The organism is Roseovarius carneus, assembly GCF_020141465.1.
In the GTDB taxonomy this organism is placed as follows: domain Bacteria; phylum Pseudomonadota; class Alphaproteobacteria; order Rhodobacterales; family Rhodobacteraceae; genus Roseovarius; species Roseovarius carneus.
Genome location: NZ_JAHSPD010000001.1, coordinates 828,740 through 1,278,711 on the forward strand (window position 1 = coordinate 828,740; position 449,972 = coordinate 1,278,711).

At 61.3% G+C, this 449,972-nt stretch carries 447 protein-coding genes, 2 tRNA genes, 1 pseudogene and 1 riboswitch (2 of these 451 running past the window's edge); of the genes and pseudogenes, 243 read left to right on the forward strand and 207 right to left on the reverse strand.

Going from position 1 to position 449,972, the window contains the following annotated elements:
• On the forward strand, positions 1–4,596 hold the 3' portion of the coding sequence (locus KUD11_RS04105) for an MG2 domain-containing protein (RefSeq protein ID WP_109386364.1). The gene continues 216 nt to the left of window position 1, outside the view; 4,596 of the gene's 4,812 nt are visible here — the last part of the coding sequence; its start codon lies beyond the left edge, outside the window; its stop codon occupies positions 4,594–4,596.
• 16 nt (positions 4,597–4,612) lie between these two features.
• On the opposite strand, the gene rpe is transcribed toward KUD11_RS04105, so the two are convergent.
• Entirely contained in the window at positions 4,613–5,299 is a 687-nt protein-coding gene (rpe, locus tag KUD11_RS04110; RefSeq protein ID WP_109386362.1) for a ribulose-phosphate 3-epimerase, read from the reverse strand.
• A gap of 145 nt (positions 5,300–5,444) precedes the next feature.
• Between rpe and KUD11_RS04115 the strand changes: the two genes are divergently transcribed.
• From KUD11_RS04115 to KUD11_RS04130, 4 genes are read left to right on the forward strand one after another with little or no spacing between them, the layout of a single operon-like run.
• The gene (locus KUD11_RS04115; protein WP_109386361.1) at positions 5,445–5,888 is read left to right on the forward strand and encodes a MaoC family dehydratase; all 444 of its coding nucleotides are present in this window, start codon (positions 5,445–5,447) and stop codon (positions 5,886–5,888) included.
• Positions 5,885–6,292: a PaaI family thioesterase gene (locus tag KUD11_RS04120; RefSeq protein ID WP_109386359.1), complete on the forward strand. Its 408-nt coding sequence runs from the start codon at positions 5,885–5,887 to the stop codon at positions 6,290–6,292. The genes KUD11_RS04115 and KUD11_RS04120 overlap by 4 nt, the downstream gene beginning before the upstream one ends.
• Positions 6,293–6,346: 54 nt before the next feature.
• The gene (locus KUD11_RS04125; protein WP_109386357.1) at positions 6,347–8,776 is read left to right on the forward strand and encodes a heavy metal translocating P-type ATPase; all 2,430 of its coding nucleotides are present in this window, start codon (positions 6,347–6,349) and stop codon (positions 8,774–8,776) included.
• The gene (locus KUD11_RS04130; RefSeq protein WP_109386355.1) at positions 8,773–9,159 is read left to right on the forward strand and encodes a MerR family DNA-binding protein; all 387 of its coding nucleotides are present in this window, start codon (positions 8,773–8,775) and stop codon (positions 9,157–9,159) included. The genes KUD11_RS04125 and KUD11_RS04130 overlap by 4 nt, the downstream gene beginning before the upstream one ends.
• Positions 9,160–9,162: 3 nt before the next feature.
• On the opposite strand, the gene KUD11_RS04135 is transcribed toward KUD11_RS04130, so the two are convergent.
• From KUD11_RS04135 to KUD11_RS04150, 4 genes are read right to left on the reverse strand one after another with little or no spacing between them, the layout of a single operon-like run.
• Positions 9,163–10,494, reverse strand: a complete 1,332-nt coding sequence (locus tag KUD11_RS04135; protein ID WP_109386353.1) for an NAD(P)/FAD-dependent oxidoreductase — start codon at positions 10,492–10,494, stop codon at positions 9,163–9,165.
• A gap of 7 nt (positions 10,495–10,501) precedes the next feature.
• Complete coding sequence (locus KUD11_RS15265; protein ID WP_109386351.1) at positions 10,502–10,861, reverse strand: trimethylamine methyltransferase family protein; 360 nt, start codon at positions 10,859–10,861, stop codon at positions 10,502–10,504.
• A gap of 24 nt (positions 10,862–10,885) precedes the next feature.
• Complete coding sequence (locus KUD11_RS04145) at positions 10,886–11,794, reverse strand: dihydrodipicolinate synthase family protein (RefSeq protein ID WP_109386349.1); 909 nt, start codon at positions 11,792–11,794, stop codon at positions 10,886–10,888.
• Positions 11,784–12,488, reverse strand: coding sequence for a GntR family transcriptional regulator (locus KUD11_RS04150; RefSeq protein ID WP_109386347.1), 705 nt, complete (start codon positions 12,486–12,488; stop codon positions 11,784–11,786). The genes KUD11_RS04145 and KUD11_RS04150 overlap by 11 nt, the downstream gene beginning before the upstream one ends.
• Before the next feature lie 112 nt (positions 12,489–12,600).
• Here KUD11_RS04150 and KUD11_RS04155 point away from each other — a divergent pair, with 112 nt between their 5' ends.
• The gene (locus KUD11_RS04155) at positions 12,601–14,049 is read left to right on the forward strand and encodes a TrkH family potassium uptake protein (RefSeq protein WP_109386345.1); all 1,449 of its coding nucleotides are present in this window, start codon (positions 12,601–12,603) and stop codon (positions 14,047–14,049) included.
• Complete coding sequence (locus KUD11_RS04160) at positions 14,049–15,644, forward strand: thiamine pyrophosphate-binding protein (protein WP_109386343.1); 1,596 nt, start codon at positions 14,049–14,051, stop codon at positions 15,642–15,644. Before KUD11_RS04155 ends, KUD11_RS04160 begins: the two co-directional genes overlap by 1 nt.
• Before the next feature lie 116 nt (positions 15,645–15,760).
• Here the strand turns inward: KUD11_RS04160 and aroC are convergent, their stop codons facing one another.
• Positions 15,761–16,867: a chorismate synthase gene (gene aroC / locus KUD11_RS04165; protein WP_109386341.1), complete on the reverse strand. Its 1,107-nt coding sequence runs from the start codon at positions 16,865–16,867 to the stop codon at positions 15,761–15,763.
• A gap of 138 nt (positions 16,868–17,005) precedes the next feature.
• Between aroC and KUD11_RS04170 the strand changes: the two genes are divergently transcribed.
• From KUD11_RS04170 to KUD11_RS04185, 4 genes are all read left to right on the forward strand, one after another.
• Positions 17,006–17,290 (forward strand): ribbon-helix-helix domain-containing protein, encoded by a 285-nt coding sequence (locus tag KUD11_RS04170; protein WP_109386339.1) that lies wholly within the window; start codon positions 17,006–17,008, stop codon positions 17,288–17,290.
• An 88-nt stretch (positions 17,291–17,378) separates the two neighbouring features.
• On the forward strand, positions 17,379–17,774 hold the full coding sequence (locus KUD11_RS04175; protein ID WP_109386337.1) for a VOC family protein: 396 nt from the start codon (positions 17,379–17,381) through the stop codon (positions 17,772–17,774).
• Between the two features lie 24 nt (positions 17,775–17,798).
• On the forward strand, positions 17,799–18,320 hold the full coding sequence (locus KUD11_RS04180; RefSeq protein WP_109386335.1) for a Twin-arginine translocation pathway signal: 522 nt from the start codon (positions 17,799–17,801) through the stop codon (positions 18,318–18,320).
• Between the two features lie 14 nt (positions 18,321–18,334).
• Positions 18,335–19,903 (forward strand): GMC family oxidoreductase, encoded by a 1,569-nt coding sequence (locus KUD11_RS04185; protein ID WP_109386333.1) that lies wholly within the window; start codon positions 18,335–18,337, stop codon positions 19,901–19,903.
• 211 nt (positions 19,904–20,114) lie between these two features.
• On the opposite strand, the gene KUD11_RS04190 is transcribed toward KUD11_RS04185, so the two are convergent.
• Positions 20,115–21,728: a hypothetical protein gene (locus KUD11_RS04190; RefSeq protein WP_109386331.1), complete on the reverse strand. Its 1,614-nt coding sequence runs from the start codon at positions 21,726–21,728 to the stop codon at positions 20,115–20,117.
• 497 nt (positions 21,729–22,225) lie between these two features.
• Here KUD11_RS04190 and KUD11_RS04195 point away from each other — a divergent pair, with 497 nt between their 5' ends.
• Positions 22,226–22,930: a VIT1/CCC1 transporter family protein gene (locus KUD11_RS04195; RefSeq protein ID WP_109388251.1), complete on the forward strand. Its 705-nt coding sequence runs from the start codon at positions 22,226–22,228 to the stop codon at positions 22,928–22,930.
• Between the two features lie 43 nt (positions 22,931–22,973).
• On the opposite strand, the gene KUD11_RS04200 is transcribed toward KUD11_RS04195, so the two are convergent.
• The gene (locus KUD11_RS04200) at positions 22,974–24,143 is read right to left on the reverse strand and encodes an aminotransferase class V-fold PLP-dependent enzyme (RefSeq protein WP_181375310.1); all 1,170 of its coding nucleotides are present in this window, start codon (positions 24,141–24,143) and stop codon (positions 22,974–22,976) included.
• A gap of 433 nt (positions 24,144–24,576) precedes the next feature.
• Between KUD11_RS04200 and KUD11_RS04205 the strand changes: the two genes are divergently transcribed.
• A complete protein-coding gene (locus tag KUD11_RS04205; protein ID WP_146190854.1) occupies positions 24,577–25,431 on the forward strand; it encodes a hypothetical protein in 855 nt (284 codons plus the stop codon).
• Positions 25,432–25,638: 207 nt separating this feature from the next.
• Here KUD11_RS04205 and ald read toward each other — a convergent pair whose 3' ends face one another.
• Positions 25,639–26,757: an alanine dehydrogenase gene (gene ald, locus KUD11_RS04210; RefSeq protein WP_109386325.1), complete on the reverse strand. Its 1,119-nt coding sequence runs from the start codon at positions 26,755–26,757 to the stop codon at positions 25,639–25,641.
• Positions 26,758–26,893: 136 nt separating this feature from the next.
• Between ald and KUD11_RS04215 the strand changes: the two genes are divergently transcribed.
• The 3 genes from KUD11_RS04215 to KUD11_RS04225 all read left to right on the forward strand — a co-directional run bounded on the left by KUD11_RS04215 (position 26,894) and on the right by KUD11_RS04225 (position 28,837).
• Positions 26,894–27,352, forward strand: coding sequence for an Lrp/AsnC family transcriptional regulator (locus KUD11_RS04215; RefSeq protein ID WP_109386323.1), 459 nt, complete (start codon positions 26,894–26,896; stop codon positions 27,350–27,352).
• Positions 27,353–27,461: 109 nt separating this feature from the next.
• Complete coding sequence (locus KUD11_RS04220; RefSeq protein ID WP_109386321.1) at positions 27,462–27,785, forward strand: DMT family transporter; 324 nt, start codon at positions 27,462–27,464, stop codon at positions 27,783–27,785.
• Between the two features lie 77 nt (positions 27,786–27,862).
• The gene (locus tag KUD11_RS04225) at positions 27,863–28,837 is read left to right on the forward strand and encodes a quinone oxidoreductase family protein (protein ID WP_109386319.1); all 975 of its coding nucleotides are present in this window, start codon (positions 27,863–27,865) and stop codon (positions 28,835–28,837) included.
• 15 nt (positions 28,838–28,852) lie between these two features.
• Here KUD11_RS04225 and KUD11_RS04230 read toward each other — a convergent pair whose 3' ends face one another.
• From KUD11_RS04230 to rbfA, 11 genes are all read right to left on the reverse strand, one after another.
• Positions 28,853–29,029 carry a hypothetical protein gene (locus KUD11_RS04230; protein WP_181375309.1) on the reverse strand — a complete coding sequence of 59 codons (177 nt, stop codon included), beginning with the start codon at positions 29,027–29,029 and terminating at the stop codon, positions 28,853–28,855.
• 40 nt (positions 29,030–29,069) lie between these two features.
• A complete protein-coding gene (locus tag KUD11_RS04235; protein WP_109386317.1) occupies positions 29,070–29,945 on the reverse strand; it encodes a lysophospholipid acyltransferase family protein in 876 nt (291 codons plus the stop codon).
• 101 nt (positions 29,946–30,046) lie between these two features.
• Positions 30,047–31,204, reverse strand: coding sequence for a Fic family protein (locus KUD11_RS04240; protein ID WP_109386315.1), 1,158 nt, complete (start codon positions 31,202–31,204; stop codon positions 30,047–30,049).
• A 192-nt stretch (positions 31,205–31,396) separates the two neighbouring features.
• Positions 31,397–33,538 carry a polyribonucleotide nucleotidyltransferase gene (gene pnp, locus KUD11_RS04245; RefSeq protein WP_109386313.1) on the reverse strand — a complete coding sequence of 714 codons (2,142 nt, stop codon included), beginning with the start codon at positions 33,536–33,538 and terminating at the stop codon, positions 31,397–31,399.
• Positions 33,539–33,729: 191 nt separating this feature from the next.
• Complete coding sequence (locus KUD11_RS04250) at positions 33,730–34,053, reverse strand: P-II family nitrogen regulator (RefSeq protein WP_109386311.1); 324 nt, start codon at positions 34,051–34,053, stop codon at positions 33,730–33,732.
• Between the two features lie 136 nt (positions 34,054–34,189).
• Positions 34,190–34,459, reverse strand: coding sequence for a 30S ribosomal protein S15 (gene rpsO, locus KUD11_RS04255; RefSeq protein ID WP_109386309.1), 270 nt, complete (start codon positions 34,457–34,459; stop codon positions 34,190–34,192).
• Between the two features lie 177 nt (positions 34,460–34,636).
• Positions 34,637–35,890: a calcium-binding protein gene (locus tag KUD11_RS04260; protein WP_109386307.1), complete on the reverse strand. Its 1,254-nt coding sequence runs from the start codon at positions 35,888–35,890 to the stop codon at positions 34,637–34,639.
• 105 nt (positions 35,891–35,995) lie between these two features.
• Positions 35,996–36,517 (reverse strand): DUF1643 domain-containing protein, encoded by a 522-nt coding sequence (locus KUD11_RS04265; protein ID WP_109386305.1) that lies wholly within the window; start codon positions 36,515–36,517, stop codon positions 35,996–35,998.
• On the reverse strand, positions 36,514–37,458 hold the full coding sequence (gene truB, locus KUD11_RS04270) for a tRNA pseudouridine(55) synthase TruB (protein WP_109386303.1): 945 nt from the start codon (positions 37,456–37,458) through the stop codon (positions 36,514–36,516). Before truB ends, KUD11_RS04265 begins: the two co-directional genes overlap by 4 nt.
• Positions 37,459–37,515: 57 nt before the next feature.
• On the reverse strand, positions 37,516–38,265 hold the full coding sequence (locus tag KUD11_RS04275) for a phosphodiester glycosidase family protein (protein ID WP_109388249.1): 750 nt from the start codon (positions 38,263–38,265) through the stop codon (positions 37,516–37,518).
• Positions 38,266–38,269: 4 nt separating this feature from the next.
• Positions 38,270–38,725, reverse strand: coding sequence for a 30S ribosome-binding factor RbfA (gene rbfA / locus KUD11_RS04280; RefSeq protein WP_109386301.1), 456 nt, complete (start codon positions 38,723–38,725; stop codon positions 38,270–38,272).
• Between the two features lie 84 nt (positions 38,726–38,809).
• Here rbfA and dapB point away from each other — a divergent pair, with 84 nt between their 5' ends.
• The gene (dapB, locus tag KUD11_RS04285; protein ID WP_109386299.1) at positions 38,810–39,634 is read left to right on the forward strand and encodes a 4-hydroxy-tetrahydrodipicolinate reductase; all 825 of its coding nucleotides are present in this window, start codon (positions 38,810–38,812) and stop codon (positions 39,632–39,634) included.
• Positions 39,621–40,622 carry a lipoprotein N-acyltransferase Lnb domain-containing protein gene (locus KUD11_RS04290; RefSeq protein WP_224380146.1) on the forward strand — a complete coding sequence of 334 codons (1,002 nt, stop codon included), beginning with the start codon at positions 39,621–39,623 and terminating at the stop codon, positions 40,620–40,622. Before dapB ends, KUD11_RS04290 begins: the two co-directional genes overlap by 14 nt.
• Here the strand turns inward: KUD11_RS04290 and KUD11_RS04295 are convergent, their stop codons facing one another.
• A complete protein-coding gene (locus KUD11_RS04295) occupies positions 40,623–41,756 on the reverse strand; it encodes a pyridoxal phosphate-dependent aminotransferase (protein ID WP_109386297.1) in 1,134 nt (377 codons plus the stop codon). It abuts the gene before it with no gap.
• An 85-nt stretch (positions 41,757–41,841) separates the two neighbouring features.
• Between KUD11_RS04295 and KUD11_RS04300 the strand changes: the two genes are divergently transcribed.
• Complete coding sequence (locus KUD11_RS04300) at positions 41,842–42,213, forward strand: dihydrodipicolinate reductase (protein WP_109386295.1); 372 nt, start codon at positions 41,842–41,844, stop codon at positions 42,211–42,213.
• Between the two features lie 10 nt (positions 42,214–42,223).
• On the opposite strand, the gene KUD11_RS04305 is transcribed toward KUD11_RS04300, so the two are convergent.
• Positions 42,224–42,409, reverse strand: coding sequence for a DUF1674 domain-containing protein (locus KUD11_RS04305; RefSeq protein WP_109386293.1), 186 nt, complete (start codon positions 42,407–42,409; stop codon positions 42,224–42,226).
• A gap of 64 nt (positions 42,410–42,473) precedes the next feature.
• Here KUD11_RS04305 and KUD11_RS04310 point away from each other — a divergent pair, with 64 nt between their 5' ends.
• From KUD11_RS04310 to KUD11_RS04340, 7 genes are all read left to right on the forward strand, one after another.
• A complete protein-coding gene (locus tag KUD11_RS04310) occupies positions 42,474–43,754 on the forward strand; it encodes an RsmB/NOP family class I SAM-dependent RNA methyltransferase (RefSeq protein ID WP_109386291.1) in 1,281 nt (426 codons plus the stop codon).
• Between the two features lie 105 nt (positions 43,755–43,859).
• Positions 43,860–45,599 carry a heparinase II/III family protein gene (locus KUD11_RS04315; RefSeq protein WP_109386289.1) on the forward strand — a complete coding sequence of 580 codons (1,740 nt, stop codon included), beginning with the start codon at positions 43,860–43,862 and terminating at the stop codon, positions 45,597–45,599.
• 32 nt (positions 45,600–45,631) lie between these two features.
• Positions 45,632–47,218 carry a bifunctional phosphoribosylaminoimidazolecarboxamide formyltransferase/IMP cyclohydrolase gene (purH, locus tag KUD11_RS04320; protein WP_109386287.1) on the forward strand — a complete coding sequence of 529 codons (1,587 nt, stop codon included), beginning with the start codon at positions 45,632–45,634 and terminating at the stop codon, positions 47,216–47,218.
• Positions 47,219–47,257: 39 nt separating this feature from the next.
• Positions 47,258–47,728, forward strand: coding sequence for a signal peptidase II (gene lspA, locus KUD11_RS04325; protein WP_109386285.1), 471 nt, complete (start codon positions 47,258–47,260; stop codon positions 47,726–47,728).
• Between the two features lie 52 nt (positions 47,729–47,780).
• Complete coding sequence (locus KUD11_RS04330; protein WP_109386283.1) at positions 47,781–48,305, forward strand: DUF3035 domain-containing protein; 525 nt, start codon at positions 47,781–47,783, stop codon at positions 48,303–48,305.
• A gap of 90 nt (positions 48,306–48,395) precedes the next feature.
• Entirely contained in the window at positions 48,396–49,727 is a 1,332-nt protein-coding gene (locus tag KUD11_RS04335; RefSeq protein ID WP_109386281.1) for a M16 family metallopeptidase, read from the forward strand.
• Complete coding sequence (locus KUD11_RS04340) at positions 49,724–51,037, forward strand: M16 family metallopeptidase (RefSeq protein ID WP_109386279.1); 1,314 nt, start codon at positions 49,724–49,726, stop codon at positions 51,035–51,037. The genes KUD11_RS04335 and KUD11_RS04340 overlap by 4 nt, the downstream gene beginning before the upstream one ends.
• Here KUD11_RS04340 and KUD11_RS04345 read toward each other — a convergent pair.
• Together KUD11_RS04345 and KUD11_RS04350 are read right to left on the reverse strand one after the other, a co-directional pair.
• Positions 51,023–51,679: a 2-dehydro-3-deoxygalactonokinase gene (locus tag KUD11_RS04345; RefSeq protein ID WP_109386277.1), complete on the reverse strand. Its 657-nt coding sequence runs from the start codon at positions 51,677–51,679 to the stop codon at positions 51,023–51,025. The genes KUD11_RS04340 and KUD11_RS04345 overlap by 15 nt on opposite strands.
• A 5-nt stretch (positions 51,680–51,684) precedes the next feature.
• A complete protein-coding gene (locus KUD11_RS04350) occupies positions 51,685–52,101 on the reverse strand; it encodes a TIGR01244 family sulfur transferase (RefSeq protein ID WP_109386275.1) in 417 nt (138 codons plus the stop codon).
• Positions 52,102–52,222: 121 nt separating this feature from the next.
• Here KUD11_RS04350 and KUD11_RS04355 point away from each other — a divergent pair, with 121 nt between their 5' ends.
• Both KUD11_RS04355 and radC read left to right on the forward strand, forming a co-directional pair.
• Positions 52,223–55,798, forward strand: coding sequence for a hydantoinase B/oxoprolinase family protein (locus KUD11_RS04355; protein ID WP_109388245.1), 3,576 nt, complete (start codon positions 52,223–52,225; stop codon positions 55,796–55,798).
• A gap of 215 nt (positions 55,799–56,013) precedes the next feature.
• Positions 56,014–56,781, forward strand: coding sequence for a RadC family protein (radC, locus tag KUD11_RS04360; protein ID WP_109386273.1), 768 nt, complete (start codon positions 56,014–56,016; stop codon positions 56,779–56,781).
• 11 nt (positions 56,782–56,792) lie between these two features.
• Here radC and KUD11_RS04365 read toward each other — a convergent pair whose 3' ends face one another.
• The 3 genes from KUD11_RS04365 to secA all read right to left on the reverse strand — a co-directional run bounded on the left by KUD11_RS04365 (position 56,793) and on the right by secA (position 62,249).
• Positions 56,793–58,349, reverse strand: coding sequence for a phosphate ABC transporter substrate-binding/OmpA family protein (locus KUD11_RS04365; protein ID WP_109386271.1), 1,557 nt, complete (start codon positions 58,347–58,349; stop codon positions 56,793–56,795).
• Between the two features lie 25 nt (positions 58,350–58,374).
• Entirely contained in the window at positions 58,375–59,403 is a 1,029-nt protein-coding gene (locus KUD11_RS04370; protein WP_146190853.1) for a hypothetical protein, read from the reverse strand.
• A 113-nt stretch (positions 59,404–59,516) separates the two neighbouring features.
• Positions 59,517–62,249 carry a preprotein translocase subunit SecA gene (gene secA, locus KUD11_RS04375; RefSeq protein WP_109386267.1) on the reverse strand — a complete coding sequence of 911 codons (2,733 nt, stop codon included), beginning with the start codon at positions 62,247–62,249 and terminating at the stop codon, positions 59,517–59,519.
• 191 nt (positions 62,250–62,440) lie between these two features.
• Between secA and KUD11_RS04380 the strand changes: the two genes are divergently transcribed.
• The 3 genes from KUD11_RS04380 to mutT are packed head-to-tail and all read left to right on the forward strand — an operon-like array spanning position 62,441 to position 64,924.
• Positions 62,441–63,295: a peptidylprolyl isomerase gene (locus tag KUD11_RS04380; RefSeq protein WP_109388243.1), complete on the forward strand. Its 855-nt coding sequence runs from the start codon at positions 62,441–62,443 to the stop codon at positions 63,293–63,295.
• 4 nt (positions 63,296–63,299) lie between these two features.
• Positions 63,300–64,529, forward strand: coding sequence for a bifunctional glutamate N-acetyltransferase/amino-acid acetyltransferase ArgJ (argJ, locus tag KUD11_RS04385; RefSeq protein ID WP_109386265.1), 1,230 nt, complete (start codon positions 63,300–63,302; stop codon positions 64,527–64,529).
• Positions 64,526–64,924, forward strand: a complete 399-nt coding sequence (gene mutT, locus KUD11_RS04390; protein ID WP_109386263.1) for an 8-oxo-dGTP diphosphatase MutT — start codon at positions 64,526–64,528, stop codon at positions 64,922–64,924. Before argJ ends, mutT begins: the two co-directional genes overlap by 4 nt.
• A gap of 418 nt (positions 64,925–65,342) precedes the next feature.
• Here the strand turns inward: mutT and infB are convergent, their stop codons facing one another.
• From infB to rimP, 4 genes are read right to left on the reverse strand one after another with little or no spacing between them, the layout of a single operon-like run.
• Positions 65,343–67,838 (reverse strand): translation initiation factor IF-2, encoded by a 2,496-nt coding sequence (gene infB, locus KUD11_RS04395; protein WP_109386261.1) that lies wholly within the window; start codon positions 67,836–67,838, stop codon positions 65,343–65,345.
• Positions 67,835–68,467, reverse strand: a complete 633-nt coding sequence (locus KUD11_RS04400; protein WP_109386259.1) for an RNA-binding protein — start codon at positions 68,465–68,467, stop codon at positions 67,835–67,837. The genes infB and KUD11_RS04400 overlap by 4 nt, the downstream gene beginning before the upstream one ends.
• A gap of 23 nt (positions 68,468–68,490) precedes the next feature.
• On the reverse strand, positions 68,491–70,113 hold the full coding sequence (gene nusA, locus KUD11_RS04405; protein ID WP_109386257.1) for a transcription termination factor NusA: 1,623 nt from the start codon (positions 70,111–70,113) through the stop codon (positions 68,491–68,493).
• Between the two features lie 3 nt (positions 70,114–70,116).
• Complete coding sequence (rimP, locus tag KUD11_RS04410; protein WP_109386255.1) at positions 70,117–70,692, reverse strand: ribosome maturation factor RimP; 576 nt, start codon at positions 70,690–70,692, stop codon at positions 70,117–70,119.
• Positions 70,693–70,969: 277 nt separating this feature from the next.
• Here rimP and KUD11_RS04415 point away from each other — a divergent pair, with 277 nt between their 5' ends.
• Complete coding sequence (locus KUD11_RS04415; RefSeq protein ID WP_146190852.1) at positions 70,970–71,266, forward strand: hypothetical protein; 297 nt, start codon at positions 70,970–70,972, stop codon at positions 71,264–71,266.
• A 215-nt stretch (positions 71,267–71,481) separates the two neighbouring features.
• Complete coding sequence (locus KUD11_RS04420) at positions 71,482–72,582, forward strand: hypothetical protein (RefSeq protein ID WP_224380147.1); 1,101 nt, start codon at positions 71,482–71,484, stop codon at positions 72,580–72,582.
• Here the strand turns inward: KUD11_RS04420 and pip are convergent.
• Positions 72,579–73,550 carry a prolyl aminopeptidase gene (gene pip / locus KUD11_RS04425; RefSeq protein ID WP_109386251.1) on the reverse strand — a complete coding sequence of 324 codons (972 nt, stop codon included), beginning with the start codon at positions 73,548–73,550 and terminating at the stop codon, positions 72,579–72,581. The genes KUD11_RS04420 and pip overlap by 4 nt on opposite strands.
• Before the next feature lie 49 nt (positions 73,551–73,599).
• Between pip and ubiG the strand changes: the two genes are divergently transcribed.
• Positions 73,600–74,346, forward strand: a complete 747-nt coding sequence (gene ubiG, locus KUD11_RS04430; RefSeq protein ID WP_109386249.1) for a bifunctional 2-polyprenyl-6-hydroxyphenol methylase/3-demethylubiquinol 3-O-methyltransferase UbiG — start codon at positions 73,600–73,602, stop codon at positions 74,344–74,346.
• Between the two features lie 4 nt (positions 74,347–74,350).
• Here the strand turns inward: ubiG and KUD11_RS04435 are convergent, their stop codons facing one another.
• Genes KUD11_RS04435 through KUD11_RS04450 form a run of 4 tightly spaced genes read right to left on the reverse strand, consistent with a single transcriptional unit; the run spans position 74,351 to position 76,641 of the window.
• Positions 74,351–74,797 (reverse strand): MarR family winged helix-turn-helix transcriptional regulator, encoded by a 447-nt coding sequence (locus KUD11_RS04435; RefSeq protein ID WP_109386247.1) that lies wholly within the window; start codon positions 74,795–74,797, stop codon positions 74,351–74,353.
• A complete protein-coding gene (locus KUD11_RS04440; RefSeq protein WP_109386245.1) occupies positions 74,794–75,633 on the reverse strand; it encodes a carbon-nitrogen hydrolase family protein in 840 nt (279 codons plus the stop codon). Before KUD11_RS04440 ends, KUD11_RS04435 begins: the two co-directional genes overlap by 4 nt.
• A 3-nt stretch (positions 75,634–75,636) precedes the next feature.
• Complete coding sequence (gene grxC / locus KUD11_RS04445; RefSeq protein ID WP_109386243.1) at positions 75,637–75,894, reverse strand: glutaredoxin 3; 258 nt, start codon at positions 75,892–75,894, stop codon at positions 75,637–75,639.
• A 39-nt stretch (positions 75,895–75,933) separates the two neighbouring features.
• Complete coding sequence (locus KUD11_RS04450; protein ID WP_109386241.1) at positions 75,934–76,641, reverse strand: ComF family protein; 708 nt, start codon at positions 76,639–76,641, stop codon at positions 75,934–75,936.
• 47 nt (positions 76,642–76,688) lie between these two features.
• On the opposite strand from KUD11_RS04450, the gene KUD11_RS04455 reads away from it, so the two are divergent.
• Together KUD11_RS04455 and hemH are read left to right on the forward strand one after the other, a co-directional pair.
• Positions 76,689–77,510: a methyltransferase domain-containing protein gene (locus KUD11_RS04455; protein WP_109386239.1), complete on the forward strand. Its 822-nt coding sequence runs from the start codon at positions 76,689–76,691 to the stop codon at positions 77,508–77,510.
• Positions 77,511–77,567: 57 nt separating this feature from the next.
• Positions 77,568–78,632 carry a ferrochelatase gene (gene hemH / locus KUD11_RS04460; protein WP_109386237.1) on the forward strand — a complete coding sequence of 355 codons (1,065 nt, stop codon included), beginning with the start codon at positions 77,568–77,570 and terminating at the stop codon, positions 78,630–78,632.
• A 102-nt stretch (positions 78,633–78,734) separates the two neighbouring features.
• Here hemH and KUD11_RS04465 read toward each other — a convergent pair whose 3' ends face one another.
• Entirely contained in the window at positions 78,735–78,923 is a 189-nt protein-coding gene (locus KUD11_RS04465) for a hypothetical protein (protein ID WP_109388241.1), read from the reverse strand.
• Between the two features lie 144 nt (positions 78,924–79,067).
• Positions 79,068–79,670: a L,D-transpeptidase gene (locus KUD11_RS04470; RefSeq protein WP_109386235.1), complete on the reverse strand. Its 603-nt coding sequence runs from the start codon at positions 79,668–79,670 to the stop codon at positions 79,068–79,070.
• Between the two features lie 175 nt (positions 79,671–79,845).
• On the opposite strand from KUD11_RS04470, the gene KUD11_RS04475 reads away from it, so the two are divergent.
• Positions 79,846–80,364, forward strand: a complete 519-nt coding sequence (locus KUD11_RS04475) for a CAP domain-containing protein (RefSeq protein WP_109386233.1) — start codon at positions 79,846–79,848, stop codon at positions 80,362–80,364.
• A 55-nt stretch (positions 80,365–80,419) separates the two neighbouring features.
• Here KUD11_RS04475 and KUD11_RS04480 read toward each other — a convergent pair whose 3' ends face one another.
• From KUD11_RS04480 to hslO, 5 genes are read right to left on the reverse strand one after another with little or no spacing between them, the layout of a single operon-like run.
• A complete protein-coding gene (locus KUD11_RS04480) occupies positions 80,420–80,926 on the reverse strand; it encodes a murein L,D-transpeptidase family protein (protein WP_397545200.1) in 507 nt (168 codons plus the stop codon).
• 60 nt (positions 80,927–80,986) lie between these two features.
• The gene (locus tag KUD11_RS04485) at positions 80,987–82,219 is read right to left on the reverse strand and encodes a class I SAM-dependent RNA methyltransferase (protein WP_109386229.1); all 1,233 of its coding nucleotides are present in this window, start codon (positions 82,217–82,219) and stop codon (positions 80,987–80,989) included.
• Complete coding sequence (locus KUD11_RS04490) at positions 82,216–83,367, reverse strand: CCA tRNA nucleotidyltransferase (protein WP_109386227.1); 1,152 nt, start codon at positions 83,365–83,367, stop codon at positions 82,216–82,218. The genes KUD11_RS04485 and KUD11_RS04490 overlap by 4 nt, the downstream gene beginning before the upstream one ends.
• Positions 83,364–83,915 carry a CoA pyrophosphatase gene (locus KUD11_RS04495; RefSeq protein WP_109388239.1) on the reverse strand — a complete coding sequence of 184 codons (552 nt, stop codon included), beginning with the start codon at positions 83,913–83,915 and terminating at the stop codon, positions 83,364–83,366. Before KUD11_RS04495 ends, KUD11_RS04490 begins: the two co-directional genes overlap by 4 nt.
• 37 nt (positions 83,916–83,952) lie before the next feature.
• The gene (hslO, locus tag KUD11_RS04500) at positions 83,953–84,948 is read right to left on the reverse strand and encodes an Hsp33 family molecular chaperone HslO (protein WP_109386225.1); all 996 of its coding nucleotides are present in this window, start codon (positions 84,946–84,948) and stop codon (positions 83,953–83,955) included.
• Positions 84,949–85,029: 81 nt separating this feature from the next.
• Between hslO and KUD11_RS04505 the strand changes: the two genes are divergently transcribed.
• Positions 85,030–85,473 (forward strand): NUDIX domain-containing protein, encoded by a 444-nt coding sequence (locus tag KUD11_RS04505; protein WP_109386223.1) that lies wholly within the window; start codon positions 85,030–85,032, stop codon positions 85,471–85,473.
• On the opposite strand, the gene KUD11_RS04510 is transcribed toward KUD11_RS04505, so the two are convergent.
• Entirely contained in the window at positions 85,448–86,761 is a 1,314-nt protein-coding gene (locus KUD11_RS04510) for a PP2C family protein-serine/threonine phosphatase (protein WP_109386221.1), read from the reverse strand. The genes KUD11_RS04505 and KUD11_RS04510 overlap by 26 nt on opposite strands.
• Before the next feature lie 127 nt (positions 86,762–86,888).
• Here KUD11_RS04510 and KUD11_RS04515 point away from each other — a divergent pair, with 127 nt between their 5' ends.
• A complete protein-coding gene (locus KUD11_RS04515; RefSeq protein ID WP_109386219.1) occupies positions 86,889–87,221 on the forward strand; it encodes an Hpt domain-containing protein in 333 nt (110 codons plus the stop codon).
• On the opposite strand, the gene ilvA is transcribed toward KUD11_RS04515, so the two are convergent.
• Positions 87,222–88,457 carry a threonine ammonia-lyase IlvA gene (gene ilvA / locus KUD11_RS04520; protein ID WP_109386217.1) on the reverse strand — a complete coding sequence of 412 codons (1,236 nt, stop codon included), beginning with the start codon at positions 88,455–88,457 and terminating at the stop codon, positions 87,222–87,224. It lies immediately after the preceding gene.
• 161 nt (positions 88,458–88,618) lie between these two features.
• On the opposite strand from ilvA, the gene KUD11_RS04525 reads away from it, so the two are divergent.
• Entirely contained in the window at positions 88,619–89,845 is a 1,227-nt protein-coding gene (locus KUD11_RS04525; protein ID WP_109386215.1) for an argininosuccinate synthase, read from the forward strand.
• Positions 89,846–89,849: 4 nt separating this feature from the next.
• Here the strand turns inward: KUD11_RS04525 and KUD11_RS04530 are convergent, their stop codons facing one another.
• Both KUD11_RS04530 and KUD11_RS04535 read right to left on the reverse strand, forming a co-directional pair.
• Complete coding sequence (locus KUD11_RS04530) at positions 89,850–90,557, reverse strand: sulfotransferase-like domain-containing protein (RefSeq protein ID WP_109386213.1); 708 nt, start codon at positions 90,555–90,557, stop codon at positions 89,850–89,852.
• The gene (locus KUD11_RS04535; RefSeq protein ID WP_109386211.1) at positions 90,557–91,462 is read right to left on the reverse strand and encodes a D-amino acid aminotransferase; all 906 of its coding nucleotides are present in this window, start codon (positions 91,460–91,462) and stop codon (positions 90,557–90,559) included. The genes KUD11_RS04530 and KUD11_RS04535 overlap by 1 nt, the downstream gene beginning before the upstream one ends.
• Before the next feature lie 155 nt (positions 91,463–91,617).
• Between KUD11_RS04535 and msrA (KUD11_RS04540) the strand changes: the two genes are divergently transcribed.
• Positions 91,618–92,286 carry a peptide-methionine (S)-S-oxide reductase MsrA gene (gene msrA, locus KUD11_RS04540; protein WP_109386209.1) on the forward strand — a complete coding sequence of 223 codons (669 nt, stop codon included), beginning with the start codon at positions 91,618–91,620 and terminating at the stop codon, positions 92,284–92,286.
• 4 nt (positions 92,287–92,290) lie between these two features.
• On the opposite strand, the gene KUD11_RS04545 is transcribed toward msrA (KUD11_RS04540), so the two are convergent.
• On the reverse strand, positions 92,291–94,546 hold the full coding sequence (locus tag KUD11_RS04545; protein WP_109386207.1) for an NADP-dependent malic enzyme: 2,256 nt from the start codon (positions 94,544–94,546) through the stop codon (positions 92,291–92,293).
• 155 nt (positions 94,547–94,701) lie between these two features.
• Here KUD11_RS04545 and mutS point away from each other — a divergent pair, with 155 nt between their 5' ends.
• On the forward strand, positions 94,702–97,332 hold the full coding sequence (mutS, locus tag KUD11_RS04550; protein WP_109386205.1) for a DNA mismatch repair protein MutS: 2,631 nt from the start codon (positions 94,702–94,704) through the stop codon (positions 97,330–97,332).
• 104 nt (positions 97,333–97,436) lie between these two features.
• On the opposite strand, the gene KUD11_RS04555 is transcribed toward mutS, so the two are convergent.
• On the reverse strand, positions 97,437–97,997 hold the full coding sequence (locus tag KUD11_RS04555) for a nucleotide exchange factor GrpE (protein ID WP_109388237.1): 561 nt from the start codon (positions 97,995–97,997) through the stop codon (positions 97,437–97,439).
• Between the two features lie 11 nt (positions 97,998–98,008).
• Positions 98,009–99,073: a heat-inducible transcriptional repressor HrcA gene (hrcA, locus tag KUD11_RS04560; RefSeq protein WP_109386203.1), complete on the reverse strand. Its 1,065-nt coding sequence runs from the start codon at positions 99,071–99,073 to the stop codon at positions 98,009–98,011.
• Positions 99,074–99,192: 119 nt separating this feature from the next.
• On the opposite strand from hrcA, the gene rph reads away from it, so the two are divergent.
• From rph to hemW, 3 genes are read left to right on the forward strand one after another with little or no spacing between them, the layout of a single operon-like run.
• A complete protein-coding gene (rph, locus tag KUD11_RS04565) occupies positions 99,193–99,909 on the forward strand; it encodes a ribonuclease PH (protein WP_109388233.1) in 717 nt (238 codons plus the stop codon).
• Positions 99,902–100,510 (forward strand): RdgB/HAM1 family non-canonical purine NTP pyrophosphatase, encoded by a 609-nt coding sequence (gene rdgB / locus KUD11_RS04570; protein WP_109388235.1) that lies wholly within the window; start codon positions 99,902–99,904, stop codon positions 100,508–100,510. The genes rph and rdgB overlap by 8 nt, the downstream gene beginning before the upstream one ends.
• The gene (gene hemW / locus KUD11_RS04575; protein ID WP_109386201.1) at positions 100,503–101,660 is read left to right on the forward strand and encodes a radical SAM family heme chaperone HemW; all 1,158 of its coding nucleotides are present in this window, start codon (positions 100,503–100,505) and stop codon (positions 101,658–101,660) included. Before rdgB ends, hemW begins: the two co-directional genes overlap by 8 nt.
• Here the strand turns inward: hemW and KUD11_RS04580 are convergent.
• The 7 genes from KUD11_RS04580 to hemJ form a co-directional block, all read right to left on the reverse strand.
• Complete coding sequence (locus KUD11_RS04580; RefSeq protein ID WP_109386199.1) at positions 101,657–102,568, reverse strand: ParB/RepB/Spo0J family partition protein; 912 nt, start codon at positions 102,566–102,568, stop codon at positions 101,657–101,659. The two genes, hemW and KUD11_RS04580, sit on opposite strands and share 4 nt — an antisense overlap.
• A 16-nt stretch (positions 102,569–102,584) precedes the next feature.
• Positions 102,585–103,394: a ParA family protein gene (locus KUD11_RS04585; protein WP_109386197.1), complete on the reverse strand. Its 810-nt coding sequence runs from the start codon at positions 103,392–103,394 to the stop codon at positions 102,585–102,587.
• Positions 103,387–103,998 (reverse strand): 16S rRNA (guanine(527)-N(7))-methyltransferase RsmG, encoded by a 612-nt coding sequence (rsmG, locus tag KUD11_RS04590; protein ID WP_109386195.1) that lies wholly within the window; start codon positions 103,996–103,998, stop codon positions 103,387–103,389. Before rsmG ends, KUD11_RS04585 begins: the two co-directional genes overlap by 8 nt.
• Positions 103,995–105,863 carry a tRNA uridine-5-carboxymethylaminomethyl(34) synthesis enzyme MnmG gene (gene mnmG / locus KUD11_RS04595; protein WP_109388231.1) on the reverse strand — a complete coding sequence of 623 codons (1,869 nt, stop codon included), beginning with the start codon at positions 105,861–105,863 and terminating at the stop codon, positions 103,995–103,997. Before mnmG ends, rsmG begins: the two co-directional genes overlap by 4 nt.
• A 12-nt stretch (positions 105,864–105,875) precedes the next feature.
• Positions 105,876–107,156, reverse strand: coding sequence for a tRNA uridine-5-carboxymethylaminomethyl(34) synthesis GTPase MnmE (mnmE, locus tag KUD11_RS04600; RefSeq protein WP_109386193.1), 1,281 nt, complete (start codon positions 107,154–107,156; stop codon positions 105,876–105,878).
• A 13-nt stretch (positions 107,157–107,169) separates the two neighbouring features.
• Positions 107,170–108,441: a transcription termination factor Rho gene (gene rho / locus KUD11_RS04605; RefSeq protein ID WP_109388229.1), complete on the reverse strand. Its 1,272-nt coding sequence runs from the start codon at positions 108,439–108,441 to the stop codon at positions 107,170–107,172.
• Positions 108,442–108,570: 129 nt separating this feature from the next.
• A complete protein-coding gene (gene hemJ / locus KUD11_RS04610; protein WP_109386191.1) occupies positions 108,571–109,020 on the reverse strand; it encodes a protoporphyrinogen oxidase HemJ in 450 nt (149 codons plus the stop codon).
• A 408-nt stretch (positions 109,021–109,428) separates the two neighbouring features.
• Here hemJ and KUD11_RS04615 point away from each other — a divergent pair, with 408 nt between their 5' ends.
• Genes KUD11_RS04615 through dnaQ form a run of 4 tightly spaced genes read left to right on the forward strand, consistent with a single transcriptional unit; the run spans position 109,429 to position 112,142 of the window.
• Positions 109,429–110,028 carry a Maf family protein gene (locus KUD11_RS04615; protein ID WP_109386189.1) on the forward strand — a complete coding sequence of 200 codons (600 nt, stop codon included), beginning with the start codon at positions 109,429–109,431 and terminating at the stop codon, positions 110,026–110,028.
• A complete protein-coding gene (locus KUD11_RS04620; RefSeq protein ID WP_109386187.1) occupies positions 110,025–110,858 on the forward strand; it encodes a shikimate dehydrogenase in 834 nt (277 codons plus the stop codon). The genes KUD11_RS04615 and KUD11_RS04620 overlap by 4 nt, the downstream gene beginning before the upstream one ends.
• Positions 110,855–111,445, forward strand: a complete 591-nt coding sequence (coaE, locus tag KUD11_RS04625) for a dephospho-CoA kinase (protein WP_109386185.1) — start codon at positions 110,855–110,857, stop codon at positions 111,443–111,445. The genes KUD11_RS04620 and coaE overlap by 4 nt, the downstream gene beginning before the upstream one ends.
• The gene (dnaQ, locus tag KUD11_RS04630; RefSeq protein WP_109386183.1) at positions 111,438–112,142 is read left to right on the forward strand and encodes a DNA polymerase III subunit epsilon; all 705 of its coding nucleotides are present in this window, start codon (positions 111,438–111,440) and stop codon (positions 112,140–112,142) included. The genes coaE and dnaQ overlap by 8 nt, the downstream gene beginning before the upstream one ends.
• Here the strand turns inward: dnaQ and secB are convergent.
• Together secB and KUD11_RS04640 are read right to left on the reverse strand one after the other, a co-directional pair.
• On the reverse strand, positions 112,127–112,660 hold the full coding sequence (gene secB, locus KUD11_RS04635; protein ID WP_109388227.1) for a protein-export chaperone SecB: 534 nt from the start codon (positions 112,658–112,660) through the stop codon (positions 112,127–112,129). The two genes, dnaQ and secB, sit on opposite strands and share 16 nt — an antisense overlap.
• 67 nt (positions 112,661–112,727) lie before the next feature.
• Positions 112,728–113,222 (reverse strand): FxsA family protein, encoded by a 495-nt coding sequence (locus KUD11_RS04640; protein WP_109386181.1) that lies wholly within the window; start codon positions 113,220–113,222, stop codon positions 112,728–112,730.
• Positions 113,223–113,331: 109 nt separating this feature from the next.
• Here KUD11_RS04640 and KUD11_RS04645 point away from each other — a divergent pair, with 109 nt between their 5' ends.
• The 3 genes from KUD11_RS04645 to KUD11_RS04655 are packed head-to-tail and all read left to right on the forward strand — an operon-like array spanning position 113,332 to position 115,638.
• Complete coding sequence (locus KUD11_RS04645; protein WP_109386179.1) at positions 113,332–113,991, forward strand: Tim44/TimA family putative adaptor protein; 660 nt, start codon at positions 113,332–113,334, stop codon at positions 113,989–113,991.
• The gene (gene mltA / locus KUD11_RS04650) at positions 113,988–115,025 is read left to right on the forward strand and encodes a murein transglycosylase A (protein WP_109386177.1); all 1,038 of its coding nucleotides are present in this window, start codon (positions 113,988–113,990) and stop codon (positions 115,023–115,025) included. The genes KUD11_RS04645 and mltA overlap by 4 nt, the downstream gene beginning before the upstream one ends.
• Before the next feature lie 25 nt (positions 115,026–115,050).
• Positions 115,051–115,638 (forward strand): Smr/MutS family protein, encoded by a 588-nt coding sequence (locus KUD11_RS04655; RefSeq protein WP_109386175.1) that lies wholly within the window; start codon positions 115,051–115,053, stop codon positions 115,636–115,638.
• On the opposite strand, the gene KUD11_RS04660 is transcribed toward KUD11_RS04655, so the two are convergent.
• The 11 genes from KUD11_RS04660 to regB all read right to left on the reverse strand — a co-directional run bounded on the left by KUD11_RS04660 (position 115,621) and on the right by regB (position 130,911).
• On the reverse strand, positions 115,621–116,844 hold the full coding sequence (locus KUD11_RS04660; protein WP_109386173.1) for an MFS transporter: 1,224 nt from the start codon (positions 116,842–116,844) through the stop codon (positions 115,621–115,623). The two genes, KUD11_RS04655 and KUD11_RS04660, sit on opposite strands and share 18 nt — an antisense overlap.
• Positions 116,845–117,025: 181 nt before the next feature.
• Positions 117,026–118,333 carry an ATP-dependent protease ATPase subunit HslU gene (gene hslU / locus KUD11_RS04665; protein WP_109386171.1) on the reverse strand — a complete coding sequence of 436 codons (1,308 nt, stop codon included), beginning with the start codon at positions 118,331–118,333 and terminating at the stop codon, positions 117,026–117,028.
• A gap of 33 nt (positions 118,334–118,366) precedes the next feature.
• Complete coding sequence (hslV, locus tag KUD11_RS04670) at positions 118,367–118,930, reverse strand: ATP-dependent protease subunit HslV (protein WP_109386169.1); 564 nt, start codon at positions 118,928–118,930, stop codon at positions 118,367–118,369.
• 110 nt (positions 118,931–119,040) lie between these two features.
• Positions 119,041–119,361, reverse strand: a complete 321-nt coding sequence (gene trxA, locus KUD11_RS04675; RefSeq protein ID WP_109386167.1) for a thioredoxin — start codon at positions 119,359–119,361, stop codon at positions 119,041–119,043.
• 63 nt (positions 119,362–119,424) lie between these two features.
• Positions 119,425–122,781: a double-strand break repair helicase AddA gene (gene addA / locus KUD11_RS04680; RefSeq protein WP_109386165.1), complete on the reverse strand. Its 3,357-nt coding sequence runs from the start codon at positions 122,779–122,781 to the stop codon at positions 119,425–119,427.
• Complete coding sequence (gene addB / locus KUD11_RS04685) at positions 122,778–125,702, reverse strand: double-strand break repair protein AddB (RefSeq protein WP_109386163.1); 2,925 nt, start codon at positions 125,700–125,702, stop codon at positions 122,778–122,780. Before addB ends, addA begins: the two co-directional genes overlap by 4 nt.
• Positions 125,695–126,369 (reverse strand): nucleotidyltransferase family protein, encoded by a 675-nt coding sequence (locus tag KUD11_RS04690; RefSeq protein ID WP_109386161.1) that lies wholly within the window; start codon positions 126,367–126,369, stop codon positions 125,695–125,697. Before KUD11_RS04690 ends, addB begins: the two co-directional genes overlap by 8 nt.
• Complete coding sequence (locus KUD11_RS04695) at positions 126,354–127,364, reverse strand: aminoglycoside phosphotransferase family protein (RefSeq protein WP_109386159.1); 1,011 nt, start codon at positions 127,362–127,364, stop codon at positions 126,354–126,356. The genes KUD11_RS04690 and KUD11_RS04695 overlap by 16 nt, the downstream gene beginning before the upstream one ends.
• The gene (tsaE, locus tag KUD11_RS04700) at positions 127,361–127,834 is read right to left on the reverse strand and encodes a tRNA (adenosine(37)-N6)-threonylcarbamoyltransferase complex ATPase subunit type 1 TsaE (protein ID WP_109386157.1); all 474 of its coding nucleotides are present in this window, start codon (positions 127,832–127,834) and stop codon (positions 127,361–127,363) included. Before tsaE ends, KUD11_RS04695 begins: the two co-directional genes overlap by 4 nt.
• Before the next feature lie 48 nt (positions 127,835–127,882).
• Positions 127,883–129,418, reverse strand: a complete 1,536-nt coding sequence (locus KUD11_RS04705; RefSeq protein ID WP_109386155.1) for a PAS-domain containing protein — start codon at positions 129,416–129,418, stop codon at positions 127,883–127,885.
• A 104-nt stretch (positions 129,419–129,522) separates the two neighbouring features.
• A complete protein-coding gene (gene regB / locus KUD11_RS04710) occupies positions 129,523–130,911 on the reverse strand; it encodes a sensor histidine kinase RegB (RefSeq protein WP_109386153.1) in 1,389 nt (462 codons plus the stop codon).
• A 92-nt stretch (positions 130,912–131,003) separates the two neighbouring features.
• Here regB and KUD11_RS04715 point away from each other — a divergent pair, with 92 nt between their 5' ends.
• Both KUD11_RS04715 and KUD11_RS04720 read left to right on the forward strand, forming a co-directional pair.
• The gene (locus KUD11_RS04715; protein ID WP_109386151.1) at positions 131,004–131,630 is read left to right on the forward strand and encodes an SCO family protein; all 627 of its coding nucleotides are present in this window, start codon (positions 131,004–131,006) and stop codon (positions 131,628–131,630) included.
• Between the two features lie 78 nt (positions 131,631–131,708).
• On the forward strand, positions 131,709–132,260 hold the full coding sequence (locus tag KUD11_RS04720; RefSeq protein ID WP_109386149.1) for an ActR/PrrA/RegA family redox response regulator transcription factor: 552 nt from the start codon (positions 131,709–131,711) through the stop codon (positions 132,258–132,260).
• A 97-nt stretch (positions 132,261–132,357) separates the two neighbouring features.
• Here the strand turns inward: KUD11_RS04720 and KUD11_RS04725 are convergent, their stop codons facing one another.
• The gene (locus KUD11_RS04725) at positions 132,358–132,843 is read right to left on the reverse strand and encodes a GNAT family N-acetyltransferase (RefSeq protein ID WP_109386147.1); all 486 of its coding nucleotides are present in this window, start codon (positions 132,841–132,843) and stop codon (positions 132,358–132,360) included.
• On the reverse strand, positions 132,840–133,433 hold the full coding sequence (locus tag KUD11_RS04730; RefSeq protein ID WP_109386145.1) for an HD domain-containing protein: 594 nt from the start codon (positions 133,431–133,433) through the stop codon (positions 132,840–132,842). The genes KUD11_RS04725 and KUD11_RS04730 overlap by 4 nt, the downstream gene beginning before the upstream one ends.
• Positions 133,434–133,598: 165 nt before the next feature.
• Here KUD11_RS04730 and ahcY point away from each other — a divergent pair, with 165 nt between their 5' ends.
• A complete protein-coding gene (ahcY, locus tag KUD11_RS04735) occupies positions 133,599–134,987 on the forward strand; it encodes an adenosylhomocysteinase (protein WP_109388225.1) in 1,389 nt (462 codons plus the stop codon).
• Between the two features lie 68 nt (positions 134,988–135,055).
• Here ahcY and KUD11_RS04740 read toward each other — a convergent pair whose 3' ends face one another.
• Complete coding sequence (locus tag KUD11_RS04740; protein WP_109386143.1) at positions 135,056–135,814, reverse strand: GNAT family N-acetyltransferase; 759 nt, start codon at positions 135,812–135,814, stop codon at positions 135,056–135,058.
• Positions 135,815–136,092: 278 nt separating this feature from the next.
• On the opposite strand from KUD11_RS04740, the gene KUD11_RS04745 reads away from it, so the two are divergent.
• Together KUD11_RS04745 and folE2 are read left to right on the forward strand one after the other, a co-directional pair.
• Positions 136,093–136,434: a DUF2853 family protein gene (locus tag KUD11_RS04745; RefSeq protein WP_109386141.1), complete on the forward strand. Its 342-nt coding sequence runs from the start codon at positions 136,093–136,095 to the stop codon at positions 136,432–136,434.
• 190 nt (positions 136,435–136,624) lie between these two features.
• Positions 136,625–137,725, forward strand: coding sequence for a GTP cyclohydrolase FolE2 (gene folE2 / locus KUD11_RS04750; protein ID WP_109386139.1), 1,101 nt, complete (start codon positions 136,625–136,627; stop codon positions 137,723–137,725).
• Positions 137,726–137,788: 63 nt separating this feature from the next.
• Here folE2 and KUD11_RS04755 read toward each other — a convergent pair whose 3' ends face one another.
• The 5 genes from KUD11_RS04755 to metZ all read right to left on the reverse strand — a co-directional run bounded on the left by KUD11_RS04755 (position 137,789) and on the right by metZ (position 141,960).
• Positions 137,789–138,688 carry a dihydrodipicolinate synthase family protein gene (locus tag KUD11_RS04755; RefSeq protein WP_109386137.1) on the reverse strand — a complete coding sequence of 300 codons (900 nt, stop codon included), beginning with the start codon at positions 138,686–138,688 and terminating at the stop codon, positions 137,789–137,791.
• A gap of 96 nt (positions 138,689–138,784) precedes the next feature.
• Positions 138,785–139,759: a D-2-hydroxyacid dehydrogenase gene (locus tag KUD11_RS04760; protein ID WP_109386135.1), complete on the reverse strand. Its 975-nt coding sequence runs from the start codon at positions 139,757–139,759 to the stop codon at positions 138,785–138,787.
• The gene (locus tag KUD11_RS04765) at positions 139,756–140,238 is read right to left on the reverse strand and encodes a hypothetical protein (protein ID WP_224380148.1); all 483 of its coding nucleotides are present in this window, start codon (positions 140,236–140,238) and stop codon (positions 139,756–139,758) included. Before KUD11_RS04765 ends, KUD11_RS04760 begins: the two co-directional genes overlap by 4 nt.
• A gap of 27 nt (positions 140,239–140,265) precedes the next feature.
• A complete protein-coding gene (locus tag KUD11_RS04770; protein ID WP_224380149.1) occupies positions 140,266–140,691 on the reverse strand; it encodes an MmgE/PrpD family protein in 426 nt (141 codons plus the stop codon).
• 90 nt (positions 140,692–140,781) lie between these two features.
• A complete protein-coding gene (metZ, locus tag KUD11_RS04775; protein ID WP_109386133.1) occupies positions 140,782–141,960 on the reverse strand; it encodes an O-succinylhomoserine sulfhydrylase in 1,179 nt (392 codons plus the stop codon).
• A gap of 57 nt (positions 141,961–142,017) precedes the next feature.
• A riboswitch (SAM riboswitch) is annotated at positions 142,018–142,096 on the reverse strand.
• 73 nt (positions 142,097–142,169) lie between these two features.
• Between metZ and KUD11_RS04780 the strand changes: the two genes are divergently transcribed.
• Positions 142,170–142,874 (forward strand): glutathione S-transferase N-terminal domain-containing protein, encoded by a 705-nt coding sequence (locus tag KUD11_RS04780; protein WP_109386131.1) that lies wholly within the window; start codon positions 142,170–142,172, stop codon positions 142,872–142,874.
• A 36-nt stretch (positions 142,875–142,910) separates the two neighbouring features.
• On the opposite strand, the gene KUD11_RS04785 is transcribed toward KUD11_RS04780, so the two are convergent.
• The 3 genes from KUD11_RS04785 to ftsY are packed head-to-tail and all read right to left on the reverse strand — an operon-like array spanning position 142,911 to position 145,995.
• Complete coding sequence (locus KUD11_RS04785; protein ID WP_109386129.1) at positions 142,911–143,513, reverse strand: inner membrane-spanning protein YciB; 603 nt, start codon at positions 143,511–143,513, stop codon at positions 142,911–142,913.
• 24 nt (positions 143,514–143,537) lie between these two features.
• The gene (locus KUD11_RS04790) at positions 143,538–144,440 is read right to left on the reverse strand and encodes an EamA family transporter (protein ID WP_109386127.1); all 903 of its coding nucleotides are present in this window, start codon (positions 144,438–144,440) and stop codon (positions 143,538–143,540) included.
• Between the two features lie 31 nt (positions 144,441–144,471).
• A complete protein-coding gene (ftsY, locus tag KUD11_RS04795) occupies positions 144,472–145,995 on the reverse strand; it encodes a signal recognition particle-docking protein FtsY (RefSeq protein ID WP_224380150.1) in 1,524 nt (507 codons plus the stop codon).
• Between the two features lie 173 nt (positions 145,996–146,168).
• Between ftsY and KUD11_RS04800 the strand changes: the two genes are divergently transcribed.
• Positions 146,169–147,194 carry an alkane 1-monooxygenase gene (locus KUD11_RS04800; RefSeq protein WP_109386123.1) on the forward strand — a complete coding sequence of 342 codons (1,026 nt, stop codon included), beginning with the start codon at positions 146,169–146,171 and terminating at the stop codon, positions 147,192–147,194.
• Between the two features lie 71 nt (positions 147,195–147,265).
• On the forward strand, positions 147,266–147,661 hold the full coding sequence (locus KUD11_RS04805) for a hypothetical protein (RefSeq protein WP_109386121.1): 396 nt from the start codon (positions 147,266–147,268) through the stop codon (positions 147,659–147,661).
• A gap of 53 nt (positions 147,662–147,714) precedes the next feature.
• Here the strand turns inward: KUD11_RS04805 and KUD11_RS04810 are convergent, their stop codons facing one another.
• From KUD11_RS04810 to KUD11_RS04820, 3 genes are all read right to left on the reverse strand, one after another.
• Positions 147,715–149,739 (reverse strand): NADPH-dependent 2,4-dienoyl-CoA reductase, encoded by a 2,025-nt coding sequence (locus KUD11_RS04810; protein WP_109386118.1) that lies wholly within the window; start codon positions 149,737–149,739, stop codon positions 147,715–147,717.
• Positions 149,740–149,811: 72 nt separating this feature from the next.
• The gene (locus KUD11_RS04815) at positions 149,812–150,459 is read right to left on the reverse strand and encodes a ChrR family anti-sigma-E factor (RefSeq protein WP_109388223.1); all 648 of its coding nucleotides are present in this window, start codon (positions 150,457–150,459) and stop codon (positions 149,812–149,814) included.
• Between the two features lie 9 nt (positions 150,460–150,468).
• On the reverse strand, positions 150,469–150,993 hold the full coding sequence (locus KUD11_RS04820) for a sigma-70 family RNA polymerase sigma factor (RefSeq protein WP_318010160.1): 525 nt from the start codon (positions 150,991–150,993) through the stop codon (positions 150,469–150,471).
• Between the two features lie 262 nt (positions 150,994–151,255).
• Between KUD11_RS04820 and KUD11_RS04825 the strand changes: the two genes are divergently transcribed.
• The 6 genes from KUD11_RS04825 (at position 151,256) to KUD11_RS04850 (ending at position 156,199) form a co-directional block, all read left to right on the forward strand.
• Positions 151,256–152,548 carry an NAD(P)/FAD-dependent oxidoreductase gene (locus tag KUD11_RS04825; RefSeq protein WP_109386114.1) on the forward strand — a complete coding sequence of 431 codons (1,293 nt, stop codon included), beginning with the start codon at positions 151,256–151,258 and terminating at the stop codon, positions 152,546–152,548.
• The gene (locus KUD11_RS04830; RefSeq protein WP_109386112.1) at positions 152,545–153,300 is read left to right on the forward strand and encodes a DUF1365 domain-containing protein; all 756 of its coding nucleotides are present in this window, start codon (positions 152,545–152,547) and stop codon (positions 153,298–153,300) included. The genes KUD11_RS04825 and KUD11_RS04830 overlap by 4 nt, the downstream gene beginning before the upstream one ends.
• The gene (locus KUD11_RS04835) at positions 153,297–154,508 is read left to right on the forward strand and encodes an MFS transporter (RefSeq protein ID WP_109386110.1); all 1,212 of its coding nucleotides are present in this window, start codon (positions 153,297–153,299) and stop codon (positions 154,506–154,508) included. The genes KUD11_RS04830 and KUD11_RS04835 overlap by 4 nt, the downstream gene beginning before the upstream one ends.
• Before the next feature lie 4 nt (positions 154,509–154,512).
• The gene (locus KUD11_RS04840) at positions 154,513–155,073 is read left to right on the forward strand and encodes a DUF3833 family protein (RefSeq protein WP_109386108.1); all 561 of its coding nucleotides are present in this window, start codon (positions 154,513–154,515) and stop codon (positions 155,071–155,073) included.
• Positions 155,074–155,808, forward strand: a complete 735-nt coding sequence (locus KUD11_RS04845) for an SDR family NAD(P)-dependent oxidoreductase (RefSeq protein ID WP_109386106.1) — start codon at positions 155,074–155,076, stop codon at positions 155,806–155,808.
• A gap of 64 nt (positions 155,809–155,872) precedes the next feature.
• Complete coding sequence (locus tag KUD11_RS04850; RefSeq protein ID WP_109386104.1) at positions 155,873–156,199, forward strand: DUF3775 domain-containing protein; 327 nt, start codon at positions 155,873–155,875, stop codon at positions 156,197–156,199.
• Here KUD11_RS04850 and KUD11_RS04855 read toward each other — a convergent pair.
• Positions 156,196–156,339 carry a hypothetical protein gene (locus tag KUD11_RS04855; protein WP_181375308.1) on the reverse strand — a complete coding sequence of 48 codons (144 nt, stop codon included), beginning with the start codon at positions 156,337–156,339 and terminating at the stop codon, positions 156,196–156,198. The genes KUD11_RS04850 and KUD11_RS04855 overlap by 4 nt on opposite strands.
• Before the next feature lie 170 nt (positions 156,340–156,509).
• Between KUD11_RS04855 and KUD11_RS04860 the strand changes: the two genes are divergently transcribed.
• The 9 genes from KUD11_RS04860 to KUD11_RS04900 all read left to right on the forward strand — a co-directional run bounded on the left by KUD11_RS04860 (position 156,510) and on the right by KUD11_RS04900 (position 166,957).
• Positions 156,510–157,874, forward strand: a complete 1,365-nt coding sequence (locus tag KUD11_RS04860; protein WP_224380151.1) for a hypothetical protein — start codon at positions 156,510–156,512, stop codon at positions 157,872–157,874.
• A gap of 89 nt (positions 157,875–157,963) precedes the next feature.
• Complete coding sequence (locus tag KUD11_RS04865; protein ID WP_109386102.1) at positions 157,964–159,250, forward strand: ABC transporter substrate-binding protein; 1,287 nt, start codon at positions 157,964–157,966, stop codon at positions 159,248–159,250.
• A 121-nt stretch (positions 159,251–159,371) separates the two neighbouring features.
• The gene (locus tag KUD11_RS04870) at positions 159,372–160,097 is read left to right on the forward strand and encodes a haloacid dehalogenase type II (protein ID WP_109386100.1); all 726 of its coding nucleotides are present in this window, start codon (positions 159,372–159,374) and stop codon (positions 160,095–160,097) included.
• 6 nt (positions 160,098–160,103) lie between these two features.
• Positions 160,104–161,030, forward strand: coding sequence for a branched-chain amino acid ABC transporter permease (locus tag KUD11_RS04875; RefSeq protein ID WP_109386098.1), 927 nt, complete (start codon positions 160,104–160,106; stop codon positions 161,028–161,030).
• Positions 161,027–161,971, forward strand: coding sequence for a branched-chain amino acid ABC transporter permease (locus tag KUD11_RS04880; protein WP_109386096.1), 945 nt, complete (start codon positions 161,027–161,029; stop codon positions 161,969–161,971). The genes KUD11_RS04875 and KUD11_RS04880 overlap by 4 nt, the downstream gene beginning before the upstream one ends.
• Entirely contained in the window at positions 161,968–162,663 is a 696-nt protein-coding gene (locus KUD11_RS04885) for an ABC transporter ATP-binding protein (protein ID WP_109388217.1), read from the forward strand. The genes KUD11_RS04880 and KUD11_RS04885 overlap by 4 nt, the downstream gene beginning before the upstream one ends.
• Positions 162,663–163,358 carry an ABC transporter ATP-binding protein gene (locus KUD11_RS04890; RefSeq protein ID WP_109388219.1) on the forward strand — a complete coding sequence of 232 codons (696 nt, stop codon included), beginning with the start codon at positions 162,663–162,665 and terminating at the stop codon, positions 163,356–163,358. The genes KUD11_RS04885 and KUD11_RS04890 overlap by 1 nt, the downstream gene beginning before the upstream one ends.
• Before the next feature lie 63 nt (positions 163,359–163,421).
• Positions 163,422–164,264, forward strand: a complete 843-nt coding sequence (locus tag KUD11_RS04895) for an FAD binding domain-containing protein (protein ID WP_109386094.1) — start codon at positions 163,422–163,424, stop codon at positions 164,262–164,264.
• On the forward strand, positions 164,261–166,957 hold the full coding sequence (locus tag KUD11_RS04900) for a molybdopterin-dependent oxidoreductase (RefSeq protein WP_109386092.1): 2,697 nt from the start codon (positions 164,261–164,263) through the stop codon (positions 166,955–166,957). Before KUD11_RS04895 ends, KUD11_RS04900 begins: the two co-directional genes overlap by 4 nt.
• 132 nt (positions 166,958–167,089) lie before the next feature.
• On the opposite strand, the gene KUD11_RS04905 is transcribed toward KUD11_RS04900, so the two are convergent.
• The 3 genes from KUD11_RS04905 to KUD11_RS04915 all read right to left on the reverse strand — a co-directional run bounded on the left by KUD11_RS04905 (position 167,090) and on the right by KUD11_RS04915 (position 169,930).
• Entirely contained in the window at positions 167,090–167,956 is an 867-nt protein-coding gene (locus tag KUD11_RS04905) for a DMT family transporter (protein WP_109386090.1), read from the reverse strand.
• 78 nt (positions 167,957–168,034) lie between these two features.
• On the reverse strand, positions 168,035–168,322 hold the full coding sequence (locus tag KUD11_RS04910) for an HU family DNA-binding protein (protein ID WP_109386088.1): 288 nt from the start codon (positions 168,320–168,322) through the stop codon (positions 168,035–168,037).
• Between the two features lie 129 nt (positions 168,323–168,451).
• On the reverse strand, positions 168,452–169,930 hold the full coding sequence (locus KUD11_RS04915; protein ID WP_224380152.1) for an AMP nucleosidase: 1,479 nt from the start codon (positions 169,928–169,930) through the stop codon (positions 168,452–168,454).
• A gap of 89 nt (positions 169,931–170,019) precedes the next feature.
• Here KUD11_RS04915 and KUD11_RS04920 point away from each other — a divergent pair, with 89 nt between their 5' ends.
• Entirely contained in the window at positions 170,020–170,439 is a 420-nt protein-coding gene (locus tag KUD11_RS04920; RefSeq protein WP_109386084.1) for a VOC family protein, read from the forward strand.
• Between the two features lie 39 nt (positions 170,440–170,478).
• Positions 170,479–171,345, forward strand: a complete 867-nt coding sequence (locus tag KUD11_RS04925; protein ID WP_109388215.1) for an SDR family oxidoreductase — start codon at positions 170,479–170,481, stop codon at positions 171,343–171,345.
• On the opposite strand, the gene KUD11_RS04930 is transcribed toward KUD11_RS04925, so the two are convergent.
• Both KUD11_RS04930 and KUD11_RS04935 read right to left on the reverse strand, forming a co-directional pair.
• On the reverse strand, positions 171,272–172,534 hold the full coding sequence (locus KUD11_RS04930) for a glycosyltransferase (protein WP_109386082.1): 1,263 nt from the start codon (positions 172,532–172,534) through the stop codon (positions 171,272–171,274). The genes KUD11_RS04925 and KUD11_RS04930 overlap by 74 nt on opposite strands.
• A complete protein-coding gene (locus KUD11_RS04935) occupies positions 172,531–173,790 on the reverse strand; it encodes a glycosyltransferase (RefSeq protein WP_146190850.1) in 1,260 nt (419 codons plus the stop codon). The genes KUD11_RS04930 and KUD11_RS04935 overlap by 4 nt, the downstream gene beginning before the upstream one ends.
• A gap of 137 nt (positions 173,791–173,927) precedes the next feature.
• On the opposite strand from KUD11_RS04935, the gene KUD11_RS04940 reads away from it, so the two are divergent.
• Together KUD11_RS04940 and KUD11_RS04945 are read left to right on the forward strand one after the other, a co-directional pair.
• A complete protein-coding gene (locus KUD11_RS04940; RefSeq protein ID WP_109386078.1) occupies positions 173,928–174,860 on the forward strand; it encodes a glycosyltransferase in 933 nt (310 codons plus the stop codon).
• On the forward strand, positions 174,847–176,007 hold the full coding sequence (locus KUD11_RS04945) for a glycosyltransferase family 4 protein (protein ID WP_181375307.1): 1,161 nt from the start codon (positions 174,847–174,849) through the stop codon (positions 176,005–176,007). Before KUD11_RS04940 ends, KUD11_RS04945 begins: the two co-directional genes overlap by 14 nt.
• Positions 176,008–176,014: 7 nt before the next feature.
• On the opposite strand, the gene KUD11_RS04950 is transcribed toward KUD11_RS04945, so the two are convergent.
• Positions 176,015–176,686: an ABC transporter ATP-binding protein gene (locus KUD11_RS04950; protein ID WP_109386074.1), complete on the reverse strand. Its 672-nt coding sequence runs from the start codon at positions 176,684–176,686 to the stop codon at positions 176,015–176,017.
• 3 nt (positions 176,687–176,689) lie between these two features.
• Complete coding sequence (locus KUD11_RS04955; RefSeq protein ID WP_224380153.1) at positions 176,690–177,865, reverse strand: capsule biosynthesis protein; 1,176 nt, start codon at positions 177,863–177,865, stop codon at positions 176,690–176,692.
• Positions 177,866–177,966: 101 nt separating this feature from the next.
• Here KUD11_RS04955 and KUD11_RS04960 point away from each other — a divergent pair, with 101 nt between their 5' ends.
• On the forward strand, positions 177,967–178,770 hold the full coding sequence (locus KUD11_RS04960; RefSeq protein ID WP_109386072.1) for an ABC transporter permease: 804 nt from the start codon (positions 177,967–177,969) through the stop codon (positions 178,768–178,770).
• 3 nt (positions 178,771–178,773) lie between these two features.
• Here KUD11_RS04960 and KUD11_RS04965 read toward each other — a convergent pair whose 3' ends face one another.
• Together KUD11_RS04965 and KUD11_RS04970 are read right to left on the reverse strand one after the other, a co-directional pair.
• Positions 178,774–179,637: a sulfotransferase gene (locus KUD11_RS04965; RefSeq protein WP_109386070.1), complete on the reverse strand. Its 864-nt coding sequence runs from the start codon at positions 179,635–179,637 to the stop codon at positions 178,774–178,776.
• Between the two features lie 60 nt (positions 179,638–179,697).
• The gene (locus KUD11_RS04970; protein ID WP_109386068.1) at positions 179,698–182,256 is read right to left on the reverse strand and encodes a calcium-binding protein; all 2,559 of its coding nucleotides are present in this window, start codon (positions 182,254–182,256) and stop codon (positions 179,698–179,700) included.
• Positions 182,257–182,440: 184 nt separating this feature from the next.
• Here KUD11_RS04970 and pncB point away from each other — a divergent pair, with 184 nt between their 5' ends.
• The 3 genes from pncB to KUD11_RS04985 all read left to right on the forward strand — a co-directional run bounded on the left by pncB (position 182,441) and on the right by KUD11_RS04985 (position 184,274).
• A complete protein-coding gene (pncB, locus tag KUD11_RS04975) occupies positions 182,441–183,733 on the forward strand; it encodes a nicotinate phosphoribosyltransferase (protein WP_109386066.1) in 1,293 nt (430 codons plus the stop codon).
• 64 nt (positions 183,734–183,797) lie between these two features.
• A complete protein-coding gene (locus tag KUD11_RS04980; protein ID WP_109386064.1) occupies positions 183,798–184,010 on the forward strand; it encodes a hypervirulence associated TUDOR domain-containing protein in 213 nt (70 codons plus the stop codon).
• 3 nt (positions 184,011–184,013) lie between these two features.
• Positions 184,014–184,274, forward strand: a complete 261-nt coding sequence (locus KUD11_RS04985) for a DUF7218 family protein (protein WP_109386062.1) — start codon at positions 184,014–184,016, stop codon at positions 184,272–184,274.
• Between the two features lie 6 nt (positions 184,275–184,280).
• Here KUD11_RS04985 and KUD11_RS04990 read toward each other — a convergent pair whose 3' ends face one another.
• From KUD11_RS04990 to KUD11_RS05005, 4 genes are read right to left on the reverse strand one after another with little or no spacing between them, the layout of a single operon-like run.
• Positions 184,281–185,414 carry a saccharopine dehydrogenase family protein gene (locus KUD11_RS04990; protein ID WP_109386060.1) on the reverse strand — a complete coding sequence of 378 codons (1,134 nt, stop codon included), beginning with the start codon at positions 185,412–185,414 and terminating at the stop codon, positions 184,281–184,283.
• 1 nt (position 185,415) lies between these two features.
• Positions 185,416–186,465, reverse strand: coding sequence for a saccharopine dehydrogenase (locus KUD11_RS04995; RefSeq protein ID WP_109386058.1), 1,050 nt, complete (start codon positions 186,463–186,465; stop codon positions 185,416–185,418).
• Complete coding sequence (locus KUD11_RS05000) at positions 186,462–187,079, reverse strand: glutathione S-transferase family protein (RefSeq protein WP_109386056.1); 618 nt, start codon at positions 187,077–187,079, stop codon at positions 186,462–186,464. The genes KUD11_RS04995 and KUD11_RS05000 overlap by 4 nt, the downstream gene beginning before the upstream one ends.
• Positions 187,080–187,107: 28 nt before the next feature.
• Positions 187,108–187,758 (reverse strand): histidine phosphatase family protein, encoded by a 651-nt coding sequence (locus KUD11_RS05005; protein WP_109386054.1) that lies wholly within the window; start codon positions 187,756–187,758, stop codon positions 187,108–187,110.
• A gap of 161 nt (positions 187,759–187,919) precedes the next feature.
• On the opposite strand from KUD11_RS05005, the gene mtgA reads away from it, so the two are divergent.
• From mtgA to KUD11_RS05025, 4 genes are all read left to right on the forward strand, one after another.
• Positions 187,920–188,648 carry a monofunctional biosynthetic peptidoglycan transglycosylase gene (mtgA, locus tag KUD11_RS05010; protein ID WP_109386052.1) on the forward strand — a complete coding sequence of 243 codons (729 nt, stop codon included), beginning with the start codon at positions 187,920–187,922 and terminating at the stop codon, positions 188,646–188,648.
• A 58-nt stretch (positions 188,649–188,706) separates the two neighbouring features.
• A complete protein-coding gene (fzlA, locus tag KUD11_RS05015) occupies positions 188,707–189,372 on the forward strand; it encodes an FtsZ-binding protein FzlA (protein ID WP_109386050.1) in 666 nt (221 codons plus the stop codon).
• Between the two features lie 86 nt (positions 189,373–189,458).
• The gene (queG, locus tag KUD11_RS05020) at positions 189,459–190,535 is read left to right on the forward strand and encodes a tRNA epoxyqueuosine(34) reductase QueG (protein ID WP_109386048.1); all 1,077 of its coding nucleotides are present in this window, start codon (positions 189,459–189,461) and stop codon (positions 190,533–190,535) included.
• Between the two features lie 47 nt (positions 190,536–190,582).
• Positions 190,583–192,583, forward strand: coding sequence for a hydantoinase/oxoprolinase N-terminal domain-containing protein (locus KUD11_RS05025; protein ID WP_109386046.1), 2,001 nt, complete (start codon positions 190,583–190,585; stop codon positions 192,581–192,583).
• A gap of 22 nt (positions 192,584–192,605) precedes the next feature.
• Here the strand turns inward: KUD11_RS05025 and KUD11_RS05030 are convergent, their stop codons facing one another.
• Positions 192,606–193,124, reverse strand: coding sequence for a glutathione peroxidase (locus KUD11_RS05030; protein WP_109386044.1), 519 nt, complete (start codon positions 193,122–193,124; stop codon positions 192,606–192,608).
• A 139-nt stretch (positions 193,125–193,263) separates the two neighbouring features.
• On the opposite strand from KUD11_RS05030, the gene msrB reads away from it, so the two are divergent.
• From msrB to KUD11_RS05045, 3 genes are all read left to right on the forward strand, one after another.
• The gene (gene msrB, locus KUD11_RS05035) at positions 193,264–193,713 is read left to right on the forward strand and encodes a peptide-methionine (R)-S-oxide reductase MsrB (RefSeq protein WP_109386042.1); all 450 of its coding nucleotides are present in this window, start codon (positions 193,264–193,266) and stop codon (positions 193,711–193,713) included.
• Positions 193,710–194,216 carry a peptide-methionine (S)-S-oxide reductase MsrA gene (gene msrA / locus KUD11_RS05040; protein WP_109386041.1) on the forward strand — a complete coding sequence of 169 codons (507 nt, stop codon included), beginning with the start codon at positions 193,710–193,712 and terminating at the stop codon, positions 194,214–194,216. The genes msrB and msrA (KUD11_RS05040) overlap by 4 nt, the downstream gene beginning before the upstream one ends.
• 71 nt (positions 194,217–194,287) lie before the next feature.
• A complete protein-coding gene (locus KUD11_RS05045) occupies positions 194,288–195,211 on the forward strand; it encodes a DMT family transporter (protein ID WP_109386039.1) in 924 nt (307 codons plus the stop codon).
• Here the strand turns inward: KUD11_RS05045 and KUD11_RS05050 are convergent.
• The 5 genes from KUD11_RS05050 to KUD11_RS05070 all read right to left on the reverse strand — a co-directional run bounded on the left by KUD11_RS05050 (position 195,208) and on the right by KUD11_RS05070 (position 200,524).
• Positions 195,208–196,533 (reverse strand): NAD(P)/FAD-dependent oxidoreductase, encoded by a 1,326-nt coding sequence (locus tag KUD11_RS05050; RefSeq protein ID WP_109386037.1) that lies wholly within the window; start codon positions 196,531–196,533, stop codon positions 195,208–195,210. The genes KUD11_RS05045 and KUD11_RS05050 overlap by 4 nt on opposite strands.
• Complete coding sequence (locus tag KUD11_RS05055) at positions 196,530–197,345, reverse strand: ABC transporter permease (RefSeq protein ID WP_109386035.1); 816 nt, start codon at positions 197,343–197,345, stop codon at positions 196,530–196,532. The genes KUD11_RS05050 and KUD11_RS05055 overlap by 4 nt, the downstream gene beginning before the upstream one ends.
• On the reverse strand, positions 197,342–198,232 hold the full coding sequence (locus KUD11_RS05060; RefSeq protein WP_109386033.1) for an ABC transporter permease subunit: 891 nt from the start codon (positions 198,230–198,232) through the stop codon (positions 197,342–197,344). The genes KUD11_RS05055 and KUD11_RS05060 overlap by 4 nt, the downstream gene beginning before the upstream one ends.
• Before the next feature lie 5 nt (positions 198,233–198,237).
• Positions 198,238–199,362 (reverse strand): ABC transporter ATP-binding protein, encoded by a 1,125-nt coding sequence (locus KUD11_RS05065; RefSeq protein WP_109386031.1) that lies wholly within the window; start codon positions 199,360–199,362, stop codon positions 198,238–198,240.
• Positions 199,363–199,438: 76 nt separating this feature from the next.
• Positions 199,439–200,524: a polyamine ABC transporter substrate-binding protein gene (locus KUD11_RS05070; protein ID WP_109386029.1), complete on the reverse strand. Its 1,086-nt coding sequence runs from the start codon at positions 200,522–200,524 to the stop codon at positions 199,439–199,441.
• Positions 200,525–200,672: 148 nt separating this feature from the next.
• Here KUD11_RS05070 and KUD11_RS05075 point away from each other — a divergent pair, with 148 nt between their 5' ends.
• The 6 genes and pseudogenes from KUD11_RS05075 to KUD11_RS05100 form a co-directional block, all read left to right on the forward strand.
• Complete coding sequence (locus KUD11_RS05075) at positions 200,673–201,374, forward strand: GntR family transcriptional regulator (RefSeq protein WP_109386027.1); 702 nt, start codon at positions 200,673–200,675, stop codon at positions 201,372–201,374.
• Positions 201,375–201,475: 101 nt separating this feature from the next.
• Positions 201,476–202,870, forward strand: a complete 1,395-nt coding sequence (locus KUD11_RS05080) for an aspartate aminotransferase family protein (protein ID WP_109386025.1) — start codon at positions 201,476–201,478, stop codon at positions 202,868–202,870.
• A gap of 275 nt (positions 202,871–203,145) precedes the next feature.
• Positions 203,146–204,246 carry an ABC transporter ATP-binding protein gene (locus tag KUD11_RS05085; RefSeq protein ID WP_109388211.1) on the forward strand — a complete coding sequence of 367 codons (1,101 nt, stop codon included), beginning with the start codon at positions 203,146–203,148 and terminating at the stop codon, positions 204,244–204,246.
• A gap of 117 nt (positions 204,247–204,363) precedes the next feature.
• Positions 204,364–205,467 (forward strand): extracellular solute-binding protein, encoded by a 1,104-nt coding sequence (locus KUD11_RS05090; RefSeq protein ID WP_109386023.1) that lies wholly within the window; start codon positions 204,364–204,366, stop codon positions 205,465–205,467.
• Between the two features lie 220 nt (positions 205,468–205,687).
• On the forward strand, positions 205,688–207,346 hold the full coding sequence (locus KUD11_RS05095; RefSeq protein WP_109386021.1) for an ABC transporter permease: 1,659 nt from the start codon (positions 205,688–205,690) through the stop codon (positions 207,344–207,346).
• Between the two features lie 12 nt (positions 207,347–207,358).
• Positions 207,359–208,237, forward strand: a pseudogene (locus KUD11_RS05100) (ABC transporter permease); the annotation flags it as partial.
• 686 nt (positions 208,238–208,923) lie between these two features.
• Here the strand turns inward: KUD11_RS05100 and KUD11_RS05105 are convergent.
• Positions 208,924–209,790: a branched-chain amino acid aminotransferase gene (locus tag KUD11_RS05105; protein WP_109388209.1), complete on the reverse strand. Its 867-nt coding sequence runs from the start codon at positions 209,788–209,790 to the stop codon at positions 208,924–208,926.
• Between the two features lie 164 nt (positions 209,791–209,954).
• Here KUD11_RS05105 and KUD11_RS05110 point away from each other — a divergent pair, with 164 nt between their 5' ends.
• The 6 genes from KUD11_RS05110 (at position 209,955) to KUD11_RS05135 (ending at position 215,813) form a co-directional block, all read left to right on the forward strand.
• Positions 209,955–210,452: a MarR family winged helix-turn-helix transcriptional regulator gene (locus tag KUD11_RS05110; RefSeq protein WP_109388207.1), complete on the forward strand. Its 498-nt coding sequence runs from the start codon at positions 209,955–209,957 to the stop codon at positions 210,450–210,452.
• The gene (locus KUD11_RS05115; protein WP_109386017.1) at positions 210,449–211,150 is read left to right on the forward strand and encodes a response regulator; all 702 of its coding nucleotides are present in this window, start codon (positions 210,449–210,451) and stop codon (positions 211,148–211,150) included. Before KUD11_RS05110 ends, KUD11_RS05115 begins: the two co-directional genes overlap by 4 nt.
• A 494-nt stretch (positions 211,151–211,644) precedes the next feature.
• The gene (gene leuC / locus KUD11_RS05120) at positions 211,645–213,048 is read left to right on the forward strand and encodes a 3-isopropylmalate dehydratase large subunit (RefSeq protein ID WP_109386015.1); all 1,404 of its coding nucleotides are present in this window, start codon (positions 211,645–211,647) and stop codon (positions 213,046–213,048) included.
• On the forward strand, positions 213,048–213,653 hold the full coding sequence (gene leuD / locus KUD11_RS05125) for a 3-isopropylmalate dehydratase small subunit (RefSeq protein WP_109386013.1): 606 nt from the start codon (positions 213,048–213,050) through the stop codon (positions 213,651–213,653). The genes leuC and leuD overlap by 1 nt, the downstream gene beginning before the upstream one ends.
• A 361-nt stretch (positions 213,654–214,014) precedes the next feature.
• Positions 214,015–214,791, forward strand: coding sequence for a hypothetical protein (locus tag KUD11_RS05130; RefSeq protein ID WP_224380154.1), 777 nt, complete (start codon positions 214,015–214,017; stop codon positions 214,789–214,791).
• Between the two features lie 101 nt (positions 214,792–214,892).
• Entirely contained in the window at positions 214,893–215,813 is a 921-nt protein-coding gene (locus KUD11_RS05135) for an endonuclease/exonuclease/phosphatase family protein (protein WP_224380155.1), read from the forward strand.
• On the opposite strand, the gene hemF is transcribed toward KUD11_RS05135, so the two are convergent.
• The 4 genes from hemF to clpS are packed head-to-tail and all read right to left on the reverse strand — an operon-like array spanning position 215,810 to position 218,937.
• Positions 215,810–216,700 (reverse strand): oxygen-dependent coproporphyrinogen oxidase, encoded by an 891-nt coding sequence (hemF, locus tag KUD11_RS05140; RefSeq protein WP_109386009.1) that lies wholly within the window; start codon positions 216,698–216,700, stop codon positions 215,810–215,812. The two genes, KUD11_RS05135 and hemF, sit on opposite strands and share 4 nt — an antisense overlap.
• A gap of 52 nt (positions 216,701–216,752) precedes the next feature.
• Positions 216,753–217,556, reverse strand: coding sequence for an SDR family NAD(P)-dependent oxidoreductase (locus KUD11_RS05145; protein ID WP_109386006.1), 804 nt, complete (start codon positions 217,554–217,556; stop codon positions 216,753–216,755).
• Positions 217,557–217,607: 51 nt separating this feature from the next.
• A complete protein-coding gene (locus KUD11_RS05150; protein WP_109386004.1) occupies positions 217,608–218,597 on the reverse strand; it encodes a class I SAM-dependent methyltransferase in 990 nt (329 codons plus the stop codon).
• Positions 218,598–218,604: 7 nt separating this feature from the next.
• Positions 218,605–218,937: an ATP-dependent Clp protease adapter ClpS gene (gene clpS, locus KUD11_RS05155; protein ID WP_109388203.1), complete on the reverse strand. Its 333-nt coding sequence runs from the start codon at positions 218,935–218,937 to the stop codon at positions 218,605–218,607.
• 91 nt (positions 218,938–219,028) lie between these two features.
• Here clpS and KUD11_RS05160 point away from each other — a divergent pair, with 91 nt between their 5' ends.
• Complete coding sequence (locus tag KUD11_RS05160) at positions 219,029–219,733, forward strand: HAD family hydrolase (RefSeq protein ID WP_109386002.1); 705 nt, start codon at positions 219,029–219,031, stop codon at positions 219,731–219,733.
• Here the strand turns inward: KUD11_RS05160 and zapE are convergent.
• A complete protein-coding gene (gene zapE, locus KUD11_RS05165; protein WP_109388201.1) occupies positions 219,730–220,785 on the reverse strand; it encodes a cell division protein ZapE in 1,056 nt (351 codons plus the stop codon). The two genes, KUD11_RS05160 and zapE, sit on opposite strands and share 4 nt — an antisense overlap.
• Before the next feature lie 204 nt (positions 220,786–220,989).
• Here zapE and KUD11_RS05170 point away from each other — a divergent pair, with 204 nt between their 5' ends.
• Genes KUD11_RS05170 through KUD11_RS05180 form a run of 3 tightly spaced genes read left to right on the forward strand, consistent with a single transcriptional unit; the run spans position 220,990 to position 223,255 of the window.
• On the forward strand, positions 220,990–221,592 hold the full coding sequence (locus tag KUD11_RS05170; protein WP_109386000.1) for a LysE family translocator: 603 nt from the start codon (positions 220,990–220,992) through the stop codon (positions 221,590–221,592).
• A 14-nt stretch (positions 221,593–221,606) separates the two neighbouring features.
• Positions 221,607–222,236, forward strand: a complete 630-nt coding sequence (locus tag KUD11_RS05175) for a hypothetical protein (protein ID WP_109385998.1) — start codon at positions 221,607–221,609, stop codon at positions 222,234–222,236.
• 56 nt (positions 222,237–222,292) lie between these two features.
• Positions 222,293–223,255: an acetyl-CoA carboxylase carboxyltransferase subunit alpha gene (locus KUD11_RS05180; RefSeq protein WP_109385996.1), complete on the forward strand. Its 963-nt coding sequence runs from the start codon at positions 222,293–222,295 to the stop codon at positions 223,253–223,255.
• On the opposite strand, the gene KUD11_RS05185 is transcribed toward KUD11_RS05180, so the two are convergent.
• Positions 223,252–223,899, reverse strand: a complete 648-nt coding sequence (locus KUD11_RS05185) for a GntR family transcriptional regulator (RefSeq protein ID WP_109385994.1) — start codon at positions 223,897–223,899, stop codon at positions 223,252–223,254. The genes KUD11_RS05180 and KUD11_RS05185 overlap by 4 nt on opposite strands.
• Before the next feature lie 31 nt (positions 223,900–223,930).
• On the reverse strand, positions 223,931–224,614 hold the full coding sequence (locus tag KUD11_RS05190) for a M48 family metallopeptidase (RefSeq protein ID WP_109388199.1): 684 nt from the start codon (positions 224,612–224,614) through the stop codon (positions 223,931–223,933).
• Positions 224,615–224,730: 116 nt separating this feature from the next.
• On the opposite strand from KUD11_RS05190, the gene KUD11_RS05195 reads away from it, so the two are divergent.
• On the forward strand, positions 224,731–225,060 hold the full coding sequence (locus KUD11_RS05195; protein WP_109385992.1) for a TIGR02300 family protein: 330 nt from the start codon (positions 224,731–224,733) through the stop codon (positions 225,058–225,060).
• 88 nt (positions 225,061–225,148) lie between these two features.
• Positions 225,149–225,224: transfer RNA gene (locus KUD11_RS05200), tRNA-Ala, on the forward strand.
• A 111-nt stretch (positions 225,225–225,335) separates the two neighbouring features.
• Here the strand turns inward: KUD11_RS05200 and KUD11_RS05205 are convergent.
• The 6 genes from KUD11_RS05205 to sucC form a co-directional block, all read right to left on the reverse strand.
• Entirely contained in the window at positions 225,336–225,734 is a 399-nt protein-coding gene (locus KUD11_RS05205; protein WP_109385990.1) for an MAPEG family protein, read from the reverse strand.
• 457 nt (positions 225,735–226,191) lie between these two features.
• Positions 226,192–227,700 (reverse strand): 2-oxoglutarate dehydrogenase complex dihydrolipoyllysine-residue succinyltransferase, encoded by a 1,509-nt coding sequence (gene odhB, locus KUD11_RS05210; RefSeq protein ID WP_109385985.1) that lies wholly within the window; start codon positions 227,698–227,700, stop codon positions 226,192–226,194.
• A gap of 3 nt (positions 227,701–227,703) precedes the next feature.
• The gene (locus KUD11_RS05215; RefSeq protein WP_109385983.1) at positions 227,704–230,661 is read right to left on the reverse strand and encodes a 2-oxoglutarate dehydrogenase E1 component; all 2,958 of its coding nucleotides are present in this window, start codon (positions 230,659–230,661) and stop codon (positions 227,704–227,706) included.
• A 46-nt stretch (positions 230,662–230,707) separates the two neighbouring features.
• The gene (locus KUD11_RS05220; protein ID WP_109385981.1) at positions 230,708–230,887 is read right to left on the reverse strand and encodes a hypothetical protein; all 180 of its coding nucleotides are present in this window, start codon (positions 230,885–230,887) and stop codon (positions 230,708–230,710) included.
• On the reverse strand, positions 230,888–231,769 hold the full coding sequence (gene sucD / locus KUD11_RS05225) for a succinate--CoA ligase subunit alpha (protein ID WP_109385979.1): 882 nt from the start codon (positions 231,767–231,769) through the stop codon (positions 230,888–230,890).
• A 132-nt stretch (positions 231,770–231,901) separates the two neighbouring features.
• Complete coding sequence (gene sucC, locus KUD11_RS05230; protein WP_109385977.1) at positions 231,902–233,095, reverse strand: ADP-forming succinate--CoA ligase subunit beta; 1,194 nt, start codon at positions 233,093–233,095, stop codon at positions 231,902–231,904.
• Positions 233,096–233,374: 279 nt separating this feature from the next.
• On the opposite strand from sucC, the gene KUD11_RS05235 reads away from it, so the two are divergent.
• Positions 233,375–234,367, forward strand: coding sequence for a glycosyltransferase family 2 protein (locus KUD11_RS05235; RefSeq protein WP_109385975.1), 993 nt, complete (start codon positions 233,375–233,377; stop codon positions 234,365–234,367).
• A 54-nt stretch (positions 234,368–234,421) separates the two neighbouring features.
• Here KUD11_RS05235 and KUD11_RS05240 read toward each other — a convergent pair whose 3' ends face one another.
• Positions 234,422–234,577, reverse strand: a complete 156-nt coding sequence (locus KUD11_RS05240) for a hypothetical protein (protein ID WP_224380312.1) — start codon at positions 234,575–234,577, stop codon at positions 234,422–234,424.
• On the opposite strand from KUD11_RS05240, the gene KUD11_RS05245 reads away from it, so the two are divergent.
• Positions 234,510–235,061 carry a LysE family translocator gene (locus KUD11_RS05245; protein ID WP_224380291.1) on the forward strand — a complete coding sequence of 184 codons (552 nt, stop codon included), beginning with the start codon at positions 234,510–234,512 and terminating at the stop codon, positions 235,059–235,061. The two genes, KUD11_RS05240 and KUD11_RS05245, sit on opposite strands and share 68 nt — an antisense overlap.
• A 59-nt stretch (positions 235,062–235,120) precedes the next feature.
• On the opposite strand, the gene mdh is transcribed toward KUD11_RS05245, so the two are convergent.
• Positions 235,121–236,083, reverse strand: a complete 963-nt coding sequence (mdh, locus tag KUD11_RS05250; protein WP_109385973.1) for a malate dehydrogenase — start codon at positions 236,081–236,083, stop codon at positions 235,121–235,123.
• Positions 236,084–236,205: 122 nt separating this feature from the next.
• Positions 236,206–236,511 carry a hypothetical protein gene (locus KUD11_RS05255; RefSeq protein WP_397545201.1) on the reverse strand — a complete coding sequence of 102 codons (306 nt, stop codon included), beginning with the start codon at positions 236,509–236,511 and terminating at the stop codon, positions 236,206–236,208.
• Between the two features lie 203 nt (positions 236,512–236,714).
• On the opposite strand from KUD11_RS05255, the gene KUD11_RS05260 reads away from it, so the two are divergent.
• From KUD11_RS05260 to folD, 13 genes are all read left to right on the forward strand, one after another.
• Positions 236,715–237,575: an HpcH/HpaI aldolase/citrate lyase family protein gene (locus KUD11_RS05260; RefSeq protein ID WP_109385969.1), complete on the forward strand. Its 861-nt coding sequence runs from the start codon at positions 236,715–236,717 to the stop codon at positions 237,573–237,575.
• Positions 237,575–238,126 (forward strand): NnrU family protein, encoded by a 552-nt coding sequence (locus tag KUD11_RS05265; RefSeq protein WP_109385967.1) that lies wholly within the window; start codon positions 237,575–237,577, stop codon positions 238,124–238,126. The genes KUD11_RS05260 and KUD11_RS05265 overlap by 1 nt, the downstream gene beginning before the upstream one ends.
• Positions 238,127–238,129: 3 nt before the next feature.
• Entirely contained in the window at positions 238,130–238,333 is a 204-nt protein-coding gene (locus KUD11_RS05270; protein WP_109385965.1) for a DUF1737 domain-containing protein, read from the forward strand.
• Between the two features lie 2 nt (positions 238,334–238,335).
• Positions 238,336–239,367 (forward strand): MaoC family dehydratase, encoded by a 1,032-nt coding sequence (locus KUD11_RS05275; RefSeq protein ID WP_109385963.1) that lies wholly within the window; start codon positions 238,336–238,338, stop codon positions 239,365–239,367.
• A gap of 353 nt (positions 239,368–239,720) precedes the next feature.
• A complete protein-coding gene (gene sdhC, locus KUD11_RS05280; protein WP_109385961.1) occupies positions 239,721–240,104 on the forward strand; it encodes a succinate dehydrogenase, cytochrome b556 subunit in 384 nt (127 codons plus the stop codon).
• A gap of 14 nt (positions 240,105–240,118) precedes the next feature.
• Complete coding sequence (gene sdhD / locus KUD11_RS05285; protein WP_109385959.1) at positions 240,119–240,490, forward strand: succinate dehydrogenase, hydrophobic membrane anchor protein; 372 nt, start codon at positions 240,119–240,121, stop codon at positions 240,488–240,490.
• 18 nt (positions 240,491–240,508) lie between these two features.
• The gene (gene sdhA, locus KUD11_RS05290; RefSeq protein WP_109385957.1) at positions 240,509–242,314 is read left to right on the forward strand and encodes a succinate dehydrogenase flavoprotein subunit; all 1,806 of its coding nucleotides are present in this window, start codon (positions 240,509–240,511) and stop codon (positions 242,312–242,314) included.
• The gene (locus KUD11_RS05295) at positions 242,314–242,631 is read left to right on the forward strand and encodes a succinate dehydrogenase (RefSeq protein WP_109385955.1); all 318 of its coding nucleotides are present in this window, start codon (positions 242,314–242,316) and stop codon (positions 242,629–242,631) included. Before sdhA ends, KUD11_RS05295 begins: the two co-directional genes overlap by 1 nt.
• A gap of 24 nt (positions 242,632–242,655) precedes the next feature.
• Positions 242,656–243,435 carry a succinate dehydrogenase iron-sulfur subunit gene (locus KUD11_RS05300; RefSeq protein WP_109385953.1) on the forward strand — a complete coding sequence of 260 codons (780 nt, stop codon included), beginning with the start codon at positions 242,656–242,658 and terminating at the stop codon, positions 243,433–243,435.
• A gap of 138 nt (positions 243,436–243,573) precedes the next feature.
• Positions 243,574–245,274: an NAD(P)H-dependent oxidoreductase subunit E gene (locus KUD11_RS05305; protein ID WP_109385951.1), complete on the forward strand. Its 1,701-nt coding sequence runs from the start codon at positions 243,574–243,576 to the stop codon at positions 245,272–245,274.
• Positions 245,271–248,036 (forward strand): formate dehydrogenase subunit alpha, encoded by a 2,766-nt coding sequence (gene fdhF / locus KUD11_RS05310; protein ID WP_109385949.1) that lies wholly within the window; start codon positions 245,271–245,273, stop codon positions 248,034–248,036. The genes KUD11_RS05305 and fdhF overlap by 4 nt, the downstream gene beginning before the upstream one ends.
• A 74-nt stretch (positions 248,037–248,110) precedes the next feature.
• Positions 248,111–249,787 carry a formate--tetrahydrofolate ligase gene (locus KUD11_RS05315; protein WP_109385947.1) on the forward strand — a complete coding sequence of 559 codons (1,677 nt, stop codon included), beginning with the start codon at positions 248,111–248,113 and terminating at the stop codon, positions 249,785–249,787.
• 166 nt (positions 249,788–249,953) lie between these two features.
• Complete coding sequence (gene folD, locus KUD11_RS05320; protein WP_109388197.1) at positions 249,954–250,844, forward strand: bifunctional methylenetetrahydrofolate dehydrogenase/methenyltetrahydrofolate cyclohydrolase FolD; 891 nt, start codon at positions 249,954–249,956, stop codon at positions 250,842–250,844.
• Here folD and KUD11_RS05325 read toward each other — a convergent pair.
• Both KUD11_RS05325 and KUD11_RS05330 read right to left on the reverse strand, forming a co-directional pair.
• The gene (locus tag KUD11_RS05325; protein WP_109385945.1) at positions 250,841–251,686 is read right to left on the reverse strand and encodes a DMT family transporter; all 846 of its coding nucleotides are present in this window, start codon (positions 251,684–251,686) and stop codon (positions 250,841–250,843) included. The two genes, folD and KUD11_RS05325, sit on opposite strands and share 4 nt — an antisense overlap.
• Positions 251,687–251,851 (reverse strand): cytochrome oxidase subunit III, encoded by a 165-nt coding sequence (locus KUD11_RS05330; RefSeq protein WP_109385943.1) that lies wholly within the window; start codon positions 251,849–251,851, stop codon positions 251,687–251,689.
• A 116-nt stretch (positions 251,852–251,967) separates the two neighbouring features.
• Here KUD11_RS05330 and KUD11_RS05335 point away from each other — a divergent pair, with 116 nt between their 5' ends.
• Entirely contained in the window at positions 251,968–254,337 is a 2,370-nt protein-coding gene (locus KUD11_RS05335; RefSeq protein ID WP_109385941.1) for a DUF1989 domain-containing protein, read from the forward strand.
• Positions 254,334–254,735 carry a group II truncated hemoglobin gene (locus KUD11_RS05340; protein ID WP_109385939.1) on the forward strand — a complete coding sequence of 134 codons (402 nt, stop codon included), beginning with the start codon at positions 254,334–254,336 and terminating at the stop codon, positions 254,733–254,735. Before KUD11_RS05335 ends, KUD11_RS05340 begins: the two co-directional genes overlap by 4 nt.
• On the opposite strand, the gene KUD11_RS05345 is transcribed toward KUD11_RS05340, so the two are convergent.
• Both KUD11_RS05345 and KUD11_RS05350 read right to left on the reverse strand, forming a co-directional pair.
• The gene (locus tag KUD11_RS05345; RefSeq protein ID WP_109385937.1) at positions 254,732–255,442 is read right to left on the reverse strand and encodes a type 1 glutamine amidotransferase; all 711 of its coding nucleotides are present in this window, start codon (positions 255,440–255,442) and stop codon (positions 254,732–254,734) included. The two genes, KUD11_RS05340 and KUD11_RS05345, sit on opposite strands and share 4 nt — an antisense overlap.
• A complete protein-coding gene (locus tag KUD11_RS05350) occupies positions 255,442–256,779 on the reverse strand; it encodes an NAD(P)-binding domain-containing protein (protein WP_109385935.1) in 1,338 nt (445 codons plus the stop codon). The genes KUD11_RS05345 and KUD11_RS05350 overlap by 1 nt, the downstream gene beginning before the upstream one ends.
• Positions 256,780–256,951: 172 nt before the next feature.
• On the opposite strand from KUD11_RS05350, the gene KUD11_RS05355 reads away from it, so the two are divergent.
• Positions 256,952–258,229 carry an ABC transporter substrate-binding protein gene (locus KUD11_RS05355; RefSeq protein ID WP_109385933.1) on the forward strand — a complete coding sequence of 426 codons (1,278 nt, stop codon included), beginning with the start codon at positions 256,952–256,954 and terminating at the stop codon, positions 258,227–258,229.
• 59 nt (positions 258,230–258,288) lie between these two features.
• On the opposite strand, the gene KUD11_RS05360 is transcribed toward KUD11_RS05355, so the two are convergent.
• The 5 genes from KUD11_RS05360 to KUD11_RS05380 all read right to left on the reverse strand — a co-directional run bounded on the left by KUD11_RS05360 (position 258,289) and on the right by KUD11_RS05380 (position 263,540).
• Complete coding sequence (locus KUD11_RS05360) at positions 258,289–259,011, reverse strand: FadR/GntR family transcriptional regulator (protein ID WP_109385931.1); 723 nt, start codon at positions 259,009–259,011, stop codon at positions 258,289–258,291.
• A 134-nt stretch (positions 259,012–259,145) separates the two neighbouring features.
• Positions 259,146–260,474, reverse strand: a complete 1,329-nt coding sequence (gene glnT, locus KUD11_RS05365; RefSeq protein WP_109385929.1) for a type III glutamate--ammonia ligase — start codon at positions 260,472–260,474, stop codon at positions 259,146–259,148.
• A gap of 104 nt (positions 260,475–260,578) precedes the next feature.
• Positions 260,579–261,922: an FMN-binding glutamate synthase family protein gene (locus KUD11_RS05370; RefSeq protein ID WP_109385927.1), complete on the reverse strand. Its 1,344-nt coding sequence runs from the start codon at positions 261,920–261,922 to the stop codon at positions 260,579–260,581.
• A 10-nt stretch (positions 261,923–261,932) separates the two neighbouring features.
• The gene (locus tag KUD11_RS05375) at positions 261,933–262,610 is read right to left on the reverse strand and encodes a GltB/FmdC/FwdC-like GXGXG domain-containing protein (protein ID WP_109385925.1); all 678 of its coding nucleotides are present in this window, start codon (positions 262,608–262,610) and stop codon (positions 261,933–261,935) included.
• Positions 262,611–263,540, reverse strand: coding sequence for a class II glutamine amidotransferase (locus KUD11_RS05380; RefSeq protein ID WP_109388195.1), 930 nt, complete (start codon positions 263,538–263,540; stop codon positions 262,611–262,613).
• 201 nt (positions 263,541–263,741) lie between these two features.
• Here KUD11_RS05380 and KUD11_RS05385 point away from each other — a divergent pair, with 201 nt between their 5' ends.
• The 6 genes from KUD11_RS05385 to KUD11_RS05410 all read left to right on the forward strand — a co-directional run bounded on the left by KUD11_RS05385 (position 263,742) and on the right by KUD11_RS05410 (position 269,369).
• Positions 263,742–265,139 (forward strand): ammonium transporter, encoded by a 1,398-nt coding sequence (locus tag KUD11_RS05385; protein WP_109385923.1) that lies wholly within the window; start codon positions 263,742–263,744, stop codon positions 265,137–265,139.
• Positions 265,140–265,160: 21 nt separating this feature from the next.
• Positions 265,161–265,337 (forward strand): hypothetical protein, encoded by a 177-nt coding sequence (locus KUD11_RS05390; RefSeq protein ID WP_181375306.1) that lies wholly within the window; start codon positions 265,161–265,163, stop codon positions 265,335–265,337.
• A gap of 163 nt (positions 265,338–265,500) precedes the next feature.
• A complete protein-coding gene (locus tag KUD11_RS05395; RefSeq protein ID WP_109388193.1) occupies positions 265,501–266,649 on the forward strand; it encodes an aminomethyltransferase family protein in 1,149 nt (382 codons plus the stop codon).
• An 87-nt stretch (positions 266,650–266,736) separates the two neighbouring features.
• Complete coding sequence (locus KUD11_RS05400; protein WP_109385921.1) at positions 266,737–267,333, forward strand: dimethylamine monooxygenase subunit DmmA family protein; 597 nt, start codon at positions 266,737–266,739, stop codon at positions 267,331–267,333.
• Positions 267,330–268,292, forward strand: a complete 963-nt coding sequence (locus tag KUD11_RS05405) for a PDR/VanB family oxidoreductase (RefSeq protein ID WP_109385919.1) — start codon at positions 267,330–267,332, stop codon at positions 268,290–268,292. Before KUD11_RS05400 ends, KUD11_RS05405 begins: the two co-directional genes overlap by 4 nt.
• A 9-nt stretch (positions 268,293–268,301) precedes the next feature.
• Positions 268,302–269,369 (forward strand): heme-dependent oxidative N-demethylase family protein, encoded by a 1,068-nt coding sequence (locus KUD11_RS05410; RefSeq protein ID WP_109385917.1) that lies wholly within the window; start codon positions 268,302–268,304, stop codon positions 269,367–269,369.
• An 18-nt stretch (positions 269,370–269,387) separates the two neighbouring features.
• Here the strand turns inward: KUD11_RS05410 and KUD11_RS05415 are convergent, their stop codons facing one another.
• Positions 269,388–270,023: a helix-turn-helix domain-containing protein gene (locus KUD11_RS05415; RefSeq protein ID WP_109388191.1), complete on the reverse strand. Its 636-nt coding sequence runs from the start codon at positions 270,021–270,023 to the stop codon at positions 269,388–269,390.
• A gap of 432 nt (positions 270,024–270,455) precedes the next feature.
• Between KUD11_RS05415 and KUD11_RS05420 the strand changes: the two genes are divergently transcribed.
• The 4 genes from KUD11_RS05420 to KUD11_RS05435 all read left to right on the forward strand — a co-directional run bounded on the left by KUD11_RS05420 (position 270,456) and on the right by KUD11_RS05435 (position 275,802).
• A complete protein-coding gene (locus tag KUD11_RS05420) occupies positions 270,456–271,412 on the forward strand; it encodes an ABC transporter substrate-binding protein (RefSeq protein ID WP_109388188.1) in 957 nt (318 codons plus the stop codon).
• Positions 271,413–271,821: 409 nt separating this feature from the next.
• On the forward strand, positions 271,822–272,727 hold the full coding sequence (locus KUD11_RS05425) for an ABC transporter substrate-binding protein (protein ID WP_450103331.1): 906 nt from the start codon (positions 271,822–271,824) through the stop codon (positions 272,725–272,727).
• A 79-nt stretch (positions 272,728–272,806) separates the two neighbouring features.
• Entirely contained in the window at positions 272,807–273,823 is a 1,017-nt protein-coding gene (locus tag KUD11_RS05430; RefSeq protein WP_109385915.1) for a quaternary amine ABC transporter ATP-binding protein, read from the forward strand.
• Complete coding sequence (locus KUD11_RS05435) at positions 273,823–275,802, forward strand: ABC transporter permease (RefSeq protein WP_109385913.1); 1,980 nt, start codon at positions 273,823–273,825, stop codon at positions 275,800–275,802. Before KUD11_RS05430 ends, KUD11_RS05435 begins: the two co-directional genes overlap by 1 nt.
• On the opposite strand, the gene KUD11_RS05440 is transcribed toward KUD11_RS05435, so the two are convergent.
• Together KUD11_RS05440 and KUD11_RS05445 are read right to left on the reverse strand one after the other, a co-directional pair.
• Entirely contained in the window at positions 275,799–276,074 is a 276-nt protein-coding gene (locus KUD11_RS05440; RefSeq protein WP_109385911.1) for a hypothetical protein, read from the reverse strand. The genes KUD11_RS05435 and KUD11_RS05440 overlap by 4 nt on opposite strands.
• 245 nt (positions 276,075–276,319) lie before the next feature.
• Positions 276,320–276,394 (reverse strand) — tRNA-Thr (locus KUD11_RS05445).
• A gap of 85 nt (positions 276,395–276,479) precedes the next feature.
• Here KUD11_RS05445 and KUD11_RS05450 point away from each other — a divergent pair.
• The 14 genes from KUD11_RS05450 to KUD11_RS05515 all read left to right on the forward strand — a co-directional run bounded on the left by KUD11_RS05450 (position 276,480) and on the right by KUD11_RS05515 (position 287,916).
• Positions 276,480–276,668, forward strand: coding sequence for a hypothetical protein (locus KUD11_RS05450; protein WP_109385909.1), 189 nt, complete (start codon positions 276,480–276,482; stop codon positions 276,666–276,668).
• A 6-nt stretch (positions 276,669–276,674) separates the two neighbouring features.
• On the forward strand, positions 276,675–277,943 hold the full coding sequence (gene murA, locus KUD11_RS05455; protein WP_109385907.1) for a UDP-N-acetylglucosamine 1-carboxyvinyltransferase: 1,269 nt from the start codon (positions 276,675–276,677) through the stop codon (positions 277,941–277,943).
• On the forward strand, positions 277,940–278,407 hold the full coding sequence (locus tag KUD11_RS05460; protein WP_109385905.1) for a DUF2948 family protein: 468 nt from the start codon (positions 277,940–277,942) through the stop codon (positions 278,405–278,407). The genes murA and KUD11_RS05460 overlap by 4 nt, the downstream gene beginning before the upstream one ends.
• 12 nt (positions 278,408–278,419) lie before the next feature.
• On the forward strand, positions 278,420–279,721 hold the full coding sequence (gene hisD / locus KUD11_RS05465; protein ID WP_109385904.1) for a histidinol dehydrogenase: 1,302 nt from the start codon (positions 278,420–278,422) through the stop codon (positions 279,719–279,721).
• A 65-nt stretch (positions 279,722–279,786) separates the two neighbouring features.
• A complete protein-coding gene (locus KUD11_RS05470) occupies positions 279,787–280,266 on the forward strand; it encodes a UPF0262 family protein (protein ID WP_109385902.1) in 480 nt (159 codons plus the stop codon).
• 3 nt (positions 280,267–280,269) lie between these two features.
• Positions 280,270–280,728, forward strand: a complete 459-nt coding sequence (locus KUD11_RS05475) for an arsenate-mycothiol transferase ArsC (protein WP_109385900.1) — start codon at positions 280,270–280,272, stop codon at positions 280,726–280,728.
• Between the two features lie 32 nt (positions 280,729–280,760).
• Positions 280,761–281,153 (forward strand): ketosteroid isomerase-related protein, encoded by a 393-nt coding sequence (locus tag KUD11_RS05480; protein WP_109385898.1) that lies wholly within the window; start codon positions 280,761–280,763, stop codon positions 281,151–281,153.
• A complete protein-coding gene (locus KUD11_RS05485; protein WP_109385896.1) occupies positions 281,153–281,737 on the forward strand; it encodes a GNAT family N-acetyltransferase in 585 nt (194 codons plus the stop codon). Before KUD11_RS05480 ends, KUD11_RS05485 begins: the two co-directional genes overlap by 1 nt.
• A gap of 145 nt (positions 281,738–281,882) precedes the next feature.
• Positions 281,883–282,800, forward strand: coding sequence for a lipid A-modifier LpxR family protein (locus tag KUD11_RS05490; RefSeq protein WP_109385894.1), 918 nt, complete (start codon positions 281,883–281,885; stop codon positions 282,798–282,800).
• Positions 282,801–282,901: 101 nt separating this feature from the next.
• On the forward strand, positions 282,902–283,966 hold the full coding sequence (locus KUD11_RS05495) for a Hint domain-containing protein (RefSeq protein WP_109385892.1): 1,065 nt from the start codon (positions 282,902–282,904) through the stop codon (positions 283,964–283,966).
• 336 nt (positions 283,967–284,302) lie between these two features.
• A complete protein-coding gene (gene rpsD / locus KUD11_RS05500) occupies positions 284,303–284,923 on the forward strand; it encodes a 30S ribosomal protein S4 (RefSeq protein WP_109385890.1) in 621 nt (206 codons plus the stop codon).
• A gap of 124 nt (positions 284,924–285,047) precedes the next feature.
• On the forward strand, positions 285,048–286,133 hold the full coding sequence (hisC, locus tag KUD11_RS05505) for a histidinol-phosphate transaminase (protein ID WP_109385888.1): 1,086 nt from the start codon (positions 285,048–285,050) through the stop codon (positions 286,131–286,133).
• Positions 286,130–287,047, forward strand: coding sequence for a prephenate/arogenate dehydrogenase family protein (locus KUD11_RS05510; protein ID WP_109385886.1), 918 nt, complete (start codon positions 286,130–286,132; stop codon positions 287,045–287,047). Before hisC ends, KUD11_RS05510 begins: the two co-directional genes overlap by 4 nt.
• Positions 287,044–287,916 (forward strand): extensin-like domain-containing protein, encoded by an 873-nt coding sequence (locus KUD11_RS05515; protein WP_109385884.1) that lies wholly within the window; start codon positions 287,044–287,046, stop codon positions 287,914–287,916. The genes KUD11_RS05510 and KUD11_RS05515 overlap by 4 nt, the downstream gene beginning before the upstream one ends.
• 2 nt (positions 287,917–287,918) lie before the next feature.
• Here KUD11_RS05515 and KUD11_RS05520 read toward each other — a convergent pair whose 3' ends face one another.
• Positions 287,919–288,926: a DUF2125 domain-containing protein gene (locus KUD11_RS05520; protein ID WP_109385882.1), complete on the reverse strand. Its 1,008-nt coding sequence runs from the start codon at positions 288,924–288,926 to the stop codon at positions 287,919–287,921.
• Between the two features lie 67 nt (positions 288,927–288,993).
• Here KUD11_RS05520 and KUD11_RS05525 point away from each other — a divergent pair, with 67 nt between their 5' ends.
• The 3 genes from KUD11_RS05525 (at position 288,994) to KUD11_RS05535 (ending at position 292,389) form a co-directional block, all read left to right on the forward strand.
• Positions 288,994–289,524: a gamma-glutamylcyclotransferase gene (locus KUD11_RS05525; RefSeq protein ID WP_109388184.1), complete on the forward strand. Its 531-nt coding sequence runs from the start codon at positions 288,994–288,996 to the stop codon at positions 289,522–289,524.
• Between the two features lie 66 nt (positions 289,525–289,590).
• Positions 289,591–290,748 (forward strand): biopolymer transporter ExbB, encoded by a 1,158-nt coding sequence (locus KUD11_RS05530; RefSeq protein WP_109385880.1) that lies wholly within the window; start codon positions 289,591–289,593, stop codon positions 290,746–290,748.
• A gap of 3 nt (positions 290,749–290,751) precedes the next feature.
• Complete coding sequence (locus KUD11_RS05535; RefSeq protein WP_109385878.1) at positions 290,752–292,389, forward strand: peptidoglycan -binding protein; 1,638 nt, start codon at positions 290,752–290,754, stop codon at positions 292,387–292,389.
• On the opposite strand, the gene KUD11_RS05540 is transcribed toward KUD11_RS05535, so the two are convergent.
• From KUD11_RS05540 to gloB, 3 genes are all read right to left on the reverse strand, one after another.
• Entirely contained in the window at positions 292,390–293,358 is a 969-nt protein-coding gene (locus KUD11_RS05540) for a M23 family metallopeptidase (protein ID WP_109385876.1), read from the reverse strand. It lies immediately after the preceding gene.
• On the reverse strand, positions 293,358–295,688 hold the full coding sequence (clpA, locus tag KUD11_RS05545) for an ATP-dependent Clp protease ATP-binding subunit ClpA (protein ID WP_109385874.1): 2,331 nt from the start codon (positions 295,686–295,688) through the stop codon (positions 293,358–293,360). The genes KUD11_RS05540 and clpA overlap by 1 nt, the downstream gene beginning before the upstream one ends.
• Positions 295,689–295,834: 146 nt before the next feature.
• Positions 295,835–296,602: a hydroxyacylglutathione hydrolase gene (gloB, locus tag KUD11_RS05550; protein ID WP_181375305.1), complete on the reverse strand. Its 768-nt coding sequence runs from the start codon at positions 296,600–296,602 to the stop codon at positions 295,835–295,837.
• 80 nt (positions 296,603–296,682) lie between these two features.
• On the opposite strand from gloB, the gene KUD11_RS05555 reads away from it, so the two are divergent.
• The 7 genes from KUD11_RS05555 to KUD11_RS05585 all read left to right on the forward strand — a co-directional run bounded on the left by KUD11_RS05555 (position 296,683) and on the right by KUD11_RS05585 (position 303,221).
• Complete coding sequence (locus KUD11_RS05555; RefSeq protein ID WP_109385870.1) at positions 296,683–297,429, forward strand: methyltransferase domain-containing protein; 747 nt, start codon at positions 296,683–296,685, stop codon at positions 297,427–297,429.
• Between the two features lie 377 nt (positions 297,430–297,806).
• Entirely contained in the window at positions 297,807–298,373 is a 567-nt protein-coding gene (locus tag KUD11_RS05560; protein WP_109385868.1) for a F0F1 ATP synthase subunit delta, read from the forward strand.
• Positions 298,374–299,912, forward strand: coding sequence for a F0F1 ATP synthase subunit alpha (gene atpA / locus KUD11_RS05565; protein ID WP_109385866.1), 1,539 nt, complete (start codon positions 298,374–298,376; stop codon positions 299,910–299,912).
• 15 nt (positions 299,913–299,927) lie between these two features.
• Positions 299,928–300,806, forward strand: coding sequence for a F0F1 ATP synthase subunit gamma (locus KUD11_RS05570; protein ID WP_109385864.1), 879 nt, complete (start codon positions 299,928–299,930; stop codon positions 300,804–300,806).
• A 22-nt stretch (positions 300,807–300,828) separates the two neighbouring features.
• Positions 300,829–302,253, forward strand: coding sequence for a F0F1 ATP synthase subunit beta (gene atpD, locus KUD11_RS05575; protein WP_109385862.1), 1,425 nt, complete (start codon positions 300,829–300,831; stop codon positions 302,251–302,253).
• Positions 302,254–302,323: 70 nt separating this feature from the next.
• Positions 302,324–302,749 (forward strand): F0F1 ATP synthase subunit epsilon, encoded by a 426-nt coding sequence (locus tag KUD11_RS05580; RefSeq protein ID WP_109385860.1) that lies wholly within the window; start codon positions 302,324–302,326, stop codon positions 302,747–302,749.
• A gap of 121 nt (positions 302,750–302,870) precedes the next feature.
• Entirely contained in the window at positions 302,871–303,221 is a 351-nt protein-coding gene (locus KUD11_RS05585) for an H-type lectin domain-containing protein (protein ID WP_109388183.1), read from the forward strand.
• A gap of 27 nt (positions 303,222–303,248) precedes the next feature.
• On the opposite strand, the gene KUD11_RS05590 is transcribed toward KUD11_RS05585, so the two are convergent.
• Positions 303,249–304,265, reverse strand: coding sequence for a ribose-phosphate pyrophosphokinase (locus KUD11_RS05590; RefSeq protein WP_109385858.1), 1,017 nt, complete (start codon positions 304,263–304,265; stop codon positions 303,249–303,251).
• Positions 304,266–304,370: 105 nt separating this feature from the next.
• Between KUD11_RS05590 and KUD11_RS05595 the strand changes: the two genes are divergently transcribed.
• Together KUD11_RS05595 and KUD11_RS05600 are read left to right on the forward strand one after the other, a co-directional pair.
• Positions 304,371–304,970 carry a 2-hydroxychromene-2-carboxylate isomerase gene (locus tag KUD11_RS05595; RefSeq protein ID WP_109385856.1) on the forward strand — a complete coding sequence of 200 codons (600 nt, stop codon included), beginning with the start codon at positions 304,371–304,373 and terminating at the stop codon, positions 304,968–304,970.
• Between the two features lie 3 nt (positions 304,971–304,973).
• Positions 304,974–305,780, forward strand: a complete 807-nt coding sequence (locus KUD11_RS05600; protein ID WP_109385854.1) for an alpha/beta fold hydrolase — start codon at positions 304,974–304,976, stop codon at positions 305,778–305,780.
• Positions 305,781–305,806: 26 nt separating this feature from the next.
• On the opposite strand, the gene KUD11_RS05605 is transcribed toward KUD11_RS05600, so the two are convergent.
• The 7 genes from KUD11_RS05605 to KUD11_RS05635 form a co-directional block, all read right to left on the reverse strand.
• Positions 305,807–306,853 carry a threonine aldolase family protein gene (locus tag KUD11_RS05605; RefSeq protein WP_109385852.1) on the reverse strand — a complete coding sequence of 349 codons (1,047 nt, stop codon included), beginning with the start codon at positions 306,851–306,853 and terminating at the stop codon, positions 305,807–305,809.
• On the reverse strand, positions 306,853–307,296 hold the full coding sequence (locus KUD11_RS05610; RefSeq protein WP_109385850.1) for a YcgN family cysteine cluster protein: 444 nt from the start codon (positions 307,294–307,296) through the stop codon (positions 306,853–306,855). The genes KUD11_RS05605 and KUD11_RS05610 overlap by 1 nt, the downstream gene beginning before the upstream one ends.
• On the reverse strand, positions 307,293–308,231 hold the full coding sequence (locus tag KUD11_RS05615; protein ID WP_109385848.1) for a bifunctional riboflavin kinase/FAD synthetase: 939 nt from the start codon (positions 308,229–308,231) through the stop codon (positions 307,293–307,295). Before KUD11_RS05615 ends, KUD11_RS05610 begins: the two co-directional genes overlap by 4 nt.
• Positions 308,232–308,351: 120 nt before the next feature.
• Positions 308,352–308,795, reverse strand: a complete 444-nt coding sequence (locus KUD11_RS05620; protein ID WP_109385846.1) for a MaoC family dehydratase — start codon at positions 308,793–308,795, stop codon at positions 308,352–308,354.
• A 102-nt stretch (positions 308,796–308,897) separates the two neighbouring features.
• A complete protein-coding gene (locus KUD11_RS05625; RefSeq protein WP_181375304.1) occupies positions 308,898–309,773 on the reverse strand; it encodes a TIGR01459 family HAD-type hydrolase in 876 nt (291 codons plus the stop codon).
• A 105-nt stretch (positions 309,774–309,878) separates the two neighbouring features.
• Positions 309,879–310,151, reverse strand: coding sequence for a DUF1294 domain-containing protein (locus tag KUD11_RS05630; RefSeq protein ID WP_219930176.1), 273 nt, complete (start codon positions 310,149–310,151; stop codon positions 309,879–309,881).
• Positions 310,152–310,171: 20 nt separating this feature from the next.
• Positions 310,172–311,092 carry a manganese-dependent inorganic pyrophosphatase gene (locus KUD11_RS05635; RefSeq protein ID WP_109388179.1) on the reverse strand — a complete coding sequence of 307 codons (921 nt, stop codon included), beginning with the start codon at positions 311,090–311,092 and terminating at the stop codon, positions 310,172–310,174.
• 96 nt (positions 311,093–311,188) lie between these two features.
• Between KUD11_RS05635 and KUD11_RS05640 the strand changes: the two genes are divergently transcribed.
• From KUD11_RS05640 to KUD11_RS05675, 8 genes are all read left to right on the forward strand, one after another.
• Positions 311,189–311,884 carry a DUF2161 domain-containing phosphodiesterase gene (locus KUD11_RS05640; protein WP_109385844.1) on the forward strand — a complete coding sequence of 232 codons (696 nt, stop codon included), beginning with the start codon at positions 311,189–311,191 and terminating at the stop codon, positions 311,882–311,884.
• 415 nt (positions 311,885–312,299) lie between these two features.
• Positions 312,300–312,587: a co-chaperone GroES gene (locus KUD11_RS05645; protein WP_109385842.1), complete on the forward strand. Its 288-nt coding sequence runs from the start codon at positions 312,300–312,302 to the stop codon at positions 312,585–312,587.
• 73 nt (positions 312,588–312,660) lie between these two features.
• A complete protein-coding gene (gene groL / locus KUD11_RS05650) occupies positions 312,661–314,310 on the forward strand; it encodes a chaperonin GroEL (RefSeq protein ID WP_109385840.1) in 1,650 nt (549 codons plus the stop codon).
• A gap of 190 nt (positions 314,311–314,500) precedes the next feature.
• Positions 314,501–315,007, forward strand: coding sequence for a GNAT family N-acetyltransferase (locus KUD11_RS05655; RefSeq protein WP_224380156.1), 507 nt, complete (start codon positions 314,501–314,503; stop codon positions 315,005–315,007).
• A complete protein-coding gene (locus tag KUD11_RS05660; RefSeq protein WP_109385838.1) occupies positions 315,008–315,886 on the forward strand; it encodes a DMT family transporter in 879 nt (292 codons plus the stop codon).
• A 110-nt stretch (positions 315,887–315,996) separates the two neighbouring features.
• Positions 315,997–316,719, forward strand: coding sequence for an alpha/beta fold hydrolase (locus KUD11_RS05665; RefSeq protein ID WP_109385836.1), 723 nt, complete (start codon positions 315,997–315,999; stop codon positions 316,717–316,719).
• Entirely contained in the window at positions 316,716–317,861 is a 1,146-nt protein-coding gene (locus KUD11_RS05670; RefSeq protein ID WP_109385834.1) for an alpha-D-ribose 1-methylphosphonate 5-triphosphate diphosphatase, read from the forward strand. Before KUD11_RS05665 ends, KUD11_RS05670 begins: the two co-directional genes overlap by 4 nt.
• Positions 317,862–317,969: 108 nt before the next feature.
• A complete protein-coding gene (locus KUD11_RS05675; RefSeq protein ID WP_109385832.1) occupies positions 317,970–319,337 on the forward strand; it encodes a lytic murein transglycosylase in 1,368 nt (455 codons plus the stop codon).
• Between the two features lie 30 nt (positions 319,338–319,367).
• On the opposite strand, the gene KUD11_RS05680 is transcribed toward KUD11_RS05675, so the two are convergent.
• The 5 genes from KUD11_RS05680 to gpmI form a co-directional block, all read right to left on the reverse strand.
• A complete protein-coding gene (locus tag KUD11_RS05680) occupies positions 319,368–319,856 on the reverse strand; it encodes a hypothetical protein (RefSeq protein WP_109385830.1) in 489 nt (162 codons plus the stop codon).
• A complete protein-coding gene (locus KUD11_RS05685; RefSeq protein ID WP_109385828.1) occupies positions 319,853–320,335 on the reverse strand; it encodes an RNA pyrophosphohydrolase in 483 nt (160 codons plus the stop codon). Before KUD11_RS05685 ends, KUD11_RS05680 begins: the two co-directional genes overlap by 4 nt.
• A 148-nt stretch (positions 320,336–320,483) precedes the next feature.
• Entirely contained in the window at positions 320,484–321,821 is a 1,338-nt protein-coding gene (locus KUD11_RS05690; protein ID WP_109385826.1) for a S41 family peptidase, read from the reverse strand.
• A 2-nt stretch (positions 321,822–321,823) separates the two neighbouring features.
• Positions 321,824–322,972, reverse strand: a complete 1,149-nt coding sequence (locus KUD11_RS05695; RefSeq protein ID WP_109385824.1) for a murein hydrolase activator EnvC family protein — start codon at positions 322,970–322,972, stop codon at positions 321,824–321,826.
• Positions 322,969–324,534 (reverse strand): 2,3-bisphosphoglycerate-independent phosphoglycerate mutase, encoded by a 1,566-nt coding sequence (gene gpmI / locus KUD11_RS05700; RefSeq protein WP_109385822.1) that lies wholly within the window; start codon positions 324,532–324,534, stop codon positions 322,969–322,971. Before gpmI ends, KUD11_RS05695 begins: the two co-directional genes overlap by 4 nt.
• A 187-nt stretch (positions 324,535–324,721) precedes the next feature.
• Here gpmI and KUD11_RS05705 point away from each other — a divergent pair, with 187 nt between their 5' ends.
• The gene (locus KUD11_RS05705; RefSeq protein ID WP_109385820.1) at positions 324,722–324,904 is read left to right on the forward strand and encodes a hypothetical protein; all 183 of its coding nucleotides are present in this window, start codon (positions 324,722–324,724) and stop codon (positions 324,902–324,904) included.
• A 99-nt stretch (positions 324,905–325,003) separates the two neighbouring features.
• Here KUD11_RS05705 and rlmH read toward each other — a convergent pair whose 3' ends face one another.
• The 3 genes from rlmH to KUD11_RS05720 form a co-directional block, all read right to left on the reverse strand.
• A complete protein-coding gene (rlmH, locus tag KUD11_RS05710) occupies positions 325,004–325,474 on the reverse strand; it encodes a 23S rRNA (pseudouridine(1915)-N(3))-methyltransferase RlmH (RefSeq protein WP_109385818.1) in 471 nt (156 codons plus the stop codon).
• Complete coding sequence (gene rsfS / locus KUD11_RS05715) at positions 325,471–325,839, reverse strand: ribosome silencing factor (RefSeq protein WP_109388175.1); 369 nt, start codon at positions 325,837–325,839, stop codon at positions 325,471–325,473. Before rsfS ends, rlmH begins: the two co-directional genes overlap by 4 nt.
• 193 nt (positions 325,840–326,032) lie before the next feature.
• Complete coding sequence (locus KUD11_RS05720) at positions 326,033–327,400, reverse strand: mechanosensitive ion channel family protein (protein ID WP_109385816.1); 1,368 nt, start codon at positions 327,398–327,400, stop codon at positions 326,033–326,035.
• A 103-nt stretch (positions 327,401–327,503) separates the two neighbouring features.
• Here KUD11_RS05720 and KUD11_RS05725 point away from each other — a divergent pair, with 103 nt between their 5' ends.
• From KUD11_RS05725 to KUD11_RS05740, 4 genes are all read left to right on the forward strand, one after another.
• Positions 327,504–328,430 (forward strand): histone deacetylase family protein, encoded by a 927-nt coding sequence (locus KUD11_RS05725; RefSeq protein ID WP_109385814.1) that lies wholly within the window; start codon positions 327,504–327,506, stop codon positions 328,428–328,430.
• Positions 328,431–328,470: 40 nt separating this feature from the next.
• Positions 328,471–329,667: an MFS transporter gene (locus tag KUD11_RS05730; RefSeq protein ID WP_109385812.1), complete on the forward strand. Its 1,197-nt coding sequence runs from the start codon at positions 328,471–328,473 to the stop codon at positions 329,665–329,667.
• Between the two features lie 64 nt (positions 329,668–329,731).
• The gene (locus KUD11_RS05735) at positions 329,732–330,754 is read left to right on the forward strand and encodes an aspartate-semialdehyde dehydrogenase (protein WP_109385810.1); all 1,023 of its coding nucleotides are present in this window, start codon (positions 329,732–329,734) and stop codon (positions 330,752–330,754) included.
• A 111-nt stretch (positions 330,755–330,865) separates the two neighbouring features.
• On the forward strand, positions 330,866–331,396 hold the full coding sequence (locus tag KUD11_RS05740) for a DUF4139 domain-containing protein (RefSeq protein WP_181375303.1): 531 nt from the start codon (positions 330,866–330,868) through the stop codon (positions 331,394–331,396).
• Between the two features lie 27 nt (positions 331,397–331,423).
• Here KUD11_RS05740 and KUD11_RS05745 read toward each other — a convergent pair whose 3' ends face one another.
• A complete protein-coding gene (locus KUD11_RS05745) occupies positions 331,424–332,128 on the reverse strand; it encodes a hypothetical protein (RefSeq protein ID WP_109385806.1) in 705 nt (234 codons plus the stop codon).
• A gap of 10 nt (positions 332,129–332,138) precedes the next feature.
• The gene (locus KUD11_RS05750; RefSeq protein WP_109385804.1) at positions 332,139–332,369 is read right to left on the reverse strand and encodes a hypothetical protein; all 231 of its coding nucleotides are present in this window, start codon (positions 332,367–332,369) and stop codon (positions 332,139–332,141) included.
• A 182-nt stretch (positions 332,370–332,551) separates the two neighbouring features.
• Between KUD11_RS05750 and KUD11_RS05755 the strand changes: the two genes are divergently transcribed.
• From KUD11_RS05755 to KUD11_RS05770, 4 genes are all read left to right on the forward strand, one after another.
• Entirely contained in the window at positions 332,552–332,917 is a 366-nt protein-coding gene (locus tag KUD11_RS05755) for a hypothetical protein (RefSeq protein WP_109385802.1), read from the forward strand.
• An 81-nt stretch (positions 332,918–332,998) separates the two neighbouring features.
• Positions 332,999–333,619 carry a ribonuclease HII gene (locus KUD11_RS05760; RefSeq protein WP_109385800.1) on the forward strand — a complete coding sequence of 207 codons (621 nt, stop codon included), beginning with the start codon at positions 332,999–333,001 and terminating at the stop codon, positions 333,617–333,619.
• A 101-nt stretch (positions 333,620–333,720) separates the two neighbouring features.
• Positions 333,721–334,836, forward strand: a complete 1,116-nt coding sequence (locus KUD11_RS05765) for a site-specific DNA-methyltransferase (RefSeq protein ID WP_181375302.1) — start codon at positions 333,721–333,723, stop codon at positions 334,834–334,836.
• A 155-nt stretch (positions 334,837–334,991) separates the two neighbouring features.
• A complete protein-coding gene (locus tag KUD11_RS05770; protein WP_109385796.1) occupies positions 334,992–335,657 on the forward strand; it encodes a cupin domain-containing protein in 666 nt (221 codons plus the stop codon).
• 2 nt (positions 335,658–335,659) lie between these two features.
• Here KUD11_RS05770 and KUD11_RS05775 read toward each other — a convergent pair whose 3' ends face one another.
• Positions 335,660–336,793 (reverse strand): alkane 1-monooxygenase, encoded by a 1,134-nt coding sequence (locus tag KUD11_RS05775; RefSeq protein WP_109385794.1) that lies wholly within the window; start codon positions 336,791–336,793, stop codon positions 335,660–335,662.
• Between the two features lie 19 nt (positions 336,794–336,812).
• Positions 336,813–337,883 carry an A/G-specific adenine glycosylase gene (gene mutY / locus KUD11_RS05780; RefSeq protein WP_109385792.1) on the reverse strand — a complete coding sequence of 357 codons (1,071 nt, stop codon included), beginning with the start codon at positions 337,881–337,883 and terminating at the stop codon, positions 336,813–336,815.
• Positions 337,884–337,974: 91 nt separating this feature from the next.
• Here mutY and KUD11_RS05785 point away from each other — a divergent pair, with 91 nt between their 5' ends.
• Genes KUD11_RS05785 through KUD11_RS05795 form a run of 3 tightly spaced genes read left to right on the forward strand, consistent with a single transcriptional unit; the run spans position 337,975 to position 340,286 of the window.
• Positions 337,975–338,484 carry a DUF721 domain-containing protein gene (locus KUD11_RS05785; protein WP_109385790.1) on the forward strand — a complete coding sequence of 170 codons (510 nt, stop codon included), beginning with the start codon at positions 337,975–337,977 and terminating at the stop codon, positions 338,482–338,484.
• An 18-nt stretch (positions 338,485–338,502) separates the two neighbouring features.
• Complete coding sequence (locus KUD11_RS05790; protein ID WP_109385788.1) at positions 338,503–339,177, forward strand: DsbA family protein; 675 nt, start codon at positions 338,503–338,505, stop codon at positions 339,175–339,177.
• Between the two features lie 2 nt (positions 339,178–339,179).
• Positions 339,180–340,286, forward strand: coding sequence for a CaiB/BaiF CoA transferase family protein (locus KUD11_RS05795; RefSeq protein WP_109388173.1), 1,107 nt, complete (start codon positions 339,180–339,182; stop codon positions 340,284–340,286).
• Positions 340,287–340,303: 17 nt separating this feature from the next.
• On the opposite strand, the gene lpxK is transcribed toward KUD11_RS05795, so the two are convergent.
• Genes lpxK through KUD11_RS05810 form a run of 3 tightly spaced genes read right to left on the reverse strand, consistent with a single transcriptional unit; the run spans position 340,304 to position 342,739 of the window.
• Positions 340,304–341,284: a tetraacyldisaccharide 4'-kinase gene (gene lpxK, locus KUD11_RS05800; RefSeq protein ID WP_397545236.1), complete on the reverse strand. Its 981-nt coding sequence runs from the start codon at positions 341,282–341,284 to the stop codon at positions 340,304–340,306.
• Positions 341,284–342,489, reverse strand: coding sequence for a 3-deoxy-D-manno-octulosonic acid transferase (locus KUD11_RS05805; RefSeq protein ID WP_109385784.1), 1,206 nt, complete (start codon positions 342,487–342,489; stop codon positions 341,284–341,286). Before KUD11_RS05805 ends, lpxK begins: the two co-directional genes overlap by 1 nt.
• Before the next feature lie 7 nt (positions 342,490–342,496).
• Entirely contained in the window at positions 342,497–342,739 is a 243-nt protein-coding gene (locus tag KUD11_RS05810) for a DUF4170 domain-containing protein (protein WP_109385782.1), read from the reverse strand.
• 169 nt (positions 342,740–342,908) lie between these two features.
• Here KUD11_RS05810 and KUD11_RS05815 point away from each other — a divergent pair, with 169 nt between their 5' ends.
• Positions 342,909–343,673 carry a glutamine amidotransferase gene (locus tag KUD11_RS05815; protein WP_109385780.1) on the forward strand — a complete coding sequence of 255 codons (765 nt, stop codon included), beginning with the start codon at positions 342,909–342,911 and terminating at the stop codon, positions 343,671–343,673.
• Between the two features lie 41 nt (positions 343,674–343,714).
• Positions 343,715–343,909: a 4-oxalocrotonate tautomerase gene (locus KUD11_RS15305; protein ID WP_109385778.1), complete on the forward strand. Its 195-nt coding sequence runs from the start codon at positions 343,715–343,717 to the stop codon at positions 343,907–343,909.
• A 19-nt stretch (positions 343,910–343,928) separates the two neighbouring features.
• Here the strand turns inward: KUD11_RS15305 and ribA are convergent, their stop codons facing one another.
• Positions 343,929–345,059, reverse strand: a complete 1,131-nt coding sequence (ribA, locus tag KUD11_RS05825; protein WP_109385776.1) for a GTP cyclohydrolase II — start codon at positions 345,057–345,059, stop codon at positions 343,929–343,931.
• A gap of 184 nt (positions 345,060–345,243) precedes the next feature.
• Here ribA and KUD11_RS05830 point away from each other — a divergent pair, with 184 nt between their 5' ends.
• From KUD11_RS05830 to KUD11_RS05850, 5 genes are all read left to right on the forward strand, one after another.
• Positions 345,244–345,930, forward strand: coding sequence for a response regulator transcription factor (locus tag KUD11_RS05830; protein WP_109385774.1), 687 nt, complete (start codon positions 345,244–345,246; stop codon positions 345,928–345,930).
• Positions 345,931–346,181: 251 nt separating this feature from the next.
• The gene (locus tag KUD11_RS05835; RefSeq protein ID WP_109385772.1) at positions 346,182–346,970 is read left to right on the forward strand and encodes an exodeoxyribonuclease III; all 789 of its coding nucleotides are present in this window, start codon (positions 346,182–346,184) and stop codon (positions 346,968–346,970) included.
• Between the two features lie 152 nt (positions 346,971–347,122).
• On the forward strand, positions 347,123–348,031 hold the full coding sequence (locus KUD11_RS05840; protein ID WP_109385770.1) for a thioredoxin family protein: 909 nt from the start codon (positions 347,123–347,125) through the stop codon (positions 348,029–348,031).
• Positions 348,032–348,058: 27 nt separating this feature from the next.
• Positions 348,059–348,703 carry an LON peptidase substrate-binding domain-containing protein gene (locus tag KUD11_RS05845; protein ID WP_109385768.1) on the forward strand — a complete coding sequence of 215 codons (645 nt, stop codon included), beginning with the start codon at positions 348,059–348,061 and terminating at the stop codon, positions 348,701–348,703.
• Positions 348,700–348,879, forward strand: coding sequence for a Trm112 family protein (locus KUD11_RS05850; RefSeq protein ID WP_109385766.1), 180 nt, complete (start codon positions 348,700–348,702; stop codon positions 348,877–348,879). The genes KUD11_RS05845 and KUD11_RS05850 overlap by 4 nt, the downstream gene beginning before the upstream one ends.
• Before the next feature lie 109 nt (positions 348,880–348,988).
• On the opposite strand, the gene KUD11_RS05855 is transcribed toward KUD11_RS05850, so the two are convergent.
• On the reverse strand, positions 348,989–349,597 hold the full coding sequence (locus KUD11_RS05855) for an enoyl-CoA hydratase/isomerase family protein (protein ID WP_109385764.1): 609 nt from the start codon (positions 349,595–349,597) through the stop codon (positions 348,989–348,991).
• Positions 349,594–350,343: an SDR family oxidoreductase gene (locus tag KUD11_RS05860; protein WP_109388171.1), complete on the reverse strand. Its 750-nt coding sequence runs from the start codon at positions 350,341–350,343 to the stop codon at positions 349,594–349,596. The genes KUD11_RS05855 and KUD11_RS05860 overlap by 4 nt, the downstream gene beginning before the upstream one ends.
• Positions 350,344–350,491: 148 nt before the next feature.
• Here KUD11_RS05860 and KUD11_RS05865 point away from each other — a divergent pair, with 148 nt between their 5' ends.
• Positions 350,492–352,033, forward strand: coding sequence for a DUF2125 domain-containing protein (locus tag KUD11_RS05865; RefSeq protein WP_181375301.1), 1,542 nt, complete (start codon positions 350,492–350,494; stop codon positions 352,031–352,033).
• Between the two features lie 47 nt (positions 352,034–352,080).
• On the opposite strand, the gene KUD11_RS05870 is transcribed toward KUD11_RS05865, so the two are convergent.
• Positions 352,081–352,464 (reverse strand): GFA family protein, encoded by a 384-nt coding sequence (locus tag KUD11_RS05870; RefSeq protein WP_109385760.1) that lies wholly within the window; start codon positions 352,462–352,464, stop codon positions 352,081–352,083.
• A 114-nt stretch (positions 352,465–352,578) separates the two neighbouring features.
• Here KUD11_RS05870 and KUD11_RS05875 point away from each other — a divergent pair, with 114 nt between their 5' ends.
• Together KUD11_RS05875 and KUD11_RS05880 are read left to right on the forward strand one after the other, a co-directional pair.
• The gene (locus KUD11_RS05875) at positions 352,579–353,925 is read left to right on the forward strand and encodes a TldD/PmbA family protein (RefSeq protein WP_109385758.1); all 1,347 of its coding nucleotides are present in this window, start codon (positions 352,579–352,581) and stop codon (positions 353,923–353,925) included.
• The gene (locus KUD11_RS05880; protein ID WP_109385756.1) at positions 353,912–354,697 is read left to right on the forward strand and encodes an inositol monophosphatase family protein; all 786 of its coding nucleotides are present in this window, start codon (positions 353,912–353,914) and stop codon (positions 354,695–354,697) included. Before KUD11_RS05875 ends, KUD11_RS05880 begins: the two co-directional genes overlap by 14 nt.
• Here the strand turns inward: KUD11_RS05880 and KUD11_RS05885 are convergent.
• The 5 genes from KUD11_RS05885 to KUD11_RS05905 all read right to left on the reverse strand — a co-directional run bounded on the left by KUD11_RS05885 (position 354,694) and on the right by KUD11_RS05905 (position 358,470).
• Complete coding sequence (locus KUD11_RS05885; protein ID WP_109385754.1) at positions 354,694–354,948, reverse strand: hypothetical protein; 255 nt, start codon at positions 354,946–354,948, stop codon at positions 354,694–354,696. The two genes, KUD11_RS05880 and KUD11_RS05885, sit on opposite strands and share 4 nt — an antisense overlap.
• Positions 354,945–355,553: a glycerol-3-phosphate 1-O-acyltransferase PlsY gene (gene plsY / locus KUD11_RS05890; RefSeq protein ID WP_109385752.1), complete on the reverse strand. Its 609-nt coding sequence runs from the start codon at positions 355,551–355,553 to the stop codon at positions 354,945–354,947. Before plsY ends, KUD11_RS05885 begins: the two co-directional genes overlap by 4 nt.
• Positions 355,553–356,842: a dihydroorotase gene (pyrC, locus tag KUD11_RS05895; RefSeq protein ID WP_109385750.1), complete on the reverse strand. Its 1,290-nt coding sequence runs from the start codon at positions 356,840–356,842 to the stop codon at positions 355,553–355,555. Before pyrC ends, plsY begins: the two co-directional genes overlap by 1 nt.
• A 103-nt stretch (positions 356,843–356,945) precedes the next feature.
• Positions 356,946–357,485 (reverse strand): hypothetical protein, encoded by a 540-nt coding sequence (locus KUD11_RS05900; protein WP_109385748.1) that lies wholly within the window; start codon positions 357,483–357,485, stop codon positions 356,946–356,948.
• A gap of 28 nt (positions 357,486–357,513) precedes the next feature.
• Positions 357,514–358,470, reverse strand: a complete 957-nt coding sequence (locus tag KUD11_RS05905; RefSeq protein ID WP_109385746.1) for an aspartate carbamoyltransferase catalytic subunit — start codon at positions 358,468–358,470, stop codon at positions 357,514–357,516.
• 158 nt (positions 358,471–358,628) lie between these two features.
• On the opposite strand from KUD11_RS05905, the gene KUD11_RS05910 reads away from it, so the two are divergent.
• From KUD11_RS05910 to KUD11_RS05925, 4 genes are all read left to right on the forward strand, one after another.
• A complete protein-coding gene (locus KUD11_RS05910; protein WP_109385744.1) occupies positions 358,629–359,402 on the forward strand; it encodes a uracil-DNA glycosylase in 774 nt (257 codons plus the stop codon).
• Positions 359,399–359,941: a molybdenum cofactor biosynthesis protein B gene (moaB, locus tag KUD11_RS05915; protein WP_109385742.1), complete on the forward strand. Its 543-nt coding sequence runs from the start codon at positions 359,399–359,401 to the stop codon at positions 359,939–359,941. The genes KUD11_RS05910 and moaB overlap by 4 nt, the downstream gene beginning before the upstream one ends.
• 104 nt (positions 359,942–360,045) lie before the next feature.
• On the forward strand, positions 360,046–361,524 hold the full coding sequence (locus KUD11_RS05920) for an efflux RND transporter periplasmic adaptor subunit (protein ID WP_109385740.1): 1,479 nt from the start codon (positions 360,046–360,048) through the stop codon (positions 361,522–361,524).
• A gap of 3 nt (positions 361,525–361,527) precedes the next feature.
• On the forward strand, positions 361,528–364,920 hold the full coding sequence (locus KUD11_RS05925) for an efflux RND transporter permease subunit (protein ID WP_109385738.1): 3,393 nt from the start codon (positions 361,528–361,530) through the stop codon (positions 364,918–364,920).
• 16 nt (positions 364,921–364,936) lie between these two features.
• On the opposite strand, the gene KUD11_RS05930 is transcribed toward KUD11_RS05925, so the two are convergent.
• Positions 364,937–365,755 (reverse strand): protein-disulfide reductase DsbD domain-containing protein, encoded by an 819-nt coding sequence (locus KUD11_RS05930; protein ID WP_109385736.1) that lies wholly within the window; start codon positions 365,753–365,755, stop codon positions 364,937–364,939.
• Between the two features lie 209 nt (positions 365,756–365,964).
• Between KUD11_RS05930 and KUD11_RS05935 the strand changes: the two genes are divergently transcribed.
• Complete coding sequence (locus tag KUD11_RS05935) at positions 365,965–366,519, forward strand: YqgE/AlgH family protein (RefSeq protein WP_109388169.1); 555 nt, start codon at positions 365,965–365,967, stop codon at positions 366,517–366,519.
• A gap of 160 nt (positions 366,520–366,679) precedes the next feature.
• On the opposite strand, the gene KUD11_RS05940 is transcribed toward KUD11_RS05935, so the two are convergent.
• Positions 366,680–367,630: an L-threonylcarbamoyladenylate synthase gene (locus tag KUD11_RS05940; RefSeq protein ID WP_109385734.1), complete on the reverse strand. Its 951-nt coding sequence runs from the start codon at positions 367,628–367,630 to the stop codon at positions 366,680–366,682.
• A gap of 141 nt (positions 367,631–367,771) precedes the next feature.
• On the opposite strand from KUD11_RS05940, the gene KUD11_RS05945 reads away from it, so the two are divergent.
• From KUD11_RS05945 to KUD11_RS05965, 5 genes are all read left to right on the forward strand, one after another.
• Positions 367,772–369,475, forward strand: a complete 1,704-nt coding sequence (locus tag KUD11_RS05945; protein WP_109385732.1) for an acyl-CoA dehydrogenase — start codon at positions 367,772–367,774, stop codon at positions 369,473–369,475.
• Between the two features lie 2 nt (positions 369,476–369,477).
• Positions 369,478–370,512, forward strand: coding sequence for an MBL fold metallo-hydrolase (locus tag KUD11_RS05950; protein ID WP_109385730.1), 1,035 nt, complete (start codon positions 369,478–369,480; stop codon positions 370,510–370,512).
• Positions 370,513–370,515: 3 nt separating this feature from the next.
• Positions 370,516–370,968, forward strand: a complete 453-nt coding sequence (locus KUD11_RS05955) for a DUF6173 family protein (RefSeq protein ID WP_109385728.1) — start codon at positions 370,516–370,518, stop codon at positions 370,966–370,968.
• Positions 370,969–371,473: 505 nt separating this feature from the next.
• Positions 371,474–371,608 carry an aa3-type cytochrome c oxidase subunit IV gene (locus tag KUD11_RS05960; protein ID WP_109385726.1) on the forward strand — a complete coding sequence of 45 codons (135 nt, stop codon included), beginning with the start codon at positions 371,474–371,476 and terminating at the stop codon, positions 371,606–371,608.
• A 41-nt stretch (positions 371,609–371,649) separates the two neighbouring features.
• Positions 371,650–372,273, forward strand: coding sequence for a hypothetical protein (locus KUD11_RS05965; RefSeq protein ID WP_224380157.1), 624 nt, complete (start codon positions 371,650–371,652; stop codon positions 372,271–372,273).
• A 119-nt stretch (positions 372,274–372,392) separates the two neighbouring features.
• On the opposite strand, the gene KUD11_RS05970 is transcribed toward KUD11_RS05965, so the two are convergent.
• From KUD11_RS05970 to KUD11_RS05980, 3 genes are all read right to left on the reverse strand, one after another.
• Positions 372,393–373,790: an aminotransferase family protein gene (locus tag KUD11_RS05970; RefSeq protein WP_109385722.1), complete on the reverse strand. Its 1,398-nt coding sequence runs from the start codon at positions 373,788–373,790 to the stop codon at positions 372,393–372,395.
• 284 nt (positions 373,791–374,074) lie between these two features.
• Positions 374,075–375,940 carry an ABC transporter ATP-binding protein gene (locus tag KUD11_RS05975; protein ID WP_109385720.1) on the reverse strand — a complete coding sequence of 622 codons (1,866 nt, stop codon included), beginning with the start codon at positions 375,938–375,940 and terminating at the stop codon, positions 374,075–374,077.
• A gap of 54 nt (positions 375,941–375,994) precedes the next feature.
• Positions 375,995–377,764, reverse strand: coding sequence for a serine protease (locus tag KUD11_RS05980; protein ID WP_224380158.1), 1,770 nt, complete (start codon positions 377,762–377,764; stop codon positions 375,995–375,997).
• 186 nt (positions 377,765–377,950) lie between these two features.
• On the opposite strand from KUD11_RS05980, the gene KUD11_RS05985 reads away from it, so the two are divergent.
• From KUD11_RS05985 to folP, 7 genes are all read left to right on the forward strand, one after another.
• The gene (locus tag KUD11_RS05985) at positions 377,951–378,883 is read left to right on the forward strand and encodes a glycine--tRNA ligase subunit alpha (protein ID WP_109385718.1); all 933 of its coding nucleotides are present in this window, start codon (positions 377,951–377,953) and stop codon (positions 378,881–378,883) included.
• Entirely contained in the window at positions 378,883–379,404 is a 522-nt protein-coding gene (locus KUD11_RS05990; protein WP_109385716.1) for a DUF6446 family protein, read from the forward strand. The genes KUD11_RS05985 and KUD11_RS05990 overlap by 1 nt, the downstream gene beginning before the upstream one ends.
• A 1-nt stretch (position 379,405) precedes the next feature.
• Positions 379,406–381,736 carry a glycine--tRNA ligase subunit beta gene (glyS, locus tag KUD11_RS05995; protein ID WP_109385714.1) on the forward strand — a complete coding sequence of 777 codons (2,331 nt, stop codon included), beginning with the start codon at positions 379,406–379,408 and terminating at the stop codon, positions 381,734–381,736.
• 84 nt (positions 381,737–381,820) lie between these two features.
• Positions 381,821–384,364, forward strand: coding sequence for a putative PEP-binding protein (locus KUD11_RS06000; protein ID WP_109388165.1), 2,544 nt, complete (start codon positions 381,821–381,823; stop codon positions 384,362–384,364).
• A 169-nt stretch (positions 384,365–384,533) separates the two neighbouring features.
• Positions 384,534–385,157 (forward strand): cell wall hydrolase, encoded by a 624-nt coding sequence (locus KUD11_RS06005; RefSeq protein WP_397545202.1) that lies wholly within the window; start codon positions 384,534–384,536, stop codon positions 385,155–385,157.
• A 93-nt stretch (positions 385,158–385,250) separates the two neighbouring features.
• Positions 385,251–386,174, forward strand: a complete 924-nt coding sequence (locus KUD11_RS06010) for a dihydroneopterin aldolase (protein ID WP_109385712.1) — start codon at positions 385,251–385,253, stop codon at positions 386,172–386,174.
• Positions 386,175–387,191 carry a dihydropteroate synthase gene (gene folP / locus KUD11_RS06015; RefSeq protein ID WP_109385711.1) on the forward strand — a complete coding sequence of 339 codons (1,017 nt, stop codon included), beginning with the start codon at positions 386,175–386,177 and terminating at the stop codon, positions 387,189–387,191.
• Here the strand turns inward: folP and KUD11_RS06020 are convergent.
• Positions 387,188–388,114: a DMT family transporter gene (locus tag KUD11_RS06020; RefSeq protein ID WP_109388161.1), complete on the reverse strand. Its 927-nt coding sequence runs from the start codon at positions 388,112–388,114 to the stop codon at positions 387,188–387,190. The two genes, folP and KUD11_RS06020, sit on opposite strands and share 4 nt — an antisense overlap.
• Positions 388,115–388,183: 69 nt before the next feature.
• Here KUD11_RS06020 and KUD11_RS06025 point away from each other — a divergent pair, with 69 nt between their 5' ends.
• Positions 388,184–388,354 carry a hypothetical protein gene (locus tag KUD11_RS06025; protein WP_181375300.1) on the forward strand — a complete coding sequence of 57 codons (171 nt, stop codon included), beginning with the start codon at positions 388,184–388,186 and terminating at the stop codon, positions 388,352–388,354.
• A gap of 44 nt (positions 388,355–388,398) precedes the next feature.
• On the opposite strand, the gene ilvC is transcribed toward KUD11_RS06025, so the two are convergent.
• Entirely contained in the window at positions 388,399–389,421 is a 1,023-nt protein-coding gene (gene ilvC, locus KUD11_RS06030) for a ketol-acid reductoisomerase (RefSeq protein ID WP_109385709.1), read from the reverse strand.
• Positions 389,422–389,550: 129 nt separating this feature from the next.
• Between ilvC and KUD11_RS06035 the strand changes: the two genes are divergently transcribed.
• The 3 genes from KUD11_RS06035 (at position 389,551) to KUD11_RS06045 (ending at position 391,651) form a co-directional block, all read left to right on the forward strand.
• Entirely contained in the window at positions 389,551–390,006 is a 456-nt protein-coding gene (locus KUD11_RS06035) for an Lrp/AsnC family transcriptional regulator (RefSeq protein ID WP_109385707.1), read from the forward strand.
• On the forward strand, positions 390,003–390,461 hold the full coding sequence (locus KUD11_RS06040) for an Lrp/AsnC family transcriptional regulator (RefSeq protein WP_109385705.1): 459 nt from the start codon (positions 390,003–390,005) through the stop codon (positions 390,459–390,461). Before KUD11_RS06035 ends, KUD11_RS06040 begins: the two co-directional genes overlap by 4 nt.
• A gap of 62 nt (positions 390,462–390,523) precedes the next feature.
• Complete coding sequence (locus tag KUD11_RS06045) at positions 390,524–391,651, forward strand: aminotransferase class V-fold PLP-dependent enzyme (protein ID WP_109385703.1); 1,128 nt, start codon at positions 390,524–390,526, stop codon at positions 391,649–391,651.
• A 17-nt stretch (positions 391,652–391,668) separates the two neighbouring features.
• Here KUD11_RS06045 and KUD11_RS06050 read toward each other — a convergent pair whose 3' ends face one another.
• The 3 genes from KUD11_RS06050 to KUD11_RS06060 form a co-directional block, all read right to left on the reverse strand.
• Positions 391,669–392,865 (reverse strand): UbiH/UbiF family hydroxylase, encoded by a 1,197-nt coding sequence (locus tag KUD11_RS06050; protein ID WP_109385701.1) that lies wholly within the window; start codon positions 392,863–392,865, stop codon positions 391,669–391,671.
• Between the two features lie 75 nt (positions 392,866–392,940).
• Complete coding sequence (locus KUD11_RS06055; protein ID WP_109385699.1) at positions 392,941–393,156, reverse strand: hypothetical protein; 216 nt, start codon at positions 393,154–393,156, stop codon at positions 392,941–392,943.
• Positions 393,157–393,242: 86 nt separating this feature from the next.
• Positions 393,243–393,899, reverse strand: coding sequence for a pyrimidine 5'-nucleotidase (locus KUD11_RS06060; RefSeq protein ID WP_109385697.1), 657 nt, complete (start codon positions 393,897–393,899; stop codon positions 393,243–393,245).
• A gap of 122 nt (positions 393,900–394,021) precedes the next feature.
• Between KUD11_RS06060 and KUD11_RS06065 the strand changes: the two genes are divergently transcribed.
• Complete coding sequence (locus tag KUD11_RS06065) at positions 394,022–394,666, forward strand: GntR family transcriptional regulator (protein WP_109388159.1); 645 nt, start codon at positions 394,022–394,024, stop codon at positions 394,664–394,666.
• Here the strand turns inward: KUD11_RS06065 and KUD11_RS06070 are convergent.
• Positions 394,607–396,544, reverse strand: a complete 1,938-nt coding sequence (locus KUD11_RS06070; RefSeq protein WP_109385695.1) for a glycosyltransferase — start codon at positions 396,542–396,544, stop codon at positions 394,607–394,609. The genes KUD11_RS06065 and KUD11_RS06070 overlap by 60 nt on opposite strands.
• 109 nt (positions 396,545–396,653) lie before the next feature.
• A complete protein-coding gene (gene carA / locus KUD11_RS06075) occupies positions 396,654–397,802 on the reverse strand; it encodes a glutamine-hydrolyzing carbamoyl-phosphate synthase small subunit (protein ID WP_109385693.1) in 1,149 nt (382 codons plus the stop codon).
• Between the two features lie 174 nt (positions 397,803–397,976).
• On the opposite strand from carA, the gene KUD11_RS06080 reads away from it, so the two are divergent.
• Complete coding sequence (locus KUD11_RS06080; protein ID WP_109385691.1) at positions 397,977–398,438, forward strand: GatB/YqeY domain-containing protein; 462 nt, start codon at positions 397,977–397,979, stop codon at positions 398,436–398,438.
• A gap of 15 nt (positions 398,439–398,453) precedes the next feature.
• Here KUD11_RS06080 and KUD11_RS06085 read toward each other — a convergent pair whose 3' ends face one another.
• Entirely contained in the window at positions 398,454–398,957 is a 504-nt protein-coding gene (locus KUD11_RS06085) for a DUF2244 domain-containing protein (protein ID WP_109388157.1), read from the reverse strand.
• A gap of 132 nt (positions 398,958–399,089) precedes the next feature.
• On the opposite strand from KUD11_RS06085, the gene KUD11_RS06090 reads away from it, so the two are divergent.
• Entirely contained in the window at positions 399,090–399,680 is a 591-nt protein-coding gene (locus KUD11_RS06090) for a DUF4329 domain-containing protein (RefSeq protein ID WP_181375299.1), read from the forward strand.
• A 21-nt stretch (positions 399,681–399,701) separates the two neighbouring features.
• Here KUD11_RS06090 and KUD11_RS06095 read toward each other — a convergent pair whose 3' ends face one another.
• Both KUD11_RS06095 and KUD11_RS06100 read right to left on the reverse strand, forming a co-directional pair.
• Positions 399,702–400,145, reverse strand: coding sequence for a GNAT family N-acetyltransferase (locus tag KUD11_RS06095; RefSeq protein WP_109385687.1), 444 nt, complete (start codon positions 400,143–400,145; stop codon positions 399,702–399,704).
• Positions 400,146–400,175: 30 nt separating this feature from the next.
• Entirely contained in the window at positions 400,176–402,167 is a 1,992-nt protein-coding gene (locus tag KUD11_RS06100) for a protein meaA (RefSeq protein WP_109388155.1), read from the reverse strand.
• A gap of 217 nt (positions 402,168–402,384) precedes the next feature.
• Between KUD11_RS06100 and KUD11_RS06105 the strand changes: the two genes are divergently transcribed.
• The 3 genes from KUD11_RS06105 to KUD11_RS06115 all read left to right on the forward strand — a co-directional run bounded on the left by KUD11_RS06105 (position 402,385) and on the right by KUD11_RS06115 (position 405,373).
• Positions 402,385–403,779, forward strand: coding sequence for a 1-acyl-sn-glycerol-3-phosphate acyltransferase (locus KUD11_RS06105; protein WP_109385685.1), 1,395 nt, complete (start codon positions 402,385–402,387; stop codon positions 403,777–403,779).
• Positions 403,780–403,889: 110 nt separating this feature from the next.
• The gene (gene ccrA / locus KUD11_RS06110) at positions 403,890–405,173 is read left to right on the forward strand and encodes a crotonyl-CoA carboxylase/reductase (protein WP_109385683.1); all 1,284 of its coding nucleotides are present in this window, start codon (positions 403,890–403,892) and stop codon (positions 405,171–405,173) included.
• 47 nt (positions 405,174–405,220) lie between these two features.
• A complete protein-coding gene (locus KUD11_RS06115) occupies positions 405,221–405,373 on the forward strand; it encodes a hypothetical protein (protein ID WP_181375298.1) in 153 nt (50 codons plus the stop codon).
• A 4-nt stretch (positions 405,374–405,377) separates the two neighbouring features.
• On the opposite strand, the gene trpS is transcribed toward KUD11_RS06115, so the two are convergent.
• On the reverse strand, positions 405,378–406,409 hold the full coding sequence (gene trpS / locus KUD11_RS06120; protein ID WP_109385681.1) for a tryptophan--tRNA ligase: 1,032 nt from the start codon (positions 406,407–406,409) through the stop codon (positions 405,378–405,380).
• Between the two features lie 74 nt (positions 406,410–406,483).
• On the opposite strand from trpS, the gene KUD11_RS06125 reads away from it, so the two are divergent.
• Positions 406,484–407,170 carry a rhomboid family intramembrane serine protease gene (locus tag KUD11_RS06125; RefSeq protein WP_109388153.1) on the forward strand — a complete coding sequence of 229 codons (687 nt, stop codon included), beginning with the start codon at positions 406,484–406,486 and terminating at the stop codon, positions 407,168–407,170.
• A gap of 15 nt (positions 407,171–407,185) precedes the next feature.
• Here KUD11_RS06125 and murJ read toward each other — a convergent pair whose 3' ends face one another.
• The 3 genes from murJ to KUD11_RS06140 form a co-directional block, all read right to left on the reverse strand.
• Positions 407,186–408,721, reverse strand: a complete 1,536-nt coding sequence (gene murJ, locus KUD11_RS06130; protein ID WP_224380159.1) for a murein biosynthesis integral membrane protein MurJ — start codon at positions 408,719–408,721, stop codon at positions 407,186–407,188.
• Complete coding sequence (locus KUD11_RS06135) at positions 408,718–411,417, reverse strand: [protein-PII] uridylyltransferase (RefSeq protein ID WP_318010142.1); 2,700 nt, start codon at positions 411,415–411,417, stop codon at positions 408,718–408,720. The genes murJ and KUD11_RS06135 overlap by 4 nt, the downstream gene beginning before the upstream one ends.
• A 69-nt stretch (positions 411,418–411,486) precedes the next feature.
• On the reverse strand, positions 411,487–412,674 hold the full coding sequence (locus KUD11_RS06140) for a penicillin-binding protein activator (protein WP_109388149.1): 1,188 nt from the start codon (positions 412,672–412,674) through the stop codon (positions 411,487–411,489).
• An 89-nt stretch (positions 412,675–412,763) separates the two neighbouring features.
• On the opposite strand from KUD11_RS06140, the gene rsmI reads away from it, so the two are divergent.
• From rsmI to KUD11_RS06160, 4 genes are all read left to right on the forward strand, one after another.
• Positions 412,764–413,630 (forward strand): 16S rRNA (cytidine(1402)-2'-O)-methyltransferase, encoded by an 867-nt coding sequence (rsmI, locus tag KUD11_RS06145; protein WP_224380160.1) that lies wholly within the window; start codon positions 412,764–412,766, stop codon positions 413,628–413,630.
• Positions 413,627–414,037, forward strand: a complete 411-nt coding sequence (locus KUD11_RS06150; RefSeq protein ID WP_109385677.1) for a YraN family protein — start codon at positions 413,627–413,629, stop codon at positions 414,035–414,037. The genes rsmI and KUD11_RS06150 overlap by 4 nt, the downstream gene beginning before the upstream one ends.
• Before the next feature lie 61 nt (positions 414,038–414,098).
• Entirely contained in the window at positions 414,099–415,034 is a 936-nt protein-coding gene (gshB, locus tag KUD11_RS06155; RefSeq protein ID WP_109385675.1) for a glutathione synthase, read from the forward strand.
• Positions 415,031–415,909 (forward strand): alpha/beta hydrolase, encoded by an 879-nt coding sequence (locus KUD11_RS06160; RefSeq protein ID WP_109385673.1) that lies wholly within the window; start codon positions 415,031–415,033, stop codon positions 415,907–415,909. The genes gshB and KUD11_RS06160 overlap by 4 nt, the downstream gene beginning before the upstream one ends.
• Here the strand turns inward: KUD11_RS06160 and KUD11_RS06165 are convergent.
• The 4 genes from KUD11_RS06165 to cobU all read right to left on the reverse strand — a co-directional run bounded on the left by KUD11_RS06165 (position 415,887) and on the right by cobU (position 419,312).
• Positions 415,887–417,401, reverse strand: coding sequence for a YifB family Mg chelatase-like AAA ATPase (locus KUD11_RS06165; protein ID WP_109385671.1), 1,515 nt, complete (start codon positions 417,399–417,401; stop codon positions 415,887–415,889). The genes KUD11_RS06160 and KUD11_RS06165 overlap by 23 nt on opposite strands.
• A 66-nt stretch (positions 417,402–417,467) precedes the next feature.
• Positions 417,468–418,163, reverse strand: a complete 696-nt coding sequence (locus tag KUD11_RS06170; RefSeq protein WP_109385669.1) for a glutathione S-transferase — start codon at positions 418,161–418,163, stop codon at positions 417,468–417,470.
• Positions 418,164–418,221: 58 nt separating this feature from the next.
• Positions 418,222–418,794, reverse strand: coding sequence for a histidine phosphatase family protein (locus KUD11_RS06175; RefSeq protein ID WP_109385667.1), 573 nt, complete (start codon positions 418,792–418,794; stop codon positions 418,222–418,224).
• Positions 418,791–419,312: a bifunctional adenosylcobinamide kinase/adenosylcobinamide-phosphate guanylyltransferase gene (gene cobU / locus KUD11_RS06180; RefSeq protein ID WP_109385665.1), complete on the reverse strand. Its 522-nt coding sequence runs from the start codon at positions 419,310–419,312 to the stop codon at positions 418,791–418,793. The genes KUD11_RS06175 and cobU overlap by 4 nt, the downstream gene beginning before the upstream one ends.
• Here cobU and KUD11_RS06185 point away from each other — a divergent pair.
• From KUD11_RS06185 to KUD11_RS06250, 14 genes are all read left to right on the forward strand, one after another.
• Positions 419,239–419,412: a hypothetical protein gene (locus KUD11_RS06185; protein ID WP_181375363.1), complete on the forward strand. Its 174-nt coding sequence runs from the start codon at positions 419,239–419,241 to the stop codon at positions 419,410–419,412. The two genes, cobU and KUD11_RS06185, sit on opposite strands and share 74 nt — an antisense overlap.
• 47 nt (positions 419,413–419,459) lie before the next feature.
• Positions 419,460–420,293, forward strand: coding sequence for an RNA polymerase factor sigma-32 (locus KUD11_RS06190; RefSeq protein ID WP_397545237.1), 834 nt, complete (start codon positions 419,460–419,462; stop codon positions 420,291–420,293).
• Entirely contained in the window at positions 420,290–421,090 is an 801-nt protein-coding gene (locus tag KUD11_RS06195) for a ChaN family lipoprotein (RefSeq protein WP_109385661.1), read from the forward strand. Before KUD11_RS06190 ends, KUD11_RS06195 begins: the two co-directional genes overlap by 4 nt.
• A 79-nt stretch (positions 421,091–421,169) precedes the next feature.
• Complete coding sequence (coaBC, locus tag KUD11_RS06200) at positions 421,170–422,363, forward strand: bifunctional phosphopantothenoylcysteine decarboxylase/phosphopantothenate--cysteine ligase CoaBC (RefSeq protein WP_109385659.1); 1,194 nt, start codon at positions 421,170–421,172, stop codon at positions 422,361–422,363.
• Positions 422,364–422,403: 40 nt separating this feature from the next.
• Positions 422,404–422,859: a dUTP diphosphatase gene (dut, locus tag KUD11_RS06205; protein WP_109385657.1), complete on the forward strand. Its 456-nt coding sequence runs from the start codon at positions 422,404–422,406 to the stop codon at positions 422,857–422,859.
• Entirely contained in the window at positions 422,859–423,914 is a 1,056-nt protein-coding gene (locus tag KUD11_RS06210) for a HesA/MoeB/ThiF family protein (protein ID WP_109385655.1), read from the forward strand. Before dut ends, KUD11_RS06210 begins: the two co-directional genes overlap by 1 nt.
• A 12-nt stretch (positions 423,915–423,926) precedes the next feature.
• A complete protein-coding gene (locus tag KUD11_RS06215; protein ID WP_109385653.1) occupies positions 423,927–425,939 on the forward strand; it encodes a M3 family metallopeptidase in 2,013 nt (670 codons plus the stop codon).
• Between the two features lie 64 nt (positions 425,940–426,003).
• On the forward strand, positions 426,004–426,459 hold the full coding sequence (locus KUD11_RS06220; protein WP_109385651.1) for a universal stress protein: 456 nt from the start codon (positions 426,004–426,006) through the stop codon (positions 426,457–426,459).
• A gap of 120 nt (positions 426,460–426,579) precedes the next feature.
• Positions 426,580–427,143 carry a NifU family protein gene (locus KUD11_RS06225; protein ID WP_109385649.1) on the forward strand — a complete coding sequence of 188 codons (564 nt, stop codon included), beginning with the start codon at positions 426,580–426,582 and terminating at the stop codon, positions 427,141–427,143.
• Entirely contained in the window at positions 427,133–427,732 is a 600-nt protein-coding gene (gene tsaB / locus KUD11_RS06230) for a tRNA (adenosine(37)-N6)-threonylcarbamoyltransferase complex dimerization subunit type 1 TsaB (protein ID WP_109385647.1), read from the forward strand. Before KUD11_RS06225 ends, tsaB begins: the two co-directional genes overlap by 11 nt.
• On the forward strand, positions 427,719–428,135 hold the full coding sequence (locus tag KUD11_RS06235; protein WP_109385645.1) for a GNAT family N-acetyltransferase: 417 nt from the start codon (positions 427,719–427,721) through the stop codon (positions 428,133–428,135). The genes tsaB and KUD11_RS06235 overlap by 14 nt, the downstream gene beginning before the upstream one ends.
• Before the next feature lie 45 nt (positions 428,136–428,180).
• Complete coding sequence (locus KUD11_RS06240) at positions 428,181–428,819, forward strand: LysE family translocator (RefSeq protein WP_181375297.1); 639 nt, start codon at positions 428,181–428,183, stop codon at positions 428,817–428,819.
• 127 nt (positions 428,820–428,946) lie between these two features.
• On the forward strand, positions 428,947–429,864 hold the full coding sequence (locus tag KUD11_RS06245; protein ID WP_109385643.1) for a sulfite exporter TauE/SafE family protein: 918 nt from the start codon (positions 428,947–428,949) through the stop codon (positions 429,862–429,864).
• On the forward strand, positions 429,864–430,616 hold the full coding sequence (locus tag KUD11_RS06250; RefSeq protein WP_109385641.1) for a TIGR02186 family protein: 753 nt from the start codon (positions 429,864–429,866) through the stop codon (positions 430,614–430,616). Before KUD11_RS06245 ends, KUD11_RS06250 begins: the two co-directional genes overlap by 1 nt.
• 76 nt (positions 430,617–430,692) lie before the next feature.
• On the opposite strand, the gene KUD11_RS06255 is transcribed toward KUD11_RS06250, so the two are convergent.
• The 8 genes from KUD11_RS06255 to KUD11_RS06290 form a co-directional block, all read right to left on the reverse strand.
• Positions 430,693–431,403, reverse strand: coding sequence for an SDR family oxidoreductase (locus tag KUD11_RS06255; protein ID WP_109385639.1), 711 nt, complete (start codon positions 431,401–431,403; stop codon positions 430,693–430,695).
• The gene (locus KUD11_RS06260) at positions 431,400–432,926 is read right to left on the reverse strand and encodes an ATP-dependent DNA helicase (RefSeq protein WP_109385637.1); all 1,527 of its coding nucleotides are present in this window, start codon (positions 432,924–432,926) and stop codon (positions 431,400–431,402) included. The genes KUD11_RS06255 and KUD11_RS06260 overlap by 4 nt, the downstream gene beginning before the upstream one ends.
• 224 nt (positions 432,927–433,150) lie before the next feature.
• Entirely contained in the window at positions 433,151–434,590 is a 1,440-nt protein-coding gene (locus KUD11_RS06265) for a phosphomannomutase/phosphoglucomutase (protein ID WP_109385635.1), read from the reverse strand.
• A gap of 66 nt (positions 434,591–434,656) precedes the next feature.
• Complete coding sequence (gene kdsA / locus KUD11_RS06270) at positions 434,657–435,496, reverse strand: 3-deoxy-8-phosphooctulonate synthase (RefSeq protein WP_109385633.1); 840 nt, start codon at positions 435,494–435,496, stop codon at positions 434,657–434,659.
• Position 435,497: 1 nt separating this feature from the next.
• Positions 435,498–437,174: a capsule biosynthesis protein gene (locus tag KUD11_RS06275; RefSeq protein WP_109385631.1), complete on the reverse strand. Its 1,677-nt coding sequence runs from the start codon at positions 437,172–437,174 to the stop codon at positions 435,498–435,500.
• Positions 437,152–437,811, reverse strand: a complete 660-nt coding sequence (locus KUD11_RS06280; RefSeq protein WP_109385629.1) for an ABC transporter ATP-binding protein — start codon at positions 437,809–437,811, stop codon at positions 437,152–437,154. Before KUD11_RS06280 ends, KUD11_RS06275 begins: the two co-directional genes overlap by 23 nt.
• 190 nt (positions 437,812–438,001) lie before the next feature.
• Positions 438,002–439,024, reverse strand: coding sequence for a permease (locus KUD11_RS06285; RefSeq protein ID WP_109388143.1), 1,023 nt, complete (start codon positions 439,022–439,024; stop codon positions 438,002–438,004).
• The gene (locus tag KUD11_RS06290) at positions 439,017–439,361 is read right to left on the reverse strand and encodes an ArsR/SmtB family transcription factor (protein WP_109385627.1); all 345 of its coding nucleotides are present in this window, start codon (positions 439,359–439,361) and stop codon (positions 439,017–439,019) included. The genes KUD11_RS06285 and KUD11_RS06290 overlap by 8 nt, the downstream gene beginning before the upstream one ends.
• Positions 439,362–439,483: 122 nt before the next feature.
• Between KUD11_RS06290 and KUD11_RS06295 the strand changes: the two genes are divergently transcribed.
• From KUD11_RS06295 to KUD11_RS06305, 3 genes are read left to right on the forward strand one after another with little or no spacing between them, the layout of a single operon-like run.
• Entirely contained in the window at positions 439,484–439,924 is a 441-nt protein-coding gene (locus tag KUD11_RS06295; RefSeq protein WP_181375296.1) for a GFA family protein, read from the forward strand.
• Position 439,925: 1 nt separating this feature from the next.
• Positions 439,926–440,531, forward strand: coding sequence for a uracil-DNA glycosylase family protein (locus KUD11_RS06300; protein ID WP_109388141.1), 606 nt, complete (start codon positions 439,926–439,928; stop codon positions 440,529–440,531).
• A complete protein-coding gene (locus KUD11_RS06305; RefSeq protein WP_109385623.1) occupies positions 440,524–441,309 on the forward strand; it encodes an SseB family protein in 786 nt (261 codons plus the stop codon). The genes KUD11_RS06300 and KUD11_RS06305 overlap by 8 nt, the downstream gene beginning before the upstream one ends.
• Positions 441,310–441,321: 12 nt before the next feature.
• On the opposite strand, the gene KUD11_RS06310 is transcribed toward KUD11_RS06305, so the two are convergent.
• From KUD11_RS06310 to KUD11_RS06335, 6 genes are all read right to left on the reverse strand, one after another.
• On the reverse strand, positions 441,322–442,251 hold the full coding sequence (locus KUD11_RS06310; protein WP_109385621.1) for a 2-hydroxyacid dehydrogenase: 930 nt from the start codon (positions 442,249–442,251) through the stop codon (positions 441,322–441,324).
• 4 nt (positions 442,252–442,255) lie between these two features.
• Positions 442,256–443,395, reverse strand: a complete 1,140-nt coding sequence (gene rodA / locus KUD11_RS06315; RefSeq protein ID WP_109385619.1) for a rod shape-determining protein RodA — start codon at positions 443,393–443,395, stop codon at positions 442,256–442,258.
• Positions 443,392–445,332 (reverse strand): penicillin-binding protein 2, encoded by a 1,941-nt coding sequence (mrdA, locus tag KUD11_RS06320; RefSeq protein ID WP_109385617.1) that lies wholly within the window; start codon positions 445,330–445,332, stop codon positions 443,392–443,394. Before mrdA ends, rodA begins: the two co-directional genes overlap by 4 nt.
• On the reverse strand, positions 445,329–445,868 hold the full coding sequence (locus tag KUD11_RS06325) for a rod shape-determining protein MreD (RefSeq protein ID WP_109385615.1): 540 nt from the start codon (positions 445,866–445,868) through the stop codon (positions 445,329–445,331). Before KUD11_RS06325 ends, mrdA begins: the two co-directional genes overlap by 4 nt.
• A complete protein-coding gene (gene mreC, locus KUD11_RS06330) occupies positions 445,861–446,793 on the reverse strand; it encodes a rod shape-determining protein MreC (protein WP_109385613.1) in 933 nt (310 codons plus the stop codon). The genes KUD11_RS06325 and mreC overlap by 8 nt, the downstream gene beginning before the upstream one ends.
• Before the next feature lie 91 nt (positions 446,794–446,884).
• Positions 446,885–447,931 (reverse strand): rod shape-determining protein, encoded by a 1,047-nt coding sequence (locus KUD11_RS06335; protein ID WP_109385611.1) that lies wholly within the window; start codon positions 447,929–447,931, stop codon positions 446,885–446,887.
• Positions 447,932–448,292: 361 nt separating this feature from the next.
• On the opposite strand from KUD11_RS06335, the gene KUD11_RS06340 reads away from it, so the two are divergent.
• Together KUD11_RS06340 and KUD11_RS15270 are read left to right on the forward strand one after the other, a co-directional pair.
• On the forward strand, positions 448,293–449,144 hold the full coding sequence (locus KUD11_RS06340; protein ID WP_109385607.1) for an urea carboxylase-associated family protein: 852 nt from the start codon (positions 448,293–448,295) through the stop codon (positions 449,142–449,144).
• Positions 449,141–449,512: a cupin domain-containing protein gene (locus KUD11_RS15270; protein ID WP_109385605.1), complete on the forward strand. Its 372-nt coding sequence runs from the start codon at positions 449,141–449,143 to the stop codon at positions 449,510–449,512. The genes KUD11_RS06340 and KUD11_RS15270 overlap by 4 nt, the downstream gene beginning before the upstream one ends.
• 69 nt (positions 449,513–449,581) lie before the next feature.
• On the opposite strand, the gene ctaD is transcribed toward KUD11_RS15270, so the two are convergent.
• Positions 449,582–449,972: the 3' end of a cytochrome c oxidase subunit I gene (gene ctaD / locus KUD11_RS06350; RefSeq protein ID WP_109385603.1), read on the reverse strand. 1,283 nt of this gene lie beyond the right edge of the window; the window shows 391 of its 1,674 coding nt (coding positions 1,284–1,674); its start codon lies beyond the right edge, outside the window — the gene reads right to left on this strand; the stop codon is at positions 449,582–449,584.

Below are 449,972 nucleotides of genomic sequence, written 5' to 3' on the forward strand. Positions count from 1 at the left end.
AACACCCGCTCCAACGCCTGCTTCCCCAAGAGCAGTGTGAGTGATGAAGTCCCCTATGACGGCGCGCAATCAGCCCGCATCCTGCCCACCGATGCGAGCGTGCTATCCCAAGCGGACGCGCGCGAAAATGACCTGAGCTTTCTGGGCGAGGCCACAATGACCGCCGCGCATGATCTCGCGATCCGCATTGGCGGGTTGCACAATGCGGGCACCTGGCCGGTTGAGCAGATGCTGAACGCGAGCCGCGACCGCATGGGCGAGGGTGATCCCCTGAACGCGATGCGCTGGATGGGCGCGGCTGTGTCGCTCACAGATGCGGCGGATCAATGGGTGGAATATGCGCGGCTCTTGATGCTGCAACCCGACGACACCAATCGCTACACCGCCCGCGCCATATCCGCCGCCACCAACGGCTATCTGCGTGCCCAAGGCAGAGGCGGGCAGGTCTCATCGCTGATGATGCTGGCCGAGACGCTGGAGGCGAACGGACGGGGCCGCGATACTGTGGCCGCCCTGCGCCTCGCCAATGCGCTCTCACCACGCGATGACGTGGTGGCCGCATTGGAGTCCGCCACGGCGAAGTACGGCTTTCGGATCACCGAAAACACCGCCGATAACGATGCCGCGAACCCGCGCCTATGTGCGATCTTCTCCGAGGATCTGATCCAGACGGGCACGGATTACACGCCCTTCGTGCAGCTGCCTGATGCGGGGCTTGTCGTGCAGGTGGAGGGGCGGCAGCTTTGCATCGACGGGCTCAGCCATGGTGCGCGCTACAGCGTGACGTTCCGCTCAGGCCTGCCTGCGGCCAATGGTGAGGCGCTGCTGAAGGATGTGCAGATCACGCAATATATCCGCGACCGCGCGCCGTCGGTGGTGTTTCCGGGCCGCGCCTATGTGCTGCCGCGCGCCGCCGATGCAGCCCTGCCCATCGAGACGGTGAACCTCGCCGAGGTCGATCTGACCCTGCGCCGGGTGAGTGACCGCAACCTCCTGCGCGCCATTCAGGATGACTATTTCGGACGCCCCCTGACCGATTATGAGCTGTCGGAGTTTTCCGAGGAGATCGCGACTGATATCTGGACCGGGGTGGGCGAGGTGCAGAACCAGCTCAACCAGACCATGACGACCCGCCTGCCGATGGGGGAGGTTCTCGCCGATCAGCCGCCGGGCATCTATGCACTGACCGCGCGGATCGAGGGCATGCCGCTTTACGATGATCCGGGGGCAACACAATGGTTCGTGCTGAGCGATCTGGGGCTGACCACGCTCAAGGGCACAGACGGGCTGCATGTGTTTGCGCGCGGGCTTGGGGATGCGCGCAGCATTGAGGGCGCTGAGATCACGCTTTTGTCGCGCGCGAACGAGGTTCTGGGCACCGCGATGACAGACGACATGGGCCATGCGATCTTCGCGCCGGGCCTCACACGCGGCACCGGAGGTGCGGCCCCTGCGATGGTTCTGGTGGAGACTGATGCAGGCGAGGATATGGCCTTCCTGTCGCTCACGGACCCTGCGTTTGATCTGTCGGATCGCGGCGTTGAGGGCCGACCGCCCGCACCACCTGTTGATGTGTTTCTGGCCACTGATCGCGGGGCCTACCGCGCGGGCGAGGTGATCCACGCCACCGCACTTGCGCGCGATACGCTGGCCCGCGCGATCCCCGGCCTGCCGCTTACCGCGATCCTGATGCGGCCCGATGGTGTGGAATATTCCCGCCACCTTTCGGCCGAAGATCGCGCGGGCGGTCACGTCTTTGCCCTGCCCATCACCGAGACCGCGCCGCGCGGGACATGGGCGCTGGAAATCCGCGCCGATATGGATGCGCCCGCATTGGCGAGCACACGGCTTCTGGTCGAGGATTTCCTGCCCGAGCGGATTGATTTTGACCTCACCCTGCCTGATGGAATGCTGCGGCGCGACGCACCCGGCGCAGAGGGGAGCGCAATCGGGATCGACGCGCGCTATCTCTTTGGCGCGCCCGGTGCGGGGCTCAAGGCGGATGGCAGCATGACTCTCACGCCGCAGCGGCGTCTGCCAGACTTCCCCGGATTCGCGTTTGGTCGCCATGATGCGCCGGGCACTGCACGTGTGAGCTATCTTGAGACGGTCACCACAGGGCCGGACGGGGCGGCCTCCCTGCCTCTCACCCTGCCAGACACAGGCGAAAGCACCCTGCCACAAGAGGCCCGCGCGACCATCGCGGTGCGCGAAGGATCAGGCCGCCCGGTGGAGCGCGGTATCACCCGCCTCCTCGCCCCCTCCGGGCCGTTTCTCGGTATCAAACCCGCCCAAAACGGCGTGATCCCCGAAGGCGGCACAGCCACATTCGATGTGATCGCCCTTGGCACAGATTTGGAGCCAATGGCGATGGAGGTGGATTGGTCTCTCTCGCGCGTCACCACGACCTATCAATGGTACCAGCAATGGGGCAACTGGAACTGGGAACCCATCACGCGGCGCGAGCGTGTGGCGAACGGTACGCTCACCTTGGACGGTGCGCAAACCATCTCGGCCCCGGTCGGATGGGGCGAATATGAGCTGAGCGTGGAGCGGACGGACGGCACCTATACCGCCGCCAGCACGACATTCTATGCAGGCTGGTATACCCCCGCAGATGCCACAAGCACGCCCGATACGCTGGAGCTGTCGCTGGACAAACCCGCCTATGCCACGGGCGAGACGGCCCAGCTGCGCCTTGTGCCGCGCTATGCGGGCACCGCGCTGATCACCGTCCTGTCGAACCGGGTGATTGATATGCAGGCGGTGGAGGTCAGCGCGGGCGCGTATGTCACCGCCCAAATCATCCGCCCCATGGATGTGGCCATAGGGCAGAACCCAGCGCGCAGCCTCGGCCTCGCCCATGCCATGATAGACCCCGGCGCACGCACGCTGAGTGTTGAAATCGCAGCGCCCGAAACGTCAGACCCGCGCGGACCGCTAGAGGCAGTCGTGACCGTGGATGGCCTCAACGGGGCCGATGGCTTTGTCACGCTGGCCGCTGTGGATCTGGGTATCCTCAACCTCACAGGATTCGCCACACCCGACCCCGAGGCGCATTACTTCGGCCAGCGCCGCCTTGGCGTGGAAATCCGCGATATCTATGGCCGCCTCACCCAGGCTGAGGCGGCGCTTCTTGTGGCCCTGCCGCAATCGCCCGAAACCCGCCGCCCGGACCGGCACCACGCCGCCGCCACAGCCGCCCGCGCCCGTGTTCTGGGCCGGATGGAGGCCGCGGGCGTGCTGAGCACTGAGGCCGCCACCGCCGCTCTATTCGACCCTGTTCCGGCCCAAAGACGTGCTTTTCCGGCCCTCGCCCCGCATCTCACCGACCGTGCTCTGGCCGAAGCATCCGACAAGCGTCTGCACGCCCTCACCATCGACGCGGTCCTGCAATCGCGGATTGAGACCCTTGCCGCCACCCGATTGCGCGACCTGCCCGAAACGGTCTCTATCGCTATCGTGATTGCCGATCACCAGACGGGCGCGATCCGCGCCTCCCTCGGCTCGGCGGGCTACGCGCCGGGCGCGCGGGCGGGTTTCGTGGACATGACACAGGCCCTCCGGTCGCCCGGCTCCACGCTCAAACCTCTCATCTATGGGATGGGTTTTGATCGCGGCCTCGCCCATCCCCAGACCCTGATCCGCGACGCGCCCGTGCAGTTCGGCAGCTACGCGCCGCAAAACTTCGATGGACGTTTCCGGGGCGACGTCACCGTGCAATCGGCGCTGCGCCAATCGCTCAACATCCCCGTGGTTCTGCTGATGGATGAGATCGGCCCCGCACATCTTATGGATACATTGCGCCGCGCAGGTATCCACGCCGAGGTGCCGGGCGGGCGCGCAGGTCTGGCCGTGGCGCTGGGCGGGGTGGGCATGAGCCTCGAAGGGCTGGTGCAACTTTATGGCGGCATCGCACGCGGCGGAGACGCCCTCGCGCTCCATCACCGCGCGGGCGACACCCCGGCCTCCGCACGCATCCTCAGTCCATCCGCCGCGTGGCATATCAGCGATATCCTCGCAGGGCTCGCCCCGCCACCCGGCGCACCCGCGCGCAGTCTGGCCTACAAGACCGGCACCTCTTACGGCCACCGTGATGCGTGGGCCATCGGCTATGACGGGCGGCATGTGGCAGGCGTCTGGATCGGGCGGCCCGATGGGACACCTCTGCCCGGCGCGTTTGGCGGTGACCTTGCGGCCCCGCTGCTCTTTGAGGCGTTCCAGAGATTGGAGACCGCGCGCACCCCGCTGCCCGCACCACCGGCTGAGACCCTGCTTCTGAGCACACAAGAGCTGCCCCGGCCCCTGCGCCGCTTTGCCGGGCGCGAGACGGTTTTCGCCCCCGCCGCCGATGCGCCCAAGCTGATTTTTCCACCGGACGGGGCGGAATTGATGGCCGACGGACCCCTCACCATAAAACTGCGCGATGGCAAGCCGCCCTTCACGCTGATGGCCAATGGTGCGCCGGTGCTGACCGGGCTTTATCGCCGCGATGCGGAATTGGCCACGCTCGGCACGGGCTTCTCGGACCTTACGGTGATTGATGCTTTGGGGCGCACCGCCCATGTCACGGTGCGGCTGCGCGACACGCCTTAATGCGCAAGGTTAGAGCCTAAACCGCCTCAGCAGCCGCCCGAATGGCGCGGATATTATCACCATAAGGCGCTGGGTTCTCGACACTTCCGCCCTTGAACACGGCAGAGCCCGCCACCAGAACATCCGCCCCCGCCGCCGCCATCAAAGGCGCTGTCTCGGGCGTGATGCCACCGTCGCTCTCGATATGAATGGGCCGGTCGCCGATCATGGCGCGCAGAGAGCGGACCTTCTCAATCTGGCTATGGATGAATTTCTGCCCGCCATAGCCGGGGTTCACCGTCATCACACAGACCAGATCAATCATATCCAGCAAATGCCCCACATCATCCAGCCCCGTGCCCGGATTAAGCGCCAGCCCCGCCTTGCACCCCGCCCCGCGTATCGCCTGAAGCGTGCGGTGAATATGCGGCCCCGCCTCAAGATGCGCGGTCAGGATATCGGCCCCTGCATCGGCAAAGGCGTCGATATAGGGATCAACCGGCGCGATCATCAGATGCACGTCCATCACCGTCTTGATATGTGGGCGGATCGCCTTGACCAATGGCGGCCCGAAGGTGAGGTTCGGCACGAAATGCCCGTCCATCACATCCACATGGACCCAATCACAGCCCTCATCCTCAATGGCGCGGATCTCCGCACCGAAATTGGCGAAATCAGCCGAAAGGATCGACGGGGCGATCTTGATCTGGCGGGAAAAGGACATCTGGCAGCTCCTCTTGGCGTCTCCCACCGCTTTTGCGGCCCGCGCCCCGCCTCGTCAAGCCCTAGGCCCGCCCGATTGCAGCCCAAGCCGGATTGTGCAACCGTTCTGGTGCGCATGCTGCGCGCAAAAACATGAGAGTCCACTTATGACAGATGAGGCCCTTTCGCGTTGGTTTGAGGTGGATCAGACCCGCATCGACGCGTTTGCAGCCGCCACGGGTGATGCGCAATTCATCCATACCGATCCCACTCGCGCGGCCCAAACACCCTTTGGCGGGACAATCGCGCACGGGTTCCTGACACTCTCGCTTCTGTCCGCGATGTATCTGGACGCGCTTCCCACGCCGCCCGGTGTGGCGCATTCGATCAACTATGGCTTTGACAAGCTGCGCTTCATGGCCCCAGTGCCTGCGGGCAGCCATCTGCGCGGCGCCTTCCGGCTGATCCACGCCGAAACCCGCGTGCCGGGCCAGATCAGCAACACATGGGCCGTGCGGGTCGAGATCAAAGGCGGCGAGAAACCGGCCCTCATGGCGCGCTGGCTGACACGGCAATATCTCGGCCAAACCCCGGCGGGAGAGGGCGCATGAGTATAGACCCCGCATTGCTGGAGGAAGCCTATCCGCTTCAAAGCCATCTCGGCTTTCGCCTGACCGGCTGGCGCGCGGATTTCGCACAGGTGGAAATGCCTCTGGCGCCGTTCATGATGAACCGACAGGGCCTGCCCCATGGCGGTATCCACGCCACGCTTCTCGACACAGCGATGGGGTTTGCGGGCTGCTATACCGGCGATCCTGCGGTGCGGCAGATGGCGCTCACACTGTCGCTGACGGTCAATTACCTCGCACAGGCGGAGGGCGACACACTGATCGCAAAGGGCTGGCGCACGGGCGGTGGGCGCAAGACCTATTTCGCCGAAGGACGCATAGAGGATATGCACGGTACCCGCATCGCCACCGCCTCGGGTGTGTTTCGCTATCGTAGCCCCTCTTGACCTTCCCGTCACCGGAACCCTTATGTATTGCGTGAGCCGCGCGAAGGACACGCAATGACCAAGACCCTCACCCTCCCACTCGACAACCTTTCCTGCGCCGGATGCGCGGGCCGGGCGGAGCGTGCCATCGCCGCCGTGCCGGGGGTGCAGACCGCGACGGTGAATTTCGCCAGCCGCATGGCAGAGATCACAACAGGAGACGCCACGCCCGAAGCGATTACCGAGGCCCTGCGCGCCGCTGGCTACCCTGCGCACCCATCAGAGACCCTGCTGCGCGTCGAGGGGATGCATTGCGCGTCCTGCGTCGGGCGGGCGGAGGCTGCGCTGAGCAAACTGCCGGGGGTAAGCGCGGCGCATGTGAACCTCGCAGACCGCAGCGCACGCATCACCCATATCGCAGCACTGAGCGATGTCGAAGCGCTGATCAAGGCCCTGCGCGAAGCGGGCTATCTCGCCACGCCTGAGGGTAGCACAGAGCCTAACTTAGCCATATCAGAGACTGAATCCGCCCGCCGTACCGCGCTGATCGCAGGTGCGCTGACCTTGCCTGTTTTCGTTCTGGAGATGGGCAGTCATGTGATCCCCGGCATGCATCACTGGATCGCAGGCACCATCGGCACCGGGGTCAGCTGGTGGATTCAGGCGGTGCTCACCACCCTCGTCATGGCATGGCCCGGACGGGTGTTCTACCGCATCGGCCTGCCCGCGCTTCTGCGCGGTGCGCCCGAGATGAACAGCCTTGTGGCCCTTGGCACTCTGGCCGCGTGGCTTTATTCCGCCGCAGTCCTTCTTACGCCTGCGCTGCTGCCCGAGGCCGCGCGCGCAGTCTATTTTGAGGCCGCGGCGGTGATCGTAACCCTGATCCTCGTGGGCCGCTGGATGGAGGCACGCGCGCGGGGGCGCACCGGGGCTGCGATTGAGGCGCTGATCGGCCTGCGCCCCGAGACGGTTCTGGTGGAAGAAGCCGGCGAAACGATTGAGCGGCCCACGGCATCGGTCCGCCCCGGCGCGATCCTCCTGGCCCGCCCCGGCGCGCAGATTGCTGTAGACGGCAGAGTGCTCAGCGGTGAAAGCCATGTGGATGAGGCCATGCTGACCGGGGAGCCGATGCCTGTGCTCAAGTCAGCAGGCGATAAGGTGGTCGGCGGTACGGCCAACGGCGCGGGCCTACTGCGCTACGCCGCTGAGGCGGTGGGCGAGGATACGGTGCTTGCGCGCATCACCGACATGGTCCGCCGCGCCCAAGGGGCAAAACTGCCCATTCAGGCGCTGGCCGACCGGGTCGTGCGCATCTTCGTGCCCGCCGTGATCGCCGTGGCGCTGGTAAGCGTGGCCACGTGGCTGATCCTCGCACCTTCGGTGCTGGCGCTGGTGGCCGGGGTGTCGGTGCTGATCATCGCCTGCCCCTGCGCGATGGGTCTGGCCACGCCCACCTCAATCATGGTCGGAACAGGCCGCGCGGCGGAGCTTGGCGTGCTTTTCCGCAAGGGCGACGCGCTGCAACATCTGGCCGAGGCGCGGATCGTGGCATTTGATAAGACCGGGACGCTGACGATGGGGCGGATGACGCTTGCGGATATGAGCGTGGTGGACGGCGCAGAGCGGGAGACCGTTCTGGCCGCCGTGGCCGCCGCCGAAGCAGGCTCCGAACATCCCATTGCCCGCGCGATCGAGGCCGCCGCCGAGGGGCTGAGCCGCCCCGAGGTCACAGCGACCAAGGCCCTGCCCGGGCGTGGCCTCAGCGCCACTGTCGGCGGGGCGGAATTGCTCATCGGCACTGTACGGTTGATGCAGGAGGAAGACATTGAAACGGCGCCCCTAGAAGGTGCTGCTGAGGCCATGGCCGCCAAGGGCCAGACCCTTGTCTATGTGGCACGAAACGGCACTGCTCAGGCCGTTCTCGGCATCACAGACCCGGTGAAACCCGCCGCTCTAGCGGCCATTCGCGCGCTGCATGACGCAGGCCTGCGCACCGCCATGATCACCGGCGATACCGAGGACGCCGCCCGAGCGGTCGCCACTACTTTGGGCATTGATGAGGTGATCGCAGGCGTCCTGCCCGAGGGCAAGGTCGCCGCAGCACAAGGCCTGCGGGACGCGCATGGACCGCTCGCCTTTGTCGGTGACGGGATCAATGATGCGCCCGTTCTGGCCGCCTCGGATGTGGGCATCGCCATGGGTGGCGGCACGGATGTGGCCATCGAGGCGGCGGATGTTGTGCTGATCTCGGGCGACCCATTGGGCGTGGCCACGGCGCGGCATATCTCCACCCGCGTGATGCGCAACATCCGGCAGAACCTCTTTTGGGCGTTTGCCTATAATATCGCGCTTATCCCGGTGGCGGCGGGGCTGCTTTATCCGCTGATGGGCGTGATGCTGTCGCCAATGCTGGCAGCAGGGGCAATGGCGCTGAGCTCGGTCTTTGTGCTCAGTAATGCGTTGCGCCTACGCGCTCTCAGCCGCCCGGTAGGAGATCCCGCATGAACATCTCAGAGGCCAGCGCGCGGGCCGCACTCCCGGCAAAAACCATCCGCTATTACGAGGAGATCGGGCTGATCACACCGGGGCGCGGGCCCAATGGCTACCGCCGATTTTCCGAGGCTGACGTGCACAGGCTCGCCTTTCTGGGCCGCGCCCGCGCGCTTGGCTTCGGGATCGAGGAATGTCGCGCACTTCTGGCGCTTTATAGCGACCAAGACAGGGCCAGCGCGGATGTCAAACGCATCGCGGAAGAGCATCTGGAGGCGATTGAGGCCAAGATCGCCCTTCTGGCCGGGATGCGCGACACGCTGCGCGAATTGACCCGCGCTTGTGCCGGCGATGCGCGGCCCGATTGCCCGATCCTGCGCGATCTTGGGGCGGATTAGAGCCTAAAGCTCCGCCCCCGCACGCCATTCGCCCCAGCGCATCCGTGCAGTGGCCCCAAGCTTGGTGATCCAGCGCGGCGGCAGGCTGCGGGGTGCGTCCTGCGCCATCACCTGGGTCAGAAGGTCCGAGCCATGCGCTGACGCAAGCTCCGCTATCAGCATCCCGTGCAGCGTGCCCTTGGCGGTGCCCAGCCCGTTCTGGCAAACCGCTGAGAAAAGCCCCGGCGCCACCTCGCCCAGCGCGGGCACGTTGTTGAGGCTGAGGCACAAACGCCCACCCCAGAGATGCGCCATCTCCACCCCCACAAGCATCGGAAACCGCGCCGCAAAGGCCCGCGCATGATCGCGCGCCACGGAGGCGAGCCGCCCCTCAGGCACCTCCAGCGTCGGATCGCAGGTAAAGCGGTTGCGGATGATGATCCTGTCCCCGCCCGTGCCGGAGATGCGCCGCACGGTGGTCCCCATCGGATCGGCAGGGGTCAGCCCCCATTGTGCCCGCCCGCCAAGACGCGCGGTCTCCTCCGTGCTCAGCGCGCGGGTCATAGAGGCATAGGTATGGACATGCAGCAGCCGGTTCTCAAACTGTCCAAAGCTTTCGGCATGACCGTTCACCGCCAAAATCACGTGCGGCGCTGTCACCGCCCCCTTGGGAGTGGTCGCCGTCCAGTCACCCGCGCGGCTAAGATCGGTCACGGGGCTACCCTCAAACACCTGCACGCGCTTGGAGCGGAGCCCAGCCGCCACACCCCGCACAAACATCGCAGGCTGAATCATCGCAGATCCCGGTGTGAAAAGCCCGCTTCGATAATAGGGGATGCCGGTCATCTCCTGCATCGCGGCGGCGTCCAGCATTTCATATCGCTCATCCAGCGTGTCGAGATGGCGGGCATAGTCCAGATTGTGCCTGTGGCCGGTTTCGGTGGCGGCGGCGTTGGTCTTGCCGCTCTGCAAAAAGGCCTCTTCGGTCAGACCATGCTGGGCGGCCATGCGAGCTGCAAAATCAATGCCCGCACGGTTGGCCACCGTCTCCGCACGGTCGCGGTCCAGCGCGCCGGAATAGGCGTCCGAGGCCAGATCATGGGGCAGATCAATCATGAACCCCGAATTGCGCCCCGCAGGCCCCGCACCCACGCGGCTGGCCTCCAGCACCACAATTCGCGCACCGGGGTGAAGCTCTGCCAGACGCGCCGCCGCGGCCAGCCCCGCGAAGCCCGCACCGATCACCAACCAATCAGCGGTGATGCGCGCCTCCAATACCTCTGGCGGCGCGGGCGGCGGCAAGAGCCTGTCCCACCCCGCAGGGCCGGGATTAACGGGCAGACGCCGGACTTTCATAGCCCCCTCACAGATCCTGATTAAGCGCATCGGCGACAGGAATTTCCCGCTCGCGCCGCGCGATATAGTCGAGCAGGGCCTCATTGATGCCCGCGTCCAGCTTGGGCTCCTCATACACATTGAGCAAATCGCGTGTGTAATTCAAAGCGCGCTCTGTCACCTCAACCACGCCTGTCATCGGCACAAAGATCGTATTGCGCGCGCCCCGGCCTCGGCGGGCGGGCTTGTCCAGCGTCACGCTCATCCCACGCTGTCCCCCTCCGCTGGGTCGCTGAGAGCGACCCAGATTGCCTTGATCACGCGCGAGGCCATGGGGCGTGTCATTGACCATATGCGCAATCTTCCACGCCATCATCAGCGGCGGCATATTCCACGCGGGTCAAAAGCTCAGTCAATTGGCCTCTCCTGTGATGGCGGCAATAGTGGTGTTCATAGTGCGGATCACCTCCTCTAAGCTGCGCTTTTCGTCTTTATTGAGCGGATGGAGCGGGCGGCGCGGCGGTCCTGCATCAATGCCCCGCGTGCTCAGCCCATGTTTGATGCACTGGACAAACGTGCCGCCCTGCTCCAACACCCGCATCAGGGGCAGCATGGCCGACATGATCGCGCGGCCGCGTGTGAAATCACCCTCCACCGCACAGGCCTGCCAGAGCGCGATATGCGCCTCAGGGGCAAAATTGGACCCCGCGCAGACCCAAGACCGCGCACCCCATGCAAAGAACTCCAGAGCCTGATCATCCATACCGCAGCTGAGCGCAATATGCGGATAATCGCGCGCCAGCATGTGCAGGCGGTTGATATCGCCGCTGCTTTCCTTGATCGCCGCGAAATTAGGCGAGCGTCCCAGACGGTCCAGACATTCCTCATCCATGTTCACCGCCATGCGGCCCGGATAGTTGTAGAGCATCACCGGCAGGTCCGCCGCGCGGTCCACCGCCAGACAATGCAGCGCAATCTCGCGCCCGGTGGGGCAGCTATAAGGAGGCGTGGCCACCAAGATCGCATCCGCGCCCAGCGCCTTGGCCGCTTTGGCATATTCGATGGAATTTTCGGTGCGCATGTCGCCCGTGCCGATGATTGACGGCACCCGGCCTGCGATCATGGCATGCACCCGTCCCATAAGGTCCATCCGCTCCTCCATGCTCTGCGCATAATACTCGCCCGTGGTCCCGGCGATGATGATACCATGCACGCCCGCACCCACCAAAAGCTCCACCGTTTGCGCCAATGCCGCCTCGTTGACCGTGAAATCGGCATGATACGGCGTCACAATGGGGGTATAGATTCCGTCAAAGCGCATCTGCTGTCTCCTTGAGTGTAGCCACATCCAGCGGCAATGGGTCAGGTGTCACAAAGCGCTCTATGCGGTCGCGGCTGAGGTCCCAATGGGCTAGGGTCAGGGCCGTCGCGGCCTCTGCATCACGTGCCTCAATGGCATCGATCATCGCGTCATGCTGATCGGCGGCGATCGCGATCCGGCTAGTATCCTCAGGGCTTGATGGGCGGTAGAACGTTTGGCTGAGCCTCGTGTGATCAATCAGCATCCGGCCAAGGCTCATCCTGAGATATGGGTTGTGCGACATCGCACCGATCTGGGCGTGAAAGCTGTGGTTGAGCAGGGCCGCGGCCCCCGCATCGCGCGCCTCTGTTGCGCGACGAAACTGATCCTGCACGGCGCGCAGGGGGGCGATTTGGTCCGCGCGGCGGTTCTCGGCCGCGAGCCTTGCGATGTTGGCATAGACCAACGGCGCGGTCTGAAAGAACATCCTGAGCGTGGGCAAATCCATCGAGGCCACTTTGGGCGCACGGTTCTGACCCAGCTCCAGATAGCCCTCCCCAGCCAGCCTCTGAAACACCTCGCGCATGGGCGTGCGGGAAACACCGTATTGCGCACAAAGCGCCGCCTCATCCAGATCCGCGCCGGGCGTCACCCAAAGGCTCAGGATCTGCATCCGCAAATCGTCCAGCGCGCGGGTCTTTTTATCCAATACCATATGATTCCACCCTCCTTGAATACGGAGTGTATACATAATATATTCAAATACCAAGCGTTTCAAAGCCAAACCAGCTTGACACCCCAGCGGCCAGCGGCCAACCCTGCCGCTTATGTTGGACATGCGCCCAGTTGGATATGTGATTGGCCTGACGGTCATGGCGCTGGGGTTGGCCATGCTGCTGCCGCTTGCCGTCGATCTGGCCGAAGGGCGCGGACATTGGTTCGTCTTCGCCGAAGGCGCTATCCTGACCACCCTCATCGGAGGGCTTGTGGCGCTGACCTGCAAAAACGGCGTAGGCGAGGGGCTGACCATTCAGCAAACCTTCCTCGTAACCACGGGCGTCTGGGTCGTCCTGCCCCTCTTCGGGGCGCTGCCCTTCATGCTGGGCGCGGGCGAGTTGGATTTCACCGATGCATTTTTTGAGGCCATGTCGGGCCTGACCACCACAGGCTCCACGGTGATGAGCGGGCTGGAGACAATGCCCAAGGGTCTGCTTTTATGGCGGGGCCTCATGCAATGGTTGGGGGGGATCGGGATCATCGTTGTCGCCATGGTTTTCCTGCCTGAGCTGCGCGTGGGCGGCATGCAGATCTTCAAGGCCGAGGCGTTTGACACCATGGGCAAGATTCTGCCCCGCGCCACAGAAATCGCGAGCCGTATCTCGGTCATTTATCTTGCCATGACGCTGATGTGTATCGCGGCCTATCTGGTCGCTGGGCTCAGCGTGTTTGACGCAACGGTCCATGCCTTTACCACCATCGCCACAGGCGGGATGGCCAATTACGATGGGTCTTTCAGTGCGTTGCCGCCAGCGTCCCATTATGTGGCCGCCTTATTCATGATGCTGGCTGCCCTGCCCTTCGTGCGCTTCGTGCAGATGACGGCAGGCACCGCCAAACCCCTGCTGGTTGACCCCCAGGTGCGGGCGTTTTTCATCACCATCGCAGTCATTGTTTTGTTGCTGACGCTGTGGCGTTTTGTGCAACTTAACAATCCTAGCGAGGCCACATTCCGCGCGGCGCTGTTCAATACGATTTCGATCGTCACGGGCACCGGCTATGCGAGTGAAAACTACATGACTTGGGGGGCCTTCCCCGTCACTATCATCTTCTTCGCGGGGCTGATCGGCGGCTGTGCGGGCTCCACCTCATGCTCGATCAAGATCTTCCGATTCCAGCTTCTGTTCGCCTCCATCAAGGTGCAGCTTAAACGCATCCGCTCACCACATGGTGTGTTCACCCCGCGCTATGCCGGGCGGCCCGTGGATGACGATACGCTCAGCTCGGTTATGACGTTTTTCGTCTTTTTCGTGGTCACTCTGGGCATTGTCGCCGTGGCGCTGGCGCTAACGGGCTTGGATTTCATCACGTCGCTCTCGGGAGCGGTGGCGGCATTGGCTAATGTCGGACCCGGCCTTGGGCCTATTATCGGGCCTACTGGCAATTTCGCACCTTTGAGCGATATAGCCAAATGGATACTGATCGTCGCCATGTTGATCGGGCGGCTGGAACTTCTGGCCGTCTATGCAATCTTTACAATCAACTTCTGGAGAGCCTGATGTCTGATCCTGCCCAAACGCGGCCTCTCGGTGCGCAAATCTCGCATATGCTCAAATCACGCGGTGTAGACACGATATTCGGCATCCCCGGCGTGCATAACCAAGAGATGTATCGCGGTATCGAGGAGGCGGGCATCCGCCATATCCTCGCGCGGCACGAACAGGGCGCGGGCTTCATGGCCGATGGCTATGCGCGCGCGTCTGGTCGCCCCGGCGTGGCCTATGTGATCACCGGTCCCGGCCTGTGCAACGTGATGACCCCGATGGGGCAGGCCTATTCCGACAGCGCGCCGGTGCTGGTCCTGTCGTCTTGCCTCAACGAGACGGCGGCCACACGTGGCCAATTGCACCAGATGCTGGACCAAGAAGTGGCCGCCGGCACCGTTTGCGATTGGTCCGAGACGGCACAGACCCCTGATGCGGCTTATGCCCTCATCGACCGCGCCTTGGCAGAGTTTCAGACCAAGCGCCCGCGCTCCAAACATATCCAAGTGCCGATCCCCCTGTTGGAGGGGGAGGCCAAGCCCGCGCCCGCCGCTGCACCTGCGATTTCCATCGCGCACAGCGCGCAGATCCCCGCCCATATCGCGGCGATGATCACAGCCGCCAAGCGCCCGTTTTTCGTCCTTGGCGGTGGCGCGGTACATGCCTCTGAGCCTGCGCGCGCCGCGCTCACCGCGCTGGGTGCCGCGAGCTTTTCCACTTACGCGGGGCGCGGCATCATCTCGCCCGACGATCCGCTGCATTACGGCGCCTATCTTGGCCGCCCAGAAAGCGCCGATGTCGCGGCGTCGGCTGATCTGGTGGTCGTCGTGGGCAGCGAACTGGCCGAGGTGGACCTGTGGCGCACCGATCTGGGCCACACCGCCCCCATGATCCGCGTCGATATCGACCCTGAGGTTCTGGCGCAGATGCACGGCTCTGAGGCATTGCTGATGGACAGCTTTGGCTTTTTCACACAGCTGAATGCGGCCCTGGCGGATCACACCGCCAAAACGTCGTGGAAACCTCAGCCCGTCAAACAGGCCCGCGCCCGCTGGCGCGCCGAGGCAGACGCAGAGCGCCCCGGCATCGTGCCCGTCGTCGATGCCCTGCGCGAGGTGATGCCCGAAGATGCGATGATCTATTCGGACATGACGCAATTTGCCTATACCGGAAAAGAGGTTTGGGACATGGAGCGCCCCGGCCATTGGCATCACCCCTACGGCTTTGGCACGCTGGGCTATGCCCTGCCTGCGGGCATCGGTGGTGCGGCGGCCCGGCCCGGTCTGCCCACCTGCGTGATCGCGGGCGATTACGGGTTCCAATACACGGTGCAGGAACTTGGCACGGCGGTGGAGTTGGGCCAGCCCCTCCCGATCCTGCTTTGGGACAATGGCAAGCTTAAGGAGATCGAGGACAGCATGGTCCGCGCGCAGATCGCGCCCAACTCCGTGATGGCCCACAACCCCGATTTTGTGGCTCTGGCAAAGGCTTACGGTGCCTATGCAGAGGCCCCAAAATCCTTCTCCGAGCTGAAAAAGGCCGTAACAGAGGCCTTCGCGGCGGACGGTCCGACGCTGATCTATATGACAGCGGACATGACGCAGGACTGAGCCTTAAAGCGTTTCGCCTTAAACTTGAGGCACTCAGTCAAGACGAGACGCGCACAACCTTCAAAAGGTGTGGGCATTTCGCGAAAACCTTTGAGTCAGGTTTTTCGCAAAACGCTTTAGCCAATCGTCCCCACGGGGCCGGACGCTCCTGTCTGGCCCCGGTGCAGCATCAGATGGTCCAAGAGAACGCAGGCCATCATCGCCTCACCCACCGGCACGGCGCGGATACCCACGCACGGATCGTGGCGGCCCTTGGTGATCACTTCGGTAGCGCTGCCGTCCATGCGGATCGACGCGCGCGGGCTGAGGATCGACGACGTCGGCTTCACCGCAAACCGCACGACAACATCCTGCCCGGTGGAGATGCCGCCAAGGATACCGCCCGCGTGATTGGAGCTATATTCCGGGCCGTTTTCGCCCATGTGAATCTCATCGGCGTTCTCTGTGCCCATCAATTCGGCGGCGGCCATGCCCTCGCCAATCTCCACACCCTTCACGGCGTTGATCGACATCATCGCGGCGGCCAGATCAGTGTCTAACTTGCCATAAATCGGCGCGCCCAGACCCGCAGGCAGGCCCCGCGCCACAAGCTCGATCACAGCCCCTACCGAGTTGTGATCCTTGCGCAGCTTTTGCAAATACGCTTCCCACTCAGGCGCGGCCTGCGCATCGGGCAGCCAGAAATCATTGCCCTCGATCGCGTCCCAGTCAAAGCGCGCGCGGTCCAGCGCCATCGCGCCCATCCGCACCATGTAACCCTTGATCTCAATGCCTGGCAGCGCCGCTGCAAGGGCCGCGCGCGCTATGCCACCTGCCGCCACGCGCGCCGCCGTCTCGCGCGCGCTGCTCCGCCCGCCACCGCGATAATCGCGCAGCCCATATTTCTGGTGATAGGTGATATCCGCGTGACCGGGCCGGAACGTACTCGCGATATCGCCGTAATCGCGGCTGCGCTGATCGGTGTTCTCAATCATCAGCTGAATGGACGTGCCCGTGGTGCGCCCCTCAAAAACACCCGACAGAATCTGCACCGCATCAGGCTCATTGCGCTGGGTCATGTTTTTGTTCTGGCCGGGGCGGCGCTTGTCAAGCCAGTGCTGGATCATCGCCTCGGAAATCTCCACACCCGGCGGGCAGCCATCGACGGTTGCCCCAAGGGCAGGCCCATGGCTTTCGCCCCATGTGGTGACGCGGAAAAGATGTCCAAATGTGTTCAGGCTCATGGCGCGGCTCCCTTTGTGGGAGTGGTCTAGCGGCGCACAGCCCATGCCTCAAGGGCCTTTGCGCCTTTTGACAATGGCGCGGACGCCGCTACAGTTACCATAACATCGATGCGCAACAAGCGATGAAAGGAAAAAACAATGTGCCAACTCTTCGCGGGGCAAGACCCAAAACACTACACGCCCGTCACCCGCCGCATCCGGCTGAACGGCCAAAGCACGTCCATCCGGCTTGAGGCAAGCTTTTGGTGCATCATCGACGATATCGCCATGAGCCAGGGGATGACGACGCCGAAATTCATCTCCACGCTCCATTCCGAGGTGCTTGAGCTTCATGGCGAGGCGCATAATTTCACGTCGCTCTTGCGCTGCGCGGCCCTTGTTTATATGGGCCAAAACAACCCTTCCTCCCTCGCAGCAGAGTAACGCGAAGCGCCTTGTAGTAGGGGATTACTACCCAAGGCCGCGAATCACGGCCTAACCTGAATGATCGCCAACATTCAGGGAGGGATATGTGGCCAAACTCGTGCATAGCATGATCCGGGTTCTCGACGAGGACCGCTCAACCGCCTTTTACGATCAGGCCTTCGGGCTCAAGGTGGATCACAGGATCGACTTCGAAAGTTTCACCCTCGTTTATCTGCGCAATGGCGAGAACGATATCGAGCTGGAGCTGACAATCAACAAAGGACAGACCGAGCCCTATGATCTGGGCAACGGATACGGGCATATCGCCTTTGTCGTCGAGGATCTCGACGCCGAGCATGCCCGCTTCACCAAGGCGGGATGGGAGCCCCGCAAATTGGTGGATTTCGAGCGCGACGGCGAATTGCTGGCGCGCTTTTTCTTTGTGGCCGATCCGGATGGCTACGAGATCGAAGTGATGCAGCGGCACGGCCGCTACCGATAACAACAATTTTCTGGGAGGAAAGCTATGACCACATCAACCACAGCCATCCTGACACGCCGCCAGCTTTTGGCGCGCGCAGGCAGCGCCACGGCGATCGTCGCCATGGGCTCGGGCTTTATCGCAGCCCCCGACGCCTCGTGGGCCATGACCGTGACCAACGTCACCGAGCATGAAATGGCGACACTTTTGCAAATGGCGCGTGATATCTACCCGCATGACAAGATCGGTGATGAGTATTACGCCGTGGCCGTCAAAGGCTATGACAGCGAAGGCAGCGCCACCATGGTCGCCGAAGGTGTCGCCATGCTGGACGCCCGCGCGCAGGCCGCAGGCCACACCGATTACGTCAGCGCCAAATGGGAGGAAAACCGCGTCGCGATCCTGCGCGAGATCGAGGGCGAGGCCTTCTTCCAGACCGTGCGCGGGGGCCTTGTGACCGGCCTTTACAACCAGAAAGCCGTGTGGCCGATCTTTGGCTATGAGGGCGAAAGCTATTCCAAGGGTGGCTATATCGACCGCGGTTTCAACGACATCAACTGGCTGTAAGGGGAGGATTTCACATGGCACAATTCGACAAGACTGACGACAGCGTCGTCGTGGTTATCGGCACCGGCGCGGGCGGCGGTGTTTTGGCAAATGAGCTGGCGCAGAAGGGCGTCAAAGTGGTGGCCCTTGAGGCCGGCGCGCGGCACCTGCCTCAGGATTATATCAACGATGAGTGGGACAGTTTCGGGCAGCTCGCATGGACCGATGCGCGCACCACATCAGGCGATTGGCGCGTGGCCACGGATTTCTCGGGCTTGCCGACATGGATCGTGAAAGCCGTGGGCGGGGCAACCACCCATTGGGCGGGGGCGTCCTTGCGCTTTCAGGATCACGAATGGAAAGCCAAGACCACTTACGGCGAGGTTGAGGGCGCGAACCTTCTCGACTGGCCCATCGACCCACGCGAGATGGACGACTACTACACACGCGCCGAAAACAAGATGGGCGTCACCAATACCGGCGATCGCCCCCCGCTGCCCGGCAATAACAACTACAAGGTCTTTGAGGCTGGCGCCAAAAAGCTGGGCTACAAGGACGTGCACACCGGCAACATGGCGATCAATGCGACCGAATATGACGGCCGTGCGGCCTGCCAACAGACCGGCTTTTGCTTTCAGGGCTGCAAATTCGGCGCCAAATGGTCCACCGCCTACACCGACATTCCCCAAGGGGAGGCGACGGGCAACTTGGAGGTGCGCGAGAACGCACATGCGGCGCGGATCGTGCACAATGACGAGGGCAAGGTGACGGGCGTCGAATATTACGACGCGGACGGCAACCTGCAAACGCAGATGGCGCGGATTGTGAGCGTCGCCGCCAACTCCATCGAGAGCCCGCGCCTGCTGCTCAACTCCGCGTCCGAGATGTTCCCGGACGGGCTCGCCAACAGCTCGGGCCAGGTGGGGCGCAACTATATGCGGCACATGACGGCCTCGGTCTATGCGCTGTTTGATCAGCCGGTGCGGATGTGGCGTGGCACGACCATGGCAGGCATCATCACCGATGAGGCCAAACACAAGCCCGAGCGCGGCTTTGTCGGCGGATACGAGATGGAAACCCTCGCGCTTGGCATCCCATTCATGGCGGCCTTCCTGAACCCCGGCGCATGGGGGCGCGAGTTCACGACCGCTCTGGATGGCTATGAGAACATGGCCGGCATGTGGATCGTGGGCGAGGATATGCCGCAAGAAAGCAACCGCGTGACGCTGAACCCGGATGTGAAGGATCAGTTCGGCCTGCCCGCACCCAACGTGCATTTCACAGATCACCCCAACGATGTGGCCATGCGCGAGCACGCGTACAGCCAAGGCATCGCGGTCTATGAGGCAGTCGGCGCCACGCGGGTCATGCCCACGCCGCCCTACCCGTCCACGCACAACCTCGGGACCAACCGCATGTCAGAGCGGCCAGAGGACGGTGTGGTCAACAAATGGGGCCAAACCCACGATATCGCGAACCTGTTCATCTCCGACGGCTCGCAGTTCACCACCGGGGCCGCCGAGAACCCAACGCTCACAATCGTGGCACTAGCCATCCGCCAGGCCGAGCATATCGCAGCCGAGATGGAAGCGGGGACGATCTGATTTTGGAGAGTTGTGAAGATTAGAAAAGGGGCGGCTTTCGGGCCGCCCTTTTTTGTGCGTGGGCGATGGGCTAAGCGCGATGATGCTACTTACTTAAAACGTGCAGCACATGGATAGATTTTGAACAGTGTGTTTGTGAAGGTGTTACGAAGGAGGGTTTTTCAGGTGGTCGGTAAGGTCCGGTATGCGGGATGAAATGGTCATTCGAACGTCAACTCATTCCCGTTTTTCGATGCGAAGGCATATGATCAATGATTGTCTGCTCGGTCTCGGCTTCCCAAAAATAATAGATTCGCAAGCAACGCTTGGGATCGCGAGAGTTTCCGTTAGTTTTTATGTGCCAATCGACGTTGTAGCGTCTGCCTTTCCAATCCGCCGGATAAGTGTCACCCCCACAAGATGCATTAATAATCCCATTCTCCACGGTGACATCGCGAAGCGAGCCTCCGCCGTTGACGCGCGTTTCGTGGTGTTCAGTCGCAAGCCAAGCGACAGAGCGGGCCACCAATTCAACGTTCTCGTACTCAGGCGACTTTAGCATGCGGCGCGCAGACGGCGTCAAAAGAACCCTGTCAGGATAGGTTTCATCGAGCCAATCAACAAAATCACCCCACTCCAAAGGCAATGGAGGCTCAGCAGGTGTTGTTTCACCGCCCTTGGCCAAGGCGTCCTGCAGCTGCCGGACCTTGAACAACAGCGCACGATTTTCTTGCTCGGCGGCCTGAGCGCGGGCCTCGGCGGCGTCGCTTAATTCAACGTAGCCGTCAATCTCAGAGTTCTTTTCCGTGACTTCGTTTTCCAAACTGTCGATCAGCGACTGTGCCGCTTCTAGCAACTCTGCGTCAGGCGCAGCTCGGTCGCTTTGGTCTTTGGCCTTAAAACGACGGCTGGTTGTTCGGACGCTGGAAAAATCCAAAACCTCTTTGCCAAGGCGTGTGGTGGAAATGCTGGTTTCAGCGGCAAGGTTCCGTAGCAACGCAGCGCAACTGTCTGCGACCGTTGCATCACGCAGATTTCCACCAAGGAACAAGCGATGACCATAAGGGTCATCTGTTGGGGAAAATCCTGGCATGTAGGCGCGGACACCTGCGCTAAATACAGAACGGTACTTCCCAAATCGTTTCGTCAGGACCCAAGTCTGTTCTTCCGGTATCCTCACAACACGCGCCATCCCCGCGACGGCTTTTGCCACCGACACATCGTCAATCAGTGGTGTGCTGCCTTGGCCCTGCGGCAGAACGACAACGAAAACAGGTAGGCGGCGTTCTGGGTCTTCCAGATGATCGCAAAGGTCTTCAGCATCGTTTTCAGTGTTGATGGTTCGCGGGATTTTCAAGATATCGCGCGATCCACGGATCAGGCCGGGTGCCTCAATCATCTGCAAGATCGTGCCGGGCACGTGAGGTTCAACCGAAAAGTCAGCCTCTGTGGTGCTGACAATCAAACGCAAGCTCAGATGAGGACGCTGTCCGACCCCGCCGCCGACGACCACCTCAGTTGACCAGATACGTCCTGCGACATTCTTGTCGGGGTCCTCGGCGCGCAATGCCCATAGGTCCATCGCGTCTGTGGAGATCCGCACGGCGGCACTGTTGCGCCCGCCAGCCATCAGGTCAAAATCGCAGTGATCCCACGCCTCTTTAGGCAATGCTGCGCCTGCGCGTCTGCTTGCCCATTGCAGAACAGCCACACGGGCGGCGTTAGAAGATGCGACAAAATCTTCGCCGTCCAGCTGGGCAGACACGCGCAGGATTTCGATGTTCCGCGCCGAGCGAGGCATCGTTCTTGCGAGGGGGGAGAGGGCATCGGCGAAGATGGTTGCCATGGGGTCACTTTCTAAGATGTTGTGATTCAATTTCAGATTGCACGAATGGCAACTGTCGGACAACCGCCCGAACTTGCCAAACTCCACTTACTGTGCATTTGCTGCCGTTCGTCTATAACGCAACATCTGGTATTTCGGGCTCGAACCTGCCCTTCGCTGCATCAGCAACAACCCCCCTCAAACCATCCCCTCAAGCGCCCGCACGGCCCGCAAAACCTCATCCTCGGTATTATAATATTCCGCACCATGCGCAGCATCACGGGCAGGTTCCGGCGCTCGGCGTCGATGCGGGTGGTGCCAGGCCCTGAGGTGCCGATCACATAGCCCTCAGCACGGACCCTTTCACTAAATCTGCATGCAGTAAGTCGTCCTTTCCCGCGCCAAGCCTCTATCACTGTTGCCCACGGCACATTGAGCAAGATACCCATTCCAAAGCATTTCGAACTATAGTCGGACCTCAAGTATGATTAGAAATGCTTTGGATTGAGGAACAGACCATGACACATCCCAGCACGCATCCTGGCCAGCCGCACTATATCAATCGGAGCGGTTGGTTGCGCGCCGCCGTCCTTGGGGCAAATGACGGCATTGTCTCGGTGTCCGCGCTGGTTGTTGGCGTCGCGGCCTCTGGCGCTGAGATCGGCGCCATTATGATAGCGGGTGTTGCAGGTCTGACAGCGGGGGCGATGTCCATGGCAGCGGGCGAATATGTGTCCGTCTCCTCCCAATCCGATATCGAACGGGCTGATATAAAGCGCGAAAAAATTGCGTTGGAGGAAATGCCGGAAGCAGAATTTGAGGAATTGGTCGAGATTTACCGCGAGCGCGGATTGAGCGAGGACACCGCGCAGACGGTGGCGCGCGAACTTAGTGAGAAAAACGCGTTGGCGGCCCATGTCAGAGATGAGCTGGGGCTTTCAGAAATGCACTCGGCAAACCCTCTCCAAGCTGCAATCACCTCCGCTCTCACCTTCAGCTTGGCCGCGGCAATCCCTGTATTGGGTGCGGCCTTCGCGCCTGTGTCTTTGACAATACCCGTTGTTTTGTTTGTCACAATTATTGCCCTTGCCGGCCTCGGCGCCCTTGGGGCCAAAGCCGGTGGCGCGCCCCTACTGCGTGCGGCCATCAGGGTCGTCGGCTGGGGTGTCTTGGCCATGAGCGTTACAGCCGGTGTCGGATGGGCCTTCGGGGTAAGCGTCTAACACAGGCCCGTTCTTTGCCAATCTTCACTGGCCGCACTCCCGCTCAAACCATCCCCTCAAGCGCCCGTACGGCCCCTATGACCTCCGCTTCGGTGTTAAAATAATGCGGTGCCATGCGCAGCATCACGGGCAGGTCCCGGCGCTCGGCGTCGATGCGGGTGTTGCCCGGCCCTGAGGTGCCGATCATGTAGCCCGCGTCGGCCATCTGGGCGGTCAATGCCTCTGCGTCGCCGCCCTCCACCGAAAAACTGACGATGCCGCACCGCTCGGCCCCCAGATCGCGCACCTCGACGCCGGGCACGGCGTCCAGCGCCCCTCGCGCGACCCCCGCCAAATCCTTCACACGCGCCTCAATCGCCTCAATCCCAATCGCATCGGCATAGTCAAACGCCGCCCCAAGCCCCGCGCGCAGGGCATAGGCGTTCTCCCAGGTCTCGAACCGCCGGGCGTCCGCGCGAAGCGCGTACCGGTCCCGCGCCACCCAAGGTGCGCCGTAGAAATCAATCATTGCGGGTTCAATCGTCTCCAGCCACTTTTCCGCGACATAGAGAAACCCGGTCCCGCGCGGGCCACGCAGAAACTTGCGCCCCGTGGCCGACAGGAAATCACAGCCAAGTACCGCCACGTCGATCTTGATCTGTCCCGCCGCCTGACAGGCATCCAGAAGATAGGGCACGCCATGCGCCCGAGCGATGCGTCCCACACCCTCAGCGGGGTTCACCAGGCCGCCATTGGTGGGCACCCATGTGATCGCGATCAGCCCCACATCCGGCCCCATCGCCGCCTCCAGCGCCCCAAGGTCCAGCGCGCCTGAGGCGTCCGAGGGGATCACCTCGATCACCAGCCCCTCACGCTTGGCGCGCTGCAACATGGCGACGTAATTGGCGGCATACTCCGCCTCGCAGGTCAGGATGCGCGCACCCGGCTCCAAAGGCAGCGCATAGAAGGCATGACACCACGCCACGGTCGCATTCTCCAGCAAGGCAATCTCATGCCGCTTGGCCCCGATATGACGCGCCGTGCTGTCATAGACCCGCTCCAACAGAGCGTCCTGTGCGGCATGCGCCTCATACCCGCCAATCCGCGCCTCAAGCTGGATATGCTCCACGATGGCATCCACCACGGGCTGCGGCATCAGCGCCGACCCACAGGCCAGCAGATGCACAGGACCCCCAATGCCGGGCGTCTCGCGCCGGATCCGCTCAATATCCATGATGTCTCTCCCTTTGGCCGCGATGCTAGGCGCGCAGGCAAAGGGGCGTCAATCGCTGGGTGGGGAAAAGGGGGAGGGTTTTGGTGGATGCAGTTCAGAGGGGAGCAGAGGGTGGATTGCGGACTTTCGCTGCGGGCCATACCAAGGGCAGCTATGCGCAGATAGCGACCTTTGCAAAGTTGGGCCGAACGATTACAGATCATACAAATTTCACGGGGGACCAATGCCAGAGTTTTGTAGCTTCCTTGTGTTTAGGCCCTGTGAAATTGATTTGATCCATTCAATTTGCGCCACTGCGAAATGGTCCACACGGGACATTCCTGACCCATCAATGCGATATGCCTTCTCCCAAAGAGGAGGTATCAGCGAACTATCCCAAGCTAGTGCGTTGAAGGACATTAGTGTCCGACGCGAAGGACAGCAAGGCGGAAGGTTGCTTCTGCTTGAGACAGGGCAAACCGAGGCTGACAATATTATCCAATTGGTCTGCGCAGCGAATGTCGTTCTTGAGGGGTTCCCGGTTATTAAAAACCCACCTACTTTCGGGTTCGAACTCTCTGACGACGAAGCAGATCGGGAAATAACCTTTGAGAACCTTTTTCGGAGAGATGTCCTCTTTCAATGGTTTACCTACCGTCATACGCTGCCAGTCGCGGTCGCCATCGCTGCTGAAGCTTGGCGGAACAAGAAGCTTGTCTATGCCATTCACAAGTTGGCACAGAGCTACGAAACCGAGTGCGTGACGCCGTGGTCAATGCACCCTCGCAATGGGCAAGTGTTTGAAAAACACACCGACGATTTTGCCTCGCACGTAGGAACGTCTGTGGCGATAAACCTTGCATATTCATCCATTGAGGAACTTGATCTTGGCGTGAAAGCGAGCGGTAAGATACCGCGATCAATTGGAGAAGGGACTTTCGTATGGAACCAGAAAGTTTTGGAGCCATTCAAGGCGCGTCTGCGAAATGCTGGGATTGATCCAGAAAGAACAATTGATTGGGTGACCCGTGGTGACCAATCAGAAGTGAAAGTATATGATATGTTCAACCAGCTTTCAGAATATTCGGATGGGGTTGAGGTACGAGATCGAAAGGTTTCATTACCGGATGCGATCAATTTTAGCGAGTTTTTGCGCAACAAAATGACCGCCCACGCTTTTTCTTCAGATACCCAGCGTCTCGGGCCTTATGAGGTCTACAACGTTCAGCAAGTCGCAAGATTTCTGATTTTGTCCAAGTGCAACCTTTGGAACACTCGGACCGAAGGACTTAGAAAACGCTACAACTAAGCTCTCAGGTAGAAGCCGGACGCTGCCAGACGCGACGATGGGCGTGTCCGCTTTGGGCTGGGAACGGTAGTTAGACCCCTTTAGCACAAAGGTCCGCTAAGGGCCGCAACCCGCACATTATCCCAAAAACCACCCCTCCCCGTCTACCCCGCTATAAAAACGGCAGCGGGTGCCGAGCCCTCGTCCGGCACCCGCTGCCCTAACTTTTCAGCCTTTCACAACCATTTGCGGCGAGATCACGTCGATCCCAAGGGCCTTGCCGACCGCATAATAGGCCAGCTGCCCCGCATGGACGTTCAGCCCTTCCAGAAGGTGCGGATCATCGGCGCAGGCCTGTTTCCAACCCTTATCGGCCAGCGCCAGCATGAAGGGCATCGTCGCGTTGCCCAAAGCGATGGTCGAGGTCCGGGCGACCGCGCCGGGCATGTTGGCCACACAGTAATGGATGATCCCGTCCACATCATAGATCGGGTCCTGATGCGTGGTGGCGCGCGAGGTCTCAAAACACCCGCCCTGATCAATCGCCACATCCACCAGAACCGAGCCGGGCTTCATCGCGCCAAGCTGTGCGCGGCTGATCAATGTGGGGGCCGCCGCACCGGGGATCAGCACCGCGCCAATCACCATATCCATGCGCGGCAAAAGCTCCTCCACAGCGCCCTTGTCCGAAAACTGCGTCGTGAGCCGCCCCATGAACACATCATCGAGATACGAGAGGCGCGGCACGGACCGGTCCAGCACGGTCACATTCGCGCCCATGCCCACGGCCACGCGGGCCGCCGCCGTGCCAACAACACCGCCGCCGATGATCGCCACATTCGCGGGTCGCACACCGGGCACGCCGCCCATCAACACGCCGCTGCCACCATTGGCCTTTTGCAGCGCCCAAGACCCACTTTGCGGCGCGAGCCGCCCGGCCACCTCCGACATAGGCGCCAGAAGGGGCAAGCCGCCATTGCGGTCCGTTACAGTTTCATAGGCAATCGCGGTGCAGCCCGAGGCGATCAGATCGCGGGTCTGCTCAGGGTCGGGGGCGAGGTGCAGATAGGTGAAGAGAAGCTGCCCCTCGCGCAGCATCTTGCGCTCGCCGGGCTGGGGTTCCTTGACCTTGACGATCATATCCGCGGTCGTAAAAATCTCCTCCGCAGTATCCGCAATAGCGGCCCCTGCGGCCTCGTAGTCGGCATCAGTAAATCCCGCGCCATTACCTGCCCCGGCCTGAATAAGAACGCTGTGGCCATGCGCCACTGCCTCCATCGCGGCATTGGGCGTCATACCGACGCGAAATTCCTGTGGCTTGATCTCGGTTGGGCATCCGATCTTCATCTGGGGTCTCCTCCTCCTGATATTTTCCGTTCTGCGCCGTTTGACGCGCAATTGGCTTGAAATATTGCGCGCCGAATGCTGTTCTAGCGCAAGTTTACACCGCTTAGTGGTCCAAATTGTGAAAGGTCTTGCAATAATGTCGCTAGATACGATTGATCGTCGTCTGCTCGCTGTACTGCAAAAGCGCGGACGGATTTCCAACGCCGATTTGGCTGAGGTGGTGAACCTCTCGGCCAGCGCGTGCCACCGCCGCGTGCAGCGGCTTGAGGCGGATGGCTATATCTCGGGCTATGTGGCGCTGCTCAACGCGCATAAACTGGGCGTGCCTGCCACGGTGTTCGTCGAGATCACCCTCGCCACCCAAGCCGACGGCGTGCTGGAGGCGTTTGAGAAGGCCGTAGCCCGCATCCCCGATGTGCTGGAATGTCACCTGACCGCAGGCACCGCTGACTACATCATGAAGATCGTGGCCGAAAATACCGAAGATTTCGCCCGTATCCACCGCCAATACCTGACCCGCCTGCCGGGCGTAGCAAAGATGCAAAGCAGTTTTGCTCTCAGGACCGTGTGCAAGACGACCGCGCTGCCGCTCTAACGCAGAGACGTTGACCTATGGTCACCTCGCGTCTATCTGAAACCAAGAGGGTTGCCCCTCGCGTCATCATCACACCGGGACAGCCCGGTATTGTAGAAAAGGCTGTCTCATGGCTTGGATGTATCTGATTATCGCGGGTCTTCTGGAAATCGTCTGGGCGTTTTTCATGAAGAAATCCATGGGCTTCACCCTCCTGGTGCCCAGCATCATCACAATCGTCACGATGGTGATCAGCTTTGGCCTTCTGTCGCTTGCGATGCGGACCCTGCCGCTTGGCACGGCCTATGCGGTCTGGGTCGGGATTGGCGCGTTCGGCGCATTTGTTCTGGGCGTGGTCCTGCTGGGCGAAGCACTCACCCCGATGCGCGTTGCGGCGGCAGGGCTGATTGTCATGGGCATCATCTTGATGAAAGTCTCAAGCATGACAGAATAGGCGGGGAGGGCTGCGTCTCTTCGCAAATTGAAAAGCCCCAATGTATCCACTGGGCAGACATTCCAAAAGGACCTGACATGGCACTCACCGCAATCATCGAAGCCTATGGCGGACCAGAGCAATTCAAACTGGTGGAGCGCGATGTGGGCGCGCCCGCAGCCGGTGAGGTGCGGATCGCGCACAAAGCGGTCGGCCTGAACTTCATTGACGTCTACCAGCGCACAGGCCTTTACCCACTGAACCTGCCCCATGCGATGGGTATGGAGGCGGCGGGGGTGATCGACGCCGTGGGTGAGGGTGTTACGCATCTGAAGGTCGGGGATCGCGCGGCTTACGCGTCCCAACCGCCCGGTGCCTATTCAGAGGCGCGCGTCATGCCTGCCGCTCAAGTCTGTCCGCTGCCAGATGGGATTTCCTTTGAGGAAGGGGCCGCGATGATGCTTAAGGGCATGACGGTCGAGTATCTCTTCCACCGCACAACGCCCCTGAAACGCGGCGATACGGTCCTGTTTCATGCCGCAGCGGGCGGCGTGGGTCTGCTGGCCTGCCAATGGGCCCGCGCGCAAGGAATCACGCTGATCGGCACCGCCGGAACGGATGCGAAATGTCAGCTCGCCCTCGATCATGGTGCCACACATTGCCTCAATTACCGCGAGGAAGATTGGTCGGCGCAGGCGCGCGACCTGACCGGCGGTGCAGGCGTCGACGCGGTGATGGACGCGGTGGGCAAGGACACGTTTGACGGCTCGCTCAATGCGTTGAAGCCGCTGGGCATGATGATTTCTTTTGGCGCAGCCTCAGGCCCTGTGCCACCCATTGATGTGGGTATTTTGGGCAAAAAAGGCTCGCTCAAGCTCACCCGCCCCACGCTTTTCACCCATATCGGCGATCACGCAACCTGTCAGGCGATGGCGCGGCATCTGGGCGAAAAGGTGTTATCGGGGGATGTGAAAATCAATATCGGCCAAAGATTCGATCTGCGCGATGTGGCCAAGGCGCATGAGGCGCTGGAAGCGCGTCAGACAACGGGCAGCACGATATTGGAAATCTAGCGCACCCCGCGCGGGTCATTTCTTGTCGCGGGCCGCTTTTTCTTCCTTTGTCAGCTTATTTTGCCAGACATTCTTGCTCAGCCCAAGTTCGGGCGCGAGGGGCTTTGTCTTGCCTTTGCTGACTTTGCCGCCCTTGTTCAGGAAGTCCTGAATAAGAGCCTCATCCGTGGTGGGTTTGGGGACTTTTTTCATAGCTCAAAGCCTAACTCCTGCGCGACAGTCAGGCAAGCCATCACGTACCGTCCCACCGTTTGAGCATCCAATACCATTGATCTGGATGCGCGAGGATACGCGCCGAAAGGCTGTCATTGAAAGCGCGGGTCATGGTGATCGCATCCGAGGGCGCAATAGGCGCCTCAAATTCCACATCGAAACTGTGCCCATCGCCGGTGCGAATTCCATAGGCAGGGATCATCGGCAAGTCGTATTTCAACGCAAGCTGGGCCGCCGAGAGAGAGGTGAGCGCATCCACCCCACAAAACGGTATCGGCACGCCTTCGGCATATTTTTCATCCAGCAGGATCGACACGATCCCACCCCCGCGCAGATGCCGCACCAGCGCCTTGGTCCCCACACGCCCCGTGGCCAGAATGGGCATACCCCCCGCCTCAATCCCTGCGCGCAGACGGCGCTCATAGTGGCGGTTCTTGTTGGGGCGATAGACGGCACCGCTCTCCATCCCGTGCATCTTGATCACGGCGCGCACGGCCTCCCATTGCCCGAAATGGCCCGAGACGATGATCGCGCCGCGCCCGGCCATATGCGCCTCTTTCAGCGCATCAAGACCGGGGCCAGACGCGCTGAATTTATGGTGCTGGGTGGCAAACTCCCCGCCATGATAAATCTCAAACAGGGTCTGGCCCATATTGCGGCCCATAGCACGGCCCATCTGCGCCCGCGCACTGCGCTTCATGTCGGGGAACACGCGCCGCGCCTCACGATCAAACTTGCGGCCCGCAGGCGGAAACCACCGCATCACGGCCTCCAATGTCGCGCCAAGCCCGCGCGAGCGTACATCGAACGCATGCCACCGAAACGCCGTCAGCGCCGACCACAAAGGCAGGTATCGGGCATGGCTGAGAACCGATTTGAAAGGGCGGGAGAACATGGCCCCGTATGATCGGGTTTGGCCAAAAGGCCAAATGGAAAACGCGGTAGGATGGGCTTACGATCCCAAAGAACCATTCAGGCAATCATGCCTTCTTGGGGTTAGCGCGGCTCCTGAACAATCTTCAGCAGCGATGGGAAAGCATAAAGACCGGGCGCGCGTCCAGCAGGCGGCTCAAGTACTGTAATCAGCCCTGCCTCCTGCAATTTGCGGGTAAATGTATGTGCCGTTGGCTTTGGAATCCCAGCGTTTCTCGTAAACCGGTTGTTTCTGAATATGGGGTTTGCAAAAATAAAATCCAAAGCGTTTACAGACCATTGAGAGCGCAGCACGTCACGAAACTGCTCACGCATGTGGTCGTAATGTGCCTGTATGCTACCCACCATCGCAAGGTTTTCATTCGCCTGAGAGCCGAGCGCCTCAAGGAAAAAGTGGCACCAGCTCGTCCAATCATTCTCGGACGAAACCGCCCGCATACGAGCGATATATTCGTCCTTGTGACGCTCAAAATAGTCACTGACAAAAAACCGTGGGGCGCTGAGAACATCTTGCTGCCACAACATCAACGTGATCAACATTCGCCCCACCCGCCCATTGCCATCCTCAAACGGATGTAATGCCTCAAATTCTGCGTGGGCAATGGCGGTTTTCAGGAGCGGCATCATATCACTGTCAGTAATGAACCCGACAAGAGAATTCATTGCGTCAGGCAGATCATGCGCGTTGATCGGAATGAACTTGATTTTTCTTTGCGGTCGGTCGCCAACATAGTTCTGGTCCAGTTTATACTGTCCCGGTCGCTTTTCCGCGCCACGGCCATGGCTCAGCAGAACCCGGTGGGCCGATTTAATTAAATGCTCTGATATTTTGTAACCATCAGCGATCTGCTTCTCCGCCTGACGCAGGGCGCGGGCGTAAAGCGCGACTTCCAAAGTATCGTTTCGCTGGATTGGTGCGGGCGTGTCTTCGTCCGCATCAGCCTCAAGGCGCAGGACCTCTTCAATTGTGGAAATCGTGCCTTCCATCCGCGATGAAACAACTGCATCACGGGCCCGCAATGGGGCAAGCAATAGCTCGCTATTCGGAAGCTGTCTGAGCAACGTGTCGTATTTGGTAAGCGACATTAACGCTGCGGCAAATGGCTTTTGCAAGAGGTTGAGGTCAGGGGCAGGGGGTGGAAATACTCCATAGTGGTAGTCCACAGCCTCAGAACTGTCATATGTTGTGTTGTGTATAAGAATTTCAGTTTTACCGACCATAGAGCTTCTTATAGCCTCAAAGATATACACAAACAATATTGATTATAAGATTACCCATTTTAGTATACTCAAAAATAATTGTGTTTAGGATCAACATCTCATCGGGTTTTGTATCTGCAATTCAGCAAACCACCTAACACAAAAGGCCCCGCGCGTCTCCGCCGGGGCCTTTTCCAATCTTAAATCTGACGATCAATCGTCAGCTTTTTCTTTCGCCTCGGGCGCGACTTCTTCGCCCGTTTCCTGATCGACCACTTTCATCGACAGGCGCACTTTGCCGCGATCATCGAAGCCAAGCAGTTTGACCTTCACTTCCTGGCCCTCTTTGAGGACATCGGACGGATGGTTCAAACGGCGGTTCTCGATCTGGCTGACATGCACAAGGCCGTCCCGCTTGCCGAAGAAGTTCACGAAGGCGCCGAAATCGACGATCTTCACAACAGTCCCGGTATAGACCTGACCCTCTTCCGGCTCGGCCACGATCGAATGGATCATGTCGTAAGCCTTCTTGATGGCCTCGCCATTGGGCGATGCGATCTTGATGATACCTTCGTCGTTGATATCGACCTTGGCACCGGAGACCTCAACGATCTCGCGGATCACCTTGCCGCCCGAGCCGATCACTTCGCGGATTTTATCCGTTGGGATCTGCATGGTCTCAATACGCGGTGCGTGGATCGAGAAATCCTGCGCGCCGGTCAGGGCTTTGTTCATCTCGCCAAGGATATGCAGCCGGCCTTCTTTGGCCTGCGCCAACGCCTTTTGCATTATCTCGGGCGTGATGCCAGCGATCTTGATGTCCATCTGGAGCGATGTGATGCCATTCTCGGTCCCGGCCACTTTGAAATCCATGTCGCCGAGGTGATCCTCGTCGCCGAGAATATCCGTCAGAACCGCGTAGGAGCCGTCATCCTCAAGGATCAGACCCATCGCAACACCGGCCACAGCCGTTTTCAGCGGAACACCCGCATCCATCATGGCCAAGGAGCCACCACAAACCGACGCCATTGAGCTGGAGCCGTTCGATTCGGTGATCTCAGAGACAAGACGGATCGTATAAGGGAAGTCCGTCGCAGCAGGCAGCACAGCTTGCAATGCGCGCCATGCCAGCTTGCCGTGACCAATCTCACGACGGCCGGGAGGGCCCACGCGACCCGCTTCGCCCACCGAATAGGGGGGGAAGTTGTAATGCAGCAGGAAGTTCGACTTATACATACCCTGAAGGCTGTCGATCATCTGCTCATCATCGCCGGTGCCCAGCGTAGTGACCACAAGGCTCTGCGTCTCACCGCGCGTAAACAGCGCCGAGCCATGCGTGCGGGGCAAAAGACCCGTCTGGCTGACGATATCGCGCACCTTGTCCAGCGCACGCCCGTCGATCCGTTTGCCGGTTTTCACGACATCGCCGCGCAGAACCGCGCCTTCGAGCTTTTTGAGGGCCGAACCAAGGTTGGCATCCTCAAGCTGCTCCTCAGTCAGAGCGTCCTTGATGGCGGCTTTGGCATCCGAGACGGCTGTGGTCCGCTCTTGCTTGTCGGTGATCGCATAGGCGGCGCGGATCTTATCCTCGCCCGCTGCTTTGACGGCCGCGTAAAGATCGGAATAGTCAGGCGCTTGGAAATCAAACGGCTCTTTCGCGCAATCCTCGGCCAGATCAATGATCAGGTCGATCACCGGCTGGATCTGCTCATGCGCGAAGTTCACAGCACCCAGCATCTCTTCCTCGGTCAGCTCATAGGCTTCCGATTCCACCATCATCACGGCATCTTTGGTGCCCGCCACAACCAGATCAAGGCGCTGATCAGGGTTGTTTTTCAGCTCATGCATGTCGTCAATCGTGGGGTTCAGGATGTAGTCACCATCCTCATAGCCCACGCGGCACGATGCAATCGGCCCGCGGAATGGCGCGCCCGAAATCGTGAGCGCAGCGGAGGCCGCGATCATCGCAACCATGTCCGGGTCATTCACGAGGTCATGCGAAAGCACGGTGCACATCACCAGCGTTTCGTTCTTGAAACCGGGGACAAAGAGGGGCCGGATAGGACGGTCAATCAGACGCGCGGTCAGCGTCTCTTTTTCCGTCGGGCGCGCCTCGCGCTTGAAAAAGCCACCGGGCACTTTGCCGGCCGCATAGTATTTTTCTTGGTAATGGACCGTCAGCGGGAAGAAATCCATTCCCGGTTTTGGCGACTTTGCGAAGGTCACGTTGGCCATGACCGACGTTTCCCCCAATGTAGCGATGACCGAGCCATCCGCCTGGCGGGCAACCTTGCCCGTTTCGAGTGTCAGCGTTTCTTCGCCCCACTCAATTGATTTTTTCACTTCGTTGAACATCTATCGTTTCCTGTATGGGGGCGCTCCCGGCGTTCCGGGTCCCCCGTTTGAATGGCGGCCCCATTGCCGCCGACCCCATTATCATATTCCGTGCGCCGGGGTCGGGGCGCACCGTCTCAGATGGCCGGGCCATACAGCAGATTACGTTGAAAGAAAAGCGAAAGCCGGAAAGGGCCCTTGCGGCCCAGACCTCAGATCAGGCTGAACTTCTCCGGGCGCAGGATCTCGACCGTCTCAACATAGGCGACACCGGCGTAATTGGTAAAATACTTGGCCACGACATCATCGGTGATCGCCTCGGCCACGTCATGATTGGCGACGATGGCCTCGATCTTCACATTCTGCGAAATGCCGCCCGCCACCTGCGCGCGCCCGCTACCGCGCTTGCCACGGCTGCCTTTGCCGCCCGCCTCCACGAAAGTATACCCCGTGCCGCCGCGCGCCTCAATGATGGTAGCGACCCCCTCAAGGATGCTGCGCTCGGTGATGATGACGACTTTGGTCGCTGTGTGCATGATCTGTCCTCCCCCTGTTGCTGCTAAAGATGGATGGCGCCGCATCCATGCGCAAGGGGAGCATGCCGATACCCCGGACAAGAAAACGCCCGCTCGAAACCGAACGGGCGCTCAAATGTCGTGAAAGGCGCGCGCGTTAGCGGCGAATACCCAGACGTGTGATAAGGTCTTTGTAACGGGCCTCATCTTTGGACCGGACGTAATCCAGAAGCTTGCGGCGCAGTGCGACCATTTTCAGAAGGCCACGGCGACCGTGATTGTCCTTCTTGTGGGTCTTGAAGTGCTCTGTCAGCGTGCTGATCCGCGAGGTGAGGATAGCAACCTGAACTTCGGGCGAACCTGTGTCGCCTTCCTTGGTTGCAAACTCTTTCATCACGCGGTCTTTTTCTTCGGCGGTAATCGACATCGGGTTCTCCTTTGGGTCAAGGGTTTGGGGCGCAAGCCGGGATGTCGTCCAGCAAGGTCCGTGGAGGTATCCATCCAAGGCAAGCCCCGGAAGAATGCGGGCAGGTAACCCGTTTTTCTGCCGAAGGAAAGCAAAATCCATGCGCGCCCGCGCCGCCGCCCAAGCCCCCACCCATGATCAGAGCATCGCGCCCTGCGGCAACGCGCTCTGTCCGACAAGCGTCAGATGCCCAACATTCAGCCCCTCCGAGGTGTTCACCTCGGCAATCCTCGTGCCATTGAGCAGGACATGCTGGATCGAGCCATTCTCGGCATCGGGTTCCAGAGCGACCTCAGGCTCTTCCTCAAGGCTGTCGTCAAAGAGAATCAGCAGGCTGTCCTCCGCCGGGTCAAAATCCAACACCTGCGCCTGATGCGCGGCAGAAAGCCAATTGCCAAGGATCACCGTATCGGCCCCATCGCCCAGCGTCACGATATCATGCGCGCCAGCGGTGATCACATCATCACCCGAGCCACCATTGAGGAAATCGCCCTCGTCCATATCGTCCCAGCCATCCGTCTCGTCATCATCCTCAAGACCCGAAAGCGTATCATTGCCCCAGCCGCCAAAAAGCGTATCTGCGCCAAGGCCGCCGCGCAGGCTGTCATCGCCCAGATAGCCGCTGACCGCATCATCGCCATCGCCGCCCAAGACCAGATCATCGCCAATGCTGCCGGTCAGCGTGTCGTCGCCCGCACCGCCCATGACCGTGTCGTCGCCATTTTCGCCATAGGCGAGGTCATCACCGTCACCGCCATTGATCCAGTCGCCATCTCCCCCGCCCCAGAGGCTGTCATCGCCTGCACCGCCCTCAAGCGTGTCGAGGTCCAGCCTGCCGTAAAGCTCATCATCACCCGCTTTGCCGGACAGGCTATCATCCCCCGCGCCGCCATTGATCAGGTCCACACCATCGGTGCCGACAATCTCTTCGCCCGCATTGGTGCCCAGCAGGATGTTTTCCAGCGGGGCGGTCTCATCACTGGCCGTATCTGGCGTCTCTTCGGGATCGGCCGGGGCCTCAGTATCATCGACTTCAAGGGGATCATCTTCAGGGCCGTCCGCCGCGAGCAGTGCATCAATCAGGCTTGCATCTTCTGCCTCGGCCACACCCTTATCCCCAAGCCATAGGTCAAGCGTATCGGCGGGGTCGTTGCCCACAGCCGCATCGTCTTCTTGCTCAGGCCCTTCGGCCTCACCCCCTGCATCAGGTTCGGGATCAGCACCAGGCCCAATGAGGTCCAGAATGGAGCCGGTGCTTTCGCCGTCTTCAACACCCTCTTGTCCGGTTGCCATTTCCTCGGCATCCGTTTCCTCATCATCGTCCGCCCCGATCCCGATGAATGCAGACGCGCCAAGCGCCATCATGCCCATAAGGCCTGCCAGAAGTAACATATCATGAACCCACTCTTACCCGTTCTCAAGGTGCCCGCGCGGCCCAGATCGGTCAACGCAGCACTATGAGCATGGTTAACGTGCTCGGACCGGCAGCGGCGATGATCAGAGGGTGGGAAGGTCCGCCCAAGGCTCGGGCTGCCGCGCATAGGCGATATAGAGCGGATGTTTGGGATGCCCGTCTTTTGAAAGCCCAAGATGGTAAACCGGACGGCCCAAACCCTGAAGCATCCGGGCCACTTCGGGGCCACGCCCACGATGCGCACCATGGGTGCCCCAAGCCGCGATGATTCGATCCGCCCAATCACAGCTTTCGCGGAGCGCCGCATCATTGTCCGGCCCCACGGGATCGGCGGCAGCGCGCATCCCCTTTGGGTCGGTGTCGCGCCACGCAAAGATGTTGGTCACGCGAAAGCCCCCAAAGCCAAGCGTCCGCGCCCGCCGCTCACAGCGCTCCACGGTAGGGTCGTTCTGCACCTCGGTCGCGGTGGAGGGGTTGAGCATGATAAAAAGCGCTTTCTCGCCGCTGGGCTCCCACACGCGGGTCAGCGTATAACGATACCGCTCGCAATCGGAATAGACCGCTGTGGAGGGCGCGTCACCCTTGAGATGAGTGCGCTCGATCATTGCCCTGTGGGGGCGTCCGGCGCAGGCCCGCCTTGCGGCAGCGCAAAGACCCGGCTGGGGTGCAGCGCCCCGGATTTGTAGATCCCCACCGCCACGGCGCGCCCGTCATGTGATGCCCAAGCCTCATCGCCATATTCCGCATCGCCGGGATAGACCATGCCGGGATTGCCGTTGCGCAGCTTCACCGCGCCCTCGGGGGTGCAGCGCAGCTCTGGCAGGTCCGACAGACCCACCTCCAGCGGCAAAAGATGCGCATCAAGCGCGGGGTCCTGCGCCAGCGCCTCCACTTGCGCCAGCGTGATCGCGTCCTCCACATCGAACGGCCCGGACCACATCCGCCGCAGCCATGTCACATGGCCATAACAGCCCAGCTGCGCACCCAGATCCCGCGCAACGCTGCGCACATAGCCACCCTTGCCGCAGGTCATCTCAAGCACGGCGCTGTCGGAATCGGGCCGCTCGTCCAAGAGCAGTTCCTCAACCCAGAGGGGCCGTGCGGCGATCTCCATCTCCTCGCCGTCGCGGGCGCGCTTGTAAGCTCGCTCCCCGTCGATCTTCACGGCGGAAAATTGCGGCGGGACCTGCATGATGTCGCCGACAAAGCCGCTGAGCGCCTCTTTGATGTCGTCATCGCTGGGGCGCGCATCGCTGCGCTGGATCACTTCGCCCTCGGCATCGTCGGTATTTGTGGCCGCGCCAAACTGCACGGCAAAGCGGTAGGCCTTCAGCGCGTCCGTCACGAATGGCACGGTCTTCGTGGCCTCGCCCAGCGCAATGGCCAGAACCCCCGTTGCATCCGGGTCGAGCGTGCCCGCATGGCCCGCCTTCTTGGCCTGCAACGCCCAGCGCACCTTGTTGACCACCGCCGTGGAGGTCAGCCCCGCAGGCTTGTCTACGACGAGCCATCCGGAAATATCGCGCCCCTTGCGTTTGCGTGCCATGCCGCACCCCTTGCTATACAGATAAGAGATGCGGGCTAGCCCAGCCCCGGACCCCTGTCAATCAATCGCGGGTGCGGCCACAGGGCTCACGAGCCCCACAATCGGCCCGAGCGGGAAGCCACGATCATGCCGCCCAAGCCCAGGCGCATAGAGCCGAGAGATATTGCCGTCGAAATAAAGCGCCTGAGGCAAGGCCAGATGATCGCGGAAGAGCCGCCCAAAGGCATGGAAATTCACCGGCTGGTTGGAAATCGCAAAGATGGCGCTGCGTCCATCCGCGCTCGTGCCCACGCCGTTGCGGATATACATGCTGTCGCTGCCTTCCAAGAACCGCGGATGCAGCGCGCCGTCGATCACCAACATTGGTCCCGATTGCGTGGCGTCGCGGCAGTCAGGGGCCTCGGCCACATAACGCCCCGTCTCGATCACATCGGCGCGCCCCGACCGTAGGCAAAACACCCCGTTGGGCAAGAGCCCGAAATTGCCGGGTCCCTCAGAGGTGATGACGCGCTGCGCCTCGGCACTATCCTCAATATAAAGCCCGACAGGCGCGCGGTCCGCATGATACATGCCCGCATTCATCGCAAAGCCAAGCGCGGCACCCGCAGGCTCCAAAAGCCCGTCCACAGCGGCAAAACTACCCAGCAACTCATCCGCATCATCGTTGAGAAAAAGCCTCAGATCGGCCCTGGTCGTATCGACCTCGCAAACGGTGTAACTGGTCCCGTCAAAGCTCAGATCGCGGCACGGCTCCGTCGCCGCCGCCATCCCGGCCAAGGGAATGAGTAAGGCCGCAAACCAACGCATGGCCCTAGCCACCACCTTGGTCAGCATCACTTTGGGCACTACTGTCTTGGTCACCATCATCTTGACCCTCGTCCAGATCGCGTTGCACCGCATCCTGATTGAAGAGACGCCGCGTCTCGTCCATCTGATCAAACGTGGTATCCAAACGGAACCGCAGGTCAGGCGCGTATTTCAGCGCCAGCTTCTTGCCGATCATGCGGCGCAACTCGCCCTTGTTACGCGCCAGAAGGGCCACGATCTCATCGCGCCCCTCACCGCCCAAAGGCAGCACATAGGCTGTCGCGATCTTCAGATCCGGTGAGGTGCGCACCTCACCCACCGTCACCGACATGCGGTTCAGCTCCGGGTCATGCACATCGCCCCTCGCCAGCACCTCGGAAAGCGATCGTCGGATAAGCTCGCCCACGCGCAGCTGACGCTGCGAGGGTCCGGGGCCGTCATGAAACTTGTTCTTTGCCATGCAGGAGCATCTAAGCCCTCGCCCGCCCTTTGCCAAGCGCCGCGTCGCAGGCTAAGACATCCCGGCAACGTGGGAGAGACGGATATGACAGGCACACCCGGTATCACGGTCACAGGCGCGTCGGGGCGTATGGGACAAATGCTCATCCGCACGATCCTTGAGAGCGACAAGGCGCGTCTCGTGGGCGCGGTGGAGCGTGCGGGCCATGATTGGGTGGGCCGGGACGTGGGCGTTGCCATGGGCGGCACGCAGATCGGCGTGATCGTGACCGATGATGCGCTGGAGGCCTTTGCCCCGGCGCAAGCGATCATTGATTTCACCGCACCGGCAGCAACGCTGGAATTCGCGAAGCTCGCCGCGCAAGCCCGCGCCGTGCATGTGATCGGCACCACCGGCATGACGGATGAGGACCTAATGGCTCTCAAACCTGCCGCGCGTCATGCGGTGATCGTGCGGGCTGGCAACATGAGCCTCGGGGTCAACCTGCTGACGCAGCTCACCAAGCGTGTCGCGGCGGCGTTGGACGAGGATTTCGATATCGAGATCATCGAATCGCACCACAATCAGAAGGTCGATGCCCCCTCCGGCACCGCCCTGATGCTGGGCGAGGCGGCCGCAGAGGGGCGCGGCGTGTCCCTGAACGCGGTGTCCGACCGTGCGCGCGACGGGATGACCGGCAAGCGCACGCGCGGCGATATCGGTTTTCACGCCATTCGCGGCGGCGACATCATCGGTGAGCATGATGTGCTCTTTGCCGCTGCGGGCGAGCGGATCACCCTGCGCCATGTGGCCTCTGATCGGTCGGTCTTTGCGCGCGGCGCTTTGAAGGCAGCGCTTTGGGGGCAGGGGCGCGATCCGGGCGAATATGACATGCTCGATGTGCTGGGCCTGTCGGATGGCGCGCAGTGAGCGCCTGATGCTGAGTTGGCTGAACCGCTCAGCCTTTGGCCTTCTGGCCATGGTTGGGGGGCTTTGGGTTGCGACGGCGATCCTTTTTCATGTGGTAGGCACGGCGCAGGCGGGGGCACTTCTTGCGCTCTTTGCGGGGCTTGTGCTCGCGTGGCTCGGGCATCGCCGTGGCGCGCTTCTGGGATGGGCGGCACTGGGCGTGGGAGCGATAGCCGTGGCGCTCTGGTATCAGACATATCAGCCCAGCGCGGACCGCGATTGGGCCCCAGACGTGGCGCGTGGCGTGGGCGCGGACCGCGACGGCGAGATGGTCACTCTCCGCAACATCCGCGACTTTGAGTGGACCAGCGTGGACACCGCGACCGAGCGCTGGATCACACAAACCTACGATCTAGGCCAGCTTCAAAGTGTTGATATGATCACCTCGATCTGGGGCAATCCGAACATCGCGCATCTTCTGGTCAGTTTCGGCTTCAAGGATGCGCCCAACGTGGTCTTTTCCGTCGAAATCCGCCGCGAGCTGGGCGAGGTCTATAGCACTTTCGGCGGCTTTTTCCGCCAGTTTGAGCTGGTTCTGATCGCCGCGACCGAGCGCGACATTGTCCAGCTGCGCACCACCCAGCGCGAGGAGCAAGTCAGTCTCTATCCGACCGACCTCACGCCCGCGCAATTGCGCGATTTCTTCCTCGCCTATGTGGCCCTCGCCCAGAACCTTGAGGCAGAGCCGCGCTTTTACAACACGCTGACCGCCAATTGCACCACCGTGGTCTTCGGCCTCGCCAGAGCGGTCAATCCCGACCTGCCCCTTGATCCGCGCGTGGTCTTGTCAGGCGGTTTGCCCGAATATGTGGACGCGCTTGGCCTACTGCCCGGCGACATGCCGATAGACGAGCGCCGCACCAAAGCCCTCATCACCCCCCGCGCCCAGACCGCAAGGCCTCAGGATGATTTCTCAGCCGTAATCCGGGCGCAATCAGACGCGCAGTAACTAGCCGTTGCGCCCCAGATACGCGTCCATCGCCGCTAGCCCCTCGTCCAGACCCTTGCGGCCAAACCCGATGCGGAACCGGTCGGTGGGGGTCTCTCCAAGCTCCGAGGAATAGATCGTGCTGGGCAGGACCAGAACGCCCGCCGTCTCCACCATATCGCGCGCGAAATCATCAACCCCATCCGCACCCAGATAGCGGGGATAGCCCATGCAGGACCCGTCGGGCCGCGTCCATTCAAAGATATCCGCATGGCGCGCGAAGAACGCATCCCATTTCGGCAGGTTCTCCTCCACGATGGCGCAATTGCGCGCGATGATCCGGTCACGGGCTTTGAGCGCGATCCGCGCCAGACGCTCGCTTGGCCCCGAATTGCAGATCGAGATGTAATGCTTGAGCCGCTCCATCTTCGACAAAACCTCCCGGTCCTGACAGGCGATCCAGCCGACGCGCAGGCCCGGCAGCCCGTAGGACTTGGACATCACGCCAAGCGACAGCCCGCGCTCATATTCGTCCGCCACAAACGGCAGATGTTGCGCCGAAGCAGGCCCCAGCCCGTGAAAAATCTCGTCATGCAGGACCCAGATCCCATGATGGCGGCACAGATCAATCAACGCGCGATACCGCTCCAGCGGCAGGATCGCGCCGGTGGGGTTATGCGGGAAATTGATCGTCACCAGCTTCGTGTTGGGCCGGATCGCGGCCTTGATCCGGTCAATATCCAACGACCAGCCGTCCTCGGGGTCCAACGGCACGCCTGTCGCCTCGCAAATCGCCAATGGCATCGATTCGTGGCTTTGGTAGTTGGGTGTGACGACAATCGCATGATCGCCGCGTTCCAAAAGCACCGTGTTGGCCGCAAAAATCCCCTCACTGGCCCCGGCAAAGCACAGCACGTCCTCGGCGCTGCGTCCTGCATAGGTCCCGGCAATCTCAACCCGCAAATCCGGCGCGCCCCATGTCTCGGTATAGCCAAGCCACATGCGCTCGAACCCCTCACGGTCCTCGGCGCTCGCCATCGCCAGCAACTCATCCAGCCGCATCGCCTCAGCGTCCGAAGCCGTCATATGGTGGCGCGCGGTGAACTCCCACTTGGCGAAATGTGTCTCAAGACGGAAATCTGGCAACGCGCTCATTGAATCCTCCAAGGGCAGTCATAATACTGATCCAGCGGGGCCATCCCGCCGTATATATTGTGATATAGTTAATGGAAACGAGACCATGCGCCATCTTATTTCTCTTTGCATTGCCGCAGTTATCGCCCTGCCGCTTACGTTCTCCACGCCAGCCGCCGCGCAGGATTTCTCGACTGTGCAGCAAGAAGATAGCTTTGTGTCCCTCGTGGACGGGCGCAAACTGACACGGTTCGGCATCAATCTGGATGTGACGCCGGATGGGCGCATCATCGGGCGGGCGTTTGGCCGTGATGTGACCGGCGCTTGGAATTGGGACGCGGGCTATTTCTGCCGTGATCTTTTTTGGGGCGCGCGTGATCTCGGAGCCAATTGCCAGATGGTGAAAATTCAGGGCAACACGATCCGCTTTATCTCAGACAAGGGCACCGGGCAATTCGCCGATCTCCTGCTGAAGTAAGCGGCACCGCTCAAAAATCTATGGCGATGCCCTTTTTCTCCCAATCGCCATAGCGCACAGGCTCAGGCCCCTTGCGCCCGCCCAGTTCCTTGGGCATTTCCATCTCACCAGCCGCCTTGCGCCGCGCTTCGGCCTCGGCCAAGGCGCGTTGCGCAGCAGGCGGAAGATCGGCGCGGGGTGTATCGGGATCACTCATCGGCAGGGTTCCTTTATTCTCACCCTTCATATATCCCGACCCCGCAGTCCGGCAAGGAGCCTTCATGTCCACCCACTCTTCTTCCGCCCCCGCCCCTTCCGCGCGCCGCAGCGCCGTCTATCTTCTGGATCAGATCCTTGGCGAGAACCGCCTGATGTCCGAGCTTTTGGCCTCTGGCGCGCTCGACGCCCTGCCAGCACCCGAGCGGGCACGCGCACAGCGGCTTGCCACACAAACCCTGCGCGGGCTTGGCCGGGCGGATCACCTGCTCAAGCGTCACCTGCGCAAACCACCCCCCTTGCATGTGTACAACATCCTGCGCCTCGGCACGGTGGAGCTTTGCATGGGCGGGGATGCGCACGGCGTGGTCAATGATGCCGTAAACCTTGTGGCCGGGAACAAGCGGTTTGCCTCCCTCAAGGGTCTGATCAACGCCGTTTTGCGCAAAATGGCAGCCGATGGTCCTGCGGATTGGGCCAAGACCCACGTGCCACAAATGCCCAAATGGCTGCGCACGCCACTGGTCGAGGCCTACGGGATGAGCGCCGTCTCCAAGTTTGAGAACGCGCATTTCGCAGGCGCGCCGCTGGATATCACCGCCAAAGGCGACGCGTCCGCCGTGGCTGCCGCAGTGGGCGGCACGCTTTTGCCCACAGGCTCCGTGCGGCTGGTCGATGCGGGGCAAGTCAGCGCCCTTGCCGGTTTTGAGACCGGTGACTGGTGGGTGCAGGACGCCGCCGCCGCCCTGCCTGCCCGGATGCTGAACGTGCAGCCGGGCGAGGCTGTGCTTGATCTTTGCGCCGCACCGGGCGGCAAGACGCTGCAACTGGCTGCGGCCGGGGCCGATGTCACGGCACTTGATATCTCCGACACCCGGATGGAGCGCGTCACCGAAAACCTCGCGCGCACTGGGCTGACGGCACAAACCCTCGTTACCGATGCGCTTACCCATATGGGGCAGTATGACGCCATCTTGCTTGATGCGCCCTGTTCTGCCACCGGCACGATCCGCCGCCATGCGGACCTGCCCCATGCGCGTGATGGGGCCGAAATCAGCAGCCTGATCGCGCTGCAATCGGCGATGATTGACGCGGCCCTCGGGATGCTGAAACCGGGCGGACGGCTTCTCTTTTGCACCTGCTCGCTTTTGCCTGATGAGGGCGAATGTCAGGTTGATGAGGCCCTTTTGCGCCACAAAGGCCTGAGCGTGGATGCCTCTGCCTGCGACCTGCCCGGCGTGGACCCTGCTTGGAAAACCGAAGAAGGCGGCCTGCGCCTACGCCCGGATTATTGGCCCAAGGAGGGCGGGATGGACGGGTTCTACATGGCGCTCCTGCGCGGCTGACCGCTCCAAGCCCGGCTTTTTGACAATCTGCGGTGACTTGCCCGCACAGCCCGCGTATATTGCCCGCAACCGACGCCGACCAAGAGCGTCATGAGGCAGAGGCACATGGCAGATCAGGGCACACTCGCCACACAGTGGTCGCAGTATCTGAACCGGCTTCACGCCCGGCGCGCCGCCCGTGCGCGCCCTGCGACCGCGTTCGTATCCTCCCCCGAACCGCGCACGATCGGCAGCTATGCGCGTGGGCGACAGCTGAGCGCGGGCAATTACATGTTCGCAGGATCGCTGGTGCAGACACCCGGCACCTCGCTCTGGCAGATCACACCGCCCGACGCGATGTTCGAGGCCGAACTGCACGGCTTCGCATGGCTTGATGATCTGGCCGCATCAGGGGACGCCAAAGCGAGAGACTGCGCGCAGGACTGGCTCTGGGAATGGATCGCGCTTTACGGCGGCGGCAGGGGGCCAGGCTGGACACCGGACCTCACAGGTCGGCGCCTGATCCGCTGGATCAATCATGCGCTCTTCATGCTCTCGGGCATGCCGGGCGACGCCTCCGAGACGTTCCTGCGCTCGCTGGGCAGCCAGACGCTTTTTGCCGCCAAACGCTGGCAGGCCGCCGCCCCCGGCCTGCCGAGGTTCGAGGCCGTCACGGGCGTGATCTATGCGGGCCTCGCGCTGAAGGGGATGGACGCCCATATCGCCCCCGCCCTGCGAGGGTTGGAGCAGGCATGCGACGAACAGATCGGCACGGCCGGAATGCTGCCCACGCGCAACCCCGAGGATCTTCTGGAGGTCTTTACCCTGCTCACTTGGACTGCCGAGGCACTCATCGAGGCGGATGTGGAGCCCGGCCCCGCGCACCGCGCCGCGATTGAGCGGATCGCCCCCACATTGCGCACCCTGCGCCACGCTGATGGCGGGCTTGCGCGCTTTCATGGCGGCGGACGCGGGCTTGAAGGGCGGCTCGACACCGCACTCGCGGCGAGCGGTATCAAGACGGCCCAGCCCGATGGGCTGTCAATGGGCTATGTGCGGCTGAGTGCAGGGCGCTCGTCGCTCATCATCGATGCCGCAGCACCGCCCGCCGGGGCCGCAAGCACTGGGGCCCATGCCTCCACATTGGCGTTCGAGCTGACCTCCGGGCGCAGGCCCTTGATCGTGAATTGCGGATCGGGCGCCACGTTCGGGGTCGAGTGGCGGCGCGCGGGCCGCGCCACACCATCCCATTCCACACTGGTGCTTGAAGGCGAATCCTCTGCCCATTTGGGGCCGGACGGGCCGCAATCGGAATGGCTGGTGAACGGCCCAAAATCCGTGCCTATTCAGCTTAGCCAAGCCTCCGACGGGCTTCGCTTCGAGGGCGGGCATGATGGCTACGCCGCGCGCTTTGGCCTTGTTCATGCGCGCACCATCGAGATGACATTCGACGGGCGCGGCATCGCGGGCGAGGACATGTTGCTCTCAATGGAGCAAGCCCACCGCCGTCGCTTTGACGCAGCACTGGATGCCACGCAGCTCAAGGGCCTCAAATTCGCGGTGCATTTCCACCTGCATCCAGATGCGGATGCAGAACTCGACATGAACGGCGCGGCGGTCTCCATCGCCCTGCGCTCGGGCGAGATCTGGGTGTTTCGCACCGATGGGCGCGCTCAAATCAAACTCGAACCAAGCGTTTATCTGGAAAAATCCCGCCTGAAGCCGCGCGCGAGCCAACAGATCATTCTCACCGGCCGCGCGATGGAGTATGCGACACGCGTCAGATGGTCGCTCGCCAAGGCGCAAGATACCCCAATTGCCATTCGCGACCTTGCGCAAGACGGCCCAAACGATCAAGACACATGACCAAAGCCGCTTAAACCCGAAGGACCTGCCCCATGACCGAAACAGCCCCCATCCGCCGCGCCCTTTTGTCGGTCTCCGACAAGACCGGGCTGATTGATCTGGGACGCGCATTGTCAGAGCATGGCGTGGAGCTTCTCAGCACCGGGGGCAGTGCAAGGGCGCTCCGCGAGGCGGGGCTTGAGGTGCGGGACGTGGCCGAGATCACAGGCTTCCCCGAGATGATGGACGGGCGCGTGAAGACGCTGCACCCAATGGTGCATGGCGGGCTTTTGGCGCTGCGCGACAATCAGGGGCACATGGCCGCGATGGAGGAACACGGGATCGGCGCGATCGACCTGCTGGTCGTGAACCTCTATCCGTTTGAGCAGACCGTGGCGGCAGGTGCCGACTATGACACATGCGTGGAGAACATCGATATCGGCGGGCCTGCGATGATCCGAGCCGCAGCAAAGAACCACGGATTTGTCACGGTTGTGGTGGATACAGAGGATTACGCGCCCCTTCTGGCCGAGATGGGCGCGCATGGCGGCACGACATATGCCTTCCGCCAGAAGATGGCGCAGGCAGCCTACGGGCGTACCGCCGCCTATGACGCAGCCGTCAGCACATGGATGGCAGACGCGCTGAGCGATCCCGCCCCGCGCCGCCGCGCCGTGGCAGGTACGCGGGCGCAGGTTCTGCGGTATGGCGAGAACCCGCATCAATCGGCCGCGTTCTACACCGATGGCAGCGCCCGGCCCGGTGTGGCCACGGCGACGCAGCATCAGGGTAAAGAGCTAAGCTATAACAACATCAACGACACCGATGCGGCGTTCGAGCTTGTGAGCGAATTCGCGCCCGAGGATGGCCCAGCAGTGGCGATCATCAAACACGCCAACCCCTGCGGGGCCGCACGCGGTGAGACGCTCTTGGAGGCGTATAAACGCGCCTATGATTGTGACCGGACCTCGGCCTTTGGTGGGATCATCGCGCTCAATCAGCCGCTCGACGGGGCGACGGCGGAAGAGATCTGCCAGATTTTCACAGAAGTGGTGATTGCGCCTGAGGCAGATGCCGAGGCTATGAGTATTTTTGCCAAGAAGAAGAACCTACGTCTGCTTACCACAGGGGCGATGGCGGACCCGGCGGCGGCGGCGCGGACAATCCGGCAGATATCGGGCGGGTATCTGGTGCAAGACAAGGACAGCGGCGTGATTGGCGCCGATGACCTAAGGGTTGTGACCAAGCGGCAGCCGAGTGCTGCAGAGATGGCCGATATGCTTTTTGCGTGGAAAGTGGCGAAACACGTGAAGTCCAACGCTATCGTTTATGTGAAGGACGGCGCGACCGTGGGCGTGGGCGCGGGCCAGATGAGCCGCATCGACAGCTGCCGGATCGCCGCGCGCAAGGCCGAGGATATGGCCGAAGCGCTGGGCCTTGCTGAGACGCCCGCCAAGGGATCGGTCGTGGCGTCGGACGCGTTTTTCCCCTTTGCAGACGGCCTGATGGCAGCGGCGGAAGCGGGGGCCACGGCGGTGATCCATCCCGGCGGGTCGATGCGCGACGATGATGTGATCAAGGCCGCCGACGCGGCGGGCCTTGCGATGGTTTTGACCGGGATGCGCCACTTTCGGCACTAACGCGCCCCTTTGGGGCATAAGGCGCGCAAAGGAGCCCGCATGAGAACGCTAGCTTGGGTCGCCGTGATCATCTTCGTCGTGGATCAGGTCAGCAAATATTACATCATACACATGCTCGACCTGGCCACGGTCCGGGCGATTGATGTGTGGCCGCCCTATCTCAACCTGCGCATGGCGTGGAATTACGGGATCAATTTTGGCCTTTTGGCGACGGATTCGGACGTAACACGCTGGGTGCTGATCATTGTGGCGTTGATTATCTCGGGCGCTGTGATCTGGTGGATACGGCACGAACCGGGCGGGATTTGGCAAAATATCGCCGCAGGCTTTCTGGTGGGGGGCGCGCTGGGCAATGTGGTGGACCGGGTGTGGTACGGCGCGGTTGCGGATTTTCTCAACATGTCCTGTTGCGGCTTTACCAACCCTTATGCGTTCAATGTCGCCGATATTTCCATTTTCATCGGGGCGTTTGGGCTGGTCATATTCACCCCGGACAAAAAGCCCGCGTGACCTTGGCCCTGTCTTGCGGTAAAATGCCCTCAAGAGCAGGCAGGAGACTGGTATGAACATGCCCCGCAAAAGCATTATCGTTGGATTGGTCGCGCTTATGGCAGTGGCAGGGTGCGCCCGCGAGGGCAGTGATGTCCAGCTGACGCGCATCAAAAACGAGGGCACCGGCCCGGATGAATTCGCCGTGCTGCCCAGCAAGCCTTTGCAAGCCCCTGAAAGCTACTCCGCCCTGCCAACCCCTACGCCAGGTGGCGCGAACCTCGTGGATCGCAACCCCGAGGCCGAAGGGATCGCCGCCCTTGGCGGGCGCGCTGTCACAGGAACCGGGATCGCCGCGTCGGATGGTGGGCTGGTCAATCACACCCGCCGTTATGGCGTAACAGACAATATTCGCCAGACATTGGCCGCTGAGGATGTAGACGTGCGCCGCCGTCAGGGCCGCGTGAATATTCTCAATATCGGCCCGAATGACGACTACACCAACGCATATCGCCGCCAATGGCTGGACAGTCAGACCGAGCAGCGGCGCCTTCAGGCGCGTGGCATCGTCACCCCCGCCGCCCCACCGCCCGAATAGGCGGTTTCGCTCACATCATTGTCAGTGCGCTTGAATGCTGCGTGACGCGCCGTATCTAACTCGGCAGGCCATACACGTAGGAGCATATCCATGCGCAGCTTTCTGACCGCCCTTTTGTCGCTCGCCTTTTTAGCGCCCGCTGCCCATGCGGATGATCAGGTGACAAACTTCATGCTGGATAACGGGATGGAGGTCGTGGTGATCGAAGACACCCGCGCGCCCGTTGTGGTCCACATGGTCTGGTATCGCGCCGGATCGGCGGATGAGCCTCCCGGTATCTCAGGCATCGCGCATTACCTGGAACACCTGCTCTTCAAAGGCACCAAGACGATGGAGCCGGGTGAGTTTTCGTCCATAGTGGCCAAAAATGGCGGGCGCGACAACGCCTTCACCAGCTATGATTACACCGCCTATTTTCAGCGTGTGGCCGCCGACCGGCTGGAGCTGATGATGCGCATGGAAAGCGACCGTATGGTCAACCTTCAGATCAGCGACGAGGACATCGCAACCGAGCGCGACGTGATCATCGAAGAGCGCAATCAGCGTGTCGAGAATAGCCCCGGCGCGCTCTTTCGTGAACAACATAACGCGGCGCAATTTCTGAACCATCGCTACGGCGTGCCCATTATCGGCTGGCAGCATGAGATGCTCGGGCTGGGCCTGAAGGAAGCCAAGGATTTCTACCACCGTTTCTATGCCCCCAATAACGCCGTTCTCGTGGTTGCGGGCGATGTCCGCCCCGACGAGGTGCGCGCACTGGCAGAGACATATTATGGCGTGATCCCCGCCAACCCGGACCTGCCCGAACGCACCCGCCCACAGGAACCGCGCCAGATGGCCGAGCGCCGGATCGTCTTTGAGGACCCGCGCGTGGCACAGCCTTACGTCATGCGCTCTTACCTCGCGCCCGAGCGTGACAGCGGCGCGCAGGAAGAGGCCGCAGCCCTCAGCATCCTTGCCGACATTCTTGGCGGTGGCACCACATCCGTATTGACCCAGAAGCTGCAATTCGACACCCAAACAGCCGTGCAGGCGCAGGCGTGGTATCGCGGCCTGTCGCTGGATGACACGACATTCAACATGGTGGTCGTGCCAGCAGCCGGTGTGACCTTGGAAGAGGCCGAAGCCGCCATGGACGCCGCCATCGCCGAGTTCATGGAGACCGGCGTCGATGCCGCACAGCTGGAGCGGATCAAGAAACAGGTTTATGCCAGCGAAACCTATGCCCGCGACGATGTCAGCGGGATTGCCAACCGCTATGGCGCGGCTCTGACCTCGGGGCTGACGGTGGCGGATGTGCAGGCGTGGTCCGACACACTTCAGGCGGTCACCGCGGAGGATATCATGGCCGCCGCTGCCCGCGTCTTTGCCAATGAAAACTCAGTGACCGGCTATCTCAAAGCCCCGGAGGTGACCCAATGATCCGCTTCGCACTCGCCTGTCTGATCGCCTTCGCGGCGCTGCCCGCACGGGCCGAAATCAACGTGCAGGAGCTGACCAGCCCCGGCGGCACCAATGTCTGGCTTGTGGAGGATTCCACGATCCCTTTCGTGGCTCTTGAGTTGCGCTTTCGTGGCGGGGCAAGCCTTGATGCGGACGGCAAACGCGGCGCGACCAACCTGATGGTGGGCCTTCTGGAGGAGGGTGCGGGGGATCTTGACAGCCGCGCCTTTGCCGAGGCGACCGAAGCTCTGGCCGCCGACTTTAGCTATAACATCACCGATGACAGGATCGCCATTTCCGCGCGGTTCCTAAGTGAGGATGCGGAAGCCGCCATCGCGCTGCTGCGCAAAAGCGTCGTCACGCCCAATTTCGATCACACCTCGCTCGACCGCGTGCGCGCACAAATCCTGTCGATCATCGCCTCAGACCTCAAAAACCCCAGCGCCATCGGCGCCGCCGCGTTCAATGAGCTTGTCTACGGCGCGCATCCCTATGGCAGCTCCGAGAACGGCACGGTGGAGAGTGTTACGGCCCTCACACGCGAGGACATTCAGGCCGCCCATGCCGCCGCCATGACCCGTGATCAGCTCTATGTCAGTGCCGTGGGTGACATCGACGCGGAAACCTTGATGACCCTCGTCGACAAGCTCACCGAAGGCCTGCCCCAAAGCGGCGCACCCTTGCCCGGCCCGGCGGATGTGAACCTGCCCGGCGGTGCTCTGGTCGTGCCCTATGATACGCCGCAATCGGTGGTGATGTTCGCCCAAAGCGGCATCGAGCGCGACGATCCCGATTTCTTCGCCGCGTTCATCCTCAACCAGATTCTGGGCGGTGGTGGGTTCGAGAGCCGCCTGATGCAGGAAGTGCGTGAGAAACGCGGGCTGACCTATGGCGTCTACTCCCTCCTCGCCGATAAGGAGGGCGCGCAACTGATGATGGGCAGTGTGGCCTCCGCCAATGACCGCGTGGCCGAGGCGATTTCCGTGATCAAGGACGAGTGGACCCGCCTGGCCAAAGAAGGCGTGAGCGCCGAAGAGCTGGCCGATGCCAAGACCTATATGACCGGGGCCTACCCGCTGCGCTTTGATGGCAACGCCAATATCGCGAATATCGCCGTGGGGATGCAGGTCGAGGGCCTGCCCACCGATTACATCGCCACACGCAATGACAAGGTAAACGCCGTCACGCTGGAGCAGATCAACCGCGTCGCGGCAGAGCTGCTGAACCCAGATCAGCTTACCTTTGTTGTCGTCGGACAGCCCGAAGGCCTGCCCTCAACCATCAACTAAGAGACCGCTGGACTTGGCCAGTCTCACAAGGCCCCGCTGCGTCATCGCGGCGGGGTCTTTGGATTTGACCGTAGCACCCTGCTGACTGAGCGCGCTCTCCCAATCCGCGCCACACAGGTTCAGAACCTCCATGCCGAGCCAATAAGGCTTTGCCGCCGCAAGCTCCGCCCCAATCAAATGCCCGGAGATTGCCGCCACGTCCCCGGCCAAATCCGCCCGGTGGAGCTGCGCAGCCAAGCGCTCAGGCCGCGAAAGCGTATCGGCCAGAGCGCCCGCATCCATGCCAGCCGCCCTCAGATCCACCATCAATCCCGGTGTGACGCTTCCCTGAAAGCTGACGATCTCATCGGCGCTGACATGCACCCAATAAAGCCGCCGGAGATCACCTGCGAGGACAACCCCGTCCCATTGCACATCACCGTCCAAAGCGCCGACCACCTGCACCCGCACCGCTGCTGGAAGCCGGTCCAATGGGGCGGCCTGAGACACGCCCGTAGGGCCGCAGAGAGCACACGGCACCCCGCCGCCCATCCCGCCAACCTCCAGCATCGGTGCCCCTTCGGGCAAACGCTCGGCGGGCGCGGCGCGCGCACCCTCAAAGGCCAGCACGCCCACACCTTCGATCACAGCGCCCCAAAGCAAGGGCCTCAGCCCCGGCTCATCTGCGCTACAAGGCCCCGCATGTCATATCCCGCCGCTTCCGTTGCGCGCAGGATCTCCGCCTCGTCCACCTCGCCATGTTTCGCAATCGTCCAAAGCATGGTGCAGCGCGTCCCGCTCCGACAATAGGCCAGCACGGGCTGCGGCAGACCGGCGAGCGCTGCCTTGAAATCATCCACATCCGTCTCGCGCAGCATCCCCGACACGATTGGCACATTGCGAAACTCCAGCCCAGCCGCCTGCGCCGCCGCCTCAATCGCGGTGCAGTCGATCTGGCCAAATTCCTCCCCATCGGGCCGGTTGCACAGGATCGACCGAAAGCCCGCCCCGGCAATATCCGGCACATCCTCGGGGCTGATCTGTGGAGAGACGGAGAAATGGTCGGAAATCTTGCGCAGGTCCATGGTGGGGCTCCTTTTTCTGCGCCCATACTGACGCCAAATCGCAGTCCTTTTCAATGCCGGTGCGTTGACAAATCCGCAGGCCCTGCCAAACCTGATCCGTTCAAAAGGGGAGGCCGCGAATATGTCAGGCGCATGGGAATTCTGGATCGACCGGGGCGGCACATTTACCGATATCGTGGCCCAGGACCCCGGTGGGGCGATCCACACCCACAAGCTTCTGTCGGTGAACCCCGAACGCTATGCCGATGCTGCCGTGCAAGGTATCCGCGACGTGATGGGCGTTACGGGCGATTTCGCTCCCGGCTCCATCCGCGCGGTCAAGATGGGCACGACCGTGGCCACCAATGCCCTGTTGGAGCGCAAGGGCGAGCGGGTTCTGCTGATGATCACTAGAGGGTTCCGCGACCTGCTGCTCATTGGCTACCAAACCCGCCCGCGCCTCTTTGATCTGCATATCAAACGCCCCGACCTGCTCTATGAGGACGTGGCCGAGCTTCATGAGCGTCTGGATGCGTCGGGCCAAGTGGTCAAACCGCTGAATGAGGCACGCGCGCGCGCAGATCTGCAAGCGGCCTATGATAGTGGCATCCGTGCCGTGGCCATCGCAGGCCTGCATGCCTATCTCAACCCCGCGCATGAGGCCCGCGTAGCCGAGATTGCCCGCGAGATCGGTTTCACCCAAATCAGCACAAGCCATGAGGTCTCCCGCCTTGCCAAACTGGTCGGGCGGGGCGACACCACGGTGGTGGACGCCTATCTCTCGCCGATCCTGCGCCGCTATGTCGATCTGGTGGCGGGCGCGCTGGATCTGGGCACCGCCTGCGAGACGCTCCTCTTCATGCAATCAAGCGGTGGCCTCACCGAGGCGCGCCGGTTTCAGGGCAAGGACGCGATCCTCTCGGGCCCCGCAGGCGGCATCGTCGGCATGGTCCATACCGGCGAGGCGGCAGGCTTTGATGCGCTCATCGGTTTTGACATGGGTGGCACCAGTACCGATGTCAGCCACTATCACGGCGCGTTCGAGCGAAGCTTTGAGACCGAAGTGGCGGGCGTGCGGATGCGTGCGCCGATGATGGATATTCATACCGTCGCGGCTGGCGGTGGCAGCATCTGCACCTTCCGGGATGGCCGTTTTCAGGTCGGACCCGAAAGCGCTGGCGCCGATCCCGGACCCGCCTGCTATCGCAGGGGCGGCCCGCTGACCGTAACCGATTGCAACGTCATGCTGGGTAAGCTCACCCCCGATCATTTCCCTCATGTCTTTGGTCCAAACGCGGATCAGCCGCTTGATGCGGATGTCGTGCGCACCAAGTTTGCCGCACTGGCCAAGGAAGTCTCGCAAGAAACCAGCGAGGCCCCCCGGACGCCCGAGGATATGGCCACCGGCTTTCTGCGTATCGCCATCGACAACATGGCCAACGCGATCAAGAAAATCTCCGTGCAGCGCGGCCATGACGTGACCCGCTATACCCTGCAATGCTTTGGCGGCGCGGGCGGGCAACATGCCTGCGGTGTGGCCGATGCACTCGGCATGCGCCGTGTTCTCGTCCATCCCTATGCGGGCGTGCTCAGCGCCTATGGCATGGGGCTCGCCCCCATCACTGCCATGCGCGAGGCACAGATTGACCTGCCTCTGACGCAGTATGATGAGACCCTAACACTGCGCAAAACGCTCATTGATGAGGCGATGGCCGAAGTCACCGCCCAAGGCGGCACCGCCCCCACCGCCCAAACCGAGCTGCACCTGCGGTATGACGGCTCGCACCAGACCCTGCCCGTGCCCTCAGACGCGCCCGATCCAAAAGCCGCCTTTGAGGCTGCGCATAAACAGCGCTACGGCTTCACCTCACCCGCCCGCGATATCCTGATTGAGATGATCTCCATCGAGGCAATAGGCGCCATCGGCACGCCCGCGCCCCTCACACCCCAAAACGGCAATGGTGCCCCCAAAGCCCATACCGAGATGTATGCGGATGCCAAATGGCAGAACGTGCCCATCCATGACCGCGAGGCGCTCGACCCCACAGCCACGATCCAAGGCCCCGCCATCATCACCGAGCTTACAGGCACTAACATCATCGAGCCTGGCTGGGCCGCCCATGTCGATGCCCACGCCAACCTTATTATTGAGCGCATGGACACGGCCCAAACCGCCCCTTCGGCCACCGCAAAGGCCGACCCCGTGCTGCTGGAGGTGTTCAACAACCTCTTCATGTCCGTAGCCGACCAAATGGGCGCGACCCTCGCCAACACATCTTGGTCGGTGAATATCAAGGAACGGCTCGACTTCTCCTGTGCCATTTTCGATGCGGCGGGCGATCTGGTCGCCAATGCCCCCCACGTGCCCGTTCACCTCGGTTCCATGTCCGACAGCGTCCGCACCGTGATGCGCCTGAACCCTGATGTGCGGCCCGGTGACGCCTACATGCTCAACTCGCCCTATAATGGCGGCACGCATCTGCCCGACGTCACCGTAATCACACCCGTCTTTGTTGCCGACAAACCCGTCCTCTGGCTTGGGTCACGCGGCCACCATGCGGATATCGGCGGACGTACCCCCGGCAGCGCACCCCCAGACAGCACCCATATCGACGAGGAAGGCGTGCTGATCGACAACGTGCAACTGGTCGACCAAGGCACGTTCCTTGAGGCTGAGGCCGAGGCGACACTCGCCACCGCCAAATACCCCTGCCGCAACATTCCGCAGAACATGGCCGATCTCAAGGCGCAGGTCGCCGCGAACGAGACCGGGCGGCAGGAGCTCGTGAAGGTGATCAACACCTACGGGCTGGACGTGGTGCAGGCTTATATGGGCCATGTGCAGGACAATGCCGAGGCCAGCGTGCGTGCGGTCTTGGGCAACCTGAAGGACGGGCATTACGTCTACCCGATGGATATCGGCACCCAGATCGAGGTGCGTGTGACCGTGGACCAGGACGCGCGCGAAGCCGTAATTGATTTCACCGGCACCTCGCCGCAGCATAGCGGCAATTACAACGCTCCACGGTCCATCTGCGATGCGGTCGTGCTTTATGTTTTCCGCACGATGGTAGGCGCGGATATCCCCCTGAACCAGGGCTGCCTCAAGCCGCTGCGCATCATCGTGCCCGAAGGCTCCATGCTCAACCCCGTCCGCCCCGCCGCCGTAATCGCGGGCAATACGGAAGTGAGCCAAGCCGCGTGCAACGCGCTCTATGGCGCGCTTGGCGTGTTGGCGGGCAGTCAGGCGACGATGAACAATTTCGTCTGGGGCAATGATGATTTCCAGAACTATGAGACGATCGCGGGCGGCACTGGTGCCGGCCCGGATTTCAATGGATGCGACGCGGTGCAGAGCCACATGACCAACACCCGCATGACCGATCCGGAGATCTTGGAAAAACGCTTTCCCGTGCGGTTGGAAAGCTTTGGGATTAGAGACTGTTCCGGCGGAAAAGGGCAATATCGCGGTGGGCATGGCGTGCTTCGCGAGATGCGGTTTCTGGAGCCTGTCACGGTGACAACGCTCTGCTCACACCGCATCGTGCCGCCCTTTGGGGTGGATGGTGGAGCGCCGGGCGAGGTGGGCCTGAACTGGGCTGTGATGCCGGATGGCACACGGTGCGACATGCGCGGCAATGACGAGATTGACCTGCCATCGGGCGCGGTGTTCGGCATGGCCACACCCGGCGGCGGGGGCTGGGGCAAAGTGGGTTAGCCGCGCATCAACAGACCGCGGGCTGGTGAACCGGCAGAATTGAGATGCACTTTATGGTAGCCAAGCCAGTCCAATCTCTGTTGAGCGCATGAGTTGTCTAATCACCAGCCCGTTCGGGCGGTCTGGTGATGCGCGGCGGCCTATCGGCCTTGATTCCGCGCAGCAGCGCATTCACTTTAACGTTGTATTAACCACGCGCACGCAATCCTCACCCCATGTCAGGATTCTCCCAGTTCTCCGAGGCCCCGATGCCTCTGTTCTCTGCTGATGAGGCAGAGCCCGTCACCCCGCGCGCACCGGGCGCGCCCCAACCCTCCTATATCCGCGACCACCGCCGCCGCCTGCGCGAACGGTTCATGGTGGGCGGCGCGGGGGCCATGCCCGATTACGAGCTGTTGGAGCTTGTCCTCTTCCGCGCGATCCCCCGTAAGGACGTGAAGCCCCTCGCGCGCGCATTGCTCGACCAGTTCGGGGATTTCAACGGTGTGCTCTCCGCCCCGCCTGCACGGCTCAGCACGGTCTCCGGCGTGGGCGATGCGGTGATCGCAGAGCTGAAGATCATCGAGGCCGCCAGCCACCGGCTTTCGCGCTCCAAGGTCTTGCGGCGGCAGGTGCTCAGCTCATGGGGCGCGCTTGTTGACTATTGCCACACCACCATGGCGCACCGTGCGACCGAGCAGTTTCGTATCTTCTACCTCGACACGAAAAACACCCTGATCGCGGACGAAGAACAAGCGACTGGCACCGTCGATCACGTCCCCGTTTACCCCCGCGAAGTGGTCAAACGGGCGTTGGAGCTAAACGCCTCCGCGCTCATTCTGGTGCACAATCACCCCTCTGGCGATCCCACACCATCCGAGGCGGATATCACCATGACCCGGCGGGTGCAGGACGCGGCAGAAATCATGGGGATCACCCTGCATGACCATCTCATCATCGGAAAATCTTGCGAGCTGAGCTTTCGCAGCGAGGGGTATCTCTAGACCAGCGCGCCTTACCGGACCCAGACCTCGACCCGGCGGTTGGCTTTGCGGCCCCATTCGCTGTCATCACAGGCCATCGGCATCGCCTCACCAAACGCTTCCGTGGAAAGCGACAGTCTCTCCATATTTGCAGTCTCAGCAGCTGTCACGACCGCATCTCGCACCGCGGCCGCCCGTCTCAGTGCAATTCGTTGATTGACCGCAGCCGCACCTTCCCCATCCGAAAACCCGACAAAAACAAGCCGTCGCCCATCGTAATACCCGCTCTCAAACGCGCGGGCGAGCTGTGCGATATTCGAGCGTGATTGCGCATCCAGACGCGCCGATCCCGCCTCAAACCGAAAAGTGGTGGTGAGCCGTTTCAGCGGGCTCAAAACCTCCACCATCCGCTGCAAATCCTCAAGGCTCACATCCTCACCAGCCCGCAACACGGCATTGGCAAAGCGATCTCCCTGGGAGTTGATCTCAATCTCTTCGGGGAGCTGGTCAACAAACCCGGCGCGACGGATCACCAACTGCGCGGCAGGCTCCAGGGTAAAGGCGAGAAATTCACGGATCAGCTTGGGAAAGCGCCGGGCGGGCATGTAGAGAAACATGGGCGCGGTCAGCGGATAATCCTCGGTCTTCACGGCGCGGCGCGTGGCTTGCTTCGCAAACCCACACGCCCCCGTCAGCGCAAGCTCGAAGGTCAGCCCCATATCGGATCGGCTCCCCACGCCCAGCGCAAAGGGATCACCCGCCACAGCCTCAGTCAGGGACAGGCTATCGGCATGGGTAAGCGCGCCCTCGGCAAAGCCCTCGCGGTCCAGCAACATCCGTTGCTGCGTGGACTGGCCAAGCCCTGTTGATGGGTCATGCACATGCACGGCAATGGGCGCATCGGGGCCACCAAGATCGACCCAATTGTCGATTGTCCCAGCCAGAACAAGGTTGAGATCAGGGGTGGAAATTGTGGTCACCGCACTGCCCGCTGCAACCACAGGGACCAACGCATCAAGTGCCAGAACCCGGCTGCGCCGCGCATCCGTAAGATCGCCCAGTCCCTCCTCACGCGCGCGCGCGGCCTCATCACGGCTTACCTCGCGCAGGGACATGACCATGTCGGCCTCACCCACCAGAAGATCGGCAAAGCCTTCGTCCGTGTTGGTCAGATGAAAGTAAAACCGCCCGCGCGGCTGCCCGTTTTCGGGATCGCTCAGTTCATAGACAAAGCGTGTGTCCGAGACATTCTCCCGCTCAAGATCGAGCCCTTCGCGCAGGGCAAACGCCTCTATCAGCGCGGGCATCAGGACTCTGCCAATCGTCGGCGCGCCCGAGAGGCGCAGCTCTGCCACGAACGCCGAGAGGTTCGGACATCCCGGCCCGTCACACAGCACGCCCGAGCCATCCACGGTCAACTCGCCATAGATCGTATCAACGCGGTAAAACTCCCCGTCATAGCCCAGAAGGTTGCCGGATATCTCGACCGCACCATCGCGTGAGGTCAGCGTGACATCCTGCCCAAAAGCAGTAAGGGCAGAGCCCAAAAAGAAAAGTGCGGCGAAAATCGCCGCACGTAAGACAGCCATGACTGCCCCCTTGAAATGTTGCGGATCAGTTCCGCGCGAGTGTCAGGTCATTGAGCAAGTTTTTCAACACCAGAAACTCACCAACCGCATCGCAATCGGGCATCGCAAGGGTCACGTCCTGCACTTTGAGCACGCCGGACTGATTAAGCTGTAGGGATTGGGCCTCAATATCGCGCCCGCAATTGGCCTCGGTGATCGCAGCCTCGACGTTGAGGGCCACATCACCGTCCTGTCCGGACATGCCGGCGGGGAAAGTATAGACCTCCGCCAGAAGCGCCTCGGGCAGGGCGGAATCACCCAAACGGGTCATGAAGCCGGTATTGCCCGTGGCAGCAGCAGCGGCATCACGTGGCGCGTCTGCCGACACATGCCCGTCCGTGCCATAATCCGCGCCAAATTCAAGCGCATGAAGGGCGACACCAAGGTCGTCTTTCCATTGCACAACGGCTCGCTCATAGGCACCGAGCGAGGTGACCTCAGCTGTGGCAACAGCGCCTTCGCCATTGGGGAAGGCGACGATGAAGACAGCATTGCTCGACAAGGCGGGGACCAGCATTTCGGCAGAGCCGCTTTCATCTGTTACTTGGCTGAACATCATGCCGTTGTGGTGCAGCGTGAAGCGTTCGTTCGGCATGCAGGTCACATCGAGCGAAAGGGTCACCATCGCACCGGCAAAGGGTTCGGCGCTCAGAAGATATTCGCACGAGAACGTCGGCACGGCCTCTTCCTGCGGCAGGTCTGCGGCAGGCGGTGGGGTCGTGTCGAGCGCGGCCGGGATCGCCTCGGGCATGGGGAGGGGCTCAGGCATGGCCGCGGGAGGTGCAGGCATGGCCGCAAGCGGCACAGGGGCCGCCGCCGTGATGGTAATCTCCTCCAGAGCGACCTGACCTTCGGGTAGGGCGTCTGCGGCAGTCTCTGCGGGGATGGGAGCAGGCGGAGCCACTTGCGCAGCTTGCATCACAGGCGCGGACGTGCCGGATTGAATGAAATGGCCCGCACCCAGCGCGATCGCCAGCGTGCCGCATCCCAGTGCGATCATCTTGATCTTATCCATACCTACATTCCCTCAAATAAAATTGGGTCAAAGCAGAAGGTAGGTGGCAATCTTGGCAGTGATGTGACCGTTATGGGGTGAATTCGGGCCACTATGAGGCAGCCCGAAAGGTATCAGGCCAAGCGGCCATGGCAATGTTTGAACTTCTTGCCCGATCCGCAGGGACACTCGGAATTGCGCCCCGGATTGCCCCATGTGGTGGGATCTGCCTCATCGAAGCCTTCAATCGCAGCCCCTGCGGTGATGGCGGCACCCTTGGATGGAATCTTGTCGGATGTTGGCGCATCTGTACCGGCGGCGGCGCCCGCTGCGATCTTGGTCTGCTCGGCGATCATCTGCTGGACCAACGCGTTGCGCTCTTCCTCGGACATGGGTGCGACCTGAGCCAGCTTTTGCGTCACGTCCTGACGCAAGCCGTCGAGCATGGATTCAAACAGTTGAAACGCTTCGTTCTTATACTCGTTGAGCGGGTCCCGCTGCGCATAGCCACGAAACGCCACGACGGAGCGCAGATGCTCCAGCATAAGCAGATGCTCGCGCCATTTGCCGTCGATGGTTTGCAGCAGCATCTGTTTTTCGATGCGGCGCATATCCTCGGGGCCAAAGGCCACGGCCTTTTGGGCCATCATCTCATTGGCGGCTTTTTCGATTCGTTCGCTGATCTCTTCGTCGTCAACGCCTTCTTCCTCGCCCCACGCAACCACGGGCAGGTCCATGTTCATCCGCTCCATCAACGCCTGATGAAACCCTTCCATGTCCCACTGATCCGCATAGGTCTTGGGCGGCATATACTGATCAACCAGATCGTCGATCACCTCGGCACGCATGTCGCCGATCACTTCCGACAGGTCCTCGGATTTCATGATGTCGAGACGCTGGGCAAAGATCACCTTGCGCTGCTCGTTCATCACATCGTCAAATTTCAAAAGTTGCTTGCGAATGTCAAAGTTGCGCCCTTCGACCTTGGCCTGCGCGCGCTCCAGCGATTTGTTCACCCATGGGTGGATGATCGCCTCGTCCTCTTTCATGCCCAGACCGGCCAGAACCTTCTCAAGCCGTTCCGAGCCGAAGATGCGCATCAGATCGTCATCAAGGCTGAGGTAGAACGCGGACATGCCCGGATCCCCCTGACGGCCCGACCGGCCACGCAGCTGATTGTCGATCCGTCGGCTCTCGTGGCGCTCGGTGGCCAGAACGAAAAGCCCACCCGCGTCGGTCACGGCTTTCTCATCGGCGGTATGCGCGTCTTCGATCCGCTTGCGGATCTCGTCGGCATCGCCTTCAGGGTCGGCGGCAATCGCGTCGAGCACTTTCAGCTCTACATTCCCACCCAGCTTAATATCGGTGCCGCGCCCGGCCATGTTGGTGGCAATCGTCACAGCGTTCAGCTTGCCGGCATCGCCGACAATCTGCGCCTCTTTCTCATGCTGGCGGGCGTTGAGCACGTTATGCTCAATCCCTTCAGTGGTCAGAAGCTGGCTCAGCGTCTCGGATTTCTCAATCGACGTGGTGCCAACCAGAATGGGCTGACCCTTTTCATGGGCCTTGCGCACGGCCTGGATCACGGCTTTGAACTTCTCGCCTTGGGTGCGGTAGACCGCATCATCCTTGTCGATCCGCGCGATGGGGCGGTTGGTGGGCACTTCGACCACACCAAGCCCGTAGATCTCGGCAAATTCATCGGCCTCGGTCGCGGCGGTGCCTGTCATACCGCTCAGCGTGTTATACAGGCGAAAATAGTTCTGGAAGGTCACAGAGGCGAGCGTGACGTTCTCGGGTTTGATATCGCAGCCCTCTTTCGCCTCAATCGCCTGATGCAGACCATCCGACAGACGCCGCCCGGACATCATCCGGCCCGTGAATTCGTCGATCAGAACGACCTCACCGTCGCGAACGATGTAATCCTTGTCCTTGGTAAAGAGTTTGTGCGCCCGCAAACCCTGATTGACGTGGTGCACGATCGTAGTGCTTTCAGGATCGTAGAGCGATTGCTCCTCGGGCAGCACGCCACGCGTCACAAGAAGCTCTTCGAGAAATTCGTTGCCGTCATCTGTGAAGGTCACGTTGCGGGTCTTCTCATCAAGCTTGTAGTGCTCGTCCAGAAGCTCGGGGATCAGCAGATCAATGGCGGTATAAAGCTCGGACCGGTCCTGCGCGGGGCCGGAGATGATCAAGGGCGTGCGCGCCTCATCGATCAGGATACTGTCCACCTCGTCCACGATGGCAAAGTTATGGCCATGCTGGCTCATCTGGCTCAGCTCAGGCTTCATGTTATCGCGCAGATAGTCGAACCCAAGCTCGTTATTGGTGGCATAGGTCACATCGCAAGCGTAGGCCGCGCGCTTTTCCACATCATCCTGATTGGGATAAACGCAGCCCGTAGTCATGCCCAGCGCGGAGAACACATTGCTCATCCACTCGCTGTCGCGCTTGGCCAGATAATCGTTCACCGTGACGATATGCACGCCCTTTCCGGTCAGCGCGTTGAGATAGGCCGGAAAGGTGGCCACAAGGGTCTTGCCCTCGCCCGTTTTCATCTCGGCGATATTGCCCTGATGCAGGAAAATACCGCCCATAAGCTGCACATCGAACGCCCGAAGGCCCAAGGCCCGCCACGCGCCTTCGCGGCAATTCGCAAACGCCTCTGGCAAAAGCGCATCAAGGCTTTCACCGCCCTTGGCCCGCTCACGAAGCTCTGCTGTCTTGTCGATCAAGCCCTGATCGCTCAGCGCCTGCATCTCAGGCTCAAGCGCGTTGATCTGCGCCACAAGGGGCCGCGCGGTCTTGACCTTGCGATCATTCGGGGTTCCGAAAACTTTACGCGCGACAGTTCCTAAACCCAGCATATTCAATCCGCTCCGGTGTTTTGGCATCTTGTGACGGGCAATGACTTGCCCCGTTTCCCTTGCGCGCCTACAACATGCACCAATTCAGCGGGAATGCCTTGATCTTAAGGCGATGTAAGACCCCACTGGCAGAGTGTCAACGCCGCGCACCCCTGAGTGCCCCACGCCCTATATGGCAAAGGATGACCCATATGATCCCCCAGCTTTCCCACCTCCCGCTCTGCGCCGCCATGATCGGGGCGCTCGCCCTGCCTGCCACGGCACAGGATGACGTGACTGCCGATACGGTTGTGGCCACGGTCAACACCACAGAAATCACTCTGGGCCACATGATCGTGCTGCGCGCGGGGCTGCCGGATCAGTTCGCGCAACTGCCCGCAGATGTGCTTTACACCGGCATTCTGGACCAATTGGTGCAGCAAACCCTGATGATGGATGCCCATGGCGAGGACCTGTCGAAGGTGAGCCAATTGATGCTGGAAAATGAGCGCCGCGCTGTGACGGCCAGCGAAGAGATCAACCGCATCACCACGACCGCCGTGAACGATGCCGCGATCGAGGCATATTTTCAGGCCAACTACGTCAATGGCGACGATGTGACCGAATACAGTGCCTCACATATTCTGGTCGAGACCGAAGAAAAAGCACAGGAGCTTGTCGGGCTTCTGGACGGGGGGGCCGATTTCGCAGCCCTCGCGCAGGAGCATTCCACAGGTCCCTCTGGCCCCAACGGTGGGCAGCTTGGCTGGTTTGGCCCCGGCATGATGGTTGAGGAGTTCCAAGAGGCGGTTGAGCAGATGGAGGTGGGGAGCGTATCGCCCCCCGTCCAGACACAATTCGGCTGGCATCTGATCCTGCTCTCCGAGACACGCGCAGCCGAGCGCCCCGAACTGAACGACGTGCGCGGAGAGATTGAGGAGGCGCTGCGTGTAGCCGCTGTGGAGGAGGCTGTCTTAGCCCTGACCGAGATGGGCGATGTGGACCGCGCAGCTGGTGACGCGCTCAGCCCCTCGGTGCTGGACCGTTTCGACCTTTTGGCAGACTGAGCCCATGGCAAAAATCACCCACGTCTCGCCGCTGGCACCGCCCGCGTTTCCCAAGCTTCCGGTGATTGAGGGCGTGCGCTTTGCGACCGCCGCCGCCGGAGTGAAATACGCGGACCGCACGGACGTGATGCTGGCCCATCTGGCGCCCGGCAGCACGGTTGCGGGGGTGTTCACACGCTCGGCCACGCGCGCAGCCCCGGTGCTGGATTGTCAGGCCAAGATTGGTCGCCCCTCTGATGCAGGGGCCGCGATTATCGTGAATTCTGGCAATGCCAACGCCTTCACCGGCGCGCTTGGGGTCGAGGCGGTGCGGGCCGTCACCGCCGCTGTGGCCGCAGCCGTGGATGTGCCGGAGACGCGGGTGTTTTCATCCTCCACCGGGGTAATCGGGGAGCCGCTGCCCCATGACCGTATCACCGCGAAAGCCGTCGAACTGGCCGCTGCCCTAAGCCCCGACGGGATTGAGGCTGCTGCCCGTGCCATCATGACCACCGACACCTTCGCCAAAGGCTCGGCCACCGAAGTCGTGATCGACGGGCAAACAGTGCGCATCGCCGGGATCGCGAAAGGCTCGGGCATGATCGCGCCGGATATGGCGACGATGTTGGTCTATATCTTCACCGACGCCGCCGTGCCGATGCCTGTGCTGCAATCCATGACGGGCGCGCTCAACCGCACTACGTTCAACTGCATTACCGTCGATAGCGATACGTCCACCTCCGATACCGTGCTAGTGGGGGCGACGGGGGCGAGCGGCGTGCAAATCACCGAACATTCCATCGGCTTCATGGAAGGGCTGCGCCGCGTCATGCTGGATTTGGCCCATCAGGTGGTGTGCGACGGCGAGGGGGCCACGAAATTCGTCGAGATATCCGTGACGGGTGCGGCAAGCGACAGCGACGCACATATCCACGCCAAATCCATCGCCAACTCACCACTGGTGAAAACCGCGCTGGCTGGAGAGGATGCCAATTGGGGCCGCGTCGTCATGGCCGTGGGCAAATCCGGCGCACGGGCCGACCGTGATCGGCTGTCGATCTGGTTCGGCGATATTCTCGTGGCCAATAATGGCTGGGTGAACCCCGGCTATAGCGAGGCGGACGCGGCGGCCTATATGAAGGGCCAGAACCTGGTGATCAGCGTCGATCTGGGCCTTGGCGGGGGGACGGCGCGCGTTTGGACCTGCGACCTCACCCACAGGTATATCGACATCAACGCAGATTACCGCTCATGACCGTCGTTCTAGTTTCGGCGGTGGCGCTCATAGATGTAGATGGACGCATCCTGTTGGCTCAGCGCCCCGAAGGCAAATCTATGGCGGGCCTGTGGGAATTTCCGGGTGGCAAGGTGGAGCCGGGCGAGACGCCGGAAGCCGCACTTATCCGCGAGTTGCAGGAGGAGCTTGGGATCGACACGTGGTCAAGCTGCCTTGCTCCACTGACCTTCGCAAGCCACAGCTACGAAAAGTTCCATCTGCTGATGCCGCTCTTTGCCTGCCGCAAGTGGGAGGGGATTCCGCAAGCCCGCGAAGGGCAGACCCTCAAATGGGTCCGCGCGCAGGATCTGAAGAATTACCCCATGCCGCCCGCCGATATTCCGCTCATTCCGATCCTGCGCGATTGGCTCTGAGGCCGGGCCTTGCGCAACAATCTTGTTTCGCGGCGGCAGAAATTAAGCTATCGTTAATAAAGGGTCTGTTACATCTGTCTTAGCCTTAAGACAAATTTGCCTAAAACATTAACGTCACGTCTGGGGGGATATGACATGTTGAAAACGATTCGGCTTGGAAGTTGCGTGCTCGTTCAGGGCATCTTTGTGAAGCTGCTGCCCGATGGGCGTGTTCAAGTACGCGACGGCGAGCGGGTTTACGCCGGCCATCCAGTGAGCAAAGCCGCATAAGAGGCCTAGCCTGATTTGAAATGACATAGGGGCTGCCTCACACGGGGCGGCCCTTTTTGTTTGCCACGCTCCACTGTCAAACCCACAAAAGAAAACGGCCCACAGTTTGCGCTGCGGGCCGTCCGTGTGTTCTCAATATCGCCAGAGATTATGCGAGCGTGCGGACCACTTCCTCGCGCTCGAAAATCTCGATCACGTCATCGGGGCGCACATCCTCATAGGATTCAAACGCCATCCCGCATTCCTGACCCGATTGCACCTCGGCCACTTCATCCTTGAAGCGTTTGAGCGTTTTCAATGTGCCCTCATGGATCACGACATCATCGCGCAGAAGGCGTACACCGGCCGAGCGGCGCGCAACACCTTCGGTCACGAGGCAACCCGCCACTTTGCCAATGCCGGTCACCTTGAAGACCTCTTTGATCTTCGCATAACCGATGAACTTCTCGCGGATCTCCGCGCCCAGAAGGCCAGAGGCCGCCGCTTTCACGTCATCGACCAGATCGTAGATCACCGAGTAATAGCGGATCTCCACACCTTTCTGGTTCGCGCTCTGACGGGCGGGCGCATTGGCCCGCACGTTAAACCCGAAGACAGGCGCGCCGGACGCCTCGGCGAGGCCGATATCGCTCTCGGTGATGGCCCCAACACCCGAATGAAGCACGCGCACGCGCACCTCATCATTGCCGATCTTCTCCATAGCCTGAACGATCGCCTCGGCAGAGCCCTGCACATCGGCTTTCACGATCACTGGCATTTCGGCCATGGTCTCGCTTTGCTTGGCCTGAGACATCAACTGTTCCAGCGTCACGGCAGCACCCGCCGCCGCGCGTTTTTCCTTAGCGGCCTTCTCGCGGTATTCCGCGATCTCACGCGCCTGCGCTTCTGTGTCAACAACGTTCAGAACATCGCCTGCCTCGGGTGTGCCATTGAGACCAAGAACCTCGACCGGAACCGAGGGCCCCGCCTCTTTCACACGCTCGCCATGGTCGTTGATCAGCGCACGGACCTTGCCATATTGCTCGCCCACGACAAAGATATCGCCTTGTTTCAGCGTGCCTTTCTGAACCAAAACCGTGGCAACAGGGCCGCGCCCCACATCCAGCTGCGCCTCAATCACGGCACCTTCGGCGGCGCGGTCGGGGTTGGCTTTAAGCTCAAGAATTTCCGCCTGAAGGGCAATCGCCTCCAGAAGGTCCGGAAGGCCCTGACCCGTGATCGCAGACACCTCGACATCCTGCACTTCGCCCGACATTTTTTCCACGATCACTTCATGCTGAAGCAGATCAGTGCGCACCTTGTCAGGGTTTGCGGAGGGCTTGTCGATCTTGTTGATCGCCACGATCATCGGCACATTGGCCGCTTTCGCGTGGGCAATCGCCTCAATCGTCTGGGGCATGACCGCATCATCAGCCGCCACCACCAGAATAACGATATCCGTCACCTGCGCACCGCGTGAGCGCATGGACGTGAACGCTGCGTGGCCGGGTGTATCAAGGAAAGACAGAACCGCACCGGTATCGGTTGTCACCTGATAAGCACCAATATGCTGGGTGATCCCGCCCGCCTCGCCCGCCACAACTCGGGCGTCGCGGATAGCATCGAGAAGCGATGTCTTGCCGTGGTCGACATGGCCCATGATTGTGATCACTGGCGGGCGAGGCTGAAGATCGCCTTCGCTGTCTTCGACCGCGTCGATCACATCTTCCACATCCGAATCCGAGACGCGCACAACACGGTGGCCAAACTCTTCGATGATCAGCTCCGCAGTATCCGCATCAATCGCCTCATTCTGTGCAACCATCATCCCGCTGGTCATCAGCGATTTGACAACATCGCCCACACGCTCGGCCATACGGTTGGCAAGCTCGGAGACAACGATGGTCTCGGGCAGTTGCACGTCACGCACGATCTTTTCACGCTCTTGGCTGCCGCCCATCGCCTTCTGGCGGGCGCGCTCTTGCTTGCGCTTCATCGCGGCCATGGATTTCTGACGGCCACCTTCGCCACCAGACAACGCCTGATTGAGCGTCAGCTTGCCGGAGCGGCGTGCGTCGCCCCCCATGCCCTTGCCTTTGGCAGGACGTTGATCACGGTCGCGGTCCTGTTTGCGCGCAGGGGCGGCATCAGGACGGTTCGTCGGCGCACCACGGCCCGAAGGCGATTCGGACGGTGCTGCCGCAGGGGCAGCCGCGGCAAGCTTGGCGGCCTCAACGGCGGCGCGTGCGCGCTCTTCCTCTTCAGCCTTGGCTTTCAGCGCTTCGGCCCGCTCTTGCTCTTCGCGCTCTTTTGCTTCGATCTCGTCGCGGCGACGCTCACGGTCTTCTGCGCGCGCCTTCTCATCGGCTTCGCGCTGCGCGGCCTCATCGCTCTCGCGGGCTTTCGCGGCGGCAAGCGCCTTCATCCGGCGGTCAAGCTCAGCATCAGAAATGCCTGCGGGACGCTTGGACGGGTCACTCGCGGGCGCAGGTTTCGCCATGGCAGACGCACCAGGTGCAGCCCCCGGTTTGGGCACCACAACACGCTTGCGCTTGGTTTCCACCACGACGTTCTTGGTGCGCCCATGGCTGAAGCTTTGCTTCACATTCCCCGGACGGGATCCGCCGCGCACACCCAGTGTTTTCTTTCCGTCGTTGTCGCTCATGTCGTCTTCTTTCCTTTTCGGCGCGCGTTCTCGCCGTCCGAGACGCGCAGGGCCTTCAGCCTTGCCGCCTCCTCTACAACACGTTGCGCCAAACCTCCAGCGCGCAGTGCGGCGTGGATTGTGGTTTGGCGCCCAAATGCTTGGCCGAGCTCATCGGCAGTCAGCCAGCCGATGAAAAACCCATAATGCGGCGTGCTGAGCTTTGATTTTCCGCGCTCGGACCCGTCTGACGCTTGGATAAGCACTTCGGCCTCATCCTTCATCAGCCACGCCTTCACCCGCTCATACCCGGAAGTGGCGCCGCCGCCCTTGCGCGCAAGGCTGATCAGATCAACCACCCGGCGGGCCAGCATCGCCTCGACCTGCGCAGGCAGATCATCGGAGACCTGAACCGCCTGTTTGGCCGCGCGGGCAAACAGGCCTTTGGTGGCCGCTTTGGCCAGCGCCTCGGGCGTCGTGGTCACCCAGATGCCGCGCCCAGGCAGCTTTTGCGCCAAATCCGGAACAACCTGCCCATCCGGGCCGATCACAAATCGGATCATGTCAAACATAGGGCGCACCTCGCCCGTGGCGATGCATTTACGCTCTGGACCGTTTTCCCGGTCTTTGGGTTGCCCGCCGCGCCCCATCAGGTCCTTCGCAGGGCCTGAGATCAGGCCCCGCTCTCCTCATCAGAGGCGCCGTCAGCATCCTCTTCGATAGCCTCAGACTCAAGCTCGGCGGGATCAACCCAACCCAGCATGATCCGTGCGGTCATGACCATGTCCTGCGCCTCTTGGAGCGACAAATCGAAAGGCTCTAGGATCCCATCATCCTTCACACGCTCCCCGTCCACTTGGGTCCAGCCGCCGGCCAGCTCCCAATCAGCGCAGGTTGCAAAATCTTCCAGCGTTTTCACGTCATCCTTGGCCAGCGCGAGGATCATCTGAGGCGTCAGGCCCTCAAACTCCACAAGGCTATCCTCGACGCCCAGCGCACGAGCCTCGTCCATGGCCGCTTTGGCCTTGGCTTCAAGAATATCGCGCGCGCGGGCCTGAAGCTCGCTCGCGGTGTCCTCGTCAACGCCGTCGATCACCAAAAGCTCGTCCACCTCGACATACGCCACCTCCTCAAGGGTGGTGAACCCTTCGGAGACAAGAAGCTGCGCAAAAAACTCGTCCAGATCGAGCGTTTCCATGAAGAGGCCTGTGCGCTCCTCAAACTCTTTCTGACGGCGCTCGCTGTCTTCGGCTTCGGTCATGATGTCGATATCAAGCCCGGTCAACTGCGACGCCAGACGCACGTTCTGACCCCGGCGACCAATCGCAAGGCTCAGCTGCTCTTCGGGCACAACCACATCGATCTTGCCCGCTTCCTCGTCCAGAACAACCTTGCTCACCTCGGCGGGCTGCAACGCGTTCACGAGGAAGGTCGGCTGATCCTCATTCCACGGAATGATGTCGATCTTTTCGCCCTGAAGCTCGTTCACGACGGCCTGAACACGGCTGCCGCGCATACCGACGCAAGCGCCCACAGGGTCAATCGAGCTGTCATAGGAAATCACGGCGATCTTGGCGCGAGATCCCGGATCACGGGCGCAGGCCTTGATCTCGATGATGCCATCATAGATCTCGGGCACCTCCATCTTGAACAGCTCTATCATGAATTCAGGCGCGGTGCGGCTGAGGAAAATCTGCGGGCCGCGCGCTTCGCGGCGCACATCCTTGATGTAGCAGCGGATACGGTCATTGGGGCGATAGGCTTCGCGGCCGATCTTCTCGTTGCGGCGCAGGATTGCTTCACCCCGGCCCACATCCACGATGACGTTGCCATACTCTTCGCGCTTGACCTGACCGTTAATGATCGTGCCTGCGCGGTCCTTGAATTCCTCAAACTGACGGTCCCGCTCGGCTTCGCGCACCTTTTGCAAGATCACCTGCTTGGCCGATTGCGCGGCGATGCGGCCCATCTCGACAGGGGGCACTTCCTCAACCAGCGTATCGCCGACTTTTGGGTCATCAAGATATTGCTTGGCCTGCTCCACGGTGAACTCGGCCTGATAATTCTCAAGCTCCTCGTCCGTCACAACCGTGCGCACGCGGGTGAAGGTCGCGCGACCCGTCTTGCGGTCGATGCTGACACGGATATCCATCTCGGCGCCGTACCGGCTCTTGGCGGCGCGGGCGAGGCTCTCTTCCATCGCCTCGACGACCAGACCGGGGTCGATCATCTTCTCGCGGGCCACAGCCTCGGCGGTTTGCAGCAACTCAAGCTGATTTGCGGATGTAATGGCCATGGTTCAGTCCTCCTCAGACCCATCGTCAGTTTCGATCTCGTCGAAAGCATCTTCGTCGATAATGCCTGCAGCCTTGCGCTGACGCAGCATCTCTTTAATCAAATCGTCCGTCAGAACCAGCTTGGCATCCACCAGCCAGTCAAACTCAAGCCCGACTGTGCCTTCGTCGAGATTTATCAGCACTTCCGTGCCCTCAACCCCTGCGAGCACGCCTTTGAAACGCCTGCGCCCGTCAATAAGCTCGCTCGTCTCAAGCTTGGCCTCATAGCCCTCGAACGCCTCAAAATGCTTGAGCATGGTCAGAGGCCGGTCGATTCCGGGGCTGGAGACCTCCAGCGTATAGGCCTCTACAATCGGGTCCTCAACGTCGAGCGCGGCACTCACCGCGGTCGAAATCTGGCCGCACTCATCCACCTCGATCCCGCCCTCGGGCCGCTCTGCCATGATCTGAAGCGTCGCGGTGTTGCCGCTCATCAGACGCACCCGCACCAAATCAAACCCCAGATCCTCAAGGACGGGGGTGATGATCTCCGCCATCCGGCGGTCAATCGCAGCTTTGGCAATCAGGTCGTTGCTCATGTCGTGTCAGGCAGTCTCTTAAATCAGGGTGCGTTCAAGCACAAAAAAACGGGCGCGCGGCCCGTGAAACTTTCCGGTGGAGCCTTTCGGTGTGGACCCGAGAAGCGCCGCTATTGAGTTGGATATAGGCGGGATGAGGGATGGGCGCAAGGGGGCACAGCACACCGTATCTTATTAGACTCAGTCCATAACGCATCATATTAAGTCGCTAAAGACGTCTTGACATATGATTCGCTAAATCAGACGATAAATCTATATCTAGCTAACGAGGGTGTCAATGACACTATATGATCTTATAATACCGATGCTTGCTGTGGCTTGTGCCGTAAGCGGACTAGCGCTGTTGGCATTTGCTGTCAGATTGGGAATGGGGTCAGGTGAGGCATATGACCAACTTCGTGGTGTATCAAAAGGTTTTCGGGACACTATGTTTGGCAACATTCATCAGCCTTATGGAAAAGGCGGTACCCTTTTCAATCGTGGTACAGCATACTCGATTGACCAAAAAGGAAACATTGAACTTATCAGCCAAGCCAAGACCAACCGTGAGTCCGTTCAGGACGCTTCCTTTTAGCCTAAACGAGCATTGAGTACATCTCTTGGATACCGACTGTTTCTGGAAGGCTATCGTATTCGCATATCGGCGAGAGTCGGTTTCCCAACAAATGTGCCTGTTACAATGCAATTGGTCAAAAAAGCGGAATTCAAGCAATTATATGTCAAACACGCTATACAGACGATTTTGTTCTGCCTTTACCACTAAAATGGCCATGGCTACGAAACAAAATCGTGTCTACAATTAGTCGGATACTTCAAAAAAAATCCATTTCAGGTAAACATGAATTCATAGCGATCTTTTGTGATTTGAAAGATCAGGATAAAGATCTGGACCGGCTTACGGGCATAGTCTACCCAATCCTAAATACAGAGCGAAAAAGCGACTGGCGTTCTCAACAATTAATTAATCAAATTCGATCATGTTTGGCAGAATTGTCTAGAAGCCCAATCGTGGACAGCCAACAGAAAAAACTTACGGAACTGCAATCTAAAATTGAGTTAGACTTGACGCCATACTGCCCGATTGCGGTAGGTTTTGATATTTGCAGGAATGGTATAGTAAAATTTAAACCCGTCCGACTGAAAAAGGGTTTAGTCCAAGACTTTGATAAAGACGAAAAGTCAGTTCAAGATTATACAGAACAGGCTTTCTTTTTTCTCAGGGATATTACACATATCCATCAGCACCATGAGCCTGAATCAGACACTATAATTAGAGTCCACAAACAATCTCCTCGAGCAGTTAAGGATATATATTTCGACCTTTTTCGTTATATAATTAGATTTAAACGCTTTAGATCACCAGAGAATATCATGCGAGCAAGTGGAATTCTTGCCTATGCGAATTCGTTTAAACTGATTCAAGCAGATCAAAAACAGCTACCGAACGACTATCAAATCGAAAACCTGAAAATGTCGCTTGAAGCAGCTCAGTTCGAGCTTCAGTACGAGGCGCAGCGGCAAAACGGAAAAATCTCTCTTGCACTAACAATAGTATTTAGCGTTTTTGGCTTACTACTATCGCTGAGCGCACTTGCCCAATTTGCCCCAGTTGAATCCCAAAAGCAAATAGTTCCTAGTGGCATACTTGTTGCTTTCACCGCATGGATCGCAGAGAATCCTGTTTGGTTTGCTGGGTTTGGCTTCGCGATCGGTTATCTATCGCTTCTTTTGGCAGGACGAGTAAAACCAAACCAATATCCTACATTTGAGAATGTCCTTCGATTGTTTAACCATTCTAGTAAGTTGGCTTTTCTGTTACCCGTAATTTTACTGGGTTTGACGTTGCTTGGTATTGCTATTTGGATCTTTAAAATTAGCTTAACCCATTAAGCCCGCCCCAGCCTGTTCATCACATTGACCAACTCCGAACTGATCCCCGGCTCGCTCAGCGCGTGACCCGCCAGTGGGATCATCCGCATCAACGCTTTGGGCCATGCCGCAGCCAGCGCGTGGGCTGTATCAGGCGGGCAGATCATGTCATAGCGGCCCTGCACAATCGTGCCGGGCACATCAGCAAGCCGTCCGATATTGGCGAGAATCCAGCCATCATGCTCCAGAAAGCCCGCATTGATGAAATAGTGATTCTCCAGCCGGGCAAAGGCGCGGGCATAATCGGCCGGGCTGTCGGCCCCCACGCCCGAGGATTGCACCGACGCCAGCGCGTTTTCCCACGCGCTCCACGCCTTGGCATAGGTCGTCTCAAGCCGCACATCGTCTGAAAAGAGACGGCGGTGATAGGCGGCGATCAGATCGTCGCGCTCATCTTCAGGAATGATTTGCACAAAACGCTGCCATGTATCGGGCCAGAACCGCCCGGCGCCACCACCATAGAACCAGTCAAGCTCGCGCTGGGTCATCGTAAAGACACCGCGCAGCACAAGATGTGTGCATCGCTCGGGATGCGTGATCCCATAGATCAACGCGAGCGTCGCGCCCCAGCTGCCGCCAAAAACGCACCAGCGCTCAATCCCAAGTTCGGTGCGGATACGCTCGATATCGTCCACGAGATGCCATGTGGTGTTTGCCTCGACGCTGGCATGGGGTTTGGAGCGCCCGCAGCCACGCTGATCAAACAGGATAATGCGATAAACGCGCGGGTCAAAATACCGCCGCATCGCCGGGCTGCACCCGCCGCCGGGGCCGCCATGCAGCACGATTACGGGCAGCCCGTCCGGCGTACCGGATTGCTCCATATACACCTGATGACCGTCACCCACGTCGAGCGTCCGGCGGTCGAAAGGCTCAATCGGCGGATAAAGATACTGCACTGCGCTTTTTTGGCCCGAGATTTTATCCATGAGTGTCCTATATAGAGCGACAGAGACAAATGATCATACGGAGAGCAGAATGCAAGCCGCTCAGTCCACGATTGACGACCACGAGATTGCGAAATTCCAGGCCATGGCCGCCGAATGGTGGGACCCCAGTGGCAAATTCAAACCATTGCACATGCTTAATCCGTGCAGGCTGGATTATATCACGGCGCAAATCGCGTCGGAGTTTGAGCGCGACCTGAGCGAGGACAAACCCTTTGCCGGGCTGCGTATTCTCGACATCGGCTGTGGTGGCGGCCTTCTGGCTGAGCCTATGGCGCGTCTGGGCGCGGATGTGGTCGGCGCCGATGCTGCCGAGCGCAACATCCCGGTGGCCAAGCTGCATGCCGAGCAATCGGGGCTTGAGATCGACTATCGCTTCACCACCGCCGAGGCGATGGCAGCCGAGGGCGAGCAATTCGACGCCGTGCTCAACATGGAAGTGGTGGAGCATGTGGCCTCCCCCATCGACTATCTGATTGCGTGCAGGCAGCTTTTACGCCCCGGCGGGCTGCACATCTGCTCGACGCTCAATCGAAACCCCAAGAGCTATATGATGGGCATAATCGGCGCGGAATATGTGATGCGCTGGCTGCCCAAGGGCACACATGATTGGAAGAAATTCATCACACCGGATGAGCTTTTTGACCTGATCCGCGACGCCGGGCTGGAGCCTGTGGATCGTAAGGGGTTCGTCTTCAACCCAATCGCGTGGAGCTGGTCTATCTCAGACCGCGACCTCAGCGTGAATTACGTGACAGCGAGCCTGAAACCCGAGTAAAGCCCTACGTGCGTTCCTGCCCGAGCCTTGTGCGCAAACTGCGCAAGGCGGGCAGGATGGCGCGGACCTTATCCTCGCCCAGATCCTGCACAACCTCTCCGATGAGCGGCGCAATCGCGGCCACCGCCTCATCACGTGCGCTGCGCCCGGCCTGGCTGATCGCGACCTTCTTGCGGCGCGCATCATCCCAATCGGGCCGGATATGCACATATCCCGCCGCCTCCAGCTTGCGCAGCGTGTTGGTCATCGCGCCGCGCGTGACATGAAAGCTATGGGCAAGCTGCGCGGGGCTTTTCTCATCCGCGCTGCGGGCCAGCTGATTGAGCACGGAGAAATGCGACACTTCCATACCCTTGGGCAAAACACGGCTGAGCTGATTCCTGATCAACTGGTCGTTGGTCAGAATTTCGCTAAAAAGCGCAACGGCGAGGGCATTCCCGGTCTCGGTCATAGATTCCTTGGGCCACTGAAGACTGCATCATGCATAAGCGACGGAACACGCTTTCGTGATTTTGCCACTTCGGAGGGGTCAAGATCAACGGTGATAACGCCCGGCGCGTCCCCGGCATCGCCCAGAACCTCACCCCAAGGGCTGATCGCGAGGCTGTGGCCATAGGTTTCGCGCGGCTTTCCGATCTGTGCGGCGTGAACACCCGTCTGGGCCGGGGCAAGCACATAGGCCCCCGTCTCAATCGCGCGGGCGCGCAAAAGCACCTCCCAATGCGCGGCCCCTGTGACCCGCGAGAAGGCCGAGGGAACGGTGATAATCTGCGCGCCGCGCTGGCCAAGGGCGCGGTAGAGATGTGGGAAGCGCAGATCATAGCAGATCGTCATGCCCAACGCGCCAAAGGAGGTCTGCGCAAGACAGGCCGCGCCTCCCGGCCGATAGCCCGCCGATTCGCGGTAGCTTTCGCTCTCGGAAATCGTGACGTCGAACATATGGATCTTGTCATAGCGCGCGACAATCTGTCCGTCGGGCGTGATCAGAAAGGACCGATTGGCGAATCGCCCGTCCTTGTCGCCAGTTTTGATTGCTAAAGAGCCAATGAGCAGCCAAATGCGCCGCGCCGATGCCACATCGCGCAGCGCAGCGAGTGTGATATCCGCGCCCTCATACTGCAAGACTGCCTCCTGCTGTGCGCGGCTGGCGGAGACGCAATTCGTCACTTCCGGGGTCAGCACGAAGCCCGCACCGCACGCCACAGCCTCCTCAATCAAGGCCACGGTCTGCGGCAGGTTCGCCACCGGATCATCGCCCGAGCACAGCTGCACGAGGCCCGCACGCATGGCTCAGGCCGCCAGAAGCGCGTCCAGCTTGCCCGCCCGGTCCAGCGCATAAAGCTCGTCACAGCCGCCTACATGCACATCACCCACGAAGATCTGCGGCACGGTGCGCCCGCCATTGGCGCGCTGCATCATCTCGGCGCGGCGTGCCGGCTCACGGGCAATATCCACCTCGGAGAAATTCACGCCCTTCTGGCTCAGAAGGCGTTTGGCCGCATGACAAAAACCGCAGAGCGGCGAGGTGTAGATTTCAACAGGTTGCATCAGGGCACTCCAGGACAAGGGATCGTCTATCCCGGCTATTTAGGCATCCCGGCCCGCACGCGCCAGTGCCACGATGCTCACGGATGCGGCACCAGCGGCCTTGCACGCGCCAGCAGCCGCCGCAAATGTCGCGCCCGAGGTCATGACATCATCCACCAAAAGCACATCGCGCCCGGCCAAAAGGCCCGCGCGCTTTGGATGCACAGAGATCGCATCGCGCACCGTGTTGCGCCGCTCCTCATAGCTTTTTCCGCCCAACTGCGCCGTGGCTTTGGGCCGGATGAGAAGGTCAGGACAATGCGCCGCCCCCGCCTCTTGCGCCAGCGCCTTGGACAAGAGCGCCGATTGGTTGAACCGCCGCTTGAGCATCCGGAGCCAATGCAAGGGCACCGGCGCGATCAACGTCTTGGGCGTGAGCAAAGGCTGCGCCGCGCGCGCCATCCATTTCGCGGCGGGGCGCACCACATCCTGCCTATCGCCGTATTTCAGCGCCAGAACCAAGCGCCGCCCCGTCCCGCCATAGCGCATCGCGGCGCGGCCCCGGTCCCACGCCAATGGCTGTTTCATACAGGCATCGCATTGGATAATCTCGGCCTCATCCCCCTCCGGCGCGGGCGGCAGCGCCTTGCCGCAACTGTCGCAGCAGGTGCCAAGGATAAAAGGCGTATCGCGCCAGCACGACCCACAGAGGCCGAAATCGCTGTCCACCATCTCGCCACAGCCGATGCAGCGCGGCGGGTAAACCATCCGCAAGACCGATTGAATTGCGCCAAGCTTCACGTATATCACCCCCCATGACCACACCCGCCCCCCTCACCGACCGAGGCGCACTTGCCCGGCACCGCGACCGCGCGGCGGCAAAGCCCGCCCTGTTCCTGCACGAGGCTGGCGTGGAAGAGGTGCAGGATCGCCTCGCCATGGTTAACAAATCCTTTACAGCGCCGGTGATTGTCACCGGGTGGCCCGACCCTTGGGCCCAGGCCTTCCCCGAGGCGCAGATCATCGCGGATGACGAGACCCTCGCACTGGAGCCCGCGTCGTATGATCTGATCATCCACGCCCTCGCGCTCCATTGGGCCAATGACCCGGTGGGCCAACTCATCCAGATGCGCCGCGCCCTGCGCCCCGATGGGCTGATGCTGACCGTGCTTCTGGGCGGCACCACGCTGAATGAACTGCGCAGCGTGCTCGCACAGGCCGAGACGGAGGTGACCGGGGGTCTCTCGCCGCGCGTGGCACCGATGGGAGAGCTGCGCGATATGGGCGGGCTCTTGCAGCGCGCGGGCTTTGCCCTGCCGGTGGCCGATAGCGTGGCTCTGCGCGCCTCCTACGCCGATCTGCCCGCGTTGATGCATGATTTGCGTGCGATGGGCGAGACAAACGCGATGACCGCCCGGCCCCGCCATATGACCCGCAGAGCGATCTTCACCCGCGCCGCCAAACTCTACGCCGCGTATTTCGCAGATAGCGAGGCGCGTCTGATCGCCACATATGACATGATCGTCCTCACCGGCTGGGCCCCCGATGAAACACAGCAAAAACCGCTGCGCCCCGGCTCTGCCAGCGCCCGTCTGGCCGAGGCCTTAGGCACCAGGGAGACGCCACTTGAGGATTGACCTCAGCTATTTTCCCCCTATTTCGGTGGCGGTGAGATGACAGGAGCTGACCCTAACATGCTGGACACGACCAAAATCGCGACCTGCCCGGTGCACGCGCCCGCCGATCACCCCCCGGTGCCTGCGGCCAAGACGGGAATTCTTTTGGCCAATCTGGGCACGCCGGACAATTACGATTACTGGTCCATGCGCCGTTATCTCAGCGAGTTTCTATCGGACCGCCGCGTCATCGATTACTCCCCATGGAAATGGCAGCCGCTCTTGCAGCTGATCATCCTCAGCAAGCGCCCCTTCACCAGTGGTGCGGCCTATAAATCCATCTGGAACGAGGAGCAGGGTGAGAGCCCGCTGATGACCATCACCCGCGATCAGACAGCGGCCATCGCGGCCAAGCTGCACGGCGATCTGGGCGACGGGATCATGGTGGATTTCTGCATGCGCTACGGCAATCCGTCGACCAAATCCAAGGTTCGCGAGATGACCGAGGCTGGCTGCACACGCATCCTCTTCTTCCCGCTCTATCCACATTACGCAGGCGCTACCTCAGGCACCGCCAATGACCAGTTTTTCCGCGCGCTGATGGAAGAAACCCGCCAGCCCGCCGCCCGCACGGTTGAGCCTTACTTCGAGAATGAGCTCTATATCGAGGCGCTCGCAAAATCGGTGGAGGAGGCTTATGCTGCCGCCGAGGAAGAGCCGGAAATGCTTGTCGTATCCTATCACGGCATGCCCAAGCGCTATTTGATGCAGGGCGATCCCTATCATTGCCAATGCCAGAAAACGACGCGCCTGCTGCGCGAAAAACTGGGATGGAGCGAGGATCGAATCACGACCACGTTCCAATCGGTCTTTGGGCCCGAGGAATGGCTGAAACCTTATACCGTGGAAGAAGTGGCCCGGCTTGCTGAAGAAGACGGCAAAAAACGCATTGCCGTGATCGCGCCTGCATTTTCCGCCGATTGCATTGAGACGCTCGAAGAGATCAACGAAGAGATCAAGGAAGCCTTTGAAGAGGCTGGCGGCGAACACTTCACGTATATCCCCTGCCTCAACGACAATGACGCGCATGTGCAAGCGCTGGGCGAGATCATCAAATCAAACCTGAAGGGCTGGGTGCGCTAAATCATTCCGCGCAATGCAGCGGTTGCAGAAGAAGACCGGACAAAAAGAAAAAGGCGGTGACCGAAGTCACCGCCTTTTCCATGTCGATAGTGAAGTGCCGAATTAGTCAGCAGCAACCACAGCAGCGACGATCGCGAGCAGCACCAGGGGAATCCAGATGCCTGCAGCGGACGAGCTTGCCGAAGTTTCTTCAACGATGACGGGCGCTTCCATAATGGGCTCTTCCATTGTGCCGGCGAAACCGGTCGAAGCAGCAGCCGACAGAGCAGCAGCGAGAACGAGTTTTTTCATAGTATCCTCCAGAAATTGGCTTGGCCACGCAGTGCGCAGCATCAAGCACCCAAGACTTAACCTCGTGATGGTTTTCTAACCAGCTATCCAAGGCGATTGCAAACGCAACTTGACTCTGTGACTCAATAAAACGCTCGATTTTCGTCAAATTAGCAACACCTGAGTGCCCACATTCGCCATTCCGAACAATTCGGCGATGTGTTCATTGTAAAGACCGATGCACCCGTTGGACGAGCGGCGGCCAATCTTGCGCGTATCATGCGTGCCGTGAATCCGGTAATAGGTCCAGCTTAGGTAAAGCGCGTGCGTCCCCAATGGGTTATCCGGTCCGGGCCCAACAAAGGGCGGCCAATCTGGGTTGCGCTCAAGCATGGAGGGTGTGGGCCGCCAGCTTGGCCCCTCGACCTTGCGCACCACGGACGTACGGCCACGACGGGTCAGATCCTCGCTCAGAGGAACGCTGGAGGGGTAAAGTTTATAGGTGCCGCCATCCGCGCTCCAATAATGCAGGGCACGCGAATCGATATCGACCAGAACTGCCCCATTGTTCAGATTTGGGAAATAGGGCCGCCAATCGAGTGACCGGAAACTGGAGATGTTGCGCCGCACGGTCTCCGTCACGTCGCGTTCAATCTCAACGGTCTCGCTGGCGTCCATTTCCTGAGCAATCGCAGGCGCGCCCAGCGCCGCAGCTGTGCCCGCGACAAATGCGCGGCGCGTCAAAATGGTGGAATTCTTCAAAGTCATGACAACCTCCTCAGCCTTCAAAACAACCCTTGTCGCGCAAAAATATATGGCGCGAAAGTCGCAGTCACAATTCAAACCAGCATGCTTCGGCCAAGTTCCAAGCAAGTGGGTTTGAAACACCACGCAGACCACTATACAGCATTTCGAAACAATTAGTTTGGGTAGGTTACCTCACATGTCGCGCATTTCAGCTCTTTTCATGACGGCTTTTCTGGTGCTCGGCGCTTGCGCGGCCCCACCGCCGCCGCCTCCACAGCTTGGTGCCGACGGCAAACCCTTGCCCAAAGTCTATCGTATCCGCGCAGGCGACACTGGCCAGATCCAATTCCGCATGCTCGATTCGGTGAATTCCCTGCGCACCGCCGCTGGCCGCTCCGAAGTGCAGCTCAACGCACAACTCAACGCTGCCGCCGCTACCCATGCGCGCGATATGTCCGTGCAGAACCGGCCTTGGCATTTCGGCTCGGACGGATCATCGCCAATCGACCGGGTCCGCCGGGTTGGATATTCGGGCAACCTTGTGGGCGAGACAATCTCGGAAACCTATGAGACCGAGCTTGAAACCCTCGCCGCGTGGATGGCAGAGCCCTCCACCCGCACCGTTATCCTCTCGCCGGACGCCCGCAACATGGGATTTTCATGGACCCAGGAAGATAACGGAAAAATCTGGTGGACGTTGGTGATGGGCGACTGAGCCCAGTTTTCATAGCGACCCGCGGATTTGGGTATTTGGTGCCAAGAAAAAGCAGCTACGGATTGATCGTGATCTGCGTTCCATTTTTCACCATGGCGTAAATCGTCTCCATCTGACGATTCGTCACCGATATACAGCCCGCCGTCCAATCAGGGCTTTGCTTGCCGCGTGGATTATCGTTGGGCCGCCCGTGGATAAAGATATCGCCACCGGGGCTCACGCCGCGCGCCCGCGCCTGAGCAACATCCGCCTCATTGGGATAGGAAATTCCAAGCGATAGATGAAAGCTGGAATTGGGATTGCGGCGGTCGATGAAATACGTGCCTTCCGGCGTCTTGCCGTCGCCTTCTTGGGTCTTGTGCCCGAGCGCGGTGAAGCCAAGCTCAATGTCGTAATCCTTGAGGACCTTATCATGGTGCAGAAGATACATCTTCCGCGCACCCTTGTTGACGACGATCTGCGTCACCTCGGGGCCGTTATATGTCTTGAACTTTGACCCGCAACTGGCCAGCCCGATCACCATCAACGCCGCCGCGAAAAGTTTAACCAGTCGCATACCCATATAAATTCACCTGCCTGTTTTTTTCCCTTCCTAGCGCAAAAGGATCCAAAGCAGATAGCGCTATTTTTCGCCAGGCGCGGTCAGAGAGAACTGCCCCACCAATTCAATATGGCTGGACCAGCGGAACTGATCCACCACCCTGAGGGCATGTAGCACGTACCCCGCGCCCAAAAGCGCGTTCGCGTCCCGCGCAAATGTCACAGGGTTGCACGACACGTATCCAATGCGCGGAACCTTTGCTTGGCAAAGCTCGGCCACCTGCGCCTCGGCCCCTGCGCGCGGCGGATCGAGCACCGCTCCATCAAACCGCGCAAGCTCATCCGGCAACAGCGGCTGGCGGAAAAGGTCACGCGCTTCCACGGTCAGCTTTTTGAGGCCCAGCGCCTGACGCCATGCGGCCTCCATCGCCTCTGTCATGGCCGCATCACCCTCAACCGCATGGACCTGCGCATGGGCAGACAGGGGCAGCGCGAAGGTGCCGCACCCGGCAAAAAGATCAACGATGCGCGCCGCACCCGCAATGGCGGCGGTCGCATCCGCCAAGAGCGCCGCTTCCCCCTCGGCCGTGGCCTGAAGAAATGCGCCAGGCGGCGGGATCACGCGGGCCGCACCAAAGGCCTGCGTGGGCGATTGGCGTTGCGCGACTGTCTCATCGTCCCAGCTGAGCCGTGCAAGATCATGCGCCTCAGCCAGCTGCGCCAGTATCATGCGCAAGGGGCCGTCCAACGCGCGCCCACCGGTCACATGCACATCCAACCCACCGAAAGACACACACGCCGCCACGCTGAGCGTGCCCTTGCGGCTGGCCGCATGGAGGGCCAGCGCCTCGGCCACAGGGAGCGCGGCCATCAGATCGGGGTGCAAAAGCTCGCACCCCGGCACCTCGATCAAAACATCGGACCCTTTGGCGTGAAAGCCTGCCATCGCGCCTTTCTTGGTCCGGCGGGCCGTGAAGGTGGCGCGCCGCCGCGCCTTGGCCGGGGAGGTGGCAATGGGCAGAAAGGGCGCGTCAATGCCGTAAGCGGCGAGCGCCCCGCGCACGATCTCGACCTTCCACTCGGCCACAAACGCATCTGATGCGTGCTGAAGACTGCACCCGCCACAGGATTTGTAGTGACGACATGGCGGGCGCACGCGATCCTCAGATGGCCGCACAATCCGCATATCGTGCAAGCGCTGCCCCTCAAGCGTGCCGCTCACCTCCTCACCGGGCAGTGCGCCGGGGGCGAAGACTGGCCCCGCTGCGATCCCGTCGCCCTGATGCCCCAAGCGCTCAATCTCATAGGTGGTCATGGCCGCTCCTCAAGCAATTGGTCGCGTGTCAGGGTAAAGCCGGATGCGATCCACAGCGCCTCAAGCGCCTTGATCCGTGCGCCCAGCGCGGGACCGGTGAAAGCTGGCATCAGGTCCGCCGCGGTAATGGGAAACCGTGCTGCTGCCCCGTCAGCAATCTGTGTCGCTGCACCCTCAGGCACATCCATCTCCAGCAGGGCCGCGCGCAAGAGCACCATATCCCAAGCCACCTGCGCACCGTGGTAATAGCCAAGGGCTGCGGGGCCATCCGGCGCTTCGGCGCCCTGCCTCAGAAGCTTCAGGCGCGCCGCGTCCGTGCGGCTTAAGCGCAGGTGGTCCAGGGCATCCGCACCCCCAAGCGCCGCAAGCCGCCTGAGCGGATCAGGTGCCGCGCCAAAGCGCCCCTCCAAATGCACCAAGGGCGCCAGCGCGCGATCCTGCGCCCCCGGCAGACATTGCTGCAATACATTCGCCGCCCGCATCGCGGCCACGACGGGCGCGGGATCAGGGGCAGCCAAAAGCTTGCAAAGCTCCGCGCCAATCCGTTCGCGCGCAATGCCTGAAAGCCCGTCGTGATGCGCCGCGCAGGCGGCCAGCCCGTCGGCGTCGATCCCCTCGGCACCGTACCATGCGCTGAACCGGAAAAACCGCAGGATGCGCAGGTAATCCTCTACGATCCGCTGCTCTGCATCCTCGATAAACCGCACGCGCCCCGCGAGCGCATCATTCAGACCACCCAGCGGATCAATCACCGCACCATCGGCCCCGGCATAAAGCGCGTTCATCGTGAAATCACGCCGCCGCGCATCCTCAGACATCTCGCGGGTGAAGGCGACGCGCGCATGGCGGCCAAACGTTTCCTCGTCGCGGCGAAAACTGGTGACCTCATGGCCTTCGCCACCAGACACCAGCGTCAGCGTGCCATGCTCCAGCCCAGTTGGCACCACACGCAACCCGGCCACCTTGGCCAGCGCCTGCATCTCTTCGGGGGTGGCAGGGGTGGCAAGGTCGAGATCCCCGACGGGCGCGCCACGCACAGCATCACGCACAGCACCACCCACCAGATAAACGGGCTGTCCCGCCGCCTTGAATGCCTGAAACACAGCGGTAAGCGAGGGCGCGCTGAGCCAGTCTCCGGTGATATTCACGGCGTTCCCACCTCCTCGGCCAGCCCGCGCAAGATTCGCGCTGTGGCCCCCCAGATATAATAGGGCCCCCACGGCACCGCATAGTAAAGCCTGCGCACCCCGCGCCAGCGCCGCCCCTCGATCCGATAGGCGCTGCGCCGCAAAACATGCGCAAGGGGCACATCGAAAACCTCGGCCACCTCACCCGCCTCGGAGCGGGGCGTGAAAGGCGCGCGCACACGCGCCAGAACCGGCGTCATCAGAAAGCCGGTCACCGTTTCATGCACGGGCAATGTGCCCAGAACCTCGACATTGGCGGGATCAAGCCCGATCTCCTCATGCGCCTCGCGCAGAGCGGCCGCGATCACGTCCGCGTCGCCCTCATCCTGCTTGCCACCAGGAAAGGCGATCTGACCGGGGTGATGCTTGAGCGCGGAAGAGCGCGTGGTAAGGATCAGCCGCGCAGGCCCATCGCAAAGGATTGGCATCAGCACGCCCGCCGGGCGCAGCTTGCGCCCCTCTGGCAACACTGTGCCGGGGTTCAGATCAAAATCCGACGAGGGGCGCATCCCAGCACCAAGGCCCGCAATCAGTCCGGCGAGGGGATCATCCAAGCGGATCCTCCTTGCCCGCCGCCTCAAAACCGAGCGTCGCGGGGTCCAGATCGTAATGCGCACCGCAGAACTGGCAATCGGCGGTCACACGGCCCGCATCCGTCGTCATCTTCTCGATATCCTTGGCCGAATAGATCGACAGGCTCTGACGCACACGATCTTCCGAGCAGGTACAGCCAAACCGCACCGGCTGTGCCTCAAAAACGCGCGGGCCTTCCTCATGGAACAATCGGACAAGCAGGTCCGTAGGCGCGACAGATGGCCCAATCAGCTCCAGCGTATCAACGGTATCGAGCAGGATGTTGGCGCGGCTCCAGTTCTCACCCTCTTCGCCCTCCATGATATCGCCCGCCTCTAAAAGACCGCCCTCGCCCGAGCCGCCGCCCGACGCAAAAGGCGACGCTTTGGGCATATGCTGCAACATCACGCCGCCCGCGCGCCAATGCTCAGGCCCATCCCCCTCTGTGGAGCGCCCAAAGCTCAGCGCGAACCGCGTGGGAAGCTGCTCGGACTGGGCAAAATACGCCTCGGCGCAATCGCTCAGGCTGCTGCCCGCAATCGGTGTGATGCCTTTGTAAGGCTCCATCCCCTGCCCCTGATCGATCATGATCGCGAAATACCCCTCACCGATCTGCTCAAAGGGAGCCCCCTGCGACAGGCGGTCGGCATCAAAGCTGGCATAGGCACGGATACGGCCCGGCGCGCCCTCCTCGGACGGGCCGTAATAATCGGTCGCAATCATCCGCACAGGGCCGTTGGATTGCACCTGAAGCTGTAGTTTCCAGCGCAATTTCACCGACTGACCAATCAGAGCCGCCAAAAGCGCCATCTCGGCCACCAACGCCTCGACCTGCGGTGGGTAATCATGCTGTTTCAGGATCCCTTCCAACACACCATCAAGCCGCGCCACGCGGCCACGGATGTCGGAATTATCCAGCTGAAACGGGAGCACGGTGTCATCCCAAGCAAGGTTTTGCGCAAGTGTCATGGGGTTTCCTTCAGAGCCGAAAATAGGCATATCGCGGGTATATAGGCCGCTTGGGCGGTGACCGAAAGGGGGCCTCGCGCCATGATCAGACGACTGGGCGATGCGCCGAAGGCCGGGATCCGCTACACGATGCGGCCCGGTGTCTATGCGATCCTGCCGCATAAGGGCGGGCTTCTGGTCACGCATCAAACAGAACCTGAACCTGAATGGCAGCTTCCGGGCGGCGGGATTGATCCGGGCGAATCGCCGCTTCAGGCCCTTCACCGCGAGGTTTTTGAGGAAACTGGTTGGCATATCGCGCGGCCCCGGCGTCTGGGCGCGTTTCGGCGCTTTGTCTATATGCCGGAATATGACCTTTGGGCCGAGAAGCTATGCATGATTTATGTAGCGCGCCCCGTTCTGCCGCACGGCCCCCCGACCGAGCCCGATCACACACCGATGGTGATGGACGTGCAGGAGGCGGCACTGATCCTTGGGAATGAGGGGGACAGGATGTTCGTCAACCAGTGGGCAGGATTGACTTAACCTCAAGCAACACCGCCGAGACATCATCATCGAACTGATCACCCCCAGCGAATTCCGCGAGCCTCCAAATCATCGATTCCAGACACGCCAGCCCCTTGGTCTGCCGCAGTTCGGTCAGGATACGCGCCAGACCCTCATCGTCCAAAAGCACATCTTCCGGGTTGGCACATTCCACCACACCGTCGGAGTGGATCATCAAGCGGTCGCCCGCCTGCAACACCACCTCAAACTCCTCAAACTCCGCCCCCGGAATGAGGCCCACGGGCAAACCACCGCAACCGATCGCCTCAACGGTGCCATCGGCGCGCTGCACCGCCGGATAAGGATGGCCCGCCTGCGCCATGACAACACGGCCAGTCTCAAGGTTCACATCCGCAAGGAGCAGGGTGAAATAATGCTCCGTGTCCAGTTCATTGAGAAAGAGGTCATTCAACGCAGCAATCGTCTCACCCGGCGGGCGCGGGGAAAATGTGCCATCCGGCATTCGGCGCAGGGCCACGTTTTGATCAGGGGACGTGGCCGAGAGATAACCCGCCAGCCGCGCCGTCATCAAAGCAGAGCTGATCCCATGGCCCGATACGTCGATTCCATAAAGCCCGATCCGCGTCTCGCTGGCCTGATACATCCCGACCAGATCACCACCCACATGCCCCGAGGACCGCAGCAGCATGGACACTTCGGCATTGCCAAAATCGCGGTGCCGGTCACTGACTAGGGATTGTTGGAGTTTCTTGGCCTCGATCAGATCCTTGTCAATCGAATCGTAGACCTCGCGCAGCTTGTCCAGCGTGCTGCCCAAAAGCCGGTTCTTCTGGATCAGCTCGCGCTCCATCCCGACAATCCGCGCGCCCGCAGCGATCCGCGCCCGCAGCTCGCCCGCATTTACAGGTTTGGTCAGAAAATCATCCGCGCCGGCATCAAGCCCTGATGCAATCTCATCCTTTTCGGATTTGGACGTGAGCAGGATGAAATACCCATAGCTTTCGCGCATCATCTGCCTGAATTCACGGCAAAAGTCGATGCCCGTCATGCCCGGCATCATCCAATCGCTGAGCACCAGATCGGGCGGCGTCCGGCGGCAGATTTCGAGCGCCTCATCGCCACTTGCGGCCTCAACCGTCTCAAAACCCCATTTCTTCAGCAAGGAGGTCAATATCCTGCGCTGAAGCCGGCTGTCATCAACCACCAAAACCAGCCGAATCGCATCGTCCTGCGGGACCGCACTTGGCGCATCCTGCTGAATCTCAAGTAGATTTGGCGCAAACTCAGGCACAGGGATTCCTTTCATCTCCTCAAGCCCTAGCGCCTCTGCGTTAACGCGGGATGAAAGGTAAAATGCGAATAAACCCCCCGCCCGCCATCATCAAATTGTTAACGATATTCCGCCAAACTCGGATCATCAAAACAGGTGATGCATGATTGACTGGTCTCGAGTCGCGGAATTGCGAGAGGAAATAGGCGCCGATGATTTCGGCGAGGTGGTCGAGATTTTCCTCGAAGAAGTTCAAAGCGAGATTGATGCGCTGCGCGGCGACGTGGCGCCGGGCAATCTTGAGGATAAGCTGCATTTCCTCAAAGGCAGCGCGCTCAACCTCGGCTTCAGGGAGTTCTCGGACCTTTGCCAAAGCGGTGAGGCCGCTGCTGGCGCCGGGCGGATGGACTTGATCGATATGCAAGCGACGGTGGCCAGCTTTGATCGCTCCAAGGCCGAGTTTGTCTCGGGGATGGACCGCCTGAACACCGCCTGATCAGATCAGAAACTCTGCCAGCACCTCATCATTGGTGATATCGCGATAATCAAATCCGTTCTCGCGCAACGCGCCCAGAAGCCGCACGAAGTTTGCCTCGTCATTCGTCTCGATCCCTATAAGAACCGATCCGAAATTCCGCGCAGATTTCTTGAGATATTCAAACCGTGCGATATCATCCTTAGGCCCCAGAAGGTTCAGGAAGTCCTTCAACGCACCGGGGCGCTGTGGCATCCGCAAGATGAAGTATTTCTTCACACCGGAATATCGCTGCGCGCGCTCCTTCACCTCGGGCAGCCGCTCAAAATCGAAATTCCCGCCTGAAGTCACACAAACAACGGTCTTGCCGCGAATTCGGTTCTTCATGTCTTTGAGCGCATCAACCGCCAAAGCACCCGCAGGCTCCAGCACGATCCCTTCAATGTTCAGCATCTCAATCATCGTCGTACAAAGCCGATCCTCAGAAATCGTGACCGCCTGCCCAGGGTCGAGATGCGCAAGCCGCGCGAATGTCCGCGCGCCGATCTGCGCCACCGCCGCGCCATCGGCAAAATTATCCACATGGCCCAACCGCACAGGCGCGCCCGCCAGAAGGGCGGCCCCAAGACACGCGCCGCCCGAAGGCTCGACCAGCGTGATCTCAACAGCATCACCCATATAGCTGACCACCCCCGCCGAAAGCCCGCCACCGCCCACAGGCATCACGATATGATCGGGCAAACCGCCAAGATCGCGCTCAATCTCCACCGCCACAGACGCTTGGCCCTCGATCACATCTTCATCATCGAAGGGCGACAGGAAATGCCCGCCAATCTTGGCGCAATAGGCCTGTGCGGCAGCAAGCGTGACGTCGAAATAATCGCCCGTCAGCTCGATCCGCACCGCATCACCACCAAAAATCTGGGTCTTGCCGATTTTCTGCTGCGGCGTGGTGATTGGCATGTAAATCACGCCCTGAACCCCGAAATGCCGACACATGAACGCGACGCCCTGCGCATGGTTGCCCGCGCTCGCACACACAAATGTGGGTGCCGCGCCGCGCGCCAGAACCTTGCGCATCGCATTGAACGCGCCGCGCAGCTTGTAGGAGCGCACTGGCGTCAGGTCTTCGCGCTTGAAGAGGATATTCGCCTCATAACGCTCGCTCAGATGTTCATTGCGCTGCAAGGGCGTTGCATCGAAAACCGGGCGCATCAGCGCCTCTGCGGCGCGGGCGTTTTCGCGAAAATCTGTCATGTTGCCCTGCCTGCCCGAAGCCGCCGTCCCGCGCAAGGGTGCTAAGCCTCCGCATACCCAAGAATACCAGCGGCCAAAGCAACAGATCGCATCCCGCTCCGCTTGCCCCGCACCCCAAAACCCGCTAAGCCCCGGCGCGACCCAGACAGAGGAAAATCACTATGTCCGCGCCCAAAAAAGTCGTGCTGGCCTATTCCGGCGGCCTTGATACGTCCATCATCCTGAAATGGCTGCAAACCGAATATGGCTGTGAGGTGGTGACCTTCACCGCCGATCTCGGTCAGGGCGAGGAGCTGGAGCCCGCGCGCGAAAAAGCCGTGATGCTGGGGATCAAACCTGAGAACATCTATATTGAGGACGTGCGCGAGGAATTCGTGCGCGATTTCGTCTTTCCGATGTTCCGCGCCAATGCACTCTACGAGGGACTTTACCTGTTGGGGACGTCCATCGCGCGGCCCCTGATTTCCAAACGGCTGGTCGAGATTGCGGCCATGACCGGTGCCGATGCCGTGGCCCATGGCGCGACAGGCAAGGGCAATGATCAGGTGCGGTTTGAGCTGGCGGCCTATGCGCTCAATCCCGATATCAAAGTGATCGCGCCTTGGCGGGAATGGGACCTGACCAGCCGCACCCGGCTGATTGATTTCGCCGAGAAAAACCAGATCCCCATCGCCACGGACAAACGTGGCGAAGCCCCGTTTTCCGTTGATGCAAACCTCTTGCACACCTCATCCGAGGGCAAAGTGCTCGAAGACCCTGCAGAAATGGCCCCAGATTATGTTTATCAACGCACGGTGGCCCCCGAGGACGCGCCCGAGACGCCCGAGTTCATCGAAGTGGGCTTTGAGCGTGGCGATGCCGTGTCGATCAACGGCGAGGCGCTCAGCCCTGCCACCATCCTCACACGGCTCAATGAGATGGGTGGCAAACACGGCATCGGGCGCTTGGATTTTGTCGAAAACCGCTTTGTGGGCATGAAGTCGCGCGGCATCTATGAGACACCCGGCGGGACTGTTCTTCTGGAGGCCCATCGCGGCATTGAGCAAATCACGCTTGATAGCGGCGCGGGTCACCTCAAAGACAGCCTCATGCCGCGCTACGCTGAGCTGATCTATAACGGCTTCTGGTTCTCGCCCGAGCGCGAGATGCTGCAAGCCGCCATTGATCACAGCCAGAAACATGTGACAGGCACCGTCCGGCTCAAGCTTTACAAGGGTATGGCGACCTGCGTGGGCCGCTGGTCGGATCACTCGCTCTATTCCGAGGCGCATGTGACGTTCGAGGATGATGCGGGCGCCTATGACCAGAAGGACGCGGCAGGCTTCATTCAGCTGAACGCTCTGCGCCTCAAGCTTCTGGCCGCACGGGAGCGTCGGCTGAAGGGCTGAACGCTCAGATCTTAGCGGCCTCCAAAGCGCGATAGGCAGGCAAAGCGGCTTCGGCCAGCTCTGCCTGCGCGCCACTCAGCACTGGCAGCGGCCCTTCGGCCGCAGCAAACCCTGTCGAGTGGCGTACCGCACCGTACCAATGCGCGCCCCACACACCATCCGCCGCATGGCCGCCCGCAGGCCAGATGAGCATCCGCTCGGTCCACTCGATCCCGATCGCCGCACAGAGCCGTTGCAAAACACCCGCTGGATCAGCGCGAATATCGGAGGCGTCCACAACAACGGGCCGCTGCCCAATACCGCAAAGCGCGTCATAGAGCGCGCCCTGTTGAACAAAACCGATATCCTCAAGGGTCGGCGCCTCGTATTTGGCCGCAAAGCTGGCCACCACACGCGCCGGATGGCGGATCAGGAACACATTCACCACATCGCGCATCCAGTCGCGCGGGATGCCGTCTACCATATGCTGTGTCATGTGCTTTTGGTAAAAATGCGCACCCTCATAGGGGCCAAGAAGGCTGCGCTCCACCATCACGGGATCAGAATTTTGCGCAGCCAGAATCTCCTCGCGCATCGGGTGCACGATCCCTGTGCGCGCGAGATAAGCCGCGTAAAATGGCTCATCCACAACGGCGCAATCGCCGCGCGCGGCAAAGCTATACATCATCGCCGTCGACAGGTTGCGCGGCCCCGACCACATGGCGATCCGCATCAGCTTGCGTCCTGCAAAATGAGATCCTTGTAGAGCGCACGCAGCCGCGCCGTTACCGGCCCAAGCTCCCCAGCGCCGATCTGCCGCCCGTCAATCGCACCGACAGGGGTTTGCGCGCCGAACGTGCCGGTCAGAAACGCCTCATCTGCGCCATAGGTGTCTACAAGGCTGAAATTCCGCTCATAAACCGGGATGCCATCCGCCCGGCACAGATCAATCACCTTCTGCCGCGTGATCCCGTTCATACAATAATCCCCGGTCGAGGTCCAAACTGCCCCTTTACGCACAATAAAGAAATTGCACGCGTTGGTCGTATTCACGAACCCATGCACATCCAGCATCAAGGCCTCATCGGCCCCTGCCTTTTCGGCGGCGATGCAGGCAAGGATGCAATTGAGCTTGGAATGGGAATTGAGCTTGGGGTCCTGGGTCATTGGCAATCCGCGCAGATGCGGGACGGTGGCAAGGCGGATTGGGCGCGGGATGGACGGTTTGGAATGCTCCATGATGATCGTCATCGTGGGGCCTTGCCGGCTGAGCGAGGGATGCTGAAAAGGCCGCGTCTTCACCCCCCGCGTCACCATGAGCCTTGCGTGCGCGTCCGTCTTCATCCCGTTGGCGGCCTGTGTGTCGAGCAAGGCTTGCATCACGCCGCCACGGTCCATCCCGATATCGAGATCAATCGCCAATGCGGCCTCAAAAAGCCGGTCCAAATGTTCATCCGCGAAGGCCCAATGCCCATCATAGAGGCGTAACCCCTCCCAAACCCCATCACCGAGCATGAATCCGCTGTCATAAACGCTGATCACAGCCTCGGCTTTGGGCACGATCCGCCCGTTGAGCCAGATGAGAATCGCCTCGTTGCGGACGTCCTCTTCGGCCTGATGCGTGGTTTGATTATCCATGACCGCCCCCGATTGTTTCAGTCCAAGGCTAGGCGCGCGGCAATCCGCCCTCAAGTGGTAAAGCGCCGTCACCTCCGCGTGAGGATGTGTTTCGCCCCATTGGCGCGCGGCCCTCCTTGCGCCATGGTAGAGCCAATCCCAAGGAGGCCTCTATTATGTTGACCGCAATGACCAAAGTGAAATCCGTTCTTCTCGCCGGGCTGATCATCGTGGGTTTCGCCGCCCAGACGGGCAAGGCCCACGCCGCGAGCACTGAGGTTCTGACAGTTGCGGGCGGGTGCTTTTGGTGCGTCGAATCCGATTTCGAGGGTGTGAAGGGCGTGAAAGAGGTGGTGTCCGGCTATACCGGTGGCACGGTGTCGAACCCCGACTACAGACAGGTCACGGGCGGCGGCACCGGTCATTATGAGGCGGTTCAGATCCAGTTTGACCCGGCCCAGATCGATCGCGATCAAATCCTGTCGATGTTCATGCGCTCGGTTGATCCGACGGATGCAGGCGGGCAGTTCTGCGACCGCGGAGACAGCTACCGCACAGCGATCTTCTATAACGGAGATGCTCAAAAAGCCGCCGCAACCAAGGCAAAAGCCGAGGCTGAGCAGGAGCTGGGCCAATCAATTGTTACCCCCATCCTTGCGGCGCAAAATTTCTACCCCGCCGAAGCCTACCATCAGGATTACTACAAAGGCACCAAGCTAATCGTCACCCGCTTCGGCCCCAAACGGCAATCAGAAGCGTATAAGCGCTACCGCGCCTCCTGCGGCCGCGACAAACGGGTGAAAGAGCTTTGGGGCGCATCCGCACCGTTTGTGGGCAAACACTAGACCCTCAACCCACTTTGCACGCCGCCAAGACGGCCATGTTCAAGATATCATTGGCCGTCGAAGTGGTGGAACAGATCTGGATCGACTGATCCACACCGGCAAGAATGGGCCCAATGACGGTGGCCCCCGCCATCTCCTGCATCAGCTTCACCGAGATTGATGCGGAATGGCGCGCGGGCACCACGAGAATATTCGCAGGCCCCGTCAGCCGTTGAAACGGATAAGCCTGCTGCGCGGCCACGTTCAGCGCCACATCCACGGTCATCTCGCCCTCAAACTCGAAATCCACACCGCGCGCCTCAAGCACGGTGGGCGCCATATGCATTTTCTCGGCCCGCTCGGATTGAGGATAGCCAAAGGTCGAAAAGCTGACGAACGCCACACGCGGCTCCAGCCCAAGATGCCGCGCCACCCCGGCAGAGCGTTCGGCGATCGTGGCCAGATCCTCCTGATCAGGCCATTCATGGACCAACGTATCGGCCACCAGAACAATCCGACCCTTATGCATCATCACCGTGACACCCACAGCTCCGTGGGCAGCATCGGCATCAAAGACATGGTTGATCAATTCCAGCACATGGGCTGATTTGCGGGTGGCCCCGGTGACAAGTCCGTCACCCGCCCCATGCGCCAGAAGCAGAGACGCAAAAACGTGCCGGTCACGCGCGGCAAGGCGGTGCGCGTCCTGACGGTCAAACCCCTTGCGCTGAAGCCGGTCGTAGAGAAACGTGCGATACGCCTCCAGATCGCTGGAATTGGCCGCGTTCACAACCTTCAGCTCAGCCATGGCATCGCCCATCCCGGCGGTCTCCAGCTTGGCCCGCACATCCGCATCACGCCCCACAACAAGCGCCTCACCCATCCCCGCCCGCTGATATTGCACGGCGGCGCGCAAGACCCGTGGATCATCTCCTTCGGCAAAAATCATCCGGGCCTGCGCATTACGCGCCCGCGCGTTGATCGAGCGCATCACGCTCGCAGTCGGGTCCATCCGCGATTTGAGCGAGACCTCATAGGCCTCCATATCAACGATGGGCCGCCGCGCGGCACCCGTCGCCATACAGGCCCGCGCCACAGCGGGAGGGATCGTGTAGATGAGACGCGGATCAAACGGCGTAGGGATGATGTAATCGCGCCCAAAGGTCAGCTTGCGACCGTAGGCCATATCGACCTCATCGGGCACATCCTCGCGCGCGAGCGCCGCCAGAGCCTCGGCGCAGGCTATCTTCATCTCATCATTGATTGCGCGCGCATGACAATCGAGCGCCCCGCGAAAGAGATAGGGAAAGCCCAGCACATTGTTCACCTGGTTGGGATAATCGCTGCGCCCGGTGGCAACAATTGCATCTTCGCGCACCGCATGAGCTTCTTCCGGCGTAATCTCGGGGTCCGGGTTCGCCATCGCGAAAATCACCGGATTGGGGGCCATGCTCAGCACCATCTCGGGCGTCACAGCGCCCTTGGCGCTCACCCCCAGAAACACATCCGCACCGTCCATCGCCTCCTCAAGGCTGCGCAGCTTGGTGTTGACGGCGTGGGCAGATTTCCACTGGTTCATGCCCGCGGTGCGGCCTTGATAAATCACGCCCTTGGTGTCGCAGATGATGCAATTCTCGTGCCGCGCACCCATACGCTTAAGAAGCTCAATACACGCAATCCCAGCGGCCCCAGCCCCGTTCAGCACGATCCGCACATCCTCGATCTTCTTGCCCGAGATATGCAGCGCGTTGATCAGCCCGGCGGCACAGATCACCGCCGTGCCGTGCTGATCATCGTGAAAGACGGGGATATCCATCTCCTCCTTCAAGCGCTGCTCGATGATGAAACATTCCGGCGCCTTGATATCTTCGAGGTTGATGCCCCCAAAGGTCGGCCCCATCAGGCGCACCGCGTTGCAAAACGCGTCCGCGTCCTCGGTATCCAGCTCGATATCAATGGAATTCACATCCGCGAACCGCTTGAAGAGCACTGCCTTGCCCTCCATCACCGGCTTGGAGCCCAGCGCGCCAAGGTTCCCCAACCCCAGCACCGCCGTCCCGTTGGAGATCACAGCGACGAGATTGCCCTTGTTCGTATAATCATAGGCCGTCTCCGGGTTCTCCGCGATAGCCAGACACGGGATCGCCACGCCGGGCGAATAGGCAAGGCTCAGGTCGCGCTGCGTGGTCATCGGGACCGTGGCGGTGATCTCAAATTTGCCGGGCGCAGGCTCCATATGAAAGGCGAGCGCCTCTTCGGCAGTGGTCTTCTGGTTCGACATGGGGGGTTCCTTGCAAATGGTTCTTCCCTCCATAACCGTCTGCGCGGCGTGGCTCAACGCCATGCGCTTTGCCCTTTCGCCTGCGGGCTTGGGTTTGTAGGCTCCGGGCACATGGGGGATGATACGTGACAGCAGCCAATTCAGCCGTAACGCCGATGATGGCGCAGTATTTGGAGATCAAAGCGCAGTATGATGGCGCGCTCCTTTTCTACCGCATGGGCGATTTCTACGAGCTTTTCTTCGACGATGCGGTCGCCGCAGCCGAGGCGCTTGATATCGCCCTCACCAAGCGCGGCAAACATCTGGGCGAGGATATCGCGATGTGCGGCGTGCCGTTTCATGCCGCCGAGGGCTATCTTCTGACACTCATTCGCAAGGGCTTTCGCGTGGCCGTCTGCGAGCAGATGGAAAGCCCAGCAGAAGCGAAGAAACGCGGCTCCAAATCAGTGGTGCGGCGCGAGGTGGTGCGCCTCGTCACCCCCGGCACGCTGACCGAGGAGACATTGCTGGAGGCACGGCGGCACAACTTTCTCGCCGCCATCGCCGAGATACGCGGGGATCATGCGCTGGCCTGGACGGACATTTCCACTGGCGCACTCCATGTCATGCCCTTGGGCGCGGCCCGTGTGGGTCCTGAGCTGGCCCGCCTTCGCCCATCCGAGGTTCTCATCGCCGACACGTTTGAGACGGATTGGCGCGATACAGTGACTGAATCCGGCGCTGCCATGACGCCACTGGGACGCGCGGCATTTGACAGCACCAGCTCTGAAAAACGGCTCTGCGCCCTCTTTGGTGTCGGCACGCTGGACGCTTATGGCAGCTTCACCCAGCCCGAGATTGCAGCACTGGGCGCGGTGGTGGAGTATCTGGAGATCACCCAAAAGGGCAAGCTGCCGCTCCTGCGCCCGCCCCAGCGTGAGGCATTGGCCAGCGCGATGCAGATTGACGCCGCCACCCGCCGCAATCTGGAGTTGACGCACTCCCTGAGCGGCGGGCGCACGGGCTCCCTTCTCGCCGCGATGGACCGCACAGTTACGGCAGGCGGCGGGCGTTTGCTGGAACGGCGCCTCTCCAGCCCCTCTCGGAACCTCGACACGATCCTGACGCGGCAGGCCAATGTCGCTTTCGCGGTCGAGCATCGCAGCCTTTGCAACGATCTGCGCGCTGCGCTGCGCCGCGTACCGGACCTTGATCGTGCGCTCTCGCGTCTGGCTCTCGATCGCGGCGGCCCAAGGGATCTCGCCGCCATCCGCAACGGGCTAAGTGGGGCCGAGACTATCGCGGGCCTCATGGAGACATCAAACCTACCCAAAATGCTGAGCGCCGAAGCGGAGGCCCTTCTTAGGCATGACGCGCTCTTGACCCTTCTTGATGAAGCGTTGATCGCCGAGCCGCCGCTTCTCGCCCGCGATGGCGGCTTTATCGCGCCAGACTATGAAGGCGAGTTGGACGAGGCCCGCACCCTGCGTGACGAGGGGCGCGGCGTTATCGCCGCAATGCAGAGCGAATATGCCACGCTCACCGGAGTTTCCTCACTCAAGATAAAGCACAACAACGTCCTTGGGTATTTCATCGAAGTCACCGCAACCCATGCCGACAAAATGCTATCTCCACCGCTGAATGAGACGTTCAAACACCGCCAGACGACGGCGAACCAGCTACGCTTCACCACTGTGCCGCTATCGGAGATGGAAACCAAGATTCTGAATGCGGGCGGGCGAGCCATTGAGATCGAAAAGCGGCTCTATGAAAAGATAAAAGCGGATATTCTCGAACGCTCTGCCGAGATTTCGCAAACCGCGCGCGCCCTGTCAGAACTTGATCTGACGGCTGCACTTGCTGACCTCGCCATTGATCAGGATTGGTGCCGCCCCAAGGTAGACGCCAGCCGTGCGCTCGATATCACCGGCGGGCGGCACCCTGTGGTTGAGGCTGCTTTGCGCACCCAAGGGGCGGGGCCGTTCATCGCCAATGATTGCACCCTCGGCACCGGCCATGATGTCTGGCTTCTGACCGGGCCAAACATGGCGGGTAAATCAACCTTCCTACGCCAAAACGCGCTGATCGCTTTGATGGCGCAAATGGGCAGCTACGTGCCCGCGCGCGCCGCTCATATCGGCGTGGTCAGCCAGCTTTTCAGCCGCGTGGGCGCGTCGGATGATTTGGCCCGTGGGCGCTCCACCTTCATGGTAGAGATGGTCGAGACCGCCGCGATCCTCAATCAGGCGGACGATCATGCGCTTGTTATCCTTGATGAAATCGGGCGTGGCACCGCGACTTATGATGGCCTCTCGATCGCATGGGCCACGCTTGAGCATCTGCATGAGGTTAACGGTTGCCGCGCGCTATTCGCCACGCATTACCATGAGCTGACCAACCTCACGGACAAGCTTGAGCGGGTCGACAACGCCACTGTGGCCGTGAAAGAACATGAGGGCGACGTTATTTTCCTGCACGAGGTGCGGCGCGGCGCAGCGGATCGGTCCTACGGGGTGCAAGTGGCAAAACTGGCCGGGCTGCCCCTTTCGGTGATTGAGCGGGCCCGTGTCGTGCTCGATGCGCTGGAACGCGGGGAGCGGGAGGGCGGCTCTGCTCGGGAGGCATTGATCGATGATCTCCCGCTCTTCTCGCCACGCACCACACCCGCCCCAAGGCCTCAGGACAACACGCCATCCGCCGTTGAAAAAAGGCTCTCAGATATTCTTCCCGATCAGCTTAGCCCGCGTGAGGCGCTCAATCTGATCTACGACCTCAAAGCCCTTATCGGGGCTAAAAACAGTGACTGATCCTGCCTAAATCGCTGTAAGCATTATCCCCAACATGCTTATCCCGCTGCCAGGCAGCGCGCATCTATCCGCGCGTGTCTGGATGCCCGCCACTGCCACGCTGACTAGTCCCGCGTGGACGACACTCCAACCTGCGCTGGCCGCAAGATGCGGTCATGCAGCATGAAACCCTCGGCAGAGACCTGAATAATATCGCCCGCCTTGGTGCCCGGAAGTGGCGCTTCGAACATCGCCTCATGGAGGTTCGGATCAAACCGATCCCCGACTTCAGGCGACACAACGCGCACCCCATGCTTGGCAAAGACGTTGATCAGCTCGCGCATGGTAAGCTCAATCCCCTCGATCAAGGCGGGAGAGGCGGCCTTTTGCTCATCGGTGACCGAATCAAGCGCGCGTTTCATGTTGTCATAGACGGGCAACAAATCGCGCGACAGCTTGGAGCCGCCGTAATTCTCGGCCTCGCGCCGGTCCTTGTCGGCCCGCTTGCGCATATTCTCAGCTTCGGCCAGTGCGCGCATGAACTTATCCTGAAACGCGTCCCGCTCAGCGCGGACGGTATCAAGCTCAATCTCCTCTTCGGAAATCTCGGCCATTTCCTCCGCATAGGCTTCCGCCTCGGCGGTATCCACATCATCCAGGAAATCATCATTTTTCGGCTCTGCCATCGTCATGCCCTCTAACTTCTGTCGGCAATCAGCTTGCTCACCAATTGCGCGGTATAATCAACGATCGGAACGATCCGCCCGTAATTGAGGCGCGTTGGCCCGATCACGCCGACCGCACCGACAATCCTTCGGTCAGAGTTCATATAAGGGGAGACCACCAAAGAGGAACCCGAAAGTGAGAAAAGTTTGTTCTCGGAGCCGATAAAAATGCGCACGCCTTCGCCCTCGTCGGCAAGCTCAAGGAAATTGGCGATATCGCGCTTGCGCTCCAGATCGTCAAAGAGCGTACGGATACGATCCAGATCGGCTTGCTCCGCCCCCTCCTCCAGAAGATTGGCGCGGCCCCGCACAATCAGGCGCTCAGGGCTTTCCCCTTCTCCATCCCACGCAGCGATGCCGCTTTGCACCATGGCGTGGGCCAGCTTGTCGATCTCCTGCCGCCGGTCCTGAATCTGCCGGCTGATCACGGTTTGCAAATCGCTGAGTGTGCGGCCCCCAATCAGCGCATTGAGGAAATTCGCGGCCTCCCGCATGGAGCTGGGCGTCTGCCCCGGCGGCGGCGTGAAAATCCGGTTCTCCACATGGCCGTCGGCAAAGACCAAAACCACCAAGGCGCGGTCATGCCCAAGGCTCACAAATTCGATATGTTTGATCGGCGCCTCATGCTTTGGCGCCAGAACCAGCGATGCACCATTCGTCACACCCGACAGGGCCGAGCCGATACGGTCTAGAATGTCACCCACATCGTCACTATTGCTCGACATGGTGCTGTCCATCAGCGCGCGGTCAGCGCTTTGCAAATCCCCCACCTCAAGCAGGCCATCGACAAACATGCGCAGCCCCTCTTGGGTTGGCACGCGACCCGCGCTGATATGCGGGCTGCCAAGGAGACCCATAAACTCAAGGTCTTGCATCACATTTCGGATCGTGGCGGCGCTGACCTTCTCGCTCATATCGCGGGTCAGGCTACGCGATCCAACGGGCGCACCAGATGCAAGATACCCCTCGACCACACGGCGAAACACCTCGCGCGAGCGGTCGTTCATTTCTTCCAGCAGCTTTCTGCCATCGGTCATCGGAGGCGCAGTCCTAATAGGGTTGTTCCATTAAATCTCAGGGGCCTCAAAGGTCAATCGGGCTTGGCTCTTGGCCCGGCGCGCTATATCCCCCTCCTAAACGTATAAAGGATCAAATGATGCGCCCCTCGGGAAGACACTTAAGCGAAATGCGGCCTGTTTCAATCGAAACAGGGGTCACGAAACACGCGGAAGGCTCCTGCATGATCCGCATCGGCGACACGCATGTGCTGTGCACCGCAACAATCGAAGACCGCGTACCGCCCTTTGTGAAGGGTTCAGGCCTTGGATGGGTCACGGCGGAATACGGGATGCTCCCGCGCAGCACCACAAGCCGGATGCGCCGCGAGGCTACGGCGGGCAAACAAGGCGGGCGCACGGTTGAAATCCAGCGACTGATCGGGCGCAGCCTGCGCGCCGGTGTGGACCGCGTCGCCCTGGGCGAGCGTCAGATCACCGTGGATTGCGATGTGATCCAAGCTGATGGCGGCACGCGCTGCGCGTCTATCACTGGCGGCTGGGTCGCGCTCAAGCTTGCCGTACTGAAACTGATGAAGGCGGGCGAAGTCGTGAGCGACCCGATGGTTGATCCGGTCGCCGCCATCTCCTGTGGCATCTATGCAGGTCAGGCCGTGATGGATCTCGATTATCCCGAAGATAGCGAAGCAGGCGTGGACGGCAATTTCATCATGACCGCCTCACACCGCCTGATCGAGGTGCAGATGAGCGCCGAGGGCTCTACCTTCAGCCGCGATCAGATGAATAAGCTGATGGATCTGGCCGAAAAAGGTGTGGGCGAGCTGGCCGCGCTGCAACGGGAAGCCGTGGGTGCGTAAGTTCACGGGCCAAACCCTGCTTGTCGCCACACATAACGCGGGCAAGCTTGAGGAGATCGCCACGCTGCTGGAGCCTTATGGCGTCAGCGTGGTGGGCGCCGCCGAGAAGAATCTCCCCGAGCCGGACGAAACAGAGACCAGTTTCGCAGGCAACGCACGGATCAAGGCTCATGCGGCGGCGAAGGCCACCGGGCTACCCGCCCTCTCAGACGATTCCGGTATCGAGATTGACGCTCTGAACGGCGCGCCCGGGGTCTATACGGCAGATTGGGCTGAAACAGGCTCTGGTCGCGACTTTATCATGGCTATGACCAAGGCCCATGATCAAATCACCGCATCTGAGGCACCGAAACCATGGACCGCCCGGTTTTGCTGCACTTTGGCCCTCGCGTGGCCCGATGGGCATGACGAGGTGTTTCCCGGCACGGTCGAAGGGCAGATCGTCTGGCCAATGCGGGGGTCTCAGGGCCATGGGTATGACCCGATTTTCCAACCCAAAGGGTATGAAATTACGTTTGGCGAGATGGACCGTTGGGCAAAGAACGAGATCAGCCACCGTGCGGATGCATTCGCCAAGCTGGTGAAGGGCTGTTTTGACTGAGGATTGGCGGCACGGGGGCTTTGGCCTCTATATCCATTGGCCTTATTGCGAGGCCAAATGCCCCTATTGCGACTTCAACAGCCATGTCAGCCAAACAATCGACCAATCCGCATGGGCCGACGCCTATCTGCGCGAGCTTGACCGCACCGCCGCCCTCACACCGGGCCGCGTCCTCAATTCGGTCTTTTTTGGCGGCGGCACCCCAAGCTTGATGAACCCCGATACCGTGGCCCGGATAATGGAGCGGATTGGGCAGCATTGGACACTGGCGAATGATTTCGAGGCCACACTGGAGGCAAACCCCAGCTCGGTTGAGGCCAGTCGCTTTCGCGCTTATGCCGAGGCCGGTGTAAACAGGGTCTCCATGGGTATTCAGGCTCTGAATGACGCGGATTTAAAACGGCTCGGGCGGCTTCATTCCGCCGCCGAGGCGCGTGCGGCTTTCGATATTGCGCGGGCCTGTTTTGATCGGGTGAGCTTCGATCTGATCTATGCGCGGCAGGATCAAACGCTGGAGCAGTGGCAATCGGAGCTGGGTGAGGCGCTGACAATGGCCATTGACCACCTATCGCTCTACCAACTGACCATTGAGCCGGGCACCGCTTTTGGTGCACGTGACAAAATCGGAAAGCTGCGCGGCTTGCCCACGGAAGACCTTGGCGTGGATATGTATGAACTGACCCAAGAGCTCTGTGAGGCCGCGGGTATGCCAGCCTATGAAGTCTCTAACCACGCCCAAATAGGCTCTGAATCGCGGCACAATCTGATCTATTGGCGTCACGGTGACTATCTAGGGATCGGTCCCGGCGCACATGGGCGGCTGACTCTTAATGGCAAGCGCTTTGCGACAGAAGCCTACATGCTCCCGGATATTTGGCTCAGACGTGCGCAGATCGGAACAACCGAAAAACCGCATGAGCAGATCAGCGCCGAGGATCAGGCCTCAGAGCTTTTGATCATGGGCCTGAGGCTGAGCGAGGGCGTCGATCTTGAGCGGCTTGGCGCATTGTCACCGATGAGCCTTAATCAAGAACGGCTGGCAAACCTCATCGATCTTGGCCTCGTTGAAACTGAGGGACGCCAGCTGCGCGCAACGCCCAGCGGACGCATAATTCTCAACAGTGTGATCGCCGAACTTCTCGCCCCTTAGGTTTTCGACAATATTCCGCAGAGTTCGTCCAGCTGATCAAAGGACGCAAAGCGGATGGTCACAGCGCCGCTTTCGCCCGCTTTTTCCGTATCAATCGACACCTTCATGCCCAAAGCCGCCGAAAGATCGCCCTCAAGCGCGCGTGTATCCGCGTCCTTATCCTTGGATTTCGGCCCACCAACACTCTGCCCTGTTTTGCTGAACACGTTTTCCTTCACCGCATCCGCCTTGACCAAACGCTCGGTCGCGCGCACCGACAGATCTTTCGCAATCACCTGCTTGGCCAAAGCCAGGGGATCGCGTGCCGTGATCAGAGAACGCGCATGGCCCGCCGACAGTTTTCCTTCCTGAACAAAGGTTTGGACGCTGCTCGGCAATTGCATCAACCGGATTGTGTTTGCAATGTGACTCCGGCTCTTGCCAAGCGCTTCGGCGAGCTTTTCCTGTGTGTGGCCAAACTTTTCCATAAGCTGCGCATATCCCGCCGCTTCTTCGACCGGATTCAAGTCGGCGCGCTGCACGTTCTCGATAATCGCAATTTCAAGAACTTCCAGATCATCGAATTCGCGCACAATCACCGGAAGCTCATGCAGCTTGGCTTGCTGCGCGGCACGCCACCGCCGTTCCCCAGCCACGATCTCATAGATATCGGGCGCGCCAGGCTTTGTCCGCACGATAAGCGGCTGAATGACGCCTTTTTCCGCAATGGACCGCGCAAGGTCGGCCAAAAGCTCTGGATCAAAAAAGCGGCGCGGCTGATCCGGGTTAGGCTGAATGCGCTCTATCGGCACGCTGAGATCTGCCGTGGGAGCCCCTGACGCATCGCTTGTTGGTTGATCTGCAACATCAGCCATAAGCGCAGAGAGGCCCCGGCCAAGCCCGCGCTGCTTTGCTTTTTTGTTAACCATCGCTCAAGCTCCTCATTTAGGCGGCCACCCGGCCTTTATTCGACACCAGTTCCGTCGCCAACGCGCGATACGCCTCCGCACCACGTGATTTAGAATCGTAGCTCAGCACAGGAAGCGCAAAGGACGGCGCCTCGCTCACACGCACATTCCGCGGGATTAGTGTCTGAAACACGAGGTCTCCGAGGTTATCGCGCGCGTCTTTTTCAACCAGAGTGGATAGGTTGTTGCGAGCATCGAACATGGTCAACACAACCCCCTCGATCCGAAGCTGCGGATTTGCTGTCTGCCGGACTTCCCGAATAGTCAGCATCAGCTGCGAAAGCCCCTCCAGCGCAAAAAACTCACTTTGCAGCGGGACCAGGACGGAATGTGACGCAACCATCGCATTGACCGTTAGGAGATTGAGCGATGGAGGACAATCAATAAGAATGTAATCCAGATCATAGCGATCCATCGCCGTCTGCCTGAGGGCATCATGCAAAAGGTAGCTTCTTTTTTCGTTTGATATCAATTCGATATCGGCAGAGCTGAGATCAACAGTGGCCGGGATAATCATCAGATTTTCATCTTTGGTCACCTGCACCACATCACCAAGGTCAATATCCTCAAGCAACAACTCATAGGTCGTAAACTCGCGATTATCAGCCTCAATACCAAGCCCGGTCGACGCATTCCCCTGAGGGTCAAGATCGACGATAAGGACGCGCAGGCCCATCTCCGCCAGCGCGGCACCAAGGTTAATGGTCGTGGTTGTTTTACCCACACCGCCCTTCTGATTGGCGATAGAAATGATACGGGGGCCATCAGGGCGTGTTGGATCAGGCACGGGACACTCCTTGGATCGACAAAATCGCCGCATCCGGCTCAAGATTGTTCATATCAACACGATACTCGAAGTTCCACTCGGATTTTGCTGCTGCAAGCTCTGCCTCCCAAGTCCTGCCCTTAGGAAAAATGGCGGTGCCCGTTATAGTTAAGTGCTTGGCAGCAAAGGGTAAAAGCATGCCAAGATCCCCAAGCGCACGCGCAGACAACACATCAACGCCGAGGGGCTCAAGCGCCTCTATTCTCTCACAGATAACATTTCCAGCAACGCCAGTTTCACGCAAGGCAGTGCGCAGGAAGGCCGCTTTGCGCTGATCGCTTTCAACAAGGGTTACCTTTGCGTCGGGGCTTTCCTCATGCATTAAAATAGCAATCACGATGCCCGGAAAACCGCCACCACTCCCAAAATCCGCCCAGTGCCGGATGGTTTTTGGGGCGATGTCGAGTATTTGTGCAGAATCATCAATGTGTCGCGCGCGCAGATCCAGAAGGCTGCTCTTGGACACCAAGTTTATCGCTGGATTCCACTTCTGCACCAGCGCCTCAAAAACATCCAAGCGCTCCGATGTTTCACGTGAAACATTCCGGTCCACATACGCCATCATGCAGTTCTTGACCTCGACGCCTTGCGAAGTCGCGTCAGAATAAGGGTGAGCCCGGCTGGTGTCATCCCATCGATTCGGGCAGCATGGGCGAGATCAGCAGGACGAACATGCTTCAGTTTCGCCTTTAACTCATTCGAAAGGCCATCCACCAGATCATACTCAAAATCTAACGGAATTACCTGCATTTCGTCACGCTTCATCACCGCAACGTCACGCTCTTGCCGCGCAATATAAGTTGCGTAAAGCGCATCGCGTTCAAGCTGCTGCCGAGATACGGCGTCAATCTCAGCCCAATCAGGGTTAAGCTGGACCAATTCATCAAAACCAACCTTCGGGAAAGCCAACAGTTGGAATCCATTCCGTTTGGTGCCGTCAAGATTAACCTCAACACCAGCCCGCGCAATCTGCTGTGGGGTAAAGCTCTCCCCTTCCAACTGTTGCCGCGCAACATGCAGGGCGTCCCGCTTGGCCTCGAAGGCTTTTTGGCGCTCTGGTCCAACGCATCCGATAGCGATCCCACGCCCCGTCAGCCGTTGATCCGCATTATCAGCCCGCAGCGACAGGCGAAACTCCGCCCGCGAGGTAAACATCCGGTAAGGCTCCGTGACGCCACGCGTTATCAGATCATCGACCATCACCCCAATATAGCTATCAGCACGGCTAAACACTTCGCGATCAGCGCCTCGAACTGCAAGGGCAGCGTTCAGCCCGGCGACAAGGCCTTGGGCCGCAGCTTCCTCATACCCCGTTGTGCCATTGATCTGACCAGCTAAATAAAGACCAGGGACGTCCTTCACCGCGAGCGTGGCGTCCAAAGCGCGCGGATCAACATAGTCGTATTCAATCGCGTAACCGGGCTGAAGAATTTCCGCCCGCTCCAACCCAGCGATACTTCGCACATAGGCTTCCTGCACCTCAATCGGCATGGAGGTGGAAATGCCATTCGGGTAAATCACATCGTCTGACAGACTCTCGGGCTCCAGAAAGATCTGGTGGGAAGTCTTCTCGGCAAATCTGACCACTTTATCCTCGATAGAGGGGCAATATCGCGGCCCAACCCCATCAATATGACCGCCATACATCGCGGAGCGCGCTAGGTTATCGCGGATAACATCATGTGTTTGCTCATTCGTATGCGTGATCCCGCATGACACCTGCCGCGCCGTAACACACTTGGACATAAAGGAAAAAAGGACAGGATCATCATCCCCCGGCTGTTCCTCCAGAAGGCTCCAGTCAATTGTCTTACCCTTGAGTCTTGGCGGTGTTCCGGTTTTCAAGCGACCCATTTTTAAAGCAAAACTATCCATCCGCTCAGCGAGCTTGATCGACGGGTTATCGCCCATCCGCCCTCCGGGACGCGACACATCACCGATATGGATCACACCACGAAGGAACGTTCCTGTGGTTAAGATGACTGCACCCGCGTGTATCTCTGACCCATCTTCAAGCGTGACGCCCGACACACAGTCACCGGCCATCAGAAAATCAGTCACTTCGCCCTCGATGATCTGAATATTTGGCTGAGCCTGCATCTCCAACAGCATTGCTTGGCGATAAAGATGACGGTCCGCCTGAGCACGCGGACCCTGCACAGCTGGGCCCTTGCGCCGGTTAAGCAACCGGAATTGGATGCCTGCTGCGTCGGCCACACGACCCATCACACCGTCGAGCGCGTCAATCTCGCGCACAAGATGGCCTTTACCAAGCCCCCCAATTGCTGGGTTGCACGACATAACCCCGATACCAGATTCTTTCAATGTTATCAGCGCGGTGCGCGCGCCCATGCGGGCCGAAGCATGCGCAGCATCAGCGCCCGCATGGCCACCACCGATCACAACAACATCGAAATCACTATGTTTCACGTGAAACACTCCTTACTTCCCGAGGCAGAAGCTCGCGAAGATTTCGTCAAGAACGCTTTCTATATCAACTCTGCCTAGCAGAGAATCGAGCCCGCGAACAGCCGTCCGCAGCTCCTCGGCGGCAATGTCCGCGCTGTCCTCGCCCCGTGCGATGAACACAAGGGCCGCCTCTAATGACAACAAACCACGTTCCATCGAATCCCTGTGCCGCACCCGCGTCGCCAGCCCAGCTCCCGCCGCTCTTTGAGACAGCTCTTGGGTAATACGGCCTATCAATTCAGACAGACCGGCGCCAGTTTTACCCGACACACCGCCCAACGCCCCTGTATCGTCCTTGGCTGTCACAATAACATCGCCGGGCTGCACGCCTTCGGGTGCGACCTGATTCTCGGTCACCAAAAACACCCGGAAATCCGCGCGGGCCGCGCGGGCGCGGGCACGCTCAACCCCAAGAGCCTCGACGGCATCGTCAGTCTCACGCAATCCGGCGGTGTCCAGAACCGTCACCGGGAGCCCGCCCAAATCCATCCGTACCTCGATCACATCGCGAGTGGTCCCCGCAATATCAGAGGTAATCGCCGCATCGCGCCCCGCTAAAGCGTTCAGAAGCGTGGATTTCCCAACATTGGGCGCGCCAACGATGGCAACCTCGAACCCGGACCGGATGCGCTCAGCCACACCCACGCCTTTGATTTCCGCCTTTAAATCGCTCAGCACACCAGTCACCAAGGCCATCACCTCGGGTGATACATCTGTCGGCACCTCTTCATCGGCAAAATCAATCGTCGCCTCTAAAAGGGCAGCTGCGCGAATCAAATCCTTGCGCCATCTACCGGCTCGAACACCCAAACCCCCCGAAAACACCCGCAACGCCTGACGCCGCTGAGCCTCAGTCTCTGCCTCTAAAAGGTCTGCAAGCCCTTCAACCTGCGCCATATCGAGCCGCCCATTCTCAAGAGCCCTGCGTGTGAATTCCCCGGCATCTGCTGGGCGTAGCCCTTCCAGCGCCCCAAGAGCGCCCAAAAGTGCTGCGACCACTGCAGTGCTTCCATGAACTTGAAACTCGACGCACGGCTCGCCAGTAAAGCTTGCGCCTTCATCAAACCGCAGGACCAGCGCTTGATCGAGCCGAACCCCATCCGCCCTCCGCAAGACCCTCAGGCTGGACAGACGCGCGTCCGGCAGGTCACCACAAAGCGCAGTGCATGCTGTAAACGCAAGAGGACCGGACACGCGAACCACCGCAACCCCAGCCTTCCCTTGGGCCGAGGACAGAGCATAGATCGTATCCATATCGCCCCCGGTGTCAGGTGTTCATGGAATCGAAGAATTCCGCATTTGTCTTGGTCTGTTTCAGCTTGGAAATCAGGAATTCCACCGCATCTGTTGTACCCATCGGGTTCAGAATACGGCGCAAAACAAAGGTTTTCTGAAGGTCCAGCTTATCAACCAACAGCTCTTCCTTACGCGTACCGGATTTAAGGATATCAATCGCAGGGAAGACGCGCTTGTCGGCAATCTTGCGATCCAGGACCAACTCTGAGTTGCCCGTACCTTTAAACTCTTCAAAGATCACCTCATCCATCCGGCTGCCGGTGTCAATCAGAGCAGTGGAAATGATGGTGAGCGATCCACCCTCTTCAATATTTCGAGCAGCACCGAAGAAGCGTTTCGGCCGTTGCAGAGCATTCGCATCCACACCGCCAGTCAAAACCTTACCGGAAGATGGAACAACAGTGTTGTAAGCCCTACCAAGTCTTGTGATCGAATCGAGCAGGATAACTACATCTCGTTTATGCTCAACCAGACGCTTGGCCTTCTCAATCACCATCTCACTCACAGCCACGTGCCGTGTCGCCGGCTCATCAAAAGTCGATGAAATCACCTCGCCCTTGACCGAGCGCTGCATATCCGTGACCTCTTCAGGCCGCTCGTCGATCAGCAAAACGATCAGGTAACATTCAGGGTGATTGCGCTCAATGCTCGCCGCAATGTTCTGCAAGATCACTGTCTTACCCGTCCGAGGGGGGGCGACGATCAACGATCGCTGCCCTTTCCCGATGGGCGCCACAAGGTCAATGATCCGTGCAGAACGATCCTTGATGGTTGGATCTTCGATCTCCATCTTGAACCGTTCATCCGGATAAAGCGGCGTAAGGTTATCAAACGCGATCTTGTGTCGCGCCTTCTCAGGATCCTCAAAATTGATCAGAGATACACCGGTGAGGGCAAAGTAGCGCTCCGATTCCTCGGGCTGCTGCATCTCTCCATAGATCGTATCACCCGTGCGCAACGAATAGCGGCGGATCATCTCGGGCGAGACATAGATATCATCGGGGCCGGGCAAGTAATTTGCCTCAGGTGAGCGCAAAAACCCAAACCCGTCTTGCAGCACTTCGATCACACCGTCGCCAAAGACGGTCCAACCCTCCTCAGCGCGCTCTTTCAGGATCGAGAACATCATCTCGCCCTTACGCATCGTGGTGGCGTTTTCGATCTCAAGCTCTTCGGCCATGGCCAGAAGATCCTTGGCGGTATGCGCCTTGAGGTCGGATAGGTTAAGACGGTCTTCGGACATATAAATACCTGAGCGCCCCCAACGTGCGGAGGTCATCTGGAGGGCCTATGGAAAATGCGCATCCCGAACGGGCGGCTACCACTGGCAATAGAGCGCGCGGTCACCGAAGTCAATTGAGCACTAGCGCGGTCAGAAGCGCACAATCACCGAGACGACGATGATCACCAGCAAAATGGTTGGCACTTCGTTCATGATCCGGAAGGTCCGCCCAGAGATCGGGCTCTCACCCTCCATGAACTCCTTCCGACGCCGTCCGAGCCAGTGATGGAACCATGTCATGGCCAACACGCTCCCCGCTTTGGTCCAGGGCCACACAGCCTCCCAATCCACCACACCGGGCGTGACAACAAGAGCAAGGCCAAAGACCCATGTGGCGATCATCGACGGGTTCATAATGAGCCGCAGGAGCTTCAACTCCATCACCTGAAAAATCTCATCGCGGCTATCACCGGGTTTTGATTGCTCCGCATGATAGACGTAGAGCCGAGGCAAATAGAAGAGCCCCGCCATCCAAGCGATAACGGAAATGATATGCAGGGATTTTGTCCACGGATAGAGGGACATCAAAATATCGGACATGGCATGCTCCAGATCTCTGAGTCCTTCTCTATAAATAAAATAGAAATATAGAAAAGGAGGATGATGAAGCAGGGGCCGCCAATAATGTGGATACCTTTGTTATCCCATAGTTCACCAACAGGTATAAGATATCATCCGCTTATTCCAAGTTAACTGGTGATCTACCAGAAATATAATTATTATTCAAAATGTTAAGTTTATGTCTGAGATAAGAAAGCCTGTGGACAATAAAGGGACAACCTCTAACGCCGAGCGCTGATCCACACCCCATGATTCATACACTCCACAGGCGGATTGTTTTCCCAGAATCTCGCGAAACGTCCCAACCTCTTGGACAAACCGCCCCATCTGGGCATAACCTTCCTATCTGCACAGAAGCGTGCCCCACCTACACCACAGGTTATCCACATGACTGCCCCCATCCTGCTGGCATCCCAGTCTGAAATCCGCGCGACTTTGCTCCGAAATGCGGGGGTCCACTTTGACGCGATTGCCGCACGGGTGGATGAAGACGCGATCCGAATGGCCCTTGTTGCTGAGGGTGCGCCGCCGCGTGATATTGCAGATACGCTGGCCGAAATGAAAGCCCGCAAGCTGAGCGACAAGCGCCCGGATGCTTTGGTCATCGGCGCGGATCAGGTGCTTGAGCTGGACGCACGCCTTCTGAGCAAACCTCAAAGCCCCGAGGACGCGAAAGCACAACTACAATTCATGCGTGGCAAGACGCATCGCCTTCTCACAGCGGCCGTTATTTACGAGGCGGGAAAGCCGCTTTGGCGTCATGTAGGCACTGTTCGAATGCAGATGCGCGATGTCTCGGATACCTATCTCGATGGGTATGTCGCGCGAAACTGGGATAGCATCCGCCACGCGGTTGGCGCATATAAGTTGGAGGAAGAGGGGGCGCGGCTCTTTTCCAGCGTCGCCGGGGATTACTTCCATGTCCTCGGCCTGCCGCTCCTGGAGCTGCTCTCCTATCTCAGCTTGCGTGGAGACCTTGAGACATGACCCTACACCCAATCTCACTCGCTGGCGTCATCGGGCATCCGATCGCACATTCCAAATCGCCGCAAATCCATGGGCATTGGCTTAAAACAATGGGGCTGGCTGGGCATTATGTGCCGATGGATGTGGCCCCGGATGATCTGGAAACAGTGTTGCGCAGCCTGCCCAAGGCGGGGTTTGTCGGGATTAACATCACCATTCCGCATAAGGAAAAGGTGATCGAGATCGCCGATTTGGTGACGGACCGCGCTATTCTTATTGGGGCTGCCAATACGTTGATCTTTCGCAAAGATGGCAAAATTCACGCGGACAATACCGATGGATACGGCTTCGTGAAAAACCTGCAAAGCGCTGGGATTGGATGGAACCCTGGCGCGGGGCCTGCCGCGATGCTGGGTGCGGGTGGTGCTGCGCGTGCCGTGGTGGCGTCGCTTTTGGACGCAGGCGTGCCTGAGATCCTGATTTCCAACCGGACGCGTGTGCGCGCCGAGGCGCTTCAGCAAGAATTTGGCAAGCGGTTGCGGGTGTTTGATTGGGTGCAGGCGGGCAATATGATGGAATATGCGGCGACGGTCGTGAACACCACATCGCTCGGGATGCTTGGCAAGCCGCCGCTGCGCGTGCCGCTTGATGGGTTGCAAAAAGGGGCGGTTGTGACCGATCTGGTCTATGCACCGCTCAAGACAAACCTCTTGCTCACGGCCGAGGAAATGGGCTGTCGCACCGTGGATGGCCTTGGCATGTTGCTCTATCAGGCGGTGCCTGGGTTTGAGCGTTGGTTTGGTGCGCGCCCCACCGTTGACAGCGCCACACGGGCCGCGGCGCTCAGATGACATTCCGGCTGGGTTTGACGGGCTCCATCGGAATGGGCAAATCCACGACGGCGAAACTCTTTGCCGAGGCGGGTTGTCCCGTGTGGGACGCGGACGCGGCGGTGCACCGGCTTTATGGCGTGGGTGGTGCGGCTGTGGCCCCGATGCAAGCGGCATTCCCCGATACAGTCCATGACGGCGCGGTGTCGCGGGACGCGCTGAAGGCCATCCTCGCCGAAACACCTGAGGCGCTGGCGCAGATCGAGCGGATTGTGCACCCTCTCGTGGCCCAAGACCGCGCGCAGTTTTTGCGTGGCACAGATGCGGATATCGTCGTGCTGGATATCCCCCTGCTTTACGAGACACGCGGTGAGAAGCATATGAATGCGGTCGTCGTCGTCACCGCACCAGCAGAAATTCAGCGCGCCCGCGTTCTGGAGCGCGGGACCATGACCGAGGCGCAACTCGATGCGATTCTCGCCAAGCAGATGCCTGATTCCGAAAAGCGCGCCCTTGCTGATTATGTCATCACCACAGATACGGTTGAACACGCCCGCGCGCAGGTCCAAGATATTCTTGCAACCATCAGGGCAGGCCAACATGCGTGAGATCGTTCTAGATACGGAAACCACCGGGTTTGAACCGGATCAGGGCGACCGCATTGTGGAAATTGGCGCGGTTGAGCTGGAAAACCACATGCCCACGGGGCGCACCTATCACCAATATATCAACCCCGAGCGCGCCATGCCCGAGGAGGCCTTTCAGGTGCATGGGCTTGGTGATGATTTCCTGCGCGACAAGCCGGTTTTCGCCAAGATCGCTCATGATTTTCTGGAATTCGTTGGCACGTCCACGATGGTGATCCACAATGCCTCGTTTGACATGAAATTCATCAATGCCGAGCTGAGCTGGCTCAAACTGCCTAAGCTTCCGATGGATCAGGCGGTTGATACGTTGATGATCGCGCGCAAGAAATTCCCCGGCTCGCCTGCGTCCCTTGATGCGCTCTGCCGCCGGTTCAACATCGACAACACGGCCCGGACACTCCACGGCGCGCTTCTCGATTCCGAAATCCTTGCCGAGGTCTATCTTGAACTCATCGGCGGGCGGCAGCCCGATTTTGGCCTGAGCACCCAAAGCACCCAAGGCTCAGGGCCCGCGCAATCGCCCACATGGCGCGCTGGGCCACGGCCAAAGAAACTTCCGCCCCGGATGACCGAGGCGGAAGAAAAGGCGCATGCGGCCTTTGTCGATGGTATGGGCGACAGCGCCATGTGGCGCAGGCTGGGTTACACGATCGGCTGATCGCCCTTGGCCATTTCCGCCTGCCTACGCATGATTTCCTGCCGGTAGATGCCAACAAAATCAATGTTTTCGAGGTTAAGCGGCGGGAACCCACCATCGCGCGTCACATCCGACACGATCCGGCGGAAGAACGGGAAGAGCATCCGGGGGCATTCGATCATCAAGAACGGGTGCAGCTGATCCTCGGGCACGTTATCCACCAGAAAAACGCCCGCATATTCAAGCTCAAGCATAAAGAGCATATCTTCGGTGCCCTTGTTCTTGGACTGAATCGTGCTTTTGATGATCACCTCATATTGGTTCTCGGCGCTGCGCTTTTTCGCGTCCATGTTGACGGTTACAGTCACGTCCGGCTGGACATCGCCGCCGATCCCTTTCTGGGCAAGCACGTTCTCAAATGAAAGATCGCGCACAAATTGCGTCAGGATCTGCATCTTCACTTGGGGCGCCTGCTCCTTGGGGGCTGCGGGGGCCGCGCCATTTCCGGCCTTTGCTGCGCCTTTGTCCTCATCTGCCATGATCGTCTCCTGCTGAATGTGATGCTCTAAATCTCGCTGGCCCATCTACCCGGTTTCAGAACTGGCCTCAATGCTTTGTCCATCCCGATGGGCCGTTTGGCGCATCTGGGTCGGGGGTCACATCCCGGTAATCGCCCTCGATCGTGCCGGGACCGGGTCGGGGCCGCCTGCCTTGAGGGTCCGAGGGACCTGCCGGACCCGTTTGGAACCCTTGTACCTTGATCCGCTTGCGCAAATAGAGAAAGGCCGCGCGCCGAAAGGGCGGCGTCAGGAGCGCAAACCCCACCGCATCGGTAAAAAATCCCGGCGTCAGAAGCAAAACACCCGCGACAAGGATCATCGCCCCATGGGCCAACGGCTCTGTCGGGTCACGAAGTTCCGAGAACGAGTCCCGCAGCGCCATCATCGCCATAGCGCCTTGGGTTTTCACAAGCCATGTCCCAATGAGGGCTGTCACCAGAACGATGGCCAGCGTTGGCCAAAGCCCAAGCCAGCCACCAACCTGAATAAACAGGCCGATTTCAATGAGTGGGACCGTAATAAACGCCAAGAGGAGCCACATAGCCGCACATCCTTTTGTTTTGAGGGGCCAAGGTGGACTTGGACCTCTTGCTCACCTACATAAGGTCGGAACCCGGAGATTTCCAAGTCTTGCCCAGAATGAGGTGACCATGAACACGGCCATTATACAGCTTCTTGTCCTTGCCGGCATCGCTGTTTTCCTGATCTTGCGCCTGCGCAGCGTGCTTGGCACCCGCGAAGGCTTTGAGACGCCCCCCGCGCCGATCGAAGGTGCGCCTGCACGTCGTAACCCCGGCTTTGAAGTGATCGAGGGCGGACCTGATCATGATATCATCGACCACGTCCCCGAAGACAGCGAAGCTGCCGCCGCCTTGGCCGAGATGAAGCGCGCCGAGCCGTCCTTTGCAGTAGGTGAATTCCTGTCCGGTGCACGCGGCGCTTATGAGATGATTCTCATGGGCTTTGAGAATGGGGATATGGAGCAAATCCGCCCCCTGCTTGGCGATGACGTTGCCGAAACCTTCGATGAAGTCATCAAGATGCGCAAAGACCAAGGCCTGACCATCGAGGCAGAGTTCCTTGGTGTGCGTGAGGTGTCGCTGCATGATGCGACTTTTGTTACGGAGACAGGCGAGGCCAATGTCGTTGTGAAGTTCATCGGCGAGCTTACCTCCGTCGTCTACAACGCCAAGGGCGATCTTGTTGAAGGCGAGGCTGGCAAATCCAAGCGTCAGAAAGATATCTGGACGTTTGAGCGCATGATGGGGACCGATGATCCCAACTGGCGCCTTGTCGCTACGGGCGAATGATCCGGGCGGCTCTGACCGCCCTTATATTGGCGCTGCCCCTTCCGGGCGGCGCCTTTGCGTCCGAGACCACCTATGAAATCCTGAACTTCTCCGACCTTGATGGGTGGGAAGCGGACGATCATGCCCAAGCGCTTACCGCGTTTTTGGAAACCTGCACTGATATGCACGATCCTGACTGGCTCTCGCTCTGTGCGCTGGCCCAGCAAGGGCCTGACGCCAAGGGCTTTTTCCAGCTTTTCTTTCGTCCCATCATGATAACGGATGGCAAGCCTGCCCTCTTCACTGGGTATTTCGAGCCTGAGCTGACAGGTTCGCTGCAACCTTCCGCGCGCTTTCGCTACCCGCTTTATCGCGAGCCACCCGAGGCCAAAGAGATCAACCCATGGCTCACCCGCCGCGAGATTGAGACCGGGGATTCCATGCGTGGCCGGGGGCTTGAGATCGTCTGGGTGGATGATCCGGTTGAGAAGTTTTTCCTTCAGATTCAAGGCTCGGGCCGCGTGCGTCTTCCTGATGGGGAGGTGCTTCGCGTGGGCTTTGGTGGGTCCAACGGACATAACTACCGCTCCGTCGGGGCCGAATTGGTGCGACGTGGCGTCTATCAGCCCCATCAGGTCAGCGCGCAGGTGATTCAGAGCTGGGTCCGGCGCAACCCGGTCGAAGGGGCAGCCCTTTTGCACACTAACGATTCGTATGTTTTCTTCCGCCGGGTTGATCAGGTGCCAGCCGACAAGGGGCCTTTGGGCGCGATGAACCGCTCGATCACCACGGGCCGCTCGATTGCGGTGGACCCTGCCTTTGTCACGTTGGGCGCGCCGGTTTGGGTGGAAAAGGGCGGCAATGGGCCGATCCGGCGGCTGATGATCGCGCAAGATACAGGCTCGGCCATCAAGGGGGCGCAGCGTGGCGATCTTTTCATGGGCACCGGGGATCAGGCGGGGCGTATTGCAGGGCGTTTGCGCGATCCGGGCCGGATGATTGTCCTGATGCCGATCCAGCGGGCCTATGCCCTCGCGCCAGAGGCGCTGAAATAATGAATGCTGAGCCAGAGGCGTTGACATGAGCCGTCGCCGGGTGCGACCAGACGAGCTTGACCTCTGGCGACAGGTTGCGCGCACGGCAGAGCCCTTGATGCGGCCCCCCGCCAAGGCGGACCTCACCGATAGCTTCACGCCCAAAGCGGCCCTCTCACAGCCCGCGCCCAAAAAGCCCCTCCCCCTGCCCGCGTTCAAAGTGGGAGAGCGCGCCCAGACCCGCGACACTCTCCCCGGCCTCACGGATTATCACACGCCCGCCCCACCCACGATGGACCGCAAAGCGTTTGGCAAGCTCAAACGCGGCAAGATGAAGCCGGAAGCGCGGATTGACCTGCATGGGATGACCGTGGACCGTGCGCATAACGCGCTCAATGGCTTCGTGATGCGCGCCCATGGGCAGGGCAAACGGCTGATCCTCGTGATCACGGGCAAGGGTAAGCGCACGGATGGCGATGGGCCGATCCCCGTGCGGCAGGGCGTTTTGCGCCATAACGTGCCCCATTGGCTCAGCCTGCCGCCGCTTTCACAAATGGTGATGCAGGTAAGCAAGGCGCATGGCAAACATGGCGGCGGCGGTGCCTATTACGTCTATCTACGCCGCCCGCGATAGCCGTGGGGCCGCGCGCAGGATGCCGATGGTCATCATCACAGTCGAGAAGACGAAAAAGCCCGCCACCGCGATATACTGCACCTCTATCCCTACGCCCATGTCGATGCCCAGCCCGGTGATCCCTGGCCCGATGGCGGATCCAAACACCATAACCGCCGCCGCCATTGCCTTGATCGACCCGATATGGCGGGTGCCATAAAACTCGGCCCAGAAGGCGGCGGGCAGCGTGGTATTTACCCCCGTGTTGAGCCCCAGAAAGAGGAACCCCAAGGTCAGGCCCACAGGCCCCTCGGCAAAGGCAAAGGCGAGGAACGCCACCACCATGGGTAGCTGCATAAACGGGATGAGCCGCGCCGTGCCCCATTTATCAAGCGCCCAGCCGCTGAGAACCATCGCCGCGATGCTGACCCCTGTGTAGAACGGGAAAAAGGCCACTAGCTCGATATGGTCCACGGCTTTCACCTCGGCGAAATGCACCTGATGAAAGAAAAACGCGGTGTTGAAGGCCGCGGGACCCAGAAGCGCCGGAATCATGAACCAGAAAAGCCAATGGCGCAGGGTCTCGTTGCGGGTCCAGTGGCGCAGGTCCATCCCGTAGGCCTGATTGGAGCTGGCCAGCGATTGCGGCGTCCGCTCCTCGCGCAGCAAGAGCATCAAAAGCGGGATGCCGAGGGCGGCGATAACACCCGCGACAACCCACAAGATGCGCCAGTCGATTGTGATCATCAACGTGACGAAAATCAGCGGCAAAAGCGCTTCGCCCGCGGCAAAGCCCAGCGTGGCCACCGAGAGCGCCCGTCCCCGTGTGGCGATGAACCAGCGCGACATGGCCACGACCGCGATATGGCTCGTCATGCCCTGCCCGGTGAAGCGCAGCGCGAAAATCACCAGCGGCAAGAGCCACCAGACCGGGTTGAGCGCCATGAAAAGGCACGCGGCCAGAAGCATCGCGAGGATGATCGCGCCAAGGCCGCGCACCCGAAATTGGTCGGTCAACCCGCCTGCCCAGATCATCATAATGGCCGAGGCCGTGGTCCCAAGCGCGTAGATCCCGCCCCATTGCCCATGGCTGAGGCCGAACCCTTCACGGATTTCGCCCGCGAAGATGGAGATGAAGAAGGTCTGCCCGAAGCTGCTGAGAAATGTCAGCAAAACACCAGCCGAAAGCCAGCGTGCATTATCACGAAGAAAGCCGAGTGTGTTCATCGCTCTTTGGTGGCGCGAAACTTTAGCGAAGGGAAGGGCAAACGCGGGCGTGATCCAGTAGAGCGCCTTGTGGCGCACAGGGCTTTATATGCGCTCAAGGCCGCGCAGAGGCCGTGGCCCGTTACCCATGCGGCGGTGAATGGCGCGTCTGTGGATTGGTATTTAAGATCAGAAAGAGGCGTTAAAGCACGTAGCGGCTCAGATCCGTGGATTTGGCCAGCTCGCCGAGATTTTTGTCAACGAACGCGGCGTCCACCGTGACCGACTGCCCCGCCCGGTCGGGCGCGTGAAAGCTCAACTCCTCGAACACACGCTCCATCACCGTATAAAGGCGACGCGCGCCGATATTCTCGACCGATTGGTTCACCTCCGCCGCGATCTTGGCCAGCGCCTTGATGCCGTCTTCGGTAAAATCAACTGTCACTTCTTCGGTCCCCATAAGCGCCGTGTATTGCAGGGTCAGTGCGTTGTCCGTCTCGGTCAGGATGCGCACGAAATCCGCCTCCGTGAGGGGGCGTAGCTCAACCCGTATGGGCAGGCGGCCCTGCAATTCGGGCAGCAGGTCCGAGGGTTTGGCGATATGGAACGCACCCGACGCGATGAAGAGGATGTGGTCGGTCTTGACCGCGCCATGTTTGGTGCTCACCGACGTGCCTTCTATCAAGGGCAAGAGATCACGCTGCACGCCTTCGCGGCTCACGTCGCCGCCGCGCGCATCCTGACGTGCGCAGACCTTGTCGATCTCGTCGAGGAACACGATGCCGTTTTGCTCAACCGCCTCAAGGGCGGCGCGGGTGACGGTCTCGTCGTCCAGAAGCTTATCCGCCTCCTCCCCGATCAGCACCTCATAGCTTTCGGAGACCTTCATCTTGCGCCGTACCGTGCGCCCGCCAAAGGCTTTGCCGAAGATATCACCGAGGTTCATCATACCCATTTGCCCGCCGGGTTGGCCGGGGATTTCCATCCCGCCCATCGGGTTTGACGTATCGGCCACATCAAGCTCAATGACCGTGTCGTCAAGCTCCCCGCTTTTGAGCTTTTTGCGGAAAAGCTCACGCGTGCCCTCGCGCGCATCTTCACCTGCGATGGCGGTGATCACACGCTCCTCGGCGGCGGTGTGGGCGCTTGCCTTCACATCCTCGCGCATTTGTTCGCGGATCATGGCGATGGCGCTGTCCACCAGATCGCGGACGATCTGCTCCACATCGCGGCCGACATAGCCCACCTCGGTGAATTTCGTGGCCTCCACCTTGATAAAGGGCGCGCGGGCCAGTTTGGCGAGGCGGCGGGAGATTTCGGTCTTGCCCACGCCGGTCGGCCCGATCATCAGAATGTTCTTGGGGTAGACCTCATCGCGCAGATCATCGCTCAGCTGCTTGCGCCGCCAGCGGTTGCGCAAGGCCACGGCCACGGCGCGTTTTGCGTCGCTCTGGCCGATGATGAAACGGTCCAGCTCGGAGACGATCTCGCGGGGGGTCAGGTCAGACATTTTGGGCTCCGTTGCGGTGTAATAGGGTCGAATTCAGGCCTGTGCCTCAATCTCTTCGACCGTCAGTTTGCCGTTGGTGTAGACGCAGATATCGGCGGCGATGGCCATGGCGGCGCGCGCCACCTCCTCTGCGCTGCGGTCCGTTTCCATCATCCCGCGCGCGGCAGCCAGCGCATAGTTACCGCCCGATCCGATGGCGGCCACATCATGCTCCGGCTCAAGCACGTCGCCGGCGCCGGTGATCACGAAAAGCTCTGAGCCGTCGGTCACGATCAGCATCGCCTCCAGCTTTTGCAGGTATTTATCCGTGCGCCAGTCCTTGGCGAGATCAACGCTCGCGCGCTGCAACTGTCCGGGCGTGGCTTCCAGCTTGGCCTCCAGCCGCTCCAGCAGGGTGAACGCATCGGCGGTGGAGCCCGCAAACCCCGCAACCACATCAAAGCCACCGGGGCTGAGGCGGCGGACCTTGCGTGCGGTGCCTTTGATGACCGTCTGGCCAAGGCTCACCTGACCGTCGCCCGCCACCACAACACGCCCGCCTTTGCGCACGCCGATGATGGTGGTGCCGTGCCATCCGGGGAAGCTGTTTTGATCCATCACGTTCTCCTCGCTCTTGGCTCATATATGCGGGTGAGGGGGGCCAAGCGCAACCAGATGCAAAAAGGGCGCCCCGAGGGACGCCCTGAATTTCGTATCGATGAGACGGCTCAGAGCGCGTCTTCGATCCAGCTTTGCAGCGCCGCTTTGGGGGCTGCGCCAGAGCGGTTCGAGATCACTTCGCCATTCTTGAAGATGAAAAGCGCGGGAATGCCACGCACGCCCATGGCGACGGCGGAGTTCGGGTTGCTGTCCACGTCGATCTTGGCGATTTTGACCTTGCCGCCCATCTCCGCCGAAAGCTCTTCCAGAGCCGGGCCGATCTGTTTGCACGGGCCGCACCATTCGGCCCAGAAATCCACCACAACGGGGATATCGGAATTCTTCACTTCGGCGTCGAAAGTCTCATCGGTGACGGCAACGGTGGCCATGGTTTTCACTCCTCAAGGGGTTCGCGTTTCAGGGGCCGAACCTAGGTAGGGCGCGCGCGAAGGTCAAGATATCTGGGTGCGGCCAAGAGCATCTGTCACAAGATCGTGTGGCAACACCATCAGATTGGTGGTGCGTGTCCACAGGATCGCCGTTTCGATTCCGTGGCTTGGATAGATCTGTGCCAGCGCTGCGGCATAGGCCCCCATCTGCCGCAAGATCCCCTCAGGGCAGGCTTCGGGTGTGGTAGGCACCTCGGCATTGGTTTTGAAGTCGACGATTCGCACCATTGTGTCGGTGATGACGAGCCGATCAATGATCCCGTGCAGCCGCCCGTGGGGCAGGGGGGCGGTTACCGCCACCTCGGCCAGCGTGCCGGGCGCAAAGAGCTCCGCGAGGTTGGGGGATTTGAGCGCGCGCGTGGCTTCCTCCAGCAGGCCGGGCAGCTCTGCGGCCTCCGCTGCATCAGGGCCGCGCAGAAAAAGGCGCTGGGCGATACTGGACCACTCGGCGTCTGGCGCGGTCGGCAAAACCTCCAGAAGAAGGTGCATTTGCCGCCCACGCCGCTTGGCGCTCTCCTCGTCCAGGCCTGCGTCACCGGGGAGGGCCTTGGCCCCGCCAAGCTCGGAGGGGGTGATCGCCTCGGGCAACGGTGCGGGCAGGGCGGCAGGCTGAGTGAAACAAGCGGCAAGGGGTTGGGGCGGTTCGGGTGCATCTGCGGAAAAACCAGAAACGGTCTCGGCCCAATCGCCATGCTCCAAGCGCAACCCTTCGGCCCCGTCAAAGATCATCGGCATGGCCCCCGCACGTTGCGCGCCCGCCTCAATCTTCTCGAACCAGCCCGCACCACTGCCCTTTTGCGGTTTTACGCAGGCCGCGATCAGCCATGTCTCCGCCCGCGTCATCGCAACGTAAAGAAGCCGATCCTCCTCAGCCGCCTCGCGGGCCTTCTCATCGCTCAGCGAATCTGAAAGTGCGGCAGGCGCTTCTTGTGCGCGGGGCCGCCAAAGCGGTACATCCCCATCGCTCAAAATCTGCCCCCGCCGCTTTTGCACCCGCTCCGCCGTATCGGGCAGGATAACGATAGGTGATTCCAGCCCCTTGGCCCCATGCACGGTCATCACGCGGATCCGGTCGCCGGAGCTGTCCATCTGGCGTTTGATGGTCAGATCGTCGGTCTCCATCCATGTTAGGAACCCCGTCAGGCTATCGACCGAGCGCCGCTCATAGGCCAGCGCCTGCGACAGGAGCGCGTCAATCCCGTCCTCTGCCTCGCCCCCCAGCCGCCCGAGCAGCTTGCGCCGTCCGTCATGGCGCGTGAGAATCCGCTCGATCAGTTCATACGGCCTGAGGAAATCCGCTTGCCCCAACAGGTCACGCAAGACGCGCAGTGTCTCAGGGAATTCCGCCGCACGGTCACGCAGCGCGGGCCAGAGGAATTTCTGCGTCCGGTTATGCGCAAGATCATAGAGCGCGGCCTCGTCCCAACCAAAAAGCGGCGAGCGTAGCGCCGTGCCCAGCGACAGATCATCCTCAGGCGTGGCCAGAAAGCTCAAAAGTGCGGCCAGATCCTTGACTGCCAACTCCCCGGCAACCTTCAGCCGGTCGGCGCCCGCGATGGGCAGATCGGCGGCCTTGCAGGCGCGGATTATCTCATGAAAAATCTCGGATCGGCGCTGCACGAGGATCAGGAAATCTCCGGGCTGCACCGGGCGCATCGCGCCTTTGCCATCGGGGATGGCCTGTGCGCCGATGATCATGGATTGGATATTCGCCGCCACCCGCTCGGCCAAAAGAACGGCGGGATCATTGGGCGCGGTCACGTCCACGGGCGCGTGCCAAGGCGGGTCGTCCTCCACCTCCTCAGGCTCGGCGACGGGCCAGATGTCGACCCGTCCGGGCAGGGCATATTTGAACGCCATGTGGCTCTGATCCGGTGCAAAACCGCTCTCTTCGCGCCCGTCAAACGTGGCATCCACCACGCTCAGGATCGCGGCGGAGGACCGGAAGGAATGCTCCAACTGCTGGCTTTGCAGCGGCGTTCCGGCATTCTCCAGCCGCTCAGAAAAGTCGCGCTGCATCCGGTCAAACTCGCGCGGGTCCGCGCCCTGAAACGAGTAGATCGACTGTTTCTTATCGCCAACGACAAAGATTGTGCGCGGCACGTCCCGTGCGCCTTGCCCACTGGTAAATTCCTGCGCGAGGCGGTCAATCACCTGCCACTGGGTCGGGCTGGTATCCTGCGCCTCGTCCACGAGGATATGGTCGATCCCGCCATCAAGCCGGTAGAGCACCCAAGCGGCCACATCAGAGCGGGTCAGAAGGGCCTTTGCGCGCAGGATCAAATCGTCGAAATCAAGCCAGCCATGCGCCTCTTTCGCAGCCGCGTAAGCAGGCAGAAAGACTTGGGCAAACCGGTGCAGCGCTTTGGTTTGAGTTAGCGCCTTGAGCGCGAGGCGCGTGGGCCGCGCGGCCTCCACCCGCAAGATAAGCGCGTTAAGCGCGTCTTGCATGTCGGTCATTTTTGCACGCGTAGGCTTGCTTGGGAAGGCGTCGATCTTGCCGCAAAACGGCTCTTTTGCGCCCGCACCCGTCAGCAGCACGGTTTCCAAAATGGGCAAAGCGGCCAAGCCGGGGGCTGCGATCTTGGCAAGCCGCTCGCCTGCTTTTTGGTCCTGAACGCCGCCGCCCTTCAAATGGGTACAAAGCCTTGCAATCATTGCCATCTCACCGCCCAGAAACACCTCTTTGAGAAGTTGTGCCTCAGTCATATCTGGCGCCAGCCCCACCGCCCGCGCCAGCCCTGCATCGGTGCGTGGCCGCTCAAAATCTGGCGCGCGGCTGGCGATGTCGCGGGTGAGTTCGTCCAGCGTCTCGCCGGTATAGATCTCGGCCAAATCGTAGAGCACGCCTGCCTCGGGGCCTGCGGCGATCTGCTCAATGATCTCGGCGCGCAGAAGGGTCGATGTTCTCTCCTCCATCTCGACAAATTGGGGGCTCACGCCCGCCTCAAGAGGGAACCGCCTGAGCAGAGCCGCGCAAAACGAGTGGATCGTCTGAATCTTCAGCCCGCCGGGCGCTTCGATCGCGCGGGCAAAAAGCCTGCGCGCAGCACGCAGCGCTTCCGCGTCCAGAGCGGTCTCAATGCCAAGCGCGCGCAACTCATCGCTTAGCGCCGCGTCATTCAGCATCGCCCATGCACCGAGCCGCGCAAAAAGCCGGTTCTGCATCTCGCTTGCCGCTGCCTTGGTGTAAGTCAAGCAAAGGACGTTTTGCGGCTGCACCTGATCCAACAAGAGCCGCGCCACCCGGTCGGTCAGCACCTTTGTTTTGCCCGATCCGGCATTGGCCGACAGCCAAGTGGAGCGGTCCGGGCGGGCGGCATCAATCTGGCGCTGGGTGGCTGTGTCGGGGGCGGTCATAGCGGCAATTTCACAGGTGTATCGGTGATATCCCACTCGCCAAACCGCGACAGACCGTCGTAATCGCTGATATCCTTTTTGGACTTGAGAGCGCGTCTTGCGGTGTATCCGAGCCTGATATCGCGGTACGCAGCGATCAATTCGCGTAGCTCTGCCCAGGTCTGCGCGGGCGGCACATCGTCCAGCGGGGCGGGCATTTCCTTTGGCGTGCTGCCCAGCCCGATATAGAGCGCGCGGGCCACTTTGGCCGGGGCAAGCGCGCCAAAACCGCTCGCCTCGGCAATGGCGGCCTCCAGCAGAAGCTGTTTGTCGAACACCTCCTGCTCCTTCTTGCTGGGTGGGGTGCCGGTTTTGTAGTCAAAAATATGCAGCTGACCGTTGGCATCGAGATCAATCCGGTCCGCATTGGCCACGAGGGTGAATCCCAGATCGGCCATCTCGGCGGCCCCTTTGGCCTCAAACTCAGTTGGGGTGGCAAGGGTACGGCGGGCCTCTTCGGTCTCGATGAACCACTCAGCCACGCGCGCGAGCCGCGCGAGCCACATTGCGCGCGCCTCCGCCCAAGGCACATGGGTCTCCAGCATTACGCGAGCCTTGGCGATCAAGGCCTCTGGGGTGAGTTGGGCTGGATCAGAGACGGATTCGCGGATGAAATCTTCAAGAACCTTGTGCAGAACGATCCCCCTGAGGAGGGCATCAGGCGCCTGCATCAGGGGGTTGAGAGGGCGCAGGCGCAGCGTATGTTTTGCATAGATCGCATAAGGGTCACGGATGAGCCGCTTGATTTCGGTCACGCTCAGCCGGTTTGGTCGCGCCGCAAGGGGCGGGCAGGGCGCGGGGCGCAGGGCGGGCGCTGCCTGTTCAGGGGCCTCCAAGAGCGCGGCCTTCTCCAGCCACGCCTGCCCGCGTGCGCGCATCTGGTCAAGCGCCCGCTTGCCGCCTTGGTCAGGCAGGCCGTCAAGGAGGTTCTGAAGCCTGTTGACCCAGCGCGACACCACCGTTTCCGCCTCATCCGAGCGGATGGAGCGGGTGATCCAGACCTCCCGCGCGCAGGCCGCTTGCTGAAAATCATGCGCCGCGAGGCCGATCCGCCGTTCGGGCAGCAAAAGCCCGGCCCGGTGGCGCAACTCGCGGTTCAACCAGGGATCGGGGCTGGGCGCGGCGGGCCATGTGCCTTCGTTCAATCCCGCGAGGATCAAGAGATCCGCCCCCTGCACTCGCGCCTCCAGCGTGCCCCAGATCAGGATGCCGGGATGCGCATCCTCCGTGCCGCGCGCCTCACCTTTGGCCAGAAGGGCGGCAACGAGTGTCGCGTAATCTGCGGCTGTCATCGTCCCGCCATAGGCGGCCTCTGCGCTCAGACTGTCCATCACGGCGCGTGTTTTGCGGCCTGCATCCTTGGCCCAAAGCTCCGTTGCATCGGGGCTTCCGCTACCTGCCGCAATCGCCTCGGCACGCGTAATATGGGTAATAATCTGCCAAGTTAGAGACTGTTCCGCCTCAATCTCCTGCCCGCAGAACGTGCTACCGATCCAAGCGGCCCAGCCCTCCGCCATGGGGTGCTTTTCTCCAGCGGCCCATGTGATGAGGTCCGCCGCCTCGGGGTATGGTGGCCCATGTCGCCTAAGGTGAAGCTCAAGCGCGCGGGTGAGCAGGAGATGCTCGCCCCGCTCCGCGCCTGTATGGGTCAGTGGGTGTTTCAGCAGCGTCAGCAAATCGGCTGCCGTGAGCCGCGTGCGCCCAAGCTCGGCCACATGGCGCAGGAAACGGCCGGGCGGTGAGAGGTGCAGGGGCGTGCCCGCGCTGTCATCCGGGATGATCCCCCAACGGTCCAGCGCGGCAGAGACCTGCCGGGTCAGGCCGCGATCGGGTGTGATGAGCGCGGCGGTGGTCCCGTCCTCGGCGGCTTGGCGCAGGCGCATCGCGATGGCCACGGCCTCGGCCCGCTGGCTTGGGGCCTCCAGCAGCGTCACGCCCTCCATCGCCAGCTCCAGATCGGGCAGGTTTGGCCCTTCGCTGAGCCATTGGTCGGTGATCGGAGCAGGCCGCAGGGCGAGCGACAGGACGCGTGCGCGGACAGGACTTGGTGCGGGCGTGGAGGTCCATTCAGCCACCTGCGTGATTCCCAGCACGCGGCGCAGCTGAGCAAAGCGATATTGCGGATGATCCTCCGAAAGCATCGCATCGCCGAGAGCGTCCCAGACCCTGTTTGGCATGTTGAAATCATAGCCCGGTAGGATCACGGCCCCTTGGGGCAGCCCCGCCACCGCCTGCATCAAAAGCTGTGTGGCGCCCCGCGACCCGGTGGAGCCTGCGAGGATCACAGGGTGCTCGGGCGGCGCGCTTTTCCATGCTGCAACCCGTTCTTCAATCACGCGGCGCTGCCGGGCCTCATGTCCGGGAGCGTCCTTGGCCGCACTGAAATGTTGCACGATGCCGAGAAAGGCGCGGATGCGCTCCCAATGGCCCGATTGGTCCGAGATATCCAGCCGATCAAGCGCCGCAGGCTCCACCCCCTCGCCCTGCATCTCATCCATCAGGGCCGCAAGGCTATCGGCCAAATCATAGAGGGCCGCGCGCGGCGCAAGGCCCGGCTGGCTGTCCAGAAGGCGCGCGATCAGCTGGATCAGCTCAAGCTGTTGGCGCAGGGCAGGAACAGGGGGCGGGATATGGGCCGCGCCCCATTCAGTGCCCAGATCCGACAGGAGGCGGATGCGGGGCAAAAGGCGCGGCGGGCCTTGGTCAAAGAGCGCCCGTATGCGCCGCGCCATCCGGCGCGTGTTCACGATCAGCTCGACCTTGGCCCATGCCGCAGGTGGCTGGCCCGCAAGATGCGTCTCAAGCCCCGCGATCAGCTCTTTGGGGAAATCCGCACCAGGCGGCAGGCCGAACACACGTGGGGTGGTGCTGGGCTCAAACATGGCGCGCCAGCATGTCTTCGGCCAGCGTGATGCCGCCGGGATGGCCCACATCGCACCACGCGCCGGGATAGGTGCAGCCATGCAACGCACCGCGTTTCAGCAAGATGTCCCACGCGACGTTCATGGAAAAGATGCGCTCTGGGACGCTGTCCAGAACCTCGGGCCGGATAAGCTGCGCACCGGAATAGACGAGGCCCGGCCCACGGCTGAGCCGCCCATCAGTAAGGGTGAAATCCCCGGCACCCGCATGGCCAATCGCCTGCGCGGGCGGCAGGCAGAGCAAAAGCGCATCCATCTGCGGCTCCCACATCTCGGCCAGCAGGGTCAGCGGGTTCGGCCCGGCCCAAACAGCATCGGTGTTGAGGGTAAAGACCGGCCCTGCCCCGAGGCTGGCGCGCGCGGCCTTAAGCCCGCCGCCGGTGTCGAGAATATCGGGCTGCTCTATCAGCACTTCGACGTCCTGCCCCCGAAGGTGGTCCGTAATCTGGTCCGCCTTGTAATGGGCATTCACCACGATTTTGGGCGCTTCGGCATATCGGGCAAGGCTCAGCGCATGATCCAAAAGGGTGCGCCCCGCCACTCCGATCAGTGGCTTTGGCCGGTCTGCCGTCAGCGCGCCCATCCGGGTGCCGAAACCTGCGGCAAAGAGCATCACGGGGTAGGGCATGTGCCGCTCCGCATTGTGATGGTTGTGAGGAATTTGGGCGTTGGTTTGGGCAAGTGTGCTACAATCAACGGCCGCAATTCGGCTAATGCTGGATGGCCCAGATCACGCTGAAGCAAGGCCCAGACGCGGGGGATGAGACCCGCGTAATGCGCCTTGCCATCGCGTAGGCAGAGGCGGGCAAAAACGCCGATGATGCGCAGGTTTCGCTGAGCGCCCAGCACGTGGTAGGCAACATCGAAACACGCGGGATCAAGCCCGGTTAACGACAGGTAATGCGCGATCATCGCGGTCTCAGTCTTGGGGGGCACATCGCGGCGGGCATCCTGAAGCAGCGAGACGAGGTCATAGGCCCTGTGCCCGGCCATCGCGTCCTGAAAATCCAGCAGACCCACGCGCGCGACGCCTGTGCGCTCCGGCAGCCAGAGCAGGTTTTCCGCGTGATAGTCTCGCTGGATCAAGACATCAGCGTCAGCGGCATGGCTCTCCAGCAAGCCCTGCATCACATCCCGCGCCGCGTGGCGCTCATCGCTTTGGGGCGTGCCTGCATACCAATCAAAGGCGAGGGCGGCGAGGTCGGCCATCATCGCGGGACTGTAGTTTGGCAAAGCGTCCGGCGGAGGTGCGTCATGCAGATGGGCGAGGGCGGCGACAGCGGCGGTGTAGAGCGTATGCTCATGCTCGGGCGCGCGCGCCAGAACGCGGGCGTAAAGGTCATCGCCCAAATCTTCGAGAAGCAAGAAGCCCTGCGCCCTGTCCTGCGCTAAAATGCGCGGCGCGCTGAGGCCGAGGCTTTCCAGATGCTCCGCGATGGTGATGAACGGCACGACATCCTCGCCACGCTCGGGCGGAGCGTCCATCAAAACGGCGCTTTGCCCGCCCATATGGAGCCGCAGATACCGCCTGTTTGACGCATCCCCGGCCAGAGGGGCCCACTCCGCTGCGGCCCAGTCGGTTTGCGCCACAAAGGCACGTGCCAATTCCATCCGGTCGGTCATGTGAGAAGCCCTTTCAGCGCGGTATCCCATTTGGGATCGGACCAGTGCAGGCTAGCCTCCCGCGTGTTTTCATCTCTACCTTGAGTGAGACGCATCCAGAGCGCCGTCTCCGGCGCGAGATCCCCCAGCCTGTCGGGCCATTCCACAAGGCAAACTTCCGTCTCGAATGCATCAATGAGGCCTAGCTCGAACACTTCAGAAGGCCCTGTCAGGCGGTAAAGATCGGCGTGCCAAATCTCAAAGCCTGTGCCGGGATAAGTCTGCACCAACGTGTAGGTGGGCGACGGCACGTCCTCGGGTGCGGCCAGTAGGCTCTGGATCAGGCAGCGGGAAAAATGGGTCTTGCCTGCGCCGATATCACCCTCCAGCGCGATCACGTCACCCGGCCCAAGCCGCGCCCCGAGCGCGCGCGCAAACGCGCATGTGGCTTCGGGGCTGGCAAGGATATGGGTGCGGCGCGTGATCATCATGGGCGCGAGGTTACACGCGCCACCGCCGCCTGCAACCACCCATCGCCGCTAGATTGCCGGTGCGGGTGCCGGTGCGGGTGTCTGGGCCGGTCTATGGCTCAAAAGGATCAACATACGAGCGCCACCGGGCAGCACCTCGACCCGTGCATTAATACTGTGGCAGGGTGACGTTTCAACGGTCTGGTGCAGGGGGGTATCAAGCGTGCGTTGGCGTAATGCCGCCTCGATGCTGGCCCAGAGCGCGGGCACTTCAAAGCGTTCCCGGCACACACTGATCAGATCGGCCACGGACATATCGGCAAAGCTGCTATCGGGGTCGATCCCCAAAAATGCGGTAGTAGCGCTGTTGCAGAACGCCAGCATGTTGTTGGGGCCGATGACCATGACCGCCTCGGGCAGGGTGTCGAGCGCGGATTGGCGCAGGTCGAGCTGCGCGCGGTAGCGCTGGGCGAGCATCACTTCGGCGGAGATATCCTCAAAAAGAAATGCGACTGCCCCATCGGGATGCGGCCTGCCCGTGACGCGGTAGGTCACATCATTGGGCAGGGTCCATGTCTCCTGATAGAGTCCCCCTTCGGCGGCATCGATCACCTCGTTGATCTGCGCGCGCCACGACGCATAGCTGCGCGGCTCGGGCATGACATTGCGATTGCGCAGGTTGTCGAAGAAACTCATCAGGTCCGGCTGTCCGCTCAAAAAATCCACGGGGAGCGATGTCAGATCCATCAGGGCGGGATTAAACAGCGCCAACTGCCGTTTGCGATCGAACACTGCAAGGCCGATGGTGAGATAGGCGAATGTCTTGGTCAGGGTCTGGACGAAATGCTTCTGCACCGATTCGGCGCGCACGATCTTGGTCACATCCGTCGCATGGTGCAGCACGACCTGCGCGCGCGCGGTGGAGTGGATATCATACCATGTCTGGTGTGTGCTGCCCTCATGGGGGACGGCGATGCGTGTGGCTTTCGTCTCGCCCGCGGGTGGGATGGCGACATGCCCCTTGAGGAAAGCCGTGTTAAACAGGCGGGCGCAGGCGCTGTTTGTCCAAAGAACCGCGCCGTCAGTGGAGGTTTTCCAAATCGGGTTGGGGGCTGCGTCAAACGCCTCGATCAAATCGCTGAGTTCGGCTTGGGCGCAGAGCGTGCCATGCCGCTCATCAGGGTGATCATGGGGCGGGTCGGTCAGTGTGATGCGAGTGGCGCGTCCCGAGCGCGCGAGGATGATTTCGCCGACGTCATTATCTGCATCATCTGCGCGCGCGGGGATCACCAGACCCGTATCGTCCTCCAGATCGTCGAGCCGCAAGGGCAAACCCTGAAACCGGGGCTCAAGCCATGTTTTGAGATCAAACCATTCAAGTGCGGCGTCACTCACGCTTGCGCCGATGGGTAGGGTGCGTGCGCTGTGATCGAACAAAAGCTCGTCCTGAAAGAGATATACGCAGCCTTCGTCGAGCATTTTTGGCACGGTTTGTGGCGCGCGCGCCTTGGGCAACATCACCCCAAGCATCCAGAGCATTGTGAAGGACACCGCCAACGCCAAAAACGCCAGTGCGGCCCAGAGCAAAACAGCCGAAGCGGCCATGCGCGATCCTTCCCATTATCCTGTCCCACCGTGCAGGGTGGTCAATAATGGTTAATGCCGCGTTAATGAGGCGTTAATTCGGTGCAGAACTGTCTCTGCGGCGGTCAGGCCTTGAAAGGCTGGTTCAGGCCCAGCCCAATCTCGCTGTCGCCCGCATCAAGTGCGCTGCGCGGCCAGACCACCTCGACAAACGCGCCGGTGCGTGGCGACAGGGCCTCATCCGCACGAAACGAGTCTGCTCCGTTGGCAAAGCTGAGATCGGCCCCGGACCGCTCCAGCAATGTCTTGGCGATGAACAGGCCAAGCCCCATGCCCTCATATTCTGGGCGCTGTGGATCGCCCCCCTTGCCGCGCCGCCGCATCAGCGGATCACCGATGCGCCCCAGCAAATGGGGTGGGTATCCGCGCCCGTTATCCATGATCCGCAGAGTCACGGTCGTGTCTGTCCAGCTGCTCTCGATCCAGACCGTATCGCGCGCAAAATCCACGCCATTCTGGATCAGGTTGCGCAGGCCATGGATCACCTCGGGGCGGCGCAGGATATTGGGCTGATCGAAGATTGATCCACCCCCTACGCCGTGATCGAAATGCACCGCCTTGCCGCGGGCCCTGTGGGGCTCTGCGGCCTCCTCAACCACTGCCGTGAGAGGTGCGCTGCGCAAGTGGATATCGTCCTTCCCGGTCCGCCCCATGGAGCGCAGGATATCGCGGCAGCGGTCTGCCTGTTCGCGGATTAGCAGAGCATCCTCACGCAGATCGCTGCCCTCCTCCAGCTCATCGGCAAGCTCGGAACTGGCCAGTTTGATCGTGGCCAAAGGTGTGCCCAGCTCATGCGCCGCCGCCGCCACGACACCGCCCAGATCGGTCAACTTTTGCTCACGGGCTAGCGCCATCTGCGTGGCCTGAAGCGCATCGGACATCGCGCGAATTTCAGACACGACCCAGCGGGAATAGACCCCCAGAAACACAATTGCGATGGTGATCGCCACCCAATTGCCGAAAAGGAAAATATCCGGCATTTCCAGAATAAATCCTTGATCCGTCCTGAGCGGGAGATGGAACTCCACCAGTGCCGACACAATCACAATCGCCGTCAGACCCAAAAGCACCGTGGAGCGCGGGGAAAGCGCCGAAGCCGAGACAATGACCGGGCCCACGATCAAAAGCGAAAACGGATTGTGCAGCCCGCCCGTGAGATAGAGCATCAGCCCTAGCTGAAGCATGTCGAAGAAGACCACGAGGAGGTTTTCTGTCTCGCTCAGCCGCTTGTTTTGAGGAAACACAAACGTGGCGACAAGATTGCTCACCACAGACACGCCGATGACCAGATAGAGAAGCTCCATCTCAAGGCTCAAGTTATAATACCGCTCTGCGATGATCATTGCGGCGATTTGTCCGAAGACGGCCCACCACCGCAAAAGGATCAGTGTTCGCAGCCTGATCCACGTCCCGCCATGGCGCGGAGTGATGCGAACGGATGAATTATTTGTCATCTGCGTGGTTTCGTCTCGTTGTTGTTGCGCTGTCATGACATAAACCTGACAGAGAAATTATACATTGCCCAGCCGCAGGGAGACCCATCGACATGACCCGCACATTTGCCATCGCCGCAACCGTCGCTGTGAGCGCCCTTTTGGGGGCAAGCTATTACCTGACCATGGGCAAAAGCGGCGGAGAGTTTGCGCAATGTAAGCAAGGCAGCATCGCGGGTGGAGCCAGTTCCATCGGTGGGCCCTTCACCCTCGTGAACGGGGCGGGCGACACGGTAACAAGCGAGCAGGTGCTTACCAAACCGTCGCTGATCTATTTCGGCTATACATTCTGCCCCGATGTCTGCCCGCTGGATGTGGCGCGCAATGCGGTGGCGGTTGAAATCCTTGAGGAAGAGGGGCTTGACGTGCAGCCCGTCTTTATCTCCATCGACCCTGAGCGCGACACCCCGGAAGTGGTTGCAGATTTCGTGGCGGCCCAGCACCCCAATATGGTAGGTCTCACCGGATCGCCCGAGCAGGTCAAAATGGCAAGCCAAGCCTATCGCACATTCTACTCCAAACAGCCCGCCGCACCCGGCGAGGAAGACTATTACCTCGTGGATCACACGACGTTCACCTACCTCACCCTGCCGGAGCGTGGATTTGTGGAATTCTTCCGCCGTGACCTGGGACCAGAGGCGATGGCAGAACAGGTCGCATGTTTCGTAAACGCCAGTTGAGGCCGCACCGGGCAGTTTGACGCAGGGGGTGCTGCGGGCTACACCCTAATATAATCAACCAGAAAACAAGGCGGCCTAATGAGCGATACAGGTTACAATATTGGTCCGGATAAATCGCTGCTTTTGGTGGATGATGATGAGCCGTTTCTGCGCCGTCTGGCCAAGGCCATGGAAAAACGCGGCTTTGACGTGGAGACCGCCGGATCGGTTGCGGGCGGCAAGGCGATCGCTACGGCGCGGCCCCCCGCCTATGCGGTCTGTGATCTGAGGCTTGAGGATGGCAATGGGCTGGACGTGGTCGAGGTGATCCGCGAGAAGCGGCCCGATAGCCGGGTTGTTGTGCTGACGGGGTATGGTGCGATTGCGACGGCTGTGGCGGCTGTGAAGATCGGGGCCACAGATTATCTTTCAAAACCGGCGGATGCGACGGATATCATCAACGCGCTTTTGGCGACGGGTGATGAGCTTCCCCCGCCGCCAGAAAATCCAATGAGTGCGGATCGCGTGCGTTGGGAGCATATCCAGCGGGTCTATGAGCTGTGTGACCGCAATGTGAGCGAGACGGCGCGGCGGCTGAACATGCATCGGCGGACGTTGCAGCGCATCCTCGCAAAACGCTCTCCGCGCTAGAGAAACAGCGCTTACCCGCCCTTGCGGGCGTCCTCGCACTGGCCTCCGGCGGGGGTATTTGGGCCAAGAAAAAGCCCAAGAAAAAACCAGTGGCCCATCAGATATCGTAGCGTTTGAGGATCTTGTCCACGGTGAGACCGGAAGCAAGGGTCATCCCATCTATGCGGCCATAATCCCTGAACCCGCGTGATTGGTAATAGATCAACCCGCCCTCATTATCGGCGCGGATATTGGCGTTGATCCAGACATAGCCCATCGCCTTGGCGGCCCGCGCTGTGGCAGTAAAAAGAGCAGACCCGATGCCAAGCCCTGTGCGGCCCATCTGCACGAAAGTGGCGATATCGCAGGCCTCGGGTGGGAGGGTCTTGAGCGGCTCAATAAACTGAAACCCGACGAGATGTCCGGCTGTGTCACGCGCGATATGCCATGCCGATTGGGCGGGGGCGAATGCCATCATTTCGGTCATATCGGCGGCGGTCAAGGATTTGGTATGGGCCGTGGTACCGCCCTCTTTGATGATCGCGTTGAGCAGGTTTGCCATCGGGCCTGCATCCAGCGCGTTTGGCTTTTCGACCGTGATCATGACATGGCCGCCAGCAATTCGGCGGTGCGTGCCGTGTAATCTGCGCGGGCTTGCATGGGCGGGCGCAGGCGCAGCGACAGGCCCTCCATCAGCGTGGGATCGGGGCATCCGAAGAATTTGTCGGCTTCCGCACGCTCGAACCCGGCGATCTGGGTGGCTTCCATCCATGCGCTGACCTTGTCGGCCTTCTTGATTTGTTTTTTGATCGCCAGGGGGATCGCAGCAGGCAGGCCGAAGCGAATATGGATCGCGGCGGTCAAGCGGCGGTCAAGTTCGTCATAATCTGGCCCCACGGCGGCTTTCACCGGCGAGATCATATCGCCGATCACGTATTCAGGCGCGTCATGCAGGAGGGCGGCGAGACGCCATTTGGGCGGGGCTTTGGGTGCGATACGTGCGAAGATCTGCTCCACCAGCAGCGAATGTTCGGCCACGGAATAGGCGAAATCGCCCAGTGTCTGCCCGTTCCAGCGCGCGACGAAAGCGAGGCCATGCGCGATGTCCTCGATTTCGATATCGACCGGAGTCGGGTCCAGCAGGTCAAGCCTGCGGCCCGAGAGCATCTTTTGCCATGCGCGGGGTTTGGGCATGTGCGGGTCTCCTTGGTTTCCCCCAAGGGGTAGCGGATTGAAGCATGTGCGCCAAGCCGTGCTGCGCATCCGCCACGCTGGGGCGTTTGGGTCAAGTAAACATTGCCGCTTTTGGCCTCGGGTGCTATCTGCCGCTCAAACCAAATTTTCAAGGAGCCGCGCCTGATGGCCAACGACTATATTGTAAAAGACATAAGCTTGGCGGCCTATGGCCGTAAAGAGCTGGATATCGCCGAAACCGAGATGCCGGGCCTGATGGCGCTGCGCGAGGAATTTGGTGCCGAACAGCCCCTCAAAGGCGCGCGGATCGTGGGCAGCTTGCACATGACCATCCAGACGGCGGTTCTCATCGAGACGCTCAATGCGCTGGGCGCGGATGTGCGCTGGGCCTCGTGCAACATCTTCTCCACGCAGGACCACGCGGCGGCGGCGATTGCCGAAGGTGGCACGCCCGTCTTCGCGATCAAGGGCCAGACGCTGGAAGAGCATTGGGACTATCTCGACAAATCGTTCATGTTTGCTGAGGGTGCGAACATGATCCTCGACGACGGGGGCGATGCCACGCTTTATGTCCTTCTGGGCGCGCGCGCCGAGGCGGGCGAAGAGATCATCCCGGTGCCGCAATCCGAAGAGGAAGAGGCGATCAAGAAACAGATCGCCAAGCGCATGAAAGCGAGCCCCGGCTGGTTCACCAAGACGCGCGATGCGATCCAAGGCGTCTCCGAGGAGACCACGACCGGTGTGCACCGCCTTTACGAGCTGCACAAGAATGGCCAACTGCCCTTCCCTGCGATCAACGTGAACGACAGCGTCACCAAATCGAAATTCGACAATAAATATGGCTGCAAAGAGAGCCTTGTGGACGGTATCCGCCGCGCGACCGACACGATGATGGCCGGGAAGGTTGCCGTTGTGATGGGGTACGGCGATGTGGGCAAAGGCTCTGCTGCGTCATTGCAGGGCGCGGGCGCGCGCGTGAAAGTGACCGAAGTAGATCCGATCTGTGCGCTTCAGGCCGCAATGGACGGATTCGAGGTTGTTCTGCTGGAGGATGTCGTGTCGTCCGCCGATATCTTCATCACCACCACCGGCAACAAGGACGTGATCCGCATCGAGCATATGCGCGAGATGAAGGACATGGCCATCGTCGGCAATATCGGCCATTTCGATAACGAGATTCAGGTGGCCAGCCTCAAGAACCACAAATGGACCAACATCAAAGAGCAAGTGGACATGATCGAGATGCCCAACGGGCACCGCCTGATCCTGCTCTCCGAGGGCCGCTTGCTGAACCTTGGCAACGCCACGGGCCACCCGTCTTTCGTGATGTCTGCGTCCTTCACCAATCAGGTTCTGGCGCAGATGGAACTGTGGCAGAAGGGCGACGACTATAAGCCCGGTGTCTACATCCTGCCCAAGCATCTCGATGAGAAGGTTGCGCGCCTGCATCTGGACCGGATTGGCGTGAAGCTGACCAAGATGGACCCCGAGCAAGCCGCCTATATCGGCGTGAACCCTGAGGGCCCCTACAAGCCTGAGCATTACCGCTACTAAAGCGCGACCGCACAAAAAACGCCGGGCTGTCAAAGGCCCGGCGTTTTGCGTTTCAGGCCAGTGGACGCTTAGCCGCGCCGGACGCGATAGATTGTCCAGGCGGCGTCTTTGGGGTCTTGGCCCTCGGCCTCATATCCGGCCTTCAAAAGTGCCCTCTCGGAGGCCGTATTGCCCGCACGGACGCGCGCGATGATTGAGGTCAGCCCGCCATGTTCGGCAAAGCAGCGCGCGGTGAAAAGTGTCACGATATCCGTGCCGATGCCTTTGCCCCAAAAGCCGCGGCCCAGCCAATAGCTGATCTCGGCCGCGCCCGGATCAGTGTCATCCACATCATAAAGAAGCCGCACCTGCCCGACGATGGAGGTGTTGCGTATGATGGCAAACACCCGGTGGTGGTTCGATGCGTTGGAAAGCTCAATAAGCGCCTCGGCCATATCGGCGCTGAGCGGATCAGGATAGACCTCGGGCAGATGCGCCCACACGTCCGCATCGTCAAGCAGCGCCATATAGGTTTGCAAATCAGATGGTTCCCACGCGCGCAATTGGTATTGCGGGTGAAGCGCGTTGACCTGAGGGGCGCGGGCAATCTGGCTGCGGACGGGGCGCGCAGGTGCGGCGTGCTGCATATCACTCTCAATGTCATCCTCGCACAGCGCCGACACCCAGCCTGTTTGCACGGGATCATAAGCAAGAGGGATATTGTGGCTGCGACACACAGCCAGCTCCGCATCGCTGAGGATGCCGCTGCTGCGCGGGCGCGCGAGATCAAGCTGAGCACCGCAGGGCATCTCAAGCAGAGTTTCTTTCGACGTGTCGAGCCTTTTCATCACGTGTCCCCCCGGACTGTTGAGCCGCGCTTTTGATTATAGTTTCCGCGCTTAACTTGGGCAGATGGGAAACCCCGCGTGGATTTTCAATGATGCCAAAGTCTCTTTGCTTCAAAACCTGGCAAAAAACCGCAAATTACCTTGCCTAAGGCCCAAAAACCCCCCGATTTAGGCGTTCTGATGTGCGTTTGCGATTTTTCCCTGTTGTGACACTTGCAATAGAGGTTACTTTGTTGATGGGTCCAAAGGGGGCCGTGTTTGGTAATTGGGAGAGAACTATGGGCAAACGTGATGACCTGATCGCGCAATACGCAGACGATCTGAAAAACAAATGCGGGATGACGCCCGATATGGACCTTCTCACCAAGGTCACAATCGGCTGCGGTCCCGCGATCTACAACGCGGATGCCTCGACTGTCGCCGGCTCGCAGCCGTCCGAGCTTGAGACGGTGAAGGAGAACTTCCTCATGAAGAAGCTGGGTCTGCCGGATGGTCCGAACCTGATGGAAGCGATCAACGCTGTTCTGGAGACCTATGGCCGCTCCGAGCGCAACAAATATCGCGCCGTCGTCTATTACATGCTGACCAAACATTTCGGCAAGGAAGCGGTCTTCGGTTGATTCAGGCGGAAAAAACGTGACGCGCCCGTCTCACAAAAGGCGGGCGTTTTGCATTTTGGCCCTTGGCTCTGGACAAGCGCATAGAATGATCCATGTATCACCGCCATGCGTAACTTGATGCAACTTGTGGAAAAATTTGGGCTTGGCCTCAGTTTGAGCGCCAAGCACACTCGTCTGAAGGACCGGGCCTATGAACCATCACAACATGGATTTGCACAAAATGCCTGATCGTGATGATGCGCAAAGCGCGCTGGATGTTCTGCGCCGCTGGGCCGCGGATGCAAGTCCTGAAGAAGTGGCCGATCTGGAGCCTGCGATTGCGCGGCTCATTCCGGGCGGTGCCGTCTCGAATTATCCCAGCCTGTCGCGTAAATACCCAGATGAGTTTGAGGCTGACGCGGCCTATCGCGCCACCATGCCCGACCTGCAAAACGGTCCGACCTCGCTCATCCGTGGCTCCAAGCAGCAATTGCAGCATGTGGGGATCTCGAATTTCCGCCTACCCATCCGCTTTCATACGCGCGACGGATCTGACCTGACGCTTGAGACCTCGGTGACAGGCACGGTCAGCCTTGAGGCCGAGAAGAAGGGCATCAACATGTCCCGAATCATGCGCAGCTTTTACAAACACGCCGAGAAAACCTTCAGCTTTGAGGTGATCGAGGCAGCGCTTGATGATTACATCAGCGATCTCGACACGGTTGATGCGCGGATTCAGATGCGGTTCTCCTACCCGGCCAAGGTGAAATCCCTGCGCTCGGGGCTGGAGGGATACCAGTATTACGACATCGCACTGGAGCTGGTTGAGACGGATGGCGTGCGGCGCAAGTTCATGCATCTCGATTACGTCTATTCCTCGACCTGCCCCTGCTCACTGGAACTGAGCGAGCATGCCCGCCAGACGCGCGGACAACTGGCAACGCCGCATTCGCAACGCTCGGTCGCGCGGATCTCGGTGGAGGTAACTGAGGGCGAGGTCTTGTGGTTCGAGGACCTGATCGAGCATGCCCGCGCCGCCGTGCCCACAGAGACCCAAGTAATGGTCAAGCGCGAGGACGAGCAGGCCTTTGCCGAGTTGAACGCGGCCAACCCGATCTTTGTCGAGGACGCAGCACGGCTCTTTTGCGAGCGTTTGTTGTCAGACGCGCGGATCGGAGATTTCCGCGTGATCGCCAGCCATCAAGAGAGCCTGCACAGCCATGATGCGGTCAGTATTCTTGTGGAGGGTGACACGTTCTCCGCGCAGAGCATTGATCCCAAGCTCTTTGGCACACTGATCCATGTCGGTTGATCAAAGCAGTTCGCGAAAACCCGGATCACAGATTTTCGCGAACTGCCCAGACAGGTCAGCGCCTTAGGCTTCCAGTATCGTCTCGGCCAGTGGCCCGGCCATGTCAAGCGTGGCGGGCAAAAGTGGTGGGCGCAGGTTAAGCCAGCGCGCATCGCCGGTCTGGTGCGCTTTCAGCGCCTTGAGGCCGGGGATAAGCCCGCCGCCCTGCACCGCCGCGCGGTGTGCGTCGATCTGCGGCAATAGCGCTTCGGCCCCCGCGATGTCGCCCGCACGGGCGAGGTCATACATCGCCCGGATACCCATCACGTTGGAATTGCAGCTGGCCGAGATGCACCCGCCGCCACCCAGAGCCATTGCGCGCAACATCATGCTCTCGGACCCCGGAAAGACCGAAATGCCGGGGGCCGCGCGGATCACGGCCTCGGTATTGTCCCAGTCACCCGAGCTGTCCTTGTAGGCCGCGACGACCTCGGGAAACGCCTCATTGAGGCGCGCGGCGAGCGCTGGAGATATGCCGATTCCGGTATTTTGTGGAATGTTATAGAGGCAGATCTTCAGCGTATCGCTGCCTACGCGCTCAATCAGCGTGCTGAAATAGCGATACATCCCCTCATCAGGCGCTGCGACGAAGAAAAATGGCGGCAAGGTCATCACTGCGGCGCAGCCAAGCTCGACCGCATGACGCGATAATTGCACCGTCTCAGACAGATTGCAGAGCCCCGTGCCCGGCATAAGCTGATCGGGGCGCGCGGTGCCGGTTGAGATCAAAAGCTCAGCCATCCGCATCCGCTCGGCCACGGAATGGCTGGTTGCTTCGCTGGTTGTCCCAAAGGGCGAAAGGTAATGCGCACCACCTGCCAGACAGGCCGAAGCGTGATCGAGGTAAAGGTCCTCCGCGATACTGAAATCATCGTTATAGGGTGTGAGAAGGGGGGTCATCACCCCGGTGAAACGGTCCTGCATGGCGGCTCCTTAAAGGCGGTCTGTTTGGCTCTGCTACATTTGGTAAAGCGGTCTGCGTGTCATGATGTATTTACAGGGCGCATGTCGCGCAACGCGTTAATACCCCCGGTCGGGGCTGACAATGTTGTTCAATGTCTCGCCCGCCTGCCAGCGGGCCAGATTGGCGATGAAAAGCTCGAAGGATTGCATCGCCCATTCGGTATAGACCGCCGAGCAATGCGGCGAGACGATCACGTTGGAGAGGGTCCACATGGGGCTGTCATGCGGCAATGGCTCCACCTCAAACACATCAAGTGCGGCCCCTGCGATCTGTCCCGCCACCATGGCGGCCGCGCAGGCCGGCCCGTCTACCACCCCCCCGCGCGAGATATCGACGAGGATCGCGCTTGGTTTCATGGCGGTGAAGGCGGCGGCATCGACCATACCGCGCGTGGATGGCACAAGCGGCGTGGCGATGACCACGAAATCCGCGCGGCCCCAAAGCGCGGGGAGCGCGTCAGGGGCGTGCACCTCATCCACGTGATCCATCTGGCAAGGCCGTGCGCGCGTGCCGATCACGGTACAGCCGAATGCCTTTGCGCGCTGGGCCACAGCGTGCCCGTTCTGGCCCAGCCCCACGATCAGCATGGTCTTGCCCTGCATCGGCACCATCCTGCGCTGTGGCTCCCAATGGCGCGCGCCCTGATCCGCCTGAAGCCCCGGCACGTCCAGCGTGAAATGCAGGATCATCCCCATTGTGTATTCCGCCATCATCCCGGCAGCCACGCCGGCGGAATTGCAAACAGTCACAGCGCCCGTATCCCAAGGCACCAGATGATCCACACCCGCCCCACCCACAGTGATCCATTCCGGCCCATCTGCACCCAGAAACGCATCACGCGGGAACCCTTGCCGCCCCTTGAACGCAACGGAATAGGCCACGTCTGGGCGGAACTTGGCCATCACATCCGAAAGACCCTCATAGCTTTCATGGGTTGCGATGTCGGCCTCCGGCACAGATGCGGCCAGACGTGTGGCGAGTGTGTCCGTCTCGCTGTTGTGGATAAGAATACGGGGGGCGGTGCGGCTCATGAGGCCTCCGAGGCTGCAAAAAGATGGGCCATGAGATCGGTGAAACGCGCCTCGGGGTCAAGCAGCCCGTCGCGCATGGCCCAGATCGCTTGGCGGCGTGCGGGTGCGAGGCAGCCCGCCATGGCGTAAAACTTGGCCTCCACTTCCGCGTCATCCATCCACGCCTCTGGCCCGCCGCGCGCATGCACATCGCCCGAGTGGAGAATGCGCCCATGCACCAAGAGGACCGCCATCGCGAACGCGAGGCCATACTGCGCCTCAGACGTGGTGCGCGGCACGCCCATCCCAGATCTGTCATGCAGCATGGTTGGGTTGTCGATCTCGCGCATCATCTGGCTGCGCGGTCCGTGATATTCGGCAATGCCCAGCGCATGGCGCAGCACACCGGCGTCCGCCCCGCGCAAACGACACGCCAGAGCGGCTACGCCCAGCCCGTTCCACGCACCCGACGTGTGATAATCCGCTACGCTGGCATGCATGGCGATCCCGGCGCGGGCCGCAAGCTCTTAGGACATGGCAAGCGCCGTCAGCGCCTCGCGCCCGCTCATCTCCCGGTGCTTTGCCAGCGCAATGAGCGCGGACACCACGGCGCAGCCAATATGGCCCTTCGTGGGGTTATACCCGTCATGCCCGTCAAGATTGTCGATCTGGCTCGCCACGGCCCAGATCGCGCCGGGCATCGACGCGCGCCTGCCGTCAAAGAGCATGGTTGCCGCTGCACCGCCCGGCCCTGGCATGTGGTAATCGACGGCGAATTGTCGCGTGATCCGCCCCGCCTGCATCCCCGCCGCTCCCGCCGCCACGCCCAACGTGTCGATCAGCAGCGTCGCACAGTGGCGCAGCGCCGCCTCGGGCACCTCAAGATGACCAAGCCCGAAGGCGGCGATACGCTCGAATTGTGCATCATTCGGCGTGTGACTGGGTGTGATCATGGCGTGGCCCTCCGGTGTGTCTCCACCCTCAGGCAGCGCCCGACACCATGCCGCGCGATTTGCGACATAGGCCGTCGCATATGGCTCCCGCTAGACTGCCTCCAGCGCCTGCATCACATCCGCGATCAGGTCGCTTGTGTCTTCGATCCCCACGGAAAACCGCACCAGACCCTGCCCGATGCCAAGTGCTTCGCGCTGTTCAGCGCTGAGCCTTTGGTGAGTTGTCGTGGCGGGGTGGGTGATGATGGATTTCGCATCCCCCAGATTGTTGGAGATAAGCACGATTTGCAGCGCGTTGAGAAAGCGAAACGCCTCGGCCTGCCCCCCCAGATCAAGTGCTATCACCGTGCCGCCTGCGCCCATCAGGCGCTGTGCCTGCGCGTATTGCGGATGGCTTGGGTGGCCGGGATAGGCGACGCGGCCCAGCTTTGCATGACCCTGAAGCGCCTCAGTCAGAGCCAGCGCCGAGGCGGTCTGCGCGCGCACGCGTAGCTCCATCGTCTCCAACCCTTTGAGCATGACCCAAGCGGTGAAAGGCGACATTGAGCCGCCCGTGTGCTTCATATAAGGCTCGACCGTTTTGCGAATGAACTCCGTGCTGCCGAGGATGATCCCGCCCAGCGTGCGGCCCTGCCCGTCGATATGTTTGGTGGCGGAATAAACCACCACATCGGCGCCCTGCTCAAGCGCGCGGGAGTAAACCGGCGTGGCGAAGACATTGTCGATCACCACAAGCGCGCCCACGGCATGGGCAAGTGCGGCCACGGCGGGGATATCCACGACCTCCAAAGTGGGGTTGGCGATAGTCTCAAAAAACACGCATTTTGTACCGGGACGGATCGCCCTGCACCACGCGTCCAGATCGGTGCCATCGACGAAAGTCACGTCGACGCCAAAGCGGGTCAGAATCTCCTCCAGCACATAAAGACACGAGCCAAAGAGAGCCTTGGCCGCGACCACATGATCGCCCGCGCGCAACATGGACGTGAGCGCGCCCGACACGGCCGCCATGCCAGACGCGGTGGCAAACCCGTCCTCGGCCCCTTCCAGCATCGCCAAGCGCCGCTCGAACATTGCCACGGTGGGATTGCCGTAGCGGGCATAGATGAACTCATCCGGCCCCGCCTCGATAAACCGGGCCTCGGCGGCCTCGGCGCTGTCATAGACGAACCCTTGGGTGAGAAAGATCGCCTCGCTCACCTCGCCCCAGCCGCTGCGGGCCGTGCCGCCATGCACCGCTTTGGTGCGTTTGTTCCATGTCTCGCTCATCACATCCTCCGGGGCGCGCAACCCACAAAAAAACCCCCGTCGCGGTCCGGCGAAAGGGGGTTCCTTTTCCTGACCTCTTTAGCGGGATTATTTAACGTGGCCCGCAATCCGGTAACAAATCGCCACAGTTTTTATCTAGACCTCAGCCCGGGCCGCGTCAACACTGCACCAAAAGACGACGTCCCCGCAGACATCAAAGGAAAAACGCCATGAGTGACCCGATCCACCTGTATTTCTGGCCCACGCCAAACGGCTGGAAAATCTCCATCGCGCTGGAGGAGATGGGCCTGCCCTATGTCACCACGCTGGTGGATATCTCGGCCGGGGATCAGTTCAAGCCGGAGTTTCTGGAGATATCGCCGAACAACCGCATGCCTGCGATCACCGACCCGAATGGCCCGGAGGGTGCGCCCGTGAGCCTTTTTGAATCGGGCGCGATCCTGCAATACCTCGCGCGCAAGACGGGGCGGTTTTATGGCTCGACCGCGCGCGAGAGCCTGAGCGTGGATCAATGGCTGATGTGGCAGATGGGCGGGCTTGGGCCCATGGCGGGCCAAGCGCATCATTTCCTGAAATACGCGCCCTTGATGGACCCGCCCAATGATCTGCCCTACGCCAAGGACCGTTACCGCTCCGAGGTGGCGCGGCTTTACGGTGTGTTGGACCGTCAGTTGGCGGATCACGCGTTTGTCGCAGGCGATTTTTATTCCATCGCGGATATGGCGATCTGGGGCTGGGCGTCGCTCTGGGAGGGGCAGCAGCACGATCTGTCGACAACGCCCAATATGGCACGCTGGCTGGAGGATCTGAGCGCACGCCCGGGCGTGATCGCGGGCCGCGCGCTTGCCGCGGAAAAGCGCATGGCACCCAAGCAGGACAAGGCCGCTCAGGAGGTGCTTTTTGGCAAGCGGTGACGCCTCCGGCGGGAGTATTTGCGCTAAGAAGAAGGGCTAGTCTTCTGCTTCTTCGGTGCTGTGGTCATTGAGCAGCTTGCCTTGGGTGATGAAGAAGAGAAAGATTGCGGCGGTCAGGCCGAATGTCTTGAAATAGACCCAGATTTCTTCCGTCTGCGTGCGCCAGATGATCTCATTCAGCGCGGCGAGGGCAAAAAAGAAGATTGTGATGCGGCGCGTGAGGATCATCCAGCCGTCATTCGTGAGCGGCATCAGGCTTTCCATCAACGATTGCAGGTAGGAGCGGCCCCGCAGCAAGCCGAACGTAAGGATGGCACCAAAGATGAGGTAGATGATTGTCGGCTTCATCTTGAAGAATTTGGGATCGTTGAACCACACGCTGAGCCCGCCGAAGACGACAATGAGCACGGCCGTGACCACCTGCATCCGCGACAGGTGGCCGGTGAGCTTCCATATGAGGGCGATGCTGACCAAAAAGACCGGGATGAAAAGCGCCGTGACCACGACGAAACCGGCATATTCGGTGCCACCGAACGTGTAGACGTTATCCTTGAGCCAGAGATAGGCCACGAAAAACGCCAGAAGCGGGCCGAATTCCAGCGCCGACTTGAGCTTGCCGCTTATTTCCTTGTCTGCCATGTCCCGTCTCTCCCCTGTGATCGTTCAGCCGCCCATCTCAACTATGACCGCCCCTATCGCAATCAAGGCCATGAGCGCAATCCGTCGCGGGCCCACCGTCTCCTTGAGCACCAACCATCCTATGAAGGCCGCAAAGACCGTCGATGTTTCGCGCAGGACTGCGGCCTCACCGACCTTGTCGAGCCGTGTGGCCAGCATGATCGACCCGAAAGACGCAAGCGCCACAACCCCGCCGATCACCCCGCGCGCCATCAGCGGGCCGGGGGCGGGCGCATCTTGCATGCGGCGCCAGCGATAGAAGGCGTAGACTGGCATCACCAGCCCGTCGAAGAAGAAGAACCACGCAAGGAAGGTGAAAGGGTCCGCCGTGGCGCGGATGCCGTAGGCGTCATAAGTCGTGTAGAGCGCCACGAAGAGGCCGGTGATCACGGCGAGGATGAGGGCCGCAGGCAGCGTGTCCCGCTCGGCCTGAAGGTAGATGAGGTTATAGACTGCCAGTCCGAAGATCCCGGCCAAAAGGACCGCGAGGCCGAGCCATTGTGTGCCGGTAAAGCTTTCGTTGAAAATCAGGTAAGCGCCGATCACGGCAAAGAGCGGCCCAGTCCCACGCACCACAGGATAGACGACCGTATAGGCGCCACGTGTATAGGCGCTGGCTTGGAGAATTTTGTAGATCAGGTGCAGCGCCCAAGCGCCTGCGAAGATGGGCCACATATGCGGCTCGGGCCATGGAACGACGAAAAACGCGAAGGGAGCTGCCATGAGGCAATAGCTGATATCCACCGCCCCGCGCGTGAGCCACGGATCATGCCGACCTTTCTGGATCGCGCCGAAGACCGCATGCAGAAAGGCGGCAACGATAGCTAGGATCAGGGCCAGCTCTTTGCCGTCCGCTGTGCCTTCGAGAGAGATCAGCCAATCGCTCATTCAGCGTGACCGAGGGCCGAAGCCGGGGCTGTCACCGCTCCAGCCCGGTGAGCGCCGCTGCAAAATCCTCGGGATCAAACGGCGCCAGATCGTCAATCTGCTCGCCCACGCCAATCGCATGGATGGGAAGGCCAAACTTATCAGCCAGCGCCACGAGCACGCCGCCCTTGGCTGTCCCATCAAGTTTGGTCATCACGAGGCCCGAGACATTGGCGAGTTTCTGGAACGTCTCCACTTGGCTCAGCGCGTTCTGGCCGGTGGTCGCATCGAGCACCAAAAGGGTGTTATGCGGCGCATCAGGGTCTTTCTTGCGGATCACGCGGACAATTTTCGACAGCTCCTCCATGAGATCGGCGCGGTTTTGCAGACGTCCTGCCGTGTCGATCATCAGCAAATCGGCACCATCCGCCTGCGCCTTTGTCATCGCGTCAAAGGCGAGGCTGGCGGGGTCCGAGCCTTCGGGCGCCGTGAGGACCGGGACGCCCGCGCGGTCGCCCCAGACCTGCAATTGCTCCACCGCCGCTGCGCGGAACGTATCGCCCGCGGCAATCACCACGTTTTTGCCCGCGGCGCAAAATTGACTGGCCAGCTTGCCGATCGTTGTCGTTTTGCCTGAGCCGTTGACGCCAACAACCAGCACGACCTGCGGCTTTTTCGAGTAAAGCGGCATGGGCCGCGCGACGGGTTCCATGATGCGGGTGATCTCTGCGGCCAGAAGCGTCTTGATCTCCTGCGTCGACAGGCGTTTGCCCATGCGACCCTCGGCCATGTTGGCGGTGACGCGGAGCGCCGTATCGACGCCCATATCGGCCGTGATCAGAAGCTCTTCGAGCCGCTCCAGCATATCATCGTCGAGCGCCCGGCGGGTGACAGTGGCCTCCACCCCGCGCCCCAAAAGACGCCCGATAAGACCCGGTTTGGCGGGTGCAGGCTCTGGCAGCGCGGGTTCAGAAATCGGCAAAGGTTTGGGCGGCACGGGTTGCACCGGGGGCGGAGCCGTGATCGCCTTCTCAGGCTCAGGCTCAGGCTCAGGCTCAGGCTCAGGCTCAGGCTCAGGCTCAGGCTCAGGCTCAGGCTCAGGCTCAGGCTCAGGCTCAGGCTCAGGCTCAGGCTCAGGCTCAGGCTCAGGCTCAGGCTCAGGCTCAGGCTTGATATCTGGGTCTAGGGCGGACGCAGGTTCGGGCGCGGAGGTGNTGGGCGGCACGGGTTGCACCGGGGGCGGAGCCGTGATCGCCTTCTCAGGCTCAGGCTCAGGCTCAGGCTCAGGCTCAGGCTCAGGCTCAGGCTCAGGCTCAGGCTCAGGCTCAGGCTCAGGCTCAGGCTCAGGCTCAGGCTCAGGCTCAGGCTCAGGCTCAGGCTCAGGCTCAGGCTCAGGCTCAGGCTTGATATCTGGGTCTAGGGCGGACGCAGGTTCGGGCGCGGAGGTGTCTTCGATAGGCCCGGCCTGTGTCTCTGGCTCGGCGACGCCGCCATCCTCAACAATAGCATCTAAACCTTCCTCAAGCTTTGAAGAGGACCGGAAGAGCTTGTCTTTGAGCTTTTTGAAAAACGCCATGCGCGCCTCGCATCTTGGTGTTGCCCTCTCACCTAATCGGGTTGCGCGGGATTTGGAAGGGTGGCGTGCGGGTACACAAAACTGCGCGGGCAAAGCTTATCTTAACGATATGCCGTTAAATCGCCCAACTCTCATGCCATCTACGCGGGGGCCGACCTGTCTTGAGACCCACGATGCCCCTTTTTGCCTTCGCCACTCTGCTGCCTGTCGCGCTGATTTCTTTCGGCGCGATGTTTGGCGGCTGGGTGGGTGTTGCGGCGCTGAGCTATATGACGGTGATCGTTTTCGGTTTGGACAGGCTGGCTGCGCGCACGATGGACAACACCGATCCGGATGTGGAGTTTCCGGCAGCCACACCGCTGCTTGTGGGGCTGGGGTTTGGCCATTTGGCACTGCTTGCGCTCTGCGTTTGGGCCGTGGGCGGCATGGGCGATTTACGCTTGGTCGAGCAGATGGTTCTGGGCATTGCGGGCGGGCTTGTTTTTGGGCAAATCTCGCATCCCGCCGCGCATGAGCTTATTCATAAGCCGTCGCGCGCGCTGCGTCTTTTGGGGCGGGTCATCTACACCACGCTTTTGGCGGGGCACCACGCCAGCGCGCATCTGCGTGTGCACCACACTTATGTCGCCAGCGACAAGGACCCGAGCAGCGCACCCTTGGGCGAAGGGTTTTACGCCTATGTGCTGCGCGCGACGCGGGGCAGCTTCGTCTCGGCGTTCCAGGTGGAGACGGAGATGTTGCGGCGTGGAGGTAAACCTGCGTGGCGGCATCCATTCGTGCTTTATCTTGGGGGTGGCGTGCTGTGTCTGACGCTGAGCTTTGCCATGGACGGTATTGCCACGCTCGTGGCTTATGTCGCGATGTGTCTCTACGCGCAGTTACAGATCCTGATGTCGGATTATGTGCAGCATTACGGCCTGCGCCGCAAAGAGGCGGCGGATGGGCGGTTGGAGCCTGTCGGGCCGCAGCACGCGTGGAACGCGCCGCACTGGTTTTCCTCGGCGCTGACCCTGAACGCGCCGCGCCATTCGGATCATCATATGAGCCCTGCGCGGCCCTATCCCGCGCTGCAACTCAACAAGGATGAAATGCCTTGCTTGCCCTATCCACTGCCGGTGATGGCGGTTTTGGTCCTGACGCCGCCGATCTGGCGGCGCGTCATGGACAAACGCGTGCGCAAATGGATGCCTGATGGCTGAGATGGCATCTTTGTGCCGCGATCCGCTTTGATGGCTGGTCAGGTGGACCTGGCTCTGGCAGACTCTGACCCATGCGTATTTTGACCCTTGCCCTGAGCCTATGTCTTGCCCTGCCTGCGGCGGCGCAATCTTTCCTGACTGCTGAGGAATTTGACGCCTATACGTTGGGAAAGACGTTTTATTACGGCAGCTTGGGACAGCCTTATGGGGCGGAAGAGTATCTGGAGGATCGCCGGGTGCGGTGGTCCTTCCTTGATGGGCGGTGCCAAGAGGGAGAATGGTACGAAGAGGCGGGGCTGATCTGTTTTGTCTATGAAAACCAGCCCGATCCGCAATGCTGGAGCTTTGAGAAAGGCCCTTCAGGCCTGATCGCGCGGTTTGAGAACGACCCCGCGCAATCAGAGCTTTACGAGGTGGAGCAGAGCGCGGAGCCGCTCTTGTGCCTTGGTCCGGATGTGGGCGTCTAGACCCGCAGACGGGAGCCTCCGGCGGGGATATTTTTGGCAAGAAGATGAGACGGTCAGAGCTTTGCTGCGAGGCGGGTGCCTTGGTCGATGGCGCGTTTGGCGTCCAGCTCGGCCGCGACATCCGCACCACCGATGATATGAGGCGTGCGACCTTGGGCCTCCAGCGCATCGGCAAGCGAACGATTCGGGAGCTGACCTGCGCAGAGAACGATCGTATCGACCTCGATCAGCGCGGGGTTCTCGCGGGCTTCGCCATATGAGATGTGCAGGCCCTCTGGGGTGATTTGCTCATAGTTAACGCCGCTGAGCATTTTGACCTGTTTCATCTTGAGCGCAGCGCGGTGAATCCAGCCTGTGGTTTTGCCAAGCCGCTTGCCGGGGCGCTCGTTCTTGCGTTGCAGCAGGGTAATCTGGCGGGCGGGGGCCTCGGGGCGGGGGCCTTCGGGGGCGACGCCGCCGCGCGCCGTGCCGGGGTCGGTGACGCCCCATTCCATCATCCATTCCGGCAGGTTCTCGGTGGGGCTTTCACCAGCCTGGGCCAGAAATTCGGAGACATCGAAACCGATACCGCCCGCGCCGATCACCGCCACGCGCGCGCCGACCTCGGCGCGGCCGCGCAGCACGTCGATATAGCTGAGCACGTTGGGGCCGTCTTGTCCGGGGATTTCCGGATCGCGGGGCTGAACGCCTGTGGCGATGATGATTTCATCGAAACCCGCGAGGTCGGCCGCTGTGGCCTCATGCCCTAATTTTAGGGTCACGTTTGCGGCCTTCAGCGAGGCGGCAAACCAATCCACAAGGCCGTGAAACTCCTCCTTGCCGGGGATCACGCGGGCCATGTTGAGCTGTCCACCGATACGGCTGTCGCGGTCGAAGAGGGTGACGTCGTGGCCCCGCTCGGCGGCGGTGATGGACGCGGACAGCCCCGCGGGGCCGGCGCCGACCACGGCGATGGATTTGGGCTTGGCCGCCGATTCGATCCGCAGCTCCGTCTCATGACAGGCACGCGGATTGACGAGGCAGCTGCTGATCTTGCCCGAAAATGTATGATCGAGGCAGGCTTGGTTGCAGGCGATACAGGGTGCGATCAGATGGGCCTGTCCTGCGGCGGCTTTGACGATGAAATCGGCGTCAGCGAGGAAGGGCCGGGCCATCGAGACCATATCGGCACAGCCCGTGGCCAGCACATCCTCGGCCACTTCGGGCGTGTTGATCCGGTTGGAGGTGATCACGGGGATGCTCACATGCCCCATCAGCTTTTTCGTAACCCATGCGAAGGCGGCGCGCGGCACGGAGGTGGCGATGGTCGGGATGCGCGCCTCGTGCCAGCCGATGCCGGTGTTGATCAATGTGGCGCCCGCCGCCTCAACGGCTTTGGCCAGTGTGACGACCTCTTCAAATGTGCTGCCCTCAGGCACCAGATCGATCATCGACAGACGGTAGATCAGGATGAAATCGGGGCCGACAGCCGCGCGCGCACGGCGAACCACCTCGACGGGCAGGCGCATCCGGTTCTCGTAGCTGCCGCCCCAGCGGTCGGTGCGCTTGTTGGTGTGGGTCACGAGGAACTGGTTGAGGAAATAGCCCTCCGAGCCCATGATCTCGGCCCCGTCATACCCCGCTTCGCGGGCGCGAATGCAGGCTGTCACGATATCGGCGATTTGCTTCTCGATGCCCGCCTCATCCAGTTCCTTGGGCGCAAACGGGGAGATCGGCGATTTGATCGCTGAGGCGCTCACGCATTCGGGTCCGTAGGCGTAGCGACCTGCATGCAGCACCTGCATCGCGATAAGCCCCCCCGCTGCGTGAACCGCGTCGGTAACGGTGCGGTGGTTGGTGATATCCGCGTCCGTGAAAAGCCCTGCCGCACCCGGAAATACGCCGCCCTCGCGGTTTGGCGCCATGCCGCCGGTGACCATGAGAGACACGCCACCACGTGCGCGCGCTGCGTAGAACTCGGCCACGCGGGGCCAGTCCTTCGTTTCTTCCAGCCCGGTATGCATGGACCCCATGATCACGCGATTTTTGAGCGTGACATGGCCAAGATCGAGCGGTGCGAAAAGGTGGCTATACGTCATGTCGGCCTCCGGCAAAATCCAGAGGTCAGGATGCGCCGCGCATTGGGGAATGTCACCCCCAACGCGGCGTCATCAAATGCGCAAGAAAGGCTGTGCCAGGCGGGGCATCAGACCCCGGAAGCGCAGGGGCGCGTCGGTGGCCGCAAGGCAGATGCAATCGGCACCGATATCGGCCACGGGCGTATGGTCAAGCTCTTCATTGGCCACCTCGATATCACCTGCGCCGAAATGATCGGTCGCATCGCTGAAGGCACCTTGGAGAACCAGAGTTAGCTCCGTCCCGCGATGCCCGTGATCAGGCACGGCTGCCCCGGCGGGGATATAAAGAAGACGCGCTGTGGCACCCTTTTCGGTGGGCAAAATGGCCTGCTTCACACCCATGCCGACCGGTCGCCATGCCACCGCGTCCAGATCACCGCCGACATAGGCCTGAATGGGCGCGGGCAGCACGCCACCACGGGTGCGGCGCACACGCGGCTCGGCGGGCGCGGCCTTGGCACGGGCCAGAGCCGCGGCCATGCTGCCATGGGACATTTCGACCGCCGCCGTTTCTTCCATCAAAGCGCCGCCGACCGTATCGAACGCACCGGCGCGGGCGCGGCATTCGTCACACATGCTCAGATGTGCGGCAATGGTCAGGTTGAACGCTTCAGGCAGGCTCCCGGCGGAGTAAGCCATCAACAGGGCGTCGGACAGGTGGTGTTTAATAGTATGCGTCATATGCTTCATTCAGTTCATTGCGTGGCGCAGCCGCTCAAGCGCGAGACGGATGCGGGATTTGATTGTGCCCAAGGGAAGGCCGGTTTTCTCTGCGATTTCAGAATGGCTCAGGTCGGAAAAATACGCGGCCTCAATGAGGGCCTTTTGCTTTTCTGGAAGATCGGCAATGGCCCCGGCCAACTGATCGCTCTCTTCTTGAAGGGCGAGGACGTCTGCTTGGTCCGGCTCTTGGTCTGGACCCCAGAGAATATCCTCAGGCTCGGGCCTGCGGGCCTTGCGCAGCGCGTCGATCCTGCGATTACGCGCGATTGTGAATATCCACGTGGCCGCACTCGCACGGCTAGGATCAAAGAGATGCGCCTTTTGCCAAAGGGTCGCCATCACATCCTGAGCACATTCCTCGGCAATGGTTGCATCCCCGCCCGAGCGCATCAGAAACGCTTTGATGCGTGGCGCGAAGTGATCGAACAGCTCTGCAAATGCCGCCTCATCCTTGAAATCGCGGATGCGCGTGATGCATTCCGTCCACCGCAGGTTTTCTGACTCTCGTTGTGGCGTCACGGGTGCTAGGCCCACTTTCTTCCTGGTTTCCGCACGACCGGACGCGCGCAGCTTGGGACCTAAAAGGACCGAAGCGGCGAGAGGCGCGTCAAGAGTGTCAATCTCACTATACATATGCCATTTACGGGTGGCACCCAGGTTTGGATCATCTAAAACCGTTTTTTTTCTTTTATCATCCGGTTCGGACTCCGGTCCGTATTGCACACTAACCTAAGCACGAATGGAACACCCGACTATGCCGTTTGAAACAGCCGCTGGCGCGCGCAGGAAGATTGCTGTGATTGGCGCCGGAATTTCCGGCATGGGGGCGGCGCACATGCTGTCCGATGCAAATGATGTGACCCTGATCGAGGCGGAGCCACGTCTGGGCGGCCATGCCCGCACCATTATTGCGGGCAAAAACGGTGATCAACCGGTCGATACCGGCTTCATCGTGTTCAACTATGCCAATTACCCGCACATGGCGCGACTCTTTGAGGAACTGGACGTTCCTGTCGCCCTCAGCAACATGAGCTTTGGTGCGTCCATTGATGGGGGGCGTCTCGAATACGGGTTGGCCAGTGCGGGGGCGGTGTTTGCGCAGCCGCAAAACGCGGTCAATCCTCGGTTCCTTGGCATGTTGCGCGATATCTTCCGGTTCAACGCCAAGGCGCTGGCGGCCAGTCGGGGCGCAGATCAAACGGTGGCTGATCTTTTGGAGCGGCTACGCCTTGGCGGGTGGTTTCGCGACTATTACCTGCTGCCGTTGTCCGGCGCGATCTGGTCCACGCCCAAAGAACAAATCCTGGAGTTTCCTGCCGAGGCGATGCTGCGGTTTTTTGAGAACCACGCGCTGCTGAATTACTCGGGCCAGCACCAATGGTATACTGTGCAGGGCGGCTCGATCGCCTATGTCACCCGGCTTGAGGCATCGCTGCGCGCGAAGGGCACGGACATCCGGCTGGGTGCGCCCGTGCAATCAGTACGCCGGACAGGCACCGGCGTTGAGGTCAAGCTGCACGGTGCGGAGTGGGAAGGGTTTGACGAGGTTATCTTCGCCACCCATTCCGACGACAGCCTGCGCCTCCTGGCCGATCCCAGCACCGAGGAGAGCCGCGATCTGGGTGCGATTGCGTATCAGCCCAATGATGTGGTGCTGCACGCCGATGCCAACATCATGCCGCGCAAAAGGGCCGTCTGGTCCAGCTGGAATTACACAGAGGCGGCGGGCAAGAGCACGGGTCAGATTGATCTCACCTATTGGATGAACAAGCTGCAACCAATCCCCGAGACCGATCCGCATTTTGTCACGCTCAACACCACGCGCCCGATCCGCGAAGAGCTGATCTATGACCGCGTCACGCTGCGCCATCCGGTCTACAACACCGCCGCTTTGGCGGCCCAAGGCCGCATCGCCGCGAGCAACGGCGCGCAGAATACATGGTTCTGTGGTGCGTGGATGAAGAACGGATTTCATGAGGACGGGCTGAGCAGCGCTGTGGATGTGGTGGATGCGCTGACAGCACGCGGAGCGCGGGCCGCCGCATGAGCGGGATCGACCATATCGCAGGCCACACATGGCATGGGCGCAAGGGGGCGGTGGAAAACGCCTTCCGCTATACCATCGATTATGTGCTGGTGGATGCCGAGGCCGCGCCGGAGACCCCGCGGCTTTTCGGCCGCAATGCGCGTGGCCTCGCCAGCCTGCATGATACCGACCATGGCGGCGCGCCGGGTGCCGGGCGCGGTGCCGCTTGGGTGCGCGATGTGCTGAGTGAATACCAGCTCCCCGCGCCTGCCAAGGTGGAGCTTCTGGCCCAGCCGCGCATCTTGGGCCATGTGTTCAACCCGGTCTCCTTCTGGCTCTGCCGAGATGATGCAGGCGCGCTTACGAGCGTGATTGCGGAGGTGACAAACACGTTTGGTGATCGCCATTCCTATCTGGTGCACCGCGACGACGGTGCCCCGATCAAGGCCGAGGACAAGCTGAGCGCGCAGAAGATTTTCCACGTCTCGCCCTTTCAGAAGATCGAGGGCGATTACGTTTTTCGCTTTGATATCCGCCCTGACCGGATCGGGATCTGGATCGATATGCAGGCCCATGGTGCGGGTGTGATCGCCACGCTGGTCGGCGCGCGCAAACCGCTGAGCAATCGCAGCCTACTGGCCGCGATGCTGCGGCGGCCTTTCGGGTCGCGCCGGGTACTCGCGCTCATTCATTGGCAGGCGCTCAAGCTCTGGTGGAAAGGCGCGCGCTATCAGCCCCGCCCTGAGCCGCCCGCCGAGGAGGTGAGCCGGTGACAGCCGCTCCGCGCCTGCCCTCATACGCGCTCTTTGCGGCCTTTTTGGCGGCGGCAGGTCTGCCGCTCTATATCCATGCGCCTAAGTTTTATGTGGATGAATATGGCGTGTCTCTGGCCCTGCTGGGGACGGTTCTTTTCGGGCTGCGCCTGCTGGATTTCGTGCAGGATCCGCTTCTGGGGCGGCTGGCCTCAAAGATGCAGGGGCGGCGGGGCCTGAGCATTGCGGTGGCGGGTTTTGCCATGGCGGTTGCGATGGCGGGTCTCTTTGCCGTGACGCCGCCCATAATGCCCATCGTCTGGTTTGCGCTGATGCTCACCGTGGTCTTTTCCGCGTTCAGCTACCTCACCATCTGCTTTTATGCCCAAGGCGTGACCGCAGCGGACGCCATGCCCGGCGCGGGGCATCTGCGCCTTGCGCGCTGGCGTGAAACGGGTGCGCTTTTGGGGATTTGTGCGGCGGCGATTGCCCCCATCGTTTTGGGCAGCTTTGCAGGCTTTGCGCTGTCGTTTGTCATCCTCGCGGTGCTTGCCCTTTGGGCGATGAACGGCGAGTGGCGACGGGCCTCCATCCCGTCGCAGGGCTTTGGCCCGGTGCTGCGCGATGCGGTGTCGCGCCGTCTTTTGTTGGTCGCTTTGGTCAACGCGGCCCCCGTCGCGGTCAGCTCCACACTCTTTCTTTTCTTCGTTGAAAGCCGCCTTGATGCGCCCGGCTGGGAAGGGCCTCTATTATTGATCTTTTTCCTCTCCGCCGCCCTCGCCACACCCTTCTGGGGCCGCGCGGCAGAGATATGGGGCGCGAAACGCGTGCTTCTGGCGGGCATGGTCCTGTCCATCCTCGCCTTTGCGGGGGCGGCCACGCTGGGCACCGGGGACACATGGGCCTTTGGCCTTGTCTGTCTGGCCTCAGGAGCGGCCCTTGGGGCGGATATGACCCTTCTGCCCGCTCTGTTTGCACGCCGTCAGGCCGAGGTGAACCCTGGCGCAAGTGAGGCGTTTGGCCTGTGGTCCTTCGTGTCGAAATTCACTCTTGCGCTGGCAGCGGTGTCTCTCTTGCCGATTTTGCAGGCGGGTGGTTTTCAGGCGGGGCCAGACAATTCCGAGGAGGCGCTGCGCCTTCTCACGCTTCTCTATTGCGCGCTGCCATGCGTGCTCAAGCTGGTGGCGATCGCGCTGTTGGCGTCCACACATCTTGAGGAAAGGACCTGACATTATGACGGGTTTCGGATTTGTCGCGCTGGGTGCTTTGCTCAGCTTTGCCGCTGTGTGGCTCTGGGTGCGCATCACGGGGTTTCGGGCGCAGAAAATGGCGGATTACGCCGGAACAGAGCCTGTTCTAAACCTGCGCGAGCATCTCAATGGCAAGATCAAATGCGAAGGGGTGATCTATGGCCCGCTTGGCCGTGTCTCTTCACGCTTCACCGCCGATTTCGAGGCGAAATGGGATGGCAATCGCGGCGTCATGAAGGAGCATTTCCTTTATGATAGTGGCAACACCCAAGACCGGGAATGGCGGCTGGAACTGGCCAATGACGGGACCATCCGCGCCGATGCGGATGATCTGGTGGGCCAAGGCACGGGCGAACAGGTTGGCTGTGCCATGAGGCTTAATTACCGCATCCGTCTGGCCGATGAGGCGGGGGGGCATGTTCTGGACACCGTGGACTGGATGTATGTCACGCCCGGCGGAACCATTGTAAACCGCAGCCAGTTTCGTAAATTCGGGATCAAGGTGGCCGAGTTGGTGGCCACGATGCAGAGGGTGGACGGGTAAATGATGAACTGGGCCGGGAAACGATATTGGCTGATCGGGGCGAGTGATGGGCTTGGTGAGGCGCTGGCCCACAAGCTGAGCGCCGCCGGGGCCGAAGTGATCGTCTCGGCCCGCAGTGAGGACAAACTGGCAGCCCTTGTGGACGCATTGCCCGGCAAGGCGCGGGCCGTGGCTGTGGATGTCTCAAACCTCGACAACGTGACCGCCGCCGCCGCCGCCATTGGCGAAATCGACGGGATGGTGTTTCTCGCCGGTGTTTACTGGCCCTTCAAGGCGCAGGACTGGGACGCGCAGCAGGCCGAGGCGATGGCTGATGTGAATTTCACCGGTGCTGTGCGCAGTGTGGGGGCTGTGATCAATCAAATGGTGGCGCGCGACGCAGGCCACATCGTTCTCACAGGTTCCCTTTCAGGCTTTCGCGGCCTGCCCGGCGCAATTGGATATTCAGCGGCCAAAGCGGGCGTCATGGCGCTGGGCGAGAGCCTTCAGGCCGATCTGGCGGGCACCGGGGTGCGGGTTCAGATCGCCAATCCGGGGTTTATCAAGACGCGTCTCACCGCCAAGAACGACTTCAAGATGCCCTTCATCATGACGCCGGAAGAGGCCGCGCAGGAGATGTTCGAGCTGATGTGCGATGATGGCGCTTACGTGCGCCACTTCCCGCGCGCCTTTTCACTGCTCTTCCGCGCGTCGCGGTTTTTCCCGCATTGGCTCTATCACCGTATCTTTGCGTAAGATCAAAGACGCGCGGCCCACGATCGTGCCACGCTTGCTCATTGCATAACAATGGGAGGCGAGGATGCTGGAGATCAGCACATATAAGGTGGCCCAAGTGGTTCTCATGGCGCGCGAGCTTGGCCGCGCCGAAGGGGAGCTGCGTGGCTTTATCGATCGGCTCAGTGAGGATGAACAAGCGAGCCTTGTGGCACTCATGTGGATCGGGCGAGGCAGTTTCGAGCCTGAAGATCTGGCTGACGCGGTCCAAACAGCGCGCAGCGAGGCAACGACGCCATGTGCGGACTATCTGCTGGGTTCGCCGCATGTGTCGGACCATCTGGAAAACGGGCTGGAGGCGCTGGGCCTTTCGGCCCAACACGATGAGGATGATCTGATCCGAGGCGGCTAGGGACGTGTCTTGGCATCATGCCGGATGAGGACGAGCGTGCTGAGCGCGGTCATGACGCCGCAGTCTGGGTTAAGCTTCATGAGATCGGTGAAGGTGATGCCCACATCGATACCAGCCACTTGGCTCTCAGTTTTGGTCACGGGTCCCGTGCGCCTTTTTATAGCGCTGGTTTGTATTTGATCCGCTTGGGGGGAAGTCAACGCACGAGGGGCGTGTGGTTTTTCTGTCGTGTTTGAGTATTTTTGCTAAGAAGAAGCCCAAGCGGCGGGGTGTGGCTGGAAGCGGAGGGCTTATGCGGTTTTTGTGGATAGTGGCAGCGCTCCTGTCTTGGGCGGGGCAGGCGCAGGCGCATGCGGGGGATCAGGGGTTTGTTTTGCTGCTGCCCACTGATTTCTACATCTGGTCCGGGGTGGCGAGCGTTGCGCTGACGGTGATCCTTTTGGGAGTTCTGCCGGACCGGGCGGGGGCTGCGCTCTTTCGGCCCCTGCATCTGTGGCGGTGGCAGGGCAGAGACGCGCGCCATTGGATCAGCGGCACTGTCGCACTGTCGCTTGTCGTGCTGGTGGGCGTCGGGCTTTACGGCTCGCGTGATCCGTTGGTCAATCCGCTGCCCCTTGTGGTGTGGACGCTCTGGTGGGTGATGCTGGTCACACTTCAGGGGCTGGTGATGGATCATTGGCGCTGGACCAATCCCTTCACCGGGCCTGCCGCGCTGATGACTTATCTCACTGGAGAGCGCGCGCCGCTGCGCTATCCCAGAGGGCTGGGCTACGGCCCCGGCATGGTGGGGTTCGTGGCTTTTGCCGGGTTTTTGCTGGCGGATGTTGCCCCCGCTGATCCGGCGCGGCTGGCGGTGGTGATCGGGCTTTATTGGTTGATCAATCTGGCCGCACTGTGCCTTTTTGGGCCGAGATGGCTCCTGCGGGCCGAATGTGTGACGATCCTGATGCGGATGTTTGCGCGGATGGCCGTTTTGGGCCGGCACCGGGGGAGTTTGGCACTTGGCCTACCGGGTTGGCAGCTTCTGGCGCGGCGGCCCATGCCGATGGGGGGCGCGATTTTTGCGCTTTTGATGCTGGCAGTTGGCAGCTTCGACGGGCTCAACGAGACCTTTCTCTGGCTGGGTATTCTGGGGCTGAACCCGCTGGAATTTCCGGGCCGCTCAGCCGTAGTGGGGCCGACTTTGGTGGGGCTTTGCCTATCGGTTGTCATATTGCTGCTTATTTTTGCGGCATCGACATGGGCGGGGCTTTTCATGGCGGGTGTGCGCGGGCGGCTGGCGCTGGCTGTGCGTCTTTTTGCGCCTGCGATCCTGCCTATCGCGCTGGGCTATCACATCGCGCATTACCTCACGAGTTTTCTGGTCGATGGGCAATATGCGCTGGCGGCTTTGAGTGATCCGTTTAATTCTGGCGCGGATCTTTTGGGCCTTGGGCAATACAGCGTTACCACGGGGTTTTTGTTTCAGCCGGGACCGGTCAAGGCGATTTGGCTCACGCAGGCGGGGGCGGTGGTGATCGGGCATGTGATTGCGATTATCCTCGCTCATGTGCTGGCCCTGCGCCTTGTGCAGGGGGGGCGCGGGGCGGTGTTGAGCCAGCTTCCTCTGGCGGTGTTTATGGTGGCCTATACGTTCTTTGGTCTTTGGCTTCTGGCCGCGCCGCGCGGGTTTTGAGGATTTAAAAAACTAGACAAGGGGCGGAATGTTTCGCAGGGTCACTCGTAAAGGGCGGCATATGATCGCCTCATACCGGGAGAAATGTCATGACCAAGACGCCAACCACCCCCAAGACCATCAACCGCCGCACAGCCCTCACGGGGATTGCCGCAGGGGCCGCGAGCCTGCCGCTCTGGGCGCGCTATACGCATGCGCAGACATCCGAGCCTCTCAAGCTGGGCTTTCAGGTGCACCGTACGGGCATCGGCAGCGCTTATGGGCGTTGGTATGGGCGCACGACCGAGGCCGCTGTGAAGCTCATCAACGATGGGGGCGGCATCAACGGCCGGATGGTCGAGGTGGTGGCCGAGGATGATGGGACAGACCCGCGCCGGGGTGCGGAGGTTTTGGAAAAATTTGCCAATCAGCATAATTGCGAACTGGCTTTTGGCACGCTGTTCAGCCATGTGGTTATCGGCTCGGCGCCGCGCGCGGGCGAGCTGAAGCTGCCTTATTTCGTAGTGTCTGAGGGGCATCACGTGGCCAGCGGGATGCTGAACCGGTACACGCTTCAGCCCGGTATCACGGATGTGAAAAGCCAGGTGCGGGCGATGGCGCCGTATGTGGCGGAAAATCTTGGCAAGAAGGTCACGATGATCTTTCCCGATTTTGCCTTTGGCCATGATCATCGTGATTTCTTTACTGCGGCTATCAAGGAGCAGGGCGGCGAGGTTCTGGAGCAGATCGCGATCCCGCCCGCCGAGACGTCCTTCACCAAGTATTTCCCGAAAATTCCGCGCGAGACGGAGGTGGTCTACCACGTCATGGTGGGGCCCGCCGTTCTGACCTTCGTGAAGGAGCTGGGAGAGTTCTTTGGCCCCTCGCGCCCGGCTATGTTTGGCTTCATCGACAGTCTGGAGGCGGTGGATATCGGCAGCCCGGGCCTCGAGTTCCTTGAGGGGACGTATTTCTGGGAAGGCATGTGTCGCGATGCGCAATCCGATCAGTCGGAGCATGAGAAAACCTATCGCGCCGCTGTGGGTGTGGATGATCATGGCGCGTCGATCAGCGATCCGACGGATATATCTACCTATGGCCATATGTTTGGGTGTTGGGAAACGCTGCATGTGATCAAGGAGGGGATGGAGGCCGCGGGCTATGGCGGGCCAGCCGACCGGGCCAAGTTGATTGAGGCGGTGGAAGCGATGCGCGCGATCCCTGAGAGCCTTGCCCATCCGCAAGGCGACAAGATCTTCAACGGCAAGACCCATCAGGTGTTCGGCCACCAGAACATCAGCCGTGTTGAGAATGGCAAGATGGTCCGCGTGCACCGCACGTCGATTGAAGACACGCTCTATCCGGATGAGGTGGATTACACCACGCAGTCGTTCTGATCTGAGAAAGTCGGGGAGGGGCTTTCCTTAGCGTTGAGTTTCTTTGGAAATTCAACGCGCTCAGGATATTTTTGGCAAGAAGATGAGGCGGTTACGTGTCGTGCTTTGAAGGGAACTTTCTGTGAGATTGCGGAATTACAAGGCGCTGACATTTGATGTCTACGGCACGTTGATTGATTGGGAGAGCGGGATGATTGCGGGGCTGAAGCCGTTGACGGATCAGATGGACGTGGAGCCAAGCCGCGATGCCGTTCTGGAGGCGCATGCGTTTTATGAAAGCACCTGCCAGCGCTATACTCCGGGCAAGGAGTACCAAGCCGTTTTAGCGACTGTCTACAAGCGACTTGCGGAGGAATGGGGGCTTGATGCGACATGGGAGGAAGCACAGGTCTATGGCCATTCAGTGGAGCATTGGCCCGCCTTTCCCGATAGCGCTGAGGCGCTGGCCTATCTTAAGGATCACTTCAAGCTGATCGTTTTGTCCAATGTGGATAACCACAGTTTTGCTCATAGCGATGCCAAGCTGGGCTATCCGTTTCATGCAACTTACGTGGCGGGTGATATTGGCAGCTACAAACCTGACCCACGCAATTTTGACTACATGTTGGAGCATCTTGGGCGGCTGGGGATTGAGGCGGGCGATATTTTGCATACCGCCGAGAGCATGTTTCACGATCATGGCCCGGCCAACCGGCATGGGCTTGCCAATTGCTGGATCTACCGCAGGCACGACAAAGAGGGGTTTGGCGCGACGATGAACCCCGGCGAGATGCCGCGCTATGACTTTATGTTCCATTCCATGGTGGATCTGGTCGAGGCGCATAAGGCCGAGATGGCCGGGGGATAGACGCGCATGGATCTGGGACCATATCTGCTTCTGGCGAGCCTTGAAGGCGCTGTCATGGCTTCAGTTCTGGCGCTGACCGCGGTGGGTCTGAGCCTTGTGTTCGGCGTCATGCGGGTCGTGAACATTGCGCATGGTGAGTTCTATATGCTGGGCGCAGTGATCGCGTGGTATGTGGCGCATTGGATGGGCGGGCACCCGGCGCTGGGCTTTGCCGTGGCGCTGGTTGTGGCCCCGCTTCTGGTGGGGCTGCTCGCGGCGGCGGCGGATATGACGATCCTGAAACGGGTGGAGTATGACCCGGAGCGGACCATCGTGGCCACGATCGGACTTCTCTATATCATCCAACAGTTGACCTTGATGGGATACGGCCCCGAGGCGCGGCCCGTGGAGCCGCCTTTCAATGCGCGGCTTGCGATCCCATGGCTTGAGTTCAAAGACGGCGCGCTGGCGATGTATTGGCCTTGGGGGCTGAGCACGACGAGTTACAAGCTGGCCGTGATCGGCGCGGCGGCGGTCGTTTTGGTCGGGGTCTGGCTGATGATGACGCGCACGCGGATCGGCCTTGTGATGCGTGCCACGCAAGCGGACCGCGAGATGGCGCTGGCCTTTGGCATCCCGGTGGAGCGGGTCTATGCCATCGTCTTTGGCATCGGGGCTGGGCTTGCCGCCCTTGCCGCCGTGCTCATCGTGCCCATTCAGCAGGCGCATTACCTGATGGGGGCCGAGCCGCTTCTTCTGGCGTTTATCGTGGTCATCATCGGGGGCCTCGGAAGTCTGCCCGGCACTGTGGTGGCGGCGATCTTCATCGGGCTGAGCGATGGGATCATCTCGGTCTTTTTCTCGCCCACGCTGGCCAAGATCCTCGCCACGCTTCTTGTGGGGCTCGTGCTGGTCTTTCGCCCCCAAGGCCTTTTCGGGACGCGCAGCACATGAGCGGGGCGCGCAAGATCATCCTCCTGCATGGCGGGCTTTTGGTTCTGCTCTTCGTGCTGCAATTCGTGCTGCCCGCCTATCATCATGGCAATCTGGCGCGGATCATGGTGCTGGCGAGCTATGCGATCGGCTACAACATTCTCTTTGGCTACACCGGCTTGCTGAGCCTCGGCCACGCGCTGTTCTTTGCCGCCGGAATGTACGGGATGGGGCTGAGCATTGAGCATTTGGGAGCGTCCCCGGCCACAGCGATGGTGGCGGGGATTGTGGTCGGGGCGCTGGTATCGGTGGTGTTGGGTCTTCTGGCTCTGCGCACGGTGGGCGTGGCGTTCATGATCGTTACCTTGATGTTTGCGCAGGCGGGATACCTCACTGCGCTTTACTTCGTCGATTGGACGCGGGGCGACGAGGGGTTCGTGATCCAACAGGCGCAGCGCATCCTCTGGGGGATTGATCTCAGCGATGCCACCAACCGCTATTTCGCGGCGTATGGCCTTTTCGCGGCCTGCCTGCTGATCAGCCTCTGGCTTGTCCGCCACCCGTTTGGCAAGACCCTGATCGCTATCCGCGAGAATGAGGAACGGGTGAGGATGCTGGGCTATGACATCTGGGCGCATAAGCTTGCTGCCGTGGTCATCTCCGGCACTATTTCGGCGGCGGCGGGCGCGGCTTATGGCCTGCTTTTCGGCTATGTGGGCGCGAGTTTTGCGGCGGTGCCGCATTCAATCCTGCCGCTTCTTTACGTGCTGTTGGGCGGTGCGGGCACTGTGCTTGGCCCCTTCATTGGAACGCTTTTCATGTTCTATCTGATCGATTTAAGCTCAGGCATCACCACGGCCCATATGCTGATCGCGGGGGTGGCTTTGGTCCTGCTCACGCTCTTTGCACCCCAAGGTTTGGTGGGGGAGCTGCGCCGCCGGGTGTGGAAGTGGCTGCCATGATCCTGTCCACACGCGGCCTGACCAAGAGCTTTGATGGGTTGAAGGCGGTCACAGATGTTGATTTCGATCTGCCCCAAGGGCAGGTGCGCGCACTGATCGGGCCCAATGGCGCGGGCAAGACCACGCTTGTGAGCATGATCTGCGGGCGTATTGCGCCAAGTTCGGGTCGCATTACCTTTGACGGGTGCGATATCACCACCCTGCCCGCGCATAAACGCATCGGGCTTGGCATGGCCTACACGTTTCAGATCACGTCCGTTTTCCCGCGCCTTGATGCGCGCGAGAATGTGGCGCTCGCGGCGCGCCGGGGCCGCAAGGGGGAGGCTTCGGTTGCGGCGGCCTTGGCCCGTGTGGGTCTTGAGGGTCGCGCAGATCAGGAGGCGGGTGACCTGAGCTATGGCCACCAACGCCTTTTGGAGATCGCCATGGGGCTGGTGCAAAGCCCGCGTCTTTTGATCCTTGATGAGCCGACCCAAGGCCTTGCCGAGGCCGAGATTGACGGGTTCAAATCCCTTATCCGGGAGCTTGCAGGCGATACCACGATCCTGCTGATTGAGCATAATATGAGCGTTGTGATGGAGCTGGCCGAGCAGGTGACTGTCCTTAATTTTGGCGAGATACTGGCCGAGGGCACCCCTGCGCAAATTCACGAAAACGCCGCCGTGCAGGCCGCCTATCTGGGGAGCGGATGATGCTGGAGCTGCGGGGCATCAATTCGGGCTACGGGCGCGCGCAGGTGCTCAGGGATGTATCGCTCAGCGTGGCACCGGGCGAGATCCTCTGCCTGATGGGGCGCAATGGCGCGGGCAAAACGACGATGATGCAGACGATCATGGGGCTTTTGCCGCTCATGTCCGGGGAGGTGCGGGTGGACGGCCAGATTGTCAGCACCCTGCCTGCGCATGAGGTGCCGCGCGCTGGTGTGGGGTATATCCCGCAAGGGCGGCGGCTTTTTGCGGGGCTGACCGTGGCGCAGAACCTTGAGATCGGCCTGCGTGCACGCAAAAGCGGCCCGGAGGTTTTGGAGGAGGTTCTAGCGCTTTTCCCCCGCCTGAAAGAGCGGATGACCCAGCGCGCGCAGACCCTTTCCGGCGGAGAGCAACAGATGCTCGCCACAGCGCGGGCTCTGTGTTTGCGACCAAAGGTGCTACTCTTGGATGAGCCCACGGAAGGATTGCAGCCCTCAATGATCGAGGCGATCCGTCAGGTGATTGTGCAAATGCGCGACGAGGGTGTTGCAATCGTGCTGGTGGAGCAGCGGGTCGATGCCGTCCTGTCGGTGGCGGACCGGGTGGCGTTCATCGAAAACGGGCGCAACGGCGAGACCCTGCCCGCCGAAGCCCTGCGCGCGGATCGCAGCATCGTGGACCGCTATATCGGGGTGTGAGTTTCAGCATGCAAGGCCAGCGGCAGAACTGCTCTGGCGTTTCGCAAGAAGGAGAAGACCGACGTGACTGCCTATCTGCGACCCGCCAACGTGAGCCAGGCCTTGGACGCCCTTGCCGAGGGGCCTGCCGTGATTGCGGCGGGGTGCACGGATTTGTTCCCGGCAACAGACCGGCGGGGCCTTGAGGGCCGCGTTCTGGATATCACGGGGATTGGCGATCTGGCCCATGTTGGGGCTGTGGCTGGTGGTGTGCGCATCGGCGCGGCAGTCACGTGGAGCGATGTGATCAAGGCTGATTTGCCCCCCGCGTTTGACATGCTGAAAGAGGCTGCGCGCGAGGTGGGATCGGTTCAGATCCAAAATGCGGGCACGCTCGTGGGCAACATTTGCAATGCATCCCCTGCTGCGGATGGTGTGCCCTGCCTTCTTGCCCTTGATGCGGAGGTCGAGATCGCCTCGGCCCATGGCCTGCGCCGTGTACCCCTGTCAGGTTTCATCACTGGGGTGCGGCAGACCCTGCTGACGCCGGGCGAGATGGTGACGGGCCTGTTCATTCCGGACGGATCGCTGGGCGGGCACTCGCGGTTTCTCAAGCTTGGCGCGCGGAGATATCTGGTGATTTCGATTGCCATGGTGGCTGCACGTGTTGAGGTACGTGAGGGCCGTGTGAGGCAGATGGCGGTTTCTGTCGGGTCTTGCAGCGCGGTTGCCACGCGGCTTCTTGCGCTGGAAGAGGCTCTGATTGGGCGGCCTGTGATGGAGTTGAGCGCGCCGCTGGACGCAAATCTGATTGCGCCCGCGCTAAGCCCGATTGACGATATTCGCGCGGATGCAGGGTATCGGCTTGAGGCAGCGGCAGAGCTTGTCCACCGGGCGCTTTGCGATGTGGCGGAGGGGTTTGCATGAACTGCGAGGTACCGCAATTGGTCCTATCCGTGAACGGGGCGGAGCATATCCTGCCCAACACACCCGGGCGGCGGCTGTCGGAGGTGTTGCGCGAGGATCTGGGGCTGCGCGGCACCAAAGTGGGCTGTGATGCGGGCGATTGCGGGGCCTGCACGGTTCTCTTGGACGGCGCACCGGTGTGTGCCTGCCTGACCCCGGCGGCTCAGGTCGCTGGCCGCGCGGTGACCACGGTGGAGGCCACGGATGATACACTGCTTGAGCGCCTCCGCACGGCGTTTTTGCGCCATGGGGCCGCGCAATGTGGCATCTGCACACCGGGTATGTTGATGGCCGCGCGCGCATTTTTGAATGCGTCCGAGGCCCCCAGCCGGGCCGAGGCGGAAGAGGCGCTTGGCGGGGTTCTGTGTCGTTGCACAGGTTATGCCAAGATCATTGACGCTGTCTGTGATGCGGGCGCGACCCCGCCCACCGCGATGCCCGCGGCAGGGATGGCGGTTGGTGCGCGGATCGAGCGGCTGGACGGTGCGGCGAAAGTGGCTGGAACTGAGCGGTTTGGGGCGGATACCGCGCCCGAGGGGGCCTTGCTGGTGCGCGCCATACGTGCGCCTTCGGCCCCGGCGCGGTTCACCTTTGGAGAGATTGAGGCGTGGTGCGCCACGCTCCCCGGCGCAGTCCATGTGTTCACGGCGGCCGATATTCCGGGCGAGAATTGCTTTGGCACTATCCCCCCTTTCGCCGATCAACCCGCATTGGCCGAAGAGCACGCAAGGCTGCGGGGCGAGGCTGTGGCCCTTATCGCGGGTGCGCCAGAGGTGATTGAGGCGCTGGATTTGGCCACATTCCCGATCAGATGGGAGGAGATTGAGCGCGATCTTATCCATGATCATCGCCCCGATAACCTGCTCATCACGGGCAAGGTGCGGCGCGGCGACGCTGACGCGGCGTTGGCCCGCTCTGCCGTGGTGGCCGAGGGTGAAATGCGCACGCCCTATATTGAGCACGCCTATATTGAGCCTGAGGCTGGGATCGCCTGGATGGACGGCGACACCCTTGTGATTGAGGCCTGCACGCAAGCGCCGGTCATGGACCGTGACGACACGGCGAAGGTGCTTGGCCTGCCGCACGCGCGTGTGCGGATCATCCCAGCGACCGCAGGGGGCGGATTCGGGTCGAAACTGGACCTGTCCTTGCAGCCGCTCATTGGGCTTGTGGCGCTCAAAACCGGGCGGCCTGCGCGGATGATCTATAGCCGGGCCGAATCCATGGCCTCCACGACCAAACGGCATCCGTCGGTCATGCAGGCACGGATCGGGGCGGATGCAGACGGGCGCATCACTGGCATGCGCTTTGAGGGGGAGTTCAACACCGGCGCTTATGCCAGTTGGGGGCCTACTGTGTCTGGCCGCGTGCCGGTCCATGCGTCCGGCCCCTATTACACGCCCCATTACGATGCCGAAGCCCATGCGCGGCACACACATTCCGCCATTTCTGGCGCGTTCCGAGGCTTTGGCGTGCCCCAAGCGGCGATCATGCAAGAGACGCTTTATGACGAGCTTGCGGGCAAGTTGGGCCTTGATAGACTCGCTTTTCGACAGATCAACGCGCTGCAATCGGGGCAAGAGACAGTCTGCGGGCAGATCGTGCAGGGTGTGGGGATCAGCGCCTGTCTGGATGCGTTGGAAGCGTCTTGGCACACGGCGTTGAAACGTGCCGAGCTGGCAAATGCCAAGGGTGGAAGATTGCGCCACGGGGTCGGCCTCGCGTCCTGCTGGTACGGGTGTGGGAACACTGCCCTGCCCAACCCATCAACCATCCGGGTCGGGATCACGCCTCAAGGGCAGCTCTGTCTGCACCAAGGCGCAACGGATATTGGACAAGGCTCCAACACGGTGATCACGCAGATCTGTGCCGATGCGTTGGGGCTGGCGGTGGCGGATTTCACTTTGATCGGGCCGGATACGGGCATCACGCCGGATTGCGGCAAGACATCCGCCTCGCGCCAGACTTATGTGACGGGAAAGGCGGCGGAACTGGCCGGGCAAAGCCTTCGGGCGCGTATTCTGAGCCAGAGCAATATGGGGCCGGACGCGGCTTTGCGGTTGGACGGCACACAGCTTATCGTGAGCGATGGATCGGGTGAGCGGCGTATTGATTTGGCCATGTTAGAGCCTGATACGCACGGATACGCCCTGGCTGCCGAGGAAACCTACGACCCGCCCACTATCCCGCTCGATGCAGATGGCCAAGGCAGCCCCTATGCGGTCTATGGCTATGGTGCGCATATCGCGGAGGTGAGCGTGGATATGACCCTTGGCACCGTGAAAGTGACCAAGATCACAGCCGCGCATGACCTTGGGCGGGTGATCAACCCGCTTCTGGCCGAAGGGCAGGTCGAAGGCGGCATTGCGCAGGGGCTCGGTCTTGCGCTGATGGAGGAATTTATCCCCGGCAGGACGGAAAACCTGCACGACTATTTGATCCCGACAACGGGTGATATGCCTGAAATAGAGACGATTCTGCTCGAAGTGCCCGACCCTGAAGGGCCGATGGGGGCAAAAGGGCTTGGGGAGCATGTGCTCATCCCCACAGCGCCCGCTATCCTCAATGCGATCCGCCATGCTTCGGGCGGTCTTGTCCGACAGCTTCCCGCGCTGCCGCACCGTGTGCTCGCCGCCATCCGTGAGGCGCAATAAGCGGCGAGAAGGTTAGATGAGATGGCGGCCTTATGATGTGTTTTATGCAGGGGGTAATGTCGGGGCTTGCGGCTTTTATGACAATGAGGACGACCCGATCATGTCGGAGGTAAAAGGCAAAGGCGCCCTGCGTTAGACCCGCTTTTTTGACAATTGCACGGCGAGGATACCGCCCATGATAACCGCCACTCCGATCATGTCATAGACCTGCAAAGGCTCGCTCAGGATGACCGCAGCGATTGCCACGCCGAGGAATGGGTTGAGGAAGTGGAAGGTCGCCGCGCGCGTGGCGCCAATCCGCTCCACCAGCAAGAACCACACCAGAGTGGCCGCAAGCCCCGGCACCAAGATTGTGTAGATGAAGGCCACGATGAGCTGCCAGCTCCAGTTGATCACGAGCGTTTCGGTCGAGACGGCTACAACGCTCAGGATTGCGCTGCCGATCAGCATCTGGAGCCCAACAACCATCAAGAAATTGCCCTTGGAGGAGGCGCCGCGCATGGCCATTGTGGCCACGGTGAGGGCCAGAACGCCGATGACGCACAGGCCCAGCGCATAGACATCCACACCGCCCGACAGCCTGTTGCCCATGATGATAACCACCCCGGCAAAGCCACCGATCAGGCCGAATGTCGCCATCTGGGGCAGCTTTTCCCGGAAGAAAACCCAGCCAGCGAGCGCTACGAGAAGCGGCATGGTGGAGGCGATGATTGCAGCCAAAGAGGCCTCAATCGTCTGCATCGCGACGAAATTGAGCCCGAGATAGAGCGTGTTTTGACAGATGCCGAAGATGATCGTCGCCCGCCATTGCTGCGGAGTGAGCCGCCATGTCTGGCCCAGCATTTTTGCGATGAAAACACCAAGCAGCCCCGCGATCAAAAACCTGAGCGCAAGCGCGCTGATCGGGGGGGCCGCGGCGACGATTATGTGCGCGGAGGTAAATGCGCTGGACCACATGGCGACAAAGGCTAAGCCCATCAAAATACTGCGAAGATCCATGCCCGCCCCTTACACGCACGGCAACAAAAAAGGGCCGCCACTGGGCGACCCTTTCGGAAACTTGTCAAAGATGCAAGCTTAGCCGTTCACGCTGTCTTTCAGCGCTTTGGCGATGGTCATTTTCACGACCTTGTCTGCTTCTTTCTTGATCTGCTCGCCCGTGGCCGGGTTGCGGACCATGCGCTCAGGGCGCTCGCGGCAATAGATTTTGCCAACGCCTGGCAGGGTCACTGCACCGCCGCCAGACACTTCGCTGGTGATCACGGAGATCATCGCATCCAGTGCGCCGCTTGCGGTTTTCTTGTCGCTGCCCATTTCTTCGGCCAGAGCCGCCACAAGCTGGGTTTTTGTCATTGGTTTTGCCATTTTATGGTCTCCTTCAACTGCCCGTGTATTGGGCCTCACGGCGCTTATCTAACTCTATCTTGTAGGGTAACACAACGCATAGTGGCCTCAACATTCATATTTTTTAGGGTTTAGGGGCTTTTTGCGATCTCATAAGAATGCAGTTTCCTCAAATGAGCGTAATTTGCGGCTATGGATACGCTCCAGTGGCATATTTGCGAGGGTTTCCATCGCGCGAATGCCGACCCGCAAATGTCGCCCAACCTGATCATTATAGAAATCTGACGCCATGCCTGGCAGTTTCAATTCGCCATGCAATGGCTTGTCAGAGACGCATAAAAGCGTTCCATAAGGCACGCGAAACCGAAACCCATTGGCTGCGATCGTGGCACTTTCCATATCAAGCGCCACGGCGCGGCTCTGGCTGAGGCGCTGCACGGGGCCGGATTGATCGCGTAGCTCCCAATTGCGGTTGTCGACGCTGGCCACGGTTCCAGTGCGCATCACCCGTTTGATGTCAAAGCCCGTGACCTGTGCTTCTGTGGCTACAGCTTGTTCCAGCGCGATCTGAATCTCGGCCAGCGCGGGCACCGGCACCCACGTGGGCAGATCCGCGTCCAGCACGCCATCTTCGCGCAGATACGCATGGGCCAGCACAAAATCCCCAAGGTTCTGCGAATTGCGTAACCCTGCGCAATGTCCGACCATGATCCAGGCATGCGGGCGCAAGACGGCAATGTGATCGGTCGCGGTTTTAGCATTGGACGGCCCCACCCCGATATTCACGAGGGTGATCCCGGCACCATTCGCCTTCTTGAGGTGATAGGCGGGCATCTGGGGCAGCTTGGCCGCGATCGGCAGGGCGGCGTCCGGCTCCGTGATCTCGGCATTGTTGGTGCTGACGAAGCTGGTGTAGCCGCTTGTGGGATCAGCAAGGGCGAGGCGTGCATAGGCCTCAAACTCCGACACGTAGAATTGGTAATTCGTAAAGAGAACGTGGTTCTGAAAATGCTCGGGCGCAGTGGCTGTGTAATGCGCGAGCCGCGCGAGGGAATAATCCACGCGCTGTGCCGTGAAAAGCGCGAGCGGCGCAGGCCTACCCCGAGGCGTGACATGTGTGCCGTTGACGATATCGTCGTTGGTTGTGTTGATATCTGGCACATCAAACACATCGCGCAGGGTGAAGCCCGCGGCCCCTTGATGTGGCACGGTGATGTTAGGGTCTTGTGCCACGGCAAAATGCACGGGCATCGGTGTGTTCGACACGCTTACCGTCACGGGTACGTTGTGATTGCCAAGCAGAAGCCCGATCTGCTGCACCAGATAGGCGCGGAAGAGGTCGGGCCGGGTGATCGTGGCGCTATACGTGCCGGGCTCCGCGACATGGCCGAAGGACAGCCGGCTGTCGACCTTGGCAAAGCTGGTCGTGGTGATGCTCAACTCTGGATAAAAGGCGCGCAAACGCCCCTCGGGTGCAGGGCCTCCCACCGCCGCATTGAACGCCGCGCGCAGAAAATCCGTGGCCTCCCCGTAGAGCGTGCAAAGGTGATCCACAGCGGCCTCGGCGCAGGTAAAGCTCTGGGGCACGTGGGACGGCGGCATGGAAATATCGTGAGAGTTTTGAGCCATGCTGCCACCTGATTTGCTATATCCGCCATGGTTGACACGGTGCGGCGCGGGGATCAACCTGCCCCGCGCAAGCCATCAGGAGCGCGCCCATGGATTACGAGACCATAAGCCCCGAAGGATTTGGGGCCAGCCTGCGCGGCATGGGTCTCAACATTCTTGTGCGCGATGTGGCCCGGCAGGTCGCGTTTCTTGTTGATGTGTTCGAGATGCAGGCGTTTCAGCCCAGCGAGGATTTCGCCATCATGCGTTATGGTGATCAGGTGATGCAGCTTCATGTGGACGCAACCTATCATTCGAACCCGCTGCTTGGCCTCGTCCCGGAAGCCGGGCCGCGTGGGGGTGGGGCAGAGCTGAGGTTTTACGACACTGATCCTGATGCCTGTGCTGCCCGCGCCGAGGCGTTCGGCGCCTATATTCTCCAGCCGCCTACCGACAAGCCGCACGGCCTGCGTGAGACCTATATCCTGTGCGAAAACGGCTATGCTTGGGTGGCCTCCCGCCCCCTTTGACGGCTTGCCAAACCGGGCACGTGCCCGCATATCTTGGCGATGAAAAAGACACTTCTCTCCTTCGGCCATGGTTTTTCCGCCCGCGCGCTGACGCCGATGCTTCTGGCGGATGGCTGGCGCGTCATTGGCACCACCCGCAGCGCTGAGAAAGCCGCCGCTCTGGAGGCGGAAGGCGTCGAGGCGCGGGTCTGGCCGGGTACGGATCTGAGCGCGGATATCGCAGCGGCGCGGCACATATTGATCTCCGCAGGCCCCGGTGAGGAAGGCGATCCGGTTCTGGCAGCGCTGGGCGCTGAGATTTCCGCCGCCGCATCGCATCTGGACTGGGTCGGGTATCTCAGCACGACCGGTGTTTACGGCGATCACCAAGGCGGATGGGTCGATGAGGCCACGCCGCTCACCCCGTCCACGCGGCGCGGCCAATGGCGGGTTGAGGCGGAGGCGGCGTGGCAAGCGATACCCGGTCTGCCGCTGCATATTTTCCGTCTTGCTGGGATTTACGGGCCCGGGCGCGGCCCCTTTGCCAAGGTGCGCGCGGGCACGGCCCGGCGGATCATCAAACCGGGTCAGGTGTTCAGCCGCATCCATGTCGAAGATATCGCGCAGGTGCTGCACGGGTCTCTGATGCGGCCCGCTCCCGGCGCGATCTATAACCTGTGCGATGATGACCCCGCCCCGCCCGAAGATGTGATTGGGCACGCGGCGGAGCTTCTCGGCCTGCCGCTACCCCCGGCGGAGGATTTTGAGATTGCCGAGATGACACCCATGGCGCGCAGCTTCTACGCCGAATCCAAGCGCGTGCGGAACGACCGGATCAAGGATGGTCTTGGCGTCACGCTGCGCTACCCCAGCTACCGTGACGGGCTGCCTGCGCTTTTGGCGTTGGAGCAAGCAAAGGGCGCGTGAGGCACATGAACGCATCGGCCTGATCCTTGAACGAAGTGATGGAGGGGGGCGTCCTTTGCGCCACGCCCGCGTTTAAAGCAGCCTCCAACGCCGCGCGCAAGGGCGCTGGACCCGCGCCGATGGGGATGAGCGCGCCCGGCTTTGCCGCGCCATGCTCCGTGGCACCGCCGCTATCGGTTTGAATGACTTCTATACCGCGCGCGAGGGCTTCGCGAATGACAAGGCCGAAGGTCTCCTTCCATTTTGACATGAAGAGAAGCACGTCGATCCTCGCATAGAAAGCGTCCATCTCTTCTTGCTCAAACCGGGGATGGATGCGCCATGTGCCGGGCAGACCCTTCATATCGGCCTCCTTCCACCATGGGGTGTGCAGCCCGCCATCCACAAGCTCCACGTTGAAATCTGAACGGCTGAGCCCGGCAAAGGCGCGGCGGATATCGGGCCAGCCCTTCATATGCGAAGGGCCACCGACAAACCCGAAGCTGAGCCTGCTATCGCCGGCCCGCCGCGCCGCTTGTGCTTGCGCAAAACCAGCGTCAGGGAGATATACACCATTCTCCCAGACACGCCCCGAGCCGGGTGCAAGGCCGGACCCTTCGCAAAGATCCAGCGCGAAGCGGCTGGGATAGGTCACAAGATCAGCCATCGCAGCCTGCCGAAACAGGGCGTCGCGCCGGGTCTGCGCGGCGCTCATGTTCTCCACGCAGCCACGGCACGCATCCAGCCGGACGGGGCTTTGCCCGCAATACTGCCCGTTGGCGGCGATCATGAACTGCCGCTCGCAGATCCACCAGAAGTCATGCACGCTGAGCACCACCGGAAGGCCACGTGCTTTCGCCGCCTCGATCACGCCCGCGCCCACATCCTGCACACAATGCACATGGACGAGATCAGGACCCAGGCTGTCGATCAGTTGCGCGACCCGCTCGGCCACCTCGGGGTTGAGGTAGCGCAAGGCGTATTCGCGCCGTCCGGGCAGGTTGATGAGGTAGGAAGCGCACCCCGCCACCTCCGATTTGATCACTCCGTAAGGCACCAGATCGGCGCGGGAAATGAGAGACACGGCGCTGATACGTGCACCGTGATGGCGCATCAGTGCACGGCCCACCTGCTCGGCCACGATGGTGGCCCCGCCATATGAATAGGGCGCGTGATGCAGGTTGATCACGAGGATATGCGGCGTGCTCATCCCAGCACCCAATCCACTAGCTCAGGCGCGATGATCTGAGGGGCGCGGCTGGCGGACCAGCGCGCCTCCAGATCACGACGCGCGGCGTGTCCCATGGCGCGCGTGGCAATCGAATCAGCAGTGAGACGCTCCAGCGCGGCGTGCCACATGCCTTGCCCCGCAATCAGACCGGTGCGCCCATGGGTGATGACATTGGGAAAATCGCCGACATCACTGGCAATCGCAGGCACGCTAACGGCGGCGGCATCAATGGCGCGCACGGCGCTTTTGCAATGGTTGAACGTATCATCTGCCAAGGGCATCACGGCGCAATCCGCCTCGGCCAGCGCGTTCAGATACTCGTCATATCCGGTGAAAGGCCGCTTCTCGCACCGCGCGCGCACCCCCGCAGGCAGGGTGGCAAGGTCGAAATGACCAAGGATGATCAGCCTCCGATCAGGCGCGGCATGCAGAAACTCCGCAACCTCTTCCGCTATGGTGGCGAAATCAGCCTCATGCCCCTGCGACCCGCTGGCGAACACGATCCTGAAGCCGTCCGCACGCGCCGCATCGCGCGCCCCCGCCCCCAGTTTCAACGTCGTAGTATCCGCAAAATTGCGCCGCACGAACACAGGCCTGTCCGTCAGCAATCTGGCATGATCCGCAAGGCCGGGTGTGGAGACGGAAATGATATCGGCCGCGTTCATCGCATCCAGATATCGTGGCGCCTCTGTGACAAAATGCGTACGCAGGGCCGGGTCGAGGCAAGTCATATTGCCATAGGTCTCATAGGCGGACACCGAAAAAAGCGGATCGTCTATATCATAAAGCACCGGGAGGCGCAGGCGCCGCGCCTCGTAAAGATGCATTGATAGCTCTGGACAGGCCGACACGCGGTAGCAGATAAGATGTGTCGCGTCCTGCAAGATACCCGTGGCGCGGGGTAGGTCCTGATAATGGGCAAAGCTGAGATCAACGCCTAGACCGGCCCAAAGCTCTGCCAGTTGCTCAACCCGATATTTGCGGCATTGAGGTAAATTCAAATCACCAATCAGTGCGATTTTGGGACGATCCTGAGAGTGTTTTGTATGAATGTGAAACGCGCCGCGCTGGGCAAGATCACGCCAAACCGGGCCCAGATAGGCCGTGCTATCCGTAGCCCCCACAGGTACCAGATCGCCGGGCCCGCCCGCGATACGGCGGTGCAGATAACCACCCGCGCGCGCCAGCGCCACCGCCAGCCCTGCGTCGCGTCGCACCTGCGCAAATTTGCTCATCAATGACCGCACCAGACCCAGCTTCACTACACTCCTCCGTTGGTCGCTGGGTCTCGTTATTTCGCAAATGGCTTAAGCTTGAGTTTACAAAATGCATATAGACCGGACGCAGCAATTTAACCCTGAGGAGCGGCGTGATGATCGAACGGCGGCGCGGTGTCAGCGTGCAGGTTTTGATGGGTGCCTTTAACGGTGCACCGCATCTGCCCGCGCAGCTTGAGAGCATCGCGGCGCAGGAGGGTGTAGATTGGCAGCTTACTGTGTCTGATGACGGATCGACCGATTGCACGGGCGCGTTGATCGATCGGTTTGCGGCGGACTATGCGGGGCGTGTGGAGCGGCGTTTGGGGCCGCGGGCCGGGTGCGCCGCCAATTTCCTGTCGCTTCTGGCGAGGGCCGAGGATGGGGTCGTGGCGCTTGCGGATCAAGATGATATCTGGCTGCGTGGTAAGCTCGCCCGCGCGCTATATCTTCTTGGGGAGGTGCCGCCTGATGTGCCTGCGCTTTACACGGCGCGCCGGTGGCTTTGGTGGCCTAAGGCTGCACTGCTGAAACCTGATGCTTTGGCAGCACGGCAACCGGGCTTTGGCAATGCGCTGATCGAGAACATCGCCCCCGGCAATACAGTTGTTCTCAACCCTGCTGCCGTGCGTTTGGCGCGCGAGACGGCGCAGTTGGCGGATGGGGTTTTTGCGCATGATTGGTGGCTTTACCTGCTGATCACCGGGGCGGGCGGGCACATTGTGGCCGACCCTGCGCGCGTCCTGCTCTATCGCCAGCATGGGGGCAATTTGATCGGGGCAGGTCACGGTGTTGCAGCACAGATGCGGCGCAAACGTGCCGTTTTGCGCGGGGCGTTTCGGGAACGGGTGGCGGACAATTTGGCAGCGTTGCATCGCTGTCATGTGTATCTGACGCCCGGTGCGCGCGCGCAATTGCGTGCGTTTCGCACCGCGCATGCGGCAGGGCTGGTGCGGCGGATATGGCATCTGGGACAAGCACGGCCCTATCGCCAAAACGCCATCGATTCGGCAGGTTTCTGGGGCGCGGCGATCCTTGGCAAAGTCTGAAATAGTCCTCCGCCCGCGCGTCCTTTTGCTGGGTGGTGATGGCGCGCGCTCGGGCGTGCCTCGGTATCTCGACCAATTGACCGAGACCTTGGCGGGCGAGGTGGATCTGACGATCCTGAGCGACCACAATCTTGGGGGCTATGACAATGTGGCGGGCGCGGGTGCGGCGCATATTGAGTTGGAGGGCTTGCGCAATTCGAAAAACCCCCTGCGTCTTTGGCGGGGCTGGACCGGCGCGCTCAGGCAGGTGCGCGAGGGCGCGTGGGATGTGATCTGGCTTCATGCGCGTCTTCCGGCGCTGATGCTGCGGGTCGCGCTGGCCCTGCGGCTCTGGCGCCCAAGCGCGGGCACGCGACTTATCCTCAGCTATCATGGTATCCCCTTTGATCCCGGCCATAGGGTTTGGGCGGCCTGGGCGTCGCGCCGGGTGGAGCGGGTGCTGCTGAGGCTCAGCCCACCAATGCATCTGGTGTTTTTGTCGAGTGACATGGCGAGCCGTTTATGCGCCGTTGCGGGGCCTCGTGCGCTCCAAGGGCACTGCGTTCATGTGTTGCCCAACAGCTCCAATCTTGGGCGCTTGCCGCTGCGTGTATCAGACCGCGACGAGCGGCAACTCGTGATAACCGGACGGGCGGGCTATCAGAAAAACTATCCCCTTGCGGCCCGCTTGATGAATCACATGCCGGCCAACTATGTGCTGACCCTGTGCGGCACCGGCACGGATGATCCGACGTTTCAGGCGCGTATCCTGCGGGAGGTGGCCCCCGGCACCCAAGCACAGATCCGTTTTGCGGGCTCCCTGCCTGATGTGCGCGACGTATTGGCGGAGGCGGATGGCTATCTTCTGACATCAAGGTATGAGGGCGTGCCCATCGGTGCGATCGAGGCGTTTGAAAGCGGGCTGCCTATCGTGCTCAGCCCATTTGAAGCGGCACCTGAGATGGTGGCGGCCCATCCGATGGCGATCTGTCTGTCGCTGCGTGACTTGGCCGAAGATGCAAAGCGGATCACCCGTCTGATTGAGAAATATGTTCAGGATCGGCCGCGCGCCGCCGCACGGATCAGGGCGGCGTGGTGGCGGAAATACCCTTATGGCGTCTGGCAGGTCCGGGTCCGCCGCTTGATGCTGGAGATCTTGGCAGATTGATTGATTTTCAGACGGCTCCTTGCGGGATGCCAAGGTTATCCGCATGCACCGCGAGCGCTTCATCGAGGCACGCATAAAGCGTGAGACAACCGTCCTCCAGCACGGCGCCCATATCGCAGGTGCGGCGGATCATCGGCTCGGAATGCGACACGATAATGGCCCCCGACCGGGCGCGCCGGTCATCCAGAAGTGCGATGCTCTTTTGTCGGAACGCGCCATCGCCCACCGATGTCACCTCATCCACAAGATATGTGTCAAAAGGGATACCCATCGACACGCCAAAGGACAGCCGCGCCCGCATCCCCGCCGAGTAAGAGCGCAAGGGCATATGAAAATGCGGACCTAGCTCTGCAAAATCTTGAACGAATTCCAAAAGCTCCCTGGTGTCCACGCCATAGATCCGCGCCACAAACCTGGTATTTTGCGCGCCTGTGAGATCGGGATGGAACGAGCCAGAAAACCCCACGGGGTAGGAGATGCTGCCGGTGCTCAGAACGCGCCCTTTACTGGGGCGTATTGTGCCGGATATGATATCCAAAAGCGTGCTTTTCCCGGTGCCGTTGCGGCCCAGAAGGGCGATGCTGCGCCCGGTCGGGAAGATGGCGTTCGCGTTCTTGATGATCACCTTCTGTCCTTGCCGCACCGGGAAGGTCTTGGTCACATTCTCCAGCCGGATCATGATCTAGCGCCGATCCCGCAGGCTGTAATAGACCAGAGATGCAATCGCCCAGATCAGCGTGGCAAAAAACGCGGCCAAGAGCAGAATCTTGAGCCGCTCAGGGTATTCTGCCGCCTCGGCCAATGTAGGTTCGATATGCGCGGCGAGATAGCGGCTCTGTTTTTGCGCCTCGGCCTGAGCAGCGTCATATGTGGCCAGCGCCGCCGTATAGGCTGTCTCGGCAAATTCGCGATCCACGATTAGGCCCTCATACTCGCCCACGAGGCTGGCAAATGCGCTGCCCACCGCGCCGCTGGTCCCAAGGCCCAGCTTTTGACGCTCGGCCACGATACGCGCCTCGATCACCTCCACTCGTTTGCGTGCCTGCACCATGCGCGGATCGCTGTCGCGGGTAGAATCGCGCAAAAGGTCCAGATCGATCAGCGCCTCGGCCAGCTGCCTTTGCAGCGTGGTTACGAGACCCATCCGGCTTTGGGTGTCAATTGTTGGATCAACCATCTGATTGCGGTTGCGATATTCGGTGAGCGCGCGGCGCGCGGTCTTCAGGCGGTCCACAGCGGTGTTCAGCTCATCGCGGGCATATTTGATCGCGTCCTCGCGCGCAGCCCGGCTCAGATCGTTGATCATGGCCGAGCAGGCGGCATAAAGGGCGATGGCGATGCGGCGCGCATCCTCGGGCCTGAAGGCGAGGACGCGCAGGTCGATCATGCCGCTGGCGTTGTCGTAATGGATGGTGACCTTGCGCGCCCAGTGATCCTGCACATCCTCGATGGTGCCCGCAGGATCGAGCGTGAAAAAAGGGTCGCGCCCACGATCCACATCGCCCCAGATCGCGCGCAAACCCACCGCTTCCTCCATCTCCCGGACCAGTTTTTGCGAGGTGAGATAGGCGTATAGGATATCGGTGTCGGAGGAGGACGAGCCCGAAAGCTCGGTCACGCCGCCCAGAAGGGCAATGGCAGCGCTGCTTTCCTCGGTTCGGACGGAAAACCCGAGATAGGAGGCGAATTGATCGTCTGCGCGGGTGTAGAGATACCACGCCACGGTCCAGACAGGCATGGCAACGAGCAAGAAAAAGCTAAAGAACAAAAATCGATGGCGCAGACGCACCCGCGCGCGTCCCGCAGGCGGCGGCACGGGGATGGCGGAGGTCGTGGGGATGGCGCGTGGCGCTGACATGCCTTTCCTTGCGGGGTTGGGTCGGGTCATGCTTGTCTTAAGCGGTTTGGATAAAAGATATCTTAAGCCCCGCCCGCTATCCCGGTTGCAAAGGAGCAGCCATGGCCCAAGCCCGAAAAATCATTGCGCGCAAACTGGCCCCCGTGATCGCCACGCCACGCGCGGTGACGGCGCTTGTTTTGCGGGAGATGTCGAGCACCTATGGACGCTCCCCCGGCGGGTATCTCTGGGCCATTCTGGAGCCTGCCGCGGGGGTGGCGCTTCTGACGGTCATCTTCTCCATCGGGTTTCGCGCGCCGCCTTTGGGCACGTCCTTTCCGCTCTTTTATGCCGCGGGCGTCCTGCCGTTCTTGATGTTCAACGACATCTCGCAAAAGATGGGCCAGACGATCCAGTTCTCGCGGCAGCTTTTGAAATATCCTCGGGTGACGTTTCTCGACGCGCTTCTGGCGCGGCTTTTACTCAACGGGTTCGTGCAGCTTCTGGTCACGCTTCTGGTGCTGTTTTTTATCCTCCATGTGATGGACGCGCGGGCGAGCCTGAATGAGGGTCGCATCGCGCTGGCCTATGCGCTGGTTCTGGCGCTGGCGGCGGGGGTTGGCACGCTCAACAGCTTTCTAACGCTGGCCTATCCGGTCTGGGCCACGATTTGGGCGATTGTCACGCGGCCCTTGTTTATCGTGTCGGGGATCTTTTTCCTCTTTGAGTCTGTGCCCACGCCTTATGCGGATATCTTGTGGTTCAACCCGTTGGTGCATGTGATCGGCATGATGCGCGATGGGTTTTATCCCTATTATGCGCCGGATTATGTCTCACCCGCCTATGTACTCGCTGTGGCGGCGGGGTGTTTCATTGCGGGGATGTTCCTTTTATGGCGCCATCACCGAGATATTTTGGTGAAATAGGGTCTAACCCCAGGTCGCAGGCAGGGCATAGCCCTCAGCGCACACCTCTGCTTTGATGCGGGCAATATCCTGGGCAAAAAGGTCTGCGAAGAAGCTGGGCATGGGGTGTTGCACGGATTCGGTCACCCGGCGGTCCAGCAGGGCTTGTGGGTAGTCAAACTGGGCCACCCCCAGAAAATTCTCGATCCGGGCCAGCGTTCCGCGTTGATCGGCATGCATCTCCTCGTAGAAAAAAGCCTGCCACGCGCCCTGGCTTAGCCCCGCGCCCAAGCTGCGCAACACGCGGCCATATTCGGCATTGTCCCAGATGAATGGGTGGCGCACGAACTCCTCAAACTCCGTCGGGCCCCATGCCTCAAGCGCCTCCAATTGCCCGGTGATCTGGAGATGAAATTTCGTATGGCTCCAGAGCCGTTTGAGCGGGTCGCGCATGGTGTAGAGCACGCGCAACCTGTCGCAGCCTGCCTCGATCCTTGGCCAGACATCGGCCGGAAGATGCGCGCTGAGATTAGAGAAATCACAGGCATAGCGGTGATGGCGGCGCATCTGGAAAAGACCGCGATACCAATGATCATCGACGGGGCCTGAGAGATACGCGCTGATCCAGTGCAGATTCTGGCGCACCCGGTCGATATTGGCGCGCTCCGGGTCGAACCGCAGCAGGTAACGCTCGCGCACATTCTCTAGGCGCCGCGTCTCGCTCAGCTGCGATGCGTTGGCGTAGCGGTGATAGAAATAATGCACCTCTTTTTCCGGGCAAAAGTGCAATTCGGGGTGCTGGTCCAGCACGGTATAGAGCCATGTGGTCCCGGCCTTCATCGCGCCGACCCCGAGAAAGAGAGTGCCCAGAAGCTTGCCTTGGGACATGGGGTTCCTCCGCCCTTGATGGGGGGAAACTAGGACAGCGGGGTTAAGCAATCATGGAGGTCAGAAGATAAAATCAAGCGCATCCAGATCGCTCAGTCCCACGGACAAAAGCGTGATCTGCCCGCTGCCTGTGTCGATGATCACGTCGCTGCCAGCCTGACTTGTGTGATTGGCCATGAGATCGGAATAGCTGGTGATGGCACTGATCGCGCTCAGATCGATCCGCTCAAAATCGTTGGTGGCCTCAAAATCCCCAATCCGGTCTGATCCGTGACCATCCTCAAAGATAAACGTATCGGCGTTGAAATCCCCAAAAAGGTCATCATTGCCGCCCCCCCCGGTCAGCGTGTCGAACCCGGCCCCACCATAGAGCGTGTCATTGCCGGCCTCGCCAAAAAGCTGATCATCGCCGGTGCCGCCGAAAAACCGGTCCTGCCCGTCGCCGCCAAAAAGCGTGTCATTGCCCGCCTCGCCAAAGAGCCCGTCATTGCCCTCGCCCCCCCGGCCCAGATCGTCGCCTGCCCCGCCAAAAAGCCGGTCTAGCCCGCCGCCACCCTCAAGCGTATCATTGCCCGCGCGGCCATAAAGATTGTCCGCCTGAAGCCCGCCATCGAGAAAATCGTCGCCCTCCCCCCCGTCGAGAAAGTCAAACCCGCCGTCGCCATAAAGAGAATCGTTGCCCTCCCCGCCAAAAAGCCCATCAACCGAACTGCCCAGATTGGTGCCGCCGCGCAAAACGTCGTTGCCCTCCCCGCCATAGAGCCTGTCGGCGGTATCACCACCCAGCAGTGTGTCATCGCCTGCATCGCCGTAGATCACGTCAAACCCGTCTTCGCCCAAGATACGGTCATTTCCCTCCCCGCCGTAAAGCAGATCAGCCTGCCCGCCACCGTTGAGAAAGTCCCCCCCCTCTCCGCCATGAATCGTGTCGAACCCTGCATCGCCCGTGATCGTGTCCTGCCCGGCCCCGCCATAGAGGCTGTCTTCCCCAAACCCTCCCGAGAGCACATCATCGCCATTATTGCCGAGCAGCGTGTCATTGCCGCCCTCCCCGCGCAGATCATCGTGCCCGGCAGAGCCATCATAGAATTCTGCCGCGTCGGTCCCGACAAAGACATCATCGGCCAGCGACCCGGTGATCTGGCCTTGTGCCTCGTCCACAGTCAGACGGTCGATGCTGATCAGGGCCTCTAAGATCTGATCGCGGGTGAGGGCCGTGCCGGCGGCGCTGAGCACGATGGTGATCTCCTCGCGGTAGCGCAGTTCGGCCCCGCCGGCATAGGGCAGGACGCGCAGATCCTCGATATCGTAAAGGCCGGGGAAGGCGGTGAGGTCAAGCCGGTCCTGACCGGGCGTAAAATCGGTGATGAGGTCTGTCGCATCATCCTTCACCAGCAGGAAATCGTCCTGCCCCGCGCCACCGGTCAGCGTGTCTGCGCCTTGCCCGTCTTGCAAGACGTCATTGCCATTGCCACCACTCAAAAGAGTATCGCCCCCCGTGGCCACCAGCACATCATCACGGGAGGTTCCGGAAAGCGTGCCGGACCCTTGCACGGTCTCGCCTGCATTGATCCCTGTGGTGCGAAACTCCACCAGATGCGGTGCGGCCTCGGTCGCGGCCCAGAGCATGATCTGCCCGTCCACCTCGGCCATGGTGATGTCAGTGATGCCGCGCAGCGGGGTGTCGATGCTGGCGGCAATAGAATCGAGAAGATGGAGTTGTCCACCGGGCAGCAGCGTAAAGAGGCTGATCCCCATATCCGAGCCTGCGGTGGCAATATAGAGCCGCCCGTCCACCTCCAGCGTCTCCAGATGCTGCGCCTGCGCAAAGCGCGTGTCGCGGCTGTCTAGGATGGCATCGGTCAGCACCAGCCCCTCATCCCCAAGGCGAAAGACCGACAGCGTCCCGGTGCCCGCCGCCACGGTGATGGCGAAAACCTCGCCGCCCACCTCGGCGGCCCGCACGGTCATGGGGGTGGAGAGGGCCCCGCCGACCATATCCGTGTTCAGACTGTCCAAAACACTTGCCGAGCCGAAGGGCGATATGCGCAGCGCGACCAGCGTGTTGTCCTGCCAGAACGTGGCGAACCCATATGTCTGCCCGCCGCTCTCGATCATCGCGACGCCGCCCACCGCGCCGCCGGGTATCCCCGCCACCCCTCGCACCGACGGGGTCGCGTCCAGATCAAGCACGCTGAGCCCGCCGCCCTGAAGCCCCACAAGCGCGAGATCACCCAGCGTGTCGATTTGCGAAATGGTGCGCGCATCAAGGTCGGGCAGAGTGCGCTCGGTCAGGGATGTGAGCGTCTGGTTACCCCTGCCGATGGGCATCAACTGAAGCTGATCATCACCAAGACCGGCAAGGATCACGCTATCGCCCAGAACGGCGATATCCGTATGCTCCAACTGTAGCAGGCTATCGTCCAACTCAAGCTGATCGCGTCGCACGGCCCCGTCAGAGGTGATGCGAAACGCGACGATGAAGTCGCCCCCTCGCCCCACTGAGAGCAAGAGCGGCCCGTCCGGCCCCTGCACCACGTGAAGGTCGGTTATCCCCTGCACGCGTTCGTTATCACCCGCAGGCACAGCGCCCGCAGTTTCCAGCCTGACCAAAGCCATAGCCACCCCTTTTCACCCTCACCAAGCGGGACCATGGGGCACAAAGCTTAATGGTAACCTTTGTAAATGTGGCGTAAAAATGAATGATTATTAAGATTTGAAAAACATGAGCCAGCATCGGCACGGCCTTGCCAAGCTGCCGCGCGTGCTGCTTTAAGCATTCCGCATTGTCTCGGAGGCCAGCATGGTCGATATCGCCGCCCGCGTTCACAACCACAAATGGAAGATCGACCCCATTGTGCGGTCTTTGATCGACACCGATTTCTACAAGCTTTTGATGTGCCAGTCGGTGTTCCGCTATCGCCCTGATACGCAGGTGCGCTTTAGTCTGATCAACCGCTCCAAGCATATCCCGCTGGCCGATCTGATTGATGAGGGCGAGCTGCGCGAACAGCTTGATCATATCCGCTCGCTTAACCTCACCCGCGGCGAGAGCACATGGATGCGTGGCAACATGTTCTACGGCAAGCGGGCCATGTTCACGCCTGAATTCATGGACTGGTTCGAGAACCTGCGCCTGCCGCCCTATCATCTGGAGCGGGTGGGCGATCAATATGAGCTGAGCTTTGAAGGATCATGGCCCGAGGTGATGCTCTGGGAAATCCCGGCGCTGGCGGTGCTCATGGAGTTGCGCTCACGCACCGTGCTGCACGACATGCGCAAGTTTGAGCTTCAGGTGCTTTATGCCCGCGCGATGACCAAGCTTTGGGAAAAGGTGGAGCGGCTGCGTGATGTCGAGGACCTGCGCCTTGCGGATTTCGGCACACGGCGGCGGCACAGCTTTCTCTGGCAGGATTGGTGTGTGCAGGCGATGACCGAGGGGCTGGGCGAGAAATTCGTGGGCACCTCCAATTGCCTCATCGCCAAGAACCGTGATCTGGAGGCAATCGGCACCAACGCCCATGAGCTGCCCATGGTCTATGCCGCACTTGCCGAAACGGACGAAGCGCTGGCCCGCGCGCCTTACGATGTCCTCAGCGATTGGCATGAGGAGCATGACGGCAATCTGCGCATCATCCTGCCCGACACCTATGGCACGCCCGGCTTTCTGGAGCGTGCGCCCGATTGGCTTGCAGGCTGGACGGGTATCCGCATCGACAGCGGTGATCCGGCCACCGGGGCCGAGCGTGCGATTGCATGGTGGAAAGCGCGGGGCGAGGACCCAACGCAAAAGCTGGTGATTTTTTCCGACGGGCTGGACGTGGACAAGATCGCCGAGCTGTCGGCGCAATTTGCAGGCCGGGTGCGGGTGTCCTTCGGCTGGGGCACGCTTCTGACCAATGATTTCCGTGGCCTCACGCCCGATGACCGTCTCGCGCCCTTCTCAATGGTGTGCAAGGCCGTGTCTGCCGATGGGCGCGCTACGGTCAAGCTCTCGGATAACCCGCGCAAGGCGATGGGCCCCAAGGATCAGATCGAGCGCTATAAACGCGTCTTTGGCGTGGGTGAACAGGCCGAGCAGGAGGTGCTTGTCTAGGCGATCCGGGGAACTCTTTGCCCGATCCTGCGTTTCCGGATGGAACATAACAGGAGATTTGGCCATGGGCATCGCAGTGGGCGACACGGTAAGGTGGAATTGGGGCAGCGGCACAGGAACCGGCGCGGTGACCGAGCGCTTCACCAGCAAGGTGACATGCCGGATCAAAGGCACAGACGTGACCCGAGATGGCAGCGTGAGCGACCCCGCCTTTCTGATTGAGCAGGAAGACGGCGACATTGTTCTCAAATCCAACTCCGAATTGGAAAGGATCTGAGACATGAGCCGCGATCACGGACCCTCAATCAAGGATGATGAGACCTATGAGGCCCTGCGCGAGGACGGTGCGTCGAGGCAAAAGGCGGCGGCCATTGCCAATGCACAGGCAAACCCCGACATGCACCCGTCCAAGACGGGCGGCGCGCATCCCCCCTATGAGGAGTGGACCAAGGACGACCTGCTCACGCGCGCCCGCGAACTCGACGTCAAAGGGCGCTCGAAAATGACCAAGGGCGCGTTGATCAAGGCGCTGCGCGCCTGACACGTCTCAGGGCAAGTGATCGACAATGGAAAGGTGCTGCGCCAGCTTGTCCACCTCACCAAGATACCGCTCGACAAGCGCGGGATCGCTGGGGGCTGCCGACACGCCCGCAGGCATTTCGCCCCGCGCAACTGACTCGATTGCCAAAGACAGCGGTATCGACACCAGCCGCGCCATGGCGGTGCCATTCTCATCGCCCCACGCGTCCATCACATAGGTCTTGTGCCAGACGGTGCCGCCGCCCGCCTCGACCTTCAGCGAGACACACATCACCACGCGATCAGGCTCGCCTTCTTCATAAGCGTTTTCGGCCCAGAACGTGTCGGACATTTCCCTCAGGCGCGCATCGCCCGCTGGTCCTTCCAGCGTCTCAACCTCGGCAAAGACATCTTTCCACGCCTCTGCCCAGCCATTGAGCCGCAATGTGCCGCGCACGAACTCCTTCACCCGCCATCCCGCGTCGAACCCATAGTCCTGCATGAAGGGCAGGCTGTCGCGGTTGGGGTAGACCTCAAAGCTCTCGGGGTTGCGCAGGGGGGCTGTGTAGCTGCTGATCGCGTCCCATGGGCGGGCGACGTTCAGCTCCTTGAAATCACGGATCGAGCGGGAGGGCGAGCGCAGCGCCTTCAGCACACCCAGAGGCGACCAGCTGAACTTGTAGCGAAACGGGTTGGGGTGTTTCGGGATACCCCCGCAATAGGAGATGAAGCTCAGATCGCCCATCACCCCGCTGCTGCGAAAATCTGCCATCAGTGCGTGTGCCATCAGGTGATCAATGCCGGGATCAAGCCCGATTTCGTTGACAAAACTCAGCCCCGCCGCCTCGGCCCGCGCATGAAGCGCGCGCATCTCGGGCGCAATGTAGGACGACGAGACGAAATGCGCGCCCTTGCTCAGGCACATCTCGGCCAGCGGCACGTGCCAGTCACCGGGCAGCATCGAGACCACGATATCACCGGGCTGCACCACGGCGCTGATCGCGTCCGTGTCGAAGGCAAAGATCGCCTGGGTGAGATCGCCCACCGCGTCCTCGGCCTTTTGCGTGGTCCGGTTCCAGACGGACACTTCATGGCCCGCCTTGATCAGCCGTCGCAAACCCGGAATGGCCGAAAGGCCGGTGCCGCACCAATGGATGGTCATGTCAAATATCCTTCATCGCGTCATGAAATGTGGTCTCGGCCCGCGCCCAGACCCCGCCGTGCAGGGTGCCTAAGCCCAACAGAGAGGGCAAGAGCTGTGCCGCATAATCCTCGCTGCTTTCCACGGGCAAAAGCGAGGGCAGGTTATCAATCGCCATGACATCCATCGGCGGCGTGTCGTGGACGCGCAGCGCGGGGGCTGCCCAATCGGTCGCGTGGGTGTAGATCGGCACCGGGTTGTAATCGCTGTCAGGATCGCAGGCCACGTCGCCGATCACCGTGAGGCGGCGGGGCGCGTCCAGCGCTGATTTTGGCACAAACACGGGCGTGCCGGGGCGCGCGAAGATACAGTTGAGAAAGATGTCATGGCCGAGGATTTTTGGGAATGGCCCGCCCGTGGCCGTCTCATCCATGTCCCAGCGGGTTGGCGTTATCCCCATCGCCTCGCACAGATCCGCAGCGCCCGTGCCGACCCGGCCCAACGCTCCGATAATGATCGCGCGGGGGCTGTCCAACCCCCCCAAATCGCGTGCCAGATCAGCCAGAAGCGCATCACGCCCCTGATATGTCGCGACCGCCGGGCAAATCTCACCACGTTTCTGCGCGGCCCACGCCTTGAGCGATACAGCCGCCCCCGCATAGCCCGCCCAATAGCCAAACGCGGCCACGCGGCGGCCTTGCCTGTCCACGAGGTATTCCAGATCGTAAAGCGTGCCGCCCCCGGCCTTGAACCGCTCCAAGAGCGCGCGCCCGGAATGTTGGCCTTTGAACGCATGGCCGAACATGATGTGGCGATGCGGCAGGGGCATGCCATCCTCCGGCAGCTCCTTGAGGCCAAAGATGATCGCCTCTGCCGGTGCGCTGGGCCAGCTATTCTCCGCCGCGATGGTGCAGCCCGCCGCGCGGTAGCCCGCAAGCGATATCGCCCGGACCGAACTTTCCTCGACCGTCACGTTTATCCCTGCCGCGATCAATGCGCGCGCGCCATCCGGCGTGATGCCGACCCGCTCCTCAAAGGTGCGTTGCTCCGCGCGCACCCATAGATGCGTCATGGCATGATCCCCGCCGCGCGGACGGCCTTGACCGAAGGCCGCGCCTCCATCGCCGCGCGGAAGGCGAGGATTTTGGGAAAGGCCCGCACATCCACGCGGTCGGCCTCAAGCCAGCTGCACACGGTAAAGAGATAAGGATCGGCAATGCTGATCTGATCGCCCAGAACATATGTCCCGCGTAGGCAATGTGCCTCCACATAGGCGGCGTTCTCGGTCATGTTTACGGGCATCTTGGCGCGCATATCCGCATGGCTCGCCTCCGCATCGGCCCAGCGGATGCCGCGCGGCCCATGGGCGTGGTTCACATGCATCGTGCTGGCCAGATAATACATCACCGCGCGCATATGGGCGGCGTCCTCGGGCGCGTTGGGCATGAGCCCCGCCTCGGGCCGGATCGCCGCGAGGTAGTCGAGGATCGCACCCGTCTCGGTCAGCACGCTTGCGCCGGTGTCCAGTGCGGGCACGCGGCCCTTGGGGTTGATCGCGTGATAGGCGGGCTTGGTCTGTGCGCCCTCCTTGAAGTTCACAAGGCACGGCTCAAACGCGACGCTCGCCTCATGCAGACCAATGGCCACCGCCATCGAAACGGTCCCCGGCATATAGTATAGCTTCATCTGTCCCACCTTTCAGATAAACGTCTGCTTAGATAAACGTCCGCGCCGCCGCCCGGTCGGGCCTGTCCAGATGCGGCGTGGCGTTGAACATGCCCAGCATCAACCCGCCATGCACATATTGCAGCCTGTGCAGGGAGCTGTTGTTGATATGCAGCATCACCTTGGCGGTGGCCGCCATATCAAGCATCAGCACATGCCGCACGATCATTGAGATCACGCCGCCCGATGTGACCAAAAGCACCTTGCCATGGCCTGTGCAGACCTCGTCGATCAGGGCTTCGATCCGCCCGGTAAAATCCTCGAACCGCTCGGGCATGTTGTCCAGATGCCCGGCGGCCCAATAGCCCATGACCTCGGGCAGATAGCGGGCGAACTCCGCCGCCTCCTGCGGTGCTGGGATGCCATGCTGCGCCTCGACCGCTTGGGTCAGCGCGAAATAGCTCAGCTCATTGAGCCGCGCATCCGTCTCATCGGGGCCATAGCCCATGGCGCTAGCGGTGTCTTGCTGGCGTTGCAACGTGCCGCTGATGACTCTATTGAACCGCTCGTTATGGCCGCGCATATGATCGCCCAGCCACGTGGCCTGCTGCCGCCCGAGATCCGACAGCTGGTCATAGCTTGCCTCATCGGTCGCGGCGCTGTTGGCCTGCCCGTGCCGCACCAGAACGATCTCGGTCACATGTCTCTCCTTGTGCTTTCAGCGCGCACCCTACCGTCCTGCCTTGGGGGGTCCAGCCAGAAATGGGCTGTGCACAGATTTTCCTGCGGCAATGCCGGGGCGGAGACGCAGGCCGCTTCTTCCTTTTGCGCCGCGCGGCTTGGTATTATAGACCTGAGACCATGGCGCGCAAAACATCCCCCCAAAAGCCCGGCCTGAGGCCTGCCCGGCGCGGCCTGCACCGCGTGCGCAGCTTGCGCGCAGGTCTGGCATGGTTTGCGTTGGTCTCGGTGCTGGCGGTTTTGGCGGCCTCCCTTGTGCACCGGGTTTTGCCCCCCAGTCCAACATTTTACATGAAGCAAGAGGCCCACCGCCTCGGTGGGATTGATCACGCATGGGTGCCGATCTCGGAAGTGGCCCCAGTGATGGCGCGGGCAGTTGTGGCCGCGGAGGACGCGAATTTTTGCCTCCACTGGGGCTTTGACATGCGCGCCATACGCGCCGTGATTGAGCGTGGCGAGACGCGCGGTGCCTCCACCCTCAGCCAGCAAACGGTCAAAAACGTCTATCTCTGGCAGGAACGTACATGGGTGCGCAAGGCGCTGGAGGCGATGATGACACCGGTGATCGAGGCGATGTGGTCCAAGCGGCGCATCATCGAGGTCTATCTCAACATTGCCGAGTTTGATGAGGGCATTTTTGGCATTGATGCCGCAGCGCATCATTATTTCGGGGTCAACCCGTCGGATCTCAGCGCGCTTCAGGCCGCGCGCCTCGCGGCCGTCCTGCCAAACCCCAAGGAACGCTCGGCCTCCAAGCCATCGAATTTTGTGCGCGAACGCACCGCCGCGATCATGGACGGGGCGGCCACCATCCGGCGCGATGGCCGCTCTGCGTGTTTCGAGGATTGAAAACCGCACGATACCTTGGCATTGAAGAAGAGCATTTTTCAAAGGGCGCCCTCTAGTCATGGCCAAGCTGTATCACGTCCCGCTCTCTCCTTTTTGTCGTAAGGTGCGGCTGAGCCTTGCGGAAAAGCGTATCGACTATGAGCTGATCGAAGAGCGGTATTGGGAGCAGCAGCCCGATTTCCTGCGCCGCAACCCGGCGGGCAAGGTGCCTGTGCTGCGGATTGACGGCAAAACTATGTCGGAAAGTGCCGCGATTTGCGAATATCTTGAGGAGAAATACCCCGAGCCGCCCCTGATGCCCAAAAGCACCGATGCGCGCTATGAGGTGCGCCGCCTTGTGACATGGTTTGATGACAAGTTTCACCATGAGGTGACATCAAAACTGCTCTATGAGCGGGTGAACAAGAAGGTCATGGGCGCGGGCTTTCCCGACAGCAAGAACGTGAAAGCCGGGGCGAAGGCGATCAAATATCACCTCGATTACATGACATGGCTCTTGGATCATCGCCGCTGGCTGGCGGGTGATGTGATGACGCTGGCTGATTTCGCCGCCGCCGCCCATCTGAGTGCGCTGGATTACATCTCGGACGTTGATTGGCACTGGAGCGATGCGGTCAAGGATTGGTACGCGAAAATCAAATCGCGCCCGGCGTTCCGCAATATCCTGACCGATCAGGTCTCGGGGTTTCCACCGCCACAGCATTATGCCGACCTTGATTTCTGAGATCAGACGGTGCTGGGGGGCTTTGCCCCCTACGGTGAAAATGCGGGCATTTTCACCGCCACCCCCAGGATATTTTTGGCAAGAAGATGCATGAGGGGCTCAAAGCCCGGCTGAACGTGCAAGCCTTGGCCGAAGGGTTTGACCTGATGCGGATTTGCCGCCCGGATGCGGTGCCTGAGGTGCCGGAGCGGCTGGCGGCGTTTTTGGAGGCTGGGCGGCACGGGCAGATGGGCTGGCTGGAAGAGCGCAGTGCGTGGCGCGGTGATCCGGCTGCACTCTGGCCCGAGGCGCGGTCGGTTATCATGCTGGGCGAAAGCTATACGCCGCAGGAAGATCCGCTGGCCAATCTGACTGTGCCGGAGCTTGGGACGGTCTCGGTCTATGCACGCAACCGTGATTACCATGATCTGGTCAAGAAGCGGCTGAAACGCCTCGCCCGGTGGCTTTTGGCGGAATGTGGTCCGGGGGGGCCTGAGGCCGCGCCACCCGAGGTGAAAGTTTTCGTTGATACAGCGCCCGTGCCCGAAAAGCCGCTGGGGCAGGCGGCGGGGCTGGGCTGGCAGGGTAAGCACACGAATCTGGTCAGCCGTGATATGGGAAATTGGTTTTTCATCGGGTCGATCTTTACCACGATTGACCTCGCCCCGGATGCGGCTGAGATTGATCATTGTGGCTCGTGCCGGGCTTGTCTCGATGTCTGCCCGACGGATGCTTTTCCCGCGCCTTATGAATTGGATGCGCGCCGCTGCATTTCCTACCTCACGATCGAACATAAAGGCCCGGTTGATCCGGCGCTCCGCCCGCTTTTGGGCAACCGGATCTATGGCTGTGATGATTGCCTTGCGGCCTGCCCGTGGAACAAATTCGCCCAAGAGGCGCGCGAGCTGCGCTATCATGCGCGGCCCGATCTCGTCGCGCCGCGTCTGGACGAGTTGGCGGGCCTTGATGATGCGGCCTTCCGCGCGCTCTTCTCCGGCTCTCCTATCAAGCGGATCGGGCGGGATCGGTTTTTGCGCAATGTGCTATACGCCATCGGTAATTCGGGTCGTGTGGATCTTTTGCCAAGCGCCGAGGCGCATCTGGATGATCCGGACGAGGCTGTGGCGGATGCGGCGCGCTGGGCGCAATCACGGCTGCAATCTGCCGCAAACAGGCTGGAATAGCGCGCGAAACCCGCTACACCCGGGCAGAGCAAAGGGCGGAGGCGGGCATGGCAATTCTTTTGGGTGTGGACACCGGCGGCACCTATACGGACGCGGTGCTTATCCGCGACGAGCAGGAGGTGATTGCCTCGGCCAAGTCCCTCACCACGCGGCATGATCTGGCCATCGGCATTGGCGGGGCTGTGGCGGCGGTGCTGGAGCAAAGCGGCGTGGCACCTGGTGAGATTGCGCTTGCGTCCTTGTCCACCACATTGGCGACCAATGCACTTGTCGAGGGGCAGGGCGGGCGCGTGGGTCTCGTCTATATTGGCTTTCGTGAGCAGGATCTGGAGGGGCACGGCCTGCGCGCGGCCCTTGGCGGTGATCCCGCCCTGATCGTGTCTGGCGGGCACAATCATGCGGGCTATGAGGCGCGCGCCTTAGATCATGCCGCGTTGCAAGCGTGGCTCAGCGAGGATCATGGCATTTCGGCCTATGCGGTGGCTGCACAGTTCGCTACCCGCAACCCCGAGCATGAGCTGACCGCGGCCCGGATGATCACGGAGATCACCGGGCGGCCGGTATCGTGTTCGCATCACCTCTCGGCCAAGTTGAACGGGCCGAAGCGCGCTCTGACAGCCCTGCTAAACGCGCGGCTGATCGGAATGATTGCCCGGCTGATCAACGAGGCGGAGGGCAAGCTCACGGAGCTTGGTATCACCGCGCCCTTGATGGTGGTGCGCGGGGACGGGGCGCTCATCAGCGCGGATCAGGCGCGCGAGCGGCCCATCGAGACGATCCTCAGCGGGCCTGCGGCCTCTATTGTGGGCGCGCGTTGGATGACTGGGGTGGAGACGGCTCTGGTCTCGGATATAGGGGGCACCACCACGGATGTGGCGGTGCTGCGCGGCGGCAAGCCCACGATTGATCCTGCGGGCGCGCAGGTCGGGCCGTGGCGCACGATGGTGGAGGCGGTCGCGATGCGCACCACGGGCCTTGGCGGTGACAGCGAGGTGCATGTGGTGGCCGAGGGCTTGGCGGGGGGTGTTACGCTTGGGCCTCGCCGGGTGCTGCCCGTCAGCCTGATTGCGCAGGAGGCACCGGACGTGGTGCACCGCACGCTGGAGATCCAGCTGCGCAGCGCCGTGCCCAATGAGCATGATGTGGTGTTCACGCGCGCCGTGTCCGGTGTGGATGCGGGCGGCCTGCCAGAGCGGGACGCGGCCCTTTTGGAGCGGATCGCGGCAGGCGTCTGTCCGGTCGGGGATGTGCTGCGCACGCGGATGGAGCATCAGGCGTTGCGCCGCCTTGTGACGCGCGGCCTTGTGCAGGTCTCGGGCGTCACGCCCTCGGATGCGAGCCATGTTTTGGGCCGCGTGGATGCGTGGGACCGCGAGGCTGCGGAAAAGGCGCTGACGCTTCTGAGCCGCAAGCGCACGGGGTCGGGCAACGTGCTGGCTGCAAATGCGCGCGAGATGGCTGAGATGATCGTCGAGCGGCTGACCTATCAGACGGTTTTGGCCTTGTTAGAGACTGGTTTTGCTGAGGAAGAGACGCCGTTCGGGCTGGCCCCTGATCAGTTGGCGCGCCATGTTCTGATGCAGCGCGGTATGGACGGGCATGCAGGGCTGGTCCGGGTCGCGGCGGGCTTAGGCGTGCCTGTGGTGGGGCTTGGGGCCTCGGCGGCGAGCTATTACCCGGCGGTGGGCGCGCGTTTGGGCTGTGAGATGATCCTGCCGGAGCATGCGGGCGTGGCCAATGCCATCGGTGCAGTGGTGGGGCAGGTCACGATCCGGCGGAGCGGCACTGTGACGGCGCCCTCCGAGGGGCTCTACCGGGTGCATCTGGAAAGCGGGCCGCAGGATTTCACCACGTCTGATGCGGCGCTGGAGATGCTGGAGCAGGCTCTGACCGAGGCCGCGCGGGGCGAGGCCCTTGCGGCGGGGGCCGAGGACATTCAGGTCACCGCGCGCCGCGATTTGCGCACAGCACAGGCCGAGGCACGCCAAGTTTTTCTGGAAGGGGAGATCACGGTCGAGGCGTCCGGGCGTCCGAGGATCGCCATTTAGTTGCCTTTAGAGTGCGAGCGCGTCAGTTCAGCAGCGGCTCAATCTCATCGGTCAGAGTGGACGAGAGCGGCTTTACCGTGCTGCCGAACGTGGCAGCGACCGTGCCGTTGGGGGCCACGAGGATCTTGCTGAAGTTCCACGCGGGCGTGAAGCCCACCTCCTCAGCCACGGATGTGTAGAACGGATGTGCATTGGCCCCGCGCACAGAGGTGATGCCGGTCATGGGCATGTCGATGCCGTAGGTCAGCTCGCAGAAATCCTTGACCTCTTCGTTAGTGGCAAGTTCTTGGCGAAAATCGCCCGATGGCACGGCGAGCACAACCAGTCCGCGGTCGCGATACGTCTCATAGAGGGTCTGGAGCCCCTCATATTGATCCGTAAATCCGCAGCGCGAGGCGGTATTTACCACCAAGACCGGTTGGCCCGCCCAATCAGACAGCTTCAATGTGCCGCCATCGATATTCTCAAACGGCGCGGTCAGCTCGATCGCGGCTGCGGGCAGGGCCAGCAGGGAGGCGAGTATTGCGAGAATGAAGCGCATAAGTCTCTCCGTTTAAGTGCTGAAGGGCTACGGGTGCGGGCGGGGTTTGGATCATAACCATGCGGTATAAGTGAAATATCTTTTTGAAAAACCCGCCCGCATCCCATCTAATAGACCAAGCAACCGATGGAGGCATGAGATGAGCCGATACACCAAAGACCCCGACGCGATCGCCCGGCTGAGCGCCGAGGAGTTCTATGTCACGCAGCAAAGCGGGACCGAGCGGCCCGGCACGGGCAAGCTTTTGTCCAATAAGGAGCCGGGGATTTACGTCGATATCGTCTCGGGCGAGCCTTTGTTTGCCAGCGCCGACAAATATGAGAGCGGCTGTGGCTGGCCCAGCTTCACCAAGCCGATTGAGCCTGCCCATGTGGCGGAGTTGACGGACGCGACACATGGTATGGTCCGCACCGAGGTGCGCAGCGCCCATGGCGACAGCCATCTGGGCCATGTGTTCAATGATGGCCCGCAGGAGCAAGGCGGGCTACGCTATTGCATCAACTCAGCCAGTTTGCGCTTTGTGCACCGCGACGAGATGGAGGCCGAAGGCTACGGCGATTACCTGACCCAAGTGGAGGATGTGACATGAATGAACGTGCAGTTTTGGCGGGCGGATGTTTCTGGGGGATGCAGGACCTGATCCGCCGCAAACCCGGCGTGATTTCGACCCGTGTGGGCTATACTGGCGGCGATGTGCCCAACGCCACCTACCGCGATCACGGGACTCATGCGGAGGGGATTGAGGTCGTGTTTGACCCGGCTGTGATCACCTACCGCGAGATTCTGGAGTTGTTTTTCCAGATCCATGATCCGACCACGCCCAACCGGCAGGGCAATGATATCGGGATGAGCTATCGCTCGGCGATCTACTATGTCGACGACGCCCAGCGCGCCGAGGCCCTGCGCACCATCGCGGATGTCAACGCCAGCGGCCTCTGGCCCGGCAAGGTCGTGACCGAAGTGGAGCCTGTGGGCGATTTCTGGGAGGCGGAGCCTGAGCATCAGGATTATATCCAGCGCATCCCCAACGGCTATACCTGCCACTTCCCGCGCCCTGATTGGGTGCTGCCCAAGGTGGCGGCCAAGGTCTGAGCCAAGCGGCACGCGCGGCTTGACCTTCGCGCAGGCGCAGCGCAGTCAGGCGGGGTAAGGAGCCTCGCCTGATGAACCCACTTCGCGGAATTGCCCTCAAGCTGACGGCGGTGATGCTTTTCATCATCATGGCTGCATTGATCAAGGCCGCATCGGACAGTGTGCCGCCCGGTCAGGCGGTGTTTTTCCGGTCGTTCTTCGCCATTCCTGTGATCCTTGTCTGGCTCGCCCTGCGCGGTGAGCTGCGCACGGGGCTGCGCGTGGTCTCGCCCATGCGGCACGTTTGGCGCGGGGTGATCGGCACGATGGCGATGGGTCTGAAGTTCACCGGGCTCGGGCTCTTGCCGCTGCCCGAGGTGACGGCGCTGGGCTATGCCGCACCGCTTTTGACGGTGGTCTTTGCGGCGATGTTTCTGGGCGAGCGGGTGGGCGTGTTTCGCCTCGGGGCCGTGGCTTTAGGCCTTGTCGGCGTGCTCATCGTCCTTGCCCCACGGCTGAGCCTGCTGGAGGGCGGTGCGCAGGACCCTACGGCGGCGCTGGGCGCGGTTGTGGTTCTGATGGGCGCGGTCTGCGTGGCGCTGGCGGTGATCTATGTGCGCATTTTGGTGCAGACCGAACATGTTGCAGCCATCGTGTTCTATTTCTCGGTCACGGCGAGCGTTCTGTCGCTTCTGACGCTGCCCTTTGGGTGGGCATGGCCCACGGGGGCAGAGGCGCTGATGCTGATCGCGGCGGGGGTGATCGGGGGGATGGCGCAGATTTTCCTGACCACGTCCTATCGCTATGCGGATGCGGGGGTGTTGGCCCCGTTTGATTATGCCTCAATGCTCTTTGCGTTGCTGATCGGGTATTTCATATTTTCCGAAGTGCCCACAGAACCGATGCTGATGGGCGCCAGTCTGGTCATCCTCGCGGGCCTCATCATCATCCTGCGCGAGCGGCATCTGGGCCTCAAGCGGAGCAAAGCGCGGTCTGCCAAAAGCACCCTTGGTTAAGCGCCCTTGAGCCACGCTGCGCCATAGACGGGCCAGAACCACGCGCGGCGGTATTTGCCCAAGGGCCATTTCTTGGGCGGGGTCTGCATGATCTGGGGATAGAGATTGCGCGGCTTTCGGTCCTGCGCCAGGTCGGCCAGAAGTGCGCCGGCATAGCTGGCCATCGCCACGCCATTGCCATGATAACTGATCGCCGTAAAAGCCCCTGGCATCGTGTCAATCGGACCTGCATAGGGTGTGAGATCGCGCGCGATACTCAAAAGGCCATGCCAGCTATGGGGCGTCTCCACATGCTTCCACGCCGGGAACATCCGCTCAAAATGGCTGCGGATGTTATTGTGCATCCGCCGGTCCGCCCATGGCGCAGAGAAAAGCCCACCGCGCATCCCGAAAAGCATCCGGTTATTGGGCATGAGGCGGAAGTAATGCACGAAAAAGAGATCGTCATAGCATGCCTGATTGCTGCTCCAACCTTGGGCGGCAATCTCCGCGTCGCTCATCTCGCGGGTGACGAGCACGTTGGATTGCGTGGGGAGGTAGCGGCCATGCATCCATTCGGGCAGATCGTCTGAGCTGTAGCCGTTGGTCGCCACGATCAGGCGTTTTGCCTGCACGCGCGCCTCAGGCGTTTGCAGCGAGAAGCCGCGCGCCTGATCAATCCGCTGCACCGGGCTGCGCCCGAAGATGCGGACCCCGGCGGCGCGGGCGGCATCCGCGAGCCCGTTGGCGTATTTATAGGGGTTGAGCGCAAATCCGATGGGGATGTTGAGCGCGCCGTGAAAGGCTCCCCGCATCCCGTTCTGGGCCAGTTGATCTCCAGGGATCACCTCGGCCTCCAACCCGTAATCTTGGCGTATTTTCTTGGCTGCGTCCTCAAACCCGCGCGCCGCCTTGGGGCTATCGGCCAGCATGGTCTCCCCGTCCGAGTGGCGGTCCACCTGAAGGTTGTTTTGCTCAATCAACCCCTCGGCCAGATTAACGGCCGCCATCTCGCTTTCGCACCATTCCCGGCGGGCGTCCTCGCCATACATGCGCCGCAGGATCGTCTCTGACGCTGCTGACCCGCCAAGACAGCAAAACCCGCCATTGCGCCCTGACGCGCCCCAGCCCACGTCCTGCGCCTCCAGCACGATCACATCCGCGCCGTCCTGAGCCAGATGCAGCGCCGCCGAAAGCCCTGTGAACCCCGCGCCGATAATGGCCACATCGGCGTTCAGCGTGCCACGCGCAGGCGGGCTGGCCTCGCGGTCCAGCGTGCTGGGCCAGTAGCAATTCTCGCGCGGCACCTCGCCGTAAGCATGGGCAGGGAAGATGCGCTTCACGCGCGCTCCGCCTCGCGCTCGTCCGCCTGTTGGCGCATCAATTGGCGTTTGGAGATGAGCGAGGCCGAGATCACGCCGATGGTGACCACGGCAATCATCAACGTCGACAGCGCGTTGATCTCAGGGCTGACCCCGAGGCGCACGGCAGAGAAGATTTTGATCGGTAGCGTCGTCGCCGATGGGCCAGCTGTGAAGGACGCAATCACCAGATCATCAAGGCTGAGCGTGAAGGCCAAAAGCCAGCCGGAAATGACCGCAGGCGCGATGATGGGCAGCGTGACCAGCCGGAAGGCGGAGAAGGGCGAGCAGCCCAGATCAAGTGCAGCCTCCTCCAGCGAGCGGTCAAAGCTGATCAGGCGTGAGGAGACAACGACCGACACGAAGCACATCGAGAATGTGGTATGCGCGAGAATGATCGTGACGATCCCCCGATCAAGCCCGATCCCGATGAAGAGAAGCAAGAGCGACAGGCCCGTGATCACTTCGGGCATCACCAAAGGCGCATAGATCATGCCGGAAAAGAGCGTGCGGCCCAAAAACCGCCCCCCGCGCACCAAGACGTAAGCCGCCATCGTGCCCAGAACCGTGGCGATGGTGGAGCTGACCACGGCCACCTGAATTGTGACCCATGCAGCATCCAGAAACGCTTCATTGCCCAACAGTTCCCCATACCATTTGGTCGAAAACCCGCCCCAAACCGTGACCAGCTTGCTCTCGTTGAAGCTGTAGATGATCAAGATCACCATCGGTAGATAAAGAAACGCAAAGCCCAGCGTGAGGGAGGTGGCGTTGAACCACGAAAACCGTCTCATCCGTCCATCTCCCGCTGCTTTTGCTCATTGCGCTGAAAGAGCACGATGGGGATGATCAGGATCAGCAAAAGGATCACAGCCACCGCAGAGGCAACGGGCCAATCGCGGTTGTTGAAGAACTCCTCCCAGAGGATTTTGCCGATCATCAGCGTGTCGGAGCCGCCCAGAAGAGAGGGGATCACAAACTCGCCCAGCGCGGGGATAAAGACGAGAAAACACCCGGCGATGATGCCGTTTTTGCTGAGTGGGATGGTGACGAGCCAGAACGCCGTGAAACGCGAACAGCCCAGATCTTCTGCCGCCTCCAGAAGGGAATCGTCCATCCGCTCCAGCGCGGAATAGATGGGCAGGATCATGAAGGGTAGGTAGGTATAGACGATGCCGATATAGACCGCCGTGTTGGTGTTGAGGATCGTCAGCGGCTCGGAGATGACACCCATGCCCAGCAGCAGCTGGTTGAGATACCCCTCGGTCGACAGAATCCCCATCCACGAATAAACCCGGATCAAAAAGCTGGTCCAGAAGGGCAGGATCACGAGCATCAGCAGGGTGGGCCGCCAATGATCCGGCGCGCGCGCCATGGCATAGGCGATGGGATAGCCCACGGCCAATGCCAGCACCGTGGAGATCAGCGCGATTTGCAGCGAGGACAGGTACGCCTTCCAGTAAAGATCATCGGTTGTCAGGAAGGTGAAATTCTCAAAGTCCAGGCCTGTGAAGAAGTCCCGAACCCCGGCCCAGCCAGCGGCCAGATCAAGCGTAGGGGTATAGGGCGGGATGGCCAGCGCCGGATCGCTGAGCGCGATTTTGAACACGATGGCGAAGGGCACGAGGAACAGCGCCACCAACCATGCGTAGGGAACGGCGATGAGGATGAGGCGGCGCATCTCCCTCAGCGCTCCAAAAGGACGGCGGCGGTGTCGGTCCACGACACCCAGACGCGATCCTCCCACGTGAAGGGACGGTTGGCGAGGCGGCGTGTATTGGCCGTCTGCGCCTTGATGATTTGCCCCGTGGCCAGTTGCACGTGATAGGTCGAAAGGTTCCCCAAATAGGCGATATCGAGGATTTTACCCTCAAGCGCGTTGCGCACCCCCTCGGGGCGGTCCTTGCTGATCATCACCTTTTCGGGGCGGATCGCCAGATGGGCGGTCTGGCCTTGCGTCAGATCCAGACCGGAGGCGGCAAAGAGGTCTGGCTGTCCTTCGGCAAAGGCGATGCTATAGCCGCCCTTGGCCTTGCTGGCGCGCCCCTCTAGAATGGTCACTTCCCCGATAAAGTCAGCGACATAGACGGAGCCGGGCATCTCGTAGATATGCGCCGGCGTGTCGGCCTGAATGATGCGGCCATCATCCATCACCGCCACGCGGGAGGCGACGGTCATTGCCTCTTCTTGGTCATGCGTCACGATTACGAATGTGGTGCCGGTTTTTTCCTGAATGTCCATCAACTCAAACTGCGTGTCTTGGCGCAGCTTAGCGTCGAGTGCGCCCAAAGGCTCATCCAGCAACAAAAGCTTTGGGGCTTTGGCGAGGCTCCGCGCAAGCGCCACGCGCTGCCTTTGCCCGCCGGAAATCTGGTGCGGTTTGCGCTGGGCGAATTTCTCCAGCCGGGTCAGTTTGAGCATCTGCTCCACCCGTGCCGCGATCTCATCCTTGGGCATTGTGCCGCGCTTGAGGCCAAACGCGATATTCTCCCAGACCGACAGGTGCGGAAAGAGCGCGTAGGACTGAAACATCATGTTCACGGCGCGTTTGTTGGGCGGGATGGGCGCTATATCCTGCCCCGAGAGGAGGATCTTGCCGCTCGTGGGGGTCTCGAACCCGGCGAGCATCCGCATCATCGTGGTCTTGCCACAGCCCGAGGGGCCAAGCAGCGCGAAGAACTCTTTTTCGTAGATATCGAAGGTCTGATTGTCGATTGCGGTGAAATCACCAAAACGCTTGGTCACACCTTTGAACTCGATCAGAGGTTTGGCGCTTGGATCATTCCACGGCTCAAATGCAGTCTGGCTCATGCAAGTAGTCCCCCCAAGGCCGCGCTGGGCCGGAAAAAAGCCCGCCCCGGTGTGATCCGGCGCGGGCCAACAGGCATCAGACGCCCGATTTGATCTTGGTCCACATGCGCGTGACGACACGCTGCACCTTGGGACCATAAGGCGTGGTGGTGTAGAGGTTCTCCAGCGTCGCCTCATCAGGGTAAATCGCGGGGTCCCCGATCACATCCTCGGCCAGAAGCGGTTTGGACGCCTCATTGCCGTTGGCATAATAGACGTAGTTTGACGCATCGGCCATGTTCTGCGCGTCCATGATGAAGTTCAGGAACACATGGGCCGCATCGGGGTTTGGCGCGTCCACCGGGATCGCCATTTGGTCAAACCACATCAGCGCGCCCTCGGACGGTGCGTTATACGCGATCTCGACGCCGTTTTCCGCCTCCGCCGCGCGGTCACGCGCCTGAAGGATATCACCGGACCAGCCGAAGGCGACGCAGATGTCCCCATTGGCCAGAGCGTTGATATATTCCGAGCTGTGGAACTTGGTCACATGCTCGCGCACACCCATCAAAACGGGCTCTGCCAATGCGATCACATCGGGGTCCTGGCTGTCGGGATCTTCGCCGATATATTTCAGCGCAGCGGGGATCATCTCGGCGGGGGCATCAAGGAAATGCACGCCGCAGGAGGCCAGCTTTTCCATATTGCCGGGCTCGAAGATCAGCGAGAGCGAGTCGATCGGAGCGTCTTCGCCCAGAATCTCGGTCACTTTGCCGACGTTCACGCCAATACCCGTGGTGCCCCACATATAGTTAATGGAATATTCATTTCCGGGGTCATATTGCGCCGTGCGCGCCTCGACCACATCCCACATATTGACGTGGTTTGGCAGTTTGCTGAGATCCAGCTTTTGGAAGGCGCCCGCCGTGATCTGACGTTGCAGGAACGTGCCCGAGGGCACAACCACGTCATATCCCGCGCCGCCTGCCAGCATTTTGGTCTCAAGCACTTCGTTGCTGTCGAAGACGTCATAGATAAGATCGATGCCCGTCTCGGCCTCGAACTTCTCCAGCAGCGCTTCGTCGATATAGTCGGACCAGTTATACACACGCACTTCATCGGCGCCGGCAGAGGCTGCGGCCAGCGCAAGGGCGGCTGTGGTGGTCAGAAAGGTCGTTTTCATTTTTATCTCCCGTTATGGGCAGATTTTCTCTGCCGGTACACTACATTTGATCATGTTTCCGCATAAGCGCAATATGGTATTGTTTTCACGCAGCCGTTAAGCTGACAAGCCAATAGACGGGCGCGGTAGGCACAAAAGGCAAGAGCAGATGCAACAACAGGTAGCGAATTGGGATGACGCGAGCACGGGCACGGGAGAAGCAGGGCTTCCGGCGCATGAGCTGATTTACCGCCAGCTGCGCGAGATGATCCTCTTTGGCGACCTGACCCCAGGCCAAGCGGTGACCATTCAGGGCCTCACCGCCGAGCTGGGGGCGGGCATGACCCCCGTGCGCGAGGCGATCCGGCGGCTGACCTCGCAAGGTGCGTTGGAGTTTCAAGGCAATCGGCGGGTGTCTGTGCCGCTTCTAAAAACGGGCGATATTGATGAAATGATCGTAGCGCGTGAATGGCTTGATCCATACCTCACCCGCCGCGCCGCCTTGGCAGCGAGCGGGACCGACGCAGACCAGCTTGCCGAGATTGACGCAGCACTTGATCTTGCGATCCGCCGGGGCGATCTGCGCGCCTATTTACAGGGCAATTACGAGTTTCACATGATGCTCTACACTTTGGCGGGCTCGCCCTTGCTTGCCGAGCTTGCCGAGGGCCTCTGGCTCAGGTTTGGCCCGTCGATGCGGGTGGTGTGCGGGCGGATGGGCACGCAGAACCTTCCCGATAATCACAAGGCGGCGATAGCGGCTCTGCGTGCCGCCGATCCGGATGCGGCGGCCGAAGCCATTGAGCGCGACGTGCGTCAGGGGATGGAGCAGCTACGCCTGTCGTTGGAGCCGCCTGTCGCCGCGACCTGAGCATGGCGATTTGATTCGATTGACTTCCCGGCATTTGATCATATTCTGGAGGTGAGATCCCCCAACGCTGAGGGGGAGCAACGCTGCGAAAGGCTCCGCTCATGAACATGATCACCAACCACATGCCCACCGAGGAGCTTCGTGCCCTTGATGGCGCGCATCACATGCACCCGTTCACGCATAACAATGATCTGTCCGAGAAGGGCGCGCGTATCATTTCCCGCGCGCGCGGGATGACCCTGACCGACACTGACGGCAATGATTACCTCGATGCGATGGCGGGTTTGTGGTGCGTCAATATCGGTTATGGTCGCACAGAGCCTGCGGATGCGGCTGCCCGCCAGATGCGCGAATTGCCCTATTACAACACGTTCTTTCAAACGAGCCATGTGCCCGCCATTGCGCTGAGCGCGAAGCTGGCCGAGCTGGCGCCCGAAAACATGAATCATGTATTTTATGCCAATTCAGGATCGGAGGCGAATGACACCAATATTCGCATGGTGCGTACCTATTGGGCTGAAAAGGGCCACCCCGAGAAGAAAATCATCATCAGCCGCAAGAACGCCTATCACGGCTCGTCCATGGGTAGCGCCAGCCTTGGCGGCATGAGCTTTATGCATGACCAAGGTGGAATGCCGATCCCGGACATTCACCACATTGATCAGCCCGATTGGTACCTTGAGGGCGGCGATATGAGCCCCGAGGAGTTCGGTCTGGAGCGTGCACGACAGCTTGAGAAGGCCATCCATGATCTGGGTGAAAACCGCGTGGCCGCCTTCATCGCCGAACCGATCCAAGGCGCGGGCGGCGTGATCATCCCGCCCAGCACCTATTGGCCCGAAATTCAGCGGATTTGCGACGCGCATGACATCCTGCTGATCGCTGATGAGGTGATCTGCGGCTTTGGACGGACGGGCGAATGGTTCGGCAGCGAAACGCTGGGAATCCGCCCAGATATTATGACGATCGCCAAGGGGCTGAGTTCCGGCTACGCGCCCATTGGCGGCTCCATGGTCAGCGACGAGATCGCAGCTGTGATTGATAATTGCGAATTTGCGCATGGCTATACTTATTCGGGCCATCCGGTGTCCTGTGCCGTGGCGCTGGAAAACCTGCGCATCCTGCAAGAAGAGGGCCTTGTGGATCGCACACGCAACACGTCAGGTCCATTGCTGGCCAAGGCATGGCACGCATTGGGCGATCACCCTTTGGTAGGCGACACAAGTTTGGTCGGACTGATGGGCTCCATTGCGCTGACCCCGCATAAGGAAAGCCGCGCGAAGTTTGCCTCCAAAGAAGGGGCCGTCGGACTGATCTGTCGCGAGTTTTGCTTCAAGAACGGGCTGGTGATGCGCCATGTGGGCAACCGGATGGTGATCTCGCCGCCGCTGGTCATCACGCCCGAGGAGATTACTGCCTTCACGGATCGTGCACGGCTCGCACTGGACCTGACGCACAAACACCTCGTGGATGAGGGTATGATGAAAGCCGCTTAAGGCCCTGCGCGGCGCGCTCCGAATATGGCAGGCGCGCCGCCCCAAATACTGCAAAAACGTGTGCGCCACGCCCCGTTGATTCTCACAAAGTGCTGAAAATTTGAGCGCTGCCTGTAAAAGCCGCGAAAATTAAGTATTTATTTTCCGGGCTTTACTACTCCTGTCCTTCTGAATTTCCCAAACCTCATAGGATTGGTTGCATATATCCACAGCCGTGCTTTAAGTTGCTCTTTGAACGCGAAGTAATCGCGAATGATAACCTCGGGGAGCCCACTTTGGCCGCATCCAACAGCAGCGATGCGTTCGTAGAATTCGAACGTGTGCAAAAAAGTTATGACGGCGAAACGCTGGTCGTCAAAGATCTGAATCTCAACATTCCAAAGGGCGAGTTTCTCACAATGCTTGGGCCCTCCGGGTCGGGCAAGACAACGTGCCTGATGATGCTGGCGGGGTTCGAGACAGCCACACATGGCGACATCCGCCTTGATGGAAAATCAATCAACAACATCCCGCCGCACAAGCGCGGCATCGGCATGGTGTTCCAGAATTACGCGCTTTTCCCGCACATGACGATTGCGGAAAACCTCGCCTTCCCCCTTGAAGTGCGCAAAATCGACAAATCCGACCGCGAGGCGAAGGTTAAACGAGCCCTCGAAATGGTCGAGATGGGCGATTTCGGAGGCCGCCGTCCGTCGCAGCTTTCGGGCGGTCAGCAGCAACGTGTAGCACTCGCGCGCGCGTTGGTGTTTGAGCCGGAATTGGTGCTGATGGACGAGCCGCTTGGCGCACTGGACAAGCAACTTCGGGAGAAGATGCAATTTGAGATCACCCATCTGGCCCACAATCTCGGGATCACCACGGTCTATGTGACGCATGACCAGACCGAAGCGCTGACCATGTCGGACCGTGTCGCGGTGTTTGATGACGGCCGTATTCAGCAGATTGCGCCACCCGATCAGCTCTATGAAGAGCCCGAGAACAGTTTCGTTGCGCAATTCATCGGTGAGAACAACACGATGATGGGCACGATCAAGGAGATCAAAGGCGGTGTCGCGCTGGTCGAGCTGGATGGTGGTGAAATGATCGACGCCAAGCCCGTGAACGTGAGCGAAGTCGGTGCGCGCACCCGTGTGTCCATCCGCCCTGAGCGCGTCGAGGTGGACAAGAACCGCCTTAAGAAAGGCGCGCACACGCTCAAGGCCGAAGTGCTGGAATTCATTTATATGGGCGATATCTTCCGCACCCGTCTGCGGGTGGCTGGCAATGATGAGTTCATTGTGAAAACACGCAATGCGCCTGATCAACGTCGGATGCAGCCGGGTGAGCAGATTGATATCGGCTGGTTGCCCGAGGATTGCCGCGCGCTTGAGGCGTAATAGGTAATAGGAATATCGCGGCTCTGCACGCCAGAGCCCGATTGAATAGAGGTTCCGAGCCCATCCCGTGGCAGGGGCCTCACCAAGCAAATAACGGGATCACTTAGGGAGACTATAATGAAACTTCGTAAATCACTTATGGCCACAACGGCTCTGACGGTTGCGGCTGGTATGGCCGCTGCTCAGGACATGCCGATGGAAATGACCATCGTCAGCTGGGGCGGGGCCTACACCAAGTCGCAGCAGAACGCGTACCACACGCCCTATTCCGAGAAGACCGGCGTGACCATCATCAACGATGACAGCTCTGCCGAGGCCGTGGCCAAACTGCGCGCCATGAACGAAGCGGGCAACATCACATGGGATGTTGTTGACGTGGTTGCGGCCGACGCCATTCGCCTCTGCGACGAGGGTCTGGCGATGGAAATCGACCATGACACAATGCTGGCAACTGCCCCCGATGGCACGCCCGCAACCGAGGATTTCGGTGATCTGATCGTGTCCGATTGCTTCATTCCGCAGATTGTTTATTCGATCACCGTGGGCTACCGCACCGATCTGGTGGGCGATACGCCTCCGACAAGCATCTGTGCGCTGTTCGACACCGAAGCCTATCCCGGCCAGCGGTCGCTTGAGAAGCGCCCGATCGTCAACATGGAATGGGCGCTGCTCTGTGATGGTGTGGCCAAGGCAGACGTCTATGACGTGCTGGCGACCGAAGAGGGCCAGAATCAGGCTCTGGCAAAGCTCGATACGATCAAGGACGATGTCGTCTGGTGGTCTGCCGGTGCCGACACGCCCCAGCTTCTGGCCGATGGCGAAGTCATCATGGGATCGACCTATAATGGCCGTCTGTTCAGCCTGATCGAAGAGCAAGGTCAGCCTGTCGGCATGCTCTGGGACGCACAGGTGTTCGACCTTGACGGTTGGATCATTCCCACCGGCCTCAGCCCCGAGCGTCAGGCCCGCGCACTTGATTACATCATGTTCGCGACCGACACGCAGCGTCTGGCCGATCAGGCTTCGTGGATCAGCTATGGCCCTGCGCGCAAATCGTCCGCTCCTTTGGTCGGCACACATGCCGAGCTGGGTATCGAGATGGCGCCGCACATGCCTACCGATCCTGCAAACGCCGAGAACACGTTCTTGTACAACTACGAGTTCTGGGCTGATTATCGCGACGATATGGATGCGAAATTCCAAGCGTGGCTGGCTCAATAATCCGCGCTTTGCGCTGATTTGAAATGGGATGCGGCCCCTCGTGATGGGGCCGCATCACCCTAAAAAAACAAGCAGGCCCGCACAGGGCCTCATCCGGGGAAGGGATAGCAAAATGAACAACGATTTGGACATTCTGCCAGCCTCGGCCCTGCGCTTTTCATCTGCCGCCGCTCTGCCTCGCGCAGACTGCAGTGCGGCACCCGCCAAAGGTCTCTGAGATATGAGCGACACAGCATCAAAAGCCCCCGTGATGGCCGCCGACGGCCGCCCGCTCAAGCGCAGCCTCACCCGCGCTCTGAGGGTTCAGAAAATGCGGGCGCTGGCCCTCATCGCGCCGCTTTTGCTTTTCGTGATGCTCAGCTTCATCATGCCAATTGGCGACATGCTTTTTCGCTCTGTCGAGAACCAGATTGTTGAGGATACCCTGCCCAACACTACGCGGGAACTGGCCAATTGGGACGGGGCGTCCGACGAACTGCCGCCCGAGCCGGTTTACCAGGCGCTTTACCACGACATGTTTCTGGCCACCGAACTGAAGCGCCACACGCGGCTCGGCTCGCGCCTGAACTATGAAAGTACAGGCATGTCTTCGCTGTTTCGGCAGACGGGCCGCAAGCTTGACGATGCGGGCAAGGACTTCCGCACGCTCTTCCTCGCCGTGGATGAGGCTTGGGGCGACGGTGCAACATGGCAAAGCGTGATGCGTGGAGCCGAGGGTGCGACACCTGATACGGCTCTCGTCAAGGCGCAGAAAAAGCGGATTTACTACTTGGATGATCAGGCCGCGCGCGGCCAACTTGAATTCGCGCCATCGCAAGACATATCGGCGCTTTTGCCACTCACGGCGCGCGAATACACAGCCTTTGCGGTTGTGACATCCTTGATCGAGAAGGATGATCTTGCCGCGACAAAGCCGTTCGAATCGCTCTTCGTGGCCCTCGCCAATGATCTGAGCATCGCCGACCTCAGCGGATATGATGGCCCCGGCGCGGACAATCTGCGCGCGCTTCAGGCCAGCGGACTTCCTGCCCCGAACTACACCGAGATTTTCGGAGAGATGGACGAAGACTGGGTCAATCTCGACACGTGGCGCACCATTCAGGTCCATTCCGATCCTTATACAAGCGGGTATTTCCTCAATGCCGTGGACATGCAGAAAACGCCCACCGGGGTCGAAATGCAGCCCGAGGATCGGCAGGTTCTGATCACGCTTTTCGTGCGGACGCTGATCATGTCGTTGACGATCATGTGTGCGTGTATTGTGTTGGGCTATCCCATTGCATGGCTGCTGGCCAACCTGCCGATGCGGCAGGCGAATGTGCTGATGATCCTTGTGTTGTTGCCCTTCTGGACGTCGCTTTTGGTGCGCACCTCCGCGTGGAAGGTGATGTTGCAACAACAAGGGGTGATCAACGATACGCTGGTGTGGATTGGCCTTGTGGCTGATGATAACCGGCTGGCGCTCATCAACAACGAGACCGGCACGATTATCGCGATGACGCATATCCTGCTGCCGTTCATGATCCTGCCGATGTATTCGGTGATGCAGACAATCAACCCGACGTATCTGCGTGCCGCCAAATCGCTGGGTGCGAGCAACTGGACCGCGTTCTGGCGGGTCTATTTCCCGCAATCCATTCCGGGCATCGGGGCGGGGTCGATCCTCGTCTTCATCCTGTCCATCGGCTATTATATCACGCCTGAGATCGTCGGCGGCACCAAGGGTATTTTCATCTCCAACCGGATCGCCTTCCACATCTCGTCCTCGCTCAACTGGGGCCTTGCGGCGGCATTGGGCACGATCCTTCTGGTGGCGGTTCTGGTTCTTTACTGGGCCTATGACAAGATTGTCGGCATCGACAACGTGAAATTGGGGTAACGCGATATGAGCCTGCCAATCTACGCCACGTTCGGCCAGCGCGTCTGGTATTACGCCTTCCGCGTGATCTGTGCGCTGATCTTCATCTTCCTGATTACGCCCATCCTCGTGGTGATCCCGCTCAGCTTCAACGCCGAGAATTTTTTCACCTTCACGCCCGAGATGCTGCGCCTTGATCCCGAGGGCTTCAGCCTCAAGCATTATCAGGATTTTTTCACCAATGCCGAATGGCAGCGCAGCTTCAAAAACTCGCTGATCATCGCGCCCATCGCCACGGTGATTGCGGTCACGTTGGGCACTCTGGCAGCCATCGGCCTCAGCCAGAGCCACGTCCCCTTCCGCCGCGCCATCATGGCGATCCTGATCTCGCCGATGATCGTGCCACTCATCATCTCGGCCACGGGCATGTTCTTTTTCTACTCCAAGATCGGGAATTTCATGGAAGGCACGATGGGTCTCGACAAGAATTTCGTGGGCTATGTGAAGGTCATCCTTGCGCACTCGGTCCTCGGCATCCCGTTTGTGATCATCACGGTGACGGCCACGCTGGTGGGCTTTGACCGCTCACTGACCCGCGCTGCGGCGTCGATGGGGGCAAACCCGGTCAAGACATTCTTCAAGATCCAGATGCCCCTGATCCTGCCGGGCGTGATCTCAGGCGGGCTGTTCGCCTTCATCACATCCTTCGACGAGGTGGTCGTCGTGCTCTTCGTCGGCTCGGCCTCGCAAAAAACCCTGCCATGGCAGATGTTCACCGGCCTGCGCGAGCAAATCTCGCCGACAATCCTGGCGGTGGCCACAATCCTCGTCGTGATCTCGATATTGCTGCTGACCACGGTCGAGCTGCTACGGCGGCGGTCCGAGAGATTGCGCGGGCTTAGTCCGGGGTAGGGCTTTGAGGCGAAACAGATGAAGGGCACCGATTAGGTGCCCTTTTTTTGTTGAAAATCCCGACGACACTTTTGCCACCAGAAGCAGGCAATGAAATAGTGAATTGCAGCACGAGAATATAACGAGCGTTATGGGCTACAAGGTTTCGCTTTCTGTATTGAAGACTCCATATCTTGATAGAAACTGTCTAGGTAGCCAGTGGTTCGATATTCATCAGCGACTTGATAAACGTGAGCTAGCGAAAATCCGTAGTCACGAAGGAACTGTAGACCTTCGCTATTTTCTTCACTGTCACGAACTTCTTTAAATTGATCAAGCCACCCGTTTGTTGGTCCAGCACTAGACCAACCGTATTTTTGGAATGCCATTCCAGTCTGAAAATAACCAACTTGCTCTACGAGCCGAAATACTTGCGCTTCGTAATTGGAGCATTCTTCAGCGTTTCCAGCCGTGGGAAACAACATTATTGTACACGCTACGGAAGTTACTCTAATCATACTTATTTCCCGTTTACATAGATTTTAAATGATAAACAAATACTGTGAGTTATATAAATTCTAGCGCCTACTTTTAAAAAGTAAACGAATGTTGATTAGTTAGAATAGCTACCTGCCCGATCCTTGTTACTGGAGTTGTTACTGCCCATTCTAATAAATGCCACGGCTCGTAAGGTCCCCAACCCGCGCCTAAATCCGCACCAGCTGCTCATACGCTGCCGAGATATCGCGCGTCATCGCACCCACCTCGAACCGAAACTCGCCGATCTGCCCCACGGGTGTCACCTCGGCTGCGGTGCCGGTGAGCCAGCATTGCTCAAAGCCTTCCATCTCATCGGGCATGATGATCCGCTCATGCACAATCACGCCCTGCTCTTTAAGCATCCCGATCACTGTCTGCCGCGTGAGGCCGTTGAGAAAGCAATCGGCCAGTGGCGTATGCACTTCGCCATCCTTCACGAAGAAGATATTCGCCCCCGTCGCCTCGGCCACATAGCCGCGATAATCCATGAAGAGCGCATCTGAGCAGCCCTTGGCCTCTGCGGCGTGTTTGGACGTGGTGCAGATCATATAGAGCCCCGCCGCCTTGGCATGGACGGGGATCGTCTCGGGGCTGGGCCGTTTCCATTTGGAAATGTCGAGCTTTGCGCCCTTCAGTTTTGCATCACCATAATAGGCGCCCCATTCCCACGCTGCGATGGCCAGATGCACTGGGTTGCGTGCCGATGCGACACCCATATCTTCGCCCGCACCACGCCATGCCACGGCGCGCACATAGGCGTCTGAATGGCCATTCACGCTCAAGACTTCAGCCTTGGCCGCCTCGATTTCATCCACGGTCCAGGGCACTTGAAAATCCAGCTCTCCTGCGGAGAAATGCAGTCGCTCAGAATGCTGGCGGCTCTTGAATATTTTGCCGTTATAGGCGCGCTCGCCTTCAAAGACGGAGCTTGCATAATGCATCGCGTGGGTCAGGACGTGGACATTGGCCGAGCGCCAATCCACCAGTTTGCCATCCATCCAGATCATGCCGTCGCGGTCATCATAGCCAGCCATTGTCATCGCTCCCTTAGGATCAGTATTTGCATTTGTTGCGTGAGTTACGTCCGATGCGGACATAAAATTACGACAAAACTGCGATTCGCTACCAGTTAGGGCTTGGAATGTCAACAAAGCTGACTTAAAATTTGGCAGGATCAGACATGCTCAAAGGCGGCCACATGCCAGAAAACCAGACCGGCGAAACGCTTTTGTTCCTGACCGATGAGCAGGTGCGCCAAGGGATCGAAGCGATGTTCTTTGCCTATCGCGGCTTCACGGCTGATCCAGACCGTATCCTGACCGATCTGGCCTATGGGCGCGCCCATCACCGCGCGCTGCATTTCATTGCGCGCAGCCCTGGCACCACGGTCAACAATCTGCTGAACATCCTCGGGGTGACAAAACAATCGCTCAATCGCGTCCTGCGCACCTTGGTGGAGGACGGTCTGGTCGAAAGCCGTGTGGGCACCTCGGACAAGCGCGAGCGCAATCTGGAGCTGACCGACACAGGCCACGCGCTTGAACGCCGCCTAAGTGATGCACAACGTGCCCGAATGCGCGCGGCTTACCGCGCAGCGGGGCCAGAGGCTGTGGCCGGGTTTCGGCAAGTGCTGGAAGCAATGATGGACCCGGACTCGCGCCGTCGGTATCATGCCCTCAGAGAGGTATCCCCATGAGTGCTCCTGCCCCCCATTTGCTGATTGTTGACGACGATGAGCGTATCCGCGGCCTCCTGCGCAAGTTTCTGGCGCGGCAGGGGTTTCTTGTGTCGGTCGCACGCGATGCGGCCCATACGCGGCGTGTGCTGGGGGGCTTGGAGTTTGACCTCATCGTGCTGGACGTGATGATGCCGGGTGAGGATGGCGTGGCCCTGACACGGGAGCTGCGCGAAACACTAACGACGCCTATTCTGCTGCTCACTGCCAAAGGCGAAACCGATGATCGGATTGCGGGGCTTGAGGCGGGGGCGGATGATTACCTCTCCAAGCCGTTTGAGCCGAAAGAGCTTTTACTCCGGATCAACGCAATTCTGCGCCGTATGCCCGAGCCACAGCCAGAAAACACCACGCCAAAAGTGCTGCAACTTGGCCCCATGCGATATGATATGGAGCGCGCCGAGCTGATGCGCGGCGAGGATGTCGTGCGCCTCACGGCGACCGAAACCCAACTGATGCGCATCTTCTCGGGCCATCTGCGCCAGCCGGTGAGCCGTGCCAAACTGGTCGAGGATCTGGGACGGGACCGGGGGCAAGCGCAAGAGCGAGCCGTGGATGTGCAGATCACCCGCCTGCGCCGCAAGATTGAGGCTGATCCCAAACAGCCCCGCTACCTGCAAACGGTGCGCGGCGAAGGCTATATGCTCGCCCCCGACTAAGCCTGACTGATCCAAAGGAGCGCCTTCGGCGCACAGGGTTGGTTTTGCGTGCACGCAGCGGGGATGTTGCGCGTTAAGGCCCCGGCGCTTAACTACCTTGAAACGCTAGCAACGATTTCATCTGACGCAGCGTATCACAAAAAGCCGACAGCCTGAATTTTCGGGAAACGCATTCGGATATTTTTGGCAAGAAGAAGGGGAAGGCACTTGTGCTTCTTCTTGCTCTAAATATCCATAACCGCGGCCGCAGTCTAGGTGATCCGACCGAAAGGGAAGCGTGACACTCTTTTGAAGCTGCGGATTGCGCCACTCTTGCGGGAAAGGTGGATCGGCTGTATCTCGGGGGCATGACACGGATTATTGACATGGATGATCGCGCGCGCCTGCCTTGGCGGTTTTTTGGTGCGGCGTGTAGTATACTAGCCCGGCTATGAGCTGCGCTGCCCTTTGTCACGTTTGAATTCCATCTGAAAACCAAAAACGGGAGAGGACCTATGTCCCCCAAAACGCTCTATGATAAAATCTGGGATGCGCATCTGGTGCACGAAGCCGATGACGGCACCTGCCTTTTGTATATTGATCGCCATCTTGTCCATGAGGTGACAAGCCCGCAAGCCTTTGAGGGGCTTCGTATGACGGGCCGCACCGTGCGCGCGCCCGACAAGACCATCGCTGTGCCGGATCACAACGTGCCGACCACGCTGGACCGGGCCAACGCCGAGACCATGACCGAGGATAGCCGTATTCAAGTCGAGGCGCTTGATACCAACGCCAAGGAGTTCGGGCTGCATTATTACCCGGTCTCGGATATGCGTCAGGGGATCGTGCATATCGTCGGCCCCGAGCAGGGCTGGACCCTGCCCGGCATGACCGTTGTCTGCGGTGACAGCCACACGGCCACCCATGGCGCGTTTGGCGCTTTGGCCCACGGGATCGGCACGTCCGAGGTGGAGCATGTTCTGGCGACCCAGACGCTGATCCAGCGCAAGGGCAAGAACATGAAGGTCGAGATCACTGGCAAGCTCGCGCCGGGTGTCACGGCCAAGGACATAACGCTGTCGGTGATTGGTGTTACCGGCACTGCGGGGGGCACCGGCTATGTCATCGAATATTGCGGCGAGGCGATCCGCGATCTGAGCATGGAAGGTCGGATGACGGTCTGCAACATGGCGATCGAGGGTGGCGCGCGCGCGGGCCTGATTGCGCCTGACGAGAAAACCTTTGAGTATTGCAATGGTCGCCCCAATGCACCGAAAGGGGCGGATTGGGATGCGGCGCTGGCGTGGTGGAAGACGCTTTACAGCGATGATGACGCGCATTGGGACAAGGTCGTGACCCTGAGGGGGGAGGATATTGCCCCCGTCGTGACTTGGGGTACCAGCCCCGAGGATGTGCTGCCAGTCACCGCGTCGGTGCCTTCCGCGTCGGACTTTTCTGGTGGCAAGGTCGAAGCAGCGCAGCGTTCGCTTGATTATATGGGCCTGACTGCTGGCACGCCTTTGCGAGATGTGGAGATTGATACGGTCTTCATCGGCTCCTGTACCAATGGCCGGATCGAGGATCTGCGCGCGGCGGCCGCGATCCTCAAGGGCAAGAAAATCGCGGTCAAGCGTGCGATGATCGTGCCCGGCTCGGGCCTTGTGCGCGCACAGGCCGAAGAAGAGGGGCTGGCTGATATCTTCAAGGAGGCCGGTTTCGAATGGCGCCTTGCCGGCTGCTCCATGTGCCTTGCGATGAACCCAGATCAACTCAGCCCCGGTGAGCGATGCGCGGCCACGTCCAACCGCAATTTCGAGGGCCGTCAGGGCCGCGGCGGGCGCACCCATCTGATGAGCCCCGCCATGGCGGCGGCGGCGGCTGTGACCGGAAAACTCACTGACGTGCGGGAGATGATGTGATGGACAAATTCGACAAACTCAGCGGGATTGCGGCACCGATGCCGATGATCAACATCGACACGGACATGATCATCCCCAAGCAGTTCCTCAAGACGATCAAGCGCTCGGGGCTGGGTGTGAACCTCTTCGATGAGATGCGCTACGCCGATGACGGTAAGGAAATCCCGGAATTCGTGCTGAACCAGCCAGCCTACCGCGATGCGGAGATCCTTGTTGCGGGCGATAATTTTGGCTGTGGCTCATCGCGTGAGCACGCGCCTTGGGCGATCAAGGATTTCGGCATCCGCTGCGTCATTGCGCCCAGCTTTGCGGATATTTTCTACAACAACTGCTTCAAGAACGGCATTCTGCCAATCGCCCTGCCGCAAGAGCAGGTTGATCTCCTGATGGCCGAGGCGCAGAAGGGATCGAACGCGCGGATTGAGGTCGATCTAGCAGCGCAGACTGTGACCACATCGGACGGCGCCACGATCAGCTTTGAGGTCGATGCGTTCAAAAAGCATTGCCTTCTGGAAGGGCTCGACGATATCGGCCTGACCATGGAGAAGGCCGCCGCGATCGACACGTTTGAAGCCTCAGCAAGCACAGCGCGCCCTTGGGTGTGAAAATACCAAAGCCTAAGACAAGCGGCCTGCCTCCTTGGTGGGCCGCTTGTGCCGCCTTTTGGCGTACCCGCCATATCTAGTGGACAGCCCAATTGGGATTAAGTGCATTGATGTAATCGCGCACCAGTTTCCTGCCCGTCTCGCTTAATTTCAATGCCCTGCACCCCCCCGTTCTTGAGCGCGGGACGCAAACAAGGCAAGAATGAGACTGAATTGAGGCATACCGCCATAACGCGCGGGATCAGTTTGGGACAACGCTTCGGCACCGTATCGAAGCAGGCCAAGTTGAAGGGATTGGGCAGTGGTTGCAAAACTTACTGGCGCTGTATTGCGTGCATTTTTGCTGGCGTTGCTTTTGGCAATGCCCTCTCTTTTGCTGCCGTCCGCTGCGTCTGACACCAATCAGATTGTCGTCCTGATCAGCGTGCTCGCCGGTGCCATGGTATTCATGGAATACACATCCCGCGCGCCCAGCATCGTTGAGTTCCGCTTTGCGGCCCCCTTTAACCGGATGAAGTTCGGCTTTGGCGCGGTGGCCCTTTTGGCGTGCTGTTTGATCATGCGGGGGGCGGAGACGCCCGGCTCGTGGAGCGTGCTTTTGACCCAGCTTTCGGGTGGCATGGCGGCGGCGCTCGATTTTCCATATTCCCCGGTGCGCCTTCTTTTGTCTGTGCTGCCCGCAAACCTGTCTGAGGGCGATACCCAGATCATCCGCCTTCTGGCCGCGCTTTGTTATGGTCTGTCGATGGTGATGGTGTTCGTGTTTCTGGCGCTGGTCCGGATCTGGGGCTGGCCGGTTCGGCGCGGGGCATTCAACGTGTGGCTGAACCTGCCGCTCTTTGACCCGACGGGCGGCGGCGATGTGGTGGTGCGACTTCATCGCGACTCGGCCCTTAACCTTTCGTTAGGGTTTCTGCTGCCATTCTTGCTCCCGGCGCTTTTCGTGGTTTTGGTTAATTTCTTCGACCGCTCCGCGCTGCTGAGCCCGCAAACCGTGATCTGGATAATTGTGATATGGGCCTTCGTGCCAGCAGGAATGATCATGCGCGGCCTTGCCTTGCACCGCGTGGCCGAGCTGATCACGGCCAAGCGTCGCCGGGCCTATGCCAAGGCCGAGGACGCGTTTCAAACAGTCTGACCCTCTTCTGTGCGGCGCTGTTTTTTGCCAGTGCGGCTGCGGCCGATACGCTCCGCATCGCGACCTTCAACACCGAGCTTAAACGCGATGGGCCGGGCCTTTTGCTGCGCGATATCTTGCGCGGGCAGGACGCTCAGGTGGACGCCGTTGTGCGGATGATTGCAGAGGTAGCCCCCGATATCATCTTGTTGCAAAACGTCGATTATGATCTCGGACTGGCTGCGCTGACGGCGCTGCGCGACCAGATTTCCGAGGCTGGCCCGCTCTACACGGAAGTCTTCGCGCTGCGCCCAAACACCGGCATGACGACGAGGCTCGATATGGACGGCGATGGGCGGCTGGGTGAGCCAGAAGATGCGCAAGGCTATGGCGAGTTTTCGGGGCAGGGGGGTATGGCGCTGCTGTCACGCTATCCGGTGGAGGGTGAGGGCGTGCGTGATTTTTCGCAGATTTTGTGGCGCGAGGTGCCGAATGCGCTCTTGCCCACCGTCAACGGCCTACCCTTCCCGTCTGAAGCTGCACAAGCCGCCTTGCGCTTGTCCACAACCGCGCATTGGGTCGTGCCAATCCGGCATCCGTCTGGCCCGCTCACCCTCATGGCCTTCCACGCAGGTGCCCCGGTTTTTGATGGGGTCGAGGATCGCAACGGGCGGCGCAACCATGATCAGATCGTGTTCTGGCAGCATTATATGGACGGTGCGTTCGGCCCCGCCCCCGCCCCCGACTCGCGCTTTGTCCTGCTGGGCCATAGCAATCAGGACTCCGTGAAGGGTGAAGGGATCAAATCCGCCATTACAGGTCTGCTGGCCGATCCGCGCCTGCAAGACCCACGGCCTGCGCGGCCAAACGGGGGCCTTGAGACCGTGGATTGGAGTGGGATTGAGCTGGGCGAGCTACGGGTCAGCTATGTCCTGCCCTCGCGCGATTGGCAGGTGGTGGGTGCCGGCGTCCACTGGCCCGTAGGGTCTGATGTGGCGGGCCGGCACCGCATTGTTTGGGTCGATCTGGCGTTAGGCGGCTAGACCCATTTCGCAAAAGGCGGCAGCGACATCAGCACCGCATTGGCGTCATGCCCGGTGGCGAGGCCAAACTTCGTGCCGCGATCATAGACAAGGTTGTATTCCGCATAGAGGCCACGATGGATCAACTGCGCATCCTTGTCGGCATCGGTCCAATCCTGCACGCGCCGCTTCTCGATCAAGGGCGTGAAGGCGGGCAGAAACGCGCGGCCAATATCTTGGGTCAGCGCAAAATCCGCCTCCCAATCGCCGGTGTTGCGATCATCCATGAAAATGCCACCCACGCCGCGCGCCCGGCCCCGGTGCGGGATGAAGAAATACTCATCCGCCCAAGCCTTCAACTCGGGGTAAAGCGCCTCACCATGCGGGTCGAGATGGGCTTTCTGAGCTGCATGAAAATGCGCGGTGTCCTCGGCATATTCAAGACAGGGGTTCAGGTCCGATCCGCCGCCGAACCACCACGCATGCGGGGTCCAGAACATCCGCGTGTTCATATGCACGGCGGGGCAATGCGGGTTCTGCATATGCGCCACGAGGGAGATGCCGCTGGCCCAGAAGCTTGGATCGTCCTCCATACCGGGCACACCCCGCGCGGCCATCGCCTTTTGCGCCGAGGCACCCAGCGTGCCGTAAACCTCGGACACGTTCACGCCGACTTTCTCGAACACCCGGCCTTCGCGCATCACGCTCATCAGGCCGCCGCCCGCATCGCTGCCATCCTCGGCGCTGCGGGTTGTCTCGCTGACCTCAAAGCGCGCAGGGGGGGCATCGGACATGGGCCCGTCTGCGTGGCTGTCTTCCAACCCCTCGAAGGCGGACACAATCTGGTCACGCAGATCGCGGAACCATGCCGCCGCGCGGCGCTTTTCAGTGTCAAAATCAGCGGTCATTTGAGTCCTTTCCAAAGGCGAAGACGCCCATGCAGGGCGCAGGAGCGCGCATTTAATGCGCGGGGGCTGCGACAGGATCCACAAGGGAGCGCCCGCCGTCCAGTGTCAAGATTTGCCCGGTCATGAAATCGGCGCTGTCGCTGGCCAAAAACTGTACCGCCTCGGCAAGCTCTCCGGGCGAGGCAATGCGCCCCATCGGTGTGTGCTGCTCGATATCCTTGCGGTAATCGGCATTTTCCTTGAGCGTCGTTTGTAGGGATGCGCTCATCACCGAGCCGAACGCGACCGCGTTCACCCGGATCCGGTGCGGCGCCAGCGTGACCGCAAGCGAGCGTGTCATCTGGTCAAGCGCTGCCGTGGACACTGAATAAGCCAGAAGATCGGGATGCGTGCGTCGCGCGGCAATCGACGAGAGGTTGATGATGGAGCCGACGCAATTGGCCTCGTCATTCTCCTCGCCCTGCTTGATCATCCGTTTCGCCACAAGCTGGCTGAGGCGCAGTGAGGTCATCAGGTTTTGTTGCAAGAGCATCTCCACCCCATCATCATCGGGGTTGAGCGGGTCCGACTTGACCATCTGCCGCGATGCGTTGACCAGAATATCGACCGAATCGAACGCATCAAGCGTGGCCGACAGCAGGTTGGTGAGCGTCAGCTTCTCGCGCAGGTCGCCCGCAAAATAGCGGATCGTGTCACCCTCCCCACGTTCGCCCAGTTGCTCTACCAGCCCTTCTTCGTCCATATCGGCGAACATCACATTCGCGCCCTTGTCCGCAAAATGCCGCCCAATGGCGAGGCCGATACCGTTTGCACCACCCGTGACGATGGCGGTCTTGCCAGAGATCGAAAGAGACATGGGGGATCAGATCCTTGCGACAGGGTGAGTCGGGGGCAAGCTTAGGATAGTTCAGCGCCGGGCGCGAGACGGACGGCGCGCATGGAGCACTTTGAACCGATTGTCGCCTGCAACCTCGCGCAGCTCGCCAAAGGCTTCGCTGAGCACGCTCTCGTATGGCAGGTGGCGGTTGGCAACCATCCAGAGGTGCCCTGCGGGCTTCAACATCCCGGCGGCTGCGCGAATAAAAGCCTGCCCCAGCTTGGGATCGGCGGTGCGTCCGCTGTGGAAAGGCGGGTTCATCAACACGATATCGGCCAGTGCCTCGGGCCGCCAGCGCAGCGCGTCGTCCCAGTGGAACCGCGCCCGCGCATCCGCCACGTTGTGGCGCGCGCAGTCCAACGCGGTATGGTCGGCCTCCACAAGGTCGATCTGGCTGATCTTCTCGCGGCTCAGCGCCATGGCACTCAGATAGCCCCAGCCCGCGCCCAGGTCGATCACATGCCCGCCGATTGTCTCTGGCAGCTCCGCCATCAGCGCCTCTGATGCGCCATCCACGGCGTCGGCCGAGAAAACGCCGGGCGCGGTGACGAACCCGCCCTCGATCTCGCTTTGGCCCGCCGACATCCATGTGGAGAGGTCCGGCGCGGGGTCCATCCAGAAGAGCTTGCCATGGGCCTTGTTGATCGGCCCCGCCACGCCATCGGCGGCCTTGCGGCAGGATTTGAGCACCGATTCGATCCCGTCGGTCTTGAGCCCGTCGATGATCACCGGACCATCCGTCACCGATGCGGCCTCCGCGATCAGGGCGCGGGCCAGTTCCTTGGCGCGGGGGATGCAGACCACGGACGCGCCATAACGCCCCTCGGGCACGGTGTTGCAGGCGTAGCCCAGCCCCGCGAAGTAATCATGATCCGGTTTGGCCGTGGTGATCACATGCACCGGCGCATCCCCGAGCGCGCTCAGATCATCCCCGACGCGGGGTGCGAACACCGCGATACGCCCACCCTCGGGCAACGCAAGGCCACTTTCCAGCGCCAGAGGCAAACGAAGCGCGGTCAAACCGGGCCTATTCCTTTTCCATTGTGCATTGCAGCGGGTGCTGATGCTGGCGGGCGAAATCCATCACCTGCGCCACTTTGGTCTCCGCAATCTCATGGCTGAAGACGCCGACAACGGCCAGACCTTTCTTGTGCACAGTCAGCATGATCTCAAACGCCTGCGCATGATTCAGCCCGAAGAACCGCTCAAGCACGGCCACCACGAATTCCATCGGGGTGTAATCGTCATTGAGCAACATCACCTTGTAAAGCGGCGGGCGCTTTGTCTTTGGCCGCGTGGCGACCACGACGGATGCATCGCTGTCATCGTCATTATCTGGACCGGCAAAAATAAGGGGCATGGGAAGCGGAATCTCGTGCGGTTTGGCTGTTGTCATGGTGTGACGTCTATATAGCTTGGAGGGTAGGGCTGAAAAGGGGGTGTGGGGTGCAATGACGTGTCTAAGGGACGCAAATCTGCGATGTATCGCCTTTGATGCGGATGATACGCTCTGGCGGAATGAGGAATTCTATCGTGGGGCGCATGCGAGATTCGCGGACCTTCTGGCGGATTACGCGCCGCCCGAGGGCATGCGCGCGCGCCTTGTGGCCGCAGAGGCGCGCAATCTGGGGCGCTATGGGTTTGGCATCAAGGGCTTTACCCTGTCGATGATCGAGACGGCGATCGAGGTAACGCAGGGTGCCGTGCCCGCATCGGTAATCTCGCAGATCATCGCCGAAGGGCAGGAGATGCTGGCCCATCCAGTGCAATTGCTGCCGCATGTGGCTGAGGTTCTGGACACGCTTGCGGCGCAGAGGCCGCTGATCCTCATCACCAAGGGAGAGCTTCTGGATCAAGAGCGCAAGCTGGCCGCCTCGGGCCTTGGGGATCATTTCCGCGCCGTGCATATCGTGAGTGACAAGACCGAGGCCGTTTATGCTCGCATCCTGTCCGGCGAGGGTGTCGCGCCGGAGGAGGCGTTGATGGTGGGCAATTCGCTGCGCTCTGATATATTGCCGATGCTGGGTGTGGGCAGCTGGGCGGTGCATGTGCCCGCCGCCTTGACGTGGGAGTATGAGCAGGCCGAGGCCCCCGATCATCCGCGCTTCATTCAGATCGCGGATTTTGGGGCCTTGCCTGCACAGTTGGGGTTTTAGCCCGCCCACTCCTCTGATTGCATTTCGCGCAGGCGCGACGCCGTGCGCTCAAACTCAAACGTGCCTTCACCCTCGACATAGAGCATCTCGGGCTCCGCCGCCGCCGAGCAGATGAGCTGCACTTTAGCCTCATAAAGCGCGTCGATCAGCGTGACGAACCTCTTGGCCTCATTAAAATTCTGACGGCTAAGCTGCGGGATGTTCTCCACCACCAAAACCCGAACTGCCTCGGCCAGTGCGAGGTAATCGGCAGGGCCAAGGGGCTTGCCACAAAGGTCATAAAAGCTGGCCCGTGCCACGCCATTGTGAAAGCCGGGGATCTCAACGCTGCGTTTCTGGACGGTCAGGGTATGGGGGGCGGCCTGTCCTTCGGTGAGGTTCTCCCAAAGGGTGCTGATCTCCGCCTGCGCCTCGGGGCCAAGGGGTGTGAAATAGGTTTTGCTGCCCGCGATCCGGTCCTGACGGTAATCGGTAGGTGAGGCCAGATGATGGACCACCATCCGTTCCTTCAAAAGGGCGATGAAGGGCAGGAAAAGCTGCCGGTTCAGCCCGTGCAGATACAGATCATCCGGCACGCGGTTGGAGGTGGTCACGACCACGACCCCGGCGGCGAAAAGCGCCTCAAAGAGCCGCCCGACGATCATCGCATCGGTGATGTCGGTGATCTGCATTTCGTCAAACGCCAACAGGCGCACATCCTGCGCCACCTTTGCCGCAACAGGGGCCAGCGCATCCTCCACCCCCTCTTGCCGCGCGGCGTGCAGCCCGGCGTGGATTTCCTGCATGAAGGCGTGAAAATGCACCCGCCTGTTGGGCACGGTGAGCGAGGCTGCGAACATATCCATCAACATGGACTTGCCCCGCCCCACCCCGCCCCAAAGATAGAGGCCCTTGGGCGGCTCAGGGGTCTTGCGGAACCATCCCGTGCGCACAGGCTCACTCAGCGCCGCGCGCATCCGCTCAAACTCGGGCATCACGGCCTCTTGCGCCGGGTCCGCGGTGAGGGTGCCGTCGGCGCAGAGGCGGGCGTAAATCTCGGGCATGGTTTCCATCCGCGTTGGGATAACGCGCGCGTCGGGCGCTGAAAAGCGGTTTAGGCGCGCAGGTTGCAGAGAGACGCCCGCGCGATATTGCCCATCCGCGCGCCGCGTGTCAGGGTCTGCCCCACCCGTGCGCATGAGCCGCGCGGGAGACAAGGCCATCTCAGGGACCCCCGATATGCAAATTCAGCCCTGCCTCCAAGCCATGCCGCGCCCATGACATTCGAGATTTACACAGCGCTTTTCACCTTCGCCCTCGTCACCGTGATCACACCGGGGCCGAACAATCTGATGCTCATGGCGTCGGGGGCCAATTTCGGGTTCCGCCGGACGGTGCCGCATATGTTCGGCATTGGCATCGGGATGCCGGTTCTCACATTCATGGTGGGGATCGGGATCATGCAGGTCTTCGAGATGTTCCCGATCATCGACACCGTGCTCAAGGTATTGAGTGTGGTCTACCTGCTCTATCTGGCGTGGAAAATCGCAAATGCGGCCCCTCCGCAAGCCGCCAAGGCCGAGGGCCGCCCGCTGACGTTTCTACAAGCCGCCGCCTTCCAATGGGTAAACCCCAAAGCGTGGACCATGGCCCTCTCGGCGATCACGCTTTACGCCACGGCGCGGGACCTCACGGCGCTTTTGTGGGTGGCGGGGACCTATCTTCTGGTCTCGCTGGTCTCCACGACAAGCTGGACGGCGCTGGGCCTTCAGATGCGCCGCGTGCTGAGCAGCCCCAAGCGGCTGCGTGTCTTCAACATCACCATGGCAATCTTGCTGGTCGCGACCCTTATTCCGGTGCTATGGCCCCCGACAAGCTAGCCGGAGAGACTGACATGACCCTGACACTTTTGCATACCGCCGAGGTTCACCGCGCCGCTTTTGACGCGCTGGCCGCACGTATCGCGCCCGAGGCAAAGCTGACCCATCATGTACGCGCAGATTGGCTGGAGCGGGCGCAGGATGGTGTGGACGACACCCTCAGGGCCGAGATTGCAAAGGCCATAGCTGCCGCCCCCGGCCCCGTGCTCTGCACGTGCACCACGCTAGGGCCTCAGGCCGTTGAGGCGGGCGCGATCCGAATTGACGCGCCGATGATGCAGGCCGCCGCAAAGATCGCGGCAAAGGCCCAAGGCAGCATCGTCATGGCCTATTGCCTGCCCAGTACGCTTGCCCCGTCAGCCGCCCTTCTGGACGCGGCGCTGGAGGCTGAGGGCCACAAGGCCAAAGTTCATGCGCTGAGCCTTGCGCAGTTCTGGCCCCTTTTTGAGGCGGGCGAGGATGAGGCCTTTGCCGCCGTCATCGCCACCGCCATCCGCGAGAACCTGAGCGCGGTGCCTGGGGCCGCCTGCGTCGTGCTGGCCCAAGCCTCCATGGCCAGGGCCGCACCGATGCTGAGCGGCCTTCCCATCCCGGTTCTTGCCTCACCCGAGATGGCCCTGCGCGCGGCGCTCAGCCAAGCCTGATTGCATTCCCCGCCCGGCGCGGCCATATAGTTTGCAGCACTTTTAGAGGGCGCATCATGACCAACTACCTCGATTTTGAAAAACCGCTGGCGGAGATTGAAGGCAAGGCAGCCGAGCTGCGCGCCATGGCTCTTGCGGGCGAAGGTGTGGATGTCGACGCTGAGGCGGGCGCGCTCGATACCAAAGCGGCGCAAATGCTGCGCGACCTCTACAAGGACCTCACGCCCTGGCGCAAATGTCAGGTTGCGCGCCACCCCGAGAGGCCGCATTGCCGCGATTACATTAGTGCGCTTTTCACCGAATACACACCGCTGGCGGGGGATCGGAACTTTGCCGATGATCACGCCGTGATGGGGGGGCTCGCCCGTCTGGGTGACCGGCCCGTGATGGTGATCGGCCACGAGAAGGGCAACGACACCAAATCCCGGATTGAGCGGAATTTCGGCATGGCCCGCCCTGAAGGATATCGCAAGGCAATCCGGCTGATGGAGATGGCGGGCAAGTTTGGCCTGCCTGTGGTCACGCTTGTGGACACGCCCGGCGCCTATCCCGGCAAGGGCGCCGAGGAGCGCGGCCAGTCCGAGGCGATTGCCCGCTCGACCGAGGCGTGTCTGAGCATCGGTGTGCCGCTGGTTAGCGTCATCATCGGCGAGGGCGGATCGGGCGGGGCCGTGGCCTTTGCCACCGCCAACCGGATCGCGATGCTGGAGCATTCAGTCTATTCCGTGATCAGCCCTGAGGGCTGTGCGTCGATCCTGTGGAAGGATGCGGAAAAAATGCGCGAGGCGGCAGAGGCGCTGCGCCTGACGGCCCAGGATTTGATCAAGCTGGGCGTGGCGGACCGGATCATTGAGGAGCCGATGGGCGGCGCGCATCGAGCCCCGTCCGAGGCGATCGCTTCTGTGGGTCGCGCGATCACCTCCATGCTGGCCGAGCTCGACGGCAAATCACCCAAGGTGCTGATCCGCACCCGGCGCGAGAAATTCCTTAACATTGGCGCCAAAGGGCTGGCAGCCTAGCTCGTCAACATTCTCAGCCCTTGCGTCACGTCCGAGCGAACGGCGAGGCGCAGCCCCGGCTCATCGCCTGCTTTGAGGGCTGCGATCATCAAGCGGTGATAAGGCGGCGGCTCCTTCGCGCGTAGGCGGCCATAGAGCGCCCGCATGGTGGGTCCAAGCTGTAGCCACACCGTCTCGGCCATGGCCAGCATCGCAGGCGCTTGAGCGCGCAGATAGAGCGTGCGGTGAAATTCCAGATTGCGGCGAATATAGGCGACGGCATCCTGGCGCGCGATATCCTCGGCGATGCGCCCGTTGATCTGGGTCAGCCGATCAATCAGCGCCATATGCGCGCGCGGCAACGCACGGCTGGCCAGCTCCACCTCGATGAGCGCGCGCAAGGCGGCCAGCTCTTCGATCCGGTCATTGCTCAGCTCGGGCGTGGAGACGCGGCCCGAATTACTCAGGCTTAGCGCGCCCTCGGCGACAAGGCGACGCAGCGCCTCGCGGGCCGGGGTCATGGAGACGTCGAACTCCTTGCCGATGCCGCGCAGGGTCAGCGACGCGCCCGGCGCGATCTCGCCATGCAGGATGCGGGTGCGCAGACCGCGATAGACGCGGTCATGGGCGGCGGGGGTCGGATCTGGGCGGGGTGCTTCTAGCATGAGGCGTTTGTGATCACAAACTGCGCCCCGGTCAATCCCCGAAGCGGTAGCGGTGCAGCGCGGTGCCGTGGGTCTTGAGCCAGAGGCGGTGTGCGTCATAGCCGGGGCAGAGCCGCGCCACGATATCCCAGAAGGCCTGTGAGTGGTTCATCTCGGCCAGATGCGCGACCTCATGGGCGGCCACGTAATCAAGCACGTCAGGCGGGGCCATGATCAGCCGCCAGGAATAATTGAGCGCGCCCGTGGACGAGCATGACGCCCAGCGCGAGCGCGTATCACGCAGGGTGATGCGGCTGTAGGGCCGCCCCAAAACACCCGAATAGTGATCCGATGCGGCCACCAGACGCTCGCGCGCCAGTGTTTTGAGCCATGCCTGCACCCGAGGCGCGACAGGGCCGGGCACGTAAAGTGCGCCGCCCTCGCGGTGCACCCGCCGCCCGGACCCGGTGCGAAGCTCCAGCGTCTCACCCTCCACCGGCAGGGACGCGCCAGGCGCAATGGTCACATCGTCGGGCTGTCGTGCCAGATGCCCTGCGAGCCATGCCTGCTTTTGCCGCGCAAAACTGAGTGCCTCTGCCTCGGGCAATCCGGGCGGTAGGGTCAGTGTGACCCGCCCGTCAAGGGCGCTTACCCGAAGTGATATGCGCCGTGCCTGAGCCGACCTTCGCAACGTGATCGCAATGGGGGGGTTGCCGGGAAGGATGTGCTGGCCCATATGCTCTCCCATAGGTCGCGCCGCTTGGCGGGAGTCAAAGCCTTTGACACCCCTGCGCCGTTATGGCAGTTGGCGCTGATCGTTCACAAGACCCATGATGCGGAAGGGAAGCACCCATGCCCAAAGAAGAATGGGGCGTCAAACGCCTTTGCCCGACCACAGGTCAGCGCTTTTATGATCTGAACAAGACCCCGATCATCAGCCCCTACACGGGCGAGGTTGTCGAGCTTGCGACCGGCAAGAGCCGCTCGATCAAGGCCGATGCCGAAGATGCCGAGACCAAGAAGATGAAAGACGCCGACGCCGATGATGTGGTGCTCGACGATGATGATGATGACGATGATGTCGACGTCGATCTGGGCGATGATGTGCTCGAAGACGATGACGACGACGATACCGTCCCGCTGGACGAGATCGCGGATGTCGCGGCTGACGACGACGATTGAGGATTGCCCAAAGCGCGGGATTTTGGGCTTGAACCCACCCCGCGCTTTGACTAACTAGCGGCCAGCAGGGATACGTCCCTGCACCGATGGGGCCTTAGCTCAGCTGGGAGAGCGCCTGCATGGCATGCAGGAGGTCAGCGGTTCGATCCCGCTAGGCTCCACCAAACCCTTCTCGTGATGAGGGGTTATTTTCAGAGCGTTTTTGGTTGCTTTCGGATGCGGTTTGCCGCGTCTTTTGGCGTTGTTTTTGAGTATTTTCGCCAAGAAGAAAGCCCTTAGAGCAGGGCTGCGATCAGCATGGTTGTTGTGGCACCGAAGCCTATGGCCCAGATGAGGGAGCGCCATGGGGCGAGGCCGAACGCGTAGGCCGGGACGTAGGCGATGCGGGCGGTGAGGTAGATATAGGCGCAGGCGGCGGTGAGGGGGGTGGATTGGTTTGTTAGCGTGATCACGAGGCAGGCGATGGTGAAGAGGATAAGGCCCTCGAAATGGTTGTTGAGGGCGCGGGCGAGGCGGGCCGTCTTGGGGCTCAGTTGTTCTTGGAGAGTGCCCTTGTCACGCGGGGACATGGTTTTGGCGGGGCCAAGTTCCATGTTGGCGGGGATCGCCATGAGGGCGAATTGTGCGACTTGGAGGAGGGCGGCGAGGGTGAGGGCTGTGAGTTCGGGGGTCATTTATGTTGGAACTCCAGCGCCTAGTATGAGCCAAATCACGCCCGCAACGAACCCGAACAATGAAAGCGCTCCAAGGAACGAGTTAACGCGGACAATGTTTTCGCTCCAAAATCGACTGTAGCTGCTTTCGGTTGGCATCGCATCGTATGAGTAAGACACTAACAGAGCCACTAACATACTCGAAATTCCAACCAGAAAGCACAGAAGTGCAAGTTTGATGCTTTGCAATTCGAATTGCACCAGTGCGTCTTGGCTGGCGTTTCCAAGAAACGATAGCAGAGCTAGGATGGCTCCTCCGTTTAGTAGAACAGTGGTCCTGACATAAGACAGGCCAAGTTCATGCGCGCGGTCTCTTCTGGAGATTTCTGAAGGCTCCGATTCCATTTTACCAATACCTGTCGATGAGCGGGTAAGTTTTGACGCAGCGTAGGGTAGAGCTCAGCCCCATCGCAATACCTCACAAATCCATCAACAACCGTCTTGGATCCTCCAGGGCCTCTTTCACCCGCACCAAGAACGTCACAGCGCCTTTGCCGTCCACGATGCGGTGGTCGTAGCTCAGCGCGAGATACATCATGGGGCGGATGACCACCTCTCCGCCCACTGCCATGGGGCGGTCCTGGATTTTGTGCATCCCGAGGATGCCCGATTGCGGCGGGTTGAGGATGGGTGAGGACATGAGTGAGCCGTAGACGCCGCCGTTGGAGATGGTGAATGTGCCGCCCTGCATTTCGGCCATGGAGAGCTTGCCATCGCGGGCGCGCGCGCCTTTTTCGGCGATGGCTTTCTCGATGCTGGCAAAGCTCATCGCGTCCGCGTCACGGATCACCGGGACCACGAGGCCTGTGGGCGTGCCGGCGGCGATGCCCATATGGACGAAGTTCTTGTAGACGATATCGGTGCCGTCGATCTCGGCGTTGACCTCGGGGACCTCTTTCAGTGCATGCACGCAGGCCTTGGTGAAGAAGGACATGAAGCCGAGTTTCACGCCGTGTTTTTTGAAGAATTGGTCCTTGTAGGCGTTTCGCAGCGCCATCACCTCGGTCATATCCACCTCGTTATAGGTGGTGAGCATGGCGGCGGTGTTCTGGCTGTCTTTCAGGCGGCGCGCGATGGTCTGGCGCAGGCGCGTCATCTTCACACGCTCCTCGCGGGCGGCGTCATCGGCGGAGACGGGCGCGCGGGGGGCAGTGGCGGCGGGCGCGGGGGCCGCTGGAGTCATAGCGCGTGGGGCGCTGGCCGCCTTTGCCACGTCCTCTTTCATGATGCGGCCATCCTTTCCGGTGCCGGTGATCTGGTCGGCGTTCAGCCCAGCCTCGGCCATTGCTTTCTTGGCCGATGGGGCGTTCTCGATATCCTTGGCCGGTGCGGCGGCGGGTGCCGCCGCAGGAGCGCTGGCTGGGGCGGAGGAGGCGCTTGCGCTGCCCGCGCTCAGCACGGCGAGCTTGCCGCTGGCCTGCACCGTGTCACCTTCGGCGGCGAGGATTTCGGTGATCACACCTGCGGAGGGCGAAGGAACCTCGACCGAGACCTTGTCGGTCTCCAGCTCGCAGAGCATTTCGTCGGCGGCGACGGTATCGCCCACGGCCTTGAACCATGTGGAGACTGTCGCCTCGGTCACACTCTCGCCCAAGGTCGGGACCATCACGTCAACAGACGCGCCACCTGAGGCAGGTGTCTCAGTGGCTGCGGGCGCCGCCTTTTCAGCCTTTGCAGAGGCATCGCCCGCGCCTTCCGAGATGACAGCCAGAAGCGCGTTCACGCCGACAGTTTCACCTTCGGCGGCAACGATCTCGCCCATCATTCCTGCGGCGGGGGCAGGCACTTCGACGGTGACCTTGTCGGTCTCCAATTCGCAGAGCATTTCATCGGCCTCGACCGTATCACCGGGTTTCTTGAACCATGTGGCAACGGTGGCCTCGGACACGGATTCGCCCAAGGTGGGCACGCGGACTTCTGTGGACATGGCTCAGTTTCCTTTGATGGTCAGCGCGTCATCGATGAGCGCTTCTTGTTGTGTTTTGTGCTGGCTGGCCAGACCCGTGGCGGGGGAGGCGGAAGCGGCGCGTCCTGCATAGGTCGCGCGCGGGTGTTTGGCGTCGATACGGCCCAGAACCCACTCGATATTCGGCTCGATGAAGTTCCATGCGCCTTGGTTCTTAGGCTCTTCCTGACACCAGACCATTTCGGCACCTTTGAACCGTTCCAGCTCACCCACCATGGAGATTGCCGGGAAGGGGTAGAACTGCTCAATCCGCAGCAGATAGACATCGGTGATGCCGCGCGCATCGCGTTCCTCCAGCAGGTCGAAATAGACCTTGCCCGAGCACATGACGACGCGTTTGATCTTGTCATCGGCCACAAGTTTGGTGTCGGAATTGCCGTATTGCGCATCGTCCCAGAGCACGCGGTGGAAGCTGGACCCGATGGTAAACTCCTCGGCCCGGCTGACGGCCATCTTGTTACGCAGCAGCGACTTGGGCGTCATCAGGATCAGCGGTTTGCGGAAGGTGCGGTGCAATTGGCGGCGCAGCAGGTGGAAGTAATTCGCAGGCGTCGTGCAATTGGCCACGATCCAGTTGTCGCCGCCGCACATGGTCAGGAAGCGCTCCAACCGGGCAGAGCTGTGCTCGGGGCCTTGGCCCTCATACCCGTGCGGCAGCAGGCAGACGAGGCCGGACATGCGCAGCCATTTGCTCTCGCCGCTTGAGATGAACTGATCAAACATGATCTGTGCGCCATTGGCGAAATCACCAAATTGCGCCTCCCAGAGCGTCAGGGCATTGGGCTCGGCCAACGTGTAGCCATACTCGAACCCAAGCACCGCGTATTCCGAAAGCATCGAATCGATGACCTCATAGCGGGCCTGCCCCTCGCGGATGTTGTTGAGCGGATAATACCGATCCTCGTTATCTTGGTTGATATAGGCCGAGTGGCGCTGGCTGAATGTGCCGCGCGCGCTGTCCTGACCCGACAGGCGCACCGGGAAGCCCTCGACGGCGAGCGAGCCGAACGCAAGCGCCTCGCCCGTGGCCCAGTCGAACCCCTCGCCGGTCTCGAACATCTTGCGCTTGGCCTCCATTAGACGGCCAATGGTCTTGTGGATTGGGAAATTTTCAGGCGCAGTGGTCAGCGCGCGGCCGATCTCGTGAAACGTCTCTTCCTCGATCGCCGTCTGGCCGCGCTGATAGTCGTCCTTGTGACGGTTCAGATGTGACCACTTCCCATCGAGCCAATCGGCCTTGTTGGGCTTGTAGGTCGTGCCTGCCTCAAACTCATCCGCGAGATGGGCCTGAAACGCAGTTTTCATATCCTCGACCTCGCCCTCGGGGATGAGGCCGTCCCGGACCAAACGCTCGGTATAGAGGCTGAGCGTGGTCTTCTGAGTCTTGATCTTTTTATACATCACCGGGTTGGTAAACATGGGCTCATCGCCCTCGTTATGACCAAAGCGGCGGTAGCAGATGATATCGACAACCACGTCTTTCTGGAATTTCTGCCGGAACTCGGTGGCGACCTTGGCGGCATGCACCACCGCTTCCGGGTCATCGCCGTTCACGTGGAAAATCGGCGCCTCCACCATCAGGGCGATATCCGTAGGGTAGGGCGAGGAGCGCGAGAAATGCGGCGCGGTGGTAAAGCCGATCTGGTTGTTCACCACGATATGGATCGTGCCGCCCGTCTTGTGGCCCTTGAGGCCCGAGAGACCAAAACACTCGGCCACGACGCCTTGCCCCGCAAAGGCCGCGTCGCCATGCAGCAAAATGGGCAGAACAGTCTTCCGCTCGGTATCGCCGAACTGGTCCTGCTTGGCGCGGACCTTGCCCAGAACAACGGGGTTCACCGCCTCAAGGTGGCTGGGGTTTGGTGTGAGGCTGAGATGGACGGTATTGCCGTCAAACTCGCGGTCGGACGAGGTGCCGAGGTGATATTTCACATCGCCTGAGCCTTCCACATCCTCGGGTTTAAAGCTGCCACCCTGAAATTCGTTGAAGATTGCGCGGTAGGGCTTGCCCATCACATTGGCCAGCACCGAAAGCCGCCCGCGGTGGGGCATGCCGACGACGATATCTTTCACGCCAAGGTTGCCGCCGCGTTTGATGATCTGCTCCATCGCAGGGATCAGCGACTCCCCACCATCAAGCCCGAAGCGCTTGGTGCCCATGTATTTGACGTGCAGGTATTTCTCAAAGCCCTCGGCTTCGACCATCTTCTTGAGGATCGCCTTGCGCCCTTCACGGGTGAAGCTGATTTCCTTGCCATAGCCTTCGATCCGCTCCTTGAGCCAATTGGCCTGCTCGGGGTCGGAGATATGCATGTATTGCAGCGCGAATGTGCCACAATAGGTGCGCCGTACGATCCCGAGGATCTCGCGGATCGACGCGATTTGCAGGCCCAGCACATTGTCGATGAAAATTGGCCGGTCCATGTCCTCGGGCGTGAAGCCGTAGGATTTCGGATCAAGCTCGGGGCGGTGAGGCTGTTCGCGCAGGCCAAGCGGGTCAAGATCGGCGATGAGGTGGCCCCGGATCCGGTAGGCGCGGATCAGCATCAGCGCGCGGACCGAGTCCAGCACCGCGCGCTGGATCGCCTTGTCGGAAATCTCGGCACCTGCATCGCTGGCTTTGGCGGCAATCTTGCGGCCTGCATCTTTTGCCTCTTCGGTGGGCCATTCCCCGGTCAGCGCCGCGGTCAAGTCATCATTGGGCACAGGCGGCCAATCGGCGCGCGCCCATGATGGCCCTTGCGCCTCGGCCTTCACATCTAGATCGGCATCCCCAAGCTCGGCAAAGAAAGCCTGCCACGCTTCGTCCACGGCACCCGGATCGGCGGCGTAGCGTGCATAGAGCTGCTCCAGATACTCGGCATTGTGGCCTTGCATGAAGGAAGAGGCGTGGAACTGATCGTTGGCGGGATGGTCGGTCATTGGGGGACCTCTTTTTGGGGTTGGCGCGGTCTGATTAGAGATGAGGCTAGGGTTGTAGCGCGAGGTATTCAGCGGCTGTGATCGAGACCCAGCTGCCGTCTTGCCATGCGTAATAGACCCGCTGATCCGAGCCGCGGGCTGCAAGTGTCGTACAGGCAAGGGCTGCGAGGGTGTAGGCACGGGCGGGGCGCGTGCCCGCCCGCATCAAGGGCGCAATGCGGCGCATTTACCCAATCGCTTCCATCACCGCCTCACCCAGTTGGGCAGGGCTGTCGGCGACGATAATCCCGGCGGCGCGCATGGCGTCGATCTTGTCCTCGGCGCCGCCCTTGCCGCCTGCAACGATGGCACCTGCGTGGCCCATGCGGCGGCCCGGAGGGGCGGTGCGCCCGGCGATGAACCCGGCGGTGGGCTTCCAGCGGCCCTTTTTCTTCTCATCAATCAGGAACTGCGCGGCCTCTTCTTCCGCGCTGCCGCCAATCTCGCCAATCATGATGATGCTCTGCGTCTCGTCATCGGCGAGGAACCATTCGAGCACGTCAATATGCTCGGTCCCTTTGATGGGATCGCCGCCAATGCCCACGGCCGTGGACTGGCCCAGCCCCAGATCGGTGGTTTGTTTCACGGCCTCATAGGTCAGCGTGCCGGAGCGCGACAGCACCCCGCAGGAGCCGCGTTTGTGGATATGGCCGGGCATGATGCCAATTTTGCACGCGCCGGGCGTGATCACACCGGGGCAGTTGGGCCCCACAAGGCGGGATTTGGAGCCTTCCAACGCGCGTTTGACGCGCATCATGTCCAGCACGGGAATGCCTTCGGTGATGCAGATGATCACCTCCATCTCGGCGTCGATCGCCTCAAGAATGGAATCAGCGGCGAAGGGGGGCGGCACGTAGATCACCGACGCGTTCGCGTCCGTCACATGCTTGGCCTCGTGGACCGAGTTGAAGACCGGCAGGTCCAGATGCGTTTGCCCGCCTTTGCCGGGGGTCACGCCGCCGACCATCTTGGTGCCATAAGCAATAGCCTGTTCGGTGTGGAACGTGCCCTGAGAGCCGGTGAGGCCCTGACAGATTACGCGTGTGTGCTCATTGATGAGGACTGCCATGTTGTGGCTCCTTAGTTAATCACTATGCGGCGAGCGTCGTGGCGATGGCGCATTTGGCTGCACCTGCACGAATTTGGGCTCGCCCTATGGAAAGGGTGGGTTTGGTCCGGTGTAGCATGGGGTTTGTGGCCCTCACCCCTTTACCGCTTTCACGATCTTCTCGGCGCCATCTTTCAGGTTGTCCGCCGCGATCACGTCGAGGCCGGAGGTCGATATGATCTCCTTGCCCTTCTCCACGTTTGTCCCCTCAAGCCGCACGACCAGTGGCACCTTGAGGCCCACTTCTTTCACCGCAGCGATCACGCCCTCGGCGATCACATCGCAGCGCATGATGCCGCCGAAGATGTTCACGAGGATGCCTTTGACCTGTGGATCGGAGGTGATGATCTTGAACGCCTCGGTCACCTTTTCCTTGGTCGCCCCGCCGCCGACGTCGAGGAAGTTTGCAGGCTCGGCCCCGTAGAGCTTGATGATGTCCATCGTCGCCATGGCCAGACCCGCGCCGTTGACCATGCAGCCAATCTCGCCATCGAGTGCGATATAGTTCAGGTCATACTTAGAGGCTTCCAGCTCCTTGGGGTCCTCCTCGGTGGTGTCGCGCAGCTCGGCGATGTCGGCGTGGCGGTAGATCGCGTTGCCATCAAAGCTGATCTTGGCGTCCAGCACCTTGAGATCGCCCGCATCGGTCACGATGAGCGGATTGATCTCCAGCATCTCCATGTCCTTCTCCTCGAAGGCTTTGTAGAGCAGCCCCATAAGGCCTACGCATTGCTTCACCTGCTTGCCCGAAAGGCCCAGTTCAAATGCGATGCGGCGGCCATGATAAGGCTGATACCCGGTGGCGGGATCGACGGAGAAGCTGAGGATTTTCTCAGGCGTGGCCTCGGCCACCTCCTCGATATCCATACCGCCTTCAGTCGAGGCGACAAAGCTGATGCGGCTGGTTTGGCGATCCACCAAAAGGGCCAGATACATCTCCGTCTCGATGCCGGAACCATCCTCGATATAGATGCGGTTGACCTGCTTGCCCGCAGGACCCGTCTGCTTCGTCACGAGGGTGCGGCCCAGCATCTTGCGCGCCTCATCGGCGGCCTCCTGCACGGATTTGGTAAGGCGCACGCCGCCTGCCTCGCCTGCACCAGCCTCTTTGAATGTGCCCTTGCCGCGCCCACCTGCGTGGATCTGCGCCTTGACCACCCAGAGGGGTCCGTCCATCTCGCCCGCGGCGGTTTTTGCCTCTTCAGCGCGCAACACGACGCGCCCGTCGGACACTGGCGCGCCATAGGAGCGCAGAAGCGCCTTGGCCTGATACTCGTGGATGTTCATGAAGCTGTCCCGTTTTGCTTTAATTGGCATGGTTATAGCCATAATAATTGAGGGGGACTAAACGGTTTTCTACCTGTTAGCGCCAAACTGACTCAGATTTGATCTATTTGTGATCACACGTTTTCATGCTGTGATCACAAATATGCAATAGCTTCGCCCTTGGCATGGAATCAAGCGCTCGTTACGCTGGCGGCAAGCGGCCTCAGGCGGGCCCGCAAAGAACCAAGGAGAGGCTTAGGTGTGACACCTGCAACACCATGCGCAACATGGGGCATCGTCATGACCGTGCGCGAGCCCGCGCAGTTGGTTCTGGCCAATCTGGGCTGGCATCTGGGCACGGGTGCGTCCGAAATTCACGTCTATTTCGACGATCCGGATGATATGGCTGTTCCGATGACAGCCCCCTTGGCCGAAGTGCGCGCAATCCGCTGCGACCCGGCCCATTGGGCCGAGGTTGCCCCCTCGGGCAAACGCCCCCCCACCCATCGCCGCCGCCAGGGCCTCAATGCAAACCATGCGCTGGCACGGTGCGAGGTGGATTGGCTCATCCATCTGGATGCCGACGAATTCCTCGTCCAATCCCGCCCCTTGGGCGCCGAAATGGCCGCCGTGCGCGACCTCGAATGCGAACTCTACTTCCCCGTCGCCGAGCGTGTGTTTCACGCCGATACCCCTGCGCAGACCATCTTCGACGGCGCATTCCGTCTTTGCACCCGCACCATGCTGCGCCGGGGCGATGGGATCGACAATGAGGCGGTGATCTTTGGCGATCAGAACCGCTTTTTCGATTACGGCATGCTTGGCCATTCGGCGGGAAAATGCGCTGTGCCGTGGGATGGTGGTTTCCGCCTTGGCATCCACTGGGCGCATCTGGGCAAAACCCGCACGCGGGCCGAGAGGTTTCGCAGCACCTCCACCCGGCTTTTGCATTTCGATGGGCTGACGCGGCTGCATTGGCTGGCCAAGCTGCGCCGCTATGCGATGTATGACCCGGCTGAGTTCAACACCGCCGCGCACCGCCAAGCGCAGGTCGATCTCGCGCGCGAGATGGCCGATGTGCCGGGCGGGTACGAGCGTATCCACGCGGATCTGAAGGAAGCGAGCGCCGCAGAGCTGGACCGCCTGCGCGCCTTTGGGCTGCTTGATGACACGGTCTTCGATCCCGCACCTGTGCTGCAAGATGTGCTGGGCCAAGTGCCTGATCTGAGCGTGCAAGCGTTTGACAAAGCACTGCGCGAGGTGATGCCGGAGCGCACCGAAGGGCTCAGTTAAGCGCGATTGACCGGCTGGGTGCGGCACGCTTAAAGTGGCAAAAGATCAAAAGGATCACAGCCCATGCCGTTTGACACCTATCTGATCTATCTCGCTGCCGTTGCCGTGTTCTTCGCCACCTCCCCCCGACACCAGCCAGCTTTTGATCATCTCCAACAGCATCTGCCATGGCCTGCGCAAAAGCGCCTTCACCATTGCCGGGGACCTCACCGCGAACTCCCTTCAGATGACAGCTGCCGCCTTCGGCCTTGCCGCAATCATCGCAACCTCGGCCACGGCTTTTGTCTGGATCAAATGGCTGGGTGTGGCCTATCTCGTGTGGATAGGGGTGCAGCTTATCCGCTCCAAGGCGCAGGCGGGCGAGATTGAAGCGGCGGCGTCTGGCACGCGGTTTCGCCTTTTTCGGCAGGGGTTTTTCACCTCCATGGCGAACCCGTTCGCGGTGGTGTTTTTCGGCGCGCTCTTCCCGCAATTCATCGATCCGAACGCTGCCGTGCTCCCACAGCTTTTGGTGCTGGGGGTGACCTATCTTGTGGTGGACGGGGCGATCTTGCTGCTCTGGGGTTGGCTGGGCCTGAGGGCCGCCACGGCGCTCAAGCGGTTTTCCTTCGTCAGGGTCAATAAGGTCTGCGGCAGTTTGATGATCGCCGCCGCCGCCCTTCTGGCCACCAAGGATTTTGAGCCTCAGCGCTGAGGCATAAAAAAGCCCCGCGCGCAGAGTGCGGCGGGGCTTTGTCGCGCTTTGATACAGGCTTAAGCCAGTGAGGTGTCGATCTCTTTGCAGGCCGAAACGAGTCCTTTGACGGCCCCCACGGATTTGTCGAACATCGCCTGCTCGTCCTTGTTCATGTTGATTTCGATAACTTTCTCGATTCCGCCCGCGCCGATCACTGTGGGCACGCCGACATAGAACCCGTCGAGCCCGTAAGCGCCGTCCACATGGGCCGCACAGGGCAGGACGCGCTTTTGGTCTTTGAGAAAGGCCTCGGCCATTTCAATCGCTGAGGTGGCAGGGGCATAAAACGCCGAGCCGGTTTTCAGCAGCCCAACGATTTCGGCGCCGCCATCACGGGTGCGCTGCACGATCGCATCGAGCTTGTCTTGCGTGGTCCAGCCCATGTCGACCAGATCGGGCAGCGGGATGCCCGCCACGGTGGAATAGCGAGTGAGCGGCACCATCGTGTCGCCATGCCCGCCCAGAACAAAGGCGGTGACGTCTTTCATGCTGACGCCAAATTCAAGCGACAGGAAGTGCCGGAAGCGCGCGCTGTCCAGAACACCCGCCATGCCGCAAACCTTTTCATGCGGCAGGCCCGAGAACTCGCGCAGCGCCCAGACCATCGCATCAAGTGGGTTCGTGATGCAGATGACAAATGCGTCTGGCGCATGATCGCGGATGCCTTCGCCCACGGATTTCATGACTTTGAGGTTGATGCCCAGAAGGTCATCGCGGCTCATCCCCGGCTTGCGGGGCACACCTGCGGTGACGATGCAAACATCTGCGCCCGCGATATCAGCGTAGCTTTGCGTGCCCTTCAGCGTGGCGTCGAACCCCTCGGAGGGGCCGGATTCAGCGATGTCGAGCGCTTTGCCCTCGGGCACCCCTTCAGCGATGTCAAAGAGGACCACGTCCCCCAATTCCTTGAGAGCGACGAGATGGGCGAGCGTGCCACCGATCTGTCCGGCGCCGATGAGGGCGATCTTGGGTCTGGCCATTTGGGTGTCTCCGGGGTTGGCTGAATTTGCCCCGTGACTACTCAATCGCCGCGTGCCGCGCAAGGTGCGACGCAGGGCAAGCCATGACGGTATGCAGGCGCATACCTTTCACGCAAATACCCTCAGGTGTCGCGCCCCTTGGTCGGGAGCGCTTCTGCCAGGGTCTCAAACGCAAGGCCGCTTGCCATCAGGCAGGTGAGCCCAGAAGCGGTCGTGACGATGATCGTCCATGTCCTGGAACTTTCTGAGGCAAAGATCTCCATTACTGCATTATTGGCCCCAAGGCCGATGGATTGTCGCGATTCGCCGTATTCCGTGGCCAGATGCTCCACCACCACCTCACGGGGCGCGCAGCGTGGACCCGATTGCGCGCTGATCTGTGTGGCGCAAAGGCTTGCCATGGCGAGGGCGGCACTCAGTCCTTTCATCATGTCATACCCTTTCTGGTTAAAATGTCCCTGACGCTGAAGTGCCTTTAACCCTGCCTCAGGAAGTCCCAAAACGTGGTTAACGCGCCGTGCGATTGCCACCCAAAACCGAGCGCCTCTGCGCTGCGGCGCGAATCCGCTTGCCGCATGGGCGCAAAAAATGGCATCCCGGCGCATGCAATACCCTAGCTCAGGAGAGGCGCATGGACGCAGCAACCCATCCCTATCGCTCGGTGCTCTATATCCCCGGCTCGAAGGAGCGGGCGCTCGACAAGGCGCGCAGCCTGCCTGCCGATGCGATCATCTTTGATTTGGAGGACGCGGTCGCCCCCGATGCCAAGGCCGAGGCGCGCGAAACGCTGGCCGAGGCGCTGCGCATCGGTGGGTATGGCAAACGCGCCAAAATCGTTCGGATCAACGCGCTGACCACGGCATGGGGGCTGGAAGACGTGCGGGTCTTGGGCGACGCAGGCGCGGATGCGATCCTCTTGCCCAAGGTGAATACACCTTCGGATGTGGATAATCTGGTCGATCTCCTGCCTGCAACGATGCCTATTTGGGTGATGATGGAGACGCCCACCAGCGTTTTCAACGCGCGCGAGATTGCTGCCCATGGTCGGGTGACGGGGCTGGTGACGGGCACGAATGATCTGACCAAAGAGCTTGGCTGCCGCGTGCGCGCCGACCGGATGCCGCTCATGAACGCGCTGCAACGCATCATCATGGCCGCCCGCGCAGCCCGGATCGTGGCGATTGACGGGGTCTACAACCGGTTCCGCGATGGTGATGGGCTTTTGGCGGAATGTGAGCAGGGGCGCGATCTGGGCTTTGACGGCAAAACCTTGATTCACCCACTTCAGATTGAGGGCGCAAACCGGGCGTTTGCGCCCACCGCGTCGGAGATTGATCTGGCCGAGCGGCAAATCGAAGCATTTGAACAAAGCAAGGCGTCGGGGCAGGGGGTTGCGGTCGTGGACGGTATGATCGTGGAGAACCTGCATGTGGTGGCCGCCAAGAGGATCCTCGCAAAAGCGCAGGCCGTGGCAGAAATGGAGAATGTGTGATGGGATTTCTGGTGCTGATTGCGGGGCTCGCGCTTTGGACGCTGGCGCATCTTTTCAAACGGCTGGCACCTGAGCGGCGCGCGGCGATGGGGGCCAAGGGGCGTCTGCCGCTGACGGTGGCGATCTTGGGCAGTATCGTGCTGATGGTGATCGGATACCGCATGGCCGATGGTGCGGTGCTCTGGGGGCGGATGCCTGCCATGGTAGGCATCAACAACCTGCTGATGTTGTTTGCCATCTACCTCTTTGCAGTCTCCGGTGCCAAATCCGCGCTCGCGCGCAAGATCCGGCATCCACAGCTTACGGCCGTAAAGGTCTGGGCGCTGGCGCATATCTTGGTGAACGGCAATGTGGAATCGCTCCTGCTCTTTGGTGGGTTGCTGGCTTGGGCCGTGGTGGAAGTCATCGTGATCAACCGCGCACAGCGTGAGTGGACGCGGCCCGCCCCTGCGCCGATGCGCAAAGAAATCAGCGCGGTTGTGATCACTTTGGTCGTCTATGGGCTGGTCGTCGCGGTGCATTACGCGCTGGGCTACCCGGCGTTTGGGTGAGCCATGAAACTCTACCGTTTTCTCACCGCCGACGACACGTCCGCCTTTTGCCACAAGGTGACCGAGGCGCTCAACAAGGGTTGGGTGCTCTATGGTGACCCGACCTATGGCTATGACCATGCCAATGGCGTCATGCGATGTGGGCAGGCGGTGACCAAGGATGCAGAGGGAACCTATACCCCCGACACAAAGCTAGGGGAGCAATAAACATGGCCAAGACCAATCCAGGGCGCTTTTTCGAGGACTACACCGTGGGCGAGACGATCTACCACGCGGTGCCGCGCACCGTGTCGGGCGGAGAACGCGCGCTTTATCATGCGTTCTACCCGGCGCGACATGCGCTTTACTCGTCGGATGAGTTCGCGCGTTCCTGCGGCCTACCAAGCGCGCCGCTGGACGATATCGAGGCCTTTCATGTGGTCTTTGGTAAGACGGTGCCGGATATCTCGCTCAATGCGCTGGCCAATCTGGGATATGCGGAGGGGCGCTGGCTCAAGCCGGTCTATGCGGGCGACACGATCCATTCCACATCCGAGGTGATCGGCCTCAAGCAGAACTCAAGCGGCAAGTCCGGTGTTGTCTGGGTGCGCACGCGGGGGATGAACCAATGCAGCGAGGTGGTGCTGGATTATGTGCGCTGGGCGATGGTGCGCAAACGCGACCCTGAGAGCCCCGCTCCCGAGGTCGTTATCCCTGAGTTGAAGCCTGCTTTGGAGGCTGCTGATCTGGTGATCCCAGACGAGCTTGATTTCACCAATTATGATTTCACTCTCGCGGGGGAGCCGCATCGCTGGGGCGATTACCGCGTGGGTGAGCAGATTGATCATGTGGACGGTGTGACCGTCGAGGAAGCCGAGCATATGATGGCCACGCGCCTCTGGCAGAACACGGCCAAGGTGCATTTCGACGTAGGCGCGCGGCCCGACGGGCGGCGGCTTATCTATGGCGGCCACGTGATTTCCATGGCCCGCGCACTGAGCTTCAACGGCCTGGCCAATGCGCAGATCGTGGCGGGGCTGAACGGTGGGGCGCACGCGAACCCCTGCTATGCGGGCGACACGATCAAGGCCTGGTCTGAGGTATTGGATAAGGCCGAGACGTCAGCGCCGGGCGTGGGCGCGCTGCGCCTGCGGCTTGTGGCGACGAAGGGTGGCGAGGCCTTTGCGCTTAGGGGTACGGATGGCAAATATCTGCCTGAGGTGATGCTGGATCTGGATTACTGGGTTTTGATGCCTGTCTAAAACGCAAAACGCGCGCACCCTTGTAAACCGTGTGGGCGATTTGCATCCAATCTGTGCCTCAGATTAAATGCACATCGCTTTAGAGAGGTGGATTTTGAGTATTTTGACTGAGAAGAAGCGGTGTGTGGGCCTGATTCTAGGGAAGGCGTGCAATTTTTGTGATCACAGAGAAATATGTGTGATCACAAAATTGGTTTCGGCCCCATTTCTTTCGTAGTATGGAGAGAAATTGCAGGATAATGGGCTGTGCAAGGCGGCGCATGTCGCTAAAACAATACTCAAACGTAAGAAGACAAACGAAGAAAGATGGTGCGCCTTAGCCCGGCGGGCCGAGCATTGAAGGACCTCACTTTATGGCCGATGTGAACCGGGGAAAGCGCCCCCTCTCACCCCATTTGACGATTTACCGACCGCAGCTGACATCGATCACCTCTATCCTCACGCGGATTACGGGCAATGCCTTGATCCTCGCGATGTTGTTGATCGTCTGGTGGTTTCTTGCGGCGGCCTCATCGCCAGACTATTTCGCGATTGCTGACGGCGTTTTGCGCAGCTGGTTCGGTGATCTTGTGCTGGTCCTGTCGCTCTGGGCGCTGTGGTATCACACGCTGGCGGGTGTGCGGCATCTGATCTGGGACAGCGGTGCGATGCTTGAGATTGAAAAGGCAGAGATGCTGGGCAAGCTTGTCATTGGCGGCTCGGTGCTGTTGACGCTTTTGACCGTCGCGATCGTCTGAGGGGGCTTTAGATCATGGGATATATGACAGACCGCAAACGCGCGGTGGGACTTGGATCGGCCAAATCGGGCGTGCATCATTTTTGGGCCATGAAGGTCAGCTCGGTTGCACTTTTGATCCTCATACCGCTTTTCGTTTTCACATTCGGGCCGATCCTTGGCTCCGAGCATGCCGAGGTCGTGGCCTATTTCGCGCGGCCTTTCCCCGCCATCGTGGCCGGGCTCACGATCATCGTGGGGTTCAAGCACTTCAATGATGGTGTGCAAACCTTGATCGAGGACTATGTCCATGGGGGACCGCAGAAAATCGCTCTGATTGGTGCGACCTGCCTATCCTATGCCGCGATGGCGACCGGGCTTTTTGCCATCGCCAAGATCGCCCTTTGAAGTTGGAGTAAACGAGACATGGCTGCATACGAATACGAGACGCATGATTATGACGTCGTGGTCGTGGGTGCGGGGGGTGCTGGTTTGCGCGCCACGCTGGGCATGGCGGAGCAGGGTCTGCGCACCGCCTGCATCACCAAGGTGTTTCCCACCCGCTCGCACACCGTTGCGGCGCAAGGTGGGATTGCCGCGTCCTTGAGCAATATGGGCCCGGATCATTGGCAGTGGCATATGTATGACACGGTCAAAGGCTCGGACTGGCTCGGGGATACGGACGCGATGGAGTATCTGGCGCGTGAGGCGCCCAAGGCTGTTTATGAGCTTGAGCATTACGGCGTGCCGTTTTCGCGCACGGAAGAGGGCAAGATCTATCAGCGCCCCTTTGGCGGCCACACGACCGAGTTTGGCGAGGGGCCCGCGGTGCAACGCACATGCGCCGCCGCCGACCGGACGGGACATGCGATTCTGCACACGCTTTATGGCCAATCTCTCAAGAATAACGCCGAGTTCTATATTGAGTATTTCGCCATTGATTTGCAGATGTCCGACGATGGCCAATGTACCGGCGTTGTGTGCTGGAAGCTGGATGACGGCACGATGCATGTGTTCAACGCCAAGACGGTTGTGTTGGCCACGGGCGGCTATGGTCGTGCGTATTTCTCGGCCACATCGGCGCATACCTGCACCGGCGATGGCGGCGGGATGGTCGCGCGGGCGGGGCTGCCGCTTCAGGATATGGAGTTTGTGCAGTTTCACCCCACCGGGATTTACGGCGCGGGGTGCCTTATCACCGAAGGCGCGCGCGGCGAGGGTGGATACCTCACCAATTCCGAGGGCGAGCGGTTCATGGAGCGTTATGCGCCCAATTATAAGGACCTCGCGCCGCGCGATTATGTCTCGCGCTGTATGACGATGGAGATCCGCGAAGGCCGCGGTGTGGGCGCTGAGGGCGATCATATTCACCTCAACCTCAGCCACCTGCCCCCCGAGGCGCTGAACCTGCGCCTGCCGGGTATTTCCGAGAGTGCGAAGGTCTTTGCAGGCGTTGACGTCACCAAGGAGCCGATCCCGGTTCTGCCGACCGTGCATTACAATATGGGCGGTATCCCCACGAATTACTGGGGCGAGGTTGTGAACCCAACCAAGGATGATCCGCATGCGATCGTGCCCGGCCTGATGGCTGTGGGCGAGGCCGGCTGTGCGTCGGTGCATGGGGCGAACAGGCTTGGGTCCAATTCGCTGATCGATCTGGTCGTGTTTGGCCGGGCTGCGGCGATCCGCGCGGGCAAGGTTGTGGACCGCGAAAGCGCTGTGCCCGCCACCAACGCGGGGCAAGTCGACAAGGCGTTTGACCGTTTCGATGCGCTGCGCCATGCGGATGGGGCCATGCCCACTGCCGCCCTGCGCCTTGAGATGCAGCGCACCATGCAAGCCGACGCTGCCGTTTTCCGTGCGTCGAAGACGATGAAGGATGGCGTGGACAAGATGGACGCCATCGCCCGCAAGATGCCAGATATCAAGGTCACGGACCGCAGCCTGATCTGGAACAGTGATCTGATGGAAACGCTTGAGCTGACCAATCTCATGCCGAACGCGCTGGCCACCATCGCGGGCGCCGAGGCGCGCCATGAGAGCCGGGGGGCGCATGCGCATGAGGATTTCAGCGCGCGTGACGACAAGAAATGGCGTGTTCACTCGATTGCGCGGGTGGACGGGCCAGATGTGACGTTGAGCTACCGGCCCATCATCGAGACGCCTTTGACAGACGAGGATGCAGGCGGGATCAGCCTGAAGCGGATCGCGCCGAAAGAGCGCACGTTTTGATGCGTCGCGCGGTGCTCATTCTGGCGGCATTCGGGCTGAGCGCCTGTGCGGCAGCCAATGATGCCGCCGGCACGATTGCGCGCGAGCGGGCCAAGGGGGTAGTCAACGCCGTCGTGGCCGAGCGGTTTCCGGGGTTGAACGCGGCCCCCATCACCGATTGCGTGATCGACGCCGCCTCTGCATCCGAGATCATCAGCATCGCCGGGGCGTCTGTCACCGGCGTGACCCAATCCACGGCAGGGGAGGTGCTGACAATCGCACAGCGCCCCGAGGCCGTTCAGTGCATTGCCCAAAACAGCATCACGCTGCTGGGCTGATTCAAGGCTTAAAAGGAGTAGATCATGGTTCAACTCACACTCCCTAAAAACTCGCGGATGACGGCGGGCAAGACATGGCCCAAACCCGAGGGCGCGACCAATCTGCGCAAGTTCCAGATCTATCGCTGGACGCCCGACGATGGGGCAAACCCCCGCGTGGATACATATTTCGTGGATATGGACACGTGCGGGCCGATGGTTCTGGACGCGCTGATCAAGATCAAGACCGATATTGACCCTACGCTGACCTTCCGGCGGTCCTGCCGCGAGGGGATTTGCGGCTCCTGCGCGATGAATATCGACGGGATCAACACGCTAGCCTGTATCTATGGCATGGATGAGATCAAGGGCGATGTGAAAATCTACCCCCTGCCGCACATGCCCATCGTGCGCGATCTGATCCCGGACCTCACGCATTTCTATGCCCAGCACGCCTCCATCATGCCGTGGCTTGAGACCAAGACGAACAAGCCCGCCAAAGAGTGGAAGCAATCCATCGAGGATCGCGAAAAGCTCGATGGGCTCTACGAATGTGTGATGTGCGCGTGCTGCTCGACCTCCTGCCCCAGCTATTGGTGGAATGGCGACAAGTATCTCGGGCCTGCAGCCTTGCTGCACGCATATCGTTGGATCATCGACAGCCGCGATGAAGCCACGGGCGAGCGTCTGGACGAGCTTGAGGACCCCTTCAAGCTCTACCGCTGCCACACGATCATGAATTGCACGAAAACCTGCCCCAAAGGCCTCAATCCGGCCAAGGCTATTGCGCATATCAAAAAGATGATGGTCGAACGCACCGTCTAAATTCCTATCGGAAACACGCAGAGCCGGTTGTGTCGCAACCGGTGCGATTTCCGGCGCAAATTTGCTGCATACTCTCGAATCCAATGTTGACTGGTAGGAAAATAAGTTAAACATTGGGAATAATGAGGGAGGTGCGCCATGAATGCTCAGCAGGGATCAGGTGTCTGGAAACAGGGCCGTGGTAAGGGCCGTACGACGCCCAAGGGACGCCAGCTCGAAGATGGGGCGTGGGGCGAGGTGCAGGCTCTGCTTGAGGGTCGCGCGCGCAGCGCTGACCTGCTGATTGAGCATCTTCATTTGATTCAAGACGCTTACGGGTGTTTGAGCGCAGATCATCTGCGCGCTTTGGCCGAAGAAATGCGTCTGAGCATGGCCGAAGTTTACGAGGTCGCGACCTTCTATGCGCATTTCGATGTGGTGCGTGAGGGCGAGACACCGCCCCCCGCCCTGACCATCCGCGTCTGTGATTCGCTAAGCTGTGAGCTTGCGGGCGCGCAGGCGCTGAAAGCAGCGCTTGAGGATGGTTTGGATGCGTCCGAAGTGCGCGTGTTACGCGCGCCCTGCATGGGCCGCTGTGATACGGCCCCGGTGCTTGAAATTGGGCACAACCATATCGACCACGCCACACCCGAGAAGGTGAACGCGGCAATCGCCGCCGGGGACACGCATGCGCACGTGCCGAATTATGAGCGTTTGGACGCGTATGTCGCGGCGGGCGGGTACGACATTCTCAAGCGGTTGCGCGCAGGCGGCAATGGCGATGCGGCGTTTGAGGCTGTGCAGCAAACGCTGCTGGATGCGGGCCTGCGCGGGCTTGGCGGGGCCGGCTTCCCGTCGGGGCGCAAATGGGGCTTTGTGCGCGCGGCCAAAGGTCCGCGTTATCTCGCCGTGAACGGCGATGAGGGCGAGCCGGGCACCTTCAAAGACCGCTATTATCTTGAGCGTGTGCCGCATCTCTTTCTTGAGGGCATGTTGATCGCCGCTTGGGCGGTGGAGGCAGAACGCTGCTATATCTACATGCGCGATGAATACCCCGCCGTGCTGCAAATCCTCGCCGATGAGATTGCGGCGATTGAGGCCGCAGGCCTCGCGCCCGCGGGCTATATCGAGGTCCGTCGCGGCGCAGGCGCCTATATCTGCGGCGAAGAAAGCGCGATGATCGAAAGCATTGAGGGCAAGCGCGGATTGCCCCGGCACCGCCCGCCCTTCGTGGCGCAGGTAGGCCTTTTCGGCCAGCCCACGCTGGTGAATAACGTGGAGACGCTGCACTGGGTCACACGGATCATGCGCGAAGGCGGTGAGATCCTGTCGGGGGTAGAGCGTAACGGGCGTAAAGGTCTGCGCAGCTATTCCGTGTCGGGGCGTGTGAAAAACCCCGGCATCCATCTTCTGCCTGCGGGCTCGACCATCACCGATATCATTGCGGCGGCGGGCGGGATGCTCGGCGGTCACAGCTTCAAGGCCTATCAGCCGGGCGGACCGTCCTCGGGGCTTTTGCCCGCGTCGATGCACGACATCCCTCTCGATTTCGATACGCTTCAGCCGCATGGCACCTTCATTGGATCGGCGGCTGTGGTTGTCCTGTCGGATCATGACAAGGCACGTGATGCCGCGCTCAATATGCTGAGGTTCTTTGAGGATGAAAGCTGTGGTCAATGCACGCCCTGCCGCGTGGGCTGTGAGAAAGCTGTGAAACTGATGCAGGCCGATACGTGGGATGCGCCGCTCTTGGAGGAGCTTTGCACCGCGATGGGCGACGCCTCCATCTGCGGCCTCGGACAGGCCGCGCCAAACCCGATCAGGTCAACCATGAAACACTTCCCGGAGGAAATCTCATGACTGATGCAGTGAGCATAACTCTTGACGGTGAGACGGTCAGCGTCGCGCCGGGTATGACCCTTTGGGAGGCGGCCAACGGGCGCGGCCTCGTGATCCCGCATCTGTGCCACAAACCGGCACCCGGATATCGCCCTGACGGCAATTGCCGGGCCTGCATGGTCGAGATCGAAGGCGAACGTGTGCTGGCCGCGTCCTGCATCCGTGAGGCCGAAGAGGGCATGGTTGTGCATACGGCCAGCGCGCGGGCGGTTGCGGCGCGCAAGATGGTGATGGAGATGCTGGTCGCGGATCAGCCCGTGCGCGAAGAAGCGCATGATAAATCCAGCCACCTGTGGGATATGGCCGAAGCGAATGGCGTGGTCACAAGCCGCCTGCCACAGCTTGAGAAAGAGCGTATTCCGCTTCTGGATTCCAGCCACGTCGCGATGAGCGTGAACCTTGATGCCTGTATCCAATGCGGCCTGTGCGTGCGCGCCTGCCGTGAGGTTCAGGTGAACGATGTGATCGGCATGGCCGGGCGCGGGCATGACAGCTATCCGGTGTTCGATTTTGCCGACCCGATGGGCGAGAGCACCTGTGTCGCTTGTGGCGAATGTGTGCAGGCCTGCCCCACGGGAGCCTTGATGCCCGCGAGCGTCACGGACGCAGAACAGCGCGGCGACAGCGCGGATTTCGACAGCGAGACCAAGAGCATCTGCCCCTTCTGCGGTGTTGGCTGTCAGATCAGCCTGAAGGTCAAAGACAACAAGGTGAAATACGTGGAGGGGATCAATGGCCCCGCAAACGAAGGCCGTCTGTGCGTCAAAGGTCGGTTCGGCTTTGACTATATCCACCACGATCACCGCCTCACCAAGCCCTTAATCCGGCGCGATGATGCACCCGCCAAGGGACTCAACGTCGATCCGGGCAATGTCCTGACGCATTTCCGCGAAGCGACATGGGACGAAGCGCTTGATGCAGCCGCCAAGGGCCTCAAAGGGCGCGGGCGCGAAGTTGCGGGCTTCGGCTCGGCCAAATGCACCAATGAGGAGGCGTATCTCTTCCAGAAACTGATCCGTCAGGGCTTTGGCCACAACAATGTCGATCACTGCACGCGGCTGTGTCACGCAAGCTCGGTCGCAGCGCTCATTGAGAATGTCGGATCGGGCGCTGTGACGGCCACGTTCAACGAGATCGAGAACGCCGATGTGGCCATCGTGATCGGGGCCAACCCGATTGAGAACCACCCGGTCGCCGCGACCTATTTCAAGCAGTTCACCAAACGCGGTGGCAAGCTCATTGTGATGGACCCGCGCGGTCAGGCGCTCAAACGGTTCGCCACGCATATGTTGCAATTCCGGCCCGGCGCGGATGTGTCCATGCTGAACGCGATCATGCACACCATCGTTGAAGAAGAGCTTTACGACACCCAATACATTCAGGCGATGACCGAGAACTGGGAGGCCGAGAAGGCGCATCTGGCCGATTTCTCGCCCGAGAAGATGGCGGGCATTTGCGGCATTGAGGCGGAGGAGCTGCGCGCCGTAGCCCGGACCTTTGCGGGTGCTAAATCTGCGATGATTTTCTGGGGCATGGGCATCAGTCAGCATATTCACGGCACCGATAATTCGCGCTGCCTGATCTCGCTCGCGTTGATGACGGGGCAGGTGGGCCGTCCGGGCGCGGGTCTGCATCCGCTGCGCGGCCAGAACAACGTGCAGGGCGCGTCCGATGCGGGGCTCGTGCCGATGTTTCTGCCGGATTACCAAAGTGTGACCGATGACGGCGTTCGCCGCGCGTTCACCGAAGTGTGGGGTACGGAAGATTTCAGCTCTGAGAAGGGCCTGACCGTGACCGAAATCATGGATGCGGTCCATGATGGCAACATCAAGGCGATGTATATCTTGGGCGAAAACCCGGCCATGTCGGACCCCGATGTGGAGCATGCACGCGACGCGCTGGCCAAGCTCGATTGTCTGGTGGTGCAGGACATCTTCCTGACGGAGACAGCAAACTATGCCGATATCATCCTTCCCGCGAGCGCGTTTGCCGAGAAGAACGGCACTGTGACGAACACCAACCGGCAGGTGCAGATGGGCCGCGCGGCGCTCAGCCCACCCGGCGAGGCGCGCGAGGATTGGGCGATCACCACAGCACTGGCGAACCGCCTTGGGCTTGACTGGCGCTATGACAGCCCCGCCGATGTGTTCGCTGAGATGAAGCAGAACATGGCGTCGCTTAACAATATCACATGGGATCGCCTGGAGCATGAGGGCGCGGTGACCTACCCCTCGCTCAGCCCCGAAGATCCGGGCCAGCCAATCGTCTTTGGCGATGGCTTCCCACGCCCTTCGGGCCGGGCACGGTTCACACCCGCCTCGGTGATTGCCCCTGACGATGTGCCGGATGCAGAGTATCCGATGATCCTGACCACGGGGCGGCAATTGGAGCATTGGCACACAGGGTCCATGACCCGGCGCGCCACGGTGCTTGATGCGGTGGAGCCGGAGGCAAACTGTTCCTTGCACCCGTCCACCTTGCGCAAACTGGGTATTGAGCCCGGCGGCACAGTGCGCCTGACCACGAAGCGTGGCACGATTGACATCATGGCCCGCGCTGACCGCGCTGTGTCCCCTGATATGGTGTTCTTGCCCTTCGCCTTTGTTGAGGCGGCGGCCAATATCCTGACCAACCCAGCCATCGACCCTTATGGGAAAATCCCTGAGTTCAAATTCTCCGCTGTAAAGGTCGAAAAACCAAAAGAATCTGTCGCGGCGGAATAACGCGCCGCGACACCCCTCTGATAACACCTCAAATCACCCTGCCACCTAAGGCGAAACACCGGGAGACCCTACCTATGGCCTACAAATCCGATATCGAAATTGCGCGCGCCGCGCAGAAGCGTCCTATTTCAGAGATTGGCGATAAGCTTGGGATTCCGGGCGAGCATCTTCTGCCCTACGGGCACGACAAGGCGAAAGTGTCTCAGGCGTTCATCGACTCTGTTCAGAGCAACAAAAGCGGCAAGCTGATCCTTGTGACCGCGATCAATCCGACGCCCGCGGGCGAAGGCAAGACGACGACGACCGTGGGTCTGGGCGATGGCCTGAACCGGATCGGCAAAAAGGCGATGGTCTGTATCCGCGAGGCGAGCCTTGGCCCGAACTTCGGGATGAAAGGTGGCGCGGCCGGTGGCGGTTATGCGCAAGTCGTGCCGATGGAGGATATGAACCTCCACTTCACCGGCGATTTCCACGCGATCACCTCGGCCCATGCGCTTCTGAGCGCGATGCTCGACAACCACATCTATTGGGGCAATGCGCTCGATATCGACACGCGGCGGGTCGTGTGGCGGCGTGTTGTGGACATGAACGACCGCTCCTTGCGTCAGATCACATCGTCGCTGGGCGGTGTCTCGAACGGGTTTGCCCGCGAGGACGGGTTCGACATTACCGTGGCTTCCGAGGTCATGGCGATCTTGTGTCTGGCCAGTGGCCTGAAAGATCTTGAGAAACGCTTGGGCGACATGATCGTGGCCTATCGCCGCGACCGCAGCCCGGTCTTCTGCCGCGATATCAAGGCGGCTGGGGCGATGACGGTTCTCTTGAAGGATGCGATGCAGCCCAATCTGGTGCAGACGCTGGAAAACAACCCGGCATTCGTGCATGGCGGCCCGTTTGCCAATATCGCGCATGGTTGTAACTCGGTCACGGCGACGACGACGGCGCTGAAGATCGCGGATTTCGTTGTGACCGAAGCCGGGTTTGGCGCGGATCTTGGCGCTGAGAAATTCATGAACATCAAATGCCGCAAAGCCGGGATTGCGCCTGACTGCGTGGTTTTGGTGGCGACTGTGCGTGCGATGAAAATGAACGGCGGCGTGGCAAAAGCCGATCTTGGCCCCGAGAATGTGGCCGCTGTGAAGGAAGGCTGTGCCAACCTCGGGCGTCACATTGGCAATATCAAGTCATTCGGCGTGCCGGTGGTTGTGGCGATCAACCACTTCGTGACCGATACTGATGCGGAAGTTGAGGCGGTGAAGGACTACGTGGTGAGCCAAGGCTCCGAAGCGGTCCTGTCGCGGCACTGGGAGCTTGGCTCGGAAGGGTCCGAGGCGCTGGCCACCCGCGTGGCCGCGATTGCCGAAAGCGGCAAGGCGCAGTTCGCGCCGATCTATCCCGATGAAATGTCTCTTTGGGACAAGATCAACCGCATTGCGAAGTCGATCTACCATGCCGATGAGGTTCTGGCGGACAAGAAAATCCGTGATCAGTTGAAACTGTGGGAAGAGCAGGGCTATGGCCATCTGCCGATCTGCATGGCCAAGACGCAATACAGCTTCTCGACCGATCCCAACCTGCGCGGCGCGCCAACGGGCCATTCTGTGCCGGTGCGCGAAGTGCGTCTGAGCGCAGGTGCGGGGTTTGTCGTGGTGGTCTGCGGCGAAATCATGACGATGCCGGGCCTGCCACGCACGCCTGCGGCGGAGACGATTTGTCTGAACGCTGCGGGTGAGATCGAAGGTTTGTTCTGATCGAGGGGGCGGGGCTTGGGGGGCATTGAACCCCCCGCGCCCCGGTCGCCGCCCCTTTGGGGAGGCTTCCTTGCGCTCCGCGCGGGGATACTTTTGGCAAGAAGATGATGGGTGGGATAAGTAATCTTACACCATCCGTGAAATCAGAGACATGAAGGAGCGCGTGATGATGGCGCAAGTGATTGATGGCAAGGCTTTTGCGGGCCGGGTGCGGGCACAAGTGGGCGAGCATGTTGGGCGTCTGAAAGCGGAGCATGGGCTTGTTCCCGGCCTCGCCGTTGTGCTTGTGGGGGAAGACCCTGCGAGCCAGGTTTATGTCCGCTCCAAGGGCAAGCAGACTGTTGAAGTCGGTATGAAGAGTGTCGAGCATCGGCTTGAGGTGGATACGTCGGAGGCGGATTTGCTGGCGCTGATCAAGGCGCTTAATGCTGATGAGAGTATCCACGGGATTCTGGTACAGCTGCCCCTGCCGAAGCATTTGAATGAGGAGTTGGTTATCGGCTCCATCGACCCGGCGAAGGATGTGGACGGGTTTCATATCTCGAATGTCGGCCTGCTTGGCACCGGGCAAAAGAGCATGGTGCCCTGCACGCCCTTGGGTTGTTTGATGATGCTGCGGGATCATCACGGGAGCCTGTCGGGGATGGATGCGGTCGTGATCGGGCGCAGCAATATCGTGGGCAAACCGATGGCGCAGCTTTTGCTGGGTGACAGCTGCACCGTGACGATTGCGCATAGTCGGACCAAAGACTTGGCGGACGTGGTGCGGCGCGCCGATATCGTGGTGGCGGCGGTGGGCCGTCCCGAGATGGTGCCCGGTGACTGGATCAAGCCGGGTGCGACGGTGATTGATGTAGGGATCAACCGGGTGCCAAACGGCGAGAAGACGCGGCTTGTGGGGGATGTGGATTATGACAGCTGTGCGGCTGTGGCGGGGGCGATTACGCCCGTGCCGGGCGGCGTGGGGCCGATGACCATAGCGTGTCTTTTGGCCAATACGCTGACCGCGTGTTGCCGGGCAAATGGCCTGCCGGAGCCTGAAGGTCTGACGGCCTAAATCAGAGCCAGATAGCCGATTGAGGCGAAGGCAAGCGCGACCCCGGCCCATTGGCCGGGGGTGACGCGCTCCTTCAGGAAGACCCACGCAAGCAGGATGGTGATCATCCCGAAGGTGGAGGCCGCGACGGCCGCAAATTCGGGCCGTGGCAGTCCGCCTGCATAGATAACGATCCCCAACGCCACGCAGTCCAAAAGCCCCATCAGAGCGAGCAGTGGCCATGCCGATCGCGCCGGTATCTGCCGCTGCCCCGAAGCCAAGAGCAGCACCAAAACGGTGCCGACCGCCATAAGGCGTGTGACCAGAATAACTGGGAATTCGCTGCCTGCCTGACTTGCGGATTGGCCCAGAGCGAAGGCCATGAAAAACCCGACCGCGCCTGCCAAGGCCCAGAGCATGGCGGCGCGTTTTCTGCCGCCGACATCCTCGTCATCGGTCAGGATACCCACGATGCCGACCCCGGCGATAACGCAAAAGACAGCCAGCCATTGATCCCAGCTGACCGCTTGGCCCGAGGCTGCGGCCCACGCGATCGACAGCGCTGGGTAGGAGCCGACGATGGGCGCCACCAGCCGGACCGGACCGATCCCGAAGGACTTGTAGAGCCCGACGCAAGCGAGGATAAAGGCCAGCCCGCTTGCCGCACTTAGCCCGTAGGCGCGCGCGCCCATTTGCGACCAGTCGCCAAGGCCAAACGCCACAGGCCCCATGATCAGCGAGCCCACGATCAAAACCGTGGTGAGTGCGGGTAAAATACCGCTGCGCTGTGAGACGTAGCGGACGCAGATATCGTGAATACCCCAGCACAGGGCCGCGATGAGGCCAACGCCAAGCGTGAGCATTCAGCGACCTTTCCTGAAAAACGGGATCATGAAGACGAAGCAAGCCACCAAAAAGAAGGCAGAGCCGAACATGGCCCAGAAATGCCCGATGCTTGCGATGCAAAATCCAATTGCCGAGATGATGAAAAGCACCCAGCCCAGAAAATTAATTTGATGATTCGTCATGCGCGTTGCATCGTCCAGCTTGCGAGGTGCGCCACTTGGCGATATTCTTAGTGTTAAATAATTTTTCCACAGATGCAACAAGGCCTCTTGGCCGCGGCATCAGGGAGGACGACGAAATGCTTGATGATCCATACCCCAAAGTTCAGCCTGGCCCGCCGCGTCCCAGCGAAATCATTCAGCCGCGCGTTTTCTCGCTCCCCCAAGGGGTTGAGCGATATGTGGTCGAAGGCGGCGGCGCGATCCTGATCCCTGTGGAGGCAGGTGACAAATTCAGTGTGAGCAATGATGAGGGCGGACAACCCTGCGAGATTGTGGCCGCCGATTCGGCTGGGTCCATCGACACAGGAATCATCGGCGCGCCCGCCAATTGCGATGCGGACGGCTTGAAGAGCCTTCTGGCGGGGCCAATTGGTTCTTTGCGAAGCCTTCGTTTGGGTCTTGAGGCGCGGGGCCTCGATCTGGCAAAGGCGCGCGCTGTGCGTATGTTCGACGCAGGCACGCCCGCCAAAACGGAAGAGCATTTCACCGTGCAGCGTGACGGCATCGTGATCATCTCTGCCCCCGGCGGCGCGATGGATTTCGAGGTTCAAAACACGCTGACCCCGCTCACGGTGATGGTGACCCGCGCGGTGATCAAATCCCACACCAAGTTTGAGCTGCCCGACCCGCTGGCGGAACCACAACAAAGCATCCGCATCGAGAATGCCACGGCTGAAGCCTATTTCGTGAAAGCAGGCGACTATATCCAGATCATTGATGTGGATGGCCGCCAATGCACGGATTTCGAGTGTTTCTCGGCCCGTAAACTGGACAAGGGGATCGAGCATGCGCTGGACGTGACCACGACGCGCACATTGATGGGCCATGCCTATCCGATGCCCGGCCTGCACGCGAAATACTATGATCAGGAGATGCTGCCGCTGGTTGAGGTGGTGCAGGATACCTGTGGGCGCCACGATGCCTTCGCGCTGGCCTGCTCGGCTAAATACTATGATGATATAGGCTATCCTGGCCATGTGAATTGCTCGGAGAATTTCAACAAGGCGCTGGCGCAGTATAATGTTGGCGGGCGCCCCGGTTGGATGGCGATCAACTTCTTCTTCAACACGTTCCTTGATGATCACGGTGTCATGTATCTTGATGAGCCATGGTCGCGCCCCGGCGATTACGTTCTTTTGCGCGCGCTGACCGATCTGGTCTGCGTAAGCTCTGCCTGTCCCGACGATACCAGCGCCGCCAACGGCTGGAACCCCACCGATATTCACATTCGGACCTATAGCGGGTCCGAAACATTCCAAAAGTCGGTCGCCTATCGCCCGACGCCAGATTCCGAGGCAAAGATGACAAAACAGACCGGTTTCCACGACAGCTTTGCCAAACACACCCGTAACTTCATCGAGTATAATGGCTATTGGCTGGCCAGTTGCTTTGCCGAGGCGGGGCCGATTGAAGAATACTGGGCCTGCCGCAAAGAGGCGGTGATCATGGATCTCAGCCCGCTGCGCAAGTTTGAGATCACCGGACCGGACGCCGAGGCGCTGTGCCAGTATATCTTCACGCGCAACATGAAGACGCTGGCTGTGGGCGGGGTGGTTTATACCTCCATGTGCTATCCGCACGGTGGCATGATCGACGATGGCACGGTGTTCCGTCTGGACAAGGACAATTTCCGCTGGATCGGTGGCAGCGACTACGGCGGAGAATGGATCCGTGAGCAGGCAGAGAAACTTGGGCTCAAAGTGCTTGTGCGGTCCTCCACGGATCAGCTGCATAACGTGGCCGTCCAAGGGCCAAACTCCCGCGACCTCCTGCGTGAGCTTGTCTGGACTGCGCCGCACAACCCCGAGTTCGATCAGCTGGGATGGTTCCGTCACACGCCCGCGCGGCTGCGCAGCGAGACAGGCACGCCCTTCGTTGTCTCGCGCACCGGCTATACTGGCGAGCTTGGCTACGAGGTGATGTGCCATCCCAAGGATTGTGCCGAGATTTTTGACGCGATCTGGGAGGTTGGAAAGAACTATGGCCTGAAGCCTATGGGGCTTGAGGCGCTGGATATGGTGCGCATCGAGGCCGGTTTGATCTTTGCGGGCTATGATTTCTCCGACCAGACGGATCCGTTTGAGGCGGGTGTGGGCTTTACCGTGCCGCTCAAATCCAAAGAAGATGACTTCATTGGGCGCGACGCGCTGATCCGGCGCAAGGAGCATCCTGTGCGCCGCATGGTTGGCCTTGAGATCGACAGCAACGTCGGCGTGGATCACGGAGATTGCATCCATATCGGCCGCGCGCAGATTGGCGAGGTCACGTCCTCCATGCGCTCTCCCCTCTTGGGCAAGAATATCGCGCTCGCGCGGATTGATGTGACCCATGCGGAGTTCGGCACAGCGGTGGAAGTGGGCAAACTCGACGGCCACCAAAAGCGTCTGCCCGCCACGATCGTGCCTTTCGCGGCCTATGATCCCAAGAAAGAACGCCCACGCTCATGAGCGTTCTGGACGATATCGGTGGCGAGCCGTCCCTCAAGGAGTTGGTCGAGCATTTCTACGATTTGGTCGAGGCGCTGCCCGAGGGACAGAGAATCGTTGATCTGCATCGTGATGGTCATGGCCTTGCGCATACACGCGAAGAGCAGTTCAACTTCCTTTGCGGCTTCATGGGCGGGCGGCCTTACTATATGGAAACGCACCGCCATATGAATGTGAAGCAGATCCACGAGCATGTGCCGATTTTTACCAAGGATGCCGAGGATTGGCTGAGCATCATGGATAAAACGCTGGACGATCTGGGCCATGCGGGTGCGCATGTGGACCGCTTGCGCGCGACCCTGCGGCGGGTGGCGATGATCCTCGTGAATGACGGTGAGGTTGTGGGCGAAACGCCCTAGACCGCGCCCCGCAGCCGGGCGTAAAGCGCTGCCGATTGCTGCGCCGCCAGAGGCACGTGGGCGGCGCTATCGGACGCGAACTGATCCGCGGCCTTGGCTGAACCAAGCCACTCTATCGCCGCCGCCCGATTGCCAGGATCGCCCATCCAATAGCCGACAAGGCCTTCGTCAATCTCTGGGTGAAATTGCACGCCCCACGCGCGATTGCCGACGCGGATCGCCTGTGCATGGCAGGCGGGGTTGCTTGCCAGAAGGGTCGTGCCCTCGGGCAGCGTCTCGGCCTCAACCCCGTGCCACTGCATTACGCGCAGCGGATCTGGCAGGCCGGCCAGAAGCCCGTCCGCGCGACCTTCCTTGGTCAGACCAACCGGGCTCACGCCAATCTCTGGAATGACCATCTTAGCACAGCGCCCGCCCATCGCCTCCACCAGAAGTTGGTGCCCAAGGCACACGCCCAGATAGGCCCGCCCCGCCCCGACCCACTCGGCTATTGCCGCCTTCTCGGGGCGCAGCCATGGGTGCGCGTTCTCTTCCCAAACATCCATTGGGCCGCCCATGACCAGCATGGCATCGAACGCTGCGAGGTCAGGGATATCGTCCCCTTCCCAAAGACGCACGGTATGCGCAGAATCACCGGCCTCTGCGATGAGGCTGGTGAAACAGGCCGGATGCTCTCCGGCGGTGTGTTGAAACACCAATACGCGCATCAGTTTTCCAGATAGACCTCAAGACTATCGTCCAGCGCATCCTTCCACGGGGTGTGATGGACGGGCGCTTTGGTGCCTGTGATGACGGAGGTGTAGCTGTTATTGCGGAAGGTCATGATGTCTTTCTTCTTGTGACCTTTCCATTCCTTGAATGCCTTGCAGGCCCCTTCGACATCAAAGCTGGGATAATCCGTCTCAGCGATCAGTTCCTTGATGTAATCGCCCTGATACCAGATCGCGTCATAATCGTCCTCGCCCTTATCCTCGCGCGCAATACGATCCTCCACATCGGCCATCAAAGCGGCTTTGTCGGTTGGAATCTTGATCTTGCCCATGATCGCATCACGGACCCACCAGGCCTGTGCGTCGAACATGTTGAACGTGAACCACTGGTCCTGCATCCCAAGATAGAACAGGTCCGTGTTGGGCACGAAGGCCACGCCCTTGTAGAGGTCGGCGGTGGCCAAGCGGTTGGCCGTGCGCAGGTTCAGCTTTTCGTCCATGAAGGGGAAATGGTGCTGGTATCCGGTGCAGAGCAGCACCGCATCGACCTCGCGGCTGGTCCCATCTTTGAAATATGCGGTCTTGCCGTCAACCTTGGTCAGAAGCGGCACCTCGGCCCAGTTGTCGGGCCATTTATAGCCCATCGGCGCTGTGCGGTGGCTCACGGTGATGGATTTTGCACCATATTTCCAAAGCTGCGAGCCGATATCCTCAGCAGAATAGGATGTGCCAACGATCAAGATATCCTGCCCTTTAAACTCCAAGGCATCGCGGAAATCATGGGCGTGCAATACGCGTCCCTCGAAGTGATCGAACCCCTCGAACTCGGGCACATTGGGCGTTGAGAAATGGCCCGTGGCGCAAATCACATGGTCGAACTCTTCAGTGTATTCCTCGCCCTTTGGCAGGTCGCAAACGGTGACTTTGAAGCCATTGTCGGTTTCCTCGACCCGGCGCACGGCGGTCTCGAACCGGATCCAGTCGCGCACGCCCGCCTTCTTCACGCGGCCCTCGATATAGTCAAAGAGAACGGCGCGCGGCGGATAGCTCGCGATCTGTTTACCGAAATGTTCCTCGAAGGAATAATCTGCAAATTCCAAGCCCTCTTTTGGCCCGTTCGACCACAGGTAGCGATACATGGAGCCGTGCACAGGCTCGCCGTATTGGTCCACGCCCGTGCGCCATGTGTAATTCCAAAGTCCGCCCCAATTGGCCTGCTTCTCGAAACAGACGATCTCGGGGATATCCTCGCCATTTTGCTTGGCCGATTGAAAGGCGCGTAACTGTGCAAGGCCGGAGGGGCCTGCGCCGAGGATTGCGATACGTTTTGTCATTGATTGGTCTCCTGTTGGTTCAGACCATTTGAAGAATTGGTCTTGTTGTTCTATGGTGTGGTTTATACCAATTGAAACCGCTTTGTTTCCTCTGTGTCAAGTCACATCACCACTGGGAAACGTATCACGGCCCAAGCCCGTGCATATCAGAGCGGCAAAACGAGGCGGCACCATGCCACAAAGCAGTTTTGCACAGTTCTTGTCGGTCTCGGGGCGTCTGCCACGGCTGGACCAGATGGCGCGTGAACCTGTGCGAATCGGCTTTCTCGCCCCGCTGAGCGGTGTGGCCGAAGGCTGGGGGCGGCCGGGCCTCAACGGCTGCCACATCTGGGTGGATCAGGTGAATGCGGCTGGTGGTCTGCGCATCGGGGCGGAGCGGAAGCGGGTGGAGCTTTTACCATTCGATTGCGGGGATGACCCGGCACGTGCGCAGGTGGGTGCCGCGCAGCTGGTGGATGAGGGTCAAGCACAACTCATCCTCACCCTGGGCGGCGCGGGCCCGCGCGCGGCGCAGCCCTTTCTCAATGCGCGCCGGGTGCTCACCTCGACCCTTTTGCCAAGTGATCTGTCGCCTGACACTCCCTATCTGATCGCGCCTAGCGAGGTGCATCCGGTCTATGCGGTCACCGGGGTCTCCTATCTCTGCCGGGGCCGCGCGCCGCGCCGGGTGGCGCTCTGTGCGCAGGTCGATGCGATGGGCTTGCCATCGCTTGCGACCTATCGCGCGGCCTTCTCCGCCGAGGGGGCGGAGGTGACGGCAGAGGTTCAATACCCAGCCGAGGGCGGCGATGCGCGCGCGATCGTAGCCGAGATGATGGCGGATGGGCCGGATATGCTCTGCTGGTGCACCTCCTATCCGCCCATGGTGCAGGCGCTGACTGAGGCGGCGTTCGCGGCGGGCTTCACAGGCCAAATCCTGTCCTGCACACTTGATAATTACGCGCGGCTCATCGCCCGCACTTCGCCCGAGTTCATGGAGGGCGTGACGTTTCAATTCCCGGATTTCGATGATCCGGCGCTGGCCAATAAGGCGTTCTTCTTCAACCGCCCCAAGGCGTTCTACACCGAATACAACGCCCGCTTCCCCGGAGACTGGAGCGCTGTGAGCTGGGAATACGCCGCCATTCTCGACATCTGGGGCGAGGCGGTGACCCATGCTGCCTCCACCGCATCAGGCGCGGTGATGGCCTCGCTCAAGCAAAAGGGGCAGGTGATGCACGCGTTTGGGGCTGCGGAGTGGTGGGGGCGCGGCCTTTTCGGCGTGGACAATGCGCTGGTGGGTGACTGGCCCGTGGTGCAGATCCGGCGCGGCAAGGCGCGCATCGTCAGCTTCGAATCCGTGCCCGCGTGGCTGGGTCAGCACGAGGCGGCGCTGCGTCGAGAAATGGAGGCGCTTGGGCAGATGTGGTATCAACGCCGCGCGGGGCTTGAGACCTTGGTGGCGCGCTGACCTTTATATGTCGCGAGCATTTCGAGAAAAGCAGCGCCTCAGGGTTTTCTCGAAGCGCTTTAGCCGTCTTGCAATAAGAGGCGCTGTTCCTCGATCAGGTGCAGCTTGATGAACTCCACTGCGGCTTCCGTGTCGCGCGCGGCGATGGCGTTGAACAGGCTGTTATAGCGCTTCTGGTAATCCTCGATCCGGGCCGGTGTGAGGTGGCGCCGGAGCTGTGCCGCGCGAAAACTTTGACGACACGCATCAATCACCAGATCATAGCAACCGGCGATCAAAGGATTGCCCGTCCCGGCGGCGATCTTGCGGTAAAACGCCTCCTCCAAACGCACGAACGCGTCTGCATCGGTGGTGATCGCTTCCATCTCGCTCAACGTCTCACCAAGGGCCTCGATCGCGCGTGGCGGCATGTTGACCACGGCAAGGCGCACCATATCAGGCTCAAGGATGCCGCGCACCACTTGTAAATCAAGCGGGCTTGAGGATGCGGCAATCTCGCTATGGGGGTTGGCGGGCTCTGGTGTGCCGGGAGGGTTCACGAAGCTGCCAGAGCCTGCGCGCCGCCGGATCAGGCCGTGCCCCTCCAACGCATCCAGCGCCTCGCGCACCGTATTGCGTGCGACATGAAGCTCGCTGGCCAGCTGTCGCTCGGACGGCAGGCGCGCATCCACGCCGTAATCGCCGCTGCGGATGCGGGCATAGATCGTGTTGACCACGGTCTGCACCGTTGCGCTAAGAGGCGCGTCATTTGGCAGGGCGGAGAGGACTGGGGCAAGAGACATGGGCGGGGCCTTGGTTGAGCGGGTCGTCCGTAGTTTACCGCGATCCGCAGGGCGGCGGAAGGACCATGCGCCAGATGCAAAAACGCCGCGCCGAGGGATGCCCCCGGCGCGGCGTCGAGTAAGTGTTGCTCGGATCAGATATCGAGCGTGTTGGCCTTCTCCCAGCTGGAGAAATGCGAGACGAATTGGTTCCATTCCTGATGCTTCAGCTTCAGGTAGGCGGCGGAGAACTCCTCGCCCATGGAAGCTTTCAGGCCTTTGTCTTTCTCATACTCGCGCAGCGCGTCCAGCATGTTGAGTGGCAGCTTGGGCGCGCCGCGCACTTTATGACCTTCGGCATACATGTCGATGTCATGGCGCTTGCCAGGATCGGCCTTGGAGCGGATGCCCGAGAGACCCGCCGCAATGATGACCGCCTGCAAGAGATAGGGGTTCACCGCGCCATCGGGCAGGCGCAGCTCAAACCGGCCGGGGCCGGGCACACGCACCATATGTGTGCGGTTGTTGCCAGTCCATGTGACGGTGTTGGGTGCCCATGTGGCCCCCGACATGGTGCGCGGCGCGTTGATCCGCTTGTAGCTGTTCACAGTAGGGTTTGTGATCGCCGCAAGCGCGCTTGCATGTTTCATGATCCCGCCGAGGAAATGCTTGCCGCGCTCGGAAAGCCCCAACTCGCCGGTCTGGCCTTCGCCTTTGCCCGCAAAGACGTTGACCTTGCTGTCCTTGCCCGGTGCGTCCCAGACGGAGATATGCGCGTGACAGCCATTGCCGGTCAGACCCTCGATGGGCTTGGGCATGAAGGTGGCGCGGAAACCATGTTTTTCGGCCACGGATTTCGTCATGAACTTGAAGAAGCTGTGCTTGTCCGCCGTGACCAAGGCATCGTCGAAATCCCAGTTCATCTCCCACTGGCCGTTCGCGTCCTCATGGTCGTTCTGGTAGGGGCCCCAGCCCATATCGAGCATGTAATCAGCGATCTCGCGGATCACCTCATAGCGGCGCATCATCGCCTGCTGGTCATAGCAAGGCTTTGATGCGGTATCAAACTCGTCCGAGATTTCATCGCCCTCGGGGGTCAGCAGGAAAAATTCGGCCTCGATGCCGGTTTTGACATGCATGCCCTCTTCGGCGGCTTCGGCAATCAGACGGCGCAACACGTTGCGCGGCGCCTGCGCCAGATCTTCGTTGTTCATCACGCAGTTGGCCGCGACCCATGCGATCTCGGGCTTCCACGGAAGCTGAATAACCGATGCCGGGTCCGGCACGGCCAGCATATCGGGATGTGCGGGCGTGAGATCGAGATAGGTCGCGAAGCCTGCAAAGCCCGCGCCGTCCTCTTGCATGTCCGCAATCGCTTGCGCGGGGACCAGCTTGGCGCGCTGGGCGCCAAAGAGGTCGGTGAAGGAGATCATGAAATATTTGACGCCATTGTCCTTGGCGAATTTGGCCAGATCGGTGGTCATTTTTTTGGTGTTCCCTGTCGGTGCTGCGTCTGTGAGACGACCCTATTGCGTCGGTGTTGAAACGAACAGGGCGCGAGCCGTTCTGGCCGCGCCCTGCGGGGGGTTCAGAAACTGGTGCCCGGTTTGCCGGGATACCAATCGGTGCCTGCCAGAGGGACGCGTGCCATGGCGGCGGCCTCCATGGTCAGCGCGCACAGATCCTCGGGTTCGAGGTTGTGCAGGTGGTTCTTGCCACAGGCCCGCGCGATGGTCTGCGCCTCCAGGGCCATCACCTTGAGATAGTTGTTGAGATGCCGCCCGCCCTCGATGGGGTCGAAACGTTTCATCAACTCAGGATCCTGGGTGGTGATGCCCGCAGGGTCCTTTCCCTCATGCCAGTCGTCATAGGCGCCAGCGGTCGTGCCAAGCGCGTTATACTCCGCCTCCCAGCGTGGATCATTGTCGCCCAGCGCAATCAGCGCCGCCGTGCCGATGGCAACCGCATCCGCGCCCATGGCCAGCGCCTTGGCCGTGTCCGCGCCGCCGCGAATGCCGCCCGACACGATCAGTTGCACCTCGCGGTGCAGCCCCTGATCCTCCAGCGCGCGCACCGCTTCGCGGATACACGCCAGAATGGGCAGGCCGACATGCTCGATGAACACATCCTGCGTGGCCGCCGTGCCGCCCTGCATCCCGTCGAGCACGACACAATCCGCCCCCGCCTTGATCGCGAGCGTGGTGTCGTAATAGGGGCGCGTGCCGCCCACCTTGACGTAAATGGGCTTTTCCCAGTTGGTGATCTCACGCAGCTCAAGGATCTTGATCTCCAGATCATCCGGGCCGGTCCAATCGGGGTGACGGCACGCAGAGCGTTGGTCGATCCCCTTGGGCAGGTTGCGCATTTCGGCCACGCGGTCCGAGATTTTCTGACCCAGAAGCATCCCGCCGCCACCGGGTTTCGCGCCTTGGCCCACGACAACCTCGATCGCATCACAGCGGCGCAGGTCATCGGGGTTCATGCCATAGCGTGACGGCAAAAGCTGATAGACCAGCTTGTTGGAATGGCCGCGCTCTTCTTCGGTCATGCCGCCGTCGCCGGTGGTGGTGGAGGTGCCCGCAAGCGTCGCACCCCGGCCCAGAGCCTCTTTCGCAGGCCCCGAAAGGGCGCCAAAGGACATGCCCGCGATGGTGATCGGAATATCAAGCTCAATCGGCTTCTTGGCAAAGCGCGTGCCCAGAACAACACTGGTGTCGCATTTCTCACGGTAGCCTTCGAGCGGGTAGCGCGAGATGGAGGCCCCGAGAAACAGAAGGTCGTCGAAATGCGGCACTTTGCGCTTCGACCCACCGCCCCGGATGTCATAGATGCCCGTCGCCGCCGCGCGGCGGATTTCGGCATTTGTCGGGTTGGAGAAGGTTGCCGACTGGATCGGCACGGTGCGCGGTGCGCCGTTATGGTCGTCTTTCATGGCAGCCCCCTTAGTAAGCGTTGTCGATATTGAAGTTATAGAGCTTGCGGGCCGAGCCATAGCGCTTGAACTCTTCCGGCTTGGCGTCGCAGCCACCACGCTCCAGCAGGTCCTTCAGGATCTCGATATGTTCTGGACGCATCTCCTTTTCGACGCAATCCGCGCCCAGCGATTTGACCGAGCCGCGCACGAAAAGGCGCGCCTCGTAAAGGCTGTCGCCCAGCGCATCGCCGGCATCGCCACACACGACCAGGTTGCCCGATTGCGCCATGAACGCGCTCATATGGCCGATATTGCCATGCACGATGATGTCGATCCCCTTCATGGAGATGCCGCAGCGCGACGAGGCATTGCCCTTGATCACAAGCGTGCCGCCCCGGCCCGTGGCCCCGGCATATTGGCTGGCGTCACCCTCGATCACGATAGTGCCGCTCATCATGTTCTCGGCCACGCCCGGTCCGGCAGAGCCTGCGACATTGATCGTCGCCTGCTTGTTCATGCCGCCGCAGTAATAGCCGGTATGGCCTTTGACGTTCACCTCGATGGGGGCATCAAGACCCACGGCGATGGCGTGGCTGCCCTTGGGGTTGATCACCTCCCAGACGGTCTGGTTGGTGTTGGCCGATTGCGCGTGCAGCGCGGAATTCAGATTGCGCAGGCCCTGGGCCTCAAGATCGAATGTTTGCATTTACGCGGCCTTCTCATGTGCTGTTGGGGCCCCTTTGTGGCTCCAGAAATAGACGGTGGCGGGCTCGGGCTCCCACACGCGGGCATGATCGATACCCGGCAGGTTCACCAGCGCGCGATATTCCGAGCCGAACGCCACATATTGGTCGGTTTCGGCCAGAACGGCGGGCTTGCACGCAATGGGATCGCGGACCACGCCGAAGCCGTCCTTGGTGCCCACCACGAAGGTGAAGAACCCGTCGAGATCATCAAGGCTGCTTTCCAGCGCCTCGCCCAGCGTGGCACCGTTCATCATCCGCCACGTGAGATAGGCCGCGCCCACTTCGGTGTCGTTCTCGGTCTCGATATGCACCCCCTGGCGGCGCAACTTGCGACGCAGGCTTGCGTGGTTGCTGAGCGAGCCATTGTGCACGAGACACTGATCCGAGCCGGTGTTGAACGGGTGCGCACCCATCGTCGTCACGGCTGATTCGGTCGCCATGCGGGTGTGACCGATGCCGTGGCTGCCTGACATTTGGGCAATATCGAACCGGGCTGCCACATCTTTGGGCAGGCCGACCTCTTTGTAGATTTCAAGATTTTCACCGCGGCTCATCATCCGAACGCGGGGATTGACCTCGCTCAGGCGGCTGCGCGCGACTTCCAAAAGCTCTGCACCCATTTCCAGAACGGCGTGGGTATCATTCACCCGGATCGACACCGGCCCGCCAAGGCTTTGGGCCATGGCGATATCCAGTCCGGGGAAGTCCTGTTCAGGCACGTCCGATTGGACGACCAGCTTGGCCTTACCCTTTGTATCTGCACCATAAATCGCGATGCCCGCACTGTCGGGGCCGCGATCCGTCATGGTGATCAACATATCCGTCAGCATCTCGCCCAATTTGGGTTCCAACGCTTTGTCTTTTAGAAACAGCCCCACGATACCGCACATAGCACGCATCCTCCCTCAGGTTTGGAAACTTTCGAATCAAAAGCTAGCATCAAAGCTTCATCCGCTCAACTACTGGTAAAATAAATTTCCTCTGAGGCAAAAAAGACTGGCCGGATCGGGAGTCACGTGTTTTCTTAAACTCCTCACGCGCGTATGCGCACCAACGATAATGTCAAACGACAGAGAAACAGGGGAATAATTGTGGAAGAACAGATTGCCGAACTGGCGGCGCAGGTCGCCGCACTTCAATCGTCGGCGGCAACGACGAACACGACATTTGCCGAGACGTTTTACTATCTGACAATCCCGCTTATGATCATCATCCATGCGGGATTTCTTGCCTATGAGATGGGGGCATCCCGGCTCAAGAACGTGCTGAGCTCGGGTGTGAAAAACATCCTCGCCTTCGCGTTCATGATCCCGACCTTCTATTTCTTCGGCTGGTGGGTCTATTGGGGCTTCCCCACGGGACTGCCCGGCGCACCGGGGCCTGCTGGCATTTCTGGTATTGAATACGCCAATGCGATCGCATGGGGTTGGGGCGACAGTGCGCAATATATGGGGCCGAACATTGCTGATCAGGCATCGGGCGTCTTCTTTGGCGCGTTTGCTCTGTTTGCCGCCACAACAGCCTCGATCATGTCGGGCGCCGTTATCGAGCGGATTCAGACTGTCGGCTTTGTCATCCTCGCGGTTGTCCTCGGCTCCTTCGCTTGGGTCGTGGCTGCGGCTTGGGGCTGGCACGCTGATGGCTGGCTGGTCACGCAATGGGGTCTGCATGACTTCGGTGCGGCGGGGCTTGTCCACGCGGTTGCCGGCTTCTTTGCGCTGGGCGTTTTGATCAACCTTGGCCCGCGCATCGGCAAGTTCAACGCCGATGGCACTGCAAACCACATCGCAGGGCACAACATGCCTCTGACGGTTGTGGGTCTGATGCTGATCATCGTTGGCTTCTGGGGCTTCCTCATGGCCTGCGTTATCGTGCCGGGCGAGGCATGGTCATGGTTCGCGGACAAGCCTTCGACCATTTACGGCACACCGATTACCCTTTCGGCCTTGTCGTTCAACATCCTCATGGGGATCGCGGGCGGGATCATCGGCTCCTGGGTGCTTACACGTGATCCGTTCTGGATGATGTCGGGCGCTCTGGCGGGGATCATTTCGGTCGCGTCGGGCATGGATATCTATTATCCGGCCATGGCGTTTGTCATCGCCTTCTCTGCGGGGATCATCCTCAAGCCGTGTGCAAACTGGCTTGAAAACCGCGGCATCGACGATGCTGTGGGCGCGGTCACCGTGCACGGCACGATCGGCCTTTATGGTCTGATCATGTTGGGCGTGTTTGGCGCAGGCACTCCGGCGCTTCAAGGCGAAGGCGCTCCAACGATCTCTCTCATCGGCCAATTGGTGGGGGCAGGCGTGTTCTTCCTGCTGGGCTTTGTGCCGGGCTACGTGGTTTCGCTTATCCTCAAGATGCTGGGTATGCTCCGTATCCCCGAGGGTGCCGAGGTTGCCGGTATGGACGAAGTCAAAGTGCCGACGCATGGCTATCCCGAGGGCATCCCTGCTCCCGGTGTAAACCTCGCGCCCGGCGAATAACCAAAGGACAAGGAGAGACTTATGTTCGGTTTTCCATATGATACCGCAGATTGGGCCGTCGTTGACGGGGCACAGTTCATCGGCTGGGGCTCTGCCCTGCCGGGCCTCGCCACTGCGATTGCCGCCATTTTGTGTGTCGCCGTCCTTGTCTACGGGCAGGCGACGGAAGCAAAGAAAACATCGCGCTTTACCAAGTAAGCGCCACATGATGTGATGAAAGGGCCGCCATATGTGCGGCCCTTTCTATTTTTCAGGCATATTGCCTGCCAGTGAAAAAAGTTGCACCATATTCTTGCTTTTTGGTTTTGCCTGAGGCTCAATGTTCGGCGACACTCAACAACAAAACCAACAGGGGGAATCGATGGCCATCATCTGGAGAACATCCGCACTCGCAAAGCGTCATGAAGCAATTGGGGGGGAGCTTGAGGATTGGAACGGCATGGGGACCGCTTGGTTCTATGACCACACGCCCGAGCGCGCGAAGGCCGATTATGAGGCCGTACGCACCAAGGCGGGCCTGATGGATGTGTCGGGCCTCAAGAAAATGCACCTCACCGGGCCACACGCCGCCGCCGTGATCGACCGCGTGACCACACGCAACGTGGACAAGATCATGCCGGGCCGCTCGGTCTATGCCTGCATGCTCAGCCCCGAGGGCAAGTTTGTCGACGATTGCGTGATCTACCGCCTGTCGGTCAATCACTGGATGGTTGTGCATGGCACCGGGACGGGCATGGAGCAGTTGATGGAGGCCGCCGCCGGCAAGAACGTCGCGGTGATCTTTGATGATGATCTGCACGATATGTCGCTGCAAGGCCCCGTGGCCGTGGATTTTCTGGCCGAGCATGTGCCGGGCATCCGCGATCTGGCCTATTTTGGGATCATGCAGACAAAGCTCTTTGATCGCCCTGTCATGATCTCGCGCACCGGATATACTGGTGAGCGGGGCTATGAGATTTTCTGTCAGGGTCGTCACGCGGTGCACATCTGGGACAACATCCTTGAGCATGGCAAAGGCATGGGCATCCGCCCAGTGCAGTTCAGCACGCTCGATCTTCTGCGCACGGAGAGCTATTTGCTCTTCTTCCCCGGTGACAATTCCGAGACCTATCCGTTCGAGGATGGCTCACCCTGCGGCGATACGCTTTGGGAGCTGGGTCTGGAGTTCACCGTCTCTCCTGGCAAGACCGGCTTTGTCGGCGCTGAGAACCACTATGCGCTGGAAGGCCGCGAGCGGTTCAAGATCTACGGTGTGCTGCTTGAGGGCAAAACACCTGCCGATGAGGGCGCGGCCTTGCTGCAAGACGGTAAGCAGGTTGGTCACGTGACTTATGGCATGTATTCCGAGCTGAACGGGCATAATGTGGGCATCGCGCGCATGCCGGTTGCTGCGGCCAAGCCGGGCACGAAGCTGACGGTGCGCAACGCGGATGGCACCGAGATTGCCGCCACCGCACAAGAGATGCCATTCTACGACAAGGACAAGAAGGTCCGCACCGCCAAAGGCTGAGCCCCGAAGCGACACATCCGGGGCGGCCCGCGTGCGGCCCCGGATTTAAACCGCCCCGATGCCACCTGCAGGAGATGTTAAACGCGCATGTCGAAATTCGAATTCCCGCCATCCATCAAAAGCCGCCCCGTCTGGGGCAATCTGGAGCCGCGCCCGGGCAAGCATCATCTGATGATCGCCGAGGCCGAGGGCGCCGAGGCCATTCTGGAGATCGCCACCCCTGATCTCATGGCCAAGACCCACCTCATTTTTATCGCCAAGGGCACCGATTATGGCCCAAAGCTCGAAGCGCTGAAGCCGCTGCAATACCGCGAAACACCCACCTATGGCGCAACCGTGCAGCGGATCGAGCGCGTGCTGAGTGATGCCGCGATGGGCCTTCAGCTTTACCTCACAGGCACCGAAGGCATGATGGGGCAGGTGATGCAGATCGCTGTTACCCACGGTATCCCGCACACCGCTATTCAGACCGAACATCGCGGATCGACCGCGCGCCGGATGCAATGCGTGCATTGCAAAGGCATTACCGAGGACGTTGAGATTGATCCATTTGTCTGCTCCCATTGCGGGTTGAATCTGTTTGTGCGTGATCACTATTCGCGCCGCATTGCCGCCTATCAGGGCGTGTGCATCGACGCCGAAGACCCGGGCAATGTGCCCGCACCAAAGGGGATTTACGAATGAGCGGCGCCGAGAAAATTGCCGTGCGCGTGACAGAAGTCACGCCGCTGAACGAGCTGATCACCCGCTTCCGGTTCGAGCGGACGGATGGTGGCCCGATGCCGATGTTTTCAGGCGGGGCGCATACCGTGGTCGAGATGAAGGATGGCGACGTGACCCGCCTCAACCCCTATTCCCTGATGTCCGACCCGATGGACCAAAGCGCCTACACGATTTCTGTGCGGCGCGATGATGAGGGGCGGGGCGGGTCGCTCTTTTTGCACAACAACGTCTCTGTTGGCGATGAGATGGTGATCAGCTATCCGGTCAACCTCTTCCCCCTCGATCTGCGCGCCAAGAAACACCTCTTTTTCGCAGGTGGTATCGGCATCACGCCCTTCCTGTCGCAGATCAAGCAGATGGAGCGCACAGGCGGCAAATGGGAGCTGCATTTCGCGGCGCGCAATGCAGGTCTTGCAGCCTACGCGGACACGTTGACCGAGCAATATCCGCACCATGTGCATGTCTATTACGACGATGATAATCAACGCATCGCGCTGGAAAGCCTTCTGGATGGGCAGCCCTTGGGCACACATATCTATGTCTGCGGTCCCAAAGGCATGATCGACTGGGTGCGCAAGACGGCCGACGATCTGGGATGGCCGCGCGAAGCCGTACATCACGAAGAATTCCTCGCCCCCAAACCCGGCAAACCCTTTGAAGTGAAGCTCGCGGTGTCGAACAAGGTCGTGCAGGTGGGCGAACATGAGAGCCTTCTGGAGGCGATCGAGCGGGCGGGCGTCGATGCGCCATATCTCTGCCGTGGCGGGGCCTGCGGGCAATGCGAAACGGACGTGATCGACTATGATGGCACTTTCATTCACCACGATCACTGGCTCACCGAGGCCGAGCACGCCTCTGGTGACAAGATCATGCCCTGCGTCAGCCGATTTCAGGGCAAGACGCTTGTTCTGGACCGATAGGAGACGAACATGACCATTCAGTTCAACGATGAGACCTTTCGCGAGGATTACTCCTTCAAAAATTCGCCCTGGGCGATCAAGCGCTTCCCGTTTCCGTTCGACAAGGACGATTACATGTATTCGGTCAACATGGAGCCGCACCGGGGCGGGCGCGAGGGCTCGGTCTTTCAAAACCGATTTGATGTGGATGAGCATTACGTCTCGGAGATGCGCGACCGGGCGCTGGTGTTGGACAATGATCCGCTGCGCTGTCAGTCCTTGCCGCATATGACGCTGGCGGGCTGGGACCTGCTTGAGTTGATCATGGTGGCCAAATCCGAGGATTACCCGGACCTCTTTGAGTTGCACCGCGACGGCAACCAATGGCGTTGGATCAACAAGCCGATGGGGATCGATGACACGTTCACCTTCCTTGATGAGGCCACGCTGCCTTATGGCCCGATGGAGTATATCACCCGGCAGGCCCAAGGCGATTGGGCCGTGCTGGATCAGCGCGACGACAACCTTTGGATGGATGCGGGCATGATCACCACGCAGGCCGATTGGTCGCTCGATTTCGACATCGGGATGAATTTTTTCGAGTGGCACGCGCCGGTGCCCTTGGCCCATGAAAAGGGTATCTTCGTGCGCGCGCTGAAATTTCTTTTGAACATTCAGCAAGGCGCGCCCGCGCGGCGGCTCAACTGGACCATGACGGTCAATCCGCTCCTTGATACTTCACCCGAGAACTATCACAAATGGGGTATCCAGAAGACCGAGCTGACGCCCGAGAACCTTGGCGCAAAACAGCATCTACGGGTGGAGCTTCAGACGTTCTACCGCCTGCCGCGCTCCAACGCGATGGTGTTCCCGATCCGCTGCTATCTCTGTGCGTTTCAGGACCTGATGAGCGTGCCAAAATGGGGTCGCCGCCTGCACCGGGTGATCCGGGATCTGCCCGAGGAATTGGCGACCTATAAAGGCTTCATCGACAATCGGCCCATGATGCTGGACTATCTGAGTAAGTTCGATGACGGCCTGCCAACATCGCCCGGTATATGGCCTGATCTGGACACCGAGCCACCGTTGCAAAAGTAAGGCTTGGAAAGCGGTGCCTCAGGTGGCGCCGCTTTGCGGATAGCTGATGATCGACAAATACCGACAGGGCAGGGTGACCAGACGCTCTGGCCCATGCGGAGCGTCCGCATCAAAAAAGAGCGTATCGCCCGGCTTGAGCGACAGCACCTCGTCCCCGTGGCGATAGTCGACCTCACCTTCCAGCATATAGATCGTCTCGATCCCGGCATGCTGGAAGGTCGGGAACGTGTCTGATTCCGCTGTGAGCGTGATCAGATAGGGCTCGACGATCACGCCAGAGCCGTTGGAGCCGATATGGCCCAGAAGATTGTACTGATGGCCCGCGCGCGTGCCTTCGCGCTGAAGCTCAACTCCTTTGCCGGATTTGGTATGCACCGCCTCGCGGTTTTCCTCAAATTGGCGGAAAAAGCTGGTGATCGGCACGCTGAGTGCATTGGCCAATGTCTGAAGCGTGGTGAGAGAGGGCGAGGTATTGCCGTTTTCGATCTTGGAGAGCATCCCGATGGACAAACGCGTCATGGCCGCCAATTCGGCTACGGTAATTTCCTGACGCCGGCGATGCGCACGCAATTCGCGGCCAATGGCAGTTTCAAGGTTCTTCTCACGGTCATCACGTTGCACTCTGTGTGGGTCTTGGGTGAGTTTTGTAACCATCTCGGGGCTCAATTTTTCTACATTCATGCTGCTTGCTTCATTGGGGTCGAAAGGCACAGACCGGACATGAAAGCGCAAGGGCAAACGCAGGCCGCGTGTCGTTCAGATTATCCTGATAATGCACGCCTGTTTACTCAGAGTAAAACTCTTTTGCACGACCGCTTGGTTTTTAGTGACAAATGGCCTGCCATGGGTCAGCTTGTTTACGCAGGGGAAACCTGCCCGCAAGACGCCCCTGAGGCGGCGGGCTTGGAAACCTGTGGGCCGTCGCCGGACTGGCGGCATTGTGAAATCGGCCCGACTGAGGTGCGGCAGAAGAAAACAAGGATGGGCAGCCCGACCGTGGCGAACCGATCTCTTTGGTGGGTCTCCCAGGCAAAAGAGACCTCTCTTTGGCGCGTATTTCGCGCCGCGTTAACCTTGGAGAAGACAATGAAAACAAGTGCATTCAAATATTGTTCCACAGCCCTGATCGCCGGGGCCCTCTCGACGCTGCCGCTTGGCGTGATGGCGGCGGATAGTGCCGATCCGATCGTGATCCCGATCAACAACTGGTCCTCGCAGATCGTGATGTCCAACGTGATGGGCCAGATTTTCGAATCCATGGGCAATAACGTCGAATACGTGACCGTGGATGCCCAGGCGGTCTACGAATCGATCCGTCTGGGCGATGTCACGCTTCAGATGGAGGTGTGGGAAGGCACGCATAAGCTGTCACTGGAGGCGGCGATGGAGAAGGGCGGCATTCTGGACGTTGGCGATCATGACGCCGTGACGCGCGAAGACTGGTGGTATCCGATGTGGACCAAGGACGCCTGCCCGGGCCTGCCCAGCTGGGAAGCGCTCAACGAGTGCGCGGAGATTTTCGCAACCCCCGAGACGGGCGATAAAGGCCGCTATCTCGATGGTCCCGCCGATTGGAACAAGCACGCGAATGAGCGGGTGGCGGCCTTGGATATGGACTTCATCGTGATCAACGCAGGCTCAGCCGCTGCCCTGTGGGCCGAGATCGGCGCGGCGGAGGCCACAAGACGCCCCATCGTCTTGTTCAACTGGACCCCCAATTTTGCCGAAGCGGTCTGGCCGGGTGAGTTCGTGGCCTTCCCCGAGGCGGTGGCAGGGTGCGACACCGATCCATCCGTGGGGCCAAACCCCGATGCGCTTTACGATTGCGGGAACCCGGCGGATGGATACCTCAAGAAAGCGGCGTGGGACGGGATGCCGGAGAAGTGGCCCGCCGCCTATGATGTGTTGACCAAAGTGTCCTTCACGAATGCACAGATCGCGGAAATGGCCCGGCTTGTGGATGTGGAAGAGCTTGAGCCGCAAGAGGCCGCCGAAGAGTGGCTGGCGGCCAATGAAAGCGTCTGGTCGGGCTGGGTGAACTAGGCTCCGGCGTCATGTTGCCGGAGATGCCCCGCCGGGAGACCCTTGGCGGGGCATTTGCCCGCAAACTGGGTATTTGTCTCTGTGGGGGCGTAATTACTTTCGCGAAAATCTGCATTTTTTCCCAATTATCGCCATCGTGCTGATAATATTATTCCAGAGGGGAAACAAAACTCCGATTCGTTGCTGGTGCAAATGGCCATTGAGCCGCCCTTCCGGGGGAACCCCGAGCCAAAGGCCCTGCACGGGCAACGAAGACAGGAACACGCCCTCCGGACGGCGCGTATATGTGACGCCTTCCAAGCCAACAGGGCTGCACGCGTGAGCAGCTTATAAAAGCGGTGTGATCAAGCGCCGTGTCAACCGGGAGAACTACATGAACAAGTATAAAATCGCATTTGTTGCAGGGGTCATGACGGCCTTGCCGGTCGCATCCTTTGCGGCCGATAGCGAAGATCCGATCGTCATTCCGATTCACAACTGGTCGTCGCAGATCGTGATGTCCAACGTGGTGGGTCAGATCTTCGAGTCCATGGGCAACAATGTGGAATATGTCACGAGCGACAGCCAGGCGGTCTATGAATCGATCCGTCTGGGCGATGTCACCCTCGGCATGGAAGTCTGGGAGGGCGCGTTTGGCGCATCTTTCCGCGCCGCGCTTGAAAAAGGCGGGATCGTCGATGCGGGCGATCATGACGCCGTGACGCGCGAAGACTGGTGGTATCCGATGTGGACCAAGGACGCATGCCCGGGCCTTCCAAGCTGGGAAGCGCTGAACGATTGCGCCGAAGTGTTCGCCACGCCTGAAACCGGCGACAAAGGCCGCTATCTTGATGGCCCCGTTGACTGGCTCAAGCACGGCAAAGAGCGTGTTGAAGCACTGGAGATGGACTTCGTTGTGATCAACGCTGGCTCCGCCGCCGCCCTTTGGGCCGAAATCGGCGCAGCCGAGGCCGACAAGAAGCCCATCGTGGTCTTCAACTGGACGCCCAACTTTGCCGAAGCTGTCTGGCCCGGTGAATTCGTCGAATTCCCCGAGTGGGTGGACGGATGTGACAAAGATCCGGCCGTGGGTCCTGTGCCGGATGCGCTTTATGAGTGCGGCAACCCTGCCGATGGCTACATGAAGAAAGCCGCTTGGGAAGGCATGGAAGAGAAATGGCCAGCAGCCTATGAAGTGCTGACCAAAATCTCCTTCAACAACGCCCAGATCGCCGAGATGGCCGTGATGGTCGACATTGACGAGATGGAGCCTGAAGAAGCTGCCGAAGTGTGGCTGGCCGAGAACGAAGCTGTGTGGAAGCCTTGGGTTAACTAAACCCCAGCACGCACACCTCAACATCAGGCCCCGTCCGTATGTCGGGCGGGGCTTTCTCATTCTTTAAGGACATGCCTCTATGAGCGACGCCCCGGTCATCCGCTGTGAAAATGTTTGGAAAGTCTTTGGTAACGATCCAAAGAAATATCTTGCCAGCATGCCTGAAGGACGCAGTTTCGACGACATTCGCGCGGATGGATACATTGCCGGAGTGAGGGATGTGAACATTGAGGTCGCGCGCGGCGAGATGCTCGTGATCATGGGCCTTTCCGGCTCGGGTAAGTCCACTTTGGTGCGGTGTTTCTCGCGCCTTCATGACATTACAAGCGGCGTGATTAACGTCGATGGGCAGGACATCGGCAAACTGTCCGAAAAAGAGCTGATCGACCTGCGCCGCAACAAGATGGGCATGGTGTTCCAGAGCTTCGGCCTTTTGCCGCACCGCACGGTGTTGGAGAACGTGGCCTTTCCTCTGGAGATGCGCGGTCAGGACCGTCACACCCGCTTTGAGCGCGCGATGGAGGTCGTGAAGCTTGTCGGGCTTGAGGGGCGTGAGGATTACTACCCGCGCGAGCTTAGCGGCGGACAGCAACAACGCGTAGGTATCGCCCGCTCCTTGGCGATTGAGCCTGATATCTGGTTTCTTGACGAGCCGTTCAGCGCGCTCGACCCGCTTATCCGCCGCGAGATGCAGGACGAATTCCTGCGCCTTCAGGGGCTTTTGGGCAAGACCATCGTCTTTATCACCCATGACTTCGACGAGGCGCTGCGCCTTGCCGACCGGATCGCCATTATGAAGGACGGCGCGGTGGAGCAATGCGACACCCCCGATCAGATCGTGCTGCATCCAGCCACCGAATATGTCCGCAAGTTCACCGAAGACATTGACAAGGCCCGCGTCGTGCATGCCTCTGTCCTTGCGGATGCGAAGGCCACGGGCACGGGCGATCCGGTCGATGCGGGCGCCACGGTGCATGATCTTGCGAGCCTTCTGGTCCAAGACACCCGCGAAGAGATCCCTGTGATGCGCAAAGGCGCTTTGATCGGTGCGTTCAACCGTCAAGATGCGCTCAATATTCTGGTGGGGCTCAACTGATGACCACACTCAGCACAAATGCAGTTCCCGCCCTAAGTGGCATCAGCCGCCCGCGCTTGGCGCTGGTTCTGGTCCTGATCGCAGCCGTGCTGACCATCGCGCAATATCTGGGCGCTCTGCCCGCGGCCCTGCACCGCATCCCCGAGGCGATGATTCCGCCAATCGCGCCCTTCCTTGATCTGATCTTCAATTTCGTGAAGGATGATTTGGGCCTTCTGGCCTTCACCCGCTTTCTGACCGAGGGTCTCGAATGGGTGCTTGATGCCACCGCCAACCTGCTCTTTGGCAAGCGGCGCTGGCCCAATCTTGGGCCGATCCCGTGGTCGGCGGTGGCCGCTGTCGCCGCGATTGTCGGCTATTATCTCGGCGGATGGCGTCTGGCCCTTCTGGCGGGCGGGACCTGTGTGTGGACCGCCATGATTGGCCAATGGGACATCGCGATGCAGACCATGTCGGTGCTTGTCGTCGCAGCCCCTCTGGCCTTCATCATCGGCCTGTCGCTCGGTATCCTTGCATGGCGCTCCGCGCGCTTTAACCGCGCGATCAAGCCGATCCTGTCGGTGCTGCAAACGCTGCCCTTCTTTACCTATCTCCTGCCCGCGGTCATTTTCTTCAAGGTAGGCCCCACGGCGGGCGCTGTGGCCACGACGATTTATGCCATTCCGCCGATGATCCTGATGACCACGCTGGGCCTGCAAAAGGTCTCTCCGGATGTGGTGGAATCGGGCCATATGAGCGGCTGTTCGCGCTGGCAGCTGCTGCGCCATGTCTACCTGCCCTCGGCCCGGACCGAGATCCTTGTGGGCGTGAACCAAGTGATCATGCTTTGCCTGGCCATGGTCGTTCTCACGGCCTTTATCGGGATGCCCGGCCTTGGGGCCAAACTGCTTCAGATGATGGGCAGCTTCAAACTAGGCCGCAGCTTCGAGATCGGCGTGACGATCGTTTTGGTCGCCGTAACGCTGGACCGGCTTTCCAAAGCATGGGTCGCCAAGCAACCAGAGCATTTCGAGCGCGGCACGCCGTGGTGGAAGCGGCATTTCACACTGGTGCTTTGCATTGTGGCCTTCGTGACATTCACCCTTCTGTCGCAGGTCTTTGCGATCCTCGGAGAGGTGACGCGCCAGCAAAACTTCAGCCAGGGCCGCGAGATCGACGACCTGATCAAGGCTTTCGTGAACCTTGATCCGGTTCAGGCGGTCACGGGCTGGCTCAGGGCTTTCCTGAACGTCAAGATCCTGATCCCCTTCCGGGATTTCCTGCTTAGTATCCCGACACCTGCTTTCATCATCTTGATGGCCGCTTTCGCCCTCTGGGTCGGCGGGCGCAGGCAGGCGATCATCGCGGCGGCCTTCTTCACCTTCATCGCGATCACCGGCTGGTGGGATCGTTCGGTCATCACGCTTTATTCGGTGATCTCGGCGGTGACGCTGGCAATGCTGCTGGGCCTGCCCCTGGCGATTGCGGCGGCGCGCTCGGAGAAATGGTCGCAACGTATGCTTCTCGTCTGCGACACGGCACAGACATTCCCGAGCTTTGTCTATCTTCTGCCCGCGATCATGCTCTTTGGCATCACGGATATCGCGGTGATCTTCTCGATCCTGATCTTCTGTATGGTTCCGCTGGTGCGCTACACGATCGAAGGCCTGCGCACTGTGCCGCTTGAAATGACCGAGGCCGCCGACATGGCGGGGGCTACCAGGCTGCAAAAGCTGCTCAAGGTGCAGCTTCCTCTTGCCCTGCCCACCATGGCCGTTGGCTTCAACCAAGCCATCATGTTCGCCTTCTTCATGGTGATCATTGCGGCCTTCATCGGCACGCAGGATCTGGGTCAGGAATTGCAACGCACCCTTGCGGGTACGGATCTGGGCAAGAACTTCGTTTTGGGTATCTGCGTGGCGCTCATGGCGCTGACGTTTGATTTGACCATCCTGAAATGGGCCAATGACAGAAAACGTGCGCTCGGTCTTGAGGACTAGGATCTGAAGCCAGCCGAGTTTTTGGGTATTTGAACCAAGAAAAAGCTGGCTTCGGTCCGCTTCCAAATTCCTGAGAGCGCGGGTGCTGTGCGGAGGTCCAGCAGGCGCGCAAAATCTTTGGTATTCAGCGTATTGAACTGGCTTGATAGCGCCTCGATTTCATCTGCTCTTGCTTTGCCGAGAATAGGGCCGGGAAAGCTGTGAAATTTTGATGATATGCCTGCGAGGCGGGTGGCATAGTGAAGGGTCTGTATAGTCACTGCCTTGATCATGTCATGGGTCAGCGCATTAGCGCGCGCCTTGCGATACCCACAAGCCGCGTGGTCTATCCGACCACCGCGACGCCCATCGTGTCGGTGAAGGTTTCAAAAGGTATGGCCATCAGTTGGGTATCCTTGATCTGCGGATGCATATGCGCGTCACTTTGGCGTAAAGCTGCAAGTGGGATACGTAGCCATGCGTCAGTCGGGCTAACCGAGCGGCACAGTAGCATTATGGATATCCGATGGCTGAGAAATGGTGCTGTGAGGGAGGATTGAACTCCCGACCTCGTCATTACCAATGACGCGCTCTACCACTGAGCTACCACAGCACGATTGGCCGGGTGAGTAATGCCTTCTCCTGCTTGGCGCAAGCCTAATCTGGACCTGCCCCGGCCCCTCATGTAGAGAAGCGACATGGCACACAAGGATGCTCCGAAAAAGCCCGCGAAGACGGGCGAGACACGCGAAGATCGGCTGAGTGCGGCACTCAAGGCCAATCTTGCGCGGCGCAAGGCGCAGGCGCGCGCGCGCGGTGATGGGATGGACGGTGCTGGGCAGGATGGCGCTGGGCAGAATAACGCCGGGCAAGATAACAAAGGGTAGCAGGCAATGGATTCGATCATCGTGACGGGCAATGGCCCGCTGAGCGGCAGCATACCGATTGCCGGGGCGAAAAACGCGTGTCTCACGCTGATGCCGGCCACGCTTCTGAGCGACGAGCCGCTGACGCTGACCAACGCGCCGCGCTTGTCGGATATTCGCACCATGTCGGAGCTTCTGGGCTCCTTGGGCGCGGAGGTGTCAACGCTTCAGGATGGCCAAGTGATTGCGTTGTCGAGCCACAACCTCACCTCGCAGCGGGCAGAGTATGACATCGTGCGCAAGATGCGCGCCTCTATCCTCGTGCTGGGGCCACTGCTGGCGCGGTTTGGCCATGCCGAGGTGTCGCTTCCCGGTGGGTGTGCGATTGGCGCGCGCCCGGTTGATTTGCACCTCAAGGCGCTTGAGGCGATGGGGGCGGAACTTGAGCTGTGCGAGGGCTATGTGCATGCGCGGGCGCCCGGTGGGCTGAAGGGGGGGATCGTGGATTTCCCGCTGGTCTCCGTTGGGGCCACGGAAAACGCCCTCATGGCTGCGACGCTGGCCTGTGGCACGACCGTGCTCAACAACGCCGCCCGCGAGCCTGAGATTGTCGATCTGGCTCGCTGCCTGCGCAAGATGGGCGCGCATATCGACGGTGAGGGCACTGGCACGATCACCATCGAGGGGGTGGAGCGGTTGCACGGTGCGACCCACCCCGTGGTCACCGACCGGATTGAGCTTGGGACGTATATGTTGGCCCCGGCCATTTGCGGTGGCGAGGTGGAGCTTTTGGGTGGGCGGATCGAGCTTGTGGGCGCGTTTTGCGAAAAGCTGGATGCCGCTGGGATCAGCGTCGAGGAAACGTCGACTGGCCTCAAGGTAGCACGCAAGAATGGCCGTATCCGCGCGGTGGATGTGGCGACCGAACCGTTCCCCGGTTTTCCAACCGATTTGCAGGCACAGTTCATGGCCCTGATGTGTACCGCCGAAGGGACATCCGTGCTGGAGGAGAAAATCTTCGAGAACCGTTTCATGCATGCGCCTGAGCTTATGCGGATGGGTGCCAAGATCGACGTGCAGGGCGGTCATGCCACGGTCACGGGAGTGGAGCGTCTCAAGGGTGCGCCGGTGATGGCCACTGACTTGCGCGCCTCGGTATCGCTGATCCTTGCGGGGCTGGCGGCAGAGGGCGAGACGATTGTGAACCGCGTCTACCACCTTGATCGCGGGTATGAGCGGGTTGAGGAAAAGCTCAGTAATGTGGGCGCGAAGATAGAGCGGGTCAAAGGCGTATGAGCGACGCACGGTTTGAAGATGGTGGCGAGGCCCCGCTGAACCTCGGGGCGCTGGATTTGGATGATCTCAAAGTCATCTCCAGCCTCACGCAGGATGCCGTCTTTCCCATTACCGAGATGTCGTGGCGCCCGTCCGAGCGGCGCTTTGCGCTCCTGCTCAATCGGTTTCGCTGGGAAGATGCCGGGCGCGACCGGCATGGGGCGGAACGGGTGCAGGCGCTTTTGGTGGTCAGCAACGTCCTGAGTGTGGCCAGTCAGGGTATCGACCGATCTGACCCGGACATGATCCTGTCGCTTTTGTCCGTGACGTTTGAGCCGGGCGAGGACGCTGCGGGCCATGTGATCCTGACGCTGGCCGGGGATGGCGCAATCCGGCTGAGCGTTGAGGCGCTGGAAGCCACGCTCAAGGACGTCACGCGCCCCTACCGTGCGCCCGCGGGCAAAGCGCCCGAACACCCCGAGTAAAGAGGCGCTCCTATGCCCTGTTTCCTAGACCATTCTGCGCCAGATTTTGAGCAGGCGTTCACGTCTCTTCTCAATGCCAAGCGCGAGGACAGCCCCGATGTGGACGCTGCCGTGGCAGGCATCATTGCCGATGTGCGGACCCGTGGCGATGCCGCTGTCATCGCGCTGACCGAGCAATTTGACCGGATCGCGCTCACGCCTCAGACGATGCGCCTGAGTGCCGAGGAGGTCGCGCAAGCGGCAGGCGAGGTGCCCACCGAGGTGCGCGCAGCACTTGAGACAGCCGCCGCCCGCATCCGCGCCTATCACGCGCGCCAGATGCCCGAGGATGCGGCATGGGAGGATGAGGCAGGGGCCAAGCTGGGCTGGCGCTGGACCCCTGTGGATGCGGCGGGGCTGTATGTGCCGGGCGGGCTTGCGACCTATCCCAGCTCGGTCTTGATGAACGCGGTGCCTGCCAAAGTGGCGGGCGTCGGGCGGCTTGCGATGGTCGTGCCGACCCCCGGCGGTGCGCTTAACCCCGCCGTTTTGGCGGCAGCGCAGATTGCGGGCGTGGATGAGATTTACCGCATCGGCGGTGCGCAGGCTGTGGCCGCACTGGCCTACGGGACAGAGACCATCGCGCCCGTGGACAAGATCACCGGGCCGGGCAATGCCTATGTCGCCGCTGCCAAACGCCGCGTGTTTGGCAAGGTCGGGATCGACATGATCGCGGGGCCGTCGGAAATCCTCGTGATTGCGGACGCGGCGAACGACCCCGACTGGATTGCGCTGGATATGCTGAGCCAGGCCGAGCATGACGAGAGCGCGCAAGCGATCCTGATCACCGATGATGCGGGCTTTGGCCGCGCTGTGGCCGCCGCTATCGACAAACGGCTGGAGACGCTGGAACGGCGCGCGATTGCCGGGCCAAGCTGGCGGGATTACGGCGCGGTGATCACCGTGCCCAACCTCGATATCGCGGCGGAACTTTCGGACAGAATTGCGCCCGAGCATCTGGAGCTTTGCGTGGCGGACCCCGAGGGCTTGAGCGCCAAGATCACCCATGCAGGCGCGATTTTCCTCGGTCAATGGACGCCCGAGGCGATCGGCGATTACGTCGGCGGGCCGAACCACGTGCTGCCCACCGCCCGCTCCGCGCGCTTCTCCTCGGGCCTTGGCGTGCTTGATTTCCTCAAGCGCACCACGCTCACGCAGATGACGCCCGCCTCGCTCGGTGCCATCGGCCCCGCGGCAGAAACACTCGCGATATCGGAGAGCCTTGAGGCGCATGGCCTGTCGGTGCGCGCGCGTCTGAACCGACTGAACGACTGAGAGCATTGCCCCACGCGCCTGCCCGCGCTACACGGGATTTCGCGAGCCTAAGAGAGTCGAAAGCCATGTCCCGTATCAGCCATATCGAACTTGACGACGCCAACCTGCCGCCCCCCACGCCCGAGATCGAGCAGGAGCGCAAAGTGGCTATGTTTGATCTGATGGAGGACAATACGTTCGCCTTGCCCAAACGCGACGACCGGGTGGTCCCCGATGGACCCTACCGCGTGGGCCTTGCAATCCGCGAAAAGCGGCTGGTCTTTACCATCACCACTGAAGGTGACGATCCGGCGGCCGAATTTCACCTCTCGCTCAGCCCGTTTCGCCAAGTGGTCAAGGATTACTGGACCATCTGTGAGAGCTATTTCGATGCCGTGAAGAACATGCCCCCCAGCCAGATCGAGACCATTGATATGGCCCGGCGCGGCATCCACAACGAGGGCGCGCGCATCCTGGAGGAGCGTCTTGAGGGCAAGGCCGAGATTGATACCGACACTTCGCGGCGCCTCTTCACCTTGATCTGCGTCCTGCATTTCGGCGCTTGAGGCATGGATGCAGAGCTTCCCCAATCGGTTCTGTTCTGCTGCGATCACAACGCCGTCCGCTCGCCCATGGCCGAGGGGATCATGAAAAAGCTCTATGGCGCAGACACGTATGTGCAATCGGCCGGCGTTAAAAGCGATCTGGATATTGATGGTTTCTCTATTTCGGTCTGCGAGGAAATGGGGGTGGAGCTGTCGCGCCACCGCGCGCGCAGCTTTGACGAGATGGAGGAATGGGGTGACGATCTCAGCTCTTTCGATCTGGTTGTGGCCCTCAGCCCTGCCAGCCAGCGCCGGGCGCTTGAGCTGACCCGCGTCTTCCACCTCGAAGTGGTCTATTGGCCGATCATGGACCCCACGGGGCTTGGCGAGACGCGTGAGGCCAAGCTCAACGCCTACCGCCAGACGCGCGACCAGATACGCGCCCATTTGATTGATCGCTGGGGTCCGCCCCGCGACGTTTGACCTGCCATAGAGCATACCTTTAGGAGAGCCATATGTCCGACACTGTGAAACGCTATTTCGATGCCTTCAATGCAGGCGATACAGCCGGGATGCTCGATTGTCTGTCAGATGATGTGGCCCATCACGTGAACGAGGGAAAAATCCGCAGCGGCAAGGAGGCATTCTCCAAGTTTTGCGATCACATGACCCGCTGCTACCGCGAAAACCTGACCGATATGGTGATCTTCACCAACGAAGACGGCACGCGCGCCGCCGCCGAATACACCGTGAACGGCACATATTTGGCAACCGATGAGGGGCTACCCGAGGCAAAGGGTCAGACCTATAAACTGCCCGCTGGGTCCTTCTTCACGCTTGAGGATGGCAAGATCACCCGCGTCGTGACGCATTACAACCTCGCTGATTGGGCGCAGCAGGTCTCGTAATGCGGATCGCGCCCCTCACAGGCGCGGCGCTGGAGGACGCGCTGGAGGATGTGGCGCGCCTGCGGATCGAGGTGTTTCGCAGCTATCCCTATCTCTATGATGGCGACGTGGGCTACGAGACGCGCTACCTTCAAAGCTACCGCGACAATCCCGGCGCCATTCTCGTGGGCGCTTGGGACGGTGCGCAGCTGGTAGGGGTCTCGACCGGCACACCTTTGGAAGAGCACGCCGATGATTTCGCCGCCGCCTTTGCGGATATCGACATCCCTCTTGGCGATATCTTCTACTGCGCCGAGAGTGTCCTTCTGCCTCAATATCGGGGTCGGGGCATCGGCCACGCATTCTTTGATCAGCGCGAGGCCCACGCCCGCGCATTGGGGCGGAGCCACTGCGTATTTTGCGGCGTGGTGCGTGCGCCGGGGCATCCCTTGCGCCCCGAAGGGTACCAACCGCTTGACGGGTTTTGGCGCAAACGTGGATATGCCCCGCTGAAAGGGGCCATCGCGCAGTTCTCGTGGAAGGATATCGATCAACCGGGCGAGAGTGACCATGCGCTGCAATTTTGGATGCGCGCGCTCAGTTGATGGCGCGCCTGAATGCGGCCTTGATGTAACACCTGACCCATAAGTGGTAAAACTTCGGGCCCCGCCGCGCGCGAAGGGTGGCCATACCCGGTCTGATTGAGTTATCCACAGGGTTGCCGGGGGGCGACAACAGGGACTATTGCGAATGATCCGCCTGATTGCCGCCGCCTTGTGCGCGCTTTTCCTCTTTGAATCCGCCGCTATGGCGCAAGACCGAGTGCGCTTGGGTTACGGTCGTCTTGTGACCAATGATCTGATTGGTGACGGGCATGATCGCTGGCGCACTGCGTCGATTGCATCGAGCCGTGTGTGGGGGCCGGATTGGACCGGCAGCACGCCCGGTGGCTTTGGCCAGCTTCTGGAGTTGCGCCTAGGAGCCGAGATCATCAGCCCTGAAAACATCACCACACCTGGCGTGGGCGACCGTCCTTACGCGGGCTCTATTTCTGTTGGCGTGCATACACATTTTCAGACCGCTCTGGCCGAGTTCGCGCTGGGCGGGGATCTGGTCTTTACCGGGCCGCAAACGCAGCTCGATGATTTTCAGGATTTTGTGCATGACGCAATCGGCGGGCGTGATCTGAGCAGTGGCGTGCGCCGCAATCAGATCGGCGATGACGTGAACCCCACTGGCGTGGCCGAGATGGCCCGCACGCTGCGCTTTGGCGCCGCGGGTCAGGTGCGGCCCTTCATTGAGGCGCGCGCAGGCGTCGAGACATTGGTGCGCGTGGGCGCGGATGTGAATTTCGGCGGGTTTGCGCAAAATACGTTGCTGGTGCGTGATCCTGCGACTGGGCACCGTTACCAGACGATCGGTAATGATCTGGCCGGATTTTCCTTCATGATGGGCGCGGATATCGCCCATGTGGAAGACAGCGAATTTATCACCGAGAGCCATGGGGTTGAGCTGAGCGATGCGCGCAGCCGGGTGCGGGCAGGAATGCACTACCAAAGCGCCGAAGGGCATAGGGCTTTCTATGGCCTCACATGGTTGGACAAGGAATTCAAAGGCCAACAGGACAGCCAGATTGTGGGATCAGTGCGACTGCATATAAGTTTCTGAGAAGGTATTGCTTGACAAGGGTTCCCAGAACCAATGGATTTTGTTAATCTTTAATTAATAAAAAGACGAAAAGTCTTAAAATTGAGGCAGGAAATACAGGTATGAAAACGGGCTTTCGAGGCACGTTCGTCATCTCCTGGTCGCAGACGCAAGTGGACGGTTTTGTGCCGGACGCGGTGACGTCAATTAACGTTGGGGCCACTTGGTGCTGGAACGGGGAAACCGTGCGGGTCGATGGCCCGGCGGAGCTTTTGCGACTTGAGAATGCGGACGGAAATGGGGTGAGCCGCAAGCGTGCCGCAAAAATGGTGCGCAGGCTTGTGGGGGCTGCGATCAGCGGCAAACGTGATCTGAGCGCGGTAGAGGTTGATCACCGCCTCCCCGACAGTAGCTTTGTCGTCACCAACGGGGCGCAAACCTATACCGTGACGGTGATCGAGGTCGGCGGCGGTGCGCCACCGCTTTTGATGTTCCTCGACGAAATTCCCCCGCGCGATACCGAAATGTGGGTGGTCCACCACACGCTGGAAGGGCCCGAGATGGCTTCCACAGCCCCGGCGGCGGGTGGCGTGATCTGCTTCACCCCCGGCACACGGATCGAAACACCCGACGGCCCGCGCCTTGTCGAGGAGCTGCGAGAGGGCGACCGGGTTCAGACCAAGGATAACGGCGCGGAGGAGATCCAATGGATCGGCAGCCGCCGCATGACCGGCGCGCGCCTTTTCGCAATGCCCAAACTCAGACCGATCCGCATCCGCGCCGGCGCGCTGGGCGTGGAGCGTCCCGACGAAGAGCTGCTCGTATCGCCCGAGCACCGAATGTTGGTTCAAGGCGACGTGGCGCGCGCGCTCTTCAATACGCCCGAAGTGTTGGTATCGGCCAAGGATCTGGTGAACTCAGGCACGATCCGCGTCGATCTGGCCCTGCGCGAGGTGACATATATACACCTCCTGCTTCCCCAGCATCATATCCTCTGGGCCAACGGGGTGGAAACCGAGAGCTTCCATCCGGCCAGTGCTGCGCTTTCGACACTGGACGAGACAGACCGCAAACGCCTTATGGCGCGCTTTCCCGCACTGGAGTTCGAGCCGCAAACCTATGGTGGCTTCGCCCGCCGCAGCCTCAGCCCGCCAGAGGCCGCAATCCTCGCGCATGAGGCCGCCTGACCCAGCAGAGCACCTTCCGGTGCGCCTTTTGCAGTCGCGTTCACGCCACGCAGGCGCTGGGGGTTTCACCCCCAGGCCCCCGAGGATATTTTGAGCAAGAAGAGGATTATGATCGGTCTTGGTTTCTTCTTGCTGAAAATATCCTCGCCGAAGGCATAAAAACTCTTTGGGGCAGGGCGTTGACTCGGGCGTGGGGGCGCGTATAAGCGCGGTTTCATTGGTGTTGGTGGCCCTCGCAAGGGGATGCCTGTCGGGAGCAATCCAAAGGACAACGCCCTTCCCGCCGCGAGGGCGCCTGTTAGGGCGTAGGAGTGGCCCTTAAGAAGGAGATCAGCCGTGACCAAACGCACGTCTGCCAAGTACAAAATTGACCGCCGCATGGGCGAGAACATCTGGGGTCGTCCGAAGTCCCCAGTCAATCGTCGTGAATATGGCCCCGGCCAGCATGGCCAGCGCCGCAAGGCGAAGATTTCTGATTTCGGTATTCAGCTGCGCGCCAAGCAAAAGCTCAAGGGCTATTATGGCGACCTGACTGAGAAACAGTTCAAGCGCGTCTATGTCGAGGCTGCCCGCGTTAAGGGTGACACCGGCGAGAACCTGATTGGTTTGCTGGAGCGTCGCTTGGACGCGGTCGTCTATCGCGCCAAATTCGTCGTCACCATGTTCGCAGCGCGACAGTTCGTGAACCATGGCCACGTGAAGGTGAATGGCAAGCGGGTCAACATTCCTTCCTACCGTGTGAAAGAGGGTGATGTGATCGAGGTGCGGGATCGCTCCAAGCAGTTGGCCGTTCTTCTTGAGGCCGTGCAATTGGCAGAGCGCGATGTGCCTGACTACATCGATGCGGATCACTCCAAGATGGTTGCGACATTTGTGCGCACACCGGGTCTCAGCGATGTGCCTTACCCGGTGGTGATGGAGCCCAACCTCGTTATCGAATTCTACGCGCAGAACTAAGCTTCAGGCTTTTCTGCGATATCGTGATGAGGGTCGCGGCGGGCAACTGCTGCGGCCCTTTTTCATTGGTGCTGGCCAAGGGCACGGCCCAAAGCTAGAACCAAGAATGTGAGGGAGAGGGATCATGTCGAAAATCACGCCTCAGCCGGGCATCATGGATATAGCGCTTTATCAGGGCGGTGCTTCGCATATCGCGGGTGTGCCCAATGCGGTGAAGCTCAGCTCCAATGAGAACCCGTTTGGCCCAAGTGAAGCGGCCCGTGAGGCTTACCGCAAAGCCGGGTTTGATTTGCACCGTTACCCGTCGACCGATCATGCGGCCCTGCGCGCGGCCATTGCCGAGATGCACATTCTGGATGCTGATCGCATCATTTGCGGTGCGGGCAGTGACGAGATTATCACCTTTCTCTGTCAAGCCTATGCGGGGCCGGGCGATGAGGTGATCCATACCGAGCATGGTTTTGCGATGTACCGGATTTGCGCCCTTGCGGCCGGGGCCACCCCTGTCGAGGTGCCCGAGCGGGAGCGTATCACGGATGTGGATGCGATCCTTGCCGCCTGCACCGCGCGCACCCGGTTGGTCTTTATCGCCAACCCTAACAATCCCACGGGCACGATGGTCGGCGGGGCCGAGCTTGAGCGTTTGGCGGCAGGTCTGCCTGAGCATGTTCTCTTGGTGCTCGACGGGGCCTATGCGGAATATGTTGAGGGCTATGATGGTGGCGCGCGGCTTGTGGATGCGCGCGAGAATGTGGTGATGACGCGGACCTTTTCCAAGCTTTATGGGCTGGGCGGTTTGCGCATCGGCTGGGGCTACGGCCCCTCCCATGTGATGGATGTTCTGGCGCGGGTGCGCGGGCCGTTCAACCTCAGCCAATCGGCGCTTGTGACGGCTGAGGCGGCAGTGCGCGACCGCGGCTGGGCTGATAAGTGCCGGGAAGATAATACACGGATGCGCGCCTGGCTGGCCGAGGCATTGGCGGAGCATGGCGTGCCCTCTGACACGTCTTGCGCGAACTTCATTCTCGCGCGTTTCGCCAATCAGGCCGAGGCGGAGGCGTGCGATGACTTCCTCAAGGCCGAGGGCCTGATCGTGCGGCGTGTGGGCGGATACAATCTGCCCAATTGTCTGCGTATCACCGTGGGGGATGAGCCGAGCTGTCGCCGCGTGGCCCATGCCGTCGGGCAATTCATGAAGGTTGCACGGTGAGTATTCTGTATAAGCGTGTTGCGCTGATTGGTCTCGGGCTGATTGCGGGGTCCATGGCGCTTGCCATGCGGCGCGCGGGCCTTGCGGGGGAGATCACGGGCTATGCCCGCTCGCCCGAGACGCGCGATGTGGCGCGTGAGATTGGCCTCGTGGACCGCGTCTATGACAGCGCTGCGGCGGCGGCAGAAGGCGCCGATCTCGTGGTGCTTTGTGTGCCGATTGGCGTGATGGGCGACGTGGCTGCCGAGATATCTGGGGTATTGAAGCCCGGTGCGACGGTGAGCGATGTAGGCTCTGTCAAACGCGCCGTGATCGAGGCCGTGGCCCCGCATATCCCCGAAGGTGTGCATTTCGTGCCTGCGCACCCGATGGCGGGGACCGAACATTCCGGCCCGCGTTCGGGCTTTGCCGCGCTTTTTGATAATCGCTGGTGCCTCATCGTGCCTGTGGAGGGCAGCGACCGGGCGGCGGTGGATCGGCTGGAAGCGCTATGGCGCGGGCTGGGTGCCAACACCGAAGAGATGGACGCGGATCACCATGATCTGGTCTGTGCCGTCACCAGCCATGCGCCGCATCTGATTGCGTACACGATGGTGGGCGTTGCCGACGATATGCGCCGCGTGACCGATAGCGAAGTTATCAAATTCTCCGCTGCGGGCTTTCGCGATTTTACCCGTATTGCTGCCAGTGATCCGACCATGTGGCGTGATGTGTTTTTGTCGAACAAGGACGCCACGCTGGAGGTTCTGGGCCGCTTCACGGAAGAGCTCTTTGCCCTGCAACGCGCCATCCGCACCGGGGATGGGGACCATCTGCACGAATATTTCACCCGCACGCGGGCGATCCGCCGCGAGATTGTCGAAGCGGGCCAAGATACGGATGCGCCCGACTTTGGCAGGGGCGGGCGCAAATGAAGCGTATTTTGCCCATCGTGCTGTCCATGTCGGCGGGATGGGCGGCGGCGCAAGCGCCTGATACGTCATTGCGCCCTGTGGCGCGGTCGGGGTCGGAGCAAACTGGGGTAGCCTCTGTGCCAGATGTGCAAGCGCAGCCAGAGACCGCTTTGGAACAGACTGGGGCAGACAACGCCCAGATCCGCCAAGTTAATTCGCGTGTCGGCGAGCGGCCCGTGGCATCGGCCTCGGCGCCCGCGCGTGAAGACGGTGTCGAACGGCGGGGGCTTTTCTCGTCGCTGCGCCCGCTCTTGCGGCCCCGCGCGGTTGGGGAAAAGGGCGTTGCTGCGCAAAACCTCAAGGCACGTGGTGCTGTCTGCGGTGATCTGGCCATTCAGGGTGAAGTGGTCGGTGCCGTGCCCGGCAAGATCAAGGGCTGCGGTGTGATCAACGCCGTGAAAGTGCGGGAGGTGAGCGGGATTTCCCTGAGCCAGCACGCGGTGATGGATTGCGTCACTGCAAAGGCGCTTAAATCGTGGGTCAACAATGGCGTAAAGCCTGCGGTGGGCAACACGGGCGGCGGTGTGAAAGGCCTTCAAGTTGCTGCGCATTACGTCTGCCGCACCCGCAACCACAAGCCGGGCGCGAAAATTTCTGAGCATGGCAAAGGGCGCGCGATTGATATTGCGGCCATTCAGCTGCATGACGGCTCGGAGCTGTCGGTGTCGCGCCATTGGCGCACGGCGCAACGTGGTCGGATGCTCAAACAGATGCACAAGGCGGCTTGTGGGCCGTTTGGCACGGTTCTGGGCCCCGATGGGGACCGTTATCACCAGAACCATTTTCATCTTGATACCGCCCGCCATCGCGGTGGGCCGTTCTGTCGTTAAGATCAACGCAGCCGTAGCACCGGCGCAGGCCCAACCGGGATCGGCCCCAGCCAGATGCGCCCACCGCGCAGATCAAGCGGGATATCAAGGCTCGATGGATTGCCCGACAGCCCCGCCATAAGGCCCAGAGCGTTCTCCATTGGCCCTGCAAGGCTCTCGGGGAGAGCGCCCGCGGCGCGACCCAAGGCAAGTATCTCGCGCCAGTTCTCGGCCTTGATTGTCAGGCTCCCCTCGGGCAGCCCGCGCGCATCAATCATGACCGAGCCTGCGGCTTGAAGCGATAGTTGCCCCCAGCGTGCTTGGGCCAATTTCAGCACTATCTCACGCGGCTGAGGCCGGGCGACCTCAATCGCGTTGCGGTCCCATGGGCGGTCGAAAACGACGGTGAAATCGGCAGTCACGGTCTCCAGCGTTTCTGGCAGGTTGCCGTTTTGATCGACGCGCTCCAGCCAGCCCGCAGCGGGGGCCAGCCCATCGGCCCGCAAGCCCATATGGTAATGCGCATCGGCGTCCGCGGGCACGCGCTCAACGGCCAATGTCACGGCCTCGGCCCCCAATGGCGCGCCGCCCGCTACCGAGGCGACGCTGAGCGCGGATGCGGTCAGCGTTGCGCGGTCAAGCGTGAGGCCGGTGTTGGCCTCCAGCACCATTGATGCGCGCATATCCTCGGAGCGGAGCGTGAATTTCTCCTCGGGTGTGGCCACTTGCTGTGCGTTGGGCCAGACGGCGATCACGTGATTGGGCTGATAGCTGAGCGCGAGGATTTGAAACACAGGGGCGTCCCAAGACAGGCCGGTGCCCGGATCGGCCAGCGAGATGTCAGTGAAATTGGCATCAAACCGGTTGGGAAAGCCGCCCACGGCGATGTCGCCATATTCCGCCTGCCAGCCATCCGCGCGGCGCTCCTCGAACCAGCTGGCAAAGCCGGTTTCGGCGGCGCGCGCCCCGATAAACCAGTATCCGACCCACGCCACCGCCGCCAAAAGCACGATTGCCACTATTGCCCGCATGATCTGTCCTCTTTTCGTGCTGTTTGAGATAGTGTTTATAGGGCCTGATCGTGAGGGGAACAGAAAAATGACAATGTGGGTGTTTGGCTATGGATCGCTGGTGTGGAACCCCGGTTTCGAGGTGGCTGAGCAACGGCTGGCTACGCTTGAGGGGTATGCACGCAGCTTTTGCATGCGCTCGGTCCATCATCGTGGCACCCATGAGAACCCTGGTCTGGTCCTCGCGCTGGACGCGGCAGCGGGCGCATCATGCCAAGGCGTTGCGATGGCGGTGCGCGGTGGGCAGGAGGCGGACGTGCTGGAATATCTGCGCGCGCGCGAGCTGATCTCCTCGGCCTATGTGGAGCGCAATCTTGAGGTGCGTATGGCCGATGGGGAGATAGCGCAGGCCGTCACCTATGTGATTGATGCCGCCCATGTGCAATATTGCGGCGGTATGCCCCTTGAGGCGCAAGCCGAGATCATCGTGGCGGCACATGGCGGGCGCGGACCAAATACTGAATATCTCTACAATACGGCCCAGCATCTGGCCGAGCTTGGCATCGCGGATACCGATCTGGAATGGCTGGCGCGGCGCGTCCGGGCGCTGGCTGCATAAACCCTTGGCGTGGCGGGGCCGGATGGCGTAGGCTGCGAGCAACAAAACAGTGTCGGGAGCGTCCGAATGGACCAGCCGGACCGCGAGGTCGAGCCGAATTTTTCTCATCCAGTGCGCCAGATCATCTTGATGCTGGTGGTGCTTGGTCTGACTGTGTTTGGCGTCTTTCTGGCGCTGCCCCGGGTGTTGCCGGTGTTTCAGGCGAACCCCTATCTCAACGGGTTCATCATTTTTGTTTTTGTTATTGGCGTGCTGGCCTGCTTTTGGCAGATGTTTCAGCTGATCGGGTCCGTCCGCTGGCTTGAGGGGTTTGCCGCGCAGACGCCGGGTCATGAGATGACGAAGGCGCCGCAGCTTCTGGCGCCTCTGGCCACCCTTCTGCGGCAACGGGCCAAGCGGATGCAGATCGCGCAAACCTCCGCACGCTCCATCCTCGATTCCGTGGCGCAACGGATCGACGAGGCGCGCGAGATCACGCGCTACATCGTCAACATGCTGATTTTCCTCGGCCTTTTGGGTACGTTCTATGGTCTTGCCACCACGGTGCCTGCGCTTGTGGACACAATCCGTGGCCTTGCCCCGCAAGAGGGTGAAGACGGGGTTGAGGTCTTCAGCCGTTTGATGACGGGGCTTGAAGGGCAGCTTGGGGGGATGGGTGTGGCCTTTGCCTCATCGCTTCTGGGTCTTGCGGGGTCGCTGGTGGTCGGGCTTTTGGAGCTGTTTGCCAGTCATGGCCAGAACCGCTTTTACCGCGAGCTGGAGGAGTGGCTGTCCACGATCACCCGCGTTGGATATGCGGGCAGCGAGGGCGAAGGCGCTGGCGGCTCAGATGCCATGGGCGGGGTGCTGGATCACATGAACGCGCAGATGGACGGGCTGCAATCGCTGATGGAGCGGTCGGAGCAGGCCCGGATCGCAGCTGACACGCGCATGGCGCAATTGGCCACTGCGGTCGAGCATTTGGCCAGCCGGATGGGCACCACTGACAACGATATTCTGGCACGGATCGCCGACGGGCAGGAGCGTTTGGTCGATGTGCTAGGCGCGCGCGAGGCCAATGACGGGCTGGATGCGGAAAGCCGGATGCGGCTGCGCTCGATTGATGTGCAGATGTTACGCATTCTGGAGGAGATCAGCGCGGGCCGTCAGGAAAGCATGACCGAGCTGCGCACTGATCTGGCCACGCTCACCCGCGCGCTTGAGCGGGCCAAGGCGGGGCGCTAGGCCATGGCCCTCTCACGGCGCACTGGGCAACGCTTTCAAGCCTCGATCTGGCCGGGTTTCGTGGATGCGATGACAGGGCTTTTGCTGGTCCTGATGTTCGTGCTGACCATTTTTATGGTGGTGCAGTTTGCCCTTCGTGAGACAATCACAGGACAAGAAACCAAGCTTGATGCGCTGTCGTCCGAGGTGGCGGCCCTTGCCCGCGCGCTCGGGCTGGAGCAGGATCGCGCAAGCACGCTGGAGGACCGGGTCGGGACGCTTACGGCCACGTTGAGCGATGCGCGTGACAGGCAGGCTGCACAGGCTGCACAGATCGCGGCCCTCAGTGCCGAGCGTGACACGCAAGACGCGGCCCTTGACGCAGCAGCAGCCCGCATCGCCACGTTTGAGGAGCAGGTCGCGGGCCTTTTGGCGCAACGCGACACGGCGCTGGGGCAGGTGGCCGCTTTGGAAAACACGCAAGCGGGGCTTTTGTCCGAGCAGGAGGCATTGCAACTGGCCCTTGCGGGGATGCGCGATGAGGTGGATGCGCAAGAAGAGGCCGCCCGTTTGGCCGCAGCACAACGCGAGGTGCTTGAGGCGCTGATCGCGGATCTGCGCGGTGCGGCGGAGGAGGCGCAAGGCGCGCTGACCGCTGAGGTAGCAGAGCTGCAACAGGCGCTGAGCGAAGAGGAGGCTGCGCGGCTGGCCGAGGCGGCAGCGGCGGAGGCTCTGCGCGCGCGGTTGGAAGGGGCCTCAGCTGAGCTTACTGCGATGGCGCTCGCGCTGGAGGAGCAGCGGCGCGAGGCGGAGGAGACATTGACCCTTCTCGCGGCGGCCGACATCGCGCGCGCGGATATTGAGGCTGCACTCACCGCCACCCAACTCAGCGCCGCAGAAGAGCGTGCGGCGCTGCTCGCACAGGCCCGTGCCACGCTAGCAGAGCAAACCAAGCAGACCGAGGCAGCCCTGCGCGAGCAGGCGCTTTTGAACCAACAGGTCGCGGCTCTGCGCACACAATTGGGCGAGCTTCAGGCGCTTCTTGATGATGCATCCGCCCGCGAGGCCACGAATGATGTGCAGCTTCAATCGCTGGGCAATGAGCTGAATGCGGCACTCGCGCGGGTGGCCGCCGGAGAGCGCCGCCGCCGCGAATTGGAGGAGGAAAAAGCCGCGCGGCTGGAGGCGGAAAATCAGGATCTGGCGCGCTACCGCTCGGAGTTTTTCGCGGCCCTGCGCGAGGTTTTGGGCACGCAGGACGGTGTGCGGATTGAGGGCGACAGGTTCGTGTTCTCGTCCGAGGTGCTCTTTGATCCGGGCCGCGCGACCCTCTCGGATGCGGGCCGGGGCGAGGTGGCCAAGGTCGCTGAAATCCTGCGCCGCGTGGCCGGAGACATCCCCGAAAGCGTTGATTGGGTCATCCGCGTCGATGGGCATACGGATGATGTGCCGATCCGCAATTCGCCCGATTTTGCAGATAACTGGGAGCTGAGCCAAGCGCGGGCCCTCTCGGTCGTACGCTACATGATCGACTTCCTTGGTCTGCCGCCGGACCGTCTCGCGGCCAATGGCTTTGGGCAATACCAGCCGGTGAACATCGAAGATACGCCCGAGGCGCGTGCGCAAAACCGTCGGATCGAGCTCAAGATTACCGAGCGGTGATCAGCGGATGGTAAGCGGCGTGGTCATGCTATCGACAATCGCCCCATCCCGGCGCAGCGAAATCTCGGCGCTATAGCTGCCTGCCTCCCAGCCACCGCTCGGCGCGCGGCGGCCTGCGGCGCGGAAAAACTGCGCCTGCGCCTTGTCCACGGTCGTGGAATGGGAGAACACCTCGCCCTCTGGCCCCATGATACGGATCTGCATCACGTCGTCCGCACGCCCGCCAAAGGCGTACCCCCACGCCACTAGCGCCGGTGCGTCGGGCGCGAGATCAGTGCGACCCGCAATGCCCTCTTTGATGTCGTCGAAGCTGGGCACGGCGGTGCTGAACCCAGCGGCAAGCAGGCCACCGGGGCGATATTCAGGCGCATCAAGCCAGAGGGTTTCCTGCGAAGGGGCGCCGCATGTGATCTGCCCATCGGGATCGAACGGATCCACCACCTCACCATCTTGGCGCACGGTCAGGTGGACATGCGGGAATTGCGTGCGCCCCGAGAGGCCAATGAACCCAAGCACATCGCCGCGCTCCACCTGCTGCTCCGCCTCCACCCGCACGGAGCCTTGGCGCAGGTGGCAATATTGCGTCTCCCATCCACCTGCGTGGCGGATCGCGACACCATTGCCACAATCCTTGCCCTCAAGCTCGGCGGCCATATCATCGGTATAGAGACGGTCGGCCATGCCGTCGCGGATGCCGCGCACCCGGCCGGGGGCCGCAGCGATGACCGGCACGCCTGCATGCATCGCACGCATCGAGGGCAGGCCGAAATCCGTGCCGCGATGGCCATCATAGCTGAGGCCCTGACACATGAAGTCAGACGCCCCGGAGCCGGGATCAAAATCAACATATTGCTGGATGAAACATGTCTCGCCCAAGGTGCAATCGGCGGGCAGGCCGAGCGCCGGGGGAGGGTCTGCCGCGGCGCCGGACCCCAGAAGGATCAGCGCCGCCGCAAAGGTTTTTCGCATCACTCCGCGGTGAGCAGCGGGGGCTTCTTGCCTGTCAGGCGGGGCTGACCGGGGCCTTCGACCCGCAGATCAATCTTGCCGTCCTTAACGCCCACCTGAACGATCCCGCCCTTGGCCAGCTTGCCAAAGAGAAGCTCCTCGGCCAGCGGTTTCTTGATGTGCTCCTGAATCACACGGCCCAGAGGGCGCGCGCCCATCTTCTCGTCATAGCCGCGATCCGCCAGCCACTCGGCGGCGGGTTTCGTCAGCTCAATGGTCACGTTGCGGTCCATCAGCTGCGCCTCAAGTTGCAGCACGAACTTCTCGACCACCTGCATGATGACCTCTTTGGGCAGCGCGCCAAAGCTGATCACCGCATCGAGACGGTTGCGAAATTCGGGCGTGAACGTCCGCTCGATGGCCGCCGTATCCTCGCCCGTGCGCTTGTCACGACCAAAGCCGATGGCTTCTTTCGCCATATCGGATGCGCCTGCGTTGGACGTCATTATCAGCACCACATTGCGGAAATCGACCGTGCGCCCGTTGTGATCGGTCAGCGTGCCGTGGTCCATCACCTGAAGCAGGATGTTGAACACGTCCGGGTGCGCCTTCTCGATCTCATCAAGCAGCAAGACACAATGCGGATGCTGGTCTACGCCATCGGTCAGCAGACCGCCCTGATCGAACCCGACATAGCCGGGAGGTGCACCGATAAGGCGCGAGACCGCGTGTTTCTCCATGTATTCGGACATATCGAACCGCAAAAGCTCCACGCCCAGCGTATCGGCCAGCTGTTTGGCCACTTCGGTTTTGCCGACGCCCGTGGGGCCTGCAAAGAGGTAGTTGCCAATGGGTTTTTCCGGCTCCCGCAGACCGGCGCGCGATAGCTTGATCGCCGACGCCAGCGCCTCGATTGCCATGTCCTGTCCGAACACGACCCGCTTGAGCGAGGCTTCGAGATCTTTGAGGACCTCGGCGTCGCTTTTGCTCACGTTTTTTGGTGGGATACGGGCGATTTTCGCCACGACATCCTCGATCTCTTTGGTGCCGATGGATTTTCGACGTTTGGAGGCCACCAGGAGATGTTGCGCAGCCCCTGCTTCGTCGATCACGTCAATCGCCTTGTCGGGCAATTTGCGGTCGTTAATATAGCGCGACGAGAGGTCCACCGCCGATTTGATCGCATCATTGGTGTATTTCACGCTGTGATGTTCCTCGAAATAGGGCTTGAGGCCCTTGAGGATCTTGATCGCGTCTTCCACCGTTGGCTCGGCCACGTCAATTTTCTGGAACCGGCGGCTCAGCGCGCGATCCTTCTCGAAATGCTGGCGGAATTCCTTGAAGGTGGTGGAGCCCATGCAGCGCAGCTTGCCGCCCTGAAGCGCTGGTTTCAGCAGGTTGGACGCGTCCATTGCGCCGCCCGATGTGGCGCCCGCGCCGATCACGGTGTGAATTTCATCGATGAAGAGCACCGCATCGGGGTGGTTCTCCATCTCAGTCATCACGGCCTTGAGACGCTCCTCAAAATCACCGCGATACCGTGTGCCGGCCAGAAGCGCGCCCATATCAAGCGAGAAGATCGTCGTTTTGGATAGAATTTCAGGCGTCTCGCCCTGCACGATCTTGCGCGCGAGGCCCTCGGCAATGGCGGTTTTGCCAACCCCGGGATCACCCACCAAGAGGGGATTGTTCTTACGGCGGCGGCAGAGCACCTGAATGCACCGTTCCACCTCGGAGGCGCGGCCGATCAACGGGTCGACATTGCCTTGCCGGGATTTCTCATTGAGGTCGACGCAATATTTGGCCAGCGCGCTTTCGCCCTGCTCCACCGCGTCGGATTCGGACGACATCTTCGGGCCATCCTCAGACTCTTCCGCGCCCGAGACCGAACGCGCCTCGCCAAAGGCGGGGTCTTTCGCCACGCCGTGGGCGATGAAATTCACCGCGTCATAGCGGGTCATGTCCTGCTCTTGCAGGAAATAGGCGGCGTTGCTCTCGCGCTCGGCAAAGATGGCGACGAGCACATTTGCGCCGGTCACCTCCGTGCGGCCCGAGCTTTGCACATGGATCGCGGCGCGCTGGATCACGCGCTGGAACGCCGCAGTTGGCACGGCCTCAGACCCTTCAATGTCTGTCACGAGGTTCGACAGATCATCGTCGATGAAATCCACAAGCGTGCCCCGCAGCTCTTCCGTCTCTACGCTACATGCTTTCATCACGCGGTGCGCGTCTGGCTCGTCGATGAGCGCGAGCAAAAGATGCTCCAGCGTTGCAAATTCGTGCTGGCGTGCGTTGGCGAGGGCCAGTGCCGCGTGAATTGCCTGTTCGAGTGTGGTCGAGAATGAAGGCACCTGTGTGCTCCTTCTTGTGGGGTTGGGGCGCGTTGCCCGTCACCGTGATCCTATTGTCTTAAAGTTTGGTCGATATTGACCGCGCTTCAAGGGTTTTTTCTCCAGCACCACTCACTTTTACGAAATGTGAGGGTTTGCTGTGCACTTCAAAACCGATCCTTCCGCGCGCGAATTTCCGTGAAAACCTCGGCATCGCTGGCATGTTGCAGCCCCAAATGCGCCCGGATATCCGGATCGGTGGCGCGCAGGAACGGGTTTGTCGCACGCTCTGTCTCAAGGGTCGTGGGCACCGTCGGCTGGCCAGTTGCGCGGGCCGCGTTCACTTCGTCTACACGAGAGGTAAGCGCAGAATTGTCGGGGTCAATGGTCAGTGCGAATTTGGCGTTGGCGGCGGTGTATTCATGGCCCGAACACACGATGGTATCGCCGGGCAGGGCGGCAAGCTTGCTCAGGCTTTGCCACATCTGCGCGGGCGTCCCCTCGAAAAGCCGCCCACAGCCAAGCGCCATCAGGCTGTCGGCGGTGAAAAGCAGCCCGGGTCCGGGGAAATGCACGGCGATGTGGCCGACCGTGTGGCCAGACACGTCGATCACATGGCCCGCCTCGCCGCCGATCTTGATCCGGTCCCCCTCGGCCACGGCGATATCCAAAGGCGGCAGGCGATGCGCATCTGCCTTGGCCCCGATCACCATCGCTGGATGCGCGGCCAGAAGATCGCCCAGCCCATCCACATGGTCCCAGTGATGATGCGTTAGCAGCACATGGCTGAGGGTCCAGCCCTTGTTCGCAAGCATCGAGATAATCGGTGCCGCTTCGGGCACATCCACGGCCAGCGTCTCACCCGTTGCCGGATCATGGGCGAGATACGCATAATTATCGGCAAGGCAGGGGATGGTTACGAGCTCTAATGTCATGGGCCTGCCTTTCATGTGGCTTTCGCCGGGCGCGCGTTTTGGTCTAGGGTTCAGACTGACGGATCACTCGGGGCTTCGCAATGCATCTTGATGTGCAGGACCTTCGCAATTTTTATTATCGCAGCGCGCTGGGCCGTGCTGTGCAGAAAACCCTGCGCGAAGAATTGCGAAAATGCTGGCCCGAGGCCAAGGGCCAGACTGTGGTGGGGTTTGGCTTTGCTGTGCCTTTTTTGCGGCCCTATCTGAAGGACGCACGTCGGGTGACGGCGCTTATGCCGGGGCCGCAAGGGGTTATCGCATGGCCGCAAGGGATGCCGAATGTCTCTGTTTTGTGCGAGGAAACGCTCTGGCCGTTGGAGACGGGGCATGTGGACAAGCTTTTGGTGATGCATGGGCTTGAGGCGAGCGAGCGGCCAGCGGATCTTCTGGAGGAATGCTGGCGCGTGCTCGGCCCCGGCGGGTCCGCGCTTTTTGTGGTGCCGAACCGGGCGGGGCTCTGGTCGCGCTCGGATCGCACGCCTTTTGGTTTCGGCAGGCCCTATAGTCAATCGCAGCTCGAAAGTCAGCTCAAGGCCCACAGTTTTCTGCCAGAGCGGCATCTGCACACGTTGTACCAACCCCCCAGCACACGGCGCTTTTGGCGCAAGACCGCGGGCATGTGGGAACATCTGGGCGGATCGCTGTCGATGATCGCGGCGGGCGGGGTGCTGATCGTGCAAGCGAGCAAACGTGTTCACGCGCCGCGCGGGCCGGGCCTGAGGGTTAAGGTGCGCAAACCGCTTGAGGCGCTGCAACCCGCGGCCACACCACAGGCAAAGCCGGTCTGATACGGATCAGGGCCTGAGGGTGCCGACCGGGGCTGGGGAGTGGCTCAGATGCATCGCGTTGTTGCCTTGCGTCAATGGTAGCGGTAACGGGCTGAGGGCGGGTTGATGCGGAGTTTGCGGCGCAGTGGCTCACGGAATCGGCACCAGTCGTGAAATTTACGAGTTTTTGCGTCAGAAAATCTTGCGCAAACGGTCGCATGCCGATCAACATATTGAAAAATATGTATTTTCTAACAGGCTCTACAACCGCATAGAAACTTGGCAAGCCTGCAACGCTCTGCTAGACCCACGCCGGATCACAGTGAATTTGGCGCGCATGCGCCGCAAACGTCCCCGGACGCGACAATCGCGGCAAACCGGGGCAAATTGTCGGAAGGGTGGACGTGTCCGAACCAGCTTCGATTTCCTCCGGTATCGCCGAGCGCTATGCCACCGCGATTTTTGAATTGTCACAAGAGGGCAAGCTGCTGCCCAAGCTGGAAGCAGGCGTCGATGACCTTGCCGCCGCCCTTGAAGGCAGCTCGGATCTGCGCGAAGTGATCTCCAGCCCCGTGCTGAGCCGCGCCGAGCAAGGTGCCGCTATCGCTGCCATCGCCAAGAAGATGAAATTGCCCGTGCCGCTGGCGCAGGGTATGGCCCTTATGGCCGAGAAACGCCGCCTCTTTGTGCTGCCTCAGCTTATTGCGCAGCTTCGCGCGCTGATCGCGGATGAAAAGGGCGAAGTGAATGCCGACGTCACAAGTGCCAAGGCGCTGACCAAGGCGCAGTCCGACAAATTGGCCAAAACGCTGAAAGCCAGCGTGGGCAAGGATGTCAAAATCAACGCGACCGTCGATGAAAGCCTCATCGGTGGTCTTATCGTCAAGGTGGGCTCGAAGATGATCGACACGTCGATCCGCTCCAAGCTCTCATCCCTCCAGAGTTCAATGAAAGAGGTCGGATAAATGGGTATCCAAGCGGCAGAGATTTCTGCAATCCTGAAGGACCAGATCAAGAATTTCGGCCAAGACGCCGAAGTGGCCGAAGTTGGCCGGGTGCTGTCCGTGGGCGATGGTATCGCGCGCGTTCACGGCCTCGACAATGTGCAGGCCGGTGAGCTGGTTGAATTCCCTGGCAAGATCATGGGCATGGCGCTGAACCTCGAGGCTGACAATGTCGGCGTCGTGATCTTCGGCTCTGACCGTGACATCAAGGAAGGCGACACCGTTAAGCGCACCAAGTCCATCGTGGATGTGCCCATCGGTGACGAGCTTCTGGGCCGGGTCGTGGACGGCCTTGGCAACCCAATTGATGGCAAAGGCCCGATCAAGACCAAGGCACGCGGCCTTGCCGACGTGAAAGCGCCGGGCATCATCCCGCGCAAATCCGTGCATGAGCCGATGGCGACCGGCCTCAAGTCCGTGGACGCGATGATCCCAATTGGTCGTGGCCAGCGCGAGCTGATCATTGGCGACCGTCAGACCGGCAAGACCGCCGTGGCCCTCGACGCGATCCTGAACCAAAAAGCGTATAACGACGCGGCTGGCGATGATGAAAGCAAGAAGCTCTACTGCATCTACGTGGCTGTTGGGCAGAAACGCTCGACCGTGGCGCAGCTTGTGAAGAAGCTGGAAGAAACCGGCGCGATTGAATACACGATCGTGGTCGCGGCAACCGCCTCTGACCCTGCGCCGATGCAGTTCCTCGCGCCCTATTCCGCGACAGCGATGGCTGAGCATTTCCGCGACAATGGCCGTCATGCCCTGATCGTCTATGATGATCTGTCCAAACAGGCCGTGGCCTACCGCCAGATGTCGCTCCTGCTGCGCCGCCCACCCGGCCGCGAAGCGTATCCCGGTGACGTGTTCTATCTCCACTCTCGCCTGCTGGAGCGGTCGGCGAAACTGGGCGATGATGCGGGCAACGGCTCGCTGACGGCTCTGCCGATCATTGAGACCCAAGGCGGCGACGTGTCGGCCTTTATTCCGACAAACGTGATCTCAATCACCGATGGTCAGATCTTCCTTGAGACCGAGCTTTTCTATCAGGGTGTCCGCCCTGCCGTGAACACCGGTCTGTCGGTCAGCCGCGTTGGCTCGTCGGCACAAACATCGGCCATGTCCTCGGTGGCGGGCCCGGTGAAGCTGAGCCTCGCGCAGTACCGCGAAATGGCGGCCTTCGCGCAGTTTGGGTCGGATCTGGATGCGGCAACGCAGCAGCTTTTGAACCGTGGCGCGCGCCTTACGGAGCTTATGAAGCAGCCGCAATACGCGCCGCTGACCAATGCCGAGATCGTCTGCGTCATTTTCGCGGGCACCAACGGCTATCTGGACAAGATCCCGGTGTCGGAGGTGGGTAAGTTCGAGGCGTCCATGCTCGCCTTCTTGCGTAACCAAAAGGCCGATTTCCTAGCTTGGATTGCGAAAGACGACCCCAAGTTCAAGGGCGGCGAGAATGTCGACAAGATGAAAGCGGTCCTCGACGAGTTCGTGTCAACCTACTGATAAGGAGGCTTTTTCATGCCTTCTTTGAAGGACCTGAAAATGAGGATCGAGTCGGTCAAATCGACCCGCAAGATCACAAAGGCGATGCAGATGGTGGCCGCGGCGAAACTTCGCCGCGCTCAGGAATCTGCCGAGGCCGCGCGCCCCTATACCGAGCGTTTCAACGCCGTTATGGGATCGCTCGCCGCATCGGTGGGCCAGTCCGAGAACGCGCCCCGTCTGCTCAGCGGCACGGGAAGTGATCAGACGCATTTGTTGGTCGTGCTGACTGCGGAGCGTGGCCTGTGCGGCGGCTTCAACGCCAACATCGCAAAGCTTGCCAAAGCTGAGGCACAGCGCCTTATCGCAGACGGTAAGACGGTTAAGATCGTCACTGTGGGCAAGAAGGGCCGCGACGCGATCAAACGCGACCTTAGCGCGCATTTTATTGATCACGTCGACATGACGGAGATCAAGAATGTGGGCTACGGTGACGCGCAATCCATCGCGCGCGGCGTGCTGGAGCGTTTTGACGCGGGTGAGTTTGACGTGGCCAAGATCTTCTTCTCGCGCTTTGAGAATGTGGTCAGCCAGATCCCGACGATCCAACAGATCATCCCGGCCTCCTTTGAGGCCCCTGCCGAAGAAGAGGGCGCCAGCGCCTTTTATGACTACGAGCCGGACGAGCAGGCGATCCTTGCCGATCTTCTGCCGCGCGGTGTGGCCACGGCAATCTTCAGCGCGTTGCTGGAGAACGGGGCGTCCGAGCAGGGCGCGCGCATGTCCGCTATGGACAACGCGACGCGCAACGCGGGCGAGATGATCGACAAGCTGACCATTCAGTATAACCGCTCGCGTCAGGCTGTGATCACGAACGAGCTGATTGAAATTATTTCCGGCGCGGAAGCGCTGTAGACCAGAACCGGAGTCCAACGATATGGCAAATGCAAAAGGCAAAATCACTCAGGTGATCGGCGCCGTGGTCGACGTTCAGTTCGGCGATCACCTCCCCGAGATTTTGAATGCTCTGACCACCGACAACAACGGCAAGACGCTGGTGCTCGAAGTGGCCCAGCACCTTGGCGAAAACACCGTCCGCACCATTGCGATGGACGCGACCGAGGGTCTCGTGCGCGGTCAGGACGTGACTGACACTGACGGCCCGATCACGGTTCCCGTGGGCAACGCCACGCTGGGCCGTATCCTGAACGTGGTGGGCGAAGCGATTGACGAAAAGGGCGATATTGCCCTCGATGAGACCCGCTCGATCCACCAGGACGCGCCTGATTTCGCGGCACAGTCCACCACGTCTGAGATCCTTGAGACAGGTATCAAAGTGGTTGACCTGCTGGCACCTTATGCGAAGGGCGGCAAGATTGGCCTCTTCGGCGGTGCGGGCGTGGGCAAGACAGTTCTGATTATGGAACTGATCAACAACATCGCGCGTGTGCACTCGGGCCTGTCGGTTTTCGCCGGTGTCGGTGAGCGGACACGTGAGGGTAACGACCTGTATCACGAGATGATCGAATCGGGCGTTATCGTTCCTGACAACCTGCCGGAGTCCAAAGTGGCGCTGGTCTATGGCCAGATGAACGAACCTCCCGGTGCGCGGATGCGCGTCGCCCTGACCGGCCTGACCTTGGCCGAGCAGTTCCGCGATCAGTCCGGTGCCGATGTTCTCTTCTTCGTGGACAACATCTTCCGCTTTACCCAAGCGGGCTCCGAAGTGTCCGCCCTTCTGGGCCGTATCCCCTCCGCTGTGGGCTACCAGCCCACGCTGGCCACCGATATGGGCCAGATGCAGGAGCGGATTACCTCGACCAAAGCTGGCTCCATTACGTCTGTGCAGGCCGTCTACGTGCCCGCCGATGACCTTACCGACCCCGCACCAGCCACATCGTTCGCGCACCTTGATGCCACGACCGTTCTGTCGCGCGCCATCTCCGAACTGGGTATCTACCCCGCTGTGGACCCGCTTGACAGCACGTCGCGCCTGATGGACCCCACCGTTGTGGGCGAAGAGCATTACCAAGTGGCGCGTGACGTCCAAGGTATCCTTCAGCGCTACAAATCGCTGCAAGATATCATCGCGATCCTCGGCATGGATGAACTCTCAGAGGAGGACAAGCTGACCGTTTCGCGCGCGCGCAAAATTCAGCGCTTCCTCAGCCAGCCCTTCGACGTGGCCAAGGTCTTCACCGGCTCGGACGGGATTCAGGTGCCGCTCGCGGACACTGTCGCCTCGTTCAAAGCGGTTGTGGCAGGTGAGTATGATCACCTCCCCGAAGGCGCGTTCTACATGGTTGGCGGCATTGAAGACGTGAAGGCAAAAGCCGAGCGTATGGCAGCCGACGCCGCCTGATCCAAGGCGATAGAGACAGGCTCGGGGTGCGCATCTGTGCCCCGAGACGACGAAATGACAGGAGGCCTTGATGGCTGGAACAGTGCAATTCGATCTGGTGTCGCCCGAGCGGCTTTTGCTGTCGGTTCAGGCCGCTGAGGTGCATATCCCCGGCGCGGATGGCGATCTGACGGCCATGGCGGACCACATGCCCCTGATCACCACCCTGCGCCCCGGCGTGCTGAAGGTTGCAGGGCCCGAGGGCGACAAGGAGTTCGTGGTGACCGGCGGTTTTGCCGAGATCAACCCCGAAGGCGTTTCGGTTCTGGCCGAGCGGGCGATCCCGCGCGGCGACATGACCCAAGAGATGTTCAAGGAACTGGTGGACCACGCAACCGCCCACCTCGCCAAGGCGCAAGAGACGTTCAAGAACGAGCCCGGTCCTGTTGACGACGCGGCCAAGCTGCTGTCTGATATGGTGGCGATTGGCGATCACATTGGCCTCAGCGCGAGCTAAGCCCGCCCGTGACACAGTGATTGACGAAAGGCCTGCCAACAGCGGGCCTTTTTTCGTTTCGCACCTCAATTTTGCCGAATTGAGCTTTTATAAGACGCGCAGCCGACAAAACGGATTTTGCATGAAACGGTTTGACAACAGATTGATTGGTATCGACCAGGGCGAGATCGTCCTGTTTTCCGATTACGAATTTGATGGAGAGATGTGGGCCGGCGCCGGTGACCGCAGCCGCCGTCATTCCATCCGCTTCACCGAGCGGTATCGCGACCCGCCATTCGTGCAATGTGCGCTGTCCATGTGGGACATCGACAGCGCGACAAACTCTCGTGTTGAGGTGAATGCCGAAAACATCTCCGAGACCGGGTTCGAGATCGTGTTCCGCACATGGTCCGACACCCATGTGGCGCGCGCACGGGTGCGCTGGCTCTCCATCGGGGAGGTCTTGGCCGAGGACGACTGGGAGCTTTATTAAAGGTCCCCCAGGCGCGTTCTTATAGCCTTAGTTCCCGAACTGCCCTTCATAGACAGGCTCAAGCGTGGGCGTGTCGAAGAGAGACGATACGGATGTGCCGTTCCAAATGTTCAAAATCGCCTGCGCAAAGACGGGTGCGGTGGGGATGATGCGGATATTGGGTGTGGCCTGCACTGCCGCGGTGGGGGCGATCGTATCGGTGATCACCATGGATTTCAGAACGGAGTTGGTGATCCGCTCAACCGCAGGGCCCGACAGAACGCCGTGCGTGGTATAGGCGTGCACCTCCTGCGCGCCGCCCTCCAAAAGGACCTCAGCCGCCTTGCAAAGCGTGCCGGCGGTGTCGCACATATCATCCACGATGATGCATCGTTTGCCCGTTACATCCCCGATCACGTTCATCTCGGCGACTTCCCCCGCATGCTCGCGGCGTTTGTCTACGATGGCCAGAGGCGCGCCGATCCGCTTGGCAAGCTCGCGCGCGCGAGTCACGCCGCCCACATCGGGTGAGACGACCATCAGCTCGTCAATATGGCCTTTGAACTGCGTCAGGATATCCAGCGCAAAGACCGGAGAGGCATAAAGGTTGTCCACCGGGATATCGAAAAAACCCTGAATTTGCGCCGCGTGCAGGTCCATGGTCAGAACCCGCTCGATCCCCGCCTCTACCAGCATATTCGCAACCAGCTTGGCCGAAATGGGCGTGCGGGCCTTGGAGCGGCGATCCTGGCGCGCGTATCCGAAATAGGGGATTACGGCGGTGATACGCTTGGCCGAGGAGCGACGCAGCGCATCGGCCATGATCAAAAGCTCCATGAGATTGTCATTGGCCGGGTTAGACGTGCTCTGGATGATGAACATGTCCTCGCCGCGCACGTTCTCGAACACTTCGACGAAGATCTCGCCATCGTTGAACCGCTCAACCCGCGCCTCAACGAGATCGACGGATATTCCGCGATGCATCGACATACGTCGCGCCACGGCTTTAGCCAATGGCATGTTGGCATTGCCCGAGATGAGTTTCGGTTCCGGTGTAGCTGGCATGTGTGGGGTCCCCGCAGGTGGTCTGAATGACAGATTCGTCACGTTGACACCGCTTAGCATGGGCGTAGGGTCTGGCAAAGCTGCTCAGCCGGAAGGATCTGCAAAATGGCTCATATCGACTACTTTTTCTCGACACTGTCACCTTTCACCTACCTTTCGGGCAAATCAGTGGACGAGATAGCGGCCCGTACCGGGGCGAGCGTGACCTACCGGCCAATGGACATTATGGCGCTTTTTGCCCGGACCGGGGGGCTTCCGCCCAAGGATCGCCACCCCGCGCGACAGGCCTACAGGCTTCAGGACATGGCGCGGCGCGCAAAACTGATGGGTCTGCCGCTCAATCTCAAACCTGCCCATTGGCCGACAAACTCCGCGCCCTCGTCTTATGCGATTATTGCGGCGCAGGCGGCGGGCGGTGGTGATCTGGGCACGTTGGTTCATGCGTTTGGCCGCGCCATCTGGGCCGAGGATCGCGATATTGCCGAGGACGGCGTGGTGAAAGCCTGTCTTGCTGAGGCGGGGTTTGACGCAAGCCTCGCCGATAGCGGCCTGTTGCAAGGGGCCGAGGCCTATGGCGGCAATTTGGAGGAGGCCGTGCGCCGCGATGTATTTGGCGCGCCGTTCTTTGCGGTGGATACAGGGCAGAATTTCTGGGGCCAGGACAGGCTGGCCGATCTGGAATTGCATCTCGCGGGCAAGCTGTGATCAATGCCGCGCGGGCTTAAGGGCGGCTTTCCTACCTACTGGACCAGTTTTGGGCAGGGGCCGCAGCAGGCGCTCTTGATCCATTGCAGCCTCGCACAATCAAATGTTTGGGGCGGTCTGGCGCAACACCTGTCCGGCGCTTTGACGATGACTGCCTTTGACCTGCCGGGCCATGGACGCAGCGGCGATTGGGATGGCGTGGCGGAGATGCAGGCGCTTTCGGCGCGCATGGCCGCCGATTGCGCGGGTGCGGGGCCTGTGGATGTCATCGGCCATTCGTTTGGGGCCACTGTGGCGCTGCGCATGGCGCATCTCTTTCCCGGCTGCGTGCGGCGGATGGTTCTGATCGAGCCTGTGTTCTTTGCCGTCGCCCTCGGGGAGGATGCCCGGCTGCGCGCGCTTCATGCGGCGGAGGTCGCGCCGTTCGAGGATGCGATGGAGGCCGGGGCGTATGAGGCCGCCGCGCAGGCGTTCCTGCGGCTCTGGGGCGACGGCACCCCTTGGGCGCGCATCCCCGAGGTGCAGCGCGCCCGGCTGGCTGCACAGATGCCGCTTATCGCGGCGGCGGGTCCTGCGCTTTACGGTGATGTAGGCGGGCTTTTGGCGCCGGGGGTGCTGGAGGCGCTGCCGGGGCCGAGCCTCTTGATTGAGGGAAGCCGCTCGCCGGAGATCATCGGCGCGATCAATATGGTGCTGGCCGCGCGCCTTGCGGGGGCGGAGCGGTCCGTTATTGGTGGCGCGGGCCACATGTCGCCGATCACGCATCCGCAGGCGGTCAGCACCGAGATTTTGCGGTTCTTGCGGGGCTAAACTAAAGCCGTTGCGCCACGCTCCCGCTATGTCAGGCCGCGCGCAAGGTCGAGAAACTCGTCGATCATGGCGTGCGTGATGGACCAATCGCAGACCAACCGCATCATCACCCGCTCATCGGGATCGCCCTCAAGATCACCCCAAAGCCCGTACTCTGCGCCGCCCGCCTTGAGCGTCTGGTGCGCGTGGCGGGGCAAGGTGGCGAAGATCATGTTGGCCTCAGGCTCCTCGACAAACTCAAGGCCTACCACACCGCGCAGCCCGGCAGTCAACCGCGCCGCATTGGCATTGGCCTGCGCGCCTGCTTTGAGCCATGTGTCCTCCGCAAGATAGCCCTGCATCTGCGCCGAGAGATAACGGTGCTTGGAGACCAGATGCGCGCCCCGTTTGCGGCGCAGCTCAAATTCCCACGCATGGTCGGGCTCAAAAAACACCACGGCTTCGACACCCGCGCAGCCGTTTTTCGTGCCACCAAAGCTGAGCGCATCAATGCCAGCGTCCACGGTCATCTCCCGTGCGGTGCAGCCCAATGCGGCCATCGCATTGGCAAAACGTGCGCCATCCATGAAGGTGGGCAGGCCGTATGCCCGCGCCACATCGGTGAGCGCGCGCAATTCCCCCAGCGTATAAAGCCGCCCCATTTCAGTAACTTGCGTGATCTGCACCGGGCCACGTTGCGAGGTGTGCACATTGCCCGTGCCATAGCCCGTGATCCGTTGCTCCAACGCCTCGGGCGTCATCTTATCCCCGGACCCAACCAGCGAAAGCTTGGCGCCGCCGGTATAAAACTCGGGCGCGTTGCATTCATCCACGTTGATATGGGCCAGCGAGGTGCAAAACACCGTGTCCCAAGGTTTGGTGATTGTGGCGAGGCCAAGCGCATTGGCCGCCGTGCCTGTCGCCACCAGATAGACGGCGGCGTCGGGCGCGCCAAAGAGATCGCGGATCTGGTCGCGCACCTCGTCCATGATCGGATCATTGCCATAGGATGGCATGAACCCCTCATCAGCGGCGAGCAGGGCGGCGCGTACATTCGGGTGCATTGGCCCGCAATTGTCGGAATAGAAATACATCAGAGCGGCTCCTCGATAATATGATCTTCCCAGTCGTCCTCAGAAACTTCGAATTCTGCCACTGTGCGGTGCTGCATCGACACGCCCGCGGCGTGGACGCTCTCGGGCGTGCCTGAGATCAGCGGGTGCCAAGGGTAGAGCGGTTTGCCCTGCCACAGAAGCTTATAGGCGCAGGTTTCGGGCATCCAATAGAGGTTGGTGTCCATATTCGTGGGCTTGAGGACAATACATTCCGGCACGAATTGATGCCGGATGGGATATTGTGCGCATTTGCAGGTCGTGTCGTCGAAAAGGCGGCAGGCCACGCGGGTCAGCGCGACCTCACCCGTATCCTCATCCTCCAGCTTGTTCATGCAGCATTTGCCACAGCCATCGCAGAGGGCTTCCCACTCGTCCCGCGTCATCCCCTTGAGCGGGACCGTCTCCCAAAACCGTTCTCTCATGGGGCAGCCAGAAGGCGGCGGGCCTGGGCGCAATCGGCGTCCATCTGAGCGATGAAAGCCTCAAGGCTGTCGAATGTGGCCTCAGGGCGCAGATATTCCACGAGGGCCACAGACAGCTCCGCGCCGTAAAGATCGCCGGAGAAATCAAAGATGAACGTCTCCAGGTTTGGCACCTCGCCTGCAAATTGTGGGCGCACGCCAAGCGAGGCCGCGCCTCCATAGTTGCCCTTGTGCGGGCCTGTCAGCACGTCCACTTCCACGGCATAGACACCAAATTTCGGCTGGTGCAGCCCTTCGATGGACATATTGGCGGTTGGATATCCCAGCTCCCGGCCACGCTGCTCGCCGCCGATCACAACGCCTTCGATCCGGTGCCAATGACCGAGCATCGCAGCCGCGGCGCGCGGGCGGCCTTCGCTGAGCGCAGCCCGGATCGCGGTGGAGGAGACCTCACCGCTTTGCCCCTCCAGAAGCGTGGCGATGCTGACGCCAAAGCCCATCTCGGCCCCGAAGCGCTGCAAATCCTGAGCCGTCCCGGCGCGCCCCGCGCCAAAGCAGAAATCAGCGCCCACCACGATGTGGCGCAGGCCCAGACCCTCGGCAATCACCTGACGCGCGAAGTCCTCGGGCGTGAGGGTGCTGAGGCCTGCGTTGAAGTTGATCTCATAGAGACGCTCCACGCCCAGCTTGGCCAGACGGCTTGCGCGCGCGGCCGAACTCATCAAACGGAAGGGCGGGGCATCGGGTGCGAAAAACTCACGCGGATGCGGCTCGAAGGTCAGCACGCCAAGGGGCGCGCCAATATCTGCGCCCGCCTGCCGGGCGATGTTGATTACGGATTGATGGCCGATATGCACACCGTCAAAATTGCCGATGGCCGCACTCGCGCCCCGGTTGCTTTTATCAACGAAAGTGTAGTCGCGGATGATACGCATGTCGCAGGGGTAGCGTCACATCGCAGAGGCTGCAAGGGTGCTGCCCGTATGCGCCCACGGCCTGAGACTGTTGCGCGCGTTTTGCATAAAACCTGAGCCTCAGATTAAATGCAAAATGCTTTAGTCGAACTTGCCCGAGGGGGCCAGAACCGTCGCTTCGCCCACCAGAACCTTCTTGCCGTTCACCATGCAGCGGCAGTCAAGCTGCACCCGCCGCTTGCCATGATCAATGCCAATCACCTCGACCTCGGCGCGCACCATGTCGCCGGGGCGCACGGGGGCCAGAAACTTCAGGCTTTGTCCCATATAGACCGTGCCATGGCCCGGAAGCTGCTCACCGATCACGGCCGAGATCAGCCCCGCTGTGAGCATCCCATGCGCAATCCGCCCCTCGAAAATCGTGTCGCGGGCATACTCATCATCCAGATGTACCGGGTTGCGGTCGGTCGAGACCTCGGCGAACATCTCGATATCGGCGTCCGTCACCACCTTTTGCAGGTGGCGCACCATGCCCATTTCAATCTCTTCGATGGTGATGGTGCCGCGCGGTAAATTGTCCAACATGAGGGCCCTCTTGGTAGAGTGATGCGTAATTTTAGGACGCTAACGCGACCCTTATTGGCAACTTAATTACTTCGCAGTCGCAGAAACGCAAGCTTTATTTTCCTATCGCAAGTGCCCCATTGCGAAGGTTGGAGAGGACATTTCCTTTTCAAGATAAGTGCTTAGGGCTTTTGGATCAGGCTGTCCGTTGGTTTTTGTCTCCGCCGCCGCAAGTCCTCCAGAGATGAAGAGCGAATCGATATCCTCGCCCATGGCGCCCGCCACATCCGTCGCAATGCCGTCCCCGATCGCCAAAATCGCGCTCTCACCGATGTTCTTGCCCAGGGCGGTCAGCCGCCGCCGTGCCAGATCATAGATCGGTGGGTAGGGCTTGCCGAAATAAAGGCTCTCGCCGCCCATCTCAGTGTAAAGCCGCGCCAGCGCGCCCGCGCACCATTCGCGCGTCTCGCCCCGGTCCACCACCAGATCAGGGTTAGCGCACAAGAGCTTCATCTCCTTTTGCTTGGCGTAGAGAAAATCCGCGCGGTTCACGTCCGGGTCGGCCATCGGATCGAACGGGCCGCAGCACACGATCCCTTCCGCCTCCTGCAAGGGCACGCGGGTGATCTCGACGGGGGCCTCTACCACGCTGATCGGATCAAAGAACCCTGCATCGCGGGCCCATTCCCCCATGAAGTAGACCTTTTCGCCCACCGCCCCGCGATACATTGCCGTGCGTGCGGAATCCCCCGAAGTGGCAATCGCGTCATAGGCGTCGGCGGGCACGCCGAACTGGCCCATCTGCGCCTCGACGCCCGCGCGTGGTTTGGGCGAATTGGTGACGAGGATCACGATCCCACCTTGCGCGCGGTAGGTTTGCAGCGCTGCCACCGCTTCGGGAAACGCCGTCACCCCGTTGTGTACGCAGCCCCACAGATCGACGTAAAGCGCATCATAATTGCGGGAAATCTCGGACAGGGATTGGATGATACGGGTCAAGGGGGGCCTCCTGATATCTGGGTCGGCCCACATATGGCAGGACGCGCTCTGCGGCGCCAGAGGCGCTGGCCAAAGCGGCGCGCCGTGCACATGCGTCGAAACGCTTCAGGGCCCGCCCAGCAGCGCGAGCGAGAGCAGCACCCAAAGCCCGGTAAGCCAGCCCAGGACGATCAGGTTGAGCTGCCGCGCAAAGGGTTGCTTGCGTGTCTTGTGCCTAAAGTGATGCTGCGCGTGCTTTGCCGCAGGCCAGCCTCCAGAAGCCGCCAGCGCCAGAAGCCGCTTTTCCGGAACGCGCTGCCCGTCTACGCGCGACTGGGCCTTATCGAAGCGATATGTGAACCATGTGGCGATGTTGAGCGCGACCAAAGCCGCGATCACGCCAAGCTCTAGCAAAGCGGTTACAGCGTGAGGTTGGGAATGATCTGTTTCTTGCGGCTCATCACGCCGGGCAGAACAACCGTATCGCCCGTCACCTCGGCACCAAATGATGCCTTGGCCAGCTTTTTCACCAGATCATTTGGCACCAGAAGCGTCGCCTCCTCGTTGAGGATATCGACTACGAACAAAAGCACTTGATCCACACCATCCTCGGCGGCAACGGTGCTCATGCTCTCCATCAGGCTTGCCTTGCGGTCCAGAACCATCTTGGGCGATGTCGTCTCCAGAACCGAGACGCGGAATTTCGTGTCCTCGACGGCATATTCCTTGCTGTCCATCCGCAGCAATGCGGCGTCCGAGAAGGCCGATACGTCCGATTTGGCCGCAAAAAGCTCGGCGGCATATTCGCTGATATCCACGCCCAGTTCCTTGGCCAGATCCGACGCAATCGCCTTGTCTTCCTGTGTTGTTGTCGGGCTGCGGAATTCCAGCGTATCGCTGAGGATACACGACAGCATCGCGCCCTTCACGCCCTCGGGCATCTGCGCCATGTCTTTGCCGATCATTTTCCACATGATCGTTGCGGTGCAGGCCACAGGCTCCATCCGGATCTCAATTGGTCCCTTGGTCTCAAGCCCGCCTACCAGCTTGTGATGGTCGATGATCCCACGGATATCCGCGCCGTTGATCCCCGGAGGCAGCTCCGCTGGGTTGTTCGTATCCACGATCACCACGGGTGTATCCGCCGCCACATCGGCAATGATCTCGGGCATCTCCAGCCCCCAGCGTTTGAGCATGAAGGCGGCCTCGGTATTCGGCTCGCCCAGCAGGACGGGCTTGGCCGCCTCGCCTTTGATCTGATTGAGATACCACGCCCAGATGATCGGGCTTCCGGTGCTGTCGGTGTCGGGGGATTTGTGGCCAAAAACAAGCGTGGTCATGAAGGGCGCGTCCTCAGGAATGGGTGTGATTTTGGCCCGCTTATAGGCGCGCTTTGCGGGCTTGTCACGCTCGGCTGCTGCGTCCACTCTGGCGTCATGCCCAAACCCGCTGAAACCGCGCTCTATGCCCCCGTCAAAGCCTATTTTGAGGCGCAGGGCTATACCGTCAAAGGTGAGGTGGGCGCGGCTGACATCATGGCGCTCAAGCCCGGAGCCGAGCCGCTGATCTGCGAGTTGAAAACTACCTTTTCGCTGACGCTGCTGCAACAGGCCATCGCCCGTCAGGCCATCACCGATGAGGTCTATGTGGCCGTGCCGCGCTGGTCCGGCAAGGCGGGCTGGCGCGCGTTCAAGGGCAATATCGGCCTTTGCAAACGGTTGGGGCTTGGGGTGCTCTCCGTGACGCTCACCGATGGCACTGTGCAGGTCCACGCCAAACCTGCCCCTTTTCAGCCGCGCAAATCCAAGGTCAAACGCAAGGCGCTGATGACGGAATTCACCACCCGTGCGGGCGATCCCACCATGGGCGGCACCAATGGCAAGATCACCACATCCTACCGCCAGGATGCGCTGCGCTGTGCTGCGTATCTGGCCCAAAACGGCGTGGTCAAAGGGGCACAGGTTGCGGCGCAAACCGGTGTCACCCGCGCGACCCGGATCATGGCGGACAATCATCACGGCTGGTTCTGCCGTGCCGCGCGCGGCCTATACGCGCTGAGCGAGGCAGGTGAAGCTGCGCTGCTCACCGAAGCGCCGCCGCTCAAAGCTGATGCAAACGCCTTGGGCGAGTGAAGGTTTTACATGCTTGCACCGCGATAGGAGCGCCGCCTGCGCGATCCGCGTCTCGGTTTCGCCGCCGAGCATGAGGATGCAGTATATTGCTGCGAGGGCGAGTTCGTTCATCAAATGCTGCCTTAAACATATTTACGCGTAGAGACAGCAAGTTAGAGGATAGCGACGCAACGCTACACCGCAGCCTGATGTAAAGGTTAACAAATGCTTAACGCCAAAGAGAGCCTCTGTGCCCTGCGCAAAACAAACCAACGCCGCCAAACCGGATCAAAATTTCATCGCAGCATGTTGACTCCGTGTCGCACGCTGCCTACCTGTGCGCTGTTATCACTCGCACACCCTGAGTGCTAACGGCCCCACTAGGCAACTGGGGAGGGGCCATTTCGGAAAAACTTTGAGCTAAGGAGCCTCGAAGATGGCATTTAAACCGCTGCATGACCGCGTGCTTGTTCGCCGCGTTGAGAGCGAAGAGAAAACTTCCGGCGGACTTATCATCCCCGAAAGCGCAAAAGAAAAGCCGAGCGAAGGCGAAATCGTTTCTTGCGGCGAAGGCGCCCGCAAAGACAACGGTGAGCTGATCGAGATGGCCGTTTCGGCCGGCGATCGTGTGCTGTTCGGCAAATGGTCCGGCACCGAGATCACCATCGACGGTGAAGAGCTGCTGATCATGAAAGAAAGCGACATTCTGGGCAAAATGGCCTGAGGCCAACCCGAGATTTCGCACATGGTGGGTTTGAAACCCACCTTACACCACTCAAATTGAAGGAAATCGGAATATGTCTGCTAAAGACGTCAAATTCGGTACCGATGCCCGCAACAAAATGTTGCGCGGCGTGAACATTCTGGCCGATGCGGTTAAGGTCACTCTCGGTCCAAAAGGCCGCAACGTGGTTCTGGACAAATCGTTCGGCGCCCCCCGCATCACCAAGGACGGTGTGTCGGTTGCCAAAGAGATCGAGCTTGAGGACAAGTTCGAGAACATGGGCGCGCAGATGGTCAAAGAAGTGGCCAGCCGCACCAATGATGAGGCCGGCGACGGCACCACCACAGCAACCGTTCTTGCCCAAGCCATCGTCAAAGAAGGCCTGAAGTCGGTTGCCGCTGGCATGAACCCGATGGATCTCAAGCGCGGGATTGATCTGGCAACCTCCAAGGTCGTTGAAGCCATCCAGGCCGCAGCACGCCCTGTCTCCGACAGCGCCGAAGTGGCCCAGGTCGGCACGATCTCGGCCAATGGCGAAGCGGAAATCGGTCAGCAAATCGCGGACGCGATGCAAAAAGTCGGCAACGAGGGTGTGATCACCGTCGAAGAAAACAAAGGCCTCGAAACAGAGACCGATGTTGTCGAAGGCATGCAATTCGACCGTGGCTACCTCAGCCCCTATTTCGTGACCAACCCCGACAAGATGATCGCAGACCTTGAAGACTGCATCATCCTGCTGCACGAGAAGAAACTCTCGTCGCTTCAGCCCATGGTTCCGCTGCTGGAGCAAGTCATCCAGTCGCAAAAACCCCTGCTGATCATCGCAGAAGACGTCGAAGGCGAAGCGCTGGCGACCCTCGTGGTCAACAAGCTGCGCGGCGGTCTGAAAATCGCGGCTGTCAAGGCACCCGGCTTCGGCGATCGCCGCAAAGCCATGCTTCAGGACATCGCAATCCTGACCGGTGGTCAGGTTATCTCCGAAGATCTGGGCATGAAGCTTGAGTCCGTCACCATGGACATGCTGGGTTCGGCCAAGAAAGTGACCATCACCAAAGACGAGACAACCATCGTCGACGGTGCGGGCGCCAAAGCCGAGATCGAATCGCGCGTCACACAGATCCGTGCGCAGATCGAAGAGACCACGTCCGATTACGACAAAGAGAAGCTGCAAGAGCGTGTTGCGAAACTCGCAGGCGGCGTGGCCGTGATCCGCGTTGGCGGCATGACCGAGATCGAAGTGAAAGAGCGTAAAGACCGTGTCGATGACGCGCTGAACGCGACCCGCGCTGCGGTTCAGGAAGGTATCGTCGTCGGCGGCGGTGTTGCTCTGATCCAAGCCGGTAAAGCGCTTGACGGCATGACGGGCGCGAACAGCGACCAGACTGTCGGCATCACTATCGTGCGCCGCGCGCTTGAAGCCCCTCTGCGTCAGATCGCGGAAAACGCAGGCACCGACGGCTCCGTCGTTGCAGGCAAGATCCGCGAATCGAGCGATCTGAAATATGGCTACAACGCGCAAACCGATGAATATGGCGACATGTTCAAATTCGGTGTGATCGATCCCGCCAAAGTGGTGCGTCACGCATTGCAGGACGCGGCCTCGATCGCTGGTTTGTTGATCACGACTGAAGCCATGGTTGCCGACAAGCCCGCCAAAGAAGGCGCAGGCGGTGGCGGCATGCCTGACATGGGCGGCATGGGTGGTATGGGCGGCATGATGTAAGGCAACTTTCGCTCTGCGAAATTTGCCGATCAGGTGCGAGGCAGTCGGCGTTTGGCAAAGCCAAATGCCGAGAGCCTCTCACCGCCCAAACCGCAAGCTACAAAACTAAAAAGGGTCGCCCTCGGGCGGCCCTTTCCTTTTGCCCCATGACAAGCCACTTTCATCCGCACCAAACCCAAAAGGCACCGCCATGTTGCGCAGCACCGATTTCAGCCGTGAAATGCACCGGGGCGAAGAGCCCGCCGTCGCCGCACTTCTGGCCCGCGCTTACGGCACGGACCACGAGGCGCGCCGCGTTGAGGCGCTGCGCCGCGTTGAGGCGCTGCGCCGCGCGGGCTGTTTGGCCGGAGAGGTTGTGCTGCCCGCCGGAGACCGGATCGTGGGCTATTATGCCCTCTCGACACTGAGCGCGCCCAAGGGTTGGTTGATCCTCGCGCCGGTCGCGATTGATCCCGACTGGCAGGGGCAGCGGCATGGGCGGCGTATGATCGGGATGCTGGCCGAGTGGGCTCGTCTGAGCGCGCATTATGTTGTGGCCTCGGGCCCTGCGGCGTTCCTTGAGGGCGCAGGGTTCAGCACGGAGCGTGCCGCAAACCTCAGCCCGCAGAGCCTGCTCACCCAGACGTGTCTTGCCGGTCCCGGTGTTGACGTGCCAGAGCAGACGGTGATCCTGCCGCCTGCTTTCGGAGTGCTCTGAATGCGCCTTTTCGCCCTGACCTCCCTGACGATGGTAGCCTTCGCCGCCAACTCCGTTCTCAACCGGGCGGCGCTGACCCTTGGCAGCATTGATGCCGTGAGCTTTGGTATCATCCGGCTGGCGGCGGGGGCCTTGATCCTTGGTGCTTTGGTCTATGCCATGCGGGGGCGGGTGCGCCTTGGTGGGACGGGGCGCTGGATCGGGGTCTGCGCGCTGCTGCTCTACGTCTTTGGGTTCTCGTTGGCGTATGAGGCGCTCGATGCGGGGCTTGGGGCGCTCATTCTTTTTGGCGTGGTGCAGATCACCATGTTCGCGGGCAGTCTGGTTCAGCGCGAGCATATGCCGCTACGTCGCGGCGTTGGCGCTGCGCTTGCCTTTGGCGGTCTTGTCTGGCTCCTGTGGCCCGGTACCGGGCCACAGATCAGCGCCTTGCATGGCGGACTTATGGCGCTTGCGGGTATCGGCTGGGGGGTCTACTCGCTCGCCGGGCGGCGCGAGGGTGATGCGCTTAGCGGGACGGCTGCGAATTTTATCCTCGCGGCCCCCGTGGCGCTTCTGGCGGGGGCGCTCTTGCCGCATGGCGTGCTGGGAGAAGCCGCGTTTTCTGGTATCGCGCTGGCGGTTCTATCCGGCGCTGTCACCTCGGGGCTGGGCTACGCCCTGTGGTATCACGTGTTACCGGGGCTGGCGGCGTCCTCGGCGGCGGTTGCACAGCTTACCGTGCCGATCATCGCTATGGCGGGGGGGATACTCTTCCTGGGCGAGGCGCTGACGCGGGACTTTGCGGTGGCCGCACTCGTGGTTCTGGGGGGGGTCGCCCTGTCTGTGCTGCCCGGCAAGGCGTCTGCCCGACGCGGCGGGCGTTCTCGGGAAACATAGGCGACGCCCGCGCCCGCATCGCCAAGCGATCGGGGCCGCCGCCCCCTGACGCCGTGTCATGGCATAGCACCCCCTTTCCGCCGCGCTGTTTTGCGCATATCTGACATCGTATGAAATCGCTGTTGATCGCCCTCCTTTTGTTGCTACCCGCAACGGCCCGCGCCGAATGTGTGGTGCTGATCCATGGGCTGGCCCGTACCGACGCGTCTTTTTTGCTTTTGCAAGAAGTGCTTGAGGTTGATGGCTATCAGGTGATCAGCCCCGAATACCCCTCGACCGAAGCGCGTATTCAGGTGCTGGCAGATGAGGTCTTGCCCGAAGCCGTTGCAAGATGCGGCGCGGAGGGGGTGAACTTCGTCACCCATTCGATGGGAGGCATCCTGCTGCGCGTGTGGCTGGAGGAGAACCGGCCCGAAAATCTGGGCCGTGTTGTGATGCTCGCCCCGCCCAATCATGGCTCCGAAGTGGTGGATGAATTTGGTGGGCTTGAGCTTTTTGAGTGGATCAACGGACCGGCGGGGCTTCAGCTTGAGACAGGGCCGGATACCTTTACCGATAGCTTGCCCCCGGTGGATTTTCCGCTCGGCATCGTGGCGGGCACGCGCTCGCTCAATCCTTACTTCTCGGTGCTCATTGACGGGCCGGATGATGGCAAAGTCTCTGTTGCCTCAACGCAGGTGGAGGGGATGGCGGACCATATCGAATTGCCGGTCACGCACACGTTCATGATGAACAATCCTTACGTCATTGCACAGGTGCAGGCGTTTTTGCGCGATGGAAAGTTTGATGATGATCTAGAGTTTGGTGATCTCTTTTGGGGCGGTGGGGAGTGACCCTCGCGTTGCGGCTTTGTGGCGCTGAGGTTCTGCACCCGGACGGCTTGCGGGATACCCCGCTCAGCATCGCAGACGGGCGTATCGCGCCAGATGGCGGTCGTGAGGTAGACCTTGCCGGATACATGGTTCTGCCCGGTATTGTTGATATTCATGGCGACGGGTTCGAGCGGCATCTGGCCCCCCGGCGCGGTGCCATGAAAGACATCCCCACGGGCCTTATTGCGACCGAGGCTGAACTGGCCGCCAACGGCATCACCACCGCCGTTCTTGCGCAATTCTACAGCTGGGAAGGCGGGATGCGCGGGCCCGAGTTTGCCCAGCGGGTGATGGAAGGGCTGGACGCGGTGCGCGGATCGGTCGTGACCGACATGATTGCGCAATTGCGGATTGAGATCTGCATGCTCGATGGGCATGCGGGGGCCGAAGCGCTGATCGCGGCGCATGATATCCCTTACGTCGTGTTCAACGATCACCTCCCGCATGAGGAGCTTGCCAAGGGCAAACGCCCGCCCCGCCTCACGGGTCAGGCCCTCCGGATCGGCAAGAACCCCGAGAAACATCTGGCGGATTTGATGGCAATGCACGCCCGTCTGGACGAGGTGCCCGAAGCGCTTGGCGCGCTTTCTGCGCGGCTGTTGGCGCGGGGTGTCCGCCTTGGAAGCCATGATGACAAAGACGCGGAGGCGCGGGCGCGCTGGCGCGGTCTGGGCGCGCGGATCGCTGAATTTCCTGAAACGCTGGAGGCGTCAGAGGCCGCGCATGGTGGTGGCGATGCCGTGATCATGGGCGCGCCCAATCTGGTGCGGGGCGGCTCACACAAGGGCAATGCCAGTGCCACGGATATGGTGGCGATGGGGCTGATCGGAGCGCTGGCCTCGGACTACCATTACCCTTCGCTGCGCCGGGCCGCGTTTTTGGTGGCGGATGCAGGGCTTGCTGATCTTGCTGGTGCTTGGGCGCTGGTCTCCACGGGCCCCGCTGCCATGTTGGGCCTTGCGGATCGCGGCACGCTCGCCCCCGGTCTGCGCGCCGATATGGTGATCGTTGAGGCGGCCACCCGCCGGATTGTGGCCACGCTCTGCGCCGGACGCTTCAGCTATCTCAGCGGCGATGCGGCCGAGCGGTTTCTCGCGGCCTGAGCGAGTCCTGAGTGCGGCGAAGATTGGCCAAAGCCCGCTATCGCCGCTTTTGATTCGCGCCGTTTCGCGCTACCTTCAGCTTGAGGCATAAAAAGAGTAGGTGCAAAAATGCGCAGAATGGTTTGGGCGTGTCTAACAGGGGCCGCAGCGATCTGGCACATGCCAGAGCCGGTGCAGGCTCAGGTTGAGACATCGGTGCGGCCACAGATCCGGCCTGCCGTGCTGGATGATATTACGGCGCGGCAAGTGCCACAGGCGCAGGTAATCCTGGCGGCGTCCATCCGGCCCGTGCTGCGCCCCTCGGGGCTGGCCACACGCCCCGCAGAGACTGCGACACAAGTGTCGGTGCAGGACCCGAAGTTCCGCGCATGGGTCGCGGGTTTCAAGGGCCGCGCCCGCGCGGCGGGGATCAGTGAGGATGTGTTTGACCGCGCCTTTCAAGGGGTTCAGCTTGATCCAAGCGTGATCAAGCTTGATCGCAACCAGTCCGAGTTCACCAAGCAGATCTGGGATTACCTCGACTTTGCCGTGGCCCCTACACGGGTGACGAACGGCGAAAAGATGCTGCGCCGCCATGGCCGCACGCTCGACCGGATCGAGGCGCAATTTGGTGTGGAAAAAGAGGTGGTTGTTGCCATCTGGGGGATGGAAAGCGCCTATGGCGAGCGGCGTGGTGACCGCCCTTTGATCGAATCGCTGGCCACGCTCGCCTATGATGGACGGCGCGGCGCGTTCTTTGAAAAACAGCTGATTGCGGCGCTCAAGATCATTCAGGCGGGCGATGTGGCCCCGCGCAACATGACCGGCTCCTGGGCGGGCGCGATGGGGCACACCCAGTTCATCCCCACATCCTATGAGGCCTATGCGGTGGATTTCACCGGCGACGGCAAGCGCGATATCTGGTCTGATGATCCGACGGATGCGCTGGCGTCCACGGCAGCGTATCTCAAGCGGTTCGGCTGGACAAAGGGCCAGCCTTGGGGCGTGGAGGTCAAGCTTCCCTCCGGGTTTGATCCGGGCCGCGCGCGGCGTGAGTTCAAGCAAAACCCCGGCGCGTGGGCGTCCGAGGGCGTGCGCGATATGAACGGTCAAGCGGTGCCGAATTATGGTGCGGCGTCCATCCTGCTGCCTGCGGGCATTCAGGGTGCCGCCTTCATGATCTTCAACAATTTCGCGGTGATTGAGCGCTATAATCAGGCCGATGCCTATGTGATCGGGGTGGGCCATCTATCGGATCGGATCACTGGCGGCCCCGCAATTCAGGCCAGCTGGCCGCGCCAATACGCGCCGACATCGATTGAGGAAAAGAAGGAAATTCAACGCCGCTTGCGCCGCAAGGGCTTTGGTGTTGAGAAGATAGACGGGGTGGTCGGTCCGAACACGATCGGGGCCATCCGTGCCTTTCAGCAATCACGCGGAATTCCAGCGGACGGGTTCCCATCGCAGCAATTGCTTGAGCAGTTGCGCGGGCAGTAAAGGGACGTATCAGACACCGCTCTGGCGGCTTTACTCCAGCAGCCCCGTTTGCGGTGCGCAAGCTCCACCCTCAAAGCACCGCTGCACGGTGCTCAACACCTCGGGTGTCGGCGCGAACACATCCCCGCCGCACGGGCCAAGCGTCACCGTATAACCCGCCTCCGAGCGCTCCACAAATGCCAGCACCGCCGCGCCTGATCTCGCCCCGGCGCACCACGGCCCGGTGCAGAGCACATTGAGCGTGATCGCCCGGTCGAACGGTGTCTCAAACCCGCCGGGTCCCAGTGATTTGCCGACCATCTGAGCGGGGATCGGGGTCTGGGTAGGTGTGTCTCGTTGGTTCTCCCAATCGGTAGCGGGCAGGCGCTTTTCGTCAAAGATGATTTTGCCATTCACGACGACGTAAGCCCCCTGTGCCGCATCCGCGCGTAGATATGTGGCGGCCACGTCTGGCGCCATGCAAGACAGCGCCGCCGCTTGCCCGGCCAGCGCTATGAAAGCGGCGGCCAGCGCCCTCATATCTGCGGGCCAAATGCGCTGAGCACGCCCTCATACACACGCCGCTTGAATGGCACGATATTGTCCAGCAGATCGCCGGGCGCCATCCAGCGCCATTCGGAGAACTCCCGGTCATTCTTTGCAATGTCGACTTGGCCATCATCGCCGGTAAACCGCATCAGGACCCATTTTTGCTCCTGCCCACGAAACCGTCCCTTCCAGAGCTTTGGGACCAAAGCATGGGGCAGCTCATATTTGAGCCAGGCTTCGGTTTCGGCCTCGATCCGCACCGATGAAGCCTCAAGCCCGGTCTCCTCCCAAAGCTCGCGCAGCGCGGCCTCCCGCACGCTCTCACCGGGGTCGATCCCGCCTTGTGGCATCTGCCACGCGTCCAGCTCGCTATCAATGCGCTGCCCAACGAACACATGGCCCGATGGGTTGACCAGCATCACGCCAACGCAGGGGCGATAGGGCAGGAGTGCGATGTCATTTGGTGTCATGGGGGCCTCTCATTTTGTGCATGAGACTAGCCCGAGGCCCGCGCAGAGACCAGTGCGCATGAAAACGCCCCGCCGGATCAGGGCGGGGCGTTTGAACTTGGCCGATGAGGGCCAGAGCAAGGGGGCTGCCGCCCTCGCGAGGCGTTGATCAGTCCACGCCGTTCAGCGTGTTGAGACCCTTGAGAATATCAATCGCATAGGCCAGTTGATAATCCTCTTCGCGCAGCTTGGCGACGTTCTCCGCCCGCGCACGATCTTCCTCGATCAGGCGGATTTCCTCGTCGGTGAGGCTGTCATTATCAAGGCTGCCGCGCAGATCGGCCTCGGAGCGGACCAGTGCGTTTGTCTCTTCCTCGTCCTCCTCCTCAACTGGGGCACGGCGGGGCTGCTCGACCAGAATGTCTGGCGAGACGCCAAGCGCCTGAATGGAGCGGCCCGAGGGCGTGTAATAGCGTGAGGTGGTCAGGCGCATCGCGCCATCGCCGCGCAGAGGCATCACCGTCTGAACCGACCCTTTGCCGAAGCTTTTCGTGCCCACCACAATGGCCCGACGATGATCTTGAAGCGCGCCCGCGACAATCTCGGAGGCCGAGGCCGACCCGCCATTGATCAACACGACGATCGGCTTGCCTTCGGCCAGATCGCCCGGCGTTGCGTTGAAGCGATCCCCGTCGGCCGGGTCACGGCCTCGGGTGCTGACAATCTCACCCTTCTCAAGGAATGCATCCGACACGCGGATTGCCTGGGTCAGAAGGCCACCGGGATTGTTGCGCAGATCCAGCACGATCCCGTCCACGGCCTCCATGCCACCGGCCTCTGCAATCTGCTCCTCCAGCCCCTCTTTGAGGTTGGGATAGGTCTGATCGTTGAATGTGGTCACGCGCAAGATCACCGTCTGCTGCTCGGTGCGCGCCCGCACCGCGGTCAGGGTGATCGTGTCGCGGATGATCGAGATATCAAACGGCTCAATCTCGCCTTCGCGCACCACGGTGATCACAATCTCGCTGCCCACCGGGCCACGCATCATTTCGACCGCTTCGTCAAGGGTGAGGCCCAGAACGCTCTCGCCATCCACATGGGTCACGAAATCGCCCGCCTCGACGCCCGCCTCGTCGGCTGGGGTACCGTCGATGGGCGAGACGACCTTCACAAAGCCGTCTTCTTGCGTCACCTCGATGCCCAGACCGCCGAATTCGCCGCGCGTCTGCACCTGCATATCCTCGGCGTCTTGCGGGCTGAGATATCCCGAATGCGGATCCAGCGAGGTCAGCATACCGTTGATGGCCGCCTCGATCAGATCGCCCTCGTCCACTTCCTCGACATATTGCGCGCGGATGCGCTCGAAAATATCGCCAAACAGATCGAGCTGCTCATAGACATTGGTGTTGCGCTCGGATTCTTGCGCCATCAGCGGGGCTGCGACCTGCGTTGTTACGACCACGCCCGCCAGAGTTCCGGCAGCTGCGGCCATCATAAACTTCTTCATGCTCAATCTTCCTTGTCTGTCCTGAACCAGCTGGCGGGATCCACCGGCGTGTTATCCTGTCTGACTTCAATATAGAGGGTTTCTGTCCAATCGGTAGCCGCCTCTTGCAGCTCGGCGGGAACAATCCCGTCATCGGCTGCCGTAAGCCCCCCCATCAAGCCCACCGGACTGCCCCCAGGAAGGACCTGGCCGATCTCGCCATAGACCACGTCGAGACCCGCCAGCACCAGCAAAATGCCCGATTGCGGCTCTAAAATTGCAACGGTGCCATAATCCAGAAGGGGGCCTTTGTAGCGCAACGTGGCCGCTGCGGGCGTGGTGACCAAGGCGCGGGGCGGGGCGGCCATGACGATGCCGGGGCGGATGATGCCAGCCGCATCCGCCTCGCCCGCGCGGCGGATGATGCGGCCCTCAAGCGGCAGCGGGAGCAGGCCTTTGCGATCTTCAATACCCGGAAGGCTGCCCGGGGCTTCGTCCACAGCGATCTGCGACAGGCCCGAGGCGAACCCATCCAGCGATTCGGTGGAGGCGATCAGGAGCGCCGTGCGCACGGCGTCCTCGGTGAAACGGCGGGGCAGGTCGGTGCGGTCGGCAATGGCTTGGCTGAGGGCCGTGCGCGCGGTCTGCACCCCGGCAAGGCCCTCGTCGAGGCGGCTCGCGGCACTTTCCTGAAGTGCGCGTAGCATGGCCAGATCCTCAAGCTTGGCGCGCAAGGCTGTCGCCTGCCCGGTGAGGCCCGGCGTTACATCGGCGAGGATCATGCCCGACCGGGCGGTGCCCACCGGGCCAGACGGGTGTAACAGTGTGACCGGCGCAGGGGTGGAGCCCATGGATTGCAACACGCCCAAGAGCTGTGCAATTTCACGTTCGCTCGCTGCGAGGTCGCGCTCCAGCGCTTGCTGTTGAATGGCGGCGCGGCGTTGTCCTTCGCGCATGGCCTGAAGCCCGGCCTCATAGGCGCGCACGGTCTGGCTGAGCGCGCGGACCCGGTCGCGCGCGCCGGTGGCGGCGTCCAGAGCGCGGGTCGCGTCTTCGAGTTGTTGGGCGGCGGCGCGGGCCTCGGTCGCGGGATCAGATTGGGCGAGCGCGCCACCTGAAAGCCCTAAAGCCAGCGCCAGAGCGAGGGTGCAAAGGCGCGCGCGCGGTCTCATGCGGAGCGCTGACCGACGGCTGTTGCTTGGTGATCGGCGGGGACGGGCTTCAAGAGGCAAAGCCCGGTCATCTCTGCGGGCACAGGCAGGTTCATCAGCTGCAAGAGTGTCGGTGCCAGATCACTGAGCCGCCCCGGCGCAAGGCCCATGCCCGCAGGACCGCCCACAAGAATGGCGGGCACCGGGTTGGTCGTATGCGCGGTATGCGGCGCGCCGGTGACCGGATCGATCATCACCTCGCAATTGCCGTGATCTGCCGTCACGATCATCGCCCCTCCCACATCCTCAAGCGCCTCCAGCGCCGTACCAAGACCTGCATCAACCGCCTCAACGGCGGCAATCGCGGCGTCCAGATCGCCAGTATGCCCGACCATATCGGGATTGGCGTAATTCACCACAATCAGATCATATCCTGCGCGGATCGCCGCCACCAAATGCGTCGTCACCTCGGCGGCGGACATCTCGGGCTGCATATCATAGGTCGCCACTTTGGGCGATTGCGCCATATAGCGGTCCTCGCCGGGCTCTGCCGCTTCCTTTCCACCGTTCAAAAAGAAGGTGACATGCGGATATTTCTCGGTCTCGGCGATGTGAAACTGCGTGCGGCCCTGCTTGGCCACCCACGCGCCCAGCGTGTTTTCCGGCGCCTCATCTGGGAAAATGCAATCCATATAGGCGGCATGGGTCTGCGAATACTCGGTGAACCCGCTCACGATGGCGAATTTGGGCCGTGTGCCGGTGTCAAACGCCGCAAACTCCGGATCGGCAAAGGCCGCGAGGATTTCGCGCGCACGGTCGGCGCGGAAGTTGAGGCACAAGACGCCATCGCCATCCTTCATGCCGCCATAACCGCCCAGAACGCGCGGTTTGATGAATTCATCCGTGCGGCCCTTGCCATAGGCGTTATCAATCGCCTCGCCCGCCGTGGTGGCGGTGTAGCCGCGGCCTTGCGCCAGCGCCTGATAGGCAAGCTCGACCCGCTCCCACCGGTTGTCACGGTCCATCGCGTAATACCGCCCCGAGACCGTAGCGATATAGGCCCCGGCGGGCAGGGCATCGCGCAGCTCCTCCAGATAGGACTTGGCCGAAACCTGCGCCACATCGCGCCCATCGGTGAAGGCATGAATGGCCACCCGCAGCCCATGCCCGGTCAGCGCCCGCGCGGTGGCGATCATATGGTCGATATGGCTGTGCACGCCACCATCGGACAAAACGCCCAAGAGATGCGCCGTGCCGTTTGTCGCGCGCACGGCCTCGGCAAAGCGTTTGATGCCCGGTAGCGCGCTGAACGTGCCCGTTGCAATGGCCCGGTCGATGCGGCGCAGGTCCATCTCAACCACACGGCCCGCGCCTATGTTCATATGGCCCACTTCGGAATTGCCCATCTGCCCCTGCGGCAGGCCCACATCGGGACCATGGGTGATCAGCGTGCTATGCGGGCACCGCGCCATTAGCCCGTCGAAATGTGGTGTATTGGCGAGCAAAGGCGCGTTGCCCGTCCGCTCATCGGACAGGCCCCAGCCGTCGAGAATGCAAAGAACCACCGGTTTTGGGGTGCTCATGGGTCTGCTCCTGAATTGGTTCAGGCGCTTCTACCCGTTGCGCAGCCTGTGCAAAATGGTGTTTGCGATAACATGCGGGAATTGATTTAGGAGGTAAGAAATTTAACCTCGGCTATCTAACGAGTTACTTTGAAATCTGACCCATGTTTAGCTTGCGTTTACTGCTAGGTGCACCCACATTTCCCTTATGGATATCGATTTGAATAAAGCCGAAATTGAGGGGTTGCGTGAGGTTGGCAAACTTATGTCCCGTGTTTTGGATGACGACGTTAAAGCGAGCCTAATCTCAAAGGGTCTTATTGAGCAGAAGCTCGGTGGCTTTGTGCGGTCGCAGCAAGGCAAGATATGGCTGGCGCGTTACAAGCATTAAGTTTGCGGAGGTATGTCAGGCTGGCCTTTATCTTGGGGCATCTCAATCCAAGCAGATGGTTTGAAAATCTTAAGGTCTAAGTCGTATTTTTCGACGTCTTCAGACCCTGTGATAAGGCGCGCCCGCAAGGATCGAGGTGGCGCGATAGATCTGCTCCGCCAGCATGACCCGTGCCAGCATATGCGGCCAGACCATCTTGCCCAGCGACAGTGTGAAATCCGCGCGCTTGCGCAGATCCGGCGCGATGCCGTCTGCGCCGCCAATCACAAAAGCCGCATCCGAGCGCCCGGTGTCGCGCCATCCCGCCAGCTTATCCGCGAAATCGGGCGAGGAGATCAGCTTGCCCCGCTCGTCCAGCGCGATCAGCACCGCACCGGCAGGCAATGCGCGATCCAGCAAAGCGGCTTCTGCCGCCATGCCGCCGCCCTTTTTATCCTCCACCTCATGCAAGGTGCAGGGGCCAAGGCCAAGCGCGCGTCCCGTTCGGTCCGCGCGCATCAGGTAATCATCGAAAAGATCGCGCTCGGGCCCGGCACGAAGCCGGCCCACAGCGCAGATATGCAGCTTCATTCAGGCGGAGGGGTCATCGACGCATCGCCGCCGAGCCACATTTTCTCCAATTGATAAAACTCGCGCACTTCGGGGCGAAACACGTGAACGATGATATCGCCCGTGTCGATCAGAACCCAATCACCGGTCTCCTTGCCTTCGATCCGCGAGGCGGTGCCGAGATCCTGCTTGAGCCGCTCGACCAGCTTCTCGGCAATCGCCGACACCTGCCGCGAGGAGCGCCCCGAGCAAATGATCATATGATCGCCAATCGAAGATTTGCCGCGCAGATTGATCTGCACGACCTCTTCGGCCTTATCGTCGTCGAGGGATTTGAGGATATAGGCGAGTTGCTCGTCGCTGCTGGCGCCTTGGCCCCGGATCATGCCTAGGGAAACCTTGTGTGCGGCCCGCGCCGCATCAGCCGAAATGGACAGGACAAAGTCCTCCTTGATGCACACCGGCCAAAGGCCCCGGTGCTGGGCCTACGTTTAACCTAACAAGCCAGCGGGGCCTTTTCAACAAAGCGCTGTGACAAAGGTGCAAGATTGCGCATGACCGCGCCAATCACGCCACGTCTCAGGATTTGGTGGTGGGCGCCTCGTGGGCATCTCCGAGCATCCGCAATTCTCGCTGCGGGAAGGGAATCGAGATGTCATGGGCCTGAAACGCGTCCCAAAGCGCCAGATAGACATTGCCGCGAATATTGGTCAGCCCGCCGGTGGGGTCGCGGATCCAAAATCGCAGGATGTAATCCACGCTGCTGTCGCCAAAGCCCACGATATGGCAGACGGGGGCCTTCATGCTCAGCACACGCTCCACCCCTGCCGCGGCCTCGACTGCGATCTTGCGCACGAGGTGCGGATCATCTCCGTAGGCCGTGCCGAAATAGATATCGAGCCGCACGAAATCGTTGGAATGTGACCAGTTGACCACCTGCCCGGTGATCAGATCCTCGTTGGGAATAAGGTATTCGCGCCCATCGCGGGTCACCACGCTCACATAGCGCGCGCCAAGGCTGTTGATCCATCCGAACGTGTCGCCAAGGCTGATTACGTCGCCCGGCTTGATGGATTTATCCAAAAGGATGATCACGCCGGAGACAAGGTTTGACACCACTTTCTGAAGGCCAAAACCAAGGCCCAGACCAATCGCACCGGACAAGAACGCAAGCCCCGTGAGATCGAACCCCACGGCCCGCAGCCCGATGAAGAACGCGGCACCATAAAGCAGGACCTGAAGGAATTTCACCGCCAGAACCTGCATTGAGGGCGAGATTTCCTCGTTCTTCCTGATCTGCCCTGTGGCTGTGCGCGACACGATCCGCGCAATGAAGAAAAGCGCGCCCAGAACGAACACCGCCTGCACCACCATCCAGACCGAAAGCCGCGTCTCGCCGATATGCAGCGCCAGCGAATCAAGCAACTCCTGTGCAGGGCCAGTCAGGTTGAGAATGATTAGCGTAGCCCAGATCCAGCCCGCATAGCGCACAAGGCCGCGCAGGAACCCATTTGCAATGAGCCGCGTGACGATGGCGATGACCAGCCACGCCAGAGCAAGGCTCGCCACGATACCGATCAGGTAGGAGCGGCTGGGCCATGTGGTCTCTTGCATGACCCAATAGGTTGGCCAGCACAGGAGTACGAAGAAGATCAGCCTGAGCCGCCGGTGCAGCATGACCAAAAAACGCATCCGCCATTTGGGCCAGCCTTCGCGGGTGCGCATCCACGCATGCACGCGCGGCCCAAGGAAATGCCGCAAAAGATGCGCCGCCACAAACACCGCGAGCAGGATCGCGATCTGATAGGCGTTCCACGGCCTGAGAAGCCCAAGGGAAAACCCGTGCAACTGCTCCCAAAGGGTCAGCGCGATCTCGTGGGCCTGCTGCGCCGGGGCAACCAAGGGCTCGGTGGTGACTGCACTTGTAACTGCGGTTTCGTTTTCCATTGCAATCACAGTGGCATGACGCGCGCAGAGCGGCAAGGGCGGCGTCTGGACAAGGGGCGCGCTTTGAGATTGGAATAAACATCACCCAAAGGAGACAGCCGCCATGCCGACAGCGCTCGTGACACATCCTGATTGCCTGAACCACAAGACACCGGAGGGGCACCCTGAACAGGTCGCGCGGCTCGAATATGTGCTTGCCGCGCTCAAGGGAAAGGACATGCTGCGCGAGGAGGCGCCTCTTGCAAGCGATGAGCTGCTCTTGCGGGTACATCCGGCGGCGCATCTGGATGCGATGCGCAAAGCGTCCCCCGAGACCGGGCGCGCGCTGCTTGATGCCGATACGTGGATGTCACCCGGCACGCTCAACGCCGCCCTGCGCGCGGCGGGCGGTGCTGCGCGCGCGGTGGATATGGTGATGGCGGGCAGTGTGGGCAACGCATTTGTGGCCACCCGCCCGCCGGGGCACCACGCGGAGGCCGCCACGCCAATGGGGTTTTGCATCTTTGGCAATGTCGCGGCGGCGGCGAAACATGCGCTCGATCATCATGGGCTTGCCCGCGTGGCCATCGTCGATTTTGACGTGCATCACGGCAATGGCACACAGGATCTGGTGCAAAATGATGCGCGCATTCTCTTTTGCTCCACCCACCAGATGCCGCTCTATCCCGGCACGGGCGACCCAAGCGAGACGGGCGCGCATGGCACCGTCCTCAACGTGGCCTTGCCCGATGGGGCGGGGGGCGCGGTGTTTCGGCAGGTGATGGAGGGACAGATCCTGCCCGCCGTGGACGTGTTTGCGCCCGAAATGATTTTCATCTCCGCAGGGTTCGATGCACACCGCGCGGACCCTCTGGCGGGGCTGAACCTTGTGGAGGCCGATTTTGCATGGGCCACGCAGGCGATCTGCGATCTGGCCGACCGGCACTGCGGGGGGCGTGTTGTGTCTTGCCTTGAAGGGGGCTACGACCTTGCGGCATTGGCCAGTTCGGCGGCGGCGCATGTGGATATCTTGATCCAGTGCGCGCCCTGAACCGGCCCTCGTCCAAGCATCACCGTAAAGGAGAGGCCCCATGCGCTCAGGCTTGATCATGCTCTGCCTCGCTTACGTTCTGAGCCAGTTTTTCCGCGCGTTTCTCGCTGTGTTGGGCGCGCCGCTTGAGGCGGATATCGGCGCGGACGCGTCTGATCTGGCCTTTGCCTCGGGGCTTTGGTTTCTGACCTTTGCGGCCATGCAGCTGCCCGTCGGCTGGGCGCTGGACAGGATCGGGCCAAGGCGCACGGCCGCGGCCTTGCTCCTTCTGGGCGGCGGCGGGGGGGCGATCATGTTCGCCACGGCCGCAAATGCGTTTCATGTAAGCATCGCCATGGCGCTGATTGGTATCGGATGCGCGCCCATCTTGATGGCGTCCTATTATATCTTCGCGCGGCAATTCCCGGCGGCGCAATTCGCGACGCTGGCCGCCGTGATGCTGGGTGTGGGCTCGTTTGGCAACCTCGTGGCGTCCTATCCGATGGCGCTGGCCGTGGAGGCGGTGGGATGGCGCGCGACGATGGTGGGGCTCGCGGCGCTTTCGGCTCTGGTCGCGCTGGGCCTTGCGATCTGGGTGCGCGACCCGGAGCCTGTCAGGGACGGCGCGCGCGGCTCGGTTCTGGATCTTTTGCGGATGCGCGCGCTCTGGCCAATCTTTCCGTTGATGTTCGTGGCCTATGCGCCTGCGGCGGCCATTCGCGGCCTGTGGATCGGCCCTTATCTCACGGATATCTATACGCTCAGCACGGCGCAGGTCGGGCAGGCCTCGCTGATCATGGGGCTCGCGATGATCGTGGGCACGTTGCTCTATGGGCCGCTGGATCGTCTCTTTGGAACCCAGAAATGGGTCTGTCTGATCGGCAACCTTTTGTGCGCTGCGGCGACGCTCGCGCTTGCCATGACGGTCGGTCAGGGTGTGGCACTCACGATTGCGCTTTGTGCGCTTGTGGGGCTTTTTGGGGCGACATTTCCGGTGATGATCGCCCATGCGCGCGGGTTTTTCCCGGCCCATCTGGCGGGGCGGGGCGTCACGTTGATGAACCTCTTTGGCATCGGGGGTGTGGGCGTGATGCAATTTGGCTCGGGGCCGTTGCACGGCGCGGTAAGCGCTGCGGGTGGGCAGGGTGATGCTGCGGCCTATACCGCCCTTTTCGGCTTCTTCGGTGCGGCGGTGCTGATCGGGGCGTTGATCTACCTCTTTAGCCGCGACGCCCCCAGCGCGCGCCCCCTTTCCTAAGCCTGCGCAACCCGCTAAGAGCGGCTTCAAGTCAAATACGCTTGGAAAAAAAGGGACACGCCCCATGGGTTACAAGGTCGTCGTCGTCGGTGCCACAGGCAATGTGGGCCGCGAAATGCTGAACATTCTGGCCGAGCGCCAGTTCCCCGTCGATGAGCTGGCAGCACTTGCCAGCCGCCGGTCGTTGGGGACGGAGGTCAGCTTTGGCGACAAGGACCTAAAGACCAAGGATCTCGATACGTTCGATTTCACGGGCTGGGATATCGCCCTTTTCGCAATCGGCTCGGACGCGACCAAGACCTATGCTCCGCGTGCGGCTGCGGCGGGTTGTGTCGTGATCGATAACTCCTCGCTCTATCGCTATGATCCGGACGTGCCGCTGGTGGTGCCGGAGGTGAACCCCGAAGCGGTTGAGGGCTATGCCAAGAAGAACATCATCGCCAACCCCAACTGCTCCACCGCGCAGATGGTCGTGGCCCTCAAACCCCTGCATGACCGCGCGACGATCAAGCGCGTCGTTGTCAGCACCTATCAATCGGTGTCGGGCGCAGGAAAAGACGGGATGGACGAGCTTTGGGAGCAGACCAAGGCGGTCTACAACCCCACCAAGGACGTGCCGCCCACGACGTTTACCAAGGAGATCGCGTTCAATGTGATCCCGCATATCGACGTGTTCCTCGACGATGGCTCCACCAAGGAAGAGTGGAAGATGGTCGCCGAGACCAAGAAAATCGTTGACCCGAAGATCAAGGTCACGGCCACCTGCGTGCGTGTGCCGGTTTTCGTGGGCCATTCCGAGGCGATCAATATCGAGTTTGAGGATTTCCTCGACGAGGATGAGGCGCGCGACATCCTGCGCGAGGCACCGGGCATCATGGTGATCGATAAGCGTGAAAACGGCGGCTATGTGACGCCGAAGGAATGTGTCGGCGATTATGCCACCTTCATCAGCCGCATCCGGCAGGACAGCACGATCGACAATGGCCTGAACTTGTGGTGCGTAAGTGACAACCTGCGCAAGGGCGCGGCCCTCAATGCTGTGCAGATTGCAGAGACGCTCGGCGTGCGGATGCTCAAAAAGGGCTGAGGCTCAGGCGGATCGCTTGGACACAATCGGCCGCCCCAACAGGTGGTCGGCGAGGTGGCGGTGCGCGTGTCCTTTAAATGGCGTGCCGAAGCGGCGCATGAGATCGGCGGAATGCCCCAGCTCGGAGGCTTTGCAGTATCGCGCGCCCTCAGGGTGGGTATGCCGGGCCAAACCGCCAGCCGCTTCACGCAGCGCATACCCTTTGGCCGCCAGACGCGCGCCGAGACCGACCCAGCCAATGACACGGGCGAAATCATCTTGCGCGGACGTGCGATGCTTTATCTCGATGGCGGGTTTGTGGGCGAGACCCGCGCCGATCTGATAGCAGTGGGCGACGAGGCGGAGCTTTTTTTCGGCCTTATCGAGAGCCTGCACCTCACCCGTCGCGTTCTAAACCGCGAAGAGGGTGACCGGGGCGTGATCACCCGCTCAAACGATCTGACCGAGCAGGTAGAAATTGAGGACCGGAACCTCTCGGGCGAGACATGGCCGCTGCGCGTACTGGATCAGGTGCCATGCGTTGAGGGTCGCTGGATGGATCAACCGGCTGGACGCCGCATCTCCGATCAGCGCCTCCTCCAAGAATGGCGTGAGTGGCTCACCTTCAGCCTTCCGAAAAACGCCCTGTCTGTCCAACCATAGTTTGCTGCGCGACCGGGCCGCACATCCTCAGATCACGCGGATCACGTCCTTGTCGATGGCAAGGATATAGCCCTGCCGCGCGATGTTCTTGACCAAAAGCTCGCTGACCATCTGATTGCCCAGCGTGTCGCGCAGGCGTTTGATCCGTGTGGCCCCGGCGGTCTCATCGCAATCGGCTGGACTGCGCCCCGAGATCATGCCTTCGATCTCTGCGCCCGACAGGACATCACCATCCATCCGCGCTTCGGCAAGGATAGACAGGGTTTCCATCGCGGCATCAGTGAGCTTGAATCCCATATTGTTGAGATAGACGGACTTCTCCGCCCGGCTGATCAAAAGCGAGCTGACTTGGATGCCTGACCGCTCGATCTGCGCCATGCGGCGGTTGAGGGTAATGAGCATCACCAAAAACACGAGCGCCGCAATCAGCAGCGATGTGGCAAAGACCAAGAGCACGAAGATCACCATACGGTAGCTGACAAGCGTTTCCGAGAACGCCGTGCCTGAAAGGGCCAAGATCTCCAGAAGCTTGATCTCCGCATCCGAGGTCAGTGCGTCGTTTTCCACGAAGATCCGCTCGACCCGCGCATTGAACGCGCCTGCATCCGGCAGGCTGAGAAACAAGAGCACCGCCGCGATGCACAAGATCGCGACGATGGCCACCACGCCCAACCCCACGACACGCCCGCCCGAGCGGCGTGCGTCCGAGGCGGCATGTGTCAGGTCGTCCATCAGCGCCGTCCTATTGTTTTGTGACCGAGAGAACTTTGAGCAGGGTCAGACCTTGCCCAGCCAGACGGCGGTTGAGCTGAGCCTTCGCCGATTGCACCGTGCAAGGCTCCGAGATTTGCGCCACATCATAGTGAAGCTGGAACGGCTTGTCCCGCTTGGCCTTGTATTCGGCATAGCAGGCGGCATGGGCGGCGGGAGCCAGCAGGAGTGCGCAGAGCGCGAGGGGAACGATATTTTTCATGCCTAGACCATGGCCGAGCCCGCGGCGCTATTCAATATCAGAGCAATCCATGCCCCGCTGTTATCGGATAACAAAGTGCTGATATTGCCTGACTGAGCGGGTCGGCCCCAGTTTGATCTCATCGCGTCGCCCAAACGGATGGGTGGACCCTGATACACCTGACTGGAAAAAGGAGACACCTCATGTCTGGCAAGTTCATCTCACTTATCGTTGCGGCCTCTATGGCTGTGACAGGCTTCACCGCCGCCCCCGCCGCGGCAGGCGACCGGGACGTGGTCCGCGCCTTGGCGGCCATCGCCGGGATCGCCATTATTGGCGCGGCAATCCACGAGCAAAACAAATCCCAACAGCGCCGGGCGCATGTATCGACGCGCAGCCACAACAATCATGGCTATCACCAGCCGCGCAAGTACAAGCAGGCGAAACACTACAATCACGCCTATCAGAAAGGCTACAACGCGCATCGCCGCGAAGTGCGTCAATACCGCCAGCAGCGCCGCGCGCATCAGCAATGGGGCTATAGCGCGCGCCCCTATTACGGCTACTGATCCCGAGCAGTGAGGCCGGTTTGGGAAGGGGGTGCTGCGGCGCCCCTTTCTTTTTACGCGCGGGCATGGTTTTCACACGCCATGGCAGGCCCCGATTTTTCATATGAGCAGGCCGCGATGGCGCAAGGTGCGCGGATCATCGCAGGTGTGGACGAGGTGGGGCGCGGGCCGCTTGCCGGGCCAGTGACGGCGGCGGCTGTGGTATTGGACCCTGCGCGCATCCCCGAGGGGCTGAATGATTCCAAGAAGCTCACGGCGGCGCGACGCAAGGTTCTTTACGATCTGATCTTTGAGGTGGCGGAGGTCAGCATCGCCCACGCCTCGGTCGAGGAGATCGACGAGATCAACATCCTGCGCGCCTCGCATCTGGCGATGGAACGGGCGGTGGCAGGCCTGCCGCGCAAGCCTGATCTTGCGCTGATCGACGGCAATATGATTCCCCGTGGTCTTAGCGTGCCAGGTCAGGCCATTGTGAAGGGGGACGCGGTCTCGGTGTCGATTGCGGCGGCCTCAATTGTGGCGAAAATTTGTCGAGATTATGTCATGTGGGATTTGGCGCAACAGTGCCCCGGCTATGGTTGGGAGAAGAACGCGGGATACCCGACGAAAAGCCATAAAGCTGCGCTCCAAAATCTTGGGGTGACCCCTCACCATAGACGTTCGTTCCGACCCGTCCACAACATCTTGTATCAAGAGAAATAACTAAGCTTTTGATTCAAAAAAGAAATTGACCGCGAATCAGGTTTGAATCATCCTGACCTCAACAACCAGAGCGCACAAAGCGCCGGGACAAGAGGCAGACAATGACGAAAATGACCAAGATCAATGAAGCTCCTATGCTTCCGCTCAATACTATTTTGGCTGGTGACTGTATCGAAGTCATGAACAGCCTGCCGGAGGCGTCGGTAGATTTGATTTTTGCGGACCCCCCCTACAATCTCCAGCTCAAGGGCGATTTACACCGGCCCGACAACTCTCAGGTAGACGCGGTTGACGATGCCTGGGACCAGTTTTCTTCTTTCGCCGCCTATGATTCCTTCACCCAAGACTGGCTGAAGGCGGCGCGCCGATTGCTCAAACCCAATGGGGCTATCTGGGTGATAGGCTCCTATCACAATATCTTTCGGGTCGGCGCCGCGTTGCAGGATGCGGGCTATTGGATCCTGAACGATGTGGTTTGGCGCAAGGCCAACCCGATGCCAAACTTTCGCGGCAAGCGCTTTACCAACGCGCATGAAACGATGATCTGGGCCTCCAAGGAGGAGGGCGGGAAATACACGTTCAACTATGAGGCGCTGAAATCCCTCAATGAGGGCGTGCAGATGCGCAGCGACTGGGTTCTGCCCATTTGCACCGGGCATGAGCGGCTCAAGAACGAGGCGGGCGACAAGGCCCATCCCACCCAAAAACCCGAAAGCCTCCTGCACCGTATTCTGGTGGGCAGTACCAATCCCGGTGATGTGGTCCTTGATCCGTTCTTCGGCACAGGCACCACGGGTGCCGTGGCCAAGATGCTGGGCCGTGACTATATCGGGATCGAGCGTGAAGCGGCCTACCGCGAGGTGGCGGAGGCCCGCCTCAAAAGCACCCGCAAATTTGACCGTGAAGCGCTTCAGGTCAGCACATCCAAACGCGCCGAGCCACGTGTGCCCTTCGGCCAGTTGGTCGAGCGCGGCATGCTGCGCCCCGGTGAGGAGCTTTACTCGATCAACCAGCGTCACAAGGCCAAGGTCCGTGCCGATGGCACGCTGATTGGCGATGACGTGAAGGGCTCTATCCATCAGGTGGGTGCCGCGCTTGAGGGCGCACCTAGCTGCAATGGCTGGACCTATTGGCACTTCAGGCGCGATGGCAAAACGGTCCCAATTGACCTTCTGCGCCAGCAAATTCGCGCTGAAATGGCCGACCGCCCCAACTAAGACATTCGAACACCGCCGGTGCCTGCGGCCTGACGCCAGGCACCATACCTATGCCCCGCCACACCTTGGCGGGGCCTTTTTCGTGCATACGCCGCCCTCTGGTGGCGCATCGCAGGGCGCGGTAGGATGCGGGCCAAATGCAGGAGGGCTCACCTATGAAAATCAACGCGGATTTCAGCAAACGCGCCGTGGTGCGCCCCGAGGATTACGCATGGGCCCCGTCCCCCGCTGCCGGAGTGGAGCGGATGATGCTCGACCGAGTGGGCGATGAGGTGGCGCGGGCCACCAGCCTCGTGCGCTTCGCGCCGGGTTCGCGGTTCGACGCCCACAGCCACGGCGGAGGCGAGGAATTTCTGGTGCTGGAGGGGGTTTTCTCGGACGAGACGGGCGATTTTCCAGCGGGCAGCTATGTGCGCAATCCAATCGGCACCAGCCACACCCCGCATACTGATCCCGGCTGCACGATTCTGGTGAAGCTGCACCAATTCGCTGAGGATGACACCGCGCATTTCAGCGTGGATACCAAGACCGCCGCCTTCCGTCCCGGCATGGTCGATGGGCTGTCGGTCTTGCCACTGCACACCGCCAGCAATGAGAACGTGGCGCTGGTGCGCTGGGCCCCCGGCACGCGGTTCACCCCGCATCAGCATCGGGGCGGTGAGGAGGTCTTTGTGCTTGAGGGGATTTTTCAGGACGAGCATGGCAGCTATCCCGCCGGCAGCTGGATTCGCAGCCCGCACCTCTCGACCCACGCGCCTTGGTCCGACGCGGGCTGCCTCATCTACGTGAAGACAGGCCACCTGGCCTTCGCGGCTGCCTGATCCTAGCGCGGTAGCGGGTTCAGAGCCTTGTTATAGGGCTTCCAGTCGGTGATCTCGGGATAATACATCTCGCGCCAACGTTTGACCCGCCGGTTCATCACCCGCCGCCAGAGGGGTGGAACCATCGCGGCCATGGTCATCACCGGATAGCCGTAAGGAAGCTGCGGTGCTTCGGCCTCAGTATAGTTTTGCAGCAGGGGAAAGCGCCGGTCGGGCTTATAGTGATGATCCGAGTGGCGTTGCAGGTTTATGAGCAGCCAGTTGCTTGCCTTATGGGCCGCGTTCCAGCTGTGTTGCGGCTTCACGTGTTCGTATTTCCCGTCACCCAGATGTTTGCGCGTGAGGCCGTAATGCTCCACGTAATTCACGAGCTCCAGCTGCCAGATCGCGATAAACGCCTGCCAGATGAACAGGCCAAGACCCGCCCAACCGCCAAGAGCGAAGGCAAGGACCAGCATCACCGCCTGAAGCGCCCAATACCGGAAAAACGGATTGCTGGGATGGGTCCAAGGCAGATCCTTGCGCGCGAGCATCGCCTTTTCTGCATGAAACGCGGATTTGTAACATTCGGGCACAACGCGCGCGAAATAGCGGTGGAAGCCTTCGTTATAGCGCGCCGTCACCGGATCGCGGGGCGTGCCGACATAGCGATGGTGGACCTGCAAATGCTCGGACCGGAAATGCGAATAGAGCACCATTGAGAGCAAAATATCGCCCATCCAGCGCTCCAGCTTGCTCTTTTGGTGCATCAGTTCGTGGGAATAATTGATCCCGATGGTTCCGGTTATGACGCCCACCCCGAAGAACAGCCCGATCTTCTCCAGCGTGCTGAGATGCTCTGCCTGCGGCACATACCAGATCAACCCGAAGAGCATCACGAATTGCAGCGGCGCCCAGATCACGGTGATCATCCGGTACCAACCAAGCTGCGCCTCCGTTGTCTCCAGATCATTGTTCTCAAGGTTGAGGCCCAGCACCGCATCCAGAAGCGAGAAGAAATACCATGTGATCAGCGGCAAGAGCAGAACCGTCCAGCCACCATAGCCCGCGCCAATCGCGGCGAGCGGCAGGAGCAGCAAGGACATCCAGAAGGGCAGGGCCATTTGCACATCGGCAACGCGTTTGGCGGGGATCATGGGCGACACTTCCAGCTGATTAAGGCGTGTGTGCAGTATCCAGCGTCTCGCGCGTCAGATCAAAGACTTTGCGCATGACGGTGGGTAACTCCGAGGGGCGAAATGCCGCGCGCGGCAGAAAATCGCCGCGCTCAGGCGTGGCGTCTTGGGGCACATCGGCGACATGGATGCTGAGACGCAGATGGAAATGGGTGAACGTGTGACGCGCCTCTTCCGGCAGGGCGCGCCATTGGGCCTCGACGGGGGCGGCGGGCGCAGGCGGTGCCTCGGCCCAATCCGAGCCGGGCCAACCCAGCATCCCACCCAGAAGTCCCTTGTCAGGTCTGCGCTCCAGCAAGAGCGCGCCATCGGCGCGGCGCGCGACATATGCGATGCCCTGGCGGATTGGCTTGGCCGCTTTTGGGGTTTTCCTGGGCAGATCAGCCGCCGTGCCACGGGTCCGCGCCACACACGGCTCGCGCCACGGGCAGATGCCGCAGGCGGGCCCGCGCGGGGTGCAGATGGTGGCACCGAGATCCATCACTGCCTGCGCGTAATCCCCGGCGCGTGTGGCGGGGGTGAGGGCGCGTGCGGCCTCGGTCAGCTCCGCCTTGGCGGCGGGCAGGGGGGTATGGATATTATGCAGGCGCGCCATGACACGCTCCACATTACCGTCCACCACCGTCTCGGGCGCGTCAAAAGCGATGGAGGAGATGGCGGCGGCGGTATAAGGCCCGATGCCGGGCAGCTTGAGCAAGGCCGCGTGATCTTGCGGAAACGCCCCGCCATGATCGGCCACAACCATCCGTGCGCATTTCAGGAGGTTCCGTGCGCGGGCGTAATATCCAAGGCCCGCCCATTCGCCCATCACGTCCGCATCTTGGGCTGAGGCCAGATCGGGCAGGGTAGGCCAACGGGCGGTAAAACGGTGGAAATAATCCTTCACGGCGGCCACGGTGGTTTGCTGCAACATCACCTCCGACAGCCATATGCGGTAGGGGTCAGGCCGCACACCGGACGCGCGATCCGCCGGGGATACACGCCACGGCATCTCGCGCGCATGCACGTCATACCACGCCAGAAGGTCGGCACTTTGCGGCGTCTCACGCATTCTTTACTTCCTTTTTACCTTATGGGCTGGCACGCCTCGCCGCTTGCCTTAAAATGCACCTCAGCCACAAGAGGTCAAACCGGAGGTTGCCATGGCGGCGCGACGTGCCACGACGCGCGGGTTCACCCGCAGCGCGACACTGCTTCAGGACCGCATAAAATCCGCCTCGTCGAGCCGGGGGTTTGAGCAATCGCGCCTTCTGACCCAATGGGCCGAGACGGTGGGCGAAGACACCGCCGCAATCGCGCGCCCCGTGAAAGTGAGCTACACGCGCGGCGGATTCGGCGCGACGCTGACCCTTTTGACCACGGGGCCGAATGCGCCCATGCTGGAGATGCAAAAAGAAAAGCTGCGCGAGAAGGTGAACGCGGTTTATGGCTATAACGCCATATCGCGCATCGTGCTGACGCAGACTGCACCCACAGGCTTTTCCGAGGGCCAGGCGAGCTTTGCGCACAAACCCAAGGACTACACGCCGAAGCCCCATAGCCCCGAGGCTGTAGCAGAGGCTGCGCGTATTGCCGCACCCGTGGGCGATGATGGGTTGCGGGCGGCCCTTGAAGCCTTGGCCAAGAATGTCCTATCAAAACCAAAAAGCTGATCCGAAAAGGAATTCGCAATGAACATGACCAAAATTATTGGGGCCGTGGCCCTCGTCGTGGTGGGCGCTGCCGCCTATTGGCAATTCGCCGGGCCCTCCACCGCGCAGACAGCCACAGCCGAAGTGTCCAGCGAAAGCCAGGCCAATGTCATGGCGGATAACGAATTCGGCATCACGGAAATGAGTATCGGTAACCCCGATGCCACAGTGACAGTAATCGAATACGCGTCCTTCACCTGCCCGCATTGCGCGCGGTTCCACGCCAATCAGTTCAAGGAGCTGAAGGCCGATTACATCGACACCGGAAAGATCAATTTCATCTACCGCGATGTGTTCTTTGATCGTCCGGGACTTTGGGCCTCGCTGGTGGCGCGCTGCGGCGGGCGGGACCGGTTCTTCGGGATTTCCGACATGATCTATGCCCAGCAGAGCGAGTGGCTGGGCGCGGGTGATGCAGTGGGTATCTCGAACAATCTGCGCCGGATCGGCAAAGTGGCTGGTTTGAGCGACGCAGAGCTGGAGACATGCCTCACCGACGCGGACAATGCCGAGAACCTTTATGCGTGGTTCCAAGCCAATGCCGAAGCGGACAATATTCGCAGCACGCCCACGCTGATGATCAATGGCGAGCAGCATCCCAACATGAACTACAGCGATTTGTCTGACCTGATCGACGCGAAACTCGGCGAATGAGCATGGCACCTCTCAAGGGTCTGAAAGTCGTTGAGTTGGCGCGGATTCTGGCCGGCCCTTGGGCGGGCCAGACCCTGTCGGATCTTGGCGCAGAGGTGATCAAGGTCGAGAGCCCCGATGGCGATGATACCCGCCGTTGGGGCCCGCCCTTCATCAAGCAGGACGGCGTTGAGACAGCGGCCTATTTCCATGGTTGCAATCGGGGCAAAACCAGCGTCGCGATTGATTTTCGCACCGAAGACGGGCAGGCCGAGGTCCACGCCCTGATCGCCGAGGCCGATGTTGTCATCGAGAATTTCAAGGTCGGAGGGCTCGCGAAATACGGGCTGGATTACGCCAGCCTCAAAGCGCTTTACCCCGGCCTTATCTATTGCTCCATCACCGGGTTCGGGCAGGACGGGCCTTACGCCAGCCGCGCGGGCTATGACTATATCATCCAAGGCATGTCCGGCCTTATGTCGATCACCGGCGCGCCCGAGGGGCAGCCGCAGCGCGTGGGCGTAGCGATCACGGATATCTTCACAGGCGTCTATGCCAGCACCGCCATTCTCGCGGCCCTGCACCAGCGCCATACGACCGGCAAGGGGCAGCAGATCGACATGGCCCTTTTGGACGTGGCGGTGGCCGTGACGGCCAATCAGGCGATGAACTACCTCTCCACCGGCGAGGCGCCGGGGCGTATCGGGAATTTTCATCCCAACCTCACCCCCTATCAAGTGTTTGATTGCGCCGATGGCTATCTGATCATCGCCGTGGGAAATGACGGGCAGTATCGGCGATTTTGCGATCTTCTGGGTTTGGCGGAGCTTGGCGCGCATCCTGATTATGCCAGCAACGCGGGCCGTGTGGAGAAGCGTGCTGAGCTGTCCGCCTTGCTCACGGAAAAGACCGCGCAGATGACCAAGGAGGCGCTTTTGGCCGCGTGCGAAGCTGCGGGTGTGCCCGCCGGGCCGATCAACAGCCTTGATGAGGTGTTTGCCGATCCGCAAGTCAAGGCGCGCGGGATGCAGATCGCGCCGGGCGGGGTGCCGGGTGTGCGCACGCCAATCACCTTCTCTGATGCGGAGCTGGATCTGGGCCGCCCTTCGCCCAAACTGGGCAGCGGCTAAACGGCTAAACTGGGCGGCTAAAGCCCGAGCCGCTCCAGCGCTTTGTCCAGCGGCGCGGTATCGTCGATCTCAAGCCGCACGGGCAGGGTGAGAACCTTTGGCCGGAAGGCCGCGGGCAGGCGCACGGCATCCTTTTCCGTCGTCACCATCTGCGCCCCCAGTTTGGCCGCATCCGCTTCCAGCCGCGCCATGAGCGCAGGCGTGAGCGGCTGGTGATCCGCCAGCGCTTCGGTCCCGGCAAGCTCGGCCCCCTCGGCGCGCAGGGTGGCAAAGAATTTCTCCGGATGGCCGATGCCCGCAAAGGCAAAGCATCGCGCGCCCTGCCAATCCATACCCATCTTGAGCGGCCTGAGCGCACCGCGCAGATGCGGCAGCGTGACCTGCTCGCCCCATGCCGCATCAAAGCCGCGCTGGGCCTGCTCCGGGCCGATGGTGAGGAGCACATCCGCACGGGCCAGGCCCACGTCCACAGGTTCACGCAATGGCCCCGCCGGAATGCAGCGCCCGTTGCCAAACCCCATGGCGGCATCCACCACGATAATCGACAGGTCCTTGGCCAGCGTCGGGTTCTGGAAGCCGTCATCCATCAGCAGCACTTGCGCGCCCGCCGCCTCTGCCGCGCGAGCCCCCTCCGCGCGGTTGCGCGCCACCCATGTGGGGGTGAATGCCGCGATCAGAAGCGGCTCATCGCCCACGTCTTCGGGACTGTGCTTGGGGGTGACCCGCACCGGGCCTGTGATGCGCCCGCCGTGGCCACGGCTGACCACATGTGCGGTGATACCGCGCGCCGCAAGATGCTGGACCAGCGCAATCACAGTGGGCGTCTTGCCGGTGCCGCCTGCGTTGATATTGCCCACACAGATCACCGGGGCGCCCGCGCGGTACGGCGTGCCCTTGGCCAGCCGCCGAGCGGTGGCCGATGCGTACAGCGCCCCGAGAGGGGCCAGCGCCAGAGCCTGCCAGCTGCGCTTGCGGTGCCAGAAGCCGGGAGCGCGGATCATCCTGCCGCCTGCGTGTCGAGCGTGTCCTGCACCAGATCGAGGATCTGGTCAGTGACCTGCGCGCTGGCCGAGGCGATGTCCCAAGCGGCATGCGCCATCGCTGCTGACTGGTCCACAGCGATCAGTCGGGCGAGGGCTGCCGCCAGTGTGCCCGCATCGCGCACGATCCGCGCGGCCCCCGCTTCGGCATAGCGCGAATAGCTGGGCAGGTAGCGACCTACATTCGGGCCGTAAAGAATGGCCGATCCATGCGCCGCAGGCTCGTTTGGATCGCGCCCGCCATGCCCAGCGACGAGCGAACTGCCCATCAATGTGATCGAGGCCAGACGATACCAAAGCCCCATCTCGCCCCGCGTATCGGCGAGGATGACTTGCGTGACCTCCTCGGGCATCGCGCCCTCGGACCAGAGCGTGTAGCGCAGCTGCGCCTCCTCAAGCTGCGCACGTATCGCGGCCAGATCCTCCAGCTCTTCGGGCACGAGGATCAGGATCAGGCGGTGCGCCAGCCGCGTTGTCTGGCGGTGCGCATGCAGGATCATATCAACCTCGCCCGCCTGCACCCGTGCAGCCAGCCAGACGGGTCGCCCGCGCAACACGCCCGCCATCTCGTCGCGCAGCGCCTCCGAGCAGGGCAGGGCCAGCGCCCCCTCGCGGAAAAGCCCGGTCACGGTGATCCGCCCATCGCGCACCCCAAGCCGGTGCAGATGGCCACGTGTGGCCTCATCGCGCGCAAGGATCGCGGCAAATCGGCCCAGCAAGGAGCGTTGGACCTGCGGGACCCAGCGCCATCCGGGCCGCTCCAGATAGTCGCTTTGTGCATCCACCAGAAAGAGCGGGATGTGACGTTTGTCAGCGGCGGTGATCAGGCTGGGAATCAGCTTGCCGCCCGTCCAAAGGCACATATCGGGCCGCCAAAGCCCTAGGAACGCATCCGCCGCACTGCCGTTCTCGTCTGGTAGGACCACATGCAGGATGGGCGCGCGACGGTGGCGGATTTCGGGCAGGCCGGGCGCTGTTGTGATCAGCATGGTCAGGCCGGGCCGCAGCACCGCCAGCCGCTCGGCCAGCTGCACGAGCGCATTAGCATGATCGAGGCTGTTGGCATGGCCCCAGATCAGCGCGCCTTCGGGCCGGGGGCCATCTGGCAGAACGGCCCCTGCGCTGCGCGGTTTTTTTCCGCCAAGGCCCGGACCCTGAGCCATGGCCGTCTCAGCCCAATTCTTCGGTGGGCGAGGTTTCGGCCTGCTCATCGCGCAATTTATGCAGATGGGCGATGAAATAGCGCATATGGGCGTTGTCCACGGTGCGCTGCGCCTCATTTTTCCACGCATCATAGGCGGCGGTATAATTGGGGAAGATGCCGACGATATGCAGGTCATCGACATTCTTGAACACGTTGCGGGCGGGGTCGCTAAGTTCGCCGCCGAAAACGAGGTGCAGGCGTTGGGTCATGGGGGTGTCCTTGGAAGTTATGCAATGTTGCGCGCAGGGTATTGCACTGGCTGGTGGGGTCAAGCGGGCTTGGGCGGCATTGAGCGGCACCGAATCTAAAGGCACCGAAAGGCATTGATTTGTCACGCCTGATTGGGCAGGGCTTGGAGAGAGCATTTACGAGGACAGCATGGCCCGACCCTTCCTGATCTTGCAACTGCGCCCTGAGGCGGAGGCGGCTGATGGCGAATTTGCAGCACTGCTGGCCAAGGGCGGGCTTGGCCCCGGTGATGTGCGCCGTATCCGGCTGGACCGGGAGCGGCTGCCCCAAGAGATTGATCTTGGTGGATATAGCGGCGTGATCGTGGGCGGTGGTCCGGGTTGCGTGAGCGACGCGCCCAATGAGAAAAGCCCCGATGAGGCGCGGATCGAGGCGGATGTGCTGTCGATCATGCCGCAAGTGACCGAAGGCGACATCCCCTTCATGGGCTGCTGTTACGGCATCGGTATTTTGGGCCAGCACCTGCGCGGCGATGTAAGCAAAGCACGCTACGGCGAAGGTGTGGGCACCGCCGATTGCACCGTGACCGAGGCAGGCCGCACGGACCCTATGCTGGAGGGCGTGCCGGAGAGGTTCGAGGCCTTCGTGGGCCACAAGGAAGCGCTTCAGAGCCTGCCCGAGGGCTGTGTGCATCTGGTGGAGGCGCCAAGCTGTCCCTTTCAGATGATCCGCTACAAATCAAACATCTATGCGACGCAGTTTCACCCTGAAGCGGACGCGGCGGAGTTTGAGGCGCGGATCAATATCTACAAGGATCGCGGCTATTTCCCACCAGAGGAGGCGGAGAATTTGATTGCGATGTGCCATGCAGCTTCTGTGCATGCGCCGGAACATGTGTTGCGCAATTTTGTCTCGCGGTATGGGCGCGCAGAGACGACGCGCTTTGCGCGCTGAGCGCAGGCCCAAAGATCAATCAGAAGAGAAGGAAAGACGAAATGCCAATCATCCGAGTTGAGATGTTCGAGGGCCGCACCCCCGATCAAAAACGCGCCCTTGTGCGCGAGCTGACCGATGCGTTTGTCCGTGTCACCGGGGCAAGTGCCGAAGCGGTGGACGTGATGCTTGTCGATATGGACAAGGCCAATTGGGGCAAGGCTGGCACGCTTTACGCCGACAAAGACCCGCACTGACCGCGCGGGGGCTTTGCGTCTAGAGCATATGGCCTGATTTTGCGGCCTTGGTGGCCAGATACGCGCGGTTCTCGTCGGTTTGGCCCACGTGAAGCGGCACGCGCTCGGCCACGGTGATGCCGCAACGCTCCATCATGTCGATCTTTCCGGGGTTGTTGGTCATCAGCCGCACCGCGCCGAACCCCATCTGGCTGAGAAGGCGCGCGCCGATGCGAAAATCGCGCTCGTCATCCTCAAAACCGAGGCGGTGATTGGCCTCGACCGTATCAAACCCCTGATCCTGAAGGCTGTAGGCGCGCATCTTGTTGGCAAGGCCGATCCCGCGCCCCTCTTGGTTGAGATAGAGCAGGATGCCCGCGCCCTCTTGGCCCATCTTGGCCAAAGCGGCGTTGAGCTGCGGGCCGCAATCACACTTCAGACTGCCCAGAAGATCGCCGGTGAAACAGGCCGAATGGAGACGGCACAGCACCGGGGCCGCCCGGTCGGGGCGTCCGATCTCAACCGCGTAATGCTCCTCCCCACCATCATCGGGGCGAAAGACATGCAGCCGCCCGGCCTCGGAGACGCGCAAGGGGACACGGGCGCTGATCACGGCGCGCAGGGGAGTGGAGCGCCTGAGCGCCTCGGCTGCCTCCAACGCTGGCAGGGTGGTAAGCGCGTGCTCTGCGGCCAATGCGCCCGCGTCGGGTGTGTCCAGCACGAGGGCGGCGGGCAGCAGGCGCGCGGATTTCACCAGCTCGACCCCAAGGCGGTGCAGCGCTGCATCCCCGCCGCGCTGCGCGGTGTATGGGCCTTTCATCGGCGTGGCGAGATCGCCCTCGGGGCTGGCCGTTGCCTGCACCCATGCAAGCCCCGCATCCTCGGGCAGCTCCAGCCGTGCGATATCGCCATCATAGGCGCGTGCCTTCAGCGTCTGGGCCCGCCGCGCGGTGATCGCGAGGCAAAGCGCGCCATCTGCACCCGCAAGGCCGCGCAAAGCGTCCAGCCGCGTAGCATTCAACGTCTCGGCGGCCATGACCAATGCGCCAGTTCCAGTGCCACCGGCTCCAGTGCCGTCCGTCTCCGCCGCACAGAGCACCACAGGCAGGCCCATGCGCAGGTCGGCGCGGGCGCGGGCAATTCGCTCGGTTATGTCTGGCGCAAGGCGCATGGACGCTCCTCAGGGTGGACTATGAGATAGGCTATGCCCATATCTCCACGGGGGTTTAGGGCTTTTTGCACAGGAATGAAACAAAACCTCTTCATCGGACACTTGGGCGTGATCTGGGTGACGCATGACTTGCGTGCACGCGCCGCACAGCGCATCACTCCTGCAAGAGAAAAGGAACATAGACATGGCACAGCTGAAAAAAATCCTTCTTGTAGACGATGATGAGGACCTGCGCGAGGCGCTGGGCGAACAGCTTATCATGACCGAGGATTTCGATGTTTTCGAGGCTGGCAACGGCGCCGAGGCGATGGCACATGCCAAGGATTCGATTTACGATCTGGTGATCCTCGATGTGGGCCTGCCCGACACGGATGGCCGCGAGCTTTGCCGCTTGATGCGCAAACAGGGTGTGAAAAGCCCGATCTTGATGCTCACGGGCCATGACGGGGATGCCGACACGATACTGGGGCTTGATGCGGGGGCCAATGATTACGTAACCAAACCCTTTAAATTCCCAGTTCTTCTGGCCCGCATCCGCTCGCAGCTGCGTCAGCATGAGCAATCCGAGGACGCGGTGTTCCAGCTTGGGCCATACACGTTCAAGCCCGCGATGAAGGTGCTGGAGACGGAAGATAACAAGAAAATCCGCCTGACGGAAAAAGAGACCAATATCCTCAAGTTCCTCTACCGTTCCACCGATGGTGTGGTGGCGCGCGATGTGCTCTTGCATGAGGTCTGGGGCTATAACGCAGGCGTCACGACCCACACGCTTGAGACGCATATCTACCGTTTGCGCCAGAAGATTGAGCCTGATCCCTCCAATGCGCGCCTTCTGGTGACCGAAAGTGGGGGCTATCGTTTGCTGTCCTGAGTGACGCAAAAAAACTCCGCGTCTTTGATACAGGTCAAAGTTGAGTTCTGGGCGCATGTCTAACTTGATACTCAACCCGTCGCATATGCGGGCTTCCATATGCACCTCCCTGTTGGACTGGCCCCGGCATCGCCCGGGGTCTTTTTTGGGGCGGGCGCATATCGTATTCCAACCGCTTGGTTGTCCGCCCAGTGCGGCGCTGCTATCGAAACAGGCACCATCAATTCCAACCGCAGATCGGAGCCTGCCCCATGCCCTTCACGCTTGCCACATGGAACATCAACTCGGTTCGCTTGCGCGAGCCGATTGTCTGTAAGCTTCTGGCCGAGGAAGGCCCGGACGTGCTCTGCCTTCAGGAATGCAAAAGCCCCGTGGACAAAATCCCGCGCGCGCAGTTTGCGGAGCTTGGCTACACCCACATGGTCGCGCGCGGCGAGAAGGGCTATAACGGGGTCGCGATCCTGTCGAAGCTGCCCATCGAGGAGGCAAGCGCGCAGGATTTCGCGGGTTTGGGCCACGCGCGCCATATTGCCGGGCGGCTGGAGAATGGCGTGACCATCCACAATTTCTATGTGCCTGCGGGCGGCGATGTCGCCGACCGGGAGGTGAACGAAAAGTTCGGCCAAAAGCTCGATTACCTCACCGATATGCGCGACTGGTTCCGCAATGAGCGGCCCGAGCGTGCGATCCTCGTCGGCGATCTCAACATCGCGCCGCGCGAGGATGACGTGTGGAGCCACAAACAGCTTTTGAAAGTCGTGAGCCATACCCCCATCGAGGTGGAGCATTTCCACGACGTGATGGAGGCGGGCGACTGGCATGACGTGACCCGCGCCGATATTCCCGAGGGGCTGCTCTATAGTTGGTGGTCTTACCGCGCCAAGGACTGGGATGCAGCCGACAAGGGCCGCAGGCTCGATCATGTCTGGGCCACAGGCGACATTCGCGCGGCGGGCCATTCGAGCCGGGTTTTGCGCCATGCGCGCGGCTGGGAAAAACCCAGCGATCACGCGCCGGTCTTTGCGAGCTTTGATCTGTGAAGAGATGCGCGCGTTTCGCCTCTATCTGATACCCTTTGGTCAGAGGCGAAACGCTTTAAGAGGGGTCGTGCCACAGGTCCGGCCCTTGCAAGTGCGCAGGGGCTACGCCATGTAAGCGGCTGACCTGTGGACAACACGAGAGGCAAGATGAGATGATTGAACTTGGACAAACGCCGGCAGCGACGGATATGATCAAGGATGTCTCGGAGGCCGATTTCATGGCCGAGGTTGTGGAAGCCTCGAAAACCGTGCCGGTGATCGTGGATTTTTGGGCACCGTGGTGCGGCCCCTGCAAAACCCTCGGACCACAGCTTGAGGCGGCAGTGACCAAGGCCAAGGGCGCGGTCAAGATGGCCAAGGTGAATGTGGACGAGGCGCAGGCGATTGCGGGGCAGTTGCAGGTGCAATCCATCCCCACGGTCTATGCGTTCTGGCAGGGCCAGCCGATCGACGGGTTTCAGGGCGCTGTGCCCGCCTCCGAGGTCGCGGCCTTTGTCGAGCGTGTTGTGGCGGCCGCGGGCGGCGATGCGAGCGGTGGTCTGGACGATGCGATTGCGGCGGCCGAGGAAATGCTGACCGAGGGTGCGGCGGCCGATGCGGCGCAGACCTTTGCCGCCATCCTCGAAGAAGATCCGAATTCGGCGGCGGCTTATGGGGGCCTTGCCCGCGCCTACATGGCTTTGGATGATCTGGATCAGGCCGAGGCCGTGCTCAACGGCGCGCCCGCCGAGATCAGCACAGCCCCCGAGATTGAGGGCGCCCACGCGAAGCTTGCCCTTGCACGACAGGCCGCAGATGCGGGGCCGGTGGCTGAGCTGACCGCTGCCGTGGAGGGAAGCCCCGACGACCATCAGGCGCGGTTTGATCTGGCCCAGGCGCTCCATGCATCGGGCGATGCGGACGGGGCTGTGGAGCAGCTTCTGGAACTTTTCAAACGCGACCGCGACTGGAATGAGGCGGCGGCCAAAACGCAGCTTTTCACTATCTTCGATGCGCTTGGACCCACCAACCCTGTGGCGCTTAACGGGCGGCGCAAGCTTAGCTCCATGATATTTGCCTGAGCCACTTGGCGGGCTAGTTTGGGACATATGATAAAAGAAGCAGACCTCCCCGATGTCATCCCTGTGTTCCCGCTTCCGGGGGCGCTTTTGTTGCCGCGTGCGCGGCTGCCTTTGCACCTCTTTGAGCCGCGTTACCTTGCGATGATGGAGGACGCTCTGAAAACGCCGGGGCGTCTGATCGGTATGGTGCAGCCCAACAAAGTGCCGGGGCGCGCAGGCCACGGCCTCCACGCCATCGGCTGCGCCGGGCGGATTACGCAGTTTTCCGAGACCGAAGACGGGCGCTACATGATCACATTGGCTGGTATTTGCCGCTTTCGGGTGACCGAAGAGGTGGAGGGGTTCACGCCCTATCGCCGCGTCAAGGCAAGCTGGACCGGGTTCGAGCGCGATCTTGGCCCCGAGGAAGAAGACACGGCCTTTGACCGCGCCAAATTCCTCGGTACGCTGGAGCAGTATTTCGATGCGCGCGATTTGGAGACAGATTGGGATTCGCTGAAAGAGGCGGATGATGAGTTGCTGATAAATTCCCTGTCGATGCTTCTGGGGTTTGAGCCTGAGGACAAGCAGGCGCTTCTGGAGGCCCCATCGCTGAGCACACGGCGCGAGACGTTGATCACCCTGCTGGAATATTCCCTGCGCGGTGGCGGAGATCAGGAAATGGTGCAATGAGCGCGCCGGAGTTTGACCGCCGGATGCTTGAGGCGTTGATCTGCCCGCAAAGCCACCAGACGCTGAGCTATGACGCCGAAGCGCAGGAGCTTATCTCCAAGCGCGCGGGGCTCGCCTTTCCCATTCGGGGCGGCATCCCTATCCTTCTGGTGGATGAGGCGCGGCGGCTCGACTGACGCTCCCTGCCCACCGGACTACAGAGTTCAATCCCAATGAGCGCCTCGCGGCGCAGCCGTATCCCGAGCGCCCGGCCTTTTTTTGGGGGGGGCGGACGGGTGCGTGCCTCTAAGGAATCATTCCCTTGATTGCGGCGGCATGTGCGGGGGTTGCGCTGATGCTGTCCTGCGCAAGCGCTCGGGACGCATCCAGCAACATATCCGCCTCCACGATCTGATCAAAGAGGCCCCATGCGGTGGCGGTTTCCGTGTCGATCTTTTGGCCAGCCATGAAGATCATCTTGGTCCGTGCGGGGCCAATCAGCCGGGCCATACGGGGTGGATCGCTGGGCTGGGGCAGGAAGCCGAGCTTCATCACCGGATAGAAAATCTTGGCCCCCGGCACGGCGATGCGCAGATCACAGGCCAGCGCCATCCCTACGGCCCCGCCTGCGACCGTGCCATTGAGTGCGGCAATGGTCAGGCAGGGCAGCGGGGCAATCGCACCTGACAGACGCTCCCATAACGGGCTGGTGGCAAGGCCCGCGCGCGCCGCATCAAAATCGGCCCCGGCAGAGAACACGCGGCCCTCGCCCGTCAGGATGAGTGCCCGCGCGTCCGTGGCCGCCAGCGCGATATCACCAAGCTCAGCCAGCATCGCCTCAGTCAGGGAGTTTGCCTTTTCGGGCCGGTTGATTGTGGCGGTCCAGATGCCGCCCTCCTTTTGGAGATCAATCATGTGAGGCCCACCTCTTTGCGGATGCCTGCATCGCGCAGGGAAATCTCTTCGCCTAGATATGGGTCCGCATCCGCCCCGCACATCCACAAAAGCGCGCGTGCAGGCCAATCGGCGGGGATATGCGCGGACCAGTCAAGCTGGCTCACCGGGTTCACGCCGCTGGCCTTGATCTCGTGCTGCATCTGGGTGGCGACGGTGCCGGGCGACAGCCCCATGGCGCGTAGACCGTTGGGCGCCCCCTCTTTGTGGGCGCACATGGTCAGCATCGCGGCGCCCGCCTTGGACGTGCAATAATGGCTCCACCCGTCCAGCGCGTTGTGCGCGGCACCCGAGGACACAGTGAGGATGGTGCCACCGCCTTGGGCCTCCATCACGGGCATGGCGGCGCGCATCCCGTAATATATGCCCTTGAGGTTGATATCGATCACATGGCCCCACGCGGCGGGATCGGAGGATGCCATTGGGGCGATCGGCTCAATCACGCCCGCATTGCCAATGAGCACGTCAAGACGACCAAATCGGGCGACACAGCTCTGCACGGCGGCCGCCATGTCCGCCCAGACGCTCACATCCGCCTCAATCGCCAGCGTGCGCGGGCCAGTTTCAGAAGCGAGCGCCTCTACCGCACCCGCGCTGCGCGCGAGCAAGGCCACATTCGCGCCCTGAGCGGCGAAAACCTGCGCAGCACTCGCGCCGATCCCGCGGCTTGCGCCCGTGATGAGCACGGTCTTTCCTGTCATATCCATCGTGGTCCCCTTCGCTGTTAGATCTCGCGGCGCGCGCTCTCCCAGACCTAGCCGGGCCCTGCACCGGGGTCCAGAGAGATGGTCTCTTGACCCTTCCGGGATATGCTTTGATGCTGCGTGCAGAGTTTTCAAACCGGAAGGGTGCGATATGACGATGCATAAAATCGGCGGCGCATGGGTCGCGGCGTCAGCTTTCTTGATGACGACCGGAGCGGCGCAGGCGGATATCACACCAGCAGAGGCGTGGCAGGGCTGGAAGGATTACATGACCGCCTTCGGGTATGAGATCACGGCCACCGAGGCGATGTCGGGCGACACTTTGACCGTGACGGACGTCGCCATGGGCTTTGATGTGCCCGAAGAGGACATGACGGTAAGCGTGACGCTCGGCGAAATGTCTTTTGCGGATAATGGCGATGGGTCGGTCGCGGTGAGCATCCCGGAGAGCCTGCCGATGACGATTGCGATCACCGGCCCCGAGGCGCTTGAGGTGGGCGCAACCTTTGATACGGTGGACTTCGTGATGACCATCTCGGGCGCGCCTGACGCGTCGGTAAGCGCGTATTCCGCTGCGGCGGCGCGCATTGCCCTGACGGATGTGACGGTGGAAGGCACCAGCTTTTCAGAGGCCCCCGGTGGCGCGCCGTTCCGCGATGTGTCGATTGAGATGGCCGATCTTGCGGGTGAGACCCTGACCAATCTGGGCGATCTGCGCCGGGTGGAACAGACGATCACCACAGGCGCTTGGTCCTATAGGATGGATGTGGTCGACCCCGAGAGCGCGCAAGGCAGTTTCCTGATCAATGGTGGCAGCGAGAGCCTGATCATGACTGGTACCTCTACCTTGCCCGAAGGGATTGACATGAACGATATGTCCGGCGCGCTTAGGGCCGGGTTTACCGTTGATGGGGGGTATGAGTTTGGCCCCGGCATGATGCAGTTCCGCTTTGAGGAGGATGGCAGCGTCACGGAAGGACGCACACAAAGCGCGGGTGGCGATCTGCGCATTGTGATGGACGAGAGCCAGCTTCTCTATGGTGGCGGCACCAATGATCTGTCGTTCGAGATTGCGGGAGGGGATATTCCTTTTCCGGTTGCGATGACCATGGCGCGCTACGGGTTTGAGCTTATGACGCCCGTGATGCAGAGCGACGCGCCACAAGCCTTCAGCCTTCAGGTGCTGCTGGGTGATTTCACCATGAGCGAATTCATCTGGGCACTTTTTGATCCCGCAGCGCAGTTGCCACGCGACCCCGCGACGATTGAGGTGGATCTGAGCGGTATGGCGCGCCTCTTCTTTGACGTGCTGGACCCTGAGCAGATGACCGCTGTTGACGCAGGTGGCGAGGCGCCGGGCGAGCTCAACGCGCTGTCGCTTGATGCGCTGACCGTCAGTGCGGCGGGTGTGCGTCTGGTCGGGACGGGCGCTGTGGAGATCGATAACACCGATATCGTGACCTATGATGGGATGCCCAAGCCGGTGGGTTCGGTCAGCCTCAACCTCACGGGTGCAAATGCGTTGCTGGACAGCCTCGTGGCCCTCGGCTTCCTGCCCGAGGATCAGGCGATGGGCGCGCGGATGATGATGGGGCTCTTTGCCGTGGCGGGTGAAGGCGAGGATGAGCTGGACTCCACCATCGAGTTCACCCAAGACGGTCAGCTTCTGGCCAACGGTCAGCGTCTGCGCTAGGCGCGGCGGGCAAGACACTAGGGCATGGCGCGCAGCCCTTCGCGGTATCAGCCGCCAAGCGCGCCTTTCCACCAGCCGGGGCAACCCGTGCGGAAGGAATGGCTTGTCGGCGCGAAGGCCTTAGCCCCCGGCCTGTCGAACGCACCAACGAGAAACGCCACCACCGGCGCGTTATCCACCGCGCCGAGGCTGCTGCCGCATGTCGGGCAAAACGCGCGGCTTGAGATATCCGACGAGCGGTAAAGCGCAGGGGTCCCGCCCGGTCCCGTCCACGCAACGCGGCTGGCCGGGAACTCCACCCAGACGGTGCTGGGCGCCCCGCTGTGACGGCGGCACATCTCGCAAGAGCAACTATGCGGATTTTCCGCAGGGCCAGTGGCGCTGAAGCGGATTGCCCCGCACAGGCATCCGCCCTCATAGGGTTTTGACATCGGTTCGCCTCCGTTTTGGGGCAGCAGGCCACAGCGCGCCCGCGCTGGCAAGCCTTGCACGTGGGGGCCTGCCGCTCTACCTCTCTGCTCGCGGACCCCAAAAGGTGAATGACCATGACCCAAGCGACCCACGACCTTGCCGAGATGCTTCTCGCAGCGGCCAAAAAAGCGGGGGCCGAGGCCGCCGATGCGATGGTGGCCGAGGAGGCGTCGGTAATGATCGACGTACGCGGCGGGGTTCTGGAGCAGGCCGAACGCTCAGAAGGGCGTGACGTGGGGTTGCGCGTTTTGATCGGGCAACGCTCGGCCAGCGTGTCTTCCTCGGACACCCGCCCCGAGACGTTGGCGATTTTGGCCGAGCGTGCTGTCGCCATGGCGCGCGAGGCCCCCGAAGACCCCTATATCGGGCTGGCAGACGCGGAAGAACTGGCCTGCGATTGGAACATGGACGCGCTTGAGCTTTGCGATCCCAGCGCGGAGCCTGATCCGGCCCAGCTTCAGGCATGGGCGGCCGAGGCCGAGGCGGCAGCTTTGGCGCAGCCGGGCGTCACACAATCGCAATCGGCCAGTGCCGCCTACCAGTTGCGCAACATGACCATGGCAATGAGCAACGGTTTCGCCGCGAGCTACGCGCGCACTGATTGGCATATCTCCAGCGTGGCCATCGCCGGGGAAGGCGCGGGGATGGAGCGTGACTATGACGGAGACGCGCGGATTTTTGGCGCGGACTTGCGTAGCGCGGACGAGATTGGCCGTACCGCCGGGCAGCGCGCAACGGCGCGTGTCGGCGCGCGCAAACCACCCACGGGGGCTTATCCGGTCCTGTTTGATGAGCGGATTTCATCGTCACTAATAGGCCATTTGCTGAGTGCTGCGAATGGTGCGGCGATCGCGCGAGGGGCCTCATGGCTTCTGGGCAAGGACGGTGCTGAGGTGCTGCCCGCCGCCCTATCGGTGATGGAGGACCCGCACCGCGCGCGCGTCGCTGCATCGCGCCCCTTTGATGGTGAGGGCCTGCCGACACGCAAGCGCGCGCTGGTGCAGGATGGCGTGCTTCAGGGCTGGATTTTGGACCTTGGCAGCGCGCGTCAGCTTGGCCTGCGCTCCACCGGCAATGCCAAGCGCGGCCTCTCTGGCCCCTCGCGGCCCGGCACGTGGAATGTGGCGCTGACCCAAGGCGCGCACAGCCGGGAGGATTTGATCCGCGACATGGGCACGGGGCTGTTGGTCACCTCAATGATCGGCTCCACGATTAACCCCAATACGGGTGATTATTCGCGCGGGGCTTCGGGCTTTTGGGTCGAGAATGGCGAGATCACCTATCCGGTCAATGAATGCACCATCGCGGGCAGCCTGCCTGAGATGCTGATGCGGATGACACCCGCCAATGACGCACGCACACATCTGTCCACGGTGGTGCCATCGCTTCTGGTCGAAGGGTTGACCCTTGCCGGAGAGTGACGCGGCCAATGATCTGGCGCTTTTGATCCGGGCTGCAAAGGCCGCGGGCAAGATCGCGCGCGGCTTTACCGGACCAGAGGCGCGACGCTGGGACAAGGCCGATGGCGCAGGGCCTGTGACCGAGGCAGACCTTGCGGTGAACACGGCCCTTGAGTCAGATCTGCGCGGGGCGCGGCCCCATTATGGCTGGCTGTCGGAGGAATCCGAGGATGGCACGGAGCGGCTGACCTCTGAGCGGGTGTTCATCATCGACCCCATTGACGGCACGCGCAGCTTTATCGAGGGCTCGCGCGCTTGGGCACATTCTCTGGCGATTGCCGAAGGCGGGCGCGTCACGGCGGGCGTGGTTTACCTGCCGATGATGGACAAGCTCTATGCTGCCGCTGAGGGACAAGGGGCGACGCTGAACGGGGTGCCTTTGTCTGTGACTGCGCGGGGTCAGATGGACGGCGCATCGGTGATTGGGGCCAAGGCCAATTACGTGGCTGAGCATTGGCGCGGGACCGTGCCGAACTTTCAGCGTGAATACCGTCCCTCGCTGGCCTACCGCCTCAGCCTTGTGGCGGAGGGGCGGTTCGATGTGATGATGACCTTGCGCGCGACATGGGAATGGGACGTGGCGGCGGGCGATGTGATCCTGCGCGAGGCGGGGGCGCTCACCTCGGACCGGCGAGGCGCTGGCCTCAGGTTCAACAATCCGGGCGCGCAGGTGGATGGGCTGGTCGCGGCCAATCCCGGGCTGCACGGGCAGATCATTGACGCTCTGGCCTAATCAGGTCTGAAGGCCCGCACGAAATCCACCACCTTGACCTCTGGCATCTCGCAGGGTTTGAGCCGCGCACCAGAGGAGAGGCGATAGAGGTTGAGGCTGATATAGCCCGGCCCGCCCAGCTCCTCCGCGATCAGCTTTTGTGCAGCCCCGCTGGAGAAATCACTGCGGGTGACGATATAGCGGCGGCCCCCGGCGCGGCCCTGAAACGTGCCCAGAGGCAGTGCATCGAACGCCGCGAGGAAGGCGTTCACCCCTTCTTGCCAATCTTGGGCTCTGTTCCGGCCTTAAGGCGGCGGATGTTCTCGCCGTGGCGGATATAGACCAGCAATGTCAGTATGATACCAAGGGCTGCCACCTCCGCATGACCCAGGAACACCATCCAGATGGTCGAAGTCGCCGCCGCCATCAGCGCCGCAAAGGATGACATGCGTGTCACAAGCGCCGTGACCAGCCATGTGGCACAGCACGCTGCCCCCACGATGGGTGCCAGCGCCAGAAGGATACCGAGGAAGGTGGCCACGCCCTTGCCCCCCTTGAAGCGCAGCCAGACGGGGAAGCAATGCCCGACAAAGGCCATGAGACCCGCCGCTTGCGCCGCATCCTCACCCGTTATGGCGCGGGCCAGAAGCACGGCCACCGCTCCCTTGCCGCCATCAAGGATCAGCGTGCCGAGGGCTGCCCCTTTGTTGCCCGTGCGCAGCACGTTCGTCGCCCCGATATTGCCCGAGCCGATGTCGCGCAGATTGCCCAGCCCCATAAGGCGCGCGAGGACCATGCCAAAGGGGATGGACCCGAGAAGGTATCCAAAGAGCGCCCAGAGGGCGAGAAGCGGCAGGGCGGTTTCAAATGCGGGCACTATGGGGCCTCATAGACGATGTGGCCATCCACGAAGGTGGCCAGAACCTTGCCCTGAAGGCGGGCACCATCAAAGGGTGTGTTTTTGGACTTCGACAGCAGCTTTGCGCGGTCGAGGATGAAGGGCGCATCGGCGTCGAAGAGCGCCAGATCGGCGGGCGCGCCCACGCTAAGACGCCCCGCAGTGAGGCCGAGCCGCTTGGCCGGGTTGAGCGACATGGCCCGGAAAAGCGTGGGCAGGTCGAGCGCGCCCGCATGATAAAGGCGCAGCGCAGCGGGCAGCAGCGTCTCAAGCGCGACGGCCCCGCTCGCGGCTTCCTCAAATGGCAGGCGTTTGCTTTCTTCATCTTGGGGGGTGTGCATGGAACTAATGATGTCAATCAGCCCGGTGCGCACCGCCTCGATGATGGCTTGTCGATCATCTTCGGAGCGCAGCGGCGGCTTGACCTTGAAGAAGGTGCGATAGCCCGCGACGTCCAGCTCATTGAGGGTGAGGTGGTGGATGGAGGTGCCTGCGGTGATATCGAGCCCGTTGGCCTTGGCCCGCTCCAGCGCGGGAAGGGCGCGGGCGGTGGTGATCTGATCCGCATGATAGCGCGCGCCGGTCATTTCCAGCAGGGCGATGTCGCGATCAAGGCCCATCCGCTCGGCCATGGGCGACACGGCGGGCAGGCCGTAAAGCGAGGCGAATTTGCCAGAGGTGGCGGCAGCGCCCTCAGAGAGGCCCGGATCCTGCGGGTGGGCGATGACCAGCGCGCCCATGGCACGGGCATAGGTGAGCGCCCGGGAAAAGACCTTGGTGTTCTGGATGACATGGTCGCAATCGGTAAACGCAATCGCGCCTGCGTCCATCAAAAAGCCGATCTCGGTCATCTCGCGGCCCAAACGGCCCTTGGTAAGGGCGGCCATGGGCAGGACATGCACCGGGGCCGCCTCATTCGCCCGGCGGCGCGTGAACTCAAGCACCTCGGGCGTGTCTATGGCCGGGAGGGTGTCTGGCCTTGTGGCCATGGTCGTGACCCCGCCCGCCGCCGCCGCAAGGCCCGCGGAGCGATAGGATTCCTTGTGCCGTTCGCCCGGCTCGCAGACCTTCACGCCGATATCGACAATCCCCGGCGCAAGGCATTTGCCGCGTGCATCGATGACATGGGTGCCCTTCTCCAGCCCTTGCGGGCTGTCCTCGGGATGCAAGGCTTCGATCAGACCGTCTTTGATGGAGAGGCTGCCGAGGGTGTCGGTGCCTGCCTCAGGGTCAATCAGGCGGGCGTTGGTGATGAGGGTTTGGGTCATGGGGCGGCCTTATGTGTTGGCTGGATCGGCGCTGCGCCTTTTGCGCCGCTGGCGAGGGGGCTGCGGGGGGTGGCCCTCTGGAGTGACGCATCCCCCAAGCCCATCAGGCGATCCAGACCATGACGGTAACAAGGGCTGCCAGCACCAGAAGGGCGACTGTGGCAACGCGCCCCGACATGGCGGCATCGGAGGGTTTTTTGCGGGGTGGTTTGGCGTCTTGCGGGCCAGCGGAGGCGTTTGGCAGAGGCTCGAACGCCACCGGGTCACGCTCCTCGGTGAAGGTTGCAATGAAGCGCAGGGGGGTCTTGGGCGTAAGGGTCTGGGCGCTCTGCGCAAAGGCGCGGGAAGTGGCGACGAGCACTGTGCCGCTCAGCGCGCTCAGCTCCGTGCGCATGGGGTCAATCTGTGCTTTGGGGATGCCTTGGCCCTCCTCCAGATAACCGGCAAGGCCCATCTCGGCCAAATCGCCGAGGTCGAACACTTCGATATAGTCCGCGTCCAGATGGCTGGCCCCCATCGCCTCGGCCAGAGGCCAGCGGCCATTGCGGCCGGTGAAGGCCTCAATCTCGGCCTTTGGCAGATCGACCGTGAAGAGACGGACCACGCCATGCTCGCCTTCGGGGATGTTGATGGTGTCGCTCACGCAGTGCTCCTTCTTCTCGGGCTAATTTTCACACCATGATGCCGGGCGGGGTTTGACGCGCGCGCAGACGGCGCGCCAGAAGGTCCATCGCCGCCATGCGCACGGCCACGCCCATTTCGACCTGCTCGCGGATGACCGAACGGTTGATGTCGTCGGCAAGCTCGCCGTCGATCTCCACGCCACGGTTCATCGGGCCGGGATGCATGACGATAGCGTCGGGGGCGGCATGGGCCAGCTTTTCGGCGTCAAGCCCGTAGCGGTGGTAATATTCGCGCTCGGACGGGATGAAACCGCCATCCATCCTCTCGCGTTGCAGGCGCAGCATCATCACCACATCGACGCCTTTCAGCCCCTCAGCCATGTTCTCGTAAACTTCCACGCCAAACTCCCCAATGCCAGCGGGCATGAGCGTGGGCGGGCCGATGAGACGGATGCGGTTTTCCATCTTGCCCAAGAGGATGATGTTGGACCGGGCCACGCGGCTATGGGCGATATCGCCGCAAATCGCGATGTTGAGACGGTGCAGGCGGCCCTTGGCGCGCCGGATGGTCAGCGCATCGAGCAGCGCCTGCGTCGGGTGCTCATGGCGCCCGTCACCTGCATTCAGCACCGCGCAGTTCACCTTCTGCGCCAGCAGGTCCACCGCGCCCGAGTGGGGATGGCGCACGACCAGAAGATCGGGATGCATCGCATTGAGCGTCATGGCCGTGTCGATCAGCGTCTCGCCCTTCTTGATCGAACTTGCCTGCATCGACATGCTCATCACATCCGCACCAAGGCGTTTGCCCGCCAACTCAAAGCTGGCTTGGGTGCGGGTCGAGGTCTCGAAGAACATGTTGATCTGGGTGAGGCCCGCAAGCGCGTCGGAATGCTTGGCCCCGCCACGGCCCATATCCGCATACTGCCCGGCGAGATCGAGCAGGGTGGTGATATCGCCTGGTGAGAGGTGCTCAATCCCCAGAAGGTGATCATGTGCAAAGGGCACGTGGCAGGCTCCCTATATGGTTCGAACCCGGTTATGGCAGAGCGGCGTGCCCGGATCAATGCACCTCGGTGCGTGCAGGCGGGGCGGAGTTTTTGAGTATTTTCGCTAAGAAGAAGGGTGCGGGTTTTCGCCATCGCTGGGGGGGGATAAGGTTGCGCATGGATTCGGGATTGGATTTTCACACGGCGCGCGCGCTTTTGGCCTGGCAGGTGGAGCTGGGGGTGGATGAGGCGATGCTGGACGCGCCTTTGAACCGCTATGATGTGCCTGCGAAGGTCGAGAAAGCGGCGGCGTCTGTACCTGCGGCGGCGGCTCCGCCCCAAGGCAGTGCCGTTGAACTTGCGCAGGCCGCCGCATCTGGCGCGCCGCATCTGGGCGGGCTTCGCGCCGCGATGGAGGCGTTTGAGCAATGTGAGTTGAAACGCGGCGCGCGCAATTTGGTGTTTGCGGATGGCACTCCGGGCGCGCGGGTGATGATCATCGGCGAAGCGCCGGGGCGGGACGAAGACCGTGAGGGGCGGCCCTTTGTGGGTCGGGCTGGACAGCTTTTGGACCGGATGCTCGGCGCGATTGGCCTTGGACGGGCGGAGGGGTCTGTCTACATCACCAACGTCTTGCCGTGGCGACCGCCGCAGAACCGTGATCCGCAACCCGAAGAGATTGACATGATGCGGCCTTTTGTGGCGCGGCATGTAGCGCTGGCGGCCCCTGAGGTGGTGATCTTGATGGGAAATATCAGCTGTGTTGCAGGGCTTGGCCAGCGCGGGATTACCAAGCTGCGCGGGACATGGGCCGAGGCTTATGGCGTGCCCGCTCTGCCGATGTTTCACCCGGCGTATCTTTTGCGCAATCCGGGCGCGAAGCGGGAGGCGTGGGCCGATCTTTTGGCGCTTCAGGCGCATTTGAGAATGTTGAGAGGAGGGACGGCATGAGCCGGATTGACGAGACACGCGAGTTTATCCCAGTACATATTGCTGTGCTGACGGTCAGCGATACGCGCGACATGGCGGATGACCGATCGGGTGACACGCTGGCGGCGCGGATCGAGGCGGCGGGGCATACTCTCGCGCGGCGCATGATCGTGCGCGATGAGCGCGCCGAGATTGCAGCACAGTTGCACAACTGGATCGCGGACCCGGAGATTGATGTGGTGATCTCCACCGGGGGCACGGGTCTGACGGGGCGCGATGTGACCGTTGAGGCGCACCAAGATGTCTATGAAAAGGAGATCACGGCCTTTGGCACCGTCTTTACCCATGTGAGCATGGCCAAGATCGGCACCAGCGCCGTGCAGAGCCGGGCCACGGCGGGCGTGGCGGGGGGGACCTATCTTTTTGCGCTGCCCGGTAGCCCCGGTGCGTGCAAGGATGCGTGGGACGGTATCCTCAGCCTCCAGCTGGATTACCGTCACAGGCCCTGCAATTTCGTCGAGATCATGCCCCGTCTTGAGGAGCATAAGCGGCGCAAGTAGCCCGCAACCTTGGCATTTGCGTCTTTGCGCTTATGTTACACCTGTGGGCCGGATGCGGCTCTGCGCGTTAGTTTCCGAGCCATTTTGCAAGGTCCGCAACCCCCATGCGTTTTCTGCGACAAAGCCTGACCGGACTTCTCCTGCTGTCGTTGACTGTGGGCATTTTGGCCTATGCGGGTCTTGTCCTTTATGGGGCGGTGCAGGCGCGTCTTGCGGATGAGGCGGTCCCTGCCGAGCGGCGCGAGCGGATGTTTGCGGTGCGCGTGATCACGGCTGAGGAGGCAGAGATCGCTCCGGTTCTCACCGCCTTTGGCGAGGTGCAGAGCCGCCGTGTTCTGGAACTGCGCAGCAAGGCGGCGGGGCGCCTCGTCACGCTTGATCCGGTGTTTGAAGAGGGCGGGCGCGTCACAGCGGGGCAATTGTTGGCGCAGATCGACCCGGCGGATGCGGCGGCGGCCGAGGCGCGTGCGCGCAGCGATGTGATGGACGCCGAGGCCGAGGAGCGGGATGCGGCGCGCGGTCTTGGCCTTGCGCGCGATGAGTTGGGTGCGGCGCGTGCGCAGGCGGATTTGCGGCAGCGCGCGTTTGCGCGGCAGGTCGATCTGGAGGCGCGCGGCGTCGGCACGGCGGCGGCGGTCGAAGTGGCTGAGCTGGCCGCTGCGCAAGCCGATCAGGCCGTTTTGACGCGCCGCATTGCCGAAGCCGCCGCCGAGGCGCGCGAGGATCAGGCCGTCAGGCGGCTGGCGCGGGCACAGATTGCTCTGGAGGAGGCGCAACGACGGCTGGCCGAGACCGAGATCAGGGCGGGCTTTTCCGGCGCGCTCAGCGATGTGGCGGTGGTTGAGGGCCGGCTTGTGACCGCGAATGAGCGGCTTGCGACATTGATTGATCCGGAGCGGTTGGAGGTGGCGTTTCGCATCTCCACTCCGCAATTCGCGCGACTTCTGGACGACGACGCCCGCGTGCGCGAGGCACCTGTGACAGTGACACTTGAGGCCTTCGGCGCGGAGATTGAGGCCACGGGGCGTATCCTCAGGGCCAGTGCCGCAGTCGGCGAGGCTCAGGTGGGGCGGCTGGTTTTTGCCGCACTTGATGCGGCAGAGGGCTTGCGTCCGGGGGATTTTGTCACCGTGCGTATTGAGGAGCCCGCATTGCCGCGTCTGGTGCGCTTGCCCTCGGCGGCGCTTGGGGCGGATGGCACGGTTCTGGCGCTTGGTCAGGGCGATCAGGCGGATCGGCTGGAGGCGCTGAGCGCGACGCTCATTCGGCGGCAGGGCGATGATATTTTGGTGCGCGGCGAGGCCTTGCAGGGCCGCGAGATTGTGACCGAGCGATCGCCCCTGCTGGGCGCGGGCATCAAGGTACGCGCCATTCGCGGCACTGGTCAGGATAATACGCAAGATCAGGCCGCCGCCCCCGAGATGCTGGAGCTTGATGCAGAGCGCCGGGCGCGGCTCGTTGCTTATGTCGAGGGCAATGCCCGTATGCCCGAAGCGGTGAAGGCCCGCCTTCTGGGGCAGCTCAACCAAACTCAGGTCGAGGCGGACGTGGTGCAGCGGCTGGAAAACCGCATGGGGGGCTAGGGCATGGCCCGCATGATCCCCGAGGGGGCGGGCGGCATCCTGTCCTATTTCACGCGCCATCCAACGGCGGCGAACCTGCTCTTGGTCGTGATGGTGGTGCTGGGCCTTGTGGCGGCCCCTAACATGCGCGCGCAGTTTTTCCCCGATGTGGTTGTGGCCAATGTCACCGTCACCACCGAATGGCGCAATGCGAGCGCCGAGGATATCGACAGCGCCATCATCCAAGTGCTGGAGCCCGCCCTATTGGCGGTGGAAGGCGTTGAAAGCTCCGAGGCATCGAGCCGCGAAAACTCCGGCTCGATCACGTTGGAGTTTGAGCCCGACTGGGATATGGCGCGCGCCGCCGATGAGGTGCAGGGGGCGGTAGACACCGTGACCACCCTGCCCGAGGAGGCCGAAGAGCCCGAGGTGCGGCGCGGGGCGTTTCGGGACCGGGTCACGGATGTGGTGATCACCGGGCCCTTGTCCGCCGATCAGCTTGGGCTTTACGCCGATGAGCTGGTCACGCGGCTCTATCTTGCGGGCGTGACGCGGACCACGGTGCGCGGCGTGGCCGCCCCCCGGACCTTGATCGAGGTGCCGAGCACGGCGCTTATGGCCAATGACATCACGCTGCGCGAGATTGCCACCGCGATCCGGGCCGAGGTGAACACCGACCCCGCAGGCGATGTGGAGGGGGCCGCGACCCGCGTGCGTACCGGCAGCGAGAAGCGCAGCCCCGAGGAGATTGCGGGCATCACGTTGCGTGTGCGCGATGATGGCTCCAGCCTGACCGTTGGGGATGTGGCGACGATCCAAGCGCTCGGGACGGCGCGGTTGCGCAGCTATTTCGTGGGCGATGATCCGGCCATGTCGATCCGGGTGGACCGCTCGGCGCGTGGCGATGCAATCGGCATTCAGGAGACGGTTGAGGAGGTGGCGGCGCAGATGGCCCTGAGCCTGCCGGACGGGGTGAGCGTTGATCTCATCCGCACCCGGTCTGAGGATATATCCTCGCGGCTCAGCATCCTTTTGAGCAATGGGGCGATGGGGCTGGGCCTTGTAGTGATGCTGCTCTTTTTGTTTCTCAATGCGCGCACGGCCTTCTGGGTCGCGGCGGGAATTCCGGTCGCGATGCTGGCCACCGTGGCGCTGATGTATGCGGCGGGGATCACGCTCAACATGATCTCGCTGTTCGCGCTGATCATCACGCTTGGGATCGTGGTGGATGACGCCATTGTGGTAGGTGAACATGCCGATGCGCGGGTGCGCGACAAGGGCGAGAGTCCGGTTGTTGCCGCCGAAAACGCGGCGCGGCGGATGGCCCTGCCGGTGTTCAGTGCGACACTCACCACGCTCATCGCCTTCTTTGGGCTGGTGGTGATCGGTGGGCGGTTTGGGGACTTGATCGCGGATATTCCCTTTACCGTGGTGGTGGTCCTTTTGGCCTCGCTGGTGGAATGTTTTCTGATCCTGCCGCATCACATGAGCCATGCTCTGCGCGCCTCCGCCAAAGAACATTGGTATGATGCGCCCTCGCGCTTTGTGAACAAAGGCTTTGTGTTTATGCGCGAGCGGGCGTTTCGCCCTCTCATGGCGCTGGTGATCAAGGGGCGCTATCCGGTTTTTGCGCTGGTGCTTCTGGCGCTCGCGTCGCAGGCGGCTCTCTTTGTCAAAGGCGATGTGACATGGCGGTTCTTCAACGCGCCCGAACGCGCCAGCGTGACCGGCAACTTCGCCATGGCACCGGGTGCCACACGCGCCGATTCGCTTGAGATGATGCGCGAGTTGCAGCGCGCGACCGAGGCACTGGGTGCGGAATACGAGGCGGAGTATGGGGTCAACCCGCTGGTCTTTGTCATGGCCGAGGTGGGGGGCAATGCCGGGCGCGGTCTTTCTGGAAGCGGGACGAAGGATGCCGACCAATTGGGTGGGATTTCGATTGAATTGATCGATGCCGATCAGCGCCCCTATTCCAGCTTTGAGTTCATCGGCGCGTTGCAGGACAGCGTGGTCCAGCACCCTCTTGCCGAAACGGTTAGCTTTCGGGGCTTCCGCAGCGGTCCGGGCGACGACGCGCTTGACGTGCAATTCTACGGAGCGACCGCCGAGGGGCTGAAGGCTGCGTCCGAGGCGCTCAAGGCGGCGTTGGCGCGTTACCCGGAAGTGTCGGGGGTGGAGGATAACCTCGCCTATGACAAGCAGGAGCTGGTGCTGGATCTCACCCCGCAGGGCGCGGCGCTTGGCTTTGAGATTGACGCGCTGGGGCAGGTGATCCGCGCGCGCATCGCTGGCATTGAGGCTGCGACCTATCCGTCTGGCCCACGCAGCGCCGATGTGCGGGTGGAGCTGCCCGAGGGTGAGCTGACGGCGGATTTTCTGGAGCGGATGCAGCTGCGCACCCCGTCGGGCGCTTATGTGCCGCTGGCCGATATCGTGAGCGTGGAGCGGCGCGACGGCTTCTCCACCGTGCGGCGCGAAAACGGCATCCGGTTGATCAGCGTCACGGGCGCGATCTCCGAGGATGATCCCGTGCGCGCCAATGAGATCACGACCGCGCTGGAGGAAGACATCCTGCCCGCCATCGCCGCCGAGTTGCAGGTGGAATATCGCCTCTCGGGCCTGAGCGAGCAGGAGGATGAGTTTCTGGCCCAGGCCCAGCTTGGTCTGATGCTGACGCTGGTGGGGATATACCTGGTGCTGGCGTGGGTGTTCTCCAGCTGGACGCGGCCCGTGGTGGTGATGGCGATCATCCCGTTTGGACTTGTTGGCACGATCTATGGCCACCATGCGTGGGACGTGCCGCTCAGCATGTTCACGGTGGTGGGGCTTCTGGGGATGACGGGAATCATCATCAACGATTCCATTGTTCTGGTCACCACGATTGACGAATATGCCGAGGAGCGTGGACTTGTCCCGTCGATCATCGACGGGGCGGCGGACCGGCTGAGGCCTGTGATGCTGACCACGCTGACGACGGTGCTGGGGCTGACCCCTTTGCTCTTTGAGCAATCGCAACAAGCTCAGTTTCTCAAACCAACGGTGATCACGCTGGTTTACGGTCTGGGCTTCGGGATGTTTCTGGTGCTTTTGGTCGTGCCCGCGCTGATGGCGATGCAGCAGGATGTGGCCCGGCAATGGGCCGCGCTGCGCCGGGGTATGCGGTTCCGGGTGGCGCCTGTGCGCAGTGCGTTTGGTGCCGGGATCTCGGTGCTGGCGCTGTGGTTCGTGGCCACGCTAGGGGCTGTAGCTCTGACCCACGCGCTGCCCGGTCCGGTGCTGAGTGTGCTGCCGTTTGTGGCCGGAATGGAGCCGCTGAGGGCCGCGCTCATGGCGTTCCTGCTAGGGGCTGTTCTCGTGTCCGTGGTGCTCTATCTCGCGGTGGGGATGCGCCACGTGTGGCGGCGGCCCGCCTGAGCGATCAGGCTGCGGGTCACCCTCCTGCGGGGCATCCTTTGATATCGACCATTTTCGAGCCGCCCAGAACCGTGATGCGGATGCCCTGACGGTTGAGCGCGAAAGAGCTGCCTTCGACATGCATCAACTCGGTCTCAGCGGTCAGGGTATTGCCGTTGCGCGCAGACGTGGTGGGAGCAACCCAGACCTTGGGATTGTCCGTCTCGACCACGACCATTTCATCGCGCCCGGTATCGCCCAGCCGCATTTGCGCGCTCAGCTTCAGCGCGCCGTCACTGCCGGCGGAGATGGCGCAGGAAACACCCGTCACACCCGCCTCTTTTTGCGTATCGGGCCGGTTGGCGAGGGCGGCGGCGATGCGTGGATCGCGGGCCGTGCCATCCTTGGGCAGGGTGGCCGAGAGGGTGAGATCGACGGGAATGCACACATCTTCGCAGACGCCCATGCTGATCTGCCCCGACAGGGTGATGTCGCGGCCCGCACGGCTGGGCGTGAGCCGCAGGGGCAGGACGACAGTGCCGCTATAGCCGATTGAGATCATACCGTCCTGATCGACGCGATTTGGCACGGGCCAGCGGATTTCGGCCCCCGCAAGATTTTGCGAGGCGCGCCAATCAAACTGCGGCGGGATGCCTGCATCGCCGGGCGCGCGCCAATAGGTTTTCCAGCCCGGCGCGAGGGTGATCTCAAGCCCCGCCATATGCGTGCCATCCGCGCTGCGCCATCCGGGCAGAAGCTTGGCCGAGACGACATCCGATAAGTCCTCAGCCAGCGCGGCGAGGGGCGTTATGAGAAGCGTGGCGATGAGGGCGAGGGGGTGCAAAAGAGGTTTCATCCCTTCGAGATGCGCCAGAACGCGGTAAATGCCAACTCACTTTGGTGTCATATTTTGCAGCATCTGTTTTAGGGAGGCCGTTCCTTGGACCGAAATGCGCAGGCCGCCCAGCCGTGCGGTCTCGGGCCTTGGCCCTTGTCAGGGCGGGGGGTGTGACGCATGTTTGGGTGTCTGCTGAAATGAAGGAGCGGCGCGTGGTGAGCGATGGCATGGATCTGACGGGGTGCGCTTTGATTGCGATGCCCGGCATGGGCGACCCTAGGTTTGAGCATTCGGTCATCTTCATGTGCGCACATTCCGCTGACGGCGCGATGGGTCTGATCGTCAACAAACCGATGCCCGATTTGCCGTTGCGCAGCTTGCTGGAGCAGATGGGTGTGCCTCTGGGCGCGGATGCGCGCGAGGGCCTCGTGCATTTTGGCGGGCCGGTGGAGAACGGGCGTGGCTTTGTGTTGCATGAGGCGGGGTATGAGAGTGCGATTTCGACCCTGATGGTTGGCGATGATTTCGGCATGACCGCCACGATGGATGTGCTGGAGGATCTGGCGCTGGGTCGGGGGCCGGTCGAGGCACTGGTGGCGCTGGGCTATGCAGGCTGGGGCCCCGGCCAGCTTGAGGCGGAGATTGCGGATAATGGATGGCTCATTTGCGAGGCGTCTCAGGGCCTGATCTTCGGTGTGCCTGACATGGAGAAATGGGAGGCGGCGCTGTCGTGTTTAGGTATTGATCCGCTGACCCTGTCGGCGGCGGCAGGCCGGGCCTGAGGGCTATTTAAAAACAGAGCGCTTGCGCGCGCTGATGTCTCGCCCCTCCGCCTCTGGCGGATGGCCTCGGGATTGGTTTTCGTGGCCTGTGTCGTGCTTGGAGCGTGAGTATTTTTGCTAAGAAGAAGGTTTGGGACCTGGGAGGGTGTCTTTTGGGCCGCTACTGATCGCGTGGCGCGGCGGCGCGGCGCAGGCGGTCGTTGATGGCGTGGCCGAGACCGTGGTCTGGGATCGGTGAGACGGCGATTTTGGCCGGGCCTGCCGCGTCCAACTGGTGCAGGTGGTCGAAAAGGTTGGCGGCGGCTTCAGTCAGGTTTGCGCCGGGCGAGAGATTTAGGGTGGCGTTTGCCACGGGGCCAAAGCCGAGGAGGGTTTCGCCGGGTCTCAGATCTGTGGCGTTGAGGCGCAGCGACGCGTTTGGCGCGTAATGTGAGGCCAGTTGGCCGGGGGCGGTGATGCTGGTTTGATCTTCTGTTGTCAGAGGCGCGCCGAGTGCAGCCTCGATCACGCTTTGTGGCAGGCCGCCGGGGCGCAGGAGGGTGGTGCTGCCGTTTTGGTCGGTCAGCCCGAGGATCGTGGATTCAAGGCCCACGCTACACGCTCCTCCATCTATGATCGCGTCGATGCGGCCCGTTAGCCCATCCGCCACATGGGCGGCTGTTGTCGGGCTGATCCGGCCCGAGGGGTTGGCTGATGGGGCGGCGAGAGGCCCGCCGAATGTGGCGAGCAGCGCGCGGGCCACGGGATGCGCGGGGATGCGCAGCGCCACGCTATCGAGGCCTGCGGTGGTCAGTAAGGCGAGCGGCGAGGCGGGCTTGCGTGGCAGCACCAGAGTGAGCGGGCCGGGCCAGAGCGTGGCGAGCCTGTCGGCCGCATCGCTCCAGAGGGCGTAGCGCTGAGCGTCTTCGATGCTGGCCACATGCACGATAAGCGGGTTGAACGCCGGTCGGCCCTTGGCCGCATAAACGCTTGCTACGGCGGCGCCGTTTGTGGCGTCCGCGCCGAGGCCGTAGACCGTCTCGGTCGGGAAAGCGACTAGCCCGCCCTCTTGCAGAAGGGTGGCCGCGCGGGTGATCCCGTCGATGTCTGCTCTGAGGTGAAGCGTGTGCACGGGGTATTGTGCCTTTCGTGACGCGGCGTTTGGGTTGATCGGGTGTTACGCCAGTCTAGGGTCGCTGGGGCGCGCCCTGCTTAGCGGCGCGTATGTATTTTGCCAACGCGTTTTACACTCAGCCCTCATCTGGAGACCCTCATGTCCTATCGTGCGCCCCTTGCTGAGTATGATCTGCTGATGCGTCATGTCGTGGGTCTTGACCTTGTGGCGGGCACTGAGCGCTTTGGCGAGGCGAATGCGGAGACTGTTGCTACGATTTTATCTGAGGCCGCGCGGATGTGTGAGCAGGTTCTGGCACCGCTCAACGCGCCGGGGGACCGGGAGGGCGCGCGCCTTGAGAATGGTGTGGTGCGTCTGCCTGAGGGGTTTGCCGAAGGGTATCGCGCGGTGGCTGAGGGCGGTTGGGCCGCGATCACCGCATCCGAGGCCTATGGCGGTCTGGCGCTGCCGATTACTGTGGCCACGGCGGTCAATGAGATGATGGCCTCAGCCTGTCTCAGCCTGCAAATCGCGCCTTTGATGAGCCAGGGCCAGATCGAGGCGTTGGAGCATCATGCGAGCGATGAGATCAAGGCGCTTTACCTGCCCAAGTTGGTGAGTGGGCAATGGAACGGGACGATGAACCTGACCGAGGCGCAGGCGGGCAGCGATGTGGGTGCGCTGCGCACAAAGGCAGAGCCCGGGGGCGACGGGACCTACGCCATCACGGGCCAGAAGATTTACATCAGCTGGGGCGACAATGACGCGACCGAGAACACCTGTCATCTGGTGCTCGCGCGTTTGCCGGATGGGGCGGAGGGCACGAAGGGTATCTCGCTCTTTGTGGTGCCGAAATTCCTGCCCGATGCGGATGGCAATCCAGGCGTGCGCAATGATCTGTCGGTGGTCAGCCTTGAGCACAAGCTTGGCCTGCATGGCAGCCCCACGGCGGTGATGGAGTATGCCGGTGCCAAAGGCTGGCTCGTGGGGGAGCCGCATAAAGGCATGCGCGCGATGTTCACCATGATGAACAATGCGCGGCTTGGTGTGGGCGGGCAGGGTATAGGCGTGGCCGAGCGGGCCTTTCAACATGCGCTGGCCTATGCATCGGACCGTCGGCAGGGTGTGACGCCCTTGGGGGCGACCGCGATCATCGACCATGCTGATGTGCGCCGGATGCTGCTTACAATGCAGGCGGATGTGTTCGCAGCGCGCGCCATCGCGCTGAGCTGTGCCGTGGCGATTGATATGGAGACGGCCACCGGGCAGGCGGCATGGGCCGCGCGGGCCGCGTTCCTGACGCCCATCGCCAAGGCCTTCGGCAGCGATACAGGCGTCCGGGTCGCGGATATGGGCGTGCAAGTGCATGGCGGCATGGGCTATATTGAGGAAACAGGTGCGGCGCAGTTCACGCGCGATGTGCGGGTGACGGCGATCTATGAAGGCACCAACGGGATTCAGGCGATGGATCTGGTGAGCCGCAAGATGATGGATGAGGGCGAGATGGCATATGTGATCTTGGACGAAATCGAGGCCGAGGCCCAAGCCGTGCGGGCGGACCTGCCCGATCTGGCCGAGCCTTTGCTTGAGGCCTGCGCGGCCCTGCGCGCGGGCACCGATTGGATAGTGCAACACCCGGCAGAAGATCGCTTCGCGGGCGCTGTGCCTTATCTCGCGGCGTTTGCGCGGGTTCTTGGCGGGCAGGCGCATCTCAAGGCGGCGCGGGTCGAGGGAGGTGCACGGCTGGCGTTGGCCCGGTTCTACATGGCGCGGATGTTGCCCGAGTATGCAGCCAAGCTGGCCGAGGCACGTGCCGGGGCTGCGGGGCTTTATGCGGCTGATGTTCGAGCAATGGCGCGGTGAACATGCCCGAGGGCCTGCGCACGCCTTGGGCGGTGCCGCCCGCCGAGGGGCAGGCCATTGAGGTCGCACCGGGCATCCTTTGGATGCGGATGCCGCTGCCGATGGTTCTGGATCATGTGAACATCTACGCGCTGGACGAGGGCGAAAGCTGGACCGTGTTTGATACCGGTATGTTCTCCAAACGCTCCGTCGCAATCTGGGAGCGTTTGCTCGCGGGGCCTCTCATGGGCAAGCCCGTGGGGCGGGTGATTATCAGCCATCATCACCTTGATCATGTTGGCATGGCCGGGTGGTTGATGGAGCGCTTTGATTGCGAGCTGGTGGCGACGCGCACCGCTTGGCTGATGGCGCGGATGCTGATCATGGATGTGGAGGAGCGGCCAACGCCACAGGCGCTGAAATTCTGGCGCAGCGCGGGGATGGATGCGGAGATCTACGCCAAACGCGCGGGCGAGCGGCCCTTCAATTTCGGCGATACCTGCGCGCCTATTCCGGTGGGATATACCCGCGTACAGCAGGGCGATACGCTGACCATTGGGGGCCGGGACTGGGGCGTGCATACCGGCGGCGGGCACGCGCCCGAGCACCTCACGCTGTGGAGTCGGACGGATGATCTGGTCCTCTCCGGTGATCAGATCCTGCCCTCGATTAGCCCCAATATCGGCGTCTATCCGACCGAGCCCGAGGCAGACCCGCTTTCTGACTGGCTCGAAGCCTGCGCGCGGTTCAAAGCGCTGGCCCGGCCCGAGCATCTGGTTTTGGGGGGGCATAAGCTGCCCTTCACGGGCCTGCCCAAGCGGATGGAGCAACTCATCGACAATCATCATGGCGCGCTCCGGCGGCTGGAGGCGCATCTGGCCACGCCCCGCACGGCGGCAGAGTGCTTCGCGCCGCTCTTCAAACGGAAAATTGATGGCGGGACATACGGTCTGGCCCTTGTGGAGGCGGTTGCGCATCTCAATCATCTGCATCAGGCTGGTCGCATCACGCGCCGCCGCCGAGAGGATGGCGCATGGCTTTGGCAGATAAAGGACTAAGCAATGGATGATGATATAGCCACCTCCGCCGAGGCGCTGGAATCGGCGGCTCTGCCGCGTTGGCGGGAGGCCCATGTGGACCCTGCACAATCGGGCGAGGGCACATTGCCCGATGCGGTCAAGGCCAAGCCGGTGGAGCAGAAAAGTGCGGCGGAATGGGCCTATGAGCGGCTCATCCTCTATATCCAGAATTTCGAGAAGACCCTCGACGAAGAGCATGAGGTGGCGATGGGATTCGTGGGCGGCGATGCGGGCGTTTTGCGGATCGAAGGGATGGGGTATTTTGACCCCGATATCGTGACATTTTATGGCGCTGACGGGACGGGCGGAAAAACCCAACTGGTCCAGCATGTGAGCCAGCTGAGCGTGCTCTTGCGCGCCTTGCCCAAACCGCGCCCCGAGGCCCCGCCCGAGCGGATCGGCTTTCGCCTCGCACAGGATCTTGGCAAGGCTTGAGCGCCCGACCCGGCGGAGCATTGTTTGGTTGATGCTCTGTTTAGGTATTTAAGATCAGAAAGAAGCCCGAAACGCTTTGTTAATCGTGGTTGGCGTAGACTGTTAGGGCGGTACAGGCTGAGGAGCCGATGACCGCATCAGGAAGAGGCTGCCCCGCGCTGCCCGCATGTCACGTCAATTGGCGCGCGTTTTGGTGGTGTCGGGGCGCTTCGACCCGGCTTCTTTCTGATCTTAAAGCGGTTTGCCTTAGACGTGAGGCACTCAATCGAGGTGAAGTGCGCGGAACGCTCAAATGATGTGCGCGTTTCACGAAAACCAGTGATTCAGGATTTCGTGAAGCGCTTGAAATACCTTGAACACACGGATGCTGGCACAGCGGAGTTCTAAGTCTATGGCATGTGTGGGGCTTTGTGCCTCCACTATTTTGCCAGCACGCCGGGGCGTGACAGGCCCCGCGTGATGCGTTACACACAAGCAAAACGCGTAATGACGAAAGGGACAAGCCATGTCCGAACACAAGCACGGCGAAATGGATATCACAGCGCAGGAAAAGGCCTTTGACGGATTCGTCACCTGGTCTGTGCGGGTTTCGGTGGTGAGCATCGGCATCTTGGTATTCCTCGCCCTTTTCAACAGCTGAATCAGATCTGACTTCAGACTGCGCCGCTTGGGGGGCCAGACATGACACGGGTTTTCGCTATGGCGTTTTGCGCGCTATTCGCTTTGACGGGCTGCGCGGCAGAATCGGTTTGGGCCACGGATGAGGAGGTGCAGCGCGCCGCCTATACCCATGATGGTCCGCCCCGCCTCACGCTCTTTACGATGCTGAACAACCGCAACGGCAACGGGGCGCATACATCGCTGATGATCAATGGGGCGCAGCGGATTATTTATGATCCCGCAGGCTCGTTTGCGCATGAGACAATCCCTGAGCGCAACGATGTGCTCTACGGGGTGACGCCGCAGGTGGCGGATGTCTACACCCGCTTTCATGCCCGCGAGACATTTCATGTGAAAATCCAGACGCTGGACGTAACACCAGAGCTTGCCGCGCGTGCGGCGGCCCTCGTCAAGCAAGCGGGGCCAGTTCCGGGGGCGCAATGTGCCTACAGCACCTCTGCTGTGATGGCGCAGCTTTTCCCCGGTCAGATCACGCAATCCTGGCTGCCAAAGAAGCTCGCGGATCAGTTTGGTGCTGTGCCGGGCGTGAGCGAGCGTCTCCTGCATGAGTATGACAGCGACGACAATTCGAAGGTTCTGGCAGAGTGGAACCCGGATCAGTGGAAAGCGGCCACGACGAACTGAACTTTCACGGCGTTCAAATGCGAAACGGCCCGCTCTGACGAGAGCGGGCCGTTTGCGTTTCTTGGGCCGGGCTGAGGGGGGTCAGCATTTTTCCTGTTTCAGGAAAAATGCAAAACGCTTTAGCCGAACACTTTGGTCAATGAGATGTCCACGCCGGTCAAGATCTCGTCGATATCATCCTTAGTTGCGATCAGCGCGGGCGAGAAGCACAGCGTGTTGTTGAGGCCGGGCAGCGACCGGTTGGTCATACCGATCACGATGCCCTGTGCCATACAATCGGCCACCACGGCGGCGACCATTTTCTCAGGTGCGGGCTCTTTCGTGCTGCGGTCCGACACAAGCTCTGCCCCAAGGAAGAGGCCCTTACCGCGTGCATCGCCGATCACTTTGTGCTTGTCTTTGAGCGCGTTGAGTTGATCGAGCATGTAGTGACCCATCTCGATTGTGTTCTCCAACAGGCCCTCCTCCTCAATGATCGCCATATTCTCCAGCGCTGCTGCCGGACCGGCCGTGCAGCCCCCGAAGGTAGAGATATCGCGGAAATAGTTCATCGGGTCGGTTGCGTCGTCCTTGAACAGATCAAACACACGCTCGTTGGTCACACAGCACGCGATGGCGGCATAGCCCGAGGCCACGCCCTTGGCCATGGTCACGAAATCAGGCTCCACGCCGTAGTGCTGATAGCCGAACCACGTGCCGGTGCGGCCCACGCCGCAGACCACTTCGTCGATATGCAGCAAGATATCGTATTTGCGGCAAATCTCCTGCACGGCGGGCCAATAGCCTTCGGGCGGGGTGATCACGCCACCACCGGCAGTGACCGGCTCAAGGCAGAGCGCGCCGACGGTTTCGGGGCCTTCGGCGAGGATCACTTCCTCGATCGCTTTCGCCGCCGCAACGCCGTATTCCTCGCCCGAGAGGTCCCATTGGGCGCGGTATTCCATGCAGTGCGGCACGCGTACGAAGCCGGGCGCGAAGGGGCCGTATTGCGCGTTGCGCTCGTCCTGGCCGCCCGCGGACATGGTGGCGAGGGTGGAGCCGTGGTAATCGCGGTCACGGTAGAGGATCTTGTATTTCTTGCCGCCATAGAGCTTGTGCGAAATCTGGCGCACCATTTTGAAGGCTTTCTCATTCGCCTCTGAGCCGGAATTTGTGTAGTAGACCCGGCTCATGCCCGGCATTTTCGAGATCAGCTTTTCGGAGAACAGCGCGCCGGGGATCGACCCTGCGGAACCCGCGAAATAGGGCAGTTTGATCAGCTGATCACGGATAGCGTTGGCGATCCGCTCGCGCCCGTAGCCCACATTGACGGTCCAGACACCGCCCGAGACGGCATCAATATGCTCCTTGCCCTTTTGGTCCCAGACGCGCATCCCCTTGCCTTCAACAATGATGCGGGGGTCCAGTTTGGCGTCCTTGCCCTGATAGGGCTCGTGCTGGCTCAGATGGTGCCACACATGGGCGCGGTCGGCTTCCACGATCTTGTCGATATCATTATCCAGAAACTTGCCGTCCATGTCAGTGTCCTCCGTCAGGGGGTGGTGCGGCGCGGCGCGCCTGATGTGGGAATGCTGCTGTCATATAGAATTCAGATAGAACGCAAGAGATAGGTCCAGATGTTTCCATTGATTAGGTCCAGAGAGGTCTTGATGGCCACGTCAAAAGTAGGTGTGACCGTTAGAGCGTATCGCGTTTAACTGGTTTCAAGTATTCATCGGACCGGTCGAGGCAGCGTTTGCGAAGCATAACGCGTTCGCCCGATCCGGTGAATTCAATTGAACGCGACACGCTCTAGCATGCCTCAGTGGCGGGTGTAGCCGTGTTTTTGTGCCTTGTAGAGCTGTGCGTAGAGCCCGTCTTGCTCCAACAGCTCTGCATGTTTGCCGCTTTCGACCAGCGCACCTGATTCCAGCACGAAGATACAGTCGGCATCTGAGACGGATGACAAACGGTGTGCGACCACGATCGTGGTCTTGCCACGTATCAGCCGGTCCAGCGCTCTTTTGATGCGTTCCTCGGTCGCTTGGTCGAGGGCCGATGTGGCCTCATCCAGCAGCAAGATCGGCGCGTCACGCAAGAAAGCACGCGCGATGGCGATGCGCTGTTTCTGCCCGCCCGAAAGCTGCGCGCCTTTTGGCCCCACGGGCGTATCCCCGCGCGCGCGGATCAGATCTGCAATCTCAGCGGCTTCGGCCGCGGCCCAGACCTCGGCCTCGGTCGCCTGTGGGTTCACATAGCGGATGTTTTCCCAGATTGAATTGTTGAAGATCACGATGTCCTGCGCCACCATGGAATACGATTCTCGCAGCGATGTGAGCTTAAGATCTGCGACGGATTGCCCTCCGATGGTCACAGCGCCGGCCTTGACGTTATAGAGCCGCGACAGCAGCGACAGGATCGTGGTTTTGCCAGACCCGGTGGAGCCCACAATGGCAGAGACTTGACCCCCCTTGAAGGTCATCGACAGCCCATCAAAGAGCGGCTGATCCTCAGAATAGCTGAAAGTCACATCCTCAAGCGCGAGATCTGCGCCAGTGTCGAACTGATCGGTGGCGCCCGGCTTGTCAATGATGCTGGGGTGTTCGTCATAAAGTTCGCGTATGCGGTCGAGCATCACGAGATGCGCCTGAAGCGTAGTGAAGTAAAGTGCGAGCAGGCGGGCGGGGTCAAACACCATGACCATGCCCAGAAGGAAGGTGATGATGCCCGCGCCGTCCATGTCGAAATTAGGCGACAGAACCATATAGCCGCCGCCGCCGATCACGAGGACATAGACAAAGGCGGAGCTGAGATCGATCGAGGGCGCGACGAGCGCCTGTGTGACCTGCACCCGGTTGAAAAGGTCGCGGATGGCCCCTGTGCCCTTCATCAGGCGCGAGACTTCCATCCCTTCCTGGCTGGAGATCTTGACGGTGCGCATGCCGTTCACCGTCTCTTCAATGCCGTTCATGTAATTCGCAAGGGCAGTCTCCGCGAGCCCTTGGGCGTCGCGCACACGGTCGGAGACGAAATTCATCAGCCAGATGATGAAGGGCAGTACCACCAGGGCGGTGGAGAACAGAATGGGGTTCTTGTAGATTAGGTAGCCCGAGACGATCACCACGGTGACAAAGTCGCGCACGGCATTGGACGTGGATTGTCCGATAAAGACGCCGAGCGCCTGAGTCTGTCCCACAAGGCGCTGGATGATCGCGCCTGATTTGGTGCGTTCGAAATACGCAAGATCCAGGCTCATCATGTGATCAATGAGATCGCTGCGCATCTTGAAAACCACGTCATTGCTGACCCAGATCGTCACCCGTGGCACGATGTAGGACATCAGCGCGCGCACGGCGAAGAGGAAGAAGACCAATATGCAGATCATCATCAGGTCCTGCACGCCGCCGCTCTCGAAAATCACGCGCAGTCCGCTTTCGGTCAAGGCGAGGAACTGCTGATAGACCACCCCCTGCACCAGAATCATCAAAAGCACGACGATGAGCCACGGGGCCTTTTGTTTTATATATTGGGTCCAGAGCCAGCGGATGTTCGCGCGGTCGCGCGCGGTAAATAACTTGGAGCTTTTCTCCTTGGCAGATTCGGCGACGAGCGGCGTGGTCGACAATTCCACGGACTCTTGGCTATCTGCGCCCTTTTCGGGCTGCGATGTATCTGCTTGCTTGCTCATAGCCCGCTCTTAGCGCGCTTTACCAACTGGGTCAGCCCCCAAATTTGCGCGGGCCTACTCCCAGCAACTGACAAGCACGGTCATCCCATCGGCCCGGCCCTTAAGTTCGGCTGGGGGGATTTGGCCCGAGCCGGATGTGGCGGCGATTGTGATCCCGGCCTCGCGCAGAGCGGTGCTGACGCTGGCGGCATCGGCGACGAAGCTCACATCATCAGGCAGTTTGCGGCCATCCGTGCTGCGCGGCAGGAGCATCCCCAGAACTGCGCCGCCCGTATCAAAGACCGGCCCACCCACATCGCCGTCAAGGGCGGCAAGGGTCAGGCGTTTCACGTCCGGTTCGCCGTTCAGACCCTTCACATCGGCCAATTGCCCATAGGTGATGGAGGGCGCGCCTAGCACGCCGCCATAGGAATAGCCGGCCACGGCCACTTCGGTGTTGAGCCGTGCGATGTCTTCCTGAAACGCCGCGACCTGAAGCGGTGCGAGGCTCTGAGTGGGGCGCAGGATGGCGATCCCGAGGCCCTCAGCGATTGAGGCGACTTCGGCCTCATAGACCTCATCCAGCGTGATGCGCTCACAGGCCTGCACCACTTCGGTGGTGGTCACCACGGTGCCGCTGCGATCCACGTAAAAGCCCGAGCGCGAGAGCTTGGGTTTGCGAATTTCCAGCCCCGAGACCAGATCAATGCTTTGTTCCGCGTTGGAACCTGCGGCGGGGTCAAGCACGCCCTCGGTGCGTGTGAAGCTATCGAGCATCGCCGACAGGACACGGGTGCGGCGCTCTTCATCGCCTGCGGGCCATAGAAGGGTAAAGCCCTTGATCTGTCCGTTCTGGAGGCTCGCCTCGGTATGGGAAATCATCGTGGCGCTTTCGCCAACGAGGGTAAAAGTGTCGCGTCCCCGCTCGCGCGGGCCGTTGGGCGGCACGATTTCAAGGGTCTGCATGATGTCGTAGAGGCCAAAGAGCGTGTCCTCCGTCCCTTCCTGGCTGATCATCAGCACCTTGGCGGGGATATCACCGATGCTTTCGAAATGAGCGAAGGGCGGCTCGTAGCTCTGAAAGGTGACGACGCCGGTGGGGATCAGCATCTCGATACCCATCTGCGGATCAGAGACGGTGGCGAGGTCCATCCCCACCAGCACGGCATTGTATTGCCGGGCCAGCTCTGCGCGCTGCATCGTGGTGAGGATACCCGTGGCCTCGAAGTTGTTCTCTTCCTGCCAGCCGGACATCGCGCCGCGCGTGCCGGGGCCGAAGGCGGCATCAATGCTCCCGGTGTAAAAGCCCGCCCAGCGGAGCAGTTCTTGCAACTCTGCACGTTCCTCGCGGCTCAACTGCGCCTCGGCGGCGCGCGCCTCACGGGGGGTTTCATCGACAAATTCGGGCTCGGCTGGGGCGGCGGGCGCCACAGTCTCTGCGGGCTCAACAATAGCCACCTCGGGCGCAGTGATGGCCGCAATGGGAGCCTCTTCCTCGCGGGGCAGTGTGTCTTGGCCCACAGGCCAGATCTGGCGCTGATATTCGCTGCTGCGGGCGATGTAGCTGTCGCGCGGGATGCGCCCTTCGGCGCGCAAGGCGCGCAGGATACGGAGCGCCTCGCTTTCGGGGTAGGGGCCGAGGGCCACGCCATACCACCCACCGCCGAGAAAGAACCCGTTCACATCATTCAGCTCGGAACTGCGGCGACGCAACGCCTCGTTGATGGCGGTCAGGTTGGGTTGGGCCTCGATCTGAACCCAGACGCGGGGTTCTTGTGTGTCTTGGGCCGTTGCGGCGTCTGTCCCCATCAAAGCGACAAACAACACCGCCAGCCCCATTTTCATCAAATGATGCACAATCCCAACCCTTACTTCGCAAATTTGTTTTTCTTTCCGGGTGTTTTAGCAAATCTGAGCCTATGTGCACTTAAAATATGCGCGAGCGCCCGATTGACCCCCCATGCGCCGCGCCGTAGGTAGAAACGGCGAAATCAGGGGCCATATCCCCATCGAGATGAGCATGGGGGCAAGATGAGCGATCAAGCAGGCAAACCGCGCAGTTTTCAGGAGATTATCCTGCGGCTTCAGGCCTATTGGGCCGAGCATGGCTGCGCCGTGATGCAGCCCTACGATATGGAGGTGGGTGCCGGCACGTTTCACCCCGCGACCACCCTGCGCAGCCTTGGCAACCGGCCATGGTCGGCCGCTTACGTGCAGCCGTCGCGCCGCCCGACCGATGGGCGCTATGGCGACAGCCCGAACCGTTGGCAGCATTACTACCAGTTCCAAGTGATCATCAAACCAAGTCCGCCAGATTTACAAGCGCTCTATCTTGGCTCGCTTGAGGCCATCGGGATCGACGCGGGCCTGCACGACATCCGCTTTGTCGAGGATGATTGGGAAAGCCCTACCCTTGGCGCATGGGGCCTTGGCTGGGAAGTGTGGTGCGACGGGATGGAAGTGTCGCAATTCACGTATTTTCAGCAGGTGGGCGGGCATGATTGTGCGCCCGTGTCGGGCGAGCTGACCTATGGGTTGGAGCGTTTGGCGATGTATGTTCTGGGCTTTGACGATGGCAATGCAATGCCGTTCAACGCGCCCGATGCGCCCATCCCGCTGACTTATGGCGATGTGTTCCGCGAGGCGGAGGCGCAATATGCGCGGTGGAATTTCGACGTGGCCGATACGGACATCTTGCTCCAGCATTTTATTGATGCCGAGGCGGAGTGCGCCCGCATCCTTGAGCAGCCCGCCGATGACCCCAAGACAGGCCGCCGCATCCTGATGGCGCAGCCCGCCTATGATCAATGCATCAAGGCCAGCCACATCTTCAACCTGCTCGATGCGCGCGGCGTGATCTCCGTTACCGAGCGACAGGCCTATATTGGCCGGGTGCGGACCCTCGCCAAGGCCTGCGCGGATGCCTTCGTGCAGACCAAAGCTGGCGGTTGGGAGGCGGCATAATGGGAAAGTTTCTCGTTGTTCTCTTGCTTGTCTGCTGCGCCGTGGCGGGCGTGTCGATGTATTACCTTCAGGTCTATGCCTTCTACGAGGAGGTGCCTGAAACCGGCGACGATGTGCGTTTGACTGCGATTGTCTCAGGCACCCCGGAGGGGCTGCCTTATGACCGGTTCGAGGCCATCGATTCAGAAAGCTCCCCCATCCGCTACCGCGCTTGCTTTACAACCGAGATCGGGTTTGAGCAGCTCAGCGAGACCTACGTGATCATGGACAATCCGGTGCCGCGCGTGGCGCCGAAATGGTTCGAGTGTTTTAACGCCGAAGAGGTGGGCGGCGCGCTCGAAAACGGTGCGGCGCTGGCCTTCATGGGCGAGGAAAACGTGCAATACGGCATCGACCGGATCGTGGCCATTCACGAGGATGGACGCGGCTGGGTCTGGCACGAAATTAACGCCTGTGGCGAGGTTGTCTTTGACGGCGGCTTCGCGCCCGAGGGCTGCCCCCCACCGCCGCAAGGAAATTGATATGCCCGACCTTCTGATCGAACTTTTCTCTGAGGAAATTCCCGCCCGGATGCAGGCCCGCGCCGCCGAAGATCTGCGCGCGCGGATGACCGACGGGCTGGTCGAGGCCGGGCTGACCTATGCGGGGGCTGCGGCCTTCGCCACGCCCCGGCGTCTGACGCTGACGGTGCAAGGCCTTCTGGCCGAGAGCCCCACTCTGCGCGAAGAGCGCAAAGGCCCGCGCGCCGACGCGCCTGAGAAGGCCATTGAGGGGTTCTTGCGCGGCGCGGGCGTGTCGCGCGATGATCTTGAGCTGCGCGATGAGAAAAAGGGGCAGGTCTATTACGCCACGATCACCAGGCCCGGACGCCCCGCAGAGGCCATCGTGGCCGAGGTTCTCGACAGCACGATCCGCAATTTCCCCTGGCCCAAATCCATGCGCTGGGGCAGTGGCAGCCTGCGATGGGTGCGGCCCTTGCACCGGATCCTGTGCATCCTGACCGACGATGCGGGCGAGACGATGGTCGTGCCGCTCGATGTGGACGGGATCACGGCGAGCAACGTGACCGAGGGGCACCGTTTCATGGCACCCGGCGCGCTGAAAGTCTCGTCCTTTGATCAATACGCGTCCACCCTCAAAGGGCATTTTGTGATGCTCGACCCTGCGGAGCGGGCCGAGGCGATCTGGCAGGATGCCACCAATCAGGCCTTCGCGGCGGGGATGGAGGTGGTCGAGGACCGCGCCCTTCTGACCGAGGTGGCCGGGCTGGTGGAATGGCCCGTGGTCTTGATGGGCGCGATTGATGCGCAGTTTCTCGACCTGCCGCCGGAGGTGTTGCAAACCTCCATGAAGGAGCATCAGAAGTTCTTCTCCGTGCGCAACCCCAAGACGGGCCGCATCGAGCGCTTCATCACCGTGGCCAACCGCGAGACGGCAGATGGTGGTGCAACGATCCTTGCGGGCAATAGCCGCGTGTTGTCCGCGCGCCTCGCCGATGGGGCGTTCTTTTGGCAAAACGACCTGCGCGAGGCGAAGGCGGGCGGGGCCGCATGGCTGAAAGCACTGGAGGCCGTGACGTTTCACAACAAGCTCGGGTCTCAGGCCGAGCGGGTGGCGCGGATCGCGGCGCTGGCCGGTGAGATTGCGCCCGCCGTTGGCGCGGATGCGGATCTGGCCGCGCAGGCGGCGCGCTGGGCCAAGGCCGATTTGCCGTCCGAGATGGTCTACGAATTCCCCGAATTGCAGGGCCTCATGGGCCGCTACTATGCCGAGGCCGCCGGGATGCCTGCGGAGGTCGGGGCGGCGGCGCAGGAGCATTACTCGCCCTTGGGCCCCTCCGACGACGTGCCCACCGCGCCGGTGTCGGTCGCCGTGGCGCTGGCCGACAAGCTGGACCTGTTGACCGGGTTCTGGGCGATTGATGAGAAGCCTACAGGGTCGAAGGACCCGTTTGCTTTGCGGCGGGCGGCGCTGGGGGTTATTCGGTTGGTGGTCGAGAATGGGGTGAGGGTTTGCTTGGTTAAGGCCATTTCCGATGCGGTGGTCGAAGTTTACTGCACGCCGATCTTTTTCCATTATCTCTATTACTGCGAAAGCGGAGAGCCGGGTTGGAAGAGCCCTTGGGTTTACGATTCAGATGATGAGACCGCTTCGGAAGACAACCCTCCAAGAGAAATTTTGCAGGACGCCGCAGCCTACCGAGATGCGGTTCGCCACGGTCAGTTGGCCTACATGGTAGATGTTGATTTTAGCAAGATTGATTTGGATGGCACCGAAGCTGAAGATCAGCCAGAAATTCAGAAAATTGACCCTTGTCGGGATATCTCTAATAACCTCCTCACCTTCTTCCACGACCGCCTCAAGGTCTATCTCAAGGACCAAGGCGTCCGCCACGACATCATCGACGCCTGCACCGCGATGCCGGGCAATGATGATCTGGCCTTGCTGGTGAAACGTGCCACCGCGCTCAGCGATTTTCTGAAGACCGAGGATGGCGAGAACCTGCTTCAAGGCTTCAAACGGGCCAACAACATTCTGTCTCAGGCCGAGGAGAAGGACGGGGTCGAGTATTCCTACGGTGCGGACGTGAAATTTGCCGAGACCGATGAGGAACGCGCGCTTTTCAAAGCGCTCGACGAAGGCGAGCCCAAGATCAAGGCCACCCTCGTGGAGGAAGATTTCGCCGCCGCCATGACCGCTATGGCCGCCCTGCGCGCGCCGATTGATGCGTTTTTCAACGCGGTGCAGGTCAATACCGACAGTCAGATCGTGCGCCGCAACCGTCTGAACCTCCTGAGCCGCATCCGCACCATTTGTCTTGAGGCCGCTGATCTGACCCGCATTGAGGGCTGAGTGCGGCCGAAAGGTGTAAATCACACCTTACACTTGCCTTGTCAGCTACCCTGCGTATTGTGCACCAAAGCAAAAGGTGCCGCAGTGCAGCAAATTGACCAACAGATCACTTTGATCACCCCCGACGCGTCGATCAAGGCGCAGACCCACGGGGGGCGTGCGAAGTGCCTTCAGCGCCTTGTGCGGCTGGACCTGCCCGTGCCGCGCACGGTCGCGCTGTCCTTTGGGGCGGTGCATGGAATCGCGGCGGGCGACATGCCGGATATGGCTGCCCTTCTGGCTGAGCTTGATGGCGCGCATCTCTTTTGTGTGCGGCCCTCGTCAGAGGACCCCGATTGGGGTGGGCCGCGTGCGGTCCTGAATATCGGGATGAATGATCATGTGCGCGCGGCATTGGGCGCGCGGATCGGCGAAGAGGCGGCAGCGCAGCTTTATCTGCGCTTCGTGCAATCCTATGCGGTCCATGTGGCGCGGCTGGACCCCGATATGCTGGATGATGTGTCTGACGACCCAGAGCGGGGTCTGGCCGAGGCGCTGGCCGCTTTTGCCGAGGAAACCGAAGAGCCCTTCCCCCAGGATCCGGCGGTGCAATTGGCCGAGGTGCTGCGCTCCATGGCGCGGGCATGGGAAGGCACCACCGCACGGCTCTTGCGGCAGGCCAAGGGCGCGCCTGCAGATGCGGGCTTGGGCCTCGTGGTGCAGGAAATGGCGATCGGTCTGGGCAAGGGCGAATGTGGCTCGGGCGTGATGCAACTGGTCAACAGCCAGAACGGCGCGCGCCAGATCACCGGGCGCTATCTCAGCCAGAGCCAGGGGCGCGATGCGCTGACCTCCGGGTCCGGCGCCCTCTATCTGGAACGAGACGCGCGTGGGGCCTCTCTGGAAGAGCTCGCGCCAGAGGCGTTTGCCCAGCTCAAGGCGCATCTGGCGCTGATGCGCACGCAGCTGCGCGAGGAAATGCAGGCGGAATTCACGCTGGAAAACGGTCAACTCCACATCCTTGATGGGGTGCGGGTCACGCGCACGGCACGCGCGGCGGTGAGCATTGCCGTGGCGCTTGCCGAAGAGGGGATCATCCCGCGCGAGGAGGCCCTTTTGCGGATCGAGCCACGCGCGCTCAATGAATTGCTTCACCGCCGGGTCGATCCGGATGCGCCCCGTGATATTCTCGCGCGCGGGATGGCGGCGAGCCCTGGTGCTGCCACGGGTAAGATCGTGTTCAACTCCGAGGCCGCACAAGCGGCGGACGCGCGCGGCGAGGCTTGCATCCTCGTGCGGCGCGAAACGGGGTCCGAGGATATTCGCGGGATGCACGCGGCGGTTGCTGTTCTGACCGAGCGTGGCGGCATGACCAGCCATGCGGCGGTGATCGGTCGCGGGATCGGCCTGCCCTGTGTGGTAGGGGCCTCGTCAATGCGGTTTCAGATGAGCAAACGGCAGCTGACCGCGCCCGATGGGCGTGTCCTCAAGGAGGGTGACGAGATCACCGTCGACGGGACCAATGGCACCGTTCTGATGGGGCAGGCGGCCCTTCTGGACGCCGGGCATGACGAAAGCTTTCTCGTGCTGATGGATTGGGCGGATGAGATGCGCGATATTAATGTCCGCGCCAATGCCGACACGCCCACCGATGCGATGGTCGCGCGCAATTTCAAGGCCCAAGGGATCGGCCTGTGCCGCACCGAGCATATGTTCTTCGAGGAGGGGCGCCTCACGGTGATGCGCGAGATGATCTTCGCCAGCACGCCCAAAGACCGGGCCGCGGCGCTTGAGCGGCTCTTGCCCATGCAGCGCGCCGATTTCGCCGATCTCTTCCGTATCATGCAGGGGCAGCCTGTGTGCATCCGCCTGCTTGACCCGCCATTGCACGAGTTTCTGCCGACCGACCGCGCGGGGCACCGGGAGCTTGCCGAGGCGCTTGACCTTCCGCTCAGCGTGGTCACGCGCCGCGTCGAGGCGCTGGGCGAGTATAACCCGATGCTGGGGATGCGCGGTGTGCGCCTCGGGATCACGGTCCCTGAAATTTACGACATGCAGACCCGCGCGATCTTTTTGGCCACGCTCGATGTGCTCGATGATGGCACGTCGATCATTCCCGAGATCATGATCCCGCTCGTGTCCGCCCGCCGCGAGGTGGAGCTGGTGAAAGCCCGCATTGACGCCGTGGCCTCTGCCGTGCGCACCGAGACGGGCCGCAAGTTCAACTACCGCCTTGGCGTGATGGTCGAGACACCCCGCGCCGCCCTGCGCGCCGCCGAGATCGCGCCGCTGGTCTCCTTCCTCAGCTTTGGCACCAATGACCTCACCCAGATGACCTATGGTCTGAGCCGGGATGATGCAGGGCGGTTCATGTCGGAATATGTCCAACAGGGCGTCTATCCCGAAGATCCGTTCCACACGCTTGATATCGATGGGGTGGGTGAGCTTTTGACCATCGGGGCCGAGCGCGGGCGCGCGGCGGGGGGCGGGGATCTGACCCTGTCGATCTGTGGTGAACATGGCGGAAACCCCGAATCGATTGCCTTCTGCCGAGCGGCAGGATTCGACTATGTGTCGTGTTCGCCCTTCCGTGTTCCTGTGGCGCGACTAGCTGCCGCACAATTGGCGATCCGGGACAAGATCGGCTAATTCAAGCCATCCCTCCTACAGGATGAAGTGTCCGTTCAGTGCGTGCTTGGCCTGTTTCCGCCTGCAAGGCTGCGCAAAACGGGGCCTAGACTCGACCATTCACTTAAAATTGGCTAGACGCCCGGGATGTTGAGGCAGGGATTGCCCTGCGCAGACAAAGGACGATGTGATGTTTGGACGGTTGACGATTGCGATTTTGGCGGGGCTTGTTGTCCTTGGCGGTGGGTCCGCCATGGCCGAGACGCCGATGAAAAAGCTACTTGGCGAGGAAAAACGCGCCTTGGGCGCGATGAACGCGGGTCAGGTGGCGAGCTACCTCAACGAGCCGGTGCGCAAGATTGGCTATTCGCGCGACTGGATTGATGCGCAGCAAACGGCCAAGGGCGGCCCCGAGTGGCGCTGCCTTGCCGAGGCGCTCTATTTCGAGGCGCGCGGTGAGAGTGTGAAGGGCCAGTTTGCCGTGGCTGAGGTTATTTTGAATCGGGTCGATCATGCGGATTTCCCGGATAGCGTTTGTAGCGTGATCAATCAGGGCACGGGCCGCAAATATGGCTGCCAGTTCACCTATACCTGTGACGGACATGCCGAAGTCATCTCCGAGCCACGCGCGTTCGAGCGTGTGGGCAAGGTGGCCCAGCTTATGGTGCGCGGCGCGGATCGCCCGCTGACGCAAGGTGCCACGCATTACCACACGCGGGCGGTCAACCCGCGCTGGTCGCGCACCTATCCGCGCGTGGCGTCAATCGGCTTTCACCATTTCTACAAACGTCCGACCCGCGTTTCGTCTAACTGACATTCAGAGGTTTGTACCGCGCGCGTGGCCATGCTAAGCCCGCGCCGAACGGGGCTTTGAGACGCCCCCGACCGGCAAGGCGGAGACGCGCGCATGAGCAAAGAAATCAGACTGGCCTTTGAGCATCCCGACGCTCGGGCCAATGCAACCGCCCCCGACGGCCCGCTTGATCGGATCTCGGTCCGTGATCACACCGTCGAGGTGGAGATCGGCGCGTTTCAGGCCGAGCGTGGCACCACCCAGCGCATTTGCTTCAACGTGGTTGTCGAAGTGCGGCCGCTGACGGGCGTGCATGATGATGTGGACCGTATCTTGTCTTATGACAAGGTGACCGAGGCCATCACGGGCGAATTGTCCGAGGAGCGTCTGAACCTGCTGGAGACATTGGCCGAGCGTGTGGCCGAGCGTATTTTGCTGGAGCCGCAGGCGGTCAGGACCTTCGTGCGGATCGAAAAGCTTGATCGTGGTCCGGGGGCCTTGGGTGTCGAGATTGTCCGCTCGGTCGAGGATCTGGCCACCAAGGATGTCTCATCGCATGTCGGTGCCGCGCCGCATCCGCATGTGGTTTTTCTGACCAATGCGGCACTGCGCTCGCCCAACCTGCCGCGTTGGCTGGATCAGCTTGAGCGACGGGCGGAGCCGGTGATCCTCTGCGTGGGTCGCGCCGATGAGGCCGCCCCGCAGACCGGGCACCGCATGACCCAGCGCCGTGTGGACCTTCTGGCGATTGAGCAAAACGCATGGGTTCTGGCCGGGCGCGATGATCGCTGTGTGGTGGTCGCCAGCCGGACCGAGCTGGACTGGGCCATGAAAAACGGCCAGATCAGCGTCTGGGCCCCGTCAAAGATCGTGCTGGACGCGGTGGATGGTCCCGGAGCTGTGGACGCCCCCGTGGCGCTCGCTGCATGGTTCTCGGGCCATATCGAGGCGTCGGACCTTCTGGTGATCGGCGAGATGCCTCCCGAGTCGTCGCCTGTGCCGGTTCTGGTGCAGGACATCGCGCAATCCGGTCTCTGAGTGGCGTATTTCCGTCCTCTGGCGCAGTTTGGTCCGGTGCGCCCCAAGGCCGCTGTGTCACTGGCCGGGGGTTGGGCCTGGTTTGACCACGCAGAGGTTCTGAGCCGCACGGGCGCGCCCGAGATTGTCCCAGCCTCGGACATCCCCGCCGATGTGTTGGCGCGTCTGACCGCCCCCCGCGCCGGTATCGCGGGGCTTGAGTTCGATGCGCCGCGCATCATGGGTATCCTCAACACCACACCTGATAGCTTTTCCGATGGTGGGCAGTTCGATGTGCCCGCCGTGGCGCTGGCCCATGCGCAGACGATGGCGGCCAATGGCGCGGATATAATTGACGTGGGCGGCGAATCGACCCGTCCGGGCGCGGATCTCATTGCGATTGACGAAGAGATCCGCCGCACCGCGCCGGTGATTGCGGCGATGCGCGCAGGGATCAAAGGCCTCAGCACACCCATCTCCATTGATACGCGCAAGGCCCCTGTGGCCCAAGCGGCGATTGCAGCAGGCGCCAATCTGGTCAATGACGTGTCGGGCTTCACCTTTGATACAGCCCTCGGGCCCTTTTGCGCCGAAGCGGGTCTGCCGGTGTGCGTGATGCATGCGCAGGGTGATCCGCAGACCATGCAGAAGAACCCGCATTACGATGATGTGCTTCTGGATGTGTATGATTTTTTGGCCGCGCGGGTGGAGGTGCTCGTCTCACTCGGCATCGCGCGGGACCGGATCGTCGTTGATCCCGGTATCGGCTTTGGCAAGACGCAGGCGCATAATCTCACCCTTCTGGCGGGCCTCAGCCTTTTTCACGGGATTGGCTGTCCGGTGCTTCTGGGCGCATCGCGCAAGCGGTTCATCGGCGATATCAGCGGCGCGGCCCAAGGCCCCGCACGGCTTCCCGGATCGCTCGCCGTGGCACTGGCGGGGGCGGCACAGGGCGCGCAGATCCTGCGCGTGCATGATGTGGGCGAGACGCGGGGGGCGCTTGCACTTTGGCACGCGGCGACGATGGGCCGTGTTTAAGTCCGGCGGCGCGCCTGAAAGAGACGTTTGAGCGCACCAAGCTGGCTCAACGCCACCCCAAAGAGGATCAGACCAAGGGCCGCGATGGCACCGGATGGCAGATCTTCCGACAGGACAAGAACCCCGAGGATCACCGACCAGATCGGCACCTGATAGTTCACAAGGCTCATGAAAACTGGCCCCGCGCTGCGGATGATGTTGACCAGCATGAGCTGTGCGATGCCGGTAGGCAAAATGCCGAGATAGAGAAGCGCCAGAAGGCTGCGGGTGCTCAGATCGCTCGGCAATGGCTCCAGCATCAGCGCGATGGGCGTGATGATCAACGCCCCCACGCCAAGGGCCGCCGCCGAAAGCGAGAGCATATCGACCGCCGGGCAAAGCCGCGTGACGATCGAGCCCATCGCATAACAGGCCGCCGCCGCCACAAAGCCCAGCCGCGCGGTTGTCTCGAAATCCGTCCCCGTCTGAGCCAGCGCATCCGGGCCGATCAGCATGATCACCCCGCAGGTTCCGATGAGAAACCCGATAAGGCGGCGCAGGTGCATCTGCCCGCCGGGCACGAAGAAATGCGCCAGCGGCAGCACCAAAAGCGGGACAATCGACATGCACACCCCGGCAAATCCCGAGGCCACATGTTGCTGCCCCCAGCCAAGCAAAAAGAACGGCAGCGCGTTGGACAAGACCCCCATCGCCAGCACGCAGAGCCAGATTATCCCGGCCCCCTCCCCCCGCATGGGCGGCAGGCCTGTGCCGCGCACATATGCGATGCCCAAAAGCAAAAGCGCGCCCATGCACAGGCGACACGCCACGAGCATAAAGGGGCCGACCCCTTCAAGTGCGATGGTGACGAACATGAAAGACGCGCCCCAGATCAGACCAAGGCTGACCAGAAAGAGCCAATTGAGTGCTGTGGGGGGCGTCATTGCGCCGCGTACCGGGAACCGCCGCCGCACGGGTGCGTTGAGGGGGCAATCAAGGAAAGGAGTTCTGTCATGGAAATGCCCCTACTCTTCATTCTGGCCGGTGTCACCTTCTTGTTGGTGATCGGTTTTGCGATCTGGAGCAAACGTGCCACCGAAAAGCGGATGGAGACCGGCGATGCGCCGAAATCCACGCTGGCGCCCGATAAAGACAGCCGCGGCAAACCCGCGGATGTGAAATAGAAATTAGGCCCGGCCGCAGGGATGCAGCCGGGCCTTTTTGTCGCTTAGTTCTTGGCTTTGTCGACCATCTTGCCTGCGGAAATCCACGGCATCATGGCACGGAGCTTCTCGCCCGTCTCTTCGATCTGGTGCGCGTCGTTGATGCGGCGCGTGGCCTTGAACGAGGGCTGACCCACGGCATTTTCCAGCATGAAGTCCCGGACGAATTTGCCGTTCTGGATGTCGGTGAGAACCGCCTTCATCTTCGCCTTGGTCTCCTCATAAGGCAGGATGCGCGGGCCGGAGACATACTCACCATACTCGGCTGTGTTCGAGATGGAGTAGTTCATGTTGGCGATGCCGCCCTCATAGATCAGATCCACGATCAGCTTCACCTCGTGCAAGCACTCGAAATACGCCATCTCCGGCGCATAACCCGCTTCGACAAGCGTCTCAAAGCCCATGCGGATCAGCTCAACAAGGCCGCCGCAAAGCACGGCCTGCTCGCCGAAGAGGTCTGTTTCACACTCTTCGCGGAAGTTGGTCTCGATGATACCCGAGCGCCCGCCGCCGATGGCCGAGCAATAGCTGAGGCCGATTTCCAGAGCCTTGCCCGAGGCATCTTTGTCGACCGCCACAAGGCAGGGCACGCCGCCGCCCTTTTGGTATTCGCCGCGCACGGTGTGGCCGGGGCCTTTGGGGGCCATCATGATGACATCGACGCCTTCTTTCGGCTCAATCAGACCGAAATGGACGTTCAAGCCGTGGGCAAATGCGATAGCCGCACCTGCGCGGATATTGTCGTGGACATATTTCTTATAGGTCTCAGCCTGAAGTTCATCGGGCATGGTGAACATGATCAGATCAGCCCAAGCGGCGGCCTCGGCGATGCCCATGACCTTGAGGCCTTCGCCTTCGGCCTTTTTGGCGCTGGCTGAGCCATCGCGCAGAGCGACGACGAGGTTTTTGGCGCCCGAATCGCGCAGGTTGAGCGCGTGGGCGTGGCCTTGGGAGCCGTAGCCGAGAATAGCCACTTTCATGTCTTTGATCAGGTTGATGTCGCAATCACGGTCATAATAAACGCGCATGGTTTTCCCTCCGGGGTTTGTGTATGAGTGTAATTTAGCCAGATAGAGCCAATTTTGGGCGCAATATCGAGTGTATATGTCGATATATTTGAGTATTTATAACTAAGAAGAAGATATGGCGGTGAAATCATGCTTGATGATGTGGATCGGCGGCTTTTGCGGCTCTACCAATATAACGCGTCCTTGGGGCCTGCGGAATTGGCTGAGCGGGTGGGAGTCACGCCAGCGACCTGCGCGCGGCGGCTTGAACGGATGGCATCGGCGGGGATCATGCGCGGCAACCGCGCGGTCATTGATTGGCGCAAGCTGGGCTATGCCGTGGAGGTCAGCCTGCGCGTGACGCTGGACAAGGCGCAGCCGCGCGCCTTTGAGGAGTTCGCCGAAGCGGCGCGCAAGATACCGGAGGTTTTGGAGATCCAGAGCTTCTTGGGACGGGTGGACACGCGGCTGTCGGTAATTGCGCGCGACATGGCGCATTATCAGCAGATTTACCGTGAGAGCATCCTTGGCTTGCCGCATATCGCCGATATCGAGGCGCTGATGCATGTGGCGCGGATCAAATCGGATGAGGCACTGCCGCTATGATCGAGCTTGATTCCGTGGACCGGCGGATTTTGCGGGCCTTGTCCGAGGATGCCACGCAAAGTGCGAGCGCTTTGGGGCGCACGCTTGGCCTGTCGCAGCCCGCAACGTGGCGGCGTATCAAGCGGCTGCGTGAGACGGGCGTTATTGCAGGGCAACGTCTGGATCTGGACCGTGAGCGGCTGGGATTTGGTGTCGCCGTGTTTTTGGGGGTCAAGCTTGCCACCAAGGGGCGTGTTAGCCTTGAGGATTTTGAGCGCGCGGTGACGGCAATCCCGGAGGTGCAGACGGTGGAGCATATCCTTGGGCTTTATGATTACCGCCTGCGGGTGGTGGCGCGGGATATCTCGGATTTTGAGCGGGTGCTCAGGCGGCGGATCATGACTCTGCCGGGGGTGGGGGATGTGGAGGCCAATGTTTTGCTGAGTGAGGAACGGCGACCAGGCCCGATTGGCTGATATGCTTTGCCAAAGGGGCGCGGGGGCGCTAGCTCTGGCGGTGAAACGCGAGGAGAAACAATATGAACGCGCTACTTGATACAGTCGATCCCGATGGGCTTTTGGAATATTCCGTGGTGTTTACCGACCGGTCGCTGAACCATATGTCGGCGAGCTTCCAACAGGTGATGAATGACATCTCAGGCATGCTGAAAGAGGTTTATAACGCCGATGCGGTGGCGTTGATCCCCGGTGGCGGCTCTTATGGGATGGAGGCGGTCGCTCGGCAATTTGGCACCGAGGCGAATGTCTTGATCGTGCGCAACGGCTGGTTTTCCTTCCGCTGGAGCCAGATTTTTGACGCGGGCGGGTTTGCTGCGGACACGACCGTGTGCATGGCGCGCCAGACCGGCAACGGGGTGACCGCACCCTTTGCGCCCATGCCGATTGAGGAGGTGACGTCCAAAATCCGTGAGGCCAGGCCTGACGTGGTCTTTGCGCCGCATGTGGAAACCTCGGCGGGGGTGATCTTGCCTGATGACTATATCAAGGGGTTGGCCGATGCCGCGCATGAGGTGGACGCGCTTTTGGTGCTGGATTGCATCGCGTCGGGCTGTGCCTGGGTCGATATGAAGGCGACGGGCGTGGATGTGCTGATCTCCGCCCCGCAAAAAGGCTGGTCTGCGTCGCCCTCTTGCGGGCTTGTGATGATGTCCGCGCGCGCGGTAGAGCGGTTGGAGAGCACCACATCCAACAGCTTCGCCATTGATCTCAAGAAGTGGCATTCCATCATGCAGACCTACGAGAATGGCGGCCATGCCTATCATGCGACGATGCCCACGGATGCGCTGCGCGTGTTTCGGGATGTGATGCTGGAGACCAAGGAATACGGGTTTGACCGGCTCTGTGAAGCGCAATGGGCGTTGGGCAATGGCGTGCGGGCGATGCTGGCCGAGAAGGGTGTTCAGTCAGTCGCCGCTGATGGCTTTGGCGCGCCGGGGGTTGTGGTGAGCTATACCGACGATCCTGACGTGCAGAATGGCAAGAAATTTGCCGCCGAAGGCATGCAGATCGCGGCGGGTGTGCCACTGCAATGCAATGAGCCTGAAGGGTTCCGGACATTCCGGCTGGGGCTTTTCGGGCTTGATAAGCTCTATGATGTGGATGCTGCGCTTGGGCGATTGAAAGCGATTTTGGATAAGGTGCTTTAGGGCACGAGGAACGTGGCTCAGCCCCGCGCGCCGAGGCCCATTTGCATCAGGGTCTTGCGCACGGGCGGCAGCGCGTAGAGCGCGTTGAGCCCCATTGCGCGTGCATCGCGCAGGGGCTGCGCGTGCATCATCGAGGCCCGGTTCAGCAGGTCGATCCCGGCCACGCGCGCGCGCACCTCTGTGTGACGCGCACGGTGATATTTCTGCAGCATATCGCGACTGCCCAGATCATCGGGGGCGGCCAGGGCCAGATCGCGAAGCGCGCGCATGTCGCCAAGGCTCATGTTCAGGCCCTGCGCGCCGATGGGGGGCACCACATGTGCGGCTTCCGCCACCAGAGCCACGCGCTCGGACCAGAGCCGCTCGGCCATTTGGCTGATGATGGGCCAGACCGTGCGGCGTGACGCCAGCGTGAGCGGGCCGAAGAGGTGGCAACTGCGGGCGCTCATCTCGGCCTCGAACGCGTCGGTGTCCAGCGCTGCGAGGCGGGTGGCCTCGGGGCCGCGCTCCATCCACACCACACCAGAGGACGGCATGCCCTCGTGATCGGGGAGCGGGACCAGCGTGAACGGCCCGCCGCTCCGGTGGATTTCGGTGGAGACGTTGGCGTGTGGGATCGGGTGCGTCACGGCAAAGGCCAGCGCCTTTTGGCCATAGCGCGTGGTCGTCGCATCAATCCCGGCGGCAATGCGGATGGGGGAGGCGCGTCCATCGGCGGCGATGACCAAACGTGCGCGCACGCGGGTGCCGTCGCTGAGGCCAACGCGAGCCTCCGCCGTGCGGGTCAGCAGCGACGCGGTGCCGGTGCCGGGACAAAACTCCACATTTGGCAGCGTGTCGAGATGCGCCACCATCTCGCGCCGCAAGAGCCAGTTGGGCAGGTTCCACCCAAAGGGCAGATTCGACAGCTCTGCAGATTTGAATTCCTTGGTGATGCGTGGCTCGGGCTCAGCGCCGCCTGCATCGACGATGCGCATCACCTCCAGAGGAGTGGCGTGATCCTTGAGCCGGTCCCAGAGACCGACCTCCTCCAACAGCTTTTGCGCCGGTTGCAGGAAGGCGGTTGTGCGCAGATCGGCGCCTTCGGTGTCGCGCGCGGTGATGGGCGGTGCAGGATCGACGCAGAGCACCGAAAAACCGGCGGTGCCGAACACGGATGCCGCAGTCAGCCCGGCCACGCCGCCGCCCGAAATGAGGATATCTACATCTGTCATCGCGCCCTCCGTCTCATCTGCCTCATCTGCGCGCGTAGACTACCCGCGCACGCCTCGTTAGGCCAGTCTCGGGTGTCAGCCCCAAGTGATGAGGATCAGGCAGGTCCAGATCACCGGAACCATGGCCAGTGCGGGGATGTAGAGGCCCGGAATGCCGAATGTGAACACGCTGAGGCCCCATGCGGCGATGAACATCAGCACCGTGAAGAGGATCATCAGATCGCGTGTTGTTGTGCTCACCGCAGGGCGGCTGCGGGAGGCGGGTACATGAGTGGTGTCAGCAAGGGACATTCTGGATTTCCTTCTGTTTCTGTTCGCTGAACCTGAGATAGTGGCCCCCGCGCGCTCTGCGCAGGTGCGAATTGACGCATGCAGCCTCAGGTCAGGTGCGCAAGGAACGCAGCCAGATCATCCGTGTGATGATGAATATGCGCCGCAGGGGCGGCGCCGGGGGCCACATGCACGGTTTTCAGGCCCATTTCGTGCGGAATCTTCAAGTTTCGAGGCTCATCTTCGAACATTGCGGCGGTTTTTGGATCAAGACCATCGGTCTGGAAAACTGTCTCAAATGCCGCGCGTTCGGGTTTTGGCGCGTAGCCCGCGTGCTCCACGCCATAAACTGCGTCAAAAAGCCCACCCAGACCGCGCGCCTCGACCACGCGCTGCGCATAGGGGGCGGTGCCGTTGGTGTAGATGATCCGCCGCCCCGGCAGCGCCTCGATTCGGGCGCGCAATGTGGGATCGGGGGTGAGCACGCTGAAATCAATGTCATGCACGGCATGCAGATAGGGGCCGGGATCAAGGTCATGCTCGCGCATCAACCCCGCCAACGTGGTGCCATGGGTGCGCCAGTAATGCCCCCGTAGATAATCGGCCTCCGCGTGGCTCACCCCGAGCGCGTCCACCACAAATGCTGTCATCCGCTGCTCGATTTGATCGAAGAGGCGCATATGTGGCGGGTAAAGCGTGTTGTCGAGGTCAAAGACCCAGGTGCGGATCTGCGAAAACCCGTGAGAGAAATCATGCGCTGTCATGGGGGCCAAGGTAGGAGCGGGGCGGGGCGCGTCAATCTAGAAAGGGATGCCATGACGTGCCATCTTTACTTTGCGACTTGTCCGGCGCTAAGTTTGTCTCTCCGATGTGTAAGGAAAGCCTGATGAAACCCGTCCAGAAAGACGCCTATATTTTGATCCTCGAAGCGATTGACATAGGTGTGTTCAAACCCGGTGATCGCCTTGTAGAGAGCGATCTGGCCGAGCGTTTTGGCGTGTCGCGCACCCCCATTCGCGAGGCGCTGCAACGGCTGGAGACGCAATCGCTCTTGGCGCGCGACGGGCGGAGCCTGATCGTGGCCTCGCTGGATCACAACCAGCTGGCCGAGCTTTACGTTGTGCGGGCCGAGCTTGAAGGGCTGGCGGCAAGCCTCGCTGCACGCCACGCGACCCCCGAAGAAGTGGCGGTGCTGCGCGATATGGTGGAGGATGACCGCAAGCTGATGGGCCATCCGGACAAGATGGCGCGCGCGAACCGGCGCTTTCACAAGCAGATACATCTCTCGTCGCATAACCGCTTTCTGGTGCAGCAGCTCGATCTGGTGCATCGCTCCATGGCGCTGATGGCGACCACATCACTCGCCGCCGTAGGACGCGACGAAATGGCGATCGCCGAGCATGATGCGATCGTGAGCGCCATTGAAACAAGCGATTGCGCGGGTGCGCATGCAGCCCTCAAGGCGCATATCTCAAAAGCGTTTGTGACGCGCCTCAAGCTGGACTCGGGCGAGGTCGAATCCACCCTTTAGGGCCGATTTTCCAACATGGGCGAGAGAGTGCCCGTGGCTTGTCTTGTCCCAGAAAAACGGCGCGAAGATCAGCTCATAAAGGGCTTTGTAGGCCGCAATCGTGCCAAGCGGCGTGTAGAGATGCGTTGTCGGCACCCATGGCATGAGGTGACGGTGAAACCGGCCCGAGACAGCCATGAGGTGAATGCCGATATTGAGCACCTCCACCGCGAGAAAAAGCCGCCCAAACGCCAAGAGCACATCGCGCGGCATTATGGGATCAAGCGGGTGCGGCAGGCCAAAGAGCACCAGCCAGAAGGACCACAGAAACGGCGCCAGCATGAATTGCGAGAGCGCCGCCACGAAATGCGCCTGAAACCCCCAGAATTTCCACGCGCCAAGCTGCCGGTATAGCAAGCGTGGCTGACGCATATGCACGAGATAGGTGGTCATATAGCCCTTGAGCCAGCGAGAGCGCTGTTTGATCCATGGCCAAGGTTTGCATGCCGCCTCCTCGCCGGTGACGGTCCCGATCACTTCGGTCCTGTAGCCATGCCGCGCGAGGCGAAAGCCCAGATCGGCGTCTTCGGTCACGTTATGCGCGTCCCACCCGCCAAGGGTTTCAAGCACTTCGCGGCGAAAATAGAGTGTGGTGCCCCCCAGAGGGATCGCAAAGCCCAGCCGTGCGAGGCCGGGCAGCATGATGCGGAACCATGTAGCATATTCGATGGAAAAGCAGCGCGCGAGCCAGTTTTGCCGCGGGTTATAGTAATCGAGGATCCCTTGCAGGCAGACAACATCGGGCGGTGCGGCCTGAAAGCGGCGCGCCACCTGCGTGATCTGATCCGGATCGGGTGCGTCTTCCGCATCGAAAATGCCGATGATGTCGCCCTCGCAGAAATCGAGCGCATAGTTCATCGCGCGCGGTTTCGTGCGTGGCTTGCCATCGGGCACGATCACGGCCCGCATCCATGGGGGCAGGTCGATTTCTGCCAGCGTTTTCTGGGTCATTGCGTCATTTTCTTCAAGCACGAGGACCACATCGAGCAGGCATTTGGGATAGCTAAGCCGTGCAAGGCGGGTGATGAGGGCATGGGCGATCTCCGTCTCTTGAAAAAGCGGGACCAGCACCGAAACCTTTGGCAGCTTTTGGTCGACGGAGACGGGCTGGACATTGGCCTCTGCTGGGCCGGCCATGATGCGGGCCATCAGAGCGGCTGTTTTGAGGCCTGCCGAGACAAGGAGTGTGAGCGTGGCCCAGCCGACGAAGATGCCGAAAACTGCTGTGGGGAAAAGCACCGTTAGCAGGGCCAGTGCCGTGAGGCACACAAGTGTGACCGTGAGCCGTGCATAGGGTGTCTCGCGCCATGTGCGGCAGCTTTCGGCCTCGGGGACGCGGGCTTTTGCCGCCGCGGTCAGGGCGGCGCGGTTGAGATTTGCCACGCTGTGCTGAATATCGCGGCGTGGCGCGAGCATCATGGGCAAGTCCGTGATGCCGCGCGGCAGATCGCGCGCGGCGCGGCGCAGGGTCTCGGGGTTATGGGTGGCGATGTGGAGCGTGCCCTCATCATCGTGCAGCGGCAAGAGCGCATGCTTAACCAATTGCGCGGGGTCGATTCCCTCCAAACGCGTGCCGTAATGCGCGAGCCCGGCCGCATCCAGAGCCGCCGTTCCGGCGCGCGCCGCCCGCGCGTTGAGGATCGTGGCCTCATCGGTCAGCCCTTCGGAAACCAGCACCCGATCCAGTGGCGCATCGCAATGTTTCTGAACGATTTTAGCAAGGTCCGCGTCGGCGCGGGAGATGACGCCCGATTCCACCAGATCGCGGGCCAAGCCGGTCAGCGGAACTGCGCGTGCACGCGAGGTTCCGCCCGGCTGCCGTAACTCGGAGATGCCCATTGAAATGCCCTTCCATTCGCCCTGTCCAGAAGCGAACTTGGTTCATTATGATTAATGGAGCGTAAAGATAACCTTAACAGGCAGTTAACAGGCCAATAATGTCGCAAGCTTAGCCGCGCATGGAGGCTGCAAAACGCTCAAAGAGGTAAAAGCTGTCTTGTGGGCCGGGGCTGGCCTCGGGATGATGCTGCACCGAAAAAACCGGGCGATCCTTTACGCGGATCCCACAATTGGACCCATCAAAGAGCGATACATGCGTCTCCATCACATTCTCGGGCAGGGTCTGGCTGTCAACGGCAAAGCCATGATTCATCGAGGTGATTTCCACCTTGCCGGTTTCCATATCCTTGACGGGATGGTTTGCGCCATGATGGCCGTGGTTCATCTTGATCGTGCGCGCGCCCAGCGCAAGCGCCAGCATCTGATGCCCGAGGCAAATCCCGAAAAGCGGGATATCCTTGGCCAGAACACCTTGGATCATCGGCACCGCATAGGTCCCGGTGGCTGCGGGATCACCGGGGCCATTGGAGAGAAACACACCGTCGGGATTGTGGGCTAGAACCTCTTCCGTGGTGGCGGTGGCGGGCAGCACGGTCACATCGCAGCCCGCCGAGGCAAGACACCGCAGGATGTTGCGTTTCGCGCCGTAATCAATCGCCACAACCTTGTGCTGCGGGTTTTCCTGCCGCGTATAGCCCTCGGGCCAGGCCCAGCGCATCTCGTCCCAGCGATAGGACTGCGCGCAGGTGACATCCTTGGCCAGATCAAGCCCCTCAAGACCCACAAAGCCGCGGGCCTTGGCCACCAGAGCGGCGGTGTCGAAATTGCCCTCCGGGTCATGCGCAAGTGCTGCATGGGGCGCGCCCTGCTGGCGGATGGCGCGGGTGAGGCGGCGGGTGTCAATGCCTCCGATGGCGATACGCCCGCGCCGCGCCAGCCAATCGGTCAGCTCTTCTGTGCTGCGCCAGTTGCTTGCGTCTGTCGGGTCCCATTTCACGACCATACCGCTCGCCACTGGCTCGGCAGTTTCGTCATCTTCGGGGGTCACGCCCGTGTTGCCCACATGTGGGAAGGTGAAGGTCACGATCTGTCCCGCATAAGACGGGTCGGTCATGATCTCCTGATAGCCTGTCATGGCGGTGTTGAAACAAAGCTCGGCCACCGTCTCGCCCGTGGCGCCAAAGCCGCGTCCGTAAAAAACGGTGCCATCTGCAAGAGCTAGGCAGGCGGTGGGGCGGGTTTGGGGGGCTTGGGACATGGGGTGCGCTCCGGGGGCTGGCAGGCAGGGGCAAAATCTGCGCGACACTAGGTCCGGGCTGGGGGGCGGTCAAGGGGCGGGTCTGGTTGTCTTGCGGGCGCAGCTTATATAAAGGGGCGAAACGATGAAGGCGTCCCCCAAAGGCTGGCGGCGCGAACAGAGGGTTTGAACCAGATGAGTATGCGTGAACGGATCGACACCGCCTTGAAGCAGGCGATGAGAGACAAAGACACGGCGCGTCTGGCGACGTTGCGTCTGATCAATGCGGCGATCAAGGATCAGGAGATTGCGGCGCGCGGCAAGGGGGGTGAGGTCAGCGTCAGCGATGACGACGTGCTGGCGATCCTTGGCAAGATGACCAAGCAGCGGCAGGAATCAGTGCGCGCCTATGAAGAGGGCGGGCGAATTGATCTGGCTGAGCGCGAGCGCGGCGAGGTTGTGATCATCGAGGAATTCTTGCCCCGCCAACTTGGCGATGATGAAGTGGAGGCCGCGATTGATGCGGCCATTGCCGAGACGGAAGCAAGTTCCATCCGCGATATGGGCACCGTGATGGGTGCTCTGAAGGCGCGCTATACTGGTCAGATGGATTTCGGCACGGTTGGGCCGAAGGTCAAGGACAAGCTCTGCTCCTGAGCTGAGTGGACCCGCCTATTGTTCGACGCTGCGCGCGACGCGTAGCGCGCCGGAAATCTCCGAATAGAGCACTTTGCGCTCGTCCTCGGACAAAAACGCGCCGATTTCGACCACACGTCCGCTGCCCTTGAGGGTCAGATAATGCGCGACCGGCCCGCCGGTGGGATGCATATCGACCTGTGCCCAATAGCTGTTGCAACCCCACTCCAGCACCTCACCCTTGGGGTTGGTGCGCGTCAGATGCACGGCATCGCTGTCGATGATCAGCGCCTCATGCATGCGCCCGGTGTCATAGCTGTGCGAGAGCGCCCACCACATTCCCGCAACTGCCGCGATCAGAAAGGGCAAGAGCCCCCACAGAACCACAGTACCCAAAAGCGGAATGAGCGGGAAGGTCAGGAAAATACATGTCACCATCATGAAACCCGCAAACCCCCGCTTGGGCAGCGAGCGATGTGGCCAAAGATCAAGCCGGGCAGGCGTGGCGGATGTGGGGGAGGAGGTCCATTCGTAAGGCATGGCTTTGTTTTAATCCGTATCGCGCGCGAGAAAAGTGCTGATTTGAAACCAAAGGGTCAAGGCCCGGCTTTGCTTGCACCGGATGTATATGTGTCGCAGGGTCAAGGCCGTGTTTGTGCACAGGGCTTCGCTATGAAAAAATCTGTCTTGTCCTTTGGCACGCTGGCATTGCTGGCGGGCGGTTTGTGGACGATTGCGGTTGCCCTTGAGGGCGCGGAGGAGATGGCGGTGCTGCGTGCAGAGGTGAGAGCCGCGCAGGGATATGACGAGGTGGATGTCGCGCGCGCGGTCCTGAGCGCGGCGCAGATCACATCCTTTGCACAAAATCTCGAATTTTGCGGCTATCTTGGGCTGGATGCTGCGGGCGTTATCCGCAGTTCGGAGGTGGTGCGGGGTCTGGTGGATGAATGCTCCCCCCTCTGGCCCGATGATCTGGAAGTCGTGGCCTCGTGGCATACCCATGCGGCCTATGACACCGGCGCGTGGTCAGAGGTGCCCACGGTGATTGATATCGAAGCCGATGAGGATGAGGGGATCGACGGTTATGTCGCCACCCCCGGTGGGCGCTTCTGGTTTGTGGATACCGAAGCGATGGAGGTCGTGCAGCTTTGCGCGCGGGGCGCGTGTGTGCCTGTGGACGTGGCTTACGTGCCCGGCTCGGAAGGGTACATCTGGCAAAGCTACACCTATCAGGAATTGCTGGACCGGGAGGCCGCGCAATAGGTTTGCCGGGTAAAACGCTGCTCAGCGCGAATATTTGATGAACGGTGTGAGCGTGCCGATACGGTCGTAAAGCTGCCGTGCGGTGTGGTTGAAATCCTGCGTCATCCAATAGACCGACGGGCAACCGTCTGCATCGGCGGCCTTGTAGACCGCCTTGATCAGGGCGCGGCCCACACCCGTGCCACGCACCGAAGGATCGGCGTAGAGATCTTGCAGGTAGCACACATCCTCAAGCCGCCAGTTATGGGCATGGTAGATATAGTGAACGAGGCCTACTGGCGTGCCGTTTTGCTCGGCGATCAAGGCGTTCTGGTGTGCGTGATCCGGGCTGAGCAGACGTTTGAACGTGGTCTGATAGACCTCCTCAGGCACGCTCGTCTCGTAATATTCCAGATAGGCTTTCCAGAGCGCGCGCCATGCGCCCTCATCCGATGGGGCGATGGGGCGGATCGTGGTTTGGGTCATGGGGGCGTGCTCCGGGGGTACACTACGAGGCTATTCGGCGGCGACGGGTTTAGGATCGGCCAGCGTGACGATATCCATCATGATCGTGTTCAGCTCAAAATCCTTGGGTGTGTAGACCCGCGCGATGCCCATCGCCGTGAGGCGGGCGGCGTCGTCATCGGGGATAATGCCACCCACGATCACGGGCGTGTCTCCGAGACCCGCACTGCGCATCCGCTCCATCAACTCCTCGACCAGAGGAATATGGCTTCCCGACAGGATCGAGAGGCCAACAACATGCGCCTCATCCTCCAGCGCGGCCTTCACGATTTCCTCAGGTGTCAGGCGGATACCCTCATAGCGCATATCCATCCCGCAATCGCGGGCGCGGAAGGCGATCTGTTCGGCCCCGTTGGAGTGGCCGTCAAGGCCCGGCTTGCCCATCAGGAACTTGAGGCGGCGGCCAAGACGGTCGCTGACCGCGCTCACGGCCTCGCGGATATCATCCAAGCCTTCGGTCATGTTTGATGGGCTGGCCGACACACCTGTGGGGCCGCGGTATTCGCCGTGCACGGCGCGCATCTGAGCGGCCCATTCGCCGGTGGTGACACCCACGCGGGCGGCATTGATGGAAGCGGGCATGATATTGCGCCCCTCGGATGCCGCAGCACGCAGATCGGCGAGGGCGATTTTCACAGCGGCCGCGTCACGCGCCTCGCGCCATGCGTTGAGGCGGTCGATTTGCTCGGCCTCGACCGCCGGATCGACGGTCATGATGCCGCCATCCTCGGTTTGGAGCGGCGACGGCTCGCCACTTTGCCATTTGTTCACGCCAACGACGATGGTCTCGTTACGCTCGATCCGGCCCAGCCGCTCTGCGTTGCTATCAACCAAACGGGCCTTCATGTAATCAATCGCACCGATCGCGCCGTCCATACTGTCGAGCGTATTCAGCTCGGCGCGCGCGCCGTCTTTCAGGGCCTCGACCTTCGCCTCGACCGCAGGGTTGCCATCAAAGAGGTCATCGAATTCCAGCAGGTCCGTCTCATAGGCGAGGATCTGCTGCATCCGCATCGACCATTGCTGATCCCAGGGGCGCGGCAGGCCAAGGGCTTCGTTCCACGCTGGCAATTGCACGGCGCGCGCGCGGGCGTTTTTGCTCAACGTCACGGCGAGCATTTCAATGAGGATGCGGTAGACGTTGTTCTCGGGCTGCTGCTCGGTCAGGCCGAGGCTGTTCACCTGCACGCCGTAGCGGAAACGGCGGAATTTGGGGTCCTCGACGCCGTAGCGCTCCAGCAAGATTTCGTCCCAGAGGTCCACAAAGGCGCGCATTTTGCACATCTCGGTCACGAACCGGATGCCTGCGTTCACGAAGAAAGAGATGCGGCCCGCGAGTGCCGGGAAATCCTCGGCGGGCACGCGGGGTTTCAACTCGTCCAGAACGGCGGTGGCGGTGGCAAGTGCAAAGGCAAGCTCCTGCTGCGGTGTCGCGCCTGCCTCTTGCAAATGGTAGGAACACACGTTCATCGGGTTCCATTTAGGCACATTGGTATAGCAATACTCGGCCACGTCCCCTATCATTTTGAGCGAGGGTTTGGGCGGGCAGATATAAGTCCCCCGGCTGAGATATTCCTTGATCAGATCGTTCTGCACCGTGCCTTGCAGGGCGCGCACATCCGCGCCTTGCTCCTCGGCCACCGCGATATAGAGCGACAAAAGCCATGGGGCCGTCGCATTGATCGTCATGGACGTGTTCATCTTCTCCAGCGGGATATCCTGAAACAACTGCCGCATATCGCCCAGATGGCAGACGGGCACGCCAACCTTGCCGACCTCGCCCTTGCTGAGGATATGATCGCTGTCATAGCCCGTTTGCGTTGGCAGATCGAAGGCCACGCTGAGGCCCGTCTGACCCTTTGCCAGATTCGAGCGGTAGAGCGCGTTGGAGGCCGACGCTGTGGAGTGGCCCGCATAGGTGCGGATCAGCCATGGGCGATCCTTGGCAGGGCTGTCGCTTGCTGGCGTGGTCGTCTCGGTCATGGCAGGGCCTCCGGAATCGATTGCGCAATAATCGTGCGTTGCTGCGGACATATCGGGAATTTTATACCTTTGTCAATTCGCTGCAACGCGGCATGATCGCCCGGCAGGGACGGTTGGTCAATCCCGCCGGCAAGAGCGCGCGCTTGGCCGAACTTCTGTGGCGCGCTTGTGTCTCTTGCTGTAATCAGGGAACGGGGCAACAAGACAAGGAGCGCGCATGACATCGACGGTGCAGATGCCGCTTTGGGCGCTCTTGCTCCTTCTGGCCTTTGCTGGGGTGACGTTCGCGTCGCATTTCCTCTTTCCGTCCGTGCGCTGGTTCTTTCGGCGGCGGCTGGAACGGGCGGTGGCGCAGCTCAACAAAAAACTCACCCGGCCCATCGAGCCTTTCAAGCTGGCCCGGCGGCAGGACATGATCCAGCGCCTTCTCTATGACCCGGACGTAACCGAGGCCATCGTGGATTATGCGCGCAAACATAATGTGCGTGAGGATGTGGCGTTTGAGAAGGCACGCCGCTATGCCCGCGAGATCGTCCCGAGCTTCTCGGCATTTGCCTATTTCAGCTTTGGTATCCGTCTTGCCAATTGGCTGGCCGGGACGCTTTACACGGTACGGCGGGGCAGTATGAACATGGCTGTTCTGGACGATATTGCCCCCGATGCGACGGTGGTTTTCATCATGAACCATCGCAGCAATATGGACTACGTGCTGGTCACCACGCTGGCATCGCAAGCCTCCGCGCTCAGCTATGCGGTGGGGGAATGGGCACGGGTCTGGCCGCTCAGTCGTCTGATCAAGTCGATGGGTGCTTATTTTATCCGCCGCCGCTCGCGCGGGGGACTCTACCGGGCCGTTTTGGGGCGCTATGTGCAGATGGCCACAGCGGGCGGGGTGACGCAGGCGATCTTCCCCGAGGGGGGGCTCAGCGTTGATGGGCTGACCAAGCCGCCAAAGCTGGGCCTGTTGTCTTATGTGGTGAATGGCTGGAAACCCGGCGCGCGTGACGTGGTCTTTGTGCCTGTGGCGATCAATTATGACCGGGTGCTGGAGGACCGCGTGCTGAGTGAGGCAGGGCGGCGCGGGGATCGGCGGTTTCGGGCGCGCATGTCGGTGATTGCGGGGTTCATCGCGCGGATGATGTGGTTCAGGTTGCGGGGTAAATTTGAACGGTTCGGGCTGGCGGCGGTGGTGTTTGCGGAGCCTGTGGCGCTGAGCAGCTATGGCCCGGAGCCGGATCTGGAGGCGCTGGGCACGGATCTGATGACGCGGATTGATGCCGCGATGCCGCTTCTCTTTGTGCCGCTTCTGGCGCGTGTGATGCTGCGGGCGGACGCACCGATTCCCGAGGCGGACCTGATCGAGGCGGTGCGCATGATGGGACAGGCCGCCTCGGGCGATGTGCCGATGGTCGACGATGAGGCGCTTCCGGGGGCCGTAGTCCGCGCGCAACGGCAGCTGTCGCGCCGGGGGCTGATCACGCAAGGTGAGGGCGGATGGCGGGCCAATCCGGGCGAGACGTTGCTTTTGCAATTCTACGCCAATTCTATCGCGCATTTTTACCCCAGTGATGCTGCACCCGCAAAGGAAATTTCTGCAACCGCTGGGTCATAAAGTTACAAAATGTAGGCTTTTGGCATTGCATTATTGCGCAAGTCGGCCTATCCACTCGGCCACTCCGCGAGTCAGCAGCGCGGCCAATCATATCTCAAGGGAGGCCGCTCATGGCTCTGGATACGGAAAACGGCATTGCGCCCTACGACGCCCCGGAAAAGGAGCTTTATGACATCGGCGAGATGCCCCCGCTGGGCTTTGTGCCGCCCAAGATGCACGCATGGGTGATCCGCCGCGAGCGGCACGGCGACCCCGACAAGGCGATGGAGCTTGAGGTGATCGACACGCCCACGCTCGACAGCCACGATGTGTTGGTTCTCGTGATGGCGGCGGGCGTGAATTACAACGGTGTCTGGGCGTGCCTCGGGCAGCCCGGCTCGGTGTTTGATGTCCACAAGGCGCCTTATGCGGTCGTCGGATCGGACGCGGCGGGCGTGGTCTGGGCTGTGGGCGACAAGGTGAAGCGGTGGAAAGTGGGCGACGAGGTCGTTATCCATTGCAACCAAGACGATGGCGACGATGAGGAGTGCAATGGCGGCGATCCGATGTTCTCCCCCAGCCAACGGATCTGGGGGTATGAGACGCCCGGCGGGTCCTTCGGGCAGTTCACCGCCGTGCAATCGCAGCAGCTCATGCCGCGCCCCAAGCACCTCACATGGGAAGAGAGCGCGTGCTACACGCTGACGCTGGCCACCGCTTACCGGATGCTTTTTGGCCACGAGCCACATGACCTCAAACCCGGCCAGAACGTGCTGGTCTGGGGCGCGTCGGGCGGCATTGGCTCGTTCGCGATTCAGCTGATCAACACCGCAGGCGCCAACGCGATTGGCGTGATCTCGGACGAAGATAAACGCGACTTCGTGATGGAACTGGGCGCGAAGGGCGTGATCAACCGCAAGGATTTTTCCTGCTGGGGTCAAATGCCGACGGTGAACACCGATGAATATGTCGAATGGTTCAAAGAGGCGCGCCGTTTTGGCAAGGCGATCTGGGAGACCACGGGCAAAGGCGTGAATGTCGACATGGTGTTCGAGCATCCCGGCGAGGCCACATTCCCGGTCTCCACATTCGTGGTGAAGCGCGGTGGCATGGTCGTGATCTGCGCGGGTACGTCGGGCTACAACTGCACCTTCGATGTGCGCCATATGTGGAGCCACCAGAAGCGGCTTCAGGGCTCGCACTTTGCGCATCTGAAACAGGCGGCAGCGGCGAACAAGCTGATGCTGGAGCGGCGGATCGATCCGTGCATGTCCGAGGTGTTCACTTGGGCGGACCTGCCGCAGGCGCATATGAAAATGCTGCACAATGAGCACAAACCGGGCAACATGGCCGTGCTTGTTCAGGCCCCCAAGACAGGCCTTCGGACCGTCGAAGATGTGCTGGATGCGAGATAATAAAATCTATTTCTGGCGGCACGAAAGCGATAGCCCGCGCATCTCTCATGAGGTTCGCGGGCTTTTGCGCGCCCGTGCGTGGCCCCAACGGGCAGTTCGCGCTCTACACGGTCAGCTATAATTGCGAGGATGCCGCCTGGGCCGCCTTTACCGGGCAAAATCGCCGCAGCCTGATCCTCATCCCGATGCGTCCAACCTAAGGACCTAGCTGCCGACCATGCCCACGATCTCATAGGTCCGCTTGAGGATCGGGGCCGCGATGGCCCGTGCATCCGCCGCGCCGCGCGCAAGGATCGCGTCGATCTCGCCCGTGTCCTGCATCAGGCGGCTCATCTCGCCCGAAATGGGTGCCATCTTGTCCACAGCCAGATCGGCCAGCGCCGGTTTGAACTCGGAAAACGCCCGCCCGCCCATCTCGCGCATCACGTCTTCGGCGCTCACATCGGCGAGGCCTGCGTAGATGTTCACCAGATTGCGTGCCTCGGGGCGGCCCTCAAGACCGTCCAGCTCGGAGGGCAGCGGCTCTGCGTCTGTCTTGGCCTTGCGAATTTTCTTGGCGATCGTGTCGGCATCATCGGTCATGTTGATCCGGCTCATATCCGAGGGATCAGATTTGGACATTTTCTTCGATCCGTCGCGCAGGCTCATCACACGTGTGGCGGCCCCTTCGATCACAGGCTCGGTGATGGGGAAGAAATCTACGCCGTAGTCGTGGTTGAACTTCGCCGCGATGTCGCGCGTCAGCTCCAGATGCTGTTTTTGATCCTCGCCCACGGGTACATGGGTCGCGTGGTAGATCAAGATATCGGCGGCCATGAGCGCGGGATAGCCAAAGAGACCCAGCGAGGCGTTTTCGGCATTCTTGCCCGCCTTGTCCTTGAACTGCGTCATCCGCTTCATCCAGCCCATGCGCGCCACACAGCTCAGCACCCAGCCAAGCTGCGCATGTTCTGCCACCTGGCTTTGATTGAAGAGAATGGACTTTTCCGGATCAAGCCCCGAGGCGATGAAGCCCGCACAAAGCTCGCGCGTGGCGCGCGAGAGGCTTGCAGGGTCCTGCCAGACAGTGATCGCATGCAGATCGACCATGCAATAGAGGCTTGGCGTGCCGCTCTCCTGCATCGCGACAAAGCGTTTGATCGCACCGAGGTAATTGCCCAGCGTCAGCCCGCCCGAGGGCTGAATGCCGGAAAATACGCGAGGTGTATGGGGCCGCGTGTCAATCGGTGCCGTCATGGCCGCGTCTCCTGTCTGGATTTCTGGTTCCGCCTCGCTTACCCATGCGCCAAAGCCCCGTCAAGGAGACGCGCATGGACGCCCCCACAAACCAAAGCCCGATCAACCCGCTCCCGCCCGTTGTGGTGCTGCTTTTCTTTGCGGTGTTGATCCCCGAGCTTATCTTCTTCGCAGGCGAGGCGGGGCTGATTGGTGGCGCGCAGGCGGTGGGCTGGCGCAGTGCGGCGCTTCAGGATTATGCCTATAACACCGATCTGATGGGACAGATGTTTCGTGCCTCGGTCTATCCGGCCGAGCATCTCATGCGAATTGTGACCTATCCTTTCGTGCATGGCTCTGCGACCGAGGCGGTGTTTTCGGGCGCGATCCTTTTGGCGTTGGGCAAGTTCGTGGGCGAGGTCTATCGCGGCTGGGCCGTGCTGGCGGTGTTCTTTGCCTCCGCCATCGCCGGTGCGCTGATCTATACGGGGGTGGCAGGGCCAGATCCGTGGCTTTACGGCGCATTTCCGGGCTCCTATGGGCTGATTGGGGCGTTCACGTTTCTTTTGTGGCTCAATCTGGGGCGCGCGGGGGCCAATCAGGCGCGGGCCTTTATGCTCATCGGGTTTTTGATGGGCGCTCAGCTTCTCTTCAGCCTGCTCTTTGGTGGGGGCATGAAATGGGTCGCTGACCTCACAGGGTTTGCCACCGGATTTGCTCTGTCGTTTTTCGTCAGCCCCGGCGGCTGGTCCGCGTTTCTGGACCGCATTCGCCAGCGGTGAGGCGCGCCGCGGCGTCTACCCGCGTCTGAACATGCCGCGCAGCTCGTTCATGCGGAACGCACCCAGAAGCCGCCCGGCGATGAAGTATGTGGCCGCTCCCACGGTGATCAGCACCAAAAGCGTTAGCCACCGCCAGCCGGGCACGCCGAAGAACGGCCCAATGACCAGAAGCGACATCCAAAGTACCGCGCCCATGATCGCCGCCGCCACGCAGATCCGCCAGACCCTGCTGCGGAACCGCGCGTCGAACCGCGCCACCTCGCCAAATTGCCGCGTGCCGCGCGCCAAAAGCCAGACCATCGCCCAGCCCGCGAGCGTCGTGGCAATCGCCGCCGCGATCCAGCCGATCACGGGTGCGAGGCCGATGGCGAGGGCGGCATTCACGACCATTGCGACGACCGCATAATGGAACGGGCGTTTCGTGTCCTCACGCGCGAAATAGATGGGCTGGAGCACTTTTTGCAGCACAAACGCAGGCAGGCCGAGGCCGTAGATGCCCACTGCCAGCGCCGTGGCCGCCGTATCATCCGGGCCGAATGCGCCGCGCTCAAAAAGGACCGAGACCAGCGGGAAGGGCACGACCATCAGCGCCACAGACGAAGGGATGGTGAGCGCTAAGGAAAGCTCGCCCGCGCGGCTCAGCGCCTCGCGTCCGCCCGCCCCATCGCTGGTTTTCAGACGCCGTGACAGATCCGGCAGCAGCACAATCCCCACGGCAATCCCCACCACGCCCAGAGGCAATTGGTAAAGCCGGTCAGCGGCATAAAGCCAGCTCACCGCATTGTCGAAATTCGACGCCACCTGCTGCCCCACCAGAAGATTGATCTGCATGACCCCGCCTGCCAGGGCCGCAGGTACGGCGATGCGCACCAGTTGGGCCATATCCGGCGTCCAGCGGGGCCGCACCAGCCGCACATTCTGCCCCGCGCGCTTTGCCGCCACCCAAACAAGGGCCAGCTGTGCGACCCCTGCGAAAGGGATGGTCCAGACCAGCGCCTCGATCACCGCGCCGCCTATGATGACCGCGCCGATCATCGCTGCACAGAGCATGACGTTCAGCAATACGGGGGCTGCGGCGGCCGCCATGAACCGGCCCGTGGAGTTCAAGACGCCCGAGAGGAGCGCCGCCAGCGAGATGAAAAGAATGTAGGGAAAGACGATCCGGCCAAACCCCACGGTCAGATCGAACCGCGCATCCTGCGCAAATCCGCCCGCCGTGGCCCAGACCAGCGCGGGCATGAACACCATCGACAGCCCGGTGAGCAGCATCAGCACAAGGGCCAGCCCACTCATCGCTTGGCTTGCGAACCCATCGGGATCATCTCCACCCTCAAGCCGTTTGGAGAACATCGGCACGAAGGCCGCGTTGAACGCCCCTTCGGCAAAGAAGCGGCGAAAGAGATTGGGCAGGCGGAAGGCCGCGACGAACGCGTCCATCAACGGCCCCGGCCCCACAAAGCCCGCAATCAGCACATCGCGCAGAAATCCCAAGATCCGGCTCAGAAGCGTCCAGACGCCAACGGTCATCACGCCGCGCATCAGGCGGCTCATGTGCTGGCCCTTTGCGCGCCCTCGGAAATGGCAAGGCGCAGCTTCTTTTCCAGCCCTTTTTGTTTCGCGTCCGAATGGAACTTCAGCCCGAACATATCCTTGACGTAGAACGTATCGACCACCTGCTCGCCATATGTCGCGATAACGGCGCTTGCGATATAGACATGCGCCTCAGCCAGTGCGCGGGTAAGATCATAAAGAAGGCCCGGGCGGTCGCGTGTGTCGACCTCGATGATGGTGTAGATCTCAGAGCCTTCATTGTCGAAGGTGATGTGGGTCGGCACCCGGAAGGCGCGCTCGCGCTTTTTGATCTTGTCGCGCGATTGCATGGCGTCGGAGGCTTTGATCTCGCCTTTGAGGGTCTTGTGGATGGAGGCGCGCAGGCGCGGCAGGCGCGCGGCCTCGTAAGGGTGCCCATCGGCGTCCTGAACCCAGAAAGCGGCGGTGGCGAAACCGTCATTGGACGTATAGGTCCGCGCGTCGACCACATTGGCACCGACCAGCGCCAAGGCACCGGCAAGGCGTGAGAAAATGCCCGGATGATCGGCCATGACAAAGCAGGCGCGGGTCGCGTCGCGGTCCTCGTCCACATCCAGATCAATGGCGATATCACCCTCCTTGATGTCGCGCAGGAGCCGCGCAAAGACCGCATGTGCCGTGACGTGCAATCCCTGCCAATAGGGTGGATAATGCCGCGCCGTCTCGGCCTTGAGGGCGCGCGCGTCCCACCCTTCAAGTGCGGCGCGCAGGTTGCGTTTGGCGTCCGAGCCGCGTTGCTCGCGGTTGAGGTCTTCGAGACCGCCCTCCATGGCGCGGCGCGTCTGGCGGTAAAGCGCGCGAATGAGCGAGGCTTTCCAGTTATTCCACGTGCCCGGCCCCACGCCGCGAATATCGCAGACCGTAAGGACGCAGAGCATATCAAGCCGCTCGCGCGTCTGCACCGCCTTGGCAAAATCGCGCACCGTGCGCGGATCAGCGATATCGCGCTTTTGCGCCATATCGGACATCAAAAGGTGATAGCGCACCAGCCATTCGGCGGTGTCCACTTCCTTGGGTTTGAGGCCCAGACGCGGGGCCACTTTGCGCGTGATCTGCGCGCCAAGGATGGAATGATCCTCATCCCGTCCCTTGCCGATATCATGGAGCAAAAGGGCCACATAAAGCACCCGGCGGTTGATCCCTTCCTTAAGGATCGACGAGACGACGGGCAGCTCCTCGATCAGCTCCTCGCGCTCGATCATGGCGAGGTGGCGGATACATTGGATCGTATGCTCGTCCACGGTGTAGTGGTGATACATGTTGAATTGCATCATCGCCACGATCGGCTCAAACTCGGGGATGAAGGTGCTGAGCACGCCCAGCTCATTCATCCGGCGCAACGCGCGCTCGGGGTTGCCGTGTTTCAGCAACAGTCCCAAGAAGAGCTTTTGCGCCACAGGATCGGCGCGCATATCGTCATCGATCAGGTCCAGATTGGCCGTGACCAGCCGCATCGCATCGGGATGAATGAAGAGCCCCGTGCGCAGCGCCTCCTCAAAGAGGCGCAGGATGTTCATCCGGTCGGCGAGGAACTCTGCATCATCGGCAATGGCGAGACGGCCATGCACCTCCAGATAGCCGGGCTTGAGCTTTTTGCGGCGACGAAAAAGACGCTGCAACAAAGGCTCTGACTTGACGTGATCTGCCTCAAGCTTGGTCAGGAAGATGCGGGTGAGATCGCCCACGGCGGTGGCGTGGCGGAAATAATCCTGCATGAACACTTCGACGCCCCGCCGCCCGGCTGTGTCGGTATAGCCCATCCGCTCGGCCACCTCGACTTGCAGATCGAAGGTCAGCTGCTCGGTCGGGCGGCGGGTGACCAGATGAAGATGGCAACGCACGGCCCACAGGAAATTCTCGGCCTGCGTGAAGGTCTCGAATTCGTCAGAGGTGAATACCTTGAGCCGCACAAGCTCAGCGGTGTTGGTGACCCGGTAAATATATTTGGCGATCCAAAAGAGCGATTGCAGGTCGCGCAGCCCCCCCTTGCCCTCTTTCACGTTGGGCTCAACCATGTAGCGCTGGCCGCCCTGCTTTTCATGGCGCGCGTCACGCTCCTCCAGCTTGGCCTCGATAAACTCCCGCTCGGAGTTTTTGAACAGGTCGTTCCAGAGGCGGTGATTCAACTGCCCGGCCAGTTTTGGGTCGCCGGTGAGGTGACGATTTTCCAAAAGCGCGGTGCGGATCGTGAAATCCTCACCCGCAAGGCGCACACAATCGCCGATGGTGCGGCTGGCATGACCCACTTTGAGGCGCAGATCCCAGAGCATGTAGAGCATGGTCTCGATCACGCTCTCGGCCCAGCCGGTGATCTTGTAGGGCGTGAGAAACAAGAGATCGACATCCGATTGCGGGGCCATTTCGCCGCGCCCATAGCCGCCGACGGCCATGAGGGTCAGCCTCTCCGCCTCGGTTGGGGTGGGCAGGGGGTGCAGGCGCTTGGTCGCCAGTTCATGCACGCTCAGCACGAGACAATCAGTGAGCCATGTATAGGCGCGCGTGGCCGCTCGCGCCTCAAACGGATGGGTTGCCAGTGCGGCGGCGATAGCATCACGCCCGCTTTTTTGGGCGGCCCCGAGGATGCGTAGAGCCTCCCCGCGCAAGTCCTCTGTTGCGACGGCGTCAAGTGCTGCGCGCACAGCATGTTGATCGAACACATCCTGCGCGGGGCAGATCAGGTCGTCCGGCAGGGCGGCAGTATCAGGTGTGGCGAGGTCTTGCAGTGTTTAGAACCCCGCGCGGCCAAAGCTGCTGGGCGCTTGCTCCAAAATGACCAGCTTTTTGTCGCGGACCGAGGCGATGGCGAGGCCGCGTTCGTTCGTGCCATCCGGGCGCAGGCGGAAGACGCCATCGACGCCTTGGAACCCGGCCGATTGTGTGAGGCCCTCGCGGCTCAGAGCATCGCCCTGACCGGATTTGGCCAGTGCGCCGATTGCTGCAATGCCGTCATAGGCAAGGCCCGCGATTGCATGGGGCGCGTTGCCGTTTGCCTCTTGGAAACGGGCCGCAAAACGGGCGGAGCGGTTCGGATCAGGCATGGCGAACCAGCCGTTCTGCACACCGGGCAGGTCCAGCGTCTGGGCCGGTTTGTCCCAGCGTGAGAGGCCGATATACTGCATGTTGGCCGGGTCCAGCCCGGTCTCAGGCAGCATTTGTGAGAAAAGCGGCAGCGCGCCTGCGGTATTGGCGGTCATGAAAATCGCGTCCGTATTGGTGCTGCGCGCGGTGGCCGCGATTTGGGGCACGACGGCAACGACACCCTGCTGGCTGAATTCATACGCAATGGTGCCGACCAGCGTGCCGCCTGCGGTAGCGGTGGCTTTCTGAATGGCTTGTTTACCAAGCTCGCCTGAGAGGTTGTTGGAATGCACCGCGAGGATGCGGCGCTTGCCCTGCTGAACGGCGTATTTTGCAAGGCGGTCAGCGGTGTTGTCGAAGGTTTGTCCCAGCACAAAGAGGTTGCCCCCCGCGATGCTTGCATTATTGGAAAACGCCAGCACATTGATGTTTTTGGGTGCCATCGCCACGGCCACGGCATTGGCCGATTCGGCGTGAAGCGGGCCTAGGATGATCTTGGCACCATCGGCGGCGGCATTCAGGGCGGCTTGCTGTGCCTGACCTGCCTGACCTGCCGTGCCATAGACCCGCAGGTCGATCCGAACACCCTGAAGATCTGCCACGGCAAGGCGTGCTGCGTTCTCAAGATCCCGCGCCAAAGCAGCCTCCTGTGCGCTGGAGGACCCATGCGGGACCAGCAGGGCAACGGCCACAGGTGCACCGGGATCAATGCTCTGCCCGGAATTACCGCCACTGCCACCGAGGCTCGCGGGCTGACAGGCGGCCACAATCAGAACAGTGCACAGAGCGGCCAAACGGCGCATCGCCTTGCGGGCAGACGAGAAAACAGCAAACATGGGGAACCTTTCACTCGGATGACGGAAGGCGCGCAACACGGCACGCCGGACGTTGATGGCAATCATAAACGACAGACGGGGCGGGTCCAGTGGCTATTGCGAATAAGCAGACCCTTGCGCCGGGGCTCTACCTTGTGGCGACGCCCATTGGGGCGGCACGCGACATCACGCTCCGCACGCTTGATATTCTGGCCAGCGCCGATGTGCTGGCCGCAGAAGATACGCGAAGCCTGCGCAAGCTGATGGATATCCATGGGATTGCATTGGGGGATCGGCCTCTGGTGGCCTATCATGACCACAATGGCGACCGGGCGCGCCCTCGGCTTCTGGCGGCGATGGCAGACGGAAAATCAGTGGCTTACGCCTCGGAGGCGGGGACGCCCATGGTGGCGGATCCAGGGTTTGACCTTGCGGGGGCGGCGGTGGCTGAAGGGTATGGGCTGATCTCGGCCCCCGGGCCCTCGGCGGTGATCACGGCGTTGACTGTTGCGGGGTTGGCCACGGATAAGTTTTTGTTCGCAGGGTTTTTGCCGAACACCGCATCACAGCGGAAAACCGCGCTCAAAGCGCTCGCAGGTGTGCCCGCAACGCTTGTATTCTACGAATCGCCCAAACGGGTCGCGGCCATGCTGCGCGATGCGGCGGAGGTTCTGGGCGGCGCGCGCGAGGCGGCACTCTGCCGTGAGTTGACTAAGAAATTCGAGGAAGTGCAGCGCGGCTGCCTCAGCGAATTGGCCGCTGAGGCAGCCGCGAACCCCCGCAAAGGCGAGATGGTGGTGCTTATTGCGCGCGGCGATTCAGAAAATATTAGCGAAGATGATGTTGAAGGGATGGTGACGAGAGCGCTCGAAGAGATGTCGGTGCGTGATGCGGCGGATTATGTGGCGGCCAAGACCGGGCAGAAACGGCGCATGGTCTACCAGATTGCACTGCGGCTGGCAGGGGATGCGGAATGAAGCACAGTGACGTTGACGATTGCGACGCGCGGCCAGTTCATGCGCGCCAGCGGGCTGGTCGGCAGGCCTATTTGTCTGGCCATGCGGCCGAGGCGCGCGCGATTGATCTCTACGTCGCACGCGGGGCCGTCTTGTTGGAAACCCGTTGGCGCGGGCAAAGCGGCGAGATCGACCTGATCTTTGAGCAAGACGGCGAGATCATTTTTGCCGAGGTGAAATCTGCACGCACTCATGAGGCCGCCATCGCCCGTCTTGGGCGCGCCCAGATGCAGCGCATTCACCGTGCGGGCTCGGAATACCTTGCGCATACGCCCAAGGGGCAGCTTTCTGATGTGCGCTTCGATCTGGTTGTGGTCGACGGGCAAGGGTGCGGTGATATCCTCGAAGGGGTGTTCTCACATTTCTGAATTGCGCGCGGCTGGTGCATGGCCCATGTAGGACACCGTGTATCATCCGCGAGGACAGGCCATGAAAATCGCATTCCAGATGGACCCGATCGGGCCGATCAATATCAACGCTGACAGCACCTTCCGCCTTGCAGAAGAGGCTCAGGCCCGCGGGCATGAGCTTTTTTATTATACGCCCGACAAGTTGGCCTATGAAGAAGGGCGCGTAACGGCGCGTGGTTGGCCGCTTACGGTGCAGCGGGTCGTGGGCGATCATGCGATCTTGGGGGATGAGCAAACGGTCGATCTTGCGGAGTTCGATGTCGTCTGGCTCCGGCAGGATCCGCCGTTTGATATGTTCTATATCACCACAACGCATCTTCTGGACCGGCTCGCTCCCGGCACTTTGGTGGTAAACGATCCGTTTTGGGTGCGCAATTTCCCAGAAAAGCTTTTGATTCTCGATTTCCCAGAGTTGATGCCCCCCACCACAATCGCGCGCGATCTGGGAACGATCCGCGCCTTCAAGGACCGCCATGGGGATGTGATCCTCAAGCCGCTTTATGGCAATGGTGGTGCGGGCGTATTCCTTCTGCGCGAGGGCGATAGCAACCTTAGCTCGTTGCACGAGATGTTCACGGGGTTCAGCCGTGAGCCCTTGATCGTGCAAAAATTCCTGCCCGAGGTGTCGGCGGGCGACAAGCGCGTCATCTTGGTGGATGGAGCCCCAGTCGGCGCTATCAATCGGGTGCCGGCCAAGGGCGAGACGCGCTCCAACATGCATGTCGGCGGGCGGCCCGAGAAAGTGGACCTGACCGAGCGGGATATGGAGATTTGCGCGGCGATTGGCCCCTTGCTTCGCGAGAAGGGGCAGGTCTTCGTCGGGATTGACGTGATCGGGAAGTATCTGACCGAAATCAACGTGACCTCCCCCACCGGCATTCAGGAGCTTGAGCGCTTTGACGGTGTGAACATCGCTGCAAAGATCTGGGAGGCGATCGAGGCCCGCCGCGCATGAGTGCCCTTTTGCGCCTTCTGAATCCCTATCTGCGCCTCACGGAAAAGACTCATATGGCGCGGGCCGCCACGCCCGCGCGGCTCCGGCGCAGTTTTGAGCGCAAGGCGCGCATGTTTTTCCATGGCCCTCGCGCGGTCCGAACGAGCATCTGGGCGGGCGAAGGTCTGGAGCTTTCGGGACCAGAGGACGGCCCCTTGATCTTCTATATCCATGGCGGCGGCTTTATCTTTGGGTCCCCTGAGACGCACCGGGCCATGGTGGCGCGGCTTTGTCATATGGCCGGGATGCGGGCCGTCTTGCCGCGCTACCGCCTGGCACCCGAGTATCCGTTTCCCGCAGCGCAGGAGGATGTGATGACGGCCTACCGCGCGGTCATGGATCATCCCGGCGGCGTCTTTTTGGGGGGCGACAGTGCGGGCGGCGCGCTTGCCCTGTCTCTTTTGGCGCAGATCACAGCGGAGGGTTTGCCGCAGCCTTTGGGCACGTTTGCGTTCTCGCCGCTCACGGATCTGAGCTATTCCGGCGCCAGTTTCACCCAAAACGCCAGCAGCGATGTGGTGCTGCCTGCGCAGCGGGCGGGTGATATGGCCGAGATGTTTTTGAGTGGCCACAGCCCGATGGACCCGCGCGCCTCACCGCTTTTTGCGCGTTTTGTCGGGGCGTCGCCCGTCTGGATGACAGTGGGAGACACCGAGATATTGCTGGACGATACGCGGCGGATGACGGCGCATTTGCGCAGCGAGGGTGTGGACGTCACGACCATAATCAAGCCTGATCACCCGCATGTCTGGCCGCTTTTTCACAATATCCTGCCCGAGGCACGCACCACGCTGGGCGAGGTGGTCGCATGGCTTACATCTCGGGCGCGCCGGTGATCCGGTAGCTGACCGCCTCGGCCACATGCGGGCGGCGGACCTCTGCCTCACCATCCAGATCGGCGATCGTGCGCGCCACGCGCAGCACCCGATGATAGCCGCGTGCAGACAGCCCAAAGCGTTCGGCCACCGTGTTGAGCAGATCGCGCCCTTGCGAATCCGGTGCTGCAAGCTCGCTGAGAACTTCGCCCTCCGCATCGGCATTGAGATGCATATCTGCGTGGTTCTCGAAACGGGTTTCCTGCACCGCTCGGGCACCGGCCACACGGGCCGCGATGTCGGTGGATGGCTCTCCTGAACTGGGCAGGTCCAGATCGGTATAGCTCACCGGCGGTACCTCAATGCGCAGATCAAACCGGTCCATCAAAGGTCCGCTGATCCGCCCCATATACTCCTCCCCGCAGGCGGGCGCGCGTGAGCAGGCCCGCGCCGCATCGCTGAGATACCCGCATTTGCAGGGGTTCGCGGCGGCGATCAGCATAAAGCGGCACGGATAGCGCACATGAGCGTTGGCGCGGGCAATCATCACCTCGCCAGACTCGATAGGCTGGCGCAGGGTTTCGAGCACGTTGCGGGCAAATTCCGGCAGCTCGTCCATGAAGAGAACGCCATTATGCGCGAGGCTGATCTCGCCCGGCCCCGCGCGTCGCCCGCCACCCACCACGGCGGCCATTGAGGCGGTGTGATGCGGCGCGCGGAAAGGGCGTGCGAGGTTGATCCCGCCCTCATTGAGCAGCCCTGCGAGTGAGTGGACCATGGACGTCTCCAGCGCCTCGCGTGGGGTGAGGGGCGGTAAAAGCCCCGGCAGGCGCGCGGCGAGCATGGTTTTGCCCGATCCCGGAGGGCCCGCCATCAGCAGATGATGCCGCCCTGCGGCCGCGATCTCCAACGCGCGCTTGGCGCGCTCCTGCCCCTTCACATCGCGCAGGTCCTTGCCGCTTGTTGTGCTGTTCACCGCGCCCGGCTCGGACGGGGTCAGGGGCGCTTGCCCGGTGTAGTGGCGCACCACATCCGTGAGGGTGGCGGCGGCCAACACGCAGGTCGCCCCGACCCATGCGGCTTCCGCGCCCGAGAGCTTGGGGCACAGGAGCGTGCGGTCTTCCTCGGCGGCGGCCATGGCGGCGGGGAGCGCGCCCAAGACGGGCATCAGCGTGCCGTCGAGGGATAATTCGCCCAGAGATGTGGTCTCCTCCACCGCGTCTTTGGGGATGATGTCGAGCGCTGCAAGCAGGGCCAGCGCGATGGGCAGGTCGAAATGGCTGCCTTCCTTGGGCAAGTCCGCGGGGCTGAGATTGATCGTGATCCGTTTGGAGGGCAGGGCGATAGCCATGGAGGTGAGCGCCGTGCGCACCCGGTCGCGGGCCTCGGAGACGGCTTTGTCAGGCAGGCCCACGAGCGAGAAGGACGGCACCCCGGGTGTGACGGCGCATTGCACCTCGACCTGCCGCGCCTCGATCCCGTCGAAGGCGACCGTATAGGCACGCGCGATCATTGCGATTCTCTCCGTTCGTAAACCTTGGTTAACGATGCGAGAGGAGTGTTTAAGAATGGTTAACGATTATGCCGCCGGAGCGTCGCCGGGCCAGTGCGTGCTTTTGAGATCCATCCGGTAGCGGGCAAGCTCGGGGCCGTGGGTGAGGGCCAATGCGCGCCACCGGCGGAAAGAAGGCTCGGCCAGATGGGCGTCCACATAGGCCTGCGCGGAGGGCGAGACGTTGAGCTGATACCCGGCGATGCGCGCGGCCACGGGCGCATACATCGCATCCACGATGCCGTAAGCGCCGCAGAGCCACGGACCCTCCGGCGCGCAGGTGTCGCGCGCATGGTCCCAGAGCGTCTCGATACGGCGCAGCTCCGCTGTGACCGCCTCTGGGGCCGCGAAATCCGTGTAGCATTTGCGCAGGTTCATCGGGCAGGCACCGCGCAGGGCCATGAAGCCCGTGGCCATTTCGGCCGACAGAGCGCGGGCCGTTGCGCGGGCGTGAGGGGCCACAGGCCAGAGAGGCAAATCCGGGTGACGCGAGGCCAACTCCTCTGCAATGGCGAGCGTTTCGCCGATCACCGTGCCATCCGGCAGGCGCAGGGCAGGTACCGTCTTTGCGGGCGCTATTTCCGGCAGCAGTTCGGGCACCAATCCATCGTCAAAGCAGATCGTGCGCACGTCATGTGGGATTTTAAAGCGATCAAAGAGAAGCCAAGGCCGCATGGACCATGTGGAATAAGTGCGATCACCGAGAAAGAGTGTGTATGTCATGGACCGAGATTAGCGGGGGACGTGTCCCGCGCAAAACGGTATTTTGTGCGGGGTGCCATCACGGAACCTGATTGATCCGCTCGGCCTGCCAGCGCCCGGCCTCATGGCACAATGTCGTGACGGAAAGATTGTCGATTTTATGTGCGAAGGCCTGATAAGCGCTTAGCCCGAGGGCATTTTGCACTTGGGTCAGGATCGCGCCGAAATGGGCGACGATGATGATCTCGCGCCCGGGATGGGCTCTGATCAGCCGCTCGGTCGCGCCTGTCACGCGGGCGTGGATGTCATTCCAGCTTTCTCCGCCGGGGGCACTCAGATCACCCGGCTCCTCCCAGAAACGCCGCAGGCGGTCGGGCTCGACCTTCGTGTCGAATGTCTCAAGCTCCCACGCGCCAAAATGGATTTCGCGCAGGTTTGCGTCATGCGGCAAGCGGGAGCGATTGCCCGTGATGGCGTCGGCGGTGGCCACGGCGCGGCTGAGATCCGACGACACGACCAAGGCATCCTCGGGCAGGAGAGCTTCTAGCCGGGCAATCTGCGCCCGGTCGCTGAGATCGGCGGGCAGATCGGACCAACCGACCATGGATTTGGCATGGGTCGGGCCGTGGCGGACCCATGTTATGCGGCTCATGGGAGGGTCCCTTTAAGCACTTGGGGCAGGCCCGCGATGACCTGCACCACCAAAGCGGCCTCGGCCGCGAGGCGCTGGTTCAACGCGCCTTGGGCGTTTTGAAACCGACGGGCGAGCTTGTTATCGGGCACGACCGACAGGCCCACCTCGTTCGAGACGACCACGACCGGCGCGGCACAGGCGCCAAGTGCAGCCATCAGAGCACCCTCGGCCTGGGCCAGATCATGCTCGGCCAGGATATGATTGCTGAGCCAAAGGGTCGCGCAATCCAGCAAGACAACATCGCCCGGTGCAGCAGCAGACAGGGCGGGGGCCAGATCGAGCGGAGCCTCATGGGTGCGCCACCCGTCGCCGCGTTGCACCAGATGTGCTGCGATCTTGGCGCGCATTTCATCGTCGAAGGCCTGCGCCGTCGCGATATAGTGCCGTGGACGGGCGGTGCGCATGACCAGCGCTTCGGCAAATGCGGATTTTCCTGAGGCAGCGCCTCCTAGAACCAAACTCAAGCGAGGCAACATTTTTTTATCCTCCTTAGTGATCCGCTTCGTTCGTCGTTTCGTAACACTTGGTAAGACGACACAAAAGGTCGCTCTGCGCGGCTTCAATCTGGGGGAATGACAATGCCTGTAGATACGCAACAATCTAGCTCGATGTCACGCAAGGCCATGAAGGCCGAACTTCTCGATGCGGAAACGGAACTGAAGCTGGCCTATGCTTGGCGCGATCACCGCGACGAAGAGGCGCTTCACCGTCTGATCACCGCCTATATGCGGCTGGCGATTTCCATGGCCTCGAAATTCCGCCGTTATGGCGCGCCGATGAATGATCTGATCCAAGAGGCGGGTCTGGGCCTGATGAAGGCGGCGGACAAGTTTGATCCCGATCGCGGCGTGCGGTTTTCGACATATGCGGTCTGGTGGATTAAGGCGAGCGTGCAGGATTACGTGATGCGCAACTGGTCGATGGTGCGCACCGGCTCCACCTCCTCGCAAAAGTCGCTTTTTTTCAATATGCGCCGCGTGCAAGCCCGGCTGGAGCGTGAGGCGATGGCACAAGGCCAAGAGCTTGACCGCTACCAGTTGCGCGAGATGATCGCGACCGAAGTGGGCGTGCCCTTGCGGGACGTGGAGATGATGGAAGGCCGGCTTTCGGGCTCGGACTTCTCGCTCAATGCCACGCAAAGCTCTGAAGATGAGGGGCGCGAGTGGATTGACGCACTGGAAGATGATGGCCCTCGTGGCGATGAGATTGTCGAGCAGGGGCATGATCAGGAAGCGCTGCGCATGTGGCTGGCTGATGCGATGGGCAAGCTGAACGAGCGCGAGCGGTTTATCGTGCGTGAGCGCAAACTGCGCGACGAGCCGCGCACGCTGGAAAGCCTCGGCAATGAGCTGAGCCTGTCCAAAGAGCGTGTGAGGCAGCTTGAGGCGGCGGCGTTTCAAAAGATGCGCAAGTCGCTGGAGGCCAAGGGTTCTGAGGTTCACAACCTTCTGGTATGAGAGTTGTGGCGGCCCTGATCGTGGCGCTTTGTGCGCCGCTTGGGGCCGCCGCGCAGATGGCAGAGGCGCTGTCGGTCGCTGCGGGCGCCGATGTTGTGATCCTTGGCGAGGCGCATGATAACCCGGACCATCACGCAGTGCAGGCGGCTTTTGTCGCAGGGATTGCCCCTGCGGCGATTGTGTTCGAGATGTTAGATGCGGCGCAGGCGGGGGCCATAACCCCCGATTTGCTGGCCAATGAGGCAGCATTGGAAGCGACCTTGGGCTGGGAGGCGTCAGGCTGGCCCGATTTTTCGATGTATTACCCGATATTTGAAGCGGCAGGTGATGCGGCGTTCTATGGTGCTGCCGTTCCGCGTGCAAAGGCACGTGCGTCGATGAGCGCGGGTGTCGTCGCGGCATTTGGGCCGGAGGCGGGGCTTTACGGGCTGGATAGTCCGCTGGAAGCCGCTGAGCAGGAGACACGCGAGGCGATGCAGATGGCGGCGCATTGCGATGCGATGCCGGTGGAGATGCTGCCCGCGATGGTGGATATCCAACGCCTGCGCGATGCACGGCTGGCGCAGGTAGCGGTGACGGCGATGCGCGAGACGGGCGGGCCGGTGGTTGTGATCACTGGAAATGGCCACGCGCGCGCCGATTGGGGCGTCCCGGTCTATATCATGCGGGCCGCGCCCGAACTGTCAGTGTTCACCTTGGCACAGGGTGAGGACGGGCGTCCGCCGCCCGGCGTGTTTGACGCAGTCCTTGATGCCCCAGCCCCTGACCGCCCCGACCCATGTCTGGCGTTTCAATAGGGCGGCAGCGCAGCTGTGCCCTTGCAGGCCTGCCCGCGCGGGCCTAGGCTCTCGCGGGTCTTAGGTAGGAGCCTTTTTCATGCTGGCCTCGAAATCTGTCTTGCTGATCATTGGCGGCGGCATTGCCGCGTTCAAATCGCTCGATCTCATCCGACGCCTGCGTGAGCGGGGGGCGGACGTCACGCCCGTCCTGACCCGTGCGGGGGCGGAGTTTGTCACACCTCTTTCGGTCTCGGCGCTGGCGGGGCGCAAGGTGTTCCAAGACCTCTTTGATCTCACAGATGAGGCGGAGATGGGGCATATTGAACTCTCGCGCAGTGCTGATCTGGTTGTGGTGGCCCCGGCCACGGCGGATCTCATGGCGAAGATGGCGCAGGGCTTTGCCAATGATCTGGCCTCCACGCTCTTGCTGGCCACCGATACGCCCGTGATGATCGCGCCCGCGATGAATGTGCGGATGTGGGAACATCCCGCGACACAGCGTAATTTGGAGATTTTGCGCGGCGATGGGATCACGGTGCTTGGCCCCAATGAGGGCGGCATGGCGTGTGGGGAATATGGCCCCGGGCGGATGGCCGAGCCGCTGGAGATTGTGGCAGGCATCGAGGCTGCTTTTGCCTCTGGGCCGTTGGCTGGCAAACGGGTGCTCGTCACCTCCGGTCCGACCCATGAGCCGATTGATCCGGTGCGCTACATTGCCAATCGCTCCTCGGGGGCGCAGGGCACGGCGATTGCGCTTGCCTTGGCCGCGCTGGGCGCGGATGTGGTGTTTGTCACCGGGCCTGCGGACGTGCCGCCCCCCGAAGGTGTCGAGGTGATCCGCGTCGAGACGGCGCTGGAGATGAAAGCGGCGGTCGAGGCGGCTTTACCCGCTGATGCGGCGGTGTTCGCGGCGGCTGTGGCGGATTGGCGTGTGGCCTCTGCCGCATCGGGCAAGATCAAGAAAACGGGCGGCGCGCTGCCCCAGATGGAGTTTGCCGAGAACCCCGATATCCTCGCCTGCGTGGCGCAGATGGGCGCGGGGCGGCCCAAGCTGGTCGTGGGGTTTGCGGCCGAGACGGATGACGTGATTGCCCATGCCACCGCCAAGCGTGTGCGCAAGGGGTGTGACTGGATTTTGGCCAATGATGTGAGTGTGGGCACCGGGATCATGGGCGGCACGGAAAATGACATTACATTCATCCACGAGGGTGGGGCCGAAGATTGGCCGCGCATGGCGAAAGAGGCTGTGGCGCACAAGCTTGCGGAGCGGATCGCGGCGGCGCTGACCTGAGGGCTTTTAGGTATTTAAGATCAGAAAGAGGGCCTGACGCATGGTCACGATATCGGTAATGTGGGACGCGGGCGCGGATACGTCCTTCGGGCTTCCGTCCTACGCAAGCGCGGGGGCGGCAGGCGCGGATCTGCGTGCGAATTTTACGGATCGCAGCGGGATTGTGATCGCGCCCGGCGCGCGGGCCTTGGTGCCCACCGGGCTGCGTGCGGCGCTGCCATCGGGGTATGAGATGCAGATCAGACCGCGCTCTGGGCTGGCGCTAAAGCATGGCGTGACGCTGCTCAACACGCCCGGCACGGTGGATAGCGATTATCGCGGGCCGATTGGTGTGATCGTGGTGAACCTCGGGCATGAGGCATTTGAGGTGCGCCACGGAATGCGCATCGCACAGGCCGTGGTCGCCGCCGTTTCTCAGGCGGTCTTCGTGAGCGCGCAGGAACTGGACGAGACCGGGCGCGGCACGGGGGGCTTTGGCTCCACGGGGGTTGGCTGATGCTGTTTGTTTTTCTGATGGCGGGCGCGATGTGGGCTTTGGGTGCGATGCTTGGTGCGCCGCATCGCCTGCGCTGGCTGATGATCGGGCTTTTATGGCTCGGGATTGTGCTGGTCCATGTTGCCCTGCCTGAGGGCGCGCCCCTGCGCGTGGCCACGGGCGGCAGTGTTGAGCCGTGGCTTTTGCTTGGCGGCTTTGGCGTGCTTGTCGCTGTCTACGGGCAGGGGGTGAAGCGATTGCGCGGGCGGGCTTCCAAGGGAGAGGTGCCGGTGCAAACGGGCAGCTTTTCGGACACGGAGCTTGAGCGTTACGCGCGCCACATCGTGCTGCATGATGTGGGCGGGCCGGGGCAGAAGGCGCTGAAAAACGCACGCGTTCTGGTGGTGGGCGCGGGCGGTCTTGGTGCGCCCGCGCTGATCTATCTGGGGGCTGCCGGGGTCGGCACGATCGGTGTGATCGACGATGATGTGGTGGATCTGTCCAATCTGCACCGTCAGGTCATTCACCGCGACGAGGATATTGGCCTACCTAAAGTGCATTCGGCGGCGGCGGCTGTCGTCGCGCAAAACCCGCATGTGGTGATGCGCCCCTACCAGCGGCGGTTGACCGACGAGATCGCGGTGGAGCTTTTTGCCGATTACGACATTATCCTCGATGGCACCGATAATTTCGAGACCCGCTATCTGGTGAACCGTGCGGCGGTAGAGGCAGGCAAGCCGCTGATTTCAGGCGCTTTGGCGCAGTGGGAGGGGCAGATCAGCGTATTTGATCCGGCCCATGGCGCGCCCTGCTACCAGTGCATTTTCCCCCAAGCGCCCGAGCCGGGGCTGGCCCCATCCTGCGCCGAGGCGGGTGTCATGGGCCCCTTGCCCGGTGTGATTGGCGCGATGATGGCCGGGGAGGCGATCAAGTTGATCACTGGGGCGGGCGCGCCGTTGCGCGGCGCAATGCTGATCTACGATTCGCTTTATGCCGATGTGCGGCGGATCAAACTGAAACCGGCGCCCGATTGCCCCGTTTGCGCCAATGCGCAGCGCGGCGCGGATGCGGCCTGAAAAGGATATGACATGACGAACCCCCTGCTGGCCGATTGGACCACACCTTTTGCCCTCGCGCCCTTTGCTGAGGTTGAGGACGCGCATTTTGCGCCCGCGTTCGAGGAGGCTCTGGCGCAATCGCGTGCGGAAATTCTGGCCATCGCCGATAGCAGTGAGACCCCCACCTTCGCCAACACGATTGAGGCGCTTGAGGCCGCAGGCGGCGCGCTCGACAAGGTGCTGAGCGTGTTCTTTACCCTTGCGGGCGCCGACAGCACGCCCGCGCGGCAGGCATTGCAGCGCGAATTTGCGCCCAAGCTCGCGGCGCATTCTTCGTGGGTGTATGGGCTCAAGGGGCTTTTTGCGCGGATCGAGACGCTTTGGGAGGCACGCGGGACGCTGGACCTGAGCGATGAGCAGGCGCGGGTTCTGATGCTCACCCACCGAGGGTTTCGACGCGCGGGTGCGGCCCTGAGTGGGCCTGACGAGGTGCGGATGCGCGAGATCATGGCGCGGCTTGCTGAGCTTGGGACGTCCTTCATGCAGAACCTTCTGGCGGACGAATCCGGCTGGCATATGGTGCTGGAGGAGGGCGATCTGGAAGGGCTGCCCGGTTTCGTCGTGGCCTCTGCGCGTGCGGCGGGCGAGGAGCTTGGGGCACCGGGTCCGGTTGTGACGCTGTCGCGCTCGCTTATCGTGCCGTTTTTGCAATTCTCGCCGCGCCGCGATCTGCGCAAAAAGGCGTTTGAGGCGTGGGGCGCGCGTGGGGCGATTGGAGGCGACACCGATAACCGCGCGATTGCGACCGAGACGCTTGCGTTGCGCGCCGAACGCGCGGCGCTTTTGGGATATGCAAGCTTTGCCGATTTCAAGCTGGAGACGGAGATGGCCAAGACGCCCGCCGCTGTGCGTGATCTCCTGATGCAGGTCTGGGAGCCTGCGAAGGCACAGGCCGACCGGGACGCGGCCACGCTTACTGCGATGCTGCGTGCGGACGGCATCAACGACGATCTGGCCCCGTGGGATTGGCGCTATTACGCGGAAAAGCGGCGGCAGGCGGAGCATGATCTGGATGAGGCGGAGCTGAAGCCCTACCTGCAACTCGACCGGATGATCGAGGCGTCCTTTGCTTGTGCAACCCGCCTTTTCGGGCTTGAATTCAAGGCTTTGGACGTACCGCTCTACCATCCCGATTGCCGGGCGTGGGAGGTGACGCGCAACGGCGCTCATGTGGCGGTGTTCATCGGAGATTACTTCGCGCGCGCCTCCAAACGGTCGGGCGCTTGGTGCTCGGCCATGCGCGGGCAGGCGAAGTTCCCCGAAGTCCAAGGCCCTGTGGTCATCAACGTGTGCAACTTCGCCAAGGGCACGCCTGCGCTCTTGAGCTATGATGACGCGCGCACATTGTTCCATGAGTTCGGCCATGCGCTCCATCAGATGCTGTCGGATGTGACCTATGAAAGCGTCAGCGGCACCTCCGTGGCGCGCGATTTTGTGGAACTGCCCAGCCAGCTTTATGAGCACTGGCTAGAGGTGCCCGAGGTGCTGGCTGAGTTTGCCACCCATGCCGAGACGGGCGCTGCGATGCCACAAGCGTTTTTGGACAAGGTTCTGGGGGCCGCGACCTTTGATATGGGGTTTCAGACGGTGGAATATGTCGCCTCCGCCCTCGTTGATCTCAGCTTTCATGAGGGCGCGCCGCCCGCCGATGCTTTGGTGCGGCAGGCCGAAATACTGGACGCGCTCGGCATGCCCGCCGCCATCACCATGCGTCACGCCACGCCGCATTTCGCGCATGTGTTCGCAGGCGATGGATATTCCTCGGGCTATTACAGCTACATGTGGTCCGAGGTGATGGACGCCGATGCGTTCGCCGCCTTTGAGGAGGCAGACGGGCCGTTTGATATGGAGCGTGCAAAGGCCCTTGAGGCGCATATCCTGTCGCGCGGTGGATCGGCGGATGCAGAGGCGCTTTATGTGGCCTTCCGAGGACGTTTGCCGGGGCCAGAGGCATTGCTCAAGGGGCGCGGACTGGCCGCCTGATCGCAGCGCTATTGCGCGACGCTTGGCCTTGCGTCATTCTCGCACGCGCAACCGGGAGGCTTTTATGCGCAAATTCATGGTCGTTCTGGACGATAGCCGCGAATGTCTCAACGCGATGCGCTTTGCCGCGATGCGTGCGGCGAACACCCAAGGCGGCGTGACCATTTTGTCGGTAATCTCGCCCGAGGAGTTCAACCACTGGATCGGGGTTGGCGACATCATGCGCGAAGAAAGCCGCGAGCGTATTCAGGCGCATTTTGAGGTGTTTGCCAAATGGATGCGCGACAAGCAGGGCGTGGACCCCGAGCTTGTGATCCGCGAGGGAGAGCCTGTGGCCGAGATTATCGCACAGGTGAACGAGGACCCGGAAGTGGGCGTTTTGGTTCTGGGGGCCTCCGCCGACCGCAAAGGGCCGGGGCCTTTGGTCACGCAGCTTACGAAAAACGCGGGCGCGCTGCCCATCCCGATCACGATTGTGCCCGGCGATCTGAGCAAGGAGCGGCTTGAGGCGATCACCTGACGCGCTTTGGCGCTTTGGGATATAAAAGACTGCCATGCGCACAGTTTAGAATCGTTCCAAACCTTGACTCTGACCACCCGCGCCCGCATATCTTGTATCAGATATCAGGAGCGCTTTGACATGTTCATCCAGACCGAATCGACGCCGAACCCCGCCACGCTGAAGTTTTTGCCGGGCCAGTCCGTTTTGCCAATGGGTACGGCGGATTTCCCAAGCGCCGAGGGCGCGGAGAAATCACCGCTGGCCACGCGTATTTTCGCAGTCGAGGGTGTGTCGGGCGTTTTCTTCGGCACTGACTTCGTGACCGTCACCAAGGCGGACGCGGTGGAGTGGGACCATATCAAACCGGCGATCCTCGGCGCGATCATGGAGCATTTCCAGTCCGGGCAGCCCGTGATGGCCGAAGGTGCAGAAGCGGCCTCGGGTCACGCAGAGCACACCGGCGAAGATAGCGAGATCGTTGGCCAGATCAAAGAGCTTCTGGATACACGCGTGCGCCCTGCCGTGGCGCAAGACGGCGGCGACATCACCTTCCACGGGTTTGAGCGCGGCGTGGTTTACCTGCATATGCAAGGTGCCTGCGCGGGCTGCCCGTCTTCGACCATCACCTTGAAAATGGGCATTGAGAACCTTCTGCGTCATTACATCCCCGAGGTGACAGAGGTGCGCCCTGTTGGCGTCTGAAGCTTACATTCTAGCATTTGATACATCGGCCGCGCATTGCGCGGCCGCTTTGCTATGCGGGGAGCGTTTGGTCGCCGCGCGGGTCGAGCCAATGAGCCGGGGGCAGGCTGAGCGTCTGATCCCGCTATGTGAGGATATCCTTGCCGAGGCTGGTGCTGCATGGTCCGACCTGAGCGCGCTTGGCGTGGGTGTGGGCCCTGGTAATTTCACAGGTATACGGATTGGGGTGTCGGCGGCACGCGGCCTTGCCCTGAGCCTTGATATCCCGGCGGTCGGGGTGAGCATTTTCGACGCCATTTCCGAGGGGCAGGCGGAGCCCCATTTGCCCGCAGTCGCCGCCCCGCGTGATCAGGTCTATATCGCCGAGCCCGGGGCCGAGGCCGCGTTGGTGGGGCGGGCCGATGCGGAGGCGATGGGCCTGCCCTTGGCTTTTGCACCAGACGGTCAGGCCCTCGCGGAAGCGATTGCGCGGATCGCGGCCCGGCGCGCGGGCGATGCTCCCGCCCCGCCTGCACCACTATACCTCAAACCCGCAGATGCAGCGCCTGCACGCGATGCACCACCCGTGATCATAGATGATCTCGCCTGAGGCAGCGGCGCGGCTCCATGGCTTGGCCTTTGCCGGGCAGGGGCGCGGCTGGCGCGCGGCGGAATTTGCGGACCTCTTTACGCAGCGCGGCGTGGTTTGCATCGGGGCTGCTGAGGGGTTTGCCCTGACGCGTGTGATCGCGGATGAGGCAGAGCTTTTGACAATCGCCGTGGACTCCGGTGCGCGCAGGCAAGGTCATGCCCGCGCGCTGCTTGGCAGGGTTGAGGCGGCGGCGGCGGATCAAGGTGCTGCGCGGATGTTTCTGGAGGTGGCCGAGGACAACGCGGCCGCACGCGGGCTCTACGCCGCTGTGGGCTATGCCGAGACGGGGCGGCGAATTGGGTATTACGAGCGCGGTGCGGGCCGTGTCGATGCGGTCTTGATGGTGAAAGACCTGTCATAACCGCGTAGACGAGCTTAGACTTCACCATCTCAGGGAGCATCACACATGTCCGATTTCGCCGCCTATCTGCCCGGTTTCCTTGCCGCTTATGCAATCTTGATTGTTGCGGCCTCGTCTCCGGGGCCGGCGGTCGCGATGCTGTTGGGGATTGCAACGACGCAAGGCCGGGGCGCTGCCATGACCGCGACGCTTGGCATCGCGAGCGGCAGCGTCTTGCTTAACCTTGGCACACTTTTGGGCGTTGGGCTGCTCCTGTCGCAGGCCGCTTGGGCGATGAGCGTGCTGCGCCTGATCGGGGCAGCCTATCTGCTCTGGCTCGCTTACGGCGCGTTCAGGAAAGCGGTGAACCCGCCCGTGCTGCGGCCCGGTGGCGCGGATGCACCGCGTTCTGCTCTGGCGCTTTTTTTGCTTGGCTTCGGGCTTCAGGTGACGAACCCCAAGGCGATTGTCTTCTGGCTTGCCATTGCGTCGATTGGAGCGACAGCAGGCGGTGGCATGGGGGTGATTGGGGCCTTCGTTCTGGGCGCGTTCGTGATCTCTTTTGCCTGCCATGGGGCATGGGCGATTTTGCTGTCGTCAAAGCCCATCCGTGCGGCTTACGGCGCGGGCCGCAGGTGGATCGAGGCGGCGCTTGGTGGGTTTTTCGCGTTTGCGGCGTTCAAGCTGGCCACGTCCGAGACTTAATCCTCTGGCTGCGCAATAGGCCCAATCCCGCACAGTTTTAGCGCCAGAGCGGAAAAATCCTCGCCTCAGGCCCCGCCGCCCGCGCTGCATACTTGCCAAGCCTGCGGCCATGGGCGTAGGAAACCTAATGCAAATATACCTGCCCATAGCCGAGGTTTCGGTCAATGCCTTCCTTTTGCTGGGGCTTGGCGGGATGGTCGGCGTTTTGTCTGGTATGTTTGGCGTGGGCGGTGGGTTCTTGATGACGCCGCTGCTTTTCTTCATCGGCATCCCGCCCGCAGTGGCCGTGGCCACGGAAGCCAACCAGATCGTCGCCTCGTCCTTCTCAGGGGTGCTTGCGCATTTCAGGCGCAAGACGGTCGATTTTCGGATGGGAACGGTGCTGCTCATCGGGGGTCTGATTGGGGCCGCGATGGGGGTCGTGGTCTTTAACTACCTCAAGAGCCAGGGGCAGGTCGATCTGCTGGTAAAGCTTTGCTATGTCGTGTTTCTTGGGATCATCGGCGGGATGATGTTCATCGAGAGCTTGCGGGCGATCCGCAAGTCGCGGGCGGGCAATCCGGTGCCGACGCGCAAGAAGCACAGCTGGATCCACAAGCTGCCCTTCAAGATGCGGTTTCGCACATCGGGGCTCTACATCAGCGTGATCCCTCCGCTGATCGTCGGGGTTCTGGTGGGTGTACTGGCCGCGATCATGGGCGTGGGCGGCGGGTTTATCATGGTGCCTGCGATGATCTATCTGCTTGGCATGCCGACGAAGGTCGTCGTGGGCACGTCGCTTTTCCAGATCATTTTCGTGACCGCATTTACCACGATGCTGCATGCGACGACGAACTTCACCGTCGATGTGGTTCTGGCGGTCTTGCTTCTTGTGGGCGGTGTCGTGGGCGCGCAGGTGGGCACCGTCATCGGCACCAAGATGAAGGCCGAGCAGTTGCGCATCTGGCTCGCGATCATGGTGCTGGCGGTCTGCTTCAAACTGGCGCTCGATCTCTTGATCATGCCGGGTGAGCTTTACTCCATCGGCGCGGCGGCGGGGCATTGATGCGGGTCCTCATAGCCCTCGCATTCATGCTGGCCGCATTGCCGCTGCGTGCGGAGGAGGTTGTTCTCGGTCTCAGCAAAAACGAGATTTCGATCAACACGACGTTCGACGGCTCTGAGATTTTGCTCTTTGGGGCGATCAAACGCGATGGGGCGATCCCGGAGGGTGAGCTTGGCGTGATCGTGGCTATCGCAGGACCCTCGCAAGCGGTGAGCGTGCGGCGCAAGGAACGACGGTTTGGCATCTGGGTCAACGTGGATGCAGTCGAGGTGGATGCCGCCCCGAGCTTTTATGCGGTCGCGACCAACGCGCGGCTTTCCGAGGTGCTGACCGAGGTCGAGGACCTGCGCCACCGGATCTCAATCCCACGCGCGATCCGGTCTGTGGGTGCGCCAACCAGCGTCAGCGATGCGCAGACATTTACCGAAGCTGTGATCCGCATCCGCAAGGCAAGCGGCGCCTATAAGATCGAGGAGGGTGCGGTCGATCTGGCCGAGCAGACCCTTTTCCAGACGCAGGTGGAGCTGCCCGCGAACCTCACCGAGGGGGCCTATGCCACGCGGATTTTCCTGACCCGCGAGGGGCAGGTCGTGTCGCGCTATGAGACGGTGATTGACGTGCGCAAAGTGGGTATGGAGCGGTGGCTTTTCGCCCTCTCGCGTGAACAACCCATCCTTTACGGGCTTATGTCGCTGGCAATTGCGATTGCCGCCGGATGGGGAGCGTCCGCTGCGTTCCGGCTGTTGCGGTAGGGGTGATACGGGGCCGCGTGCGTGCCGCAAGTGTGCGCCTTCGGCGAGGATATTTTAAGCAAGAAGAATCGGGCGCTCAGCCCCGTCCGATATAGGGCATTTGCGTGGCCATCACGGTCATGAATTGCACATTGGCATTGAGGGGCATGCGCGCCATATGCAGCACGGATTGGGCCGCGTGTGCCGCGTCCATTGTATGCATGTCCGGGTGTGCGGCTTTTAGATTTGCAACCATCTCGGATTCGGCATTGCCGATGTCGATCTGCCCACAGGCGATATCGAAGGCGCGGCCATCCAGCGACAATGTGCGGGTCAGCCCGGTAATCGCGTGTTTGCTGACCGTGTAGCAGACCGAGCCGGGGCGCGGCACATGGGCCGACAGCGAGCCGTTATTGATGATGCGCCCGCCTTGTGGGGTCTGGTGGCGCATATGTTTGAAGGCAAGGCGGGCGGCGATGAACATGCCGCGCAGGTTGACGTTCATCACCGCGTCGAATTGCTCTGGTGTGACCTCATCAATGGGCGCTGATGGACCGAAAGTGCCTGCGTTGTTGAAGAGCGCATCCAAGGTGGCGTCTTTGCAAAAAGTGGCGAAGGCCGCGTCCATCGCGGCGGGGTCGGTCACGTCGCAGGGCAGCGGGACGGCGCCCGGGTGCGTGTCTGCGAGGGCGTGGAGTTTGTCCGCCCGGCGGGCGACGAGCCCCACGCGCCAGCCGTCTTGCAAGAAAAGCTTTGCGGTGGCGAGGCCGATACCGGAGCTTGCGCCGGTAATGAGGATGGATTTCATTCGGATATGGTCTCCAAGCTGAGGGGGGCGGGGGTGCCGCGTAGATCGTCCACACGCAGCCCGTGTTCGGGTTTGGAAAGCCGGTTGCGCACCACCCAGCAGAGCCGTTCTTCGGCGCGGGTGATGGCCACATAGGCGAGGCGTTTCCACAAGGGCTGACCCGCCTCGGAGCGGCCCATGCGGGCGGCGGCATAGAGATCAGGCGCGAAGACCTGTACCGTATTCCATTGGCTGCCTTGGGCCTTGTGGATGGTGACGGCGGCTCCGTGCAGGAAAGTGGCGCCCATATTGGCGGCGAAGGGGATGAACGGCTCTTCCTCATCCGGTTTTTCGATTTTGACGATGGAGGCGGCGCTGACCTGTGGCTCTTCCGCGCCCATCACGTGTAGCCGCGAAAAGCCCGGTCTTTTGCCCGGCCCCAGATAGATCACCTGCGCGCCTTTGATCAGGCCACGCGCCTCCAGATCCAGCCGCTTCTTGCGGTGTTTCATGGGCAGCTCAATTCCGTCGCAGATCAGCGGCTCGCCCTCCAGCAGGGCCGTTTCGGGCGCGCCGTGGACGCGGCGGAAGGCGTTGATCAGGCGGATGCGGGTGGCGTTGCGCCACACCAGCACGGGGCTGCGCGCCATCAGGTCCACCTCCACCCGTTCGGCCCATTGCACGCGGTCATCGCGGCGCGCGGCGTCCTCGATCATTTTCTCAAAATGGTGAAATTCCAGCGCCGGGTCAGCCAGCGCATGGGCCAGATCAAGGATAGGGTTGTCGGCATCTTGGCGGTGCACTCGGCTGAGGATCAGCTTGGCCGGCTCGGGTAAGGTCTCAAAAACCATCGCGCCGGATTGGTTCACGGGGGCAAGCTGCGCGGGATCGCCAAAGAGGATCAGGGTGGGGAAGATCTCCTGCAAATCCTCCATCTGCTTGGCGTCGAGCATGCTGGCCTCATCCACGAAGCCCACGTCCAGCGGCTCCTCCCGGCGCTTCCAGCCGGTGATGAAATCGCTGCCCCTGAGCCCTGCGGCGGCCAGAGCGCCGGGGATGGATTTGTTATTTTGGTAGAACGCATGGGCGCGGTCCAGCGCCTGATCGGTCAGGTCTTCGACCTCGGGGCGGTCGCCATTCCCGGCCAGCCATTCGGCGATTTTCTCGTATTCGGGATCATATACTGGGGTGTAGAGGATCCGGTGGATCGTGGTTGCAGGCACGCCGCGATTTCGCAAAACGCTCGCGGCCTTGTTGGTGGGCGCGAGGATGGCGAGCGTGCGTTTGTCGCGCCGTTTGCGCCCCTCCCAATCGCCTGAGACAACCTCAAGCCCGGCTTCCTCAAGCGCGTGATAAAGCTTCGCCAGAAGCAGGGTTTTGCCCGATCCGGCCTTGCCGATGACGGCCATCACGCGGGTTTTCCCCTCGCGCGGAGGCAGGAGCGTGCCATTGTCTAGATCAATGCCCACACCGCGCAGCGCCTCGGCTATGGCGTCATGCGCCTCGGCCTGATCATCTGAATATGTGAGCGCTGTGCTTGCCATGGCGCGATTCTATCTGGCGCGCCCCGAAGGTGCCAGCGAAAGCCGCGTCAGACCATAGCTTCAAGATGTCCGTCGCGAGGCGCACGCAGTGGGCAACGCGGGTACGGTCTGCGTCTGGCAGGCCCCAAATGCCCGCGCTAATCCAGTCGCGGTCTATGGGTCGACAAAGGTCTGGATATTAGAGCGTGTGGCGTTCAATTGTATCCAGTTAAACGCGACACGCTTTAGATGCTCTGGTCATACTCCCCAACCAGCGGCTCAGTGCGGATCACGGCGTCAATGTCGGCGAAGATCGCGCGCATCTCAGCCTCGCTTTCGCTGCTTTCGCAGACCACGACCAGATTGGGGGTGTTGGAGCTTGCGCGGACCAGACCCCAGCTGCCGTTGTCGAGGATCACGCGCGCGCCATTCACCGTGACGACCTGCGTGATCTTGCGGCCCGCCAGCGGCAGGCCTTGGGCATGTTGTGCCACCAGCTTGGCCACAAGCCGCTCCAGCACCTGATATTTTTCGGTGTCGGCGCAATAGGGCGACATGGTGGGGGTGGCATAGGTGACGGGCAGGGCGCGGCGCAGGTCGGACATGGATTTATCAGGATTGCGGTCCATCAGCTTGCAGATTTCCACCGCTACGCGCATCCCGCAATCATATCCACGGCCCACAGGCTCGGCCAAGAAATAGTGCCCGGACTTCTCAAACCCGGCCAGCGCGCCCAGCTCCTTGACGCGCCGTTTCATATGGCTGTGCCCGGTCTTCCAATAATCCGCCTTGGCGCCATGGGCCAAAAGCTCGGGGTCCGAGGCGAAAAGCCCGGTGGACTTTACATCCGCCACAAAGGTACTGCCGGGATATATCTTGGCAAAATCGCGGGCCATGATGACGCCAACCTTATCGGCGAAAATCTCCTCGCCCTCATCATCCACCACGCCGCAGCGGTCGCCATCGCCATCAAAGCCCAGCGCGAAATCCGCGCCCGAGGCTTTGACGGATGCGCTCATATCATGCAGCATTTCCATTGCTTCGGGGTTCGGATTGTAATGCGGAAATGTGTAGTCCAGCGCGTTGTGGGAGGGGACAACCTCTACCCCGAGGCGGCGGAAAAGATCGGGCGCGAAGGCGGCGGCGGTCCCGTTGCCCGTGGCGCAGACGACCTTGAGCTTGCGGGTCATTTTGAAGTCGCCGACGAGGTCATCCAAATAGGCCTCGCGCACACCATCCACGAATTCATAGGCCCCGCCGGGCCGGGTCTGCCCGCGCCCCTCCAGAACGATGGCGCGCAGCTCGTCCATCTCATCGGGGCCGTGGGTCAGGGGGCGCTCAAACCCCATCTTCACGCCCGTCCATCCGTTGGGGTTGTGCGAGGCCGTGACCATTGCCACGGCAGGTACATCAAGGTGGAACTGCGCGAAATAGGCCATCGGGCTTAGGGCGGGGCCAATGTCCTTCACGGTGATCCCGGCCTGCATGAGGCCAAGCATCAGCGCGTTCTTGATGCTGAGCGAATAGTCGCGGTAATCATTCGCCACGGCGATCACCGGGTCGATCCCACGCGCGATCATCTGTGTGCCAAGGCCAAGGCCAAGCGCCGTGATGCCCGGCAGATTGATCTCCTCGGGATATTTCCAGCGGGCGTCATATTCGCGAAAGCCCGTGGGCGTGATCATTGGATCGCGCAGGAATTCCCATGTATTGGGCGTGACGGTTGGGGCGGGCTTTTGCAACTTACACACTCACTTCTGCAAGGTAATTGGGTCGGATTTGGCCAGTGCGTCAAAGCGCATGAGGCTTTCGATGAGCGCATTCATTCTATCCAGAGGGATCATGTTCGGCCCGTCTGACGGGGCCGTATCGGGCGCTTCATGCGTCTCGATGAACACGGCCGCCACGCCAAGGGCGACCGCCGCGCGGGCCATCACGGGAGCGAATTCACGCTGACCACCGCTGCTGCCGCCCATGCCGCCGGGCTGCTGCACACTATGGGTGGCGTCCATCACAACGGGGTATCCCGTTGCCGCCATTTGGGGCAGGGCGCGCATGTCTGTGACAAGCGTGTTATAGCCAAAAGAGGTGCCACGCTCGGTCAGTAGGACGCGTTTGTTGCCCGTGCTCTCAATCTTGGAGATGACATTGGGCATGTCCCACGGGGCGAGGAATTGCCCCTTTTTCACGTTGATCACAGCGCCGGTTTCGCCCGCCGCAATCAACAGATCCGTCTGACGGCACAGAAAGGCGGGGATTTGCAGCACATCGCACACTTCGGCCACGGGCGCGCATTGCTCGGGCAAGTGAACATCTGTGAGGACGGGCACGCCAAGCGCCTGTTTCACCGTGGCCATGACCTTCAGCCCCTCGTCCACGCCGAGGCCGCGCTTACCGCTGACGGACGTCCGGTTCGCCTTGTCGAAGGAGCCTTTGAATACGAACTGTGCGCCATGCGCCCGGCACACCTCCTGCATCTGGCCCGCAATCATCTGGGCGTGGTCCGCGCTTTCCAACTGGCACGGGCCTGCGATGATTGTCAGGGGGGCGTCGTTGGCGACGCGGAGCCCCGCAAAGTCCACTGATGTCATATTATGATGTTACCTGTTCGCGAAGGATGGAGGCTGTGAGCGATAGCATCAGATAGATGCCTGCGAAGATCAAAAAGGCCAAAATGGTGTTTTCGAACGCCCGTGGATAGGAGGCATCCTGCGAGGCGACGGGACGCACGGATACAGTGAGATAGCGCACCTGCTTGTTCGCCTCAATCGTGCTTTGGCGTTTGTTTTCCAGCGCGGATTGCAGCACCAGATCAGCGGTGGCCAAATCGGCCTGGGCCATCTGAATATTAGCGGTTTGAGAGGCCAGAGAGGTGGTATCGCCTGTGGCCTGCGTCAGGCGGGCGTTCTGCCGGGCAAGCTCGGCACTCAACACTGCAATCTCGCTTTGCAGCGCCTCGACCCGCGCGGCATTCGGGCGCGCGTTGTTGAGCTGAATGTTGAGGCCAAGCTGCTTTTCTTGCAGCTGAAGCTCTACGTTGGAGATCAACGAGCGGATGTTGCCAATCTCGCCTTGCGGGTCAAGCACGCTGCCCTCTTGCATTTCCACGAGACGGCGCTGCGCCTCGCGGCGTTCAAACTTGGCATCGTCGAGGCCCGCAATAGCAACCTGCACCGCATCCTGACGCTTCTCTTGGCTCAGCTCATCCACCCGTTCTTCGGCATATTCGATCAGCTTTTCAGAGAAATTCGCACTGACAGCAGGATCTGCCGTGGCTACTTCCATGCGCAGCACACCTTCTGTGGGATCATAGCCGATCTTCACGTTTTTCTTGTAGAGCTTGAACGCTTCTTCGTTGCTGGCATCGGCATCAAGCCGTTGAATAGGGTCGATCCAAGGCTGGCTGAAATGATCCCGGAAGCCTACATCGCTGTCCAGACGCAACATCGCGTCCTTGGACAGAAGATAGCTTTGTGTCGCAATCGCGTCCTGCCCGGTGGCAAACTGACTGGGTAAAAGCCCGCCAAGCCCGCCGCCGCCACCCCCGCCACCATCCGCCGAGAGGATCAGGAATTCGGATTTGGTGGAGTACATCGGAGTGGCAACTACGTAGTAATACCAGCCCGCGACAAGCGTCGGCAGCATCACGAAGGCCAAAAGCCGCGTGAGCAGCAGAACCAGCTTTTTGCGGCGTCGGCTGCCGATATCTTTTTGGATGCGGGTGATTTCTTCGCTGCGCTTGGCGGCAGGGCTCATCTCGACCGCAGGCAGGTTGGGCACGCCGAAGGGCAGTGTCTCGGGAAGCTGCACAAGCAGTGGATCAATCTCAGTGCGGGGGGTCTGAACCGCCGGGCGCCCATCCGTGGGCGTCACAAGCTCAAGGATCGAGGCGCGTTGAAACGGGTCGATGCCCTTGGCACGCAAAAGGCGCACCGCGTCGAAATCAGATGTGGGGGCCAGGCCATGCTTTTGCGCCACGCGCCGCGCCATACGCAATTGGCGGCCCGTCAGCCCCTCATGGCGGATCTCGTCAAGTGTCGCGCTTGCCGCCATCTCATTGGCAGAGCTCACCTGCCCCTCGCGGGCGGCAGGCGCGGGCGCAGGGGCCACAGCACGGGGTGGCTGGCCTGCAGGGGGCGCTTCATCGGGCGCAGGTGCACGGGTGGCGGCCCCTCGGGATACTGAGCCACCTTGCGCATAATTCGCAGCGCCATCATGCGGCGCGCTGCGTTTGATGCGGAATTTTCTAGCCTTGGGTTTCGTAGTCATAAAGCTGCTTCGCCTCTTCCAAGGTATCAAACATGTATAGCTGCCCACCCATTAAAACGGCGGCAGAGGTCGCAAATTTTTCCAGCGTCTCGGGTTGGTGCGAGACGATGATGACGGTCGTGGTCGCCAGCCGTTCGCGCAAAATCTCACCGGCTTTGCGATTGAACTCTACATCGGTCGAGCTGGGCATGCCTTCGTCGATCAGGTAGATGTCGAAATCCAGCGCCAGCATCAGCGCGAATGTAAACCGCGCCCGCATCCCCGAGCTGTAGGTGCCCAAGGGCTGATCGAAATACTCGCCCAGATTACACATCCAGCGGCAAAAAGCCTCGACATAATCGGGGTCGAGCCCGTAGAGCCGCGCGATATAGCGGCTGTTCTCCATTGCGGAGATCTTAGCGATCACCCCGCCCATGAAGCCCAGAGGAAAGCTGATGCGGCAACCGCGCCGGATCTCGCCGTCATCAGGTTTCTCTAAGCCCGCCATCATGTTGATCAATGTCGTCTTGCCAGTGCCGTTGGGCGCGAGCACGCCCATGGAACGGCCAAGCTCTACCCTGAAGGAAACCCGGTCAAGGATCACCTTATGCTGGGTGCCCGTCCAGAAGGACTTGCTGACATTGTCGAACTCGAGCATTCAAAAGCTCCGAAATCTGCTCTGTGCCCTCTTTAACGGGGCTTTCTTTGCGGGAGGCTAACCCCTCCGCATAGGTATTATGCCGGATCGCACCCGATATATATACAAGATTTCAAGGCAGAATTGTGCCCGTAATGGAAAAAACCGCCCTGTAAGAGCGGTTTTTTATCTCAATTGGAAACAAATGAGGTCAGGCGATGGCCTGCCACACGGTCCCTGCGATCACAGCGCCAGTGATAGCAAAGCCGATATAGGCCGCAAAAACACGTGGCTTGACCAGCGCCCAGACTGCAATGGCGGCTGGAATGGAGCTGACGCCGCCCGCAATCACAAAGGCCATGGCGGCACCTTGGCTCATCCCCTGATCCAAGAGCCCGCTGATCAGAGGCACGGCAGCATAGCCGTTGAGATAGGCGGGCGCGCCGACCAAAGCGCCCAGAAGGATCGGGGCCATCCCCTCACCGCCCAGGATGTTTGCGATCATCTCGGCCGGCACATGGCGCAGCATGAGCGCCTCCAGCGAATAGGCAATGGCCAGCCATTTGATCAAGAAAATACCGTTCTCGACCGTGGTGGCGCGGAAGGTCTCGCGCCGCTCTGCCACCTGCCAGAATTTCCACACGGGCGCGCCATCAAGCAGCTTGGGCGTCCCGCAACAGCCGCCTGTATTTGCCCGCGTGCGCAAGGGATCAGCAAAGAGCGCCGTGCGCGAAGCGGCCAGCGTGACGTATCCGCCCATCAGGCCAAGCCCCACGGCAGCGGCGGTTTTGGCCAGCGCAAACTCCCATCCCAGCGTGCCCGACGTGATCGCGAACATCGCAGGGTCCATCAGCGGCGAGGCCAGCCAGAACGCCATGACAGCGGCCAGAGGCGCGCCAAGCGCAAGCATGGCGGCGATGAAGGGGATCACCTCGCAGCTGCAAAAGGGCGCGAGGCCTCCGACGAGGGCCGCCATGAAGATCATGCGCACTGGGCTGCCCTGAAACACCTTGGCCACGATCCGTTCGGCCCCTGTGGCCTTGAGATAGGCCACGGCAAAGACGGCGAAGGCGATGAACGGCGCGGTGTGCAAAAGGGCCGCAGCGGTGAAGCGCAGCGTTTCGCCAAAATAGGGCCAATCAAACAGAGCAACGCTGGCGAGGATCACCGCGAACGCGGCCCAAGCGGGGTCGATCCGGCGTATTATGGGCAGGGTGGCAGCTGGGTCAGTCATTTTCTGCTCCTGCGCTGTGGGCATCGCTATCGGCGCAACATTCGCGCAGTAAAAATTCCGACAGCGCGCGCAGCTCGTCGTAAGCCACGGCGGCACAGATGATGGATCGTCCTTGGCGCTCTTGAGTGACAAGGCCCGCTTGGGCGAGGATTTTCATGTGATGCGTCAGGGTCGAGCCGGTCACGCCCGTCCGCTGGCCAAGCGTGCCGATACTCAGCCCCTCTGGGCCCGCCCGCACCAATGTGCGCAGCACGGCAAGGCGCTGTTCGCTGCCCAATGCGGCGAATGTGGAGGCGGCGATGGTGAGATCGAGATTTGTGGGGTCAAATATTTTCATGGTTCTCGAAGTATAGAAATGAAAGGCTGCTGGCAATCATTATTTCGATACCTGTCGAAATGAATGGCTGGAAGAGGCTGCGCAATAGGCTAGGATCAGGATATCACATGGGAGACATGAGCATGAGCGAGACGACAGGAGGCTGCCTTTGCGGGACGGTCCGCTATGCCATAACCGGCGCACCGCTCTCGGTGATTTACTGCCATTGCGAGAGTTGCCGCAAACATGCGGGCGCACCCGTTGTGGCGCTTGCGGGCTACAGGCGCGATCAGCTGCGCTACACCGCAGGCGCGCCACAGGTCTATGCCTCCTCCGCGGGCGTCGGGCGGGCGTCCTGCAAGGCGTGTGGCACGCCGCTCACATGGGAGGGGGACGGGGGCGAGATTGGTCCCATGGTGGAGATGCTGGTCGGCACGCTCGACCGGCCCGAGGATTTCGCGCCCAGCTGCCATATCCACTATGCCGAGCGGCTGACATGGTTTGACGTGGCCGATGATCTGCCACGGTATTCCAAGTGGCATGACGATGGCGAGGCCCCCGCCTGCCACGGGCCTGCCCGCTAAGATGAGCCAGCCCGCTGAGATTGGTTTGCGCTCTGAGATCGGGGCCTGCACGCTCTGCGCGGATCGGTTTGCCGCCACGGCCACCGCGCATCTGCCGCGGCCTGTGGTGTGGTTTCAGCCGTCGGCGCGGATTTTGATCGCGGGGCAAGCGCCCGGCGCGCGGGTGCATGCGTCTGGGCGGCCTTTTGACGATCCCTCTGGCGTGCGGCTGCGCGACTGGCTGGGGCTGAGCGAGGCCGCTTTTTATGATCAGAGCCGGGTGGCGATCGTGCCAATGGCGTTTTGCTTCCCGGGATATGACGCCAAGGGCGGCGACCTGCCGCCCCCGCCGCTTTGCCGCGCGACATGGCACGCGCGGGTGATGGACGCCCTGCCAAACTTGCGCCTGCGGCTGGTGATCGGCGGCTATGCCCAACGGTTTCACTACGGCGCGCGGGGCGGTGTGACAGAAACAGTTCGGGGCTGGCGCGACCATACGCCCGACAGCTTCCCCTTGCCGCATCCCTCATGGCGCAATACGAGGTGGCTGAAGAAAAACCCGTGGTTTGAGGCGGAGCTGGTGCCCGCTCTGAGGGCCCGCGTGGCGGAGGTGATGCGCGATGGATGAGACCGATCTGGACCGCGCCCACGCGCGGATGAGCGCCACCCCCGAAGAAGATGCGGCACGTGTTGCATTTTACGCGGCCTTGAGCGACGCGAGCCTTGTGCTTTTGCTCACGGGTGAGGCGGTGGGCGATGATATCTCGCCCGAGATTTTTGAGGTGGATGATCAGCGTTTTGCGCTGGCGTTTGATGCCGAGGAGCGCCTTGCCGATTTCAGCGGCGCGGCCGCAGCTTATGTGGCCGTGCCGGGGCGGATATTGGCGCAGATGCTGGGCGATGAGGGGATCGGGCTGGGCCTCAACCTTGATGTTGCACCCTCGTCGATCTTGATCCCGCCCGAGGCGTTGATCTGGCTCACGCAAACTCTGGGCGGGGATGCACCGCAGGAGGTGTCAGCGCGCCCAGAAGAGCTGCGCCCCCCCGGTGCGCTACCCGAGGGGCTATTGACCGCGCTTGACGCGAAGCTGTCGCGCACGGGCGGTTTGGTGCAATGCGCCTATCTGGCGGGCGTCAGCTATGCGGGCGGGGGGCAGGGCCACCTCATCGCATTTGTGGGCGCTGTGCCGGGATCGGAGGATGTTCTGGCGCGCGCAGTGTCAGAGGCGCTGATCTTTTCAGGGGTCGAGGCCGGTGCGCTTGATGTGGGATTCGTGCCTGCGGGCGGGCCTATGGAGGCGCGGCTGGAGCGGGTGGCGCTGAGGGTCGATCCCGCCCGGCCTGAAACCGCGCCAGAGCGCGCCGCACCCGGATCAGATCCCGACGCGCCGCCGCGCTTGCGCTAAAGGTGCTGCCCTTTAATACCCCTGCGCGCGGTCCACGAGATGCAGGAACGGCTCTCCCGCCTCGCCGCGCCGGATGTTCTCGACAATAACTTCAGACGCGGTGACGGGGCGGGTCTCGGATGCGATATGTGGGGTGACGGTGACGTTTGGGTGCGCCCAGTAGAGGTGGTCCTTCGGCAACGGCTCCTGCCGGAAAACATCAAGCGTAGCATGGCCTATCTGCCCGGTATCAAGCGCGCCCAGAAGCGCCGCATCATCAATCAGCGGGCCACGTCCGGGGTTGATCACAAACGCGCCGGGGGCCACCAGAGCAAGGCGTTCTGCGTTGATCACATTGTCCGTTGCAGGCGTGGCGGGCAAAAGCAGCACGAGGCCCTCCGCCCCGGTCAGCGCCTCTTTCAGACCCTCTTCGCCATGTAGGCAGCGGATGCCGGGCACGTCCTTCGGAGAGCGGCTCCAGCCGGTCACGTCAAATCCAAGGCCGCGCAAGGCCTCTGCGCAGGCGGCCCCCAAAGCCCCGAGGCCCAGAACACTCACCTTGCGGTCCCGTGCCAAGGGCGGCGCATAATCACGCCAGATCCCGTCTTGCCCGTGTATATGGAGGTCCATCCCGAGATGGTGGCGCAGCGTGTGGCCCACGACCCATTCAACCATGCCTTGGGTCAGCCCATGATCCACCATCCGCGCCAGCGGCAGTGTCAGCGTCGTGTTGCCCACGATCCCCTCCACCCCGGCCCAGAGGCTCAGAACCGCCTTGCAGCGCGTGTAGGGTGCGAAATCCTGAAGCCAGGAATTGGGGGCGTAGACGATGTAATCCACCTCTCCCGGCGTGATATCCGTGGCCAGATCTGCCTCGATCCCGGCGTTGGAGAGGGCCGTGCGCAAGGGCTCCTCGTAGTCGGGCCAGCGGGCAGGGCGGGCGGCAAAGAGAATGTTGAGCATGGGACTACCTCGGACGGTGGACATGGGCGCTTTGCACGAGGCCAAAGCCGATCATTAGGATCAACATGGCCGAGCCACCGTAGCTGACCAAAGGCAGTGGCACACCGACCACGGGCGCGAGGCCCATCACCATCGATATATTGACCGCGAAAAAGAGAAAAAACGTAGCCGCCACCCCCAAAATCATCAGCGAGGAAAACCTGTCGCGATTGGCCATGGCGGAGGCGACGCAGAAGACAATGATAAGCCCATAAAGCGCCAGCAGGGAGATCGCGCCGAGAAACCCGAACTCCTCGGCCAGGGTGGTGAAAATGAAATCGGTGTGCTTTTCGGGCAGAAAGTTCAACCGGCTCTGCGTGCCTTGCATGAAGCCCCGCCCGGTCCAGCCGCCCGACCCCAGCGCGATCTTGGATTGGGTGATGTGATAGCCCGCTCCCAAAGGATCGGTGGAGGGATCAAGGAACGTATCAATTCGGCGATATTGGTAATCCGCCAGAAGCTGCCAATCGGTGCCACGGCTTTGAAACACCGCCGTGATAAGGCCGATGCCAGCTGCCAGAACGGCGGCGAAATAGGCCCAATGCACACCTGCCAGAAACATCATGATGGCCCCTGCCACCAAGAGCAATATGGACGTACCAAGATCAGGCTGCTTGAGCACCAAAAAGACTGGCATCATGATCAGCGCAACAGGGATCAGCACGAAAGCGGGCTTGGACGTGCGCGCGAGCGACAGCCAATCATAATAGGCGGCCAGCACCATCACGAGGGTGATCTTCATCAACTCTGACGGCTGCAGCCGAATGAAGCCCAGATCGATCCAACGCTGCGCGCCCATGCCGACTGCGCCAAAAAATTCCACCGCCACCAAGAGTGCCAGCGCCACGAGATAGGCCAGCAGGGCCACGTTGCGCCAGAAATATATCGGGATCATCGCGACGAAAATCATCAAGGCAAAGCCGAGGCCGAACCGTTTCATCTGCGCCTCGCCCCATGGCTGGAACGAGCCGTCCGCCACCGAGTAAAGCATCAAAAAACCAACGCCCGCCACTGCAGTCAAGAGCAGGGCCAGTGGCCAGTTGAGGTAGAGGATTTTGCGCAAGCCCGAAGGCGTCGTTTTGACGGTATATTCAAGATAACTCATGCGCGGTCACGCGCCTCTGCGTGGTAATCGGGCCGCGCGTCGCGCAGGCGGGCCTGCAAGGCCTTGATGTTTGCACGGTCCTTGGCCGGATAGGCCTCCAACGGCGGATCTTCGCCGTAAAGCGCCTGAAGCGTGACGTCGCGCGCGATGGGGGCTGCCGCCGTTGAACCGCCACCGCCATGCTCCACGATCACCGCCACGGCGATCTTGGGATTATCGTAGGGCGCGTAATTCACGTAAAGCGCGTGGTCTCGGCGCTCCCACGGCAGATCTTCGTTGCGGCGCACACCGGCGGCGCGTTCGGCTGTGGTGATATTGCGCACTTGGCTGGTGCCGGTTTTGCCCGCCATGCGCATCCCATCGGCGATAATGCGGCTGCCATAGGCCGTGCCGCGCCTTGTGTTGACGGTATCATACATCGCGCGGCGAATCTGGCGTAGGTTGTTCTCGTTGAGGCCGAGATCCTCGCCATGGCCGGTGGGTGTCTCCACCCCGTCGATGGATTTGATCAGGCGGGGTGTCACGCGGCGTCCAGTGGCAAGGCGCGCAGTCATCACGGCCAGTTGCAAGGGCGAGCTTAGCACATAGCCCTGCCCGATAGAGGCGTTCACGCTATCGCCGATGCGCCATTCTTCGCCGCGCGTCTCGCGTTTCCACTCGCGGTTGGGAATGAGACCGCTGGCCACGGAGGTCATCGGCAGGTCATGCTGGACCCCAAGGCCAAGGCGCTGGGCCATCTCCGCGATTTTCTCGATTCCCGTTCGCAGAGCCATCTCATAGTAGTAAACATCACAGCTTTCTTGCAGCGATTTGTTCAAATCCACATTGCCGTGGCCTGCGCGTTTCCAGCAGTGGAATCTGTGGCCGCTGACCTCCAGGTGGCCTGGGCAATACACCGTGTCATCGGGAACGGCGATGCCGTTTTCCAACGCAGCAAGTGCTGTGATCATCTTGAAGGTGGAGCCGGGCGGGTAGATGCCCTGCACCGATTTGTTGGGCAGCGGGCGGTATTTGTTTTCCAAAAGGGCGTTGTAATCGGCGACAGAGATCCCGCGCACGAAAAGGTTCGGATCAAACCCCGGCGCCGAGACCGTTGAGAGAACATCGCCCGTCTCGCAATCCATCACCACCACGGCGGCGCTTTTGCCGTTCAGGCGCGCATGAATGTAGGATTGCAGATGGCTGTCGGTGGTTATCTGGATATCGCTACCCGGCTCGCCCTCACGGCGGTCAAGCTCGCGCATCACACGGCCCGCGGCGTTTTGCTCCACGCGCATGCTGCCTGCCTTGCCGCGCAGCATGTCTTCACGGCGCTGCTCAAGACCGATCTTGCCGATTTGAAAGCGCGGGATGCGCAAAAGCTGATCCGGGGCCTCAATCCGCTCAAGATCATAATCGCTGACCGGGCCCACATAGCCCACAAGATGCGCGTATTCCTCCAGCATCGGATAACGCCGCGAAAGACCCACTTCGGGCCGGACACCGGGCAGGGCGGGGGCGTTTACTGCGACGCGGCTGACCTCGTCCCACGTGACACGGTCCGCCAGTGTGACCGGGTGCAGCCGCGAGCGACGCATCTCTTCGCGTGCGCGCTCAATCTCTTCGGGGTCGAGGGCCACTATCCGGCCCAACCGTTCGATCAGGTCATCGATATCGTCGGCTTCTTCCTGCTCAATCATGATCCGGTAGCTTGGCACGTTTTCGGCCACGACAAGGCCGTTGCGATCAAAAATCTGCCCACGCGCAGGCGGGATGAGCCGGATCTTGATGCGGTTCTCTTCGGCGAGAAGCCGGAATTGATCGGCCTCCTCGACCTGCAAATGTCGCATCCGCCAGACCAAGAGCCCGACAAACCCGCCCTGCGCCGCCCCGAGGATGAGACCCCGGCGGGAGATTTTGCGGTGGCTCAGGGCCGTGTCACGTGTGGGGCGTCTCATGTGCGCTGTCCCATGCTGCTGTCATCGCCAGGCCGGATCTTGCGCACCCGCGCCAGAAGGGCGGACGCCATGACCACAAAAGGATAGGCCACAATCGTCGCACCCATCTGCATCAGGCTCAGCACCAGAGGGGCTTGATCCACCAGCAAGATAGCAAGGATAAGCCGTTCGGCCAATGTCATGATCACAAGGACGCTCGCCACGGTCAGCCATTCCGGGCCAAAGCCCATATCGCGCAGATCTGCCGCCCGGCTGCGCAAGGCCTCGGCCCCCAGCACGACAAGGGCCGCCCAGAGACCGGGCGGGCGTTGAAACAAGAGATCCGCCAGCAACACGATGAGACCAATCAAGAGGGGCGGCGCAAGTTCAGGGCGGCGCAGAACCCACGCAAAGGCAAGGGCAGCGATCAGATCGGGACCTGCCCAGCCGCGCGGCAGCATGTCCAAGGGCAAAAGCCGCCAGAAGATTATACCCATGCAGAGAAGGGCGAACAGCGCGCGCATGGACCACAGATATGTACCGCGATGCTCAACCATCGGTCGGCGCCCCCTCTTCAGACGCTTGCGCGCCCTCCTCAACCACATCAGCAGGTGGCGTGGGCGGCGCGGTCTCGATCAGCGCGCCGGGGGTTTCGATCGTCTCACCACCCAGATCGCGCAGGACGCGCAGAAATTCCAACTGCTCGTAATCTGCGGCAAGGCGCAGCCGCATCCGTCCGCCGGGGTCGAGGGCGATTTGCCCGACCAAAAGCCCCGGAGGAAAAACGCCGCCATCGCCTGAGGTGATCACACGGTCGCCGGGGCGCACGCTCCCCGCGTTCTCGACGAAATCGACAGGTGGCGCGGCTGTGTTATCGCCGAGCACGAGGGCGGTCTGCCCCGAGGGCTGCACCGTCACGGGGATGCGGCTGGACGTATCGGTCAGCAGAATGACCCGCGCCGAATTATCCCCTACGCCCGAGATCCGCCCGACAAGACCGAGGCCGTCCATCGCGGCCCAGCCATCCTTGATGCCGTCGCGCGCGCCCACATTCAACAGCACCGATTGCCGAAACGGCGATCCGCTATCAGCGCGCACGACCCCGGTGATGAACGTCATCCTCGGATCAAGCCGCACATTGTTGAGATCCAGAAGGCGGGCGTTTTCCTGCTCCAATTGCAGGGCGGCTTCCTTCCATTGGGTCATTTGCTGCAATTCGCGGCGCAGCTCGCGGTTCTGATCATAGAGCCGCTCATAGCTTTGGAAATCGCGCAGGATGTTCACCATCCCCGTCACCGGCGCCATGGCCCAGTCAAAATTAGGCACGACCGTATCAACCACCTGCGCGCGAAACCGCTCAACCCGTGGGCTGTCGATACGCCAGAGCAGGAAAACCCCCAGAAGGCACAACAGCACTACCCCCAAAAGCAAGCGTTTCAGAGGGCCAGTATAGTCATCGCTCTGTCGTCGGTCCCGTGCCAAAGCGTCCTCGCGGGTAGGGCGCAGGGGGCGCCCGCGTGATGTGGTCCCTGATCCTCAGATATAGCTGCAGCGGGCCAAAGCCCCAAGCACCTTAGCTGTCGTAATCAATCGCGTGGCGCAGTTGTTTTTCAAACTCCAGCGCTTTGCCGGTGCCAAGGGCCACGCAATTGAGCGATTCGTCGGCGATAGACACGGCCAGACCTGTCTGCTCGCGCAGTGCCAGATCAAGATCGCCCAGAAGTGCGCCACCCCCAGTCAGCATAACGCCCCGGTCCACGATATCAGCGGCCAGATCCGGCGGTGTCGCCTCCAGCGCGGTCATCACCGCCTCGCAAATCTGCTGCACGGGTTCGGCCAAGGCCTCGGCAACTTGCGCCTGATTGATCTCGGTTTCTTTTGGCACACCATTGAGCAGATCGCGCCCACGGATTTTCATCGAGGTGCCGCGTCCATCGTCTGGCATACGTGCCGTGCCAATGGAGGTCTTGATCCGCTCGGCGGTCGATTCGCCCACCAAAAGATTTTGCTGACGGCGCAGATAATTGATGATCGCCTCATCCATGCGGTCGCCCCCCACCCGGACCGAGCGGGCATAGACGATATCACCAAGGCTTAGAACAGCCACTTCCGTGGTCCCGCCGCCAATATCCACGACCATGTTGCCGGTGGGATCGGTGATCGGCATGCCCGCGCCAATGGCCGCCGCGATTGGCTCGGCAATCAGGCCGGCCTTGCGCGCACCCGCACTGAGCACCGATTGGCGGATCGCGCGTTTCTCGACCGGGGTGGCACCATGCGGCACGCAAACGATGATCTTGGGCTTGGAAAATGTGGTGCGTTTGTGAACTTTGCGGATGAAATGCTTGATCATCGCTTCGGCGGTGTCGAAATCCGCGATCACGCCTTCGCGCATCGGGCGGATCGCCTCGATGCTGCCGGGGGTGCGGCCCAGCATAAGCTTCGCGTCTTCGCCCACGGCCAAGACTTTACGAACACCGTCCTTGACGTGGTAGGCCACGACGGAAGGTTCGCTCAGGATCACGCCGCGGCCTTTGACGTAGACCAGCGTGTTTGCTGTGCCGAGGTCGATCGCCATATCCTGCGTGAATAGGCCGGGAATTCTTGACAATATCGACATGAGCGCGGCGTCCTGCGATGAGGTAAAGTGAGATCCACGACGAAGAACGCCCGGACAATCGTCCTTATAGAGGGCGCGCGCGGTCGGTGAAAGGCCCTGTTTTCAGGGGCTGAGCGAGACCATGCCGGAATAGAAGGAAGCGCGGGATGATTGTTGTTGCGGGGCTGTTGATCGCGTTTCTTCTTGTGCTGCTGGTGTCTAACCGGCGCACGCGGATGTGCCGATGGCGGCAGGACCGTTTGCACGACAAGGACGGGCAGCGTGCATGGCGATGTGCGGCCTGTGGCGCGTGGGACTTTACGCGGGGCGAAAAACCTCCCAAGGAATGCTGCAAAACAACACCTGGTCGAGGAGACATGCCATGAAACGCCCCAGCGACGCAGAAATCCGCCGCGCGGTCCCGCCCGTGATCTGCTATCCCAACGAGACACTGCCTGTGCCCGATTTGGTACAATATGCGGCGGCGCGGGCAGGGGCCAAGAAAATCACTGAGGTGCTCGTACCCCCGCGCGAGGCTGCGTGTTTTCGCGCCGAGGCGGGGCAGTTTTTTCGCATATCCTCGGTAGAGGGTCCGCAAGTAGGCGATCTCAACCTTTGGAACGCGCATGACCTTTCCGAGCGGTTTTATTCCGGAAAATCCCGCGCCCTGCACGGCACGCACCTATCAACGGGTGAGCGGATGTGGTCCTCGTTCCCCACGCTGCGGCCCATGGCGACGATCACGGAAGATACGCTCGGATGGTACGGCATCGACGCCTTTGGCGGATCAGTGCATGACGTGATCGGCACGCGCTGCGACCCCTATACGGGCAATCTTCTGTCGGGTGCGCAGTATCATCATTGCTGCCATTCCAACCTGACTCGCGCCTTAGCCGACGAGACCGGCCTGAGCATTGGGGAGGCCGAGGGCCACGTCCATGACGTGCTCAACGTCTTCATGTGCACCGGATTCACCCGGGACACAGGGCAGTATTTCATGAAAGCCAGCCCCGTTCGGCCCGGAGACTATCTAGAGTTTTTCGCCGAGATTGATCTGCTTGGCGCGCTCAGCGCTTGCCCCGGTGGCGATTGCTCGTCTGAGCATTCCAGCGATGCGGCGGCGTGTTATCCGCTTTTGGTAGAAGTGTTTGCGCCCGCACCCGGTGCGCTTGAAGGTTGGCAAAGTCCAGCCGTGAACGCCTATGACCGTAGCCACGGGCGGGGCGCGCCGTGATTGGCTATGCCCCCGGCGATGATGTGGGCGTGCTGGAGGAGTGGCCGTTTGACAACCCGCTGAGCGATTACCGCATATTAAACGGCGCGCCGCGTGCATCGGGGCGGCTTGATGCGGGCGGTGCGGGCACCCCCACACGGATGGGTATCTGGCGCTGCACGCCGGGGCGGTTCATGTGCACCGAGCAAGGTGACGAACTGATGACGATCCTCGCCGGGCGGTGCCGTCTGATCAATCACACCAGCGGGGAGGAGGCCGATCTCGGCCCCGGTGATAGCCTTTTCGTGCGGGACGGATCGCGCGTGACATGGGATATCTCGGAAGAGATCACCAAGGTGTTCTTCGGGCACAAACCCGGCGGTTACTGAGACTCCAAGACCTGCTAACGCAAAAGGCCCCGGAGATGATCCGGGGCCTTTTGGTGTTTTTGGAGCGGCTCAGTGCGCCGGGCTCTTGTCCCAGTCTTCGCGCTTGGGAAGCTGCTCGAACGTGTGCTCGGGCGGTGGCGAAGGCAGGGTCCATTCCAGCGTATCTGCATACTCGTTCCAGGGGTTGTTCTCGGTCACCCGTGCGCCGCGGAAGAGGGCATAGATGATGATCACGAAGAAGAACACGAAGCTCGCGAAGGAGATGAACGCGCCGAGCGACGACCACCAGTTCCAATAGGCAAACGCCTCGGGGTAGTCGATATAGCGGCGCGGCATGCCCTGACGACCCAAGAAGTGCTGTGGGAAGAATGTCAGGTTCGAGCCGAGGAACATCGCCCAGAAGTGCAGTTTGCCCGCCCATTCAGGGATATGACGCCCAGACATCTTGGGGAAGTAGAAG

Coding starts and splice junctions, on each gene's coding strand:
- KUD11_RS05345 (WP_109385937.1), bottom strand. CDS start 255,442: ATGCGCGTATTGGTGTTTCAACACACCGCCGGAGAGCATCCGGCCTGT.
- KUD11_RS05605 (WP_109385852.1), bottom strand. CDS start 306,853: ATGTATTTCTATTCCGACAATTGCGGGCCAATGCACCCGAATGTACGC.
- KUD11_RS04260 (WP_109386307.1), bottom strand. CDS start 35,890: ATGTTACTTCTGGCAGGCCTTATGGGCATGATGGCGCTTGGCGCGTCT.
- KUD11_RS04525 (WP_109386215.1), top strand. CDS start 88,619: ATGTCCGCGCCCAAAAAAGTCGTGCTGGCCTATTCCGGCGGCCTTGAT.
- KUD11_RS04265 (WP_109386305.1), bottom strand. CDS start 36,517: ATGATCGAGCGCACTCATCTCAAGGGTGACGCGCCCTCCACAGCGGTC.
- KUD11_RS05585 (WP_109388183.1), top strand. CDS start 302,871: ATGAAACGGTTTGACAACAGATTGATTGGTATCGACCAGGGCGAGATC.
- KUD11_RS04170 (WP_109386339.1), top strand. CDS start 17,006: ATGTGCCAACTCTTCGCGGGGCAAGACCCAAAACACTACACGCCCGTC.
- KUD11_RS04910 (WP_109386088.1), bottom strand. CDS start 168,322: ATGGCAAAACCAATGACAAAAACCCAGCTTGTGGCGGCTCTGGCCGAA.
- KUD11_RS06060 (WP_109385697.1), bottom strand. CDS start 393,899: ATGACAGCGCATGATTTCTCTCACGGGTTTTCGCAGATCCGCACCTGG.
- metZ (WP_109386133.1), bottom strand. CDS start 141,960: ATGAGCGAGACATGGAACAAACGCACCAAAGCGGTGCATGGCGGCACG.
- trxA (WP_109386167.1), bottom strand. CDS start 119,361: ATGGCCACCGTTGCCGTCACCGATGAGACTTTCGACGCCGAAGTGAAG.
- KUD11_RS06095 (WP_109385687.1), bottom strand. CDS start 400,145: ATGACCCAAACCACGATCCGCCCCATCGCCCCATCGGATGAGGGCGCA.
- KUD11_RS06335 (WP_109385611.1), bottom strand. CDS start 447,931: ATGTCGATATTGTCAAGAATTCCCGGCCTATTCACGCAGGATATGGCG.
- zapE (WP_109388201.1), bottom strand. CDS start 220,785: ATGGAAACCATGCCCGAGATTTACGCCCGCCTCTGCGCCGACGGCACC.
- KUD11_RS06340 (WP_109385607.1), top strand. CDS start 448,293: ATGAAACGCCCCAGCGACGCAGAAATCCGCCGCGCGGTCCCGCCCGTG.
- KUD11_RS06185 (WP_181375363.1), top strand. CDS start 419,239: ATGACCAGCGCTTCGGCAAATGCGGATTTTCCTGAGGCAGCGCCTCCT.
- KUD11_RS05390 (WP_181375306.1), top strand. CDS start 265,161: ATGTTCGGTTTTCCATATGATACCGCAGATTGGGCCGTCGTTGACGGG.
- atpA (WP_109385866.1), top strand. CDS start 298,374: ATGGGTATCCAAGCGGCAGAGATTTCTGCAATCCTGAAGGACCAGATC.
- KUD11_RS06175 (WP_109385667.1), bottom strand. CDS start 418,794: ATGAGCCGCATAACATGGGTCCGCCACGGCCCGACCCATGCCAAATCC.
- rho (WP_109388229.1), bottom strand. CDS start 108,441: ATGTCCGAAGACCGTCTTAACCTATCCGACCTCAAGGCGCATACCGCC.
- KUD11_RS04740 (WP_109386143.1), bottom strand. CDS start 135,814: ATGAAAAGGCTCGACACGTCGAAAGAAACTCTGCTTGAGATGCCCTGC.
- KUD11_RS05725 (WP_109385814.1), top strand. CDS start 327,504: ATGCCGACAGCGCTCGTGACACATCCTGATTGCCTGAACCACAAGACA.
- KUD11_RS04190 (WP_109386331.1), bottom strand. CDS start 21,728: ATGGCAACCATCTTCGCCGATGCCCTCTCCCCCCTCGCAAGAACGATG.
- KUD11_RS04935 (WP_146190850.1), bottom strand. CDS start 173,790: ATGAGCAAATTTGCGCAGGTGCGACGCGACGCAGGGCTGGCGGTGGCG.
- dapB (WP_109386299.1), top strand. CDS start 38,810: ATGACAGGCACACCCGGTATCACGGTCACAGGCGCGTCGGGGCGTATG.
- KUD11_RS05080 (WP_109386025.1), top strand. CDS start 201,476: ATGAACATGATCACCAACCACATGCCCACCGAGGAGCTTCGTGCCCTT.
- KUD11_RS05950 (WP_109385730.1), top strand. CDS start 369,478: ATGCCCGAGGGCCTGCGCACGCCTTGGGCGGTGCCGCCCGCCGAGGGG.
- KUD11_RS05690 (WP_109385826.1), bottom strand. CDS start 321,821: ATGAAGAAGTTTATGATGGCCGCAGCTGCCGGAACTCTGGCGGGCGTG.
- KUD11_RS05665 (WP_109385836.1), top strand. CDS start 315,997: ATGAAATCGCTGTTGATCGCCCTCCTTTTGTTGCTACCCGCAACGGCC.
- KUD11_RS05975 (WP_109385720.1), bottom strand. CDS start 375,940: ATGAGCAAGCAAGCAGATACATCGCAGCCCGAAAAGGGCGCAGATAGC.
- KUD11_RS04930 (WP_109386082.1), bottom strand. CDS start 172,534: ATGAGCACGCCGCATATCCTCGTGATCAACCTGCATCACGCGCCCTAT.
- KUD11_RS05060 (WP_109386033.1), bottom strand. CDS start 198,232: ATGCGCCGCCTCATCCTCATCGCCGTTCCCTACGCATGGTTGGTGGCG.
- KUD11_RS05760 (WP_109385800.1), top strand. CDS start 332,999: ATGGCAGGCCCCGATTTTTCATATGAGCAGGCCGCGATGGCGCAAGGT.
- KUD11_RS06090 (WP_181375299.1), top strand. CDS start 399,090: ATGAAAAAATCTGTCTTGTCCTTTGGCACGCTGGCATTGCTGGCGGGC.
- KUD11_RS04505 (WP_109386223.1), top strand. CDS start 85,030: ATGATCAGACGACTGGGCGATGCGCCGAAGGCCGGGATCCGCTACACG.
- addA (WP_109386165.1), bottom strand. CDS start 122,781: ATGACCGCCCCCGACACAGCCACCCAGCGCCAGATTGATGCCGCCCGC.
- KUD11_RS04995 (WP_109386058.1), bottom strand. CDS start 186,465: ATGACGCATCTATGGGTGCGCGCGGAGCAACGCACCTTTGAGGAGCGG.
- KUD11_RS05105 (WP_109388209.1), bottom strand. CDS start 209,790: ATGGCTGGCTATGATGACCGCGACGGCATGATCTGGATGGATGGCAAA.
- ahcY (WP_109388225.1), top strand. CDS start 133,599: ATGGCCAACGACTATATTGTAAAAGACATAAGCTTGGCGGCCTATGGC.
- KUD11_RS05170 (WP_109386000.1), top strand. CDS start 220,990: ATGACATTCGAGATTTACACAGCGCTTTTCACCTTCGCCCTCGTCACC.
- KUD11_RS04990 (WP_109386060.1), bottom strand. CDS start 185,414: ATGACCATCCATTGGTGCGGCACCGGCCTTTCGGCCATTCCGGGTTTG.
- KUD11_RS04195 (WP_109388251.1), top strand. CDS start 22,226: ATGACACATCCCAGCACGCATCCTGGCCAGCCGCACTATATCAATCGG.
- KUD11_RS05305 (WP_109385951.1), top strand. CDS start 243,574: ATGAATGCTCAGCAGGGATCAGGTGTCTGGAAACAGGGCCGTGGTAAG.
- KUD11_RS06325 (WP_109385615.1), bottom strand. CDS start 445,868: ATGGTTGAGCATCGCGGTACATATCTGTGGTCCATGCGCGCGCTGTTC.
- KUD11_RS05435 (WP_109385913.1), top strand. CDS start 273,823: ATGACCACACTCAGCACAAATGCAGTTCCCGCCCTAAGTGGCATCAGC.
- KUD11_RS05395 (WP_109388193.1), top strand. CDS start 265,501: ATGGCCATCATCTGGAGAACATCCGCACTCGCAAAGCGTCATGAAGCA.
- pip (WP_109386251.1), bottom strand. CDS start 73,550: ATGGATAAAATCTCGGGCCAAAAAAGCGCAGTGCAGTATCTTTATCCG.
- folE2 (WP_109386139.1), top strand. CDS start 136,625: ATGAACCATCACAACATGGATTTGCACAAAATGCCTGATCGTGATGAT.
- KUD11_RS05870 (WP_109385760.1), bottom strand. CDS start 352,464: ATGTCAAAACCCTATGAGGGCGGATGCCTGTGCGGGGCAATCCGCTTC.
- KUD11_RS05745 (WP_109385806.1), bottom strand. CDS start 332,128: ATGGACGACCTGACACATGCCGCCTCGGACGCACGCCGCTCGGGCGGG.
- KUD11_RS05075 (WP_109386027.1), top strand. CDS start 200,673: ATGCAACAACAGGTAGCGAATTGGGATGACGCGAGCACGGGCACGGGA.
- atpD (WP_109385862.1), top strand. CDS start 300,829: ATGGCAAATGCAAAAGGCAAAATCACTCAGGTGATCGGCGCCGTGGTC.
- KUD11_RS05300 (WP_109385953.1), top strand. CDS start 242,656: ATGGTTCAACTCACACTCCCTAAAAACTCGCGGATGACGGCGGGCAAG.
- KUD11_RS05370 (WP_109385927.1), bottom strand. CDS start 261,922: ATGAAAGACGACCATAACGGCGCACCGCGCACCGTGCCGATCCAGTCG.
- KUD11_RS04515 (WP_109386219.1), top strand. CDS start 86,889: ATGATTGACTGGTCTCGAGTCGCGGAATTGCGAGAGGAAATAGGCGCC.
- groL (WP_109385840.1), top strand. CDS start 312,661: ATGTCTGCTAAAGACGTCAAATTCGGTACCGATGCCCGCAACAAAATG.
- KUD11_RS04815 (WP_109388223.1), bottom strand. CDS start 150,459: ATGACGCATACTATTAAACACCACCTGTCCGACGCCCTGTTGATGGCT.
- KUD11_RS05325 (WP_109385945.1), bottom strand. CDS start 251,686: ATGCTCACGCTTGGCGTTGGCCTCATCGCGGCCCTGTGCTGGGGTATT.
- KUD11_RS04765 (WP_224380148.1), bottom strand. CDS start 140,238: ATGCATGCCAGCGTAGCGGATTATCACACGTCGGGTGCGTGGAACGGG.
- KUD11_RS05330 (WP_109385943.1), bottom strand. CDS start 251,851: ATGACGAATCATCAAATTAATTTTCTGGGCTGGGTGCTTTTCATCATC.
- KUD11_RS05985 (WP_109385718.1), top strand. CDS start 377,951: ATGAGCGATCAAGCAGGCAAACCGCGCAGTTTTCAGGAGATTATCCTG.
- lspA (WP_109386285.1), top strand. CDS start 47,258: ATGAGAACGCTAGCTTGGGTCGCCGTGATCATCTTCGTCGTGGATCAG.
- ccrA (WP_109385683.1), top strand. CDS start 403,890: ATGGCTCTGGATACGGAAAACGGCATTGCGCCCTACGACGCCCCGGAA.
- KUD11_RS05785 (WP_109385790.1), top strand. CDS start 337,975: ATGGCGGCGCGACGTGCCACGACGCGCGGGTTCACCCGCAGCGCGACA.
- aroC (WP_109386341.1), bottom strand. CDS start 16,867: ATGAGCCTGAACACATTTGGACATCTTTTCCGCGTCACCACATGGGGC.
- KUD11_RS06195 (WP_109385661.1), top strand. CDS start 420,290: ATGAGAGTTGTGGCGGCCCTGATCGTGGCGCTTTGTGCGCCGCTTGGG.
- KUD11_RS05520 (WP_109385882.1), bottom strand. CDS start 288,926: ATGCGGGCAATAGTGGCAATCGTGCTTTTGGCGGCGGTGGCGTGGGTC.
- KUD11_RS05110 (WP_109388207.1), top strand. CDS start 209,955: ATGCCAGAAAACCAGACCGGCGAAACGCTTTTGTTCCTGACCGATGAG.
- sdhD (WP_109385959.1), top strand. CDS start 240,119: ATGGGATATATGACAGACCGCAAACGCGCGGTGGGACTTGGATCGGCC.
- KUD11_RS05735 (WP_109385810.1), top strand. CDS start 329,732: ATGGGTTACAAGGTCGTCGTCGTCGGTGCCACAGGCAATGTGGGCCGC.
- KUD11_RS05485 (WP_109385896.1), top strand. CDS start 281,153: ATGCGGATCGCGCCCCTCACAGGCGCGGCGCTGGAGGACGCGCTGGAG.
- hslU (WP_109386171.1), bottom strand. CDS start 118,333: ATGTCTGACCTGACCCCCCGCGAGATCGTCTCCGAGCTGGACCGTTTC.
- KUD11_RS04580 (WP_109386199.1), bottom strand. CDS start 102,568: ATGGTTAACAAAAAAGCAAAGCAGCGCGGGCTTGGCCGGGGCCTCTCT.
- odhB (WP_109385985.1), bottom strand. CDS start 227,700: ATGTCCACAGAAGTCCGCGTGCCCACCTTGGGCGAATCCGTGTCCGAG.
- KUD11_RS04970 (WP_109386068.1), bottom strand. CDS start 182,256: ATGGCTTTGGTCAGGCTGGAAACTGCGGGCGCTGTGCCTGCGGGTGAT.
- KUD11_RS05790 (WP_109385788.1), top strand. CDS start 338,503: ATGAACATGACCAAAATTATTGGGGCCGTGGCCCTCGTCGTGGTGGGC.
- KUD11_RS04400 (WP_109386259.1), bottom strand. CDS start 68,467: ATGGGGCGCGGCGGGCAACCCAAAGACCGGGAAAACGGTCCAGAGCGT.
- KUD11_RS04875 (WP_109386098.1), top strand. CDS start 160,104: ATGGATCTGGGACCATATCTGCTTCTGGCGAGCCTTGAAGGCGCTGTC.
- sucC (WP_109385977.1), bottom strand. CDS start 233,095: ATGAACATCCACGAGTATCAGGCCAAGGCGCTTCTGCGCTCCTATGGC.
- KUD11_RS04370 (WP_146190853.1), bottom strand. CDS start 59,403: ATGGATAAGATCAAGATGATCGCACTGGGATGCGGCACGCTGGCGATC.
- KUD11_RS06035 (WP_109385707.1), top strand. CDS start 389,551: ATGCTTGATGATGTGGATCGGCGGCTTTTGCGGCTCTACCAATATAAC.
- KUD11_RS04250 (WP_109386311.1), bottom strand. CDS start 34,053: ATGCACACAGCGACCAAAGTCGTCATCATCACCGAGCGCAGCATCCTT.
- ilvA (WP_109386217.1), bottom strand. CDS start 88,457: ATGACAGATTTTCGCGAAAACGCCCGCGCCGCAGAGGCGCTGATGCGC.
- KUD11_RS05855 (WP_109385764.1), bottom strand. CDS start 349,597: ATGATTGATCTCCAAAAGGAGGGCGGCATCTGGACCGCCACAATCAAC.
- KUD11_RS04705 (WP_109386155.1), bottom strand. CDS start 129,418: ATGGCCGCTTCGGCTGTTTTGCTCTGGGCCGCACTGGCGTTTTTGGCG.
- mnmE (WP_109386193.1), bottom strand. CDS start 107,156: ATGGATACGATCTATGCTCTGTCCTCGGCCCAAGGGAAGGCTGGGGTT.
- KUD11_RS04240 (WP_109386315.1), bottom strand. CDS start 31,204: ATGGTCGGTAAAACTGAAATTCTTATACACAACACAACATATGACAGT.
- KUD11_RS15265 (WP_109386351.1), bottom strand. CDS start 10,861: ATGCCGCCGCTGATGATGGCGTGGAAGATTGCGCATATGGTCAATGAC.
- KUD11_RS04890 (WP_109388219.1), top strand. CDS start 162,663: ATGCTGGAGCTGCGGGGCATCAATTCGGGCTACGGGCGCGCGCAGGTG.
- rlmH (WP_109385818.1), bottom strand. CDS start 325,474: ATGAAGCTGCATATCTGCGCTGTGGGCCGGCTTCGTGCCGGGCCCGAG.
- KUD11_RS04920 (WP_109386084.1), top strand. CDS start 170,020: ATGGATTACGAGACCATAAGCCCCGAAGGATTTGGGGCCAGCCTGCGC.
- hemH (WP_109386237.1), top strand. CDS start 77,568: ATGCTGGACACGACCAAAATCGCGACCTGCCCGGTGCACGCGCCCGCC.
- KUD11_RS04790 (WP_109386127.1), bottom strand. CDS start 144,440: ATGAGCGATTGGCTGATCTCTCTCGAAGGCACAGCGGACGGCAAAGAG.
- rpsO (WP_109386309.1), bottom strand. CDS start 34,459: ATGTCGATTACCGCCGAAGAAAAAGACCGCGTGATGAAAGAGTTTGCA.
- KUD11_RS04465 (WP_109388241.1), bottom strand. CDS start 78,923: ATGAAAAAACTCGTTCTCGCTGCTGCTCTGTCGGCTGCTGCTTCGACC.
- KUD11_RS06310 (WP_109385621.1), bottom strand. CDS start 442,251: ATGCTCAACATTCTCTTTGCCGCCCGCCCTGCCCGCTGGCCCGACTAC.
- hrcA (WP_109386203.1), bottom strand. CDS start 99,073: ATGACCGATGGCAGAAAGCTGCTGGAAGAAATGAACGACCGCTCGCGC.
- rsmG (WP_109386195.1), bottom strand. CDS start 103,998: ATGATGGCGTATGTGGACCGGAATGTTTCACGTGAAACATCGGAGCGC.
- KUD11_RS06025 (WP_181375300.1), top strand. CDS start 388,184: ATGGAAATGCCCCTACTCTTCATTCTGGCCGGTGTCACCTTCTTGTTG.
- KUD11_RS05640 (WP_109385844.1), top strand. CDS start 311,189: ATGCCCAAACCCGCTGAAACCGCGCTCTATGCCCCCGTCAAAGCCTAT.
- KUD11_RS05830 (WP_109385774.1), top strand. CDS start 345,244: ATGGCACAGCTGAAAAAAATCCTTCTTGTAGACGATGATGAGGACCTG.
- coaE (WP_109386185.1), top strand. CDS start 110,855: ATGACATTCCGGCTGGGTTTGACGGGCTCCATCGGAATGGGCAAATCC.
- hslV (WP_109386169.1), bottom strand. CDS start 118,930: ATGGATCAAAACAGCTTCCCCGGATGGCACGGCACCACCATCATCGGC.
- KUD11_RS04305 (WP_109386293.1), bottom strand. CDS start 42,409: ATGAGTGATCCCGATACACCCCGCGCCGATCTTCCGCCTGCTGCGCAA.
- KUD11_RS06275 (WP_109385631.1), bottom strand. CDS start 437,174: ATGACTACGAAACCCAAGGCTAGAAAATTCCGCATCAAACGCAGCGCG.
- KUD11_RS04315 (WP_109386289.1), top strand. CDS start 43,860: ATGGCAGATCAGGGCACACTCGCCACACAGTGGTCGCAGTATCTGAAC.
- glyS (WP_109385714.1), top strand. CDS start 379,406: ATGCCCGACCTTCTGATCGAACTTTTCTCTGAGGAAATTCCCGCCCGG.
- KUD11_RS05480 (WP_109385898.1), top strand. CDS start 280,761: ATGTCCGACACTGTGAAACGCTATTTCGATGCCTTCAATGCAGGCGAT.
- KUD11_RS04220 (WP_109386321.1), top strand. CDS start 27,462: ATGGCTTGGATGTATCTGATTATCGCGGGTCTTCTGGAAATCGTCTGG.
- radC (WP_109386273.1), top strand. CDS start 56,014: ATGTCAGGATTCTCCCAGTTCTCCGAGGCCCCGATGCCTCTGTTCTCT.
- KUD11_RS05730 (WP_109385812.1), top strand. CDS start 328,471: ATGCGCTCAGGCTTGATCATGCTCTGCCTCGCTTACGTTCTGAGCCAG.
- KUD11_RS05635 (WP_109388179.1), bottom strand. CDS start 311,092: ATGACCACGCTTGTTTTTGGCCACAAATCCCCCGACACCGACAGCACC.
- KUD11_RS05680 (WP_109385830.1), bottom strand. CDS start 319,856: ATGAGGGCGCTGGCCGCCGCTTTCATAGCGCTGGCCGGGCAAGCGGCG.
- grxC (WP_109386243.1), bottom strand. CDS start 75,894: ATGCAACCTGTTGAAATCTACACCTCGCCGCTCTGCGGTTTTTGTCAT.
- KUD11_RS06225 (WP_109385649.1), top strand. CDS start 426,580: ATGTTCATCCAGACCGAATCGACGCCGAACCCCGCCACGCTGAAGTTT.
- KUD11_RS04150 (WP_109386347.1), bottom strand. CDS start 12,488: ATGGTATTGGATAAAAAGACCCGCGCGCTGGACGATTTGCGGATGCAG.
- pyrC (WP_109385750.1), bottom strand. CDS start 356,842: ATGACCCAAACCCTCATCACCAACGCCCGCCTGATTGACCCTGAGGCA.
- KUD11_RS06260 (WP_109385637.1), bottom strand. CDS start 432,926: ATGGCAAGCACAGCGCTCACATATTCAGATGATCAGGCCGAGGCGCAT.
- carA (WP_109385693.1), bottom strand. CDS start 397,802: ATGTCCCAAGCCCCCCAAACCCGCCCCACCGCCTGCCTAGCTCTTGCA.
- KUD11_RS05955 (WP_109385728.1), top strand. CDS start 370,516: ATGGATGATGATATAGCCACCTCCGCCGAGGCGCTGGAATCGGCGGCT.
- KUD11_RS04620 (WP_109386187.1), top strand. CDS start 110,025: ATGACCCTACACCCAATCTCACTCGCTGGCGTCATCGGGCATCCGATC.
- murA (WP_109385907.1), top strand. CDS start 276,675: ATGGATTCGATCATCGTGACGGGCAATGGCCCGCTGAGCGGCAGCATA.
- KUD11_RS05220 (WP_109385981.1), bottom strand. CDS start 230,887: ATGCGCCGCATTGCGCCCTTGATGCGGGCGGGCACGCGCCCCGCCCGT.
- KUD11_RS06070 (WP_109385695.1), bottom strand. CDS start 396,544: ATGGGCATCTCCGAGTTACGGCAGCCGGGCGGAACCTCGCGTGCACGC.
- argJ (WP_109386265.1), top strand. CDS start 63,300: ATGGCAAAAATCACCCACGTCTCGCCGCTGGCACCGCCCGCGTTTCCC.
- KUD11_RS05810 (WP_109385782.1), bottom strand. CDS start 342,739: ATGACCCAACGCCTGCACCTCGTTTTCGGCGGCGAACTTAGCGACCCC.
- KUD11_RS04380 (WP_109388243.1), top strand. CDS start 62,441: ATGATCCCCCAGCTTTCCCACCTCCCGCTCTGCGCCGCCATGATCGGG.
- KUD11_RS04755 (WP_109386137.1), bottom strand. CDS start 138,688: ATGCAGGACCGTTTCACCGGGGTGATGACCCCCCTTCTCACACCCTAT.
- KUD11_RS05175 (WP_109385998.1), top strand. CDS start 221,607: ATGACCCTGACACTTTTGCATACCGCCGAGGTTCACCGCGCCGCTTTT.
- KUD11_RS04640 (WP_109386181.1), bottom strand. CDS start 113,222: ATGTGGCTCCTCTTGGCGTTTATTACGGTCCCACTCATTGAAATCGGC.
- KUD11_RS05570 (WP_109385864.1), top strand. CDS start 299,928: ATGCCTTCTTTGAAGGACCTGAAAATGAGGATCGAGTCGGTCAAATCG.
- KUD11_RS05580 (WP_109385860.1), top strand. CDS start 302,324: ATGGCTGGAACAGTGCAATTCGATCTGGTGTCGCCCGAGCGGCTTTTG.
- secB (WP_109388227.1), bottom strand. CDS start 112,660: ATGGCAGATGAGGACAAAGGCGCAGCAAAGGCCGGAAATGGCGCGGCC.
- truB (WP_109386303.1), bottom strand. CDS start 37,458: ATGGCACGCAAACGCAAGGGGCGCGATATTTCCGGATGGCTCGTCGTA.
- sdhA (WP_109385957.1), top strand. CDS start 240,509: ATGGCTGCATACGAATACGAGACGCATGATTATGACGTCGTGGTCGTG.
- KUD11_RS05840 (WP_109385770.1), top strand. CDS start 347,123: ATGATTGAACTTGGACAAACGCCGGCAGCGACGGATATGATCAAGGAT.
- KUD11_RS05145 (WP_109386006.1), bottom strand. CDS start 217,556: ATGTCTCTTTCGATCTCTGGCAAGACCGCCATCGTCACGGGTGGTGCA.
- KUD11_RS04760 (WP_109386135.1), bottom strand. CDS start 139,759: ATGAGCCGCACCGCCCCCCGTATTCTTATCCACAACAGCGAGACGGAC.
- KUD11_RS05770 (WP_109385796.1), top strand. CDS start 334,992: ATGAAAATCAACGCGGATTTCAGCAAACGCGCCGTGGTGCGCCCCGAG.
- KUD11_RS04130 (WP_109386355.1), top strand. CDS start 8,773: ATGAACATCTCAGAGGCCAGCGCGCGGGCCGCACTCCCGGCAAAAACC.
- kdsA (WP_109385633.1), bottom strand. CDS start 435,496: ATGACATCAGTGGACTTTGCGGGGCTCCGCGTCGCCAACGACGCCCCC.
- KUD11_RS06080 (WP_109385691.1), top strand. CDS start 397,977: ATGAGTATGCGTGAACGGATCGACACCGCCTTGAAGCAGGCGATGAGA.
- KUD11_RS05115 (WP_109386017.1), top strand. CDS start 210,449: ATGAGTGCTCCTGCCCCCCATTTGCTGATTGTTGACGACGATGAGCGT.
- KUD11_RS05400 (WP_109385921.1), top strand. CDS start 266,737: ATGTCGAAATTCGAATTCCCGCCATCCATCAAAAGCCGCCCCGTCTGG.
- tsaE (WP_109386157.1), bottom strand. CDS start 127,834: ATGATGATCACGCGCCGCACCCATATCCTTGCCAGCCCCGAAGCCACA.
- KUD11_RS05255 (WP_397545201.1), bottom strand. CDS start 236,511: ATGAAAGGACTGAGTGCCGCCCTCGCCATGGCAAGCCTTTGCGCCACA.
- fzlA (WP_109386050.1), top strand. CDS start 188,707: ATGGCCAAGCTGTATCACGTCCCGCTCTCTCCTTTTTGTCGTAAGGTG.
- KUD11_RS04555 (WP_109388237.1), bottom strand. CDS start 97,997: ATGGCAGAGCCGAAAAATGATGATTTCCTGGATGATGTGGATACCGCC.
- KUD11_RS04440 (WP_109386245.1), bottom strand. CDS start 75,633: ATGCGTGCGGGCCTCGTGCAGCTGTGCTCGGGCGATGATCCGGTGGCG.
- dut (WP_109385657.1), top strand. CDS start 422,404: ATGGTCACGATATCGGTAATGTGGGACGCGGGCGCGGATACGTCCTTC.
- KUD11_RS06255 (WP_109385639.1), bottom strand. CDS start 431,403: ATGAAATCCATCCTCATTACCGGCGCAAGCTCCGGTATCGGCCTCGCC.
- KUD11_RS06160 (WP_109385673.1), top strand. CDS start 415,031: ATGAGTGCCCTTTTGCGCCTTCTGAATCCCTATCTGCGCCTCACGGAA.
- ubiG (WP_109386249.1), top strand. CDS start 73,600: ATGCAAGCCGCTCAGTCCACGATTGACGACCACGAGATTGCGAAATTC.
- KUD11_RS05850 (WP_109385766.1), top strand. CDS start 348,700: ATGAGCGCGCCGGAGTTTGACCGCCGGATGCTTGAGGCGTTGATCTGC.
- KUD11_RS06005 (WP_397545202.1), top strand. CDS start 384,534: ATGTTTGGACGGTTGACGATTGCGATTTTGGCGGGGCTTGTTGTCCTT.
- KUD11_RS05910 (WP_109385744.1), top strand. CDS start 358,629: ATGGATTCGGGATTGGATTTTCACACGGCGCGCGCGCTTTTGGCCTGG.
- KUD11_RS05660 (WP_109385838.1), top strand. CDS start 315,008: ATGCGCCTTTTCGCCCTGACCTCCCTGACGATGGTAGCCTTCGCCGCC.
- KUD11_RS05685 (WP_109385828.1), bottom strand. CDS start 320,335: ATGACACCAAATGACATCGCACTCCTGCCCTATCGCCCCTGCGTTGGC.
- KUD11_RS06105 (WP_109385685.1), top strand. CDS start 402,385: ATGACATCGACGGTGCAGATGCCGCTTTGGGCGCTCTTGCTCCTTCTG.
- KUD11_RS04435 (WP_109386247.1), bottom strand. CDS start 74,797: ATGACCGAGACCGGGAATGCCCTCGCCGTTGCGCTTTTTAGCGAAATT.
- KUD11_RS04530 (WP_109386213.1), bottom strand. CDS start 90,557: ATGCGGATCGCCATGTGGTCGGGGCCGCGCAACCTGTCGACGGCGATG.
- KUD11_RS06265 (WP_109385635.1), bottom strand. CDS start 434,590: ATGATCACGCCCACGGGCTTTCGCGAATATGACGCCCGCTGGAAATAT.
- rsfS (WP_109388175.1), bottom strand. CDS start 325,839: ATGATCCGGGGCCAAGGCGCCAGCAGCGACGAGCAACTCGCCTATATC.
- KUD11_RS04535 (WP_109386211.1), bottom strand. CDS start 91,462: ATGGATAATCAAACCACGCATCAGGCCGAAGAGGACGTCCGCAACGAG.
- KUD11_RS04495 (WP_109388239.1), bottom strand. CDS start 83,915: ATGCGCCCCTCGTCGGATTTTGATCTGAACCCCGGCACAGTGTTGCCA.
- KUD11_RS04900 (WP_109386092.1), top strand. CDS start 164,261: ATGAACTGCGAGGTACCGCAATTGGTCCTATCCGTGAACGGGGCGGAG.
- KUD11_RS05705 (WP_109385820.1), top strand. CDS start 324,722: ATGGATATCGATTTGAATAAAGCCGAAATTGAGGGGTTGCGTGAGGTT.
- queG (WP_109386048.1), top strand. CDS start 189,459: ATGCATGAGGGGCTCAAAGCCCGGCTGAACGTGCAAGCCTTGGCCGAA.
- KUD11_RS04160 (WP_109386343.1), top strand. CDS start 14,049: ATGTCTGATCCTGCCCAAACGCGGCCTCTCGGTGCGCAAATCTCGCAT.
- KUD11_RS05265 (WP_109385967.1), top strand. CDS start 237,575: ATGGGATTTCTGGTGCTGATTGCGGGGCTCGCGCTTTGGACGCTGGCG.
- mltA (WP_109386177.1), top strand. CDS start 113,988: ATGATCCGGGCGGCTCTGACCGCCCTTATATTGGCGCTGCCCCTTCCG.
- KUD11_RS05260 (WP_109385969.1), top strand. CDS start 236,715: ATGGACGCAGCAACCCATCCCTATCGCTCGGTGCTCTATATCCCCGGC.
- KUD11_RS05835 (WP_109385772.1), top strand. CDS start 346,182: ATGCCCTTCACGCTTGCCACATGGAACATCAACTCGGTTCGCTTGCGC.
- dnaQ (WP_109386183.1), top strand. CDS start 111,438: ATGCGTGAGATCGTTCTAGATACGGAAACCACCGGGTTTGAACCGGAT.
- KUD11_RS04950 (WP_109386074.1), bottom strand. CDS start 176,686: ATGATCCGGCTGGAGAATGTGACCAAGACCTTCCCGGTGCGGCAAGGA.
- KUD11_RS05270 (WP_109385965.1), top strand. CDS start 238,130: ATGAAACTCTACCGTTTTCTCACCGCCGACGACACGTCCGCCTTTTGC.
- KUD11_RS06280 (WP_109385629.1), bottom strand. CDS start 437,811: ATGCTCGAGTTCGACAATGTCAGCAAGTCCTTCTGGACGGGCACCCAG.
- KUD11_RS04880 (WP_109386096.1), top strand. CDS start 161,027: ATGAGCGGGGCGCGCAAGATCATCCTCCTGCATGGCGGGCTTTTGGTT.
- KUD11_RS05375 (WP_109385925.1), bottom strand. CDS start 262,610: ATGCAAACATTCGATCTTGAGGCCCAGGGCCTGCGCAATCTGAATTCC.
- KUD11_RS06165 (WP_109385671.1), bottom strand. CDS start 417,401: ATGATCGCGCGTGCCTATACGGTCGCCTTCGACGGGATCGAGGCGCGG.
- KUD11_RS04510 (WP_109386221.1), bottom strand. CDS start 86,761: ATGAAAGGAATCCCTGTGCCTGAGTTTGCGCCAAATCTACTTGAGATT.
- KUD11_RS05420 (WP_109388188.1), top strand. CDS start 270,456: ATGAAAACAAGTGCATTCAAATATTGTTCCACAGCCCTGATCGCCGGG.
- pncB (WP_109386066.1), top strand. CDS start 182,441: ATGGTCGATATCGCCGCCCGCGTTCACAACCACAAATGGAAGATCGAC.
- KUD11_RS06305 (WP_109385623.1), top strand. CDS start 440,524: ATGGATGAGACCGATCTGGACCGCGCCCACGCGCGGATGAGCGCCACC.
- KUD11_RS05045 (WP_109386039.1), top strand. CDS start 194,288: ATGAACCCACTTCGCGGAATTGCCCTCAAGCTGACGGCGGTGATGCTT.
- KUD11_RS04545 (WP_109386207.1), bottom strand. CDS start 94,546: ATGTCGAACCAGAAGACCACTGCCGAAGAGGCGCTCGCCTTTCATATG.
- KUD11_RS05470 (WP_109385902.1), top strand. CDS start 279,787: ATGTCCCGTATCAGCCATATCGAACTTGACGACGCCAACCTGCCGCCC.
- KUD11_RS04215 (WP_109386323.1), top strand. CDS start 26,894: ATGTCGCTAGATACGATTGATCGTCGTCTGCTCGCTGTACTGCAAAAG.
- KUD11_RS06140 (WP_109388149.1), bottom strand. CDS start 412,674: ATGTTTGCTGTTTTCTCGTCTGCCCGCAAGGCGATGCGCCGTTTGGCC.
- KUD11_RS04800 (WP_109386123.1), top strand. CDS start 146,169: ATGCCCCTTTTTGCCTTCGCCACTCTGCTGCCTGTCGCGCTGATTTCT.
- KUD11_RS05090 (WP_109386023.1), top strand. CDS start 204,364: ATGAAACTTCGTAAATCACTTATGGCCACAACGGCTCTGACGGTTGCG.
- KUD11_RS04615 (WP_109386189.1), top strand. CDS start 109,429: ATGACTGCCCCCATCCTGCTGGCATCCCAGTCTGAAATCCGCGCGACT.
- folD (WP_109388197.1), top strand. CDS start 249,954: ATGATGGCGCAAGTGATTGATGGCAAGGCTTTTGCGGGCCGGGTGCGG.
- KUD11_RS05490 (WP_109385894.1), top strand. CDS start 281,883: ATGATCCGCCTGATTGCCGCCGCCTTGTGCGCGCTTTTCCTCTTTGAA.
- KUD11_RS05530 (WP_109385880.1), top strand. CDS start 289,591: ATGGACCAGCCGGACCGCGAGGTCGAGCCGAATTTTTCTCATCCAGTG.
- KUD11_RS04715 (WP_109386151.1), top strand. CDS start 131,004: ATGACCCGCACATTTGCCATCGCCGCAACCGTCGCTGTGAGCGCCCTT.
- KUD11_RS04840 (WP_109386108.1), top strand. CDS start 154,513: ATGACGGGTTTCGGATTTGTCGCGCTGGGTGCTTTGCTCAGCTTTGCC.
- KUD11_RS05875 (WP_109385758.1), top strand. CDS start 352,579: ATGACCCAAGCGACCCACGACCTTGCCGAGATGCTTCTCGCAGCGGCC.
- KUD11_RS04955 (WP_224380153.1), bottom strand. CDS start 177,865: ATGTCAGCGCCACGCGCCATCCCCACGACCTCCGCCATCCCCGTGCCG.
- infB (WP_109386261.1), bottom strand. CDS start 67,838: ATGAGCGACAACGACGGAAAGAAAACACTGGGTGTGCGCGGCGGATCC.
- rph (WP_109388233.1), top strand. CDS start 99,193: ATGCGCCCCTCGGGAAGACACTTAAGCGAAATGCGGCCTGTTTCAATC.
- cobU (WP_109385665.1), bottom strand. CDS start 419,312: ATGTTGCCTCGCTTGAGTTTGGTTCTAGGAGGCGCTGCCTCAGGAAAA.
- sucD (WP_109385979.1), bottom strand. CDS start 231,769: ATGGCAGTCCTCATCAATGAGCACACACGCGTAATCTGTCAGGGCCTC.
- KUD11_RS05990 (WP_109385716.1), top strand. CDS start 378,883: ATGGGAAAGTTTCTCGTTGTTCTCTTGCTTGTCTGCTGCGCCGTGGCG.
- ald (WP_109386325.1), bottom strand. CDS start 26,757: ATGAAGATCGGATGCCCAACCGAGATCAAGCCACAGGAATTTCGCGTC.
- KUD11_RS04350 (WP_109386275.1), bottom strand. CDS start 52,101: ATGGACCTGCGCAAGATTTCCGACCATTTCTCCGTCTCTCCACAGATC.
- leuD (WP_109386013.1), top strand. CDS start 213,048: ATGGACAAATTCGACAAACTCAGCGGGATTGCGGCACCGATGCCGATG.
- nusA (WP_109386257.1), bottom strand. CDS start 70,113: ATGGCCATTACATCCGCAAATCAGCTTGAGTTGCTGCAAACCGCCGAG.
- msrB (WP_109386042.1), top strand. CDS start 193,264: ATGAGCCGATACACCAAAGACCCCGACGCGATCGCCCGGCTGAGCGCC.
- KUD11_RS06235 (WP_109385645.1), top strand. CDS start 427,719: ATGATCTCGCCTGAGGCAGCGGCGCGGCTCCATGGCTTGGCCTTTGCC.
- KUD11_RS05460 (WP_109385905.1), top strand. CDS start 277,940: ATGAGCGACGCACGGTTTGAAGATGGTGGCGAGGCCCCGCTGAACCTC.
- KUD11_RS04805 (WP_109386121.1), top strand. CDS start 147,266: ATGCGTATTTTGACCCTTGCCCTGAGCCTATGTCTTGCCCTGCCTGCG.
- KUD11_RS05450 (WP_109385909.1), top strand. CDS start 276,480: ATGGCACACAAGGATGCTCCGAAAAAGCCCGCGAAGACGGGCGAGACA.
- KUD11_RS05750 (WP_109385804.1), bottom strand. CDS start 332,369: ATGAAAAATATCGTTCCCCTCGCGCTCTGCGCACTCCTGCTGGCTCCC.
- KUD11_RS04985 (WP_109386062.1), top strand. CDS start 184,014: ATGAGCCGCGATCACGGACCCTCAATCAAGGATGATGAGACCTATGAG.
- KUD11_RS05945 (WP_109385732.1), top strand. CDS start 367,772: ATGTCCTATCGTGCGCCCCTTGCTGAGTATGATCTGCTGATGCGTCAT.
- gpmI (WP_109385822.1), bottom strand. CDS start 324,534: ATGAGCACCCCAAAACCGGTGGTTCTTTGCATTCTCGACGGCTGGGGC.
- KUD11_RS05215 (WP_109385983.1), bottom strand. CDS start 230,661: ATGACCGACCATCCCGCCAACGATCAGTTCCACGCCTCTTCCTTCATG.
- rpe (WP_109386362.1), bottom strand. CDS start 5,299: ATGTCCTTTTCCCGCCAGATCAAGATCGCCCCGTCGATCCTTTCGGCT.
- mtgA (WP_109386052.1), top strand. CDS start 187,920: ATGGCGCGCAAAACATCCCCCCAAAAGCCCGGCCTGAGGCCTGCCCGG.
- gshB (WP_109385675.1), top strand. CDS start 414,099: ATGAAAATCGCATTCCAGATGGACCCGATCGGGCCGATCAATATCAAC.
- KUD11_RS04770 (WP_224380149.1), bottom strand. CDS start 140,691: ATGATCACACCCAGTCACACGCCGAATGATGCACAATTCGAGCGTATC.
- KUD11_RS05600 (WP_109385854.1), top strand. CDS start 304,974: ATGCCGCGCGGGCTTAAGGGCGGCTTTCCTACCTACTGGACCAGTTTT.
- KUD11_RS05965 (WP_224380157.1), top strand. CDS start 371,650: ATGACACGGGTTTTCGCTATGGCGTTTTGCGCGCTATTCGCTTTGACG.
- KUD11_RS04230 (WP_181375309.1), bottom strand. CDS start 29,029: ATGAAAAAAGTCCCCAAACCCACCACGGATGAGGCTCTTATTCAGGAC.
- KUD11_RS05190 (WP_109388199.1), bottom strand. CDS start 224,614: ATGGGCCAGCACATCCTTCCCGGCAACCCCCCCATTGCGATCACGTTG.
- KUD11_RS05920 (WP_109385740.1), top strand. CDS start 360,046: ATGCGTTTTCTGCGACAAAGCCTGACCGGACTTCTCCTGCTGTCGTTG.
- KUD11_RS04335 (WP_109386281.1), top strand. CDS start 48,396: ATGCGCAGCTTTCTGACCGCCCTTTTGTCGCTCGCCTTTTTAGCGCCC.
- KUD11_RS06245 (WP_109385643.1), top strand. CDS start 428,947: ATGCAAATATACCTGCCCATAGCCGAGGTTTCGGTCAATGCCTTCCTT.
- KUD11_RS06020 (WP_109388161.1), bottom strand. CDS start 388,114: ATGACGCCCCCCACAGCACTCAATTGGCTCTTTCTGGTCAGCCTTGGT.
- KUD11_RS05610 (WP_109385850.1), bottom strand. CDS start 307,296: ATGAGAGAACGGTTTTGGGAGACGGTCCCGCTCAAGGGGATGACGCGG.
- KUD11_RS04960 (WP_109386072.1), top strand. CDS start 177,967: ATGGCCCAAGCCCGAAAAATCATTGCGCGCAAACTGGCCCCCGTGATC.
- KUD11_RS04810 (WP_109386118.1), bottom strand. CDS start 149,739: ATGACGTATAGCCACCTTTTCGCACCGCTCGATCTTGGCCATGTCACG.
- KUD11_RS05315 (WP_109385947.1), top strand. CDS start 248,111: ATGGCCTACAAATCCGATATCGAAATTGCGCGCGCCGCGCAGAAGCGT.
- KUD11_RS06115 (WP_181375298.1), top strand. CDS start 405,221: ATGAGGTTCGCGGGCTTTTGCGCGCCCGTGCGTGGCCCCAACGGGCAG.
- KUD11_RS04905 (WP_109386090.1), bottom strand. CDS start 167,956: ATGGATCTTCGCAGTATTTTGATGGGCTTAGCCTTTGTCGCCATGTGG.
- KUD11_RS06150 (WP_109385677.1), top strand. CDS start 413,627: ATGAAGCACAGTGACGTTGACGATTGCGACGCGCGGCCAGTTCATGCG.
- KUD11_RS04415 (WP_146190852.1), top strand. CDS start 70,970: ATGACACTATATGATCTTATAATACCGATGCTTGCTGTGGCTTGTGCC.
- KUD11_RS05350 (WP_109385935.1), bottom strand. CDS start 256,779: ATGACAAAACGTATCGCAATCCTCGGCGCAGGCCCCTCCGGCCTTGCA.
- KUD11_RS06045 (WP_109385703.1), top strand. CDS start 390,524: ATGAACGCGCTACTTGATACAGTCGATCCCGATGGGCTTTTGGAATAT.
- KUD11_RS05615 (WP_109385848.1), bottom strand. CDS start 308,231: ATGCGTATCATCCGCGACTACACTTTCGTTGATAAAAGCAACCGGGGC.
- KUD11_RS06290 (WP_109385627.1), bottom strand. CDS start 439,361: ATGAAAATATTTGACCCCACAAATCTCGATCTCACCATCGCCGCCTCC.
- KUD11_RS05195 (WP_109385992.1), top strand. CDS start 224,731: ATGCCCAAAGAAGAATGGGGCGTCAAACGCCTTTGCCCGACCACAGGT.
- KUD11_RS04865 (WP_109386102.1), top strand. CDS start 157,964: ATGACCAAGACGCCAACCACCCCCAAGACCATCAACCGCCGCACAGCC.
- KUD11_RS04690 (WP_109386161.1), bottom strand. CDS start 126,369: ATGCCCTACCCCGTGATGCTCTTTGCCGCAGGTTTCGGCACCCGGATG.
- KUD11_RS05030 (WP_109386044.1), bottom strand. CDS start 193,124: ATGCGCTTCATTCTCGCAATACTCGCCTCCCTGCTGGCCCTGCCCGCA.
- KUD11_RS04850 (WP_109386104.1), top strand. CDS start 155,873: ATGCTGGAGATCAGCACATATAAGGTGGCCCAAGTGGTTCTCATGGCG.
- rbfA (WP_109386301.1), bottom strand. CDS start 38,725: ATGGCAAAGAACAAGTTTCATGACGGCCCCGGACCCTCGCAGCGTCAG.
- msrA (WP_109386209.1), top strand. CDS start 91,618: ATGTTGACCGCAATGACCAAAGTGAAATCCGTTCTTCTCGCCGGGCTG.
- KUD11_RS05540 (WP_109385876.1), bottom strand. CDS start 293,358: ATGCGAAAAACCTTTGCGGCGGCGCTGATCCTTCTGGGGTCCGGCGCC.
- KUD11_RS05295 (WP_109385955.1), top strand. CDS start 242,314: ATGCGTCGCGCGGTGCTCATTCTGGCGGCATTCGGGCTGAGCGCCTGT.
- KUD11_RS05590 (WP_109385858.1), bottom strand. CDS start 304,265: ATGCCAGCTACACCGGAACCGAAACTCATCTCGGGCAATGCCAACATG.
- KUD11_RS05185 (WP_109385994.1), bottom strand. CDS start 223,899: ATGCTAGAAGCACCCCGCCCAGATCCGACCCCCGCCGCCCATGACCGC.
- KUD11_RS04780 (WP_109386131.1), top strand. CDS start 142,170: ATGAGTGACCCGATCCACCTGTATTTCTGGCCCACGCCAAACGGCTGG.
- KUD11_RS05425 (WP_450103331.1), top strand. CDS start 271,822: ATGACGGCCTTGCCGGTCGCATCCTTTGCGGCCGATAGCGAAGATCCG.
- KUD11_RS04925 (WP_109388215.1), top strand. CDS start 170,479: ATGAAAAAGACACTTCTCTCCTTCGGCCATGGTTTTTCCGCCCGCGCG.
- KUD11_RS04655 (WP_109386175.1), top strand. CDS start 115,051: ATGAGCCGTCGCCGGGTGCGACCAGACGAGCTTGACCTCTGGCGACAG.
- KUD11_RS05860 (WP_109388171.1), bottom strand. CDS start 350,343: ATGGATATGACAGGAAAGACCGTGCTCATCACGGGCGCAAGCCGCGGG.
- rimP (WP_109386255.1), bottom strand. CDS start 70,692: ATGAGCAACGACCTGATTGCCAAAGCTGCGATTGACCGCCGGATGGCG.
- KUD11_RS06250 (WP_109385641.1), top strand. CDS start 429,864: ATGCGGGTCCTCATAGCCCTCGCATTCATGCTGGCCGCATTGCCGCTG.
- KUD11_RS04235 (WP_109386317.1), bottom strand. CDS start 29,945: ATGTTCTCCCGCCCTTTCAAATCGGTTCTCAGCCATGCCCGATACCTG.
- KUD11_RS05765 (WP_181375302.1), top strand. CDS start 333,721: ATGACGAAAATGACCAAGATCAATGAAGCTCCTATGCTTCCGCTCAAT.
- purH (WP_109386287.1), top strand. CDS start 45,632: ATGACCGAAACAGCCCCCATCCGCCGCGCCCTTTTGTCGGTCTCCGAC.
- mutY (WP_109385792.1), bottom strand. CDS start 337,883: ATGCGTGAGACGCCGCAAAGTGCCGACCTTCTGGCGTGGTATGACGTG.
- KUD11_RS05865 (WP_181375301.1), top strand. CDS start 350,492: ATGACGATGCATAAAATCGGCGGCGCATGGGTCGCGGCGTCAGCTTTC.
- KUD11_RS05555 (WP_109385870.1), top strand. CDS start 296,683: ATGCATCTTGATGTGCAGGACCTTCGCAATTTTTATTATCGCAGCGCG.
- KUD11_RS05620 (WP_109385846.1), bottom strand. CDS start 308,795: ATGTTGGACAATTTACCGCGCGGCACCATCACCATCGAAGAGATTGAA.
- KUD11_RS06295 (WP_181375296.1), top strand. CDS start 439,484: ATGAGCGAGACGACAGGAGGCTGCCTTTGCGGGACGGTCCGCTATGCC.
- KUD11_RS04725 (WP_109386147.1), bottom strand. CDS start 132,843: ATGATCACGGTCGAAAAGCCAAACGCGCTGGATGCAGGCCCGATGGCA.
- KUD11_RS04185 (WP_109386333.1), top strand. CDS start 18,335: ATGGCACAATTCGACAAGACTGACGACAGCGTCGTCGTGGTTATCGGC.
- ilvC (WP_109385709.1), bottom strand. CDS start 389,421: ATGCGCGTTTATTATGACCGTGATTGCGACATCAACCTGATCAAAGAC.
- KUD11_RS06170 (WP_109385669.1), bottom strand. CDS start 418,163: ATGACATACACACTCTTTCTCGGTGATCGCACTTATTCCACATGGTCC.
- KUD11_RS05360 (WP_109385931.1), bottom strand. CDS start 259,011: ATGTCTCTTGCCCCAGTCCTCTCCGCCCTGCCAAATGACGCGCCTCTT.
- KUD11_RS05775 (WP_109385794.1), bottom strand. CDS start 336,793: ATGATCCCCGCCAAACGCGTTGCCGATGTGCAAATGGCCCTGCCCTTC.
- KUD11_RS04940 (WP_109386078.1), top strand. CDS start 173,928: ATGATCGAACGGCGGCGCGGTGTCAGCGTGCAGGTTTTGATGGGTGCC.
- KUD11_RS05795 (WP_109388173.1), top strand. CDS start 339,180: ATGGCACCTCTCAAGGGTCTGAAAGTCGTTGAGTTGGCGCGGATTCTG.
- secA (WP_109386267.1), bottom strand. CDS start 62,249: ATGCTGGGTTTAGGAACTGTCGCGCGTAAAGTTTTCGGAACCCCGAAT.
- KUD11_RS05095 (WP_109386021.1), top strand. CDS start 205,688: ATGAGCGACACAGCATCAAAAGCCCCCGTGATGGCCGCCGACGGCCGC.
- KUD11_RS05355 (WP_109385933.1), top strand. CDS start 256,952: ATGCCACAAAGCAGTTTTGCACAGTTCTTGTCGGTCTCGGGGCGTCTG.
- clpS (WP_109388203.1), bottom strand. CDS start 218,937: ATGCCCCTTATTTTTGCCGGTCCAGATAATGACGATGACAGCGATGCA.
- mutT (WP_109386263.1), top strand. CDS start 64,526: ATGACCGTCGTTCTAGTTTCGGCGGTGGCGCTCATAGATGTAGATGGA.
- KUD11_RS06085 (WP_109388157.1), bottom strand. CDS start 398,957: ATGCCTTACGAATGGACCTCCTCCCCCACATCCGCCACGCCTGCCCGG.
- moaB (WP_109385742.1), top strand. CDS start 359,399: ATGAGCCGGATTGACGAGACACGCGAGTTTATCCCAGTACATATTGCT.
- KUD11_RS05065 (WP_109386031.1), bottom strand. CDS start 199,362: ATGAGCCAGACTGCATTTGAGCCGTGGAATGATCCAAGCGCCAAACCT.
- KUD11_RS05720 (WP_109385816.1), bottom strand. CDS start 327,400: ATGGAAAACGAAACCGCAGTTACAAGTGCAGTCACCACCGAGCCCTTG.
- KUD11_RS06040 (WP_109385705.1), top strand. CDS start 390,003: ATGATCGAGCTTGATTCCGTGGACCGGCGGATTTTGCGGGCCTTGTCC.
- KUD11_RS04845 (WP_109386106.1), top strand. CDS start 155,074: ATGATGAACTGGGCCGGGAAACGATATTGGCTGATCGGGGCGAGTGAT.
- glnT (WP_109385929.1), bottom strand. CDS start 260,474: ATGACCACCGATCTGGCCAAATTCGCCAAGGACAATGGCGTCAAATAT.
- KUD11_RS04785 (WP_109386129.1), bottom strand. CDS start 143,513: ATGGCAGACAAGGAAATAAGCGGCAAGCTCAAGTCGGCGCTGGAATTC.
- KUD11_RS06050 (WP_109385701.1), bottom strand. CDS start 392,865: ATGACAGATGTAGATATCCTCATTTCGGGCGGCGGCGTGGCCGGGCTG.
- KUD11_RS05495 (WP_109385892.1), top strand. CDS start 282,902: ATGAAAACGGGCTTTCGAGGCACGTTCGTCATCTCCTGGTCGCAGACG.
- KUD11_RS04115 (WP_109386361.1), top strand. CDS start 5,445: ATGACAGATGAGGCCCTTTCGCGTTGGTTTGAGGTGGATCAGACCCGC.
- KUD11_RS06055 (WP_109385699.1), bottom strand. CDS start 393,156: ATGTCCCTTGCTGACACCACTCATGTACCCGCCTCCCGCAGCCGCCCT.
- leuC (WP_109386015.1), top strand. CDS start 211,645: ATGTCCCCCAAAACGCTCTATGATAAAATCTGGGATGCGCATCTGGTG.
- KUD11_RS04645 (WP_109386179.1), top strand. CDS start 113,332: ATGAACACGGCCATTATACAGCTTCTTGTCCTTGCCGGCATCGCTGTT.
- KUD11_RS05925 (WP_109385738.1), top strand. CDS start 361,528: ATGGCCCGCATGATCCCCGAGGGGGCGGGCGGCATCCTGTCCTATTTC.
- KUD11_RS05340 (WP_109385939.1), top strand. CDS start 254,334: ATGAGCGTTCTGGACGATATCGGTGGCGAGCCGTCCCTCAAGGAGTTG.
- KUD11_RS05025 (WP_109386046.1), top strand. CDS start 190,583: ATGGCAATTCTTTTGGGTGTGGACACCGGCGGCACCTATACGGACGCG.
- hisD (WP_109385904.1), top strand. CDS start 278,420: ATGCCCTGTTTCCTAGACCATTCTGCGCCAGATTTTGAGCAGGCGTTC.
- trpS (WP_109385681.1), bottom strand. CDS start 406,409: ATGACGGCACCGATTGACACGCGGCCCCATACACCTCGCGTATTTTCC.
- KUD11_RS04830 (WP_109386112.1), top strand. CDS start 152,545: ATGAGCGGGATCGACCATATCGCAGGCCACACATGGCATGGGCGCAAG.
- KUD11_RS05970 (WP_109385722.1), bottom strand. CDS start 373,790: ATGGACGGCAAGTTTCTGGATAATGATATCGACAAGATCGTGGAAGCC.
- mrdA (WP_109385617.1), bottom strand. CDS start 445,332: ATGAGACGCCCCACACGTGACACGGCCCTGAGCCACCGCAAAATCTCC.
- KUD11_RS06065 (WP_109388159.1), top strand. CDS start 394,022: ATGAAACCCGTCCAGAAAGACGCCTATATTTTGATCCTCGAAGCGATT.
- KUD11_RS05180 (WP_109385996.1), top strand. CDS start 222,293: ATGACCAACTACCTCGATTTTGAAAAACCGCTGGCGGAGATTGAAGGC.
- KUD11_RS04365 (WP_109386271.1), bottom strand. CDS start 58,349: ATGGCTGTCTTACGTGCGGCGATTTTCGCCGCACTTTTCTTTTTGGGC.
- rodA (WP_109385619.1), bottom strand. CDS start 443,395: ATGAGTTATCTTGAATATACCGTCAAAACGACGCCTTCGGGCTTGCGC.
- KUD11_RS06240 (WP_181375297.1), top strand. CDS start 428,181: ATGTCCGATTTCGCCGCCTATCTGCCCGGTTTCCTTGCCGCTTATGCA.
- KUD11_RS05845 (WP_109385768.1), top strand. CDS start 348,059: ATGATAAAAGAAGCAGACCTCCCCGATGTCATCCCTGTGTTCCCGCTT.
- KUD11_RS05410 (WP_109385917.1), top strand. CDS start 268,302: ATGACCATTCAGTTCAACGATGAGACCTTTCGCGAGGATTACTCCTTC.
- KUD11_RS05335 (WP_109385941.1), top strand. CDS start 251,968: ATGCTTGATGATCCATACCCCAAAGTTCAGCCTGGCCCGCCGCGTCCC.
- hemF (WP_109386009.1), bottom strand. CDS start 216,700: ATGACCGCTGATTTTGACACTGAAAAGCGCCGCGCGGCGGCATGGTTC.
- KUD11_RS04295 (WP_109386297.1), bottom strand. CDS start 41,756: ATGAGCGCGTTGCCAGATTTCCGTCTTGAGACACATTTCGCCAAGTGG.
- sdhC (WP_109385961.1), top strand. CDS start 239,721: ATGGCCGATGTGAACCGGGGAAAGCGCCCCCTCTCACCCCATTTGACG.
- KUD11_RS04885 (WP_109388217.1), top strand. CDS start 161,968: ATGATCCTGTCCACACGCGGCCTGACCAAGAGCTTTGATGGGTTGAAG.
- KUD11_RS05380 (WP_109388195.1), bottom strand. CDS start 263,540: ATGTGCGGTATCGTGGGGCTGTTTCTAAAAGACAAAGCGTTGGAACCC.
- KUD11_RS05980 (WP_224380158.1), bottom strand. CDS start 377,764: ATGAAAATGGGGCTGGCGGTGTTGTTTGTCGCTTTGATGGGGACAGAC.
- KUD11_RS04470 (WP_109386235.1), bottom strand. CDS start 79,670: ATGACTTTGAAGAATTCCACCATTTTGACGCGCCGCGCATTTGTCGCG.
- KUD11_RS06125 (WP_109388153.1), top strand. CDS start 406,484: ATGGACGCCCCCACAAACCAAAGCCCGATCAACCCGCTCCCGCCCGTT.
- KUD11_RS05935 (WP_109388169.1), top strand. CDS start 365,965: ATGGATCTGACGGGGTGCGCTTTGATTGCGATGCCCGGCATGGGCGAC.
- KUD11_RS04455 (WP_109386239.1), top strand. CDS start 76,689: ATGACCACACCCGCCCCCCTCACCGACCGAGGCGCACTTGCCCGGCAC.
- KUD11_RS05805 (WP_109385784.1), bottom strand. CDS start 342,489: ATGGCTCAGGGTCCGGGCCTTGGCGGAAAAAAACCGCGCAGCGCAGGG.
- coaBC (WP_109385659.1), top strand. CDS start 421,170: ATGCTGGCCTCGAAATCTGTCTTGCTGATCATTGGCGGCGGCATTGCC.
- KUD11_RS06215 (WP_109385653.1), top strand. CDS start 423,927: ATGACGAACCCCCTGCTGGCCGATTGGACCACACCTTTTGCCCTCGCG.
- KUD11_RS06010 (WP_109385712.1), top strand. CDS start 385,251: ATGAGCAAAGAAATCAGACTGGCCTTTGAGCATCCCGACGCTCGGGCC.
- KUD11_RS06100 (WP_109388155.1), bottom strand. CDS start 402,167: ATGACCGAGACGACCACGCCAGCAAGCGACAGCCCTGCCAAGGATCGC.
- KUD11_RS05645 (WP_109385842.1), top strand. CDS start 312,300: ATGGCATTTAAACCGCTGCATGACCGCGTGCTTGTTCGCCGCGTTGAG.
- KUD11_RS05930 (WP_109385736.1), bottom strand. CDS start 365,755: ATGAAACCTCTTTTGCACCCCCTCGCCCTCATCGCCACGCTTCTCATA.
- KUD11_RS04330 (WP_109386283.1), top strand. CDS start 47,781: ATGAACATGCCCCGCAAAAGCATTATCGTTGGATTGGTCGCGCTTATG.
- KUD11_RS04915 (WP_224380152.1), bottom strand. CDS start 169,930: ATGGCTCAAAACTCTCACGATATTTCCATGCCGCCGTCCCACGTGCCC.
- KUD11_RS04450 (WP_109386241.1), bottom strand. CDS start 76,641: ATGGTTTACCCGCCGCGCTGCATCGGCTGTGGCGAGATGGTGGACAGC.
- mutS (WP_109386205.1), top strand. CDS start 94,702: ATGATGGCGCAGTATTTGGAGATCAAAGCGCAGTATGATGGCGCGCTC.
- KUD11_RS04965 (WP_109386070.1), bottom strand. CDS start 179,637: ATGTCCCAAGGCAAGCTTCTGGGCACTCTCTTTCTCGGGGTCGGCGCG.
- KUD11_RS04290 (WP_224380146.1), top strand. CDS start 39,621: ATGGCGCGCAGTGAGCGCCTGATGCTGAGTTGGCTGAACCGCTCAGCC.
- KUD11_RS04340 (WP_109386279.1), top strand. CDS start 49,724: ATGATCCGCTTCGCACTCGCCTGTCTGATCGCCTTCGCGGCGCTGCCC.
- KUD11_RS04745 (WP_109386141.1), top strand. CDS start 136,093: ATGGGCAAACGTGATGACCTGATCGCGCAATACGCAGACGATCTGAAA.
- KUD11_RS04135 (WP_109386353.1), bottom strand. CDS start 10,494: ATGAAAGTCCGGCGTCTGCCCGTTAATCCCGGCCCTGCGGGGTGGGAC.
- KUD11_RS05205 (WP_109385990.1), bottom strand. CDS start 225,734: ATGACCCCCGAACTCACAGCCCTCACCCTCGCCGCCCTCCTCCAAGTC.
- KUD11_RS05595 (WP_109385856.1), top strand. CDS start 304,371: ATGGCTCATATCGACTACTTTTTCTCGACACTGTCACCTTTCACCTAC.
- KUD11_RS04225 (WP_109386319.1), top strand. CDS start 27,863: ATGGCACTCACCGCAATCATCGAAGCCTATGGCGGACCAGAGCAATTC.
- KUD11_RS04695 (WP_109386159.1), bottom strand. CDS start 127,364: ATGACCGACCGGATGGAATTGGCACGTGCCTTTGTGGCGCAAACCGAC.
- KUD11_RS05675 (WP_109385832.1), top strand. CDS start 317,970: ATGCGCAGAATGGTTTGGGCGTGTCTAACAGGGGCCGCAGCGATCTGG.
- mdh (WP_109385973.1), bottom strand. CDS start 236,083: ATGGCCAGACCCAAGATCGCCCTCATCGGCGCCGGACAGATCGGTGGC.
- KUD11_RS05525 (WP_109388184.1), top strand. CDS start 288,994: ATGACAATGTGGGTGTTTGGCTATGGATCGCTGGTGTGGAACCCCGGT.
- KUD11_RS05430 (WP_109385915.1), top strand. CDS start 272,807: ATGAGCGACGCCCCGGTCATCCGCTGTGAAAATGTTTGGAAAGTCTTT.
- KUD11_RS06300 (WP_109388141.1), top strand. CDS start 439,926: ATGAGCCAGCCCGCTGAGATTGGTTTGCGCTCTGAGATCGGGGCCTGC.
- KUD11_RS05695 (WP_109385824.1), bottom strand. CDS start 322,972: ATGAGACCGCGCGCGCGCCTTTGCACCCTCGCTCTGGCGCTGGCTTTA.
- KUD11_RS04155 (WP_109386345.1), top strand. CDS start 12,601: ATGTTGGACATGCGCCCAGTTGGATATGTGATTGGCCTGACGGTCATG.
- KUD11_RS05755 (WP_109385802.1), top strand. CDS start 332,552: ATGTCTGGCAAGTTCATCTCACTTATCGTTGCGGCCTCTATGGCTGTG.
- KUD11_RS04660 (WP_109386173.1), bottom strand. CDS start 116,844: ATGAACACACTCGGCTTTCTTCGTGATAATGCACGCTGGCTTTCGGCT.
- KUD11_RS04200 (WP_181375310.1), bottom strand. CDS start 24,143: ATGGATATTGAGCGGATCCGGCGCGAGACGCCCGGCATTGGGGGTCCT.
- addB (WP_109386163.1), bottom strand. CDS start 125,702: ATGTTTGAGCCCAGCACCACCCCACGTGTGTTCGGCCTGCCGCCTGGT.
- KUD11_RS04310 (WP_109386291.1), top strand. CDS start 42,474: ATGTCCACCCACTCTTCTTCCGCCCCCGCCCCTTCCGCGCGCCGCAGC.
- KUD11_RS05535 (WP_109385878.1), top strand. CDS start 290,752: ATGGCCCTCTCACGGCGCACTGGGCAACGCTTTCAAGCCTCGATCTGG.
- KUD11_RS04125 (WP_109386357.1), top strand. CDS start 6,347: ATGACCAAGACCCTCACCCTCCCACTCGACAACCTTTCCTGCGCCGGA.
- KUD11_RS05655 (WP_224380156.1), top strand. CDS start 314,501: ATGTTGCGCAGCACCGATTTCAGCCGTGAAATGCACCGGGGCGAAGAG.
- KUD11_RS04485 (WP_109386229.1), bottom strand. CDS start 82,219: ATGACCACCTATGAGATTGAGCGCTTGGGGCATCAGGGCGACGGGATC.
- KUD11_RS05440 (WP_109385911.1), bottom strand. CDS start 276,074: ATGATCAAGGCAGTGACTATACAGACCCTTCACTATGCCACCCGCCTC.
- KUD11_RS05275 (WP_109385963.1), top strand. CDS start 238,336: ATGGCCAAGACCAATCCAGGGCGCTTTTTCGAGGACTACACCGTGGGC.
- KUD11_RS04180 (WP_109386335.1), top strand. CDS start 17,799: ATGACCACATCAACCACAGCCATCCTGACACGCCGCCAGCTTTTGGCG.
- KUD11_RS04730 (WP_109386145.1), bottom strand. CDS start 133,433: ATGCCCAAACCCCGCGCATGGCAAAAGATGCTCTCGGGCCGCAGGCTT.
- hisC (WP_109385888.1), top strand. CDS start 285,048: ATGTCGAAAATCACGCCTCAGCCGGGCATCATGGATATAGCGCTTTAT.
- KUD11_RS04980 (WP_109386064.1), top strand. CDS start 183,798: ATGGGCATCGCAGTGGGCGACACGGTAAGGTGGAATTGGGGCAGCGGC.
- murJ (WP_224380159.1), bottom strand. CDS start 408,721: ATGAGCCGCCTGATGCGCGGCGTGATGACCGTTGGCGTCTGGACGCTT.
- KUD11_RS04355 (WP_109388245.1), top strand. CDS start 52,223: ATGTCAGGCGCATGGGAATTCTGGATCGACCGGGGCGGCACATTTACC.
- KUD11_RS04720 (WP_109386149.1), top strand. CDS start 131,709: ATGAGCGATACAGGTTACAATATTGGTCCGGATAAATCGCTGCTTTTG.
- regB (WP_109386153.1), bottom strand. CDS start 130,911: ATGACAAATAATTCATCCGTTCGCATCACTCCGCGCCATGGCGGGACG.
- KUD11_RS06190 (WP_397545237.1), top strand. CDS start 419,460: ATGAAGGCCGAACTTCTCGATGCGGAAACGGAACTGAAGCTGGCCTAT.
- KUD11_RS04480 (WP_397545200.1), bottom strand. CDS start 80,926: ATGGGTATGCGACTGGTTAAACTTTTCGCGGCGGCGTTGATGGTGATC.
- KUD11_RS05235 (WP_109385975.1), top strand. CDS start 233,375: ATGACCGTGCGCGAGCCCGCGCAGTTGGTTCTGGCCAATCTGGGCTGG.
- KUD11_RS05160 (WP_109386002.1), top strand. CDS start 219,029: ATGACGTGTCTAAGGGACGCAAATCTGCGATGTATCGCCTTTGATGCG.
- KUD11_RS05415 (WP_109388191.1), bottom strand. CDS start 270,023: ATGGTTACAAAACTCACCCAAGACCCACACAGAGTGCAACGTGATGAC.
- hslO (WP_109386225.1), bottom strand. CDS start 84,948: ATGACACTTGCGCAAAACCTTGCTTGGGATGACACCGTGCTCCCGTTT.
- KUD11_RS05130 (WP_224380154.1), top strand. CDS start 214,015: ATGCCCTCTCTTTTGCTGCCGTCCGCTGCGTCTGACACCAATCAGATT.
- fdhF (WP_109385949.1), top strand. CDS start 245,271: ATGACTGATGCAGTGAGCATAACTCTTGACGGTGAGACGGTCAGCGTC.
- KUD11_RS05815 (WP_109385780.1), top strand. CDS start 342,909: ATGGCCCGACCCTTCCTGATCTTGCAACTGCGCCCTGAGGCGGAGGCG.
- KUD11_RS15305 (WP_109385778.1), top strand. CDS start 343,715: ATGCCAATCATCCGAGTTGAGATGTTCGAGGGCCGCACCCCCGATCAA.
- KUD11_RS04120 (WP_109386359.1), top strand. CDS start 5,885: ATGAGTATAGACCCCGCATTGCTGGAGGAAGCCTATCCGCTTCAAAGC.
- KUD11_RS05475 (WP_109385900.1), top strand. CDS start 280,270: ATGGATGCAGAGCTTCCCCAATCGGTTCTGTTCTGCTGCGATCACAAC.
- msrA (WP_109386041.1), top strand. CDS start 193,710: ATGAATGAACGTGCAGTTTTGGCGGGCGGATGTTTCTGGGGGATGCAG.
- pnp (WP_109386313.1), bottom strand. CDS start 33,538: ATGTTCAACGAAGTGAAAAAATCAATTGAGTGGGGCGAAGAAACGCTG.
- KUD11_RS04825 (WP_109386114.1), top strand. CDS start 151,256: ATGCCGTTTGAAACAGCCGCTGGCGCGCGCAGGAAGATTGCTGTGATT.
- KUD11_RS06210 (WP_109385655.1), top strand. CDS start 422,859: ATGCTGTTTGTTTTTCTGATGGCGGGCGCGATGTGGGCTTTGGGTGCG.
- KUD11_RS05515 (WP_109385884.1), top strand. CDS start 287,044: ATGAAGCGTATTTTGCCCATCGTGCTGTCCATGTCGGCGGGATGGGCG.
- KUD11_RS05070 (WP_109386029.1), bottom strand. CDS start 200,524: ATGAAAACGACCTTTCTGACCACCACAGCCGCCCTTGCGCTGGCCGCA.
- ribA (WP_109385776.1), bottom strand. CDS start 345,059: ATGCGCCTTGCGCCAGACATAACCGAGCGAATTGCCCGCGCCCGCGCC.
- KUD11_RS05055 (WP_109386035.1), bottom strand. CDS start 197,345: ATGAGACGGTTTTCGTGGTTCAACGCCACCTCCCTCACGCTGGGCTTT.
- KUD11_RS05405 (WP_109385919.1), top strand. CDS start 267,330: ATGAGCGGCGCCGAGAAAATTGCCGTGCGCGTGACAGAAGTCACGCCG.
- KUD11_RS04475 (WP_109386233.1), top strand. CDS start 79,846: ATGTCGCGCATTTCAGCTCTTTTCATGACGGCTTTTCTGGTGCTCGGC.
- KUD11_RS04300 (WP_109386295.1), top strand. CDS start 41,842: ATGCGCCATCTTATTTCTCTTTGCATTGCCGCAGTTATCGCCCTGCCG.
- hemJ (WP_109386191.1), bottom strand. CDS start 109,020: ATGTCCGATATTTTGATGTCCCTCTATCCGTGGACAAAATCCCTGCAT.
- KUD11_RS05000 (WP_109386056.1), bottom strand. CDS start 187,079: ATGAAGCTATACTATATGCCGGGGACCGTTTCGATGGCGGTGGCCATT.
- KUD11_RS05960 (WP_109385726.1), top strand. CDS start 371,474: ATGTCCGAACACAAGCACGGCGAAATGGATATCACAGCGCAGGAAAAG.
- KUD11_RS06220 (WP_109385651.1), top strand. CDS start 426,004: ATGCGCAAATTCATGGTCGTTCTGGACGATAGCCGCGAATGTCTCAAC.
- KUD11_RS05740 (WP_181375303.1), top strand. CDS start 330,866: ATGCCCCAGCTCGGAGGCTTTGCAGTATCGCGCGCCCTCAGGGTGGGT.
- KUD11_RS06285 (WP_109388143.1), bottom strand. CDS start 439,024: ATGACTGACCCAGCTGCCACCCTGCCCATAATACGCCGGATCGACCCC.
- KUD11_RS04275 (WP_109388249.1), bottom strand. CDS start 38,265: ATGCGTTGGTTTGCGGCCTTACTCATTCCCTTGGCCGGGATGGCGGCG.
- gloB (WP_181375305.1), bottom strand. CDS start 296,602: ATGACATTAGAGCTCGTAACCATCCCCTGCCTTGCCGATAATTATGCG.
- KUD11_RS04145 (WP_109386349.1), bottom strand. CDS start 11,794: ATGCGCTTTGACGGAATCTATACCCCCATTGTGACGCCGTATCATGCC.